The following is a 461,373-nucleotide window of genomic DNA, read 5'->3' as shown; positions in this document are numbered from 1 at the left end:
CGATGCTTCATAGGCTTGCGGTGCCACGCCGCGGCTCTCGTGATGGAACGATAGCTCACCCTCGAATCGGAGTTCGTCGCGCACCTCGCGCATCAATTGCTCGACATACTCGCGTTTCTGGTAGACGTCGCAGAGAATCAACCGGCGTGGATGCGGAAGCACGGATAGCAGTAGCCGCAGCGTGGAGGAACCGATCGACCCAAGGCCAATGAATGAGAGCGTTTCATTCTCAAGACGCCGGCCCGCGGTGGCCAGCAAGCGTCGCACCGAAAGCACGACGGCCGACGTAGTGGTCGCATGGCCGGTTGTGACGGGAGGCAGCGTGTCGTCTTCGGGAATCGCCAAGCCATAATCGGTTGCCGATGGTATGAGTCCGGTCAAGGACACATACCGTGCGCCCAACACTTTCGCAAGCGACTGACACTGGCGTACGAGCCGGACGATGTCGGACTTGTCCAGGTAAATTTGCGAGTAGAAGCGCGGAAGAATGACCGATGCAATACGTCCGGCCTCAAGCGTGCGCACGTTTGCGAAGATCGGCAGGTCGTGGCATAGCGCATGGGTAAAATGGCTGGTGTCGTATTGCGGATTCTGCCGAAGAAGTCGATCCGACAGACAACCCACTGCGACCGCGTCCACCGGCGGGATGTCGCCCGCCGCGAAAAGCGACAGCAGTGGCCGGCGATCGACAGACAGATGCGGCGTGACCGTCTCGCGAAGGACGATGGCCGGCGCTGGTGCGCCGCGTTTCAACGCGGTCAGTTGCTGCAACAGCAGCGCTTTCTTCTCGGGGGACAAATCGGCTAATCGGTCAGTGTTCATGGCGGTGTATCGGTGAAAACAGGATGAGTGAGGGGTAGTCGTTCAGGCTTGTCCGGATGGTCCGGGGCCATGCCGACCACCGCGTGCGTGTCATGCCGCGGGTGCCGTGAGCGGTGTCTGCGCGGCTTCGGTGGCGTCCGCGAATTCGCGTCGTAGCGTCGCTAGCTTTCGCAGCCCCGACATGACGGTGTCGGCGGGCAGGCCGAAGTCGACAAGGCAGGCGACTTCGTCGACGCCGGCCTCGGTCAACCGGTTCAACATTTCCGTGCATTTGACCCGATCGCCGAGCAACGAACTGAACTGAAAGTAGCGCTCGAATGCAAAATCGAGGATCGAGGCTTTTTCCCCTTCGAGCCGGGCAACTTCCTCGGCAGGCATGAGGGTGCGGAACTGGCGAATATAGTCTTCGAGATATTCGGTAAGCGATGGACGCACCAGTTGCCGCACCGCGGCGAGATCATCGTCGATGAACGTGTGCAGGGTGACGGTGATCTTGCCGGCGGCCGGGTCGAGTCCGGCTGCCTGCCGGGTCTCGCGATACAGCGCGATCTTTTCCCGCAGATCGCCAAGCGAAGGTCCCATCAGGCAAAGGATATTCGCGCCGAGCCGCGCCGCCTTGCGCCACGTATCACGGGATGCGCCGGTCAACCAGAATGAAAAGTGCGGCTGGACCGGTCGGGGAAACGTCCGGATATCCGTCGGCGTGCCGTCCACGCCCGGCATTGTCACGGACTCGCCCGCCCAGAGGCGTTGCACCGTCTGGATCACGGGTTCCAGCGTGTCACGCCTGCCAGCGAACGCCTCCGGCCGGAACGCGAAGTCCTGACGATGCCATCCGCTTGCGAACGACAGTGCGACGCGGCCGCCGGAAAGATTGTCGACGACCGACCATTCCTCGGCGATCCGAACCGGGTCGTGCAACGGCGCGACCACGCTGCCCGCGCGGAGCTGGATGCGGTGTGTCACCATCGCCAGCGCGGCGGCAAGCACGGAGGGATTCGGATACAGGCCGCCGAACGTCTGGAAATGCCGCTCCGGCGTCCAGATGGCGCTGAACCCTTCCTCATCGGCGAGTCGTGCCGCGTTCATCAACAGATCATATTTGCCGCCCGCCTGTCCCGATCCGTCGGACGAGAAGAACAGCAAGCTGAAATCGAGCGGTCGGACGGAGGGACGGACGTCGCGTTTCTGCGCCAGCCGGGCGCGCAAAGCGGCTTTCTGCGCATCGGTCAATTGATTGATGCGCTCATGCAGATTTGTCATCGCAATATTCCTGGCGAGGCGTCAAGGGGGAAAGATCAAGCCTGCTTCAGTAGTTCGCGGACTTCGTCGTCCGACAGATGCGACATGTCGTTGAGCAGCGTGTCGAGGTTGGCGGCGTCCGTCTTGCCGAGCAGCTTGTCGGTGATCGCATCCGCCAGTTCCGCAATGGTGGGCTTGGTCAACATGTCCGCCGGGTTGATCGAGACGCCAAACGTCTGGTTGATCCGTCCGACGACCTGCAGCGCCAGGAGCGAGTTGCCACCCAGGTCGAAGAAGCTGTCGTTGCGCGCGATCGGACGGTCGCCAAGTGCGTCGCGCCAGATGGCGCTGAGTTGGTCTTCGAGCATCGCGGTGCCGGAATCGGAGGGGGAGTGACTCATGGGGAATCCTTCATCGGTCGGTTGAATGGGAGAGGGGACCGGATCTGCCGGCGTCGATACGGAAAGCGGCGCTGCATGGGATGTTGACGCGGCGGGCCGCGCACGGTCGATCCAGGCACGCCGGCGGTCGAACGGCATGGTCGGCAGCCAGGCCATCTTGGCGTCTTGGTCGTCCGACCACGCAGCCCAATCGATATCAATGCCCAAGGTCCATAGACGTCCCGCGGTGTCGAGCAATGCCCGGCCTTCGTCGGCGACGCCGCCGAGGCTCGATAACACGGCATGGTGTGGACCGACGATGCCGAGCGCCGCACTGCTCAGCGTTCGGCCGGGACCCAGCTCCAGCACCACGGCACCGGTTGCCACGTCCGTCGCGAGAGCCGCCTGTAGTGCCCGCGCGTATTGCACCGGGGCACGCAATTGACCAACCCAATAGGCAGGGTCCGTTGCCTGTGCATCGTCGAGCGGCCGGGACGTGACGGTCGAGAAGATCGGTACGTCCGGCAGGCGCAATGTGATGCCCTCGAAAGCCGCGCGATAGGTGTCGAGGACCGGCTCCATCAGTGGCGAATGGAACGCGTGCGAGGTGTTGAGACGCCGGTACGTGAGATGTTCGCGGTCGAGCAGCGATTCCAGCGCCGCAATGCCGGCGAAGCTGCCGGACACCACGCACGCCTTCGGCCCGTTGACCGCGGAGATGACGCAGTTGCCTACCTCTTCGGTGCCGGAGGCGAGCAGCGTGGACAGCGCGGTTTCGTCGAGGACGACGGCGAGCATTGCGCCGGCGGGGGCGCGCTGCATCGCCGCGCCGCGTGCAACGACAAGACGCAAGGCGTCGCGCAGGCTCATGACGTTCGCTAGCGTGGCGGCGACAAGCTCGCCAAGGCTGTGGCCTACGAATGCAACAGGCCGCACGCCGGCGTTCAGCCAAACGCGGCCAAGCGCCCATTCAAGCGCGAACAGCGCGGGTTGCGCGCCCGCTGTGTCGTCCAGCGTGAGGTCAGAGCCCGGATCGCGGCCGTCGGCGATAAGACGTCGCAGGTCGATGCCGTGGTCGGTACGCAGCCACTGCGCGCATTCGTCAAGCGCCGCAGCCAGGCGCGGTTCGGCTGCGGCTGCCGCAAGCCCCATGCCGATACGCTGCGCACCTTGTCCAGTGAACTGAAACAGGACAGGAGGTGACACATCGGGCGCTTCTTGCGGTGGCCGTTCGAATGCGGCGATCTCGCCAAAGGCTTTCGCTGCTTCGTTGGCATCGCCGGCAACGACAAAACCGCGATAACGCCGGTGCATGCGGCGCTGCTGCAGGGTGTACGACGCATCAGCGAGGGGCGGCGCGTCGCCTTCGTGCGACCAGACGCGTCCCAGCCGTCGTGCGAATTCAAAAAGACCGGCCGTCGACGTTGCGCTGAACGGCAGCAGCCAGGCATGCCGGGGCGTGGCCGTCGATTCGTCGGCCGCGATATCGGGTGCCTGCTCCAGTATCAGATGTGCGTTCGTGCCACCGATACCGAAGGAACTGACGCTTGCGCGACGCGGATGATGCTCATCCGGCCAGGGTAGCGGTTCACGAATCACGTAGAAAGGACTTTCATCGAGGTGCAATTCGGGATTGGCCTCGTGGAAGTGGAGGCTTGGAGGCAGAACGCCGTGACGTACTGCCTGCACCGCCTTGATCAGGCCGCCGATACCCGCGGCCGCACCGAGATGGCCGATATTGCTTTTGAGCGATGAGATACCGCAAAAACCGATGCGATCCGTGTCGAGCCGATACGCGCGTGTCAGTGCGGCGATCTCGATCGGATCACCGAGCGGTGTTGCCGTGCCGTGCGTCTCCACGTATCCGATGGTGTCGGCGGACACATCCGCGGTCGCCATGGCTTCCGCGATCACCCGTGCCTGGCCATCGACACTGGGCGCCGTGTAGCCGATCTTGACCCCACCGTCGTTGTTCACCGATGTGCCGCGTATCACGGCCAGCACGGGGACGCGGCGTTCGATGGCATCCTCGATGCGCATCAAGGCGACCATGCCGACGCCTGCGCCATCGATCGTGCCCTGGGCGGCGCGATCAAAGGGGCGGCAGTGTCCATCGGGCGAGAGGATGCCGCCGACCGTATGGAGATAGCCCTCCGGGTCGAATGCAGGGATGGCGGCCGCGCCGGCCAGGACCATGTCGCATTCGTGATTGGCCAAGGCGCTGCATCCGAGATGCACGGCGACCAGTCCCGTGGAACAGGCGGTGTTGAGGCTGATGGCCGGGCCGGTCAGATCGAGACGGTAAGCCAGCAGTGTGGCCGCCGAGTCCTTGCGGTTGATCATCTGTAGCGAATCGATGCCGACGGACCGCACGACATCGGCGTTCGGTATCAGGTGTTCTTCCAGATAACGGCTCAAACGGACACCGGCATACACACCGACGGTCCGGTCGTCGCCAGGGACGTAACCTGCCTGTTCGAGCGCTTCGTGCGCACATTCCATCAGCAGCCGCAGCTGGGGATCGGTGATTTCCGCTTCGCGTGCGGTCATCGAGAAGCATGTCGCATCGAAGTGCTTGACGTCGTCGAGCAGCGGTCGTGCCTTGACGTAATTCGGCGCGTCGAGCAGTTCCCGCGGTATGCCCGCCGCCATCAATGCCGCGTCGGAAAAGCGATGAATGGATTCCTTGCCGGCAACCACATTCCGCCATAACGTGTCCGCATCCGTGGCGTCGGGAAAACGCCCCGACAGGCCCACGACCGCGATACCCTCGAGTGCATCACGCATCTTTATTTCTCCGCTGTCGGCGCGCGTGCGCGCCGGATTGCCGCTGTTTGCGTTGTTCGATTCGCCTGCGAGCCGATGTAGAAAACACCTCTGTCCCTGCGCCATGCGGGGCCGCCTGCGTGCCCGATCGCGCGTCAATCCGGGACGCCAGCAGCTCGACGGTCGGGTAGCGGAACAGTTCTACTACCGGCAGTTCAAGTCCAAAATGCGTGAGAACGCCTGCCTGCACGGCGATCAGTCGCAGTGAATTGCCGCCAAGCTCGAAGAAATTGGTCCGCGTGTCGACCTTGGGCACGACGAGAATCTCCGCCCAGATCGCGGCGACTTTCACCTCGGTCGGCGTGGTGGCGCGGCGGCTCACGGGAACCGCGGCCTGCAATCGAGGGGCGGGCAGGCGCTGACGGTCGATCTTGCCGGTGATGGTGGTGGGCATCGCCGCGATGGCCTGCAGCGATACGGGCACCATATACGCCGGCAGTTCGCGCGCCAGATGTCGTCTGAGCATGTATTCCGGCTCATCCACGGAGGCATTCAGGACGACGTAGGCAGCCAGCTGCGGCTGGCCGTCGGCGTCCTCGAAGACCTTGACCGCCGCATGCTCGACGGCAGGAATGCGGCCCAGCGCGGCCTCGATCTCACCGGGCTCGACACGATTACCACGGATTTTTACCTGGGCATCGATGCGTCCCATCAGATCGATACTGCCGTCGTCGAGTCGCCGTCCCACATCGCCGGTCCGGTATAGCAGGGGACCATAGCCGCGCCCTGTGGCGAACGGATTGGGCACGAAAGCCTCCCGTGTCCGCACGGGATCGTTCGCGTAGCCGCGCGTGATGCCGATGCCGTCGATGTAGACCTCGCCGAAGGTGCCGACCGGGACCTCCCGTTGGTGCGCATCCAGGATCCAGACCAGCGTATTCGGGTTGGGTCGGCCGACCGGAATCCGGGGACGGAGCAGGTCGTCGTGGCCTACCACATGGTTCGCCGATGTCATCGTTGCTTCCGTCGGCCCGTATTGGTTGACGATCGACAGCGTGTCGCCAAAGACCGACCAGGCGCGCAAGCAGTCCTCGGCGGTTAAACGCTCCCCGCAGGGCATCAACGTATCCAGGCGGATGCCGGCCGGTGCGCCACGCGTCTCGGCCACCGTCAGCAGGGATCGCAGCAGCGTCGGGGTGATGCTGAAGAGTTTCGTGATGCCGTCTTGCGCAAGTCGCGTCATCAGCGCGGCGGGGTCGCGGGCCACGTCGTCCGGCAGTAGCACGGCGGTGGCGCCAGCGCTCCAGGTACCGAACAGGTCGCGCACCGACGGATCGAAGTTGAAGTTCGTGACCTGGAGGACACGGTCGTCCGGCACGACATCGCGTGCGCTTACCAGAAACGCCAGATCGTGCGCGACGCCGCGGTGCGGCACGGCCACGCTCTTCGGTATGCCGGTCGAACCGGAGGTCGTGATGACATAGGCGAGATCGTCGGGCGTGGGATCACGGTGGGCCCGTAACACGCCGTCGACGCCCGACGGCACGATCACATGCCCCGTGAAGCCGATTGCCGCCACGCGATCGCCCGAATCGACAATCAGGAAGTTGATGCCGATCGCGCCGATGATCTGCGTGATGCGTTCATCCGGCCATTCAGGGTCGAGCGGTACATAGGCGCAGCCGGCCACCAGCGTGCCAAGCAGCGCAACGGTCCGTTCGATCGAACGATGCATGAGAATGCCAATCGGTGCCTGGCGTGGGGCGTCTGCCTGCAATAGTGCCCCCGCCAGCGTCTCGGCCGCCGCCAGAAGTTCGGCGTAACTGCGCGACACACCGTCCAGTGTCACGGCCGGCCGATCGGGCCAGCGTGCGGCGCTTTCCCTCACGAGTTGTACGACCGTCGCGTCACGCGGCGGAGCGAGCATCTGAGTTTGCGAGGCAGCATGTCCGGGAAGCTCCTCCGCAAGCGCGGGCGACAGCAGGGACAATGCATGCACGGGGCGATCGGGCGCCTCGGTGATCTGTGCCAGCGTGAAACAATACATCTCGATCAGGCGCGCGATCGTCGACGGCGCGAAAAGCGCCGTGTCGTATTCGACGTACCCTGAAAGTCGGCCGTCGCGTTCGAGCAGATGGACATTCAGATCGTATTTCGCCGCGCCTGGCAGTGCGTCGATGCGTTCCACCGTGAGTCCGGACATTTCGACGCTGTCGAGCGCACCGGTGTCCATCACGAACAGTATCTGAAACAGCGGCGCGTAGCCGAGGTGGCGTGGCGGATTCAGTTGCTCCACCAACCGCTCGAACGGCATGTCCTGATGTGTGTAGGCGTCGAGCAGTGTCTGTTTCGCGGCCGCGAGGTGCGTCGTAAATGGCTGGCTGTCGTCTACGGTCTGACGGATGACCAGCGTATTGACGAACAAACCAACGAGGCCTTCGAGTTCAGGGCGAAGCCGATTGGCGACAGGCGTGCCCACCACTACGTCGTCACGTTGCGTCAGTCGCGCCACGAGGGTCTGGAATGCTGCCAGCATCAACATGAAAAGCGACGCGCCTTGTTCGCGTGCGACACCGGCCAGGCGCGCGGCAAGTGCGTCCGGCAGCGCAAATGGCACGGTGCGGCCCGCATGCGCGGCAACGTCGGGCCGACGGTAATCGGTCGGCAACGTCGAGACCTCGGGCAGGTCGGAAAGCTTTGCGAGCCAATACACATCGAGACGTGCGAGGCGGTCCGACGACAGCCATTCCCGATGCCAGTCCGCATAATCGAAATAGCTGACCGGCAACGCCGGCAGGTCGGGTGGCGTGTGTTGGCGTGCCGCGTCATCCAGGCGGCCGAGTTCCGCCTGGATGATTCCGGCGGACCAGCCGTCGCAAACAATGTGATGGAAAGACATCACGAGCACGTGGGCATCGGCGGCCGTTGCCAGCAAACCAATGCGCATCGTCCCATCGCGTGTCAGGTCGAACGGTTGGTTCGCCAGGGCCTGGATCGTCGTCTCGAGCGCGTCGTCCGCTACCGGTTCGGCAACCAGGGCGGGGAACGCAGGCCGTTGCGGTATCTGTCGTACCTGGTCACCTTGCGTGCTGAAGGTTACCGCAAGCACCGGGTGTCGGGCGACCAGCGCGTCGAGCGCTTGTCCCAATGCCGCGATATCCAGCGGCCCCGACATCCTCAGGGCGACCGACATGTTGTAGGTGGCGTTCGCGCCTTCGAGCCGGGCCAGGAACAGCATGCGTTGCTGCGCTGGAGAAAGCGGGTGGGCACCCTGGGCAGCGCGTTTTACGATTGCGGCCCCTTCGGTGGGCGATGTGCCATCGACGACGGCGACCTCCGACCGTGAGGCGATCTGCGCTGCCAATGCGTGGATCGTCGGCGCGGAGAAGACATCGCCGATGTCCACGGCAAGCCGGTGTTGGTTGACGAGCCGGGTGACGACACGGGTGGCAAGCAACGAATGCCCGCCGATCGCGAAGAAGCTGTCATGTCGGCTTATGCGTTCCACGCCGATCAGTTCGCGCCACACCTGCGCGATCAGCGATTCGATGGGCCCCGCTGGTGCTTCGAACGGGGTCGGGTCGCCCTGTTCGGTGGCGCCAGCCTCGAGTCCCGCCAGCGCACGCCGATCAAGCTTGCCGCTGGGCGTATAGGGGAGCGCCGCCACGCAAGCGATCGCTTGCGGCACCGCGAACGCCGGCAGGCGTTGTCGGGCGGCGGTGCGTAGACTCGCGATGTCGATGTTGGCCTGAGGCTCTGCAATGACGAAGGCGACCAGTCGTTCATCCCCAGCCGCCCCGCGCTGCACGGTCGCGGCTGCGCGCGCCACGCCAGGTTGCGATTCCAGGAGCGCCTCGATCTCGCCGAGTTCGATCCGAAACCCGCGCAATTTGGTTTGCAGATCACGCCGGCCGAGAAAAAGGTAATCACCGTCTGTTCGGCGCCGGACGAGATCCCCGGTCCAATAGAAACGCTCGCCGGGTTCGGCGAACGGCGGCGTGAAGAAACGCTCCGCCGTCAGTTCGGGACGGCCCAGGTAGCCGTCGCCCACGCCGATACCCCCGATAAGCAACTCGCCGACGACGCCGTCGGGTACTGGCCAACCCTTGTCGTCCACGGCGACGAGCTGGACGCCGGGTAGTGCCTGACCGATCGGTACAACGGCAGGCCAGTGGTCGAGCGACGTCGGTAGTCGTTTGAATGCGCATACGTCTGCACATTCGGTTGGGCCGTAGGTGTTGACGATCTCGGTACGTTGCGGCGCGGCGAGCAGCCAGTCGCGCAGCGGCCCGACGGCGATCGGCTCGCCACCGAGAAAAGCATGCCGCAGCGTCGCGATCCCATGCCAGCCGTTTGCCGCGTCGGCTTCGACGATCGCATAGAACATGCTGGGGGTGCAGTTGACGACGCTGATGTGATGTCGTGCAATGTCTTGCACGACGGACGACGCATCGAAGTCCGGGCGGCTCTTGATCACCAGCGTGCCACCATGCAGCAACGGCGCGAACAGATTCTTTTGTGTCAGATCAAAGCTCAGCGCGCTCAACAGCAATACCCGGGTGTATGCGTGGAAGTCGAAAGTGTTGGCATACCAATGGAGCAGATTGACGAAATTACGCTGCGTCACGACGGCGCCCTTCGGCCGACCGGTCGAGCCCGAGGTGAAGATCACATAGAAGGGCAGGGACATCGGATCGATGTCGCCCGTGTCCATGACAGGTGCGGTTGACGGATGCGCGGCGGCATCCCGGTGCAGGTGCGCGAGTGCCCGTTGCGATACGCCCCCGAGCGCGGGCATTTCCTCGCCGACGATCACGAGCGGTGGCGTGGCGTCCTCGATCATCGCCTGCAAGCGTTCGGCGGGATAGCCAGGGTCCATCGGCAGATACGCCGCACCGACCTTGCCGGCGGCCAGAACGACGGCAAGAAAACGTGCCGATGGCGCCAGGCAGACGCCGAGGCGGTCTCCGGGCCGCACGCCGGCCGCGATCAGGCAATGTGCATAACGGTTTGCCAGCCCGTCCAGTTCCCGATAGCACAGATCGCCGTCGGGCGACGAGACGGCCAAGGCGTCGGGATGACGCGCGGCGGCCAAGGCGACGAGCGCATGCACGGGCGCCGCCGGACGGTGGTCCGCGAGGGGGGACGCGTCGTCCGTCACGACGTTCGTGAGATTGCCGTGCCACGCACGGCGCAATTGCCGCAGATCGTCCTCATCGGTGAGAGCGAGCTGGCCGAGCGGCAGCGCGAGATCGGCCCCGAGCCTTTCCAGCCTGAACAGATAGCGGCGCGACAGATCGGCTATCCAGGCCGGGTCGTATTTGTCCGCGCGATATTCGAACAGGAGTGCCGCGCCGTCGGCGCTGTCCTCGACGAGCAGCGTGAGGTCGAACTTCGTCTGCGATGCGGGGAGCGGCAATGCGCGAACCGTCAGGCCGTCAAGTGTGAAGGTGGCGACGGACGCGGGTTGCATCGCGAACATCGCTTGGAACAGTGCGCCGCCGCCAGGTCTTTCGGCCGTGCGCAATACGTGCTCGAACGGCAGTTCCGCATGCGCCAGCGCATCGCGTACCGTGGTGGCCGCCTTGTCGAGAAAGGCCTGGAGGGCTTGGTCCGCGGCACAGTCGAAACGCAGCGCGACGGTGTTGGCGACAAAGCCGACGAGGGACAACCAGTCCGGATGCTGGCGGTTGGCGACAGGCGTGCCGATGACGACGTCCTCTTCGCCGGCATAGCGGCCAAGCAGGGCCGCGAAGGTGGCGACGAGCAATGTGAACCGCGTTGTCCGATGTTGCCTTGCCTGCGTGTCGAGTGCCTGCAGCAGCGCGGGCGGCATCGGTACACGGAGCGTGCCGGCCGGCTGGGCTGCCGATGACGCGCCGTCGGCGGGGAGGTTCAGCGGTGGCACGGGCCGCGCGAACTGCCGTTGCCAGTACTCGCGCGCCGGTGCCAGTGCCTTCCCGGCCGCGCGGCGGTTCTGCCACTGCACGAAATCGGCGTAGCGGCGGGTCGGCGCGCCGGCTTCGGCTGCATGCTTACCGCGCGCCACGGCATAACCGTCGGCAATCTCCCGCATGAGGATGCCGATCGAGACGCCGTCGCAGCAGACGTGGTGCAGCACGATCGAGAGGAAGTGCCGCTGTTCGCTGATCCGTAAGAGGCGGACCCGGCAGGGCCATTCTGTTGCCAGATCGAAGCGTCGGTCGGCATCGCCGCGTGCCAGCGTCATCGCGGCGTTTTCGGTCATGGTCGCGATGGGGAGCGTGAAGGCTGACGCATCGATGCGAGCGTCAGGCTCGCCGCCCTGCTCCACGATGCGGGTACGCAAGGTCTCGTGACGGCGGAATACGTCCGCGAATGCACACGTCAATGCGTCGGTGTCGAGCGGCCCATCGATCGCGAACAGGGCCGGCATGTGGTAGCTGGCATGGTGGGGCAGTGCGTTCGCCAGGCACATCTGGCGCTGTCCGTCCGAGAGGCGCGTCACCGCGTGCGCGTCGCTGTCGAAGGCGTTCCCGTCGTTGCGTGCGGTGTCGTGTCTGTCCTCGCACGCTGCTGCGCCGGTGGGATCCGCGTCGTCAAGCGAGGCCGCATGCGCATCGAGCCCATGCAGGAGGTCGAGGATTTCCGTCTTGCGGCTGCGAATCTGGTCGATCAGCGGCGCCGTCAGCACACCGGGCGCGGCATCCGCGGCCAGTTTGCCGGCCTTTGCATAAAGGCGGATACCGCGTTGCTGTAGGTTGGCTACGAAGCTTACCGTGCTCAAAACAAAATCTCCTCCCGGTCCGTGCCGGGCGCGTCAGCGGCGCCGGAACGCGCCGCTAGCAGGGTGAGATAGGCGGCGAGATCCGCGACCGTCGCGCGCTCGAGAACCTCCCGCATCGGAATTTCCACACCGAATGCCTCCTTGCAGCGTGCGAGGATGCGGATGACCTGCAACGAATGGCCACCGATCTCGAAGAGGTTGGCGTGGATACCAAAACCGCTGAAGCCGAGCACCTCTTCCCAGATGGCCAGGATGGCGCGCTGCGTCTCGTTGACCGGCGCCGCTGCCGATTGCGCGAAGTCCGGATCGAAGGGCGGCAGCGCGGCGCGGTCCACCTTGCCGCTCGCGTTGCGTGGCAGCGCGTCGAGGAAGACGTATCCAGAGGGCTGCATGTATGACGGCAGCATCGACGCCGCGAATTCGCGGACCGCATCCACCGTCAGGCCGGCGTCGCCGGAACCGGCAAGGTAGGCAACGAGCCGCGGCTCGGCGCCGTCCTGCCGCGCGAACACGACGACTGTGTCTCGTATCGCGGGATGCCGCAGCAGCGCGGTCTCGATCTCGCCAAGTTCGACACGATGTCCGCGGATCTTTACCTGGTGATCTCGCCTGCCGGACAAGACAATCCGGCCGTCTGGCAGGAAACGCCCGATATCGCCGGTGCGGTAGACGCGCGTCTCGAAGCCGTCGAGCGCGGGCATCGCGACAAAGGCGCGGTCGGTCAGATCGGGGCGGTTACGATAGCCGCGCGCCTGACCGTCGCCCGCCAGGAACAACTCGCCCGCCACGCCAACGGGTGCCGGGTGCCCATTGGCGTCGAGGATGTACACGCGCTTGCCAGGCAGCGGCTTGCCGATGCTGTCGAAGCCGCCGGGTTCACGCAACGTCATGGTCGAATACACGGTGTCTTCGGTTGGTCCGTACAGGTCGTAGACGCGTTCGACCGAACCCGTCGCATAGAGCGCGTCCACCAGCGACTGACGCAGCGGTTCCCCCGCCAGGTTGATCGTTCGCACGCCGGATGGCAGGGCCCCCGTTTCAAGCAACCCGGCTGCCGCCGAGGGCACCGTGTTGATCAGCGTCACCGGTGTGGCAGGCATTGCCATCGGGCTCTCGCCGATGACGACGCAGCCACCATGCGCGAGCGGGCCGAACAACTCGAATGTCGAGATGTCGAAGGCGATCGACGTGCCGGCAAAAACGGCGCGGAGTTCGTCTGACGAATATTGTTCACCGATCCAGGACAGCAGCGAGAGGACGTTGCGATGGCTGATCTCGACCCCTTTAGGACGACCGGTCGACCCAGATGTAAAGAGCACGTATGCAAGACCATCGGCATCGGCAGGCGGGGAAACGGTGCGTGCCGGGGACGCCATATCGTTTGCGGTGAGCGATTCGGGCGCGATACAGGCATAGGGCGCATCGGCGAGTGCATCGCGCAGCGTGGCAGGTGCGACAACCAGGGCCACGCCCGCGTCGTCAAGCATCTGGCTGACGCGCGCGGCCGGTGTGTTCAGATCGATCGGTAGATAGGCGGCGCCCGCTTTCCAGATACCCAGCAAGTGTGCTGGCAGCATCACGTCGCGTGGCACGCCGATGCCGACGACATCGCCGTGGCGTATGCCGAGCGCTTGCAGATTGGCGGCAATCCGATCCGAGGCCGTTTGCAATTGCGCGTAGGTCCATTGCGCGGCGTCGGTCCTTACTGCCGCCCGTTCGGGAAAGCGCCGGGCCGTTGCGTCGATCATGGCGTGTGCCGTGGCGTGAGGCGGTTGTGGAATCGTCCGCCGGTTCCAGTCGATAAGCTGGCGGTCACGCTCCGCCGGAGTAAGCAGCCCGAGGTGTCCGATAGCCTCGTCGGGCCGGGCGATGAGCGCATCGAGCAACGTAGTGAAATGTCCCGCCATTCGCTCGACCGTCGCGTGGTCCAGTTTTGCGATGTCATATTCGAAGCGCAGCACGAGTCGCTCGCCGGTTTGAATCGCGATAAGCGCCAGGTCGGTCTGCGCGGCGGCGGTCGGGACCGGGATGCTCTCCATCGTAAGTCCACCGACCTGCAATGACTTGCCCGCCGCACCCGCGAGGAGATCAGCTGCTTGTGGCAACTGGCTCAGGTTGTGATACGCGAACATCACGCGGGAGAACGGATGCCGGGCGTCCGCGCTGCGTTGCCCGAAGCGTCTGACAAGATCGATGAAGGGCGTTTCACTATGCGCGAGCGCGCCTGTCACGGACTGTTTTGTCGTGGCGAGGACATCCGCGTATGACTGGCCGGCTTCAATGGCGATACGCATGACAAGCAGATTGACCCCATAGCCGACCCATTCGTCGAACGCGCCGTCCGGCCGCACTGCCACGGGCGTCACGATGGCGAGGTCCTGCTGGGCGGAGTATCTATGCAGCAGGGCAAAGAATGCCGCCATCAACGCCATGTTTCGGGTGACGCGCTGGTGGCCGCAGAGCGCATCGAGCGCCGCCACGCGCGCATCGTCTAGTTCCACGTCGAGGCTCATGCCCGAAGCGGGATTCGCATGGACGTTCATCGAAGCGTCGCCGGGCAAGGCGAGCGGCAGTTCGACGGACTCGATCGGCGTGGCGAGGCGTTCCGCCCAATACCGGGTGCCGGCTTCCGCGCGCGGGCTTTTCAGCAGCGTCGCGATGCGGGATCGATAATCTTTCTCGACCGGCGCCATCGACAAGGCCTTGCCTTCTGCAAGCTGCGTATATGCCGCGCCGAGTGTCGCCAGCACCGTTTGCAGCGATCGTAAATCGGCTACGAGATGATGCGCGATGAGCACGATCACGACGTCGTCCGGTGATATGCGCAGCACTTCCGCGCGGAACACGGGGCCGACGGCGAGATCGATCGGCTGGCGCACCAACGCGACGATGCGCGCCGTCAACGCGGTATCCGACACTTCCGTGACGTCATGCACCGATAACAGGCGGTCCGAAGGCGCAATCCAGCACTGTTCGATGTTGCCGTCCGCATCCTGCGTGAAACGGCTCGATAAGCCGCGATGGACACTGACAAGCGTCCGTAGCGCCTCGTCGAGTAGCGGGAGGGAGACGCTGTTCCTCAAGCGGAAAGGAAGCGCGAGGTTGAAGCAGGGAGACGCGTGGTCCCACAGTTGCGCCATCCAGATTGCTTCCTGGTAGGGCGTGAGTTCCGAGCGCTGGGTGCCTGGCGTCGTGCCGGGCCGCGCATGCGGCGCGGCATTGGCGAGTGCCTGTGGCGCGTCCGGCGTTTTTTCATGCAGTGTGCGGCGCGCAATATCAGCGGCCAGGACCGCAACGGGCCGGTCGTCCATCATGTCGGCCAGCTCGACGGCGACGCCTGCATGCTGGGCGAGCCGCACTTGAAGATCGACGAGGGCCAGCGAGTCGAAGCCCAGGCCCAGTAGCGGCGTGGCGCGCGCCTTTGCGTGCCGGGCATCGTCCGCTTGGACTGCGCCAAGGATTGTCGCAAGCAGGCGCTCGGTCAGTGCGTCGACGGTATCCACTGGGCTGAGCGCCACGGGCTGCGGGATGTCAGCATGCGGTGCGGTCCCCGATTCCGGCCTCGCGCGGGCAAGAATCGGCAGGGTGCCGTCCAGATAGGATTGCCTGACGAGCATGCGCTGGTTCTTGCCACTGGACGTTTTTGGCACGACGCCGGCCTGCACCAGTACCAGCTCTGCCAGCGGGATGCCATGCGTTGCGGCAACGGCGCCGGCGGCTTGTCGCGCGGCCGCATCGGCGTCCAGGGCGTGGCGCGCGGTACGTTGTACTTCCTGCACCACCACCAGTTTTTCATGGACGCCGTCGTCGATGCTGAACGCCGCGCCGCAGCCCGCCCGGAACGCGGGATTGCTTTGTTCGACCGTCTGTTCGATATCGGTCGGGTAGTGGTTGCGGCCGCGGATGATGATCAGTTCCTTGAGCCGGCCGGTCACATAGAGTTCCTCGCCATCGAGCAGCCCGACGTCGCCCGTTCGAAGATAGGGCGGCGAGTCCTCGTCGACGATGCGTGCGTCGAACTGCGCGCGCGAGTCGGCCTCTCGATTCCAATAGCCGTCGGCGACACTGCCGCCTCTTACCCAGATCTCGCCAATCCGACCGTCGGCGCAGGCACGCAGCGTGACCGGATCGACAATACGGACATGCTGATCGCCCCCCACCCGACCGGAGCTGACGAGCGTTACTGCTGCCTGGTCCGGTTTGGGCGCGCTGCCGCGTCCTGCCTGCAAATCCTGCGCGTCCAAGCGCCGGGTGACCGCGCCGCCGCCGGGCTTGGCACCCGATACGAACAGCGTCGTCTCGGCCATCCCGTAACAGGGAAACATCGCGTTGCCATTGAATCCATGGTCGGCGAATGCCGATGTGAATTTCTCTAGCGTCGACGCCCGGACCGGTTCCGCGCCGTTGAACGCGACGCGCCAGGATGACAGGTCGAGACCGGCCTTGTCGGCTTCGCTGATCCGCGTCGCGCAAAACTCATACGCGAAATTGGGGCCGCCGCTCGTGGTCGCGCGATAGGTCGAAATCGCGCGTAACCATTTCACGGGCTGCTGCAGAAACTCGAATGGCGACATCAGCGTCGACGGGATGCCGAGGTAGACCGGTTGCAGCACGTTCCCGATCAGTCCCATATCGTGATAAAGGGGACACCAGCCGACGAAGACCGTGTCTGGGCCGTGCTGAAAACCGTCGCGAATCGCTTTCTCGTTTGCCAGCAAGTTACGGTGCGTGACGCGTACGCCCTTGGGCTTGCCTGTCGAGCCCGAGGTGTATTGGAGGAAGGCCAGCGGGCTCGCCGGCAGTGTGGCAATGGCCGATTTACCGTACGTGGTCGTCAATGTGTCGGTGCCGATGACCGTTGGTATGCTCTTCGCGTTTGTTGGCGCGATCTCTTCCCGGATCGCATCGATCAGGTCGTCGCTCGTCAGGATCGCGGCCGCCTGGCAATCGTCGATGATGGCGGCAAGGCGGTTCTGTCGCGCCGCGCGACCCGACGGCGGATAGGCGGGAACGGCCGGGCAGCCGGCGTACAGGCAGCCAAAAAAGGCGGCGATGAAATCGAGCCCGGGGCGATAGAGCAGGAGCACCGGCTCTCCGTTCGGGCATGCGCGTCGGAGCCGCTCGGCGATAGCATCGGCTCGTCGGTCCAATTCCGCAAAGGTAAGCAGGGCTTCGGCGCCGTCGGTCAGGAAACGGAAAGCGATGTCGTCCGGTTTCACGGCGGACCAGTGACGCAGGCACTCGCCGAAGTTGTGCAGCTCGTCGAACCGACGCATCGTGGATTCAAAGACAGTCATTATCATGCTCCGGTACTACGCAAAGGCAGTCGCATGGAAGAAAGGGCAGGGCGCGTTGCACGTGGTTGCCGTATATGAGGACGTCGTACCGTTCATGCCGCACCGTCCGATTGCCTGGCGAATGCCAGCCGCCTGCGCAGGATGGTGCCGGCAAGTACGAGGCATGCCGCGCTGGCGATCATCGAGAAGCCGACCCAGTACGACGATTTGCTGGCGATCTGTGCATACAGTGCGCCGCCCAGTGTGCCGCCCAGCAAGGAACCGACGAGCGCGGTCAGGCCCAACATGCCGAACACGGTACCGGCGTAGGTGGGTGCGATCGAACGGTTAGCGGCCGTGTCGATCGTCGGATCGATGACCATCTCGCCGATCGTGTACACGGCGATCATGAGGCCGAACGACGCAAAGCCGGGCAACGTGGCGAATCCCGCGAAACTCGCCGCCACGAGCGCAAAGCCCATCGCCAGCATCGCGCTGTCGGAGTAGCGCCGACTGAGCCACTGGGTGAGCGGCAATTGCAGGGCGATGATCACCGCCGCGTTAATCGTGAAGATAAGCCCGGACGCGGCGACTCCGAATGTCTGGTTCGCGTGCAGTGGCAGCGTCAATTCGAGCTGAATGTAGATGGCGTAGAAAACGACGTTCACTGCCGACATCGCGAGAAAGGTCTTGCTCGAAAGAATCTCGCGCAGTGCGGTGGAAAACGCATAAGCGGGTGTCTGGCGTGATGGCTGCGGCCGGTCGCCTTTCGACCGATCTACTTTGCGACTCGATATCACGAAGAACAGCAGTACGGCAGCCTGAATCCCGGCGGCGACGAGAAAGATGACTTCGGGAGACATCCGGATCAGTACGCCGCCCAGGACGCCGCCCACTGCGACGCCGAGGTTGTTGAATACATTGCGCGTCGCATAGGCGAAGTGCAACTGGTCGTCGTGGACGACCTTCGCCAGCACCGATTTCGAAGCGGGGATGAATAGTGCCGCGCTGCCTCCAAGCATTGCCGCGCTGACGAGGAGCGCGCTGTCTTGCCGAAACAGCGCGAGTCCGACATAGGAGGCGATACGAAAGAGATTCCCGAACACGATCGCCACGAACTCCCCGTGCCGATCGGCGACATAGCCACCATAGAGAATCAATCCACGTTGACAGGCGGACTTGACGGTGAGCAAGACGCCGGCAAAGGCAACGGACAGTCCGATGTCCTTGACGACATAGACGGCAAGATAGGGAATCACCATGAAGCTGCCGGCATTGATGAGCAGCTGGAAAATCAGAATCAGCCGCGCCACGGGGGGCAGCGCGATGATACGGGACAGCATGGACATGGTGCGCTCCGAAGAGGTCTCGCGGATTCAAGCGGCCGAATCCACGGACCGCAGTGTCAGTTGGTGAACCTGTCCGTACACGTGAAATACTTCTGGCCCACGTTGCAACGACAGATTCCTCGCAGCGCGATCAATCAACGTATCGTCGACGCGAGAGGGCGCGGGCCAATGCAGCGACAAGCGGTTGACGCCGGGCTTCAATGCATGCGCCGGAATCGTGGTGTTCCCGCGTGTCCACGTGCTGGCTACATCGATCGTGGCTGTCTCGCTGCCGTTGACATTCACCGTACAACGCCCCGGACCGGCAAGGCCGCGTGGTGTGCGGACCACGGATCGCAGAACGCCATCGCGGCCTCCATCCGCGACGAAGAAGAACTCGGTTGTTGCTGAAACGGACTGCAAGTAGGCCGGGTTTTCGTGGAATGGGCGGAGCGCTGCGTGATGCCGTGCGGCGTGTTGCGGCTGTAACAGATTCTGCGCGCTGCCTGGTTGCAGGTAGACGTCGAACAACAGTGCATGCCATGTATCGAGTGCGTCCGTGTCCCCATGACGCCGAAGCGCATCGACCATCGCGCGTTTTAATTCGTGGTCCGCCAGATGGGGATTCAGCTTGAATCCCATATATCGCTCGATTTGTGCGATATCCAATTCGTCAAATGCGGAATGCGTCCAGCGCGGTTGCAGGCTCGTTTCGAATTTCAGGAAACTTTGAAACCAGCGACGGGCGTCGTCCGGTGCCGTGTCGATTGCAAGGTCGACCCAATGCCGGACGATGTTGCCGGATTGTCCCCAATTGGCGTTATGAATCGCGGCAAGGAACATCGCACTTGCACGGGCGCGCGCCGATAGCGCATGGACTGGCTTCCAGGTGGCTGTCGGCGTCGAGGTCGATTTCCCATCATGCCAGGCATCTGCCACGGCGCGTGCCGCATGATGCGCCAACGTATCGATGCCCTGTTCGGTCAGGTGGCAGTAGTCGAGAAAGTACTTCCGGTCCGGCAAGGAACTGCCGTCGGCTTCAGCAAAGCACTGTGGCAGATCCACGATGCCGATGCCAACGTCGTAGGCCAGGCGACGCATCGCGGTGATCGCGCGAGAGTGTACGCCGGGTGCTTGAGGCACCGGCAGGATGGCGGCCATGTCCCGCGCTTTCTCAAGCCAGATGCGCGCTTTTTCGGCACCGGAGGCGTGGAGAACCCCTTGTCCTTTGAGCCATAGGCTGTGCGGCGCGAAGCCATTGTCCAAGGCGATCATCTCATCCGCCAGTGCCACGACGCGGTTGTGGTCTTCGGCATCCAAAGCCGCTTCCGCCTGGATCCGGCGCGCTTCCCATGCCGCGAGATTTTCTCCGGAAAGGAATGGGGGCGCATTCTCGAAACCGGGTTTCCAATCGCGTAAATTGAATTCAGGGATGATCAGCACGACCTTCGTCCCGGACGACGTGCGAATCTCCGAGAGCGTGGCGACAAGGCGCGACGCCAGCGTATCGAGTGCACTTTCCAGCTGAGCCACGAACGCCGCGAAACCGTCGATACGCAAGGCCGAGGAAAGCGCAACCAGATCGACGTACTGGAAGATATCGCCGGCCGACAACCAATTGTTTCCGACGAAAAGTACCAGCGCATCTGGCTGGAACAGCGCCGCGGCCTGACGCGACACGGCGACGCTTTCGGTGAAGCTCATGTTCGTCCGCGCAAGATCCACGACCTGCACGGGCGTGTTCGTAGCGGTATCGAAATGCTTCTGTAGCAAGCCCGCCGGTGTCAGATAAGGATCGTACAAGAAACCGCGCCCGGCGGATTCACCAACGAATATGACACGCCGTGCCGATGGGTCGGGTTCGATGCGATCAACATCGGCCCACGTGCGCCAGACGCCGTGCGGGTCCTTGACGCGCTCGAATCGCTGCGGGTTGTTCGGCACGCGTTGCCAGCAGCCAATCGCGTCCGGCGTTGCATCCTCAACGGTTGCAGGGCGCCGCGTTGCGCTTGCCGTCCCGGACAATACAAGCGATTTCACGAGATCGATGATCTCGGTTGCATCGCTGTTATCTTTGATTAGTTTAGCTAATCGAATCAATGTTGCTGAACTCGTCATCACTGTACTCGACTCTTAGATGAAACTGTAGACGTTATGCGCGATTCCCGACGATACGATTGGCGCCGTATTGTCAAATCGTCTCAGCCAGGTTTCCGGCACACCGTCTCGATCAATCAACCTATCCTCGATCACGAGGCAGTCGATGGCGGAGCGCAGGAAGCAAATCAGCGCGTCTTCGATGGTTCGCACAATAGGTTCGTCTTTCAGGTTGAAGGACGTGTTCAACAACAAAGGGCACCCGGTTTTCCGATAAAAGCACTCTATCAACCTGGCGTAGCGTGGACTGATCGATTCATCGACCGTCTGGACACGGGCCGATCCGTCGACGTGCGTGATGGACGGCAAATCAAGCTCGGAACGCGTCTGGCACGTTTCGAGCATGAACGGCGACGGGTAATCGATATCGAAATGGCGTGACGCATGTGCCGCCAGCACAGACGGTGCGAACGGACGAAATCCCTCCCGCTTCTTGACGGCCTTGTTGATCCGTTCGCGCATGTCCGGGACGCGTGGATCGGCGAGAATCGAACGGGCACCCAGTGCACGTGGGCCGAACTCCATGGATCCTTGGACCCAGCCAATGACTTTGCCGTCGGCGAGCCGGGATGCGACTGCTTCGAGAAGGGCATTTTCCTTGCCGGTAAACGATTGCCAGTGGGCCGGCGAATTGTCCAGAAGGCGTGCGACGTCGCTTCCCGAATTGGCACTGCCGAGGTAGACATGGTTGAGCTTTCCCAAGTCCGGTGCTTCGCCTGTCAGCAGGACGTGGCCAAGGGCCGCGGCGCCAAATGCGCAACCTGAGTCGTTTGACGCAGGTTGCACGAAGACGTTCTTGAATGGACCTTCACGATGGATCCGTCCGTTTGCCACGCAATTAAGCGCCACGCCGCCTGCGAGACACAGGTTATCGGAAGGGGTCAGTGCATGCAGGTAGCGGACCTTCTCGAGCAGCAAACTTTCGAGAACATGCTGCAAGCTGCGTGCAACGTCATAATGAAAGGGGTCCAGCGCCGCGCCTCGTTGCCTGGCGGGCCGTCCGAACAGCGACACCAGCGCGCCGCTGAACATCACGTCTTCGCCGACGAAGGAGAAGTACCGGAGATCCAGCTCGAAATGCCCGCCATCGCTGCGCCGAACCAATTGGGACATGGGTTCGACCAGCGTCGGTTTGCCGTAGGGCGCCAGCCCCATGACCTTGTATTCACCCTCGTTGACCTCGAAACCGAGATAAGCGGTGATCGTGCTGTAAAGCAAGCCGATCGAATGCGGAAAATCAACCGTGCCAAGCAAGTTCAGGTCGCTGCCCTGACCTCGGGCGAACGACATCGTGTTCCACTCCCCCACGCCATCCACTGTCAATACCGCGGCATTGTCGAATCCTGAATAATAATAGGCCGACGCGGCATGGGAGCGGTGATGCTCGAAGTATTCGATGCGACCCTCGAAACCCAGAACGTCACGGATATCCCGGGTCACGTTTGCCGGATCTGCCTGCTTGCGGAACGACAGGCCAGGTCGGACGCTCAGATGTGGCAGTGTCATCCAGAGCTGGCGTTCGAGTTTCTTTACTGGATCTTCGTAATACGCGACACAATCGATATCCGTGATATCGAGTCCCGCCGCATCAAGGCAGTAACGAAAAGCATGCTGCGGAATGGACGGATCGTGCTTGAGACGCGTGAACCGTTCTTCTTCCGCTGCCGCAACAAGCTTGCCGTTCACGAGAATGCAGCATGCCGCGTCGTGATAGTGAGCCGATATGCCGACGATGTTCATGCAGGGTTCCTTATTCGGTCTTGCAATGTGTTGTCGCAGTTATTCGCTACGCGGCCTAGCGTCGATTACACCGAGCTTGATGAAGAGTTCACGTACGGTATAGATCGAACTGATCGCGTAAGGAAAGCCCGCGAACAGCGAGTTCTGTTCGAGCGCGGCAAAGATTTCGTCAGGCTGCCACCCGACCTCGAGCGCTGCCTTCGCGTGGAATTCGATCAGTCCGGGATAGGCGTTGATCGCGGCAAGCGTCGTCAGCGTAATCAAGGTACGCGTCTTGATCGATAGTCGATCATCGCCGAAGAAATCACCGTACATCTCTACATTGATATCGTGATAACCCGGTGAGACCTCTCGCAGCTTGTTCAGGACGAGGTCGCCGTTGTCCGGCTCCAGCGCCTTGATCGCGGCCAGTCCTTTTTTGTATCGTTCGCTCCACGTCGATCTATCGATCATGGGACACTCCTTCGGTTGGTCAAGATTCACGATTGCATTCACGAGTATCCGGACTCGAGATGAGGAACGTTCGTTCCATAGGTCGCCATCGTTCGCGCGACCTCCTTGCGTAATACGTTGAGCAGCGTGAGTTTTGATATCTGTATGGCGAGCCAGATAATGATCACCCCCATCAGATAACTGAGCGGTATCGAGAGCAACGGGTTCGGGAAATGCTCGTGCACGACGCCTGATGAGATCGAAATCAGCGGCGTGGAAAGCAGCACGATTAACAGTAATTGATAAAATAGAATCTTGCCATGCATGGCTTTTTTCATCGAATAATGCCAAACGCGATGCTTTTCCTCGGCATTGCATTTGCCGAATTCGGGTATGGATCGATAGTTGAAATAAAGCATTGGGTTGTCCAATAAAAAGCACTTTCAACAATAAAGATGCGCGACATACAATCTCTTTACATCTTTCCTAACAAATACATTCCACTTTTCATTCTTGAACCTCGGGGCGTGAAAATTGCCCTGTCGTTCTACAGACCGGTAACAAGGCGCAGCAACGCAATATGTGACAAACACGATAGTGGACACGATTATCATGTTCGAATTTCGCGGATATCAGGCCGAAACCGCAGCCTAAGCTTTAGATGATGCAATTATCTGCGTAGCCATTGTTGGATCACAAGCGCCGTACATGGATGACGATTTGATTTAAGGCATACGCCATGCAGCTTGACCAAGCATCGTGGCTTTGTATCCCGGGCGCATCTTTGCCCGATAGCACAGAGCTTAATCCACCTCTTCAGAGAAGGGTGGAAAGGTTAGCCAATATTATTTAACGCAATATTACAATTCAAACGAATGATCACTACGCATGAAATGGATCGCTTGATAACTCTAAAGATTGCGAATGTAGATTGATAGGGCCCTTAACTTTCTATCAATTAATTACTGACTCATGCAATTAGTCTAGCACACACGTTTTGCTTAAGTAAATACGTAAATTAATGTCATTGGTCGTGCGTGAATTTGTATGGTTAAATAGGTTTTATGATGAATGTTCATATTCGTTTCATTGATTGATGTTGATCTGGGGTGCGAAGGCAACATTGCACAAAACGATGCCGAGGGAATAATACATGTCAGTCCTTTCGGTTGGCGTAATACGCATGCCCGGATACCAAATGGATGCGGGCTGAATCGTTACGTGCTGAACGAGCATGCGGTCCGGCATCGGGATTGTGAAGTCAATCGGTGACAGGTGGGTGAAGCATCGACACATTGCCGGCCAGCGCGGCAACGTGCATGCGGGCAGCGCGCCGATGGATGCGGGCTTGGGGGGCGTGGACCTAGGTCGTGCCAAGGTCAAGGTGGAAGAATTGGTTGAATCCTGTTTGCGCATAGCTTCCAAAGCGTTCGCCCTTGACGAAACCATGTCGAGAATAGAGCATGATTGCCGGCTCGAACGCGTCGCCCGAACCGGTTTCAAGGCTCACGCGCGTATAGTTGCGTGTCCGTGCGATTGAAAGCAGATGATCCAGCATGTACGATGCGACACCTTTTCGAACATGGGCCGGAAGCGTTCTCATCGATTTGATTTCGCCATGCGACGATGTGAGTTCGCGCAATGCGCCGCAACCGAGTAACGCAGCTTCTTCCCATGCTGTGAAGAAGCTGATGTCAGGTCGTGTCAGGCCCGATAGGTCGAGGGCTGAGACGCTATCGGGAGGAGAGTTTGCATACATGCCTTGCAAGTGTAAGCGAAGTATCCCCAATACTTGGGGGTCGTTGAAATCACCTTGCTTGATGTACATGACGATGTTTTCCTCTGATCGATCACTGAAGCTGCCTGACCCGTACGCTTGATCGGATGATACGGGGGCGTCATTCGGGCAATAAAGAGATGATGTCGAAGACGCTATTTACACGGCCCGATTTTGCCTTGTTCATTCTCGGACATGCAACACGTTTTGATAAAATCGGGAGAAGAGGCTCTGCTCCGATGGCATGCCCGTAATCTTGATGTCTGACACAGAATGTGGGAAACATCGCGTTGATGCTTGAGCCGTACTTCCGTTTGCTGTTTCAGTGGGCCTTGATTGTGCATGCGCGCTGCGCAGACGATGGTGTGTCACGTGTCGACGTTCTTCGATGTGAGTCATTCGAACTTTTTGCCAGTCACCAATATGGATAATAAGTGGATCAAGTATTTTCGCAATAACGGATCAGGGTTGACGTTGTTCTGTTTCCCTTATTCCGGGGCGGGACCATCGGCTTTTCGAGACTGGGAGAAAGCACTCTCACCAAGCGTCGATATCGCGGCCATACAGTTGCCAGGCCGGGAGGGCAGGATAACCGAGCCGCCCTTTACGAGATTCGCGCAATTGATTCCCGCACTTGGCGAAGCGATTCGACCGCAATTGAACGGGTCCTTCATGTTTTTTGGTCATAGCCTGGGAGGCTTGGTGTGCTATGAGTTGTCATGCTGGTTAATCGCCCAGGGTTTGCCGGTACCTCGCCATCTTTTCATCTCCGCAATTCGTGCGCCGCATTGTTCTCGACGGGCGCGTACGTTGCATGATCTCCCTGATGCGGAGTTGGTTGACGAATTGCGGCGGCTTAACGGCACCCCGAAGGCGATCCTGGACAATCCCGCGTTGCTGGGATTCTTCTTGCCGGCGCTCAGAGCCGATCTGGCGCTTTCGGAAACGTACGTTCACCACGCCACAGCGCCGCTCGATATACCGATCACGGTTTTTTCGGGGCAACGCGATCCTTATGTCGATGCCGACGAGATATCCGCTTGGCACGGCCATACGGAACACGCGTTCTCGTGGCACAGAATGGATGGAGACCATTTTTATATCAATACGCCTGCTCGGACGGTCTTGTTCGAAACGTTGCAGCGCACTATTGCTGCCATGCTTTCAATCGAGCGCACCGAAGCGTAGCCGTTGTTGCATTAGAAGGGTGTCTGCCGCGCCGCACTGGTAAAAGATGTGGCTGGCTTGCCCGTTTTCAATGGCAATCGGTTTTTTTACTCATTGCCCTCTTTTGCGCATACGAATATGCGCGGATTTTTAAAAACATAAAATAGGAATAGAAAATATAATATTAGTAAAACGGAATATAAAATTGAAATTTCAGTTAACTATTTTGATTTCTGGGGCCTGCCCGCTCTTTGCTGTTCGGGCGTTCAGTGTGCCGGTCATCGCTTCAGTGCGGTAGCGCATGTCAGCATGAAGGCGCAAATGTGACGGTTCAGTATCGTGTTTTGGTTGTTTGATGTGACTGGACGCTTGATGTGAGGGCGCCGCGATCAGCTTTTGCGAGGGAGGCAATGCATCTGGTCCCCGCGAGCCGTGTCTTTTTCCTGTAGGCGGCCTGGCCGCATATGGATCGATGCGATAAGCCGCGCAGCGACGCCCCTGCCACGGCAGGAATGCATGCAAGTAACCCGCAATGCGCCGTCGGTTCCCCGCGTGTTCCACCGCCCCACAATAAACGCGCCTGCGATCTCCCTTCCTACCGTGACGATAAAGTATCCGATGAGCAGCGTGAGCCTATATTTTTCCCCGCTTATGTCGTAAACCGTCTTATCGGATATCCATGACACTCGGGCATCCCTGTTTCGCGCTACTCCGTAGGGGAATTGGCGGTCTCGCCAGACTGCGGCACGACGATGGTTGGACCGAGTGTATTTAGTGCAAATGCTATCGTGTTTGATTCTTTTACTAATAAGAAACTAGCGGTTCTCGCAGGCCGACATCCGTTTATCGTTGGTGGATTAGGGAGTTTTCTGGCAGTAGTTGGGTTGGCAATTAGCCTGATGACACTGCTTGCCTCTCGCGATACTGTGGTCAAGCATGCTCATGAAACGTCGAAAAACGTTACCGCGGTTCTGGTCAGCAATATTGCCCGGACGATTGAAACGTCGGATAACGCACTTCGTGGTTTGATCGTCGCACTGAACAAGCCGGCTATTCAATCCATGGACCCGGCGTTGCGTCACGAACTGTTGTTCGACCGGACGGCTGCCGAGTACGTCACCGGCATGGGCGTGACGGACGATAAAGGTCGTTTGATCGACGGTTGCTGTTCCAGCACCCACACATGGGATTTCAGTGACCGGGACTATTTCACGGTTCATCGTCAGTCGCCGAATGTTGGGCTCTATGCGTCACCGGTCTATCAGGCGCGGACGCGACAAGGTGCACGATCCATTGCTATCACGAGAAGGGTGAATCACCCCGATGGGTCATTCGGCGGGGTGGCGATCGAGGCTATTGATGTCGACTATTTCAACCAACTGCTTTCAAAACTGGATGTAGGACCTCATGGCATTACAGCGGTCGTACGGACCGATGGGACGCTGGTGGCTAGAAATCCGCCAGTCCCCATGGATCGGATAGCAGAGCCGAGGAAGTCAGCGGTGTTTCCGCGCATGCTGAATCGTGACTCGGGATTCTATGCGTCAAAGTCTGCCATCGACGGCGTGTTTCGCCTCTATACGTTCCAGCGCGTTCCGGGGACGCCACTGATAGCAGTGGTGGCGCCGGCCGAAGACGACGTCTTGGCCGCCTGGAGGCGGTTGTCGTGGGTTGTCGGGATCTCCGCATCGGCCGTCAGCGTGGCGTTTTGTGCCGCGGTCTGGCTACTCGCGTTTGCAATGCGGGACCAGGTAAAGGCGCAATTGCTGCTCACCGAGCTGACCCAGACCGATGCGCTGACCGGACTTAAGAATCGCCGTGCCCTGGATGAGGTGCTCGAAAACGAGTGGAGCCGACTTCAGCGAAGCGATGGATGCTTGTCGCTACTGTTCGTAGATGCCGACAATTTCAAGCAGTACAATGACCGATACGGTCACGGTCAGGGCGATGTCGCTCTGAAGCACCTCTCCGCGTGTATCAATCGACACGTGCGTCGCCGCGGCGATTTCGTGGCCCGTTACGGTGGAGAAGAGTTTGTCGTCGTACTGCCCGACACCGATGAAGCGGGAGCGCTGCAGATTGCCGAGGCAATACGTCACGAAGTCGAGCATGGTGCATCGGCCGGACCCACGGAGGCGATTGCACATTTCACCGTCAGTATCGGCGTTGCAACAGGGCGACGTGTAAGTCCATCATCGCTTGCTGAATTGACTAATGCGGCAGATCTGGCGTTGTACGCGGCCAAACGCAATGGTAGAAATGTCGTGTATTCCGCACGCGATCTGATTGCACCGGTTCAGCTTCAGGCCTGATGGTGACCGTCCTCATGCGGTGACCGCGCGTTTGCCCGGAACCTACGCCGGTAACGCAGCCAATTCTGGCCTATGATCGAAGAACGGACTTCCGTTGTGCCAGCATGACAATACTTGTCCGTGAGTGCACTTACGCCGTTATCGTGGGCAGACAACGAAGTTTTTCATCCTGTTGGAAAAGTCTATGTCTGTTATGCGCAGCCCCCTGATGGCCGGCTTGGCGTCCTTATTTCTATTTTCGGTGCCGTTCGTTCGCTCGCTCCATGCGCAAGACCGCAGGACCGTGCTTGAACCGATGTTTCCCTCACACGTTTGCGCCGCGCTTACCGCGGGCCCCGCTGGTGAACCAAAGGACGATACATCCCGTCTTCAGTCCGCTATCGACAATTGTCCCGACGGTGATGCTGTTCGACTGCTGGCCGATGCCAAAGGTAACCGGTTTTTCAGTCGCCCACTCACCATGAAGTCCGGCGTGACACTCTGGCTTGACCGAGGCGTGGTGCTCACCGCCAGTAGCGATCCGCGTAATTACGATCGGGATGGGCGGTGTGGCACTATTGACGCGCGAGGAGACGGTTGTCGTCCTTTTATCCTGTTCGACCGTACACGAGGGGGCGGTATCGTCGGTGACGGCACGATCGATGGGCAGGGAGGAGTGCCGCTGACCGGTCAAGTCGAAACGTGGTGGCAACTCGCCCGCCGAGCGCAAAGAGAAGGCGGCAAACAAAACGCACCACGCCTTATCCAGGTCGATCACGCCCGCGATATCACTTTCTATCGCGTGACCCTGCGCAACGCGGCAAATTTTCATGTGGCCATGAACGATGTCAAGGGCGCGACGTTTTGGGGCATTCGCATCGACACGCCTGCCAATGCGCGCAACACGGACGGCATCGATCCCGGCGCTTCCGAGGACATCACCATTGCACATGACTTCATTCGCACCGGCGACGACAACGTGGCGATCAAGGCTGGCCGTGGCGGTGCGACGCGCCATGTCTCGCTGCTCGACAATCACTTTTACTGGGGGCATGGGATGTCGATAGGCAGCGAGACGGTCGGCGGCGTCAGTAGCATTCTGATTCGCGATCTGACGCTCGATGGAACCACCTCGGGCCTGCGAATCAAGAGCGACGGCAGTCGCGGGGGGCAGGTGAGTGATGTGCTGTACGAGCACGTGTGCATGCGCGACAACCGCCGTCCGATCGATTTCGACACGCGTTACGATGTCAGGGCGCAGGGTGGGGCCATACCGGTCTATCGCGATATCGTCCTGCATGACGTTATCGGGGACGCGGGCACGTTGGTGATGCGTGGCTACGACGCGGCCCATCCCATGAGCGTCATGCTGGACGGCGTTCACTTTGCGTCGGATGCGCGCTGGGAGATCGCCAATGCACAACTTTCGATAGGCGCGGGTGGTGTATGGCCCCCACCATCAGGGGGCGCATCGATGCTGGATGAAAGAGATCATGCGCGCTGCGATGACCGTTGGGTCGCGTTTCCGTCGTCTCAATAACCCTATCCCGAGATAGGCCGTGACGGATGCAAACGGTTATTGCCGCGCAACATGAAGCGCTACGACGGTGGGGTATCCGTACTCAGCCAGACAGGTTGACCGTGACCGCATCCCGGATCACATGACATCCATGATCCGGGCGCTGCAGTGACCGGCGCCTGCAGGGATGGTTTAAGCCGGTATGGTCACTGTCAGCAATTAAACTGCTTACGCAAGATCGAATCGATCGAGATTCATCACCTTCGTCCATGCCGCAACGAAGTCACGGATGAATTTTTCCTGTGCGTCCGCGCTTGCATAGACTTCCGATATCGCCCGAAGTTGGGCATGTGCTCCAAAGATCAGGTCGACGCGCGTACCGGTCCATTTTCGCTCCCCGGTGTTACGATCACGCCCTTCGAAAACGTCCCGCGCCGATGAGAGTGGCTTCCATTCCGTACCCATGTCGAGCAAGTTACAGAAGAAGTCATTGGTCAGTGTCTCCGGCCGGTCGGTCAGCACGCCATGCGATTCCGGGCCTGCTTTAACGTTCAAGACGCGCAAGCCGCCGATCAACACCGTTAGCTCCGGTGCCGTCAATGTCAGCAACTGCGCCCTGTCGATCAGCAATGCTTCGGCAGAAGCGCGGTATTTGCCCTTTAGGTAATTACGGAAGCCGTCGGCAATCGGTTCCAGCGCCGCGACGGATTGGACATCAGTCTGGTCCTGGGTCGCATCCGTGCGACCTGGCGTGAAAGGTACGCTGACCGGGTGACCGGCGTTCTTTGCGGCCTGCTCGACGGCGGCGCTGCCGCCCAACACGATGAGGTCCGCCAGCGAAATCTTCTTGCCGTCGGCCTGGGCGCTATTGAACGCGCTCTTGACGTCTTCGAGGACCGTCAGCACCTTCGCCAGCTGCTCCGGCTGATTCACCGGCCAATCTTTCTGCGGCGCGAGGCGAATACGTGCGCCATTGGCGCCGCCCCGTTTGTCCGATCCGCGGAAAGTGGATGCAGATGCCCATGCGGCCGATACGAGTTGCGAAACCGACAGTCCCGACGCGAGGACCTTCTGCTTAAGCGCGGCAATGTCCTGCTCGTTCACCAGCGGGTGATCGACCGACGGAATCGGGTCCTGCCAGATCAATTCTTCAGCGGGGATTTCCGGCCCGAGATAGCGGGTCCGTGGTCCCATATCGCGGTGCGTCAGCTTGAACCAGGCACGTGCGAAGGCATCGGCGAGCTGATCCGGGTTGTCGAGAAAACGTCTCGAAATTTTCTCGTAGGCCGGATCGAAGCGCAACGCGAGGTCGGTAGTGAGCATCGTCGGTCGCAGTTTCTTCGACGAATCATGCGCATGCGGGATTATTTCGCCGGCACCCTTGGCAACCCATTGATGCGCCCCGGCGGGACTTTTCGTCAGTTCCCATTCGTACTTGAACAGGTTCTCGAAGAAACCGTTGCTCCACTTCGTCGGCGTGGTGGTCCAGGTGACTTCCAGGCCGCTGGTGATCGTGTCGCCGCCCTTGCCGGTGCCAAAACTGTTCTTCCAGCCCAGCCCCTGGTTCTCCAGATCTGCCGCCTCGGGTTCGGGGCCGACGTTGTCCGCGGGGCCCGCGCCGTGTGTTTTGCCGAACGTATGACCGCCGGCGATCAGCGCGACCGTCTCTTCGTCGTTCATGGCCATACGGGCGAACGTTTCGCGAATGTCATGCGCCGCGGCAAGCGGATCCGGGTTGCCATCGGGCCCTTCCGGGTTGACGTAGATCAGGCCCATCTGCACGGCACCCAACGGATTCTCCAGGATTCGCCCGTTGTTGTCGCGGCTGACCTCTTCGCCATGCTTTTCTTCATCGGCGACAATCACGCCGCCGTCGCCGTACTCGCCGGTCGCTCCTTTACCATAGCGCACATCGCCGCCCAGCCAGGTTTTCTCATTACCCCAGTAGACGTCTTGATCCGGTTCCCACGTGTCCTCGCGCCCGCCCGCGAAGCCAAAGGTCTTGAAACCCATGGTCTCCAGCGCAACGTTGCCAGTGAGGATCAACAGATCCGCCCATGATATCTTCTGGCCGTACTTCTGCTTGATCGGCCAGAGTAGGCGGCGGGCCTTGTCCAGGCTCACGTTGTCAGGCCAGCTGTTGAGGGGCGCGAACCGTTGCTGGCCGCGCCCGGCGCCACCGCGTCCGTCGCCGATGCGATAAGTGCCCGCGCTATGCCATGCCATGCGGATAAATAGCGGACCATAGTGGCCGAAGTCTGCCGGCCACCATTCCTTTGAATCGGTCATAAGGGCCGCGAGGTCCTTCTTCACAGCCGCCAAGTCAAGGCTCTTGAATGCCTCGGCGTAGCGGAAGCTGCTGTCCAACGGGTTGGCCTTGCCTGAGTGCTGGCTGAGCAGGTCTACGCGCAGTTGCTTCGGCCACCAGTCACGGTTGGTGGTGCCGCCGCCAGCGGCATGGTTGAAAGGGCATTTCGCTTCGCTTGACATCTGCCATCTCCTTGCGGGTTAACCATTTATGGGTTCCGATTACCTGCCCTCGAGCGTGAGACTTCGACGCTGGAAGGGCAAGCCGGCAACGCGTTTTACGTTAAATTTCACGCGTCCCCATCGGGCGTGCTTGAGTGCGAGGCTTCCGCCCGAATACCCTGTTTCGTATCAGTGAAATACCATGCGCATCGCTTCTGCTGGACAATATATCGGAGAGTGATGGCAAATTGAATGTGAATCTCGCTATCGATTGATAGTGCCTGACTATCGATTGCAGGGCTGCGTTAAAGTTTTGTTATGCGCATTGCCAGCGTTCGTGCGGCTGAGTCAGTAGCGGCGATTGCCCATAACGGCATCGGGTGCGCTCTGACCCGTGATGGCGATCATTTCACTTCCGCGCATGGAATGGTTCGTGTGTAGCGCGGTAAAGGCGATTGAATGCTTGGTGTGCTTGTACCCGTGCAATCGCCTCTCGCCGGGGCGCTCGCATCGCATAAGCGCTTATGTGGTTGCCAAGTCCCTTTTTGGTAATGGCAGATTAGCGGTGCGATAGTCCTGCAGCGAGCACGCCGTCGATACAAATCTGCTCATCTTCGTCGCCCGTGCCGCCGCTCGCACCCATTGCGCCGAGCACCGTGCCATTCGCTGAGGTGATTACGATCGCGCCGGTCTGCGGCACGAACTTCCCGCCGGACGTTGCCGCGAGTGCGTTGAAAAACGCCGGGTTTTCTTTCGCGCGCTCCAGCAACGTGCGAGAGGCAACGCCCATGCCCCATGCGGCGGCGGCTTTTCCATGAGCGATGTCGATACGTAAGGCGGTCGCGCCGTCCTCGCGATAAGTCAGCTTGACGAGGCCAGCCTCGTCAAGCACGACAACCGCCATCGGCCGAAACTTATTGTTGCGTGCACTGACGAGCGCCTCGGCAGCAATCTTTTGTGCGATATCTAGCGACAGGGTTTCCATTTTTTTACCTTCGGACAGTACTGGTTGCATATTGATGTATGGACAGGCGGTGCGCTACGGGTGCGCGTCGCCTGGCGCAGCCCTCTAGCTTAGATGAAATCGCTTACCAGCACGAAAAGGTACATGAAATATTAGCGTCTGCGTATGACGTTCCAGTGAGGACACGAGAGGCGCGGGCAAATGTACTGTTGTGTTTGTCGGTCGCTCTTGTCGTCGCTGGCCATGGGTTGAGCGGTAAGCGGGTCCAACCCCGCGCGGGTAGCTGATAGCGCGAAAGGGTGTGAACGGGGGGTCATGGGTGCTGTTTCGACATTTGCGACCAGGCCGTCCCATGCGAGCCAATATGCAAGGCCGTGCCGCAAAGAGAGCAGCTAGGCGTGATGCGCGAGCGCGCGTCACGCCATCTCCGTAATCTAAGACCTCAGATCGGTCTGTCGACCGCGACAGCTTGCACTGTGGGTCTTATCGGGCAGCACAGTCCGGAAGCACGCGTTCGAGAATGCGCATCGCTTCGTCAAACACAGCCTTTTCGATGGTCAAGGGAAAAAGGAATCGGATCACGTTCGCGTGTTCGCCGCAGATCAGCAGCAAAAGGCCCTGGGATAAAGCCGCGGCTTGAACGCGTTTTGCAAATGCGGCGTCGGGCGTGTATTCGTCGCCAGGGGTGCAGAACTCGACGGCGATCATTGCGCCCGGGCCGCGAATGTCGGCGATGTGCGGGACGCAGTCCTTCAGCATCGTCAGCTTTTGTTCCAAGAGGTTTCCGAGCTCGGTTGCACGCTCGCATAGATGCTCTTCATCTATGATGTCTAGCACCGCGTGCGCGGCGGCCACCGCGAGCGGATTACCGGCATACGTCCCGCCCAGGCCACCTGGCGCCGCCGCATCCATGATGGCCGCGCTTCCGACCACCCCTGACAGTGGCATGCCACCGGCAAGGCTCTTGGCAATGGTGATCAAATCCGGTACGACCTCATGGTGCTGCATCGCGAACAATTTCCCGGTTCGCGCGAAACCGGTTTGCACCTCATCGGCAATCAGCAAGATGCCGTACGCGTCGCAGATTTCGCGCAAGCCGCGCACGAATTCGGGAGGTGCCGGATTGAAACCGCCTTCGCCTTGCACAGGCTCGAAAATGATGGCCGCTACGCGCTGCGGATCGACATCGGCCTTGAACAGGTAGCGCAATGCCTTAAGTGATGCCTCGGTGTCGATGCCGGCCGTCGCATTCGGAAACGGCACGTGATACACATCGCCTGGGAAGGGGCCGAAACCGATCTTGTACGGGGCCACTTTTCCAGTGAGCGCCATGCCCAACATGGTGCGTCCGTGAAAACCGCCTCCGAATGCGATCACGGCTGTCCGCCCGGTTGCCACGCGGGCGATCTTGACGGCGTTCTCCACCGCTTCGGCGCCTGTTGTGAAGAAGGCGGTTTTCTTCGCAGCCTTGCCTGGCGCGCGCGCGTTGATGCGCTCCGCCAATTCCACGTATGACGCATAGGGCACGATCTGGTAGGCGGTATGCGTAAAACGGTCCAATTGCGCGCGCATGGCTGCGACGATCTTCGGATGGCGATGGCCGGTGTTCAGCACGGCAATGCCCGCCGCAAAATCGATAAAGCGGCGGCCCTCAACGTCCCATAATTCCGCGTTGCACGCCCGATCGGCGTAGAAATCGCACATCACGCCAACGCCACGTGGCGTGGCGGCATCTTTACGGGCGTGCAAGGAGGCATTGCTGATAGTCATGATCTTGTCGAAGCTGAACTGGGCAAAGGGCGGCGCATGACAAAAAAGCATGTCGGCACGGATTGATGGGCAATATAATCAGCAATGGCTCTTTTAAAAAGAGCCATTTTAAAATAAAAATAGGAGCCAATGAATGAAGGCGGCACTGCTGACCGAGTGGCTGGTGCAACGTCTCGACCGTCGTGAAGGATCGCCGCTGTATCGGCAGTTGCACCGCCTGTTGCAGCAGGCCATCCTGACGCAAACCTTGAAAGCGGGGACGCGGTTGCCGTCGTCACGCGTGCTGGCGGCAGAGATCGGTCTTGGACGTAATACGGTCACCCAGGTGTACGAGCAATTGACGCTCGAGGGCTACGTCAGTGCGGCAACTGGGCGAGGCACTTATGTCGCTGATACCTCTCCGGACCAGATCGATGGTGTGACGGCAAATGCCGCGGATGCAGTCGATCATGGCGCGGCGCCTTCGGATCTGTCTTGCCGCGGTAGACGCTTGATCGACGAGGCGGGCGCATCGAATCGTCAATGGGGTGCGTTCATGCCGGGCGTGCCCGACGTGTCGCGGTTTCCGGGGCATGTGTGGACCCGCTTGCAAAACAAGTACTGGCGCAAGATGTCGCCCGATTTGCTGACGTATGCATCGGGCGGCGGCTTGCCCGCGCTACGGCGCGCGTTGGCCGACTATCTGGGGGCTGCGCGTATGGTGCAATGCAGGCCAGAACAGATCATCATCACGACGGGCATCCACCAATCGGTTGATCTGACGGCGCGGCTGCTATCGGATCCCGGCGATGTCGTCTGGACAGAGGAACCGGGATATTGGGGCGTCCGCAGCGTAATGCACGCCTGCGGCCTGGATACGCACGCCATCCCGGTAGATGGCGAGGGCATGGCGCCTTCTCCCACCGATCTGTCCGTGCCGCCGAAATTGATTCTGGTGACGCCGTCGCATCAGTATCCGATGGGCAGCGTCATGAGCCTGGCGCGCCGGCGGATGCTGCTCGAATATGCACGGCAGCATCAATGCTGGGTGATCGAGGACGACTACGATAGCGAATTCCGCTATGGCAGCCGCCCGCTCGCGTCGTTGCAAGGCCTGGACAACGCGGGGCGGGTGATCTACGTAGGAAGCTTTGGCAAGACGCTATTTCCGGGATTGCGGATCGGTTATGTCGTAGTGCCCCAGGCTTATGCGGATGCCTTCGCCGTGGCCAGTTCCGAGCTGTATCGTGAAGGGCAACTGATGCAGCAGGCGGTGCTTGCGGAATTCATCGCGGAAGGACATTTCGCCTCGCATATTCGAAAGATGCGTGCGCTTTACGGTCATCGCCGGCAAATCCTGCTCGACGCGATCACAAACCGCTACGGTCATGACATGACGCTGACAGGCAGCGACGCCGGTCTGCACCTGGTCGCGCAATGGTCAGCCGACATCGACGACACTGCCGTAACGGCCGCGGCTTTGGCGCGTGGCATCCTCGTGCGGCCGCTTTCCCGTTATTTCTCCGAGCCCTCCCGTGCCCAGTCCGGATGGCTGCTCGGCTATGCTTGCGTACCCGACGAGCAGGTTCGCCCTGCATTCGACACGCTGGCATCTGTCCTCGACCAGTATTGCAAGCGTGGAAAGAAAACTGTCCGTTGATATTATTTTTCATCCAGAGCGGCTGTTAAACTATCCACTTTGGATGATGAAAGAGGACGCGCCAGTTGCCGTGCCGTCGACGGCCGCTGCGGAGCAAGAGCATGCCAGGTCAGGTTATCGTAAAGCAGCAAAAGAAGAATGCCAAAAACACGGAAGCGTCCGATCGCATTGCCGCCTTGCCCGATCCGGCGCTTCGCCAATTGGATATTGGTCAGCGGTTGAAGGAACTGCGGCTCCAGATGAAGCTGAGTATCCGCGGCCTTGCCGAGGCGGCGGGATTGACACATAGCACGATTGCGCAAATCGAATCGAACAAGGTCAGTCCGTCGATTGGTTCGATGAAGCGGATATTGGACGTCATGAACATGCCCTTGAGCGCTTTTTTTGCGCAGGCCGAGGGAAAGAGCGAGGAGCAGATCTTTTTCGCGGCGACAGATCTGGTGGAGTTGGCCGACGGCCAGAAGCTTTCCTATCGGCAGGTGGGATATGACCTGAAAGGCAAGGCCATCATGATGCTGCATGAGCGCTATGCGCCGGGTGCCGATACGGGCGAAGCCTATTCGCATGAGGCGGAAGAGTGCGGGATGGTGGTAAAAGGACGACTGATGGTGGTCGTGGGAAGCGAGGAGCAATGCGTGGGAGCAGGCGAAGCGTATTATTTCGACAGCCGCCTTCCTCATCGGATGTACAACCCGTTCGATGAAGTATGCGAGGTCGTCAGTGCCGCCTCGCCGCCGACGTTCTAAAGGGACATGCGCGTGGGACATCTCGTAGGCGACGTATCGAGTTCCGCCCGGGGTTTTCCCTCCGAGGACGGTAAGCCCCTGGACATCGTTCGCAGTCAGGGCGCACATATGTGGGATGGCACCGGACGGCGATTCGTCGATACGGTGCTGGGCTTTGGCGCAACCATGCTCGGGCACGCCCCACAGGCTGTCATGGAACCGGTCCGCGCAGCCTTGACTGTCAATCCGATGCCCTCGGTCAATCACCCCGCCGAGGAGGCGGCCGCCTCTGTGATCGCTCGGCATACGGGGGCGCTGGACAAGATTATCTTCACGAATTCCGGCAGTGAAGCCGTCCATCTTGCGATCCGTATCGCCCGCGCCGCGACAGGCAAAAAACGGATTATCAAGATGGCGGCCGGATTCGATGGTTGGCTGGACGGTGTTGTTCTTGGAAATGTGGGGGCGGCGGAGGCCCTTTTCACCGATAGATCGCGTCCGGCAACCGAGCACGCTATTCTGACACGCTTCAACGATCCCGACGATATCGATACGGTTTTTGCCGAGTACGACGATATTGCCGCTGTGATTGTGGAACCAATGCTGGCGAACGCCGGTTGTATCGTGGCACGTCCCGGCTATCTTGCGCATCTGCAAGACGTCGCTCATCGGCACGGTGCTTTGTTGATTAGCGATGAGGTGTTGATGGGCTTCCGCCTGCATGCGGGATTGGCGTCGCATTGGTATGGCCTTGAGCCGGATCTGGCAAGTCTCGGCAAGGCCATCGGTAGCGGCATCGCGGTGGCTGCCGTCGCAGGCAAGGCAGACGTCATGCGGATGGCGGAGCAGGGCCGGGCGCTGCGCGGTGGCACCTACAGTGGCAATCCGGTAGCGTGTGCTGCCGTTCAGGCAACCTTGCCGTTGCTGGCCCAATGCGACTATGCAGCGCTGCGTGCACGCGGGGACGCATTGCGAGAGAGCATCGTAGGTTGTTTCGCGCATCATGGCATGAAGGCCATCACCAGTGGTTATGGCAATGTTTTCGGGATATGGTTCGGCGACCATGCGCCAATGACTTACGAGGAGGCGCACGTCATGGCCGATCCGGTCGTGTCGCTGGCGTTGCATCACCAGTTACGTCGAGAAGGGCTGTTACTGATGCCTTCACCCTATGGCCGTCTTTATCTGTCTTTTGCCCACGACGAGGATGTTGTCGACCAGATATTGATGGCATTCAAACGCGCCGTACCGCGGTTGCTATCCGCGCGCAGCTAGTTCCTATTGCAGTACCTGGCATGTCAGGGACATCCTAGTGTCCGGTTCGAGCGAGGTGGATTGTTTAACATCCATGTGTGCAAAAAAACTTGACATTGGTGTTTTGGTGACAAATATTCCCCATCCAGCGTAGTGCTGTCAGGTGATCGCATCCTGGTCACACGATCGAATTTCAAGATCGTAAGGACAGGAGTGCGAAATGAAATTGCATAGACAAATCCACATACCCTTGATCGCGGAGTTTAAATTGAAACGTCTCGTAAGTCTTTTGCTTGTCGGTATGGCCATGGGGGGATTCTCGGCAGCGCACGCACGGGATCTCACGGTAGTGTCGTGGGGCGGCAATTTTCAGGATGCGCAGCGCGAGATCGATTTCAAGCCTTTCGAGAAAATACTCGGTAAGCCGGTGCTTGATCAAAGTTGGGACGGCGGCATTGGCGTCATCCAGGCCAAGCTCAAAGCCGGCGTGCCGAATTGGGATGTAGTAGAAGTCGAATCGGAAGATCTCGGACAAGGTTGCGATGACGGCCTGTTCGAAAAACTCGACTGGACGCAATTAGGCGGCAAAGAGAATTTCATCCCGGCGGCAGTCAGTGAATGCGGTGTGGGCACGATGGTGTGGTCGACCGGTTTGTCTTACGATGGCAATGTCCTGAAAAATGGGCCGAAGAGCTGGGCCGATTTTTGGGATACAAAAAAATTCCCTGGCAAACGTGCACTGCGCAAAGGTCCTAAATACACGCTCGAGTTTGCTTTGATGGCGGATGGCGTGGCGCCAAAGGATGTCTACAAGGTGCTTGCAACGCCAGCAGGCGTCGATCGGGCATTCAAGAAGCTCGACCAGTTGAAATCGAACATCATCTGGTGGGATGCGGGCGCGGTGCCGCTGCAACTGCTGGCGTCGGGGCAGGTGGTAATGACCGCGGCCTATAACGGGCGAATCACCGGTATCAACCGTAGCGACAATCGCAACTTCAAATTCGTGTTTCCGGGAAGCATCTCCGCGGTGGATTCTTGGGTGATCCTGAAGGGTTCGCCGAACAAGGCCGATGCAATGAAGTTTATCGCCTATGCGAGTCGTCCCGAAGTGCAGGCGAAATTGCCACAGTACATTGCCTACGGTATGACGAATGTGAAGGCACAGGCACTGGTTCCAGCAAAGTACGCGGCGGAATTGCCAACTGCACCGCAGAACCAGGCTGGATCAATTTCACTTGATGCGGATTTCTGGACCGACAATGTAGGGCCGCTGACGCAGCGCTTCAACGCCTGGCTTGCCCGGTAAGTATCTGGTACGACGACGTCGTCGTCCACGAAAGCTGGTGTATCTAAGGGGCCCGACGTGCTGTACGTGCCGGGCCAACCCAGAACACGGGATGCAGGAGATTTGGCATGAGTGCGTTTATTACCTTCGATTCGGTCTCCAAGCGCTATGGAGACGTCGACGTCATCAACGGCCTGAACCTGGAGATCGAGCGGGGCGAGTTCGTCAGTTTACTCGGCCCCTCAGGCTCGGGGAAAACGACGATGCTGATGATGCTGGCGGGTTTCGAGATGCCCAGCGGAGGTCGAATCCTGGTGGATGGCAAGCGTGTCGATCATTTGCCCGCGCATGCGCGAAACATGGGAGTGGTATTTCAGAATTACGCGTTGTTTCCGCACATGAGCGTGGCCGACAATATCGCGTTTCCGCTGAAGATGCGTGGCTTACCCCGGTCGGAGGTCAAGGTTCGCGTTGCGCGTGCGTTGGATATGGTGAAGTTGTCCACCGCGAGTGCACGCAAGCCGGCGCAGTTGTCAGGCGGTCAGCAGCAACGTATCGCGCTGGCGCGGGCCCTGGTCTTCGAGCCGGAAGTCGTGCTGATGGATGAGCCGCTCGGTGCCTTGGATAAACAGTTACGCGAGCATATGCAGCTCGAACTGCGCGAGTTGCACAGATCGCTTGGATTGACGGCGGTCTTTGTCACCCATGACCAGAATGAAGCCATCACGATGTCGGATCGTATTGCGGTGTTCAACGCCGGGAAGATCGAGCAGATCGACTCCCCGGAGCGCATCTACGCGCGTCCCAAGACGCGTTTTGTCGCGCAGTTTATCGGCGAGACGAATCTGATGCACGGCACCGTCACCGGGAGTGACGACCACTATACGACCATTACACTTGACGACGGGACATCGGTTCAGGGTACCGCCGATCGGACATTCCGTAACGGCGTCGACATTGTGCTGTCGGTGCGCCCGGAATCGATCGTGCTAGGCGGCGGGGCGGGCGGGAACGCGCTGGATGCGATCGTCGAGGACATTGTGTTCCAGGGCGACCACACGCGCGTACATCTACGCCGTGGCGAGAGCCGCCTGGCGGCGCGGTTGGCGAATGATACCGCCGTATTGGAAATTGGACAGTCAACCCAGTTCAGCTTCGCGCCGCATGCTTGCGCATTGGTGCCGCGATGAGGCAGACCCGCAGCTATTCCGGACAGATTGCCGCACCGGAGCCGCGAGACGGTCACGATCGCGTGCGCCAGAAAGGACCGTCCGGTGCGCCCGGAGAGAAAGGCATGCGTCACCGTCTTCGATGGATTAACGGGCCTGCATCCTTGCGTTCGCTTGCCTTGATGCTGCCGCTTGCCATATTTCTGTGCGTTTTCTTTGTCTTGCCGCTGTATCACGTATTGAAGACGGCCGTCTATAACGATGCCGTGAAAGTGGGCATGCCCCGGACCAGCGCGGCGATCGCCGCATGGGACGGAAAGTCCGCGGTGCCGGATGCAGTCCGTCGCGCGTTACTTGCCGATACGGCATGGGGTGAAGACAAACGCGAGCAGTTCGGTGGTGCGGTACGGCAGTTGAATGCCGATCACCCCGGTTTTCGTAGTCTGATGTCGAAGACGCAGCGGATGTCGGGCAGTGGGGCATCGGCGCCCGCCCTGGACGATATAGACGCGCGTTGGGCGGACCTGACCTACTGGCGCACGATCAAGCGGGATGCGCATGTGCTGACGGACGCGAATCTGCTTGCAGCAATCGATATGCATCGGGATGCCGATGGGCATATTGTGTCGTTGCCAGAAGGCATATCGGCGAATCGCGCGATTATCGGGCGGACTTTCCTGGTGTCGTTCGTCGTCACGCTGGTCTGCGTTGTGCTAGGCGTGCCTTACGGCATCATCGCCGCGGCGACGACAGGATGGCGTCGTCGTCTGATGTTGACGATGGTACTGATTCCGTTGTGGACTTCGTTGCTTGTTCGTTCCGCCGCATGGGTCGTGATCCTGCAGCAGCATGGTGTGGTGAATGACTTCCTGATCACGATGGACGCCATCACGAAACCGCTGCAACTCATCTATAACCGGACCGGCGTGCTTTTGGCGATGTCCCAGGTATTACTGCCTTTCATGGTGCTACCGGTATTCAGCGCCGCGCGTGCTGTGCCCCCGAACCTGATGCGTGCGGCGTCCTCGCTTGGCGCGCGCCCGGTGTCGGCGTTCGTGCGGGTTTTGCTGCCGTTGATCCTGTCCGGGATCGTGTCAGGCGCTCTGCTTGTGTTCATGTCCGCGATCGGTTATTACATCACGCCGACCTTGGTAGGGAGCGCGAGCGACCAGATGATCAGTTCGGTAATCGCATTTTATGCGACCGGCACGGCCGATTGGGGGCGGGCAGCCGCGCTCAGCGTGATACTGCTGGCGGTAACGATGGTGTTCTACGCGGGCTACGTAAAGGTCTCGAAGGCGAACGCGTTGATGGGGGAGTGAAACGGATATGAAAAAGGTGCTTGCAACGGCGTTCGCGATGGTGGTCATGGTCTTCCTTATCGGGCCGATGCTGGCGATCTTACCCCTTGCGTTTACGTCGAATACTTTTTTAACCTATCCGATCCATGCGTTTTCGTTCCGTTGGTTCGAGGCTTTGTGGGAAAGCGATGCCTGGGCGCGATCAATCGTCAATAGTCTGACAGTAGGAGCGGGTTCGACCTTGCTTGCAACGGTGCTTGGTACATTGGCTGCGCTGGGTCTGCGTGCGAAGCACTTGCCGTTTGCCGGAACGGCAAAGACACTGTTTCTTCTGCCGATGGTCGTGCCTGCGGTGGTGCTTGGTGTCGGTATGCAGATTGTGTTCGGCAGGCTGGGCATCGCAAGTACTTATGCGGGCGTGGTGGTGGCGCATACCGTGCTCGCACTGCCGTTCGTGCTGGTGAATGTGCTCGGCGCGCTTTCCGCAATCGACCGATCAATGGAGCGTGCTGCGGGCAGTCTCGGCGCGGGGCGATTCAAGACATTTTGGTATGTATTGCTACCATTAGCGATGCCCGGGATCGCTTCCGGTGCCGTATTTGCTTTTGCGACGTCGCTGGATGAAGTTGTGGTCACGTTGTTTGTCGCCGGCCCCAATCAGTGGACACTGGCGCTGCAGATGTTTCAAAGCCTGCGCGAAAACGTTACGCCAATCATCACCGCGGCGGCTTCAGTACTGATCGTGGGCACGCTGCTGTTGATTGCGATGAGCGCGTTGGCGAAGCTGCATCAGCAACGTGCAAATAAGGCAGAGGTGCGCTGAGGTTCGTTGGCAACGATGTTCCGTAGCAGGTGGTCAGGTGACAGTTAGCGCCACGCAGCGCAGAAAGTCTCGATATCCATATGCTGAAAATCGGCAAGCCGCTCCCTTATCATGTCATCTGTCCAGTTCCACCAGGCAAGTGCTTGCAACTGGCGCGCAATATCGGGAGGGAAGCGCTCCCGGATCTTTCGGGCTGGAATACCTCCTACGATCGTATATGGCGCGACGTCACGACTCACAACCGCGCCGGCGGCAAGCACCGCACCGTCACTGACGGTAACGCCGGGTAGCACGATGACACCATGGCCGATCCAGACGTCATTGCCGATCACGACCCGATCGCGATGGCGTGAGCTGAAAAAATCGGCGTCGCGTACTGCGTCATCGAAATAGTATTCGGGACAGTAGGTGAAACGATGCTGCGATACCCGGTCTGTAGGGTGGTTCGGCGCGCCTATACGCACGTTCGCCGCTATCGCACAGAAACGGCCGATTTCGGCATCGGAGACGATGCAACGCTCGCCGATGTAGGAGTAGTCACCGAGCGATGCGTATTCGATAACGCTGTCGGAGAGGATTTCGCAGCGCCGCCCGATGCATGCCTCGCGCAGGCGCGCACTTGCGCTGACGACCGTTTCCGCAATTTTCGGGTGTAGACGTTCCAGATCGTTCATGGTCGAGGCAATGAAAGGCATTAGTAGGGTGGCGGTGGCGCGGAGCAACAGCGCCTGCCGCATTGTTACATTTCTGGGCCAGCGCTCCGCTGCGGCGAGACATGATCGATCGGGACCACACTTCTCCAGGCCTGCCAATATCAAGGCGTGTGCCTTGTCTATCGTCTGCGGAACGTGTAATCAATGTCCCGTACTGTATAAGTCAACGATGACATCCATATGTCTAGATAGCGCGGTCTGGATGCACTATTCAAAGAGAGTGGTCGTACCACGCCTAGGGTGTTCCATGCCTTGCAACCTGTCAGTGGTCACCATTAAGATGTCGTGCACGCCGCATATATCGGAGTCGCCAGAGACCTTCTCTCATAGCGTGTAGTTCTGCATAGTCTGTATTTTCACACACGGGATGGCATGTGAGCCGTCCGGCAATACACCTCGTTTCAAGCACGCCGCGTTGTAGCGCAGCAAACTTCCGCTATTCAATCATTCTCGACTATCGATGTTTCGGTGCAATGACATCTGGATGGTGAAAAAAAGTTAGTCATACGCAGCTTCAGTATGTTCACGATTTTGCGCTTTTGCATTTTTTATCTTTATCGCGTCATTGTGATTCGACGCTGATTGGTAGGCGTATTTTGGCATCCTGTAGATCGACGGTGTGCTTGTTTCAACGAGGTAATGTAATGTCCGGTAGAAACCCGTTCGTCACATTCTTGCAGGCGGCAATGCCATGTTTGTTCGTCTGTTGGTCCGGCACCGTTTTTTCTGCCGATTCCAACGGGGCTGCGATGTCTTTCTGGACATCGCAGCCAGTGCAACCGAACGAAACGGTGGTAGTCAGCGGTGGCAATATCGGTCCTGCTGCTACGGCACGTCTCACTCGGATCAACGATACCGCGGTGGCCGGCCCGTTGGATGGGAGCAGCAACGCCAATAGCGGATGGGTGGATATCACGCCGACCCAGGCCACCGAGAATTCGCTAAAGTTTCAACTTCCGAATGGTGCACGCGGTGTCTATGCGTACCAGATTGTTAACAGCAGTGAGAGCGCTACAACCACGCATTGTGAATGCTCCCGACTCGAGGTAGGGGGAAGGCCGCGCAACCAATGCGACATTGAACCGTAATCTTTCGAGATGTCCCGCCTCATTTTGAAAAGCTAGACTGTTATCTTGCCGGGTACAGAGGATGGTACATATCTCAGAATAGAAGGTCAAAATGGGCTTCCATACGTACTTACTGTTTCTAATCGCTAGCCTGATCTTATGCCTCGTCCCAGGCCCTGACATGCTGCTACTTTTGGGACGTACCATCGCGCAGGGGCGCAAGGCCGGTTTGTACACCGCCGTAGGCATCAACCTTGGCGCATATGTTCACCTTTTCTGCGCTGCCACCGGGCTCTCCGCGATTGTCCTGGCCACGGCCACGGCCTTCACGGTTGTGAAATGGGTTGGTGCGGGATATCTCTTTTACATTGGTTTTGGTGTGTTGCGCGCGAAAGGGCGAATCACACTTTTCGATGTTCAACCGGAAAAGCAAAGTTTACGGCGATCGTTTCTTCAGGGTTTTTTGAGCGATGTGTTGAATCCCAAGGTAGCGCTCTTTTTTCTCGCTTTTCTGCCTCAGTTTATTGAGCCGCATGATCCGAAAGCCGTGCTGCACATTATTGCGCTTGGCATCTCCGGCAATATGGTGGGTATTCTCACGAGCATGACGTACGTATTCTTGGCGGCAAGACTGACGGTAACGTTGCGCAGAAGTCCGACGATTTCAGTATGGCTTACCAAAGCACTGGGCGTTTTGTTTATTGGTTTGGGCGTGAAAGTGGCGGCAGAAAAAATGTAGTGGCAAAGCATGTGCCGTAACGCTGAAACTTGCGATCAAGCGTCGGGCAGGGCCTCTGGGCCTGACGTTTCACGACGAGATATGTATGCGGGACGCGTGCCGATGTTCCGCATGTCGTAATCAAATTTGAAAAGACCTAAACATAAGCACTTATATTGCAACTAACAGACAAACTTAAGCATACATTAAAACATACCTCCACAAATTTCACCACCGCCAGCATCACATTGCTCAAGCCATCCGTGACAAACCAACCATGGATTGCCTCCAACTGGCGCAACGGTGGTGTTCCTGAATGCTTGCGGCTTTCTCACAAGACACCATGTCTGCTGGGAAAACGATCAAGCGAATGGATAGGGTCCTTCGAAACGACCGATGTAGCTCAAATGAGAAATGGCGGGCTTTCCCTTCACCCATCTGTGCAACATGTAGCCTGCTGGCTCCAGATAAGACGCTGGCTCCGCATCCGGTTCGGTACGCAGGGCGATTTGCGTAACGGTACTTGGACAGGTGATGACCGGCACACCGCCGAGTCGCGTTTGCATCAGGCGATGAACGTGACCCGCGATCACGCGGTCCACGTGCGGATGCATGGCGATCACGTGTTCGAATCGCTCGGCGTCATGTAGTCCGTACAGATCAAGATAGGGAATGCCGGTCGCGAATGGCGGATGATGCATCGCGACAAGTGCGGGTCGATCGCTGCAGAGATCAAGTTCACGACCAAGCCAGGCAAGATCGCTGTGATCCAGTTCGCCGTGATGTAACTCCGGCACGGATGTGTCAAGGGCGAGCAAGCGCACGTCACCGATATCGAGCGCAAAATGCAGTGGCCCCTCTACAGGCAGATATGTGTGATCGGCAAAAGCGCGACGTAGATTATCACGATCGTCGTGATTTCCCGGCATTACGGCAAAAGGATGTTTGAGCGGGGCCAGCAATTCCCGCAACATCTCGTATTCTTCGTGGGTGCCTTCATCGGTCAGATCACCGGTGATCAGGACAAAGTCCGGCGCTGGCGTAAGGCGATTAAGTCTATCAATGGCCTCGGCTAACATGGCATTGGAATCGACGACATTTTGGTACAACACTCCTTTGGGGCGAACGTGAACATCGGAAATCTGGGCGATGGTGGTCATTGCAGGATGCTCCTGAAAGGGTGCGACGCCATGTTCGTCAAACGGCGGCCAGACTCGCCAGCCAGCCGGGCAAATCGGCGAAACTGTCGATCACGCTATCTACTTGCGCGCGATGCCGCGCCAATAGCGCCTCCTGGAACTTACCGGTTTTCACCAGCAATGCATGCGCTCCCACAGCCCGCGCGCCCGCCATATCGGTCAGCACGTCATCTCCGACTATCAGCGTACGTTCCGCCCGCGAGTTGAGTTGCCGCAGTGCGTTCTCGAAAAATACCGGTGATGGCTTGCCGGTAACCAGTGCCGTAACGCTGGCCGCGGCTTCGAGTCCAACGATGAATGCGCCACAATCCAGTCGCGCGCCGTCTCGATCAAACCAGAATAGATTTTTCTGTAATGCGACGAGCCGCGCCCCATCGCGCAGCATCCGGAACGCGCGGTTGAGCGTCGCATAGTCGAACGCATCACCGATATCGCCGATCACGACGATATCCGGCCGTTCGTCGTTTATCATTACGCCGTCGAACAAGGGCCGAATGTCGGGCGGTACGATCAAATGGCAACGCTGGCCGGTTTGCTGTTGCAGATAGGTGACGCATGCGGTAGTGGCTGTTTCGATTTCCGCCGCCGCGGCTTCTATGCCCAGGCTGCACAATTCCGCCGCGAGCACTGCGGGTGCCTTGGCTGTGGTGTTGGTGAGGAGGCGAACCTTCATACCCGTATCGCGTATCCGCTTCAATGCTTCGGCGGCGCCAGGCAGCGCCTTGCCTTTGTGTAGAAGGGTGCCGTCGATGTCGGACAGCAAGGTGTCGAAACGCATCATATCTTCTCCTGCCAGCGAACAGGATGGCGCTCGCTCAGATGGTTGATAAACGGCTGCGACACGAGGGCGGCGATGTCGGGCAAGGCCAGCGCTGCCTGATCGGGCAAGCTGACCGAATCGCTGCCCACGTCTACGAGAATACCTTGCAACCACGCATTATTCGACCACACTGCGTGGTCGCCGCCTTTACGGCTTGGCTGAAGCAGGTGCGCCGAGCGCGCGGTTCGCAGGCGTGTGCCAGGCGGGGCTTGCCAGTAGTGCCTAGCGCTCCAGCCATGCGCCGGAGGCGTGGTATCGATACCGTCGAACATGTTCCAGCCATCGCGCAGCCTTGGCGGTAACGCGGCACGCCAGCGTGCGGTAACGATGTCTGGATCAATGCCTTGCTTTGATAAACGTGATTCGTTGAAGAGCACGAGGCCGTTTTCAGCGGGATGGAAGAGCGCTGCCGAGGCCGCAAGATCGGGCCGTCCATTCTCGTCGTAAGTCAGCCAGCCCGACTGTTCGAAGAAGCTATTCGGGAAGAGGTCGTCGTGCACTGGCGTCATGCCGTGATCCGAGTGTGCGATGCAGCGCACCGATTGTGGCGCGGCGGCGACGCAGTGATCGATCAGTTCGTCAACCCAGTCGAGCGCCATGTCGAATAGTACTTCGCAGATACCTGACGCGGGAAGTTCGGCGCGACAGGGATCGAGGTATTTGAGTAGATGATGCGACAATAGATCAATCACCGGGTAATAGCCAATCACGCATTCAGCATCGTCGGCACGTACGGCGGCGATAATGTCGGCCGCAAAGCTGTTGTGGACCTCACGCATCAGTGTGAGCAGCAGACGTTCTGCATTTCCGTCGCCGCCATCATCCAGCCGTCGACCCAACCGGTTGTCTTTATAGAGCTGCGCCGGATCGCCTATGATGTACGCGCGGGGGGCCGTTGCGCTCGTGCCGATTTCGTCCGGCAGGCCTCGTGCGTCGACAGTGCAATACCCGAAACTGATCAGCTTGATCTCGCCTTCGATGCGCACCGCACGCACCGCGACCGCAGGGAAGGCGTTGCCATGTCGCACGTGCGCTGATATCGGCAGGTGCTCGGTGCGATCGAGTGCGATCCACTGCGAGATCGCCCCATCTGGTGAGACGCCCTGTAGCATTACCCCATCTTGTCTTGCCTCGACGAGGAAATCCAGGCCGAGCGGCAGCATGGACAGACGCTCCCCGTTGCTGATAACTTCGGGCGAGACGGTGAGTCCCTCATAAACACGTGTCTGCCCCAACAGTGCCTCTCCGAGTCGGTCTGGTTGGGTGAACGGTATCGCACAAAGGCGGAAGCGGGTTTGCGCCTCGGCCCAGCGGTCCCATATCATGGGGATATCGCGGGGCCAGACAGCAAAAGTATTCACGACCCGCAATGGATCGCCAGGCAAGGGTGCAGGTAACAGATATCCCGTGAGACCGTGCCGTTGGGCATTGACGCCGCTGAATATCGAGAATAGCGAAGGCGGTGTCTGACAGTTTGGTGCCAACGGTGCCAACGGGATCGCACGTCGCGGTGCGTGCGCTCGAAGGCTGCGTGTCAGCGTCGAGTGCGTACGCTTGCCAGCGCGCAGTTCGACCAACCGCCACGATAAGCCATCGACCAAAAGCCAGATGAGTCGCGTGGCGTGGGTCATGCTGCAGCCCGGTTGGTGAGGCCGAGCACCCAGTCTGCGAACGCGTTGACGTGCGCCGTCAGTGCTTCGATTGATCCATTGTTGGGCAAGGCGTAGTCCGCACGAATGCGTTGCATTTGCAAATCGAGTGGACTTTTCTCGACCACGGACAGGTCCGCCCGTCCGGTCAGTCGTGCCGACCGGATAGCGGGATCAGCCACGATCTTGACGACATCGAAACCATGTTGGCGCAAATACGGCCAGTCAGTCGCGTCATCTCGCAGATCGTCATTGATCACCACGTCTGCGTCCGACTGCATGAGACGTCTCGCAAAGTTTTTCACCAGTGACAGTCGATCGAGCGCCCGCAGTTCCGTGGCGATGTGCTCAAGCAGATACTGGTCCTGCGCACCATCGGGCAGGTTCCGGCACGCTTCTTCGTAGAACATGCGCTGTATAGCGTAGAGCGGTGCGGCCAGCTTGAGTATCTCGACGCGTTTGCCCGCACGCTCGAAATGCAGCTTCAACAGCTGGGCCGTGGTGCTTTTTCCGGACCCGCTTGGCGCGACCAGGGCAAGTCGGAGTCGTGACGTGGATGGCATCGATTTCTCCTCGTCAAGCAGTGACGGATTGCCGTGGGATGCCCGTCCGGCTCAGCCACTCGACCTGTTCTAGCGCAGCCACGAGCGCTGGAGGCACGGTATCGGTGAGTGCGCCGTAAGCGGGGTCGAGTAGTCGATGCCAGGTGGAGGTGATGAAGCGATGTGGCCATTCGAACAGGCCCGGCGCCTGCAATGCCTGTTCTATGGTCGTGGCGTCGAGCGACTGCGTACGTAGCGTGCCGGGCGCGGACACATCCGGCAGGATCACCGTCGATAGCAAACCGCTGCCGCTAGGCCAGGCGTCCAGCGCCGCACGCATGGTTTCCGGTACGCATAGCCGCTTCGCCGTGTCGGCGATTGTGTGGTCGGCGGCCACCGCACCGAGACCCAATCGTTCAGCCAAACGCGGATGCGAGCGCAAGGTGCCGATGCCAATATGTGGATAGTCTGGCCATCCACGCGCGCGAATCCGCCCATCGACCATGTCGAGCAGCAGCTTGTCGCCGGAAAAGTAGAGGTAGTCACCGGACTGCACGAGGTCGAGCATCGTCGTGGTCTTGCCTGCGCCTTTGACACCCCCAATCGCGATCACGTTACCGGCATGACGCTCGACGACGGCGGATGCATGCATGATCGCACTGCCTTTGGCCTGCTCCACCAATAGCCCATAATAGCGAACTAGTTCGATCAGGTGAATGAAAGCGTTCTGTTCGCCATAAAAATCAACGCTGCGTCGCGACTTATCGATCCTGTAGCCGACGCGCAGATTGGCATCCCAGGCGTATTGCAGTGGCGCGCCCTGATTGGTCAGCACGCGCAGCGTGAATCCGGGCGCATCGGTTTCGCGGATTGTCACCTGGCTGACGCAGGCATCGATCCAGCGCTGTTCGAACGCGGATGCGTCATGCAGCGACAGCCGTAGGTCGATTTCAGGAATATCGCCACCGACGTCGCTGAAATAAGGTGTAAGGAAGTGACGCAACCGCGTCGCCAACGCGGGGTCGGTGCCGTAAAGGGATAACGCAATGGTGTAACGCCCGTTGGACAACGTGGCAGTCGGCATGGCTGACCTCATGGAGTGGAATGACGTGGGGCGGCTTGCAGGAAAGCAAACGCCGGGCGGGCGGGCAGACAGTCAAGTTGCTGCGCATGGAGGAACGTCCGCACGTGTCGCGCAAGTGTGAGAAGTTCGGCATTGATTGCCGTGTCGCACTTGCCGCGTGTTTTCACAAAGCTGACATGACCCCGTGTCGTGCGAGCGCCGACGCCATCTCGCGGCACGCACGTCTCGAACATGACCGTAAAAATATGACCTGTTTCGACTGATTCACATGCTGTCGAGAACGCAATCCGTCGGTACTCTCCAAGCGTCTGAAGCGGCACGTCCACTGTCGCGGCGATAGCATCGATTACAGGGGGCACGATATGAGCTTCGAACGTCGTTGGCAATGTGGTGCCGGGCACACCGATACAGCGTAGCTGTGCAAGAGGCTCGTTGACGGTGTTTTTGCGCTTGCGGCTCCAGTGCTCGGCGTGGACATAGCCGGTCGGGATTGCGCGGCACACCGTGACGTCATGGTCCCATAGCTGGAATTCGTCTCCGCTTTGCGTGACAAACGAAGCGAATTGGCGACAGTCCACCGCATCGTACCAAGCTTCTCCAACCGTGCGCGCATCGATGGCCGCATCGAGCTCGAAGTGCTCGATGAACGTATCGTTGCTGTATGCATAGCGGCATTCCCAATTGTTTATTTCGAGATAGTTCACCTCGAAGGCAAGCACAAGTGCCTGCGCCAGAGAAGCGGTGGCAGGCAGCAGCGCTATCGGCCGCGTTGGCTGCACGAACACCACGCGATGCAGGTCGATCCGTGTTACGAGATGCGTAATCTGAACGTTGTCCGCGCATAGCATTGCGATGGCGAGCGGAACCTGTTGTGCCGTGAAATTGGCGCATGCCATCGACGCGGCGGCGGTTGACGTTTCCCGAGTGTCACCGTTCCAACTGGCGCGCAGCCGGCGCATGCCGCGCAGATCGGCAGTGACGGTCATGGCGCCGCGGGGCAGGTCACTGGCGTCGACAGCATGCAGGATATGATCCGCAGGTCCAAGCGGTTCCTGATGCCGGATTTTCCAATCGCCGAATAAAACTACGGGTATTGCAACAGAATTGGGTGTCATCGACATTCCTTGGCGTTCACGCCGGTCAAGCGGCGAGCTGACTTGCCTCGCGGGCGAAATCCAGCTTGGAATAGAGATCGTGTTGGAACCGGTGTCCGCGTTCGATAAGGAATTGGTGTACGGCCGTGGCGATACGTTCGAAATCGCTTTCGACATCACGCAACGCCTTCAGCGTGCGGCTACGGCAATATTCCACTTCGATTTGTGCGAATGAGGCGCTTCCATCGACCATGCGACAAATGTCGAGATAGATGCCGAAGCCGTTGCCTGTGTCGAGCGATTCGCAGTTCACGTCGAAACGCGTGCGCCGGAACGGTTTCAGACGTTGCAGACGTGCGGAGGTCAGCGAGCGCGCATGCTGCTCGATCGCATCGAATGCGATTGCGTGATCGGTATTGAAATCCTCGCGACGCAATTCCTCGTTCTTGACAAACCATTTGCGCTTGACGGCCATCAGTCCATTTGCCTGGGGAATGAATGCGATATAGCCGGCTTCGCGTGGGTCGCCAGTGACTTCAAAGATGTGAGATTCGTAGTCGTAGCACTGGAAATCCCGATCTAGCTCGAGGATTACGGCGTCGATGTGACCCGCACCGATGGCTGCATGCAGTTCGGTAGCGAGTTGCCACATGTCGGGAATATGCTGCGACGTGAACTTGCGTTCCAACTCCATATCGGGACGCCAGCGTGAATACCAACAATCGTCGTTAAGCAGGGCACGCGACTTCGCCGCGCAGGCGAGGGCGGATTGGGCAACATCGCACCATGCGGTCCACGCGTCGCGCGCGAAGGGTTCAATATCCAGCAGATGCAGAAACAGCGCACCGGTCTCGCCTTCGTGAGCATAGTGATAAACGCTGACCCGGTCTGCATGATGCACCAGTGCGAGCGTCACCACCAGCGTTGCCGATGCGAGCGTCGGATCCAGCGCGCTTATTCGTGCCCGGGCGGTGCGTGTTTGTTGGCGTTGCACTGCATTGAATATCTGGAAATTGAATGGGGTCGACTCTATGGAAAGCGTGTCTTGCGTGCCGGTGATCAATTCGCGCCAACGCATCGTTTCAGTGTGCAAGAACAGGCCGTTGTCACCACAGCGGCTGCTCGGCGCTTCAATGTTGACTACCGTTGCCAACGGTGACTCTGCGTTGTCATCGGGTATGCGCGAATCAAATAGCAGCAGTGATAGATCAAGGGCCATGGAGATACTCGCTGATGAGGATTAGCGGGACTGCCCCGCACCGGCAGTGCTGGAGAACGTGACACGTTCTCCAGACAGGCCGAGACGATAGAGTTCGGGGGATTCGACTGCCGGAATGCCATGTTCGCGCAGTAGGATCGACAGATGACAGAGCATCGACGCCTGTTCGAATACGAAACCACGTGCATAAGGCAACAAGGCGGCCAGCGCCGCGTACGGTCGCGGCGAGACGACGATCGCCTGGCCGCGATGCTCACGCAGTTGCCGTTCAAGTCGTTCAAGCGCGGGGCCGAGCGATTCCGCACTGGGGATGGCGTTTATGGATACCGTTGCAGAGATGCTCAGTTCTTCCAGGTTACGGTCGCTTCCGACCACGACCGGTAAGCCGTCGGCAAATCCTGGCGATATCGCTCGCAGGTTGTCGTCGTCGCCGACCGTGATCGATGTTGCGAGTGGCGAGAAGTCAATCAGGTGCAAGCGGCCGCCAGCGCGCACCCATTCGAGCTGAATCGGGCCGAATGTGCGCACCGCTTCATGCGTCACGCGATGTAACAGCGCGGCGTCTGGCGGGCCGCCTTCGGCATCATCGGTGAGGCGCGCCCGCTCGGTACGGGCAATGCCGCGATTGATCGCGAGCAGGCCATCTTCCGACCACTCGCAGGTTGTCGAGCCGTCGGTACAGGCTTGCGTGATCAGCCCCGCCTCTCCAGTGACAAACTCACGCACAACGAAGCGGCTTGTCTGGGCGCCGATCAATTCGTTCAGGCGATCGAGCAAGGCGGCTCGTGGCAGAATCTGCTGGCGCACGCGATCCGAGAAGTCGACCACTACATGCGGCGTTTCAAAATGCGCCAGCAGTGCCGCACACGTCGAGGTGTTGGCAAGTCCCTCGCGATTGGCGCGAATCAACAGTGCCGCGCCGGCGGGGACGTTGTGCAGGGTCGCGAAGTTGGCAAGCGGTTTGCGTTTTGAGCGAAAGTATTGGGCAAAGTCCGGCAAGGGGCGATAGGCGAGCAGTGCATCGTCATCCGATGCGTACAGGGCTACCCAGTCGAGCATTGGCCCATGTTCTTCTACCCGGCGCACCGTGGTGATCGGCCGAGCTTGCAGCAGCCAGAGTTGCTGATCGTCCATTGCCCATTCGATATCTGCTGGCGCACCGATCTCGTTGGCTGCGCTACGCGCCAGTGCAGCGACGGCATGCAGCATCGTGCGATGCTTTTCAAGTTCGGGCGCACAGACCAGGGCATTGCCTGTCAGCCGGGCCGACGCCCCTTTTTCCACGCCGGACACCATCGCCTCACCCAACGATTCCACGGTTTCAATCACGATCGTTTCCGCGCCGGTCAGCGGGTCATGGCTGAAGGCTACGCCGGCAAGCCGGGCATCGACCATCCGTTGCACGATGACAGTCATGCCGATGCGCATCCCCGCATTGCCGGCGCGCACGCGTTCCAGCACCGCCGCGCGTGAGACGCCCGAGCGCCACACGTCAAGAATTGCCGCTTTCAGTGCTCCAAGTCCCTTTACGCCGAGCCGGGTGGTGAATATCCCGGCGAAGCTATGCGTTGCGCCGTCTTCGACGCTTGCCGAGGAACGCACCGCTAGCGGCGCATCGTCGGCAAAACCGGACTCGCGCAATCGCATCAACAGATGGGCATCCGCCGCTACGCTCCATTCGAGTTCGGCAAGCGTGCTGATGCGCCCGATGTGATCATCGAGAAAAGCACCGGCCGTCAGTTGCACGGTGTGCAGAATGCCGGCGATGTCGGTGGCGCGGCGCGCGTAGTCCCGCCAGATAATCGCGAAGTCGGCGTCGAACAAAGCGGTCAGGGCAGGCACTGGCAGCCGACTGCTGAGTGCATGCAGAGTGTGATATTTGCTAGTCAAGGCAGTTCCTTGGATCGTTGTCGACGTGGCTGCAAGTTGGCTAAAAGTGCCCAACGCCCATAAATGGAAAATCCATCCGTAACCCTTGTCAGATGAGGCTTTGGGGAGGGCGGGCGAGTCGTTACGCGGGCGAGCGTCGCGTGAAGACATGCTCGATCTGTTGCGTGCGCCGCACCTCGTCGTCGTCGAGATAGACCGAGGTCGTGGAAATCGATGCGTGCCGCAGGTTATCGCGCACGGTCGTGAGCGTTGCCCCACCGGCCAGTGCGTGTGTCGCGTGCGAGTGTCTCATCCAGTGCGGCGTGGCCTGTCGCAGTTTGTCTGCGAGAGGTGGATGGTCGGCTTCGATGGCATCGGCCGCGTCGCTAAAGAACCGGCGCAGCATCTGCCTCAGGCGCGGCGTGGTGATGCCGCACGGCTCGCCGAGGTGACCCAGTATCGGCGTATCAGGTGCCCATCGGGACGGCGTGACGGGCAAACCGCGTTGTGCCAGATACTGGTCCAGCGCGAAGCTTGCGAGTGACGGCAGGACCACCTTGCCGGGTTTCGCTCCCTTACCCGTGAGGTGAAGCCAGCGCTCACCGCGTGCGCCATGCTCGATGCCGCCGAGTGTCACACCAACCAGTTCGGCGGCCCGCAGGCCGGTCGCGTAACCGAAGTCGAGCAGAAATCGCAGGCGCTGTGCAGCCGGCACTGCCCAGCCATACGACCACTCGAGCCCGTCGGCGATCGTGCGTACCAGCTCCCATTCGCCAGTCGTAAAGGCCCGGGATCTGTCCAGTTTGCCCTTGCGGCGCGCACCACGCACCTTGAGACCCGCGAACGGATTGGCCAGCACATAACGTTGCTCGATCAGCCAGCGGAACATGGCGCCGAGCACCGACAGCGCATAGGCGATGGAATCCGACGACAGTGCCCCCGTAAACGGCCGCCATTCGGGCGACGATCGTGGCCGCGCGGGTGCAACCCAGCGAGCGCGGGGCGCGGGGTGGCGCAGGAAGGCACGCCAGGCCGCCGCATCCTCGCTGGTCAGTGACGATAACGCCTTGCCGCGTTCGACAATGCCCCACAACAGCAGCCGTTCTGCCTCGCGGCGGTAGGCGCGCTGCGTGTCACGGGCTTCGTGCCGTTCGAGCCACGCGTTGATGGCCTGCCAGTCGTTATCGGCCTCGAGCGCGCACATGGATTTCGGCGCACGAAAAAGGCCGCGCGAACCATCGACTTCGCGTGGTACGAGGATGTTTTCCCACGGCACCACACCCTCGGGGGATGTAACGGCAACCAGTGCGCGCGCCCGCTCGGTGAGCGCGGGATGAGCCGCAAAGAATGCTTCGATACAGCGTGCGCTGCGCTCGCCGAGTCCGGCCACCGGAAGCCACCAGCGCCGCCGGCGGGGGATGCGTACGGTCAGATCGGCGAGCGTATGGATACCGTGCCGATGCAGGACTGCTACAACCCGTGCCGGTAGCCAGACGTCGACCTGGTCAGAGACCTGAGGTTGTGGGATCTGCAGCGATGGCAGTATATCAAGCGCCCGGCTGGCCGCCTTGCGATAAGACTCACGTTCATCCGCGGGACACTGGAAGAGTCTGGCCACATCCTCGCGATGCCGACTGAGGGCAAATTCGACGATCTGCCGGCGAATGCGGCCGATTACGCCGCGTGCTGACGTACCGTCCCCGAGCGCTTCAGGTTGATAGCGCTCGACAGCCTCACGCGAACCCATGCCAGCGTACCACGCGCGCAGCACGGATAACGACGGGGTATCGGGAAATGTGAAGGATGGGTCTATGTTCGGCATCTTTCGATTATAGATACGACAGCGCGATGGTGTGCCAGCCAGGTGAGACGCGTTTTGCAAAACGGAAGTTTTAGTATAAAACAGAAGTCTATCGCTAATAAGCCTTAGCGATAGACATTCGAGAGCGCTCACCTCCATGTGACCGACGGACCGATTCAGACGCTGTGCCGTCGGGTAAAATGTGCGCAGCGATTGCCTTCCATTGTCTTCAGCGAAAATCTCCTCATGACCAGCACATCGCGGTCCATCAGCATTGCGCACGACCACACTCCGTCAGCACTGTCAAAAGCCCGGAAGACATTCAACTCACTGATCGGGCAGATAGGCAAACGACGCAAGCGCCTGCGCGACTGGGAAACGGTGACGCCAGTCTTCCAGAAGCAATATGTCGATGAAATTCTGCCCCTCGATAAAACGTCGGCACAGTTGCAGGCACCGGATGGCGCGCCGTCTCGACCAGGCCCATGACCAGTTGACCCAGGCTGAACGCCGCAAGGTGGCGCTCGTGATTGTCGATCTGGCGGGCGAGCTGATAGGCGGCGAAGACGACGAAGGGCAGATGAAGATCATCCACGACAGATACAGTCCAGAGAGCTACGACAGTCAGGTGGCCGCTGAGGTCGACGGGATGAAGAGCATGATCGAGACGATGTTCGGCGTTGACCTGGGAGACGATGAAGACCTGAATTCCCCGGAAGATCTGCTGCAGCGTGCGCAGGTCCATCTCCAGCAGGCCCAGGCGCAATGGGAAAGCGAGAATGTGCAACGCGATACCCGGCGTGCGAAACGGAAAAAATCATCCAGACAGCAGGCCGCCGAGGCGCGGGCACAGGAGCAGCAGGCGCAGGTCAACCTGTCCCTGCGCGAGGTTTACCGCAAACTGGCCAGCGCGTTGCATCCTGATCGTGAAACCGACCCTCAGGAGCGGGAGCGCAAGACCTGTCTGATGCAGCGTGTGAACGAGGTCTACCAGAAAAACAATCTGCTGCAGTTACTGGAACTGCAGCTTGAACTCGAGCACATTGACCAGCACGCGCTCAACGGCCTGAGTGAGGAGCGGCTGAAGCACTACAACACGATCCTGCGGGGTCAGGTGCGCGAACTCGATCAGGAAATCCTTCACGTCGAATCGGCCTTCCGGGATGCGTATGGGATGGATCCGTTCGGCCCGATATCACCCGATACGGTCCTGCGTGATCTTGCCAGCGAGATCGGGGAATTCCAGAACAACATCTGGACTCTCGAGCAGGACCTTGCAGCGTTCGAAGATGTCAGGAACCTGAAACGCTGCAAGCTCGTACGCGCCAGGCCAGAGTTCGAATTTGCACCGTTTTGATGTGGAAGGAGACGCCTGTGCTTGACTATCAGTTGCTGAAAAATCATGCCGGCATTTTGCTCGTCGGCGACTACCATTCGCTCATCGAGCTGCACGAGGTCGTCCATGACGTCAATGAACGCTCTCCCTTGATCCCGCAGGAAGAAGGGCCATTTCTAGGCCTCGCGTATGATGTGCGCAAGGTTTATGAGCAGCAGCGGGAAATCCTGCAACCGCCCGAAGGCTACGAGGAAATGGGCGTGCGCTACGGTGTGGAGATTCTCTGGCCCGTTCTCCTCGTGCAGCATCGGATGCTTCGGGTCTCACTCGGATACCTTGACCATTCCAGGCGGCATCAGGCCATCACCTACTCGCTGGAAGCGGTCATCGAGGCGGCATTGCGGGAAGACTTTGGTGCGCAGGGGCAAGCGATGGTCGATCACTGGCTACGAATCGATCCCACTGCGGACATCTTCGAAAAACTCGACAGCCGGGGCGCCATGTTCTGTTCCTGGTCGAAGGCCGAGCGGGCGGGTCGCCTGGCTTCGCTGCTGCTGAGCTTCGACTTTATGTACGACCGTTATTCCACGCCTGCGAACGGACGGCACACCCCGGAATCGATATCACCTCGCGAACTAAAGCGATGGGAAGGCGTTGAATGGCCTGACCCGAACTGGTAACCAGAAACCGCCCATGCATGCACCGGAGCGCTCGCACCGTCTGTCGATCCTCACCCGGCAGGAGATCGACGATCTCTATGGCGTGCCGCGCTTTACCGGCGAGGAGCGTCAGACGTATTTTGAACTCGACGAACCGGAGTCGCGTGCGGTCCACTCCCGCACGACACCTGTTGCCGTTCACCTGACGCTGCAGCTTGGGTACTTCCGGGCGAAGCGGCAGTTCTTCGATTACAGCCTGGAGGCGGTGCGGGAGGATCTGGACTATGTCGTGCGGCGGCACTTTCCCGAGGTAGATCCGGCTACTATCAGTCTGCCGTCCCGTCCCACACGGCGAGCCCTGAGGGACACCATTCTCGATCTGTCCGGATATCGCCTGTGCGACAGCGTAGCGCGCGAGGACCTTGAACGTCGCGCACAGCGTATCGCCATGCGCTCGACGCAACCTGTCTACCTCCTGCGCGAGATGTTGCAGTACCTGAGCCAGCAACACATCGTCGCCCCGGCCTACGCCATCCTGCAGGACATGACCGGTCGGGTCGTGACCAGCGAGCGCCAGCGCATCACTGCACTGCTGGATGAGGCGCTCACGCCAGACATCGCACACCAGATTGACGCGCTGCTGCAGGCCGACGAATCCGCCTACCGGATCACGCTTCTGAAGCGCGAACCGCGGGATTTCAGCTGGCGTGAACTGCGCGAGGAAGTGGCCCGCCGACAGTCCTTCGCCTGCCTGCACGAATTTGCCCGAAGCTTTCTCGAGCTCGCCGGCATCTCAACCGAGAGTGGCCGGTATTACGCGTCGCTCGTCCGGTACTACACCGTCTACAAGCTCGGACGCATGCCGGCGCGGGTCGCGAGACTTTATCTGCTGTGCTTTGCGTTTCACCGGTTCCGGCAGATCAACGACAACCTGATCGATGCATTCATCCATCTTGTTCGCCAGTACGAGAAGTGGGCTCGCGCTGCAGCCCAGGAGGCCATGCTCAAGGCGCAGTCTGATGCGGGTTCGCGCCTTCAGGCCGCGGGCAAGGTGCTGGGCCTGTTCGTCGACGAGACGATTGCGGATAGCACGCCGTTCTCGAAAGTTCGAAAGCAGGCCTTTGCGCTACTCGAGCGCGAGCAGTTCGAGCCGGTGTCGGGCTATCTGCGCAACGTCGCCTTTGATCGCGCCGGCTTCGAGTGGGCGCACTACGCAACGCTGTCAGCGAAAATCAAGCGCAACCTGCGGCACCTGTTCTGTGAACTTGAGTTCTCCGGTCGCATCGAGGATGCGCCGCTCCTAGAGGCCATCGCATTCCTGCATGATCTGCTGCGCAATGGCCGCTCGCTGCGGCAGGTGAAACCGGCCACGTTTCCCGTGGCGCTGATCCCGAAGAACCTGCAGCGTTATCTTTATACATCGGAGCCGGGCCGGAAGAAACAGCTCGATGTCGACCGTTATGAATTCCTCGTCTATCGGCTCCTGCGCAATGCGCTTGAAGCGGGTGACGTGTACGGCGAGGACAGCACGGAGTATCGCCGGTTCGAGGACGATCTGATCAGCGATGTCCGTTGGGAACAGAAGGACGCGCTGCTCAGGGACATCGGCGCGCCGGTTCTGCTCGCGCCCATCGAACAGACCCTGACGATGTTCCACGATGCAATCGACGCCAGCTTCAAACGCGTCAACGAGCGTATCGACAGCGGCGAGAACACGCACATCAACATCGGCCAGCGCAAGGGCGTGCGCCGGTGGACGCTGCTCTACCCTGAAATCGACGAAACGGTCAACGGATCGTTTTACGGCCAGTTGCCAGGCGTGAGCATCGCCAATCTGTTGTGGTTCGTCGCGGGCCGTACGGATTTCCTGAAGGCATTCACTCATGTGCTCGAACGTAACGCACGCCAGGATGCCGATCCACGTGAAATACTCGCCTGCGTGGTCGCCATGGGCACGAACATGGGGCTGCGCCGGATGGCCGAAGTCTCGGGCCTGAGCTACGCGAGCCTGCTCACCGCCGCCAGGAACTACCTGCGCCCGGAAACCCTGCATGGGGCCAACGATGCGATCAGCAACGCCACGGCCAGCCTGCCGGCGTTCCGGCTGTTCGACATCCGCGACGAGATTCATTCGAGCAGCGATGGACAGCGTTTCGAAACGCAGATCGACACGTTCAACGCCCGATACTCGCCAAAGTACTTCGGTCTGGACAAGGGCGTGAGCGCCAGCACGCTGGTCGCCAATCATGTACCGGCCAATGCGACCATCATCGGCACACACGAGCACGAATCCCATTACGTATTCGACCTGCTCTACAACAACACGTCCGACATCCAGCCCGATCGCCACTCGACCGACACGCATGGCACGAATCAGGTCAATTTCTTCACGCTGTTCACGTTCGGCTACCAGTTCGCGCCGCGCTATCGCAATCTGCACAAAAAGATCGATCGCCTGGTCGCCCGTCACCCGCCGGGTCATTACAATGAAGACTGGCTGATCCGGCCGTCGCGCAGGTCCGACGACGAACTGATTATCCGCGAGTGGCCCAACATCCAGCGCATCATGGCCTCGCTCGCGCAGAAGAATGTGACGCAGGCAACCATCGTACGCAAGCTCAGCAATTATGCCCGCCAGAACCAGACAAAGAAGGCGCTGTGGGAACTCGACAATCTGTGCCGCACGCTCTACATTCTGGAATTCATCGATGATGTCGGGTTGCGCCAGAGTGTGCAGAAAGCCCTGAACCGCGGCGAAGCCTATCACCGCCTGCGCCGTGCGATTGCCTTCGTCAACGCTGGCAGGTTTCGCGTGCAGACAGAGGCTGAACAGCAGATCTGGAATGAATGCTCGCGGTTGATTGCCAATGCGATCATTCACTACAACACGGCATTGCTTTCGCGGGTGTACGAGCAGAAGCGCGCCGCGAGCGACGATGCCGCAATGGCGCTGATCGCCAGCATGTCGCCCGTCGCCTGGCAGCACATCAACCTGTTCGGGGCATTCGAGTTCACGCCGGGCGGTGCCAACGTCGACATCGATGCGCTGGCCGCGTTCTATGCCGATCCAGCGTGGTGGAGCAGGATTGCCCGGCCGGGACAGACACGGCCGGACGTATAGCTGCCATGCGCAGCATTCGCCCCACGGGAAGTCCGGCGGACCGATCACGGAGAATCGCATGGGTGAGGCAAAACGCCGGGCAAACGAGGCTGCTGCATCGATTACACCGCAACAGCGGGAGCTCGCTGAGCGCATCGACGCGCAGATGCAACGTTTCCAGGCCGCAGGGCTGGACGAAGCGGAGATCATGGCGGCAATGGTCGACCATATGCCTGACTTCCATCGCCTGATGACGGAGCTGGAAAACGCCGCCATCAATCTTCTGGCGCGTGAGTTTGCCGGCTTCTATCGCTATGCGAAAATCGTTGAAACGGTTGCCTCAGGTATTGCAACGGGGCAGATTCAGGTGCCCGGCAAGGAGCGAAGATTTGCCGACGAGCACCGGATCGCCGCCGCGATCGACCAGCGCGTGCGTCAACTTGAAGCAAACGGCATCCGCGGCGCAGCCCTGCTTGCGCATATGGCTGCCTATACGCCCGAGCTGCAACGGCTCTGGAACACCACCTCCAACGAACTGCTCGTGTCGCTGTGCCAGACGTACCCAGGCCTGTACCGCTATGGCGAGCTCTTCGAGCAGGCATGGCTCAAGGATGCCGGCAGGACAAAGTCCGGACAGGAGCTGCCTGATTCCATCAAGCCCACCGTCCTGCGCCTTCTCTCGGACGGCGCGACGCTCGAGCGCGAGTTCCAGACGATTCTCGATGCCCGTCCGCAGCGCGATCTCTGGGTGAAGGCCGAACTGCTGGAGCACACCTGGCAGCAGTGGACCACCTTGCTTGCGCAATTGCCTGCCCTGTTGCTGCAGGCCGATGTCCCGGAAGTCTCCCGGGAAACGATGCGCGCCATCTTTGAGCCCATGGCGCTGCGGATCGAAAACCTTCGCACCCAGGTTCAGCGCCCGTAAACCCGATACGTCCTCCCGAAAGCCTTGTCTGGCAGGAGGTACAGGGGGATTTTCCATTTATGGGCGTTGGGCACTTTTAGCCAAGATGCACCGCTACGGCACGATCGATTTTGGGTAGCGTCTTGGCCGCCGCACGCAGCGACGCGGGATCGTTCAGATCCGCGATCAGGGTCGTCAGGGCGCTGTGCATCGCGGCCGGCAGCGCATGCAGGCAAGCCTCAGCCGCCTCCCGCGAACGGAACACCGCAACGATGCGCCAATCGGCATGGGTGCGCAACCAGTCGCGGACGAAGCGCATGCCAAGCGCGCCACTGGCGCCCGTCACGATGAGCGTTAACATTTCAGCGCTCCGTGATAGACACTTGCACGTCTCGCCCGGCGAGTATCCGGTCGCGGATACCGTCTAACATCTGGCGGCTGTTCGCGCGTATCGCCCGCTCTCCAATTGGATGCAGTACGTCGGCCAGGGATGGAATGCCGATATCGAAGGTCACGTTAAGATCGACGTACAGGCCGTCTTCCCGTTCCACCAGCACCCATTCACCAAACCAGACTTCCAGGTCACCATCGGTCTGCTCGAACGTGATGCGTTCGTTCGGCACGAGCCGATCAAGTTCGGTCCAGGTCAGTTCGCTGCCGTTTAGCAGAACGCGCCATGTGCTGTGAATAGCTCCGCTGCCGTGCGGTGGTACGCTTACCTCCAGCACGTCGGCCATGAAGTCCGGATAGCGGGCGAAGTCTGACAGGATGGGCCATACGTCGGCGCACTTGACGTTACCGAGAAATACGCTGCTAGACACTTGAGGCATGAGCTGCTCCGTTAATGAGTCAGGCGGGAGGCGGCCAGCACCGCATCGCAGAACCTGTGCAGACCGTCTTCGAGATCCTGACGATCGATGGTGGCGCTTGGATACACGCGGAGCACGTTGGTGGCGCTTAGACAGAACGCGACCAGTACATTGCGGTGCGCAGCTTCGATCAACGCTTGCCCCACATGACGGTTCGACACGAACTCCACGCCGAGCATCAGTCCGCGTCCGCGAATTTCGGCTACCGCGGGACAATCCGACAAACGCTCGCGAAGAATGTGTTGCGCAAATTCGCCGAGCGTTGTGGTACGCGCACAAAATGAGGCCTCGCCGACGACCGATAGCACCGCTTGTGCAACCGCCCCAGCCAAGGCGCTTCCTGCGTATGACGACGCATGAACGACAGGATCCCGCGCGGGTGCGCCGAACTTCGTGGCGTCGTAGAGGGCTGCCGCCACGGGAAACAGTCCGCCGCCAAGGGTCTTGCCGAACACCACGATGTCGGCAGGTGAGCCACATATCAAGGTGCCGGCGCGACCGAGCCCGGACTGGATCTCATCATGGATCATGAACGCGTCGTGCTGGTGGCAGAGCGTTGCCAGTGCTTCGAGAAAATCCGGAGGCACTGGGCGGATGCCACCTTCGCCCTGGATAGGCTCGACGATCGCGGCGGCGATATCACCCTGCGCGAACGCCTCGCGCGCACCATCGAGATCACCTGCATCGATGAAAATCACGTCCTCGCCGTGTTGCAGCGCTTGATGCCCGCGATAGCCGTAGCTGATGGCGAGTGCGCCCGCAGTGCGTCCGTGGAATGCGAACTTCAACGCAAGAATCTTACGTTTCCCGGTCTGCATCCTAACGAGTTTCAATGCAGCCTCGACGACCTCCGAGCCGCTGTTGCCGAACAGCACGCCATTTCCCGCTCGACCGACGCAGCCTACCAGTTCCTCTGCCGCTCGAATGGCCGGTTCGTTCGCGAGAATCCGGCTGGACAGGCCGAGTTGGTCTAGCTGGCCACGCAACGCCGCGACCACCACGGGGTGCCGATGGCCGAGAAGATGCAAGCCGAACGAGCCAAAGTCGAGCCAACGGCGACCGGCGTCGTCGGTGATCCAGGCGCCATCCGCGAGCCGTTCAGCGGCGGTGAGTCCGGCCATTCGCAGCATCAAGCCTTGTTCACGGCCGAAGATTGCACCGTAACGTTCGGTGAACGAGGTCTTGCGGACGTCAGTGTCGGCGAAGCCTTGACGTGTATTCATAAGGACCTCATCAGCGGAGCGAGGAAGGCAGCGTCGCGGCCCGCGAGTCGGCACAATTTGTCCCAATTGCGCAAGGTACGCAGGACTTGGCCTTGGGTGTCAGGCAGCAGCGGGTTGAACAATTCACCAGGAAAAGCGGCAAGCAGCCCATTAAACAGATCGATCAGCGCCGCTGCATCAATGTGTTGTGCCAATTCGCCGGATTGCTGGCCGATGCCTATCCAGCGCGCCGGGTTATCGCACGCTGATGTCGTGACCTCCGCCACACCATATTCGGCGAACAATGGAAACTGATGCAGTTCGTCAGGTGGTGCGGCACCAGCTAAGCGGCAGTCGATATCGACCAGAAGTTCAGCGAGCTTGATGCGAAGCACATTCACCACCTCGAGGGAATTCGCGGCGCCTTCGAGATCCTCAATATACGACTGCAGTTCAGTCATCAGCATCCATGAAACCGACGCAAGGGTTTCGGCATGCATGGCACCATCATGGACGTGTCCGGTGGATAGCCGCGGAAACCAGCGACATGGCGGGGTAGCGTTGGGTGCCGAGATCATCGATGATTGCATTTTTTTCAAGGTGTCGAATCGGTGAGCGAAAAGCCAATTACGCCAACGCGTGCCCCTATAAGCAGGTGCCGCGCGACATCGGGCGTCGTTGCGCGCAGATCACGCGGATGCGTGGTAAGTGCGTCGGAAATATCGGCCGTGGGTAACAATGCGGCCCGACCATCCGATCGGAGTGTGAAAACACTTCCCGGCAAGAAAGGGGCGTTGCTCGTTGCGCGCAAGGCAGGACGTAATCTCGCATAGTCCACCTCATAGCCGAAATGGCTTTCCGCGAGATCGACTAGCTCGACTAATCGCTCTGCCAGTTGCTCGGTCAGGCCGGTCGTGCATGACGGGTAGATGGAGTCCCATAATGAATCGATCACGTCGACCAGGCGTACATTGCTCCAGATGCGCAGCGAATCCGTTGCCTGATGCCAGCGCAGTAATGTCCACTTCTTGTTTGACACTGTCCAGCCCGATTTGGATAACATCGCGTTCATCAGATACAGCAACGCGTTTGTCGCATATCCTGCTGCGGCCCTTGTTTCCTTGCAACGCAGTGCAAGTAACGCAAAGCCGGCACTTTGGCGAAATGCATCAAAACTCGCAATCGACCATGTGGCGCCGAGCGTGCCTTGCCATTCCAGATACGGCACACTGCCGTCTGTCGCAACGCCTGCAATGATTCGTTCGAGGTACTTGCGCGAGATCCGCTGTTTTTTGTCCCATTGGCGATAGACGCGCAGCATGTCGATTGGCAATTTTCCTTGTTGAACGGTGAGTTCATGGCACGCGGCCAGGACCTCGTCGCTCGCGAAGGCAACAACCTCCATATGGTGACCGTTGTGATAGACCTGCGAGGCCATCGCATCACTCGATTGCATCGCATCGGTGATGCAGATCAGATCGATATCGCTCGCGGCGTTGGCCACGCCATGCACGGGTGAGCTGGTGATTAACGTTAATTCGGCATCATCGTACTGACGCCGCACGACCGTGTCTAAATCGTCGAATGACAGATTTCGGGCCGCAAGAAACGCCTTGGCATTGCCCGAGTAAAACGCTGAATAGTTCATCGTGTTATCAATCGAAGAGCCAGATGATCAAAAGCCAGTGCGTTTAAAAACGCGCGTTGTGGACAGGAATGCGATGAAATCAGAGTTTAACGTTAAGGTATTCGTAAGTTATGCTGATATGAATATGTATCGAATAAAGCAGTGATCCAAGGGAAAACATAGACACGACGCATTCAATCTCTCCATTAAATCGGCACCGGTCTCGGCATTGCAATCTGACCCATTGACCACGTTTTGCACATGGCCTGGAATGTTGGCGCATTGGGAAATGCATGTCATGAAGCCGAATTCCTGGTGACGAGCTTTTCTCGCAAACACCATGCCAACCTCAAAGTGATTGGGTAGTGAATACTGTATGAGCGATTTCATTTCTTGAGTATTTCCGCCTAGCCTTCCACTGGAAGGCCATGTTGATAAAGGAAAATGAGGGGATATTAAGGATTGCGGATTCCTTGAAAATTACATCGGGTAACGAAATATATATATTAAGAATGAATAATTATACGTGCTGCATGATTGACTAGTTCGACTTTCAAAGCAGGCATTATCTTTTGCTTCAGTCGCACCGCATGAGTGCTGCCATGCACAATCGGATGACACGCAGATGTCGCTTGCACCAATTTGGGAATCTAATAATGGGTCTTGTATTACCGGATAGACCAGCGTTGCTGGATCGTTTGCGCGGAACGAAAAATGGCATGGAGCTTGCTGATCAGAAGCTTTCGAAAACGACGGGGAAACGGTGATGAGTCTTGACAGACATTTCAGTAGCGAAGCATCTGATACGTTCTATACGCTGGATAGCGCTTGGATCACCAGCAACGCAAGGCGCTTCGCCGAATCTTTTCCAGGCACGGTGCTGTATGCCGTCAAGGCCAATCCAATACCTCAGGTGCTCGCCGCTTTGGCGCGCGGCGGCATTTCTCATTTCGACGTAGCGTCCATGGGGGAGATCGTCGACGTTGCTCATCACGTGCCGGGCGCAACCCAATATCTGATGAATCCCGTCAAGTCACGAGCAGCAATTGATGTTGCCTATCGTACCTATGGACTACGATCGTTTGTGGTCGACAGCGAAGCAGAGTTACGCAAGGTGCGTGATGTTTTGCCTTCATCCGATAGCGATATAACCCTATACGTACGCTACGCTCCGTCTGAATCAGGTGCGGTATTCGACCTGCGGGGAAAGTTCGGCGCTACTACTGACGACGCCTCTGCGTTAGTTGATCTGGTGGAGTCGTCAACGCGCTGGGGGGTGGGGTTGTCGTTCCACGTGGGATCTCAGGCAATCCAGGATGCGCCATATATTACAGCACTCGAGGACGCCGAGCGTATTATTGCTCGGGGCCGGTCGCGCATTCGAAGTCTGGATATCGGCGGCGGCTTTCCTGGTGTGTATTTGAATAGCCGAAGTGACACCACAGACATACTCGCGAGCATTAGCCAGAGAATCGAAGCATCGTCCGCACTACGTTCACTTGATCTCCTATGTGAAGTGGGGCGAGGACTGGTTTACGGTGGCATGTCTTTGTTCGCACGGATACTGCTTAGGCGCGGGCAGGATATTTTTTGTGGCGCAGGTATTTTTGGTGGATTGTTATCTGCGCAGCAGTGGCTGCAGTTTCCAGTGCGTACCTGGCGTCACGGTGATATCTATGACACTGGCGGCAAGGCACAATTTCAAGTGTTTGGCCCCACATGCGACAGCATGGATCGCCTTGCGTTTCCTTATGGATTGCCGGACGATATCGAGGAGGGCGATTGGCTTGAGTTTCAGTCCGCTGGCGCTTATTCCGTATCCTTGCGAGCGCCATTCAACGGGTTTTATACCAACGATATCGTTCACGTCGGCCAATAGTTCGCCTGGCTTTACACCGGTCAGGAGATCAAGATCCATGTTTGCATATATCGCGTTATTGTTGGGCATTATTGCTGAGTCGACGGCTACCCTCGCGCTAAAAGAAAGTCAGGGATTTACGCGCTTGGGACCACTTCTCGTAGTGGTATGCGGGTACGGTTTTGCGATCGCGTGCTTAGGTAGCGCGCAGAAGGGATTGCCGATGTCATTGATTTCATCGGTGTGGTCCGGACTTGGGATTACCGTTGTGACTGCCGTAGCCGCGTTCCGATATCAGCAGTTGCCGAGCTTGGCGGCGTTGGGTGGAATCGCGCTGATCATCGTCGGAATTGTTATCGTCAATGTGTTCCCAGCATCTCACGGAACCTGAATGGCCCCAATATGATTGGAATGACCTTGATCCGTCCCAGTTCACGCATGCTGATTGTGATCCTCGCGGAACTGTCCATCATCGGCTCCCGACGCACATTTGCAGAAAAACATGATGCGCCGCGGAGCAGGACCAGACATCTCTAATCGGCTCAAACCAGATATTACTTATATGGTCGCCTCCCATTTGCAAAGCGATTTCGTTCTAGGCGAGGAGGGTAGTTGCGGACTTATATCCGGACTCTAACAAGCATTTTGCTTGTGGCCCCGATGGCATGCGCCGCAAAGGTCCTAATCTAAATAACGAGCTCGAAGCTCATGTAATGTCCCAGGTTTGCCTTTGCGCGGTCCAACCTATCTTGCCATCGATCGATAACGCCTCTGCAACTATGTAGAAGGTACGAAGAAAAGAATTGTGCGATGCGGTCAAGCTGCGATTGGCTCGTAACGTCGGTCATGGGCCAATAGGGCCCAGATAATCCGAGCCGCTTTATTAGCAAGTGCGACAGCCACGACATTCGTAGGGCGTCGCGCCAGAAGCTTTTGGGTCTGATCTGGCAGACGCTTCGCACAGGCAATCACGGATCGAGCGCCGTGAATCAACAGCGTGCGGAGATAGACGTCCCCACGTTTGCTAATGCCCCCAAGCCGGACTTTACCTCCCGTTCCGGTTTGTCGCGGGACGAGTCCCAAATAGGCCGCGAACTCCCTACCGGAGCGGAAGGTTTTTGCATCGCCAATCACCGCCACGGCTGCCGTCGCTGTCAATAGCCCGACCCCAGGGATTTCGGAAATGCGGCGACACGCTTCGTCGTTGCGTCGCCATTCGGTGATTCGCATTTCGATGCGGGCAACCTGTTCGTCAAGTAATGCTAATCGCCCAAGTTGTTCCTCGACGCTATCGAGCAACATTCTGGGGACATCAGCTTCCATTTCCGGAAGTTGATCTCTGATTGCCTTGATCGATGCACTGCGACCTGCCGGAAATATAAATCCAAACTCGTAGAGCAATCCACGAAGCTGATTTATCTGCATGACACGAATTCGCACCATCTGCTGGCGAATCCGGTGCAGCGCCAGAATAGATTGCTGATCGGCAGATTTCACGGCTACAAAGCGCATTCCGGGTCGTTGTGCGGCCTCCCAGATCGCCTCTGCATCGGCGGCATCATTTTTATTCGATTTGACATATGGCCGGACGAATTGTGCGGCGATCAATCGGACGTCGTGTCCGAACGCTCGTAATTTGCGTGCCCAATAGTGACTGCTACCACACGCCTCCATGACGACGCGGCAAGGTGTGCGATTCGAGAAGAAAGTCAATATCTGCTGCCGCTTCAAGACCTTGCGCTGGATGACGCTCGGTGAGCCTTCCACGAAATGCAACTGGAACACCGGCTTCGCCAAATCGATTGCGATAATCTCGTTCATTTTGCATCTCCTAGTGAAAGGCTTCTTATGCGGGTCAGGTCATGCTAGCACTGTGGCGCTGTCGATTCGTTAGGTTGGCACCTGGGATTGGCGGGAGGCGGCCATTCCATCTAAAAAGTTTCTACACCAGTGTCTAGGCTGAATTCAAATGTCGTACCTAGAAATTAATAGAAATGTCGGGCCTTAGTGCGGTTTTACCTTTCTATAGACTGCTTTTTTTCTGGGTTTTGCTGTCTGCTTTATCACAATCTGTTCAGGGCTTTGCCAGACTTTGGCAGTCTTCTCAATGGCTTCGTTGAGGTCCTCTTGCGTGATCGCACGCTGCTTTTTCAGGCCCGGTAGTGTACGTTTTGGATTGACCGCTTCGCCTCGATGCGTTCGCGACGGGGCGGTGCCGATGCGACGATTGTCGCGCTGTGCCTGCATCACTTGCGCAATGCGTAACGCGTGCCCCAGCCGCTTGTTGTCGATGATCGCCCCCTGATCGACGTTCGCGAGCCGATCGTAGCGTGTATAGGGCAGGGAGCATCCGGCCGCGCGGATCTCCACCTCGCCATCGGGAAACTCGAGCACATCGACGTAAGTGTGAATCAGCGAACGATTCAACGACGTATCATTCAACAGATACATCACGCGGTCGTACTGCACTGTGAGCGTATTGGTGACTTTACGCAGCACGCGCACTGTCAAGATTGAACGCAAGACCTCGTCATCGCGCATGGGACGATGAGCGTCATGCGGGCTTCTGGCCGGTTTGGCGAAACGCCGGTTGTAATCGGCAATGAAGGAGGGCGCATAAGCGTTGGCCGCTTCCTTCGTGCTGAGGCCCCGCAGGCGTAACTCCTTGACTAGCCGGTCCTGCAAGGTCAGATTGGCGCGCTCAACCCGGCCCTTGGCTTGGCTCGAATTGGCACACCAAGTGTCGATGTTGAGCTCGTAGCAGGCCCGACTGAACTGCGTAATGCCTTTGCCAAAGGTCTTTTCTGCATAGTTATTGGCGTTGACGCGAAACACTGAGTACTTGTCGCTATACAGGGCTTGAGGCTTACCGTGGGCCGTCAGATATTTCTGCAACGCCTCAAAATAGCTGAACGTCGATTCGGTCTCGGTAAAATGCAGCGTCATCAGCTTGCTCGTCGCGTCGTCGATAAACACCAGCAATGTGCAAGATGGCGCGCGATCCTCGAACCACAGATGGTCGCAGCCGTCGATCTGGATCAGCTCGCCCAAACACGCTCGGCGATTGCGCGGCTGATACACTTTCGGTGGGCGCTGTTTGCGCGGTATCCACAAGCCCGCCGCAGTCATTATCCGACGAACGGTCGCCACCGACAGGCCAAAGCCGTGCGCCTCGCGCAGCTTCTCGCAGGCAAAGGTTGGACCGAAGTCAGGATAGCGTTTGGCGATCAACGCAAGAGCGCGCTGCGCCACGCCAGGAGCCAATTGATGGTTGCTCGGACGAGCACGTTTGCGCGAGACTAAACCCGCCGGACCTTCGAGGCGATATCGCACGCACAAACGCTCGACCTGGCGCACGCTGAGTTCCAATTGCTCAGCAGCTCGCCATGGCATCAGCACGCCATCGATAACTGCCTGAATGACCTTGATCCGTCCCAGTTCACGCATGCTCATGGTGATCGATCCAGAATGGCTCATGGCGCGCTCCCAATGCAGATTGGCGGGAGCTTAGTTTGCGCCGAAGATCAACGTGGAGCGACGTTTCTAATGATCGCAAGTACGACACTACTACTAAACGCTAGCAACCAGTTTGGTTGATAATTAACGTTATGTTAAATTAAGTTCGGTATTTCCATGGTGCGCCTGGCCGAAGCGCACGCCCTCAGCGGCGGTGAAAGCTATATGTATCGTTACGAACAGGCATCGGCTGAGGCTCCATTTGAAGGGTTCGCGGTTCACGCCTCTGAGCTACCGATGGTGTGGATGAATTTCCGGGAGCCCTTCCTCTCAATGCTCTATCGTGAGACGCCCGCACTGGACGCCTTCGCCCGCATGATTCACGAGACCTGGGTGACCTTTATGCGAGATGGTAAGCCCTCCATAAGGCTCTGCCCTCCTGGCCCCGCTTCCAGCTGAGTCAGCTCTCCACTATGATGCTGGCGATGGATGGGGGCCGCGTTGCCGAAGATCCTGCGCACGATCAACGACGCCTGTGGGAAAGCATGCTTTAGGCTCTCTTCGGCATGCCGCTGAGACCGCTCTTGAGGGCCAGCAGTTGCTCCAGGGTCTGGTTTTCATGCTGCATGGTGTTTGACAGTTCGACGGCCAGAAATTCTATGAAAGCGCGTACTGCCGGCACCAGTCCGCGCCGCGAAGGAAACACAGCATGCAGCTGGTGCGCCGGGGCTCGGTACTCCGGCAAAACCACCGCCAGCGCCCCCTGTTCGATGGCAGAGCGGCAGACGTTGAAGGGCAACAGCGCCAAGCCCGCTCCGCCAATGGCAGCAGCCATCATCAGGTGCACGTCGTCGGTGACCAGTGCGGACACGTAATCGATTTCAGCCAGCGCATTCTCCTGCCCCATCAGACGCCAGCGCATTGGTTCGCCGGGCATACCTCCAGGCCCCAGTCCGCGCCGCCCCTGCAAGGATTCAGGTGTGTGGAAAGGCCCTCGCGCTGCAATGAAAGCAGGACTTGCGACGAGAAGCTGCTGGCTAGTGCCGAAGGTCCGTACTACCAAGTTGGAATCCTCAAGCGTGCTCCTGACTCGCATGGCCACATCGAAGCCTTCGCCGATCACATCCACGCGCCGGTTGCTCAGTTCCATTTCCAGCCGGACATCCGGATGAGTCGTGAGAAAGCGCGCCAGCAACGGTGCCAAAAAGATATGCGATACGCCCATCGGCGAACTTACGCGCAGCCGTCCGGCTGGCCGGGCACCCGCATGTTCGGTGACTTCGACGGCAGCGCGTGCGGCTTGGGTCATAGCCTCACAGTGGGTGAAGAAGGCAGAGCCGACATCCGTGACACGCACCACACGGGTGGAACGCTGCAGCAAGCGCACGCCCAGGCGCTGCTCCAACTCCGCCACGCGGCGGCTAATACGCGATTTAGGCAAATTCAACGCACGTGCCGCGGCAGAGAAGCTGCCGTGTACTACCACAGCAGCAAACAGGCCCAGATCGTTAAGGTCTTCCATCACTGTGTCCGCGAATTGAAAACCTGATTATAGGAGCGGTCACAGTTTGGGTCGCGACCGCACTGTCTCATCCGTAGAACAATGTGATGCAGTTTCGCTTACTAGTGCGCAGGTAGCCAGTCCGATATCGTAGGACCTGTCAGCTTAGTTACCGATTATATAAAAGACCCCGCTATGAAGATTCTCCATCTCGATTCCAGCATTCTCGGTGAAGCCTCGGCCTCGCGCGTGCTCAGCGCCGCGCTGGTCGAACAGTTGCACAGCCGCTTCCCGGACGCACAAATAACCCATCGCGATCTCGCTGCGGCACCGATCGCCCACCTCGACGGTGCAATCGCAGCCGGCTTCCGCCAGCCTGGAACGGTCGCCGCCGACGCCGCCGTACGCGCCGAACACGCCCTGTCCGAGACTCTGGTCAGCGAACTGCTGGACAGCGAAGTGATCGTGCTGGGCGTGCCGATGTACAACTTCTCCGTGCCTAGTCAGCTCAAGGCTTGGTTAGACCGTATCGCCCAGCCGGGGCGCACATTCCGTTACACCGAGAATGGACCGGTGGGTCTCTCCGGCGACAAGACCGTACTGGTCGCCTCTACCCGCGGCGGCATGTATTCCAGCGGGCCAGCCGGGGTAATGGATCACCAGGAATCGTATCTGAGAGCCTTCTTCGGCTTCATCGGCATCCAGCGCGTACACTTCGCGCGGGCCGAGTTGCTCACCAAAGGCGCCGAGCTGCGCAGCACCTCCATGCGCAATGCGCTCGATGGCGTGCCTGCGCTGGTGGCTGACTTGTTCCCGGCAGGAGGGAACTGATCGTGATCTTTTCCGTCATTCTCACATACCTGCGTCCCATCGATGAGGTCAACCAGCACCTCGGCACCCACAAGGCCTGGTTGGCCGAGAACCTCAAGGCAGGCCGCGTGATCCTAGCCGGGCCGCAGGACAATGCCGGTGGTGGCGTGGTTCTGGCTGCCTGCGCCGACCGGACCGAACTCGATGCCATGATGGCGCAGGATTCCTTTATCCGTCATGGGGTGGCCGCTTATGCCGCATACTCCTGTAAACCTGCGCTGGCATCGCTGAATTTTGCGTATCAGTGGGCACCCGAAGCCAAGTTCATCTGATCAACAAGGAGAGGATGATGCCTACAGGCAAGCGTTGGAAAACGGCGGGCCGGCTGCTCCGGGCGCTGGCGATGGGGATTGCCACTTTGAGCGTGGCGCACGCCCAAGCCCAGACCTCACCGCAGGAGGCAGCACATGGGGTCGATATCGTGCTGGTGCATGGTGCTTTCGTCGATGGCTCAAGCTGGTCGCGGGTAATCGCCCTCCTGCAACAGAGAGGCTATCGAGTAACGGCCGTGCAGAACCCGCTGAGTTCGCTGGCAGCAGACGTCAGCGCTACTCGCAAGGTGATTGAGCGTCAGCCGCATAAGGTTTTGCTGGTCGGCCATTCCTGGGGAGGTGCGGTGATATCCGAAGCAGGCAATGATCCACACGTAAAGGGACTGGTCTATCTCTCGGCACTCGCACCCGACTCGGGTGAAAGCGTGGCACAGCTCCTAAAGCGGCTTCAAGCTCCAATGGAGGGGCTCGCACCAGACTCCCATGGCCTTATCTGGCTGGATGATTCCCGAAGCTTCGGTCAAGTGATGGCCAATGATCTCACTACTGAGGAAGTGGCTCATCTCACTGCGGTGCAACAACCGATAGCTGCTGCCGCTTTTGGTGAACGCATCGGCCACGCCGCCTGGCACGACAAACCAGCTTGGTATTTGGTCACGGAAGACGATCACGCATTACCCACTGCTGTACAGCGCGCATTGGCCTCCGCGATGGGCGCTCAAGTGCGTTCTATCCGATCTAGCCACCTATCATTGCTGTCGCATCCAGAATTTGTCGCAGATCTGATAGAAACGGCGGCTCGGAACGTCGAATTGACCCCGTAAAGTCGGACTGACCTGCCTCCGTCATTAGTCTCCAACGGCTGTAGAGTCCGTCGTTAAAAAACCTTTCTGACAGTGCGCGGTGGCGAACTGTTCAGGCGTTAGATAACAAAGCGAACTATGTGGCCGCTCGGTGTTGTACTCGATGCGCCAGGCTTCGATGATTTGCCTGGCATGACGCATCGACGTGAACCAATGCTCATTCAGACATTCGTCTCGAAACTTGCCGTTGAAGCTCTCGATATACGCGTTCTCGACAGGCTTTCTTCGTCGAATGAACGACAGCGTGACACCTGCATCATAAGCCCAGGCATCAAGCACTTTCCCTGCAAATTCGGGCCCGTAGTAAATGCAGAATGGTGGTCAGCCAATCCCAGTGACTGGCATCCTTAGGTTTCTCGAGGACCACAGGAGGACACCGTGATGGCTGACACTTCCAATACTACGACTGACGTGCATTTCCTTGCAATCGATGTTGCAAAGCAATGGAACGCTGTGTTGATCGAAACCGCGACCGGTATGAAGCATCGCTTCAAGATGGCAAACTCCGCTCAGGATTTTGACCGGCTTATCCAATTCATTCAAAGCCTTGGAGGTCGGTGTAAAGGTGCACTGGAGCCGACCGGCGATTACCACCGCCCAATAGCTCATCGACTTTTGATGGCCGGTGTCGATCTTGTCAGTGTGTCTTCGGTCGCACAGGCTCGCTACCGCGAGGCCAAATTCAACTCATGGGATAAAAATGATCCCAAAGACGCCTCAGTGATTCTGGATATGCTGAAACACGGCATCGTGCAGCAATACGTTGACCCGATGATCGCTGGCAACCATGATCTGCAAGAGCTGTCCAAGACTTACTTCCAGATATCGAGGTTGCGAACACGCGTTCAGCATTCAATCATCAATCACCACGTCCCTCTGTACTTTCCGGAGATGTACAAGTACTGGAGCAGCAGCCGCAGTGAGTGGTGGATACGATTCATGCTGGAATTTCCGACGCCGGCTCATGTGCAACGGCTGACGCGAGAAGAGTTTGTAAAAGCGGCGTGGGACCTTGTCGGTCGCAAGGTCGAGAAGACCCAAAAACTAGGTGAAATCTGGGACATGTCACAACAGTCAGCTGCGCTGCCGCATCACCCAGACAGCCTAGCCGTAGAAACATTTCGACTGTCACTTCGGCAACTTCAGCACTTCAGCGAAGCGCGTACGAGTTTGGAGGAGCGTGCCGAAGCGGCATTATTGAACAATGCCGACTACGAACGTTTGCGAACGTTGCCAGGTATTGGTCCGATCATCGCACTTACCATTCTCGCGGAAGCGGGTGATTTGCGCCGATTCCGCCATTATCGGCAATTCCTGAAATATTGTGGCCTTGATCTGGCCAAGCATCAGTCTGGAACGGCACGAGGTCGTGAGCAGTTGTCCAAACGTGGAAACGCGAGACTGCGCTTGGCATTTTGGATGGCAGGCACTGTCGCAGTTCGCCTACGTGAGAATTCATTTAAAGATAAATACGATCGATATATCAAGTCCGATCCTGGCAACGCCGACTTAAAGCGCAAAGCCCTCACTGCTGTTTGCGCGAAGATGGCGCGAGTCGCACACGGAATGATTAAAACGAACCGTCCGTATCAGCGGTTCTTTGAACAAAGCTTACCCAGCGGATCGATCCCTCTCTGCAGGGCCGTTGAGGCACAGCAGCAAGTGACCTCGTAGATAATGATTGGACCTTCCGCTGGGCCCTTATGCTGTTTTAAGTAACGTGAAGATCGAGGTGCGGGCATCTCGAATCTTGTTTCTACTATGGTGAGCTGGGCGAGCCCGTTACAGAGCGGAAGACCGCTAGGAATGTTGCAGGACGCGCTCTTTTAAATGTGCGACGAGCGAAATCTCGCCGCCAGGGGATGCTGTAACTTTTTTGTCTGAGCCTATTGCATTTAGTACGTTGTCCACAGTGATAGATAACGGCAAGCCACGCATCTCGCAAAGCCTCTCCATTACCTGCCGTACCCGCAAGCCCGGCAACGACGTATCAACTTCGATCGCCAAACATTCTCGCGTGTAATCGTCGACCACGTTCAAGCTTCGCAAGCGCCGTCCATACGCTAGGCCATCCGATACAAAATCCATCGACCAGCTCTGGTTAGGGCCGCTGGGCACGGGCTTTTTGCACCCGCTCGACAGCCGCAATTCGTTTGCGCTTGCGTCGGTGAACGCTCAGGCCAGCGAGGCTGTACAGCCGCCATACTTTCTTATGGTTCGCAACCCAGCCTTCGCGTCGCAGAAGCGCGTGAATACGGCCATAGCCGTAGCGGCGCTTCACGGCAGCGATAGCGGTCATGCGTTCGTTCAAAGCCATATCGCTCTCGCGAGTCGACTTATAAAGAAACAAGGACCGGGAGATGCCAACCAGTGACCCTACCCCAGAAAATAGTCTCGTTGAAAACTAGAGAATCCGGCATTATTTGACTGGTCCGAACCGGGAAGAGATGCCATGAAGACGAGCAAGTTTACGGAGGCGCAAATTGCGTTTGCGCTGAAGCAGGCAGAGTTGGGCACGAAGGTGGATGAGGTGTGCCGCAAGCTGGGCATCAGCGAAGCGACGTTCTATAACTGGAAGAAGAAGTACGGCGGTCTCGGGCCATCCGAGTTGCGCCGGCTGCGCCAGTTAGAAGAAGAGAATACCAAGCTCAAACGCTTGGTGGCCGACCTGAGTTTGGACAAGACGATGTTGCAGGACGTTTTAGCAAAAAAGCTTTAAAGCCTTCGCGCAAGCGACTGCTCATCGACGAGTTGCGAGACCGGTATGGCGCGAGTTTGACGAAGGCCTGCGCACTGTTTCGGATGTCAGGCTCGCTGTACCGTTACAAGTCTGTGGCGCGCGACTCGTCGGCACTGTTGCTGCGAATAAAGGACATTGCAAAGACCCGAGTGCATTACGGATATCGACGGGTGCATGTTCTTTTACGGCGCGAAGGCTGGCCGGACAATCACAAACGGGTGTATCGACTGTATCAGGAAGAAGGCTTGTCGCTCAGGCTCAAACGGCCAAAGCGGAACAAGTCGGCACAGTTACGCCAACCCAAGCATCTGGTCACGGCGATGAATCAGATTTGGAGCATGGACTTCGTCGCCGACGCACTGTTCGATGGGCGCAAGCTTCGTGCATTGAGCGTTGTCGATAACTTCACGCGTGAAAGTTTGGCTATCGATGTCGCTCAGAGCTTGAAAGGGGAAGACGTCGTTCGCGTACTTAACCACATCGTTGCGTGGCGTGGATTGCCGGGGACTATCAAAATGGACAACGTACTAAATGCAATAGGCTCAGACAAAAAAGTTACAGCATCCCCTGGCGGCGAGATTTCGCTCGTCGCACATTTAAAAGAGCGCGTCCTGCAACATTCCTAGCGGTCTTCCGCTCTGTAACGGGCTCGCCCAGCTCACCATAGTAGAAACAAGATTCGAGATGCCCGCACCTCGATCTTCACGTTACTTAAAACAGCATAAGGGCCCAGCGGAAGGTCCAATCATTATCTACGAGGTCACTTGCTGCTGTGCCTCAACGGCCCTGCAGAGAGGGATCGATCCGCTGGGTAAGCTTTGTTCAAAGAACCGCTGATACGGACGGTTCGTTTTAATCATTCCGTGTGCGACTCGCGCCATCTTCGCGCAAACAGCAGTGAGGGCTTTGCGCTTTAAGTCGGCGTTGCCAGGATCGGACTTGATATATCGATCGTATTTATCTTTAAATGAATTCTCACGTAGGCGAACTGCGACAGTGCCTGCCATCCAAAATGCCAAGCGCAGTCTCGCGTTTCCACGTTTGGACAACTGCTCACGACCTCGTGCCGTTCCAGACTGATGCTTGGCCAGATCAAGGCCACAATATTTCAGGAATTGCCGATAATGGCGGAATCGGCGCAAATCACCCGCTTCCGCGAGAATGGTAAGTGCGATGATCGGACCAATACCTGGCAACGTTCGCAAACGTTCGTAGTCGGCATTGTTCAATAATGCCGCTTCGGCACGCTCCTCCAAACTCGTACGCGCTTCGTTGAAGTGCTGAAGTTGCCGAAGTGACAGTCGAAATGTTTCTACGGCTAGGCTGTCTGGGTGATGCGGCAGCGCAGCTGACTGTTGTGACATGTCCCAGATTTCACCTAGTTTTTGGGTCTTCTCGACCTTGCGACCGACAAGGTCCCACGCCGCTTTTACAAACTCTTCTCGCGTCAGCCGTTGCACATGAGCCGGCGTCGGAAATTCCAGCATGAATCGTATCCACCACTCACTGCGGCTGCTGCTCCAGTACTTGTACATCTCCGGAAAGTACAGAGGGACGTGGTGATTGATGATTGAATGCTGAACGCGTGTTCGCAACCTCGATATCTGGAAGTAAGTCTTGGACAGCTCTTGCAGATCATGGTTGCCAGCGATCATCGGGTCAACGTATTGCTGCACGATGCCGTGTTTCAGCATATCCAGAATCACTGAGGCGTCTTTGGGATCATTTTTATCCCATGAGTTGAATTTGGCCTCGCGGTAGCGAGCCTGTGCGACCGAAGACACACTGACAAGATCGACACCGGCCATCAAAAGTCGATGAGCTATTGGGCGGTGGTAATCGCCGGTCGGCTCCAGTGCACCTTTACACCGACCTCCAAGGCTTTGAATGAATTGGATAAGCCGGTCAAAATCCTGAGCGGAGTTTGCCATCTTGAAGCGATGCTTCATACCGGTCGCGGTTTCGATCAACACAGCGTTCCATTGCTTTGCAACATCGATTGCAAGGAAATGCACGTCAGTCGTAGTATTGGAAGTGTCAGCCATCACGGTGTCCTCCTGTGGTCCTCGAGAAACCTAAGGATGCCAGTCACTGGGATTGGCTGACCACCATTCTGCATTTACTACGGCAGCGAGTTCATTTCGAAGGTGATGGACAAATGGGCATACGAGAATAATGTTGAACTCGACTTCAGCCGACCTGGCAAGCCGACCGATAACGCCAAGTGTGAAAGCTTCAATGGCCGTCTTCGGCAGGAGTGTCTAAATGCCCATTGGTTCTTGTCGCTGGACGACGCCAAGAGCAAAATCGAAGCGTGGCGAAGGGATTATAATGAGTGTCGTCCCCACTCTGCATTGCAGTGGGCGACACCTGCCGAATTCGCCCGCCAGGCGCGGGAAACGGCGTTGTCAGAGGTAACCGCAAAGCCGGATTTCTCTACTTCTGAGCGGGGCGGATTCAACCGGTCACTGCAACACCCCGATATTGATTGTTATAAAATCTGAGGTGTTGTTATGGCGGGCATATTTGGCCCGATGACGGATGCACGTAAGACCCGTATCTGGACTTTATGGCGAGGCGGCATTCCGATGAGCGAGATTGCGCGGGACATCGCAAAACCACCGGCGACGGTGTATTCGTACTTGCTTTACCACGGCGGGATTGAGCCTCGACAGCATATTCGCAGGCAGGGCAGTTTATCGCTGGAAGAGCGAGAGACTATTTCTCGGGAACTAGCGAGCGGTGCGAGCATGCGATCAATCGCTAAGAGCTTGAATCGGTCCGCCTCGACGATATCGCGCGAGATATCGCGTAACGGCGGCATTACTCGGTATCGCGCCTGCCATGCAGAGGCTGCTTTCTTCAAGCGATGTAAGCGGCCTAAATCGTTGTTGTTACGCCGGTATCCGAAGCTGTGTCGACAGGTTATCGCGTTGCTGAAGCAGGATTGGTCGCCTGAGCAGATTTCGGGCTGGCTGAGACAGGAAAATGGGACCGGTGTTGGCATGAGTATTTCGCACGAGACGATCTACAAGTCCCTTTTTATTCAAACGCGTGGCGTATTGCGTGAAGAATTAAAAAAGCATCTTCGTATGAAGCGTATGTTCCGGCGTGCCAGAAACCACCAGACGCCGAGTCGCGGGAACATTCAAGGAGCGGTTTCAATTCGGGAGCGTCCAGCTGAAATTGAAGATCGCGCGATACCCGGTCACTGGGAAGGTGATTTGATCGTCGGTTCGCTGAACAGCGCGATCGCAACAATTGTTGAGCGACATTCTCGATTTACGCTGTTATGCAAGGTAAAGAACAAAGGCGCACTCACCGTGATAGAGGCTCTTGCCGGACAGATGCACAAACTACCCCGAGAGTTATCGAAGAGTCTTACCTGGGACAGAGGTCAGGAACTGTCTGCGCATAAGGCGTTCTCACTTGCCACTGATATGGCGGTCTACTTCTGTGACCCCAGCAGCCCCTGGCAGCGCGGCACGAACGAGAATACTAACGGACTGCTGCGTCAGTATTTCCCGAAAGGCACTTGTCTTTCGGGCTTCTCGCAGAAGGAGTTAGACAAGATTGCGGAAAAGCTGAACACGAGACCCAGAAAAACCTTGAAGTTCAAAACCCCGGCACAGGTTCTTCAAGCCGCGTTGCAGTGACCGGTTGAATCCGCCGGGACTAATTCCGGGGTAGGGTCACATTTGGAACGGACTCTACATCATTCGCGTACTAATCGCGGGGAGCAGGTCAAACAGGTTTTTCGCACGTCAAGGAAGATGTATTGACGAGAATTACGTGCAATCATTTTTTATGAATCTTTTGCGTTTCACCCTAGATGTTCAGGTCGGATCTTCCAGAAAATTCGCATAAGATTCACATTGGTTTTGAAAATTTTACGTCTCTTCCCAGTAGTTCAATAAGGTCAAAGATGTGCCACCGCTCTGCACAGTGGTCTACCTTGCCTTCACCGAGATGATTGCTTTTGCCGAGACACGCCCGCAGCACGGATCATTATGCGCAGGATACTAATCTACCCCTGGCCAATGACCGGCAGTGCGAGCGCAAATTCGATTATGCGTTTTCTGAGCCATGCATGAGCGGGGTCGTGGTCGAGATGGCGTGGCCATACGAGCGTCTCGACAATTCTTGGCATACCGAGCGGCACGTCTCGCACGACAACCGGCAAGTATCGAGCGAAATGTGCTGCCAGCCGGCCGTACATGGTGGCTGTGCGTTGCGTTCCAACAATGAGATGCCCAAGTGTACTGAAGTTATCGACAGTTGCTTCAATACGCCGTTCCTGCCCGTAATGCTGTTTGAACCAATCCTCAAAAGCCACGGCCCGGGAATCCCCAAACCGGACGGCGACATGTCCGAGGCCAAGATAGTCGTTTATATCCATTTGACTTTCGGCCATTGCGTGCCCCGACCATAGCAGGCACACATGCTCATCATCGAACACCACTTGTTGGGGATGGGAGAGCATAGTGGCGTATTGCTGAGGCACGAACAGCAAATCAATCATTGCCCTATCTAGTGACTCCTCCAACCCGGGTGGCGGATTTCGAATGTCCAGTGTCACGCCGGGCGCTTCTTTTGCGAGTTCCTGCATCAGTGCAGCCAACAACACGATGGTGACGTAATCTGACGCGCCAATACGGAAACTGCACCGTGCACGGGCTGGGTCAAAACTTGAGCGATAGGAAAGGGTCACCCTCGCCTCGTTCAACGTGTCTCGAACTGGCTGAAGAAGGGTTTTTCCTAATGGACTTAGCACCAGTCCGCGACCAACGGGAACAAGCAATTCATCGTCGAAATAATCACGGAGCCTTGCTAATGCAGCACTGGCTGCCGATTGTCCCACATGCATGCGGGCGGCGGCATGCGTGACGTTGCACTCTTCGAGTAAGGCTTCGAGCGCAATAAGAAGATTAAGGTCGAAGCGATCCAAGCGCATTGAGGACAAGAAAGCTAAAAAGAAAAACGTTAGAACCTAGCGGCAGCACCTCAAACGGAGGTATCGATGCTGTCGATGCCAGTGACCAATACGATTGGTTTCCCATTATAGACCGCCATCCCTAATATGACTCTTATAAAGCGTCCGGGGTCCCGTCGTAGCGGACATCGAACTAAAAACAAGCGTTGTACGTGATTGGAGACAAGCATGACTACCCCGGACACCCTCGGCGGGCGATTCACCTTAACCATAGCGCATGTCGTAGGCATGATCGATATGGTTGCGCTGCCTATCTGGGTTGGCACACTGATGCAGTACAACCATTTCAGGCCGGCTCAAGCGGGTTTTGTCGTTACGCTATTTCTTCTCGGCGCATTAACCACGAGTATTTTATGTGCGCCACTGTTCAACCGACTGCCCCGCCGCTGGGCAGCGGCCGGCGGGTTTGGCATATCAGCCGCAAGTTTTGCCCTCGCCGCCCACTACTCCATCGCGTCGAACAGTTTCGCAATGATTGCCGCCTTCCATATTTTCGCTGGATTTGGGGTAGGCACGGCCCTTTCCCTCACGGATGGGAGCATCGGACGAAGTGCGAATCCTCATCGACTTTTTGGCATCGTCAATGTGATGCTTGGTTTGTCCGCATTGCTGTTCTTGGGTATTGTTTCAAAGTGGGTTGCAAGCGGTGGTTCCCCTGTCCTTTTCACGGTCTTCGCAATAATGATGGCCTGCGCGGCAACCGCAGTTCTTTTGGCATTCCCAACGGTACTCCCTAGGGACGACGATGCGAAGCAATTGCGGTTAGAGCGTATACCACCAGCAGTCTGGTTGCTAGTCGGGGTAGTGATATGCATCACGTTGACGCAGGCCATGGTGTTTAGCTTCATGGAGAGGGTCGGCATCTCTAAAGGCTTCACCGCGCAACAAGTGCACCTTGTACTGGTTTCACTAGGATTCGCCAACTTGCTACCGGGATTCCTGGCGGCCGCTTTGCAGCGGCGCATCAACCCGCTAGCAGTCGGCATGATCGGACCGCTAGCGCAAGCCACGCTCGCTGTCATCTTGTCGCAGAGTACCAGCTTCTGGCCCTACGCGGTTGCGTCCGTGATCTTCGTGCCGGTGCTGATTTTCACCCACACGTTTCTCTTCGGCCTCATCACCCGTCTCGATACAACTGGACGAACCGCGGCAGCGACGCCAGCAATGACAATGGCAGGAGCTTGTATCGGACCAGCATTCGGCGGAGTTATCGTTCAAGCGATCGGATATACCGGCCTTGGGATGGCAGCTTGTCTACTTTCGTTCGTGGCGATCGTGCTGATGGTTCTCGTCCGCCATAACATTCGCAACAAAACTGCGCAGCTGGTACGCGTGCAAGTTTGAATACCTGCTGGCAAACACCAACCAGCGACGTGCTTTTGTATTAGCGCGGAATCTTCTTATCACACGACTATTACCTGATACGACTAAGGAAAGTGCATCATGGATTCGCAGAAAACAAACCCCATCCGTTTCCCCGACGACGTCGTGTTTCAGGGCTACGCGGCGCCTGTTCGCATAGAAGCCGATGTCTATGATTTAGAAGTAATTGGGCAGATCCCAACAGCGCTAAACGGCGCCTTTTTCCGCAACAGTGCGGACCATTGTTATCCACCTCTTCTAGGCAAGGATATTTTTCTGAACGGAGACGGCATGGTGCATTGCGTCCGATTTGAAAATGGACATGCGGATCTGAAAACCCGTTTTGTTCGAACTGAAAAATTTCGGCTTGAAAGACTGGCAAGGCGCGCCCTTTTCGGCGCTTATCGCAATCCTTACACCGATGATCCGAAAGTTTTCGGCCGTGATAACAATACGGCGAACACCTCTATCTTGTGGCATCACGGTAAGCTGTATGCGCTCAAAGAGTCCGGGCGGCCATATGAGCTTGATCCGAACACCCTGGATACATTGGGCGAGCGGGACTTTAACGGTGCGTTAAAGAGTCGAACCTTTACGGCACATCCTAAGGTCGATCCGCAAACAGGCGAATGCATTGCTTTTGGATACAACACCGAAGGCGTTCCGGATAACTGGATCGAAGTCTATACAATCGATCCCGACGGGATACTCGCACGCACCGAGCGGTTTCAAGCGCCATATTGTTCTATGGTTCACGATGTACTCGTATCGCGTAATTACATCGCGTTTGTGATCTGCCCGATGACCAGTGAACTCGAGAGAATCAAGCGTGGAGAACCTTACTGGCATTGGGACAATACAAAAAGCACGTTCGTAGCGGTGATCCCACGTAAAGAAGGGGTCAGCGCTATCCGATGGTTCAAAAGTTCAAGACGGGTTTTCCAGACGCATACTTTTAATGCGTGGGAAGAAGATGGCCCGCATGGTGTTCGCCTGCATCTTGAACACTTCATCACGGAGTCGGGCTGGCTTAGTCAGTTCCCTGACCTGTACGATCCCGCCGCTGAAGAGAAGCCACCGTTCGGCGAGCGCTGGACGCTGGAACTTGGACTTCCGGGAGATCACTTCGAGACAACACGTTTTATCCAGCACATTGGTGAAATGCCGGTGGTTGATCCGCGTTACGCTATGCGAAAAACACGCCACTATTGGTTTGGAACAAGCAACCCGGCTCTGGGCCCCATGCTGCCGTGGGGGCCCAAAGGGCCGCCATTCACCTGTCTAGGGTACTTGGATAACGAGGTTGGAAAACTTGATTTTTGGTATGCCGGCCCGGACGCATCACCTGAAGAACCGCATTTCGTACCTCGTAGCCCGGACGCCGTGGAGGGAGACGGCTGGCTGCTCAGCATGGTGGGCCGGCGTGCCGAGAATCGCACTGATTTGGTAATCCTGGATGCGTTGCGACTCGGTGCCGGCCCGGTTGCAACCATAAGGTTCCCCTGTCGGGTGCATGAAGGATTTCACGGACTTTGGGTTAGCGCTTCGGCGCTTGGCTGGTAAAACGCAACCCTACGCATTTCTCACTCCATGAAGCGCTGGGTGCTTCTTAGGCGCAGCATCACGCTTGAGCCTTGAGAAAACTCCGAAAACGGCAGATATGGATTGCTTTCCGTCAATGAACTTGGAAAAGCATTTACTTCATAGATGTATAACACAGACAGAATATGAGATCGATTGTTCAGATGTTCGTTAGTGGCCAAAATAGAGGGGCAAGCAACGGTGCTACTTTCGAGCGTCGCAACCCGTTAGATGGTGAGCTAGCCTCGTTGGCCCCGGCAGCCACGCTGGAGGATGCGACAGCCGCGGTACAGGCCGCCTCCTCGGCATTTCCCGCATGGGCAGCACTAGGCGTACGTGAGAGGCGTATGTTGCTGCTCACCGCTGCGGATGTGTTGAAATCATATACATCAGATTTTACGGCGGCAATGGCCGCCGAGACAGGGGCCTCGAATCAGTGGGCTTCGTTCAACGTGGAACTCGCTGCTGAAATAATGCGTGAGGCGGCGGCACTCGTTACCCGAATTGATGGACAAGTTATCCCGTCTGATACGCATGGTTGCCTCTCCATGGCAATACGCCAGCCAGCAGGTGTCGTTCTGGGCATCGCGCCGTGGAATGCTCCCGTGATACTTGGCGTACGAGCGCTAGCCACACCGCTTGCATGCGGCAATACGGTAGTCCTAAAAGGAAGCGAACTGTGCCCAGCAACGCATAGCCTAATCGTTCAGGCATTACATCAGGCCGGGTTTCCTGCCGGTGTCGTGAACTTTCTAACGAATGCACCATCGGATGCTGGTGCGATCGTGGAAAAGATGGTGGCGGATCCGGCGGTTCGCCGGGTGAATTTCACGGGGTCGACCCACGTGGGCCGTCTTGTAGCGCAAATCTGTGCGCGATATCTCAAGCCAAGCGTTCTCGAACTGGGTGGAAAAGCGCCTGCGTTAATACTGGACGATGCCGACTTGGACAACGCCGTGGAAGCAATCGCCTTCGGTGCTTTTGCAAATTCAGGCCAAGTATGCATGTCCACCGAGCGCATTATCGTGGATGAGTCGATCGCGGAATCGTTCATAGCAAAACTTCGCGATCGCGTTTCCACGTTACCGATAGGTGATCCACGTCACGAGACCGTCGTACTTGGTTCAGTCGTGGACAATGCTACCGTGTACCGATGCAACGAACTTATTAGTGATGCACTTGATAACGGCGCGAAGTTGGTATGCGGCGGCATGTCTGAGACGACCCTCATGCAAGCCACGTTACTCGACCGCGTCACGCCAGCTATGAGAATCTTTCATGAGGAAACGTTTGGACCCGTCAAGGCCATCGTACGTGTTAACAGTGAGAAAGCGGCGATCGCATGCGCGAACGATACTAAGATGGGATTGTCTTCGGCCGTCTTCAGCCGTGACGTTGCCCGCGCCTTGCGGGTCGCTCGCCGGCTTCGAACTGGCATTTGCCACATTAACGGCCCAACCGTTCAAGACGAGGCGCAAGTACCGTTTGGCGGTATAAACGACTCTGGTTGGGGTCACTTCGGAGGGCAGGCAGGCATCGACGCCTTCACGGATCTACGTTGGATGACGGTAAAAAACACGACGGGAGACAACGTTTTCTGACCTATCGAACACCGTTCATGCATATCGATTCAAGAATATAAAAAGTAAAAATATTATTGGAGACAAGAATGAACATCGTGAAGAAAGTGGCGATCACAGTCTGTTCGGTGACCACGGCCATATTTTCACCTTTGACTTTAGCACTAGAGGGAGGCGTTTCATCTTATCCCGCCGGCGCGGCCGGCAATAACATTGCATCAATGCCTCCTGTATCAGGTCTTTTCGCGTTACAACAATTCAATTACGCATTCTCCAACGGACTTTATGGAAACGACGGCAAGAAGTTGCCGATCAGATTCCATTCTTCCAGTTTTTCGGCAACGACTCGCCTGCTGTTTGCCTATCCGGTGACGTTTCTAGGAGCAAATGTCTACTCCCAGTTGGTCTTGCCGGTCGTGTCACTTCACACAAACGTCGCTGGGAATAGGATGACACAGAACGGCTTATCTAACATTACCCTTTCGCCAGTAATCTTGAAATGGAACTGGTCATATCTTGCGATTTCTCCGGGGTTTGATTTCGTATTCGCAACGGGCTCCTACAGTGCTTCGAAACCAAGTGTCTCGGTAGGATACAGCTCAATCCAGCCAGTATTATCAATACGATACGACGTTCCCAACGGCTTTGATGTTGGTGTCTCGAATCATCTGATGTTCAACCAGAAAAACGGGGACACCGGCTACCGATCGGGAACCGCATATATCGGCGAGTTCCAAGCGGGTTGGCATTTCAATAAATGGGAGGTTGGGGTCGTTGGCGCATATCTAAACCAGTTTACCGATGATCGGATAAACGGTGTCATCGTTGCTGCCAACGGATATCGAACGCGTACCCTTGCCTTGGGCCCGTCGATTGTCTACGACGCGGGGGCCTTTAAAATCAATTTCAATTACCAGCAAGGTATTTATGCAGCCAATGCATCGAAAGGTAACAGCGCCTGGGTAAATCTGACAGTACCGTTACGGGTACTGACCGGGCGATGACCCTGTAGTATGCCCCAACCGTGACCCGATCGACCTCGTGCTAGGGACAGTTGGGCAGGCTGCGGTCCGATCCAAGAGGATGACTGGATTTGCTGCGGTTGGACTTTGCCGTTGCTGATAGCATGACGCGTCTCACCCGTCAGTTCGATGCAAAGCGGCGCTTGATCCGGATATGTTTATTCAACAATCCGAAAAACCTGCACAAGATTAGCCATTGAAGCAGACTGCGTGGCCATCGATTGCGCGGCAGCGGCAGCCTCCTCGACCAACGCAGCGTTTTGCTGCGTTGCGCCATCCATCTGCGCTATGGCCTCGTTGATTTGCTCGATGCCGTGAAGCTGTTTCTGAGACGCTGTCGTAATCTCGCCCATGATGTCGGCGACTTGTTGCACTGATCGGACGACAAGACTGATCGATGCGCCAGCGTGCGAGACCAACGTGGAACCGGCATCCACACGCCTCATGGACTCAATAATCAGTGATTTGATTTCCTTGGCGGCGTCCGCACTACGCGTGGCCAAGGTTCGTACTTCGCCGGCAACCACGGCGAATCCGCGTCCTTGTTCTCCTGCTCTTGCCGCTTCCACCGCCGCGTTTAGCGCGAGAATGTTCGTCTGGAAAGCGATACTCTCGATTACCGTGATGATTTCCGAGATCTTTTTTGAACTCTCCGCAATGCCCTCCATCGTGATGACCACCTCTTCCACAACCTGTCCTCCCTGCTTCGCCTGTTCCGATGCCGTATGCGCCAGCTTGTTTCCTTGTTCCGCGCCTTCCGTATTGTGCTTTACCGTTGCGGTGAGTTGATCCATGTTGGACGCAGTTTTCCCCAACGATGCTGCTTGTTGTTCGGTCCTTTGACTAAGGTCGGTGTTGCCTGAAGAAATCTCCGATGCGCCAGTTGCAATGCTTTCACTGGTATCACGCACTTTGTGTACGATATCGCGTAATGCACTATTCATTCTATTAAGGGACCGCATGAGCGTTGCCGTTTCATCGTGCCCAGTCACCGGAATCGCCGTAGTCAAATCACCTTGTGCAACGCGTTCAGCAACGGAACATGCGTCAGCAATCGGCCGGGTGATGGCACGAATGAGATACCACGCCATGATAAATGTCGCAGGGACACCAAACGCTAAAGCAATAAAAGTGTAGATGATCGTAGTCCGGTAAGCGTCATGCGCTTGGCGTGCGGATTCCGTTCCTCCCATGCGCTTGATGGCAATATCACGTTCAATTGCCTTGGACACTTGGGCGAAGACGTCCACTGACATTTGCCCAGCAATTTTCCTTGCTTCGCCAAATCGGGCTTCTCCTGCTTCCGCAGCAGCGATCATCGCCTTATTGACCTCCAGATATTTCACCCATTCGCGCTCTATATTATCCGCGACGGCCTTCTCTTCCCGTGAAGCGATCAGGGCAAGGTAACGTTGCCAGACAACGGCGTATTGCTCGACTTTTGCGGAAACCTTTTTTATCGCATCACGCTTACGCGCCGGGTCCTCCTCGAGAACCGAACGCAAACCAGCGCGTCGAACGTCATTTGCCGAGGCTGCCAGTTCACCCAGTATCTGAATACTCGGCAGCCATTTCTCGCTCATCGCCAACGCTGTGACATTCATAGTTTGCGTTTGTCGAAGCGATAACGCTGCCAAGGCACAAAGAATCAGGCAAGAAAACACATATCCGAGCAGCAATTTCGACGCCAGGGTACGAGTATTTAATAGGTGCATGTTTATCTCCAAACGACTTCTTTGGAAACTTAACGGACGAAAAGGAACTTGCTGAAGTGTTGTTGGCAAATTTTTTAAGAAATGGCTAGCGCGTTTTTCGCTTGCGTACGCCATTAATCAGCCAACTCACGCAAAGCAACGTGCCTTCGCCGAATGCCGTCGGTGCCCATTACGAGATGCGCATCCTCGATCGGAAGATTTATTATTTCTTGTAAACCCTTGGGCTTCTTAACCGCGTGACATTGCTTTTACAGATAACATCGTTGCGCCTTAGGGAACGAGGCACCGCGCCGATCGTTTCTTCGGTTGCTAGAGATCCAATACGAGCACTGGCGAACGAGCGCGCGAGCAGCATGGCAGGAAGTAGTCCCCAGCCGCTTTTTCTTCGTCGGTCAGGTAGCTGTCCCGGTGATCGGGCTGACCTTCCAAGACACGTGTCATGCACGTGCCACACACGCCCTGCTCACACGATGTCACCACGTCCACGCCTTGTCTCGCGAGTGACTCGACGACCGAGCATCCAGGAGGCACCTCTACCAACATGCCATTGCTCGCAATGCGCACGTGAAACGTGGTCTCTTCATGCGAATGCGCTTTGGCATCCGCCCCCGAGAAAAATTCTCGATGCAACCGATGATCAGCCCAGCCTTGTGATTGTGCTTCGGCCAGCACAGCCTCCATGAAGCCGCGCGGGCCGCAGACATAGAGATGCGTGTCTGGGGGGGCCGCCGCGATTACGGCGCCGACATCGAGAGCTTGTGGCGCGCCTGCATCGTCGAAATGATACTGTACTCGCTCGCGAAACGCGGCGGCTGTCAGCCGCTCTTTGAACGCCGTTAGCTCACGCGAACGCGTGCAGTAGTGCATGTCAAACGATGCGCCCTGGCTTGCAAGATATTCGGCCATGGCTAGGATCGGCGTCACGCCGATTCCCCCGGCGATCAACAGATGATGCCGGGCTGCCCCTGCCTCGACAGGAAAATGATTACGCGGCGCGCTAATCCGGATCAGATGGCCCTGTTGCACCTGATCATGCATCGTTACTGATCCGCCTCGACCGTTTGCATCGCGCAATACCGCGATTTCGTAGCGGTCGTTACATGCCGGATTACTACAAAGGGAGTACTGGCGAATAAGCCCATCCGGTAGGTGCACGTCGATGTGCGCGCCTGCGTCGAAGTTCGGCAGAGTCGTGCGATCCGGGCGTCGCAGCTCGAAACAGCAGATTCCGTGAGCCTCGTCCCATTTACGCACCACTTCGACCGTCAGCATAGTGTCATTCACGAAGCCTCCTTTGACGATACGATTGGCACCGGGGCGTGTCCGAATTGTTGAGACCTCTCCTCCGCCAGCAAACGGTCGATCACCTTGCGAGACAGTACGCCGCCGGCATCGATGTTGAGCTTCAGTAGCGCACGCTCTGGCCAGGCCAGAAGGTTCTGCTGCTGTCGCTCAAGTATTTCCAAATCTTCGGCAAAGATTTTTGCTTGTCCTTCGCGAATCTGCGCCGTCAGATCGACGTCGTCTGGCCGGAAGCTACGCGCCATGCCCCAAAAATACCAGATCGACGTTTCCGTTTCGGGTGTGATGAAATCGACAACGATGGACGACGCCTTGCGCTCCGTGGGCGCTTCGTAGCCGCCATGTCCCGCATGCGCAACACCCACCTCGATCATGACGTGACTCGGTGGCGTGAAGCGGCAGATCTGCCAGCGATCGACCGGCACGTCGTCGGCGAGGCCGTTGCCGCGTAGCGCCATTTGCCAGAAAGGCGGTGCCGCGATGTTACGCATGAAGCGGCTCGTCACCACTTCATCGCCGTGACTGGTGGTCTTCGGCGGTGCCTCGTCGATTTCCTTCTGGCCTATGCTGCCGGCATGCACATAGGTTTCGTGCGTCAAGTCCATCAGGTTGTCGATCATCAGCCGGTAGTCGCAGCCGATATGATATAGCCCACCGCCATATGCCCAGCCCGGGTCTGCCGCCCAGGGCAGTGAACACCGCTTCGTAGGATCTGCCCGCGAGGCCTCGCCTGGCCACACCCAGACAAAACCGTCTCGTTCGAGCGCCGCATAGCGCTTTACTGCCGGAAAGCCCGCGACCCGTTGCCCCGGCATTGACGCCACCTTGCCATCGCAGCCCATCTCCAGGCCATGATAGCCGCAGACTAGCTTGCCATCGCGGACGAATCCAAGCGACAGCGGCGCGCCGCGATGCGGACAGAAATCCTCAAGGACAACTACCTCGCCAGCCGCGTCACGGTAAAACACCATCTGCTCGCCGCAGATCCGCCGTCCCAGAGGCTTGCCATCGAGCTCGTCTGGTGTGCATGCGACGTACCACGCATTTTTAAGAAACATGGCTCTGCTCTCCTCCTGATATAGATGCGGTTCGATTCGAGCAATACGAACCGTACACAGCAATCGTCACATTCGGTACACTGAATGTGAATCAGTGTACTGAGTGCGGAGGTACTCGGCAACGCGAGTGGCATGCGGGTTTTCCCTAAAAACAATCGCGTTGCCGTACAAGCGGCTCAGCGAATAATTATCTGCTTACCTTGCCATGAATGAACGAAATGTTCGCAATGCGCCGCGTTCGCCGATGCAACTGTATGAAGAACCCGGTCATTTGATCCGGCGCGCAAATCAGATCGCCGTCGCGATGTTTTATGAAAAGCTCGGGCGCGACATCACGCCAGTACAGTACGCGGTACTGCGCATGCTGGCAGAGCATCCGGGACTTGATCAGGTGACGCTGGCACAGAAGACCGCCCTTGACACATCGACGACGGCTGATATAGCGGCGCGCCTTGAAAGCAAGGGGTGGATCGTCCGGCAAATATTGCCACGCCGTCAGCGCAGCCTTGCGCTGACGGCGAAAGGTGAGGCCTTGCTCGAACGCTTGACGCCGTTGCTGCACGATCTGCGCGACAACCTGTTTCAAGGCTTGCGCGAAGAAGAGGCCTTTGATCTGATGCGCTTGCTGACCAAGTTTGTTCATCTTAATAACGAGCAAAGCCGGGCGCCACTCAAGGCATAGTCTGGACGAAGCGCGGCTTTCTTTCGTCGACGTGGAGCGCAATGTTGCCGCCTAGGCGAGTTGAATCCGGCCAACGCTATCACTACTCCCCAAGCTGGTAAAACATCACATTGAAAAGCAGTGGATTCTATTTTTTTCGAAATAGCGTGAAATCGAAGAGCGCTTATGCCGAGCGGTCTAAATAGTGCCAAAATTACACGTTTCCCCTTACTGAAAATTCCATACTTTCGTTTAATCGTTTTAAGTAGGATGCGGGCGTGGCTTAATGACTGGCATGTGAAACGACCACTGTGGCAATTACGCAGATGTATAAAAAACGACATCCACCCAACGTATATCGAGAATTCTTGACAGTTACATTTAGGTCGTTGAAAGTTACATTAAGGCGTCCTCTTGCCATTCGACTACAGCAATCCCTTTACATCCTCTTTTTCTAACGTTCTGTTTTCACGAAGCATCCCACTTGTTTTCGCGGGTGGATTCGCTTAGTCGGCCGTTTTGGGAAGGCGAAAGCACATCGCCGTCCTTTTTCATGTTGCTTAGCGCCGTATTTACGGCTGCAATTCTTGTTCGAAGGAATAAATAATGAATAAGCGCTGCATTAATACGATGTTCGTGCTTCTTGGAGGCATTGCGTCCGTGGCTTACGCCGATGGGCCAGTCGAGGATTACGATCAGAGCAGTCCTGCCGTAGCACGCACGCTGTCACCTGGTGAATATCTGGTCAATGCAGACGGTGCTCAGGAAGATCCCGAACACCGGATGAGCGATGTGGCAAGAGCTTACCGGAATGGATTGATCGCGGGGCGGAAGGAAGCGGCGGCGAAACAACAGGCTGGTAGCGTACCGCCGCTTCCTCCTGATATGCAAAGCGTCGCCGTCAAGCCGCCGCTTGTCAGTCATCGCTATGTCTATGCTGAACGCCCAACGGCACCAACGGTGCCGGCTGAACAGGAGGTCGTACAGTACCAACAGCCGCAACAACGGTTGGCGCCAGCGCCAATGCAATATATCGCGCAACAGAACGTTTATACGCAGCAGCCGTCTTACGCGGAGCCGCAGGAGTATGCCGTCGAAAGCTACGCCCCTCCTCCGCCAGTATACGTTCAGCCTGAACCGCGCTACGTCGTAGTCCAACGTCCACCGCGACGTATGTGGGCGCCGCCGATGGGCTACTGGCAAGGCGGCGGGTATTATCCACCTGAGCCGATGGGGCGCCCATATGCCTACCAGCCTTACTGATTTGGCCTGGTGACCTTCGTATCATGGCGGTATTCGACGCCGCCGGGCAACGGCTGAGCGATCGGCGACATATCGACACCTAAAGTCCCGATCGGCTTTAAGTGGATAATGACGTGACTAGCGATGCCTTGCCTGCATTGAAACACGGATCGCCTTGTTCATGAAATGTCGGTATGCCGCGTACCAAACGGCACAGGCGGAACATCCCGGCGAAGCATGCGGGTGACAATTGCTTTCGGAAGCGCGAGCGATAGTCGAACAAGAAGTCCCATTTGCCATGGAAACATCGTGTCTGCACGTTGCCGGCGCATTGCCGCCAAGATATGATCGACCGCTTTGTCTTCGGACATCTCCAGCGGGGCCGGCATGCCATCCCCTATTGTTGCCTCTGTCGCGATAAACCCGGGATAGACGGAAACGAATTTGATTCCCAGATGTCCAAACTCGACGCGACAAGCATCGATCAATAAGCGAAGTGCGCCTTTTGCCGCGGAGTAAGGCCCTTGCAAGGGAACGCCAAGAAAACCGGCGAGCGAATTGGTTTGCACCACCATGCCCTTGGTTTGGTGGCGCATCTGCTGAAGCACGGGAAAAAGGTAGTTGACTGCAACGTCGTAATTTGAGCGCATGTAAGCATTGACTTGGTGCGCACGCATTGCGCGCATATCGATGGCTGGTGCGCCCCCCGCATTGAGTATCAATATATCGATCCTCCCATGTAACTGGAGGCAAGTATTCACAACGTGCTCTGCTGCGTGGGGACTTTCCGCATCGGCCGCATATGCTACGCAATGTCCTCCGATTCGCACAATGTCATCGGCGACTTTGTCCAGTCGGTCTTTGCGTCGCGCCGTAATAACCACACGCGCGCCTTCTGAGGCAAGCCTCAAAGCCAATATTCTTCCTATCCCCGACGACGCGCCTACAATCAGCACGACCTTTTCATCGAAATGCATTGCCCCTTCTCCAAGCCTCGAAAATACCTGCAACCAGACGACGCCGATAAGCGCATCTGAAATTGTTTGTCCGGCGGTTAGAAAAACGCGTTGTGTGGAACGCGATCTTCCGTGGTTGGCCCACCTACGAAATTACCCCTCTTTGAACTCGATATTCTCTGGAAGAAAAGTGCGGCAGTAGGACACCGCGATCAAAACACTTTCTTCCGCATATTCGTCAGTGATCGTGCGATGCTTTGTGTACGACAAGCTCCAGACTGCATCGACCAGGGTCAGCATCAGATGCCACTTCCGTTGCGCATTACGGATGACGGGCATGTGGAAGTATCGGTCATAGGCGGCTTCCATTTCCTCTGCTATCTGCTCATTGAACCCGGCTTCGGCGAGCACTAATTCCCGGGTCGCGTGCGTACCAAAAAATAGCTTTTGCATTGGAGGATTTGCGTTATATACCGCGGCCGCTCCGAGGAGGCGCTGACGCAGCAACGTCTGCCACCGACGATCCTCGGGTATTTCTAGATCGAGCGTTATTTCCCTGAAAGACTGATGATAACGCTCGGCCAGCGCAAGAAATACCGCCACGGGCGTAGGAAAAAAATGATACGCCGATGCTGGTGGCACGCCTGCTTTTTCAGCGATGTCATAGAGCCCGATGGCGTTGAGATCTTGCTCAAAGAGCAAGACATGCGCCGCATCAAGCAATGCGTTATAACGCGCAACGCTTCGCCCTTGTTGCGGTCGCTTTGGGGCATTCGCGTCTTTTTTTGTGCTGGTCGAAGTAGAACGCATTTGGTTGCGATGAATTGGTGGATGCCACGGCTTGAAAATCGCGCGAGATGGCGACGCGCAAAGTATGGCATAAGTTCCCGTAGAAACAAAATTACTCGATAAATATCATGTTTAAAAAAGACTAGGTTCCGCCCTGGCAGCGTAGGTTGTCTCTTTGGGTTCAGGGATGGTGTGCACGTTTGTTGCCCGGTGATTGCGCAGACGGTGTTTACTTATCCCATCGACCAGCATCGTATGTAATAGCGCGGCTGAATCCGATGCCCCTGAAAGGCGAGTCAGGCGTCGGCCATTCGGCAAAGGTGTTGTCCGACTCCGCACGGAACGTTCTCAAGTGGGGCGCCATCGCACCAAAGACGTCATCGCGGGATTCAAGATGGTGCAAGTGCGCGCGAAAGTGTCGCTTGGAAAGCCTGCCACACAAGCATCTCATATGGCACAGCATTTGCTTTTGTGTCAATAAACGATATTTATCGACTTTAAATTTTCAACACGCTACGCTACACGTGCTTGGATCGAATGGGAGTGGCGCTCATGAAGCACACCTGTAGTCGGAGGGAGAAGTGAGGTAGGTTTTCTGATTCGATAAGCACGCTCGTCAAATCAGTGCGTCACCGATCGTGCATGTGCTGTTTCTAGCGATCCACATAACGACACGGCTATTTATGTCTGAATAGAGGCGCAGCGGAAGAAAAGTTGTTTACGAGTCGTGCATAAACATGAAATTCTATTCTATGAGTAGCATTACTAATTTAATTTCGCTATTTAGAAGTACTTACCAATCGGCGCCCTACCGATTATTTCGCCGGTCACCTGCAGCATGTAGTCAACGAAAAAAATGGGTTCATACCTTGAAAAAATGAGCCGATCTACGTCTTTTTCTTTTGGGGATTTGATGGCACACATTGCCCATACGAAGCAATAAGGTTAAGAAAAGCGTCCTATATCTTCTGACTGGATCTTTACTTACGCTTAGCAAGTAATAAAAAATGCATATGTCATCTTTGGAATGACATGTGGAAAGTCTAGGAATGAAGGCGTCCCGGATCTTCATGTCCAGGCGTTTATCGTGTGCAAATGTCTCGTGGTGCAACAAGATCGATTGCAAAGATATTACTTTTAACCCTTTCATGGCCTAGTTCTTAATAGAACGAAAATACAGGTAAACTTCATGGACACACAATATATACGATTCGTACTACTTATTGTAATAATCCTGATCACAGGTACGAGTGCTTATGCGGATGATAACGTCGAGATAGCATCCTACTCAATTGATCGGAAAATCAGCCTTCTATCAGATATTCGCACACGAGGCACATCCGACTCCTTGAGTGGGCCGGGTGCACGGCTTGAAATTGACGTAGCTCACCAAAGCGGGTTGATCGCGCTTGCAGAGATCAATAATGTCAGCAAAAAAGTCATGACAGGGGGCGACGGGGTAGGCATGCTTTTCGCAATGGGGTGGCGTACTGGCAACCCGGAAAAATGGCACTTCGGGATTGGGCTTGCCGCAGAGGTATTTCCCGGCGCCCAATTTTCCGCGCCGCACTCAATTGATTTGGACACCGGGACGCCTGGCGACCAACGCACCACCAACTATAACACCGACTACGCGGTACTTGAGATTGGGTATGGCAACCTCCAAGGCCGAATCATCAACGTGATTTCGCGGACATACCGCGGAGCCGATACCGGTGGCGTGTGTGGTGCAATGCTCCAGTACTCGTTGGATCCGACAAAGGCGCTGGAATGCTATGCACGAGGCGATCACGGGTCACGCGGCACCTGGTTATTCGATCTCGACTACAAATATCCGATACGCAGCGATACCACGATCACCGTGCACGGTGGCTACCAGAAGGTTGCCAACTTTCCAGAGGCGGACAGCTTTGACTACAGCATCGGGGTTTCACATGTTCGTTGGGGAATTGAGTGGCAGGCAGCCTGGACCGGTGCGATCGTAAGAACGCGAGAGCTATATCTCGTGCAGGACGGCGATTCGACCAAACGCACTTATAGGCCAACACTTGTTGTTTCGGCAACGTATCGATTCTGAAATCGGGTTACGTGGCCTGCCGCCTTCCATCATCGCGTGGCAACTTGCCCACTAACCCGTTAAATATCGATTTGTTTTTTTGAATCGGCCACAATTCAGCACGACAGCACCAAAAAGGATGCTCGCATGTCAAACCAACGTCGCATTGCGCCAACTCCCGGGCAACTGATCTGCTCGTTACTCTTGGGGAGTATCGCTGTTCTTATCGTGGGGGTGCAGCCCATTCTTCTCGGTGCGCTCGTGGACGCCCACCGTCTCATGCTCGATGACGTCGGCGTAATGGCCATGGGAGAGATAATTACCTTGGGGATTGGCGCTACGATAGGAGGTGTTCTGCCTCTACGACATTTTCGCTTTATCGCTATTCTCTCCGCGATGCTTTGCGCGGTTGCCGATGTCGCGACGCCATTGGCCACAAGCGCGATGGGATTAATTGGGGCCCGCGCGCTTGCGGGGTTGGCCGAAGGAATCCTTCTCTGGACGAGCACTTGCATCATTGTTCGTACTACCGCACCGTCTCGCATTGCCGGCGTTTTCATGGTTGTCCAGACACTTGCCCAAGCTGGCGTCGCCATGCTGCTGGCAAATTTTGCCCTCCCACGGGCAGGCTGGGCCGGTGGCTTTTATTCATTGGCCATTTTGTCAACATTTGCTGCCTTTCTGGCGCTGTCCCAGCCTGCCGGCCTCGAACCGCTGCGGCGAACTGGCAACGATGCCGCACGTCGAAGCTGGACGCTCGGTAATGCATTCCCGCTGGCGGTGGTTTTCCTCGAACAGGCGACCATAGGCGCACTGTGGGCCTACTTCGATCCTTTGGGCCAAGCCATTGGACTCAATGCCCAGGCTAGCCAGACGATGGTCTCACTGGTACTGGTCGCGCAGCTATTTGGTGGCGGACTAGGAGCGCTTGCGGTCAACCGCATAAGCCCATTACCTGGTTTGACGTTGAGTTGCATGCTGCTTACGGGCGTTGCACTCGGGATACAGGCACTCGGCTATGGCGAGTCGACGCGATTCATGCTTCTAGCGATGCTTTTAGGTTTTGTCTGGGTATTTTCATTTCCTTTCCAGATTGAGCTTTGCTTTAAAGCGGATCCTACGGGAAATGTTGCCACCATGGTTCCGGCCGCGCAATTGTTAGGCAGTGCGTTTGGGCCGTTGATAGCGTCCTTCGTAATCGTCGGCGACGACGCACGGCCTGCCACGCAAATCAGCCTGATTTTTGGCGTACTTGCAATCACCTTGCTTTTGACCGGCTGGCGCCTCACTACCCGAGCCTGGCGGCGAAGCGCTTAGACGCAGACCTTCCCTTTAGACAAGACCGGGGAACATCATCGGCCCCAAAACAGGGCAAATCGCACCGATCAAGTGCGGCCGCACCAAAAAATCTTTTTTAAACATACAAATGCCTCGATCTGGGCGTCTCTTTAGCCCTATTTGACGAAGGTCGCGCCGCTTTTGTTCCAAAAATGCCAGGCACAGATAATGCTAAGCAATCTAAAACCGATAAATATCGGTTTTAGATTGCTCGCTACGTAGCGAAACTTTATTACGAACATATCAGGTGAAGCTTATGAATTGGTCCCAAAAGCAAGATCTCGATCTACGCGAGCGTGCACAAGCAGTGATTCCCGGGGGCATGTATGGCCACATGCATACGGCGCTGCTGCCCAAAGAATATCCGCAGTACATCCGCCAGGGCAAAGGGTGTCATATCTGGGATTATGACGGGCATGAGTATATCGATTACATGTGCGGTTACGGTCCGAACCTGCTCGGCTACGGTCATGCAACAGTAGAGTCGGCCGTCCAGGCACAACTTGTGGAGGGAGATGTGCTCACCGGACCAAGCGCCGTGATGATCGAGGCGGCGGAGACGTTTGTTTCAATGATCTCTCATGCTGCATGGGCGATGTTCTGTAAGAATGGCACCGATGCCACCACCATGGCGATGGTCATGGCGCGTGCACATACAGGACGAGAGATTATTCTCGCCGCCCGCGACGCTTATCACGGCGCTGCGCCGTGGTGTGTGCCGCCATTGTTCAGTACTGGCACCCTCCCACAGGATCGCGCCAGTATCGTGTACTACGATTATAACGATCCGGAAAGCCTGACTGACGCCTTCAAAGCGCACGACGGCAAGATTGCCGCGGTTTTCGCCGCGCCATTCCGTCATGACACGTTTCGTGATCAGGAAGAGCCGGACGCCGAATATGCGAAAGCCGCCCGCCGTCTGTGTGATGAAAACGGCGCGCTACTTGTCATCGACGATGTACGGGCTGGATTCCGGCTGGCCCGCGACTGCAGCTGGTCAACTGTGGGCGTAGAGCCGGACCTGAGCTGTTGGGGAAAATGCATCGCCAATGGTCACCCCATTTCCGCTGTTCTAGGGCGGGAGCATGTACGCGCTGCCGCGTCACGAATATTCGTGACGGGCTCTTTCTGGTTCGCCGCTGCACCGATGGCCGCGGCGGTGGCCACGCTCAAAATCATTCGCGACACCGATTACTTGGAACGGATCATCGCGGCCGGACAAGCGTTGCGAACCGGCCTCCATGAACAAGCTCTGTCACATGGATTTATTCTCAAGCAGACAGGCCCCGTGCAAATGCCTCAGATCCTATTCGAGGACGATGCCGATTTTAGCAAAGGGTATGCGTGGGTAACGGAATGCATCAAACGTGGCGTCTATTTGCATCCTTATCACAACATGTTTTTATCAACTGCCCATACGCCACAGGACATCACCAAGACGCTCGCGTCGACCGACGAGGCATTTGAAGTGTTGGCGAAGATGCAGCATCTCGACGCAATTCCTCCAGCCTATCCGCTAGCGCCCCTATTCGAGAAATACATGGCAAGCCTTACCGCCGAGTAACAGTCCATGAGACATGGTCGGCCACGTTAGTTGGCGGTCGACTGCAGCCGACGAGTATTGCGTCTGTACGTGTGTGACTCGTCGGTCTCTCGACCACGTTTGGTCGCGAATACCGTAGATGCGCTTGTCGATAAGAAAATCACGAGAATAAAACGGAACTAAAATATGTCTGACTATCCTCAGCGCGTTGCCGTCACCGGTGGTAGTGGATTTATTGCTTGTCACCTTATCCAGCAACTTTTATCGCGCGGATTTCACGTCAATACCACTGTTCGAAATCTATTTAGTACTGGAAAAGTCAAACCACTTCAGATCCTGCAACAACGCTATCCAGGAATGCTTAAGTTGTTCGAATCGGACCTGCTGAAACATGGATCGTTCGATGCTGCATTAAAAGATTGTGCCGTGCTACACCATGTCGCGTCACCGTTTCTATTACCAGAAAAAATCACCGATGGCCAAAGGCAGTTGATTGACCCGGCTTTGCTCGGTACCCGCAACGTTCTTCAAACCGTCAACCGCACTACCAGCATCCGTCGCGTCGTTCTCACGTCCACTATTGGTGCAATTTTTGGTGATTACATCGACGTGATGAAAATGACGAACCAAACTTTATCGGAGAAATACTTCAACACGTCCAGCTCCGTAGAAAATAATCCGTACCACTACTCGAAAGTGCTTGCCGAACAAGAGGCGTGGAAAATTCATGGCGCGCAAAGCCATTGGTCCATGGTTGTCATCAATCCAGGCATGGTCCTTGGCCCCTCGCTTACACCAAACTCGGAGTCCGGCAGCCTTTTCCTTCTTGACGAAATGCTAAGGGGATATTTCTTTTATGGCGTTCCAGATCTCAGTCTTGGTAGCGTGGACGTCCGAGAAGTTGCGGCGGCCCACATCAATGCGGCGACCAATGAAAATGCCAGTGGTCGATATATATTGGCTGAGAAAAAAATGATTTCACTTCTCGAGATTGCACACATCCTCCGGGAGACCCACCACCGTCCCATCGTCCTGCCACGCAACCAGATTCCTCATGTATTGGTCAAGCTTATAGGCCCTTTCTTTGGCTTGAGCCAGCAGTACATTCGCAATCATGTCGGCATTCGATTCGCCATCGACAACACGCGTAGCATCCGCGACTTGGGTATTGTCTATCGTCCCATCGAGGAAACGTTGACCGACCATTACTACAGTTGGCGAACGCAGCGTATGTCTTCGAGTAACTAAGCGACGTCAACGTCGTCCTATTTTAACGAGCCTTGAGGTCTTGCAAATGATGCGATCAATGGTCTTTTTGATGTGTTCCCTGGCAGCGCTCCAATCGGCGGTTGCAGCCACGGCTTCCGACGTCACGGGTCTTTGGCGTTCCGCCGATGGACAAGCAATCATCGAGTTCAAAGCATGCCCTGATGCACCGTCCGCAATATGTGGAACCCTTGTATGGGAGACCACTGCGGATAAAGCCGATACGTCGTGCGGCGTGCATATCGCCAAACTCAAGTCATTTGACGGCGAGGCATGGCGTGATGGTTGGGTATACGATCCACGCAACAATAAGTACTACAAGGGCGTTGTTCGAACGAATGAAAAAGGCTTACTTATACGGGCCTATATTGGTACGGAAATGCTTGGCGAGACTGAACAGTTGACGCGAGAGGCATCCCTTCCAACAGCACCGGTCTGCAAAAAATAGATCTTCAAAAAAAGTGCTTTCGCCATCCCGGTGATCGCCCAGGAATATCTTTATTAACACGGAATAGACATGACGACCAATACCATCATCACCGAGACCATTGCGAAAGTGAAAGCGGCACTCACAGTGAAAACCGCACCATCGAAGAGTATCAGAATCGATATCAAGGAAATTGGAACGATCTTTGCAAGTGCCGAAAAGGTAGTCGAACAAGATCTGAGTGCAGACACGACACTTACCATTTCAGCTCAGCACTTGCGTGAACTGGCATCGAAACAACTCAATCCGCACATGGCTTTCCTGCAAGGCAAAATCAAGATTAAAGGCGACCCTGCCTACGCCCTGCAATGGCTCCCTATTCTTCAATGGAACGGCGATTGAACATATCGATCTATAAGTACGATAAAGACAATGTTGGTACCTGCTGCCCAGGAAATTGGGGTAGGAGGCCAGCAATATGGCGTCGCACTTTCTGCGAGCCTGACGATAGGCCGAAATCGATGAACGGGGAGCCTTCCGATAACAGTCGCCTGGAAAATCATGTAGTTCACGTTATTGACGAATTTCACTTGCGACGCCTTGCAAGCGTGTGAACGCGTCGAACCGCCGCAGGTGTTGTTCGGCAATATCCCCAGTGGACGGTTCATAATGCCTTTTAACTTTCGCCATCTGACGCATTGCCGAACGTAGATCGCCAAATTGTCCCGCCGCGACCGCCCCCAACATGGCTGCTCCTAGCAGCACCGGCTCATCGGCTTGCGTGGCCAATACCGGCTTTCCCGTGGCATCCGCCAGTAACTGGCGAACCAAATCAAGCCGGCCAGCACCACCACTGATGATGATTCGGTCCACCGGTGCACCGGCCGAAGCTTGTACGTCCATGATTTGGCGCAAGCCGTATCCAATGCTGCAAATTCCAGCAATGTAAAGTGCAATCAGGCTATCCAGATCCCGGTCCATACCTAGGCCGGCAATCACCGCTCTTGCGTGAGGCTCCGCCATTGGTGCCCGATTTCCCAAAAACTCCGGAACGATATGCAAATCCTTCGCCAACGATACCGTTTCAGATAATCCGCCCGCTGACTCGACCGCAAGCCGCGCCAGCATGCTCATCACGGTGACACCGTCCTTTTCCGCCTGATGCCGTGCCTCAATGTTCGCAGGATGCATCAATAGAAGTTGTTCGATCGCGGCGCCGGCAACGGATTGCCCGCCCTCATTCAGCCAGGTATCTGGCACCATCGCTGAAAAATACGGTCCCCACACACCTGGCACGAAAACCGGCTGCACAGTGGTGGTCATCGTGCAGGATGATGTGCCAAAGACGTAGGCGAGACAAGACTCCGGATCGCCGTCGGCTCCCACCGTACCAATTCCCCCTGCATGCGCGTCTATCGCGCCCGCAGCCACGAATGTGCCGACAGGCAGGCCGAGTGCCTCAGCGGCGTTTTCGGTAAGGCCGTTGCCAAGCGCGGTACCCGGCGCAACCACCTGCTGACCGATGCGCATGAAATCTTCGTCGGCCAAAATGCCAAGTCCGATTGAGCGAAAATAACTTTCATCCCACTTTTTTTCATGCGCTAGATACGTCCATTTGCATGTGACGGTGCAGGTAGAACGAGCGAGACTTCCGCTGGCACGCCAGGTCAGATAATCCGTGAGATCAAAGAACTGCCACGCCGCCGCGAATACGCTTGGCTTATTCTCAAGCAGCCAAAGCAGCTTGGGGGTTTCCATTTCCGGAGAGATCTTGCCGCCGACAAATTTCAATACGTCGTGACCGGTCGCGTTGATCCGTTCCGCTTGATCCACGGCGCGATGGTCCATCCAGACAATAATATCCCGGTTGATATCACCGGATGTGCCCACCGGCATCGACTGTCCTTCGGGCCCTATCACAACAAGAGAACACGTGGCGTCGAAGCTGATTCCCACGATCGCTTCGGGAGCCACCCGAGCACTGGACAATGCGTCTTTCACAGTCCAGCAGACCGCATTCCAAATTTCCGAACTGGATTGTTCTACAACCGATCCACTTGCCTGGTGCAGGGTAATGTCGTGTTTTGAAAGGGCGATCATTCGCCCCTCAAGATCGAATATCGCGGCGCGGGCACTCCCCGTACCGACATCGACCCCTATGACGTATCGTGTACTCTCGGTCACGGCGGTTGTTGGATGTGTTGGCACCATGATTTCAGAGATCGACGTTATTGGGCAGGATGACGAGATCGCGGATAGTAACGTTGCGAGGTCGGGTCAGCATGAAAAGCACCGCGTCAGCCACTTCCCTGGCCTGCATCAAGCTACCCGAGGCCAATGCCTCGTCCATTTTTTCTTTTGGCCAATCGTCGAGTAATGCGGTGACCACCGGTCCAGGAGCGACGGCCCCAACCCGCACGCCATGCTTCGACAACTGTCGCCGAAGCGTATGAACGAACGCCTGCACGGCGAATTTGGAAGCGGTGTAGACAGGCTCCCACACGACAGGTACGATTCCGGCGATTGAACTGGTAAAGATAATATCGCCCGATTTCTGCGCAACCATATGTGGCAAAACCGCGTGTACAGACCGAAACGCGGCGTTGACATTCAGGTTCAAAACGAGATCCCACTGGTCCGGATTGCCTGTCATCACGTCACCGCCGACATACGCGCCGGCGTTCGCGTGGAAAATATCCAGGCCACCCGCAAGCGCAAGAATGTTCGGCAACAAATTAGATACGGCCTTCGGATTTAACAGGTCAACGACCAACGGTACAGCGCCTGATCCAAGGTCGGCGCAAAGCTGTTTCAGCTTATCCTCTGCCCGATCAATCATCACCACGGTAGCCCCGGCAACCAGAAACGTGCGCGCACATTCCAGACCGATTCCCGATGCCGCACCGGTAATGGCAACGACCTTTCCCTTTAGCGATTCACTCATCTTTAGATTCCGTCGAGCAATGGATTAGGACCGACCGTGAGAAACACGGGATCGCCTGGCAAGCGAATCGACGATCACGGCGATGGCGAGCACGGCACCCGTAATCATGAAGCGTAGAGAAGAAGAGAGATTCAATAAGGTTAGGCCACTAGCGATAGATTGAATGACGATGATCCCGAGAACCGCCGAGTATGCGCTACCTCGTCCGCCGAAAAGACTGGTTCCGCCAATGACTGCCGCCGCGATGGCGTTCAGGTTGACATCCCCGCTTCCTGCCTGCTGACTCGCGGATGCGAGGCGCGCGGCCGTCAGTACCCCGCCAAGCGCAGCTAAACTGGCGCATAGCACAAAAGCACTCGTATAGATCGCACGGACATTGATGCCGGCACGTCGTGCTGCTTCATGGTTACCCCCTACCGCGTTTATCGATCGTCCCCAGCGCGTTCTGGTCAATGCGTATTGCATGATGACGGACAAACCGAGAAACAGACCAAACATCAACGGTATGCCACGACCTCTGTTCAAATAAAGTACGAATACTTCGAGCAATACCGTTATTGCCAGGCTGCGCACGATCAGCGCGTTCACCGAAGGCGCTGAAAGATGCATCGTGCGTCGGCGTCTTCCGTTCTGGATGCCTATCGTCAATATCACGGCGCCGGGTACTAACGCCAGTAAATGCGATATGGGCGCCGGGATGACAATCAACTGTCCCAGACTCACGAGGGCCGAGTCATAGGGCAGATTGATGGATCCGCTGGTCCCCAGTACGTAGAGTTGTAGTCCCAAGAGCGCCAGCAAGCCCGATAGCGTCGCGACGAAACTCGGCATGCCCAGCCGATTGAACAGCACCGCGTAAAGTGCACCTACAATGGCGCCAACGGCCACAGCGGTGGCGATTGCGAGCAAGACGGGCCAACCTTGGTTGACCCAGAGTACGCCGACCAATGCCGATGCAAAGCCGCTGATGGAACCTACTGAAAGATCGATCTGCCCGACCATCAGTACGCAGACAATCCCCAGGGAGATGACCCCTACGGTAGAACAGTCAAACAACAGATTGACCAGATTGTCTGCCGATAAGAAGACTGGATTGAGAGCAGTGAATACAGACCAGATAATGATCAGTCCCACCACTACCGGCAACGAACCCAGGTCCCCAGATCTCACACGACCAAGGAAAGCGAGCACGGTGCTCTTGATACCACTGGCGTGCTTTACGCGGACATCACTACGATCGAGGAGTGGTGGGGGTGTAATGTGATTTTCATTGCTCATGGTCATCCCTTTGCCGTAGCGCTCTGTTCGGCTTGTTCCGGCGCGGCTTGACGTCGACCCGCACGACGCGACACGGCATTTTCGGTGGCGCCTGTAATAGCCGCCACCAACTCTTGATTTGATGAGTCTGGATAAAAGACGCCGTTGTTGCGCCCAAGCCGCAGCACCACGATACGGTCCGCCACCGCGCGGACGTCTTCCATGTTATGGCTGATCATAATCACGGCATGTCCACGATCACGCACCCGTTCGATCAGATTCAGCACTTCAGCAGTCTGAGCCACCCCCAAGGCAGCGGTCGGCTCGTCAAGCATGATCAGCTTCGGGTCCAGCAGTAGTGAACGAGCGATGGCAACGGTTTGCCGCTGGCCGCCCGATAGTGATGCAACAACATCTCGTACGCTAGGGATACGCGCAGATAACTCATTGAGCAGGGTCCAGGCGCGTACTTCCATCGCGACTTCGTCAAGCCGAAGCGCATTCAGCTCTCGCCCTAAATAGATATTCGCAACCACATCAAGGTTTTCACATAATGCCAAATCTTGAAACACCGTTGCGATTCCCAAATCAAGCGCAGCTCCTGGCGTGGATAACGTTATCTCTTTTCCCCCGAAACGAATCGTACCGGAGGTTGGCTGATGAACACCCGCGAGAATTTTGACCAACGTGGATTTACCCGCGCCATTGTCGCCGACCAATGCCACTACTTCACCAGCGTGGACGTCCAGGTCGATATCGGTAAGTGCGGATACTGCTCCAAAATTTTTTGAAACGCCACGCAAGCTCAGTACAGGCTGCGTGGTGCCTAATGGATTTAACGTATCAGTCATAGGACGGAATCTCATTGTGCGGAAGGTGCAGCCGAATATAGGCGGCTGTCTTCCGCGTTCCTGTAGGCGATGCGCCTAAAATCAGTGAGTGATTCCCAGGCTTGCGCATCCGGCCGCATAGCGCCCCGTGCACAGCTCTTTCGCCGTTGCAAAACCCTTATCCACCACTTCGGCTTTCAGATTCTTTGCCGTGATGACACTTGGCGTAAAGAGCTGCGAAGGCGTCTTAAAAAGCGTCGTCTCCGCTTTTGGCGTTTCTCCGGAAAGATACGCTACGGCGACTTTCGCAGCGGCAGCTGCCACAATCTCACTCGGCTTTAGAATGGTATTGTATTGATCGCCGGAGATAATCAATTGCAAACCAGCTAGTGTCGCGTCGTTGCCTGTCACAGGAGGTACCGGGCTTACGCCCGCGGCCTTGAATGCTGCAACCGCCCCACCCGCCGTGCCGTCATTTGCCGCAACGACCCCTACAATCTGCGATCCAAATCGTGTGATTTGTCCGCTAACCCACTGCTGGGCTTTTGGCGGAGCCCATTCGGGGGTATCGTACTCCGCCAGGGTTTTATAGCCACTCGCTTCCAAGCCGGCGTGCATGCCCTTTTTTATCAGTCCAGCGGCAGCATCCGTCGGAGATCCATTTACCGCAAGGATTCCTCCTTTGCTCGTAGCCACTCCTGTATCTTTCAAATGTTGCACGAGCGACTGAGAAATCAGCTTGCCAATGCCTTCGTTGTCGAAAGAAATATAGTAATTCGCTGGCGTAGTTGGCACTGGCCGATCATAGGCGATGACCTTGATGCCTTGTGCTTGAGCCATACGTACCAACGATGCCGCCGCTGTAGAGTCCACGGGATCGAGGACAATCACTTTAGCGCCTTGCGAAATCACTGAATTGAACTGTTGTTGCTGTTGTGCCACGTCCGCGTTGGCATTCTGATATAGCACCTTGCACGCGGGACAAAGTTTTGACATCTCTGCTTTGAAACCCGGGAAATCGTGTTGCTCGTAACGCGTGGAGGCTTGATCTGGCATCAGAAATGCCACCGTTCCGCTTGGCGCCGCCTGCGCCACCGTACCGCCGACAAGACTTAACGTCAGGCTCAGGGTCCGGACCGCATTCAAGCGATTGAACAATCTTTTCATTTTTGTGTCTCCTTTCTTCTTGGAAATCCCAGCGTTTACCGCCGTGGTTCATTAGATGGTGCCAACAGCGATGCCTCTCCGTCTTTACGCGCTACTCAAATCAGTTCTGCGTTTTCATGCGTGGCGTGTGTAGATGCCTCCTGATCAAGTTTGTTTAACAAGCACTGCGCACGCCACCGGGACGGAGACATGCCCTGCAACAGGAGAAATTGCCGGTTAAAGTTCGATAGATTATTAAAACCGACCTTGAAGCAGATATCGGTAATGGAAAGCTCGCCCGCCATGACTAATTGACACGCGAGATTGATACGTAAGCGATTGATATATTGGACGAACGAGACGCCGGTATGTCGCCGGAAGTATCGAGAGAATGCGCTGGGGCTTTGTCCCGTGAGTTCGGCGAACTCCGTTTCGCGCATCTCTTGCGAGATATTCCTTGCAATATAAGACAGCACATTATTGATACGCGCTCGCGCTTGCTGCGAAGCGTCGGCGCGGTAAACGGTGCTTGCCAACTGAATGCGCTCCGCGCTTCGGGCGAGCAGGTCAAGTAATGTCACAAACAAGCTGATCCGCAAAGGTCCTTTTGCTTGCAACAGCTTACGGAAGATGGGCTCGGCCAACGCGCCGGTCCGAGCCGAAAATAGCACTCCACGCCGTGACGCATCCAATAAAGGCTCGACACTCGCTAACTCCGGGAATACGCCAATAGCTTCTGAAATAAATTGTGCATCGAATTGCAATACGAGAGATCGTTCGTCAACGTCACAGCCTCCAGGCACACTGCTTACCCAATTGTGCGGGAGATGCATTCCAGTCATCACGAGGTTACCTGGCACGAAGTCCCCAATATAATCGCCGACAAAATATTTTCCCGATGTCTCAGTGATCAAATGAATTTCGTATTCCGGGTGGCAATGCCAGCGCACTGTACGATATGGATAACCATGTGACCAAACCTTGAAAGACTCGTTGCGTGGCACCTCGACCAATTCGATGTCCGGCTGAACGCCATGGCTGTCCTGGCCATCCGAAATGGCATGATGTCCGCTGGTATCGATAGTGCCTGAACGCGTCATTTTTCCTCCTGCCGACCTACCCCTCTGTCTTTTTGCACTCTAATAGACCACATTACATGCAACGATACAGCAAAATTACCTCTTTTATCGGTTATCAACTACTTAAAAATGAAGCGTCGACCGATACTTTTTTGCATCAGGGTTAATACTTATCTAACCGGACTGCGGGCAGTCCGTACTGATCGCATGCTGTTGAAGCGTGGTCGGTGCGTCCACGTTTGAAAAAGACACGTGATAAGTATAGGTAGCGTTATCTTTTCGCCATCCATCCACGCATTGCCTGCCCGTGCCATTGCGACCATCGGCCGATAAAGCGACAAGCCGCGGCAAGTAGCATCTCGACGGTTGTTGCATCAACCTTGTCCGCCGGCGATGTGAGAGGTCCATCTGACACGGTTGCTTCTCTGCTTCTGAAGAAGCAACCGGTCAGTAACGATGCTTCCTTTATTTCATACTTAAAAGACCTAAGTATCTTCGAAAAGATACGAATGTAAGCGGTTTTAAGGAAACCCTTTTAGAACAGCACAGGCGTTTCGATTGCTTTCTCTGCCCGAAGGTAACTATCGCTTATCGCTTACGCGCATCGGTGCTTGGCATGCAATTCGCCTTAACGAGACCGAGAGCACCGGATTTCCTTGCACCGACACGGCCATATATACAGGCGTCACACGGTGTTTTTATTCCGTCAACGATACACTCCTGATCTATTCACAATAACCATTGGTTACTTGCTGAAACGTTTCCAACCCTTGTTCTGCCATATTGGCGCCGAAGCGTCACAGCGCGATCGCAATGAGAATGCTATTTGAGCGCGGAAATTTCTCTTGCGCGTATCAGTCGTGCGCGAAGTACGTTTCTGCTGATGCCAAGTAACTTTGCCGTCTGGATTTGGTTTCGGTGACAGAAGTCAAAAGCTACACGAAATACCGTGCCTTCGATGTTCTCCAACACGTGCTCACCGCCAGCGCTATAAATAGCGCGCAGCACGTCCTCCAGGCGTGTCGTATCCGACACGATGGAAACATGCGACGTAGTGATCGGCGCTGGCCGCATATCGATCGTGGACAGCGGAAGGTCACCCTCACGCAAAAGATCTCCTCGGCTGACCAGCAACCCATGATGGATCGCATTTTCCAGCTCACGAATGTTCCCTGGCCAGCCGTATTCGCAGAGCTTGCGCTGCGCTTCGGCGTGTATGGTCACCGGCCCATAGCCCAGGCGGGCGCGATATTCTTCAACGAAATGGCGTGCCAGCGGCAGGATATCGCCCGGTCGTTCCTTCAGAGTGGGCACCGCGAGCGGCACGACATTCAGTCGATAGAAAAGGTCTTCCCGGAAATTGCCTGCAGCTACCGCCGCTTGCAAGCGAACGTTGGTGGCTGCCAGCACACGCACATTGATCGGTATGCTTTGACGTGAGCCGAGGCGGACAATCTCACGCTCTTGCAAGACCCGTAGCAATTTCACCTGGATCGGCATCGGCAGATCCCCCACCTCGTCCAGGAACAATGTGCCGCCATTCGCCGCTTCGAACCACCCCGGCTTCGCGGAAAATGCTCCTGTAAACGAACCCTTCTCATGCCCGAAGAGTTCGCTTTCGACCAGTGTTTCGGAAAAGGCGCCACAGTTCACGGCCAAAAAAGGGCCACCGCGGCGGTGACTCAGATCATGGACATGCCGCGCGACCAGTTCCTTGCCCGTGCCCGTTTCCCCGGTAATGAGCACATTGGCGTCACTTGGTGCGATCAGTTCGATACGTTCAAGCAAGGCGCGCGACCGTGGATCGACGAATACCTGGGCCGAGGCCCTCACCGACTTCGTCAATGCCCTTGGATTTGGTAATTGATAAAGCGGAGGCATATCCCCCTGTCCAGAATGCTCGGCGGCCGGTCCTCTCTCCGCGCCGCGACGTCTGCTGTTTTCCGAAAGAATGGTCATGAGTAGAAGCTCGGCGTCGGATATTGGCTTTTGAGCGCCCACTCGCCCAGTTCCTTGATTTTGTAGGCGAGTGGATCGTGTAAGGTGTGAGTACGGATATTGCGCCAATGACGGTCAAGGCGAAGACCACCATGCGTCGCGCGTGCTCCGGTGACGTCGAACATCCGGCTGCAGATGTTCAGTCCGGTTTCGCTGGCGGCAACCTTGGCACAGGCAGCAGCAAGTGCAACCTCGCCACGCTGTGCCTTCGTCAGCCCGGCGCCAATCAACCAGGCCTCGTCAAGTTTGTCTGCTGCGCGGTCGCTCAGCGCGCGCGCACTTTCTAGTGCGACCCAGAATTCGCCGTATTGCGACAGTATTAGTGGATCGTCCGAAGTCGTGTCGACACCGGCGGTATGCCACGGACGCGACTCTTTCAAGGTGTAATGTTTTGCATCATCGAAAGCGCCCTCCGCGATGCCGAGAAACACGTTGGTCAATACCAACTGCGCAATGATAGGCCGCAAACAGGCAAACGGCGTTGACAGCGGGCCGGGGTCGCGCAATAACTCATGCCCCTCGACGCGGACTTTATGGAAAGCAACGGTGCCGGAGTCCGTCTGCCGCTGACCCATGTTGTTCCAATCCGACGATATTTCGATACCCGTTCGCGCGCTCGGCAATGTCCCAATCAGAAGCTCGGTACCTTTCACGTCATAGGCCGAAGCAATCATCATTTCGGAATCCAAGGCTCCCGAACAGAAGCTTTTCGGACCGGAAAACTCGTACCAGTTGCCACACCGTGTCGCTATGGTTCGACGGTCCAGAGGATTCAGCGCGTTGCCCCAGAACCAGCGACGTTGCGCCGTTTGCTCATACCACGACCCCCATTGCGCTTCATTGCCGAACAGCCGGACCGTGGCAAGCATCAGATGATGAAAGCCGAAAACATGCGCCACGGAGCTGTCCACGCTGGCCAGTATCCTCACCGCATTCAGCGTTTGGCGCCAGCCCAGGCCGTCCCCACCGAATGAGCGGGGAATGCTCATGGCCAGTAACCCACTTTCACGCAAGGCGTCGCGTTGGGCTTTCGGCGTGCCGCCACATTCATCACGCTCTACCGCGCTGGCCGCAAACAGCGCCGCCATGTCGGCAACGCGCGCTTCAATCGGCTTTTCCAACAACGTCTGGTTCGACATCAGGCTTTTTAATAGGATGGGGTTGCGCTGTGGCCATGGGGAATCCGGCAAAGCAGCAAGGTCGCACACGACGATGCTGCCATGGCAGCAACATCACCTCGTGCTTCTTCAGCAGCATGCTGCTTGAATTCACGTCATATGCCAAACAACCTTTTTCGCTAAGGAAAGATGCGTTGCTGATGTAACAGCACGCTGCACAGCACCACTGCTGCTCATGACGCATCTGGGATGCGACTACTGCTGATAACGCAGCAGAACGTTTTGCAAAGACCTCGTATCTGCCTGTTTTTATCGGCGCATAGGATTGTTGGCACATTCCATGCGTTGTCGGCACCGCGATTCCTAACGAGAGCATGCAATGAATCTTTTCTGGTTTCTTCCGACGCATGGCGACAGCCGTTACCTCGGCACATCGCATGGCGCGCGTGCGGTCAGTCTTCCCTACCTGAAGCAGGTGGCCGAGGCTGCCGACGAACTGGGCTATGAAGGTGTGTTGATTCCCACCGGACGATCTTGCGAGGATTCCTGGGTAACGGCGGCGTCATTAATCGCGAGTACGCAACACCTCAAATTTCTTGTCGCGATACGCCCTGGCGTCGTCTCGCCGACCGTCGCGGCCAGACAGGCGGCCACACTGGATCGCTATTCCAATGGGCGGTTGTTGATCAATGTCGTCACCGGTGGCGACCCCGACGAACAGCACGGTGACGGCAATTTCCTTGACCATGCACAACGGTACGAGCTCACCGACGAATTTCTGCGCATTTGGCGTGGTGTGGCAGCAGGCGAGGTCGTCAACTACGCAGGCAAGCATTTACGAGTTGAGAATGCCAAAGCGCTATATCCGCCCGTACAGCGGCCTTACCCGCCTTTATGGTTTGGAGGGTCATCCGAACCTGCCATCGAACTGGCCGGAGAACAAGTGGATGTCTATCTAACATGGGGTGAACCACCCGCCGCGGTTGCGGACAAGATCGCGCTCGCCCGTGCCTCCGCGGCGCGTCATGGCCGCACCTTGCGTTTTGGCATTCGTCTGCATGTGATTGTGCGTGAAACCAGCGACGCCGCGTGGCAGGCAGCCAAGGAATTGATCAGCCATGCCAGCGAGGAAACGATCAACGCGGCGCAGACCGCCTTTGCACGCTTTGACTCGGTGGGCCAACGTCGGATGTCTGCGCTTCACAATGGCAAGACCGACAAGCTTGAGATCTCGCCGAACCTCTGGGCGGGTGTTGGATTGGTGCGCGGGGGCGCGGGCACGGCACTAGTCGGTGACCCGCACGAAGTGGCCGCACGGATCAAGGAATATGCGGCGCTAGGCGTCGAAACGTTCATCTTTTCCGGTTACCCCCATCTGGAGGAAGCATACCGGGTCGCCGAACTGCTGTTTCCGCTACTGCCGCTGAATCACAAGCGACGAGATCAGCACTTCAACCTCACCGGTCCTTTTGGCGAGATGATCGGCAATGATATCGTCCCACCACCGAAATCACCGCGCCACGCATCCATCGCGGAGATACGCTCATGACACAGACCACCGTATCGGCATGGCAAGGACGGGTCGATGAGATTGCCCGCGCCCTGGCTGCTACCGCGAGGGAGCGCGATATTGCAGGCGGGACGGCGAAATACGAGCGTGATCTTTTACGGCAAAGCGATCTCTTGACCCTCAGTATTCCAACCTCCCTGGGTGGGATCGGTGCTGACTGGACAAGCGTCTTGTCTGTGGTGCGGTGCCTTGCCCGCGTCGATAGCGCACTTGCGCATTTGTTCGGCTTCCACCATCTACAACTGGCCACCACGCAGCTATTTGGAACCCCGACGCAATGGGCGTCATGGTTCGAGCAAACCGTCGAGCACCGGTGGTTTTGGGGAAATGCGCTTAATCCCCTCGACAAGGGTACGGCGGCAACCTTTGTCGAGGGGAATGCCGCCACGCGGGACGCGCCGCATTATTTTTTTTCCGGCATCAAGCGTTTTTGCTCTGGCGCGACCGATTCCGACCGGCTGCTGGCTTCCGCCTTCGACGACGATGGTCGCTTGCTGATTGCCGTTCTCCCCACCATGCGCAAAGGGATTACCGTGCAAGGCGACTGGGATAACATCGGCCAACGGCAAACCGATAGCGGTAGCGTTGTATTCGACAAGGTCGAGGTGCTTTCGCACGAATTGTTGCTCGAACCAGGCCCGCTTTCCACACCTTTCGCGACGTTGCGCCCCATTCTGGCGCAGCTCATTTTGGCTAATATATACCTGGGTATCGGTGAAGGCGCTTTAGAAGAGGCGCGCGATTTCACCCGAAGCAGGCAGCGGCCTTGGGTCACGTCGAATGTCACGCGTTGGACACAAGATCCCTATGTGCTAACGCACTTTGGCGATTTCCACGTCGGACTACTCGGTACCCGTGCATTGGCGGACCAAGCTGCAAATGCATTTGATCTCGCCTGGACAAAAGGCGCGTCGCTGAACGAGACGGAGCGCGGCGCAACGGCGATTGCCGTCGCCGCGGCAAAAGTCAGTGCAACGCGCGCCGGATTGGATGTGGCAAGCAGGATCTTCGAAGTAACCGGCCCGAGCGCCACGACCAACGCATTACGCATGGACCGGTTCTGGCGCAATATTCGCGTTCACTCACTACATGATCCGCTCGACTACAAAGTCCGAGAGCTTGGTGAATGGACGTTGAACGGCACGTATCCGACGCCAGGATTCTATTCGTAATCCCTTATATAAATTAAAAATAATAAGAAAGGCAGAACTGCTGTTTTTCCAACAGTACATCAGCAGTACTGCTTTAAAAAAGCATCTATGAAAAATATAAGCTTTCCCGTTATTCGCAGTCTTTTCGGTCCAAGTCCGTTATACCTGATGGGCGGACCATTCTGGTAACGAAAAGGCACACTTGGCACGGTATTCGCAAAGGTTTCGCAGCACGCGTATTCCGGGCATCCTCCTCTTCTCTGAGTGATCATTGCAATGACCGAACAAACTACCTCATACCACAACGTCAAAACGTCGAAACAAGCTGATCCGCTAAAATTTGCCTATTGGGTGCCGAACGTCAGCGGTGGCCTGGTTGTCAGCAAAATCCCGCAACGTACCGAGTGGACGCTCGACTACAACCAGAGGCTGGCCCAAACAGCTGAAAAAGCCGGCTTCGAATATGGACTTACACAAATCCGATTCACTGCCGGTTACGGTGCAGAGTATCAGCATGAGTCGGTATCGTTCAGTCAGGCCTTGTTGCACGCGACGACCAAGCTCAAGGTACTTGCAGCAATCTTGCCGGGGCCTTGGCATCCCGTCGTGGTGGCAAAGCAATTAGCCACGATCGATCATCTAACGAATGGCCGCATTGGCATCAATGTCGTCAGCGGGTGGTTCAAAGGCGAATTTACCGCCATAGGCGAGCCTTGGCTGGAACACGACGAACGCTACCGCCGATCGCATGAATTCATTCAATGTTTAAAAGGCATCTGGACACAAGACAACTTTACGTTCAGAGGGGATTTCTATCGTTTCAATAGCTATACCTTGAGTCCAAAGCCGCTGCAGAAGCCTCATCCCGAGATATTCCAAGGTGGAAGTTCGCGCGCTGCGCGCGATAACGCGGCCAGCGTTTCGGACTGGTACTTTACGAACGGCAACACACCAGAGGCACTCAAAAAACAGATCGACGACATCCGAACAAAAGCGGCAAGGAATGGCCACACCGTGCGCATCGGTGTAAATGCCTTCATCATTGCCCGTGACACGGAAGAAGAAGCCAAGGCCGTTCTGCAGGACATTATCAACCATGCACACGTCGAAGCAGTTCATGCTTTTGGCGATGCGGCGAAACAAGCTGGACGCGCTTCGCCCGAGGGTGAAGGCAATTGGGCAGCGTCAACGTTTGAAGACCTGGTGCAGTACAACGATGGCTTCCGGACCAACCTCATCGGGACACCGCAACAGATCGCTGAGCGCATCGTTGCATTGAAAGCAATCGGCGTCGACTTGGTCTTGTCCGCGTTCCTGCATTTCATCGAGGAAGTGGAATACTTTGGTGAAAAAGTGCTACCGCTGGTGCGCGCATTGGAACAAGAACGAACGCAAGTGCGCGATGCAATCGACCAGGTTGCGTGAGCCATTCATGTCCGCCGCCCTCGCTATCCCCGACGCGCTACTGAAGCTGGACCATATCTCATTGGTTTTTGGTGGCGTCCAGGCGATCAACGATATTAGTTTCGCCGTCGCCAGCAATGAGATATGTGCGTTGATCGGTCCAAACGGTGCAGGAAAAAGCTCCCTGCTGAATGTGATAAATGGTGTCTATCGTCCTCAAACAGGTGAGATCCACTTTGATCGCGCGCCGTATCATCGAATCACCCCGTATCGTGCGGCCTCGTTGGGAATATCACGGACCTTTCAAAACATCGCGCTATTCAAGAAATTGAGTGTGCTGGATAACGTGCTGACCGGACGGACACGCCATCGATCCAGTACGTGGCTCGAACAGGCACTGCATGTGGGGCGCGCTGCAGAAGACGATCGCAGACAGCGAGAGCACGCGGAAGTCGTGATCTCCGCGCTTGAACTGCAAGCTTATCGACATCGCATCGTCTCTACGCTGTCATATGGCCTTCAAAAACGCGTCGAACTGGCACGCGCCTTGGCATCGGAACCGCGTTTGTTGCTGTTAGACGAACCTATGGCGGGCATGAATGCCGATGAAAAGCAGGATATGACTCGTTATATCGTTGATGCGAAACGTCAATTTGGCCTGTCCGTTGTGTTGATCGAGCATGATATCGGCGTTGTGATGTCACTCGCCGATCATGTGGTCGTTCTTGACTACGGCAAGAAAATTGCGGATGGCCTACCGGCCGACGTTCGCATTCATCCAGACGTCATCGCCGCTTATCTGGGGGTACGCCATGCCGCGTGATAAGCACTTGTACATCGGCATGATCACAGAGACGACGCGTGGATTTCTTTTTTGAAGTACTGATAGGCGGGTTATTGTCCGGCGTCATGTATTCGCTTGTCGCTATTGGCTTTGTTCTTGTCTACAAGGCATCTGGGGTCTTCAACTTCTCCCAGGGTGCGTTCGTTCTTTTTGGCGCGCTTACGTTCGTCAGTCTGGTCGAGCGGAATGTGGCACCTTGGCTAGCCTTCCTGCTGACCCTCATCGTGCTGGCAGCAATATCCATTGCCGTCGAACGGATCGTGCTGCGGCCTTTGATAAATCGATCGCCCATGGTCATCTTCATGGCAACGCTTGGATTGAGCTTCATCCTCGAGGGTGGTGCGCAATGGTTGTGGGGCGCGCAAGTGCATGCCCTCGACTTAGGGATTACCGATGTGCCATTGACCATTGGCGGCATCATGGTAAGCCGTTTCGATATCTTTGCGGCGACGGTGGCGATTGCCCTTGTCGTCCTGCTGTCACTGGTCGCGAAGCGGACACGACTCGGGTTGGCGTTGCGCGCCGTTGCTGACGATCCGTTGGCCTCTCTGGCTATTGGCATTCATCTTCCGCGCGTACTCGCCTGCGTGTGGACCATCGCCGGCTTTACCAGTCTCGTTGCCGGTTTATTATGGGGTGCCAGGCTTGGCGTGCAATTCTCCCTGTCACTGGTGGTACTCAAAGCGCTGCCGGTACTGATCATCGGCGGCTTTTCGTCTGTCGGGGGCGCGATTGTTGGCGGGCTGATCGTCGGCGCGCTCGAAAAACTCGCCGAAATTTATCTCGGCCCCCTCATCGGCGGTGGTATTGAAAATTGGTTTCCGTACTTCCTCGCGACGCTCTTCCTACTGGCACGCCCTGACGGCCTGTTCGGTCAACCGCCCGTCCAACGAGTCTGAGTCCGATTATGCCATCCAGGAATTTCATCATTTCAAATGATACGTCATCCTTATCGAAATCTAGAAGAAAGCGATCGCTGTTACTACAACATACGCCGCGCCTAGTACTACTTCTGCTCTTCTTTTTCCTGGTACCGCGTTTTTTCAACGAGTATTGGTTGTCGGCGATACTTACACCGTTTCTCATCCTATCTCTCGCCGGGATGGGTCTGAATCTGCTCACTGGCTATGCCGGGCAATTGTCATTAGGGTCCGCGGCATTCATGGCAATAGGTGCCTATGCTAGCTATAACCTGATTACCCGGCTACCCGGACTTTCGCCGCTGGTCGCGATTGTGCTTGGTGGCGGAATCACTGCGCTTGTGGGGGTCGTTTTCGGTTTGCCAAGCATTCGAATCAAAGGCTTTTATTTGATCGCATCGACGCTCACCGCACAGTTCTTCGTAGAATGGCTGTTGACCAGCATTCCATGGTTTTCACATGACGACAGCTCGGGTGTACTCAGCGCGCCAAATCTTTTGCTGTTCGGCTGGCCGGTTGCTTCGCCTGTTACCCGCTACTTGTTTGCGCTTGGCGTGACCGTCGTCCTGTTCTCGTTTTGCTCGGGGGTCGTCCGGAGTGAGCTCGGACGCCGCTGGATGGCCGTACGCGACATGGATACAGCCGCTGCCATTATTGGTATCCCCATAATACGAAGCAAACTACTGGCTTTTGGCATCAGTTCCTTTGTTCTCGGCATCGCCGGTTCTTTGTGGGCTTTCACCTACCTTGGTACGGTCGAACCACACGGCTTCAGCCTCAACCTGTCATTTCAGATCCTGTTCATCATCATCATCGGTGGCATGGGAAGTATCGCCGGCAGCGTATGGGGTGCCGCTTTTATCGTATTACTACCAATCCTGCTGTCGAACGCCGCCAGCACATTGGCCGGCATCGGCATTGCCGTTGGCGACTTACAAAACATACAACACCTGCTATTCGGCGCTTTAATCATTTTCTTTCTGGTCAAGGAACCTGATGGTCTCGCCTGCATGATGCAGCGTGCACGGCATCGCTTGGCAAGTCTGATCAGACGAACCTGAGAGTCCGGCTCATTTCTCTGACCTTCTTCTTTTTACTTCTTGCTCTATTCCAACTCGCACTACCAAAGGAATTCTGTATGACGACGTCCTCATCCCGGGTACGCATCCGCACGCCGTTCCATCATGCAGCACACAGTGCTGCCGCATGCGCGCGCGCATTACAACGTACACATCGACTGATCCGCGGATTGGCAATGCCCCTTGCACTCGCCGCAGTGCTGACGGTATCCACGACATTGGCGAACGCGAAAGCGGAAGAATACTTCCCGTTGCAGAGTTACCGTGTCGGTCCCTATGCGGCGGGCGGATCGGGTTTCTTCGGGGGATTTATCGACTACATGCAGTTGATCAACAAACGCGACGGCGGCGTTAATGGCGTCAAACTGGTCTGGACTGAATGCGAAACGGAGTACATAGTCGAGAAAGGCGTTGAATGCTATGAGCGCATGAAGCACGGATATCATGGTGCACCCACGGCGGCGACAAACCCGCTATCAGTCGGCATCGCCTATGCAACCATCGATCGCTCTACTGCGGACAAGATCCCGCTGATCACGATCAATCATGGCCGTACCGACTCGACCGATGGCGCAGTGTTTCCTTACGTGTTCCCGCTTCAGTTGAATCCGTATAGCGAAGTCTCTGCGATCATCAATTACATTGGCGAGCGTGCCGGCGGCGACAATCGTTTACAAGGAAAGAAGATCGTCGTGCTATACCACGGCTCGCCCTATGGCCGCGAAACCATTCCAGTGCTGAATCTGCTGGCGAAGAAATACGGCTTTGCGTTGACGCAGATAGAAGTCCCCGATCCGGGCAATGAGCAAGGTTCGCAATGGCTGAACATTCATCGTATCCAGCCCGACTGGGTGATACTGCGGGGCTGGGGCGTCATGAATCCGGTCGCATTGAAGTCCGCGCAGAAGGTAGGCTTCCCGGCAGATCACATCATCGGGAACATCTGGTCGAATTCAGAAGAAGATGTTCGGCCGGCCGGGGATGCCGCCAAAGGCTATATTTCGATCACGACGCATCCGTCCGGAACCGATTTTCCAGTCTTGCAAGCCATAAACCAATACGTGGTCAAACCTGGTGACGGCAATCTTAAAGATTCCAACCGTTTCGGTACGGTGTATTACAACCTGGGTGTCGTGAACGGTATTCTCAATGTCGAAGCGTTGCGTATAGCGCAAGCAAAATATGGCGACAAGCCGCTGACTGGCGAACAAGTTCGCTGGGGGTTCGAACATCTCAACCTCGATAACGCCAGGCTGAAGGCGCTCGGTGCGCTCGGCCTAGTGCAACCTTTGAAGCTGTCATGCTCGGATCACGAAGGTGGCGGCGCCGTCCGATTTCAACAGTGGGACGGTACACATTGGCAAGTCATTAGCGACTGGGTTCAGGCCGACCGCGCTTTGCTCCGGCCTATCATTGAGAAATCCGCAAACGCGTATGCCAAGGAAAAGAGCATCACGCCCCGCGACTGCGATAAGGAGCTTTGACGATGAACACGTCGTCACAGTCCGCCTTACTGGCAGTTGATGATCTTCATGTAACGTACGACGGTATCATTTCCGCCTTGCGAGGCGTGTCGCTTTCTGTCGCCGAGGGTGACATCGCGGCACTTTTGGGGAGTAACGGCGCAGGTAAGTCGACGACGCTAAAAGCCATTTCCCGATTGATCGGGGCGGAACGCGGGGAGATTACCCGCGGCAGCATATGCTATCGCGGCTGCGATCTCGCCCAGACGCCGCCCTGGCGACTTGCTTCGCAGGGTCTCGTGCAGGTACTCGAAGGGCGCCGTTGCTTTACCCATCTGAGCGTCGAGGAAAACTTGCGGCTGGCCGCTTTCGTGCGACGCCCGTCCAACGCCGCGCTGAAACAGGATCTGGAGCGCGTCTACACACTGTTCCCGCGGCTGAAAACCCGTCGTACGGCATTGACTGGACTGACCTCAGGCGGCGAACAGCAGATGGTTGCGATAGGCCGGGCATTGATGGCTCGCCCTACCCTTATCTTGCTGGACGAACCATCCATGGGCCTGGCTCCTCAACTGGTCGAGGAAATTTTCGATGCCATCGCCGCATTGAATCGCGACTCAGGCGTCAGTTTCCTGCTGGCCGAACAGAATTCGGCGTTGGCCTTGCGGTTCGCGCGATATGCCTACGTACTCGAGAACGGACGCGTTGTCGCAAGTGGAAATGCTGATGTGCTGGGTACCCTAGACCAACTGCATGCAGCCTATCTTGGCACCGAGACCGGATAAATTTCGAAACCTGTTCCTCACGTTGTCTGGGCGTACATGATCCGATGGGAGCATTACTCCGGACGATTAGATATTAATGAGATAAGAGTTATGACACACCACATCGACAAGCAGCACACCATTCCAGCGAGCCTATCCCGGGGTACAGACTACGAAGCACTCGCGGCCCACTTTCGACCGATCTTCGCGCGTATTGCCGAAGGCGCGCTAGATCGGGAACGTCGCCGCGCCTTGCCTCATGAGCCGATCGAATGGTTGAAAGCGGCGGGCTTCGGTGCGGTGCGCGTGCCGGTAGAAGCGGGCGGGCGCGGTGCATCGTTGCCGCAGCTCGTGCAACTGTTGATTGAATTGGCCGAAGCCGACGCTAGCCTGCCACAAGCACTGCGCGGACATTTCGCTTTTGTAGAAGATTGCTTGAATGCCGCGCCTAGCCCCAATCGTAGTACGTGGTTCGATCGCTTCGTTTCCGGTGACCTCGTTGGCAACGCCTGGACAGAAGTTGGTGACGTCAAAATCGGTGATGTGATCACACGCGTCAAGCGGCAAGGCGATCGCTGGGTCGTGAATGGGAAAAAGTACTACAGTACCGGCAGTATCTTTGCGGACTGGATAGATGTGTACGCACAGCGCGATATCGACGGCGTCGACGTCATCGCGGTGGTCAATACCCATCAACCAGGGGTCAAGCAAACGGATGACTGGAATGGTTTCGGGCAGCGTACCACCGGTAGCGGCACGTCGGAATTTGTCGATGCGGTCGTCGAGACGGAAAACGTGATCGATTTCTCCACGCGTTTCCAGTACCAGACGGCATTGTATCAATTGGTTCTGCTGGCAGTCCTCGCCGGTACCGGACGCGCAGCGCTGCGGGACATTGCCGCCGAGGTTGCGAAACGTGACCGAGTGTACAGCCATGGCAATGCCGCGACTGTGAAGCAAGACGCACAGGTGCTTCAAGTGGTCGGGCAGGTGGCAGCTCAGGTGTATGCTGCCGAGGCCGCAACGATCCGCGCGGCGGAACCAGCGCAACGCGCATATGAGGCCCGCTTTGGCCACGATGCGGCAAAGGAAGAAACGGCCAATATTGCCGCGGAAATCGAGTCGGCGAAAGCACAAGTGATCGTGACCGAACTGATCCTTCAAGCCAGTACCGCGCTATTTGACGCATTGGGCGCCTCGGGGGTAAGCGAACAGAAGCTACTCGACCGACACTGGCGCAATGCGAGAACGGTGTCATCCCATAATCCACGTATCTACAAGCAACGCATCGTTGGTGACTGGGAGGTTAACCGTACGCCGCCGCCATATATCTGGCAGATCGGTGGCGTGCGCTGAAAAGGGCCGAGACGCGCTGCGCCAACGCACCGCAGGCGTTAAACCGTGACACCGGCGTCGCGCCGCTCGTCACGGCAGTGCATGGTCGATCTTATTCCATTGATGTCATGGAAAACGCCGCGGACGTACCTTCGCCAGCTTCGCCCAAAAAATGCGTGATGGTTTGTTCAATCAACAACCGCGTAAGGCCTTGTACGATAAATACGACTCGGGTTGTGTGATCATCGTCAGGCCACGTGGCCAGCCGCAACGGCTCATGCAACAACTGCTGCACCCCGTGAAAGACAACAGGCCGCGATTCGCCGATGAAGTTGCCGATCCCCTTCACCCGCAAGATATGTTCGCCGTGGTAAGCGAGCAGTACCGTTAGTGCGGTTTCGAATGCATGCATCGGAAGGGGGCGAGAGTATCTCAGGCAGAAACTGTCAATATCTGGATGACGCAAACGCGGCGTCATCGCACCACGTGCCATAAACTTGCTCGAGGCAGGTTCGCTGCGCAACCAGCGCCGTAACGTCTGCGGCGTCATGATGTCGAGTACCTGTTGTGCGTCGATATCACCGTTATGCACCACGATACGCGGTGCACCGGGATTCAGCGCTTCAAGTGCTGTTTCCAGATCCGCGAGCGCGGTTACGTCAATCATCTCAGCCTTTGTAAGCAATAGCCGATCTGCGAACGCCACCTGCTGGCGTGATTCCTCGTGACGGGCAAGCTGCTCTATTCCATGTTTTGCATCCACGGTTGTCACGACGCCGTCGAGTTGCAATCGCCCTTCCAGCGCCACATCACCGAGCAGCAATGAAACCACCGGGCCTGGCCGCGCAAGACCTGTGGTTTCGATCAAGATACGCTCGAAAGCGGGAATCTCGCCGCGCGCCCGGCGCTCCAGCAGATCCGTCACGGTCGCGGCCAGTTCGTCCCGCACGCCGCAACACAGGCAGCCATTTTGCAGCAACGCGACCGTTTCGTCGCGTGAGGTGCTGATGAAGAGATGATCAAGACCAATCTCCCCCAGTTCATTGATCACCACCGCACATCGGCCCAGCGCCGGTTGCGGCAGCAGCCGATTAAGCAGTGTGGTCTTGCCGGAACCGAGAAACCCGGTCAGCAACGTCAAGGGAAGCGCAACGGATGACATGTCGACGTTTCCTGAGGCTCATATCACTTGCAAGTCATGGCCGACGATGATCTGCCCGTCGAAATGCTTTCGAACGTCGACTGCCCACATGTCGTCGGTAATCGCCGGATCGCCTCCCGGCACGAAATGGCTCAGCACCAGTGTCTTCACGCCTGCCGCCGCGGCGATTTTGCCGACTTGCTCTGTTGAGGTGTGGCTCTTCAGCAGGTGATCGAGCAGCGTTGGCGCATTGTCGACATTTGCCATGAGCTTTCTGAGTGCAGGCAGGTACATGACTTCGTGCACCAGTACATCCGCGCCTTTCGCGAACTCGGCAAGCGCGGGGTAGTAAGCCGTATCACCGGAGAATACAACGGTACGATCTCGCGTTTCGAAGCGGTAAGCGAATGCCGGTTTGATCGTGTAATGATCGACCAGCATCGACGTGACACGCACACGCTCATCTTCCATCACGAGACACGGGTCATCGAATTCATGAACGTTGATCAATGGCCGGAACGGCGGACGGCCTTCTTCGCGCATCCGCACATCGATGTCAATGGCATTCATGTCTACGAAGTCATCAATCATTTTTTTCATGCGGGGCGGGCCGTACAAATTGATCGACGTACGAAGGCCGCTGGCCCACGCCAGGAACACGAGGTTGCCAAGGTCCGCGTTGTGGTCCGAATGATGATGCGTCAGGAAGACATCACGAATGCCCGACAGCTTGATGCCCGCTTTGGTCAATTGCAGCGCGACCCCGTTACCGCAGTCGACCACGTATGGCTGGCCGTCGACAATAAGTACATTCGCCGGGGCCGCACGGAGGTCCGACGGGGTTGGGCCGCCCTTGGTGCCGAGCAAGATCAGTTGCGTGCCTTTTACCGGATGTCCTGGAACGGCGGTAACGTCTGTAGCACCGGGGGATGTGGCCGCCTGGGCATCCGGAATCCACGGCATTGCCGTGGCGGTTCCTGCTGTCACGGCAATTCGCATAAAATCACGACGCGAGCGTCCAAACGGCTGATCACTCATGGGCCTGGTATTTCCTGATAATGTGGGTAGTGTCCATGCACGGCTCGGAATGAACCGGGCGGTTCCGCACGCCGCGTGGCCAACGGAAGATACGGTTAACTCAGACGTATCTTGGGCTGTACCAGACCATTGATTCGCTCCGCGGTCCAGAGCAAGCTGGCTTTCCTGAAACCATGCAATCCTTGCTGATGCTGGCGGTATAACATGGCATGGCTAAGCTGCGCAAACCGCCCCTTGATAAAACCACCTTTGAACAGTCCAAATTGCCCAAGTGTTCCAAAAGCATTGTATTCGCTCAACGACACAAGCGATCCGAGATCACGAAACACAAAGTTGGGTAACGGGCGTCCGTCGAGCCAGTCCGGCAGGTGCTGGGCCAGGAATTTTGCCTGTTGCGTAGCAACCTGGGCGGTAGGAGCCAGAGGACGTTCGCTGCCCGGAAGCGACAACGTGGAACAATCACCGAGCACGAAGATTTTTTCGTCGCTGATTGACTGCAACGTTGGCAGGATGGCTATTTGATTCGACTTGTTTGCGGTGATGCCATCAAGCGCACCTAAAAAATCAGGGCCTTTCACGCCCGCCGCCCATACCATCAACTGCGCAGGCACCTTGCTACCGTCGCCTAGTTGGAGACCATCGGCATCGACGGCGCTCACCCGCGTATGCGTTTTGACATTGAAACCGATTTTGCGGAGCTGCTCCTCCGCCAATGCCGATACGGTCGATGGAAAGGCGGCCAGTACACGAGGGGCACTCTCTATGAGCGTCACTTCGAGGCGGGCGCGAATGTCAGGGTCGCCATAACCGGCGGCCAACTCCATTAATCTGCTCAACTCGGCAGACAGTTCCACGCCGGTCGCGCCGGCACCCACGATGGATACTCGCAACTTGCTGCCCGAAACCACGCTTTGGAATATCTTTATGCGTAATGCTTCATTGAACCATTCGGCCTGCGCCTGACTGTCAATGGAAAAACAATGTTCGCGTACCCCAGGAATCCCAAAATCGTTTGCCTGGCTTCCGACAGCGATGACCAGCACATCATATGGGATCGTACGTTCATCGATGACAAGCTCACCCGAAGCGGATGTGAGTTTCCCCAGTCTTACCTCCCGCTGATGACGATTCAGTCCTACCATTTCGCCAGGTTGATAGTCGAAATGGTGCTCGCGTGCGTGCGCGAGGTAAGTGACCTGCTGCTGCTTTATGTCACGCGTGCCAGCCGCAATTGTATGCAGCATCGGTTTCCAGACGTAAGTCGGGCTTTTGTCAACCAACGTGATATGCGCCTTTCCCAGACGGCCAATCGAATCGCCAAGTTTCGTGGCAAGCAGGAGTCCGGCAATACCGCCACCGACGATCACGATTCGACTGGAATTAGGCATTTTCAATTCAACGAGTGATGAATAAAATATAGGATACGGCTTCGATGGACTTCGTGCAAGCGACGCGTCGGAGGACGGCGGCCGCGCTTCGAACGTTTCCGCACCGAAATGGCTATCTATTTTATGAAATGCACGGATATTCCGGCATCACCCAACGCGACCGAGGTAGCACCGCGACGTACGCGAGGGCGACCGGTGTTCGGTGGCTCCGACGCACCCGACATACTTCTGCGTGCTGCGCGTGACGCATTCGCACGACGCGGCTATGACGCAACAAGCATGCGTGGCATTGCGAGAGCGTCGGGCGTCGACCCAGCCCTCGTCGCGCATCACTTCGGGTCCAAGGAAGCGCTATGGTCGGCTGTTGTCAAGCAGATTGGTGATGAGTCGGCACCGCTTCTCGCAAACATCAATGCCCTGCGCAGCGATTCAAAACTCACGTGTAAAGCGAGAATGGAGGCCGCTGTATTGATGCTGGTAGAACAAGTGTTCCGAAGTCGCGATGTCGGAATGTTTTTTTCAACAGCTGCGACGGAAAATGGAGAACGCCTAGCCTTGTTGATCGATCTTCTGGTCAGGCCGATGTATGAAGCATTCTTGCCTTTATTTGTCGCCGCGATCACATCAAAAGACATGCCGGAACAAGATCCGACAATCTTGTTTACGTTACTGATCAATGGCATCAGCAAAACCGTGGCGTATCGCCATTTACTCTCGCCATTCTCACCACTGCCAAGCAACGAAGAAGATTTCAAACACGCTGTCACGCAGTCCGTTTTAGCCATGCTGCGCTAACCTGTCGCTATATGGGGGCATGACAGGAAAGCGCCGCACGAAGTTGAGTAATGCGCAATCCATTTCAACATCATGACAATTGCAAAATCTCCACGCCCATTGGTTCCAGCGTTAGCGATCCTGCAACCGTTCGTTCGGTCAGCGCGCTGATCGCTCCCGTTACGTTCAGGTCAACGCTATTTTTTTCCTTCGTGAGGTTGAGAACAAACATCAACCGCCTTCCGTTACCGGAGCGCACCGACAGCTCCACGCCTGTTGGCAAATTATCGACGGGATCTAGGCCGAGCATTTTGGCTATCTCGAATATCAACGCCTTATAACCGGCGTCGTCCAGAATCGTTCCAATATAATACGCACAGCCTTGTCCATATGCGTTGCGGGTAATCGCGGTGCGCCCCGCAAAAAAGTCCGTGGCATAGACGGCAATCGATTCTGCTGTTGTCGGAGTGAGAATGTCGCACCACTGAGAACAGGCCAGCTCCACCGTGCCATGCAATCTGATCGCCTGAACGTCACGACCGACAGGATCATATTCTTCGACGACAACACCCGCCACGTTGCCTAGCCCGCTTGGCAAGGCGGACGCCAGGCAGACGTTCCGCATGTTCTTTACCCCCGAGCGCGTCGTCAAGATCACTGCCCCGCCCTTCGCGACATAATCCGTCAACTTCTCCACGACTTCGGGGTTTTCAAGGAACAGGAATGGTGCAACCACGAGACGATATTTGGCAAAGTCGGAAGTCCAGTTAACGACATCCGTGCCGATGCCCAAGCGAAGAAATGTGCGGTGGATCTGTTTGAAGTTCGCAAGGTACTCGAAACCATCCGACTGCGGCTGGATCTTGAGTGCATTTAGCTGTTCATGCGAAAATAGCATGGCGACATCATTCACCACCGTCGTGCCTTCCAGCAACGGCGACAGGCGCCTTGCTTCTTCGCTGAATCGCTCAAATTCCGCAAAACGACGTCCCGGCTTGCCATGATGATCATGAAGGCCGTGCCAGAACTGCTCCGCGCCGATCCTCGCGGTACGCCAGCGGAATTGCACAACCGCATCTGCCCCGCGCGAGACGCTTTGCCACGCATACGCCCGAATCATCCCCGGAGACGGCATTCGCGACATGGGATGCCAGCAACCAGGCGTCCCGCTTAGCTGTTCCATTACCCAGAAGTTTTTCTGTTTGACACCGCGGGTCAGGTCGTGGGTCAACGCACCGTGGTAGATCTGGGATTTGCTGTCGTTCGCAAGGTCTGTGCTCGGATAGTAATCCACCGACGCAAAATCCATGCTGTCGAACAGATCGTAATAGTCGTTGATGACTGGATAGCCCCACAGGTTATGTGTTACAAACTGCCCCGGACAATGCTTGCGAATGATGCTCGCTTGGAAACGATTAAAATCCGCAACTGAATCCGAACAGAAACGATGGTAATCCAGCAGGAAAGAGGGATTCAGATAGGGGGAGCCACCGAGAGGCGTCGTGACTTGGGTCCAGTCCGTATATTCGCCGCTCCAGACGACCGTGCCCCATTCGCGGTTGAGCGTTTGAAGATCGCCATATTTATTTTTCAGCCAATGTCTGAAGTCATGGGCGGCACCATCGCTGTGACTCTCATTGCCAATCATTTCGTTATCAGTTTGCCAGCCGATCACGTTCCGATTCCCGCCGTAATGCGCAGCCAGTTTCTCGACGATGATTTCCGTGTAACGACGCAACGACGGACTGTTATAACATCGATGCAAACGCACGCCGGGATAAATCGGCTGGCGCTTGTTATCAAGTGGAAGCACATCGGGACATTTAGACACCAGCCAGTTCGGTGGGGTGGCGGTCGGGGTACCAATCACGATCTTGATACCGTGCCTGCCAAGCGTATCGATCGCCTCGTCGAGCCAGACAAAATCGAATTGGCCCTCTGAAGGCTCGAGGCGCGACCAGGCAAATTCCGCAAGCCGCACGATCGTGATCCCAACGCGCTGCATACGGGCAGCATCGTCTTCCCAGATCTCGCGTTCCCAATGCTCGGGATAATAATCAACGCCAACGTTCATAAAAAGGTTCCTGAATGTAAAGATGGCGGGTCAATTGCAACCCGGCTCGACAGACATGCACTGGCCTGCTAACCCTTGGTCGCACCAAACGTCAAGCCTGCGACGAAATGCCGTTGCATGCTGAAAAACAGCAATACGGAAGGCAACGCTGCCAGCAGCGACCCCGCGGAAACTAAGTTCCACGACGTGGTCCACTGACCCTTCAACGCCGCGACGCCAACGGTAAGAGGCGCTGCGTCATCACCCTGTGTCAGACATAGCGCCCAGAAGTAGTCGTTCCAGACGAAAGTAAAAACCAGTACCGCAAGCGCAGCGAGTGCGGGACGGATCAGCGGCAACACAATCCGGTAAAAGAGTTGCCATTCGCTCGCACCTTCCACCCTGCCGGCCTCTATAAGTTCATACGGCAATTCCTTGATGAAATTTCGCAGAAACAGGGTGCAAAAACCTGTCTGAAACGAAAGGTGAAAGAGGATAAGTCCGCCAACGGTGTTAAACAATCCCAGTTGCAACGTAAGATCGCGAACAGGAATCATCAAGATCTGAATAGGCACGAAATTGCCGGCGACAAATATGGCAAGCAAGGCGGCGTTGCCCTTGAACTCGTACGTCGAAAGCGCAAATCCGGCCATGGCGGAAAGCGCAATCGCGCCAAGAACCGATGGAAACGTAATGAGGCAACTGTTCCACGCGTAGTGCAACATGGGCGTGTCGGTGAGTACGGTCCGGTAGTTCTGCCACGCAGCGAAATCGTGCGGCCAGCCCCAGTAGTTGCCTTGCATGAGCTCATCGGACGACCGCACGGATGTCACGAGAACGGCAAGCAATGGTAGCAGCCAGATGATCAGCGAGATAGGCAGTGAAATCTTGTAAAGCACGCGATTCGCAGGCTTCCAGCGCGCAACGGGTAGTGGATACATGGTAGCTCCGTGAATCAGCGGTCAGCGCGCAGCAAACGGCGCAATTGATAGGTTATGAACACGAGCATGATCAGAAACAGTACAACTGCAATCGCGGCCGAGTAGCCAAAGCGGAAATACTTGATTGCCTGGTCATACATGAAGTACGCGAGTACCGTGGAACTGTCGAACGGGCCACCCGCCGTCATTACGGAGATCAGATCGAAGCTACGCAATGCGCCGATGACCGTCAGCGTGATCGCCATGAACGTCGCGGGGCGCATTTGTGGCAGAACGACGTGCCAAAGTAGCGACCATCCGCGTGCGCCTTCAAGGCGCCCCGCTTCGATCACCTCGGGATTGATGCTGGTGAGACTGGTCAGGAACAAAATCATGCATAACGGCACTTGTACCCAGAGGGCCGCCACGATGATGCCGAATGTTGCCTCATGCTCATCCCCTAGGACAGGGACGCCGTGACCTACGATGAGCTTCAGCAAACCGAAAGACGGATCATAGAACCAACTGAAGACGAGACCGATCACCACGCCCGATACGACGAACGGGGCGAAGAATAGCGACTTGACGATCCGCATTCCGCGAACGGTTTGGTTCAGATAAAGCGCGAGAACGAGCCCGATCGGCGGCGCGAGCAAGAGCAAGACAAGCCATATCACGTTATTTTTTAACGCGGTATAGAAAGTATCAGAATGCAATAGCTCGCGGTAATTACCGAGTCCGATAAAAGTGCTCGGCCCGACGCCATCCCAATCGTAAAAGCTCAGGACAATACTGCGAATGATGGGATAGATCACGTAAAGAAGAAACATGAGACACGCAGGCGCCAGAAAGAGCGCAGCTGCACGGCGACGACGACGTGCCAGCGGAGACGCAACGACAGATGCGGACATGATTCGGCTCGATAGGCGCGGATAGCGCTCGTGGATTCTGGACGTTCGGCCCGACCGAAAACCGTCAGGCCAGCATTGCTGAACGCTTGTCTTATTTCTTGTATATACGCTCGCGTGTTTCTTCGAGATGCGCCAGCACGGCATCAAGTGTGGAGGGATCGCTCACGAAGCGCTGCATCCCCTTCATCCCCTCATCCGCCATTTCCTTTGTCATGTCGCGGTCGTAGAACTGCGCGATGCCACCCTTGGTGTTCGAAAGAATCTGGAAACCTTTCTTTGCAAACGGGTCATCAGGGACCGCAGCCTGATTATTTGCAGGAAGTGATCCAAAGGCCTTGGCGAGTGCGCCGTTCATCTCGGGTCTCGACATAAACGCGAGGAAACGTCTTGCATCGGCTTTATTCTTCGCGCGAGCGGGAATGTTCAGGCAATCCGCGGACCCATCTTCAGCAATGGGCTGCTTCGGGTCCATGACAGGAAACTGAAAGTAGCCTATCTTCGATTTGACCCCATCGGCAAAGCCGCCGGAGATAAATGTACCCATCAGCATCATCGCGGCCTGCCCTTGTATCAGCAGCGGCTGAGCGGAATCGAGCGTATAAGACAGGGAATTATCGACGAAGTACTTATTGTCGATCAGGACTTTCCACGCTTCGTAGACTTTCTTGACACGCGGGTCCGTGTAGGGAATCTTGCCATCCATCAGTTGCATGTGGAAAGCATAGCCATTCAGACGCAGATCGATATAGTCGAACCACGCGGCGAGCGTCCAGGAATCACGGCCACCCACGGCAATAGGCGTGATGCCAGCGGCCTTGAGCTTCTTGCAGTCGTCGAGAAATTCCTGCCAGGTTTTTGGTTCACCCTTGATGCCGGCTTTTTCAAAAAGGTCTTTTCGATAAAACAGTCCCCAAGAGAAATAGTCGGTGGGTACCGCGTACTGTTTTCCCGCGTAAGACGACGGTTCCTTCAGCGACGCAAAGCTGGTATTCCATCCGTTCTTTTGCCAGTCGGACGAGATATCTTCAAGCAGACCACGCTGCGCGTAATAACGCATCCGCTCACCTTCGTGCCACTTGATGATATCGGGTGCCTGCGAGATCAGCCAGCCAGGAAGCTGGACTTTGTAGGCCTCTTCCTCCACAAACGATGCCTTCACCTTGATATCCGGATTTGCCTTCTCGAACTGGGCGAGCGCAGTGTCCCAAAAATCACGCTGATTAGCACCTTTGAATGCGAGATTGATTGTCAGTTCGCCCGCGTGGACCTGCGCGGCGAACGCCAGCATCGCGCAAAGCGCAGTCAATCGGTATCTTTTTTTCATTGTCGTCTCCAAAAGGTTATGCGTCCGTTCAAATCGCGAGCCCTTCTTCAGTAAATAAGTGGCTGCATTTCGGATCGATTGCAAGGTGAACCGTATCGCCCGGCCGAACGGACGGATCGCCCGGCACCTTGACCAGAATCGTCGTCCCATCCGCGGCACTGCAATGTAGATAGCTTTGCTCGCCCAGACGTTCGACAAGCGTTACAGCACGTCTCAAGGTGGATTGCGGTTGCAGGGCTTCGGATTGTTGATGTGTCTTGGCGATCGAAATATGTTCAGGTCGCGCGCCGAGCGTCACCGACTGACCGGGTGTCAAACGTCGCCGCTTCCCCGCCACAAGGATCTGTTCGCCTGAACGCGTCAGGGTAATGGTGACATCGGCGCTCGTCGCATGACTTACAATGGCCGGCATGAAATTCATCTGCGGCGACCCGATAAAACCCGCCACGAAACGGCTATTTGGACGTAGATACAGATCCATGGGCGTACCCACTTGTGCAATGCTGCCGGCCGCCGCGGCGTCGCGACCCACGTTGAGCAGTACGATCTTGTCCGCCAGCGTCATTGCTTCGACCTGATCGTGGGTGACATAGACCGTACTCGCTTCAGTGAAGCGTCGGTGAATGCGTGCAATTTCCACGCGTGTCTGGCCGCGCAGCGTCGCATCCAGATTGGAAAGCGGCTCGTCGAAGAGGAACACGCCTGGCTCGCGAACAATGGCCCGGCCGATTGCCACCCGCTGCCGTTGGCCTCCGGATAGCGCCGCCGGTTTTCGATCCAGCAATGGCTCGAGCTGGAGAATTCGCGCTGCTTCCGCGACTTTGCGATTGATTTCCTTGGCCGGCACTTTGCCAAGTTTCAGTCCGAGGCACATGTTCTCCGCGACAGTCATGTGCGGGAACAGTGCGTAGCTCTGAAATACCATGGCGACGCCACGCTTGGCGGGGGGTACGGTGTTAACCACTTGTCCGTCAATGGCAATGTCGCCGCCGCTCGGATCCTCCAAGCCTGCAATGATCCTGAGCAAGGTGGATTTGCCGCAGCCCGAAGGTCCGAGAAACACACAGAATTCGTCGTGCTCGATCTCAAGATTGACGTCGCGCAGCACCGGCGCATTACCGTCGAATTGCTTCGAGATGCCCCGCAGGGATATGGCGGCCACGACCTGTCTCCAACTTGGTTTAACGTTAAATCAATTCACTTGAAAAAAGCGGTCTAAAGCCGTTCAGTGAATTCGACAACGCACATATGTGTGGGAAATTAGCAGTGCGGCGGAGTGTAGGCAAGTGTTTTTGATCAAGGGTCTACCCGCAATTCCCATCGTTATGTTGGTACCATGGGCGTTCGGATAGTAATGACTAACACAATGTAAGCGGTACCACAGAGGCAGGTTGGGATACAAAATGGGTAAGCGGGAAAGCCTGATGGCTACAATCAAGGAAGTCGCTGAGCTTGCCGGCGTCACGCCAACGACCGTGTCCAACGTGTTGCGCGACCGGGGGCGTGTTGGTATCGCTACTCGAGAACGAGTCTTGGAAGCCGTCTCCGCCAAGGGATATCGGCCGAACCTGAATGCGCGTGCCCTCGTTGAACGCCGTGCGCCGACGCTTGCACTGATGCTTGGCTGCATCACCAATCCGTTCTATCCTGAATTTACCTTACAAGCGAATAACGCCGCGCGTCGTCACGGGCGTTTTTTGCTGGTCTGCAATACCGATTATGAGCCCGACGGCGGCACAGGATTTCTAGCAGACGTCGCGGGCTCGCTATCGGACGGTATTCTTGTTGCAAATAACGGTGACATCCGGATTGACGAATTGAAGGCCATTCAGGCAACGGGCACGCCGGTAGTGATATCCGTATGGGAATTCCCGGAGGTGCTTCCGGGTATTCCCTGTGTTGCTTTCGATTCTCGCAAGGCGGGCTTCATTGCGGCGGAACATCTGCTCGATCTCGGGCATAGGCGGATCGGCGCACTCATCGGGAGCAAGAAGACGGGCATACATGGTGGTCGATACCAAGGGTTTCGCGATGCGCTTCGCGCGCGCAATGTCAGGCATGCCATCGCTGACGCCCGCTTCGGCACCGATTCGTATCAAGGTGGCTACGACGCCGCTATTGCATTACTGACTGCCCGTCCGGATCTCACCGCGCTGTTTGTCTCGAATGATCTTCCCGCGCTAGGCGCACTGAATGCCGCGGCATCGCTCGGTTTAAACGTACCGTCGGATGTCTCGATTGTCGGCGTCACGAATATCGAGCTAGCCAGTCAATCACGGCCAGCGCTCACGACTGTGGCGATACCCACTGCAGAGATGGCCGAACAGAGCATCGAGCTGCTTATCAAGCTTGCTTCGAACGCGCACGATACACCGGCCATGATTCAAACAGCAGAACCTGTACTGATCAAACGCGCCTCGACTGCTTTAGTAAAGCTACGCGCTACTAAGTAGGGTGCCAGAAGCACGCACTACCGCTGCTTTAGCGCATGATTCAGGCGTCCGTGGGTGCGGCCCGTTAGAAAAACAATACGCTCTCGGGCAACCTTATCGGGCGAGGTTCGGTTTTGCGAGTATTTTCGAGTCAGTTCGCTAACAAACCGATGCTTTCGCTAACGCTCGTGAATGTGTTTGATAAATCAAATAGACTTCCTGCCGCAGGTATTGTGTTTATCATGCGGCTTCACCGTTCATGTCATGTAATTGTACTCCCACTATTGTTCATCATTTGCTTCTCTTGAAGGTTCAGACGTACGGGAAATCAACCTGGTTCATACATAAATAAGAAAGATTATGAGCGGATATTCCATTGATAAACTATTCTGGCAACAGCACCTGTCCAAACCAGGATGGGAGAATGTGCCTGTCGAAGAGAAGCATCGGACGCGTGAAGAGAAGAAAAAATTGCGGCGAGATCAACGTCTTCGCATACATGCAAGAAAGACCAACAATCTTCTGATCTTAGACAACGATGAACGTAATGCAATCGTCGATGCGAAATTGAAGAAATTGCTCAGCAAGCGGCAAGGACAAAATTGAAGTCGAAATAGTACACGTCGGACAGGCCAATCGCGCCATGCCGTTCGACATCCTGCTCAGGCTAAAGATCCGCTTGCTGTCGATAGTAGGAGCGACCGTGCGACGATAGATGAGGCCGGCATAACGGTCGTTGGCAACGATTAAGCGTCTACCAAAACGTGATACGTCGGAAAACGGGCTTGCGATACTGGTGCGCTGCCCTTTCAGTGTATTGAATATCCTGGCTATCCGCCTAAACTCGACTATCCCGCGAGTCGGATCACGCGATGAACGTTGCCTAACCTAACCAGCGGACAAATTGCGTCACACCGTCGCGAGGAAACCTGGCGTCATCATAATACGCATCATCCTCGGTCGTCTGCGCGTCCGAAAACATGGCGCACCATATCTGGCGAATACCGGTAGTTCCATCTCAGTTCCGTGCCTGATGCAATCGCCTGGCTGGCGAAAAATGCACGAATGGAAAACTGTCGACCGCAATAAGACGACGCGTGAAACGTACGCGCTTCCATGTTGTATCCGCGATCATCCGCTTGGCACACTGCCTTACCATCAGCATTGTACGCAAGCGAGGTATTCGCCATTGCAAGAATATTCTCGCCGTCAACAAACGTGACCGAAGCACCCGCTGCCGCATCCAGTACGAACGTGTCATCCACACAGCAGAAAAACATTGCCGCACTCATCAATCGACCGCCGTAAACACCAAGGCATTCACCGGCTTGTATGCGTCGCGCAGCAAAAACGCCGCGTTGTCCGATGAGGTCGTATTCGCGTTCATCACGCAGGTCGGCGGCAACGATCTTTCGAGAATACAACATGTTTTCGTAAGCCTGCCCGCGCGTGTGGTTATCGATGCGCGGATCGACATAGGGATAAAGATCCTCGATTCGCAGCGTGTTGGACGCATGGGAAGATATTGGCTCCATCACTTTAGAGGTTGCATCCCACAGTACCGCAATGTGAACCGGTTGTCCCAAAGCATCGCGATAGGGGTAGCGTGCATCCACGTCAGAAGAGTACGGCAGACGCGGAATTGCGTTAGCATGCTTGAATCTGTCGAAAGCATCCCGTAGGGCATCCATCGCCTCTTTCAACGCATCCGGGTCGTCTGCCAATGCCTGTTCCGCTTCGGCTTTCAATGTGGGTACGACGTCGAAAATGGCATTATGTCGCGCATCCAGGTCAGTAATGCGTTCCACACCGGCAATACGTTCTTGGATGGTGTCAATCAGCGCTTGCACACGCGACTGTGTCATCGTACTCATGGAATCTTCCCCTTCTCCGTTCGCGAGCTGAATCTTGTATTTCGAGATAAATGCAACGTTAGCCCGCATGCGCGATACACCTGTGCCACGACCGCGAAACAAGCGCGCTATCACCGAAAACATCATGATGTTTCGTTTTGAGCGCTGCTGTGTCGCCGTATCGCGTGACCCTTCAGCTTCCAAAGCATTACGCTCTCTGGCGTGGACGATCATCCGGAACGTGTGCATCGTTCGTACCAGGAGCACCAGATGAAAGGAAGAATCACTTCGTTGCACGGTTCCCCGACAGAAGCGGGGACGGATACCAACGCGGCGCCGAAGGATGCTGCTACATCGAACGCCCGGCTGACACGGCCCATAGGAGCCGGCTTGATGGGTGGGCCAGGCAACGCGTCGCCGCGGCAAAGACCGGCAGTGTCTACGCTGCTACGACGCACGGTGTCGCACAGCCACGCCATGGAACGCATGGCTGCACTCTCACGTAACTTTCAGCGTGAGCAGGAAACAACCGGGGCGGCGCGCCCCAAACCGGCTGCAGAAACACCAGTGCGACCAGCGGCGCCGGCGCCGGTGAAAGCGGCGCAAATCGAATCATCGCAAGCGCGGCCGCAGTTGACACCGCTGTCACAACCCACGGCGGCGAGTACGACTTCCTCTGCGTCCGCCGTTGCAACCCGGCCTTCGGAAACAGGTTCCGAGCCTTACGGTCAAACGCAGCATGCCCCCACGCCGCATCCACAATTCGCGACCCCTTACCCTGCTCCCTACGGGCAAGCAATGCACTGGCCTGCCTGGCACCCACAATTCGCCACGCCCTACCAAGCGCCCTCTCATTGGCAATGGACAGCGTCACACGGAAACGATGTGATGTCCCCGTCGTACTTTCACCATGCATATCAGGGATATGCGCCTGCGGTACAACCGAGCTGGGCGGTGCCGACTTATCACAATTGGGTGGTCGGAGCGAAGCGCCGATTTGGCCTTGCATTCGGCGGTGGCGACGGACCAAACGGCGCGCAGATGCATGCCGGTTTTCACTTCAATGGGCGGTTCCATTTGTTTACATTCGGCTTATATCCGAGTGCGACAAAGCCCTTTTTTCTCTCGACGCAGAGCGGGCGGATGGATCCACCTCATACGCCCGCGCTCGCGCAACACCCCTATCCGCCACCACAATCTTATCAGGCCAATCCGCTCCACATTACGCGTGGCGGGACGGATCCGGTTCACGACCCTGCCGCATACGCCCGCGCGTCACGCCCCTGGACCACGGTTTTAGGTATCACCGAGGAGCACGCCACTTCCCAACTTATTACCCAGCGCTATCGGGAAAAGCGACGCCGGCTATTGAATACGGACGGCCCAACCAACTGGGTGGGGTTTCTCGAATTGGCCGTGGCGCGCGAGAACGCATTGAAAGCGCTCGCGGCACGAATCGCTGGTACATCAAAGATGGAAACATCAACCCATTCGAATTGATGCCCTTCCGCGCCGGTTACGGACCGGCGTGGAGATCATCCACGAAACGCTAATTGACTGTTTCGGGTGTCCTGACAACAGGATCGATAATCAAGCACCGACCTCGACACCGGCCTTTGCATAAGCCTCGTCGCGTGCCGCGCGCAGTGCGTCTGGATTGATGTGTGGACCGGCATTGATCCGACCGTCGCCGGAAGCACGCAAGCGTTTTTGCACAAACTCGGGTGTCAGCACATGCTGCTCGAAGGCGCGTACCTTGGGACGCGCCGCGGTAATGAGGCGGTCATAGTTTCCGGTCTTCACTGCAACACGCGCTTCATGCGTCAAGGTATCGAGCAACGGCTTATACAAATTGCCCGTTTCGGCCCATGTGTCCTTGACCTGCGGATTGAGGGCATCCGATCCGAACAAAAAGCGATTCGGAAATTCGTTGATCAATGATGCCCAGGCGTGAATCGACTCGTGATTGGGCACTTCGGTGCCATCGGGCTGTGTTTTCAACACGATTTGACGCGCTACCCGCGACCAGGAAATATCGATGTGAACATGCTGCATCTTCGGGTCCGACAGAATCGTTGGCAGATTGTTCGCATGGTCTTCCGGTTTTTGCACGAAGCGCCCGATGCCGCCGCAATGCGCCCAAATCACCGTCGTTCGACTCGTCTCGGGTGACGCGAACAGCGATTTAAGGTCATTCAAATAAAGCGGCTTTCCAATTCCATTGGCTCGCTGATTATCCGTCGAGTCTACATCGCAATGCAATACCACCGGCATCCCGATGACGCCGGCGGTCGCTACCAGATTCTTGAAAGATTGAACGTTGGTGGTCAGGTTCGCTTGTCTTGCACCCTCATATTGCTTCTCAACAAGTTCTTTGTGGATGGTCACTTCACCCACTCCGGTAAACATCCCAGGATGCGTAGCAAGCTTCAGCAGCAGTGCTTGAGGACTTAAGGGCGAGCCCAAATGCAGTCCGGTTACCATAGGGTCCAGCCGGTCGCGTTCCGCTTCCGAAAGGTGCGAGAGCTGCATGAATAACGCTGTGTCCGCATCCACCTGCTGGTTCAGCATCAGGTGTGCGCTTTGTGCGATTTCATTCTCGACCGCGGACGTGAGTTCCTCCGGCTTTATGTTGGCGTACTGCTGCTTTACATAATAAGACTCAGGAGGAATGTTGTTATGGTGTGCCGTCTCGGAATGCTCGTCGTGACTGCCGCATGGCATCACATCCGTAGGGATGGGCGACAGTACAGTACGGTGAATACCCACCTCGTCCATCATCGCCAACGCTTCTCGTGGCACCATGCCTTGCTGAACGTAGTTCGTGGGGTGAAAATGGGAATCGTGCATCCAGTGGCCGGTAGCGTTACGACTCGCATGCGCGTCTGCCAGCGGCTTTTGCGCCATTGTGTCCACGGTCGCGGTCAAAGCCGCAGTCAATTCCGGCGTCTCGCGCAAACGCTGCGACACCGCACGACTTTCGTTGGCTGTACCGCGCCGCACTGGGGTCACATCGAACCCTTGGATCGACACGCTGTTGTCGTCAAAAAACCGTGTGTGAGAACGCAGCAGTTTCTGTGCACCAGTGCCTAACGGTGGGTTGCCGCTCACATTTTTTTCGGTCCCGGGACGCTTGGGTGCGGACCCTGAAGGCGCTCCGGCACCACCTAACGACGTGGCATTTCGTTTTCGTGTGCGGCTTGTGTTCGAGCCGCTATTACCGGGGGCGCTCGCTTGCGATGCATGTTCGCTGGCGGAAGCGTGGGACGAATTGATGCGAGGCATATACTTCTCCGTGAAGGTACTTGGTTGCGAAAACTCCTGAGGATGCTAAGCGCCGTAAAGCCAAGAACTCCAATGTCATGGCGAATATATGTTATCGGAAACGAAACAGCGCATATGCACGGAAAAACCGTGTATTTGCCTATGCGCGCTTATCCTGTCTAGGACTTTGAACGCATTAGCTCACGCTGTGCCAACACGCTTTCTGACGCGATACCGAAGATTGGCAAGCCCAACCCAGGAGTGCTCTTCTCGCGACCAACCAATTCGTTGGCGGCGATACGCTCCGGTAGCCAAGAGGCGCGCTCGTGCAACATCGCGTTGAGCGGCTTCGACCAGTCGGTACTGGCACCAGGAGCGGTCTCCCCTGTTGCCGCGTGCATGACCTCCAGTGCACGATACACATCAGCACGCATGGCTTTCGCTGGCTTGAGGCGACGGCGCATCAAAAATGTTTGATTCTTGCGCTGATGCGTTTTCATCAGGTCAAGATCGTGGTCGAGCTTGGCGGATGCCTCTGGATAGTCGCAATGGTAGTTCTTCGAGTACATCTCGATCCATTCCTCGCGAGACTGCCTGACAGCCGCGGCAAATGCATCGAACGAAACGAACTGCTGATCCGCATAGCAACCTCGATTGAGTAGTCGCCCATCACGCGCCACCAGCATCACACGCCCGGCAGAGAGACGACTGAGGTGCGCGCCACCCATGCCGAACGGTACGGCACCAGGCAAACCACCGTTAAGATCGCCGTCACGCCAACTCGGATTCACGCTTGTATTACCCTGGGCACTTAATCGCGTCGTGTTGACAAGGGTCTGCCGATCGTATCGGCTCGACCCTTTTTCCTCACGCATTGACGTATCGTTGACGCTGTTCAGGTCCAGTATCACGGTCCCGGTCAATCCATACGATCCTCGAACCGACGCCTGCCCGGGCGTCACCGATGCGCCAAGCGTCCCTCGGATATTCTGGCGTCGTGTCTTCGAGTGTGTATCCTGCCAGCCAATCGAAATGTCGGAGCGATCCCCGATTTTCGCTGCAAGACGCTCGAACATCGACGTTTCGGCACCGCTTTCGCGCACCGGCTCTTTGGCTTCGTCGAACAGGAAGTCAACCAGTTCGAGCGCGGTATTGGTTGTCCGTGCATCCTCGTAGGCCATGACGCCCCAAATCCCGGCTTTCGTCTGTAAGCCGTTCGCGTGCTACGCGAATCAATACCCCTCGCGGGTTACGATGTTCGCGATCCAACGGCATAATACCGAATGACCCTCCGACCCGTAGTCCGCCAAGCCAGCGCAATTTTTCACTGTAGCCCAGCCGCGCTCCGACGCCTGCCTGGGTGCGACTTCCTTGTTCGGTACCGGTAAATATGTCGAAGCCGGCATTGTTGCGTTGAAGTGTCACCATCGCGCGACGGCTGCGATAATGGCCTAGCGTCAATTCGCCTCCCACGGGCAAATGCCGCAATACGCCTCGATTGGTACTTGTTGATAACCCACCTGTTCTAACACCATATCGTCCGCCGTCTGCAAAGGACACCTGCGTCGACTGCTGAATATCGGTGATCAACTGCCGCAGTACCCGCTTGACCTCGTCCCGGCTCAAACGCTCGGGCTGCAGGAGCTTGGCTTTGCCCACATCGTCGACATGGTCGAGCGCGGTCTTCACCGTCTCCCATCTATGCACGAGAAATTGCTTGGCAACCGCCCGCAACGCACCGGCATCGAGAAGCATTGGTGCCTCGTCCCGTTCCATGGCATCCGCTACCGGCGCACGGCATTCGAGAACTGCACGCGTGGATTCGTCGACTTCCAAGTCGCCTATGTGGCTTGCAGGCCGAGTCGAAAGGGCCGCAAGCGCCGCAGCCGCGGCCTCACGTTCACGTGCTCGCGGGCTGTCGGGCGGCAAGACAGGCCCCCGCGGGCTGCGCAAGGCTTCGGCCAGTGCGCCACAAGCCGCCTTCAATGCATTGGCATAGCGGGCAGCCTCTTTTTCATACGACGCCCGGCTGGCGCTGGGCGTCCCAAGCATCATGCTGCGTAACGCCGATTTCTTCTGGCCAAACATGCGTTGAAAGAACCAGTTCTGCTTGTCCAGGCGCATCATGCCCCGCGAAATGAAACGATGCAGACGCGTTTGCACTTGTTTGAGGTTGCTTCCCGGCGCGTCACTTCGAAAGCCCTGGCGCCACGCATAAAGTGCGGCCACGTCTTTTGGCGCCACGGAGCCGGATAGCGCACGCAACACGCGTGGTGCCAGGTTGCCATCGTCGGTCCGGGCGGCGTGCGCGGCGGTGAGCGCGGCCTCAAGATCGGGATGCTGTTCGGGCAAGGCGTTCCACGCCTGCAACAATGTCGCCGCGGCGTCGCTTTCAGCACGGCCGGCATTACTCCAGGTTATGCCCTTCAAGACGTCGATACCGATGGGCGTGGCAGCCAAGAATTGCGCGATCCGCCACGCATCTGCCTGAGCATCATGCTGTGGCGGCGCATGAGTCACCTGATCAGTATTGGGTAGGTCACTGACAGAAGTCCTGGGTGTATGCCACGCTTCCTCCGTATCGTCCTGCAATCCGTGCGCTTCCGCATCGACTGCGTGGTCAATCTCCGGCCTTACGCTTGGACCACTCGGCTGGCGCGAAACGTGTACGTTTTCATCGGCAAGCGTGTCGGGCGCCACGAACGCGACCGAACGCCGAGTCAACTCTTCGAGGTCGACGACGTCCGGCAGAACCTGCAGCGCCGCAAGTAAACGCGAGGGATTGTCTGAACCAAGCGCAGACAATGTAGCGTAGCCGAGCATTAACGAGCCTGCGTACGGCGGTGTATTCTCTGCGATGGTGTTTTCCGCCTGGTCTGTGACACCGGTGGCCGCGTCACTGGCATCGGTGCGTGCAAGCGGCTCGGGAGCGCGCGCTTGTCGGGGCATGTTGGCCAGGACATCCGCAAGCGCGTCGACGGTCGCGTCGTGCGTGTCCGCACCATCCTGCGTGCGGAAAGTCTTACGCACCCAGTTGTTCAGGCCATCACGATGTTCCAGCCAATGGTTGAGTTGGGTCGCATCGGGCGGAGGCTCCGCGGATACGCTCGGCTTCGCCATCGGTCCGTGATTGACCCGCGCCGTGAATTTATGCACTGTCTTTGCCAGAATATTATTGGCTTTCAGCGCGCGCCGCTCGGCAGGTAGGCCCACACCAGGCGCGGACGGTTGCCTTGCCGCGCTACGCCAATCCCCCGCGGGCTCGAGCGGCACGACTGGCTTTTGCTCGGGCCTCCTGATATCCCGGGCTTGAAAGGACGTTCCAAGCGTCCTGACCGCCGTGAATGGCGTGTGCCATTCCGTCTGGAGAAGCGACTTTCGCTCTCGCGGTACGCTTGGCTTGGCGTAATTGGGACGCCCAAGTCCCAAAAATGATTTGAAACGTGCACGCGCCGCAGTAAAGCCGGTTTTATTATTCTTGCGTGTAGCAGCTTCGCTATCTGCGTCTATTGTATCTCGTGCGTTCAAGGTTTCCCGCATTGCAGACGACTTACCGAAAAAAAGGCTCGATAACTTCATGGACTTTCCTTGGAAGATCGCGCCGATTATTAATGACTAATATGACATTTCGGACTCCATGACGAAAAACTAACGACCTCAACGAAAGAAACGCGCGTTGTTTCCTTACCGCAGAAATCTGCATTTTTTCGTCGGCGTACCTGGAACTTCGCAGTGTCACGCATGACGTGGCGGCATAGTACCCCTACTCTGTGGACTGTAACCTTTCCCGCGCGCTGTCTATCGGCATGCGCGTCATTTCCTTACCTATTGGCGATCCCCATGATACCCAGCGATCTGGCGAGTACAAGCCGCGCGCACGAGTCTATCTCTGCCGAGGAATCCGATAAAGAAACGACACCGCATCCTGCCAGGAATAATCATGTTGAACCGACGCGTCCTGAAATAAGCCGCCGAAACGACGGCTTCTGGTCGAACATGAAACGCGCACTCGCGCCGCGGCCCGTGACCACCACGAGCACGATATTTGGCAGTTACACACAAGCACGCCCCACAACGGCGCGGGCGAAAGTCGGCGTGCCGCAGGACAAGCGGCATCGACCCAACCTTGATGCGACAGCGCCCGCCGCGGTCGAGAAACATACGAAAAAAGTGGCGCAGACCTTAGCCGGCACCCGTAAAACCGCGCCGGTGCCACAGACAATCGCCGCCCATGGCGGTGTTGACGCTTTCCCGATGGAACGATTGAATCTCCAAGGGTTAGAGGGCCTGGATCACCAGGCGCCGGACATCGTCCAAGCCTTGCGCGAGCGCCTGGAACCGCCAGGAAACGCGGACGAAACAGCTCGGATGGTGTCCGCTGCCAAGCAAGAACTAGTGTTGCATCGACTGCATCAGGCTTTTGGGACAAATACGGAGGCGGCGCGCGCGGCAATCACGCAACTCGACGCCGCCGGCGCACTGCTGGACATACGCGGCGAAGGATTCGAACTCGCGCGCCGCCTCACTTCATCGTCATTAGGCCATGAAACATTGCGGACGCTGTGCGGCGAGGCGGCAACGGATTCCGACCCCGTTTCACACGCCGTGCGTAATGACGCGACCAAATTGGCACTGCGCGCGAGTAACGCCCTGATCGACGCATTGCCCGCAGGTCATCCCGTGCCCGACAATATGGCGGCCATGGTGCAACTCGCGTTGTCCGCGCTACCTGAACACGAACGCCCTGCGGGCACAACCGGCACACCCGAACCCCTAACGATGCAAAGCGATGTAAGCGTGCCAGCAAAGGCGTTACTTGCGGCGGTGCAGCTTGCCGCCGATCCCTCGGCGAACCCCGAGGCGCACTTGAAGAGCGCTTATCTCGCGTGGCGCTGCGGATTCAAGCACGAGGGCCCGGGAACGCCGCTCGCGCAGACCCAGCATCGACTGTTCAAGCTTTCACGCTATGCAAAACGCGCAAGTCAACCCGGGACATTGGCAACGCTCAGGCGAATGTTCGGTTTCAACAAATCGCCGATGTCTGCGCTTGCGTTCGGGGTAGCTGGCGCGAGTCTACGGCAACCGGAAGACGATTTGCAAAAGGCGGACGTGATATGGCAACTGGGCGCGGCGCTTGAACGGAGCGCGGCGACACCGCGTACGGGCCCCCTCGCACCACAAATTACCAGCGCCGTGCGTGCCGCAACGCTACAAGTCTGGTACGAGCGCGTAGCGAAAAAGGGGTGGCGGGACACGACTGCGGTGCCAAAGCGCATGCGGCAGACCATCGCTTCACGTGCCGCGGCCATGCTGAATATCTCTGAAACAGAGATCAAGCTCAGTCAGGCCTATGCCATGCTGAAGACGTCTAATGGTGCCAGGCTTACGACCGCGACGCTAGAAAACTGGATAGAACAGTTGGAAGCCACTCAGCCCGAGGAAGCTGAATTGGCGACGCGGTTAAAAGGCGCGTTGCAACAACTCGTCACGCTCGAAAAAAACGGCGAGATGCCTTTGGACACAGCCACGCCACAAACGGTGCTCGATAACTTCAAGCGCGTCATTACCGAGCCTCGCATGACATACGACGTACGGCTCTCAGATGGTGGGCAGTTCGGGGTCAATACGAGCATCGTCGAAGCGCTCAAACTGCCCGTCGTCAGCAAGGTACCGCTCGCACTCGTCGGGCCTGACGCCAAGCTTATTCATGGCCGCCATGCCATGATCAATGCGGGCTCTTCCGCCAACCACGGGCAGCTGTTTGTGGGCAGTGATCGCCGGTGGGCCGCGCATCTCGGCGTCAGTGGCGCGGCCGGCGCCAATCTGCTGCACAGTAATTTGCAGATGACGGGCACTGTTCAACTACTGCCAGGCGTGTTGGATATATCTCAACCGAAAGGCGTGATGGTGCGCGCACGACTTCAGCCGACAGGGACACCACCCGCCGGCCAGCAACCGGCGGGCGAACCAGATCCGTGGCGAAAGAAGCTCGTCGATGTCATCGACGCAGCCACCGCAAGTGGACCGAACAAGCAGTTACCTCGCGATGCCGGTGCGATGTGGGACGCTGTCGCCCATGCTTTCTACAAAGACCCTGACGTCTCTTTCAACTGGATGGACTCAAAGGCACAATCTGTTTCCAGCAGCGTTAACCTGACCACTGCCGCACGCTATGAACATCATAATTACAAGATCGGTCCTTACGCGCAAATCGGCGCGTCAAAAACGTGGGCGACCCGCGTACGTCGCCGCGAAGAAGGTCCACTGAAGGCGGATTTCGCGACTCGTAGCAGCGCGTTGCAAGTGCCTGTCTCGGCAGGGCTCATAGCAGCGGCGCCCCCGCAAGGAAATTTTTCGGATGAAAATGGTCACGTCAAATCGGTCGTGTTGCCAAGCGTGGGGATTGTAGGAGTAGGCACCACGGTATTTCAATCGGAAACAGGTTCGACATGGCGCATCGCGGAAGAAGACGGACATATCGATGCGTCGCTCAGCTATCGGGACACCACCTTTACCAATGTCGGACAATTCAAGCGCTATGTCGATAGCCAGCGTACCGCGTTGGATCGCGCCTATCGCGAGCAGCCGACGGGGGCGGCACAGCCCGAACCGATCGATGAATACCTGGCACGTGTCGACCACGATGCTACACGCGGTAACCAGTTGTATGCCGAGCGCGTGTGGCTCAGACCTGACGCCGCTGCCAAAATCAACGCCCTGCGCGAACTTCGCGACGCGATCGTGCCGCCTGGTCATGCACCAGATGCAACGCAACGCGCCGGCATAGACGCGCGCAATGCACAAATTGCAACGCTCCTGTCGGCGGAGGAAAGTTGGGACAAACGCTTTCTTTACTCGCTCGAAACGAACGGAACCTCGCGCGCGCTCGGCCCCGGCTTCATGGCGACAGTCCAGCGTATCACCGAGGTATCCCATCCGAGACAGTTGACCGTCTTGCGCGTCGAACGCCCCGTTTCGCCGCCCACGGACGACGCTTGAAGCAACGGCGCGGCCCCCTATCGCGCTCATTCGCCCTCAAACATGGTGCTTCGTTTTTGGAAACAGACAAAAACACCAAGTCTCTTACGCTTTCACATGGGACGGGTGGCATGCTGCCGCCGTCGCGCGGCCAGTAGGATTTCCATGCGTAAAGCGCTTATCGGCGCTGCGATCCGATCATCGTTCAATGTAAGAGGCTACGAATGAGCAACGTCAACAACAATGCTATCAGCAACGACAGCATCCAAACCGATCTCCAAAATCTAGAGTCCGACCTTCAAAACAACGGCAAGCTTAGCAACAACGATCTCGAGAAACTTCTCCAACTGATCCTCGAGATTATCGAGCAGAAGCTCGGGGGCGACCAGCAAAGCGGAAGCGGGTCCGCCGGCGGTGGCGGTGGCGGTGGCGGTGGCGGCACAGGTAGCGCAGGCAGCGCTGCTGGTTCGGGTGGTGCTGACGGTTCGGGCGGTGCCGATGGTTCGGGCGGTGCTGATGGTTCGGGTGGTGCCGATGGTTCGGGTGGTGCCGATGGTTCGGGTGGTGCTGATGGTTCGGGTGGTGCCGATGGTTCGGGTGGTGCCGATGGTTCGGGTGGTGCTGACGATTCGGCGCAGAACCCGGATTCGACGCAAGGCGCGTCATCCGGCAATAACGTCGATCAAAGCGGCAATTCGAACAGCCTGCAGAGTCAAATCGCGTCGCTGCTGGAGCAAATCCTGAAGGTTTTGCAGCAATCGTCGCAAGGCAGTAATGGGGCTGACCAGCAGTCGGGGCAAACAAATCAGATCATCGATGATTTACTCAAGCTGCTGCAACAGATGCAAGGCACGCAAGGCGGTGGCCAGGCTGGCGGCGGCGACCCGGCAGGTGGTGGTGCCCCGGCAGGAGGTGGGTCCCAAGCAGGCGGACAGGATCAAACCTTGCAATCCTTGATCAGCGACGTGATCAAATTGTTACAACAGTTGCAAGGGTCCCAGTCCGGCAGCGCAGATAACAACGGCGGCGACGCAGGCGGCGGGGATTCAGGCGATACCTCCGGTGCCACTGGTGCATCCGATCCAAGCAGCGGCTCCGCAAACGGGACGAACGGCACGGACGGCACGGATAGCTCGAGCGACGCTAACTCGCAAACCAACGAGATGCTGAAACTGCTGTCCCAACTCTTGGCGCTGATCACCCAGAACCAGCAGCAAGGGGCAGCGAACAGCTGATTCTTCGGCACGTAACTCTTCATGCGGATAGTCACAAGGCCATCCGTTCAGCGTCGGCTCTCACGAGCCGAACGCATCAAGGAGAAGAAAATGAGTATATTTTCGAAGATCAAGCACGCGTTCCAACACCTAGGTCACGATATCGAAAATGCCGCGAAAGCGGTCGTGCACGGGGTCGAGCATGTAGTACATGCGCTTGAAAACGATATAAAGAAAGTGCTGCAGGATGCGCTTGCGATGACGGAGGCGCTGATGCAAGGTAACCTCAAGGAGGCCATGCAGGATTTGCTGAAGACAGCCGAGGACGTTGAAAAAACGGCCAGCGATGCATACACTGCCGGCGCGGAGGCAACACTCGAGGGATTAAAGGGGCTTCATCTCGGAAAAGGCTTCGACAAAGTGTTGAACACTGCCGAGAAGGGTGTCGAGACGGTCAAGAAAGACATCAATCAGGGAATAGATTCGGTTGCATCCGATCTCGTTTCGTCTGCCGAGGGAATTGTTTCGGGCTCGGTCAATGCGGTAAAGGACCTTGCACACGGCAATTTTAAGGGCATGATGAACGATATGGAAAATGTCGCCAGCGATGCGCTTGACGTTGCGGCCGATCTTACACCGGAGGGGCTGGGTGCAAATGTCGTTGCCTCCACGCTCGCCGCGGCGCATGTGGGTAGCGCGCAGCTTGATGACGCGATTGCCGGCGCCATGCATGGTGGCGTGGGCAAGGTCGTCAAGGCGGTCGCCAAGACGGAAGCCAGCGAGGGTGCGCAAAAACTAAGCGAAACCGTGCTTGGCGATAACGGCACGCAAACAGCAGAGGCTGGCGCAACGGCCGGAGCAGCATTGTTCGCTGGAGGCGCCGGTCGGGGAGGCCGCCGCGGCACCCAAGGAACGCGGGAACCGAGTGAGCGTTTTGCCAAGACATCGAGCAACGGCACGAAAAACAGCAACAAGGCCGATGGTACATCCGAAAAAGAAGCGGATGCCAAGCAAACGCAGGATAAATCCAAGGAGCCTGACGACAAGACGAAACAAGCCGCCGGGACGCCTCCGAGCACGCTCAACACGTTGCTCCTCAGCTATCTTGAAGGTAACCAGCGCAAGCTCGCGTGAGCCGACCAATCATGATCACACACCCTGATCGACAACTGCTGACGTAGTGTACGTAGCAGTGGCGATCAGGCCATATTTTAGCAATATTATCGTGCGCTTATCGCTCGGGCATCCATGCGCGGGCGGTTCTTCTTTTTCGCGCTTGGCACGTATTACGTACGGGGACCGCCTGTAGGGTTGCAAGGCTTCTCCCTCCAGCGCAGGATGCCGCTCCATCGCTGAAGGCGGTTTTAGGACAGTCACCCCTATTGGTCATGTCCCGCGTCATTGTACATCCCAATAGTCGTCGGACCTGTCCGAAGGCCGGTTATTGAATGCATGTCAGAAAGACCGCTATCGCCCTGTTGCCGGGGATAGAGATTCATCGGAACGGGCGGCGGCGGCATCCTTTCCATTTGATTGTCCGGCGGCACTACTACACCTAAACCCGTATCATCGCTGCGTACTGCGCCACTGTCGCCACCACCCGCCGCCGCTGACAGCACTCGCGGCGTAAGAAGAAAGAGACGCTGAAAGCGCTGTCCCTGATGATGCCGAAAGCGAAAGAGACCACCAATTACCGGGATTTTCGAGAGTAGCGGTATCCCGGTTTGCGTGCGATCGTCTTGATCCACCGAATAGCCTGCAATCAGCAAACTGTCGCCCTCTTTGATCAACGCCTGGGTATCGATCGTGCTGTTGCTGACAACTGGCAATTTTCCCACCTCCTGATCGCTCAGCTTGCCATCCTCGATGTGCACGTCCATGCGTATATTCTCGCCATCAGGTGTGCTTACAATAGATGGAAGAACACGTAGGGAGACGCCTGCCGAGACGCTGTACAAGTCGGCCGACTGATAGCCAGATACTTGCACATAGAAGGTCTGCTTGTTGTCCATCAGCGCCTCGACGTTGTCGAGTGTTTCTACTTTCGGACTTGCCGTGACCCGGGCTTGCTCCGTCTGCTCCATTGCACTGATACGCGTCAACAAATAGCGCCCTGCGCCACCGATCACTGCGGTCAAGACACCGCCAGCCGGGGTTGTCAACACGCCAGCCGTCGTGGAGTCCAAAGGGTTGCCGAATCCCTGCGGATTCAATGAACTCGTACTGCTATTTTGCGATGTCTGGCCATTGCCGGTCTCGATATCGAAGTGGCCGGAATGCAGGCGCCAGTCGACGCCCAACTCTTTCAGAGCATTGTCCGTGATCTCGATGATGCTTGCGTCGATTTCCAGCACGCCCGGTCGCATGTCAAGTGATTGAATCAGCGAACCGAAGGCAGCCATATTATCTGCTCTGTCGCGTACGAGAATCGAATTACTACGCGAATCGGCCTCGATCGTCGGGCCGCCTTGCGCCCCTCCACTCCCGCCAGCGCGACCGCGTGCTCCGCCCGCGCCCCCTCCGGCCGACGCGCTCGCCATTTCCGTATCGCCAGCCGGTAGCGCCGCACCATCCCCCTTGGACGCGGCGGACTGCTGGTCAGCGCCCAGACCAGGCATGGAGGGTAGCGGCGGCGGTCGTCCGCTCGAAGCACGCGTGGCGCCTGCTGTCATGCCGTCGTCCTGCATTTCACGGACGCTGGGCATTCGGTATGCATCGCGCCGCGCCGGCGGCACATCGGTGGCGGCGTCGCCATTACGGGGCACGCCTTGCCCGTACAGCGAGCGCAGCAACGAGGCCACGCCACGCACCGTCACATTGCGGCCATTGATCGTGATGGTACGGTCGGTGGCCCATGCATAGCGCAGCGGAAACCGCTGCACCACCACCTTGTCGGCAGCGTCGGATTTATGGTCGATCAAATGCGCGACATCGGTCACCAATTCGACGAAGCGCGGAGGGCCGGACACCACCGCGGTACCGGACACGCTATCGTAGCGTACCGGAAACCGAGGATCGTCGATCTGCAGCCTCGAGAGAGCGCGCCGCAGTTCATCGGTGCTCACATTAGAAAGACCCAACGTAGCGCTGCGTGCTTCATTGGCGCCATAGATCCGTAGCACGCTACCGTCGTAATACCACAATACCCCGAATGACTCAGCCATTTGATCGAGAAAGCGTTGCGGCGTCGCATTGAACCGTCCCGCCACCGTGCCTTCGACATGCGGAGAAATCCACGTGGCCACATGCTGGCTTGCGCCAAAATCCCGTAATACATCCTTGAGATCCTTGTGATCCGCCACGTACTCGAACCGGTTGCTCTGCCACGGAATATGCTCGGCATGCACCGGTAACGACAGCACGCCCGCGGCGAGAAGCCCCGCGCACAGCGTCCTTACCCGTAGAACCTTCTTGCGGTCGCGAAAAAGAGGTTTCATGACTGGCCCACCTCGCGATGCATCGTCTCTGACGGAGACTCATTGAATTCACGCCGGTAACCCTTGGCCAACGCGGAACGACTCTTCAGGCCCCAACGGCTGGCTGTACCAAAAATAGAACCGGCCGCGCGTTCGTCGCTTAGCAAGTCGCTCCGAATGCTTTCCAAACGAAGCTTGCGTATCAACGCGCTGGGTGACATACCGATCGATCGCCTGAAGGCAAGTTGAATGGCGCGCTCGGTAACATTGATTTGCGCGGCAATTTCCCGGGTATTCAAATCGGCCCGCTCCAGATTCTCGATAATGTAGCGATATGCCCGGCGATACTTCGCTGGCAAACGCGCAAAAACGTCATCCGTCGGCAGCGCACGACTCACCGAAGATTGCGTAATGCCGATATCCGTCGTTTCACTGCGCAAACAGCGCAACGCTTCCGATGCGTAGCTTGCGTAAAGCTTCAGCGCCTCCGCGGGATTGCCACGGCACACCGCCATTTTGGACACGCAATAGAGATAATCGAAGTTGCTGCGACGGGTTCCCGTCTCGGCTTCGGTACGGCTGATCTTCGCGAGCACCAGGTCGGCGATGTCGTCGAGGCCGCCCGCCAGTGCAGCAAGTACGATATCCAGTTTCGCGAGGAACGCTTGATCCGCACCCCTAAATACCTGAGGTCGACTGATCGCATCCAGTAGTGGTCCGACCGCGGCGCGCTCGCCTCGTGCCAACGACGCGAGCCATGCAAGATATTCATGGCGCTGTACCAACAACGCAGGCATCGGCGACACAAGGACCGTGCAATCCGTCAGCTTGTTCGTCACGTCGATCCGATCAGCCGCGCCCTGCGCGTGCGACAGATAGGCTGAACTCCAAAATGCGTGATCCTTGAGTGTCGTGGCCGTACGAATGCGCAACTGTACGTCGAATTCGAGTGCAAGTAGCGAAATTACCAAGCGCCATGTGGGATCGGTATGGCAATCAGCAAGGTCGGCGGCCTGTAATAGCGCTTCGTCGGCGTCGCGCTGCCTACCCACCTGATGTTGCACCAATGCTGAGGCGATTAACGCTTCAAGTCGATCAGTAGTACTTGACGCTTCGTCGTTAATAATACGCACAAAGCATTTTGCGGTGGCTGCGTAGCGATCTCGCGCCATGAGTTGCCAACCCGTATTGCGGCACGACATGATGCGCAACCGGTTATCATCACCCACGATCATGCTCTGTGCACGACGATACGTTTCCTCCGCATCTTGCGCGTAACCTAAAACGAGTGATGCATCCGCCGCAGCGACCAGACGCTGGATATCGGTGTCGACTCGCTTATGAGACGGGCGCTCCAAGGCGTCGTCGACCAGACAATAGGCCCTCTCCGTAGCACCGTCGAGCATGGCGGCACTATATGCAGGCAAACCGTTCTTCTGTGTCAGCCCGGACAACAGGGCAAAGTAGATTGATGAAAACATGATGATCCCATCCCAGAATGTTGCCGATGCGGATCGGACAATCCGCGCAGGTAGCACAGCGTGACCTATGTTTTTCCCGGCCACGGGTTAATGGTAATGACATCACGTTCGCACAATCTCAATAATCGGCAGTGCTCTCCACAACAATGCTCATCAAAATGATGTGTAACAAGCAGACATAGCATCATGCACAGGTAACTGAAACGTCACAATACGCTTCCTGCCACGGGTCATGGCAGCATGCCTTTGATCAATTCGGTAGATAGACCCTGTATCTGCACGTCCCCAACCACCTGAGAGGCAAAAACTGCCACCAGAGCAATCAGCATCAGCACGCCAATGACGCCTCGCAGCGGTTGGCTGAGCGAACTGGGCTCAAGCTTGTCAGCGGCGCGAGCGACGATACCCAGACCCACGTCGACCAACACCAGCACAAGCATTACTGGGGTGCCAAGCTTCGCCAAGGCTGTCCAGATCGAATCCGTGCGCTGGATGAGAAACGTTTCGGTCGTGGCGGCAAGCGATGGGTAGAGGACGGATGGCGGCCACCATTTGAAAGAGCGAAACAACGCACCCAAGACAAACAGCATGCCGCCGCCGGCGTAAAAGAGCGTCACCACGAGTTGTAGTAGCAACGTGGAAACGGGCGTACTTTGATCACCTCGCAAAGGATTAGTCATCTGGACATTATTGAAGCCGGCCAAGTCATCAATCATCGTCCCAAGGGATTGCGCAATCCAGAAAACCGGTGCCGCGCAATAACCAAACGCCAGACCGAGGAAAGCTTCCTTGCAAGCCAGCACTAGGAACCCACCGCCACCAAGTCCTTCGAAGGCTTGTGGTGATTGCGCGGCGGCAGCAAATATCGACAAGACGTACACCACGCCATTGCGTGCCGTGCCGGGCAACACGGTATCACTGGTGGCGGGCAGTAGGATGAATGCCACCATGATGCGAATGCCAGTGAGCATCAGCATGACGATGAAGTTGTGATACGCCTCGAACCATCCTAGGAGTGCCTCGGACCATGCATGAAAATCGTGTGCCATCGATTACCTCGCGTGGCGGCGAGCCAACAGGTTTTCCGCCGCTTCTTCGTCAGTCGCAAGCTCTACCGCGACCGCAGCACGCTTCAGCAACTTGTCAAGCTTGCGACGACATTGATCAAGTGCCGATTGTGCCCGTGCAAGCGCCGCCTGCGCATCGGCGAGCCGCTGCTGCTGGTGTGTCACCGCCGCGCGGCATTTTTTCTCCGCGTTGCGCTCGGCCATAAGGACATCCTTCAGCGGCGCGCGCCAGGCGTCATGCGCAAGATAGTCGGATGTGACGACGTGGGTCGCACCATCGATCAACGCCACAATGCGTGCTTCGTGTTCAACGCATTTCTTTTCCGCCACGGTCACCGCGTGCATGGCCTCGGCGAGTCGGGACTGACGCTCGACGAGTGCCTTGCGCTCCCTTGTCACATCCGCTTCGCATCGTTCGCAGTGGCGCGTCTTTACGGATACGATGATGCGCCATTGACGGATCGCAAGCGCGGTCATGTCGGTATGAATTCGGAGATAAACGAGAGTGTGCGTGCCTCATCCGTCACTTCATCGGTGGGCTGTCCCAGAAATGATTCAATTGCCTCATGCTGGGCTATAGCCTCGTCGGCTAGCGGGTCGGACCCCTGTTGATACTCTCCCATCTGCATGAGCAACTCGACCTCCGCATACCTTGCAATAAGCTTACGTATATGGGCGGCGCCGCTGCAATGTTCTGGCGTTGCCACCAGGGTCATCACACGGCTCAGGCTGTGCAAGACGTCAATGGCAGGATAGCGATTGCGGGCCGCTATTTCACGAGAAAGCACGATATGCCCATCGAGAATGCCGCGGACTTCCTCGCTGATTGGATCATTGCCTTCGTCATCCTCCGCGAGCACTGTATAAAAAGCCGTGATCGACCCCTTCTCTCCCATTCCCGCCCGTTCCAACAACCGCGGCAACTCGGCGAAAATAGACGGCGGGAAACCCCGTCTTGTCGGAGGCTCGCCCGCCGACAGCCCGATTTCTCGCTGGGCGCGAGCGAAGCGTGTGAGCGAATCCATCATCAGCAGCACGCGCAAGCCACAATCGCGGAAATACTCGGCGACTGCCGTGCCAACGTAGGCGGCTTTCGTACGCTCGATGGACGAGCGATCCGACGTTGCGCAAATGACGACGCTACGAGCCATGCCCTCCTCTCCCAAAATCAGCTCGATGAACTCGCGAACCTCGCGCCCCCGCTCGCCGATCAGGACGATCACGTTGACATCGCATGCCGCCCCGCGCGCCAGCATGCCCAGCAACGTGCTTTTACCAACGCCGGCAGGCGCAAATATGCCTACGCGCTGCCCCTCTCCTACCGTCATCAGTCCATCAATGACTCGTACGCCGGTAGGCATCGGGGTGTCGACCATTCGTCGCTTCAGCGGATCAGGCGCAGCGGCCATCACCGGGCGTAGCGACTGCCATTCCAGCGGGCCTTTACCGTCGATCGGGTCGCCAAGGGCATCCACGACTCGCCCCAGTAACGTGTCTCCCACCGGCACCGAAAGCGGGCGACCAAGACCCGTTACCCGCGTTGCACGGGATAGCCCGGTGATACTGCCGAACGGCGCGAGTAATGCAAACTGCCGCGTGAAGCCCACGACCTCCGCGCGTTGCAACACCGCGCCGCGCGCATCACGCAATTCGCATAGCTCACCGAACGTGGCATCCAGTCCACCAACCTTCAACAGCGTGCCAACCGCCTCGACCACCTTACCATGACGCGCGCTTCCGTCTAGGACCGCAAGTTTCTCGCTCAAAGCATCTATATAGGCGGTAACGTCATTCATGGGTTCACCCTGGTGACGTCTACAGCATTGTCAGGCAGCGTATCATCGATGTCGCCTTCCGGTACAAGGCCCTCCTGATACGTGTCCGCGCTTTCGCTACTTGCGGGTTCGGCGGACGTCACGCGTCGAATCGCCGCCGCGATCGCGCGCAATTGCATGGGCAACCCGCCTTCAATGACGCCGTGATCCCATTCGCAAACGCAACTGCCGGGCTCCGCCTCAGGATCAACCAGGATTTCGGGATTCACCGGCCATCCGTTCGCCTCGCACACGTTCCTGAACGCGTGCGTTGCCTCGCGAATATCGCACTCGGCAACGCGTACAGTAAGAAAAGATGTATCTTCCAAGCTGCGCGATAGCGACACGGCGACTTGTGTGAACAACGCGTCGCGTTCTGTCTCGCCAACTACCTTCGTGACCGTGCGCATGATAAGCCCGGCAATACGCTGCCGGGACGCCACCAGGACATCGCGCTCGGCCTTGGCGCGGCGAAGCATGGTGGCGTGTGCCTCCTGCATCGCGCGTCGGCGGCCGGCCTCATAGCCGAGACGCGCGGCATTCTCATATTTCGTTTGCGCGGCCCGCAGCGTGCGCTGCGACTCTTCTTCGGCGGCGCTGTGTATTGCCTGGGCATCCCGCCGCGCCGCTGAGAGCAGTTCCTCGGTGCACCTTTCAAAATGGACCGAAGCGCGGTCCAGTTCAACCAGTTGCGCCAATTCGCTCGCGCGCAGGACATCCTGTCCGACACCGATGCCCCCGCTTGGTTTTCTCAGCCAAATAACCATGTCAACTCCGGAAACAACTTACCTGCATCCGAAAGAAACGCTTCCGAATCATCCGTCGGGCCACGTTCCAAACGGTTTGACGCCGCTTCTAGCACCGGTCCTTGTGCAGGCGTATCGCTTTCACCGGGATTATCGTCCAAGGCCAAGCCGATCAATCTGCGCGCAGGTGCGAGCGGCCATGCCTCGTCGCGCTCGAACAATAAGCGTCCCGCGGCAACAAGTGTGTCAGCCGTCGCGTCCTCTGGAACCGGCACGTTTGCGGAAAGCGCATTCAGCCCCATTTCCGTGAGCGCAACGAATGTAGGTTCGCCCAATGCATTGGCGAGAACGTGGCGTTGTTTGCCGGAGACGATACGGCGCAGTGCGCCGCGCGATGGATAAATGGCGCGTGCAGCCAGCACCGGTCGCAGTGATGCCGCATCCAGCAACGCGAGACGACTTGCCCGGTGCACGTAAGCGCTGACTGGTGCCGACGCACCTAGCCAGACATCTCTTGCCGCGTACCACATGCGGTTTGCGCGTGGGTTGAACGGCACGCCAAGCCGACGGCATTGCCCCGCCGCCAATCGCGCGGCACCGCTCGTTATGCGCGACTCATATGCGCGAAGCCATTGAAGCGTACGTTGCGGGTCAGGCGGCCTGTCATCCCAGCGCCGGTCGTGTCCCGCTCCATGCGTTAACGCAACTGACGCATGACCGTTGTGCGGTTCGCCGCCCATGATAGTCTCGATATGACCGCTCATGTAGCAGCTCCGCTGGCACGTGCGCGCAATCGCAAGGCTGCCGCCTTCAACGTTGAGCCAAAACGAATTACCAGATAGCAAAGTGCAACACCCAGCAAAGCAGCCGCGGTGATACTGATGGCCCAAAGCCACTGCGACGGAATCGAGGGCGCGGGAAGTTGCGGCGGTTCGGGCGATGCCGTGCCAGGCACCATCGTCACACTGACGTTATCATAGGTCAACCCCTCGACCGCGTGCATGACGAGGTTCTTCAGATTCGGAGTCAACGTCGAGACATCAGTACCGGGCAGGTACTTGATGAACACGGAGGCCGAAGAAGGTTTAACGGTTGTGGCGAGTGGGTCATTATTCGGCAGCACGATCTGCACGTTGGCATAGACGACACCATCGATGCGCGACAGTACTTCCGAGAGTTGTTGTGACACGCCGTAAATAAAACGCACGCGCTCCTCCGTCGGCGTGGAAATCAACCCCTCCTTCTTGAACATATCTCCTAGGTTCTGGAAGCGCTGGTGGGGCAAACCTCGCGCGCGCAGAACATCGATCGCCCGGGCAAATTGGCTTCCTTCAACGGACACGCTCCACGTCTTGCCGCCATCGTCGCTTTCCTTCGATGCGTCTACCCGGGCGTCCAGCAGCACGGCCAACATGTCATTTGCGTCGTTCTCCGATAACTGCGCAAATAGTTGCTTGCTGCAACCGGTCATCGCGATTACGACGCAGCACATAAGCAATACTGTACGGAACCACTTTAAATAGTAGGCCATTTGCATCCGTCCTGTACAAGGCAGTCGAACTACTGGTTCTTCATCAGTGTTTGCACCGAACTCTTACCACCCTGCGCGACCGCCTCGCCAACATACAATTTTCCCACCATTTCGGACACCATAAGTTGTACCTTGATCGACTGAGCCGCCGCCTCCTGCATCGACATCGTGGATGCGTCCCCGGCAAACTTGTCAACCTCACCACGCAAGTTCGCTACGGCCTGGTCTTGCTGGGTAACGACATCGGACAAGGCAGATGGACCCTGTGTGTGAGACATGCTGGGCGGAGCAAGACGCGCCGAATCCAGCTTGCTGCGAAACAGATCCACGAGTTGTGCGCTCGGCTCCTGGGCGGTCCCCGAACCCACCGCCGCGCCAGGAACGCTCGAGGAGATCGGTTCCTGGCGCGACACCGTGGATGTTGCGTCTAGCGGGGGAACGGGCGGAATCGTCAGACTCATCGTCATGCTCCTTTTGTTAGGCCCGCAAGTGGCGATGCTGCATCAGTTTCTGAAGATCGTCTCGATTGAGCTGCGACGCGTCCGCGGGCGTTTCGGGGGTGCGTTTCTTCCCGAGTAATGTCATCACCAGATCCACCGAGTCCTTGTCCTCATTGCGGCTTGCCACGTCGTTGGCATAGACGCGCCACGCCGGGTCGTCCAGACCGCACAGCGACACGGCAAGCAGCGCGGCCACGTAAGGACCGAAAGAACCTCGCAACGTGCGTTGTTCGAGTACACGCAGTTCGCGCACGGCTTGGGCAAAATCGCGCCGCCGGATCATCAACCACGCGTCATACGCATACAACTCCATGAAATCGGGACGTAACACATGCAAAGCAGCGAGCAGTCGCTCCGATTGCTCAATATAGCCATGCTTGGCACCAAACATCAGCGCCTCAATCAAGGCCGACACGAGTCGGTTACTACATTTTGTCAGCGACATGGAATGCTCCCGTTTTTGGTCGAAACACCAGATATCCGAACGACTTTCCTATTTTGGAATGGAAAGTCTGCGCCTCGGCGATGTGCAACGGTACTGCGGTGCGCACGTGCGATGAATCGTGGCGACGAACCACATGCGCTGTTAACGAAAGGGGGGCTTCGTCGAAAAGCGGCGCACGGCGGCGTTCGTCGTTAGACCCATCGTTTCGCCGCGGCCACCGGCAATCGTGATGAACGGCCACGAAAATCGCGCCGATATACAAGACAAAGGCTTCGCGATGGCCGACGAAAAGACAGAACAGCCCACTGACAAAAAGCTGCGAGACGCACGCCGCGACGGCGAGACCGTGAAGAGCACGGATCTTCCCTTCGCGGCGATGTTGATCGTCGCAGCCATCGCGTTTTCAGTTGGCGGCCCTCATATGGCGGAGCAACTGCGCATCGTCATGCGTGGCGGACTAGACGTGGTCAACTCGCAAAACGGCAGCGCTTCACTGCATGAGCTGCTTGTCTCGGCAGGCATTCACGCACTGCTATTGCTGCTCCCCATTGTCATGGGTGCCGCCTTTATCGGCGTTGCAACGATCGCTGCGCAAGTCGGACTGGAAATATCGCTCAAACCACTCGAGCCGAAATTCGACGCGATCAACCCGGCTTCCGGCCTCAAGCGTATTTTTTCGGTACGTTCGCTTATCGATCTCGTCAAGACCATCGTAAAAGCCGTCCTGATCACGGCGGTGCTTTGGAAAACGATGATGATTCTGATGCCGTTGATGCTCGGCGTGGTGTACGAGCCGGTCGACAGCATCGTCAAGATCGCGTGGAGCGTGGTTTGCCGGGTGCTCGGCATAGCGGGTGTCCTTTATCTTATTATCGGCATCGCGGACTATGGTATCCAGCACTGGCTTTTCATCCGCGATCACCGCATGAGCAAGGACGAAGTCAAGCGCGAACACAAGAATTCAGAAGGTGATCCGCTCATCAAAAATCAGCGCCGTAAAATCGCGCGGGAATCAGCATCGTCCGGTCAGCAGCAACCTGTCAAAAACGCAAATGTGGTTGTTGTGAATCCGACGCACTACGCTGTGGCGCTCCGTTACGACCCGTCCGAATTTGGATTACCGCGTGTTATTGCGAAGGGTGTTGATGCGGAAGCCCGCGTTATCCGTGAAGAGGCGGCGCGCCACGGTATACCGATCGTCGGCAATCCACCGCTCGCACGCGCGCTTTATACCGTGACGATCGAAGACCCGATACCCGAACAGCTCTTCGATGCTGTGGCGAGCGTGCTTGCCTGGGTCGAGAGCATCGGTGGCAAGCGTGAAGGCGCGGCTACCCCACACTGATTCCCCACGGAGGGACCCATGCTGAAGACATTACGCCTTGACGAGTTTGGCGGCGAGGTTGCGATCGCATCCTTGGTCGTTGCTGTTATCTCGCTGATGATCCTGCCATTACCGCCCTTTCTGATCGACACCTTGCTAGGGCTCAACATCACCATCAGCGTGGTGCTGCTGATGGTGACAATGTACATCCCGAACGCCACATCGCTCTCATCGTTCCCCGCGCTGCTCTTGTTTACAACGCTCTTTCGCTTGTCGTTGAACATCGCGTCGACCAAGTCTATCTTGTTGCATGCCGAAGCCGGGCACATCATCGAGAGTTTCGGCGAGTTGGTTGTCGGCGGTAATCTCGTTGTCGGCCTGGTGGTCTTCCTCATCATCGCGACCGTGCAATTTATCGTGATCGCGAAAGGTTCGGAGCGTGTTGCCGAAGTGGGCGCCCGCTTTACACTTGATGCGATGCCCGGCAAACAGATGAGCATCGACGCCGACGTGCGCGCGGGCAATATCAGTGCGGAGGATGCGCAGCGCCGCCGCGGCATGCTCGCCATTGAAAGCCAATTGCACGGCGGGATGGACGGTGCTATGAAATTCGTGAAGGGCGATGCGATTGCGGGCCTGGTGATCACGTTGGTCAATATCGTTGCCGGCATCGTCATCGGCGTGAGCTATCACGGCATGACGGCCGGCGAGGCCGCGAATCGCTTCTCCGTGCTTTCCATCGGTGACGCGATGGTTTCGCAGATTCCGTCCCTCCTCATTTCCGTTGCTGCAGGTATATTGATCACCCGCGTTGCAGACGAACACAGCAAGCCGAGCTCGCTCGGCACTGAAATCGCGAAACAATTGTCCACGAGCTCGCGTGCTCTTTACAGCGCCGCGGCATTGCTGGGCGGCTTTGCGCTGGTACCTGGTTTTCCTTCTACGCTGTTCGCGATACTGGCTGTGACCCTGTTCGCATCGGGGCATGTGCTGCGTAAGCAGTTGAATGATAAACAGCCGAAACGCGGGCCGGAACTGGCTTCGCTGCGTACCGATGGCTACAAAGGCCATACGCCCACGATCGGTGAGCATCCGCCGGCGTTTTCCTCGCCACTCTCGGTACGCCTGGCCCCGCGACTGGCGGCACAACTCGATACCACCGCGCTCGACCGAGCCTTTGATACAGCGCGCAGGAATCTCGTCAACGAGCTCGGACTGCCCTTCCCGCGCACCGCCGTATGGAAAGACAATGCGGTGCCAGACGGGTGTTACCAGGTGTTGTTGCACGACGTGCCGCAATCCCCGGTCAAATTAGACGCAGCCCGAAACATCCGTGAAAAAGTCCTCGTCGAAGCCATTACAGAGGCAGTGCACGAGAACGCACACTTGTTCCTGGGTTTGCAGGAAACGCAATGGATTCTCGAACGCGTCGGCACGGAATACCCTGGGCTTATAGCGGAGGTGCAGAAAGTCGTGCCGGTGCTGCGCATCGCAGAAGTGTTAAAGCGACTGCTGGAAGAACACGTGCCGATCCGCAATCTGCGCGCCATCCTCGAAAGCCTGACCAACTGGGGTTCGAAGGAAAAAGATCTCCTGCTGCTCACCGAATACGTTCGTGGCGACCTCGGCCGGTTCATTGCCCACCGAGCGACGGGCGGCAAGGGGGCATTGCCCGCGATTCTGCTCGACATCGAGGCCGAGCAAACCATTCGTCAATCGATCAAGCAGACGCCTGCTGGCAACTTCCTGACGCTCGAACCGCAGCAAGTCAATCAACTGCTCAACGCAATCGAGGAGATCGTCGGTACGCAGCCTCCGGAATATCTTGCCATCGTCACATCAATGGACATTCGTCGATATTTCCGCCGCATGGTCGAACAACGGCTCAAGTGGCTTCAGGTCTACTCCTTCCAGGAACTGGGAGATGACATAAATCTGCAACCTGTCGGCCGCATCGCCATTTAAAGCGAGATGATGCGATGACACGTATTCACCCGTCACGAGCAATTCGCGTCATGGCACCCGCAAAACCGGTCGGGCCATCGGTAGCGAACACCGCGCGTACGCTCGACGCAAAGGCACGACAGTTCGGCGCGTTATATGAGGATGCCTGCCTGCGCGCTACCCAGAGCAAATCACCAGATGATGACCCGAATGGCAACCCGCAGGGGTATCCGGACAACCCGGACCCTGGCGAAACCAAATCGGAGACGTCGCACGGCGTTGCTACGGTAACAGAATCCCTTTCATCGACACTTGAAGCCACGCAGCCGTTCATACCACCGGCGACGCTGTCTCCGCTGCCGATGCTGTCCTCGGAGACGCGCGCGTTGCTCGCAAATAAGGCAAAACCGCGCATTGTCACTGTGCGTCACGCCATCGGATCGGGAGTGCAAAGGAAAGGCCGGGACTATGACCGGACGCGAGCGTTCCATCAGCATGAGGAAAATGACGCGCAAAATGCCGTTGCAACACCATCTGTCTATTTGCAGTCCGGTCCGAGTGGTACGCATGTTTCCGAACACGTGTTACTCACTTCGCATATCGCGGAGCGCGTTGCGTCATTGTGCGTCAATTCCGTCATCCGAAAAACAAATCCTTTGGAAGTTCGGCTCACACTGGACCCCGCTATTTTGCCCGGCGCGGAACTTCATCTACATCTTTCGGGCTCGGCCTTATCCCTTCGCTTCAGTAGCACGGACCCGCACGCCAGAACGCTAATGTATGACAATCTCGGTGCGTTAGACACACGTCTCAGGAAGCTGCTTGACAGCGATATGAGCGTAATCATCACGGTTACTTGAAGGATTCCATATCTATGTCCATGCCACGCGACTTTACTCGACTTGGCGACCGACTGCGTCGTTATACGCCGGCGCTCGCCAGCATTTCGCGGACGATGTTCGACGCGCGTAACGGGTTTGCATCGAAGTATCAAATTGCATCAGCGTCAAGCGTGAAAGATCCACCGTTGCATCGGACCGCATGCGTGCGAATCGGGAGCGGACACGGTCAACTATCGGTGCGCGTGCGCGTAAGCGACTATGCTGCATTGGAATTGATTGCCTTGGAACCAGACCATGCACAGCGTGTGGCGCTGGCAAATCTTTGGCTCGCTTCGTCGACGGAAATGCTATCAAGGCATGGCATCATCGATGCCGAAGTGCTGGACGTTTCCCTCGATACGGAAATAATAGACACCAGCATGAGGCAACAGAGCAAGGACAGTGACCAGGCACTACACCTTGCTTATCATGACGCCAACGCTATACATACGGCATCGTTGCTTGATGCGTCGACCGACATCGCCGCAGCGCTTGCACGGCACGCCGCCGCCACTCGGGACGCGTCGTCGATGCTCGCCGATTCGATCACCACTATCTCGGTGCCAACACGGATACGCCTGCGTAGCCGCCGATGTACATCAAGCGTGCTGGCGTCGTTACGTCGGGGCGATGTCCTTCTTGGATGGCCGCACGCGCGCGGCTATGCGTCGGGCAATGCGCTTGGACACGTGACAGCATACTGGGGTGCAGCGAGCGGTCTTGCTGCCTGCGCCCAAGGCAGCATCGACGGTTGCAACATCATCCTTGAAACGCCTCCAAAAATGATGAGCTACGACACAGACCTTTCCCTCAAAAGCGCCTCCAATGCATCCGACGAAAATACGGCTCCCGACAATCCGATCGACATGAACCAGGTTGAATTACCTGTTCACATTGAAGTGGCGACCGTCAACCTGACCATCGGCCTGATCGCGGCGCTGCAACCGGGTTACATCCTGAACTTGCCGCTCACACTGAACGATTCCGAGATCCGTTTGATCGCACATGGGCAGACGCTCGCGACAGGCGAACTCGTCGTGGTCGGGGACAACCTCGGTCTCTTCATCCAGCATATTGCGAATCCCGATGAACGGAACGCCTGAAATCGCCTCGCTGCTGATAGCCGCTGTTGCAATAGCGGTTTTGCCATTCGCGGCAATGGTGGTCACCTCCTATACAAAAATCGTGGTTGTGCTCGGATTGCTGCGAAATGCGCTGGGCCTGCAGCAGGTGCCCCCTACGTCCGTTCTCAATGGCGTGGCCATCATGGTGTCGTGCTTCATCATGGCCCCCGTGGGCATGGACGCAATGCACCGCGCACAACTTTCCAGTGACGGCACTTCAAGCGTACAGGTTATGCCGCTTCTGGACGCGGCGCGCGATCCTTTTCGCGTTTTCCTGAAACGCCATGCCTCCGAGCGCGAAAAAGCGTTCTTTTTGCGCTCGGCGCGTGAAATCTGGCCTCCGGAACGTGCCGCCGAACTGAAGCCGGACGATCTTATCATCCTCGCCCCGGCTTTCACGCTAAGCGAGCTGACGAGTGCGTTCAAGATAGGCTTCCTGCTGTACCTCTCGTTTATCGTGATTGATCTCGTCATCGCGAATGTCCTGATGGCGCTCGGGTTGTCCCAAGTCAATCCGACCAATGTCGCCATTCCCTTCAAGCTTCTGCTGTTTGTCTCCCTGGACGGCTGGTCGACGCTCGTGCATGGACTTATCTCCACATACAGGTGACGCCTTGGAATATGACGCCATCACACATCTCACCACGCAGGCCTTGACGCTGTGCCTGCTAGTGTCATTGCCGCCAGTGGCCATCGCGGCCGTGACGGGCCTTTTCATCGCGTTCTTGCAGGCCATTACGTCACTGCAAGACTCCAGTATTTCGCAAAGCGTGAAATTGATCATCGTCACGGTCGTCATTGTCATTGCCGCGCCGTGGGGGGCGGCGGCCATCCAGAACTTCGCACGTACGCTTTTACAGGTGATGTTCCCATGAGCATTCAACGCCTTGGTGGCGGGTTCACACCGTCAGATACGCCTTCGGATACTGATATAGCAGATCAGCAAACCATGGCGGCTCAGACGCATCATCGTCGCAACCACAGGGGCATGAGCTCCCGGCGCCCATCGCTGCGCAAGCGACGTAGCGCAGAGACGCCCGACGCGAACGATCCCGGTGCCGAAAGCGAGGAACTACTGCAGATGCTGGATCAGCATCTCAAGAAGGACCGCGATGCAACAAAAAAGATCGACGCACGTGAGAGAGGGGGCAACCAGCAAGCCTTTGATCAAGACGAACACTTCACCAATGCAGGCAAGGAGACGCATCGTGACGTCCCCACGGGTGATGACAATGCGCAAAGACACGCCAGAAAACTGCGTTTGGTCGATCGCGATACCCGCGACGAATCCGTGCTATTGAAACACTGGCAGGCGCATCTTCGTGGATCAGGCCCCTTGCCGGGAGAGCAGGCCGAAGCGGCGCTTATCGGCATGCATAAGAGCGTGCGCACCAAGTCGTCACTCCCCTATGTCGACGAGTCCCAACCCGCGAGCACGACCTATGAAATCATCGCCATCGCGCGCGAATTTCTCCAGCAGCTCGCGGAAGGCGAATCCGCCTCGCCCATGCGATTGACGGAAATACGTCAGCGACTGGTGTCCCTTTCGGAACGTAAAGGGCGGACCGTAGCATCTGCTTCAGGCGCGGCGGGCATGCGCCCACTCGCCGCTGCCGAGGAGTCCGTGAATCTGCTCTTACCGATCGCGCTGCTGAACATCAGTCGGCGCCGGACGCGCAAAGGACGCGCGATGGCAATCTCCGCACTTGCTGCACTGATTCGCCGTGGACGCAGCTGGTGAAATTTTCCGATTGATTAGCGGTACTATTCAGGAGTTTCGCTCATGTCTAAAGAAATTCGCATACTTACCGGCTTTCACGCTGGCGCTCGGATAAAGTTGATTACACCAACGATGTCGATCGGTGCCCATCCCGGCGCTGACATCCTGATCACTGACTGGAGCGAAGTCGGCATGCAAGTAACAATAGATGCGCAGGAAAACGTGTTCATCGGCACGCCTGAGGGCGGTGGGGACTCGCCAATGGTCGACTTCGCACCGGAACGCTTTGGTCAAATCGCATTATGCGCGGGGCCCACGGACGGGCACTGGCCATCCGATCTCGAATTGATGGATGTCATGCTGGGACGGCGACGGGAAGGCCGAAAGTATGAAGGTGAATCGAGTGATGGCGTCTACCCTGCCGGGCCGACGGTTCCACAGATCACCGTACGTCGACGCGTGCCGTGGTTGCACACCGGCGTGGCGGCGCTCCTGGTCGGATCGATCGGTGCAGCTGCCGTACTGCTGCCTGGGGGGAAAGCGCCAATGGCGGCTGACAATGCACCTTCACGCGTTTCATTGACCGACGTGAAGCGGGTGTTGGCGCAATCCAATCTGTCCGGGCTTACCGTTATCCCTCAGGCAGACGGCTTCTCGGTCATGGGAATCACGTCAAATTCCGCTGAAACAGGAAAAGCGCATGCCGCATTGCTCGCGTTGATTGGTAACCGGCTGGACTGGCGCGTCAGATCGGGGGACGTCATCGCCAGTGCGCTCGAAGAATCCCTGCATCAGGCTAACGTCCATGTTCAGTACGTCGGCGACAATCGCTTCGAGGTGACCGGCACGGCGCGTGACCCTTCATACACGCGGAACGTGGCCGCGCGATTTCGCGGTGATATGGCGCCGCTTACCGCCCATATCGATGTCAATGTGGTACGCGCCGATGAGCTAGCCGATGCAGGCGGCGTCGATTCAGCGCTGTCCGCGGACAATGTGCAATACGTTGAGGCAAGCGACGGCACGAAGATTTTCGAGGCCAAAGCGGCCGGCAATGTGACCCTTCATTGAGGAACGAAAAAATGTATGCAGCAATGACCGACAAACTGATAGACGTACTGAGCGAGCTGCCGGAGGCTGTGACGCAGGCGCATCGCCAACAGGATGTCCGCGATCTGGCCAATGCGCTTGACACAGTCGCCAACACCATTGCGGCACATTCGAGCGGCACCGGCAGTACTGAAGCACAGTCTGGCCGTGTCGTCGTCGACGGATTTCGCGCAGCGGCGCAGTTGTGCCGCATCGCAACGTAGCAGTATCGCGTGTGGCGCAAGGCATCTGACCAGGTCGATGCGCGACACGCGTGCAATTGTGCACGGCCAAGTGGCGGTGTACTTTTCCCGGCGTTCCGTCCCATGCGGAATGCTTCAATGTTGTAAAGGCAGTTTCTTTTAAAGGAGAATCAACATGTCAGGAAGCAGCGCAGTTTCGGGTGCAGCATCGACCAGCAGTTCCATCTCGGACATCTACCAAGCAATGGCAGAGGAAAACGAGATCAATAAGGCCAACACGATCGCGAAGCTGGCGACGATGGGGCCGAAAGCCGCGAAGGATATCGTAGGCTAAGCGATCCGGCGCGCCATCCGGCCGCGCGTGGTGCGCCGGTTGGGAGCCATGGCGTTCCCAACCGGTTTTTTTATGCGTGGTGCATTCATATCCAGATACACGCTAGTGAATCGTATCCGCCATAGCCATGAGTATCGAACGACGAGACGATTTGATCCGCGAAATTTGCGGGATTCGTGAGATTCCCGCTCCGGAAGCCGTATTGAAGCGCGGCGTACTCGAGATCGACGGATTCGACACGGCAATCGATCATTTCGAGGAAGATCAGGAAGCGCTATACGTCACTTTCCAGTTCGGAATCGTCACCGCCGGTCGTACTTTGCGGGTGTTTCGCCTGTTGCTTGAGGCAAATCTGGCTGTGTATGCGCAAGACCAGGCGCAACTCGGTCTGGAAGCGGATACCGGTGCAATTGTCTTGATCGCGCGGGTTGCATTGAGCGACGAAATCACCGCTCAGTGGCTACTGGAACTGATCGAACACTATGTCGAGCACGGTCGTTACTGGCGGGACAATATCTTCATTGCCCGCGACGACATGTTCGAAAATCTGGCACGCGGCGACTACGTCTGGATACGCGCATAACGTCATCTTCCTTGGGAAAATATCATGACTCATGTTAGCAGCAGCAATAGCAGCCACGGAACGGCGGAATCGTCTTCCACGAATAAACCCGACGATAAAAAAAACAAGGATACCCAGAGCAATCAGGGTGGTAGCTCAAGCGATCTGGAAGCCGCGATCCAGGCGGCAGGAGCCCAGATCATGACCCAAATATTCCAGGATCAACAGGAGCGGACGGCCGAAGACCGGGAAGACGACGCTGACGCGGCTTAAGCCGACATCGATGACCTCCGCGCGTCGGCGGACCCTTGCAACCACCTGATAGCACTCCGTTCCGCCGGCGGAAAACAGTCCAGCGGAACGGCCGGCCATTAGAACGTCATGGGCAATTGCCGCGCAAGCGCCATCGCGCCGGAGCCGCTTTGGACATACTCCTCTGTGGGAACGTCTTCTCCGTCGTCAAGGTCCTCTCGTGCAACGCCGTTTCCCAGCATGTCGGGCAAGGAGGAAGGCGCATGCCGCAGTGACGCACCGCTGTCGGACCCGGTCTTCGCCACCTGAGCGACGTCTAGCTTGTACCCCAGCGCATACACAGTCTTGAGATTCAGCGCGGAATTTTCCGACAGGCGCAACTTTTTGCGCAGCTTGTAGATGTGCTGCTCGAGCGTACGCGCGGCAATCTGCTCCGTCGCACCCCAAACGCTGGCAGCAATCTGCGCCCGGCTGAGAAATGCGCCAGGATTAGAGAAAAACAACCATGCAATCGCAAATTCACGCGAGGTTAACGGGATCTCGACGCCATCGATGGTTGCAACGCCGATATCCCGACGAAGCAAATAACCGCCTATCCGAATCTGATGCGTGACAGTCTCCGGGCAACGTCGCTGCAACGCCAGATGAACGCGGAAATAGATCTGTTCCATGTCGAATCGATTGACGACATCGGTCGCGCCCGCATCAATCCAGCGCAACAGCCCCATCCAACTTGCCTGATTTGTTAGGACAATTACCGGAGATGCTGTATCGGCGTTGCAATCACGCCAGGATAGTAACGCACTGTTTGGTGACGGCACAGTTTTCGCATCAATCAATACAAGATTGTAACGACTCGTGCGCATGGCACGCAGCAGTTCGAGTTCACAGGAAAAAGCTTCCACGACGATCCCATCCTGCCTAAACCCTTCTTGGATGTTTCGTTGAAGCACCTGGTCTGCTGTTACGAATGCAAAAAGCAAGTTCAGATTCACGGCGGTCCGCATCCCTAAAAAGCAATACTTCGCTATTCCGACCATCGTCTTACTGCAATGACGACGACATTTTCATAAAGCCAGCTTTTTACCGATGTGTTCTCGTTATTTAATCGCCACGCGGATCGATTTCGATGAAGGACGTTCGCGACCGATGCGTTGGGCTGTGACGATTAACTGTATCCGGCATGGTCTCTCTGTCCGTTAGTGCCTGCTGGAGGCACTTTGGATGCGCGCACCTGGAAATTTTCCACGAAACACCGAAATCGCTTCACCATGGTGCGGCAATACCGAGACGCCCCTGGCGCATGCACTCGGCTCTCCTCAGCATTGTGGTTGCCGAGAGGGCGTACCAATGTAGCTCCATTGGCGTGGTTCCGCAAACCACATGGTTGAAGCCTGCACCGATCACCGTGTACCGGTCCGTGCTGGAACGACGAGAACAGGCACGCACACGTATGAAAACGTTTCATCATGCGCGCTGAAAGCATATTGGACGACGGCCAAGATACGTCTCAGGACACAACGACCGAAAAGGTGAAAGCTCCAACGAAGGGGGCCGCAGACGTGTCTACGGCCCGTCCTCGGGGGTACTACGTGACGCATCAGGCATCCGCCGATAGCGTCAGGAGCGACTATTTCGTGACATGACCCGAATTTTCGCGTTATCGATAACGTAAAGAAAGGAGAGATCTCCACAATCCGGCTTTTCACAAGGTAATGGAGGAAACCCCGTGCGTCGCGACAGTCATCGTCCCAGGCTTGCACGCCGCAAACACATCGGTATCATGGTCGCCATAGGTCTTATGACATGGGTGCAGTCCGCCAGAGCCGACTGCTTCGACGACGCTGCTGTATATCAGCACGTCAATCCGATGGTGTTGCGCGCCATCGCCTGGCAAGAGTCACGCGGTCGGCCGAACGCGATGCATCTCAACGCGAACGGTTCGTTGGACTACGGGGTAATGCAAATCAATTCCATTCACTTGCGGGAATTGGCCCGTTACCATATTGATCGCGCCACCCTGATGCAGCCCTGTAAAAACGTTTACATCGCGGCATGGCATTTACGCGGCAAGATGGAAAAGTACGGCAATAACTGGACCGCGATTGGCGCCTACCATTCAGAAACACCGGCCGAACGCGATCTTTATGCACATCATATCGCTGCTATCCTCATGGCATGGCATCAGCTCGGCAAGCAAGCGGAAACTTATAAAAGAAAATAATTCAAGACGCAAGCCGTACCGTCACCGACTTAACGTCCCCACCTCGGTGACGCGGACAAGTTCAACAGCATCTCGAACCGCCCAACGCCCCTTCCTACGCGACAAACCAGCGAACGCAAGTGCACGTATCGCGTAGCGCATGTTTGCGCCCTGTCGCGCCGGATCAGTATCGTTTGCCTGATACGCGCCCAAAAGATATTTTAATTATATGATGAATATTTCACGCTTTGTCTGCTTTTAACCATAAACACGTCGTCATTTTGCATGTATGCTCATGCTTCGTGCAAAGTAATAATTTGCAATAATGGAGGTGCTGAACCGTAGCATGCTAGGTGCAAAGGACTGCAAGGAGCAAGCAACCTTTCGATATCAGCGACGTACACACTTGTATTGTGTGCCAATCCCTTGCTGGGTAGGTGCGTCGCGGTGTAGAGCAATAATGAGAGAAGCCAATGGTGCCAAACCTGATCATGGACATGGGCGTTTTCTGGTCGAGTTCCACTGGTCGCAATATTACGGATGCCTTACATAATCAGGGCGTTCAAATCTTGCATCAAGACCATTTGATTGCGGAAGCGCGTCCGGCAATTGTCTTCGTCGATTGCTTCAACGTTGACGCGACCACCGAGATAGAAAAACTGCGAAATCGCACGACAGATCAGCACTACTTGATAGCGGCTCAGCGCGCACCCTCCGCAGAGGGAGTTGTATCGCTCATCGCAAGCGGCGCCAACGATGTCGCCACCGAAAATGATCTGATGAATCCCAAAGCCATCATCACTCGGGCACGGGATCATACGCAACTGCTTCGCTTCGCGCGCAATGGTGTTGCCGATTTCTCCGCGTTGCAACGTCATGCGGACGGCATGCGTTCGGCGGTGTACTTCAAAGACAAAAATGGTGTCTACACCGGGTGCAACGAGGTATGCGAAAAGTTTCTTGCGATCGCCCGCAACGACATCCGTGGTAAAACCGTACATGACATCTGGCCGGCGCACCTCGCCACCACCTACTACAAAGCGGATCGCCAGTTGCTGGCGCGAGGCGGCACCCAGGTTTATATCGCCGCCGTGCGGGATGGGGCGGGCGTTGCTCGCATCTTGCGGTTCTATAAGGGCGTGGTGTACGACGAAAGCGGACGTATAAGCGGCATCGTTGGGACCATACATGAAATAGGCGATAAACAGGCGTATGAAGTAGCGCGGGACGAGGTCGAGGACATCATGCAGCATGTGTCTACAACCGTGTATGCGCCGCATTGCTCGCCTCCGGCCGTGGATAACGAAAGTTCCTTGCTCGACCAGGTTGGGCGAGGCGATGCCTCGGCGCTGGCTCGACTGTACAGGCTTTACGTTCGCCGCATCACGCGTTTTCTGAACCGACTTACGTGGAAGACCGAGGTGATTAATGAAATCATCAACGATACATTCATGGTCGTATGGAATAAAGCCAAAAGCTTTCGCGGTGATTCCAGCGTAGCAACATGGATCACCGGTATTGCCTATCGCTGCGCGCTCAGGTCGCTACGTTATCAAAGCCGTTCGGAATTCGAACTGCTGGACACGGATACGATGATGTCCTATGAACCCGATTACGAACTATCTGATCTGCTGAAAAAGGCGCTCGATCTATTACCAGAAGACCAACGCCTTGCAATGACATTGGCCTATATTCTTGGCCACACCGTCGAAGAAATATCCCAAATTCTGGGCTGCCCTGCAACCACGGTTAAGGCGCGCATGCATCGGGCGAGAAATAAACTTCGCGAGACGCTTGAAACCATTGGGAACACGCAATGCCAGCCCGCGCAGTGAGATAAGAAAAAGGCAAATTCGATGCTGGGCGGGTACCGCCATCTCGCCAACCGGCGGGCGGCACGTACCGTCTTTTACCACTTTGCCCTATAACTGGCATCGGGAATGACGGTTTTCGGCGGTTGTCGTATTTCCGATCGGAATATCGACACGTTTTCATCAAGCGCATCATTCGGCGTGCTTGTCATGGCGGCGCGTTAGCGTCTCCCCCAACGATGATCGCTATAGGCGACGCGCATCGCCATCATGTGGTCGTCACGCTACGATCCAATTACGGTTTCGTTGCCATATCTTTAAGGCTTCGTTGCTATCTCGATCTTGTCTTGCTATCGCATCGTCGCCATTTTATTGCCAAGTCATTATGATGTCTACGCAACGACACGATTGACCTTGCCTCGAAACGACCTACAGCAGAGATATGTTAAAGAATCTTTTGAATAAAGGTGGAGATGGCTAAAAGAAAATACCGAACCGTCGCTACCCGAAGGAATTCCGAGGGGAAGCGGCAAGACTAGCAAATTTTGTAGCGCACAATGAGGGTGCACGCCGTCTAGGGGTTGCCGGTGGATCGGCAACCGGGCGCAGCGGCGCAAAGGCGCGTCTGCGTGCGGCGCTTATCCGCGGATCGTCTCGCTATATCCAACGCGCTCCATCGTTCCGATATGCCTGCTAAGCAATTGCAAGGCACGATCGGCATTCTTGTCTTTCAACGCCGTAATGATCAAGCAGTGATCCTGGTCAGAACGCGGTTGCCATCCGCGCTGCAGCCCTGCTGCAAAGAGATAACGAGAATTCGTCTGCTGCAACTGCTTCAGCATCGCCAGCAGTCGCGGCATGCGGCACTCCTTTACCAGAATGTCGTGAAATGCGCAGTTCGCCTCATCCCATTCGACAAGTGACTGTGCTGTGAAACAGCGTTCCTGCGCTGCCTCCAGTTGCGCGATCTGCACCGGGCCCAGCCTTGGAACACTGTGTTTTAAAGCGAGTAACTCCAGAGCGCCTCGCATCTCCACAGCCTCCTTGATCGCATCCTGGCTCAACGTCGTTACGCGGACCCCACGGCGCGGCAGGGCCACGACCAATCCCATGGCCTCCAAGCGCTGGAAGGCTTCGCGAACCGGAACGTGACTGGTATTGAACTCCCTCGCGACATGGTCCTGGCGTAGCGGACTCCCCCCTTCGATCTCGCCTCGGATGATGCGCGCACGCAATGCCTCGGCGACGTATTCCGCGGTTGTCGGGCGAACCGGCATCTCTTCTATTTGCGCATCCATTTGTAGATTATCTATAAAAATAGACATTGTTTTTTGAGTCGAGAGGTTTTTAAAATAAAAAAAGCCAATAAATGCTCAATACCAGGTCGAAATTCATATTTTATAGATAGTTTTATCTCACCGCATCTTTTTTCGAACGCAACGAGAACCCGGTCCCAACGCATGCCCCATACCGCCCACCCAAAGCCCATCCGCGTTTCAGGTCGCCTTCCGGATACCACCAGACCTGACTCATGGGTGTTAAGCGATGTCGAAGCTTTGTTCGCACGCCCTTTCCTGGATCTGTTGTTCCTCGCACAAAGCACCCATCGAGCAACGTTCAAGGCCAACGAAGTACAACTGTCTACCTTGCTTTCAGTCAAGACCGGCGGGTGCCCCGAGGATTGCGGTTATTGCTCTCAGTCCTCAAAGCACGAGGTGGCGGGCATGAAAGCGACGCGTCTGATGTCACCGTCCGCGGTCGTCAGTGCTGCAAAGCAGGCGAAAGAACAAGGTGCTTCGCGCTTTTGCATGGGCGCGGCATGGCGTAGTCCGAAGGCACGGGATATGCCCGACATCGTGGAAATGGTGAAGCAGGTGCGCGCCTTGGGCCTTGAGACCTGCATGACGCTCGGCATGCTCGACGGCGATCAGGCGAGGACATTGAAGGACGCTGGACTGGATTACTACAATCACAATCTGGATACGTCGCCTGATTTCTACGGCAGCGTTATTTCTACTCGATCTTATCAGGACCGTCTGGATACGCTGCAGCAAGTCCGCCAAGCCGGCTTGCACGTGTGTTGCGGCGGTATCATCGGCATGGGTGAAACGCGTCGTCAACGCGCGGCATTGATTACGCAGCTATCGAATTTGTCTCCCTATCCCGAATCCGTTCCCATCAATCATCTCGTACCCATAAAAGGCACCCCGCTAGCGGATGCCGAGCCGCTTGATCCGCTCGAATTCGTGCGCACCATTGCGGTCGCGCGCATCACGATGCCGAAAGCCTTCGTACGGCTGTCTGCCGGCCGCGAACAAATGGACGACGCTTTGCAGACCTTGTGTTTCGCGGCCGGCGCAAATTCGATCTTCCTAGGCGCGACGTTGCTGACCACGCCTAATGCCTCGATGGATCATGACCGCCAGTTGCTCGACCGCCTGGGAATGCGCGCCATGACAATGCCCACCGACGACACCGCTCAAACGCAAGGATAAGCCTTGGCCGACATTCAAAACATGCGACGGGTCGAAGTCAGGCACGGGCGGAAAGTTTCCGATACCGGTGATTATGGCGTCGCGCCGATATGGGATAAAGAACACGGTCCCGGCGCATGGATAGTACAGCGATACGCCGATGTCGCTGCGGCGCTCCGTGACCCACGATTCTCTGCCGCGCGTGCCGCTCGATGGGTCAACAGCAGCGTCTCGGCACCGATGCGGGACGAATTGCGCGAATTCAAGCGCATTTTGTCCCGCGCGCTTTTGTTTATCGAGGGCAATTCCCATGGTCGTGTACGCCGCGCGCTCGCAGCCGGTTTCCATGGTGTCTCCCTTCAGCAGCACGCACCGACCATCACCGGAATCGCCGATGAATTGCTGGACGCCGTTATCGCGAAGGCCACACTCGATCAAAATGGCAACGCAAGCGTCACATTCGACTTTGTGGAAGATGTCGCCCGCGCGCTTCCAGCACGCGTCATTGCCAACCTGATGGGAATCGCTCCCGAAATACAACCGAGATTCATCGCGGCCGCCGGCGAGATAGCCGCGTTCATCGGTAGTCCTCTTCCGGATGCCCGACGCGTTTTCGCCGCGCAGGACGGCCTGCTCGCCATCCGCGACCATTTTGCATCGATGCTGCGTTACCCGGCCGAGGTCCCACCGCATAGCTTGACGGCGCGTATACTACGACAACGCGATGGAGGTACGTTGAGCACGGCTGAAATGCTGGCGCAATGCTGCACACTGCTCTTTGCGGGCTACGAAACGACCCGGCATTTGCTTGGAAATGGCATGCTGGCGCTGTTGAACCATCCCACCCAATGGCTGGCGTTGCAACGCGCGCCGCAGCGCCTGCCGATTGCTCTACGTGAGTTGCTTCGTTATGACAGTCCCGTGCAATATACCGGCCGGCGCCTGCGCGAAGACGTTGTCGTCGGAGGGCAGACGATGCGCAAAGGCCAGTTGGTCATTCTGGACCTCGCAGCGGCCAACCGCGATCCAAGCCGATTCAGTATGCCGGAACGGCTCTATCTGAAGCGTGACGAAGGCAACCATCTTGCTTTCGGGCATGGTCCACATGTCTGTCTTGGCGCCGGGCTGACCTATCTGGAAGCAGAAATTGCTTTTCGCGCCGTCATGCAACGTCTACCGAATTTGCAACTTGCGCCGCACACTCCGGAATGGCAAGACAACGCCGCATACCGAGGGGTGGCATCGTTGCCAGTGTACTGCTCGCTACCGAGCCCCGGCAAACAGCCAATTCCTGTGAACCTGACGGCCCAGGACAATACGTAATGCACGATTTCAAAGTGGCATTGGCCGAACTGGAGGCACAGCATTTACTGCGAAAGCGGCGTGTCGTAAGCAGCCCCTCCAGCCCCCGCATGCAAGTGGCGGACCGTTCGGTGCTCTCCTTCTGCAACAATGACTATCTTGGCTTGGCCAATGACCTGCGGATCGCGGCTGCCGCGCGCGATGCGATGGACAGCTTTGGCATTGGTGCCTCCGCGTCGGCGCTCATCAGCGGTCACAGCGCGGCGCATGCGTCATTGGAATACGCGCTGGCGCGCTTCGTCGGCATGCCTGGCGCGCTGACGTTCACAAACGGCTATATGGCCAACATCGGCGTTATCACGGCGTTGATAGGCCCAGGCGACACGGTGTTCTGCGATCGCCTCAATCATGCATCGCTGATCGATGGTATCCGGCTGTCACGTGCCGAGCTTAAGGTCTATCCCCACGTCGATACCGATCGATTGGCGCATCTGCTGGCAAAATGCACGAGCAAGCGCAAGTTGATCGTCACCGATGCGGTATTCAGCATGGACGGCGACATTGCCCCCCTACCCACGTTGCTGGCGTTGTGCGAGCGTTACGATGCATGGCTGATGGTCGACGATGCGCATGGCTTCGGCGTGCTGGGCCCCCAGGGCCGCGGTAGCCTCGCGCATTTCAAAACGGATTCCACGACACACTCGGAACGTGTGATCTACATGGCCACGCTGGGCAAAGCGGTGGGAGTCGCTGGCGCATTCGTTGCGGCAAACGAGGACATCATCGCCTGGTTGATTCAGCGAGCACGAACCTATATGTTTACCACCGCCAACCCAGCATTGCTTGCCCATGCCGCGTCAGCAGCGCTGACACTCATCGAAGAGGAGGAATGGCGGCGCGATCACCTCAAGATGCTTGGGGAAGCGCTGCGGCATGCGTTGAAGGGTCTGCCTTGGACGTTGGCGCCATCGCAGACAGCAATCCACCCGCTGATTATCGGGGATAACCAGACAACGCACATGCTCGCACGACTGCTTTGGAACCAATCAATCTGGGTTCCCGCAATCTGCCCGCCCACCGTTCCAAAGGGCACTGCCCGCCTGCGCATATCCCTTGGCGCCCTGCATACCATGGCAGACATTGCACACATTGCAGAATCATTGCACGCGGCCGCCGCGACACTCACAAAGGAACCCGGATGAAGGTCAACTACTCGGAAGATCTGGTCCAGCGCACGCTGCGTAGCGTCTGGCATCCGTGTACGCAGATGCAACACCATGAAAGGACACCGCCCATTCCAATCGTGCGCGGCCAAGGCGCCTGGCTGTACGACGCGGATGGCAACCGCTATCTAGACGCGATCAGCTCGTGGTGGGTCAATCTTTTCGGTCATGCGAATCCACGCATCAATGCGGCCCTGAAAGATCAGTTGGACCGTCTTGAACATGCAATGCTCGCCGGGTTCACCCATGAACCCGTGGTGGCGCTGTCGGAAAAGCTTGCAGCATTAACCCACCACACGCTCGGACATTGCTTCTATGCGTCGGATGGAGCATCAGCCGTCGAAATCGCACTGAAAATGAGCGTGCATGCGTGGCGTAACCTTGGGCAACCAAACAAACGGGAATTCATCTGCCTCCAAGGCAGCTATCATGGCGAGACACTTGGCGCGCTGGGTGTGACGGATACCCCATTATTCCGCGAGGCATATGGCGGCCTGATTCGAGCAGCCCACGTGATGCCCTCGCCCGATCCGCGCCAGGCGCGCGACGGACAGACTGCCGGTGACCTGCTGGCCCATGCTCTGAAAACACTGGAATCTCACTTAGAGCGCCTTGCCGGAAGTATCGCCGCCATCATCGTGGAGCCCATGGTGATGTGCGCGAACGCGATGGCGATGTACGACGCGGATTACCTTTACGGCCTGCGCGGACTATGTGATCGGTACGGCGTCCATCTGATCGCCGACGAGATCGCCGTGGGATGCGGCCGCACAGGCCACTTCTTCGCATTTGAGCATGCCGGGACATGGCCTGATTTTCTTTGCCTGTCGAAAGGCATCAGCGGCGGGTATCTGCCGTTGTCACTGGTCATGACACGCGATGCGATCTACGAAGCGTTTTACGATACCGACATTGCACGTGGATTCCTGCACTCCCACTCCTACACCGGTAATCCGCTTGCCTGCCGCGCGGCGTTGGCAACGCTGAACCTATTCGAAGAGGACGATGTTCTCGCACACAACCGCATCCTCGCGGCCCGACTGAATGCCGCGTTGCAGCCGTTCGCGCACGATCCGCGTTTTCATCATTTCCGTCAGCAAGGGATGATATGGGCGTGCGATGCGATCATAGCGGACCCCAGCGAGGCAGCAGCGTTCTCTCGTCGATTCTTTGCCGAAGCGGCAAAGACCGAACTACTGATTCGTCCCATACGCCAAACAATCTATGTCATGCCGCCCTACATTTTGAACAATGAAGACATCGACGATTTGGGCAGCCGCTTGTATCGACTCGCTGACCGTATAATCGGGAGCACGCGCGATGCGCATGGATAAGGTAGCTAAAGAGAGGCACTATTTCATCGCCGGGACGGATACCGGTGTAGGCAAGACCTTGGTCAGCAGCGCGTTGCTGCACCAATTTGCAGCAACCGGTTTGCGCGCCGTGGGAATGAAGCCCGTGGCGTCCGGTGCGGTGTTACACGCAGGACGGTGGTGCAACGACGACGTGTCCGCCCTCCGTGCGGCATCGAACGTGCCGGTACCTTATGCGTTGGATAACCCCTATCTTTTCAGGGAAGCCACGGCACCTCATCTCGCCGCTGAAGATGAACGCGTCCACATCGACCTCCTTCACATCAAATGTTGCTATGAGGCCCTGCTCGATCATGCCGACACGGTGATTGTCGAAGGCGTAGGCGGACTGCTTGTCCCACTAAACGACTACGCATGCACGGATGACCTCGCCGTACTGCTTGGACTGCCTGTGATTCTCGTGGTCGGCATTCGCTTGGGCTGCATCAATCACGCCTTGCTGACCGTACGCGCCCTATCCGCCAAGGGTCTAATACTGGCAGGATGGGTTGCGTCCACGCTGGATCCCGACATGTTGCAACTTCCAGCGACGCTGGATTGCCTGCGCAATCGGATACCGGCACCGTTGCTTGGCTGCGTACCATATTTGCGCAACCCCGACGCGTCCTCGGCTGCGCAATTTCTGGATTTGGCCCCCCTAGACTAGGCCGTGAACTTATTTTGAGGCGGGTGCGGCGCTCAAGCATACGTGCGCGACGGCACGATCCAACGCAATCCGATGCAGGACATCGAGCGACCTTGCCTGTGCAACGTCTCCCACTGCAACGGCAAGCTGCCTGTGACAATCCACATCGTTACGCGCCGTTGACGCCGCTTGCAGATCTTGCAGGATGGCAGTCTGTAGATTGTCCAGAATAGGACGTATGACGCCGGTCAGGCTCTTGCGTGCCGTCGCTGGTGCATTGCCCTGCCTTCGCCAGTCGTTCAACAGCGCATACTGAATTTCCTTGTTCGCTTCGATTTGGTCTTCAAAGATGCGCGTGGCGTCCTCGGCGCCGACGCCCAGCGCCGGTGCCATTGCCGCGACGCTGGTAAGAACCTGTGCCTCGCGCTTCGGATCGTGTACCGCTTTTCCGGAATCCCATTTGCTAAGCGCGACCTGCTCCGCGGTATCGAGGCGCTCCGATATGCTTCGCACCAGCGGGACAAGTGCTGGCACGGGCGCGGCAATACTTTCGGCGCAGCCCAGCATGACTGAAAGGATCAGCACTGTGGCAGGGATGCGCATGTGACGCCGCTGACAATTGGCCCGGATATGCCTGATCAATTCGTTTCGCACCATATCTTTATAAACGCTCCGCAAGGAAAGTAATGCTGTGATTGACATCGCTTGGATAAGCGACTTCTTACGTGAGCGGTATGGTACACGCTTCCTCGCTATTGGCGAGCATAACGTAAAGAAACTTTATATTCAGGTCAACGCATTGTGTCCACCCTCGGGCGCGAACACGCCTACCGCTCCCGGGTTTCACGGCGTACAACGTTACAAATCTAAACGAGGTCGATGCTCCGGATAGCGGAATGGCAACGGATCGTTTTGCATTTCGATTGTTCTTTCGCTTTTGGACAAACTATTTCGCTACCCCTCGCAGGCCCTGTACGCGACTCCGACCTGACTCAACCTGCACGTAACAAAGGAGAGACCATGGCCCTTCCGCTGCAACACGTAATACTGCTTTTCTTCATGCCTCGTATCGCCTAACACCTTGCGTATAAAACCGTACTGCCCCGACGGATCTTCTCGAACCAGCAATGATACGCGTCGCTAGCTGGATGTCTGAACCTCCTGCTTTCCGACGTAGCGATGCTGCGTGACTAACGTCTAGATCGAAACCAGCTCGCGCGCAGACATCCGCTACGCACGCTAATTGACGGGGAAGAACGTCATGAAATGGTTTCACAACCGAAACTTTCTGAAATTGGGAGAGTCCGTCATTGTCGAGCCATTACATCTCAGCCATTTGATGTTTCTCACCGATGAAAGCGAACTAACCACGCCACATCCCTCGTAACAACGCCTCTTTCGCCATGCGCCACACGGAAAGCGTACATGCCGTACGAACTGAATATACTTCATCGACGAAGTATGAAATTCAGAAAAATTATAACGTTGTGCAAATTGGTTGTTGGATTATGGATATTGAACGCAGCTAAACTGACTTTTCCTAAAAACGCATTGATAGACGCGTTTATGCACGTCCCTCATTGGAAATTTCATGACTATCCGTTCACAATCCGCCTTTATGGCCGCGCCCGCACCAGCACCCGATGAAGCGGGTGATTTCAGCACAACGCGCTCAGCACAGCCAGCCGCCACATCACCGCGCGAACTGACGCGTTCCGATGCTTTGAAGCAGTTACGTCCACGGCCAGAAAGGAACGTTGAGGACAATGCCTCAACCTCATCGGCGGCGGATACACGCGCACCCCTCCCACTTGGTCAGCGGATCAAGGCCTTGATCTCGCGCAGGCAGGTTTCGGTAACCGCGGTCATACCGGGCACTGGTCGAACCTTGAATCGTCCGCTGCGCGCCACCGTTCCCTCGACATCAGTCAATCCTGTGATGCAAGGTCCGGAAGCGGCAATCCTGGAAGAAGCAAAGCTACTCTCAAGCGTAGCGGAGTCACTTACGATGAGTATCGGTCGCCCCGAGGCCGCGCTATGGAAGCGCCCCGCGCCTTCAAAAGCTTATCGACTGATGACGACCCTAATCCCGTGGGCGAAGCCGGCCCCACTCGCGAAAATCGCCGCGTCCAGTATTGGCGGTAACGGCCGGCATACCGCACCGACACATCAGACATCGCCGAACCACTTTGCGGGAAAAGCGGCAATTGCCGAAAGCGTGGCAACACTCAGGGAGCTGGTCGCGCAGCGCCGAGCAGCACTCGACGAGGCGGTCGCGCATTTCGAGCGTGCGCAATCAGCGCATGATGCTGCTCGTGGCGTATCAATGATTTCGGATCAGACGCAGAACACGGCTACACGCCGCTTGCACGCCGCTGCCGCGGTGCGCGACGCAAGCAGCGCGCTGCATGCGGTCATCTCCGGCCCGGATCTGGCCGGACTTGAGGGGCTGCGCTATCTCGCGGAACAACGCGATAAAGCCGATGCATTCACGCATAGGCGGATCAATGAGTTGCAAGCCAAGGCGCATGCATTGCGTTCACATGCGTACGATCGCCGTGATGCAATCGATGTCGAATTGCAAGTACGAAAAGAAGAGGCGCATGCGCTGACGCTCGTTAATCACGATCTTGATGCAGCGGAGAAAATTGTCCTTGACGCGCGAGGTCGTTTGCATAACCTGGAAAAGCGCTTCGGCAAGTTGCCTTCGGGGTTTGTTGAGATGGGCAGCACATCACCAAAGGCCTCCGCCTTACACGCGGATCTGCTTAACCAGATCGCGCAGGCCCGCACAGTGCTTCAAGGCGCGGAACGCGCGCGAGCGCGCGCGAGCGCGCGCCTTGCAAGGTCTGGATTCCGTCAATACAGGAATCGAACGGGTCAGCCAGCAGCTTTCAGAACTGATGCAGCTGCGCGCAACAGCGGAAGCGCAGCGTGAGCAAGCCGAGCGTTCACTGGCGTGGCTCACGGAAGCATCGTCGCTGCTCGCACGACAAGCGGATACGACGGCAGCGCCAGAAGCCGGTGGTCAGGAACAATCGGTGAACGCGTTGCACGACCTCTTCGTCGCACGGCAATCCGATCTGCCGCCTGCCTTCGGCCAACGCCCCGACGCACGTTTGCAATCCGCGCTCGCAGCGCTTCCCGCTCGCCTGAAGGCATCCAGCTCGCCCAGTCTATTACCGACCATGATGGCCATGGAGACAGTGATCCATGCGCTGGCGGACGTCACCCAAAGCGACGCGGGAAGGGCAACACGATTGCTCGATGCATTGCACCAACATCCAACCACGCACTGGTCCGCACTGGCGCAGACCGAGGCAGAAACGCGGCGCCTGCATAGCGCCTCGACTGCCTTTCCCAACCCTACCGCGGCCGACGTCCTTGCGTTCAGTCGGGCGATCGCCGCGTTGCCTCGTGGTAGTGACCTGCTGCATGCACTATCGCGCGACAGCCATCAAACCGCGACGAAAGAACAAATCCAGGCACTGCATGTCTTCTGGACGGCCGAAGCCGCTGGTCGCACCGAACCGGACACGGCGGTTTCGGCGTGGCTCAGTCAGGCGAGGCAGGTTGCATTGGCCCGATGCAAGGGAGACGAAAACCTCGAATTCGACGACGTCGCATATGCCGCGTATAACGCTGTTCGTAGTGGTTACGTCAGCAATGCACCCGGCTCGCTTTATGCACGACACGATGCGCGTATGAGGAAAGCACTGACCGAGTGGGTGATCCGCGCCACTTCGGCAGACAACAGGCCAAACGACGCGCCGCGGCCTGCCGTATGGCGCCGATTTGTCCCTACCCTGAACAAAACCCCGTTCAGCAAGCGCTTGTTGAATCGCGGTTATGAGGTCTCGGAAAGCATGGGCCTTGATTCAGCGCGGATGCAAGTAGACCGTGCAATACGACGGCGCATGACGCGCCTCACCCCATTGATTGAGGCCAGTCGCCAGCACCGAGGTGGGGAAGGCACGCTTGACGCCCTATTTTCTCAGACGTTGCTCGATTACCTGAAGCGGCTTGACAATCGCGGGCGACATCTGTCAAAAGTCACGCTATCCGGCCGTGACGCCAAGAAGATCATCGAACGTCTACCCAGCGTGGTACGGACGATGCACGCGGCGCGCTTTCAATCGTTCATCAAACAAGTGGCGCCGCACGGCGCCACGGCCTATGAGACGGTCTCGCGTCTTGAGGAGCGCCTCCGTGCGCACATTCCCTCCGCGCGACAACCCCCGGCACTAGAAGCCGTCGATGCGGATTTGGTCACCGCGATCGGTCTACTGAAACATCAGCATCTGCGCAACAAGGAAGACATTGTTACCTTCTTCAAGCCTTTCATCCTAGACATGGCATTGCGGGACAAGGTACGGCTGGGTGGCGGTGGCACACTGGGGGTCGGCCTGCCTACATTGCCTTATGGCCCGCAAACCCCGATCGTATCGCCTCTTCTTTCGGTAGAGACATCCCGGTCCGATGAGGCGTTTACGCAGTTGTTCATGCCGGTGCTTGGCATTGAGATGATGTTCGGCAAGACTCGCACCAACGCGCATGAGGCGACCATCGGAATGGTGGCAGGTGCGGCGCTTGGCACCTACACATCGTTGCAGGGCACGGCGAGCTTGCATGGGTTAAAACAGCATGCAAAAACCGATGCCACGCTGTTGCGCTTTTTCAGAAAGCGTCATCAAGACGAGACGATGCGGGCCAACATGCTTAACGCACTCGACAGCATGGTGCGATGGGATGTGATCGCACCTGAGCGTGGCCGGGCGTACCATGGTCCGTTGGAAGCGGTGTTCGCCCGGAATCCGGATGTCTCCGTCTCTCAGATGGAGAGCGTCGCGGATACCACGGCAATCAGTGCGGCTGTGACGGCGCGGCTTCCTTATGTGCGATTCAATGATCCGGACGCGCAAGGCCTCGCGCAAACGTTTCGTGTCGAGCCATCGCTCACCGGCGAAGGACAGCGCGTCCGGGAGCGGCGAGACGAGCGTGGCGGTCATGTGAGCGTCTATGCGGCCGTCGGTGATACCGCGCAACAGCGCGCGAATATCGGTTTGACACTGACGGGCGCACCTGTCTCGTATTTACCGCCAAGTGGGCGGCGCCATGCGCACAACACCGGCACGCAGCGCCAGGCCCTTGGATTGCAACTCGGCGTCACACGCGACATCGCCTTGGCCATCGAGAAGCACGAGATTTCCCCTTTCTTGATAGATGGCAAACAGGACGGCGACCTCGATCGCCATTATGCGACGCCAGCCGATATGCTGCGAGAAATCTCGGCCAACCGCACGCAATGGTTGATGCGGTGCGTGGAGACGCTTGAACCTGATGAAAACGGCAACACCGACACGCCGGACAACCGCATGCGAGCAGGGATCTTGCTGGACGAGTTCGAACATGAGATCAAGCGTCTTGGCAAGGACAATCAATACTGCCTCTACAACGTCAATTATTCGATGCGCGGCGCAGCAAGCGGATGGATCGACGGTTATCGAGGGCTTGCGCAACTCGCACGCAAACGCGGCGATACCCAAGGTGAACGTCGCGCATTGGAAGCCATCGACGATATTCTGCTCAATAGCGGTACCTGGCGACCACTTATGCTGATCGTGCGGGAGCGTGCAAAGGATTCGACCACGTTAGGTTGGCGTAACCTCCTTCGCTGGCAACGCTTGGCGAACGTTGACGGGCAGCGCACGGCCGCACAATTTCCGCCACCCTGACCTGTTTGTGCGAATGCGTATCCCGACCACTGACTAGGCGTATCACATCGTTTAACGATGTCAAAGCCCGACGGTTGTCTTACTAAAACGCGAATACACAATCCGGGCACACCAATCAAGGGAAAAGCCGAGCGCGCCGATGATCAGAACCACCGCCATCAGCTCCGAATACGCCAGCCGGTCTCGGGTATCCAGGATCAAATAACCAAGTCCGGAACTTACGCCAAGCATTTCGGCAGGGACCAGCACAATCCACAATATGCCAATGGACAGACGCACACCGGTCAACACATGCACGGCAATGGCAGGCACGAAGATGTGCCACATCATTTCGAAACGCGTGGCGGCAAGGCTCTCCCCCAATTGCAGCCAACGCTGATCGATTTGATGTACGCCCGCCGCGGTGCTCATGACAATGGGCCATACGGCCGCGAAGCTCAACAGAAAATATACAGCACGATCCCCCACGCCCAAGGTCATTACCGCAATCGGCATCCACGCAAGCGGGGAAATCATCCGCAAGAACTGCAATGCCGGTGAAAGCAGCGCGTCCAGTGCCTTCACTCGACCGATCAGAAAGCCCAATGGCACGCCAACCAGCAAGGCACAAGTTAAGCCGACGGCGATACGCCGCAGGCTTGCGGCAACGTGTACGAACAATCGATCCTCACCGATCAACGCAGGCATTATCTTGAAGGCCTCCACCGGCGAGAATTGTGCGACGAGAAGATTCCGACCGGCACATGCAGTGACTGCCGCCCACCACAGACCGATGACAATGATGATGCCGGCAGTCCCCAACAGGAGTCGGCGCAGACGTTGGCTGCCGCGCGTCAATGCGGACAATGTCTGGCGTTGTGGCTCGAAAGCGTCCGAGGGGTGGGGCCGAGAAGGATGGATAGCCATCTCAGATTGCAATGGTCTCTTTTCGGGACCATGCCTCCGGTAGTCCGAATGCTTTCATGCCACCTTGCGCGGCAATGCTTTTCTTGACGAATCGATCATCGACGAGGTCGCTGGCGACCCATGCCGGGTCGAGTTTCGCGAGAAATGGTGCCTCCCCTTCCACCTGAGTTGCCTTCAGGCGACGAACCAATTCTTCCGTATAGCTTGGATAGGGATACGGCTGGAAATCGATTCTTTTTTCATGCCAATCGCCATGCAGTACGGCGCGGTCCGCAAGGTAACGCGGCTCCTCCGAAGGCTGCTGCCGCAACACGGTGGAAAGCAAGCTGGCAGCATGTGGCGTGTAATGATTCGTCCCGCTCTTCGACAAAAGTTCCGCGGCTTCTTGCGGATGGGCGCGTGACCAGACCTGGGCCTTGACGATCGCATCCACCACCTTCTGTGACCACGCTGGGCGCGCATTTAAATCCTGCTCGTGCATGAATACGACACAGCAAGCGTGGTCACGCCAGACGTCGCCCGTAAAGCGCAGCACTTTGCCAACCTTCAACGCTTCCGCGGCGGCATTGAAAGGCTCAGCAACGATAAAACCGGCAATCTGTCTTGATGCCAGCGCAGGCGGCATATCCGCAGGTGCCATCACGACCAAGCGCACTTCCGTGGCTTTCAACGCACCCTCCTTGCTGAGGACCGGCGTGAGGCCTTGCGCACGCAACAAGTCCTGCACGACGACGTTGTGAATCGAATACCAAAATGGCACCGCAACAGTCTTGCCGCCGAGATCCCGTAATGACTGGACGTCTGGCGCCACCGTCAGCGCGGAACCGTTGATGTGATTCCACGCGACAACCTTCGCGGGGGCACGACTGCCATATCGCGCCCAGATCGTCATGGGCGAAAGAATATGCACGACATTCACTTGGCCCGATAAAAACGCTTCCACCAACTGCGCCCAACTGCGTAACAAAGTGGGTTTCTCCGCGCCGAGACCCGCGTCAGCAAAATAGCCGTTGTTATGTGCAACCAGAAGGGGTGTCGCATCCGTAATCGGTAGATAGCCGATTCGCACGGGGGCGTCCGGCTCCGTTGCAGCGCGGGCCGTCAGGCTGCTCAGTAATGGCGTGGCGCCGCCGACAGTGAAAAGCGAGGCAAGCTTGAGCCACTCGCGGCGAGACATCGGCAACTGACACATGCTACGGTCCTTATTGGAGAGAATGCGGGATGAGTGGTATATCCGATGCGGGGCGAGAGGCCATCGAAGCGCGCAAAGCGGCAACGACGCGTACCCGTAACGAGCCCAACGCCTGAACATGATCATCCCTGGGATGCGGCAACGTTAAGTCGATTGAGGCCGCGAGCGCCCCATCGCGCCCCAGCACGACAACCCGGTCCGACACACACAACGCTTCATCGATGTCGTGCGTGACGAGCAAGGTCGCCGCCTGGGTGTCGCGGACAACCGAAACAAGCAGACGTTGCATATCCGCGCGGGTTACCTCGTCGAGCGCGCCGAAAGGCTCGTCCAGCAACAACGTGCGGGGTTCGCGGGCCAGGCATCGCGCCAGTGCAACCCGTTGCGCCATGCCCCCTGAAAGCTGTCGTGGCGCGAGATGCGCCGCATGCGTCAAATCAACCTCTTTGAGTGCCGCGGCGATACGCGACTGCATCTCATGGCGGCTAAGCTTGCGCTGGCGCGAAAAGCCCAGACCAAACCCGACGTTCCGATGCACCGTTAGCCAGGGCAGAAGACAGGGATCTTGAAAAGCCAAGGCGACATCAGGCCTTGGCGAGACGACTTCTTGACCGTCCACCAGAACATGGCCGCCATTAGGCGAAAGCAAACCAGCGGCAACCCGTAGCAAGGTCGACTTCCCGGCCCCGCTTGCACCCAGGATCGTTATAAGCTGGCCAGCATGGACATCCAGCGAGATACCGTCCAATATGGCGCGCGTGCCGCGACGCAGGGACACTTCCCGTAATGCCAACCGGGGTGAGATACCCGTGTTTTCGTCAGGGATTGGCAACGCCCCCTCTTGATGGATCGGTTTGTCGAGGATGTTGTCGCTGGAATCGCTCATGCGGCGCCCTGTTGACGATGATGGGCAAGCTGATTCTTTAGTTGCACGACACTAGGCGTGATGATCGGCACGAAAGCGGCTTCTCGCGCGCGGCGCGCGGGCCCGGTATCGGAGGCATTGCGCAAATAGCCGCGACCGCCGGCCGCCTGTAGCTCCAACTGGCTCGCCGCAACCGCTATCTGCGCCAATGCAATGCGGATCTCAAATTGGCGGGCGGGCGCCGCGACGAAGACGCCGGAGTCGACACCGTGATAGAGCGGTTCGCATAGCGCGTCGAGCCTACTGCGCAATTCCGCCAATTCATCGGCGAGTGCCGCCTGCGCGGCGTCCCCACAGGCGTCGACGGCATCAAGGGAGCGACGCGCCAACCCAATGGACATGCCGCATTGCAATCCCAGAAATGCGGGGCGCGCATGCATCAGAAAAGCCCTTGCATCGCTGGCAATGATCCAGCGCGCATCCAATTCGACGTTTTTGAACGTCAGCGCCGCCGTGTTGCTCGCTCTTAGCGCAATCAGGTCCAGATCGTCACTGCGGCAGACGCCCGCGATATCGTGTGGCACCGCGAAAATCGCCGGGGGCGCACCCGCGTCGCGATCAAATGCGACTGCCGCCAAAAACCCTTCCTGGCGCAAGTTTGTGATCCATGGCAAGGCCCCATTCAACGAGAAACGAGACGCTCCCGCATCCAAGGCATGGGCGCGGGCTTTCAAGGGCTCGATGGCAGACAGATATTTCATCGCATTGGACAGGCCAGTGGCGCCAGCGTGCTCGCCATGCAGCAACGACGGCAACCATTTGTCCCGTAACGTCGCGTTATCACTTTGCAACAGGTATTCGATGAATGTGCGCTGCCCCCAGAATACGAATGCGGCGGAAAGCGAATGCCGGGCCACCGAAGCGATGGCCTTGATCGCATCGCATGTGGTGCCACCCACGCCCCCCAGCGCGACGTCGACGCCGATACGAAACAAGCCTGCATGGCCCAGACGGGGAACGATCTCGCTGGCGCTGCCGGCATCGCTGTCGAGGTACAATGCATGGTCATCGAGCCACGCAGCCAACCCGGCATCAATCGCGGGCTCTTTCACGCGAATTGCGGAGGGTTGTATGGCGTCGATGACCGATGGGATCATGCGATGCTCTCTGATGGTACCCATCGATAAACGTCGAGTTGTGGATTGAGAGGATTTTGCGCGAGGTTATTGGCAAAATTGCACAGCGTCGCGAGGCTCACCCCCAAAACGACCTCCAGGGCGTTCGCGTCGCTATACCCTTGCGCTTGAAATGCGGCGAGCGCGGATTCCGAAACGGCACCACGCGTCCAGATCACTTCTCCGGTGAAGCTTGCCACCGCGTCGAGCCGCGAATCACCGGTCGGCATCCCGGTGCGCAGCGCATCCACGATCCCGGCCGATAACTTCGCTTTTTTTAGCGCGACAGCGGTATGTCCGGCTACGCAAAAACCGCAACCATGAATAGTAGCCGCCGTAATTTGCACCACCTCACGCTCGGCGAGCGTCAGACCGCTTCGGCTGTTGATATCGCCGACTGTCATATAAGTTTCGAGTGCCGTGGGCGCATTCGCAAGCGATGCCACCAAGTTAGGCAGGAAACCGTTGGCCGCTTGCGAACGCTCAAGAAATGGGCGACTCGCTTCGGGTGCGTTTTCAATGGTCAGTAATGGCAAACGACTCATGGCCCATCCCCGCGAAAAGTAAACCGATAACGCATAGTGTGAGCCTGCCCCCGAACGGGATCAATGCGCGGTTTTCTGCGTTTTCTGCGGATTTGTCTAACAGACGTACGTGCATCGCGTTTTAAAGAGACGGAACAAGGCGGCGGCTATCGTGCTCGACGCCGTTGCTACCGGCCGGCAGAGGGAATCCACGCCGCCATACGCCGGGCTGAATGCCGGTGACGCGTTTGAAAGCCTGGGCGAATGCCGACTCGGAACGATAACCCACCTCCTCCGCCGCATCGGGGGTGCTGGTGCCATTGCGCAGCATCTTGGCGGCCGCCTTCATTCGGACCAACGTCACGAATTGGCCGGGGGACTGTCCGGAAAGCGCCACGAATCGCTTGCAGAATGTAGCCCGCGACATATGCAGGTAATCAGCCATTCTGGCCGTGCTCCAATCATCGCCCGGCGCGGACACAATCGCCGCGACAAGCGGGGCGAATGCATGATGCCGCAGCAGCGTCCAACAGCATGGTGCCAGGGCATCGTCCTCATCCAGCGCTCGCAACGCATACACGAATAAAATACTTGTCAGCCGTGCGATCAGGGGCGACGGTGTGTTGGGGCTGCGTTGCGCCTCCACGCGGATCAATTCGAATATCTGTCGCACCCCCTGCTGCGATGGTGCGTCTTGCCTCGCAACGAGATAATCGGGCAAGAACTCCAGTAGAAAATGATCGGACTCCGACTGGAATTCGAAAAAACCGCATGCGAGACCAAGACTTTCAGGCACCGACTCGCCTGAATTCGAAAGCGAGGTCATCGTCCCGCGTTTGTAGCAGTTGTCCGTGGGGGCCTGCGGGTCGGAAGACAAACAGTGGGCGATATCGGATAAAAGAAAAACAGCATCCCCTTGCCTGAGCACGAGACTACGAGCCGGAATCGCACCTTGCGCACGAAGGTGCAGCCAACATTGGCCATGCAAAATAATATGAAAGCTGGCTTTCCCGCGCCCTTGCGTCGAAGCGCGCCACGCGCCGCAATATTGGCCCATGTGGAAAAGCGTACTTTTGACGTCCAGGCCCGTAAGCAGCCAGTCCGCAAAGACGTCTGCGTTAGACGACATAACTCGGTCCCTAAAGTGTCAGCACTAGGCAACAGCTACACCATACCGGGTCGCAATAACGCGTCAACGAAGATTTTTTTAGATGCTTATAACGATCGAGAATACGCCATGCACGATGTCGCCTCTTCTCGAGGATGGCGGGCCATTCGGATGAATGCGACGTTGACGCTGGGGGTATCCCAGTTCGATCATTGCAGCGCACCGCCGTATCGGCTCATCAGGCGGTGGCAAATAATGCCATGCATTGTTAATTTGCCATGGCAGTAGCTGCGTTGACGGTATCAGTGCATTTCAGCACATCGATAAAGAAATCGTTCGCCGCTGGCGACCTCACGACACCGCCAGCTTCGGTCCCGTTGTATCGCGCGGCATCAACACGGGCGGCGGGGCGATACGCATTTTGTTTGGTGTTGCATCACCGAACAAAACCAACTCACTCAGCAGCTCCACGGCTAGATCGGCCGCCGCGATTGTTGGAATTGCCGCGCTGGTGAGTGCCGGACGGGATTCCCTGGCAAGTTGAATGTCGGTAATGCCGATGACCGACATATCTCGTGGAACTGACAGGCCCATGTCTGTCGCGGCGGCAATGGCACCCAACGCTGGCAAATCATTAGTCGCGAAAATTGCCGTTGGACGCGGATTCCCACGGAGTAATGCCTGTGCCGCGAGATAACCGCCTTGTATTGAATCGACCGTGAACCGGATATCATTCTCCGACAACGGCACGCCCGCACGATGCATTGCCGCCCGGAACCCATCGAACCGCGTTGCGTGAATGCCTGTCGCCTCACTACCCACGATCGCGCTGATGCGCCGATGCCCCAATGCGAGCAGATGGTTTGTCGCCAGCACGGCGGCGGCAAAAAAATCCACCGCGACACAAGGCAGTGCCGGCGGCTGATCAGGACGCTCCCACATGCAAAGAACGACCGGCGCCGGATGCGCCTCCCCACGTAAGGATGCAACGTCCAGACCGCTATTCATGACAAGCATGCCTTGTGCGAGCGTTCCGGCGATCTGGTTGAAATACGCCCGCCCGATCTCCGGATCTTCGTCCGTATTACAGATAATGAGAAACTGTCCCTGCCGGCGGGCGGCTCGCTCCGCAGCCAATGCAAATTCGGGATAGAACGGGTTTGCAATACTGGTGACCATCAGTGCGATCGTCGGCGGCCGGCCTTCCGCCAGGGCACGAGCCATCAAGTGCGGGCGATAGCCGGATTGCTTGATCGCGTCCAGCACACGATCGCGAGTCTCCTGACCGACTTTGCCACGTCCACGAAGGACGTTGGATACCGTTGCGGCCGTCACGCCAGCGAGCCGGGCCACTTCTGCAAGCGTTGCCATAATCATCTCAATAGTCAGCGCCGATCAACAAATTCCTGTTTGCTAATTCGCAGGGAACGAGCTACATTCATCAAAAAGCAGCGCATAAAAAGTATTTGGAGACGTGTTTCGAATGCATGGCGGATTACCCTTAAGGGTAAAACCTATCGCTCTCGAATTACAAGGTTAAGCGCTTAACCTTACCGCGTCTCCGAATTTAAACATGGAGACGGCAGCATGGCGAGCATCTCGTTGCGATCGGTTCAAAAATCCTACGGCGGAGACACGCCAGTTATTTGCGATGTAGATCTCGATATTGCCGAGCACGAGTTCTGTGTATTTCTGGGGCCATCCGGATGCGGCAAGTCAACGCTGTTACGGATGATTGCCGGCCTGGAAGATGTGACGGACGGTACCGTTCTGATCGATAACAAGGTCGTCAACGATGTGCCCGCGGCACAACGCGGCGTGGCGATGGTTTTCCAGAGCTACGCGCTGTTCCCCCACATGACCGTGTATCAGAACATGGCGTTCGGGCTGACGTTGGCAAAGACACCGAAGTCCGTGATCCATGACAAGGTGACCGAGGCGGCGCGTATCTTGCAGCTCGAACCCTTGTTGGAACGCTTGCCCAAGGCCTTATCTGGCGGACAACGGCAACGAGTCGCGATCGGCCGGGCAATCGTGCGCAATCCGGGCGTATTTCTATTCGATGAACCCCTGTCGAACCTCGATGCCACGTTACGCGGTCAGACGCGCATTGAAATTGCGCGCCTTCACAAGCAATTTTCCAAGGCCAGTGTCGTGTATGTAACGCACGATCAAGTGGAAGCCATGACGCTTGCCGACAAGATCGTACTACTCCATGCCGGAGCCGACACAGCGACATTCGGCAGCATCGCGCAGGTCGGCACGCCTCTCGACCTTTATCACAGGCCCCGCAGTCGCTTCGTTGCCGGATTTATCGGCTCACCGCGGATGAACTTCCTGTCCGCTCACGTCAGCGAGACAGGAGCAGATCATGCCATCGTGACACTCGATGGTGCGAATGAGCGGTTACGAGTCGACATTCGACCGGAAACACCCCGGCAAAACGATGCGGCTCCCAAGCTTTGTTCCACAGCGAACACGCTCGCCAGTTTGCAGATCGGACAGCACGTGACGATAGGTATTCGCCCGGAGCACCTGCATCCGGTGCCGAAAGACGCGCCGAGCGTGGCCGATGGCATGCATGGATCCAACCAGATAAACCGTGCAATCACATTGGTGGAACAACTGGGTGAACACTGTTATCTCCATTTGGAAACCACGGACAGTACGCTGCTGATTGCCAAAGCCCCCGGTGACTGGTCGATTGTCCAAGGCGGACGCTGCACATTTATGGCGCCGCCCGACGCGTGCCATTTATTTACGGACGACGGTCTTGCCGTGGTCTACACCCCCGCTCATCAATTTGCGTAGGAGCACACATGCATATTGGCGTTTGTTATTACCCCGAGCATTGGCCAGAATCAATCTGGCGCGAAGATGCGGCACGCATGAAAACGTTGGGCGTGGAACGAGTACGTATTGCGGAATTCGCGTGGAGCCGGATCGAACCTGTGCCAGGTGAATACGATTGGGGATGGCTCGATCGGGCGGTGGACGTACTGGGCGAGGCAGGACTGCAGGTGGTGATGTGTACACCCACGGCGACGCCGCCAAAATGGCTGGTGGATCAACATCCCGACATCCTCGCGATAGGTGCCGATGGCAGGACACGCGCCTTCGGATCACGACGCCATTACGATTTTTCATCGCCTTCTTACCACAAGGCCGCTGCGAAAATCTGCCTGGCCATCGCAAAACGCTATGGCAATCACCCGGCAGTGGCCTTCTGGCAGACCGATAACGAATATGGCTGCCACCACACGGTGGTGAATTATTCGCCTGCTGCAATTGAAGGTTTTCGTCGTTGGCTGAAGTTGCGGTACGGCGATATCCAAACGTTGAACCGTGCCTGGGGCACCGTCTTCTGGAGTATGGAGTATCGGAACTTCGACGAAATCGATCCCCCCATAGGGACCGTTACCGAAGCCCACCCGTCGCATCGACTCGACTACCGTAGATTTGCGTCCGATGAAGTCGCGCGTTTCAATCGCATGCAAGTTGACATCATTCGGCAAGTCTCGCCGGGCCGTCCGATAGCGCACAATTTCATGCAACTCTTCACGGAGTTCGATCATTATCGTGTTGCCGATGACCTTGATATCGCGGCTTGGGACAGCTATCCACTCGGCGCTTTGGAGGAGCAGTGGTTTGATCCCGAAGTAAAAGCGAAATGGTTGAGGACCGGCCATCCGGACTTGGCGGCGTTCAATCACGATGTCTATCGAGGCATGAGCAAACTGCCGTTCTGGGTCATGGAGCAGCAACCCGGTCCCGTCAATTGGGCAAACTGGAATCCCGCGCCATTACCAGGCATGGTACGTCTCTGGAGTTGGGAAGCGTTTGCGCACGGCGCCGGATGTGTTTCCTATTTCAGGTGGCGACAAGCGCCATTTGCGCAGGAGCAGATGCATGCTGGTTTGAACACGCCGGACAACCTTCTGGATGTCGGCGGCAATGAGGCGCGGCAGGTAGCAGAAGAAATTCGTCTCCTCAAGCAGCATGTCGGCACAGCCGTCGTTACGCCCATGTCGCAACAGTCGCGCGCCCATCGCGTGGCGCTGATTTGGGACTATGAATCGAAATGGCTTTTCGAAATTCATCCGCAGGGTCAAGATTTCCATTACCCCCGATTCGCGTTTGAGTACTACAGCGCATTGCGTAGTCTTGGATTGGATGTCGATATCGTCCCGGCGAATGCAAAGCTCGATGGCTACCGGATGATTGTCGTACCGCCGTTGCCGATCGTGCCAGATGATCTTGCCGTACAACTGACGCGTCTGGCCGCAACCCAGGTGGAAGTCGTCATCGGTCCGCGCACCGGGTCCAAGACAGTCAATCTGACCATCCCGGCAGCGTTACCACCCGGAAATTTGACATCGATACTGCCGATTCGCGTGTGGCGTGTCGAGTCGCTTCGCCCTAACGTAACCGAACCCGTAGACGGCGGTAGCGCGCGACACTGGCGAGATTTTGTCGAAGCGGGTGCCGATGTGGATGTTGATGCGCGATTTTCCGACGGTCTTCCCGCGGTGTTGCGATACGGCCACGTCCGTTATTTCGCAAGCCTCTTTGATCCCTCGTTGACGCAGTCACTGTTCCAACAAGCCGCTACCACGGCAGGCCTCACGACAATGCATTTGCCGGAAGGCGTGCGTGTCAGCGAATTAGCCGGCCTTACCTACATCGTCAACTACGGACACGTTCCATACGACATCGTGCCGGCGGCAGGGGAAATCCATGATTTCGTCATCGGGGAGCGTCACGTGGCGCCGCAACAAGTCGCTGTTTTCCGTCGAACACCGGCGTAGGCCCACGCGGATGCGCCATGCCGTGGTAATGCATGCTAGTTGCTGGCATGGCGTAGTAAAGGCAAGATGTAACCAGTCGGAACGATAGATAAAAAATACGATATCCGGAGACAAGCAAGATGAAAATACCCGTCATGTATCCCCAGGACGCAGTGCGCAGCCTCTATAGCACATTCGAACGCGCGCGGCGCGTGACTTCCCGTGTCATCGCGCTGCACGCCACCCATGTCGTGAGCAACGCCGCCTCTCACATCGCTGGTCGTCTTACTGCAAAGGTCGCGGTAAGCGCTGCAGCTATCGCGATAAGCGCTACCGCATTGAATCTTGGCATGGTCAACGCCGTCCAGGCATCGACGCTCGAGATCAATGTGGCATTCAAAGGAGCCAGTCAGCGCGCGGTCTGGCAGCGCATTTTCGATCAGTTCAAGACCGCTCATCCCGGCATTGACCTGAAGGTCTCGTTTGTTGACGAGGAAGCGTACAAGGTACAGCTTCCCGGGTGGCTATCGACCTCTCCTCCTGATGTGGTCACATGGCACAACGGCGAGAGAATGGCCTATTACGCGCAACGTAATCTTTTCGAGGATCTGAGCGCGGACTGGAGCAAAAACAATTGGAACGCGATGTATGCGTCCACCAAGGAAGCATCATCGTACAAAGGAAAGCAATACGCAGCCCCCACTGTTTACTACTCCTGGGGCATGTTCTACCGTAAAGATTTGTTCACAAAAGCCGGTATCGCACGCGAGCCCAAGACCTGGGCCGAATTCTTGGATGCTTGCAAAAAGCTGCAGGCAGCAGGTATCACGCCGATAGCGGTCGCGGGACGGGACGCCTGGACCCTCGCGGGCTGGTTCGACTACCTCGATTTGCGTATCAACGGCAACGCATTCCATCAGCAATTGATGTCGGGAGAGATACCCTACACGGACGCGCGCGTCAAAAAGGTCTATGCAGCATGGAAGCAATTGATCGATGCGAAGGTCTTTATCGACAACTCGCTGTCATACGACCTGGATTCCGTTCAGCCTTTCCTCTATCAGGGCAAGGCGGCGATGATGCTGATGGGCACCTTTGTGGCGGCGGGCTTTCCAGCCAGCGTGAAATCCGAAATGGGCTACTTTCAGTTTCCCATCATCGATCCAAAGGTGCCAACTGCCGAGGATGGACCAGTCGAATCCCTGCACATCCCGGCAAAGGCCAAGAACAAGGCAGATGCGCATACGTTCCTTGCTTTCGTAGAAACACCAAAGATCGGTGCCGAGCTTGCGCAGGGCCTGGGATCGCTTTCCGCAAACAATCAATCGCCTCCGCCTGACGATCCCATTTCCAAGATCGGCTTCCAGATTCTGTCGAACACGAAAGGCGGTATTGCGCAATTCTACGATCGGGACATGACCAAGGAGATGGCGGATATCGGCATGGAAGGCATGCAGCAATTCATGTCGAACCCTTCGCAGATCGATGCCATTCTCGCGCGCCTTGAAGCGGCTCGTAAGCGTATTTATCATAAATAGCGCCTAAGGAGTGTCCGAATGAAATTGGAGGCCATGAAGGTGTCCGATGCCGCGCCGACCCGACGCGCGAAGCGGGTTAGCCGCACAAGTGCGGTGTCGCGGCAACAGCGGCGTGCGGCGTTTTTGTTCCTGGCGCCGGCATGCATCATGATCGCGGTCTACGTCGTGTGGCCGATCCTGTCTTCAATCGCATTGAGTTTCTATAACTGGGACGGGATGTCACCCAAAGAGTTTGTCGGGTTGGCGAACTATACGGAACTCATTCATTCGGATACGTTCTATACGGCCCTCAAAAATAATCTGATCTGGCTGATTCTGTTTTTACTGGCACCGCCCATGGGGCTCGCCGTCGCCCTTTATCTCAATCAAGTGGTGCCCGGCATCCGTCTGGTCAAATCCTTGTTTTTTGCGCCATTCGTCCTCTCTGGCGTCGTGGTCGGATTGATGTTTTCCTGGTTTTACGACCCGACTTTCGGCTTGCTAAAACTTTTTCTCGGACATGGTATTCCGATATTGGGGGATGCCCGCTACGTCACGTTCGGCATTATCTTTGCGGCACTATGGCCGCAAACGGCATACTGCATGATTTTGTATTTGACGGGTCTGACGTCCCTGAATGCCGAACAAATCGAAGCAGCTCGCATGGAAGGGGCGCGAGGATGGGCGATGTTGTGGTATGTCGTGTTACCGCAATTGCGTCCTACTACCTTCATGGCGGTGGTCGTCACGATTATCGGTGCGTTGCGCAGCTTCGATCTGATCGCGGTAATGAGCGGTGGCGGCCCATACCAAAGTTCGACGGTACTGGCTTATTACATGTACGACCAGGCAATCAAATACTACCGGTTAGGCTATTCGGCGGCTATTGCCGTAACCCTATTTGCGATCATGATGATTTATATCGTGTATCACCTGCGCCGCCTGCTGCGTCAGGAAACTTGAAAACCGATCTCTTCAAGAACGGAGAACACTATGTTTCCCATGCCGATTGCGAAATGGCGGCCGCTGAATCGCACTTTCTATAAATTATCGTTACCACTGGCCCTGGTCATCTGGTTACTACCGCTCATTGCGGTATTGGTCACCTCCGTGCGTTCATCCGACGAACTGGCGGAAGGGAACTACTGGGGCTGGCCACGACATTTCGCAATGGTTGCAAATTATAGCGATGCATTGACGACATCACCCATGCTGCATTATTTCTGGAATAGCGTGCTGATCACCGTGCCGTCCGTCGTGGGCTCGATCAGTTTGGCCGCCATGGCGGGATTCGCCTTAGCCACCTATAAATTCCGCGGTAACACGACCTTGTTCGCGGTGTTTGTCGCCGGCAATTTCGTGCCGATCCAGATTCTGATGATCCCCGTTCGCGATTTATCGCTGAAGCTCGGCTTATTTAATACTGTCGGTGCGCTCATTCTATTTCACATTTCGTTTCAGACCGGATTTTGCGCGCTGTTTTTAAGGAATTTCATCAAGCAGCTGCCGTTTGAATTGATCGAAGCGGCTCGCATCGAAGGCGCGAATGAGTGGACCGTATTTTATAAGATTATCTTGCCATTGATCCGACCGGCACTGGCCGCCCTGTTCATCCTTGTTTTTACCTTTGTGTGGAACGACTATTTCTGGGCGCTCTGCCTAACCCAAGGTGATGACGCCGCGCCGTTGACTGTGGGAGTCGCGGCACTGAAGGGACAATGGGTAACTGCCTGGAATCTCGTCTCCGCCGGCTCCGTTCTTGCGGCCCTGCCCTCGATTTTCATGTTTTTCGCGATGCAACGGCATTTTGTCGCTGGTCTGACATTTGGTGCGACGAAAGGATAAGGAAGGGAAGGCGACGGAAACCGTGCCTTTCCGCCCTTTACCCGAAATCCTTTGGCGCGAACGCGGGTGCGTGCACTTCGGGCCACAAACCGGCTTTTCCTTGTGGCGTACCTCGTTCATACGCGACGCGACATACTTACCACACCGGCGTTGTTATCTCTTTTTCACTTGCGCCCCCACAACTATTGGGAATACAATCCGCCGCAAGTAAACCCTGGAGTCCCGCCGTGGACATATGCCCTAGTTGCCCCTCGATGCCGGTCCAAGCCGGCCAAGCCACCGCGAGATAGCAGCCGCCCAGGGTGTACCCCTTTGCCGCTAGCTCGCATTTGTCGAGTTAGCGCGCGTCATTCCGGATCAGCATCAGTCGGTCCTTTCGTTGCACGCTTCGTTACGTTTCAACTGCAGGTCGCGCCGCATGCGCTAGGGGTAAGCACGTCCCCAGCGCTGCCGCCCGGCTGCCGTGAGCAACCGTATCGCCCTATCTCGGCAAGCTTGGTTTCCTTGGATATGCATTCGTTACGTATAACTAAGCAATATAAAAAGGAAGTCACGTGAAGAATCATATCGATCTCGTCTCGCGCAGGTTCCGTCTGAACGCACTCACCGCACTGACGCTGTCACTTGCCTGCGCACCTGTTTTCGCGCAAGGCGCGGCATCCACTGCCGAGCCATCGTCCGGTGCAAGTGATGCGAGCACGACGTCAACACAGACCCCCGATGCGGATGCGCCCGCCCCCACCAGTTTTTGGGAGCGCTCGAACCTTCTCGGCAACATAGGCGGCTTGCGCGACGTTCTCGGCGATCACGGCATTACCTTGACCCTTCAGGAAACCAGCGAGTACCTTTACAACACGTCCGGCGGCACGCATCGCGGCGGCGCCTACGACGGGCTCACGCAATTCGGCTTCACCGTTGATACCGGCAAGTTGGTCGGCCTGCCGGGTGGCACATTCAACGTATCTGGATTGCAGATCCATGGCACCAACCTCACGCAGCGCTACCTGCAATCGCTGCAGGCTGCTAGCGGCATCGAAGCAGATGCGACAACCCGTCTCTGGGAACTCTGGTATCAGCAAACGCTTTTTGATGGTAAAGCCGATGTGAAAGTGGGTCAGCAGAGTCTCGACCAGGAATTCATGGTGAGCCAATATGCGACCCCGTTCATGAACGGCACATTCGGCTGGCCCGTGCTGGTATCTTCAGACCTTCCTGGCGGTGGCCCCGCGTATCCGCTGTCGTCGCTCGGCGTGCGGCTTCGGGTAAAGCCATCCGCTTCGTGGACCGTATTGACCGGGGTGTTCGACGGCAACCCGGCGGGTCGCGCAAGCGGCGATGCACAGCAATTCAATGCACACGGCACGAACTTCAACCTGGGCAGCGGGGCGCTCGTCATTGGTGAAGTCCAGTACGCGTTGAACGCGCCGCCGGCTGACCCGAAAGCAGCACCGCCAGCAGGTTTGCCAGGCACTTACAAGCTCGGTTTCTGGTATCAGTCGCAGCATTTCGACGACCTCAGCAATGGTACCGACGGCTTGTCATTGGCAAATCCGGCAAGCAACGGCGTGCCGGTCAGCCATCACGGCGACTATGGATTCTACGGTGTAGCGGACCAGATGGTATGGCGGCCCAGCGCCGATAGCCCGCGCGCGGTCGGGGTATTCGCACGCGTAATGGGTGCGCCCGGTGATCGTAACGTCGTCGATTTTGCGCTCAACGCGGGTGTCACACTGAAAGCCCCCTTCGCAGGACGTGACAACGACACCGCGGGTATCGCGGTCGGCTATGCGAAGATCGGTTCGCATGCGCGCGCGCTCGACAGCGCCGTCGGCACCTACACGACACCCGGCTACCCAGTGCGCAGTGCGGAGACTGTGGTAGAGGCGACATATCAATACCAGGTCACGCCTTGGTGGCAGTTGCAAGCCGACTTGCAACATATCTTCAGACCGGGCGGCGGCATTCCGAATCCGAATAAAGCCGGGTCGCGCATCGGAGACGAAACCGTGGTTGGTTTGCGGACGGTCATTACATTCTGAAGCGTGATCATCTCACGACTCGACGCGTCGCGCCTGCCGTGATACAGGAACGCAAATCTCGTGGCTAGGCGTGCCGGATAAAGTCCGGCATCGATCGAAATGCCACGATAAAATCGGTTATCGCGTCACCACGCCTCAAGCAAATCCATACAACGCCGCGGGATTCGTTTTAAAAATGCGTTCCTGCCAATCGGAACGACCTATCCATGCTGCAATCGTGTCCAGTAAGGCAGCATCGTCCGGCTTATGTGTCTTCTCCGTTGGATGCGGCCAATCGCTACCCCAGAGCATTCGTTCAGGCGCCATTCTGATAAACGCCTTTGCAACCAGCGCGACGTCTTCATACGCCGGTGCGCCCGTCTTCGTATCGATGTATGGACCCGACAATGTCACCCATACATTGCCTTTTTCCACCAGCCGCGCGGCGGTACGAAAGGCATCCGAATTCAACCCGTCAGGTTGCGGCAAGTGTGCGATGTGGTCGAGTACCAATGGGCACGGCAAGGCCACAAGATGCGATTCGAGCGCCGGCAGTCTGGTACCCTGCACGACTAACTCGATATGCCAACCGAGTACGGCAATACGCTTGGCCAACGGCGCGAGCATGTCGAGCGTGGTGGCGCCAGGGTAGCTCAAGTTGAAACGGATGGCGCGTACGCCATCACGATCCATCTGCTGAAGCGTGGCATCGGTAACCGTATCATCGACGACGGCAACACCGCGCGCGGCATCGCCACATTGCCGTAGCGCGTCCAGCATGCATCGATTGTCGGTACCATAGGTGGAAGGCGTCACCACGACATTGCGCTTCACGCCTAGCCGGGCTTGCACGCTACGATACTGCGCGAGGACGGCGTTCGGTGGCCGTAATGTCGTCCCCGGCGCGACCGGAAAACGGTCGTCGTAGATATGCATGTGGCAATCAATCGCACCTTCCGGCATGTGAAAAATGGCCCGTTCGCTACCGCTCGACCAGGTCTCACCCTGCTGCGCGCGGATCGGCATGGCCGGTAGCGTCAATGCCGCAACCGCCAGGCCGGCATCGCGCATGAAACCTCGTCTCGTGATGGGCAACATCATTCAGACCGGTTCTGTTTGTTGAACGACTTTTGCTTGCGGACCGTTGCGCGTCAGAACCAGTAAGGTAAAGACGCTGATCAGTGTGAGGATTGCGAGAGGCAGCAACGCCAACGCGTAGCTGCCGGTCGCATCCTTCACCCAACCGTAGACGTTGACCATTAATCCCCCGCCAAGCAGATTAGCCAGCGCGTTGATCGCCGCCAGACCAGCGGCGGCAGTTGCGCTTGACAAGATGCTCCCTGTCAATGCCCAGAACGGCCCTTTGAAAGCGTAGGCGCCCACGAGCACCGCCGAAAGCATGCACACGGTAGGGAGCAAGGCGGCGCTGAGCGAGGTCGCAAATAGCCCGACGCCGATCAGCAGCATGGGCACCACGGTATGCCATCGGCGTTCGCCCAGCCGGTCGGAACGTCTTCCCCAATACACCATCAGCACCGATGAAAGCAAATAGGGAACCGAATTCAGCAACCCGGTCTGCATTACCGTCAAACCATACGATTTCAACAATTGCGGTTGCCACACGGACAACGTGCTGCCTGCGGCCGAAGCGCATGTATCGACAAGTGCAAGACAGAGGACGTAACGGTTGAGGAAAAGCTTTCCCAAAGGCATCGACGCTACTTTCTTTGGTGCTTTTTTTTCATGCGCCAGCGCGTTGAGCAACCATGTACGCTCTTCATCATCAAGCCAGCTTGCCTCTGTCGGTTTGTTCGTCAGATAGAACAGGCATGCCACACCAAGCAATACAGTGGGGATCCCTTCCAACAAAAAAAGCCAATGCCATCCACGCAAGCCACCGACCCCATTCATTTGCAATAGTGCTGCGGAAATGGGCGATCCAATAAAACTTGCCGCGGGAATGGCCACCATGAAAACAGCGATGATGCGTGCACGATACGTCGCCGGTATCCAATACGACAGATAAAGCAATACACCTGGGAAGAAACCGGCCTCGGCGGCGCCCAGCAGAAAGCGAAGAATATAGAATGACGCCGCATTCTGCACCAACGCCGTCGCGGCGGAGACAAGCCCCCAGGTAATCATGATCCGGGCGATCCAGGCCCGCGCACCGTATTTCTGCAATCCCAGATTGCTGGGAACTTCGAATAGAAAATACGAGATAAAGAAGAGGCTGCTGCCAAAGCCGAATACGGTTGCCGACATGCCCAGGTCATGGTTCATCTGGAGCGACGCCATGCCAACGTTACCACGATCGATGAAAGCCAGCAGATAGCATGCCATCAAGAACGGCACGAGGCGCCAGACGACCTTGCGAATGGTTCTGCGTTCGACGTCGGAGACGGGGGAACGGTCGTTATCTTGCATGATCGAATCTCTCACTTTCTATTGATGTTCCAATGCCACGCCCTTGCTTATCGCAGGCGTTTCCCACGTGTCTCCGGTGCCATCAGGACCACGACCGCCGCCGCCGCGAAGGCAACAATCGTCGTGGCCAATCCAAGGGTGAAACCACCGGAAGTCGAGGCCAATGCGCCGATGACGAGCGGCGCCAGGAAGCCGCCCAGGCGCCCCCCGTTATAGGCAAGTCCCATCAGAAAGCCACGGGACTTGGTATCACCGATGATCTCTGCAAGAAAAGGTCCCGATCCGGCAAAGATGCCATTGACGCCGAAGCCTGTCAGGAAGATGGCGATCATTAACGGCAACGATGCGTTGGACGTGATGTAGACCGCTACCGCCCCGGCACCAACAAGTAGATAGGCAAGAAACATGGGCCGACGACCAAGTCGGTCGACAAGCGCTGAAAAGAGCAGGAAACCAGCGATGGCCCCACATTGCAATGCCAAAACAAACTTCAAACTATGGACAAAATCGAGGTGCTTGACGACTTGCAGGAAGGTCGGCGTCCAGGTAAAGACACCCCAGTACAAATACTGCAAAAAGAATATGAAACCAAACGCCAATACGAGCCCTCGCACGTCCGCCTTGGCCTCGGGCCCGATCACGATGGCCTCGGTTTTTTCCGCGTTCTTACGCTGCCGCCAGATCGCTGGTTCCGGCGTGTTGCGCGCAACCAGGAAGAGGATGAAAAACGGTAGCGCGCCGATCAGGAACAGTAGGCGCCAACCATTACCGGCAAGGCTGCCGTAGACATGGCCCACCAACCCTGAGATAAAGATCGCCAGGATAGCGCCCACCGGCAACCCCATCTGCATCAGCGCTCCCCCTTTGCCCCGACGGCTCGCATGCCACGTCTCCGCAACCAGTGCAGCACCTGCAGTCCACATGCCTCCCATGCCGAGCGCGCCGCAGAAGCGCAAGATTGCAAAACAGGTTCCGTTGGGCGCCAGGGACAACAAGCCGGAGAACAGCGAATACACGGCGATACATAACATGGCCGTGCGCACGCGGCCGATACGATCCGACACATATCCGAAAACGATGCCGCCAAATATCTGACCCGCGGCGGTCACACTGGTGAATAGTCCTGCTTCCGCCTTCGACAACCCAAACTGCGTGGCCAGTACCGGCAACAGCAGTGATAGCAGAAACGAATCGTAACTCTCGAATGTCCAGCCGAGGCCCGCCAGCGACAGGGAGCGCCACTCGGTACGCGTGATGCTGCTGTAGCGCCGTGCCGCGACGTCTTCTGCCGCCGACGCGTCATCTGTATCGCCTGCACCAATACCCGTTGATGATTTCATGGAAATTTCCGATTGATCACGTCATGACAGGCGCTACGGTAGGCATCGCTCGCAAAGGCCGTGCGACAACGGTATGCTGCGTGTGGTCCGCGCGGGCACGTGGTGGCAGTCCGATCCGCATGCCTGGCAACGCGCAATGGTGAAAGCGTCGCATCGTCAAAATGCATCACGCGCTCCGCTTTCCGGGATCGCCCAGCAACGCCATCGTGAACGCTCCGATGAGCATGACGGCGGATACCGCCATCAGCGGCACGGTGTAACCGTTGGAGATCTGCTTCAGGGTTCCGATCATCGAGGGTCCGACAAAGCCACCCAGATTGCCGATAGACACGATCAACGCCAGACCACCGGCGGCCGCGCGCCCGGTCAGGAACGCCGACGGAATGGCCCAGTACGTGGCCTGGAATGCGAGAATGCCACTGACGGTGACACACAACGCGGCCAGTTTGAGCGCCGGTACATTCGTGAATACACTCGCCGTCAACGCGCATGCGGCAATGATGAGCGCACCGGAAATATAGAGGACGCGATTCCGTGCCCGTCGTGCCAACCGGGCCCACAACAGCATGACGAACGCACCAATCAGATAAGGCAGCGCGGTCAACCATCCGACGGTCGCGTGATCGACCCCAAGCTGCTTGATGATCTGCGGCATCCACAAACCAACCCCGAGCGAGCCGACAATGCCACAGAAGTTGATAAAGGCGAGCACAAACACACGCCAATTCGTCAATGCCCCTCGCAGGGTCGCACCATGTCTTGCCGCAATGGATAGTTGTTCAGTGGCGAGGCGTTGTGCCACGCTCGCCTTTTCAGCGTCGGTCAACCATGTCGCTTTTTCCGGGCGGTCCGTCAACACGAACAGACAGGCGATGCCGAGCAGCACCGCGGGCAGGCCCTCGACAAGCAATAGCCATTGCCAACTGCGCAGTCCGTACATGCCGCCCAACTGCAATAAAGCACCCGAAATCGGCGAGCCAATCATGTTCGCCACCGGAATCCCTACCAGGAATGCCGCGGTGATCTTGGCGCGCCACTCGCCAGGAAACCAGAGCGTGAAGTAGAAATAGATTCCAGGCGTGAAACCCGCTTCCGCGATGCCAAGGAGAAACCGTGCCGCCGCAAAACTTTTCGCGCCAACGACAAACGCCGTCAGCATGGAAAACACACCCCACGTAATCATGATGCGCGAGATCCAGAGACGCGCTCCAAATTTCTGCAAGGCCAGGTTGCTCGGTATCTCGAAAATAAAGTAACCGATGAAGAACAACCCTGCCCCAAAACCGAATTGTTCGGCCGTCAGACCGAGATCACGATTCATCGTCAACGCGGCAAACCCAACGTTGGTGCGATCCAGATAACTGACGACATAACACAGGAAAATAAAAGGCAAGATGCGCCGATAGGCCTTCTTCAGCGCTCGTTCACTCAGATCATGCGCATCATGTTGCGCCGCCGACAGCATCGCGCCTTGTGCGCTTTCATTCGCCGCATTAGCGACAACGATTTGCGAAACGCTCATGATTGTCTCCTGCATCGCGCTTCATTGAGCACGACTTATTTGGGATGGCTGCCGCGATCGCCCCAATGATCGTGGTGTCGACCGCGGATCTGCCGCGGTCAGCGCAGGTATGACGCGCAGAAATCAGGTCTGCGGTGGGCCACGCTTCGGCAATACGCCCGGCATGCTCATCCGTGCCGTCAAAACGGTGCCGCTGGTCGACTCCGTCATGAATAGTGTCTTCATATCCGTGCCGCCGAAGCAGTGATTCGTCAACGATGCACCTTCGGGGCTGTTGAGGACGACCACCGGCTCGGCGCGATCATTCAGCACCCAGACACGGCCAAGGCCTGGGTTTGCGACAAACAGACGGCCGGCGCTATCGATCGTCAAGCCATCCGGGCCGCTCGGACCATGGGATGTAAAGAACTGGCCCACCTTGCTGACCGACCCGTCGTCCTGTAACGGCACGCGCCAGACACTGTTACCGCGCGTCATGGCGACAAACAACACTTTTTCATCGGGAGACAACACCAGACCGTTCGGGCTCGGGCAGTTGCCAAGCAGCATATCGAGCTTGCCCGCAGGGCTCAGTCGGTACACACGACCGGTCGGATCGTGCAGGCCTGTCTGTCCTTGGTCAGTGAAATAGAGATTGCCGACGCTATCGAATGTAAGGTCATTGACGCCTTTGAATCCTTCACTGTTGCGACGCGACAGATAGGAGCGTATCTCTCCGCGAACGATATCAAGCAACATCAGGCCATTGCGATAGTCGGTGATCAGTAAATGACGATCATCCAGCAATTTCATACCATTCGGTTCGCCCGCATACTCGGCGATACATTCCCATTCACCCGACAGGCCGATATGGAAAATCCGGCCGTGAGGGATGTCGGTTACATAGAGCGTGCCGTCCGGCGCCCACACCGGGCCTTCGAGGAAGGAATCGACCGGCCGGCCACCGCGATTCGCGCGAGCCCAGTCGGTAAGCACATCGCCGCGTCGAAAACGATCGGGCATGCGGGAAAACACGTCGGCGGTGCGCACTTCCGGGGCGTTAAGCAAAAACATGTAAGCTCTCGTTCACTGTCAGCATCGTTGATGTTGCAGGTCAGTTCGCCGTCTGCGCGCGTTCGTCCAATACGGCGAGAATGTTCATCGCTGCACCTTTCCCCATGTTCACGTAAGCCGCATCGCTGACCCCACCGATATGTGGTGACAGAATGACGTTACCGATATCACGAAGTGGGTGCGGCGTGACCATTGGCTCGATATCGAAGCTGTCAAGCGCGGCGCACTGGAGCGTGCCATCCGCCAGCGCATCGATCAACGCCGCCTCATCGACCAAACCGCCACGCGCGGTGTTGACCAGGATCGCGCCGCGCTTGAAGCGCGCGAAGGTGTCCTTGTTCAGCATGCGGCGATTTTCATCCGTCAGCGGGCAGTGCAGCGATACCACGTCCGCGCACTGGTACACGGTGTCGAGTTCGACCAGCGAGACATTATCCGGCGCGGCCTTGGCGTAGGGATCGTAGGCGATGACCTTCATCCCGAATGCCAGACCGATCGCGGCAACGCGTCGTCCAATCGCACCTAACCCAATGAGCCCGAGGATGCGGCCTTCGAGTTCGATCGATTTGTGCGTCGACTTGTCCCAATGACCAGCACGCATCCGCTGATCGAGATACGGTACCGCCTTCGCGCATGCCAGAATTTGCGCCCAGGCATGCTCGGCCACCGCGGCTGCGTTCGCGCCTGCTGCCGCACGTACGGCAATCCCCCGTTGCGCGGCGGCAAGCTGATCAATGACATCGATGCCGCTCCCATGCTTCGAGATGACTTGCAACGCCGGCGCGGCGTCCATGATCCGTGCATTCACCTTTCCGTAACGGACGATGATGGCAACGGGATTGTGTTTCTCGCACAGGCGGACGATATCGTCCTCATTCGGCTGCTTGCCGGCAAATACGACATCGAACGACTGCAGCAAATCAAGCGCCTGCGACGCGAGATCCGCCGCGGTCACCAGCACGACTGGCTTGTATTGTCCGTTCGGCATCACAGTGTCTCGCCTTCGCCCAGCATGTCCACGCTGCGCAATGCCTTCTCGAGCCAGCTCGCACGAGTGTCTCCCGCCTTGATCGACGCGATCCGCTTGGTCTCGGCATCCACTTTCTTACGAGCCGCAAGCAAGATCGGCGCAACATCGTGACGCGGTATCACCACCACGCCATCGGCATCGCCGACCACGAGATCGCCGGGATAAATGGTCGTCCCACCCGCCGAGATCGGTGCGTTGACACGACCGGCAACGCTTTTCGTGGGGCCCGCCGGGTTCAGACCCGCCGCGAAGACAGGGAAAGTGCCTTGCGCCAGTTCATGTGAATCACGCACGGCGCCATCGATCACAAATCCCGCAATGCCCGTGGCCTGGGCTTGCGTTGCCATGATTTCACCGATCAACGCCGCCGATAAATCTCCCTTGCCATCTACGACGATGACGTCGCCGGGTCTGGCAATCGCCAATGCTGCGTGAATGGCCAGATTGTCTCCCGGCCTTACCTCGACGGTCAGTGCCGGGCCTGCAACTTTCATCGTGGACGACAGAGGTTGCACACGACCGTGCAAAGTGCCGCGACGACCTGCGACATCAGCCAGAATCGCCGCCTGAAATTGAGAGGCGTCCGCAACCTGTTCGGCAGAAACGCGTTCAAAGTCACGCGTGATGGGTGCCGAAGCGTTCGATGATCGCTGCATAATTCACACTCCAGAAATCGTTTGTTTTACCTAGTACACTTATAATGTACCTGTCGAAACAACTATATCGTTTAGCACCACGCACTTTCCATTAGCGTTTACCCCTTTACCAGGCGCACACGTGTTTTACCCTGTACAATGGTCTGCGTATTTTTTGGGAGGAACGACAATGGGAAACGATGGGGTGGCAGCGGTGGAGAAGGCGCTTGCCTTGCTGGATTGTTTCAAACCGGGCACCGAGTCACTGTCATTGAGCGCGCTGGCTCAGGCCTCCGGCATTCACAAGACCACGGTTTACCGGTTGATGAATTCGCTGGAGCGCATGAATTACGCCGTCCGCGCCGATAACGGAAGTTACTCCCTCGGCTCGCGACTACTGTTTCTCGGCAAGCTGTACGAGCAGTCGTTCCACTTGTCGTCGGTGATCCAGCCCGTGCTGCATGCACTGGCGGCGGCGACAAAGGAAAGTGCGTCCTGGTACGTCATCTCGAAGAAGCAACGGCTTTGCTTGTTCAGGGCAGAACCGTCGGAGGGCCTTCGGGAAACACGCCTGCCCGGCACCGCGTTACCACTCGATGGCACCGCGATCAGTCAGGTGCTGACCTACTGGGGCTTGCAGTCTCGTGCCGACACGCCACAACCTGCGCTGCCGCTTTTCACGTCAGGCGCGCGCGACCGCCATACGGCCGCGTTTGCCTCGCCGGTGTTTGGCGAGGGCAATGCGTTCATGGGTGCGCTCACGCTCTCGGGCCCGGCGTCTCGTCTCGAAGCGGCGCATGCATCGGGCGATCTAGATGGCGTGCAGTTGAAGGCTGCTTCGGACCTATCGCGTAAACTTGGCGCAAGTACGGGATTTTGCGAGCAGATGTATGGGCAGAAAACAGCGCTCCCATGAGACGCATGACGACGCCTGATGGGCGTGTTGCTCGCGCACGATATCTTGAGGAAACACGCTGTTTCGCACTGCTCGGGAGCAGTCACATCGGCGCACGGCGTTGGATGGTCGGCGGCAACGCCGCCGCCGGATCAAGCAGCTCAAAAACGCATGACCAGTGACACGCCCGCCACCATCAATACCGTGCCAAGCAGACGCAGCCAGGTAATGGGATGGTCCGCCACGCCGATAAGGCCAAAATGGTCGATCACGACCGAGGCAACAAGGTTCGCGCAGATGGTCAGCCCATTCAGCGTTCCTACTCCCACCTTCTGCACCAACGTCAAACCGGCCACCACCGCAACAGCACCCACGATGCCACCCAGTGGCGCCCACCACTTCATGCCTCGCAAATCGTCAAGTGTCGGGACCGGTGTCGGCCGCACGCACAATACGGCGATCGCCACGAAAGTGACAAGCAGGAACGACACGCTGGTAGCAAGCCAGGGGTTGATGAGCGCGCCCTTGAGCTGCCCGTTGATCGGCGCGCCGGCCGCCTGGAGAACACCGCCGATGATAATGAACAGATAAATCCAAGCCTGGCTCATTTTTCTTCCCTGTAAGCGTTCTTTCGATGTCTGCAATCTAGAAAGCGAGAAATCACGAGATCAGAAGTCTTGCACCCAGCGCCAGCACGAGTGCGGGCACCATCACAAGCACGCCGACCTTCAGGAATTGCATAAAGCCAACGTCCATTCCTTCCCGGCGGATGGACGAAAGCCAGAGGATCGTGGCAAGCGAACCCGTAATCGACAGGTTTGGTCCGAGATCCACGCCTATCAGCAAGGCGTCGACGACCCGTTCGGGACTATGCGCGGACAGCGCCGTCGCGCTGGCGATCAATCCGGCAGGCAGGTTATTGATCGCATTGCTGCCGAACGCGACGGCGACGCCGGACACCACCGCCGCGCCAGAAGGATTGTGCTGCACGGCCATCGTAAGCAACGCTGACAGTCTTGCGATGACACCGGTATGCACGAGCATTTCCACGAGCACGAACAATCCCGCGACAAGTGGGAGGACGCTCCACGAGATATCGCGGACGAGCGCGAACGGAGACTGCCGTTCCTTTACCATCACGACGACAGCCGTGAGGATGCCGAGTATGGCGGTAGGCAGACCCAGTTGCATGTCGAAAGCGGAGACGATGAGCAGCGCGATGGCGGTGAGGCAGATACCGGCGAGCGTCACCTTTCCGGCTGCGCTAAGCTTCTCGACTGGTAGATCGCGCGCGCATGTACCCACCAAGTCGCCGCGTTGTGTCCAGCGCAACATCGCGAATGTCGCGACGATCGACAGAATTGAAGGTACGGCGAACCGCGCCACCCACAGGCCCAGCGCGGGAGGATGGTTTGCGTAGAGTACGAGATTAGCCGGGTTCGATATCGGTAATACGAAGCTCGCCGCATTGGCGATGAACGCGCATACATACAAAAGCGGCATCGGATTCGTATCCGCTTTTTTGGCCGCGGCGAAAACCGCGGGTGTCAGCACGACCGCCGCCGCATCGTTCGAGAGAAACGTCGTCACCACCACACCGACGAGATACACCAGCAGAAAGAGTCGACGCGGCGAACCTTTTGCATGGTTCACCGCAATCGCCGCGATCCACTCGAACAACCCTTCACGACGACCCAGCTCCGAGAGCAGCATCATGCCTATGAGAAAGAGATAGACATCGGTGCCCTTTCCAACTGCGTCCCAGGCGATAGACACAGGGAGCAATCCAAGCACGACAAGCAGCAAGGCACCGGCCACGGCCCAGATTGCCTCAGGCCATTTGAAAGGACGCAAAATCACACCGGCTGTCGCCGCCAGGGCAATACCCCAAGATAAAAAAATTGAATTCATGTAGGAAGAGACTGATCAGTGGTACCGCTGCCCTGGGGCACGATAGCGCGTTCGTGATTATTGCCGCAGGCTTTCTTGAGGGTTGCCCCAAAGCACAGCCACAGCGCGATCGATCCGGTAGATATCCCACCGAGCACGAGAAATGCGGTTGCAAAACCGAAGTGTTGGGCGAGCATCCCACCCAATGCGGGACTCAGCGCCGCGCCAACGCCCTGCACGGTCATGACCACGCCCTGGCCGACGTTCACACGCCCCGTTCCCTTCAACAGACGAACGACGAGCGCTGGCACGACCACGCTTTGCAGACCCGCACCGATACCGTCAAGCGCCTGCACCGGCCACACCCCCCACGTGCTCATGAACATCGCCACCACGCCGCGCAGCGGCAACGCAAGGAATGCGATTAAAATCACCCCCCAATAACCGATACGACTAACCAGGCGGTTGGCGAAACAGGCAGCGATAACCATCACCAACTGCGCGATGACAATGGTCTGGGCGGTAAAGGCGCTCGGATCGGTCTTGTGTGCGGCCACGATTGCCAAGCCATAAAGCGGAAGCATGGCCGCATTACCGAGATGAAATATCGCGAGCGCGGCGGCGAGCAGCAACAAGGGTCTGGACGACAGTAACACGTAGAAACCCTTTACTTGCTCCGGCCCAGATGCGTCGGGTTCGGACAAAAGACCACGTGCACGGCGGTGATCGATGGCATCGTGTGGAATGAGCAGCGTCGAAATAATGGCCAGCACGGTAAATACCCCTACCAGCGCGAATACCGCGCCAAACCCATAACGCCAGCCAAGCCAGCCAGATAACGCCGCGCCCGCAACATTGCCAGCATGATTGGCGACCTGGTTGTGCCCGAATTGCCGGTCGAAACCACCATCGCGCACCATGCCAAGGGTTATGCCGGCAATTGCGGGACCGAGTACCGCGCCCGTTATCGCCGTTAGTATTTGCGATCCCGCGACCATCCAGTAACGCGGAAACGTCCACAGCGCAAGTGCCGCAAGCGCGATGATTATGCCAGCAACCACGATCAGGCCGCGCTTGTGACGGGTCGCATCAACGAGTGCACCGGCAGGTGACGTGGCCAACATGCCGGCAATGCCACCGAGGGTCATGACCGTGCCGATCGCGCCGGGCAGCCAGCCGTGCGCTTGCAGGAAAACGCTTAGAAACGGGCCAAGGCCGTTCTGCACATCGGCCATGAAGAAGTTCAACGCTACAAGCGCAAATAGAGGACTCATCGATCATTACCAACCATGTCCGTTCTTATTGGGGCCGAGCTGCGAACCGATAATCCCATGCTCGGGCCAGGCATCAACCGCGTGAACGTCGGTACCGAGCGAATCCGGCGGACTGGGGTTGCGATCTGCCTCATCCGCGCCAGGCAGCTCGATCGCGTCCTGGCCGATTCGTCCATCGGCGGTGCGCGCCGTTACGCTCAGGGCGCGACGGTGCATCGACGTCACCGCAGGAAGGGGTGCCTGCCATACACCTGGTTCGTCCGCGACTCGCGCAAGCGCGAAATGCACGCCGTCCAGGTCAGCGGAGACCGATACCACGTCGTCGTTGGAAACCAGCACTCGTACCTGCGCTTTTGCCTCCGTGGCGTACAAACCGAAGTGCTTGCGATACATTCGTCGATCTGATGGCTGCGTGATCATGACGAACGGGAACCCGGCGTCGAGCCGGTGAAACTTCCAGCTCACGGCGGGTCCGTCCACGGCCACGACGGCGAAGCCCGGATACCCATCGTCCTCTTCGATCTGTCCCGTCGAACGGGTGGCAGCATAAATGACATACCCATCGTTGAGGAGTTCGTTGTAGTGCGTATGTCCGGTATCGACGATGGCAACGTTCGCGTAAGCGAACGCGCAAGCCAGCGACCCACCATCGACAAGATCGCCAGGGTAGGCATGCATGAACACCACCGGTGAACCGCGATCGTGCGTCGCGCGTTCGAGCTCTTCGTTGAGCCATTGGCGATCCGGCGCGGAAAGCCTGAAATCGGGTCCACCGCCTCCCGCCGATACGACATCCAGGAACAGACACCGATGGCCCTTCACGATGCGTGACGTGGGCAACGGTGCATTTGCAAATGCCTGAAATGCACCCAGGTGCCCCGGCTCAAAATCGTGATCGCCGGGAATCACATGGAGCGGTACGTTCAGTTCGCGCAGCGCGTCGCGGATGCGTTCGAACTGTTCAGGCGTACCATTATTCGCGTTATCACCCGGTAAATAGGCGAAATCGATGCGCTCACTGAAATGGCGATTCACCAACCCAACCATCTCCTGCAGTACGCTCAGGCTTTTGAACCCGTCATCGGAAGACGCGTGAAGGTCGCCGAAATGCACCCAGCTCAACATGTCAAAGCTCCTGTGTATCGAGGCTGTCATCAGACCCCGCCTCGACCAGCTCGGCGATCTCCTCTACCTCCATCGTGCGACCGTGCCGATTTGCCACACCGTGCCCCCACGCCTGGACATGCGTGCCCGGTGTAAGGTACGACACCAGCTCGGTAGCAGCATGCGGCGGCATGCGCAGTGACGTGCCGTCGTCCAGCAACGCGCCGCGCAACTCCCCCTTCGGGCCGTGCAACGACAACAGCACCTCGCCGCTGACCTGCATCGGCTTGTGTTCGACGTGCGGCTTCTGATGCTTCTGACCATGGTGATCGGGACCTTCGTCAAGAATGACATTGCCGCCCGCCGTGACAAGAGATACCGCCGCGATCATGTCCACGCCACGCGGCTTGACGCCACGCACGCGGATCGTATCGCCCAACTTCACGTTTCGGGCAATCTGCGATGACAGGTGCGGTGGACAGTGGACTTGAGACGATCGTCTTGTGCCAAGTACCAGGCCGTCGATTTCGCCGTGTGAGTTCAGCAGAAAGCGTGTCACCACGCCGCGTGTCTCTGGAAGACTCTGTGGATCAATCCAATGCATATTGCTTGTCCTCGTTGGAAATGGTTAAAAGCGACTTTCTCGTCGCACCGATCACGGGCTGGGTGGCATGCGATCGTAGAGCTGGGTCAGGTTGCCGGGCGCACCGAATGCCGTGGCCTGTAGCGCGGTGCCATACTGATTACGCGAGCCGTAGCCCTCAGCGGCGACCAACGCACCAGAGCGCAGGATGCCCGCGAACTGCTGCGCGACGGGCGGCGTGAGTTTGATGACGGTGCCATCCACAAGGATCACACCATCAGGCTCACCGCGCGGCGCAGTCGTGATACGTGCCACTCGGCCCTGCACACTCAGACGGGACAACCTATCGCCACGCAACGGACCCGGAAGCGGTAAGGCACCAGGTTGCGGCGGCTGGTCGACCAATTGCTGATTGCTTCTCATGTTGATGATCCGCTGCGCCGTGATCTCGCCGCCGCCATTACGCCATCCGCTGATCTGCACGCTGTCTCCCGGTCGTAAGGCCGAGGTGAGTTGGGTACTCAGGTGCGGGGGGAAATGCACCAGTCCGCCATCGCTTGTCAGGAAACCATCTACATCGCCATCCGGGTTGATGAGAAAGCGGGAGACGGTTCCTTGGATATTGACCGCCGTGCCGTCGGCAGCCGGTGGCGGTGGCGCGATGCCCGGACCGGGTGGTGGCAAGCCAGCAGCCGCTGCCGGAGGGGGCAGCGCTGTGCCATCGGGGGTGGTTTGTGCTACACCGCTGGTGCTCGCGGCGAGCAGTGCGGAGAAAAGGACCGCGCCGACAAAGCGCTGGCTTGAATACATCGATATGGATTGCATGATTCACTCCTCCAGTTGGCAAGGAGTGTCATGCAAGAGCTGTGCCTTCGCTAGCGCCCCGGCTGGCGGGGGTTTCGTCGGTGAAATAAAGCGTCATGTGTCAACGAATCAGACACCAGCCGTCCGATTTCCCGACACACCCGCAGCATGCCGTCAGTTTTCGGGATCGGAGACGCCAAGGCTCGCCAGACGGGTATAAAGCGATTGACGGCTGATGCCCAGCCGCCGTGCGGCTTCCGTGCGATTGCCGTTCGTAAGCGCCAGAGCGCGCTCGATCAACGTACGTTCGAGCAGCGCAATGGCATCATTCAGCGACAGATCAGTGAACGCGGCAGGAAGGGCAAGAGAGGCGGCGGAATGCGAGTTGGAGAGGAATGCAAAGTCTTCGCGCGTGAGCATGGTACCCGGCGCAAGCGCACTTGCACGCTCCATCGCATTGGCAAGTTCGCGTACATTGCCTTGCCACGCGTTGGTAACGAGCAGATGCTGCGCATCTGCCGACAGCGGCTTGACTGGCCTTCCGTGCGTTGCCGCAATGCGTGACAGGAAATGCTCCGCGAGTGGGAGGATATCCGCTATTCTTTCTCGCAGCGGCGGCAGATGCATCGGGATCACATTCAGCCGGTACAGGAGATCGTTTCTGAACGTACCGGCGGCGACCATCTCGGTCAGGTCACGATGCGTCGCTGCGACGACGCGGACATCGACGGTCACCGGACGATTCGCACCGAGCGGCGTGACCTGCCGCTCCTGGAGCACGCGCAGTAACTTGGCTTGCATTGCAAGCGGCATATCGCCGATTTCATCGAGAAACAGCGTGCCGCCGTGCGCTTCCTCGAAGTGGCCGCGCCTGTCCGCATGCGCGCCAGTAAAAGCGCCCTTGTTGTGCCCGAACAGCTCGCTTTCAAGCAAGTCCCCCGGAATCGCAGCGCAATTCACCGCCACGAACGGACCCGCCGCGCGCGCCGATGCCCGATGCAGCACCTGCGCTGCCACCTCTTTCCCAGTGCCGGTTTCGCCAGTGATGAGAACAGGCACATCCGTGCCCGCCGCACGGCCCAAACGCTTCTGCACGTCACGCATCGCCTCGCTGATGCCAAGCAACTGTGGCTTTTTGCTCGAGCCCGTTTCATCGACGAACGCCTGTGTCGATTCGTTGCCGGTCATATCGGCGTGCGTGGCGAGAATACGCGTCAGCAGCGCCGCAATCTCGTTACGGCCGACGGGCTTCGTCAAATGCTCGAAAGCACCAAGCCGCATTGCGCCGATGGTGTTGTCACTGGTCGCATAAGCCGTAAGCATCACAACCGGCACGCTTTGCAAGGAGGCTATGTCGCGGAGCGATTCGAGCACGGCCAGGCCATCCGCACCCGGCAGCCGAAAGTCGAGAAAGATGCAGGCCGGTGCCGCACGCGCGCGCAACTGTTCCAAGGCCTCCTCACCCGATCGCGCTTCCACTGGCGTGTGACCAAGATCGCAAATCGTTTCGACGAGGCCTTCACGGAACGCGTCGTCGTCGTCGATGATCAGTATGGTCGCCATGGCAACTCAATCACAAATCGCGTCACACTATCCTCCGCAAGCCAGACACGACCACGATGCGCCAAGGCAATTTCGCGCACCACCGCAAGACCAAGGCCGGAACCTTGCGGCCTGCCCGTTACGAACGGCTCGAAAATACGCTCGCGCTCGATCTTGCCAACGCCAGGACCATCGTCGATCACTTCGAACCGAAGCCGTTTGCCTTCCTCTGATTCCAACACAGACGCACGCACCGTCACCTGGCCGCCCTGCCGTGCATGTTGCAACGCGTTCACGATCAGATTGTCAAGCGCGCGCGCTAGTTGTGCCGGATCGAAGGCAGGCATCGTCGTGACGGGCTCAGACTCCACTGTCAATGTAACATGACGGCTTTGTGCGGATGCGTCATGCACCTGACCGATATCGTGCAACCATCCGCCTAGATCGACATCGCGCGCGTGAATCGTCACAGGCTGCGTGAGCGCGAGCAGACTGCTCATCTGCGCTTCGATCCGACCAATCTGTCCGACGATCGTCTGCAATGCCGCTTCGCGCCGGGCGTCGTCGCCCGCAAGTGCATTCTCTGCCTTAAGGCGCATTGCACCCACCGGATTGCGTATTTCATGTGCGATTTGCGCGGCCATCTTCCCCAGTAGACTGAAACGCTCGGCCTGCGTGAGTTGCGCGCTCAACGTCTCTTTTTCACGCTGAAGTCGCTCGGCACGTTCCACATACCGATTGAACGCATGGACGATGTGATCCAGATCGGGCTCGCCGAGTGGCTCAAGACGCCCGCCTTGCCCCAGCCCGCCGGCGGGCTCAAGTGCGCCTTCGAGCCGCACGAGATTACGCCGCCAACGCCGCAGTGCCATTGCCAGCAACAACGCGAGTACCGCGATGATTGCCAGCACGCTTGCCAGAACGGTAACGGCACGCTCCCCATACGGTCCCAACGGTGGTCGTGCACGGACAAGCGTCCATGCGAACAGTCCGGGGTGATGCGGCACCGGACACGCCACGGCGATCACGGCATCCGCGCCGCTTGCGACCGAATCGGTCTGCGTTTTCCCCGTGCGCGCGACGTTCTTCAGCGTTCGCACAATAAGTGGCGTCTCCGCTTCTGGAATATCGCGCTTCACACCACTGCCTTCGTAAGTGGGAAAGGCATAGGCGAGGAAACCTTCCGGCACGCCCGCGACCGACGCGTCAGCCCAGAAACCGCCTTCAATACCATCCATCCGGATCAGCACCAGATCGAGCACCGCATGCATGAGATCAACGTCGACTGCGCCTGGGCGCTGCGCCGACACGTCATAGCGCGCGGCAACCGTCGTGCACGCCTCGCCCGCCTGCAGCTTCACAGTCGCGATCCGTTCCCCGAGCGCGGAAAAAAGCATCAGCCACACCGCCGCGGTGAGAAGGGCGCACAGAAAAGCGACAAGAATCCATAACGCCGTGAGCTGTGTCGAAAACGGAATGCGCAGCAAGCGCTCCGCACGTTCCAGCAAGACGCGCCTCCCGAGGTCTAATTTCATCTGCCCTTACGCTTGTTCATGACGCGCGACATTCACGTCTATCACCGGTCTATTTAGTGCATGCCACGGAACATCATAACAAATGTGATCGCACCGTGATCCGCGGGATGCTTTGCGATGCTATCGAAAGACAGGGTGCCTGCCATGCGGGACGCGCATCGACGGGAATGGCTCAAGTCCCGCGATCTATCGCCGTTAACCGAGGCGAATAGAGATCTTTCATTATCGCGACCGTTGCATGGCATGCCGCCACCGGCAAGTGGCAACGATCCATTCCGGTCGCAATATTCTTTACAAAACGCTTTCGCGCTGTGTGAACCGCAGTGCGTCCACGAGTAAAAAATGAAGAATATCCGTATCGGTGCACGGTTGGGGCTGGGGTTCAGCGTGGTGATGGTACTGCTTGCGTTGACGACATGGCTCAGCCTGATTTGTTTATCTAGCCAGAACGCCACAACGCACTCCATCACCAAGGTTGCCTATCGGAAATCGGAAGCGGCCGCGAAAATCACGCTTCTGGTTACCGACATCGGCCGCGTATCGCGCAACTTAATTTTGCAGTCCACACCCGCATCGCTGAAGAAGAACAAAGCTACCTTCGACGCCAACAAGCAGGCGATCGAAGCGCAAATGTCGGTGATCGAAAGCCGTATCAATAACGATGACGAGCGGACGATGTTCAATACACTCCGATCACATCAAGGCGAATACTTTACTTTCGTCGACCGCATCGCGTCCCTGGCGCTCAGTGGTGACAAACAAGGTGCGACGGACTATCTTTTCGCCGCATCCAACGCGCAGATGCAAGGGCAATACGTTACCGCGCTGAGTGCGGTAACCAAATTCGAAGATGCACAGATAGAAACCCTGGCGAACGATTCGAATAGCGCCTATCAGATGGCTCGCCTTTACGTCGCCAGCGCGGCGTTGCTTGCGTTGATCCTGGCGACGATTTCCGGATGGTACATCGCGCGATCCGTCACGGCGCCGCTGCGCGATGCAGTGGGTGTGGCCGCCCGCATCTCCGAGGGCAGGCTGGACGCAGCCATAAGGCCGGGCCATCGTGACGAGACGGGACAATTGCTCAATGCGCTCTCGCAAATGCAAGGCAATCTGGTAAAGACCGTTCGACTGGTACGCGACAATAGCGAGAACGTGGCCACCGCCAGTTCGGAAATCGCGCAAGGCAACCTCGACCTCAGCCAGCGAACCGAGGAGCAGGCGGCGTCGGTTGCTCAAACGGCGAGCAGCATGGCGGAACTGACCGACAGCGTGAAACGTAATACCGAAAATGCCGTACGCGCAAGTGCATTGAGCAGCAAGGCATCGGAAATGGCGGCGCGAGGGAATGACGCTGTCGGCCAGGTCGCCGCAACGATGGGCGACATCACGCGCGAATCCAGACAGGTTGGCAATATCGTGGGCGTGATCGAAAGCATTGCGTTCCAGACCAATATCCTGGCCCTTAATGCGGCGGTGGAAGCCGCGCGTGCGGGAGCCGAAGGACGCGGCTTCGCCGTTGTCGCCAACGAAGTTCGCACGCTCGCGCAACGCAGCGCCGCAGCAGCCAAGGAGATCAAGTCGTTGATCGACGCCTCGGGAGCCCGCATCGCCGAAGGTGAGGCACTGGTCGGAAACGCAAGCGGGACCATGGCCCAGGTCGTAGACACGGTGCAGCAGGTCACCGGCCTGGTCGGCGAAATTACGTCGGCATCGGAGGAACAACAGCGCGGTATCGAGCAAGTGAATCTGGCGGTAATGCAGATGGATGCGGTGACGCAACAGAACGCCGCCTTGGTCGAGCAAGCCTCCGCCGCCACGCAGTCGTTATCAGGACAAGCCGACACGCTTCGCGCATCGGTCTCCGTATTTAGATTGGCGCATGGATAATGGCATGTCGCAATGGCAACGCGTCATCAGCGAGCCACATGGCGACGACGCTTCATCGCGATAAATACCAGCAAGAGCACGATTAGCAAGACCGCAACCAAACCGACGCGCGCCATCAACAGCAGCGGCGACCGTGGTCCACCTGCCCGCAACTGCGTAACATGTGCAGCATTCGTCTGGATTTCCGCCACACCGAACTGTCGGAACAGGTAGTTCGTTAGGTCGGCGATATCGCCGTCCGAAAGCTTTTCGGCAAAGCCCGGCATATCCTGCCCTGATGCCGGCGTCATGCCATCCAGAATCGCCATGATGACATTGTCCGCCACCGGTCGCGAGAACGCGGCATTGCCAACGAGCGCGGGCAAACCGCGCGCACCCTGCCCGCTGGCCTGATGACATGAGGCACAATTATCGGCGTACAGCACCGCGCCCTTCTCCGCGCTCCCGCTCATCAACGTGAGATCATTCGGAATGGGATGCTGCGCGATGTTTCCTTTGTCGACCTTTCCTGAACGTATCGCAGGGACCGACTTCACCCACGTCGCAAGTGCACGAAGATCACCATCATCGAGTTTCGAGAAGCTTTTATCAATCGCTTCGCGCATTGGACCGCCCGCCTGCGAACCAACAGCGGCATGCCCCGTCTTCAGATAAGAGAAAATATCGTCATCCGACCACATCCCGATCCCCGTCGCCTTGTCCGACGTGATGTTCGGGGCATACCACGTCCCCAGCGATGCACCCGATAACCCGCTGCCCGTTTTCTCCGCCATCAGAAAATTACGCGGCGTATGACATGTCTGGCAATGGCCCAGCGCTTCAGCAAGATAAGCGCCTCGGTTCCATTCCGCGCTTTTGCCAGCGACCATTTCGAATGGCGTGTCGTCAAGGAACAAGCGATTCCAAATCGCCATTGATATGCGAATATTGAACGGAAATGGCAAATCAGTTGAATGCGCCGGTGCGCGGTCGACCGCCGCAACGTCTTTCATGAAATAGGCATACAACGCTTTAACATCATCGTCCGTTAATTTCGCATACGCCGTATAGGGCATCGCCGGGTACAGATTCATGCCATCGGCACGAACGCCACGACGAATCGCGCGATTGAACTGCTCAAGCGTATACCCGCCAATCCCTGCTGTCCGGGACGGCGTAATGTTCGTCGAGACGATACGACCGATGGGTGTTTCGATATCAAGCCCACCTGCAAACGGCTGCCCGTTGGCCACGGTATGGCATGCCGCACAGTCCGCCGCCACCGCGAGATACTTGCCACGGATGACCAGCGGGTCGCTGTTGTCCGTGGCGGACGGCGAGACATTCGCCACGCCGCCTGTTGCCGGGATCAACCCGTCAGGCACGGAATGCGCGCTGGCGGGTTCAACCGCATGGACTACCAACGGCGCGACATAGAGCATGACAGATAGCACGCTGCCCGCAATGGGCCACAGGACGTTCTGAAATCGCATCCGGTTCTCCTTAGGCCGCGTGCTTGATGGCGTTTGCCGTTCGCAATGACAGCGCGATGGCGGTCAGCGTGGCATTGCAGGTGGCAACCGTGGGCATGACCCCGGTGGAAACCATATAGAGATTCTCGTGATCGTGTGCACGTCCGAATGCGTCGGTGACACTGGTCGCCGGGTCTGATCCCATCGCGAGCGTACCCGTTATATGTTGCCGATTCGAAAACGCACCCTCCTTCGAGTGGACAATATTCGTCCCTCCCATCTTTGCGGCAATCCGATCGTACATTTCGCGGGTCTTCTGCGTACCTCGTATCACATAGTCATCGATGTGCCACGACAGCCTCGGTGTCGGAAGGCCCAACGCATCCTTACGATCGCTCAACGTGACGCGGTTGTTCGGATCGGGAAGCTGTTCGAGGCAATTTTTCAACGATACCTGACGCGCGGCATGCTTACGTATGGCCTGGTCCAACGCCACACCGTAAACCCCCTTTTTGATAAGCGCGGCCGTGACACCGGCAACCGCCGAAGCATTCGATAAATCGAGACGGAAACCACCGTGTTCGCTGCGAAAGCTTCCGTCCCGGAAATCACCAATGGAGCAGGGACTGACAGGACCGCGCCCCGGCCAGACATCCTCATCCACTTCGAACGTCACGCCAACCGCGGGGTGATCCATGAGGTTACGGCCCATGGTCCCCGAGCTGTTGGCCAAGCCATTCGGAAATTTACCCGATGCGGACATCAACAGCAGTTTCGGAATTTCAATGGCATTGGCTGCAAGAATGAACGTATCGGCCACCACGCGATGGGAGCCTTTGTCCCAGTCGTAGAAATGGGCCGCTACGATCCGTCCTTTTTCATCATGTTCGAGACGATAGACGACCGCCTTGGTTTGAAGCTTGACGCCGGCCTTGACCGCCGCATCAACCGACAGACCGCCATGATATTGCGCATCGATCGGACAAAGCGGCATGCAGTTGTTATTGCCGCAGCACGCGGGACGCCCATCAAAAGGACGGCTGTTACGCGCGGTGGAATCGCTGACCAGCGTAAAGTCCGGCGCAAGCCGATCCCGAAAGCGCTGCTGCAGCCATGGCTCGGCGACACGTTGCATTGGCCAGGGCTGCTTGCGCGGAGACAGCGTTTCCTCGCCCCCCACCCCCATGATGACTTCGGCTGCGTAATACCAGGGCTCCAGATCATCGTACGAAATCGGCCAATCCCGGCCGACGCCATACAGACTCTGGATGCGAAAATCATTCGGCAAGAACCGCCATGTTTGCGCCGCCCAGTGCCAGCTCGTGCCACCGACGAGCTTCAAATACTGCGCATCGAAGTGGTGCGGCCCGACTTGCTCCAAATAGCCGTTGTTGCTCGGCGCGTAGATCGGTTGCGGAGCCTGCGGCCAGAACGGATAAGGCGCGACGAAGTCGGCTTTATTCGTGGATGTCCGGTAATTGTGAACCAGCTGCGCGGTGGAAAGTTGGGGGCCCGCCTCCAGCATCAGCACTGACGCGCCGGCTTCGGCAATTCTGCGAGCCGCCATGGCGCCACAAATTCCGGCACCGATCACCACCACATCGGCGGAGAGCGTGTTATTCATTTCGTCAAGGATATCGAATGATTCAAGATCAACACATCGTGCGTGTCATATCGGTTTTTGTGCCCAGCTGTTACACGGGCCATAGGCATAGCTTGGCGGCGATAGAACGTCCGATACCGCCGCATTGGCCAGATCATTCACATACGTTACGCATATCGCATGTTTTCCTGATCCCGCCACACCGAGATACCACCCGGCGAGAATCACTTGTGGCAAGCTTGCAAGATCAGGATCGTTCGCGCTCAGCGTCTCGTGAAGATTTTCAGCCGTCACGTTATCCCTGGCGATAACGGTGCGCAAAGCGGCGAGCTTCGCGCCAAACCCCGTATCCAGCGCGGCGAACGCTTTCAAAAGCGCCGCCTGGATGTCAGGATCAAGAGAGGCTTTCCCGGTCAAGAACGTGGAGACGAACGAAAAGTCGTCTGCCACGGTAGACGTGGAAGCCGTAGCCGACGCCGCCGCGGCAGCCCCAAATGGCACGCTCGTCACGGCCACTGCTACCGTTGCCAATTTCAAGACACCGCGACGAGACCGGGACTTGGCCATGCTGGTCGAATCCTGTTCGGCCGTTTTTTTTCCTGACACATGCATTGCGCGTTCCTTTCTTCGATCGCAACCTCCGCCGCACCGCTGGATGGCGGCGGCCCTTCCCTGGCCGGCGAGATTCTACGTGACTTTGCGGTCCATTGTCACAGGGACAGCTAGCGCTGGAAATGAACAGATGCGTTAGCGCGGTGTTGTCGGAAGAAAGCCACACACGGTACTCACCGTTGCGAGCAATGGGGTTGCGCTCCTAAGCGGCTCATGTCGTTACGCAAGCGACGCAGACGTGCTGCCCAGTAGTTCCGATGGCGGGATGAGAGTGTGCGCAATTTCCTTAGTCAGCCGCATGACGGTCCGGCAGGCCAGCGTGAGTTCGCCGTGGGGCGACATGGCGAGCGCGATGAATCGTGGTACCGGAGGATCAATCACCATTGCGGATTGGAGCTTGCATTCCTTTGCGGCATTGGCAATTGCATAGGGGCCCAGTAAAGCGTACATGCCCCCTTCCGCGACAATATGTGACTGAAGGATCAGGGAGTCCGCCTCGACAGCGACATTCAGTGAAACGCCGTGAATGACGCTGAGTTGATCGAGCCTGTCGCGCCAACTGTTTGGCCTACAAAATGACACCAGCGGCACACCGTCCAGATCGCGAAATGAAATCGTAGGCCGCTTCGTCAGTGGATCACCAGCCGCGCCGACCAGATATGTCGCTGTCTCGACAAGATATTCATCGCCGTTCTTCGGCGTTGAACTATGCCTGAAAAGGATCGCAAGATAGACGTTGCCGTTCTCCAACCACGTTTCCAGAAGGGCACCTTGCCCTTCCCGTACCCGCAGTTGCACTGACGGATAGTGCGCCTTCAGGCGCTGGTACAGTGTGCTGACAAGGGGGTATGCGGTGGACGGCAAGATTCCGATCCGGACGATGCCGATAGGTTCTCCTGCCGTGGTCCGAATGTCATTTGACAATTGCTCCGTACTGGCGACCCAGGCGCGTACTCTTGGCGCGATACGTTCGCCCAGCTCCGTCAAAACCACCCCTCTTCCGGTGCGATGAAAAAGGCGGCCTCCGCAATAATGCTCCAGCTCGACGATCTGCCGGCTGATATGCGGCTGGCTTGTCTCATAAAACACGGCGGTTTTACTCAAACTGCCGAGTTCCGCCGCATCGATGAATAGCTTCCATGCTGCATAGTCCACGCCAACCTCACGATCCGGATATGTGCAAGCAGTATAGCTGAAATGCCCATTTACGCAGTTCCCGCATACGTCGTCGATCCATACACTGAAATTCACGCGACGATGCACTCCCCTGAATGCCTCGAACGCGTCGGACACTTTCCGGCACATCCCCGCTGAGAAGCGGATCAATTCCAATCTGGAAGGAGACAACATGAAAGCACTCGATTTGCGCGGCCTCGTCCCGGCACCCGTCACCCCCTTCACACGCGATGGCGCCGTCGATCACGCGGCAATCAAGCGTCTGGGTTCCTGGCTCGGCAGTATTGAAGGCATCAAGGGGTTAACCGTTCTCGGTCATGCGGGCGAAGGTACATTCCTGACACAGAAAGAACAGGCTGCCGTCATCGAAAGTTTCGTAAGGTCCGTGGACAACAAGATTCCGGTAATTGCCGGCATCACGCTGGAAGGTACGCAGGTTGCCGCGGAAGAAGCAAAACGCGCCGTCGAAGCCGGCGCGGCGGCGGGGTTGGTTTATCCGTCGCATGGCTGGCTGCGTTTCGGTTACCAGAAAGGCGCGCCCCAGGACCGATACCGCGCGATCCATGAAGGAAGCGGCCTGCCCCTCATCTTATTTCAATATCCAGACGCGACCAAGGCGACTTATAACCTTGAGACGCAATTGGAGATCGCCGCGCAGCCTGGCGTCTTCGCGATGAAGAACGGCGTGCGCAACATGCGCCGCTGGGATACCGAGATTCCCATCATCCGTCGCGAGCGCCCCGAACTTCAAATCCTGACTTGCCACGATGAATATCTGTTGCACACGATGTTCGATGTCGATGGTGCCCTCGTCGGCTACGGCGGCTTGGCACCGGAACCACTGCTGGAGTTGATTGCCGCGGGCAAAGCGAAGGACTACAAAGCCGCTCGCGCGATCCACGATCGCCTCCTTCCCGTCACCCGCAACGTCTATCACCGCGGATCTCACATGGAAGGAACGGTGGCCCTCAAACACGGCCTCGTTGCGCGCGGCATCCTCGAGCACGCCACGGTGCGCTCGCCGCTGCTGCCGCTTGCCGACGGCGCGGACGTCGATATCGCACAGGCGCTCCGTTCCGCTGGCTTGATCGACTAAGCAACCCGGCCGGGACAGTGTCCTGGACCCAGCAAGCCGCACCGCGATCGCGATCCACGCGCCGCCAATGGCGGTGCGAACGACACGAACGCGATGCCTCTCAAAATAAAAAGACACAAAAAAATGCAGCAATTCAGGAGACGGCATGAGTACCCCGAAGACTGCGTACGACATAAGCGTTGTAGACAGTAACAACGCCGCGCAAGATACAAGCGCGCGGTGGCGCGCCGCACGATTACTATTTCGCTTGGAGAACGTGCCGCATACCCGATGGCACATGAAGGCGCGCATCATCATGGGTAGCGCAACGCTATTCGACGCATTCGATGCACTGTCGCTCGCATTCGTTCTACCAGTGCTACTAGGACTATGGCATCTCTCGCCCGCGCAGATCGGATCGCTCATCGCGGCGGGCTATCTCGGACAAGTCGTGGGGGCGCTGCTGTTCGGGTGGCTGGCGGAGCGCATTGGTCGAGTATCCAGTGCAACGCTCACGGTTGGCATCATGTCCGTCATGAGTGTGGCGTGCGCATTTGCCGGCAATTTCCAGATGTTGTTTGCCCTGCGGTTCGTACAGGGTATTGGTGTTGGCGGAGAAGTGCCGATTGCAGCAACGTACATCAATGAGCTGTCGCAGGCGCATGGCCGAGGGCGATTCTTCATTCTCTACGAACTCATCTTTCCCTTGGGTTTACTGGCCGCGGCGCAATTGGGGGCATTTCTGGTTCCGCGCTTCGGTTGGGAATACATGTTTCTCGTCGGCGGCATCCCTGGACTACTCGTGGCATTCTGTATTGCCCGACTCCCGGAGTCACCGCGATGGTTGATCGCTACACGCCGCTATGACAAGGCCGAACGGGTAATCGAACGCCTTGAGGCAAGTACAACGAAGCGCGCGCTCGATTGCCACGCAAAAAAAACCGACGTGGAGCAACGCGTGGCAAGGCTTGCCATTGATCAGAAAGTGTCGCGAAAAGCGTCTTGGAGGGAACTTTTTTCATCGTTCTACCGAACGCGCACGATCGTGGTCTGGTTGCTCTGGGCGACATCCTACTTCGTGGCAAATGGCATCAATAATTGGCTGCCCAGTCTGTACAAGACCGTCTATCATCTCCCCTTGGAAACGTCGCTCCGAATGGCGTCCATCTCCAACGTGTTGAGTGTGTTCGGCGTCGTGGCGTGTGCATTACTCATCGATCGGGTGGGACGGCGGCGTTGGGCAATGGGGTGCTTCGCCGTCAGCGGAATATTGCTCGCGGCGCTAGGCATCCTTGGCGCAGGTACCGCTTGGTCGGTCATGTTGCTCGCGTCTTCCGCTTACGCGGTGATGGCGACGACGACCGTACTCCTCTATCTTTACACGCCTGAAATCTATCCGACACGGATGCGGGCGATCGGAACCGGATTTGCAACCTCCTGGTTACGTGCTGCCTCCGCCGCGGCGCCGGCGATTGTAGGGGTTGTATTGATCGATAGAGGCATCGCGACCGTTTTTATCCTTTTCGCCCTGGTCTGCGGTGCGGGTCTCCTGGTTTCCATGCGAATGGTGGAGACAACCAATCGCACCCTGGAAGAAATATCACCTTAATGCGATATGACCGCCACGCGCGGAACGGTGGAACGCCTTCTCCACGTTCATGAACGGGCCTGCCCTTGTAAAGCAGGCCAGCACGCGATTGATCCAAAGGCGCGATTCAGGTAGTCGTCACCTTGAACTTCGCTACGGATTTTCGCAATTCCGAGGCTTGCCCTTCCAGCGAACTCGCAGCCGCTGCGCTCTCTTCAACCAGCGCCGCGTTTTGCTGCGTTACATCATCCATCTGGTTTACCGCCTGATTGACCTGCTCGATTCCCTGACTTTGCTCCCTCGATGCGGCGGCGATTTCGCCAATGATGTCTGACACTTGCTTTATCGCCACTCTCACGTTGGCGACTGTATCGCCGACATTCGTCGCCTGTTGGACACCTTCCTGAATAACCATCACTGAACCGCTGATCAACTCCTTGATCTCTTTGGCCGCCGCCGCCGAACGTTGCGCGAGCGTACGCACTTCGCCGGCCACCACCGCAAACCCCCGGCCTTGCTCTCCTGCTCGCGCCGCTTCTACTGCCGCATTCAAAGCCAGGATGTTTGTCTGAAATGCGATGCCTTCAATCACACTTGTGATCTCTGAAATTTTCCCCGAGCTACTATTGATATGTCCGATCGTCTCCACGAGATTTTGCACCGCATCATGCCCCGCATCGGCCACACCCGTGGCGTTTACGGCAAGCGTGTTCGCTTGCGACGCATTCTCGGCATTTTGCCTCACCGTTTGGGTAAGCTGAGCCATGCTCGACGCGGTCTCCTCGAGCGAGGCTGCCTGTTGTTCAGTACGCGTCGAAAGATCAGCGTTACCACTGGCTATCTGCTGAGAAGCGGTCGCGATATGGTCGCTCGATACCTGGATGCTTCCGACAGTCGCCACGAGCTTCTGCCGCATCATAGACATGGAATACAGAAGACTAGTACGATCATTCCGCGCAATCGATACCTCTTGCGTAAGATCCCCATCTGCAATACGCTCGACAATCGAAGCGGCATAGGCAGGTTCGCCACCAAGCTGGCGCTGGATGCTCTTCGCGATTGCGAACGCGATCCAGACCGCGACGATCAAACTCACCGCACTGAATGCGAGTACCACGTTGCGCCCGGTTGCGTATGCATTGTGCGCAACCTCCCCCTCTTGCGCGCCCCGCTCAACTTTGTAGGCCACAAACGTTTTTATCGCATCGGTCCATTTATCGATAGCCGGACCCGCCTCTTTCATCAAAAAATCCGGGCCAGCCGGATCATTCGTAAAACCAAGCGCGGCAGCGCGCTCCACGAGAGGCATTGCCGCTTGCCTAGTCTCGGCCGTCAGCGCGAGAAGCTCTTTCTCCCTGGGCGTGACGCTGGGGTCAGCATCGAACAAATCATGGGCCTGCTTTGCAGTAACAAGATATGCCGCAATCTTCTGGTCATAGATCGTTTTTTGAAGCTTCATACTCGCTTCGTCTTGTAAGATGATCAGATTACGCATGGCGGCCGATGCATCCTGCGCGTCGCTCAAACATTGCGAAAGGAGGTCCGTTTCCGCTCCTCCGTAATCAACCACTTTCGTTATGGACGTGTTAACGGCGTATAGCTTCAGAACGCTGATGCTCGAAATAGCAAGCAATAGGGCAACCATCACACCAAAGCCAATATTCAAGCGAGCGGCGACAGTTAATTTTGAAATTTGCATTTATCATTCCTTGTTTTATTGCAATCGTTGACAACAGCAGACCGTCACATCACCATTCGGCAAAATACATTACCTTCCAGCACGAATTTATTTAATAAGATAAATCAAATTCTTTCTCCTTTCCTAGATGAATCGAAAAATAAATCCATCACGCTTACGCCATGTTGACGAACTATATTTCGCAGAAAATGAATTATCAGATCACGAGTTACGTAAAACGCTCGTACAAGCAAATCATTCAACAAACTCACTATGTATTCATCTTGCGCCGTCTTTTCAAATAGGAATTGCATGCATTGCCTCGTACTCATCGTCTTACCCAGGCATCTGTATGAGACATGGATAACGTGATTCCGTACAATAGCGAATTTCCGAGTGCACGAAGGCTACCGCGCATCCGAAAATTTCTGTGACAAAAGAATGGTGTGCGGGCTTAAGTACAAACCCCCGCTAATAAAACGATGGCGTTCAGCTATTTCTGTGATTACGATGACTGACTCAACATGCACGTTCAGAAAAGCCTTCATCGGACGCGTGTGAACGGAAAGAAAAGGAAATTTCATAAAAGCCTTTTTTGAGACGATACCCATAGCATCAGCCCGCACGGTAACCTTGCAGGTAGTGTGCCGTGCGAATAACAATTCACTGTCTTCTTGCAGTTATATGGATTTTTGCCGTCACGATAAAACATGCCGACCGTCTCAAGCAAAGGAGGCTGCACGAGAAGAACCGCACCCACTATCCATTATTGGCAATCACTGAGAAGATGAGGAAATCGCGACAAAAAAACGACGTCTGACGCCATTAGATTGATTGCATGTGCGGGACGACTTTATGAACGTGGTGTAAGTTTGCACTAGTGCGAAACAAAGAGCGCTTGAGGTGTAAGAGTCGTTGCATTTCGAATATCGCCGCCTGGTCGATGACTGACAAGACGGTTAATGACGACTGAGCCTAACCGACCACGCTAAGCTGATCGACCACTAGCTATGCAACCGCGATGTATCGAATACCTTGCCCAATTTCTCTCGCCTGACAAAGCCAGCGACAAGGCATGGCTTGCCCAGACGGGCTGTTAATGAAAACGTGTCTTGGCACACTCTCGAATTCCCATTGCAGGCTAGGCATCACATCGATACCTGGCGATTCAACGACTTCACAAGCAACAAACCAATGCATGAACATTATGCTGAAATTCCGTCGGTCCGATGTCACGATTTCCAAGACGTTGCACAGTTAGCGAAAGGTCTAAGTCACTGGGAGCAATCATTCGATCAAATTAGCGCGGGGCCATTTCTGGGTCGCTTGCAGGAAATTCAATTCGATGGATTGCAGTTGATACGAGAGCAGATTAACTGCGCAATCCTTAAGCGCAGAGTCACCTTACATGACGTAATGACTTTCTGTATTCCGCTGTCTGTTATCGGCGAAGGAAGGTGCGGCCGCGTCACACTGGATGGAAACGGCATCTTCATCTCGCATGGCAAAAAGATACCTGAGTTTCGGACCTCACCCGTGCAAGATATCGTCATTGCCGCGATTGATACCAACCTGATCGCTCACATTTGTGACGCGACCAACATCGATTTTTCAGTGACAGCCCCACAAGTCGCCATACTAGGCGCACAGCGCAAAGCAGAAACCGTTAAATGGCTCACTAATGTATTTTCTCAGGCAATAGCGACAGGCGAACTCCAACAGCACCCAGGCTTATTGAAAACCCTTCGGGACTCAATTGTTTTGGAAGTTCTTGGATTGTTTAAATCAGCAAGTCGAGCCCTCTACATTGATCCGTCGAAACGTTACAAAATCATTGAGCAAGTGCGTGAACTAGCGATGTCCGAACGCCAAAGCCCGCTGACTGTTCTTGACGCGTGCCTTGCGGTAGGAACGAGTCGTCGCACGCTGCAATCGTGTTTTGACGAGATGTTGGGAATCCCGCCTGCCGTCTACGTCCGGATGGCTCGTCTTAACGCGGCACGTCGCGAATTACGACGTTCCGACCCCGCAACCACATCGGTAACGGACATCGCCACCAAATGGGGATTCTGGCATTTGGGACGTTTTTCCGCGAACTATCGCGATCTTTTTGGCGAGCTTCCCTCTCATACCCTTTCCACCTTCTGCTGACGCCAGACTCATTGAAATCTTCACTACTTTTACCATGGAAGCATTGCTGTCAAGATACTTCTCATACTCTGACAGAAAAATTAACGAAATTCCGATGAATTATTTTGCGCAAGAAAACTACAAACGTAAATTTCCAGTAACTGCAATATTGCGTAGCAATTTTTTCTACGCACGCTCAAACAACCGTCACACCTGATAATGAATTCCATCCAATAATAACTTATTATTTCTATTGAGTGAATATACATTATTTATTTCACATCGAAATATTTGCAAGGTTTCTTTCGTTACCATCGAAATGGTGTTGCATAAAATATTAATATATAAATAACATAATTTATAACCTTCTGAAATTAAAATGCAAAATACTCAAGAATCTCGAATTTGACGATGCATCCTTTCCGGCGACTGCACCATGATTCGATTGTCTGGATCTCGATTCATAAGCGATTGCGCTCATCTCGTCATTCGACTGAATACGTCATTTCAATTGCTTTGGCATGCATTTTCTTGTTTATTTGTGCCCGTGCTCCCTATCGAGGGTAAACATTACAAAATATTCCTAAAGTTTTTTCTGTGATGATCGTTATACAGCCAAATTGAATAGTCATTTACTATCACCCCGTGGAGAATCGTGATGCAATGGTTTCAAAAGATGACCGTATTTGCACGACTGCTTACCGGATTTTCGGCGATTCTTTTGTTGCTCTCGCTGCTCGGTGGATTTTCGCTTTATCAGATTTATCAACAAAACAACCACGTTGCCCAGCTACGTGATAACTGGTTGCCATCGGTGCGAACCAGCCTGCAAATGGCCGTCCAACTCGCAGACTTGCGCCTCACTGAAGTGCGACTGGTCAATGCGCAAAACGATGGGGAGTTAAAGCAGGCACGTGAGTCGATTGACTCGAGCATGAGTGAATATCTTTCCGCCGCGAAAGAGTATGAAGCACTCATTTCCGAACCTGGGGAAAAAATCGCCTTTGCCGATATTCAAAGACTTACCCCCCAGTACACGGATATGCAGAAACAGTTGATTGCTCTGATGACAGCGGGGCGGCGCGACGACGCCTTGAAGCTGCTCGACGGTCCTTCCCGTACGACGCGCAACGCGATAAAAAAGGATATTCAAGATATCGTTGCCATTAACGAGGACGGGGCAACACGAGAAGGAGCTTCGGCGGCACAAGGCTATTCGCGTACAGTCTATTTTGTCATCATCGCTATTGCAGTAGCGTTGGCATTTGGCCTGGGTATTGCGTTAACTATCGCCAGAAGTTTCGCGAAACAATTGGGCGGCGAGCCAGCGGATGTTGCCGATTTGGCAAGCAACATTGCCGGTGGCAACCTTGCCGTGCCGGTCAACCTGAAGCAAGGGGATGCAACGAGCCTGCTATATTCACTAGGAACGATGAAGGATCGCTTGACCACGATTGTCAGTGGAATACAGCGCTCAAGTGAGTCTATTTCGGTTGCCTCCGGACAAATCGCGCAAGGCAATACCGATTTATCGCAGCGCACGGAGGAGCAAGCCGCTTCATTGGAAGAGACTGCGGCAAGCATGGAAGAGCTGACCGCGACGGTTCGCCAAAACACAGAGAATGCAAAACAAGCCAATTCGCTTGCTGAAAAAGCATCGCACGTTGCAGTACGGGGTGGCACGGCGGTGGCCAACGTTGTCGAAACAATGGAGGGCATCTCGCATAGCTCGAACCAAGTGGCGAACATCATCAGCGTAATCGAGGGGATATCTTTTCAGACCAATATTCTGGCGTTGAATGCTGCCGTTGAAGCGGCACGAGCCGGTGATCAGGGTCGGGGCTTCGCGGTGGTTGCCGGAGAGGTGCGAACACTGGCGCAACGTAGCGCCACCGCCGCGAAGGAAATCAAAGGTTTGATTAGCGATTCCGTCGCGCGTATCGGTGGGGACGCAGCAGGTTGCGGATGCCGGCGCCACGATGGCCGAAGTCGTCAATGCGGTAAAGCAAGTGACCGATATCATGGCCGAAATTGCTGCCGCCTCATCTGAGCAAAGTAACGGAATCGAACAGGTCAATATCGCCGTCAGCCAGATGGACGAAGTCACGCAACAAAATGCGGCACTCGTCGAGGAGGCCTCGGCAGCAACGCAAGCCATGGCTGCCCAAGCGGTCAGTCTGCGAGAAGCCGTCAGCTTTTTTAAGGTCGATGCGGTGTCCGAGTCAACGTTGTTCAGGCCATCTCACAGCATGGTTAATACGTTACGAACGCCAGCCCGGTCGTATTAATTACTTTCCGCCACCTGATTTGGAGACGTCGACCGGTAACGCTGATTGGCATTGGCCGGTTATCTTTCTTCGCGAGAGGCCGGAGGCGATCCCACATTTTTATGTCTCATCCGATATCCGAGTAGGAAATGACGGCCATCCACCAATGAAACCATCGCCCTTTTCATCTCAGATGCGGCCGTTATCGTTGATCGCACCAGCGTAAGGTCAAGCAACGGCTTGAGGCTGCTCCGGGCGTGCGCCCACATAAATCGCTTTTGGACGGATAAGCCGATTGTTGACGGCCTGCTCAAGCACATGCGCGCTCCATCCGACAATGCGTGAACAACAAAACGTGGGCGTGTATAACGCTTGGGGCATTCGCACGGCACGCAGTACTGCCGCTGCCCAGAATTCTACATTTGGATAGAGATTGCGCCCCGGCTTCACTTCTTCCAGCACGCGCACGGCGATACGTTCGACATCAAGACTCAAATCGAGCATGTGATCCTTCCCCTCCAACGCGCTGGCAACTTTCTTCAGCGCGGCGGCACGTGGGTCCCATGTCTTGTAAACCCGATGGCCGAAACCCATCAACCGCGCCCCGGAAGCCAGTTTATCCCGCAATACCTTCTCCGCTTGATCTGCAGACCCTACGTCATCAAGTAGTTCATCGACCTTGGATGGCGCGCCGCCATGGAGTGGACCGATCAGCGCACCAATCGCGCCACAAATCGATGACACAAGATCAGCTTGCGTGGAAGAAATCACGCGTGCGGTGAACGTCGATGCATTGGTATCGTGGTCGATGCACAGGATCAGGTAGGCTGACAGCGCCTTCGCAAGTTCCGGATCGGGCACCTCTCCGGTCAGCATGTACATATAGTTTTCGATATGGGACAGATCGCAGCGAGGTTGCACCGGCTCCAGGCCCTGAAGCAAGCGGTACCGGGCGGCAAGAATGGTCGGTGCTTTCGCAAAGACGGTCAATGCCTGTTCCAGTGTGGGAGGCCAGTCCGCGCCGGGTGTGTCAAGGCACGAGATCGCGGCACGCAAGGCGGCCATATACGATACATGCCGCGGCATGGAACGGAGCAGACCTAGCAGCGCGTCATCCAGCTCACGCAGAGATGCGAGTTGCGTCTTAAAGCGGCTTAATTCCAGCATTCCAGGAGCGTTTCCGATCAGGATCAGATGAACTACTTCTTCGAAGGAGTGGCTTAGCGCGAGATCGCCCGCCCAGAACCCGCGATAAATCAATTCCCCCTTCTCACCGTTCGCGTGGCTAATCGCACTTTCCGCTACCGCAATATCCTCAAGACCAATGTGCAGTTCCATTTCGTTCCCCCTGATTGAATGAATCGCTTTTTAGAGCGTCCAGCCCTTATGGACATCCAATAAGTCAGAGCTTATGATATTTACATGTATACATATATGCAACATTGATTCATGTAATCAATGTATATTGTTCCCTTGAAATACGCTCGGCAAAGGCTTTGGCGTCGGTTGAACGGAGGACGGAAATGGGCAAACAGGATGTCCCGATTCATCGCAATACGGCGGAATATCGCGCCAGGTAATGCGACCGATGAATCCACGTCAGCGGGATCCGGCGCAACGCACGCCAGGCTCGCTGGCGACCCTGGCGCTGTACACCCGGGCATTCCGCGCCGCATGTCGACAAAAGCAGGTCGGAGATAATCTGGCTGCCTGAAATGACAACGGCGGCAGGGCAATTAACGCATCCAAGACAGGTAACTCGAATAACGCAGACCAGGTGTTTGCAAACACAATTTCCGTATGCAGCCACGCAAAAATTGGGAAGCATTAGGTACAATTGAACCCCTTTCCGATCACGCTCGGTCGTATTACTCAGCACGTAAACTACGTGATAGACGCTATTTTTACCGGGCAATATGAAAGAATTCTTGAGTTCTGACGAGGCTTCGGCATTGCTGCAGATATCGCTGCCGACGCTGTACGCATACGTTAGTCGCGGATTGATCCGCTCGATCCAAGGCGAAGAGCGCCGAGCGCGATCCTATTTTGCGGAGGATGTTTATCGCCTTATTTCGACACGAACCGCCCGGCAGACGTCCAACAAGTCTCGGGGTAGCAGCGACGTCTTCGGGGTACCGATCGAGTCACGCATTGCGCTGATCGACAAGGGAATGTTGTGGTATCGCGGCCGTAGCGCAATCACATTAGCCCAGACTTCCACGATTGAAGAGGTCGCGTCCATGCTCTGGGAAGTCTCCAAATTCGATCAAGGATCGGCTAGCGACAATGATATCTTCCGCTTGGCATTGGAGCGTATCCGTCACGCTGGCGATGATGCATCGCCTCTGCATCGCGCGTTGATAGGCCTCGGGTTCGCAGCCTCGACGCATGGTCATTTTTGGCTGCGCGATGACCGCGCCACCGCCGCTGCGGGCGCTTTCGTACTGAAGATGATGCTTGCCTGCGTGACCGGTGTCGCGCCAACGTCCGAGCCGATTCACCAGCAGCTTGCCCGCGCGTGGAAGATCGACGACCCGAACGCGGTGAACGTGCTCAGGGCCGCTTTGATCCTTTGCGTGGATCACGAACTTAATCCGTCTACCTACACGGTGCGCTGTATTGCCTCGACAGGCTCGAATGTCCTGCTCGCCGTCATGGGCGGATTAGGCGCGTTGTTCGGCCCCCGCCACGGCGGCGCAACCGGCAACGCCCGAACCTTGATTCGTGAAGCATTGCGCGAGTCAGATATTCCGACCTATCTCGTCGGACGCCTGAACGGTGGTGAGCAATTCGCCTCTTTCGGCCATAAGCTATATCCAGATGGCGATCCTCGCGCCACATGCCTACTGGCGCTACTGCGTTCCTGCCGGGACGAAAGCGCCCGGTTGAGCGGCATCCAGGAAATTGCCAATACCATCCATCGCGCGATCAACCTGCGTCCCAATCTCGACTTCGCTCTTGCGGCAATCGAGGAAACCCTGGCGTTACCGGTGACGTCGGCACTCACGCTGTTTGGTATCGGTCGCGCTGTCGGATGGATAGCACATGCGAAGGAACAAGCCATGATCAAGGAGCCAATCAGACCGCGGGCAATCTATATTGGCCCACGGCCGGTTGATTGACTCGGGCGGCAGGATGCTTTCAAGCGACAGCAAGCCATGACCAGACACCATGCGCCGCGACGTTTCACCACGCGCCAAGCATCTCCTTACTGATCTCCAGCCATGCGATTGCCGCGCGTGAGAGGTAATCTCCCGACCAGACGTGGGCGACTTCCCAAAAAACGGCTGGCTCGGTGAGCAGCACCGACTGGCTCGGCAAATCTGACAGGCGATTCAAAAAAGGCTCCGGCAATAACGCCACGCCAATCCCCGCGGAAGCCATCGCGGCGACCCAATCCCATTGCTTGCTTCGTGCCACGATCGTCGGCGAAACAGGCATTTTTCGTACAGTTGGCGTCTTATCATCCCGTACCATTACCTCGGAGAATGCCTGTCGAATCCGCCGGGTCAGTGCGAATTCGTCACTGAGCGATACCATTGGCATGCGATGTAATACTTTCACCGGGAGCGTCGTGTGATGCTTCGGGAACGTGCCTTCGGCAGCCACGACCCACACGGGATAGCGCGCCACGCCCTGGCTGCGAAGATCAAGCATTGGATCAGTAGGCAAAACCGATAAACCAATATCCAGATGCCCCGCGGCCACTTCGCGCTCGATTTCCTGCCCGGTGCCCTCGGACAAGACCAGCTCTATGTCCTTGTGACGTTCCCGAAAACGTTTCAGCACCCCGGTGAAAAGCACATTCACCATCGGGGGGATGCCAATCCGAAGCGTGCCCCTTCGCAATAATTTCGTATCTTCGACGTCCCTTTTCAACAGGTCCAGCGTGGCAAGCATCTGCTCACCACGCGCAAAGACAACGACGCCCGTATCGGTTAGCGCCAGATTCCGGCCCTCGCGAATCAACAGTGGTTCGCCAACCTCCTGCTCGAGCAAGCGAACCATCTTGCTCACCGTCGATTGCGTGACGTTGAGGCGCTCGGCAGCCTGCGTAAAGCTCTTGAGCCTGACTGTCTCGATGAAGTAGCGGACCGAGCGTATATCCACCGCCTGACTCCAGGGAAGAAGTATGAATTTTACGACTGGTTCTAGCGATTTTAAATCATACGACGCACTTTTAAGTGGTTTTATATTGGGTATCAAAAGCAACGGTCCACGAAAGCCCCTGATACCGATGGAGACAAACCATGCAGATGACCTCCCCCTTATGTTCGACCGTACAACCTAGCGACGCCGACGCACATGACGGACTCGATCGCATTCATCACGTTGATCTGTTAAACCGCGTCTGTAGCGCCGAACAGGCCGCACGGCTGGTATCGCATGGCATGACCGTTGGCATGAGCGGCTTCACGAAAGCCGGCGACGTAAAGGCCCTGCCCCAAGCGCTTTCAGATAGGGCGCGTAACGCATCTCATGACAAGCCGTTTTCCATCACGGTTTTAAGTGGCGCTTCGCTGGGCCATGACAGCGACGGCATCATGGCCGAGTCCGGCCTCTTGGCGCGACGGTTGCCGTTCCAGGTCGACACCGTCTTGCGAAGAAAGATCAATGCCGGTGAGATCATGTATCTCGACCAGCATTTATCGGAAACGGCGGAACAACTACGCTCAGGACATCTTCCACCCGTAGATGTCGCGATCATCGAAGCAGCGGCGATTCTCGAAGATGGCAACATCGTGCCAACGATGTCCGTTGGTAATTCGGCAAGCTTTGTTGCGCAAGCCACGAAGGTGATCGTCGAGCTGAACAAAAGCGTCCCGCTGGCATTGGCCGGCATGCACGATATTTATATGCCTGAACCGGTAAGCCAACGTGAACCCATTCCGTTGACTCGCCCAGCGCAACGCATCGGGCATGCAAGCATCAAGGTCGATCCAGCGAAGATCGCCGCGATCGTTATCACCGATCAGCCCGATAGCCCATCGTCGGTGCAACCAGCGGATCATGAAACGTCCGCTATTGCGCGACACATCGTGGATTTTCTCATCGGTGAAGTCGAACGTGGTCGAATGGGCTCGTCGCTTCTGCCGCTCCAGGTTGGCATCGGCTCCATCGCCAATGCCGTGATGCACGGCTTGATCGATTCGCCGTTCCGGGATCTGACGATGTACTCGGAAGTGTTGCAAGACAGCGCGATCGCATTGATCGATTCGGGCACGGTTTCATTCGCATCGACCTCTTCGATTACCCTTTCATCGGGCATATACGATCGATTCGTGTCCCGTATCGACGCGTACCGCGATAAGATCGTATTGCGGCCCCAGGAGATCAGCAATCATCCCGAAATTATCCGAAGACTCGGCGTGATCTGTCTCAACACCGCGCTGGAATGCGATATTTACGGGAACGTGAATTCCACGCATGTGTGCGGCACGCACATGATGAATGGCATTGGTGGCTCCGGTGATTTCGCGAGAAACGGTCAGCTCTCCATCTTCGTCACCAAATCCATTGCAAAAGCGGGCCAGCTATCCAGCATCGTGCCGATGGTCTCGCACGTGGACCACACCGAACATGATGTAGATGTAGTCGTCACGGAATGCGGACTAGCCGACCTTCGCGGGTTGGCGCCACGAGAGCGCGCGGAAATCATCATCGAGCAGTGTGTTCACCCGACATACCAGCCCGCGTTGCGTGATTATGCATCCCGGGCCCGAATGCAGCGTGGCGGCCAAACCCCGCATCTCCTCGAAGAGGCACTTTCCTGGCATACGCGATACCAGAAGACAGGGTCGATGTTGTAATGTAAATAGCAGCGATATCCAGGGACACACGCGTTCCGGCACCTACTTCACAACCATAAAGAACGCTGACGAGTGCGTCGGGAGCACCGCCCTGGCGTCCCTCGATGCGTGTGCCACCTTTCTTCTCTTCAGACCACCTTCCCCCTGTCTCTTTCGTTTTCCCCTCGCGACATCCATTGATTTAGCAACCGACAACCCATCACCGCTATTTTCCGGTCGACATGAAAAGTAGGTGACGACTCGATACCTGAAAAGATAGTATTACGGCAAGTTACGACAACGAACAGTCTCACAGTCGTTCGAACCGATCACTTATTTGCGTTACCAAGCGAGCGAGCTGTCCCGCCACGTCACGTCCAATGGGGCGTGACCATCAATGTGAAGCGATCGTGCAATGACATCAGGCAACAACCGGCAGTTCGACGATGCAAAGACTTGGCGTCTCGAGAGCGCTGGCCTTTTCGTGTTGCAGCGCGCTGTCAAGGAAGAGCTCGCCGCTCCTTTTTGCCGACGCCGCACGATCATCCCGCGACGTACTGCCGTCGCCTTGCGAACGATCTTGGGAGTGACCCTTGCCGCCGCGATGTCGATGCCCGGCGCATACGCCGCGCGCATTGTCTCGTTGTCGCCGCAAGGGACGGCAAGCGAAGCAAGACAGGTCGTCGCTACCTTTGACGAAGCGATGGTGCGCTTCGGCGACGCAGCGGCGCCCGCGCCCGCCACGGTCGAATGTGATGCAACGCAAGGCAGTATTCGCGGTCAGGGACATTGGCGCGATGCAAGGACCTGGCTCTACGATTTCGAACAAGACTTGCCTGCCGGCAGTCGTTGCCGCATTGGTCTGAACCAAGGCATCCGCGCGATATCGGGCACGGCCTTCAGTGGTCCACCGCTGTATCGCTTCAACACCGGAGGGCCCTATCCGCTGTCCGTACAGCCTTCGCAATATACCGAAATCGAGGAACATCAGGTCTTCGTGCTGCGTCTGACAAGCCCCGTCGAGACCCGCTCGGCACTTGAGAATATCTGGTGCGAAGTCAGTGGCATCGGCAACCGTATTCCCGTCCAGTCCGCGGATGACGCAACACGCAAGGCAGTGCTTGCGCACTTCAAGCTCGGTAAAGACGCCGCGCGCGTGCTGACATTGTCCTGCGCACAGGCGCTGCCCGCCGCGGCAAAAATGCAGCTCGTATTTGGTGCCGGCGTCGCCGCGCCGAACGGCGTGCGCAACGAATCGGAAAAGCGTTTCGACTTTACCGTACACGATCCCTTCACAGCCACGTTCTCGTGCGAGCGCGAAAACGCGAGCGCGCCATGCACGCCGTTGAGCCCGTTGCGAATCGCGTTCAACGCACCGATCCCGCGCGCCCAGGCAGAGGCGATACGCGTGCAAACGCCCAAGGGCACCTTATCGCCCGTGTTCAAGGCGGACGATCACGCCACCGAGGTCGTATCGGTGGAATTTGCCGCGCCGCTGCCCATCGATGCAGCATTGACGGTAACGCTTCCCCCGAACCTGCGGGACGTGGCAGGACGGTCGCTATCAAACGCCGACGGCTTCCCGCTCTCGATGCGCACTGCAGCATTGCCGCCATTGGCGAAGTTCGCGTCCGGCACCTTCGGCATCATCGAACGGTTTGCCGAACCGAACATGCCGGCCATTGTTCCCGTAACCTTGCGCCGCATCGAACCATCGATCTCGGTCACCGGCAATGGTCATGCCGGCGCGCAAACCATGTCGCCCCTTGCTCAGGGCGCACGCTTGAACACGTTGCGTATCGACGACGATTACGCTATCCGCAAATGGATGCGCCTGGTGGAGCGCTTCGACAACGGCGCCATGACCGTCAAGTCCATAGAGGATGCGCGTCCGGGTCTTCTTGCAAAAGGGCAAGACCCGGTATATCCACCGCCAGCGCCGGACCAGCCCGCACCGAAACCGCAAGACCGGGAAATCGACATACGGTCGCTGTCGTTGCTCGCCGGACAGTCCGGGGTGCAGGCAATGACGATACCGGGCACCGGAGAGGATCAGGCCAACAGCCCCCGTCCCTTCGAGGTCATCGGCATTCCTCTGCAAAAGCCGGGTTTCTATGTACTGGAATTGGCATCGGGAGCCTTGGGCCGCTCCTTGCTCGCGGCACCGAAGGACATGTATGTGCGCACGGCCGTATTGGTCACCAATCTCAGCGTGCATTTCAAGCGAGGGCGCGACAATAGCCTGGTTTGGGTGACCTCGCTCGACAAAGGTCTGCCTGTACCGAATGCCACCGTGCGGGTCTCCGATTGCAATGGCGACGAACTCGCGCTCGGCGTGACCGATGCCCAGGGCTTGTATCGCATCGACGCGTCGCTGGCGAACAAACGGACCTGCGCCTACAGGAATGGCGTGGATGGCCTGTTCGTGTCTGCCCGCATCGACGATCCGAAGACCGGGCCGGACATGGCTTTCGTGCGCGCGGACTGGAACCGTGGCATCGAATCCTGGCGCTTCGACGTGCCGACCGACACCGACAGCACGCCGACGGTGCGCGCCCATGCGGTCTTCGATCGCACATTGCTGCGCCTGGGCGAGACGGTGTCGATGAAGTTCTTCCTCCGCACTGAAACCCTTACCGGTCTCGCATTCCCCGCGGACTATCCCTCCCGCGCGATCATCACGCACCTCGGCAGCGGGGACACATATCGTGTGCCGCTGACCTGGAATGACGACCACGCCTCGGATATCCATTTCGAGATCCCCCACGCCGCCAAGCTCGGTGCGTATTCGGTGTCGCTTGAATCGGGCGACGAGAACGCGCCGACGCAGCATTACGACGCCGGTTCGTTCCGTGTGGAGGCATTCCGCCTTCCCATTCTCAAAGGCGCCATTGCCGTGCGCGATGACAAGGCGGATGCGCTCATCGGCGTGAAGGAGGTGCCGCTCGCGTTGCAAATAGCGTACACGTCGGGCGGCGGTGCGGCAAAGCTGCCGGTGCAGGTCTCGGCAATGACGCGATCGGCCAGTGTGCCCTTCTCCGACCGTTATCCCGGCTTCTCCTTCACGCCCTACCGTGTCGGTCGCGATAACGGCGCCATGGACAACGGCAGCGATGACGGCGACGGCAATGACAGCAGCGCTACGCCCACCATTGCTGATCCCGATGCACCGCGCCTGGTGGCCGATAAACTGCCGATCACGCTTGATCGCAACGGCGAGGGCACGATCACCGTCAAGAACGTGCCGGTTGCCGACGCGCCACGCGAACTGTCGCTGGAAGCGCGCTTCGCGGATCCCAACGGGGAATTGCAAACGCTGCGCGGCGGTACCATGATATGGCCGGCCGCGGTGGCCGTGGGTATCCGCACGACGGCATGGATCGCCGTGGGGCAGAAGGTGGCGGTGGACGTGGTGGCCGTGGACCTGCAGGGCAAGCCGAGCGCGTCGGTGCCCATCGAGGTAAAAGGCATATCGCGCACCACGACCTCCAATCGCAAGCGAATGGTCGGTGGGTTCTATGCCTACGATAATCACGATGAAACCCACGATCTGGGCGTGCTTTGCAAAGGTACGAGTGATGCCCAGGGACGCCTGCATTGCGACGCCGCACTGAGCCGCGCCGGCAATATACAGATCGTGGCCGTTGCCAAGGATGGCGACGGAAAGGCGGCGAATGCCTCATCCTCGGTGTGGGTGGCGCATGAGGAAGATCTCTGGTTCGGCGGGGACAACACGGACCGCATTGACATCATTCCGGAACAACGCGACTACGAGCCTGGTGACACCGCACGCTTCCAGGTTCGCATGCCCTTCCGGGAGGCACGGGCACTGGTCGCGGTGGAACGGGCAGGCGTGATGGAGACACATGTCGTCACGTTGAATGGCAAGCAGCCAAATATCGCGCTCAAGGTCGGCGAGGATTGGGGGCCGAATGTCTACGTATCCGTCCTTGCCATCCGGGGTCGACTGCACGTCGTACCGTGGTACTCCTTTTTTACGTGGGGCTGGAAGTCACCCATGCGGTGGACCAAGGCATTTCTCGGTGAGGGGCGCGAATATCGGCCGCCATCGATGCTCGTCGATTTGTCCAAGCCCACGTTCCGCTACGGTCTCGCGGAAATTCGCGTCGGTACCCGTGCGCATCGCCTCGACGTTGCCGTCTCCAGCGATGCCTCGCGCTATCCGGTGCGCGGCAAGGCGCAGGTGACCGTGCGCGTCACGCAGCTGGATGGCAAGCCCGCCCCTGCCGGAACGCGCATCGCACTGGCGGCCGTGGACGAAGCGCTCCTCGAACTGATGCCGAACCGGAGTTGGAATCTGCTCGATGCCATGCTGCAGCGGCGCGGGTACGGCGTGGAAACCGCGACGGCGCAGATGGAGGTCGTGGGCCGCCGACACTTCGGACGCAAGGCGGTGCCGGCCGGCGGCGGCGGCGGCGGCACTGCTCCCACGCGCGAACTATTCGATACCTTGTTGCTGTGGTCGCCAAACGTGGTACTCGACGCCAATGGCAGCGCCAAAGTGACCGTCCCGCTCAATGACTCGTTGACCCGCTTCCGGGTTGTCGCGATTGCATCCGTGGGTGCCGAACGCTTCGGCAACGGCAGCACCTCCTTTGTCGCGACGCAAGATCTGCAATTGATTTCCGGGTTACCGCCCGTGGTGCGCGTTGGGGACACATTCCGTGCGCAATTCACGGTACGCAACACCACGGAACGCCCGATGTCGGTCCTGGTAACGCCACGAATAGAAGGCGCATCCGGTGCAATGCCCAAGGCCGCAGACGTGGCACCTTCCTCTGACGCATCGGGCATGGCGGCAACAGGCATGCCACCACGAACGGTCAAGCTCGCACCCGGCACGGCGCAAGAGGTGGCCTGGATGATCACGGTCCCCCCACCCGCTGAGACACTACCCGACGCCGCGTCAGCGGTCGCCGACCCGGCCAGCGGTGCCGCGGGTAGCGCAATGGCCGCGAAGGCCAACGGCGGCAGTGTGCTGCGCTGGCGCGTGGAGGCGAGTGAACAACGTAAAGACACGCGACCGGGCCCGGCTGCGGAACCAGCAGCAATAATCCTCGCCACTGATGCGCTTTCCATCAGCGAAACCGTCATGCCGGCGGTGCCCGTCACTGTCCAACAGGCAACGCTCGAACAGATCGACGGCCTCATGACAATGCCGGTTAGTGCCCCAGCGGCGGCCATCACCGACGGGGCGCCGTCCGGCATGCCGGTTGTGCGCGGCGGCATCGCCGTGTCACTGGCGGCGACCCTGGCCGATGGTCTGCCCGGCGTCACGCGCTGGCTGCACCACTATCCATATGACTGCCTAGAACAACAAGCGTCGCGCGCAATCGGCCTGCGGGATCTGGCGCAATGGCAAGCCGTGCAAGCAAGGATGCCCGCCTATCTCGATGCCGATGGTCTCCCCACTTATTTCCCGCCGTCCGATGACACGGCGGCACACGGCAGTCCCACGCTGGCCGCGTACTTATTGGTATTGGCCGATGAGGTGCAACATCTCGACCCCCGTTTTGCCTTACCGAACACGCTGCGGGACAGCATGGTGGGCGGTCTTGTCGGTTATGTCGCGGGACGCGTCACACGCGAGGGTTGGGCGCCACAAGAAGACCGGGACCTGCGCAAGCTTGCCGCCATCGAGGCGCTGTCCCGATACGGTGCCGCGCGCGCATCGATGCTCGATAGCGTGGCGCTGAAGCCGGATCGGTGGCCGACATCGGCAGTGCTCGATTACGCGGCCATTCTGTCGCGGCTGCAAGATATCCCGCAACGTGACAAAAAGCGCGCGGCACTGGACCAGATCCTCCGCGCGCGGCTGACCTGGCAAGGCACGCAGTTGGTGTTTTCCACGGCCGCCAGCGATGACCTCTGGTGGCTGATGACAGGCAGCCAGACCAATGCCGCACGGATGTTGCTCGACTTCCTGAACGACCCGGGATGGCAGGACGCGTTGCCGCGCATGGCGACCGGCCTGCTGGCGATGCAGCGTAACGGCGCCTGGTCGACCACTACGGCCAACGCGTTGGGTACGCTTGCCATCACCCGCTTTTCGCGGAAGTTCGAGCGTGCGCCTGTCAATGGCACGACGCGCATCTCCGTGGGAAGCGACGACCGGGCCTTGCGCTGGCCGTCGGGTAATGACAAGGCCTCCCTGGCGACCTTGCTGCCCTGGGCATCGGCCCCGAGCGCGCCGCGCGCAGTCGCTACGGGTTCCGACAAAACGCGCACGACGGACGTGGGTGTCAGTAGCCTGCGGATCGTTCATCAAGGCAGCGGGAAGCCCTGGGCGACCATCGAGAGTCTGGCGGCAGTGCCCGTGAGCGCGCCATTTGCGGCGGGCTATCGGATCAAGAAGACGATCACCCCGCTCTCTCCGGCGGAGAAGGGGCGCTATACCCGCGGTGATGTCTTGCGCGTACGGATTGAAGTCGATGCGCAAAGTCCCATGACCTGGGTGGTCGTCAATGACCCGGTGCCGTCGGGCGCGACGATCCTGGGTTCGGGCCTCGGCCGCGACGCCGATATGACCGCGCAAGTCGACGGGCAGCGTCCAGGCGCTGACGACAATGCCTGGCCCGAGTTCATCGAGCGCAGCTTTGATGGTTACCGTGCCTATTTCAGCTACCTGCCCAAAGGACACTTTTCGATCGAATATACGGTGCGGCTGAATAACGTCGGCACCTTTGGCATGCCGCCCACGCGCGTGGAGGCGTTGTATGCGCCGTCGGTGTACGGCGTGGCACCAAACGCGCCGGTTACCGTCGCGCCACAGTCGGAGGCGACATCGTCATGACGCGTGGCGGCCTCGCGTCCGCGCTGATATTGGCATGCACGATCGGACTCGAATCCAGCGCCGCGCTGGCGCTGCCGTCGTTCGATACCGTGCGTCAGGATTGGCACAGCGCGGATTGGACACTGCTTGCGCGTGACGGCACGCCACTACAACGCACGCGCGTTGACTTTACGGCACGGCGTGGCGATTGGGTAGCCTTGTCCGATGTGTCGCCGGCATTGTTGCAGGCTATCGTCGTCTCCGAGGATCGACGCTTCTATGCGCACGGCGGCGTGGACTGGCGCGGCGCGGTCGGCGCGGCCTGGGCCAATCTGTGGAACACGCGAACACGGGGCGCATCCACCGTCACCATGCAACTGGCCGGCCTTCTTGATGATGACCGACGGCATGCCGGGCGACGTACCTGGACCGACAAGGCGGATCAGGCGTGGGAAGCGCTGCAACTCGAAAGACACTGGCGTAAAGACCAGATCCTGGAAGCCTATCTGAACCTCGTGCCTTTTCGCGGTGAGACGATCGGCCTGGATGCATTGTCACGTACCCTGTTCGGCAAAGCGCCGGCCGGACTGGATGCGCGAGAAGCAGCGATTGCGGCGGCATTGGTCCGGGCACCGAATGCGGCCCCCAGCAAGATGTACGCACGCGCTTGCGTCATTTTGAAAGATATGGATGCCACCGCCAATTGCACGGTGCTCGACGGCGATCCCGCGCTCTACCGCAACGGTGTCACACAGACATCCTGGCAGACCACGCGCATCGGCATGGCCGGCAATGATAATGTGAGCGGACGAAATGCCGCCAGCGATCTGGCCCTTCATTTCGCGCGGCGTATCGCCGTAGAGGTACATCCGGCCGCCGGCGCCCGGGTGCGCTCCACGCTTGATGCAGGCCTGCAACGCTTCGCGCGTGATGCATTACAACGCGTATTGATCGAATTGAACACGCCCGGGCAAGCGCGGCACGTACAGGACGGCGCCGTCGTCGTTATCGATAACGCAAGTGGGGAGATCCGTGCCTGGGTAGGCTCGTCGGGCGCGCTATCGGCCGCGGGTGAAGTCGACACCGTGATGGCTTTGCGTCAGGCGGGGTCGACGCTGAAACCGTTCCTCTTCGCACAGGCCATCGATGAAAATCGCTTGAACGCGGCATCATTGCTAGACGATTCGCCGCTTGACATTGCCGCTGGCGGCGGCCTTTATATCCCGCAGAACTACGACAAGCATTTCAAGGGATGGGTCAGCGTGCGCAGTGCGCTTGGGGGCTCGCTGAATGTGCCTGCCGTGCGCACGCTGATGCTGGTGACACCGCATCGCTTTGCAAAAACACTGAGGGGGCTGGGGCTACCGCTGACCGAGGAAGGCGACTACTACGGCTATAGTCTGGCCCTGGGTAGCGCCGACGTCACGTTGCTAACGCTGGCGAATGCCTATCGCGCGCTGGCGAATGGCGGTCAATTCACCCCAACGCGAGATCTACCGGCCGTAATGCACGAGACGGCAAATGCCACCGCTGCCAGCGCCCCGCGCCGCGTGTCCGATATCGCGAGAAACGGGGGAACGATACGAACAGGCACGCGAAGCCTGCCCGAAAGCAAGCGGATCTTCAGTCCGGCGGCTTCCTATATCATCACGGATATCCTGGCGGACAACAATGCCCGGGTGCGCACCTTTGGCCTGGATAGCGTTCTGAACACGCGCGGCTTCTCCGCGGTGAAAACGGGAACCAGCAAAGACATGCGCGACAACTGGGCGGTCGGATTCACCTCGCGATACACGATAGGCGTGTGGGTAGGCAACGCGGACGGTTCACCAATGTGGGACGTCTCGGGCGTGACAGGGGCTGCACCGGTGTGGGCCGCGATTGCCGCGTATCTCGGGCACCGTGCACCAAGCATGGCCCCACCACCGCCTGCAGACACAGAGCGGCGCCGTATTACGTATGTGCCCGGCATCGAGCCAACGCGAAGCGAATGGTTTTTACGTGGCACCGGCGTTGACACGATCCGCCTCTCGACACTGGCGCAAAGCAATGCGAAAACCCACGCCGCCAGCAACGCGGCGAATGCTCGCTCGCAAATCATGGGGGGGGCGGCAAACGGTGGCGCACTGCCGCCACGCCGCGACGTCAATGGCCCACTGGCCATTTCCGCCCCGGCGGACGGAACGATTTTCGCGCTCGATCCCGATATTCCGCCTCCCAATCAACGCATCTGGTTCGAGCAGGGTGATGCCCCTGATACGCGTGCCAGCTGGCGACTCGACGGGCGCATCGTCGGCACGGGAACACGCGTCGCCTGGTCACCATGGCCCGGACGACACAAGGTCCAACTCATCGACGCGCGGGGACGCGTGGCCGATACGATCGCCTTTGAAGTACGCGGTGCGTTTGCCTCAGTTCCGGAGCCACACGACACAAGGAATCGCAGATAGGGAATGCGCCGGGCAAACGTAAAAGCACCGCGCGTCCTGAACGGCCAGCCAGGACACGCGGTGCTTTATACGTGGAGCGGGCGACGCTGCGCTGGTGTCCATACAGCCGTCGCGCCAATCAACGCGACGGCATGATGCCGCTTAGAAGCGATGGATGATGCCTGCACCCACGGCAAATTGATTGCTACTCGAGGATGGCGTCGAATTCATGCCATCGCCGAGGGTTGCCGTGGCAGAAATGATATTACCGGCACCGCTCGTCCCCAACGTATTGCCCTTGGCACGCTGATAAGCCTCCAGCAGATAGAAGCCAGTGCGTTTTGACAGGGCGTAATACTGGGACAGATTGAATTGATGGTAGCGCGCGCTATCCGTGATCCCGTTTGCTTTCGTTGCCTGCGTATAGGAATAACCTGCGCCAAAATCCCAGGCTGGCAATGGGTGCCAATGGAGCACCGCGCCCGCGATATTGAAAATCGCCGTATCGCGGTAGCTGGAAGCGGCCCCCGGGATGTACTGGGTGTTCGTGTACGTCGCCGTCACATCCCAGGCCGGAGAGAATTGATAGCTCAGTCCCACCGCGAAGCGCTGCTGCGCACGTGCGGTCTGGTACCCATTCGTCAGCGCGGAGACACCTGCTTGCGCGCCATTGCTCGATGTCGTCGAATTGGCGCCCCAGGCGCCGCCGGCCGTATTGGAATTTTCAATCCGTTCGAATGCAACCCCTACGCCCACCGGTCCATTCAAATACTGCAAGCCCGTTGCCCAGGTGGCGCCGGCATTGGTGCTACCCGCCACGCCGCCGAACGAGTACGATCCGCTGGCCTGCAGCCCGTACCAACGAGGACTGGTGTACTCCAGCGTGTTGTTTGCACGGTAGATCGTATCCAGTCCATCCACGTCACCAGGGTGCGCGCCGTAGTACCCGGTGATCCATGTCGTCGGACTAAACTTCGACATCGTCTGATAGTAAGACGCGTACTGACGCCCCGCCGTCAACGTACCGTAATCGCTGTGTGTCAGCCCGACCCAGGCCTGTCTGCCAAACATGGCATTGGTATATTGCGTGGCACCCGTCGCGGAATTGAACCCGGACTCGAGGGTGAAGATTGCCTTCGCCCCACCGCCCAGATCCTCGGTGCCCTTCAAACCAAAGCGGCTTCCCGCCCAGATGCCCTGATTCATTTTCGTCAGCGAAGCACCCCCGGACGTGCTGCCCAGTGAGGAAGCGTTATTTTGATATCCGATACCGGAATCAACAACGCCGTACAAAGTCACACTGCTCTGTGCGAAGGCGATTGACGAACTGGTCGCCCCTGCCAGCGCGATCGCCAAGATAACCGCCGAACGCATCGCCGTCGGACGAATAGACGTATGTTGCAGGCTAGCCACGCCCGTTTCATACCCCTGCGCGTCTCCCCCGCGTGCAGCCATGCTCTGTTTTTTCATGAAACCCCTCCAGAAAATCTATTTTTTTTTAGGATTTATATCAAAATCATCCCGATCTGCCTTAAGGCTCGGTAAGAATGTCACAACATCTTTCTTAGCGCTCTACCAAACAACCCGTAATCGGGCGATGCGTGATCTATTAGCAACAATCGCACACGGCGCGGTGCGTTTTGAGGGACCGGTGACGTCCCGCACAGATGCCAAAGCAGCGCCTCAGCCTGAAGTCACCAGACGTGCCTTTTATCGCAAAAGACGGTAGCCGAGCCGAACGAAAGGTGGTGCGTCCGGCGCGGACGGCGCCGTGTCACGGATTGGCAAGCGTTGCTGCCGCATCAAAAATGGGCAATGTCGGCGCGGATGCAAGCAAGGTCCGCGTGTAAGGGTGCGTGGGCGCGCGATAAACCGTGGGCGTCGGACCTTGTTCGACTACCCTGCCATTGTGCAGAACCAGTACTCGGTCGCTGATGTGCGCGATGACATCGAGATCATGCGAGATGAACAGCACAGCGGTATGGTTACGCCGTTGCAACTTGGCCAGTACATCCAGCACCTGCGCCTGGACATGCACATCGAGCGCCGATACGGGTTCGTCACAAACAATCAGGTCCGGCTCCGAGGCTACGGCACGCGCGATGGCGATACGTTGACGCTGTCCACCGGACAACGTGATCGGATAGCGTGACAATACCCCGGCATCCAGGCTGACCTGCTCTAGCAGCATCACGCTCCGTGCCAACACCTCATCCGGCGTCAGTGCCTGCGCATGCCGTATGTCATGCAACGCTTCCCGTAAAAGATCACGTACCGTATAGCGCGGGTCGAACGAACCCAGTGGATCCTGGGGGATATACCGTAACCTTGAACGTCGTGCCGTCCTCTCGCGTTCCAACGCGTGTGCGTGATTCCAGGATGATCCGGCAAACGTTACGGCACCGCCATCAAGTGATAACAGCCCGAGGACAATTTTCGCAATCGTGCTTTTGCCAGAGCCGGACTCGCCGACGATACCCACTACTTCGCCCGGATTCACCGAAAATGAGACATCGTCCAGTGCGATGAAGTGACCGCTTGACGCATGCCAATCCCCTTTGAGCGTGTAGCGTTTATTGATGCCCTGTACCGACAAGATAGGCGTGGTCGAGGCAGCGGGCAACGTCCCGGGCGCATCGCCCTGCCGCGGCGGTAAAGGCTGGCGCACGACGGCATGCGTCATGGCGGCGGACCCAGGCATGGGCACTGCCACGATATCGGCGGAGCGTAAGGCAAAGCCACGAGAGTGCAGCGACGGCCGCGCGGCTAGCAAGCGCCGGGTATAGGCATGGGAGGAGGCACTCAACACCTTTGCAGTGGGTCCGCTATCCACCACTTCGCCGTGGTGCAATACGATAACGCGATCGGCTATGCCACTTACCAGTGCAAGGTCGTGGCTGATCAAGAGCAAACCGACCCCGGCACGTAAGCGCTGCCGCAGCACGTCCAGGACCTGCGCCTGGACCGTCACATCCAGGGCCGTCGTCGGCTCGTCGGCGATCAGCAGCGCAGGCTGCGCGGCCATGGCGGCGGCAATCAACGCCCGTTGCCGCAAGCCACCTGAAAGTGCACCGGCACGTTGCCGGACCCGCCGTTCCGGTTCGACCATCCCCACCTTGCGTAGCAGCGCCAACACGCCGGCATCGCGTGCCCGGCGCGATTCGCGCGGATGATGCAATGCGCGCGCTTCACCAATCTCCGCGCCAATCGTCCGCAACGGGTCAAGGGAAACCAATGCGTCCTGCATCACCAGTCCCGCAAAGCCACCTCGCACCTCGCGCCAGTGCCGCGCCGTGAAGGTTCGTGCGTCACGTCCATCGATGTCGAAGCGGCTTGCGTCGATGCGCGCGCCACTGCCAGCCAGGCCGAGCAGACTACGCGCCGTGACACTCTTGCCTGAGCCCGATTCGCCCACCAACGCCACGCATTCACCAGCATGAACCGTAATATCAATCCCGCGTACGACGGATGCAGCGTCAGGATCCCTGGCCCGCGTCGGAAAACAGATGTGCAGATTCTTTACATCCACCAGTACGCGGCCCGCATTCTTTTCCGCGCCGGGTGATGCGGTAAGCGGGAAGGCATCGATCACGGCATCGGAGCGAGATTCCGGGGTCGCGTTTTCCAGCCGGGTGTTCGCAAGCATCGTCATCGTCCATCGCCTCCATAGCGCCGTGAGGTATATTTACCGATAACGGTGAACGCAATGACTGTCAGTGTGATGGCCGCGCCGGGAAAGACACTGGGCCACCAGGCCACGCGCAGTGCGGCGCGCCCTTCCGCCAGCATCACACCCCATTCCGGCGTGGGTGGTTGTGGCCCTAATCCCAAAAAGCTCAATGCCGAGACAGCGATGATGACCGCGCCGATATCCAGCGTCGCGATCACCGGCACGGCAGACAACACGTTCGGCAAGACGTGTGTGAAAAACGTCCGTCGGCGCGACGCACCGAATGTCACCGCGTGTGTAACGTAGTCGGCACGGCGCACCACCTGCGCCTGCGCGCGAAGCACACGTCCGAATTTCGGAATACCCGCGATGCCGACGGCGATCGCGATATTGACGATGCCTTGCCCAAGAAAAGATACGACGAACAGCGACAGCAGGATGGGGGGAAACGCAGACAGTACATCCAGCAGACGCGATGCACTTTCATCGATGAGGCGATTGCTCAACCCCGCGGTCAATCCGATCACCAGACCAATCAGCAACGCAACCACCATTGCCGCCAGGCCGATCAGCAACGAGTAGCGGGCGCCATATACGACACGCGCGAAAACGTCGCGACCGATGCGGTCTGTGCCGAACCAATACTGTGCATCCGGGCGATGCAGCGCATTTCCCACCTCGCTGACCAGCGGATCATGATGGGTGAAAAGCGTCGGCATGGCCAGCATGCAGGCCAGTACGAACAAGTAAAATCCGGCAATCAGTACCGGTATCGGCAATTGCAGGACACCGTGCAATGCATTCCCAAAGCGCGCGGTGTGACCACGGCGTGGCGTGCCATGGCGCGCGGACGGGTTAAATGTAGCGCCACCAGACGGTGGCGTGATTAAACTTTTCGACATGCCACACCTCAATCGTTGCGCAAACGGGGATCCACAAACAGATAGGCGATATCGAGCAGTGTCGAGATCACGACGTGGACAAACGCCGCCAACAGGACGACCGCCAGAACCACCGGTACATCCTGCGAGGTCACCGCATCCAATGTCACGGTCCCGAGCCCCGGGCGACCAAAAAGCTTTTCCGTAATAACGGCACCACCGAGCAAGCCCCCGATCATCCAACCGCCGAGCGTCAGTACCGGCAGCAATGCATGCCGCAGGGCATGCCGGACTCGCAGACACCATTCGGAGGCACCACGTGCACGAACCGTCGTTGCAAATGGTTGCGACAAGGCCCGCTCCAATGATTCACGCATGACCTGGGACAATACGCCGGCGGTCGGCAATGCCAGCGTCACCGCCGGCAGCACCAAGGCGGAGAAATTCGCTGCACCGGAAACCGGGAACCAATGCCATTGAAAAGAGAACGCGATCAATAGCAACAAACCCAACCAGAAGACCGGCATGGACGTCATCACCTGCTCGACCGCGGATGCACCGGCGCTCAACCAGATGCCAACCCGTGGCGTATGGCGGCGCCCTCCGAACTGAAACGCGTTCGCGCCAATCCCTGCCGTGGCGCTCGCCATACAGAACGACAACACAATGGCCAATACCGCCGCGCCAGCCGCCAGTTGCAGTGTTGGCCATAATTGCGAAGCCAGAATGGCCGCCACCGGTTGCTGCATCACATAAGAGGTACCCAGGTCCCCGTGGAGCAAGCGCCATAGAAAATGCCAGTACTGCCAGGGCAAACTGTGGTCGAGACCCCACTGCGCTGCAATGGCTTCGCGCAAACCGGGGTAAGACAGATCGCCCGCCAAGACGTCTTCGATACGACCCGGCAATGCATGCAACGCCAAAAACGTGGCCGTGGCCGCACCCCAGAGCACGACCACCCCGGTGAGCATCCTGGTAACGATCGATCGAATCATTGATGCCCTCATAAAAAGAAACCTATCGTGCATTGGCCAATGCATCCATCACAGCCTCGACCCGCACCGGCGCATCAAGGCAACCTACTTGAGAGGGTCGTTGCCTATTTTCCATGTGCAAGCCAGAGGTCGTATGCACCAGATGGACCGTCCAACTGCGGCTCGAAGCTGATGCCGTTCACGGTCGACTTCGCGGCGAGGTGATACGCCGGTGCGAAGAGCGGCACGATATAGGCTTGGTCGACCGCACGCTGTTGTATCTGACGCAGCAGCGCCGTGCGTTCCGCCCCCACCGGCAACAGGCGGGCGCGGTTGATGTCCCCTACCAACGTCGCGTCCCTGTTCTGGATCGCGTTGTACAGAAAACCTTGATCGCCCAGCATGTCCCACAATTCCATCGCCACGTCGGAAGGATTATCGGTATTCGGATAGATGGTCCAGTTACCGGTGGCTTTCTGGTTCGCGAAATCGGCGGCGGTGTTGATATGCAACCCCAGGTCGAAGCCCAGGTTCTGGCGCAATGCGGACTGAATCGCACGAATCAACGTGTCCCGATCATCGCGTACGTATGGCTGTGGATAGCCCACCTCGATCGACAGTCGCTTGCCATCCTTCGTTCGAAATCCGTCCTTGTCACGTTGTGTCCATCCTGCCTCATCGAGCAGTGCATTTGCTTCCTTCACCCGATTGCCCCAACTCCCCTTGAGCGCGGCGTTGTATTCGGGATTGTCTGGACCGATATTCGACCAGGCGCGGCGGACAGTGCCCAGATACACGCTATTGACAATACCATCGAGGTCGAACCCGTCGCGTAACGCACGACACACTCGCACATCGTTGGCGGGTGGCACGGTGTAGTTGACATTCAGCGTGAAGGACGTTGTTGCGGACGGTCCCGAAATGTACCTGAAACCCTCGACGCGGTCGAACACGGACACATCGGTGGGTTGTACCCCTTCGATCAAATCCACCTGCCCCGAACTGAGCGCACCCGTGCGCACCGACGCCTCGGGAAGGAATCGATAGGTAATCTGATCCAGATAAGCCGGCCCCTGATGCTTCGATGTTGCCGGTGCCCATTGGTAATCGGTATTGCGGACAAAGCGCGCGAACTGCCCACGCTGATATGCAGCGAAGGTGAAGGGCCCCGTACCCACCAAGCCCGGACCACCAGCACATAGATCGATGCCACTGGACAGCGACTTCGGCGACAGGAACCCCAGCTTGACGCTCGATAGCGATTCAAGCGTCGTGGAATCCGGCTGTTTCATGGCCAGCCGGACCACGAACGGCGAGACGACATCAACATGATCCAGATGTACAAGCAACGACGCCGATGCGGAGGTCGTGCTGACGTTGGCCAGAATGTAGTCATAGTTGGCCTTCACCGCGGCGGCATCGAAACGTGTGCCATCAGTGAAATGCACGTCATCCCGTAAGTCGATGATGTATGCCTTCCCGTCGCTGGACGTCTGCCATGACTTTGCGAGCCAGGGCGAGTAGGTGCCATCGGCGTTCTTGAAGACCAGCGAGTCAACGAAGTTGCGAATGATCCAGAATGCGTTCTGTTGTGACGCTCTATGCGGGTCGAAGCAAACCGGTTCCGTTGTCACGCCCCACGTCAGCGCGCCCCCTTTCTCAGGCGCTGATTGTCCCGCGCCTGAGGCCGCCGCCAGTGCATTTGTCTCCGGCGAACCGCCGCTGGCCGCTGCTACCGCGCTTGCCGGTCGCGATTCCGTGGTCGCTGCGTCAGTGCGCGATTTACCACACGCACAAAGCATCGCACTCATCAAGACAACCAATACGGGTCTGATCCATCCGATCGGCTTTGCCACCCGCCTTGGATACGGGTTGCGTAATGTCGTGGCAGGAAGCCTAGCATGCACTTCCTCGCCCGCTGTTGCTTTTATGTCCCGCCGTTTAATGGTTCCGCGTGCAGCCAGCATGCTCATCTTGCAGTCTCGTATTTCGAATGACCAGACAGCATAGGGAATGCCGTTCCTCGTGCACAACGAAGGAATTCAACTAACCTTATCGCGTAATGACATGTATTCGACTGACCTTTACTGAAGATATCGTTATCGCAAATGGTCAGTTCGATTGACCGTCTATCGGTGTTAGCGTGTCGATCACACCCTGAACTCGTCACTCTCGATACCGTATGAGCGCACTTCCCTCACTTTCGAAACACGTCAAAAAGAATATCCGATCCGCGATTGGACAACGCTTGCAGAGTGATATAAGGCATGCGCCAGTTCGTCGATTCTGGTTCGACGATGCACAATCGTCGCGCTCCATCGCAGATGAGCGGCTGCACCGGCGGCAGCGTCTGGCGGTGGCATTTCGCCTGTTCGCGCAAAACGGTTTCGCGCATGGCCTCGCCGGCCATATCACGGCGCGTGACCCGGAATGGGAAGATCATTTCTGGGTCAACCCGCTGGGGAAGCACTTCAGCCGGATCCGGGTGTCGGATCTCTTGCTGGTAAATCGCGATGGTGAGATTGTCGTGGGCGAAGGACCCGTGAACCAGGCGGCGTTTGCCATCCATGCCGCCATCCATGAGGCGCGCCCGGAAATCGTGGCAGCTGCCCATACCCACTCTCTATACGGCAAGGCATGGTCGACACTCGGCCGGGAACTGCTGCCATTGACACAAGACGCCTGTGCGTTCTATCAGGATCACGCGTTGTTCGACGATTTCCAGGGCGTCGTGCTTGATACCAGCGAGGGGGCTCGCATCGCCGAGGCATTAGGACCACGCAAGGCCGTTATCTTGAAAAACCATGGCATCCTCACCGCCGGCCCGTCGGTCGAAGCTGCCGCCTGGTGGTATCTGTCTTTGGAGAACGCGTGCCGCACGCAATTGCTTGCGGAAGCGGCCGGTACGCCGTCCCCCATTCCCCATAATATCGCCACGCTGACCCATCAGCAGGTTGGCCGTCCTGGCGGTGCGCTGCATGCATTCCAGAATCTGTATGAAGGCATCGTTGCCACCGAGCCTGATGTCCTGGACTAATGCCGTCGGCGCGGACCAGGTGTAGTCCGCTCTTTAAAAATCGGCCACCTTGCCCCACGACGACGCCGCGAATCGTGCCGGGTCATACGGCTTTTCATCGATTTCGGGATGCTTGCCGGTGATCAGGTCAGCCACCAGATAGCCGGCGCCCGGCCCAATTCCGAAACCATGCCCGGAAAAGCCTGCGGCCAATATCAGGCCACGTACTTGTGCCGTTTCCCCGATGGCGGGAACGCCATCGGGTGTACTGTCGATATAGCCGGCCCAACTGTGCGTAATCGATGTCCTGCCCAGAGCCGGTAGCAAGGCGACAGCCCGCCGATACGTGAGCGCAATGGCGTATTTATCCGGCACCGGATCCAAAACACGTATGCGCTCCATCGGCGTTGGTGCATCCAGCCGCCATCGTGCAAGCGTTTCATGCCCTCCGCGCACCCCTTCCAAATTGCCTGGCTTCAGGCTTCGCCAGCGCTTGGCAAACATCGGCACGAACTGCGGGGCGAAACGCAGCATCTGTGCGGTGGGATCGACCCGCCCACGGCCACTGATCGCTAAGGTATAGCCGCCATTACTGCGCTGCGTCAACGACACCTCGGATGTATGCAACGCCGCCGGCAGCGTTTCGGCGGGAGCCGATACGGCCAGAATCGACGAACGAATCGATGCCTGCGGAAAACGGATGTCCAATTGGCGACAAAACGACGACGCCCACGCACCTCCTGCGAGCACGACCGACTTGGTACGGATCGTCCCGTGCTCCGTGATGACGCCTGCCACCTCACCCGCGGCCAGCTCCAGGCCCCGCGCGGCGCATTCCTGGTGTACGGTGCCACCGAGTTTCATCAGCGCACGGGCCACCGCCGGCGCCGCTTTTGCCGGGTCCGCCGTCCCATCGGACGGCGAAAGCACGCCGCCTTTCCAGACCTTGCCGGTTGCCTGCCCGTAAGTCGCCGCCGACGTGGCGTCGAGCATATGCGTTGTCACGCCGACGGTCCTGGCAAAGTCACGCCACCGCGCCCAGCGCGCTATTTCCGCTTCATCGTTACTCAAATACAAAAGCCCGCAACGTCGAAAGCCGGTGTCCTCGCCACTCTCCTGCGAAAAACGTTCCCACAGGTCGAGGCTCTGGGTCGAGATGGGCAACTCCCGGGCATCACGATTTTGCTGACGGCACCACCCCCAATTTCGAGATGACTGCTCCGCGCCGATACGGCCTTTCTCCAGCAATGCGACGCGCAATCCCCGCTGCGCCAGATAATAAGCGGAGAAAACACCGACGATACCGCCGCCAATGACAACAACATCCGCCGTCACCGGCAAGGCACTGCTGCCATCAACGCTTTCCAATAAAACAGCCATCGCCTCTACCTTTACGTTGCTTCTCGACTTGCGATACAGATGTCGCCGCCGCATATGCGCAATGCCAGCTTTTATCCAAAGACCTTACGCATTCCACCAGACGTATTCGGCAAAGTTGAATCCCATCATCGGACCGGTCGGGATCGATTTCAAACCCTGTATCCGCTTGTCATAGCCATCGAGAAAGCTGACAAAGGCGGGAATGCCGATGCTGCCCTCCGTGCTGATAATCTGCTGCATATCGCCGTACATCTGCTTGCGCTTGGCTTCATCGGTTTCAGCGCGAGCGGCCAACAGCAATTGATCGAATTTCGGATTATTCCAGCCGGATTCGTTCCATGGCGCCTTGCTCGCGAAAAACTGCGAGAACAGCACGTCGGCGCTGGGACGGGGATTGATATTGCCAAAACTCAATGGACGTCGCATCCAGTAATTCGACCAATAGCCGTCCGCTGGAACACGATTGATTGGTATCTGGACGCCAACCCGCGCCGCGGCCTGCTGCAAGAAGACCGCCATTTCCTGCGACCCATTCGCAGCAGTAGTCGCAAAAACCGGTGGTGTGCTTTTTCCTAAAACGCCCGCGTTCTTGAAATGGAATTTCGCCTTGTCCAGATCGAACGGCAAAGGCTTCACTTCCGCGTTGTAATAACGATGCATTGGCGGCAATGGTTGGTCATTGCCGACTACTGCATAGCCTCCGAATACCGCATCACGAATCTGTGTCCGGTCGAAGAGATATTTCATACCTTGCACAAAATCACGATTGCCGGTCAGCGGGTCGTCCACCCTCATGATCAAATCGCTGTACAGCCCGGACTTGGTTTCCATGATGGCAAACCCGGACGCCGAACTGACTTGCTTCGTCGAGCGCGGATTAACCGCGTTGACAAGTTGCACATCTCCTGCGAGCAATGCATTGACCCGGGCAGCACCATCCGCGATGCCAACAAGCTCCACTTGATCAAGGTGCGGCAACCCCGGCTTGAAGTATTGCTCGTTCCGAATCCCGGCTGTCAATACGCCCGGTTGAAATGTCTTAAGCTTATATGGACCGGTCCCGATGGCCGTCGAGAAGTCAGTTGTCTGATCCTTCACGATCACCAGATGCGAGTCGGCTAGCAACACCGGTAAATCGGCGTTGGCGTTCGCCAGCGTCAATTCGATCTGGTTTGGGCCAATGGCTTTCGCGTCGGTGAACTGTTCCGCAAGCGTCATGATCTTCGACGCGACTTTCGGATCTTTATGTCGGAGAAGTGAATAGATGACATCGGCTGTCGTAAGCGATTTGCCGTCATGAAACGTCACACCCTTTCGCAAGGTGATAGTCCACACCTTTGCATCGCTGCTGACAATAGATTCCGCCAAGTTCATCGTCGGCGCAAGCGCGCTGTCGAGTTGGGTGAGGCCGCTGTAGAACATGTAAGCACGGATATAGTCACCGCCGGCTGAGCCCTTCGCCGGATCCAGCGTATCGGCGGTCGAACTGCTATCGTACGCTGCGCGAATCGAACCACCGCGACGCGCTGTCGGGGTCGTCGCCGCTTGCACCAGGTAACTCGTGCCTCCCCCGCCCACCAAGACCGCGGCACCCAAAAGATGGCGCATCATATCGCGGCGACCGCTATCTACACGCTTGACATCATCATTGTTCATGCGAAGACTCCGAAGGGGGTGGCTAACATTATGCACAATAGAATTACTGAGTTCCTGAACGCAAGACCGTGCCTGGTTTCAAAAAAACCAAAGAGCGGCATGGGAGCCATTCATCAATGCTTTTTTTAACTAGGATTCCTACACCATTAATTTTTCCATTTTTCAAAAAAAATAAAAATCAATGTGCATGCGATCCTGCTGTGATCTACCTCGATGCACATATCGACCACAGTCATTGCTTCAATGCCGCGGACTATCGTCTGTCTCTGGCAAGGCGTACGGCTTACAAGTGCACCACAGGCGGGCGGACGTTCATGATCCACAGTATCCTTGCCGTACGACGCGCGATATTTTCGACACTATGCGCCAATTCACTGTTGAACTGAAAACTATCGCCGGGCCCAATCTCTTCCGACCGACCGCCGACCGTCAAAACGATGGTACCCTCCAACACCATGCCGGCTTTTTCGCCACTACCCAGCAATATCTCCTTGGATCGCGCACCACTGGGAATGGTAATGATCATGAACTGCAAGTCATGTTGACCATGCGGCGACAACAGCTCCTTTGACAATCCACCTGCCGTCACGGTGAAATGCGGCCGCTGATCCGCTCTTCGTACGAAGTCCGGCACTGACTGAACGCCTACCGGCACGTCATCACCTTCCAGCAGTGTCGTCAACGGCACGTCCAGCGCAACGCGCAACTGTTCGAGAATGCGCACGGACGGATTGGCCAGGCCCCGCTCGATCTGACTGATCATGCCAACGGACACGTCGCTACGCTGCGCAAGCACTTTTAGCGACAGACCACGTTTCTGACGCATGTCGCGCAGACGCACACCCAACTGATTTGCCTCTGTACGATCCAACAGCGGTGTCGCACCGTCCGACACGGTTACGTCGACTTGCGGAGACGATGGGCTGTCTTTGAAATGTCGATCGTCTTCGTGCGAAATCTTTTTCATCGTATTGCGATTCAATGCCTTGAGGAACTGCCAGGAACGAAAAGATCGCGAGGCGTGTCGCGCATCGGCCCGCCCCGCGATTTATAGGCCAAGCAAGGTAGCGAGTGCAGGAAGATCCTTGACCTCGTTTACTTCATAGGCCGGGTTCAAGGCTTCGTGCTGGCGATTAACGAAAGCCTTGTTTTTGATGCCCATATCGTATGCGGTCATCAGGTCATATCGGAAGCTGGACGACACATGCAGCACGTCTTGCGGATTGCAATCGAGTTCCGAGAACAAATATTCGAAAGCTTGTTGCCGCGGTTTATACGCTTGCGCTTGCTCCGCTGTGAACACCTTGTAAAACGGCGCGCCCAGCTTGTCCACATTGCTCTGAATCTGCTCGTTCGCGGCGTTCGACAGAATCACGAGCTTGTACTTGGACGCCAACCGCGCCAATCCGGCAGCCGCATCCGGATGGGGTCCCCACGACGGCACTGCATTGTAAATACCCTCGGCGCCGGCGGCGTCGAAGGGAACCCCGGTGCGTTCGCACGTACGACGTACCGCATTGACCACGACATCGCGAAACGGCTTCCAGTCGCCCAGTACTTCGTCGAGTCGATAGCCGCGGAAAAATTCAACGAATTCAGCCATCTTCGCCGGCGTGAGCTTGTCTGCATACAGGGCACGTGCCGCCTCCGCCATCTGGAAGTTGGTCAACGTACCATAACAATCGAATGTAATGTATTTTGGCTCGAAATCAATCATCATAAGGTCCTGTCGATAGGCAAAGTGATGCAATTCATCTGGGAAGGATCCGCCTGAGAGCGTGGATCTCCTTTGCTAAAAAAACCGGCTGCAACGCCTGCATTACCGCAAATCGTATTAAAAATCGATCAATACACTTTTATAGCGTTGGCACGATTCGAAGGCCTGACGCCCCAGATCCTTGCCGATTCCCGACTGCTTGAATCCGCCGGTCGGGATGATCATGTCGCCGCTGCGGCCATACCGATTAATCCAAATGGTTCCAGCGGCAATGCCGCGCATCGCACGCATCGCCTGGCCGATATCACTGGTATGAATGCCGGCAGCCAATCCATATGTCGGATGCCCCGCCAATGCGATGCCCTCGTCTTCATCCTCAAACGTCTGGACCGTCAGGACAGGGCCGAACAATTCTTCGCGAACGGCCGTGGTTGCCGACGTCACGTTGCCAAGCAACATCGGTCGATAAAAATATCCGTCGGCGGTATCCTCGAAAAAGCCCCCGCCATGCAACACTTCAGCGCCCTCCTCCAGACTCCGCGCAACCATGTCGCGAATACGATGTGCCTGAGTCCGGCTGATGATGGGCGAGTAACTTGTACTTGATAACCAGGTAGGTCCCGGTACGACGTTGTCCAACTGACGCCGTATCCCTTCCACGAGCGGCTCGGCCAGCGCCTTGTGCACGATCAATCGCGTACCCGCGACACACGCCTGTCCGCCGTTGGCGATAAATCCTCGTGCGACGCAGCGCGCTGTCTGCTCAAGATCGTGGACCTGGGAAAATACCAACTGCGGACTTTTCCCTCCCAGCTCCAGTGTCACTGGCTTGGTACCGTGCAAGGCCGCATCGCTCATGATCGACGCCCCGGTTTTCGTCGATCCGGTGAAACTCACCTTTGCAATATCGGGATGACGCGTCAACGCAACGCCCGCACCAGCACCCCGACCATTCACGACATTGAAAATACCCGCGGGTATTCCTGCCTCGATCGCCAGTTCAGCGAGTCGCATTGTCGAAAAAGGTGTCAACTCGGATGGCTTCAATACCACGGCATTTCCCGCGGCCAGCGCTGGCCCACACTTCCAGGAGCACATGGAAAGCGGAAAATTCCACGGGGTGATCGCGCCGATGACGCCATACGGTTCAGCCGCGATAAAACCCAGACTGCTTTGACGAGTTGCTGCAACGTCACCGCCCGCCTTGTCAGAGAGTTCCGCAAAAAAACGAATGACTTCCGCCGTAAGTGGCACATCGGACGTATAAGCCTCCGCCACAGGACGCGTAGAGTTCAGGGCTTCCAATCGCGCGAGCTCGACCGTATGCATATCAATCAGTTGCGCCCATCGCAATAGCACGCGAGCCCGCTCGCGCGGCGCACGTGACGCCCAGCCACTTGCCCGGAGAGCGTCGCGCGCAGTGCGGACTGCAAGATCGACCGTCTCATCGGACGCATCGGGTATGCACCCGACGACTTGACCGTCACAAGCGCGCTGCACATCGATCAGCGGCTCACGCGGATCCAGGTAGCTAGCGCCGATGAAATGGCCTGCGGGTAAAACGATGCCGGCGGGATCAAAGTCCAGAAAGGAGAGCGTCATGCGGCGAATGTCAATCCAGAGAGAAAACCGTAATGGAAGTAAACACAACCTCATCAATCGCCGTCACGCGCATCGTCAAGAAAGCCTTTGGCAGGTCGGTAGCGTAGCAATCGATATGGTTCATTATAGTGAATGTCAAAATAAACGCTATCTGTAAAAACCATGACGAGAAGGCCGACGCTGTGATGGTTTTTCGACGAATTTCACTGTCTAGGCAGTAAGCGCATGAGAACCAAGGTATTCACCGGACTGGAAATACGTTCAATAAAATGAGATATTGTGATGCTCTTCCTTCAGGAGCTTCCCGTGTCTGACCAAGCGTCCCGTTCCAGCATGAATCTGCCCACAACCTATCGCCACCTGGTGACCGCCGACTTTCCGGCGGCGCATCGCCTATCGCAAGCTGTCCGCTGGCCTCATCGACTCGAGGATTGGCAATTTGCCGCGAATCTTGGAACCGGGTTTATCGCGGAGATGAATGGCGAAGTGGTCGGAACGGCGCTATGTTGGACATTTGACGATCACAATGGCGCCTTAGGCCTTGTCATTGTCTCGCCCGACGCCCAAGGCAGGGGAATTGGGCGGGATTTGATGACGCGCGTCCTGAATGCGGTCGGCGAACGAACATGCTATCTACACGCAACACCGGCGGGACAACCTCTTTATGAGAAACTGGGCTTTCAAGCTTGCGGCAGCGTCACCCAACATCAAAATATTGTCGGACGCATCACTGCGGTAGCACCGGCTCAAGGCGAAACCTTGCGCGAAGGGACAGTGGACGATCTATCTCGCATCATCGAGATCGCGCGCATCAGCACCGGAATCGATCACAGTGCGACGTTTGCCGCGCTGTATCGCTTGGCTAAGACCGTGGTATTGGAACGCAATGGGAACATCATTGGCTCCGCTTTCTTCAGACGCTTCGGACGTGGTTACGTGATCGGTCCGGTGTTCGCCGAACAAGACACCGACGATAGACGCGCCAAGGTATTGATTTCGTATTGGCTTGCACGGCACGAAGGTGACTTCATCCGTGTTGACGTTCCGGGCAATCCCACGCTCAGCGCTTGGCTTATCGAGTGCGGCCTTGCCAATGTGGATACGGGCGTGAAAATGGTGCGCCATGCCGGGAAAAGTCACGCGGCATCCCGCCCGGCAGAAACGGTCTACGCGCACTATGCCATCTTGAACCAGGCGATGGGCTGACCCGGCCAGCACGATATTCGATGCGCGTTCGGCACGGTGGAGATATGGATGGCGGACGCGACAGGCCCAAGCCGGCGCGGCCAATTCAAACGGCTAGGCTGGTGCCATGCCGAATGCACGCTTCACTGCAATAGCCGGCTCCGACACGAGGAAAGACAAAAAATGCCTTCCAACGTCCGCATGCTTGGCCGCGCGGCATATCGCGCCCGACAACACGGTATGCAATTGAACATCATCCGGTAACGGGTCCAAGACGGCAATGCCAGAGACGTTCGTAGAATCGGCAAGCTGCTGAAAACCGAGTGTCACCGCCCCTTCCGCAATCAGCTTACCAACCAGCACACCAGCAGGCGCCCGAACGAGTCGCATGGACATTCGCCTGAGGAGACGATTTTGCATGCTCTGTGGCGCAACGCATCCAGACACCAGATCAACAAAAACGGCCCTACGCCAATGCGCGATTACCGCTTCTTTCAGTGGCGACGCTTGGCCAGATTTTTCGCCTCCGCGGTCACTTCGGCAAGTACTTGACGCAAGACGCTGACAAAAGCCAGTGTGAGCCGATCCGTTGGCTGTTTCGACGGATAGAGCAAATAGATTGGAAAAAACACCTCCGGCTTGAACGGCCGGATGACAATATTGCTGCCCGCGAAGTCCCGCGCGACAATCGGATGCGCGAGCGTCACGCCCATGCCCAGTCGCACCATCTCACAACAGATGGCCGTATATTGCGCCTCAGCGGCTAACACCCGGGTCACCCCGGCACGCTCGAAGACATCGTCCATCAGGGTACGCGTGCCATCCCCGTTACATAAGGAAACGAACGCCTCGCCCTCGAAGTCGTGAGCGGTAATCGCCGCCTTGCTGGCAAGACGATGACCAGCGGGCAGTACCGCACAGGCCGCGTGACTGGCCAGGAATACCGTCTCGCAAGTCGACGCCTCACTCGAGAACACCGCGATGCCAATATCGCAAAACTGCGAACTGGCCCAGTGGTTGACCGTTCCCGAGGTGTTCACATGCAAGCTAACGGTAACGCCTGGATGGGCTTCCTGAAAACGCTGTATGGCGCGCGGCACCAAGGTCATGCCGACCGAGGGGACGCAAGCAATACGCAATCTGCCACTGCCGAGCGTCCTGATCTGCGCGGCGGCGAGCGAAAGACCTTGCAGCCCGACATAGGCGCGCTCCACCTCCCGGTAGAACGCGTTGCCTTCGGTGGTGGGAATGAGCCGGACGCCCGAGCGTTCAAACAAGGTCAATCCGACCGCTCCTTCCAGTTGCGAAATCAGCCGGCTGATATTCGGCTGCGAGGTGTGAAGATCTTTCGCGGCCGCTGTCATCGATCCCGCCACCATCACCGCTCGGAACGCCTCGATTTGTTTCAGATTCATCGTCGCCAACCCATATCAATTCGGTATAGATTGGCATTTTATTCTTATTGGACGCTATGTATTGACTATTTGAAACTGAGAGTCGATCCCGCAGTTCCGGCCTCATCCCGCCATTCAGGAGTTTGTCCATGCAGCATACGCAGCACATCCATCGCCGCGCATCGTTGAAGCCGGGCCTCACCTCCTTGATCACCGCCCTCGCCTGCCTCGGTGCGCTGCATGGCGCCACCGCCCACGCCGAGACCACGTTGTATCTGGCCAATGTGGGCGGCTCAAGCCAGGACCTGTATCAGAAAAAAATCATCCCGCCCTTTGAAAAAGCGCATGACGTCAAGATTGTCTACGTTGCCGGCAACAGCAGCGACACGCTGGCAAAGCTGCAAGCGCAAAAAGGTCACGAACAGATCAACGTTGCCATCATGGACGATGGTCCGATGTATCAAGCGATGCAGATGGGTTTATGCGCGAAGTTGCAGGATGCGCCAGTCATGAAGGAACTGTATCCAATTGCCAAGCTGGGTCCGGAATCAGTGGGGATCGGAATGGTCGCCACCGGAATCGGTTACAACGCCGATGCCTTCAAGAAAGCAGGCCTGCCGCCGCCGGACTCGTGGGCAGCGCTGACGGATGCGCATTACAAAGGTAAGCTGGGCGTCCCGCCTATCACCAACACTTATGGCCTCCATGCCTTGGTCATGCTGGCCCGTATGAATGGCGGCGGTGAAAAGGATATCGACCCCGGATTCAAGGTGATGTCGACACAAGTAGCCCCGAATGTGCTGTCGTGGCCCACCACGCCGGGCGAGATGGACGGCCTCATGCAAAGTGGCGACGTCATTATCGCGCCTTATGGCAGCGGTCGTGCGGTCGCCCTGCAGAACACCGGTTTCCCATTGAAATTCTTCTATCCCAAGGAAGGCGGCGTCGCGTTGCAAGTGGGGGCGTGCTCCGTGGCGGGTAGCGGCCAGGACGCTCTCGCGCAACAATTCATCCAGTATCTGTTGAGCACCGATGTGCAGGCGCTGCAGGCGCAGGCGGTAGGCTTTGGCCCAACCAATCGGAACGTCAAGTTGACCCCGGAAGTGGCCGCGAAAGTACCCTATGGCCCGGAGCAAGTATCAAGACTGGTGGCGATGGACTGGGCGACGATCAATCAGCACCGGAACGAATGGACGCAACGCTGGAATCGTAACGTCGAACGCTGAGTACACCAGACCGGCCATACGTGGCATACGTCCGGTCATCGAACATTACAGAACCCATGACTTTCCTGACTCTCAAGGGCATCTCGAAACGCTACGGCGACTACACGGCGATCGAGCAGATCGATCTTGGCGTCGAACGCGGAGAGTTTGTATCACTGCTGGGCCCGTCAGGGTGCGGAAAAACGACGACACTGCAAATGATTGCCGGCTTCGTCACGCCGACCACCGGCAGCATTCACCTCGACGGACGCGACATTACGCATTTGCCCGCGGAAAAACGCGGCATGGGAATCGTGTTCCAGAGTTATGCGCTCTTTCCGCATATGAGTGTGGCCGGTAATGTTGGTTTCGGCCTCGAGATGCAACGTGTGCCGAAGGCCGAGCGACGCAAGCGAATCGAAGAAGCGCTTGAACTAGTCCGGTTGACGGGACTGAATAGCCGCTACCCAAAGGAGCTTTCGGGCGGTCAACGGCAACGTGTTGCCATTGCCCGGGCCCTCGCGATGCGACCGGCGCTATTGTTACTCGACGAGCCGATGTCGAACCTCGATGCCAAGCTTCGCGACGAGATGCACATCGAGTTACGCGGCATCCAACGCCAGCTCGGGATTACGACCCTCCTGGTAACGCACGACCAGGTGGAAGCCATGACGATGAGCGACCGGATTGCCGTGATGCATCGCGGCGGCATTGCCCAGATCAGCACGCCATTCGAAGCGTACGAGCGCCCCAAAACCCCCTTTGCCTCGTCGTTCCTGGGAAAAATCAATACGTTCTCAGGCAAGGTCACGGGACGCAATCTACGCTGCGCGGAGGTGGATGTGACAGGAACGATGATGACCGTTCCCCATGAAGGACGTCTGGTCCAGGGCGACGTCCATGTGTACCTGCGTCCTGAAAAAGTCCATCTGCATGGCGATACCTCTTCAGAAAACGGCACGCCCCGTCCGGCAAGGACACAGGGCGTGATTGTTACACGCGTATTTGTCGGCAACCAATGGCTTTTGCAAGTCGACACGCCACTAGGCCAGATCAACATCTCCCGTCCAAATGACGGCGTCTTGCCGCCGGACGAAGGCGCTCACGTCGGCCTGCACTGGACCGACGACGATTTACGCGTCCTCGATCAGGATCCTCTCCATGGCTAATGTCGAGCAAACACGCGCCGGCGCGACGCCATGGTTACTGTCCTTTCCGGCATTACTGCTATTTTGCGGCCTGCTACTGGTGCCATTGCTACTCATATTTATCCTCTCATTCCACGCCTTCAGCAACACGCACGGCACCCTGCCCGACTACACGATCGCAAACTATATCGAGGTCGTCACCGACCCCTATTACGGAGAGATCTTTTTGCGTACCGCAGGCCTGGCGATATCGGTAACCTTCCTTGCAATCGTCCTGGGCGTGCCAGAAACAATCGTCCTCGCACGGATGAGAAAACCGTGGCAATCACTTTGCCTTCTCGTGGTGCTCGGGCCACTGCTCATCTCGGTCGTGGTTCGGACATTGGGATGGCAAATCCTGCTTGGAAATAACGGCATCGTCAACGACGTGCTGCAGGCGCTCCATATCACGTCCGCTCCCGTCCGAATGGTTTTTACGATGATCGGTGTCACGATTGCGCTTACCCACGTACTTGTGCCGTTCATGGTGATGTCTGTCTGGGCGAACCTGCAAAAGCTGGACTTGCAAGTCGAGTGGGCCGGATTGTCAATGGGCGCAAAGCCCCTCACCGTTTTGAGACGCGTGGTCCTTCCCCAACTGATGCCAGGGATTCTCTCAGGATCGATCATCGTGTTTGCTCTGTCTGCTTCAGCATTTGCAACACCTGCACTGATCGGGGGGCGCCGCCTGAAAGTGGTGGCAACCGCGGCCTATGATGAATTCCTTGGAACGTTGAATTGGCCATTGGGGGCGACCATCGCCGTATTGTTGCTGATCGCGAACGTCGCCATTGTCATGGGATGCAGCCGCCTGGCGGAACGCCGTTACAAGCATATCTTCGAGTAAGTGAGCGATGAAACGTAACGGCCCTGTTGGACTCGCATTCAATGCGCTATTTCTGGTATTTATCGCGGCGCCGTTGATTGCGGTAATCGCCGTGTCCTTCACGGCGAAAGGCTATATTTCCATGCCCTTCGATGGTGCGTCACTGAGATGGTTCAGATCCATCGCGCAGAATCAGGACATCATCGACGCGTTCTGGCTTTCGATCAAGCTCGCATTTGCCTCGGCCACCATCGGCGTCGTGCTGGCCACACCAGCCGCGCTAGGCATCGCGCGCTACCGCTTTCCCGGACGCGGCGCGCTCAGCGGCTTCCTGCTGTCGCCGATGATGATCCCGGCAGTCGTGCTGGGCATTGCTTTCCTACGTTTCCTGTCATTGCTAGGGTTGAACGGCTCGATTGCATCGCTCACCGCCGCGCATGTAATCATTGTGTTTCCCTATGCGCTGCGTCTGATCCTGTCATCGGCCATCGGCCTCGACCGGGATGCACAAAATGCAGCGCTTTCATGTGGCGCCAGCCGCTTTACCGTGTTTCGCCGTATCGTACTCCCGATGATCCGTACCGGTATTGCCGGTGGCTGGCTGCTCGCATTCATTCAGAGTTTCGACGAATTGACGATGACGATTTTCGTGGCCACGCCCGGCACCACTACGCTTCCGGTCGCGATGTACAACCAGATTGCCCAGACCATCGATCCGCTAGTCGCCGCCGTATCCACCGTCATCATCTTTGGTACCGTCGTCCTCATGATACTGATGGACCGTCTGGTCGGCCTGGATCGCATTCTGATCGGTGAGGCACGATGACGCTCCGCCGACCCGCCTAGCGCGATGCTTGTATTTCCACCGGAAACGCCGTGAAATCTACCCTGCCATGACTACCAAACCGCTATTCATCACGCTACCGTCGCTGGCGCCTGTGTCAACTGAGTCGATCACCATCTGGTTTAACGACCAGCCGTTTTCCGTTCCATCCGGACGGTCGATTGCGGCGGCCTTGCTTGCCGTCGGCATACAACGCTTTCGATCGAGCTCCGTGTCCGGGGTGGCGCGCGCACCCTATTGCATGATGGGTGCATGCTTTGAATGCCTCGTCGAGGTCGATGGCGTCCCAAGCCGGCAAAGCTGTTTGATTGAGGCGCGGGATGGCATGCGTATCCGATCACAAGAAGGCGCACACGAGCTGAATCCGATCGCCTCCAAGGGGGAGGTAGCGCGATGAGCCATGAAGCGCGTGATGTCGTCGTCATCGGAGCGGGACCTGCCGGACTGGCCGCGGCGACGCGGGCTGCCATCCAAGGGCTGTCCGTGGTATTGCTCGACGAACAAGCGGCCGTCGGTGGACAAATCTATCGTGCTATTGAACGCAGCGACGCGAATCGGCGGGCCATGCTCGGCGAAGACTATGCGGCGGGTGCGGTATTGGCGAGAGCATTCGCCGCATCCGGCGCAGGCTACGAACCGCATGCTTCGGTATGGCAGGTCACCCGCGAGAAAAACGTTCATTACCTTAAAAATGGCAAGGTCGCCAGTTTCGCGGCCAAACGCATCGTGCTGGCCACCGGTGCCGTGGAAAGGCCCTTCCCGATTCCGGGATGGACCCTGCCAGGGGTCTTGACCGCCGGTGCGGCGCAAATTCTATTGAAAAGTGCCGGTCAGGTGCCTGGCGATCCGCCCGTGCTCGTTGGGTGCGGTCCGCTGCTTTATCTTTTGGGATGGCAATATCTGCAAGCCGGCATCCCGATCCGCGCCTTGGTCGACACCACGCGCCACAAAGACCGTTGGCGCGCGAAACGCCATATTCTTGCCGCGTTGCGTTCCTGGCCCGCACTTGGCAAAGGATTGCGGATGCTGCGTGAACTACGGAATAGCGGCGTTCCCATCTTCGAAGCAGCGGACACGCTTGGCATCGAAGGCCGCATAGACCCTTCAGGATACGAGCATGCCGCGGCGCTGCACTTTTCCGTCAATGGCAAAGCCCACAGAATCGACGCCAATGTGATCCTGCTACATCAGGGCGTGGTGCCCGATACGCAATTCACGCATGCGCTACGCGTGCGCCATCGGTGGGACGATGCGCAGCTCTGTTTTACGCCTGTGACCAACGCCTGGGGAGAAACGGACGCAAGCGGCATCTTCGTTGCAGGAGACGGTGCCGGCATTGGCGGCGCGCAGGCAGCCATACTCGGCGGTGAAAAGGTGGCGTGGGAAATTGCCACTCAACTCGGCGCCGCCGAATCAACGTCGCGCGATAGTCGACTCGACGAACTCCAGCGGGCGCTTACCCGCACCCTCCGCATCCGGCCATTCCTGGACAGCCTTTACCGCCCGAGAAAGGCGAATCGCATTCCCGAGGACAGCGTGATAGTTTGTCGCTGCGAGGAAGTGACGGCAGGTCAGATTCGGGATTTCGTCGGTCTTGGATGTACCGGGCCCAATCAAGTCAAGTCCTTTGGACGATGCGGCATGGGGCCATGTCAGGGCCGCATGTGCGGCCTTACGGTCACGGAACTCATCGCCGATGCGCGCAATGTCTCACCAGAAACAGTCGGCTATTTTCGTCTGCGGCCACCTATCAAGCCACTGACATTGGGGGAGCTTGCTGGTGAGTAAGCCATACCTTGCGCCCACCTTGCCCGGCACCACGCATAGCGTCGCAGCCGATGCCGGGGCGACCATGCATACCGACGTCCTGGTGGTGGGGGGAGGTATACACGGCGCCAGCAGTGCCTTCCATCTGACGCAACGTGACGTACGGGTGACCGTCTTGGAAGCTGATTATGTAGGACGGCATTCCTCTGGCGTGAACGCGGGTGGCGTCCGCTCTTTGGGACGCCACCTTGCCGAAATTCCGCTCTCGTTGATGTCGCGTGAAATATGGCATCGGATGCCGGAACTGGTCGGCGACGATGCGGGATTCGTCGCTTCGGGCCAGATGAAAATTGCCGAAAACGAAGCCGAACTGAAAACGTGCCAGGACCGCGTGGATCTGTTGCGGGCACACGGTTTCACGCACGAAAAGATCATCGCGCGTGACGCAGTCCTGGCCTTGGAGCCTCACCTCGCACCCCATGTCACCGGTGCAATCTGGGTTGAAGCGGATGGCTATGCGCTGCCGTACAGAGCCACCACGGCATTCCGGCGCGCCGCCCAACGGAACGGTGCGATCTTCCATGAAGGCACACCCGTCACGCAGATCACGCAACAGGGTGAGCGGTGGCACGCACGGACAGCGGCCGGGACTTTCTCTGCGGATCATCTGGTCGTGACAGCCGGCGCATGGGCCGGTGTGCTTGCGGAACAGGTTGGGGAACCTGTCCCGGTTCATCCTGAGGGATTGATGCTGATGGTCACGCATCGTACGGCGCCGTTTTGCCGAGCAACGTTGGGTGCAACCGGGCGTCCGCTGTCGTTTAAGCAATTCGACAACGGGACGGTCGTTATCGGCGGCAAGCTGATCGGCATCGCGGATCTGCCGGGGCGGCATGGCGAAGTCGACTTTGCGCGCTTGGTGAAGAGCGCACAGACGGTCACCGATCTGTTCCCGCATCTTCGCAATCTCGGCATCAATCGGGCGTGGGCTGGCGTGGAGGCGTTCACCGAGGATTCTCTTCCGATCATCTCGCGAAGCAAGCAGGCCTCCAACCTTACCTACTCATTTGGCTATTGCGGCAGCGGGTTTCAGATGGGCCCAGGCTGTGGCAAGCTGGTATCGGAACTGGTTCTCGACGGCAACGCGTCATTGAACCTGGATGCCTTCGCCATCGACCGCTTTCGTTTTCCTACGCTGAACGCATAACGCTTCATCGATTATTCATCACTTGCAGGTAACGACATGACACAGGATGCCAAAATGAGGCTCGGCCTCTCGATGCGCTATTTGGGATATCACATTGCCGCGTGGCGACATCCGGATGTCCCCGCGGGTGGCGCGATCGATTTCAACTATTTTCTGAATAGCGCAAGAAAAGCGGAAGCCGCCAAGCTGGATATGGTCTTCTTCGCGGATGGCATTGGTATTCGTGCCGACGACAATCCGAAAGGGTCGCTGGCACGCGACATGAAGAATGCGGAACTCGAGCCGCTCACGCTGTTGGCCGCGCTCGGCGCATGTACATCCCATATAGGGCTAGTTGCAACCGCTTCGACCACCTACAACGAACCGTTTCACATTGCCAGAAAATATGCATCGATCGACCACATCAGTGGCGGGCGCGCGGGGTGGAACGTCGTCACATCGTGGTCTCAGCAGGAAGCGTGGAATTTCTCCCGTGACGAACACCTCGGATACGATGAACGCTACGAGCGTGCAGACGAGTTCGTTGATGTCGTCAAGGCATTATGGGACAGTTGGGAAGATGATGCATTCATTCGCGACAAGGAAAGTGGCATCTTCTACGATGAGTCGAAACTGCATACGCCCCATCACAAGGGAAAGCATTTTCGCGTTCGTGGTCCATTGAATTCCGCGCGGACGCCGCAAGGGCGCCCCGTGATCGTACAAGCTGGTGCATCGGAACCAGGACGAGAGATCGCGGCAAAGAGCGCGGACGTGGTCTATAGCAGCACGCTGGATCTTCAATCCGCTAGAAAGTACTACGACGACGTCAAATCCCGTTTATCAAAATACGGCCGTCAGCGACACGAGCTGCTGATCATGCCTGGCCTGACTCCCTATATCGGCAAAACACGCCAGGAAGCACAGGACAAATTCGACCAGTTGCAGGAACTGATCCATCCGATAACAGGCTTGTCCATTTTGTATAATCAATTCGGGGATCTGTCGGGCTATGACTTGGACGGTCCGGTACCGGACATCACGAGCAAGGAGGTACATAGCATCGGCCGAAACTTACTGGACCTGGCGGCACGGGAGCATTTTACGCTGCGTCAGCTTTACAAGCATGTTGCGGCGGCAAATTCAGGGCGGGCCATTATAGGAACAGCCGAAGACGTTGCGGACGACATGGAAGAGTGGTTCAAGCATGGCGCCGCCGATGGGTTTAACATCTGCCCGGCAACCTTGCCACAGGGGATCGATGACATGACTGAACTGTTGCTGCCGGAGCTTCGGCGGCGTGGACTCTTTCGGACCGAATATGAAGGTACAACGCTGCGGTCGAATTTAGGATTGGCGCCACTATCATTTGGGGAATAAGGGCAACCGAGAAACAAACGCGCGGGCGACGAAATGATCGCGGAACGTTCCTTTCGCATGAATAATATGCAGGACTTACGTTCAAGGAGGAACACCATGCAGTCCTTGGCGAATGACCGCGAGAACCTGTTCCACGTCCTGCAGGGATCGGATGGCCGCCAACAACACCGTTGCCTGCGGCCAGGTACGCTGAAGGTAGCCGAGCCACTTTTTGACGCGTCCGTGCGCGTGATGGATCGTGCCACGTGTACGCAACGCTTCCACGTAGTGTAATAGCGCGCGTAATACGATCGGCCATTCATCGGCATGGGGTGAACATGCCATTTCTCTTCGTATGCGCATTGCGAGAAACGGATCGGACACGGCACCGCGTCCGATCATGACATCAAGGCATCCGCTGACGTCCCTGCACCGCTCCCAGTCCGTTACCGTCCATACTTCCCCATTCGCAATAACCGGCACCTTCACCGCTGCGGCGATACGCGCAATCCAGTCCCAGTGCGCAGGTGGCTTGTAGCCGTCATCGCGGGTGCGTGCATGTACCACGAGGGACTGCGCGCCCCCGTCCACCAAAGCCATTGCACAATCAATCGCCTGGGACGTGTCGGCGATACCAAGCCGCATTTTTGCCGTTACCGGTACGGAAGCTGGCACCGCGGCACGCACCGCCGATACAATATCGTATAGTTTTTGCGGATCAGCCAGCAGCATGGCTCCGCCGCCATGCTGATTCACCACTTTCGCTGGACAACCGAAGTTCAGATCGATCCCCCATGGTGAAAGCCTGGCTGCTTGCGCTGCGTTACGCGCCATCCATATCGGATCACTGCCAAGCAGTTGAATGACCATAGGCGTGCCGCCAGGCGTACGCGCGCCGTTCAATACTTCAGATGCCTCCCGCGCATAGACACGCGGCGGCAGCACCGAACTGGTGACGCGAATGAATTCTGACACGCAACCATCGAAGCCGCGGGAGCGAGTCAGCACATCACGTAGTACGTCGTCTGCCAGTCCTTCCATCGGGGCAAGAAACAGCCGACTCATGCGATTGACTCTCAACGATATAGACGCGGCATTATAGCCGAGTCGGGTCAATGCACCGTGGATCGCCAATTGGTCCGGTTACTTTTGCGACGCGCCATCCCATGCAGGCAGCGTGGCGCCGTGGTACACCTTCAAGATCGCCGCGGCGACGTTCGGCTGCTGGTAGCTTTGCACCAAGGCGCTGACCCACGGCGCATGCGCATCTTCCTGGCGCACGGCAATGAAATTACGGTAAGGATTTGCCGACACCTGCTCTTGCGCAATCCGCTCTTGCGGGATCTTGATGCCCGCCTTGATCGCCCAATCGGTGTTGACCACCGCGGCGTCGACATCGTCGATCGAACGTCCAACAATGCCTGAATCCAATTCCTTCACGCGAATGTGCTTCGGATTCTTATCGATGTCCGATGCCGTAGGGAGTAAACCCACGTTCGACCGCAACGTAATGACCCCTTGTGCTTGTAGCAGAAGCAAGGCACGCCCTTCGTTGCTTGGATCATTGGGTACCGAAATGACCGCATTGTCCGGCAATTTCGAGACAGACGTCCATTTCCGGGAGTACAGGCCGATTGGTTGGACATAAGTATAGCCAACAGGAACAATGTGATAGCCCTGTGCTTTCACTTGCGCATCCAGGTAAGGCTTGTGCTGAAATGCGTTTGCGTTCAGATCCTTCCTTTCGAGTGCTTCGTTCGGTTGCGTATAGTCGTTGAACGTCGTGATCTTGATCTTCAGATCATGTTTCGCCGCGTTCTCGCTCACCACACGCCAGACATCTTCATCCTCGCCTGACATGATACCAACGCGGAGCGTCTGCTCCGCCGCCATGGCAATACCACCAGACATGACACTGCCAAGCAGCGCCGAAACACCAAGAAGTTTAAAAATTTTTCTTCTGCTATTCATTGCGCGACATCCCCGAAACCGATAAGAACGCGCTATCGTAACGGTCACCGATTCCAAGAACAAACATTAAAAGCGGCAATGCAAAGCTGCTACCTGCATAAGAGAATCATTCGCAAGCCGGTCCACGCGATTTACCGAATGACTTCGGCGCTCTCGAAATGGCTGTCCAGAATGACCGCCGCAGTAATATTGCACGACTGCTTTCGATAGATCGCCCCCGATGGCGCAGATCTTCCTCCGTGCACCTTGCTTTATATTTAAGAGATGTCGCGTATCGCTTGCAATGTTCGAAGTTGCTGCCCGGCCGTGTCGAAATTGTCAGGCGTCAACCACGCCTCGAACGCGGCGCGGCGCGCGGGCCATTCGTCATCGAGCATGGAGAACCAGGCGGTATCGCGTGTACGATTTCTATACACCACAGCTTGCCGGAAAACGCCTTCAAACCGAAACCCAAGGCGCTCGGCTGCGTTTTTAGACGGTGCGTTGAAGTTGTCGCATTTCCATTCATAACGCCGATAGCCAAGATCCTCGAACACATAACACATCAGCAGGTAATGCGCCTCAGTCGACAGCGCCGTCCGTCTCATGCGCGGCGAGAACGCAACGCTCCCCACTTCGATAACGCCGTTCGCCGGATCGATTCGCATCAGCGCGAACGTACCAACCGGCTTTCCCGTGGATAAGTCGATTACAGCGAACTGCAGTGGATCGTCCATCCTCGCGATGCGTTCGCAATACACTTGATACGATTCAAGCGTATCGAACGGTCCCGCCATCATATAAGTCCAATCACGTCCATCAGGCGCTTGTTGATACGCGTCGAAGAGCGCGGGGCCATGCCGCGCCGCATCCAACGGCGTGACCTCGCACAAACGCCCTGTCAGGGTCACCCGCGACGGCGTCGCACGGCGTGTCCAATAGGGCATTGGTGCACCCACAGGCTGGTGAAATTCGTTCAGCAACGGCATCGTGAAACACTCCAAGTCATCAATCGATCGGTATTACATAGCGGTCGTTATGCTGTGCAGCTTTTGCTCCCCGGCAGCCGAGAGGGGCGTCATCGTCCCGAGGATCGACGGAAAATTCGCGCACGCTCCACGACCGCTGTATGGTGGCGCCGGCACGTGGCAAAGGCCATACGTCACATGTTTGAGGGTCAGCCGTGATACATCGGCGGGCAAACGCTTTTCTACGCGCGAACATGCCGTACCCGAATATTGGGACCGCGCAGCAAGCCAGTGACGCCGCCACTTCACCACACCCAGCCGAGTGACGCTATCTGGCGGGCAAATCGGCATCCGGGACGGATTTTGATATCGTAGATCGTTACAAAAAAAATCAAACAGTCGTATTAAAGTTTACGCCGCGCTTGCCGTTATGTGAAGCGATACCCCAGAAATGCGCGTTGCTCCGCGATACGCATTTTCGCGCGGCCGCGTACTTCCAAGGCAATCACGTCGCTACGGCGCACGTTGCCTTCCAGTCGCCAGGGTCGTTTGATAGTGCGATAACCGGCAAGTGCTTGCCTTGAAATTATGAAAAGCGATCGGGTCAGCTTCATTACGGTCGTCCGTGGGCTGCGATCCGCCTTTCTGGCGGGTGCGGCCACAGTGTATGCCATCGCTTGGCCTGCCTATGCCGCTTCGACGGCGGGCACGGATAGCGAGGACCACGCGTCATTGGCCGCTGTCCAGACTCAGAGCAGCTCAGAAGCAGGGACAGAAACCCAGTCCGCGTCAATTGCCCCCCAATCGGATGCCGGAATGGCCAATCCGGCCGCGGCACAATCCGCCAGCGCAACCACCACGAAGTGGCCGACGAACCCTGGCCTCGCGGATATTTTCACGCTGAGTGGTTTCGGCACGCTGGGCGTATCGCATTCCACGCTGAAATCCGCCGATGTCGTCAATAGTGCCTTCCAGCCGACCGGAACCGGCCGTTCGCGCCGATACGATATCGCAAACACCAGTATATTCGGTGTACAACTCGCCGCACGATTTACGGACCGACTGAGCGCGGTGGTGCAGGTGCTGGCACAGCAAGGCTATGACAACCGCTTCGTACCGCATCTCGAATGGGCGAATGTCAAATACGCGGTGACGCCCAATTTCAGCGTTCGTGTTGGCCGAATCGAGATCCCGACGTTCGCGAACTCTGATTTCCGTAACGTCGGATACGCCAATCCGTGGCTGCACGCACCAAACGAAGTCTATAATAGTGAGCCGATCACCAATAGCGACGGTGCCGATGTATCGTACGCATTTGGTATCGGGCAAGCCGTTAATACCGTGCGTCTCATGATAGGGACCTCGGCTTTCCATGCCATACCTGGCAATTATCGCGTCCAGACGAAACGCGTATATGGCGCCTTCGATACATTCGAGTATGGCGCCTTTACTGGACGTGTTGCCTATATCAAAGGCACTATCGCGATAAGCGCATTCCCACCGCCGTACGACTCGCTACCCGGTTCGTCTACCAGTATCTCGGTCAGCTACGATCCGGGGAAATGGTTTGTCCAATCTGAAATCGCACGCGTCACCAGCGACAATATTACCCCTGGCTACCTGGCGGCCTATATCACCGGTGGCTATCGTATTGGAAAGTTCACGCCCTTCCTCACGTATTCACGCTCCTACTCGATGCAGCGCTCTACGCTGACACCGAACGCCAACCAAGGACAGCACACCTTTTCAGCCGGCGTACGCTGGGACGTTGCCCACAACATTGATTTGAAGGTGCAATACGATCACATAGGTTTGCCAGCTAATTCCAGTGGCAACCTGATGAACCTGCAACCCACATATCAGCTCGGAACCGGGACGAATGTCCTCGGTATCGCGCTCGATTTTGTGTTTTGACGAGGGGGCGCCATGATCTTCTCGTTCAAATCGCTTAACGGAACGCTACGCAGCGCATTGATTGGCATTGGAATCTGGATGGCGATGCAAGCAGGTCATGCCGATACCGATCTTGTCGTTGTGGTCGCGGCAAATAGCACCGTCACGCAGTTGGATCAGGATCAGGTTGCCAACATTTTCCTCGATCGAAGCGCCAGTCTTCCGAACGGGACAACCGCGCCGCCGACAGACGCGCCAGAGCGCAGCGAAGTGCGGGATCGCTTTTACATCGTACTCTGCGGCCGATCGCCGGCGCAGATGAAAGCCTATTGGTCGCGCCTGATATTTACGGGGCGTGGCAAGCCGCCTCGCGAAGCAGGCAGCACTGATGCCGTGAAAAACTTCGTGCGAACCACCCCTGGCGGCATTGGTTACCTCGAAGCGAGTAACGTAGACAGTACAGTCAAAGTCGTGCTGCATCTGCGATGAAGTACACACGTGCATTGCGTCCGGATCATTTTCGCGAACGCGTGGAAACACGCGGCGCACGCTCGCGACTCACCGATACGCATATTCTGTTGCCGATCTTTTGTCTGATCCTGCTCGCCGTCGGCTGGCTCTCCGTCTATCGATTGCTACGCGTCGAGGAAGTGGCGGCATCCCGGGCCGCGATGCAAAACGTCCGGGAATTATCCGATACGTATGAAGCGCAGTTGCAACGCAACCTCGTGTATATCGATCAGACGCTCCGCATGCTGGAGTTCAATGTGAAGCAGTCTCCTCATACGCGACTGCGCGATTACGAAAAACGTGGCCTGTTGCCGCCCTCGGTGGTCTTCGCGCTCGCGATCTCCGACGCCCACGGGATCGTACGAGATAGCAATGGCGAATTTCTTCATGACGGCAACAGTATCGCAGACCGGTTTTTTTTCACCTCGGTGCGCGCACGGTCAGGCAATCCATTGCCCCCCGTCAAACCGACGCTGGCCACCAAGACGACACTGGGCAATTGGCGAGATGCCGTACGCCACTCCCCGCACAATGTCAGGCGTCACCATGCTGACACGGAAACACACAAGGCCGCGCGTGATCATCAAAGCAAGCTGGGCGGGCGGAAAGACCCGCGCGCGCACGCGTCTACTGGCGAGCATGCCACCATACGCCATCACGGCACGGGCGCCCCGCTGCTCCGACGTACCGGATTGAATGATGGCAAGCTGCCGGAAGCGCGGGCGCGCGACGTGACCCGCGAACTATCCGTCGACGCGTCAGCCGACGAGAACCCAACGGCAGTGACGGACAGCACGCAAGACCCCAGTATGAGAAAAGGGCAAGTGACGTTCACCCGGGCGTTGCACAATGCAGCTGGCGGATTTGTCGGTGTCGTGGTGTTGTGCGTGGACAAGGACTACTTCACCAGCGGCTATGACGATACCCGCATGGGAGAGGCGGGTATGCTCCTGCTCGCCGACAACGATGCAAGAGTCCGGGCGGCACGAATCGGCAGTCGCACCGATTGGAACACAATACATTGATCGATAACGCTGCGGCCAATGCCATTGCCCATTTATCGGATGAGGTCACGCTGACACGCTGGGGGGACGGCATCCTGCGATTTACCAGTGTGCGGGCGCTGCACGACTTCCCCCTGACAGCCGTGGTTGGCTTGTCCGCGGACGAGCAGATGGCCGGGTATCGGGCCAGCCGACAAACGTATTTGTTATCGGCATGCATTGCCAGCATTGCCTTGGCGTTGCTCACGGCGACGCTGACCGGAATGAGCTGGCAGCTCGCGCGTAGTCGCCGGAACACGCGACGCATCCAGCGGACCTACTTCGCCGCGTCAGAGGCAAGCCTCGATGGCTTCGTGGTACTACGCACGCTGTGGCGCTCACAAAAAGGCATCACCGCCTTCATCATTACCGCCGCCAGCGGGCGTGCAACCCAATTGCTCGGTGAGTCGCAAATGTCGCTGATTGGGCGGCGTATCGATCCGGTATCGTCCAATCTCTGCGGCCCCGACGGTTATGCCGCATTGACCACGGTCGCCATCACTGGTCAGACCGACGCCACGGAATGGCTCCATCACCGTGCGGATGGAACGCAAATCTGGCTACATCGTCAGGTTGTGCGGTTGGAGGATGGCCTAGTGTCGATCATACGCGATATCAGCGCGCAAAAACTCACCGACGTGCGGCGCGTACAGCAAAATCGACTGCTGGAGATGATTGCAACCAGCACACCGCTGGACCGCATACTTGCGCACCTCATCGAACAGCTCGATGGGCAGCTTGAGAATGCACGATGCGCGATTCTGCTATGTTCTGAGGATGGTTCCACGATGCGAGTCGGCGCGATCGGCGAACTGCCGGTTGCATACTATGAGGTAGCGAATGGCGCCCCAGTCGGCCCGCGTGCGGGTCCGGGAGGACGAGCCATTCACTTTCGCAAGTCCATTCATGTGTCGCGGGCCACCGATGCGGCTTTCGATCGCGGCATGACGCAGTGTGGCCTGGACGATTTCACCGATAGTTGGGCGTTCCCGGTGCTCGCGCATAGCAATGCATCGCAGCAGAACGGGGGGACGTCGAGTGCGCGCGGCGACAACCAGGCCGCGCACCCCCTCGGTCCACGTCCGCTTGCCGCATTAGTGGTCTTCTCGCGTGAATCCCGGCACGCAACGGAAGCCGAACTGGACGCCATCGGGGCAGCAAGGCGCTTGATCGGCATTGCCGTCGAACGCTCCGAAGTGGAGCGCACGATTCGCCATATGGCAAAACATGATGCGCTCACCGGGCTGCCAAACCGCTTGATGTTGTCCGAGCGGCTGGTGGAAGTCCTCGCGCAGGCCCGGCAGGATCGCAGCAGCGTCACCATCGTCTTTATCGATCTCGATAATTTCAAGCTGATCAACGACAGCCTGGGTCACCACGCCGGCGACACACTATTAAAGACCATCGCGAAACGGATGACGGCGGCACTCGATCCGGCAGACATGGTCGCGCGGCTCGGCGGCGATGAGTTCGTGCTGGTACTATGCGCGGCCGCCCATGATGGCGACGGTCTTGCCAGCACGATCGCCTATGTCCGGACGATCATCGCCGAACCCGTCCAGCTGTTGAACGAAGAATATCGTGTCAGCGCCAGTATCGGATCCGCGCGTTTCCCTGAAGACGGTGACGACACGCAAGCACTGCTGATGAACGCCGATTCGGCGATGTATCGCGCCAAGGAAAACGGTCGCAATACCTGGTGCGCCTACACCGCTGAAATGAATTCGCAAGCCCATGAGAAGTTGCGCCTCAAGGAAGCGCTGGGACATGCGTTGGATGGTGGTGAACTGCGATTGGTCTATCAACCGCAAGTTGATCTTGCCGCCTCGCGTGTGGTGGGGATGGAGGCATTACTCCGCTGGCATCATCCCCGCCACGGGGTAATAATGCCGGCGGCCTTTATCCCGTTTGCCGAGGAAAACGGCTTGATCGTACCAATCGGCGCCTGGGTATTGGAAACAGCGTGTCGGCAAAACAAGGCATGGCAGGATGCTGGATATCCCGCGGTCATTGTCTCGGTCAATGTTTCGGCGCGCCAATTCGCCGACGATGGACTTGTCAAGTCCGTCGCCGAGGCGTTGCGGCGCAGCGGCCTAGATCCTGGATATCTCGAATTGGAGATTACCGAGAGCGTCATCATGTTGGACGTGCCACGCGCCGTATCCCGCATGCGCGTGCTGCAACAGATGGGCGTGCGGCTGTCGATCGACGATTTCGGTACCGGCTATTCAAGTTTGAGCGCCTTGAAATCGTTCCCTATCGCGCGACTGAAGCTGGATCAGTCTTTCGTTCGCGGCGTAACGGATAACAAGAACGATCAGACAATCGCGCGTGCCGTAGTCGCGCTCTGTCGGCAGTTGAATTTGGAAGTCATCGCAGAAGGCGTTGAAACGCCAGAACAATTGGCATTCTTGATGGAGAACGGCTGCTCGGCGATTCAAGGCTTCTGGTTCAGCAAGCCTCTCGACGTCGCGGAGGCGGGAGTGTTTCTGTCCCAGCCGTTTCGAACACCTATCCCGGCAATGCGCTTTCACAAGGAAGCAGTCAACGCCATGCGCTGACGCGTGGGCTCAGTGACCGGCGGGTGCGTTGCCGGCAGCGGCCGCTTGATTTGCCGCCTTCTGTTTCTTGGACGCTTCGTGGTGCCCGATAGCGCAACCCGCCGCGGCGCCAAGCACCGCGTGCTTGCCCGCAACGTGGCCCGCAACCCCGCCGACTGCCGCACCTTTCAAACAGCCTGCCGCCGAAGCGGTACCCGATACGGCAACCGCCAACACGGCACAGATGAGAACGATGGATGATTTCATGGGCAACTCCTAAAATAAAATCATCATGCCGCGCCTGCTTTCAACGCGCAGCCGCCCCACTTGGCCTGCAATGCCGTAGACCCGCATCGCCCGCAAATCCATGTAAAGAATCGAAAGATTCGCGCTGACACAGCGGCTCGTTGTACCAACAACCCCGACATTTTCCACCGTGGTCATTTGTGCGAATCGCCATCGCGACAGGCGGTGACGCTAACCGATGACCAGGGCTCTGTCGCCACCTTGGACGGACAGCTTGCGCATGGCCATGCCCTATTCATTCCGTACCAATGCCAGTACCGCGGCAGCCGCTTCGTCCAATGCACCATCGTTCCGGACCTCATGCATCAGACAATGCCGCGGCACGTTGAATGACTGAATACCTCGCACCAGGCGCGCTGCAACCTCGCTACCGGTTTCACGACCGCGTTTCCGCAAACGGGTTGCCAGAATTTCTGGATCAACGCGCAATGCAATAGCGTGAAGATCCGGATAACGCGCGAACGCATCACCCAGATGTCCACGCGAACCATTGACCAGCACGTTCAACCCCTTTTCACGCCATGCATCGATCTCGATGCCCACACCATAGTGCACGCCATGGGTACACCAATGAAGTGCGTAACACCCCAGATGAACGCGACGCTTGAACTCCGATTCGCTTAATGTAAGCCCCGCTTCGTTCGCATCACTCGCACGCGTCAAATAACGATGTGCCACCATCACGCGGTCATTGTCATCGAGACGCGATCCGATCCAGCGCAATATACTGTCCTTGCCACTGCCAGATGCACCCATCAAATAAAAGAGCCTGCCGCGTTCCGACGCTCTCGATGTCGCCAATGACGCGACATCTGAATGACGACGTCCAGACGCATCGCCATCAGCGGTTGCACTTTTCACGGAACGCGAATGCGCCACGGATGAAATGTCGTTCATTGCGCCCTCTGCCGCCCTGCTTCTGTTTCAATGCTTTCTGTCGTATCAGACAACGCCCATGCACCAACGCCGTCCTGCACGCCGCCATCAAAATCATAATGCCGTGCGACAACGAATGGTGCATCCGTCTCAGGCTGCACGAAAATCGAGATTGTGCGTACCGGCATCACCGCCCCGGTAAGCGCGGTAACCATCCCTGATCGCCCCCCCGCCTCTTCCCGCACAGCTAACGCCATCAGAGCACGGCGCGCCCGCGCTTCCGCCTCCGGTGTCAGCCGTCTCGTCAACGTGACATGAAAATGAAATGTGTCGAAAACGTAAGGGTAACCCCATCGATCGAGATTGGCTTGCTGACGGACGTCAAAACATGCGTCCTTGCCTTCTCCCCTGGCCATTCGCCTTGCACGTTCGGCATCGGTCGGCGCGGCCCGGAAGGCGTCGAGCCGCGCCACGCACTGATCCGCGAGTCGCTGCAATGGCCCTTGCGCGACGACGGTATCGGCAGGTTGCCATGCCAAAAATCCACGCAAGGAACCAAGGCGCAATGGCAGATCAAATGGCGTTGTCGACGTAGCGATGACCCGCACCGCCTGATCCAGCGCGAAAGCGGATCGGCCATGCGCGAGCCGAAAGGGCGGTTTCATCGTCGCGTGTAATCCATAACGCCGCGGATCGTCTGTCCAGGCGTCCACGGTCGCCGCCGTGATCACGTCCTGACCCGCATCGCCCCCGGCGCCGAACAACATATCGTCGGACGCCAATCCAGCAACCCAGTCACGTGCCAAGGCTTGGCCCGTTTGCGCGTCTCTTCCCAGCCATTGCCGTCCTAGCGCATCAAAAGGCCCAGAGGGCGCAAGATAAACGGCAAACCGTGCAGTGGACGACAGCCGTTGCGGGCCCGCACCATCGGCAGCGGCACGCAACATATCGTCGTCACATCGCTTGATAGTCGCCATATCCGAACGCCTCATCGATTTATTCCTCTTCACGCGCGTTGGTCCGCGCGCCATCGGAGAACACTGCCGAGGCGGAACCGGACCGCAATGCCCAGTGACGGTCGGCAAAGACGATGCGCCCGTTGACCACCGTTGCCACGACACGCGGCAAGCCCGGCAAGCTATCGTCGACGACGACCACATCAGCGCGCTGTCCTGTTGCCAGCATCCCGCGGTCCGTCAAGTTTGCCGCCAGCGCCGGATTCGCCGACACCAAGGGCCAGGCCTCCGCAAGGGTCCGTACACCCTGCGCAACCAGCATGAACACCGCGTGCAGGGGCGCTGGATAGTAGTAATCAGACGCCAACACGTTACAGTAGCCCGCACGCACCATTTCCAATGCATTCGGCGCATTGACATGGCTGCCCCCACGCACGACGTTTGGCGCACCGAAGATCACGGCATTTCCAAGCGAGTGCGCAAGCGCGGCGGTGGGAACATTCAAGGGAAACTCGGCGACATCGCATCCCAATGCGTGATAGTCGCGGCGAACCGTTTCGTCGGGGTCGTCATGCGACGCCACCCGCAAGCCAGCTGACAACGCTGTTTTCACCAGTCGGGCCATTGCCGCGGGAACGTCGTCGGCACGTGCATGCGCATGGATGATCCGCTGTGAAAACGCGTCGAGATCGCATTGCGCCCGGTCGGCGTATTGCAGCAGTTTCCGGTCATTTCCCAAGCGCTTGTACATCGAAGGCAGATGGTCGTTCAATGCAACGAAGCCGATGCGGCCTTCGTCGATCCATGCGCACGCACGATCGACGTCATCGAGGTTATGTGTCTCGAAACGCAGGTGAACCTGATGCCGCGCCCCTAACACATTGGCGTGCCGATGAAGCGCATCAAACATGCGCTCGGCGTATGATGCTCCGCGCAATCCGCCTTCCCATGACACAGTCACGCCGTGAAATGCGGTAGTGATACCGTTGACCAGCAACTGCCGATCGACATCCCATAAAGCGTGTCCATAGTCGAAATGCACACCGGGACGAGGCATGACCGCACGTTCGAAGGCGTCTCCGTGGATGTCGACGATGCCCGGCAGCACCAATAAGTCACCGGCATCGAGGAAATCGATATTGTCATACCGCGACATGACGGTGGCCGCGCCGGCTCCCGCGTCCGAAACGACATCGGCTATTGTCTCGCCGTCGAAACACATGCGCGCCGCGCCAACGCCGTCCCGCGTCAGCACACGACGGCCAACGATCCCTCCCAACGCGGCGGGCCGCAGTGTGGTAACCCCGTGCGTGGTGTGCGGCTGTGTCATCCCGCGCGCACCAGAAGCCACTCCTGGCGGCGATAACAATGCGTGGGCGTCCGTCATGTGGTACTCCGATAGGTCAGTGTCGTCCAGGATCGCGACCATGCCGATCGCGCCAGAGGACAGTCTGACGTCCCACTATGACATTCGGATGTCTAGACGTCTTCGTTACTCACCATCAATTCAACGCCGTCACCGGCGAGACGGGCAATCGTGTATTGCAGCGGCGCGCCTTGCAAGTCTGCGTTCAAGGCCTCGACTTGAAGGATGGGCCGCATTTTCGGTTGGTCAAGGAGACGGGCGATATCGGCTTCCGGCAGGCGCGCGGTAATTCGCGACCAGAGCCGGATGTAATCGTCGACACCGTGTCGTTCGAATGCTACGGAAACGGAAGCCGTTTCCCGTAGGGCATCGACAAAACCAGGAAAGCGGCGCGCATCGAAATAGTTGTCGGAAACACTGACCGGGTTTTTTTCCGCGTGGCGACATATACGCACATAGAGCAGTTTTGCCTGGCGGGTCAAACCAAGATGACGCGCGATCGTTGCATCGGTCAACATGGCGCTATCGATCACCGTGGTCTGTCCGTGCATGCCGTGTTGCCGCAATGTTTCGGTAAAACGCGTGCGCTTTCCAATCGCATAGCGCAATGCGCTCGATTCGACGAATGTGCCGCGCCCCCGCTCGATACGCACCAGTCCATGCTGCGCCAGTTCGCCAATCGCGCGACGAACCGTATGACGATTCACCGCATAGTGCGTTGCAAGCGCGTTTTCCGTAGGTAACTGCGCGCCTGGCGGATATCGCCGCGCCCGGATGTCCTCGGCCAGCGATTCGCCAATTTGCCGCCATACTGCAACGCCTGTGTCACGTTCGACCATATTGCCTTTCCAGCCATGCCGCCATGAGCGGGCCTGTTGAGTTCGATTGCATCCGACGCATTACGCCGCGCCTGTGCCGTGTCATGCGATGGCTTCAGAACCGTACCGCCTTAAAGGGCCTGACTTCCCACCGATCGATGACGAATTTTACGCGAAACAGGCGGAAGAAATCGCGCTAGAAAGCATCGCGCTGTCACGATAACTTCATATCGATCCGTTTGAATGAGCCCATTCGAAACCGATCACGACACCGTCCCTCCGATCTAGTTGTATAGACATCTACCTATGCAAACCCTATCCTCCGCCGCGAACGACGGCGCCAGACCCTCGGCCGATCATGACAACATCGCCACGGCCCGTACCGCCTGGATGCGCGAGTTGGCCCTCGCTGACGGTGCCGCGCTCGCCGCCGCGTTCGATGTACTGTCTCGGACGCACGACCTGCCACGCTTCCGTGTCATCCGCGCGCCGGAAACCGGAATGGCCATGGTGCGCGGCCGCGCCGGGGGAAATGGCGCGCCGTTCAATCTAGGTGAAATGACGGTCACCCGGTGCGCGCTGGCATTGCCGAACGGAGAATTGGGATTGGCCTACGTGCAAGGCCGCAACCGCCAGCACGCGGAGCATGCGGCGTTTGCCGACGCATTGCTGCAGACCAGTGACTGGCATGCGATCACCCAGGCCGCGGTGCTGGCGCCGCTCCAGACGGCGCGCGCGACCCGTGCCGCACGACGCGCAGCGGAAAACGCGGCATCGCGCGTTGATTTCTTTACGCTCGCGCGAGGTGATGCCGAGGACGATGTCGGCGACGCAGGCGAAAACAACGGCGTGCCTGGGTCCAGCCAACCCAAAGCGCCCAAAGGATGATACCCATGCCGAATGAAACGCGCACGCATGCAGCGGCATGCACGCAAACCGATGCGACGTCGTTGATCGATACCGGCGCGGATCGCCATCGCGCCGAAGCGTCCCGCCCCAGCGACGCCACAAGCGCCTGGATGCTGTCCGGATTTGCTGATCCGGTACAAGGGTCGCAAGCAGCGTTCCGAACGGCATTGCACGCGCTCGCCCATCCGGGACGTTTGCATGCCATGCCGGATGCCGCCCGCTGCGAGGCGCCCGCGCCATTATCGATGGCGATGGCCGCGTTGTTGTTGACACTGGCGGACGGCGATACGCCAATCTGGCTTGCATCCGAATTCGACGAATCGATACGCCGGTTTCTCCGTTTCCACAACGGTTGCACGTTGACGGATCGCCCCGAAAAAGCGGCGTTCGCCGTCCTCTCGGCACGCTCCGGAGACCCGTGGCCGGCGTTGCGTACGTTTGCCCAGGGAGACGCGGCAAACCCTCATACCTCCACCACGCTGTTGATCGAGCTGCCGATGCTCGACGACACCGCGTCGTCGCCGTCCACGAACACATCTTATGATGCCCGCTCGGCCGAACGCGTGATCCTGCACGGCCCGGGCATCGCCACGACGCAAACGCTGCATGCCATCGGATTACCGGCCGATTTCTGGACGCAATGGCGCGCAAACCAAACGCATTTTCCGCTAGGCGTGGATGTATTCCTGGTATGCGGCGCGACGTTCTGCGGTTTGCCGCGCACCACACAAAGGGAGGCCTGATATGTACGTTGCCGTAAAAGGGGGCGAGAAGGCCATTCTCGCGTCCTATCGACTATTGGACGCCTATCGGCGCGGCGATACCACCCTGCCTGCTCTGTCGGTGGCGCAAATCGTCGAGCAAATGCCATTTGCCGTCTCGCGCGTGATGACCGAAGGGGCGTTGTACGACCGGCACCTTGCGGGATTGGCGATCAAGCAATCAGCTGGCGATCTCGTTGAAGCGGCCTTTCTGCTCCGCGCGTATCGAACAACGCTGCCGCGCTTCGGTTACGCAACGCCGTTGGAAACGGACCGCATGCAGGTGCGTCGCCGTATTTCCGCCACGTATAAGGACGTGCCCGGCGGTCAATTGCTTGGCCCCACTTTCGACTATACGCAGCGTTTGCTGGATTTCTCATTGGAAGCCGAAGACCAGACCTCATCGCCGGACCCTGCATATGCTACGGAACCGGCGCCAACCACCACGCCCACGGTACCGGACGGCGATAGCGTCTCGCCGGACAATCGCGTTGGTGTCGCGCCACCCGGGGTGACGGCCATTCTGGAACGGGAAGGATTGGTGGAGCGTGAGGAAGTATCGGCTGCGCATGCGGAGCCGACCGACTTGACACGCAGCGCGCTGTCGATACCGGCCGACCGCTCCGCGCGATTACAAAACCTGACGCGGGCGGATGAAGGCTTCCTGCTGGCAATGGGCTATTCGACACAGCGCGGTTATGGCAATACCCATCCCTTTGCCGCTGAAATTCGATTTGGCAATGTCGAAGTCGAACTGCATCTGCCAGAACTGGATTTGCCGGTCGTCATCGGCGAAATCGAGATGACCGAATGCCAGATGATCAATACGTTCGCCGGCGACGCCACGCATGCACCGCAATTCACGCGCGGCTATGGCGTCAGCTTTGGTTATGGCGAGCGAAAGGCGATGTCGATGGCACTGGTGGACCGTTCGATGCGTGCCACGGAATTCGGGGAGACCGATACATCACCCGCGAATGACCAGGAGTTCGTCTTGTATCACAGCGATAACGTCGAGGCCTCGGGTTTCGTGCAGCATTTGAAGCTCCCCCACCACGTCGACTTCCAGGCCGATCTCAGCGTGTTGCGTCAGCTGCGAGCCATTTATGAGAAAGAAAAAGCGCGGGCGGCCGAGACCGAGTCGCCGCCGCTTCCGACAGAGACACCTGCATGAGTACCAAGACCGATATGACGTTCGATGCCCCGGTTGATGCCCTGCGGTTGGATGATGCCGCGGCGTCGCGCGATACGCATTACAACTTCGCCTACCTGGATGAGTCGACAAAACGCATGCTGCGTCGCGCCTTGCTGAAGGCCGTGGCGATTCCCGGTTATCAAGTACCGTTCGCGAGCCGGGAAATGCCGTTGCCATACGGCTGGGGAACCGGCGGCATTCAGGTGACGGCGGCGATTATCGGCACCGAGGATGTCTTGAAAGTAATCGACCAAGGCTCCGACGACACGACGAATGCCGTCAACATCCGCCGTTTTTTCAGCCGGGTGGCCGGCATTGCCACCACCGACCGCACCGCCGCGGCAACCATTATCCAGACACGCCATCGCATTCCCGAGGCGCCGCTACGGGAAGGTCAGATCATGGTGTTCCAGGTACCCAAGCCCGAACCCCTGCGCTGGCTCGAACCGAGCGAACGCGAAACGCGCACAATGCACGCGCTGGGCGAATACGGTCCGATGTACACGAAGCTGTACGAAGATATTGCGCGATATGGGCACATCGCAACGTCCTACGACTATCCGGTCATCGTCAACGACCGCTATATGATGAGCCCGTCGCCCATCCCGAAATTCGACAACCCGAAACTGAACGCCTGCCCGGCATTGATGCTATTCGGCGCGGGTCGAGAGAAGCGTGTCTATGCGGTCCCGCCATACACGAGCGTGCGAAGCCTGGATTTCGACGATCACCCATTCACGGTTGAACAGTGGCCGCACCACTGCGCCATCTGCGGCGCGGCGGACAGCTACCTCGATGAAATCGTTGTCGATGACAAGGGCGGGCGCCAATTTGTCTGTTCCGATAGCGAATATTGTGCGGAACGGGTCGCGGCGCTCGGCATTCATGATGCGCGGCTCGAGGGGCGTCACCCGTGAACAACCATCCTCTCCTTTGCGTTCGTGCATTGCGTAAAACCTGGGACGGCATCCGGGGCTGCCGCGACGTTCACTTCGATTTATATCCCGGCGAAGTGCTGTGCATCGTCGGTGAGTCCGGTTCCGGGAAATCGACGCTACTGCAAGCTATTTCCGCGCAGACCGCGCTTGACGCCGGTTCGGTCCATTACGCGATGCACGGTAACGGCATGATCGATCTTGCCACATTGAGCGCGGCGCGGTTGCGCTTGCTGTCACGCACGGACTGGGGCTTTGTTCGACAACATGCCCGCGATGGACTGCGGATGCAGATCAGCGCCGGCGGCAATATCGCTGAACGGCTGATGGGTGTTGGCGAACGTCATTACGACACGTTGCGCGGCGAAGCATCGCTCTGGCTCGAAAAATTGGAAATCGATGCGGAGCGGCTCGACGACAAACCGGACACTTTCTCGGGCGGCATGCAGCAGCGCCTTCAGATCGCACGTAACCTCGTCACCCATCCGCGTCTGCTGTTCATGGACGAACCCACAGCCTCGCTTGATGTCTCGGTGCAAGCCCGCCTGCTCGACCTGATTCGGCAACTGGTCAATGATCTGCGACTGGCCGTGATTTTCGTGACGCATGACCTGGCCGTCGCGCGATTGCTTGCCCATCGGACATTGGTGATGCAAGGCGGTCTCGTCGTGGAAAGCGGGCTGACGGATCAGGTATTGGATGACCCGCAACATCCCTATACGCAATTGTTGGTTTCGTCGATGCTGCAAGGATGATCATGAACCATTTCGAACCGATGATCCGTGTGCGCGGGCTAAGCAAGACCTTCACCTTACACAACCAGGGTGGTGCGCAACTTCCCGTACTGGAAGATGTCGAATTCGACGCAGGGGCTGGGGATTGCCTTATTCTGGCAGGCGCATCCGGTGCAGGTAAAAGCACACTGCTCCGGTGTCTTTATGGCAATTATCTCGCAAGCGGCGGCAGCATTCGTGTTCGCAAGGGACAACATGGGACGGTGCAACAATACGCGACATCCAACAATTCCCCGGAACGCCTGCCTTCCGCGTCGCCCTCGACACACACGAAAGACGACTGGCTAGAACTGGTTGGCGCGCCCGAACAAGACGTCCTCTGGGCGCGGCGACATGCAATTGGATACGTCAGTCAGTTCTTGCGGGTCATCCCGCGTGTCGGTGCGCTCGATGTCGTTGCCGAGCCGTTGCGGCAAGCGGGCATAGACCGAGACACTGCGCGCGGACGTGCCGCGGCACTACTACAGAAACTGAGGCTACCGGAACGACTGTGGTCCGTGCCACCGGCTACGTTCTCAGGGGGCGAGCAACAGCGCGTGAATATCGCGCGCGGGTTTATTGCCGATCACCCGATTCTGCTTCTTGATGAACCCACGGCATCGTTGGACGGCGACAATCGCGCCGTCGTGGTCGAGTTGCTCCTGGAAGCCCGTGCATCCGGCCGTTGCTTGATCGGGATTTTTCACGATGCATCGGTCGGCGAGGCGGTGGGCACCCGGACATTGCCCATGCGCGCGTTGGGCGAAACGCCGGACGCCGCGACGGCGGAGCACGTCGTCCCTTCCCGCACGATCGCGTTTCGCGGCTAACCGCGCGGGCGGCATGTTCCTCTTCCGCGGCGGACGGGCGGCGCGTCATGCCGAGACCCTTCAATGTTTTTTTCACCACGCATTCCTGGAGTTCACGATGCCACGGTATTACCTGCACAGTGCGCGTATCGTTCTGCCCGACACCGTCCTGGAAGATAGCGCCTTGCTGATCGAAGCGGGACGTATCATTGCGATCGAACCAGGCGGCGGCGGCGACGCCACGCAGATCGATCTGCATGGCCAAATGCTGCTGCCCGGTCTTGTCGACTTGCATTGCGATGCCATTGAAAAGGAAGTGGCCCCCCGTGCGGGTGTGATGTTCCCATTGGACTTCGCAGTCCAACAGATCGATCGGCGCAACGCGGCGGCCGGCATTACAACACCGTTCCACGCCATATCCTTTGCCAATACCGATGGTGGCGTCCGGGATCTCGGCACTGCGACGGCGCTGGTTCGCGCCTTGTCGGCTTATGGCCACAGAGGTCTTGTCGACAACAGGATCCACTGTCGCTATGAAGTCACTGATGCCGGCGCAGCCGATATCCTGCATATGCTGCTTGATGAACGTATCATCGGCCTGCTCTCGGTGATGGACCACTCTCCGGGCCAAGGGCAGTTTCGTACCGTCGATGCCTATGTCGACTATATGTGCGGCAACCACGCGCTCGACCGGCAGACCGCCACCGCCATCGCTGAAACAAAAGTGGCTGGCCGCGAGGGCGCGCTGGAACGCATGACCGCCCTGCTCGAACACGCCACGAAGACCGGCATCGACGTCGCCAGTCATGACGATGACAGTGTCGCACGCGTGGCGGCCATGCAAAAGCTCGGAGTGCGTCTGACCGAGTTCCCAATCGATGCGGTGACCGCTCGTGCGGCCGTCGATGCCGGAATGGCGACGATACTTGGCGCCCCGAATGTGATGCGCGGGAAAAGCCAAAGCGGCGCTATGCGTGCAATCGACGCCATCACTGCGGGTACGGCGACCTGCCTGTGTTCCGATTATCAGCCATCGGCACTGCTACCGGCAGCTTTCATTGCAGCGCAACAAGCAGGGCTTGCGCTGCACGAGGCCGTCGCATTGGTCACGCGCAACCCGGCGACCGCCTGCGGACTGCACGACCGCGGGCGCATTGCCGTTGGTTTGCGTGCCGATCTCGTCGCGTTACGCCTGGGCAACGCCTGGCCGACGATCACGCAAACGTGGTGCGAGGGACGTCCGGTGTTTTCAACGCAATACCCACCTTCGTCCGCGTACGTACCCGTGCCGTCGGCGGACGATACCGATGCACAGGGGGCATCCCGCTTCCAATCGGTCGTTTCAACCGCTGAAGCCAACTTAGGGAGCCTGACCGTTTAACAAAAAAGGCTGTCACATCCGCAACATATTGACACCCTACGATGGTATCGCGCGTCGGACGCTATTTCGTCGTACGTACTACCTTTCCTGCTTCGAACATGTACCTGGGGAACTGGCGTTTCCCTGCTTATGCAACCTTCGACCCGGTCCGATTCCGCGTCTGGCACTTCACCTGCGGCTCTTTTTAAAAAATAGGAAAAGACGTGAATTTCAAGACTTTCGGCACCTCACTGGTTCTCTCGGTCGGCATGCTGCTGACCGCGGGCGTTGCACAGGCGACCACATCCTGTCCGGGCGAAGGCACCGTCCGTTTCGGCGTGGAACCGTACGAATCATCCGCGCGGATGATCCCGGTTTACAAGTCGATTGGCGATTTGATCTCGAAGCAACTGGGCTGCCCGGTGGAAGTATTCGTCGCCACCAGCTACAACGCCGAAATCGAAGCCATGCGCAGCAACAAGCTCGACATCGGACAATTCGGCCCACTTGGTTATGTACTGGCGCACAAGGTCGCGCACGCCGAGGCCGTTGCGACGTTTGCAGACACCGATGGCAAGCCGTCCAGCTATACCGCATCAATCGTCACCTGGAAGGGATCCGGCGTGACGAAGCTCGCCGATGTCGCCGGCCAGTCATTTGCCTACTCCGATCCGAGTTCCACCTCCGGCCACTTGTTCCCAGCCTACGCGCTCAAGAAAGCAGGCATCGATCCGGAGTCGGGCGTGCGCGCGTTGTATGCCGGTAGCCATACCGCGTCCTTCGAGGCTATCCGCAATCACAAGGTCAAGGCGGGTGAACTGAACAGCGAAGAAATCGAAAGCGCCAAGTTACACAATGCTTACGACGCCGATGCTTACGTCACGCTGTGGCTCTCGGACCCGATCCCCATCGATCCGATCGCCATACGCGCCTCGCTGCCCGCCGACTTCAAAGCACGCCTGACCACGATTCTACAGAACCTGGATCTGCATCAACTGCCGGAGGATGCGCAGAAATTCATGGTGGCGAATGCCGCACCGGCGTTAAGGACGGTGCCACAAGTGGATGCAGCCTACGATCCAATCCGCGCTCTCGTCAGCACGCTGCACATCGATCTCAATAAATTATGAATGGATTCCTGAAAACAGTTGCGGATCGTCAATCGGCAGCGGTGAGCGCTGCCAATTCGACGCTTCCCTTTCCGCACGGCGTTGGCGCGTTGGCTGGTCTCCAAAAACAGCGGCAATGCGGATTGGACGTGCAGGGACTGTTGATGCGCTATCCAAATGGTCATACCGCATTGCAGCGCATTGATCTCCAGGTCGCGCCCGGCGAGCTGATCGCCGTACTTGGCGCGAACGGTTGCGGCAAATCGACATTGATGAAATGCATTGTTGGCCTGTTGCAGCCGACGGCTGGCAAGATCAACGTCGAGGGGCGGGATCTTGCCGTACTCTCCGGCGAAGCACTGCGTGTCGCACGTCTGCCGGTCGCGTTGATCTCACAGCACGCAAATCTGGTCAAACGCCGCAGCGTGTTGGCGAATGTCTGTACCGGCAGCCTTGGTCGCCATCGTACATGGAGAACCGCGCTCGGCCGCCTGCCACGCGAAGAAATCACGCCTGGATTGAACTATCTCAATGAAGTAGGCCTGTTGCATCTCGCCTCCCAGCGTGCCGGCACACTGTCCGGCGGCCAGGCGCAGCGCGTGGCGGTGGCGCGGGCGCTGACGCAGCGACCCCAGGTCCTGCTCGCGGATGAGCCATTGGCCAGTCTCGATCCGGAAGCCGCGGACGAAGTCATGCGTCTGCTGCAGCGATTGGCGCGAGAAGAAGGCCTGGCAGTGATTTGCGTGTTGCACCAGCCGGAATTGGCAAAGCGTTACGCGGATCGCTTGATCGGTCTGTACCAGGGCAAGGTCGCGTTCGATGCGCCATCGGCGCGGGTGAGCGTCGAACAGATCGCCAATCTGTATCGATCGGAGGCGCGATGAGCCGTACGCTTCGCCCTTATGCGCCGACCGTGTCGCGCTCCTCCGATGAACCTGTCGCCGCATCGAAGGAAGTCGAAGCCGTTGCGCACGCGTGGCGTCGCCGCAACCGCATGTCGCCATTGACATTCGTGGCGTTGCTTCTCGGCGCGGCGCTGCTCGCGCAGTCGTTCTACATCGTCCAGGCAAGACCGCAAGACCTGCTCACGGGTGTGCATGGCATGATCGATATTCTGTCACGCTCCTGGCCACCCAATGTGCACAAGTTGCAGTCAAGCGCACGCGCCGTGCTGGAAACCATCGATCTGGCTATTTTTGGAACAGTCGGTGCGGTCATTTTTGCTTTTCCACTTGCGATCTTGTCCGCGAGCAATGTCAGCCCGGCAAGGCCGCTTTACTATGCATCGCGCTTTTTTATCGGAATCACGCGCGTGGTGCCGGACCTCGTCTGGGCGTTGCTGTTTGTGACAGCGGTTGGCCTGGGTCCTTTCCCCGGCGCATTGGCACTTGCGGTACATTCGATCGGCATGCTGGGGCGCTTGTTTTCCGAAGTAATCGAAGACATGGACATGGGTCCGGTCGACGCACTATCCCTGACCGGCGCCAGCAAGCTGCAGATATTCACGCATGCGGTTGTGCCAGGCGTATTGCCATCATTACTGGGTATCGCCTTGTATCGCTTTGACGAAAACCTTCGTTCGTCACTGGTTCTGGGCTTTGTCGGTGCGGGCGGAATCGGATTCGAATTGTTGACGGCAATGAATCTGTTCGATTACCAGACCGTATCACTATTATTGATCGTCACCTTCGTGCTGGTTACCGGTGCAGAGCGATTGTCCGCATACCTGCGCTCGAAAGTAATGTAATCCCACTCGCGGCGAGCGAATTCGTCCGCCAGTGCGCTCCGGCGGCAATCGTCGTCGGACGTGACGTCCGCATGTTGCGCGTGACACCCGCGTCCCTCTCGCCACCGCCGTGACCGGCAAGCCCGGGCGCCGCGCGTGGCAGCATCCCGCGCACCTTGGCGTTGATGACCGTGCGTGCCATCCGGATAAAAGACAAGTTCAAACAAATCCATCGATAATGCGTTGATGCATCCGCACGGGCTGCCTGGCAGAACGCCGGTCTTATCGACATCGGCGGCAGGGAGGCCGCGCGCGATAACGCAATACGAGGAAAACGTGAAAAAAATCGGATTTTTATCATTTGGGCACTGGAATCCATCCACCCAGTCGCAAACGCGCTCTGGCAAGGATGCGCTTCTGCAGTCTATCGACCTGACCATCGCAGCCGAGGAGCTCGGACTGGATGGCGCGTATTTCCGCGTGCACCACTTCGCGCGCCAGTTGAGTTCCCCCTTCCCGCTGCTGGCAGCGGCCGGCGCGAAGACGCGTCACATCGAGATTGGCACCGGCGTCATCGACATGCGCTACGAGAATCCGCTGTACATGGCGGAAAGCGCGGCAGGGGCCGATCTGATTGCGGGCGGCCGGCTACAACTGGGGATCAGCCGCGGCTCCGGCGAACAGGTGAACGAAGGCTGGCGTTACTTTGGATATGAGCCCGCGGACGGCGAAACCGATGCCGACATGGCACGGCATCACACCACCGTATTGCTGAATGTACTGGGTGGGGCAGGCTTTGCCGAACCGAATCCCCGGCCAATGTTTCCGAATCCGCCCGGCTTGTTGCGCGTCGAACCTTACTCCGAAGGATTGCGAGAACGCATCTGGTGGGGCGCCAGCTCCAACGCAACCGCCGTGTGGGCCGCGAAATCAGGGATGCATTTGCAAAGTTCGACGTTGAAAGACGACGAAACCGGCGAACCTTTCCACATTCAACAGGCAAAGCAAATACGGGCGTATCGGCAGGCGTGGCAGGAGGCGGGTCATACGCGACCGTCGCGGGTCTCCGTCAGCCGGAGCATCTTCGCCATCGTGAATGCGCGCGATCACGCCTATTTCAGCGGCAGTGGTGATGCGCAAGACCACTTCGGCTTTCTCGACGAACACAAGCGCTCTATTTTCGGCCGCGGTTACGCCGCCGAACCGGATACGCTGATCTCACAACTGGCGGCGGATGAGGCCATTGCCGAGGCTGATACCATCCTGCTCACGGTACCCAATCAGTTGGGCGTGGACTATAACGTGCATGTCCTGGAATCGATCCTGCAACACGTGGCGCCGGCGCTTGGCTGGCGCTAGCGCTTCGTTCTTGCAGGCAACGCATACGGCGCAGGCGCGTTGCAGCCCCGTGTACCGGGACCTTTCGACGACCCATCGGATCACAGAATAACGTGACGCGGCACCGGATGGCTGCCGCTGTCCAGCAGCCAGAACCGGAAAATAGTATGGCGACCGCCCTCACGACCCTGCTCGACACCATCTGGAAACGCCTGATCGGCGAAAACAGCCCGGCGCGATCCCGGTTTGGATTACTGCAAGCCGCCAGCATCGATGAGGACGGTGCCCCCTCCCTCAGGACCGTCGTGCTTCGCGAAGTCGATCCCGCAAGCGGCCAGGTACGCTTCTATACAGATGCCCGGTCACCGAAAATCGCGCAATGGCGGCGCGACCCGCGTATCGCCCTGGTGGGTTATGACGCAGAACGACGGACACAGCTCCGAATGACAGGACAGGTAACGTTCGCGGATAACGATGCTCGGCGTGCTGCCTGGAACGCTTTGTCGCAGCACAATCTGATCGACTATCGCGGTACGGTAGCGCCGGGGACGCCATTGGCATCGGTCGACGGTCCGGAGGTAATGGCACGCTCCAATAAACCAACCCAGCGCGATCTCGGCTACGACAACTTTTGCATTGTCAACGTACGCCTTTCGTCCTTGGATTGGCTCGATCTATCAGACAAGCAAAGGCATGTCCGCGCTCGCTTCATGCATCAAGAGGGACACTGGCAAGGTGAATGGATCGCACCGTGAAGACACCTCTGCCGGTCACTTTCGATCGATCATTCCACGGGGCGGTAACCGCTAGCCGTCAGGATGGACGATCCGCGTTACAATCTGCTGCGCGATTTTGCCCATTCTCAGATTTGCCATGTACCACCCTACTCGGGAATTCCTGCTCGGTCCCTTGCTGAAAGGGGTTTCCCGCTCGTTCTATCTGACGCTGAATATCTTGCCGGCCAGCATGCGGGACCCGATCGGCCTGGCCTACCTTCTTGCCCGCGCTGCCGACACGATCGCGGACACGTCGCTGATCGCACCGCAACAGCGGCTCGGGTTCCTTCTCTCACTGCGAGACTGGGTTGCCGGCGCACCCGTCGATACCGATACGCTGCTGCAATTGAAAACGGAAGTGGCCTCGCAACAGACCCAATCCGATGAGAAAGCGCTGTTGGAGTCGCTGGAACCCGCGCTCGCGATCCTGGCGCAACTGAGTGAAACAGACCGTCAAGCCGTACGCGGCATCGTGGCCACGCTCACCGACGGAATGGAATTCGATTTGCGCACCTTCCCGGATGAGCGCTCTGGTGATGTCGTCGCATTACCGGATTGGCAGGCCTTGGATCGTTACACTTACTTGGTCGCGGGATGCGTAGGGGAATTCTGGACGAAGATGACCTACGTGCATCTGCCCGCGACCCTCAAGCTGCCTGAACCAACGATGATGGCGCGTGGCGTGGCGTTTGGAAAAGCGTTGCAGATGACGAACGTGCTGAGGGATTGCGGTAAGGACTTGCGTATCGGTCGATGCTACTTTCCTGCCGACTTGACCGCCGAACACGGCTTGACGGTGCAAGATCTTCTCGCACCAACCAATAGTCTCCGCGTCCGCCCACTGCTGTTCGCACTGGTTGAACGATCGTTACCGCTGTTTCGCGAAGGCCTCGCCTATCTATGCGCCATTCCACCCCTGTCGATCCGGCTGCGACTAGCCTGCGTATGGCCGATCGTGATCGGCCTAGAAACGCTCCGCTTGCTGATCGCCAATGACGCCTGGCTCGACCCCGCCCACGTATCGAAAATAACGCGCCGGCAAGTATATCGGATCATCGCACGATCCATCATCCAGGTGCCGTCCGATAAAGCACTGCATCGCTGGATCGAGGGTTTGATCAGCGACATCGAGAAACGCATGGCGATGCGGCCGCCTGCCTGAACCTGGAACAGGGACCGCGGGTTCCTCACGGCGTCGTGAACCGACACAGCGACCCCGTGCCACGCCGTTTTATCGTATTTGAGAAATTTATTTTTTCTCATATAAGATAACGATCATGTTCTAGCGTTCCCCGGGAGCCGATCGTGCCGTCCATCACTGCTGCAAAACCGCCCGTATCCAAGACCTATGTGATCGCGGCGGCGACGATTGGCACGGCGCTGGAATTCTACGACTTCGCGATCTACAGTTTTTTTTCAATCCAGATCGGCAAACTCTTTTTCCCGCAGTTCTCATCCATCAGCCAGTTCCTGCTATCGATTGCAGTGTTCGGTGTCGGATTCGTCATTCGACCGATAGGAGGCGTCGTCATTGGCGCCTATGCGGACCGGGTGGGGCGCAAAAAGGCCATGGTCCTGACGATCATGTTGATGGCCATCAGTTGCGCGCTGATCGCTTGCGCGCCACCCTATTCGGTCGCGGGCGTGGCCGCGCCGATCATTGTTCTGATTGCCCGCCTGGTACAAGGTTTCGCGGCGGGAGGCGAATTCGGTCCAGGCACGACATTGCTGATGGAATACGCCACGGACAAAAAGCGGGCCTTCTTTGCCAGTTGGAACTTCGCCGCCACCGCATTGGGGCTGGTCTTCGGATCGATTGTCGCCACGCTGATCAACACGTTGCTGGACAAGGACCTGGTCGCTTCCTGGGGCTGGCGCCTTCCCTTCCTGCTCGGCATTGTCGCAGCGCCATTGGGGTCGCTGATTCGCACGCGCCTCGAAGAAACGCTCATCGTGGATGCTGCCGGCACAACGGCAAGGCAACCTGCCTTTGGTGCACTGAAAGCGGTGTTGACAAAACATCTCGATTTGACGATGGTTGGTACGCTAGCGGAGTTGGGGGGCTCGGTCTCGGTTTATATCACCGCTTTCTTCCTGCCTGCGCACGCGATACGAACGCTGCATATGTCGTCGACGCACGCGGCAATTTCCGGGGTGGTCAGCTCCCTTGTGTTGTTCCTGTCCGCACCGATCATGGGATATCTCGCGGATCGGTTCAGCCGGAAACGGGTATTGCTGATCTCGCGCTGCGCGATGATCATTGTCGTCTACCCTGCTTTCCTGCTACTGAGCATGCATCCGACGCTGATCATGCTATGTGGCGTGTCGGCTGTCCTGGCGGTATTGGTAACGGGGCAAATCATTCCGGTGCTGGTAATGATTCCAGAAATGTTTCCAACGAATGTCCGCGCCACCGGCATTGCGATGACCTATGTCGTCAGCGCATCGATATTCGGTGGCTTCTCACCCTTGATCGCCGCAGTGCTGACGGCACGCTCAGGCAATCCATTGGCGCCCGCATGGTATGTGGCAGCGGCTTGCCTGATGTCATTGTTCGCGCTAATCTGGCTGCGCGACCGTACCGGTGAAAAACTTACGTGACCAAGAGACATGCATCGATGACACATTCCAACGCGCTTGTCCAACTACCGGCGCCTACGCTACGCGCGATGATAGCGCGCAAGGACATCTCCCCGGTTGAACTGCTGGATGCTTGCATTGATCGTATCGAGGCGATCAATCCCGCCGTCAACGCCGTAACCGCCACTTGCTATCCTGAAGCACGCGAAGCAGCCAAACGGGCGGAAAGCATGGTCCTGCGCGGCGAACCGCTCGGCTTGCTGCATGGTCTGCCACTCGGCGTCAAGGATCTCGAAGACACGGCCGGCCTATTGACAACGTATGGCTCACCACCCAAACGGGGGCATGTACCAACAGCCGACGTCGTGTTGGTCGAGCGCTTGCGCGCAGCAGGTGCCATACTCGTCTGCAAGACGAATGTCCCGGAATTAGGGGCAGGCGCGAATACGCGCAATCCGGTATGGGGCGCCACCGGCAATCCGTTCGATCCCGAGCGTAACGCGGGTGGCTCATCCGGAGGCGCCGCCGCCGCGTTGGCCTGCGACATGTTGCCCGTCTGTACCGGATCGGATACAGGCGGTTCCCTCCGCATTCCCGCATCGATCTGCGGCGTCGTTGGCTTACGACCCACGCCGGGCCTTGTACCGAATTCTCGTCGCTTGTTAGGTTGGACACCTATATCGGTCGTCGGCCCGATGGGGCGTACCGTCAAGGAGGCATGCTTGCAGTTGGCCGCCACCGCAGGACTCTCGGCAGGCGACCCTCTGAGCTTTCCGACGAATCCGTTACGCTTCCTGGATCTGGCGGATATCGACCTTGGCGAACTGCGCATAGGCTGGACGGAAGATTTCGACGCGTGTGACGTCGACGACAATATCCGCGACACGTTCCGCGAGCGGATTGCCGCGATCGCACCAATGGTCAAACGCTGTGAGCGCGTGCAATTCGACCTTGGCGACGTACACCGCTGCTTCGATGTAATCCGAGCCGAAAGCTTTGTCGCCGGATTAAGGGATACCTATGAAAAAGATCCCATGCTGCTTGGCGAAAACACGCGGGCAAATTATGAGATGGGAGCAAGCATGTCGCTTGCCGACAGTGCGTGGGCGCAAGCAGAGCAAACACGGGTATTCAGGAAGTTCCAAGGCGCATTCGCGCAATACGATGTAATCCTGTCACCAACGACGCCCATCTCGCCCATGCCATGGCGTACGCTTTATGCGGATACGATTGCCGGCCGCAAACAGGAAAACTACTATCGCTGGCTGGCGTTGACGTATGTGGTGACGCTGGCGACGCACCCTGCCCTTTCCTTGCCTTGTGGCGTTGACGACAAGGGCATGCCATTCGGACTGCAACTGGTAGGCCCTTTCCACGGCGACGAAAAGACCCTGGCAATCGCCCATGCATTCGAGCAGGCTTTCGCGCAGTCCCCTGTGTTACAGCGCCCGCGACCGAACCTCGACAATCTTTTGACGGCACGCCCCGAACTGAAGTCCATCGTGACCTCGCCGCCCCTTTTTCATCCCGCCGGCATCGCGGATGTCGGCCCCTCCATCGTATAAACCATGCACACTGAAATCAAGCGCTTCAATAGTAATCAACGAATGAGCCAGATCGTCATTGCAAACGGCTTTGTCCATCTTTCTGGTCAAGTACCGGATTCGAGCAATGCATCGATCACCGATCAAGCCACTGAAATTCTGACGCGCATTGAATCCCTGCTAGCGCAGGCCGGTGTGGACAAAACGCGTCTGGTGTCCGCCAACGTCTGGCTGACCGATCCAAAGCACTTCGCCGAGTTCAACGCCGTGTGGGATGCATGGCTTGTCGAGGGTCACGCACCCACGCGCGCCTGTGTGCAAGCGCTATTGATGCGGCCAGGCATCGATGTCGAGGTTGCCGTGGTAGCCGCACTCTGACGCCCCTGATGCACCCTGACTGAAAGTGGACACAACAACCGCTTTCATGCCGCATCACGCGGCATCGGCATCGGCATCGGCATCGGCAAGTCCGAAGCCGATGCCGAAACCGGGCTGGACCTGGCTTTCTTTACGTATCGAAGCGTCGAACATGGAATGGCGCTGGATCGACAAACGGTGTCTTCCCAGTCATCATTTCTGCAATCAACCGCCCCGTCACCGGTCCAAGGGTCAATCCATGATGCGCATGCCCGAATGCAAACCACAGGCCATCGTGACGGGTCGGGCCAATGATCGGCAGCATGTCCGGCGTGCAAGGGCGCCGACCCATCCAGGGCTCCGGGTCCAGGCGCTGCGCAAGCGGAAACATCTGCCGTGCCATCGGCTCCACTATTTCCAGTTGTAGCGGTGTACGCAGCGCATCATCACGCGCCAGCTCCACACCTGTAGTCAAGCGTATGCCGCGGCGCATCGGTGCCAGCAGATAACCGTTCTCCGCGTCCAATACCGGATGCTGCAAAGAGGCATTTGCCTCCGCCGCGTAATGCATGTGGTAACCACGCTTGAGCCCAAATGGAATGCGATAGCCAAAGCGCGCCGCCAGCGTGTTGGACCAGGGGCCAAGGGCAACGACAATCGACGCGGCGTTGACCGGACCTACTTCCGTGGCTACGTGCCAACCGGTGGCCAACGTCGACGCGTCTCCCACAATGACTTCTCCGCCGAGCGAACGAAAATAGTCGAGATAGGCATCAAGCAACCCTTTTGGATCGCTAACGGTTTCCGACCCTGTATAAAGAACGCCGCCCAGCAATGCGTGCGAGAGGCAAGGTTCGAGCGAGCGCAACGCGACGTGATCCAGCGCTTCGTAGGAAACACCATATTCGCGCTGCCATCGCGCGACCGCTTGCAATTCATGATCCTGCACTGCGGCGCTTCGAAACACCTTGATCCATCCGCCCGCGCGAATGAATTGATCCGCGTTCGCCGCTTGCGACAGGGCGCGATGTTCGGTGACGCAATGCGCAATCAATGTCTCGTACGAGCGAGCGATTGCAGCGTGGCGTGCGGCTTCCGAATGGTACCAATAACGGGCAAGAAACGGCGCCAACCGCCCGATGGCGTTACGGTGGTAGCGAACGTCCGGGGACCCGTTCCGGGCATATCTGAATAACGTGGCCGCATCACGTGGGAACGCATACGGGTAAACACCTTCCCTTTGTATCAAACCAGCGTTGCCAAACGACGTCTCGTTTCCGGGGGATTGTCGATCGACAATCGCAACCGATCGGCCCTGCTTCAACAAATGAATGCCCGTGGCAACACCCACCATGCCGCCCCCTAGCACCACCGTATCAAATTTCATGGGTTCAATCACTCCGGCATAGCGCGTTTTGACATGCGTTATCATATCAGAGAAAAAACGTTTTTCTCATATACGATAATTCAACGACCCCCTGGCGCATGCCCTCATCGCAATCCACATCTCGTAATACCGCATCCGATCCATCACCGCTGGTGCTGGATCTGCAGACGGTCGGCGGGCTCCTGCGGAAACAACGCAAGGCGCACAGGTTGACGCTGGCGGAACTTTCCACTCGCTCCGGCATTGCCGTATCGACGATATCGAAAGCCGAACGCGGTGACATCGCACTGACCTATGATAAGTTCGCGGCGTTGGCGCAAGCGCTGCGCATTGATTTTGACGAAATCTTTGGTCGCCCATCGAAAGCCACACCAGACCGAATCATCACGCCTACGGTAACACGATCGGGCGAACAAGCGATCTATGACACGCCGAATTACGAATATGGCATGTTGGCGAATGCACTGTCTGGCAAACGCATGGTCCCCTTGCGCGGTCGCATCCATGCGCGGAAAGCGGAAGATTTCGCGGACTATGTCCGGCATGCCGGCGAGGAATTCGTCTTCGTACTATCGGGAAAGCTGCGCCTTCAGTTCGAGGACGGCAAGATATTCACACTGGCTCGTGGCGATAGCCTCTATTTCAACAGCGCCATCGGGCACGTCTACTTGAGCGCCGGCAAGGAAGACGCGGAAGTACTCGTTTGCTGTGTCGACGCGGATCCACATCGACCTGATGGGGTAATCTAACGCTTCTACCAAGGCAAGAATCCACGTGTTACGCGCATGATCGCATGGACAGCTCGACGACATCGATGCCGCACAGGTTGCCGGGACGCCCGCCATGCCAGAGGCCGTACCTCGAACAAACGCTTTAAGCGTAGATCGCTTCGATCAACCGCTTCAAGATTTCCAACTCTTCGGACTCGTCAGCGAGACGGGTACTCATGATAATCGGTGAGACGACCGAGGCATCGGCGAGCGACCGATAGACGACGTCATCACGGCGCAGTCGCTCCACGCTCATGGGAACCAGCGCAACGCCCATTCCGGCGGCGACGAACCCCAGCGCTGTCTGCAGCTCTTGCACCTCATGAATTTCTTCCGGCTCCAGCCCTTGATCCTTGAACGCGGACAGTACCTGATCGGCGTAGCTCGGTCGAGGACGACGCGGATACACGACCAACGTCTCGCGTGCGAGCTGTGCAAGGGTTAGCGGCCCAACGCCACAAAGCGGATGATCATCAGGAAGCGCCGCCAACAAGCGCTCATCGCGCAATACGACCCGCTTGACCGATACGTCATCGAGTCGGATACGGCCAAAGCCGACATCGATTGCCCCTGAGTGCAAGGCCTTCAATTGATCGACCGTCGACATCTCGACCAACGACACCTCGGTATGCGGGCACGCCACGCGAAAGCGGCGCACCACGGTTGGTACGGCGCCATAGAGTGTCGACCCGACAAAACCAATCACCAGCCGACTTTCTACATGGGCGGCACGACGCGTCAGCTTCGGCAGATCATCGGCCTGCTCCAATAATCGCCTGGCCTGTCCCAAAAAGAAACGGCCGGCTTCGGTCAGCTTCACGGGCCGGCTGCCGCGCTCGAACAGTCGCGCTCCAATCTCTTCTTCGATCTGCTGGATCTGTCGGGACAACGGCGGCTGAGAGATGTTCAGCATCTCCGCGGCACGCGTGAAGTTTTGCGTGGTTGCCACAGCCACGAAATACCGCAGATGACGCAACTCCATTCTTCATACCTTCAAAGTATCAAAATATGCTTAGCCGGTGTTGGACAACGTGCTCTCGGCGTTTTTATCATGGTGAAACAGCCAAGGCAATCACGATGATACCTTCGACAGCAACAATCGACTCAGTGGAAACCCTGCTTCTGGACGTCCCCACGATCCGGCCGCACCGCCTTTCCGTCGCGGTAATGCGCGGCCAGACGCTGGTGATCGTCCGCATCCGGCTTTCCGACGGCACTATTGGCCTGGGCGAAGCAACAACTATCGGAGGCTTGAGTTATGGCGAAGAGAGCCCGGAAAGCATCAAGGTCAATATCGATACCTATCTCGCACCGCTGCTCGTGGGAAAGGAAATGGGCAGCGTCCTGAAATTAATGGCGCCCGTGCGGAAAAGCGCGCAAGGCAATCGCTTTGCCAAGTGCGCATTGGAAACAGCGCTGTTCGATGCAACCGCAAAACGGCTGAACGTCCCATTATCGATGCTATTCGGAGGAGCGCAACACGACGCGCTGGCGGTGGCGTGGACACTCGCAAGCGGCGACACGTCGCGTGATATCGCCGAGGCCGAGCAAATGCTGGAAGCGCGTCGGCATTGCGTGTTCAAGCTCAAGATTGGCGCGCGATCGGTGGTGGATGACGTACGGCATTGTGCTGAAATCCAGCGGGCACTGGGCGGCGGCGCGCGCATTCGTGTCGATTTGAATCAAGCATGGACCGAAACGCAGGCCGTCAGCGGCATTGCCATGCTCGCCGATGCCGGCGTCGAGCTTGTCGAGCAGCCAATCTCCGCCTCCAACAGGCGAGGCCTGAAGCGACTGACTGACCTGGCGCGGGTGCCCATCATGGCGGACGAAGCGCTGCACGGCACTGCCGACGCCTTTGCGCTGGCCGTCGACCATGCCGCCGACGTCTTTGCACTCAAAATTGCCCAATCAGGTGGTCTGCTGGAAGCCGCGCATGTCGCTGCCATTGCCCGCGCCGGCAATATTGATCTGTATGGCGGCACCATGCTGGAAGGCCCGATCGGTACGATCGCCACCGCGCATCTTTGCGCCACCTTCGACTCCCTGGCATGGGGCAGCGAACTATTTGGTCCGCTGCTCCTGACTGAAGAGATCCTGACGGAGCCGCTGGTCTACAAGGATTTCGCGTTACACCTGCCGCAAGGCCCCGGTCTCGGCATCGTCCTCGACGACGAAAAAGTTGCGCGTTTCCGCCGCGACGGCAGCAGGTCTTCGACGTAATCGCCCCACATCAAGGAGACACCGCTGATGCTGTTCATCGTCAATATGGAAGTATGTCTGCCACATGATATGCCGGAGGCCGATGCCAATGCCCTGAAGGCGCGCGAACGCGATATTGCGCAGGGATTGCAGCGTCGCGGTGTGTGGCGTCACCTGTGGCGCGTAACAGGAAAATACGCGAACGTCAGCATATTCGATGTCGCCGACAACACCCAGCTTCACGACACGCTGATGTCCCTGCCCCTTTTTCCCTATATGAAGATAGACGTGCGGCCGCTATGCCGCCATCCCTCATCGATCCACGATGACGATCGGTAACCCCTCATAACTAGAAAAGCCCTCTCTCATAGGAGACATCATATGAATCGCCAAGCCATCGATGCCATTCTCTCTTCCATTACCGGTGTTGAAAAAGGCCCGGGTAACGAACGTGTCAAAACCATCGTGAATCGGGTCGTGCGCGATCTCTTCTATACGATCGAAGACTTGGATGTCCAGCCTGCAGAGTTTTGGCATGCACTCGACTATCTTGCCCAAGCAGGTAGAAACAACGAATTCGGCCTGATCGCCGCAGGCCTTGGATTCGAGCATTTCCTCGATCTGCGTATGGACGAAGCCGAAGCCAAGGCGGGCATTGCAGGCGGCACGCCGCGCACGATCGAAGGACCGTTATACGTCGCCGGCGCGCCCGAGACAATCGGTGAAGCGCGCCTCGACGACGGCCAGGAAGAAGGCGAAATTCTCTTCATGCAAGGCACCGTGTCCGATATCAACGGCAAGCCACTGGCAAACGCATTGGTCGAGGTCTGGCATGCCAACCGACTTGGAAACTACTCTTTCTTCGATTCCACGCAGAGTCCCTTCAACCTGCGGCGCAGTATCCGCACGGATGCAGCAGGGCGATACCGCTTTCGCACGATCATGCCGGTAGGTTATAGCGTGCCACCCGGTGGTTCAACCGATACCTTGCTTCGACAACTCGGGCGGCATGGTACCCGTCCCGCGCACATCCACTTCTTCGTCTCCGCACACGGCCATCGCAAGCTGACGACGCAGATCAACATCGATGGCGATCCTTATTTGTGGGATGACTTCGCGTTTGCCACACGGGATGGTCTGGTTCCAAAGATCACACGTGTCGGCGATGCAAAATCAATGGACGAGCACGGCGTGGAAACCGCCTTTGCATCGATCGATTTCGACTTCACGTTGCATCCGCATAGCGAGAACGTTCCTACATCGGAAGTGGTCCGATCGCATGCCAGTGACTGACCGTGGCGGCGCAACCGTACATTGATCGCTTTGCCGTGAAAGGAAACGGGGCCGTAGACGAGAAACAACCTGCCTCGCGGCACCAAAAAAAAACGCGCCGAAGGCGCGTTTGAACGTCATTACACGGTTATTCCACTGTGATCGTCAGGGATCGATCAGTGCGTCTTCTTCGACTGTTCCACCGCATCACCCGCAGCCTTCTCGGTCTTGCCGGCTGCCTGTTGCAGATTGCCCTTGGCCTGCTGCGCCTTGTCACCAGTGACCTTACCAACGACTTCGTTGACCTTGCCCTTGACTTGGTCCTTGATGCCTTCCGTTTGTGCCTTGTTCATGAAAGTCTCCTGTCTATCGTTGCGAGAGGCCCTGCTGGCCTTTCTGAGAATAGATTAACAGGCACACCAAAAAAAAATGTCCTACACGCTCTGATACGCACGTAGGACACCACCGACGCCCTTTTGGCGGCGCAGCATTACAACTGTATTACGAGGCAACACCACCAACCCCTGTTTATTTCCGATTCTTACAAATCGCCTGATCCAGATTCATTTACGCAACAACGGGTCTGCATTCGTCAGTTATCCTTGAACGCCTGTGACAAACGCGCCCAGGCAGGCCTGGGTATGAACCGATGCTCGATATCCCGTGTAGTGTCCTGTTGATTGACGACGATGCCGCATTGCGTGCCTTGATGGAGACCTTCTTCACGTCGGGCCAGATCCGCGTTGCGACGCAGCCGGATGCCACCGACCTGTCGGGACACGTTGCGCGACTGCGTCCGTCAATCGTCGTACTCGACCTCATGATGCCGGGCGTGGACGGCCTGCAGGCATTGCGCGCGCTACGCGCATCCGGCGACGCCACCCCGGTAATCATGCTGACCGCCCGTGATGAAGGTGTAGACCGTATCGTCGGGCTCGAATCCGGTGCCGATGACTACGTCGGCAAGCCCTTCATGCCACAGGAACTGCTGGCGCGGATACAGGCGGTTTTACGTCGCCATCGTCATATCCCGGAACTCGCTGCACGTCACTCCCAAACAGATGGCACTGTGCCGTGGCCAGCGCACGAAACGGTGCGCGCACCACTCGCCACGACGGCGCATTCTTATCCAGTGATGGCGCAAAGCGCCGCGCAATTCTGCTTTGGTCGGTTCACCCTCGATTTCGTGATGCGAAGACTGCAACGCGACGGCGAAACGATTCGACTGACCAATAGTGAATTCACATTATTAAGCGTATTAGCACGTCATCCGCACGAGGCATTGTCCCGACCAAGGCTATTGTCGCTATGGCATGGCGGCCATGCAGCGGCAAGCGAACGCGGCATCGACGTTCCAATATTCAGGCTACGCCGAATCTTGGAACGTGATCCCGCGCGTCCGGAAATTATTCAGACGATTCGTAATGCGGGCTACATGTTCGTACCGCCTCCGATGGAACAAGATACATCGCACGCAGACCGCGCGACCTTACATGCGCCGGGAGCCCTGCAATGAGCAGTCGGCCCGCGTTGCCACGCATCAACAGCCGCCTGCGACGAGGCATCAAACGCCTGAACACCGTTTTTGTTCGTTACGCGCTACTGGCGATCGTTCTACTGATGCTGACCCAGTGGATCTGGATTTTCGTGGTCGGCCGACAACACGCCCGAATCGAGGCTACGCACATTGCCCGCGTGTCGGCGGTCGTCTATGGCGCCGCAACCAGCAACAGCGGGCCGAAGTTGTCCGAGGCACAACAAGACGCGATGGCCGCAACATTGCGCTTCAACTTTGTCGACGCCGGACCGAATGGCTATCCGCCGGGCTGCCCAGACGGGTGCGCCGATACAACCGATGACGTGTTCGGTCAGTTGCGCGGCCAACTCCCCCCGGACAGCCGCGTCGTGCTTGACAAGCATACATCGCAAATCTGGCTACGCTACGGCGACGCGAAACGATGGCTGCGCGTGCCGGTTGATTCGCCGGCGGTTGAACGTCTGATTGGCGCGTCGGCGATGATGCTCGCACTGGCCGTCGCGTTCGCGTTGCTGGGCGCGTGGCAAATTCAACGGCCGTTGCGTCGCTTGGCCCGTGCGGCGCGGGATCTGCGCATCGGCATCCGCCCCGCACCGGTCGTCGCCGCCGGACCCAGCGAAGTCAAAAGCTTGATCACCGACTTCAACCAGATGACACGCGACATCTGTGATGCGGACCAGGAACGGGCCATCATGCTGGCTGGCGTGGCGCACGACCTGCGCGCGCCACTGGCGCGAATGCAAGTGCGTGCAGCACTGATTGGCGACGACCGCATGCAACACGGCTTTCTCAATGACACCGCCGCGATGTCACGCATCGTCTCGCAATTCCTGGCATTTGCCGGCAGCGAGTCCAATCGTGCGCAGGGTGATGGCACGCTCACGACGACGATGGGCGGCCCCGGCATCGAATTAACCTCGGTCGATGTCTTATGCGAGCAACGATATGGTCGGGAAGACGCATCCGGAGTCGTCGTGGCGGAATCCCATGCGCCCGCCGCTGACGACGCGCGTGATGCGAGCGACCCAGCGCACGAACCGCCCCTGATTCTCGTCGATCTCCAGGCGGGGGCCTCGTTCAAATTACCGACCGTTGATATCGACCGCATTTTGTCGAATTTGATCGAGAACGGCTTTGCCTACGGCGCCCCTCCCTTGGTTATCGAGACACGCCGTGCCGCTGGATGCTTCACGCTTGCGGTTCGCGATCACGGCCCCGGCATTCCGCAAACCGATATCGAACGGGTGCAACGCCCCTTTGTTCGGCTCGACGCGGCCCGTGGCGACAGCGCCCACTCCGGCCTGGGCCTGGCCATCGTTCGACGCTTGGCACGTTCCTACGACGCCGACATGACGCTTACGAATGTGCGTAAAAACCAAGGTGGCGGACTGCGCGTCTCGCTGTCTTTCCCTATGCGTTGATCAGAGGCGTGGCCATCGGCGGCATCGCTGCTTCTTCTTTCTATTTCCTTTTATTACACCTGGTAACGGCCGACTAAGCTTCTGTAAGGCTCTATCCTGTAATCTTCGCTGTTTAGCTGGTCAGGGTCTGCCTGGCCAGCCGGGAGGCCCCTGACGCGCGGCAGCCCGGAAAGCTGCACTCATGCCGAGAGGGGGCGTTAGCCGTATGCAATTCGAATCAAAAAAGACCACGCAGCGTCGTAACCACTATGCGACGCTACTTGCCAGTTGTGTCGCCGTGGCGGCCACACTGTCCGGCTGCGGCAAATCCACGTCGCAATCCATGCCCGGTGGCCCACCACGCCAGGCACCCACTGTCACTGTTCAAACGCTTCAGCCGCGCAGCATCACGATTGTCGACACGTTATCGGGACGCTTGTCAGCCTTCGAAGATGCCGATGTGCGTCCCCAGGTAGACGGGATCGTGCAAAAACGCCTTTTTACGGAAGGGGCAACCGTCAAAGCCGGGCAACCGCTTTACCAGCTCGACCCGGCAAGTTACCAGGCCAGCTATGACACCGCTCGCGGCACCCTGCTGAAAGCAGAAGCAACCGCACGCGCGGCGGAAATCACTGCCCAGCGTTATCAAGCGTTGATAAAAATCAACGGCGTCAGCCAACAGGACCTCGAGAACTACGTCGCCTCGGCGCGCGAGGCAGAGGCCGACGTCATCTCCGACCGCGGCTCGTTGGAAACGGCACGCGTCAATCTGGCGCGCACCCGGATCGTCGCGCCGATCAGCGGACGCATCGGCAAGTCGTCGGTGACGGCGGGCGCCTTGGTCACTGCGGACCAGACCACGGCACTCGCGACGATCCAGTCGATCGACACCATGTACCTCGATGTGACGCGCTCCAGTGCCGATGGTCTGCGCCTGCGCAAGGCGATTGCGGCGGGACGCATCACACCGGCATCGGCCGCCGTGACATTGACCACCGAAGACGGGGCGGAATATCCGATAAAGGGCACGTTGCAGTTCTCCGATATTTCGGTGGACACCACCACTGGCTCGGTGACACTGCGCTCGGTCTTCCCGAATCCGCAACATGAACTGCTGCCAGGCATGTTCGTCAGCGCCTCTTTCAGCGAAGGCGTTCAAGACAATGCCCTTCTCGTGCCCCAATCCGTGGTGACGCGTGGCCCTGGTGGCCAGTCAACGGTATTGATCGTGGACGGCAATAACAAGGTTGTCAGCCGGAACGTCAGCGCGGATACCGCTTATGGCAACCAGTGGATCGTCACAAAGGGATTGCAGGCAGGGGACCGTGTGATCCTCGACGGATTGCAGTCTCTCGGCGCCGGCATGACGGTGAAGCCGGTCGAGCAACAGGCCGTTCCAGCCACGTCGGCGTCCGGCCCAGAGGCTGCTTCGGCAGCAACCGCTCCGCTTCCTACCAGTAGTGCCAGTGCCGTCAGCGGTACCGGCACGACGTCGCACTAAGGAGGCGAGATGTCCCGATTCTTTATTCACCGGCCTATTCTCGCCTGCGTTTTTGCGATCGTCATCATGATGCTGGGGGGGGCGGCCGTGATGACGCTCCCCGTGGAGCAATATCCCACCATCGCGCCACCCACGATCAAGATCACGGCCACGTATCCGGGCGCATCAGCCGATACGGTCGCCACCACGGTTACACAGGTGATTGAACAGGACTTGAGCGGCCTGGATAATCTGCTGTACATGTCATCGACGAGCAGCTCGGCCGGAACCTCGCAGATCACGCTCAGCTTCAAGGCCGGGACAAATGCCGACGTTGCGGCAATGCAGGTTCAGAACAAGGTTCAGGAGGCAAACGCATCGCTACCTACCGCCGTGCAGAACCAGGGCGTTCAGGTCTCGAAAGCCAGCAGTAGTTTCTTGATGATGGTGTCGCTATCGTCCACCGATGGCAGCATGAACGATGTGGATCTCGGCAATCTGATTGCTACCCGCATCGAGGACCCGCTGACGCAGATCAGCGGCGTGGGCGACGTCAAGCTGTTCGGTGCGCAACACTCAATGCGTATTTGGCTTGATCCGCGCAAGCTCCGCAGCTACGGGCTGATGACAAGCGATGTGACTACTGCAATCACAAATCAGAACACGCAGTTGTCTCTCGGCCAGATCGGTGGCACGCCTGCAACCAGTCAGCAAGTCATCAACGCCACGATCACCTCCAAAGGCATCCTGAAAAGTACCGGTGACTTTGGCAATATCCTGCTTCGCGTCAATACCGACGGTTCGCGCGTCTATCTCAAGGATGTGGCGCGCATCGAGGTCGGCGGCGATTCGTACGATACGACATCACGCGTGAACGGCAAGCCTGCGGCAACGCTGGCCGTGGAAATGTCGACCGGCGCCAACGCGTTGAACGTAGCGAAGGCCGTGAAGGCGAAGATGGCGTCCTTGCAGAAGCAACTGCCGTCAAGCGTGGCCATCGACTACCCTTACGACACGACGCCATTTATCTCGATATCGGTCAGCGAAGTGGTCAAGACGCTGGTTGAAGCCGTGGTATTGGTGTTCTTCGTCATGTACCTGTTCTTGGGAAGCCTCCGGGCCACCATCATCCCGACCGTCGTAGTGCCCGTCGCGCTGCTCGGCACGTTCGGGTTGATGTCCGTGTTTGGCTTTACGATCAACGTCCTGTCGCTGTTCGCGATGGTGCTGGCGATCGGTCTTCTAGTCGATGACGCGATCGTCGTCGTGGAAAACGTCGAGCGGATATTACGCGAAGAGCGGCTTAGCCCGGCGAAAGCCACGGCAAAGGCAATGGGGCAGATCGGGGGCGCGTTGGTCGGCGTCACGGCCGTCCTGGTCGCGGTATTCATACCGATGGCTTTCATGTCCGGGTCGACTGGTGCGGTATATCGGCAATTCTCGATCACCATCACCGCGGCAATGGTCCTGTCCGTGGTGCTCGCGCTGACGTTGACACCCGCGCTCTGCGCGGCGCTGTTGAAACCGGCAAAGGACGAACATCATCGGAAAGGCTTCTTCGCATGGTTCGATCGCAAGTTTGAAAATGGCAGTCGACGCTATAGCGGTTGGGTTAGCGGACTGATCGCCCGCCCGCTCCGGTCATTCCTTGCGTATGGGGTGATCTGCGTCATTGCCGGTCTTATGTACTGGAAATTGCCGAGTTCATTCTTTCCGACGGAAGATCAAGGCTTTTTCATTACTGCCATTGCCCTGCCACCCGGCAGCTCCGCAAACCAGACCGACGTCGTAACCCGTCAAGTCGAGGATTACTACCTGAAGACCCCGGGCGTGGATAAGATCATCATGCTGGGTGGATTCAGCTTTAACGGCTCCGGTCAGAACAACGCAATGGCTTTCGTTCGGCTGAAGGACTGGAGCGAGCGTAGCGGAAAAGAGTCGGCGCAAGCTCTCATCAACGCCGCGAACCGCCATTTCTTCGGCCAGAAAGCCGCCCAGATTTTTGTCATGAATCCGCCCGCCATCCAGTCGCTCGGGAATTACAGCGGACTCGACTTCGAGCTGGAAGACCAAGCCGGCGCGGGCGCCACGGCGTTGGCGAAGGCCCGTGAGGAGTTGGTCGCCGCCGCGGCGAAAAATCCCTTGCTCGGTACGGTCCGATCACAAGGCATGGCCGATCAACCGCAATATGAAGTCGATATCGATTATCTCAAAGCGGCGGCGATGGGCGTCACTGCGGCGAACATCAACGACACATTGCAGACTGCATTTGGATCTTCGTATGTCAACAACTATGTCGATACGGGCCGCATTCAGAAGGTGTACGTTCAGGGCGACGCGCAATATCGCATGATGCCGTTCGACATCGGAACCTGGTATGTGATGTCTACGGCATCCACGAATAGTTCGAACGCAACGTCCAGCACCACGTCGTCGTCCTCGTCGACCTCCTCCAGCTCATCGAGTACGTCGACCAGCAGCACGACGAACTACGATTCCGTAATGGTGCCCTTCTCCGCTTTCGCAACCGGGCACTGGACCTATGGCTCGCCGCAAATAGAGCGATACAACCGTGTGCTGGCGTCGGAAATGTCCGCGCAAGTACCTGATGGGGTCAGCTCGGGTCAGGCAATGGACGAGATCGAAAAACTGGTGGCGAAGCTGCCCCAGGGCATCGGCATGGAATGGACCGGCGAGTCATATCAGGAAAGCCTTGCGGGTTCACAGGCGATGTATCTGTACGCGTTGTCGCTTGTCGTGGTTTTCCTATGCCTTGCCGGCTTGTACGAAAGCTGGTCGGTTCCCATCTCGGTCATCCTCGTGGTGCCGTTAGGCATTGTCGGTGCGTTGGCGGCAGCCCATTTACGAGGGCTCGATGACGATATCTATTTCAAGGTCGGGTTATTGACGACGGTCGGCCTGGCCACCAAAAATGCGATTCTGATTGTCGAATATGCAAAGACCCTGCAAGAGCAAGGGCGTGGCTTGATCGAATCGGCGATCGAGGCCGCGCATCTCAGATTGCGTCCCATTCTGATGACATCACTGGCATTCGGCTTTGGTGTGCTGCCGATGGTACTTGCCTCCGGTGCCGGCGCTGCAAGCCGCCAGGCTCTTGGGACTGGCGTACTCGGTGGCATGATCGCTGCCACGGTGCTGGCGGTGCTGCTTGTCCCGGTGTTTTTCGTCGTGGTAAGACGCTTCTCCGGCAAAACGGTTGCTACCTCGCATGCGGAACAGGATGACGAAGATGATAGCGACGGCACGCACCACGACGGCCCGGAGAACGCGCTCGGCGAAAACGGCCGACGGGAGCAAACATGATGCGTATGAAAAATAGCTTGAAAATGGCTCAACCTAACGCACTCGGCGCCAAGGGCAGCGGCGCGACGTACGTGTGGCGCAAAAGCGCACGATGCGCAGCGCTCACCCTCGCCGGAATCACCACAGCGATGATCATGGCGGGCTGCAGCATGGATCCGACTTATCATCGGCCTGCTGCTCCCATGTCGACACAATATGATCCGTCCGGCGGTGTGGCCACCGTTCGTGGCACGGCGGGGCAGCCCGCACCTACCGCGCGTCTCGCGGCCGACGAGGCGAGTACGAACAACGACCAGACCACTGCCCCCGTTCTCGCTGACTGGCAAGCGTTCATGCTCGATCCGTACTTGCGCCAGTTGATCACGTTGACACTGCAGAACAACCGCGATCTGCGGGTGGCCGCCTTGCAAGTCGCCGAATACGAAGCGCAGTACCGCATTGCGCGTGCGGACCTGGGGCCGTCCATCAGCGTCACGGGGACGAACACCCGATCACACTCGTCAGGCGTGACAAGTGGCTCGAGTGACGTCAGCTTGGGGATGTCTTCGTGGGAGATCGACTTCTTCGGACGGTTGCGTAGTTTGAAGCGCCAGGCGTTGGAAAATTACCTGTCGACAGATGCAGCGCGCCGCAGCACACAGCTCAGTCTGGTCTCGACTACCGCCACGGACTATCTGACCTGGCTGTCGGACCGCGCGTTGTTGAACGTCGCACGCAAGACGATGATCTCCAACCAGGAGACGTATGAAACAACGCTAAAGGCGGCGCAGCTCGGCAACGAAGCCATGGAAGACGTGCAAGAAGCGCGCACGTCATTGAGCAGCGCTAAATCGAGCGTGGCCTCGTATGAGCGCGCGGTGGCGCAGGATCGTAATAACTTGATCGCCGCGATCGGCGCACCGCTCCCGGAGGGGTTTCCCGACGACCGGGCATTGGACGATGGTTTGCTGTTCGCCAACATACCGGCCGGACTCCCCTCCGAGTTGCTGATAAGACGGCCGGATATCATGGAAGCCGAGCATGCGCTGAAGGCTGCGAATGCCTACGTCGGTTCCGCACGCGCCGCATTTTTCCCAAAGATTTCGCTGACCGCCAATGCTGGCACGAGCAGTTCGCAGTTGTCGCAGCTATTCAAGGCCGGTACGGGAGCGTGGACTTTCGAACCATCGATCTCCGTCCCCATATTCAGTTTCGGTGAATTAAAGGCGTCGCTCGATGTGGCCAAGGTCGAAAAGGAGATCGAGGTCGCGGATTATGAGAAAGCGATTCAGACAGCATTCAAGGAAGTGTCGAATGCGCTGGCCGGGCGTGCGACATACGACGAGCAACTCGCGGCGGATGAGGAGTATGTCGATGCGGCGCAAAAGTATTACGACACGGCACTTGGCCGCTATAAAGCCGGACTGGATAGTTTCCTCACCCTGCTGACGGCGCAAAGAACGCTCTATACCGCGCAAACGCAGTTGATCTCCGACAGGCTTAGTCAGCAATCGAATCTGATAACGCTTTATACCGCGTTGGGTGGCGGGTGGAGTGCTGATGCTCACGCCGAATCATCGCCGGTGCAGATGACTGTTGATGAAAAAAAAGCACCGTGAGTATGATGGTGGATCGCAAAGCGGCCATCACAACAGCGTATTGACCCCGTCCGCAGGTTGAAGCGGCGGATGCGGCACCGGCTGTCTGCCGTACCCTTGATTATTACATTTCACTTAAATTATATTTCATAAAACTAACATAACAGTTCTGTCTAGCCTTGAAATGATGCTGCTACAGGAATAAGTTGTTCCATACGGTATGATGGCGGTCGATCGATGATCTCCGCCTGCGTTGGCACGCCCGCAACACGCCGGCCCTCGTGGAGAGATGCGTTATTTATTCCTACACAGGGTCGGCTTGCTGCCACATAAGGGCATGTCGATGCCTCTATTTCGTACGGCAAATCATGCTGAGAGCTTTTTCGAGCAGCGTCGTTCGTCCTGATATCAGGCAGCGTTTTCACGTTGACTCCCTGTCGCAGCAACGCCAGTTCTGTACAACAATGATGTCATACGCGGTGCTGGCCTTTGTCTTCGCCACCCTCGTTAGACAGATGACGCAAGACACGGCAGGCTACGTTGCCTATCGCCTGCTCTGCGCCATCGTCATGGGAGCGCTCGTTTTTCTGCTTTCACGCGCGCACAGACCCGCTCAGTTCGGCGTTATTGGAACCGCCTTCATGCTGGTGCTCGAATGCGGCATGTGGCTGAATGCCATCAACGCACATGATCCGCTATGCTGGATACTGCCGAGCGCGGTGATGATTCCAGTCGTTGCGGCGCCGCTCTGGCTCACCCCCTTGCATTTCATCGTCGGCACAGCAAGTTTCTACGGCATCGGTTTCGCCCTGGTCAACACGCTGGATCTCCGTCACGATGCTGCAATATTTTGCTTTTTCTGGGGCATAGTCGGTGTCTCGGCCTGCGTACTTTTTGAGGCTGGCTTTTATCGCTTCCGTTTGCATCATTTCCAACTGAAGCGACGTCTCGATGATCTGGTAAAAGCGCAGCAAGCGGCGTCGGTTGACGCTATGCCGTCATCCACGCCTTGCTCTTGGGCAGGCATCGAACTCAAATCACATTTTCAACCCTTATTCAGTTTATCGCATCAGAAGGCCGTTGGTTTCGAAGTGCTGCTGCGTGGGTACGGTGCCGATGGCACGCCGATATCGCCGCCTCATATTTTCGGCGCTGATCCGAAAGCCGATCTTACCGCCCTTGATCGCCTGACGCAGCGGCTGCATCTGAGTAACGCACACGATGCGCTGCCCGATGGCGCGTGGCTCTTTTTAAATGTTCTGCCTCAGACTTTCATCTTGCCCGGTCATCCGGAATTCCTGGAAAACCTTGTCATCCATGCCGGACTGGCGACGGCGAACATCGTGATTGAAGTCCTCGAATCGCAGGATGGCGACATCATCGCGCTTTCGGAAGCGGCAGCGCGCTATCGCGAGAGAGGTTTCCAGATCGCGATCGACGATTTTGGCGCCGGTCATTCCAACCTCGACCGCCTGCTTCGTATTCAGCCGGACATCGTCAAGCTGGATGGTGGGTTGATTCGTGCACGGTGTCGCTCCACAAAACAGCCGCTGCTGCCATACCTCGTGTCCTTGCTACATAACGTCGGCATGTTGGTCGTGGTGGAGGGCGTCGAGACAACGGCGGATCTGATCCTCGCGGTAGAATCAAACGTCGATCTCGTCCAAGGCTACCTGCTCGGGCAGCCTGACACGGCCGCGAACATCACCGTATCGGATAGTGCCGAGCGCGTCGAGCAAGCATTCCAGCAGGTCGGGGATATGCATGGCGCGCAACGCAGGACGTATGAAACGCAGCTGCAACCCTATTTGTCGGCCATGCGTCGCTCCGTAGAGCAATTGCGGGCAGATGGACATCCCTTTCCGGGGTTCCACGCGCTGCCAATGCTCGAACTGCCATTATGCTATGGCTGCTACCTGCTGGACGCTTCGGGGCGGCCGGTGTTGGACCCGGCCTTCCCTGGCAATCGTCCACCACCGGCCCCGCGGTTTCCACCGATGGCAAGTAATTGGGATGCCCGCTGGGATAACAAGCCGTTTTTCGTCGCGGCGCTTGCCACGATCGGACACCCAGTTTTCAGTCAACCGTATCATTCCTTGACCAGTGGTCGCGCATGCGTGGCGCTGGCGTGCGCTATCCCGCATCAAGACCAATTGCTGGTCCTCGTGACCAAGCTCGACTGGACATCCCCATCACTCGCCTGGCCGGTCGCCACGCCGCTGTAAGCACGGCCTGGCGACCGGCGTGTGTGTATATGGAACTCGCCTCTTTTTAGCGTTACACAACCGCCATCACAGTGCATCGAGCAGGGTGGTCATGTTGATGAACGCAGACGCCACTGGCGATTTACGACGCTGGTCCTTGAATATTGAGACAGCACTCGGAATTACGCTAAGCGCTACCGAGAACGGTGCATTTGCCCTGCGGACCAAAGGGCACGCCATGCTAAGCGTGGAAGTCGCGCCGCATCATCACGCCCTGATCCTGACCGGGCAGATCGGTACGGCGGATGACAGCATAAGTCACCGCAGCCTGAAGGCGTTGCTGGCGCTGAATATGTCACCGGGCCTATCCGGCACGAGCTGCATAGGAATGGCGCCCGAGAACAACGCCTTGCTGATGCGTTTGATATGGATACCTCCGGAAACCGCTTGGAACGAAGTCGCCTTTACCGCTGTGCTTACCGCCTTCGCGGAGCATGTGGACGCCTTGTCGATGTCGCTGATCAACGGAGAAATAAATAGCATTCTAGACGTTTCGCGAAATTTGCCACCTGAGGCCCACTCGCCTCAGTTCGCTTGACACGAGACACCCATGCCAATCAACGGAACGTCGTCTGTCCAGTGGACTGTCGATACGACCGCAGCACTCACGCCATCGACAAGCGCGGCGGTCATGACAGGCTTGTCGAGCACCATCGAGGCAGTTGGTATCGACAGTACCACCCTTCGCAGCTTCATCGATACCGCGGGCATGCTGAAAAACGGCGGTCTCGCCCTGACGAATGCTTACGGTTCCGTGTCCTCTTTCAAGCAATGGATGCAAGGGGGACCGCCCCTGTCAGGCAACGCGCTTGCCACAATGGCGCATGGACTGAATGCCATGGCGGTGCTCGACCAGGTGGCTGGCAACACCGCCGGACTCGCGAACTATACCGATATGGCAGGCGGATTGGTCAATGCGTCGAAGATGATCGCGGGCCTGCAAAAAGGCGATATGGCGCAAGTGCTTTTCTCCGGCGCAAAGCTGTGCGCGACGCTCGCACAAACCGGCAGTCCAATCGCGGCGGTCACCATTTCGATAGCTGAACAAGCCTATAATCTTTATGGTAGATAAAAAGTAGACATCCCGTGATGAGAGGCACGATGCGAATATATCACTCGCGATGGATTATCCTACCTTGACAGCTAATGGATGCGCAAAATACTGAATATGCGCAGGCCAAGCCCCGTGATGCGCCGAGAACGCGAGCCGGGCACTGATACGCTCCGCATTCGTATCACCGGCTTGCGCCATCAACACGCCATCTGCGTCGATCTGCCCCACTGTGCGTGCGGCATCGGCGCGCACGACACCGATATGTCCAGGACGATGCGGATCAGGGGAAGGGTAAGACGCCACAACCAGATATCCCGCATTCGCCAGCGCTTGGGCATTCACAGCCGAGGCCACCGGCAGCCAACCCGCTTGCCGCCCCTGGCCGCTCCCAAACCAAGCCGTTTGCGCGGAAGCCAGTAGAACCTGGGAGTGCGCAGGTGGCCGCAGCATGTAGATGCCTAGCCGTTGGCCGATGGCGGCGACGTACGCGCTGCAATGTGTGCCTTTCGGATAACGCTGCGCGTAGCGCGCTTCGCTTTCCTCCGAACGGTCTGGCAACCCGGTATCCCACGCAATATGTTCGCCTTTGCGCCAGCGATGCGTGACATCGGAGGTGTCGATGACCGATAGAACATCCGCCGCACGCGCACTGACCGGACCGCAACACGGCCCTGTTCGCGAAATGGGCGACACCGGGACGGTGGGACCCATGGAGGCGTCGTTCATGCCGTCCGGCGTGAGCGTCGGCGCGGTGGCCGATGCCATCCGCGTCATATCCTGATCAAGGGGCGTTGCACCGCATGCGCAAACGAACAAGCCCGGGATCGCACATGACAGGCATTTCTTGAAAAAAGATGAGACGCGACGTATTGAGTACGAGGTCATGGTCCGAATAACGATGATGACGCTACGACGTTGATTGCCCTGTTTTGCCCGGACGCTGCGCTTTTGACTTAAGATCCCGACGACGAATCATCATCCAAGGACAGAGGAATTTCAATATGACAGGTGATGCCGTCTTGGCCGAATGTCAGTTGTGTATTCGCGCGAAGCGTGTATTTCAATGCTTTTTCGATCAACTCGCGACCAAATCCAACCTTCTTGTCATCAGGCACTTTTTGCAATCCGGTCTCGACCCAGTCAATCACCAGTAGCGGTTGAACCGCATCCTGGGATACGATATGCCACGAAAGCGCAAGACGCGCATTTTCATCGCCAAGTGCGCCATACTTCACGGCATTGGTCGCCAGTTCGTGCAACACCAGTGCGATCGTCTGAATATTTCTGAATCCAAGCGGTACCATCGGGCCGCTCAACGTAATCCGACCGCTATCCCCCACCCCGAGTGCATCGAATTCAAGACGGATGATCTCGCTGATATCCACCAGGTTGCCCTCGACCTTGCCGATCATTCCCTGAAGCCGGCCGAGCGCCGCCAGGCGGCTGGTGAAGGTCTCCAGCGTTCGGTCAGAGGCTAACGTCTGTTGCGCGATGGACTGAATCACCGCAAGCAAGTTGCGCGTGCGATTTTGCAGTTCCGCGATCAGCACATCTTGCCGTTGTTCTGCATGAACCATCCCGGTGATGTCGACGAACGAGATGACCACGCCGTCGGACTTTCGCTCACCATCTCGATAAGGTGCAAGTCGCACCAGAAAATGCCCTGCGCCATCGTGACTGCTTGCCTGACGTTCCAATGGCTCATCACTGGTGAAAACAGTGTCGATATCCGACTGCAGATCCGGCAAGTTCAGACGACTTACCAATTCAGTAATGGGACGGCCTCGATCCACGGCACGGATATGGAATATCCCCGCCATCGCTGGCGTAAATGAGCGAATGACGAGATGCCGGTCCAGGAATACGGTGGCAACGGACGTGCTTTCGAAGAGATTCTGCAAATCGCTGTTCGACCGGTCCAAGGCGTCGATCTTGCCATTTAATTCGAGATTAACCGTGTGCAATTCTTCATTTAGGGAAACGAGCTCCTCTTTCGAGGCCTCGAGTTCTTCGTTCGACGACTGCAACTCTTCATTGACGGAGACCAATTCCTCATTGGAAGACTTCAACTCTTCCAATGCCGTCTCATACTCCTCCATCATCGATTGCAGGCGTTCGCGCGTATCACGTAATTCCTTCTCGTACTGCACCGCGGTTCCGTCGTGCATGGCTTGCGCACGCATGACGGCCTCTTCGCGCGTCAGTACTGGGCCCTGGTCCTCGAACACGACCAGATACAAGCGATCTTCCTGGAAGGGTTCGTCGAATGGTTGAACACTCAGGTTCGTGACTTGAACCAGACCGTCCTCGCCCTCGACCACCACGCCCTCCCGCGTCACTGCTTGCCCCGACTCCACCGCTTCTCGAAAAACCGCTCGTAATTCGATACCCAGTCCTCTTCGCGCCATTGCGAACAACTGCCGGGTAGGTACGCCAGGTGCCGCTTCGAGGTACTTTCCAGTGCGGCTCGAATAATAAACCACGTCAGCATCACGGGTAACAAGCACGTGAGGCGGCGTGAAGCGATCCAGCATATGGCTGTCGACAGCCAGACGAAGAGACGCACCACCCAGCGGTGGTCGACTGGGCGTAAGTGATGCCAATTGCCCAACCTTCAATGTTGTAACCGCCGACGGCAAACGAACGTGCGGCGAAACAGTAGCACGTCGCTTGAAAATCCGATGCTTCTTTTCCACCGCCACAAACAAATCGTCGAACTGACTGACGTTTTCGGATGTCCCCAAAAACAAATAACCGTCGGGGCGTAGTGCGTAATGAAACGTTGGGATGACCTGGTTCTGGACCTCTGTCCCGAAATAAATCAACAAATTACGGCACGACACGAGGTCGATCCGGGAAAACGGTGGGTCGCGCAGAACACTATGCGGAGAAAAAACGCAGAGGTCACGTACCTCCTTTGCCACCACCAATGTACTGCCGTCCTGAACGAAGAAGCGGCGACGGCGTTGTTCGGAAACACCCTCCAACAACGGGAGTGGATAGCGCGCGGACCGCGCGATAGCTAGCGCCTGATCATCAATGTCGGTTGCAAAAATTTGTACCCGGGGAGCGTGGTCGAGATTTTCCATCTTCTCCCGAAGCAGCATGGCGATCGAATACACCTCCTCACCGGTCGCACAACCGGGCACCCAGACCCGCACCGTATCCTGTGAGCCACGCCCCTCGAGCAATTTCGGAATGACCGAGTCGGCCAAGGCGGCGAATGCCGTGTCATCCCGGAAAAACGCTGTTACGTTGATCAGGAGATCGCGGAACAGTGATGCCACCTCTTTTGCATCATCGTTCAGTCTCGCGACGTACGCTTCAGTCGTCTGGATTTCAAGTACTTGCATGCGACGCTGTACGCGTCGTAGAAAGGTCTTCACCTTGTAGCCGCTGAAATCATGCCCGACCTGATTGCGCAAAACCGCATAAATTGCGAATCGCGCGTCGTTGTATGCGGTGGCCTCGGTATCGGCACTCAGCTTCTCGCCAAGTTCGATCGTACCTGCGGCCAGTCGCGCAAGTTTTCCGCCGATTTCATCGGCAGGCAATGCGAAATCGACTACACCACTTGACAGCACGCTGGATGACCTCGCTGCAGGCTGCGGTCCGTTCCCGTCGATGATCGCCGCGAACGTCAGCCCACCGCTCTCCTTGATCGCACGGCATCCGAGCGTGCCGTCTGATCCTTCTCCTGAAAGCAGCACGCCAGCCGAACGTTCCCCCACATCGGCGGCCAGGGAGGCGAAAAACACATCGATGGGATGACGCTCGCGCGGCCCCTCGATCTGCTGCACAGTTTGCAAGGTTCTGCCGGACAGACTCACTACCGCGGCATGCCCCGTCACATAGACGTTGTTTATTTCTACCGGCATACCATCGGTGATCGGATGGACCGCCATGTTTGTAAAGCGCGCCATGGTTTCGGCAAGTGAGCCGTGGTGAGCAAACGCCTCGGACATAACAATTATTACCGCGAGGCTCGGCTCCGGCGGCATGTCGCCGAAAAATGCCTCTAGCGCCTCAACCGCCCCAGTCGAAGCGCCCACGCCAACAATCAGAAAATCCTCGCGGGTCGTCATCGTTGTGCTCTCATCCTTGACATAACCTGGTTGCCGCGCCGACGGAACAGGTCTGTCCGGTCAGATAATGGCCGACGGTGCGATTGAAGTTGCAACTGATTCTCTCACATGTTGTGGTGACACAACGTAATTCAAACCAGAATGTCGTTCGATTTTTCCGAAGGTCACACGCCACGGGGTAATAGGCGCGATGCAGTTGTCCGATTGCCATTTGGCGGCCACCACGTATCAAATACGCACATGGCCGCAATAACAAGCGGGCGACAGGGCAATGCATCAAGCCTAGACAAGCACACGGTCGCAGGCGTCGAAAGCCCCTCGTAGAAATCATCCAATGCTTCGCTAAATACCGCGCTGCATGTATCTCCGTATGGCGCGCTTTCCTGTGCCTAATAAAGAGCGCGTCATTGTGAAGCAAAATTGCGTGCCATTTTGCGCTCCAAACGCCGGCCACGCGGTGCGACCGCACTATCCCGCTTCACGTAGTCACGTAGTCACGCGTTCGATCTCGCGTTCGACGGCAGCACCGGTCTTTCTCGACGAAACCTCGATGGCACCTGATCGGGCAGAACAGAAATGCCCGGTTTCGCGGCAATGCGGTATATCGAAATTCATATAAGACCAATAACAAGACCTATTTTTTTTCTTAAAAATGGTCCGCAAAGATAGTGGCGCCCGACCCGATTCACACAACACCAAAAGCTATTGGTCGCCAAGACATCGTCTGGCCTCTTTTTAGCCCATCCAGGAGAACTCATGAATATTGCCGCCTGCGCGCGTCATCTTGCAGAGAAAGCACGTTACGCCAATGTCGCGCTTGCTGCATTGGCTATTGTTGCGGTCGGGGTCGCCGCGCCGGCGTCGGCGCAATCGAATGTCACGCTCTATGGACAAGTCGACGAATGGGTCGGCGCGACGAAGTTCCCGTCGAACCAAACGTCGTGGAACGTCGGGGGCGGCGGCATGTCCACGTCGTTCTGGGGCATGCAGGGCGCCGAAGATCTCGGCGGTGGGTATAAAGCCGTGTTCACGTTGGAAAGTTTTTTCCGTGCACAGAACGGCCAATACGGTCGATTTTCCGGCGATACGTTTTTCGCGCGTAATGCCTATGTCGGTATCGACTCGCCCTACGGCAAAGTCACAGCCGGCCGCCTGACCACGCAACTGTTCGTATCGACCATTCTTTTTAATCCTTTCGCGGATTCCTATACGTTCTCCCCGATGGTGGCCCATGTGTATCTCGGCCTGTCGACATTCCCGACCTACACGACAGACCAGGGCGCCGTAGGGGATTCTGGCTGGAATAACGCGGTACAGTATCAATCCCCCAATTACAACGGTCTGACCGGCGCCGCAATGTACGCATTCGGCAACACCGCGGGGGAAAGCGGTAAAAAGAAATGGAGCGCGCAATTGCTCTATTTCCATGGTCCTTTCGCCGCCACGGCCGTCTATCAATATGTGAATTTCAACACCACCCCAGGCGACATCGGCAGCATCGTGAGCGGCAACGTAACCGTGCTAGGGCTGCGAAGCCAGGGAATCGCGCAGGTGGGCATGACCTATGACCTCAAGTACGTGAAGTTTTATGGCCAGTACATGTACACGGCGAACGCGCAAGATAGTGGCAGTTGGCACGTCAACACCTTGCAAGGCGGTATAACGGCTCCTATCGGGCTAGGCAGCGCGATGGCTTCCTATGCCTATTCTCGAGATACCGGCGGATTGAACCAGACACATTCGACCTGGTCTGTTGGATACGACTACCGCCTGTCGAAATCGACTGACGTCTATGTGGCGTATATGTATGACCACTACGACAATATGTCGACCGGAATGACGTATGGCGCAGGTATCAAAACCAAATTCTGACGTCCCGCAGCATAGGCTGGCATCGCCTCCGGCGCCCGTCACCGCTTCCCCGGCAGACCACTGCACGGCCAGGTCCGGCACGGGGGTTGCCGGCAGCGGATACCAAACAACGTCACTGCTGCTGCCCGCATTGCTTTTTACAACACGTCATCGTTCATTTTGAGATTTATTTAAACGCACCAAGTACGTATAGTCAGGGTAGATCCCACGTGACCGGAAACAGATCCCCTTCAGTACGAATGTCCAGGACAAACATGAACGTCGATCTCGCGCACCTCACTCCGCCAATTCGTAGCACCTTCGTTCCAGACGACTGGTCCATCCTGGCGCAGCACTGGTATCCCGTTGCAATTGCCAGCGATATCGGCGACGCGCCGGTGTCCGCGATGTTGTTGGATGAACCACTGGTGCTCTACCGCACGAATGGCAGCATCATCGTCGCACGCGATGTGTGCCCGCATCGCGGCGTTCCACTCAGCATGGGCAAGCGTGATGGCGAGACAATCACCTGCGCGTACCATGGCTTAAAGTTTGGCGCGAAAGGCCGTTGCGTACATATCCCGGCCAATCCTTCCGCGGTGATCGCGGCGAAGCTGCAATTGATCACCTACCCTGCCGTAGAGCGCTACGGTCTGATCTGGACTTGTCTGGCAAAACGCGGCAGCACCGAAGTTGCCGAAAACGATACGGCCGGCGCACCTGACATTCCCGTTATGCCACATTGGGACGAGGCGGGCTTTCAGCAAATCAATTGCCCTGTGTTTGACATCGCCGGCTTTGCCGGACGTCAAATGGAAGGCTTCTTGGATGTTGCGCATTTCGGCTGGATTCACACCGGCACCTTCGGCGATCCAGAAAACACCGAAGTACCGGCCTACTCACCTGTAGTCACCGATAAGGGCTTTATCGTGGACTATCGCAGCAATGTCGGCAACTATCCGGTGGGCGCGGACAAGCCCATTCCAGAGGGCTATGAATGGCTGCGTCATTTCGAAGTTCATCTCCCTTTCACCGCGACCTTGACGGTGCATTTTCCCTGTGAAGGCCGACTGGTCATCATGAACGCGGCGTCTCCGGTATCGGCGCGCAAAACCCGTCTCTTCGCGCCGATCGCTCGCAACTTCGATCTGGATCTTCCAGTGTCGGCGGTACATGAATTCAACCGACGTGTCTTCGAAGAGGACCGTTGGATCGTAGAGGCGCAACGTCCCGAGTGGTTGCCGCTCGATCCGTCATTTGAAGCGCATATCCCAGCGGACCGTAGCTCCATCGCTTATCGCAAGGGCCTGCGAGGCATGGGCCTGAGTACGTTCTTCACCGCCTGATAGAGAGGGCGCGCCCTTCAAACGACGCCGGCTAACATTTTTCGCGATGTCGGCGTTAGCGATTCGCCCATGAATATAAGATGAAGCGCGACCCGCACCTCGCGACTCATCTTATCGGGCCGCCATCGATCGTCTTGTGTAGACCGGCAATGACATCAGCGCCCGTTTCCGCGCGTAACGCGTCATACCACGCCTGCGTCTGCACAGGATCGTCCCCATGGATCACGGCGGCCCGCTTGCGCGCGCGCTCCACGATGTCGTGCACGCGCGGCAAGCGCTGTTGTTCGTAGTGCCGTAACGCAGCGACAATGTCACCGACATGTTCGCCGTCCAAGGCCCGCGCAAGCACCCAGGCGTCCTCCAGCGCCTGACAGCCGCCTTGCCCCAGGTCGGGCGCCATTGCGTGCGCCGCATCCCCGATCATGACGACGCGACGATCGGCCAACCGAGGCACCGGGTCCGTATCGTGTATGGCAACGTTCGCGATTACCGCCGGGTCCATGCGCTCGATCAGATACCGTACCGGTGGCGCCCAGCCGTCGAAATGGTCACATAACACGCGGCGATGGCGCTCCGGGTCAACTTGCTTTGGAAACGCGGCCTCGCCCGCCAACGACGCGGTGCCGTCTGGCGCGATCTGCCGACGTTCCATCTCGATACCCAGGACGGACGGGTCAGAAAGCGGAACATCGAAGAAAAAATAAAACGCATCGCCGCCCATCGGCATCAGAGAGACGCGTCGATGATCGCCGACGAACTGCGTCCATTCATCGGCAACCCCGAGTTCCGGCGCGATGCGGATGCGGCCATTCCAATTGACATAGCCGCGATACCGTCTCGAAATCACTTGCCCGGCTACCTGATCGCGTAATCGCGAGCGACTGCCATCGGAGACAACGAAGAGATCCGCACGATGTGTCGACCCGTTCGTCAAATGAACGGTAACGCCCGCTCCGTCCTGCTCATATCGCTCGCACGTAGCGCCCAATTGCACGTGATGCGCACCCACGGCATCGAGCAACAACTGTTGCAACGCCATCCGCGCGATGGGCTTGGCACGCTCTTGCACTTTATCGTAAAGCGGCTGCAACGAGAATCGCGCCATCAGGCCGCCATCGCGATCATGATAGGACATCCGGTCCATCTTTCCCGCCGCGGCATCGAGAGGCGCCCCCACGCCCAAGGCGCGAAGCACCTTGACACCGTTTGGCCAAACCGAGATGGCGGCGCCTACGGGCCGCAATGCGCGCGTGCGCTCGAAAAGCCGCACACGGTGGCCCGCCTGCTGCAAGGCCAATGCAACACCAAGGCCGCCGATTCCAGCGCCCGCAACAATGATGTCCAGCGTGTTCTTCGCCATCCGCTCTCTTCGTTCATTGGTCTTTCAAATACCGTGTTGAAAAGCACGGGCCAGGTATGCGGTTCAGCTACCGCGATACGTGCTGTAGCTCCAGGGCGAAACAAGCAGCGGCACATGATAGTGCGCGGTCGGATCGGCAATCCCGAAGCGCAGGATGACAATATCGACGAAGCGAGGTTCGGACAGGTCACGCGTGGCTTCCACCGTCCGGAAATAATCACCGGCGGCAAAACGCAATTCATACGTGGCGGCGGTCAGCGCCGCGCCTTCCAGCAAGGGCGCGGCACAGCGGCCATCCGCATTGGTCAGAAAGGTGCCAATCATTTCATCTCCGCCTTGGGCGGTAATACGCGTGAGGCGGATTACCATGCCGGCTGCGGGACGCCCCGCGGCCGTATCAAGGACATGCGTTGTAAGCCTGCCGTTCACATCTTGCTCCTTTCGTGATGCCACGCATGATGGGCAATGTCCCATTGCATGACAACGCATGCCCTGCCCTATCGTACGATTTGCGGGGATCATACGACGGTTTCCGCCGACAACTATATCGTAGCGCTGAAGGAGGTTATTACGCGCGCGCGGGTTGCCATCGTATTTTTGAGACCTCAATGTTGCGCGGTGCCTGGCGTGATTGTCGGGCCACTTCCCTCTGCGACGCCGTAAGCCTTGCGCAAGGCTTGCACGACGTCACCGATCAACCCGCGCAACCACCGCACCTCATTGGAATGATGCACGCGTTCATGCCACAACTGATAGTAATGCATTGGCGGGAACGCGAGCGGTGCCGGCATCACGACCAGCGGCAACTGCTTGGCGTAGTAATCGGCGAACAAGCGGGTGGTGGTGAAGATCAGATCCGATTGAACCAAGGCGTAGGGGACGAGATTGAAATATGGGAGCGTGACCACGACATTTCGCTTCAGTCGTTCCTGGCCAAGAAACGTATCGATCGCGCCGCGCTTGCCTACCGTGTACGGGGTGGGTACGACATGCGGGGCCTTCAGATATTGCTCCATCGTCATCACGCCGCCGCGTGCGTACGGGTGAGAGGCACTCAACAGACAGACGATTTCATCGGTCAAGAGATTAGACAAATGCATCTGCTCGGGCGGTTCGGTCCAGTTGCCGATAATCACGTCCAGTTGCCCTGTCTCCAATGCTTGTTGATGATCATAGGCAGGCCCGAGCGAGTGCATTTCAAGGATGGCATGCGGAGCCGCTCGACGAAACTGCTCGACAATCATCGGCATGAACAGCGTATTCAAGTAATCAGGACACGCCACACGGAAACAGCGCGTCGATGTTGCGGGATCAAACACCGGCTGGTGATGGCAGATGCGGTCGATTTCCGCAAGCGCATTGCGCACCGGCTCGACCAACCACAGGCCGTGATCGGTGGGCACCATGCCCGCTTTGCCGCGCACCAGCAACGGATCACCGGTGATATCGCGCAATCGACGCAATGCGGCGCTGACCGCGGGTTGCGATTGGTTCAACTTGATGGCGGTACGGGTCACGCTGCGTTCGTTCAGCAGCGTGTGAAGGACCCGCAACAAATACGTATCGATTGCCTCTCGTTGCTGGCTCATGGTGTGTCTCGCTACAGGGCGGGCCGCGTACGGCGTGTCTTTTGGCGGTATGGTGAGCGCACGACCCGCGCATCCACCATATCGACATTGAAATGATAGTCCGGAGACATATACGGTATTGAGTATGAACAAAATTAGCGCGTCAAATGTCCATCCCGTTGGTACCGTACATGCGGCAAAGGATGGCAAGCCGTCGACGGCAGGGGCCGGGGCCGATCCCGGCGGCACATCGCCGCGCCTCGCATTGCGCGGCATCTCGAAACGTTATCCACTGGTGCGCGCCAACGATGGCGTCGACCTGACGGTCCAGCCAGGCGAGATTCATGCGGTAGTCGGGGAGAACGGCGCCGGTAAAAGTACGTTGATGAAAATTGTGTATGGTGCCGTTCAGCCGGATAGCGGCGGCTTATTCTGGGACGGCGAACCGGTAACGATCGGCTCACCCGCCGCGGCACGGCGTCTCGGCATCGGCATGGTGTTTCAGCACTTCGCACTGTTCGAGACACTGACCGTCGCCCAAAACATCGCCCTTGCGCTGGAAGCGCCATTTGACCTGCCCTCGCTGTCCAGACGCATTGCCAGGGTCTCGCAGGATTACGGTCTCGATATCGCTCCCCAGCGCCATATTCATGCACTTACCGTGGGTGAGCGACAGCGCGTGGAGATCGTCCGCTGCCTGCTGCAGTCGCCGCGCCTGTTGATCATGGACGAACCCACATCCGTGCTCGCGCCACAGGCGGTGGAAAAGCTGTTTTCAGTATTGCGCCGGCTCGCCGCCGAAGGCTGCAGCATCCTCTATATCAGCCATAAGCTCGACGAAGTCCGCACACTCTGCCACCGTGCGACAGTCATGCGCGGCGGGAAGGTGACCGGTGTCGTGTATCCCGCCGAGCACGGCGTTGAAAGCCTTGCATCACTGATGGTGGGCCGCGATATCCCTGCCTATCGCCGCGCGGGCGCACACGAACGCCTACTTGATAAAACGGACAATACCGTCACACGGCCGGTCGCCCTGCGGGTTCGTCATCTCAATGTGACCAATCCAGACCCATTCGGCGCACATCTGCAAGATGTCACATTATCCTTGCACGCAGGCGAGATTCTCGGTATTGCGGGCATTTCGGGAAATGGTCAGGCGGAACTGCTCGCCGCATTGTCCGGTGAAAAGGCCCTTGATCGCAATGCCGCGATCGATACGATTCAACTATGCGGCAAGCCGATAAGCCGGGCAGGCGTGAAGACGCGGCGAGCGCAAGGTCTGGCATATGTTCCAGAAGAACGACTGGGCCGTGGCGCCGTGCCCGCGATGTCGTTGACCGAAAACGCGGCACTTACCGACTCAGCCGACCGCAGCCCGCGCATGCTCGGAGCACGGTGGTTCGGCCGTTTTCGCCGCAGCGTTGCACGCGCTTGCGCCGCGCGCTGGATCGATGAATTCGATGTGCGATGCGGTGGCCCCAATGCACTGGCACAGAGTCTGTCCGGCGGTAACTTGCAGAAATTCATCGTCGGACGTGAGCTGACCCGAACGCCGCGGGTATTATTGGTCGCCCAGCCCACGTGGGGCGTGGATATCGGCGCGGCAACGCTGATACGCCAACGTCTGCTGGACATGGCCGCCCAGGGTACCGCGATATTGCTTGTATCTGAAGAGCTTTCCGAACTGTTCGCACTGTCGGATCGCATCGCCGTCATCGCGGCCGGCCGCCTGACCGAATCGTACGAGACGGCAGCGACCAGCCCCGAGGAAATTGGACAGTGGATGACCGCAGGAGGTTCGCGTTGAAGAATTGGCTCCCACGTCTGGAACCTCGCCCCATCCCGGCACGAACCATGCGATACGGGGCACCCTTGGTCGCGGCGGCCCTGACCCTGCTGGCGGGCTATCTTCTTTTCCGCACCGCAGGCGCCGACGCCGGCGCGGCAATGCATGCGTTTTTTATAGAGCCCTTATCGAATCGCAATGGCTGGTCCGAGTTGTTGTTGAAAGCCTCTCCGCTATGCCTGATCGGTCTCGGACTTGCTTTCTGCTATCGCGCGAATGTCTGGAACATTGGCGCCGAAGGGCAGTTGCTGATGGGGGGCATCGCGGCCAGCGGTGTTGCCATCTACGGTGGCGATACACCACGCATGATGCTACTGCCCGCGATGATGACTGCGGGCGTGCTCGCTGGTATGTTCTGGGCCGCCATTCCCGCATGGTTGCGTACGCGCTTCAATACCAGCGAGATACTGGTCAGCTTGATGTTGACGTACGTGGCACCGCAATTGATGGTGTATCTGGTCAGTGGGCCATGGCGAGACCCGCAAGGCATGAATTTCCCGCTATCCGAGATGTTCGACGTCAACGCGCTCTACCCGACATTTTCCGGTGATTGGCACCTCGTCTTCTGGCAAGGCACGCGACTGAATGCATCAGTGCTGGTTACCTTGATTGCAATCCCCGTGGCATGGGCAACCCTGAAATTCTCCGCCGTCGGTTACCGGCTCCGTGTCGGCGGCATGGCGCCAGCCGCCGCTCGCTACGCCGGATTCTCGGCAACGCGAGCGACCTGGACCGCCTTGCTTGTCAGTGGCGGCTTGGCGGGGCTTGCGGGGATGGGCGAGATAGCCGGTCCCATCGGACAACTGCAGGCAACGTGGTCGCCAGGCTATGGATTTACGGCAATTATCGTCGTCTTTCTAGGACGTCTTCATCCATTCGGTATTGTCCTCGGCAGCATGTTGATGGCGCTGCTCTACCTCGGCGGCGAGTCCATCCAGTTATCGATGCAGCTACCACAAGCATTGAGTGGCGTTTTCCAGGGGCTATTGCTGTTCTGCCTGCTTGCTTGCGACGTCCTGGTTCATTACCGGGTACGGTGGCGGCATGCACAGGCCATCCGGCAAGCCATGCCAGGCACACCTACGTCTCCCGCCATCGGAAAGGAACTATCATGAACGGCCACGAAACGTCCGCCTTGCTGTCGAGCACGGTTGTCGCCGCGGTCCCGTTGATGCTCGCCGGACTGGGGGAACTGGTCGTCGAGAAGTCAGGCGTGATCAATCCCGGCGTCGAAGGCATGATGCTTGTGGGCGCGGTTACGGGATATGCCGTGGCCGCCACCAGCGGCAATCCCTGGTTGGGAATGGGTTGCGCCGTGCTGGCAGGCATGGTCATGGCGCTCTTGTTCGCCATCGTCGCGATTGGACTGCGCGCCAATCAGATTGCGACCGGCCTGGCGCTGACGATTTTCGGGACGGGTCTTTCCGCCTATATCGGCAAGCCCTATACCTCGGCGACCCTGCCACATACGATCGAGGGACTGCCCATACCCGGCCTTTCGCATATTCCGGTGGTCGGCCCCGCCTTTTTCTCGTTGTCGCCGGTGGGGTATCTGGCGTTCCTGGCGTTCCCGTGCGTTGGATGGTTTCTCTATCGCACGAAGGCCGGACTGACCTTGCGTGCCGTTGGCGAAGCGCCCGACGTGGCACATGCAATGGGATTTCCGGTTCAGGGCATTCGCTATGCCAGCGCGCTCTTCGGAGGGGTCATGGCGGGCCTCGCCGGGGGCTACTACGCGGTGGTCTATCTTCATGTCTGGCAGGAACAACTGACTGCCGGTCGCGGCTGGATTGCCCTTGCACTGGTGGTATTTGCAACATGGCGTCCCGGCCGACTCCTGATAGGCGCACTGATCTTCGGTGCCGTTACCGCCGGCCAGTTTTTCGCGCAAGGCAGCGGGCTAGCCATCCCGACGCAATTCCTGGCAATGCTGCCCTACGTCGTGACCATCGTCGTCCTCGTATTGATGTCGCGCAATGAAACAATGATTCGCCTCAACGCACCGGCATCACTCGGCAAGTCTTCACCCACCAACTGAACCGCAAATATTTCGAGATTTCGCGTCGCGCTCGTTTTCAATGCGGCGACCACTCATTCCACGCAAAACCAGGAGTTTACAATGCATCGCACCCGCGCTTACCGCGACATCACTTCCATCGAGGCAACCGATGCGGCCGACGTCGCTGGCGTGTCATCGGCATCGTCGTCCCGGCGACGCGCCGCATTGCACGCCATTGCGGTCACCTGTACCGGCGCATTACTCGGCGGCGCGAGTACCGTATGGGGCTCTGTCGCCAGCGCCGCGGAGAACAAACCGCTGGAAGTCGCGTTTGTGTACCTGGGTAATCCGGGCGACGCGGGCTGGACCTTTGCACACGATGCCGGCTCAAAGGCCGCACAAGCCGCCTTCGGCGATAAGGTAAAGATCACGCGTGTCGAGAATATTCCAGAATCGGCGGATGCCGAGCGCGTGTTCCGAGACCTCGCGGCCCGCGGCAACAAGCTGGTCATCGCCAGCAGCTTTGGATACCAGGACTTCGCGCTGAAAGTGGCCCGCTCGTTCCCAGACACGATATTCGTCAATGCCACTGGCTACAAACGTGCTAAGAATTTCGGCACCTATGATGTCCGCATGTATCAGGGCGCCTATCTCGCCGGTGTCATTGCCGGCGAGACAACCAAGTCAAATACCCTTGGATTCGTCGCCTCGATACCCGTTCCTGAAGTCGTTCGCAATATCAATGCTTACACGCTGGGCGCACGCTCGGTAAATCCGAAGGTCCATACGAAAGTCATCTGGATCAATAGCTGGTTCGACCCAGGCAAGGAAAAACAAGCCGCCGAGACGTTGATCGCACAAGGCGCGGATGTCCTGATACAGAACACGGATTCATCCGCCACGCTGCAAACAGCGGCAGAGAAACACGTGCATGCATTCGGCTGGGATTCGAATATGGAAAAGTACGGACCTTCCGCGCATCTCGGATCGGTCGTAGGAAATTGGGGCGTCTATTACACCGCGCTGATTCAGCAAGTGCTGGATGGTAAATGGCAATCGGATCCGGTCTGGTGGGGCATGGCGCAACATGCCGTCTCGCTTGAGGATGTCAACACGAAAGCCCTCTCATCCACGGTACTGAGTGCAGTGAACAGCAAGCGGCAAGCCATGGAATCCAGCAGTTGGGACGTGTTCACCGGACCAATCAAGGATCAGCAGGGTAATGTCAAGATTGCAGCGGGACAGAAACTCGACGATCCCGCGCTACAGAGAATGAACTGGTATGTCGAAGGCGTGGACGGCAGTCTGCCGAAGTAACATATCGGTCGCGGTCAGTTGCGACAACATCGCGTGCCGCGACCGGATTTTTGCAACAGGCATGCAAAGGTAGGCGTCATACCCCGCTTGGAACAACGTGATGCGAATCAAGCGCGGCGATGCACGCAGCGGCCATAAGAAAACGTGGCTGCAATCGCGCGATCGTCCCCCAGCATCGCGATAGCGAAAAGTACCTCGTCAGTGGAGGTGCAGCGATCGGTGCGACGAGACAGCAAAGGCGTCGCGTGACGATCGACGACGATGAAGTCCGCGTCGTTTCCAACACCGAGGCTACCCACGGTGCCCTCCAGTCGCAAGGCGCGCGCGGCACCCAATGTCACCATATAGAACATTGTCGTGGCGTCGAGGTAATAGCCACCCATTCGCGCGACTTTGTACGCTTCGTTCATCGTTGCCAGCATCGAGAAACTGGTGCCACCGCCAACGTCTGTCGCCAGCGTGGTCACCATCTTCGATGCCCGTGCTTTCTCGAAATCGAACAGACCACTTCCCAGGAACAGATTCGATGTAGGGCAGACAGCCGCCGCTGCGCCTGTGCTGGCCATCCGCCTGCGATCCTCATCGTCGAGGTAGATGCAGTGACCGTACATCGCACGTTCCCGCAACAGACCAGCGTGGTCGTAGACATCCAGATAACTGCGTGATGCGGGGAATAACGCGCGCACCCACGCTACCTCGTCCTGGTTCTCCGCCACGTGCGATTGGACGTAGGTATCGCTATATTGCTGGGCAAGCGCACCAGCCAACCCCAGTTGCTCAGGCGTTGACGTCGGGGCGAAACGCGGCGTGATGGCATACGCCAGCCGTTGTTTGCCATGCCACCGCTGGATCAATGCCTCCGTTTCCCGCGCCCCACGCTCCGCAGTATCGGCAATCCAGGGGGGGCAATGTCGGTCCATCATGACCTTTCCAGCAATCATTCGCAGGTCGCGCTTGGCACAGGTTTGAAACAAAGCGTCGACCGACGTGGGGTGAACACTGCAATAGACCATCGCCGTCGTCGTCCCGTTACGCAACAGTTCGTCGACGAAAACATCAGCGATGGCCTTGGCATGGCTCTGGTCCTCAAAAGCCCTCTCGGTTGGAAACGTATAGTGTTCGAGCCAGGGCAACAGGCCGGGAGCAGGCGAGCCTATCATCTCGATTTGTGGGAAATGGAGATGCGTGTCGATGAAGCCCGGCATGATGATTCGGCCACGCCAGTCATGCATGACGGGCTTGTCGGCCCGTCCTTCCACTGGTATCGCCGCGCGCGCAAGCACGTCGGCGGTGTCGCCGACATCCACGATACGACCGCCGCAAACATGCAACGCGCCATCCTCATGCCACTGTAAAGCGCCGGCATCGATGGCAGGATCATTCGTGAAATACAACAACGACGCACGGTAGATCGCGGCCAGCGGTGCGCCGTCGTGCGGTGCGGAAAGGGTTTCGTTCTCTGTCATCTTTATCCATGGCGCATCGTCGCGCGGCTTTCGGGTGACGGCACCTTGTTCAAAGACTCCCGCCCTCGGCGACGTCCGCGCGCCGACACGCCGCTTGCACGAGATCCAATGTTGCCCATTCGTCCTTGGCAAGGTCATGCACAACCCATTCGAAGGCCTGCCCTGCCCGTTCCAAATCGTCGGCTGTCACCGTCTCCAGCGGATTATGGCTGATCCCGCCATTGCCACAACGGATGAACAACATGCCGACATCGGTGATTCGACTCATTTCCACCGCGTCGTGGCCGGCGCCGGATGGTAAGCGTCGTGAAGGAAGACCCAACTCGCGGAGCGCCGATGCGAAGCGTTGCTGCAATGCCGGCGCGCAGGGGACCGTATCGGATGCAAGCACGAGGTCGATCCCGACTTCCACACCGCGGCGCGCGCAAATGGCGGCGATGTGCGCCATCACATCATCAACCGCCGCGTCACGCGTCGCATCGTCGCCAGCGCGGATATCGATCGACATCAGACAACGGCCCGGTACGACATTCACCGAGCCGTTTGGCACTTCCAGTCGACCGACCGTACCAACCAATGTAGCGATGCCGCTGCAACGCGACTCGACGTACAACGTGATTTCAGCCGCGGCCGCGGCCGCATCGCGCCGCATCGTCATCGGCATGGCACCGGCATGTCCAGCGATACCATCCAAGCGTACGATATACCGCTTGCTGCCGGAGATAGCGGTTACCACGCCTAATGGCACCTCTTCGGTAAACAGCACAGGACCTTGCTCGATATGCATTTCAAGATATGCCAGCAAAGACTCCGGTGCCAATGCCTTACGGCGCACTGCAGCCAGCCATGCCGCATCGATCGTCGGTGTGGCGGCGGGGGTCTCGACGTCCTGCCCCTCGCGGTGGATGCCATCACCCCATCCTGCTTCCGCAAGCAAGCGATCAAGACGTACGCCCGACTCATCAGCGCGCGCCAGAAGCGCATCGGGAAGATTACCGGTCAACACACTGCTACCAAGAAACGACGTTCGAAATCTGACACCTTCTTCCTCGGCAAATGCGACCACATCCAGATGAAACGGCAGGCGCACTTTCCTGCCCTGAAATCCGGCGATCATCGCGATGGGTAGCAGGATGCCTACCCGCCCATCGTATTTTCCGCCGTTGCGTACCGTATCGTAATGCGATCCGGTCAACAGCGTACGGGCGTTGGGTAGATCTGATACATAGCGTCCGATGACATTCCCGAACGCATCGATATGGGTGCGCAAACCGGCTTCACGCATCCATCGCGCGATATCCCGTGCACTTGCCCGATGGGCGGGCGTCAAATAGGTACAGGTCAACGCGTCCGCATCTTCGCTATGCATCGCCAACTGGTCGCACCAACGCAATACCGCCAGGCCCCGCATGGGTAAAATACCAAGGCGTTTATGCAACCTCAGCTCGGCGATCCGGTTGATTTGCCGCAGTGCCTCCGCCTGCTCGTCATGGGCGTTATGTCGCAGACGGCGCCGCAGCGCCGCGAGAATGTTTTCTGGAGTCATACCGGCCCCATCGGAACCGCGAACCGCCAAAACGAAGGGAAACCCGAAACGCGCGCGATATGCACGGTTGTCGTGTTGCAATGCCTCACGCAGTGCATCCGGCAGCGCGTTGCGCAACCCAGCAACTTGCTGTTCATAGGCAGATGCAGCCGTGAGGGTCGGATTGCCACGCACAGGCAACCCGTCTCCGTTCCGTGGACGGTCAACCACCTCTGATGGGCGGACCGCATCATCGCTGACGGAGCCGGCCAACACACCTAATTCGGGATGTGCGCAAATCAGCGCGCGCTGTTCGTCGTCATTGGCCTCTGCCACACAGCGCCAGAGAGCATGCAGCAACGCGTTCGCACTGACGAAGGGGCGCTGCGCGGCAATCCGAGACGTGACCCACTCGGTGTGCTCGTAGAGTCCGTCGAGCAATGCCACGAAGGTAGACGGGTCGGCGGTGTTCAATGCCGCAAGGCTGAGGTCGTTGTCCATCTGCATTGTCTCCGTCTGCCCTGTAGAGAAGGGATCGCGCCGTTCCATGCCTTGGCCTAAGCAGCGCTTGCAAGCGAAACTCGGAAAAAGCGCCACGCGAGCGCGCCGATATTCTTGGATCATAGCTTGTCGGAACAAAGGGAATATAACGCAGCGACAATGAAGGGCTTATGCAGCAACACATGAACGCTTTGCGTTACAACCGTGGTTGGCGATTTCATGCTCCTTGCCCGGCAACGGATCGACGGCTGTATTCCAGCCGTTTATGATGACGTCAATGACACGTATCGGAATATAAAGATGTCTTATACCCTATATTATTCCCCGGGCGCCGCCAGCTTCTCCGTTCATTGGATGCTCCTGGAATTGGGTCTGCCCTTTAAAGCCGTTCGCATCGATATCAATAACGGTGCACAGCATGACCCGAAATATCGACTCCTGAACCCGGAGGGGAGAGTGCCGACGCTGATCGTCGATGACGCTCCCCGTGGTGAGTCAGCCGCACTCCTCATGCTGCTGGCCGAGCGACATCCGGAAGCGGCACTGGCTCCGGCGCCAGGCGCCACTGATCGCGCCGCGTGGTTCGAGATGATGATTTATCTCGCAAATACGCTATTGCCAGCCATGCGTGACTGGTTTTACGCCGCCACTGATGGCGATCCGGCTGGCGCGGAGGCGGTCAAAGCGCTCGCACGGCGCCGCATTGAAGCGGCATGGGAAAAATTGAATCAACATTTATCGGACGACCGTGCATTCCTGCTCGGGGAAGCGCTGACCACGGTCGATTTTCTGGCAACGATGCTGATGCGATGGTCACGGCACATGCCGCGGCCGGCGACGGAATGGCCTTGCCTGATGCGCTATATCACTGCGATGCGCGCCCGTCCGTCGTTCCTCGAACTCAACACGCGCGAAGGGCTGTCGGAGTGGCAAAACGCCGCCCAATGAGCCATGCTGGCGCTACGGCGGCAATCGATCAGTGGTCGTCGGCGAAAGGCTGCTGACCCGCGGCAACGCGATTGATGCAATCGCCAAGATGATCGAAAAACCGCAATGCGTCTTCCGTCAGCATGACACGCTTCCGCCGATTGTCATCGGCGTCCACCATCGCGAGCCACCCGCTCAAGCGCATGGCGCGGAGTCGGTCGAAAATGCGGCTTGGCGACCCTAGATGTGGATTATGTAACAGTTCCTTGACGCACAAAGGCTGCCCGGCCGCTTGGAATCGACCGATGGTATTCAGAATTTCCTCTTCCACGGCGTCGAGCTTCGGCAACCCGAAATCAGCGGTAGACAGGTTCGACGCTTGCAGAAACTGGACATAAAGCGGCGCGGCGTGATTCATTATCAGACACTCGAAGAACGAAATATCATTCCCGAACGACGGATCAGATGCTGCTACCCGTCAACCGGTGTGTCGCCGGCAGGCCCGCTCGCCTACTTCGGCGTCCCCCTTCCTCTCTCGGCAGAATGGCGATGAACGCGGACTGCCAGCACGGGTCGATCCTAGCAGTACGGATTTCAGCAGCTTGACAATGCGTCTCATTTTTTTGAGAAAAACATCGGTTTAGCATCTGTCCGTGGCGTTTTTAACGTGCAATTGTCTCGCTTTCGACTGATTTCAGATCAACTCGCCGCGCAGTTCCTGGGGAGTCGTGTCAAAGGCACGGCGAAAAGCACGCGAGAAGTCCGAAGCGCTTTTGAAACCCACCGAGTACGCAATATCCTTGATCGGCAGGTCCGGCAAGCGGACCAGGTCGGTCGCGGCCGCTCTCAGGCGCAAATCCCGAATATAGGCGGCGAGTCCGCCCTGGTGTTCGAACAACCGGTACAAAGAGGCTCGCGACAGTCCCGATACTCGCAGGACGCGCTCCGGCGTAAGATCACTTTCAAACAAATGCTCATGGATGTACCGGCGGGCCCGATTCATGGCGCGCTCCCGCGCAACGGCTTGTGCGCTCGGACCCAACCCAAGGTCCTTGCCATACGCGTTGCCGATCAAGTCGATGATGCGCTCCAGCCGGAAGTGGGCTTCTTGCACGGTCATCTGACGGACATCGCGAGCGTACGCCCGAGTCATCTCCGTGATCAGCAACACATCCGGCGAGCCGACAACCAGACAACGACCATGCAAAATACCCGGATCGATGAATTGCGCCTGCAGGCGACGCGCTGGCACAAAAATATTGGCATGCCAGCTTAACTGACGTGCCCACCGCAGTGGCTGCTCCAGATCCGCGGCAAGCACTCCGACGTCGGCGGGAGCGTCGTGTCGATTCCCCCGATGGCGCAAGATCGTGGCGGGATCGCCCCGAAAGAATACGTGGAACGTGATGCTACGGGCATTATCACGCGAGATGCGCCCAATCGATCGTTCGAGCGCCACATGATCCGAATAGCAATTCACGAAGACGTAGTCACCCACTGCATAACGATCGAACCACGCATTGAATGGTATTTGCGTCCTGGCACGCGATACTTCCACGTCAACGAACTGGCCGACCCGTTCACGCCACGCCAATAACTGTGCCGAAGCGGATAGCGTTGTGACATCGAAGCGAACCGGCACGATGACCTCACGGACGGGCGTCACGAGGCCAGATGAGGCGGAAAAAGGTAACAGCATCGGCAAACAAATACGAAATGGACCGCAGCCGACGACCGATTCGGTCGCACAGCCGGCTTTACGACCACATCCGGATTGGCAACGCCTTACCGGACACGCCGGGGTCACTGATCCCGCACCGCCGACGTGTCGTCTATGTGCCGATTTTTACGCGGTTTATTCAAGCGGCGCAAGTCATCGTTGTTTCCTGCGCCACCCTGTATGCCGCGACCTCTGCCCAGGTGCTTGAATCGAAGGCTCGAAACATACCGCGCAGAGCACCCTGAGCAGTTCACGCGCCGTCTCCCGCGTGATAAGTACCGGCGCAATGCATGTGCTATAGTCGCTTGCTATTTTTAATGCCATATCAAAAACATCAGGGCAGACAATGGTGAAGTTGCGCGGTAATGACGATGAAAGCGTGCCGCGACGCAAGCGCGGCGCACCCAGCGAAGCGAGCCAACTCCGGCGTCAGCGGCAGATCGACACCAAGCGTCGAACGATTCTTGCCGCAGCACTGGATCTGTTTTCAACATACGGTTTTCATGGAACCAGTGTCGACCAGATCGCCGAGCGCGCGGATGTGTCGAAGGGGAATCTGCTCTACTACTTCAACAACAAGGAAGAGCTGTATGCAGCCCTGCTGCGTGACCTGCTCCAAATCTGGCTGCTGCCTTTACGAGCGTTCGATCCGGCCCAGAATCCCGCCGTCGCGTTGCGCGAATATATCCATCAAAAACTGCTTGCCTCTCGCGACAATCCTGCGGCGTCCCGCCTCTTCTGTATTGAAATAATGCAAGGCGCACCGGTGTTTGGCGAGGAACTACTCTCCAACCTGAAGCTGATCGTGGAGGAAAAGCGCACGGTCATCGAGCAATGGATTGCACAAGGCAAGTTGGCCCCGGTCACGCCGCATCATCTCATTTTCTTTCTGTGGGCCACGACGCAGCACTATGCGGACTTTTCGTTTCAGGTAGAAGCGCTGACCGGCAGCACGCTAAGAGATGCGACGTTCTTTGCAGAGACCGAACGTACGCTTTGTGAAATCGTATTGAACGGCGTCCTGCCAGGCAGTCGCACGTCTTAACACCTCAGACCAGCGAGAAAATCCAGCAGCGTGCAATTGAACGCGTCAGGACAAGTAATATTACAGGCATGACCGCCATGCGCCATCATATGCAGCGTGGCGGCGGGCAAACCCGCGCATAGGGCATGCGACGCGCTGCTGGGAACCAACACATCATCCTGCGCGGCAACTACCAGTGTCGGCACCGTTATCGACGACAATTGCTCCGTCGCATCGAACGCCTTCAACGCCGCAATGCGCCGCCGCATATTGGAAATCGGCGGGAAGCCATGAATAGCGTGTTCGACCTCCGTCTCAACCTGTGCAGGGTGCGCCTCTATCCAAGTAGCGGGATACAAAAAAATCGGTTGCGCTTCGACGTACGGTCGGACGCCGGCGTGATCGAGTAATTGCAGCCGTGCATCAAAGCACCGTCGCGTGGCAGACCGCATCGCGGGCCATGCATTGATCAGCGTGAGGCTGTTCAGCCGCTCGGGTGCATCTAGCGCCAGTTGCATACCAACCAGTCCCCCCAGCGCGTGCCCGACAAAATGACAACTGGCGACGCCGGTTGCCTCCATGACATCGATAACGTCGGAGGCCATTGCGCCTATCGTATGATTGTCAGGCAGCGTCGCGGGACTCCGGCCCGTTCCCCGTTGATCGTAGACGATGACCTGGAAACCCTGCTCGCGCAAAGCCCCCATCTGCGGCCGCCAATAGTTCGCCGAGCCGCCAAGACCGGACGACAACAACACGACAGGCGTTGTTTCATCGCGCGGCCCGTGTACCTCGAAATGGAGTGAGTGGGTCATGGCGCGCGTTCAGACCGGGCGGTCGATATGCGCAATCGAGGCAATCTCGACAAGCGCGTCCGGCTTGACCAGACCGCACTGAATGCAATATCGAGCCGGTTTTTCGCCGGGAAAGAATTCCGCATAGACCGTGTTGATGGCGGCATAGTCCGACCAATCACGCAACATGATCATGTTGAACGTCACATCGGCCATTGTTCCGCCCGCTTCCGCCACGACGCGCGAAATCGTCTCAAGCACATGCCGAGTCTGTCCCGCGGCGTCACCCACATGAACCACATTGTTCTTCTCATCGAATGGCAGCGTACCGGATACGTACAGCGTGTTCTGTGCAAGCACGCCAGGCACGAATGGAGCGATTGGCGTACCCGAACCCGCGGGAATGATCGATTTCTTCATGGGACATATCCTTGCATTTACTTTGGCTGGGGTTATTCAACGTTTGATGGCTTCGATGAAGGTATTCGTGTCCGATGTCCAACCGAAGAACGTTTCGATGTTGTACTCGCTCGCATGTTGCATCGCCTTGCCGCCGAGGTCGTGTGTGGCGTCGCGCAACATCACCGAAAAGTATTCGAGATGAAAGGCATCCCGCACCGTGGATTCCACGCACACGTTCGTCGCGATGCCCGTGAAGACAAGACTGCGAATACCGCGCGCTCGCAATGTACTGTCCAGTGTGCTATTGAAAAAGCCGCTATAGCGTGTCTTGGGCACGACAAGATCGCCCGGCCGTGGCTGCAATGCATCCACGAGCGCGTAGTCCCACCCCCCTTTTGCAAGAAATTGGCCATGCAGTTCCGGGCGCCGACGCATCGTCTTCAATGCATTGGACTTGTGCCAATTCGGCGACCCTTCCCCACCCGCTTCCTGGTACGCCGCATCCCAGCCATTTTGGAGATAAACCACGAGGATGCCAGCCACACGCGCGGCCTCGGCAATAGCGGCAATATTGGCAATCGTACCTTGCGCGCCGGAGATATCGAAGCCGGCTGTATCGACATAGCCTCCAAGCGATGCGTACGCATTCTGCATGTCAACGATGATCAGCGCCGTAGCTGCTGGATCGAGCGACAGCGGCTCCGGTTTGCAGGGCAGAACCACGACGGTTTCGGGCGCACGCGTGCCGTACGTGGCGATGGGGGATGGTGCTGCATCATGCATGATGCTCTCCGGACAAGAAAGGAAAGTCAGGCAGCCAGTGAGGTGACTGGCGAGGCCACGCCGACACGGCTTTGCATCAACGGCTGAATACGCTCGCCGAAATGCGAGATCCCCTGGACAAAATCGTCGAACGTCAACAACACGCCCTCCGTGCCTTCCACGGTCGCGATCTCGTCGAGCATCCGCGCGACGTTGGCATACGAGCCCACCAGCGTCCCCATATTGATGTTCACCGCCGAAGTCGGGTCGGCCATCTGCCGGACATTGGTATCGGCCCCGGACTGCTTGTCAGCGGCAGCCTGCTCGCCCAGCCAGGACACGGCGTCGAGATCGACACCTGCCTTGTAATGCTCCCACTTGGCGCGGGCCAATTCGTCGGTTTCATCGGCGATCACCATCATCAGCACATAGGTTGAGACCTTGCGACCCGTAGTACGCGTTGCCTCGATCAATCTCCGCGCGGATGGCGCAAATGCAGTCGGCGTGTTGATCCCTTTGCCGAAACAAAAGTTGTGATCGGCGTACTGCGCGGAAAACGCCATGCCGGCGTCGCTCGCACCGGCGCAAATAACCTCGACCGGCTTTTTGGGGCGCGGACTAAGTCGACAATCATCCATCTTGAAATAGTTGCCCTTCAGGTCCGATTTACCGGTCGTCCACAAATCCCGCATGACTTGAATGTATTCGGATAGGTATGCGTACCGCGAGCCAAAAAAAGCATCTCCCGGCCAAAGGCCCATCTGTGAATACTCCGGCTTCTGCCAGCCAGTCACCAGGTTGACGCCGAACCGCCCTTCGGCAATGGAATCGATGGTCGACGCCATGCGCGCCACGATCGCGGGCGGCATTACCAGCGACGCAGCAGTGGCATAAAGCTTGATTCGCGACGTCACCGCGGCGAGACCCGCCATCAGCGTGAAGGACTCGAGGTTGTGATCCCAGAACTCCGTCTTCCCACCAAAGCCGCGCAGCTTGATCATCGACAACACAAAGTCCATGCCATAGTGCTCGGCACGTTGCGTGATGTCGCGATTCAACGCAAAACTTGGCATGTACTGCGGTGAATTACTGGAAATCAGCCATCCATTGTTACCGATAGGAAGAAACACCCCAACTTTCATGTCGCGGCTCCTCAGTAGTATGGGAATACCCATCCACGTTCCGTGCCAGAAAGAAGAAATTCCAATGATTCAATAACTTGACAAAAATCACTCTGATTTTCATGGACTATATGGTCCATGTTGGATCACATGGTTGGTGCGTGATCGCCCCATGCATGGGCATGACGCACTAAAAGGAGGACGCCGTGACGTCAACCCGTTTCCGGACCGATGGAAACCTGCGGAGCGTCGGCACCATGCTCGATATAACTTTTCAAGCCTTCCGCCAATGCATTAAATACCACCATGCAACGTGGACTGCCTCGCAGGTTTTCATGCATGGCAATCCAGGTATCCATTTTCAGGACGAACGCATCGGCAAGTACGCGGACCACCTGCGGCGTTCGCGCCGCGAGATGACATTGACAGAAACCGACACCAAAACCCGCGCGTATTGCGGCCAAGTGAGCGAGATCGCTATCGGTGCGCAACGAAAAGGTATCGCGCCGCAGGCTCTCGCCATGGCGCTGCTGAAGCGCACGAATAAAGGCGGTTTCCTGATCGAAGCCAATAGTGGCATGTCGTCCGAGCGCTTCGAGCGACTCAGGCATCCCTTCCCGCGCTAGATAGTCGGCCCGAGCATATAGCCCGACCTCGATGGCGCCTACCCGCCTCACCAGTAATGCCGCCTGCTCCGGGCGAAACATCCGTACGGCGATATCGGCCTCACGCCTGAGCAGGTCGTCCGGCGCATTCGACAACACCAGTTCGATTCGCAATTCACGATGGCGGGCGCGCAGCGCGGCAAGAATTGGCGGCAGCACCTCGACGCCAATTACCTCACTGGCGCTCAGACGTACGCTGCCGCGTATTGCCGTACCGTACCCGCTGGCGGTTCGCCGCAACGCCGCGGCATTCGATGCGAGATTGACGGCATAGGGTTCAAGTTCGCGTGCCACGTCCGTCGGCGCAAATCCGTCGTGGGTACGGGTGAACAAGGTGACACCGAGCGACGCTTCCAATGCATCGATATGGCGACCGGCCGTTGGCTGCGTCATGCCCATGGCCCGTGCGGCGCCTGAAAGCGATCCCGTCGCCAGCACCTGCAGAAAAGTACGGTACCACTCCCAACTGGGTTCGCTATTGGACATGATATGCATTTTTGTATAGCTGCAACGCTAATTTAGCTGATTTCATTTACCTCCGCATTACCGCACACTGCCTGGGCTGATCGCACGAGAACGCCGTCGCGCCGCGTGTCGCAAAAATCCATCGGTGCGGCTAGATAATCCACCCCAACATATAGCGTGTCATATGAATCCGAAGATCGCCCTGTTCGGCGCCACGGGTGCCGTCGGCCAAAGCATTGCATCGGCACTTGGCAGGCGTGGTCAATCCTATTGCGTGGTGGGCCGTGACGCCGAGCCGCTACGCGGCCTGTTTGGCAAGGACCCACTTGCCGACATTCGCACCTGGCATCCCGATACACCCGCATCGATCATCGCGGCGGCCAAGGACGTCGAGACGATCATCTACCTGGTCGGGATACCTTATTGGAAATTCGAGCTGCATCCGGCATTGATGCGCAAGACGCTGGAGGGCGCCATCGCTGCCGGCGTCCGCAATGTGATCCTGATCGGCACCGTCTATCCATACGGCATGCCGCGCACGCTCCCCCTCCGCGAGGACCATCCACGGACACCGCATACGTTCAAAGGACGAATGCGAAAAGCGCAGGAAGATCTCGTCTTGCAAGCACATGCCGATGGCCGCATCAATGCCGCTGTGCTAAGACTGCCGGATTTTTACGGACCATCGATATCGGCCAGCTTGTTACACGGGGCAGCGGTGGCAGCGGTGCGCGGCGGCAAGGCCGACATGGTCGGACCGATCGACCGCCCCCATGAATTCGTCTATGTACCCGATGTGGGTCCGGTAGTAGCGAAACTAGCGGAAACGCCACAGGCGTATGGCCGCGTCTGGCATCTCGGCGGTGCCGGCGTGACCACCCAGCAAGCGCTGGTCGAAGAAATGGCGCGGCAGACCGGTCGAAACATCAAGACGCGCGTTGCTGGGAAAACGATGCTGCGGCTCGTCGGACTGTTCAATCCCTTCATGCGTGAATTTGTCGAAATGCACTACCTGCTGACGCATCCGGTCATCCTGGATGACACGGCACTACAGGCGCTCATTGGCCCCATCCCGAAAACACCGTATCCCGAAGGTATCGCGCGCACGCTCGCCGCGCTACGGGACGCCTGAAGATCGCACGCCCCGGAGCGCTCCGGCGCAAACAGAGTGTAACGCCGCCGGGATCAGCTTTTCGAGCGCGGCCCCGCGACGCCGAAATGCCGCGCCAATGCATCTACGACATTCTCGGCCATCGCCCGACGGGTTTCCTCGGTTCCCGAGCCGATATGCGGCGCCAGAACGAGACGGCGATCCTGGATGAACGCCTCCGGCACCGACGGTTCGTACTCGAACACGTCAAGCGCGGCACCGGCAAGCGCGTTGTTCGCGAAGGCAGCGACCAGCGCCTTTTCATCAATCACGGGGCCACGCGCGACGTTGACGATATAGCCGCGAGGACCCAGGGCGGTGATGACGCGCGCGTTCACGAGATGATGCGTCGCCTCGGACAATGGGCAAGTCAAGATCAACATATCCGAATCCGCGGCCAGGCGTGCGATGTCATCGTAATACGGGAGATCGACCGGCTTACGGTTCGGCCCGAAGTAAGCCACTTCGGCACCCAGCGCCTGAAGGCGCTTCGCCACCGCGGAACCAATTGCGCCTAACCCCACGACACCTACTTTCATCCGCGATATCGACCTGCCCAGCGGAAATGCCACATGCTCAGACCATGACCCGGCGCGCACGAAAGCGTCGGCATCGACGAGGCGCCGTGTGACTGCCAGGGCCAATGCCACGGCGGTGTTCGCAACGTCTTCGGCAAGAATATGCGAGGTATTCTCGATCTTGATGCCACGAGCCTGTGCCGCCGCCACGTCGACATTATCAAGTCCGGCGCTATAGCTGGAAATGACTTCCAACTCCGGCATCGCATCCAGAAACGCGGCATCGATTTTCGTCTTTCGCAGTGCGATGCCACGAATCGACCGACCATGCTCGCGTAGAAAAGCGGCCACCTGATCCGCGTGCCTGGGCAAGTCGCGGACGGAAAAATATGCATTTAACTCGTCATGCGTCCATTCCGGCAAGTCCGCGGCATTAAGAATAATGGGCTTTGTCATATCGATAGAATGAATGGAGGAATAAGGCGATGTGCATTCAGCGCATCTTGACTCTCTCGATTTTACCCATGAAGCACAGATACACAATGGCCGCGAGCAAGCAGTGCGCGCCAACGAAGTACAGGCCGACCGTATAGCCACCGGTCAGTTGCACGATGTAGCCAAACACGATCGGAGTCACGATGCCCCCGATGTTCCCCACGCAATTGAACACCGCGCCCGCCAGCCCCACGGCTTCGCGGGGCGCCGTGTCGCTGACGACGGCCCAGGTGCCGGCACCCGCGGCCGCCCCTTTACCAAAATACGCCAACGCCATCAGGGCGACGATCAGTACGTTGCTGTCAACATAGGCGGACAGCACCAGCGAGCACCCGACCATCATGCCGACAATGTACGGTGTCTTGCGTGCCCATGAAATGCTCCACCCCATTCGGATCAGCATATCCGAGATGACACCGCCCGCGATGCCGCCGAGAAAACCAAAAACGGCCGGGACCATCGTCGCGAAGCCCGCGTTGACGATATTCATGCCTCGTGCCTGGACCAGGTAGATTGGGAACCAGGTGATGAAAAAATAGCTCAATGCAATCGTGCAATATTGCCCGATATAGGCACACCACAGCATGCGATTGCCCAGTAACATCGGCACGAGGCCCCACGACATCGCCGGGCGTGCACGTCGTTCGTGTGACGCGTCGATATCGATCATCGCGCCACCGGCAACCATCAGGTCCAGCTCGCTGGCCGAGACACGCGGATGCTTGCGCGGCTCATGCATGACCGCATACCACAACACCGCCGCGGCGAGGCCAATCACGCCCAACGTAAAGAATGGCGCCGCCCAGCCATAGTGCTGTACCAACCACCCCGCCAGTGGCGAGAAAATCGCCACGGCGAAATACGATGCCGAGGCGAACAACGACGTGGCAAAACCCCGTTCGGACTTCGGAAACCACATCACCGTGACGCGGCCGTTCGCTGGAAAGCTGGGGGCTTCGATCAAACCAAGCGCGAAACGTAATGCAAACAGGAGGCTGAGCGCCGCGGACAGGTCCGTCGTGATCTTCCCGACCACGCCGACTAGAATCGTCGCGATGGACCACAGAATCAACGTCACGCCGTACACTGTCTTGGTGCCCAGGCGGTCGAGCAGCAGGCCACCCGGAATCTGGCCGATCACGTAGGCCCAGCTGAATGCGGACAATATATAGCCCAACTGGATGTGGTTGAGCCCAAACTCCTTGGCAATGCCTGGTCCGGAGATCGATAGGATGGCGCGATCGGCGTAGGCGATCGTGGCCAATAGCAGAATGGCGGCAAGGATCCCGTATCGCGTGTGCGTGGCACGCACCGCCGCGGACGACGACACGGCATGGGTCGTATTGTTGGAAAACATGCTGCTCCTCCTTGGAAATTTCCAGGCCGGCGGGACCGACCGGTATCGCATCCCATGCTGGTCACGAAAGCGAATGGCATGCCGTACGTGGCAAGCTCGCGTGCGGTGAGCTCGCATCGAATAAATGGTTCGGACGAGCGGCGTTCAGGGGTCCAGCGGTGGACAGGCAAGGTTTGGCAGGAATGGGCCGCTCGCGAGGAAACGGCGCACGGAAGCCGAAGGCTGGCGCTTTCTCATCATGTTGATGTCTCCGTCTTGGCGACGCGTGCCGACACGCTCCGCCATTTTTCTTATATTGTGTAGTTGCCCACTCTCGTCGTAGCGGGTCGTCTTTTTTTAGACCATCGCAAGACAGTCCGTTAGTGCATTAAACTGGTCTGCCCAATGAGCGTCAATCTTGATTGATTCAATCAACGTCAAGGACTGGATGACGCAGGAGGAGGCGTGCGCTGCGTTGGACGTCCGCCAGCAGACCCTCTACGCCTACGTTAGCCGAGGCCAGATCGAAGTCCGCCGCGACCCGTCGCGCGTGGGGCGCAACCGCTATTCCGCCTCCGACGTGCGGGCTTTACTCCACAAACGCAATCGCGGACGCGCCCGCACGACAATCGCCGCAAGTACGATGGCGTGGGGCGAACCCATCGTCAGTACACGTATCTCCACCGTTGTCCGTGGGCGGCTCTATTACCGGGGTCTTGATGCCATCCAGCTTTCCGAGACAGACACGCTAGAGGAAACCGCGCAACGGCTGTGGTGGGGCGAGGCGGACGGACAAGCTGGAAGGCCAGCTTTGTCGCTTCGATCCAATCGCAACGATATCATCGGTGATCGCGACACGTGCTCGCGCACGCCGCCATATTTTTCAAGCGACTGGCCGCAGGGCGGCATGCCCCCGTCCTGCGCACGCGCCTATGCGATGCTGGGACGCGCCGCAGCCGAAGGCGTACCCTCGGATACCCAGGGTTTTCCCGATATGCTTGGCGAAGCCGCACGCCTTGTCGGTCGACTGGCGAGCGGATTTGTCCCATTCGATGTCACCGCGACGGCAAACGCGCCGGAGAAGAAAGGCAGGCCGCGGCAGGTGCTCGACATGCGCGCATTACACCTGCGTATCGCCGCGGCATGGCGAGCCGATCGGCATGCCGATCTCTTGCGTCGTGCCCTGGTATTGCTCGCAGACCAGGAACTCACCACATCGGCCTTTGCCGCGCGCGTCACCGCGTCCACGGGTGCCTCGTTGGGTGCGTGTGCGTTGGCAGGTCTGGCTGCATTGTCCGGCCCCCGGCATGGCGGCGCCCCGGAAAGGGTCCGCCGCTTTCTCGATGAGGCCGCGCGGGACGGTGTGGAAAACCGCATTGGGGCGGCGCTGACCGCCAGCGATCCCGCCACGGCGCCGCTGAGCGGCTTCGGGCATCCACTCTATCCACAAGGGGATCCGCGGGCGGCCTCTCTGCTGGCCGCGTTTCCGGTGCCCGATGTGATTCGCGCAACCATCGAATACGTGGATCGGCGTACTAGCCGAAAACCGACCATTGACGTCGCGCTGGTGGCGCTGGCCGAGTATTGCGCCTTGCCCGATGACGCCGCGTTTGCCCTGTTTGCCATCGGACGCAGCGTCGGCTGGATGGCGCATGCGATGGAACAAGTCAACAGTGGCACGCTGCTGCGTCCGCGTGCGCATTACCTGGGACCTCCAATAGCCGAGGAACCGTCCTCCTGACGAGGTTTATTACGCCATCACCATCCAGGCACCGTCGACCGCCGCCAGCAGGTCGAACATCTCGACCATTTTGCGACGCGAAAACAGCGAATCTTTTTGACACCCTGGATTTTTGGGATTTGTCCGGCAACGATGCCTCGCTGATCCCTCACCTTATCCGTACTTCCACAAGGATGGCCATGTCGCGCTGCTCGCTATTGCGGTTTACTCCCCCTTTGCTGCCCACTATCGTGCTTGCCTTTGCTCTGCTGTCCCCGAACGCGCATGCGGTGGACGCGGACGGGCCGACGCTCGACGGTATCCGGCAATCCGGCGTCATCACCATGGGGGTGCGCGACAACTCGTTTCCGTTCTCGTATCTTGGCGAGGACGGTCACTATATGGGATTCTCGATGGACCTCAGCATGGCCATCGTCGATGCGATCAAGCAGAGGTTGCATATGCCCAATCTGGCCGTAAAAGAATTGCCTATCACCTCGCAGAATCGGATCTCGTTGGTGCAGAACAACCAGATCCAGTTCGAATGCAGTTCGACCACACATAATGTCGAACGAGAAAATCAGGTCAATTTCAGCAATACGTTCTTCGTCATCGGCACCCGCCTGCTGGTGCCAACGTCGTCATCGATCAACGATTTCCCCGATTTAAAGGGTAAGAGCGTGGTGACGGTCGCGGGCAGTACATCGGAGCGTTTGCTGCGAGGGCTCAACGAAACCAAGAGCCTGCATATGAATGTGGTCAGTTCAGTCGATGCTGCCTCGGCATTCCTGATCCTGGAGACCGGGCGGGTGGCGGCATATATGATGGACGATCCCGTCTTGGCAGGCTATCGCGCCACGGCGCACAAGCCCGCGAACTGGAAAATAGTGGGTACGCCGATGTCGCGCGAAGCGTATGGCTGCATGATGCCGAAGGGGGACACGGCCTTCAAGAAATTAGTGGATAGCGTTATCGCGGAACGGCAGCACTCCGGAGTACAGACGGCGAGCTACACGAAATGGTTCATGTCACCCACGCCGCCAAAGAACGTTAATCTCGATTTTCCGATGAGCGACGACGTAAGAGCGCTCAATACCCAACCGAACGACAAGCCGCTGCAATAACAGTCGTCTCCCCTCGCCTGCGCGGCGTGCAGTACGTCGCGTGCGTCGGCGCCCTCGGGCGTGCCAGGCAGCGGGCGCAGCACGGCACGGCGGAATCATGCGGTGCGCCTACCCCATGAAGACCTTCGCGACCGCCGCGAATCGCGCGGCGTCCGGCGCGTCCCGGAACGATACCAGCAATGACAGACTGACGCTGGCATTCCCCATGCTCACGATCGACACCCGTGTCGGATCGTCGATGTCTATGTGGCATGCGGTCTCGATGGCCTGAGCGAGCTCGCGCCGGCCGCGTTCGGCCGCGTTGCGCCGTTCCCTGGCGTGCCAGTGGTCCGGCATCGTCAACATGATACAGAATGCCAGCCAGCCATCATGGTGGTCGTCAGTGACCTTCAGCACCGGGAAATCCGACAATTGGAGTGGCGTCTGACGCCACACGTCTTCCCAAAAATTCATAAAACGACAGTCATCACGGAGGGGGTAAATTCGGTGCGCACGCGCAAAACGCGGACACGAACACCGTGCTATGGGCAAATTATAATGCTTCGCCGCTCGGTCCCGCGGCAGATGCGCGATATTCAGCCCGATGCACGTCCGCGCACCGTTGGCGAAATGGAACTTTTTCACGGCACGCCGCACAGACAGGCTACCTGTGTAGGGGAAGCGTTTCATTAGACCCGCGTGATTCGATGCCCAAAAATTCCTTTGCTGCCAGCCTGCCGCTTTTCGATCGCCTCGCCCTGCCAGCACACGCGGCAACACGTCCGCACGTGGCAGACACCTTTCTGAAGCAATCCATCCTTCACGAATTACAGCGCCTGCTTTCCAGTCGCTCGCGCTTGCCGTTTGACGTCTTCGTGTCGGAAGCCGCGGATCTCCTCGACTACGGGATCCCAGACAGTTCCGCCATGACAATGGCGTCGATCCATGATCGCGCCATGCTGGCAAAAGCGATCCGGCATGCGATCTCCGTCTTTGAGCCACGCCTGCATGACGTGACCGTGGAGATCACCCCTACTCCCGAGCGCGGCGCTGATGCGCGAGTCCGCATAGAAGGCATGCTGTGGGGGCAACGGGCGCAACAGCGCACGACATTTGCGATGAGTACGAGCGGGCACATCGCACCAGAAGCCGGAACCGGACCGGATAACGCGGCTTCCAGGGCGAACGCCAACTCCCCTCCTCGACCCGACGCGGCCATGCAGCCCGACACCCAAGCGTTGCCAACGGACTCACGCGATGCATGACACGCCATCCGACGATCTGCTGCATTATTACAAACGCGAACTCGGCTATCTTCGCGAACAAGGCAGCGCCTTCGCGCAGCGCTATCCGAAGGTCGCCAACAGCCTCGCGCTACACGGCGACGATGTGCGCGACCCGCACGTCGAGCGGCTGATCGAGGCCAGCGCCTTTCTCGCGGCACGCGTGCATCGCGATCTCGATCAATCTTTTCCGCAAGTACCTGCCGCACTGCTTGCCAACGCCTGTCCCTCGCTCGGTCAACCGGTGCCTTCGATGACGATTGCACGGATGGCGCTTGATCCGGCGCAAGGCAAGGTCACCGCGGGTTACCGCGTGCCGCGCCATACCGAAATGCAAGTGCGCACCACGCATGACGCGTCATGTCGCTTCCGTACTGCATGGGACTGCATATTATGGCCTGTAACAGTCGTAGACGCTTATTTCGAAGGTACCGATGCGTTGCGGCTGACGTTGGCGACCAGTGACGACACCGATTTTTCAGAACTGGATATCCACTCGCTGAGATTCCATCTGAATGGCGATTGGACTGAAACAATGCCACTGTACGACCTGCTGATTGCAAATATCCGGGGGGTGGAGATCCATGCCGCGCCAACCTCGATGCGCGATGACCCTCTATCGACAGTCGAGCCGCAGAACACGATGCTGCCCGCATCGGCATGGCGCGAAGTCGGCTTCGCACCCGATGAAACGGTACTGGCACCACCGGACCATGCTTACTTGCCTTATACGTTATTGCAAGAATACTTCGCGTTTCCGCGCAAGTTTCTTTTTTTCGATCTGACCGTGCCAGATGGTGCGCTGGGCAGAGGGCGCCATGTCGATATCGTATTACGCCTGACGACCACGCTGTCGCGCACCGGTGACGCAACGTTGACATCGAACGCGGGTGCGGCGCTTGCCGTGCATGCCGCGAATTTCGTGCTCGGCTGCGTGCCGGCCATCAATCTTTTCTCGCGTACCAGCGAGCCGATCGTCGTCGACCAGCGGCAGTACGAATATCACCTTGTCGCGGATCAGCGCAACCATGCGCAAACCGAGATCTATTCCGTCGAATCCGTTATCGGCATCGACCCGCTGTCGGACAGCACGATGACGATCCCGCCGCTGACGGGCAATGGCGCAAAAGCGGTGACGCCCGATGCCGGGGTACGATGGAGCGCGCGCCGCGAACGCGCGTTACGCGTGGACCTGTCCGGCACGGAAATCTATCTTGCATTTTCCGATCACGACAATACGCCAGCCGCCCCTGCGGAACAGACCGTCTATGCAACCGTGATCTGTACCAACCGTCGCCTGCCGGAACAAGTGACCCGCGGCGCGACACTGTTGCTCGAAGCCGTCTCCCAGCATGTTCGCGCACATTGCCTTTACGCCCCGACATCCCAATTCGATCCGCCGCTTGGAAGTGCCACGCTCTGGCATCTTGTATCGCTGCTGACACTGAACTACCAATCCCTGCTACAAGGAAACAGGTCAGCATCACATACGCACCCAGCCGACGGGCAGCATACCTCGCCTGCGCACGGCAAGGCCGCGACAGACGACCAGCACGCCGCCTGGCTGCACGATTTGCTGATGCTGTTCGCCACTCAGAGCGAGCGCAACCAGAAACAAATACACGGCATCCGCCGCGTCGGCACACGTCCGACCACCGCGCATATCGGACATGACGGCTGGCGTGGCTTTTGTCGCGGCACCGAGATCGTCCTGCAATTCGATGCCGACGCTTTCGTAGGCAGTTCGCCACTTCTGCTCAGCGCCGTGCTCAGTCGTTTTTTTGCAATGTACACATCGATCAACGCCTTCGTGCAATTGGTGTCGCGCGGCAGGGATGAAACGTGGAAGAAATGGCCACCGATGAGTGGCTTGCAGCAACTGCTATGAACACGCTCATTGCTCTCGACGCGGTTGCACCGCATGAAACCGGCGAGGATGCAACAAGCGACGATGACGGCGCGCTGTTGACGCGATCACCCGCAACGCCGCTTGCGGCCCGCGTTTCGCATTTGCTGGCCGCGCCGTACCGCTACAACCTGTTCCAGGCGATCAGCCTTCTCGAACGCGCGGCAACCCGGGAAGACGATCGCAGGGTCGCGCTGGGAACGGGCGATGGCCGCAACGAAGGCGTGCGTTTCAGCGCGTATATCGCGCTGCGGTTCCCATGCGCCGATATTCACACGGTGCGAGCGGGGACGGCGCGATACGCAACGCGCCCGACCTCGACGCCGGATCCCGCCTACCTGCTGTCCACCCCGGTGATGTCTCTGGCTGGCGTTCAGGGGCCGTTGCCGGTGGCGTTCACGGAGCTGATCCTCCAGCGTAACGCTGCCCGCGATCATGCCACCGGGGCATTTCTCGATATCTTCCACCATCGCTTCTTGTCATTTCTTTATCGGAGCCGAAAGAAACATACGGCATCGTTGCACACGGCGCCTTTACGGGACGCACCGTTGGTTCGTAGCGCCGCCGCGCTGGCCAATCTTGGGGACCCCGCCGCGCCGGGGGACGCCGGACCGCGGCCGTGGCTGCAACATGCGGGACTGCTAGGCGCGGCGCCACGGTCGATTATCGGCTTGCTCACGCTGCTGCATGACCGGCTGGGCACGGCATTCACCGCCAGGCAGTTCGTTGGCGCATGGGTACCGCTGGATCGCGCTTCCCCGTTGACACTGGGTGATCGCACGCCATCGCACGACGCCGGCAACGCCGCGACATCCGGCAGCGAATATGGCACGACCATCCGTCTCGACGGTCAATGCGGGCTCGGTCAGCGATTCTGGGATCAATCAGCGGGTATCGAATTAGCCTGCGTGCTGCACGACCGCGCACGCTACGATGCGTTCCTGCCCGGCGGCGAGACGCATGCGCTGATGGTCTGGCTGGTACGCCGATATCTGCAATCGCCGATGGACGTACATCTGGTATTGCGCCTGATGCTGAAAGCCGCGCAGCCGGTTCGGTTGACGGCGACGGAACCAATGCGGCTCGGATGGTCCTCATGGTTGGCACACCGCACGGAATTGACGGGTGCGTTGCCCGCTGCGCGCCTGACCTTGAGCGACCGGTCTATCGCCTAGCCCATCGGACAAAACATGCAAGTCGACATTCGCGAACTGCTAGCAAGGCTCGACCCCGAATGCAAACACGGGATGGAGAAAGCCGCCGAACTTTGCGTCCAACAGACCCATTTCAATGTTGAAGTGGAGCATCTGCTGCTACATCTGTTGCGCGCCGATGTTCCGGATTTTCTGGAAATCCTGCGCGTCTTCGATGTCAGACGCGAGTTGGTCGAAAAACAATTGCAGGACGCGGTCGATCTTTTCAAGCGAGGGAATGGCCGTACGCCGGCACTCTCGCCACATTTCGCGCCATTATTTCAGGAGGCGTGGCTACTGTCGTCGCTACTGCTGGGGCAGCAACAGGTGCGCGCCGGTACGTTGATGCTCGCGGCACTCGAAGTAGACATCCTTCGCGGCACTTTGCTCGAATCCTGTCCTAGCCTGCTGAAGATACCGCGAAATCGTTTGCGGGAAGGCTTGCCGTCGATCCTTGGCGGCATGCCGGGGCCCGCCGGTTCACCACGCGCCGGCGCACTGTCCGGACCGGTCGCCAGCGCGGCCGGTGGGCTGCCGTCGCGGGATATCGGCAGAGTTGGCGTCACGCCATCCCTCGATCAGTTCACGATCGACCTGACCCGGCTCGCCGCCGACGGCGGCATCGACCCGGTAACCGGACGCGACGCGGAAATACGACAGCTTGTCGACGTGTTGTTGCGGCGCAGGCAAAACAATCCGATCCTCACCGGAGACGCCGGCGTGGGCAAGACCGCGGTGGTGGAAGGCTTCGCACAGCGTGTCGCGGACGGCGACGTGCCATCGGCGTTGCAACAGGTCCGCGTGCGCTCGCTGGACCTCGCCCTGCTGCAAGCAGGCGCCGGCATCAAAGGCGAATTCGAAAATCGGTTGAAATCCGTCATCGCCGAAGTCAAGGCATCCCCGGTTCCGATCATTCTCTTTATCGACGAAGCGCATCAGTTGATTGGCGCAGGCGGCGCTGAAGGCCAGGGAGACGCGGCAAACCTGTTGAAGCCGGCGCTGGCGCGCGGTGAGTTGCGGACGATCGCCGCCACCACCTGGGCCGAATACAAGAAGTACGTCGAACGCGATCCCGCCCTCGCCCGCCGGTTCCAAGTCGTCAAGGTCGACGCGCCGGACGAAACCGCCGCGATAGACATGCTGCGTGCAGTGGTCGCCAAACTGGAGGCGCACCACAACGTCGAGATCCTCGACGAAGCCGTATGTGAAGCGGTCCGCTTATCGCAACGTTATATCTCCGGGCGGCAACTGCCGGACAAGGCCGTGAGCGTACTTGATACCGCCTGCGCGCGCGTGGCAATCGGGCAGGCCGGCACCCCGGCGAAAGTCGAGGTATTGCAACGAACTGTCGCAAGCCTGGAGAACCAGATCCGTATTGCGCGACACGAGGCAGCCACGGGCATGGATCGCGAGCACCAGCTTGTCGACTTGGCGAGCGAACGCGACGAGGCGCGGCTGCGGCATCGGAAACTATCCGAAAAACTCCTTGCGGAAAAAGCCGTGGTACATGAAATCCTTGCCATGCGCCGCCGCATCGCGGCACATTTTCGAGATAGCGTCGAAAAGCAGAATAGCGAACCAGTCGATGCGCCGATAGACGCGACCGGTCAACCTGAGATCGACGCGCACGACACGACTTTCCAAAAGGACAAAGGCCGCAAAGAAAACAGCGAACCGCTCGGTGACAACGATAGCGACGCCGATCTCGCCGTCCATTTGCATCGTCTGGAAAAAGGCCTCGAATCAATCCAGAATGACGAGCCGCTGGTACCGGTCTGTGTCGATGCCTCGATTGTCGCCGACGTTATTTCAGGATGGACGGGCATACCGGTCGGCCGAATGCTGGCCGATGAAATGCACACGGTCTTGCATCTCAAATCGAAACTGTCCGAGCGCGTGATCGGGCAGCCCCAGGCGCTTGATGCGATTGCACGTCGCATCCACACCTCGCGGGCGAACCTGGACGACCCTGGGAAGCCGGTAGGCGTGTTCATGCTGGTCGGGCCGAGCGGTGTGGGCAAGACGGAAACCGCGACGGCGCTGGCTGACATTCTCTACGGGGGCGAGCGCAATCTGATTACCGTCAACATGTCCGAGTTCCAGGAAGCGCATAGCGTCAGCGGCCTGAAGGGCGCGCCGCCAGGCTACGTCGGCTATGGTCGCGGCGGCGTGCTGACGGAGGCCGTACGGCGTCGCCCTTATAGCGTCGTACTGCTGGACGAAATGGAAAAAGCACACCCGGATGTGCTGGAATTGTTCTTCCAGGTGTTTGACAAAGGCATCATGGAAGATGGTGAAGGGGTTGCCATTAACTTCCGCAACACCGTCATCCTGCTCACGTCCAACGCGGCGCAGGACGTCATCACCGATGCCTGCCGCAACACGCAGCGCCCGGACCCGACTACCCTGAATGCACTGCTGCGCCCGGCGTTGCAGCAACGTTTCAGTCCGGCGTTTGTCGGCCGACTGGTCCTGGTGCCTTACTACCCCCTAGGTGACGAACAGATCCGCGCGATCGTCACGCTGAAGCTGTCGACGCTGATCGATCGTTTCGCACGCCACCATCGCGCGGATTTTGGTTGGAGCGCGGAGGTGGCCGATGCCATTGCCCGCCGCTGCACCGAAGTGGACAGCGGCGCGCGCAATATCGATTTCATTCTGACGCAAATGGTCCTGCCGGAATTATCACGCATGGTGCTCGAACGCATATCGGTGGATGAGCCGTTCGACACGGTGCGCATGACGATGAACGCAACCGGTGGCTATGCCTTTGCGTTCTCGATGCGGCATCCGCAGAGGTCGTTGCGATGAGCGACTTGTTTACCCAGGCTGGCCAGTATCTGTCCGTCAGTACGCCGTTCGGGGAGGATGTGCTGCGGCTTGCGCAATTCAGTGGACGCGAAGCCATGTCGGAGCTGTTTCAGTTTCAACTGACGATGCAGGCGAACGATGCCAATCTGGACCCGGCTCGCATTATCGGCGTACCGGTCACCGTCACGTTGTCCCAGGGCACCGCGCCCATCCGCTATTTCAACGGCGTGGTCACGCGTTTCCTGCACGCCGGCTGCAACCGCAATGGTGAAAATCGCGATGCCACCTACCTGGCTGACATGGCGCCGCGCGCATACCTGCTGACCTTGGGCACGGACCGCCTGATTTATCAAGACCAGTCTGTGGTCGACATCGTCAAACAGGTGTTGCGCGCGGGCGGTATCACATTCGAAGACAAGTTGACCGGCACCTATCCCGTCCGGGACTACTGCGTCTGCTATGACGAAGCGCCGTTTGCATTCATCTCGCGGCTCATGGAAGAAGAAGGCATCTTTTACTTCTTCACCTACACGCAAAATGCACACACGATGGTGCTTGCCGATAGTCCGTCGGCACACCAGCCGTTGGCACAAACAGACGCGCTGACGTTTGCGCCGGAAGACGTGCCCGTGCCGCCCATCAACGCGCTCACCCAATTCGACCTCGTCAACACACTTGTCATACAGCGCGTCATGCTCAATGACTACGACTACCAGGCGTCGGCAACGGCACTGGGCGCCGAGACGTCGCATAGTGGTGGCCGTGGTTCCCGGTACGTCTATCCAGGCCGCCATCGCAGCGTCACCGACGGTACCCGGCTGGCACGGATCCACCTTGATGCGCAGCAGGCCGGCAGCCTCACCGCGCAGGGCGCGAGCCGATATCACGCCATGCGCGCCGGCGGCCGCTTCACCGTGGCCGGGCATCCGCGGGACGCATTGAACACTGCCCATGTGCTACGCGCCGTCACGCACCACGCAACCGATCGCGCGTATTCGAATGCATTCGAGTCCTTCGACGCCATTACGATCTTTCGCGCGCCATTGCGGACGCCTCGGCCCCGCGTCTTTGGCGTGCATACCGCGATTGTGGTCGGGCCACACGGCGAGGAAATCTGGTCGGACACGTTGGGCCGGGTCAAGGTGCAGTTCCACTGGGACCAGCACGGCAAGCATGACGAAACGTCCTCTTGCTGGATACGCGTGGCGCAAACAGTGGCCGGCCAGGGCTGGGGACATCTGTTCCTGCCTCGTATCGGGCAGGAAGTACTGGTCAGTTATATCGATGGTGATCCGGACCGTCCGTTGATCACCGGTAGCGTCTACAACGATACACAGTCCCCGCCGGTTACGTTGCCCGGCGCGCAGACGCAAAGCGTCATCCGGACGCGCTCGTCGAAAAACGGCAACGCCGGAAACGAGATACGACTGGAAGACAAGCACGAATCCGAACAGTTTTTCATGCACGCACAGAAGGACATGCAGGTGGATATCGAAAATGATCTCGCCACCCTCCTCGTTGCGGGCAACGAAACCCGCATCTTGAAAAAAGGCAATCGCACGACCACGCTCGAAACCGGCAACGATACGCTGCGCGTCAAGGGCACCCGGGAGGTGGCGGTGACCGGCGCCGAGATCCGCACAAACCACGCGAATCTGGATCATGCGGTCGAAGGCAATATGACGCTGACGATATCGGGCAATCTAACGATCGATGTCAAGGGCGCCGTCGCATTGCGCTCGGGCACCACATTCTCGACGATCGCCGGCACTGCGTTGACCGCCACGGCAGGGACCTCGGCGCCGCACAAAGCCGGCACGACCATGACAAATGAAGCACCGACGATCGAGAGCAAGGCCGGTGCCGCCCAAACGGTGGACGGCGGCGGATTGCTGACATTGCGAGGCGGCCTCGTGTCGATCAACTAATGCACGCCATGCCCCTCTCGTTTCCAACGTATCCCGCCACCCATGTAGTGGAACAGAACGACGACGCGGAGCGTGTAGTGCATCGCGCGCCGTCATACGACAGGCCTCTCGAAGGCGAGGTGCAACACTTCAGCCAGGATGGACAGCTGGTTGCGCGGACCTGTTACCGAAACGGGCAGCGGCATGGCGAGATGCAACATTTCGATGCCGACGGCTAATGCCTGCGACGCGCGGACTATCGGGGTGACCAGCAGCATGGCGTGACGATGCTGTATCAGGCTGGGCAGCCGGTCGCGCGTCAGGTCTTCGTGCAGGGTGTCCAGCATGGCGAGACCCGCTGCTTCGGACCGGGGGGCGTCGTTACCGCGATCTTGCCGTACTGGCAAGGCAAGCTCGACGGTGAAGCACGGTTCTTCAACGAAGGTCGCCCCGCACGCATTGCCGTCTATCGCGACGGCATGCTCGATGGTCCCTGCCGGGACTTCGATGCCGATGGCAACGTCACGCAAGACACGGTCTATCGCGCCGGAATGCTGCACGGAACCGTAAGGCGTTATTGGCCCGATGGCGGCCTTCGAGAACGCACCGTCTACCGCGATGGCCAACGGGTAGAGGACTGGCAACGATTCGACCAGGCGGGCAAGGCGTTGCCGGCGGCACAAGCGCCTGCCTCGCCGGCCGTCCCTGCATCCGCATCGTCACAGCCCGCCGCCACACGCGACACCAAAAAATGGATGAGCCGCTCATGACGCATTTGGTTACCGCCGGTGCCCAGTTGCGATGTGCATTTGGTCAGGTGCAAAGCACCCTGGGCGTGCCGTTGTTCAAACGCGTGGTAAGCGGCACACCGGCGGCGACGATCGCCGATCATCTGCCCCTTGTCAACATACCGTCCTTCGGCATGTGCAACTGCCCGTCCAACCCCATGGTCGCGATCGCGACGGCAAGCGCACTCGGCGTCCCGACTCCCGCGCCCTGCCTGCCCAATACCCTGACGCCCTGGGTGCCGGGCTCGCCCGCCGTATCGATCGGCAATGTTCCGGCGTTGCAGGATGCGTCGATAGCGATGTGTTCCTGGGGTGGACTGATCCGCGTCGTGACACCGGCGCAATTTACAACCACGCTGCCATAACGCAACGTTACGCTACAGGAGCATCGTCATGCCGCTCGTTTTCACGATGACGTCTCGAATGGCTGGTATCGCCGGCGCATGCGCGCTGCTGTTCTCCATCGTCGTGTTCCTGCTCGGCATGCAGATCGGTACGCGATTCGGCCTGCCCGGCAACGGGATAATAGGTGCCGCCACGGCTGCAGCCGCCGATACGTTGCCCACACCACCCGCTGCCACCTTGTCACCTGAAGGGTGCAATGACGCCACAGGTGTCGTCACCCACGATGACGCAGCAACGCCGTCCACAGTGTCCGACAGTGTCGCCACGGATACGGAGCGGCCATGATGCCTCTTTCCGTTACTAGCCGGTGTCGTGCGTCGTCGTGCAGGGCGCTACTTTGCGCGGCGCTACTGTGCATGGCATTCAGTGGCTGCGCGATGTTCGGCATGAAGGGCCATCGCGTGGACTGGCGCGAGGTGACGTTGATCGCGGCACAAGACGCCAACAACGACAGCCCGGTGGCCATCGACATCGTGATGGTCAGTGACCCTGCGATTCTGGACAAGTTGCTGTCGCTGCGGGCGACACAATGGTTTCAGGATCGCGAAGACCTGATCACGACCTATCCCAAGGCACTTCGCTACCGCAGTTGGGAGGTGGTGCCAAACGAAACGCTCCATGTGGACCGTCGCACTTTTTCCGGCCCGCGCGTGGCCGGCGTGCTCGTCTTCGCCCGCTATGCCTCGCCGGGTGCGCACCGCCAGCGCATCGACATATATAAAGGCCGTCTCGTCCTGACGATGAAAACAACCACTTACACGCTGGAGAGCCTGCCATGACGGAGCTGCGCCTGCCGCTCGTCGAACGCGTCGAGTGGCACGAGGGAATGATCCTTTCGCCGCAACATTTTCAGCAACTGTCCGCTCGGCTCGACACGCTGGTCGGCTGGCAGACCCTGGCGGCCTCGCCATTCAGTTGGGGCGTTCGCCGCATCGTCATCGATCCGGGCATGCTGCCAGGCGGCGCGCTACGCATTGTTGCACTCGACGCCGTCCTGCCCGACGGCACCGCCATTGATTACGACAGTGCCAACCCGCTGCACGCACCACTCGAGATCGCGTTGCAATCGCACGCGGAGCAGCTCGATAAGCAGGCGCTCGATATCTACCTCACCTTGCCCGTTGCGCAAACCATGCGCCATAAAGGTGCGATACGACGCTTTCGTTCGGTGCCTGGGCCATTGATCGAAGACCAGGTGTCCGAGGCGCCACCTGTCGATCTGTCGCTGCAGCTACCCAACCTTGCGCTTCATGCCGGGTCCGTGCCCTCGGTGCATTACACGCGTCTTCGACTCGGCGCGGCGGTACGCGAGAACGACATCTTTCTACTCGACCATACATTACCACCACTGCTCGAAATCAGCGCGGAGCACACGCCGGGAAACCGGCTCTGGCAGCGGGTGGCGGCGCTGGTGGCACAACTGCGTGCGAAAGCGGCTTTCATCGCAAAACAGACGGCCAACACGTCATCACGCATCGATGAACGCCTGACGCAACTGGAGTGGAAAGATCGATTGCGCAGCCTTCTGACGGAGTTGCCACAACTCGAAGCGGTGCTGCGCACTCCCCATCTTCATCCGCTGGCGTTGTATTACGCGCTATCGCGAATGCTGGGTTCGTTGAGCTTGTTGAAACCAGGCGCCGTTCCCCCGGCCCCCCCTCCATACGACCATGCGGACCCCTTGAAGGTATTCGCGCCGTTGCTCGACTGGTTGGATGCGACGATTGAAGAAGTCAGCCAACAATATCGCGAACAGAAATTCGAATTGCAGGCCGGTGCGTTCTCGTTGGGTTTAACCACCGCGGCACTCCCCGCACGTTTGTACATCGGGCTGCGTGGGCAGTCCGACAAGGATCTTGACACGTGGATTGGTGGCGCCGTGATTGGTGCGGCAGGGCTGTATCCGTCACTGCGCGCGCGCCGCGTACTGGGCGCGGCGCGCCATCGCGTCGATGAGGTCGTTGATTTCGGCGTGCGGGCGGGTTCGGGATACCTGCTGTATGCGCTGGACACCGCCCGTGGAGACATTCTTCCTGGTGAAGCACTGGTGATCAGTCATCCAAATGAAGGGGCGACTGCGCAAAGACCACATGAAATCGTGCTGTTCTCACGAGACTAGATCATGATTTCGCACCTGTTCCTCAGGCAGATCCCGCCGCTCAATAGCATCACCGAGACTTCACCGGCCCGCGCCCGCATGAAAAACGATGACGACCTGATGAGCGAACAGTTCCGCGCCTTCATGGACGAGGTCTTGCGCACGCCACAACGCACGTCCGAGTCGCGCGAGACCGACCCCGTGCTGGCGGCCCAGACGGTAAACCGCCACTTGCTGCGCTTCATCGAACTACAGACCGCGCAGATCGAACATGACGTCAGCCGACTCGAACTCGACAATGTCGCCGACGCTCAATATCTAAAGGTGGCACTGGCCGATGAACTCTTGCTGACCATTCCATGGATCGGTCGGGACGAATGGACCGGCTTTCTGCTGGAGTCGTCACTGTATCGGTCGAACATCGCGGGAGATCTTATCTTCCAACGCATTGACGCCTTACTTGCGGATCGCGAGCCGTCGCGTCGCAAAATGGCGCGGCTGTATCTGCTAGCGCTTGCCATGGGCTTCGAAGGGCGGCATCGGCTCGGCGCCACCAAACCCGGCACCGATGTCGGCAACGTGGTGCATGGCGATAGCAGCACGCCACGCCCCCCGCAGCAGGACGCACAGGAGGGCATCGACACCCGCCTGCCCGCTTACCGCCAAGCATTGTTCCAGTTTATTTTTCAACGGCGTCCCGATCTCGGCGGCCGCGACCGTGTGCTCGACGACGCCACTTACGCGTATACGCTCTCGCATCATGCGCCGCGGAAACTGCCACCAATGAGCCGTTGGCTGCTGTGCGTCCTGATCGCCGCCGCGGTGCTGCTCGCGCTCTCGGAAATGGTCTGGCTGACCACCACCTGGCCGGTGCGCGATGCGTTGCGCGGCCACTTCAGCCAGACCTCCGGCAATGTTGCCATCGACGCCGGCGCCCCTTCCCCATCTGGTTGGACGTCCCATGCTGAGTAACGGCCTTTTCCTTATTGTGCTGTCGCTTCTGGCGCTTGCCATGCTCGCCGGGCTCGGTGGCATCTTGTATTTCGCCATGAAGGGAAACGCCGGCAAGACCGGGCAAAAACCGCCACGTACCGTGACGTTGCGCCAGGAATCGTTGCGGGCGTCGTTCCGTGAAGCAGTCGCCCTGATCGAAGCGAATATCGCGGCGCGCAACGAACGTTACACCATTCCCTGGGTCCTGGTGCTGAACGAAGGCGAAGATGCCACGCGCCTGCCGGTCGCGCAATCAGGGGTCTCCAGCATGCTTGGCACGGAGGCGGCGTCGGCAGCATCGACGCAGGGCATTACCTGGGCGTTCTTCGATCGCGGCATCGTCATCGACATCCAAGGTGCCTATCTCGGTTCGCCCGACGACGATCGCACCGAAAAACCATGGGATGCGTTCCTGGGAATGTGCCGGACCTACCGCCCGCAGCGTCCATTCGACTCACTGGTGCTCACGCTTCCCGCCGCACTGCTGCTCGACGACTCCGTCGATGCCCGTCTTGAAGTGACACGCCGTGCGAAGCTTGCTCACCGTCGCCTGTGGCTCGCGCAGAATCGTTTTGCCATGCGCTTCGCGGTCTATCTGGTGATCTGCGAATGCGAGCACGTGCCCGGCCTCGCCACTTTCGCGCGCGCACTACCGGATGGCATGCGCGCGAGCATGCTGGGATGGTCCTCCCCGTATGATCTTGACAGCCAATACCAGACAGATCGCATCGATACCGCTTTCGATGGCATCCTGCATACCGTCTCGGATATCAGCGCCGAGGCGCTGGCACTGGACGTCTCCCCGGAACAGGCGAATGCGATCTGCATGCTGCCTGCCCGCATCGACGCCATGCGCGGGCAGGTTCGGCTTTACACCGACGAACTGATGCGGCCCAGCGCCTATCATGAACCTTTTCTGCTACGTGGTCTGTATCTGACCGGCGACTGCAGCGAATCCTTGGCGCGGGCGGCGGCGCTTGATGACGACGCTCGCCGACAGGCAAGCACCGCCCCGCAGGTCGAGGCAGACTGGCGGGAACCGACATTCACGGTACCACTTGGCAACACCGATGCCGCGAAAACCGACGAGGCGCCTGCCGCGCCCAGCGCAACGGTCGATGACGCGGTCGCGCGCGCCGCAACACGTCAGGACCTGCTAGGGCAGTTGTCACTGCAGCCGGCCTTCCTGCGCGATTTATTCGAGCGCAAGATTTTCGAGGAGCGCGGGCTGACACGGCCGTCGCGGACGCAGCAGTTGCGCCACCCGGCGCTACGGCGCGGCCTGCGCTGGGGTACATTGGCGTTGCTGGTGACCTGGGGCGCAGGCATTGTTTTCGCCGGCGCTCAGTTGCACGGGCGAGGCGCGCAATGGGTCGAGGCGCTGAGGCAGCTGCACCGAAACGGCATGATGCCCGCCGCAATGCCGCAGGATGGCACGCCGCTGTCAACGGACGGCGAGCGCCACGGCGCATTGACGCTGCTGCGCCTGAATGAACGTTTCACGCCGGTGACAGCGGCGTACATTTTCATGCCCGGCGCCTGGCCGCTCTTCGATGATCTACAGCATCGGGTAGGGGACGCGTTCGAGCGGACGTTCGGAGAAGCCGCCGTGACGCTGGTGCGGCGCGAATTCATGGCGCGGGTCGCCGCGCTGACCGGCACCGACCGTGATCCGAGTACGGGACAGTTGGTGATTGGCGCCGATTGCCGTCCGCCGGTCATCCCGAACAATGCTCTGGGCAGACACATCGGCCTCAACGTCGACAATCAGCCGGAAATGACGGCATTGCAAAGCTATGTCGCATCGGTCGATCAACTGAAGGCGGCATTGGACGCGTTGCAGCGGCTGCGGCGCGCAAGTACCTCGCGTCCCGAGGATCTGCGCATCGTCATCGGCTACACACTGGGCGTGCAGCCGCAGGGGGAAATCACGCGGAGTCTGCCATATTTTTATCAACACGCCACGGAAATCGATACGCTGCTCGGCACTGACGTACCAGTGATGCGCGCCGCCGTGCGGTGCACGCTGGACAAAGGCAATGCGCGCCTGGACAAGCGTCTATTCGACGACAATCCACTGCTGCAAGCGGATCGCGTGGTGAGCGATGGTCTGAATGGCATCATGCTCCGCGGTGCCGGTACGTCGTCAACGGCATTGCTGCAACGTTACGCGCAGATCGTCGTGGGCATTCAGGAAGAGAGCGATCTGGTCGCCAGCGGCGGCGGCGCGTGGATACGGCCTGATGGTCCATCGCTTGGCAGCGGCTACGATCGATTGGTGGCCCATGTCGCCCACAACGCATTGCTTGGGCAAGAGGCCTCGGAGCGGATGCGCGCCGATACGCAGACGGCATTATCGGCATTCCGCGCAATCACGGCGCAGCACTTTGACGCGCCCGACAGCGGTGTACGCTGGCAGGCCAAGGAGAATCGATTTGCCCTGTCGCCCGAGCGTGCCGCATTGCGTGAGGCGTTGACGAATTTGATCAACCAACCGTTCATGCAGCCATCGCAAGGCCGAACCCTGCCGACTGAAGCACCCGGCACCGTACTGACATGGGACGAAACGCAACTCGACCAGATCATCGCATTGGCCGATCTCCGCAAACGCTATCTCACAGAGGGGCTGGCGCATATCGCCCCGAACATCCTCCCCGCGTTGCAAACGGCGATAGACGCGCAGTTTGCAGCCAGCGCGATGGACCAACTGGCGGGTGCCGCCAGCGCTACCCCGATCGCACCGGGGAACGACGCCGACGCAACGGCATTCCAGGCCGCCTTGCCACGCCTGCTGCATATTGCCGGTTTCCTCGATGCACTCAGCGCGCGACCGCAAGCCGATGCGGTTCGCGCCATGGTGTCCAGCGACGCGCTACAACATCTGCGGACCGTGGACACGGCCCTCACCGCCTCCGAACTGTACGCGGCATCGCGGATCGCCCCCCCGCAAGAGGGCGTTTCGGCACAGACCATTCTGATGTATACGTTTGGCGTACGCGATGCCGCGGGTCTTGCCGCCTATCTCGGACAGCAATCGGCTCGCGCACAAGCCTTGGGGCAGCAGGCGGAAATTTATCTGGCGGCATTGACGCCGGCGGATGCCGTATCGCCGACCGCCGTTCGCTGGCAAGCCATCACGCGGGATATCGGACGCTATAAGTTGAAAAATCCAAACAGCTCGCTATTGGGCATCGAGCAGTTTTTGATGCGCTTCGCCGGTGCCCCAGGCGGGGGTGCCGCGGTCGCCGCCCCCGCCGGTCCGCCCTCTGCTCGCGGCAGTAACTGCATGGATCGCCTGGAAGGCAGCGTACCCACGCTAGACGGCGACTACTTTTCCGAGATCTATCAGCGCCTGTGGCTGCAATTGTCAAACCGATGCACGCAACAGCAGGCGCAATCGAACCGCAAGCAATGGGAGGCATTCGCGACAACGTTCAACCAGCAAGTGGCAGGCATGGCACCGTTTGGCGCGCTGGGGACGAAGCCTGCCGACCTGGGACAAGTAGCAGAAGTGATGGCGCGGTGGCGAGACGCCGCCTCCGCCCTGCTGGCACGGCAAACCGCAGGAGCCGTGGATACCGACAACGGCGGCCCGGCAGTCAGGCGTTTCACATTGCAGATGGAAGCCGTGAGGCGATTCCTGTCGCCGCTGCTGCCGCATACGGCGGAGGCCAATCCCACCGACGGGGTCGACGGCACGGCGCCGGGCGATATCCCTGGCTACGATCTGCACCTGTCGTTCCGCACGAATCGCGATGAAGAAAGCGAAGGCAATCAGATCATCGATTGGTCTTTGCAGTCGGGCACACAGATAGTACACGCAAGCGAAACGCCGCATCCCGTGCGCTGGACGCCGGGAATGCCACTGACGCTGGCGCTGCGGATCGCGAAAAACGCCCTCTTCATCGCCCAGCCCGATGACGCGCAAATGGCGATGGACACGGACGGTCGCACGATTCGCTATCGATTTTCCGATCCGTGGGCACTGATGACGATGATCCAGACGCTACGCGTGGCCGAGCCGGGCCTGGGCGACACGCCGCGCGCCGTCACGCTGCAGCTATCGTTCCCGATGGGCGCGGCGCCACAACCGGTCGCCCCCAATACGCGCAAGACGCCCGCGCCGTCGGATGCCATTGCTCGTAACGCGGCACGGCGTCAGGCCACGGTGTTCGTGCAAATACAGATCACCCCGGCCGCGAAGCAGAATACGTTGCCCTGGCCCGGTGTCTTTCCCCGCCAGGCACCGAGCTGGCATGGCGCGCGCGTCGATTGATAATCAACGAAAACATCATGAGCGATCACGCCACCGCGTTGCCGTCGACACCCGATTACACGCTTCCCGCGCCGCTGGCGGCCACTCTTGCCGGCGTGTGTCAGCCATTGCCTGAAGCACAACAGGCAGCACAGGGATCCGGTGGTGCGTCGCTTCGCTACTCACAGACATACCAGACCATCCGCGTGGCGCGCGAGGAGGACGATCCGACATTGCCACGCCGGGAATGGACCCGACCGTTGAAACGCGCCGACTGGCCACGGGTGATCGCATTGTGCGAAGCTGCGCTGCGGACCGAATCAAGGGATTTTCAATTGGCCGGCTGGCTTAGCGAAGCCTGGTCCCGCTATCATGGCATCGATGGCGTCTGCGCGGGACTGATGCTTTTCGAGGCCATGATCGAGCAGGATTGGGCTCATGGTCATCCGTCGATCAGAGAGGGAGAACTGGACGCGCGCCTCGGCGTGTTCACGTGGTTACGCGACACCTTGGCCGCTTCCGTGACGCGCTATCTTCCGTTGCTGGAAATGGAGGAGCGCGTGATAACGCTGGACGATTGGCAACGTCTGCTGATGACCCCGCCGAACCGACCACGCCAACCCGTACGTGACATCGACTTCGACGACGACGGCCACATCGAGCATGATGACGGCAGTGACCCCGATGACGGACCACCGCCGCTTCGCCGTGAAGCCTTGATCGATTTCGCGCGAGGCGAGGTGCTGCTTCGGCTGGAACGACTGCGCGCGTCCTGCGGTGTGGCGCTGGCGTTGTTGCCGAGCATGATCGGCAAGCTTGACCTGGCCGCGGGGCAGGATACGCCAAGTTTCGAGCGGGTCGCGGTGGCGTTGTCGGGGCTGCAACGCGCGGCCATCAGCCTGATTGCAGGTCGCATACCGGAAGGTGCCCCACACGTCGTTGCCCCGGTAAGTCAGCGCGTTGGGACCGGCAAAGACGGCGACGCGGACACATTTACAGATGCCGAGGGTCATCCACTGGCGACGGCCATGTCAACACACTTGGCGCCGATTGATGCGGAGCGGTTCCATGCCATCCCCGACCCCACGGGGTACGCCGACACGGGCACAGCGCCACCCGAGCAAAGCTCGGAGGCGATGGCACCGACGTCGGTCATGTTGCATACGCCCTCCGGGCCGGTCATCGTTCACGACCGGCGACACGCCTACCAATTGATCGAAGCGCTTGCCAACTATCTCATCGAACGGGAGCCGCACAGTCCCACACCCTATCTGCTGATGCGCGGCGCCTCATGGGGCAATATGTCGCTACTGGAACTGATGCAGGATATCTCGCAGGAAGACGGCGACATGCAGCGCTATTTCGCCGCGGTTGGGGTGAAACTATAGCGACGTCTCGGCTACCCACCATACCTATACCGCAAACGCACGCATCGCCTCGGCCGCGGAACAGCAACATCGGTGACGGGTCAGACGAGACCCGATACCCTACGGTCAATGCCGCTCGTAAAGCGAGGGCGTTGGCAGTACATGCTGTAACACGTCCGCAACGCGTGTCAGACGGGGGTCATTGTCCGGTGCATTGTCGCAAGTGTCATTGATGCAGAAGAATGGCAAGTCGCCAAAGCGGGCGCATAATATTTGCCAAGACCGCTCCGCATCAATATCGCCGGAACTGATGTAGAGCGTGTCTCGTTCAATGCGATGACCAAGGCCAATGTGGCACATCCAACGCGGCAACAACTCAGTGATTACGGGCGGCACGCGCCAGTCCCTGAATGTGGTGGCGCGCACTGCATCAAATACATCTCGCGCGATGACTTCGAAGTCATAGAGAATTGATCGGCACAAGGCGCGCGGCGCATGCGCGAATAAACGCGCGTCCTGAACATAGTCACTATAGCGAGATTTCAGCCATTGCCCGGCCATGATCGCGCCATTTACAGGTGCGAGGTGCTCGGGCTGCAACGTCATGCCATCATTGATCCGGGCCAGGTCGCACGGAAGCGCCGGGAAAGGATCGAACCAGTCCCGAGGCATGACGGGCGCCCCGAAGAAAACATCGTCGTTCAAGTAGATAAACTGCTCCGACAGGCCCGGTATTCGATGAACATACGATTCAATATTGCCGGAATCGAAGACCGGCAACCGACCCGCAGGTATTAACGTCGCGTGATCGACCACGAAGATATCTCGGGCAGGCAATAACCAATGCGGTACCTGACAATCCGTGACGATAAAAATGTTTCCATGATCAGGGAAGAAACGTGACAGCGCTCGCAAATTGTACCGAAGCTCGCCGTTGTCGCGATATCGGCCAGCGACGTTTCCATAAGGCGCATGATGCGTCGTATCGGATGGCATCGCCGTTTGCTGCGCAAGAAACGCATCATGTCGTTTATGCTGCCAGGCAGCGTCGCGTCCATCTACCCACAAATAGACAATATCTATTTTCGGCATAATTGGTTGAAATCCATATGGGCGCAAAAACCAAGGCGCCGCGTTCCCTGAAAGCAAGCGATCACTGCGAAATATAAGATAGCCCGGGTAACGGCCGTGCGAACGCACGAAGCAATGTCCAATGGAACGCACGCCGTTGCAGTCGGGTCGTCGAGACATTGATTCATCGTGTCGACATGACAGCACGGCGCGTTATCCGGGCCGAATGCGACAGGGTGTCCTGGCTACGAGTCATTCAAGAATTTACGCCGGACGATCGCGCGGATGATCGCGGCTCGACTGGCATCACGCAGATACTGGCGGTGAATGAAGTGGAGAGATAAGGACGTATCTTCATAACGTCACAACATTTTCTTTACTCAAGCGCAATTTAATGTCGTTTGCCATTCCTTTGCGAAGAGGCGATATTTTGTCTCGTTCGCATCGGAGCTTATGTATCTCTCTTCAGGCTTCAATTGCATAAAGTGATGAAAAATCCAAGCTCGACACCGCGCAACATCAAATCCAACAGATCGTTCGGCTTCACCGAAATACGTTATTGAAGAGGAATGTATATGCTGCAGAAATGGCGTTTCATGAAACAAGTGAGCATCGCCTTGGGACTGCTGGTGATAGGAGAAAGCGTGCAAGCCAAGCCGATGATATGGCAGGCAGCTAAGGGGATTGCGGAAATTGCAGTATGGCCTGGAGCCGTGCCCGGTGCACAGCCCACACCGGGTCCTGAAGACGTTTCAATCAGTGCACGAGACATAGGGCGCAAGCCCTATACCGAGGTTACCAACGTGACGAACCCAACGATCTCTGTTTATCCGCCGAAAGGAAACGCAACGGGAGCAGCGGTCGTCGTGATTCCTGGAGGAGGATTCCAAGCCCTTGCCATTGATCTGGAGGGCACCGAGGTCTGTGATTGGCTCACAGTAAAAGGTATTACATGTGTGCTACTGAAGTATCGCGTTCCCAGCGCGCCTTATGTTTGGCAATGTGATTGTCGCCTGCAAAATCGATCGATATCGGCACCATCGTTGCAGGACCTGCAGCGGACGATGAGGATGGTGCGCTATCATGCAGAGCAGTGGCATATCGATCCGCACAAGATCGGCGTCCTGGGGTTCTCGGCGGGCGGCTATCTCGTGGCGGAAATCAGCACACTATTCGACCGCCAGTTATATCCAAAGGTGGATGACGCCGACGATGAAAGTGCACGGCCGGATTTCGCCATGCCAATCTATCCTGGACACCTGGCAAATGCCGATGGCACGCTCAACGCGAATATCCCCGTGTCCAGTCAGACGCCTCCAACGTTTTTGGCGCAAGCAGAAGACGACTATGTGGATGGCGTGCAGCAGTCGCTGACTTATTATATTGCGCTGTCGAAGGTACACGTGCCGGCCGAAATGCATTTATACGCGCAAGGTGGCCATGCGTTCGGGCTGCGACGAACAGCACTGCCAATCACGGGATGGCCTGCACAGGCTGACGTGTGGTTGCATACGATTGGCATCCTTGCGAACTAAGCGGCGCGACGCAAACCGCTAGTTTGCAGAGATCTGGTGCATCCCCCGATTCAGACGAGACATACTCGCCATGAAACCGCGCCTGACAACCAGGCACGTCATACATGCTCGCCCGAATTTATCAGTTCAATGACTGATGCTGTGATGATGCGGCTCCATCGCGAGCCGTATGGGCAACACAAATCACCCATCAACAGAATGTGGCCTTTGCTCGATCACCCCGAACCACCCCATTCCCCGATAGCTTTCATAACCAGGCGTCAGTGCATATCCCACGAACGCCCCTTCGGCTGTGCGATAGCCACCCGTATTCGTACTCCGAACTTGTAATGCATATCGCTTCGCATCCTGAACCGTCTGTATCGAGTCGGCAATGATACGGCCGGTGGCATCGACAATCATGCACCTTGTGCGGGCGCGTTCCTCGTTATTCAACCGCACGTTATCAAGCACCGCCGATGCCTGCTTCGTCCAATCGAAAAAAACCGCAAGGACACCAGTGATCTTACCGTTGCTTGCCCCCCCTTCCCTAATCGAGGTCGCGTATGTCGCCGCTTGTGCTCCGTCCAGGCCTGCGACCACGTCCACGTTGGCGGTGGCATATTCTTCGCCCGAGCGAGTACGCAGCGCGGCTTCGAACCACTCCAGGCCCTTGGCATTGACCACTCCCGCGACCGGAAACTTTGCTGGACGCCCATTCGCGAGAACTCGGCCTTCAAGGTCTAGCATCCAGATGTCGAGATACACTGTATAGCTATCGAGTATCACCGACATCCGCTTGGACGCATAAGCAGCAGCATCAGCGCCCTTCACCACTCCATCAACGATCGCCGCATCGGTCGCCCACCAACGGACGTCGCATGAGCGCTCGTAAAGATTACGATCAATCACGTCGATCATGTTCAGTGCAAGATCGGTGAGGCGCTGAACCTGCTGTCGCTCCAGTTCCGCGACCATCGCTTCACTGATTGTCGAGAGTTCAGCGCCCAACTCGCCGGTGAGCTGCCCGATCCGGCGGGAAACGTCTTTCACCTGGTTCGCCACGACTGCAAAGCCGCGGCCAGCTTCCCCTGCGCGTGCCGCCTCGATCAGGGCATTGATCGCAAGATAGGTCGCCTCGCGATTGATCAGATCGATTTCGTCGATCTTGTTCCTCGATATCCTGCGAACTGCCGTCGTCAACTCCGCGATAACAGTACCTTTCGGTGATTGAGCGTCATTTCTTGATATTGTGGCCATGGTCTATTTTTAGAATTTTCTCGTTCCACCAGCTGCGATGTGCTACTTGTCCTGCAGTACTACTCAAATTAACGGACTGTCTGTTGAACATTTGAGTACAGCGCGAAAGTGCTTTCGGGAAAAGGGGCGTATGGCGTGGCCTGACGGCAACTGCGTCGGGCATCCAACCGCGCCTGAGTTGAGTGCATTGCGCTGTTACGAAAACCGCGTTTGCGAAACGGCAACCCGCTACTGCCGTTTCGTGACTGACCCAAACCGAAAAAGATTCGCCTTGCTTAGAATTATCGGAAAGAATTACCCGGTCAAGTGAAATGATGCAAAAGGTCGTTTTTTGGCAGATGTACTTCTAATTTTGCGTTTTACATGCACTAATCTGTTGGAAATTGTCACATCTGGCGCATCCGTCGATTGAGAATTATCGGAAAGAATTACAGATTGGGAAACCCAGACAGCAACGCACAAAGCAACCATGGCACTAGCACAAGAATCAATGAGCTAAGCTAGTCAGCCATCTTCCCTAAAACACGTTCGGGTTATGATCACCCAATCCGGCGTTTGGACTTTAACAGTTCCTACCCATTTGGCATAAGAACGGAGTCTTCATGGTTATTCAACGAAAGGGCCACCGCTATAAAGATGCGAAAACCAGCAGAACCATCGACGTCTGGTTTCCACCCTTTGGGATCGAACAGCGTCGAGGTTGTCTTGCCGAGAAGGTCGGGTTGATCTCAAGCGATATAGCCACCGTCGTGATTGAATCCCTTGACGCGCCGCCAGTTTCTACGGAAGACGCCTACTTACGCTTGCACCTGCTCTCCGAAAGATCTGTCAAACCTAACGAAGTCAACCTCGATGGAATCTTTGCGTTGTTGCCAAACGTCGCATGGACATCGGCTGGGCCCGTACTTCCAAGCGCTGTAGGCGAATTACGCACGCGGGTCGCCGCAGAATACCACCACCTCACTGTCACATCCGTCGATAAATTCCCTCGGATGACAGATTATGTCGTACCTGATGGCGTGCGGATTGCCGACGCAGACCGCGTGAGGCTCGGAGCACACTTGGCGATCGGTACGACTGTCATGCATGAAGGCTTCGTCAATTTCAACGCGGGTACGCTTGGAGAATCCATGGTTGAAGGTCGTGTAACGCCAGGCGTAGTCATCGGAAAAAACGCGGATATCGGCGCTGGCGCCTCCATCATGGGGACCTTGTCAGGAGGCGGAAAAACTAAAAATGCAGTTGGCGAGCGAAGCCTGCTTGGAGCGAATGCCGGTATCGGTATTTCACTCGGTGACGAATGTATCGTCGAAGCGGGTCTATACGTCACCGCCGGTACAAAGGTCAAGATGCCAGATGGTAGCGTAGTCGCGGCAAAACAGTTGTCTGGCCGACCAGGGCTCTTGTTCCGTCGAAATAGCCAAACGGGGACAGTCGAGGCATTTCCAACGAATGCCGCGCAATGGGGAGGGCTGAACGTGAACCTGCACAGCAACGACTGAATGTCAGGTGCGCCGTTCTTTTTGATGGTTTGATGTCAGACACCCACGACAAAGCCTGGAAGTACATCACATCAAATCTAATAGCCCGGGGCTGAGAAGCTTGCAACGGGCACAGTGCCAAGAAGATGCATCCGATGGCCTTCTGCATTTACAGATTGCACGAGACTGCAATGCCAGCTTCGAACCGATTCTAATACCCAAGCACAAGCGCCGTTTTATGGGTATCGAGCGGCGCCACACGGAGTTCCGCTAATCGCGGATCATCCGCTATTCACCGTTCGTTCCTTAAAAGGCTGCTAGGTGGAAGGAGAGGCGTTGGCAAAGATACTCTACGCAACCACCGCAGCCGTTGACAATGCTACTGCGAGCAGCTGAATTTGGTCGGACAACGGTCGTCGGGTCACAAACTTCAGGAAAACAAGCTGAAGGTTACTCGACGGCCCTGAACCGTGTCGAAATCATTCAACTGAGATGCTATTTTCGGCAATATCGTAGGTTACAAGGTCACGTCGATGTAACGCGGCGAGCGCCCTGATTCGTTGGGCAACTCCATTGTCGAGCGGCGTATAGACAATCAAGCCCAGGTCCGGTCTACCGTCAACGGAAAATGCCGAGTACTCCAATTCGACCTGCCCCAGCGTGGGATGCTGAAGTCGCTTGATGCTGTCTCCTTCGCTCTGGTTAAGTATCTCGTTGCCCTGCCATAGTGCGTCAAACTCCGCGCTCAGGCCGCGCAATTCCGCAACCAGCTTGCCGACCTCGGACGCGAGACCGGCGCGAGCCACATCTGCTCTGAAGGCACCGACCACGACACGGGCAACGCTCTCCCAGTCGTGCTGCTTCGCGCGAACGGCGGGATTGCGGAACAAGAATTGAAGAATATTGCGCTGACCGGGCGGCAAGGTCCCGTAATCCGTCAGCACCACCGCAGCAGCACGGTTCCAGGCTACGACATCCCAGGTAGCAGTCTTGATGATCGCCGGGCTGGCGTCAAACGAATCGAGCAGCCGCTGCAACCTGGGATTGACAGTACTAACAGGGTTGTACCGCACCTCGGGTGGTCGCCCAAGCCCTAGCATGAAAAGATGCTCGCGCTCGGCAAGCGTCAGCATAAGGGCACCGGAGATCCGATCCAGCACTTCCCCCGAAGGTGCGCCGCCCCGCCCCTGCTCAAGCCATGTGTACCACGTCGGGCTGATATTCGCGCGCTGAGCAACTTCTTCACGGCGAAGCCCGGGCGTTCGCCTGCGCCCAGTCAATCCAAGGCTCTTAGGATCAAGGCGCGTACGGCGGTTTCTCAGAAAAGCGCCAAGCGAGTCGGGGGTGTTGATTGGCATAGTGAACCTGTTAGTCACTTTACTATGATGAAATCACTACTTTAACGGGATAGCAAACAATCGGATAGTAGACGCCTGACGACCAAGGAGGCTTCACCATGCGGATTTTCCTCACAGGGGCAACTGGTTTCATCGGTTCGGCACTCGTCCCCGAACTCATTCAGGCCGGTCATCAGGTGATTGGTTTGACGCGCTCGGACGCGGGCGCGCGAGCGCTCATCGACGCGGGAGCCGAGCCGCATCGCGGCACGCTCGAGGAGCCGGAAAGCTTGCGCAGCGGGGCCGCAAAGGCAGACGGCATTATTCACGTGGCGTTCGACCACGATTTCAGCCGGTTCGCCGAGAATTGCGAAAAGGACAGGCGTGCGATCACCGCCCTCGGCGCCGCACTCGCGGGTTCCGATAGACCGCTGATCATCACGTCAGGGACCGGCATGGGCAGCGGCCAGCACGGCGAACCCGCGACCGAAGACGTCTTCAATCCCGGTCACCCCAATCCACGTATTGTCTCCGAGCTGACGGGACAGGCACTGCTGCAAGAGGGTATCAACGTATCAGTGGTACGGCTACCGCAAGTTCACAATCCTTTCAAGCAAGGCCTTATTTCCCCGCTTATCGACGTGGCGCGTGAAAAAGGCGTTGTCGCCTATGTGGGTGCCGGAAGCAACCGCTGGCCAGCTGGCCACCTATCCGACGTCGCGCGTCTTTACCGACTGGCCGTGGAGGCAGCTGAACCGGGCGCACGTTATCACGCGGTCGGCGAAGAAGGCATCACCAGTCGCGAAATCGCCGAAGCGCTGGGTAGAGGCCTCGAATTACCGACCGCGTCGATTGCCCCGGAGGAAGCCTCATCGCATTTCGGATGGATGGGAATGTTTGTCGGGATGGATATGCCCGCTTCGAGCGCATGGACACAAGCGCGGTTGAATTGGCACCCGACAGGACCAACACTGATTGCAGATCTCGAAGAAGCGCGGTACAGCATATAAACGTCGCTACTTTCAGTTAGCGTCGCATGACGTCTTCCCTGTCAATCGCGCTCCAGAAACCGGGTTGGTAAGCAAGCACGATTCACAATCTTGTACCGCCGTCCCTGCTGCTTTGCCAATTACACGGTCACGCTCGGCCATCTAAGCCTCGTCGGAGAAAAACATTATAAAAGCCGTCGTCGCTATTCCAGATGCGCGAGCATATCGGGCACTTTCCAGCCCAGCCCGCTGAAATGGTCGTGGAGCATGCAGCACTGCTGCGCGCAATTGCGGTAGTCATACATTATCTCTTCGCCGCTGCAGAAGGCAAGTGCAATGTCGGCTTGATCATCATAGCCATTCATTAGCAGCGCTTTGTACGCTTTCGCGTTTCCCCGTCATCGCCTCGCCTGCTATTCGTTGCCAATTCGTCCAGAGGCTAACTTCATTTCTGTGACACGAACGTGACAACGCTAAACAAACACCAGGAAGGATATCGGCATGGCAATGGCGGCGTGTTGTCTTGCATGAGCGAAACCAACTTAATTTGGTACGACGTTTTCTAGTCCTATAAAAATCCCCTATAGATAAGTTGTCGTACCAGTTGAAAATAAGGTCATTCGTGAAAAGGAACAACATACTTTTTGCAAAATAAATTCATAATACAAGCCATTATTTAGGGTTAGCCTTAATACGACAACCACAGCCTATAGTAAAACTAAGTGATACCATGACTGACGTCACGGCTCAACAAGGTGATGCTCGTTTCTCCAGCTTCCCAACGTACAGCCTCCCGAGTCGAACCGCGTTTCTTGGCTCGTAGAAAAACATGCACGGAGACAGAAGCAGTGAAAGTCAAAGGCCTCAGGTGGTGGATGATCTCCCTCGTCATGCTTGGCACGATAGCCAATTACCTGTCGAGATTTTCGTTTAGCGTCGCCGCCCCTTCGTTTATGAAGGATCTGCATGTGACAACCGAGCAGTACGGATATGCAGTCAGCGCATTTCAATTCGCTTACGCCGGCACTCAGATGTTCACGGGTTACTTGCTAGACGTGATCGGGCTAAAAGTGGGTCTCGCGATTTTTGCCATTGCCTGGTCGCTTGTGAATATGAGCCACGGGCTCGCGGGTTCATGGAACGCGCTGCTTGCGGGACGGGCGGGCATGGGAGTTACCGAATCGTGCATGATTTCCGCAGGCATGAAGACAGTCAGTAACTGGTTCCCCGCGCGAGAAAGAGGAATCGCCGCTGGCATATTCAATATCGGTACATCTCTTGGCGCGATGATCGCCCCGCCTCTTATCGTGTGGGCAATCCTCCGCTATGACTGGCGATATGCGTTCTACCTGTCGGGCGCTGTGGGCCTGGCATGGGCGTTAATTTGGTGTTTCTTTTATAACGATCCGCAGCACAATCGTTTTGTGACACCCGATGAACTGGCGTTGCTGCGCGAAGACGCTGCTCGCGAGGCCCCTGCCGAGCGCAAGGCCAGCTTCCGGATAATCCTGAACAGCCGAAACTTCTGGGCGATGGCACTCGCGCGGTTTCTTGCAGACCCGGCATGGGCGACCATGACTTTTTTCCTGCCACTTTTCATGGTCAAGGTTCATCACTTGGACATGAAACAGATGGCGATGCTCGCGTGGCTACCGTTTCTCGCCGCTGACTTCGGTGCCATTGCCGGCGGTGTGATTGGCAGACTGGCCATGCGTTGGTTCAAGGTGGACGTCATTGATTCCAAGCGCATCGCGGTTACCGTCGGCGCATTAATCATGCCCTGCATGAGCACGATTGGCTTCCTGGCCAGCCCTTATCTCGTCGCGGCTGCGTTCTGCGTAGGTGGTTTCTGTCATCAACTTATTTCAACCACGGTCATCTCTCTGTCGACCGATTTGTTCTCGCGCAATGAAGTGGGTACGGCAACGGGTATGGCGGGTACCGTCGGTGGCGTTGGCTCGACTGCATTCCTCTTGTTGATGGGAGGACTCGTCACATCAGTCGGCTATACCCCATTCTTTTTTGTACTCGGACTTTTCGACTTGGGCGGCATGCTGATCCTGTGGCTGCTGTTAAAAAAAACTGACCGATCCGGTCGCTACTAAGCACACTCATCCGGAGATCAATGATGTTGCAAATCGCATCCATCAAAGTTACGCCAATCGCTTTTAAGGACCCCCCGCTGCTTAACGCCGCCGGGATTCACGAGCCGTTCGCCCTTCGCTCGATTATCGAAATCGAAACCCGCGGCGGTGCGATCGGCTTGGGTGAAACCTACGGCGATCTGCCGTTCGTACAAATGCTGGAACAGATGGCCGCGCGTTTGCACGGCCACGCCGTTACGGATCTGAACGGACTGCGAGCGCTCGCTCAAAAGGTTGCCGATGCGGCGCTGCAGGGCTATCCCGATCCTAAGCGCCCACCTCCCGGCAGCGATCCGGCCCGCGCGGTAGCAAAGCTCTATGGGGCATTCGAAGTGGCTTTTCTCGACGCCCATGCCCGGCATCTTGGCATTCCACTATGTGAACTGCTAGGTGGCGCGGTCCGTCGTGAAGTACCGTACTCCGCTTATCTTTTCTTCAAATATGCGCAGCATGCGGATTGCCCTTACGAGCCGGACTCGTGGGGCGCCGCGCTCGAACCCGCACAAGTGGTGGCACAGGCTCGCCGGATGATCGATCAATACGGTTTCCGCAGCATCAAACTGAAGGCGGGGGCGCTTCCAGTTGAACGTGAAGCTGAAACGCTACGTGCCCTGCACGCCGCATTTCCCGGCTACCCTTTACGCATCGATCCGAACGGGAACTGGTCACTCGCAACCGCGCATCGACTTGGCGCCGAACTGGGAAATATTCTCGAGTATTTCGAGGACCCCGCGCCAACACTTGAAGACATGTCAACGCTGCACCGCGATACCGGTCTGCTTCTCGCGACAAACATGGTCGTATGTGACTTCAATGCATTCCGGCGCAACCTCACGCTCAACGGCGTTCAGGTGATCCTCTCCGATCATCACTATTGGGGCGGATTGCGTGACACACAGCTTCTTGCACGCATGTGTGAGCTACACGGCATTGGCCTCTCAATGCATTCAAATTCGCACCTGGGCATCAGCTTGATGGCAATGACCCATCTCGGCGCGGCCATCCCGCAAATCAACTACGACTGCGACACGCATTATCCGTGGCAGGAAGAGGAGATCATCGCCGGTGGAAAAATTCCGATCGTGGACGGCAAGGTATCCGTCACAAATTCTCCCGGCCTCGGCGTCACTATCGATCAGGATGCGCTAGCCCAGTTGCACGCGCAATACATGAGGTGCGGTATCACTCATCGCGACGATGGAGCAGAAATGACAAAGTATCAGCCCGATTACCTACAACGTTCTCGTCCGCATTTTTAATAAATTTTTCCACCATGTTGACAAGTAGCGATTTCTCCGATGGTCCAATTTATCTCAAAAATAGATCAAATAAAGCGAAATCATGAAACTAACCCAACATCTCTTTTCAAACGGACTTGTTGTCGTTTCAGCTTTGAGCTTCGTGAGCGCCACGCATGCACAGTCGAATATCACCCTCTATGGCGTCGTTGACGACGGCCTTGCTTACGTCAGCAATCAGAACGGTTCGAAAAACATCTATCTCAATGCCGGGGTGTATGCGGGCAACCGTTGGGGACTGATGGGGACCGAAAATCTAGGCGGTGGCTACTCTGCGATCTTCCGCCTTGAACAGGGTTTTAACCTTAATACAGGCGTTGCCAATGGTTCGAACATGGCATTCCAGCGCCAGGCGTACATGGGATTGGCAAATACCGCTTCCGGCACGGTCACCGTTGGCAGGCAGTATCCGGTCTACTGGGATGTGATCGGGCCTTATACGCCGCTCAATGGCCTTACAGGCGCTACAGGAGCCCACCCTGGGGATATCGATGGTTTCGACACGGGGATCCGATACAACAACTCTGTCAAGTACATGTCTCCTAAATGGTCGGAACTCCAAGGCGGACTAATGTACGCGCTGGGCGGACAACCAGGATCTCTTACGAACGGTAGCGCATTCAGTGCAGGTTTGCATTACGACCACGGCCCGGCCGGCTTTGCCGTCGCCTACCAGCAATTAAGAAACGTTGCCGGCTCGCCGAGCTGGAATGCCGCTTCTGCATCGAGCTTTGGCATATCGTCATTGAACACTGGCTACACATCGGCCGCATCGGTCCAGTATGCGGCAATGCTGGCTCGTTACACGGCTGAGAACTGGATGGTGGGGTTGAATTACAGCAATGTGCGTTTCAAGCCTGGCAGCGCATCGCTGTTCCGCGATACGGCCGTTTTCAACACGTATGGCGCGATCGCGAGCTACACACTCTCTCCCGAGACGCTCCTCATGGTGGGTTACAGCTACACCCGCGCCAGCAGCGCGAACGGGATCACGGATGCGGCACGTTATCACCAGATTGCGCTCTCCCAGAACTACAACTTGTCCAAACGTACAACGCTTTATCTGCTCGAGACCTACCAGTTCGGTGGCGGCCAGACCCTCAACGCCGCAGGAGCAATCGTTGCGGCCACGGCGAGCGTGGGAGATTCACAAAACGCGACGCCTTCGTCGAACGGACGTCAGTTTGTGACAATGTTTGGCATCAAGAGCGCTTTCTGAGTGGATGATGGCAACGCGCACCGCACCACCACGCAGATATGAGCGGGGCGTTTTGACGCATTTGCTGTCTTCTTAAATTTGTTCCGTAAGCGAGGACAAAATTGACAAAACACTGGCAACTAAAATGGTCTCATGGCGAGTTGCTCGTGCATTCCCGCGGTGCAATGCTGGGCAGCGTTGCGCTAAGGCACGGCCATGGGTGGGTTCGTCCATTCTATGAGGCACCGTGGCTTGACGAAATCGCACCCGATGCTGGCGGGTTACTCGCTCACCTGCGCGGTGAATTTCCATGCGTGCCATTTGGCATGTCAGCCGCACCTGAAATCCTTGAGACGAGCTGGCAGGCATCGCTCACAGATTCGCCAGATAGCCTGGATGGGCTCGATTACAACGATCCGTTCTCACACGGGTACGGCTGCGTCGCCGATTGGCACCCCGTACTTATTAACGACACGACGGTTTCACTTGAAACCCGCTACCCCCAAGACTCGCCCATAATCCGTCTTATCCGCACGGTACGTGTTCTGCCTGGCGCCCCGTCGATCCACTTCACCGTTGTAATCGAAGCAAGGCGCGAGGCCAGGCTGCCAATCGGGCTGCATCCCATTCTGGCGCTGCCGGCTGCGCCTGGAGCGTTCCGAGTCGAACCTGGCGCGTTTCGCTTTGGCATGACGCACCCGGGAGGGCCAGAGCCCGGCATATCGCGCGCCATGCCTGGCCGCTTATTCAACACGCTGGAACAGGTACCACTGCGCGACGGAAGCACGGAAGCGTTCAACCGCTACCCTTTTGCGCACGATACCGAGGAGATCGTTCAACTATGTGGGGTAGATGGCCGGATAAAACTAGTTGACGAGCAGACATGCGCGACTTATTTGCTTACATGGGATGCTGCGTTACTCCCTTCGGTCCTTTTATGGATAAGCAACCGGGGAAGGAAATATGGCCCGTGGAATGGGCGTAATGTATGCCTTGGCGTGGAGCCCGTGGCCAGCGCATTCGACCTGGGTAGCCGCGCAGCGTGCGTATCCAATCCGATCAATGCTCGTGGCGTCGCTACCGCTGTTGCCTTCTCACCTAGTCGACCCTTGCGTCTCGATTATTATTTTTCCCTCGAACATTCAGCGTAAACTGTCGTGGTCAACTAATTTAGGACACTACGATAGGTTCTTTTACAGCTGCAATGCGTTCGTACAGAACCGGCGATCGATTTCCGAAGGCCGAGCGTAAGCGCCTAGTGTTGTAAAAACCGACGATGTACGACGCAATGTCATTCCTGGCCTCAGCATGATTCGTGTAGTCGCGCTGCCATACGCGCTCCATTTTCAGATTTAAGAAGAAGCGTTCGGCAACCGCATTATCCCAACAATTTCCCTTGCGGCTCATGCTGCAGATAAATTTGTGACGTCGCAAAAGTGCTTGGTACAGGCCGCTTGCATATTGAGTAGATTCAACCGGTCGCCGCAACACTCGATTATTGAGCGGACTTTAGGTATTCGTCCAGCGCTTCCGCAGGTGTTTTCCAGCCTAGTGTTTTGCGCGGCCGAGTATTCAGTGCGTTAACCACGGTTTGAATTTCGTTCGCGCTCCATCGGGATAGGTTGGCGCCTTTTGGGAAGTATTGCCGTAGAAGGCCGTTCTTATTCTCATCATGCAGCGGCCACGCCGAGCGCCGGTGTGAGTTGCGCCACGGCCGCCATTACGATTTCTCGGTGTATTCGATCGGAGTCACCAGCAAGGCAGCCAGTTTTTTTTGGACATCGATCACCAGCAAGGCTTTGTTCAAGCGTGCTTGTAAACGGTCACGTTCACGGGTTACTTGAGCGAGCTGACGCGCTTCAATACGCGCCTCATAGGGCTTAGGGCCATTTTTTTTGGGAGCCAAAGCCTCAAGTCCGGGGCTCTCCCGTTGGCGACGCCATGTCCTCAAGGACAATGAATAGACGCCCTCGCGACGCATCAATGCGCCGATTTCACCAGGCATCGAGCACCGATCCGCCGCTTCCAGGATGCGCTACTTATCGGCTGGCGAGAAGCGGCGGCGCTGCGCTCGCGGGACGACCTCCGAATGGACGCTGCTTGTGTCATCACTGGACAACGTCGGTCCTTTGGAATCAGGCGACTTGGGGGCTTCGGCCATGACGCGCTCGTGGGTATGATTGACAGGCATAAGATACCCCTCGTCGCTCACTAATTTAACAGCAAGAGGTGACGCAGGTCATATTGGCACGTAGGGATACGGCACGACCATGTTCGGCATCGTCGCGTGGGCGAAGCGGCCGGGTAAGCTTGACACGTGAAACCGTCATCTATTTACTGCGGCCATCGCTTCCCACCTTGGCATTGTCACGTTAATAAGCATAGTCTGAAAAACCGGTTGTTAGTGATGCTGCTCAGAACGAGCACGGATTTTGACCGTCGCACGTAAACTGCCGCCACGATTCGAAGCGAATGGTAAGCAAACTGCTGTTCGGCCGTGCCCAGCAGGTGTCGGTTCGGAGCAAAATGCTGTCGAATCGAACCGAAGCTCGATAGGAAACGCTGGGCTCGTCGCCGATCCCTGAAGCCGCCCATGCGGCGCTCCCACTCTCGGCTCGGAGTGACCTCCCCCCGGTTAACCGAGCACATTGGCCTGGAGGTTTCCGGCTTCTAGGTGTGCAAGTGGGAACTCGCACGGCGTCAGGTTGTCCAGTGAACTATGTGGCCTGAATTCGTTGTAATACTGTCGCCACTGCTCGATCTTGTCCCGCACATCGTCCAACGACATGAACCAATGCACGTTCAGGCATTCATCCCGGAAGCTTCCATCGAACGACTCGATAAACGGATAATCCGTCGGTTTGCCCGGGCGTGAGAAGTCCAACATTACGCCGTTTTTATATGCCCAGTGATACAAGGCATGCGAGATAAATTCACTTCCGATATCTACCTGTATTGGCATTTCCCGCTTGGCGTTGATCGCTTTCAAAGCGGTGAGGTTCGATCCGCTCTTATCGATCGTCACTGTCTCGGGGTCGCCGTTTAGCGCGATTGCCCTATCGAAATATGCCTGCGCGGCAGCTTTGCCCCAGCGTGCTCGTAGCAGAAAATCAACCGTGTTGCCGGCTTTGTCGGCAGCACGGTAGAGATATTGCCACGCATCGAGCGCACGTCTCGCCCATCCTCCAACTTCTGCCGACCGTGCGTTTACACAGCCGGAACGGTTTTTCCAGTAGCGGCAACAGTCTGTGCGCCCAGCGATGAACGGTCGGATGGGGTTGACCGCAATACCAGGCTCTACCATCCTCTCTTCGAGGTGGCGCAAACTCAACGGATACGCAACCTACCAATGCACGCATAACAACATCACGTCCAGCGGATAGTGGAGCCGTTTAAACACTTTCGACATCGCCGGCGTCAGGTTTTGCTTTATCGATCGGATTGTTCGCTCGCATGCGTCAGAATACCAAACCGCCTTATCGCGCCAGAACCTTCGCATCTTGCTACATCTTTTCGCTGCTTTGAATATTATTCAATTTGCTCTGACTTATCGTGGTGCACCGCAACTGATTGTACTGCAGCCGTATGATGCTTTGGTACTGTAAAACGCTAGCTCAAGTAGCTTGTACGGAAGCTTAAATAGGGGAAAAACGATGAAAAAGAACGTTTTCTGCTGCTTGCTGATCGCGTTGACTAGCGCGATCTTTACTCAATCTTCATATGCTGGTGCCAGTGCCAATATTGGCGACTCCTCTTCAGGTGGCGACGCAGGCTACGCTGGATCAGCTTCGCGTGGTGACGGAGGGGGCGCAGCAGCGTGTATCGACTGCAACTGAGGGAGTCAAGGGGTTCTGTTGCCTCGGCGAAGGTGCTTTGGCAATAGGGTAAGCGCTACTTTCTCCCCGACTGAACGGGCATCGGAACACGCCCATTCGGGAAAGCGGGTATTAGACAGTTGAGGTGAATTACGGCGCTACGGCGCGGTGCTGTTTAGCGTAATTGAACGGCAACACGGTTGATCTTCTGCTACGAGCCCGCTGGAACAAGGCTGCCGCGCAGGTTTATTTCGAGAGAGCAATCGCGCTAAACGGCGACCCCGAGACCGTGACGATCGATAAGAGCGGATCGAACCTCACCGCTTTGAAAGCGATCAACGCCAAGCGGGAAATGCCAATACAGGTAGATATCGGAAGTGAATTTATCTCGCATGCCTTGTATCACTGGGCATATAAAAACGGCGTAATGTTGGACTTCTCACGCCCGGGCAAACCGACGGATTATCCGTTTATCGAGTCGTTCGATGGAAGCTTCCGGGATGAATGCCTGAACGTGCATTGGTTCATGTCGTTGGACGATGTGCGGGACAAGATCGAGCAGTGGCGACAGTATTACAACGAATTCAGGCCACATAGTTCACTGGACAACCTGACGCCGTGCGAGTTCCCACTTGCACACCTAGAAGCCGGAAACCTCCAGGCCAATGTGCTCGGTTAACCGGGGGGAGGTCACTCCGAGCCGAGAGTGGGAGCGCCGCATGGGCGGCTTCAGGGATCGGCGACGAGCCCAGCGTTTCCTATCGAGCTTCGGTTCGATTCGACAGCATTTTGCTCCGAACCGACACCTGCTGGGCACGGCCGAACAGCAGTTTGCTTACCATTCGCTTCGAATCGTGGCGGCAGTTTACGTGCGACGGTCAAAATCCGTGCTCGTTCTGAGCAGCATCACTAACAACCGGTTTTTCAGACTATGCTTATTAACGTGACAATGCCAAGGTGGGAAGCGATGGCCGCAGTAAATAGATGACGGTTTCACGTGTCAAGCTTACCCGGCCGCTTCGCCCACGCGACGATGCCGAACATGGTCGTGCCGTATCCCTACGTGCCAATATGACCTGCGTCACCTCTTGCTATTAGATTAGTGAGCAACGAGGTACCCTACGCCTGTCAATCCTACCCACGAGCGCGTCATGGCCGACGCCCTCAAGTCGTCTGGTTCCAAAGGACCGACGTTTTCCAGTGATGACCCGAACAGCCTCCATTCGGAGGTCGTCCCGCGAGCGCAGCGCCGCCGCTTCTCGCCAGCCGATAAGTAGCGCATCCTGGAAGCGGCGGATCGTTGCTCGATGCCCGTTGAAATCGGCGCGTTGCTGCGTAGCGAGGGCGTCTATTCATCGTCCCTGAGGACATGGCGTCGCCAACGGGAGAGCGCCGGACTCGAGGATTCGGCTCCCAAAAAGCGTGGCCCGAAACTTATACGGCGACAACTGGGGGCGCGCAGAGACATCCGAAAGCATCGTTCGAGTGGTTGGCACACGAAAAAATCCCTTCCTTGATGGCACCGCTATAACAAGGTACTTACGTTAGTCACAATACGGGACTGCACTTTGGCAATGAGAGTCATTGCGAGGAAAAGCCTGTTGGCGTTCTGTGACAAGCACCCGGCCACGCCGCAGTCTGTGCTTGCATTGTATGAAGAAGCCGTTAAAGCGGTATGGATAACCCCTCAGTACATCAAGGCCAGATACGCGAGCGCAATTTTTGTCGGTCGAAATCGTGTTGTATTCAACATCAAGGGAAACGACTACCAGCTGATCGTCGCGATCGCTTACCGCATCGGCGTCGTATACATAACATTTATTGGTACGCACGGCGAGTACGACAAGATCAATGCTGAAACCGTTTAAGTGGCGTAACGATAATGGAAATCCGCCCAATCCATAACACTCACGACTACCATGAGGCATTGCAGATTGTTTCAAGCTTGGTCGATGCCGACCCAGCACTAGGTACACCGGCCGGAGATCAACTTGAAATTCTCGCTACGCTGCTTGAAAAATACGAAGCGGAGCATTTCCCGCTCGACCTGCCCGATCCTATCGAGGCGATCAAGTTTCGTATGGAGCAGGCTGGCCTCACGGCCCGCGACATGCAACCGTATGTCGGTAACTTGAATCGCGTCTACGAGGTTCTGAATCGGAAGCGTAACCTGAGCTTAGCCATGATTCGCCGTTTGCGCCACGAATTGAAGATCCCCGCCGAGGTACTCATCGCCTAGGAAACGATTGTGAGTGACCCGAAAGTTGAATTAACGACCGGCCTGGTGTAGTCGGCTCATGTGCAAGTTGTTTGCGTTTGGCGCGGTAATTTTGGGCTTATGCGGCTTTACAATAATCGCCTTCCGACTCGGCCTTCCATTGACAGAGAAAACGCGAACTACGGGTCGGCAGCGACGTCTCCGCTTTTTTGTGCACGATTTGTTGACGGATAGTACGCACTTTACTCGTTTCTTAGGCGTCAATGCTAAGGTACAAAAACCTGAACACGCACATCTGATAACTTGAGTTGCCACCAATTATGATTTTTTGAATTCCCACAACCGAAAGAATAAGCAAGAATGCAAAACCCGCTATGAAACAAGGCGAAAGCAGAATTTATGCTGAGGCTTGCACCTACGCATAGCCACTATAAACAAAGGCGCCATCGCTGGCGTCAGATTTTGCTTCATGGATTGTATCGTTCGTTCGCGACCCTCAAGACTCCGAAGTGCTTTATTACGGCAAAACACCATAACATTAATGGCTGAAATTAAAAGACTATTCATTTATGCATTTAAATAAAGATGGATAAATGAATTTTGCATAGTATTATGCCGATTGGAATTCAGACGCGTTCGGAATACGATGTTACCGATTGGCAGGCTGCTACGACTTTTCAGGGTAAAACCAATCTATGCGGAGCTTATTTATGTCGGAGCACGTTAACAACTTTGGCTGTGCCTGTTGCAGTCCCAATCTAATACCTACATTCACTGATGACGCGCGTGAATGGCCTGAACTGATCAAAATATTGGCATTGCCGAAACCTGCCGAAACGGTCGAATCCGTAATATTTCACGGAGGAAACATCTATCCCGACCCCACGCAGACGGACTTTCAAGTAGAAGCGATCGGCATAGCTGACCACCAAGTGGTGGCAACCGGTACCCTCGAACATGTACGCGAGGAAATGCTTAAGCGAAACGGCGACTTTCGCTTGCAGATGCTCACCGACAATCAGACCTTGCTTCCTGGATTAATCGAGCCACACGCTCATTTACTGACAAGCGCAATCGTTGGCTCATGGACGAACCTTAGTCCGTTCGGCGACGATCAGAAACTGCGCAGCTCGTACGGAATGAATTTCATCTACGAACAGCTCGCCAGCGCGGTGGATTCAATAACGAAAGACGCTGGCGCGAACGACGTACCAAAATGGGTCTGCGGTTTTGGAGTCGACCCGTCGCTCATGGATGTATGGGGAGAGATCAATGCTGAATGGCTAAATAAGATAAGCCCAGATGTATGTATTTTTCTGCTTAATGCTTCCGGTCATATCAGCTATGTCAATGGGGCGGCTTTATCCGAGGCCGGCTTAGACAAAAATTATAACAATGGTGTTTTGACCGAAAGCGAGTCTACCAAGGTGACCTCAAAAATACCGCCGCCGACCAAAGAGGAAACGGTTCTGGGTCTGCTGCGCGTATTCGCCGATGCAAATCGGCGCGGTATTACGACAATATTTGACGCAGGCCTTGGCATGCTGAATAAGGAAGCTGAGGTTGATTTGATGCGGTTCTTAGCGACGACGGCCGGTATGACCGTCCGCGTAGGCGCTGCGTTATACGTTGGCAGCGATTCATCTTTGCCCGACTGGGTCAAGCAATTCCACCCCGAACAGAACGACGATGCCAATGCTTTGTTTGGTTTGCGTGCTGTCAAATTGATGGCGGACGGTTCGAATCAGGGATTGACTGGGTTCCAGAGTCAGAATTATCTTTGCTGCCTCGATCACACGGTGCCGGGTGTTGGTCCGCGGGGGCTATTCAATTTCAGCCCGCCTTGGGGATTGGCGCAAATCATGCGAACAGTGGCCGATGCAGGATGGCCGATCCTTGTTCATGCAAACGGGGACGAAGGAATCGCCAATGTGCTGGCCGCCTTCCAGTTGGCACTGGATAAGGCGGGGCCATTGCTGCCCAATCCTGTAGATTCTGAATTACATTCTGGGACGCTCGACTTGCGTCATCGGATAGAGCATGCATCACTGCTCCATGATGATGCGATTGTTACAATGAAACGGCTCGGTGTATCGCCGAGCTTCCTTATCGGTCATGTGGGCTATTGGGGTAGGACGCTTCAGAGAACCATTCTCGGTCCGGAGCGGGCCCAGTTGCTTGATCGGTGTGCATCGGCATTGGCGGCGGGCCTGAAAATTAGCTTGCATAGCGATCACTTTGTCTCACCGCTTGGTCCATTACGCTGTATGGAGCAAGCGATTGGACGCGTAATGGAGGGGCCAAGAAGCATACTCGGCGCATCTGAGAAAGCTGGTCGAACCTCTGCGATAGTGATGCCAGAAGACAGCGCCGAGATAGCCGGAACGGAAGATGTGTTAAACCCGGCAGAACGTTTAACTGCTTCGCAAGCGCTACGAGCCGTTACGATTGACGCGGCTTGGCAATGTCATCTCGATGAACACATCGGGTCGCTGCGACCGGGGAAGCAGGCCGACCTCGTTATTCTTGAGGATGATCCGTTGCAGTGGACGGCAGAGAATGCCGAAGGTATGCGAGATATCACCGTGAGTGAGACCTGGGTTAGCGTAAGCGTCCACCCAAGGCATCTTTCGTCGCGACATGAACGTGCTCATGCTGTCGGATTTTTCGACGGATGCAGACGATGGAAGGTAAGCAAGTGGTACCCGTGACGCCGCGCACTGCGCGACGCAGTTTCACCAAGGAATTCAAGCGAGAGCTTGTGCGCCAGTCCATGCTGCCGGAGGTTTCTCGTGCAGCTCTGGCCTTGGCCAACGGCGTCAACGCCAATCAACTGGCACGCTGGTGTCGCGAGCATCAGCGTGCCGATCACGTCACCTTCGTGCCCGTCGTCAGCGCCGCATCCACTGCTTCAGAATACGCTCGTGCTCCGCTAGCCACAGTTCCCCCGACTGAGCTCGAGTGGCTGCATGGCCAGACCAGGATCGTCATTCGGGGGAACGTCGAGGTCGAGATTCTGCGCACCTTCATCTCGCAAACCTTGGCATCAACCCGCACAGTATGATCGGCCTACCTCCCGGCACGCAAGTGTGGCTGGTTGCCGGCGTGACCGATATGCGGCGTGGCTTCGACGGTTTGGCCGCTGTCGTGCAAACCAAACTTGCCAACAACCCGTACGGCGGCCAGGTGTTCGTCTTCCGAGGTCGGCGCGGCGACCGAATCAAGGTACTCTGGTGGGATGGACAGGGTCTGTGTTTGCTCTGCAAGCGCCTCGAACACGGTTACTTCGTCTGGCCGCAGGCCGATTCCGGTAGCGTGCATTTGAGCGCTGCGCAGTTGTCCATGTTGCTTGAAGGCATCGACTGGCGCCGACCACAGCGCACCGCCACACCCCGTGCGGCGTAGTCGTAGCAGTTGTATACGGGGCCTGAAATGCGTAAACTGTCGCCATGGCCGAATCCCCTAACAGTGCGCTCCCCACCGAGGTCGTTGCGCTTCAGCGCATGGTCGCGGATCTGGCCGGCCAGGTGCGCAAACTCCAATCGAATCTGAGCGCACGCGAACTGCTCATCGAGCATTTACAGATTCAGATCGCGGCGCTTCGCCGCCAGATGTACGGCCGCAAGTCCGAGAAGCTGGAGACCGAGATCGGTCAGCTCGAGCTCAAGCTCGAGGAATTGCTGCTCGACAACGGGGAAGATCCGCCGCCCGCCACACCTGTCGAACAAGAACGTAAAAACCGCTCTCGCAAGCCGCTGCCGGAGGACCTGCCACGCGACACGCTCGAGCATCTGCCCTCAGGCGATGACTGCCCGGACTGTGGCGGTGCGCTCAAGCCAATCGGTGAGGATGTCGCCGAGCAGCTCGAGTACTTGCCCGGGAGCTGGCGTGTCATTCGACACGTGCGCCCCAAATTCAGTTGCGCATGCTGTCAGACACTCGTTCAAGCGAGCGCGCCGTCACGACCCATTGCCCGAGGGTTAGCCGGTCCCGGTTTGCTCGCACACGTCATGATCGGCAAATATGCCGATCACCTGCCGCTGTACCGACAGTCGCACATCTATGCACGTGACGGACTGGACTTAGATCGCTCGACGCTGAGTGAATGGGTCGGCGGTGTCACACGACTGCTGCGCCCATTGGTAGAGGCGCTGCGCCGATATGTAATGGCGGGGCCGAGCGTGCACGCTGATGACACGCCCGTGCCGATGCTGGCACCGGGCAAAGGCAAGACTGTCACGGGTCGGCTGTGGGCGTATGTGCGTGACGAACGCCCAGCGGGCTCGGCAAATGCCGCCGCATTATGGATGGCGTTCACGCCCGATCGTCGCGGCGAACATCCGCAACGACATCTCGGCGAGTTCAACGGCATCATCCACGCCGACGGATTTGTGGGATATGACGCGCTGTACGGCGACGCGCGAACGCAGGCGGCCTGCTGGGCGCATGCCAGACGCAAATTCTACGAACTCACGAAGTCGCATCCGTCACCGGCGGCAGGCGAAGCGGTGCGCCGCATCGCGGCACTGTATGCAATTGAAGAGCAGATCAGGGGGGAGCCGCCGGACAAGCGTTTGCAAGTGCGAACCGAACACAGCAAGCCGCTGCTCGATAGTATGCGAGCGTGGTTGGACTCGCTGATCCCAACGCTATCGACCAAATCGGCGCTCGCCGGTGCGATCCAGTACGCGCTCAATCGATGGGAGGCGTTGAACACGTTCGTGCAGGATGGCCGGGGCGAGATCGACAATAACGCCGTCGAACGCGCGTTGCGCGCCGTGGCAACGGGGCGTTCATTGTGCACCTCCTTCTGAAACCTGGATAAACATTGGGATCTGGCCTTCGACATCGTTGCGACACGGGCGATACTTGCGCGCCAGTGCTGCGGTAACCGCTTCGCTGTGCAGATCGATCGTCCGAATCTGCCATGGGGCATCAGGCACGACCTGCTCGGCAGGCAGAATCCGATCGTTGATCAAACGCCGGATCATGTAGTGAGTGACACCAAGCTCCTTCGCTGCCTCAGACATCGTCAGCCAGTCGCCATCCTTATCTGCCGACTTGTAGGCGTGGATATCGCGGACATGCCGTACAGAGCTGACACGATGTGCGGTCCAGGTCTTGCCCTGTCCTGTGCGTATTCCCATGCGGTTCAGTGATGCAGCAATGTCCTCGTCGGACCATCGGGTTACCATGCTGCGAATAACCGCGAGCGCTTCGTCTGACGTACTGCAGCCATGCTCGCCAGTTCGCGGCCTGCGAATCCGTAGCCGGGAATGTTGACCGCCTTGCCAGTGGATCGTCAGAATGATTTCGCGTGTAGCCTCGTCGACGTCGGCAACGATATCGACGATGAGCGCGCGAACAAGCTGTTGACGTGTGCGCATGGCGACGCTCGGTGCATTCCACGCAGCATGAAGATCTTCGGCGAGCTTCGTAAAGTCAGGCAGGGGAGCCTGCGCCTTTGGTGCAGTCACCGTCTCCACGCGCGTCTGGCAGGCCTGTACACGACGTAATGCCGCTTCCCAGTTCTTCTCCAGCTGCGCGGCAATCAGGCGGTTCTCGGGATCACAGGCGGCGTAGCGCCGCTCAGCCAGCGTGGCCTCGTACTGGGCCTGCTGCAGTTCGAGTTCCACGATCTGTTGCTGCTCGTTCAGGGTATCCATGTGCATTTGCTCAGCCTGTTGTGCCGCTTCGATCGCCAATGGCTCCACGACGCGCAGAAGCTCCTTGCTGACAGTCGCATCGATACGGGAACCACCGAACCTCATACATCGCGCTGACGTGTCGAAGCGGTCACACCGGTACACGGCCTGCGGGATACGTCCAGCGTAGGCCACCGACAGGCGACGTCCACAGCGTGCGCAGGCAAGCAGGCCAGCGAGCAGCGCGCGGCCACCACGACCGGATTTTACGTCGCCCGCCTTGCCGTAAGCATTTGTCGCGAGCTTCTTCTGGTTGCGTTCAAACTCCGCCCAGTCGATGTAGCCTTCGTGGTGTTCCCGGAGCATGACGTCCCAGTTCTCAAACGGCTTGCGGTGCTTGTAGCTCTTGCGTGCCCGGCCTTCGACGATCGTCATCTGCTTGCCGCTCTTGCCATACGCGTAGACACCAGCATAGAACGGATTCTTGAGCACCGAAATCACGTTACGGTAGCGTATTGGAGTCCAGTCGACCCGCGTCAGCGTCCGGCCGTCAGAGGGGCGCGGGAAGTGGACCTGTTCAGCGTTCATCGACAGCAGAACCTGCCGCGCGCTGCCCAGTTGCCGGAAACGAGTAAAAATCAGGCGTATGACTTCCTGCAACCGTGCGTCTGGATCGAAACCCAGACCAACATCACGATGCCAGATATAGCCGACCGGCACGCTGATACGTAATTCACCACGGTGTGCCTTCTCTCGTTTGGCGTCGTGCATGCGCGTTCGAAGCACGTTGAGTTCGAATTCGCTGATGCTGCCCTTCATGCCAAGTAATAGCCGGTCATTTGCCCGGCAAGGATCGTACACACCGTCAAGGTCGATTACCCGCGCTTGAACGAGACCACAGAGCTCGAGCAGATGATGCCAGTCGCGTCCATTGCGGGCAAGGCGTGAGGCGTCCAGGCAAAGCACTGCGCCGACATCGCCTGCACACAATAACGCGACCAGACGATCAAAGCCCGGTCTCGCAACTGTGCCGCTCGCCGAGCGTCCCTGGTCGTCGTCGATGACTTCGACGTCGCGAAATCCATGTCGCTTTGCTTCCTGCACGAGGTCATACTGCCGGCGCCGGCTCTCGAGGTTCAGTTGGACCTGCGTTCGGCTGGACTGTCGGACATAAACTACCGCCTTGCGTTTAAGAAGATCTGCGGGCAAACGATCATCATTCGTCATCGTTACGCCCCTTCGCAGTCGGGATGCCCGCCGCCTGCATCAACAGGCATGCGAGATGCCTGAGCGTGTTTGCCCGTTGCACCGCGTTCATCCCCTGAAGCTCGACCGCGTCGAACATCAGGTTCATCTGGGGCGGCATCGACCGCGATAACTGTTGACCTGCTGGAACGACGTTTGGCAGATTGCCCATTGCGTTTCTCCCGGACGTTGGTGGAACCGTCCGGAGAGTTTCCCCGCAAATGCAGATCGACCAGCAATTGATGCAGATTATGCAGTGTCGCTACGGTAACTCTCGGTTCGCCGAGAACCATCGCTGAACAAATCGCGGCATCGAGCATCCATCCCGCGATCATCCTGATTACACCGGGGTCCGCCTCCACATGGACGACCTGACCTCCGCCGCGACGCTCGATGTCTTTAACCTTGACGCGACGCCCATACAGCGGATGCCAACGATAATGAATCTCGACTTCCTGCCCGATATGGGCAGAATGAACGGGAAATTGCGCTGGGCCGCAAGAATTATCTATTTGCTGGCTCGGAGTCAGGGGGCGAACGTGCGGCCGCCATGTACAGCCTAATCGGTACGGCCAAACTCAACGGGATCGAGCCAGAGACGTATCTGCGCGAAGTGCTAACGCGTATCGCTGATCACCCGGTGAATCAGATCGACGATCTGCTGCCGTGGAACATCGCTTCCAGCAAACTCCACGAGGCTTAAAAAGCTTATTGAAGTGCCCATTTATTTTTTAAATGGGCACTACCGGCATGCCGCCAATCGATACCCGGCCACATGAAATACGCGGCTGACAAGATGCCTTCGGTCGACGCTTACGGGTTAGCGGCCGTTGTGTTTATTCACCCGGTTCATGAATTCCCTGAGCATGACGCACGGACCATCCACTCATCGTTCAATATGGGGTCCAAAGAGCAACGGAACAGCCAACTCACACATGACCGCATTAGTGCGTTGGCTGTTCCGTTGCTACCCTGACCCCAACATCAATCGTGCAGTCGTCGGCTGCGCCCCGATGCAAATACGGGCAGGCCCTGTCTCAGACCGATCTCTGACCACGCGCGCCGCTTCCTCGAGACTTTGCGCCATCGCCACGGCATAGCCCAGCACCAGCTCGTCGCGTTTCGTCAGGGCCACGCCACGACCGCTACGGCGAAACAAGCGCCCGCCTAAAGACGCTTCCAAGGTCGCGATGCGACGGCTAACCGTCGATTGGCTGGTCTCCGTTTCCAGGGCTGCACATGAAATACCGTTCAGACAGGCCACACGGGCAAATAAATTGAGATCGTCAGAGTTCATTCACAGGTCGGCGTGATGCGTCTCGCGCATGCACAGCACTGCCAGCAGACTGACCACCGCCGCGGCGCTCAAATACCCGCCGACCCAGTGCAAGCCACCACGCGCTGCCAATACCTGCGCGATATACGGTGCGAGTGACCCACCTAAAATGCCGCCCAGATTATAGGCGACACCCGCACCAGTGTAACGGACATGCGTAGGAAACAACTCCGGCAGCAATGCGCCCATCGGGGCAAAGGTCGCACCCATGATGAAAAGTGCCATCACCAGGAACAACTGGATCGAAAGCAACTGCCCGCTGCCCAGCATGGGTGCCATCGCGAAACCTGCCAGGAACGCTACGAGAGTACACACCACCAGCACCGGCTTGCGCCCATATTTATCGCTTGCCCAACCCGAGATTGGCGTGGCGATGGCCATGAAGACCACAGCGATACACAACATCCCTAAAAAGGTCTGCCGCGACAAGTGCAAGGTGCCCACGCCATACGACAAGGCGAACACGGTCGACAGATAAAACAGCGTATAGCACACCACCATTGTCAGGGAGCCAAGCACCACCGGACCAAGGTGACGCCCAAGCAGCGTGAACAACGGCAGACGCACGCGCTCCTGACGTTCGAGGGCTGCCGCAAATGCTGGCGTTTCAGCAATTTTAAGACGTACATACAGCCCGAGCCCTACCAATGCCGCACTGACGATAAACGGGATACGCCAACCCCAACTCTTGAATTGCGCATCCGAGAGCAATAGCGCGAGTATGAAAAACAGTCCATTGGAAGCGAGAAAGCCAATCGACGGCCCCAGTTGCGGGAACATGCCGAACCACCCGCGTTTGCCCGCAGGGGCGTTTTCCGTGGCAAGCAATGCTGCGCCGCCCCATTCGCCGCCCAAACCCAGGCCCTGCCCGAAGCGCAGCAGACATAAGAGAATGGGTGCCAAAGTGCCCAATGCGTCGTATCCGGGTAAGAAGCCGATCAAGGTCGTGGACAGCCCCATGAGCAGCAGCGATGCCACCAGCGTCGATTTCCGCCTGATCCGGTCACCGAAGTGACCGAAGAAAAAAGCGCCGATGGGGCGTGCGATGAACGCGATGCCGAACGTCACGAACGACGACAAGGCCTGCGCCGTAGTGGATCCATGCGGGAAAAAGACCGGCCCGATGACGAGCGCGGCCGCTGTTGCATAGACGTAGAAGTCGTAAAATTCGATGGCCGTGCCGATAAAACTCGCGAAAATAACCCGCGCGGCGCTGTTTTTCTTGGTAGCGGCGTGCGTGACGCCGGCCGATAGAATCGGCTGTTGCATAAATGTCTCCAATAGGTTCTGGTGTAAATAGGTAAGAGTGTTGAGAATGTTCTTACCTATTTACACCAGAACTCCGCTATTCACGTGCTATCGTCCATTGCCCTGTCCTCGTCGGCCGGGGGGGTGGCCAATTCGCGCAGCTTGTCGCGCACGTCGGGACTCATCTCGTCGCCACGGTATGCGGCGCGGCGTGTGTTCTTCAGCGAAATCTGCGCCATGCCTTGCAGTACCGGCGAGAACACCGATACGCCGATGCCTTTGGCAAGTACGTTCGCCTGCGTACGATGAAAATCAAGCTTCTTGCGGAGAGTGGCATGGTCGTAACGCCATTTGTGATAATCAGTCGTGCCGTTCAGCTTGCCGGTAAAGGCCTTGGCGCCGTCAATCGACACATCGATTTCATCGGGCATATCCCTCTGCGTTTCCATCTGCTGGATCAACTTGTCCAGTGCGCTGTCAAACTGTGGGTCGTCGAGCGCAAACTTTCCTTCCTGTGCGGGCCCGAGTTCGAGCTTCAGTTTGACGGGGTCGCCGCTACGCTTGAGCGTGGCTAGCAGTCGGGCCATGTCGTTCTTCTGGAACCGCGCGCGTTCGCCCGACGAATAGTGCGCCGTAAAGGGCGCACTACCTTGCGTGAGCAACTGCCCATCCCGCTGATCGCCATAGTGGGTGGTAAGGTGCGCGCCGTGGCTAGTGGCTGCGGTCTTCGCGATGTTCACGCTGAGGCCGTAGGCACCCCCAGCCGTATTGGCGACGGTGCTCAAAATAGCCGAGCCGCCCCCCGTCACCGTATATCGCTCCTCTTCGCCGGCGGTCAGTTTCTTCGCCAGCCGGGTCGCCTCGACCTGCGCGCGTCCGTCGCCGACAAAGAGCGCCTGCGCGTCAGGATCGTTCACGGCGGCGAGCGCTTGCGTGGCCTCGCGAAGCGTAGTCGGCAGGCGTACCGCGTCGTCGGCCGACAAAGCGGCAAACGCATGCAGCCGCGACTGCGCGAATTCGAAGTTGATCCAGTTCGTCAGGGTCGCCTTCAGATCCTGGCGTTGACCTTTAAGTCGAGCGTCTTGCGCCAACGTTCCGGGGTGCGACCGCACGGATGATCCTGCCTGCCGCTCGCGGCTCGCCTGGACCTTCACGCGCTTCGCGTCTAGATCCAGCACCGTACGGCTCGATTGGGATACCTTGCCGAGCAGCAAGCGGCCCATGCTGTCGAAACGTATCCGATATGGGGTCTTCCATGCATCGACGATGGTGGATGTCTTGAACTTGTGCTGATGCGTAGCCGTGAAAGCGAGTTCGAGTTCGCTCACGGCTTCCGCCACCGCCGCCTTGACGGCATGCTCGTTCCCTTCGGCAACCTGTAGTGCTTCCGGGCTCGCTACTACAGCCTTAATCAAGGCCACGCGTTGCTGGAAGTGTGTGTAATCGGTCCAGTTCTGCAGCGGATTCAAGTCGTCCTGAGTGCTGTCTTCGCGTGCAATCTGACGCAATTCGTCGAGCAGCTTAGTCTTGGCCTCGGCGCGCGCACCGGGCTCCTTCGTCTTTGCTCTTTCGTCAACGTAGCCACGATAGGCTTGTGCGCGACGCATCTGCTGCTTGCGAGCGTTGCCTCCCAGCAGGTCGAGGGACTTGCTGAGCGCGACGATAGCCCGCTTCGCTTTCGCTTCGCCGTCCCTGCTCGGTCCAGAGCTTAGCTGGTAGCCCACGTACAGCAGGGCCGTGAGACCCAGCGTGGCAGCGCTGGCGCCGAGCGTCGCGTGGGCCGATATGAGGGCCGGCGTGACAATGCTCATGATCGTCGTTACCAGGCCGGCCGTGCCGCTGACGTAGTTCGCGTAAAGATTCAGCTCATTGCCGAAGAATTCGATCTTGGCGCTCTCCGAGGCCGTCTTGTAGTCGAGCTTCATTTCGCTTCGCACGCAGAATCGGGCGAACGCAATCGACAGCGCGTCTGCAGCGACACGCTTTTCGTCGGGAGTTCCGGCCCGTTCGAGCGCCGCCAGCGCAATGTTCATCCGCTTAACGTCTTTCTCGATTTTGCCGAGGTGCCGCATGACGGCGAGCGACGCGCCCGCGACGCTCGCTCCGCTTTTCGCGCTGGGCGTGGCGTCCGCCTTGCCGAGCGGCATGATCTCCTCGGTGCCGGCATTGCGAAAGCGCAGCTTGGCCGATGTGAAAGCGAGCCGGGACGAAGCAACCGTGAGCAGCATCTGCGCGGTCGACATCGCTGTCTTCGCTGCCACATGCGAGGAGGCAGCGAGTTGCGCTATGCTTATGCCGCTGTTGAGGAGCGACGCAGTCATCACACGCTGACGGTGCAGCCCCCCCGTCCCCGTCTGCTTAAAGCTGTCAAGCACCTTGTCGATATCGTCAGGATCCTTACATCCCACCGCGTTTAGGAAAGTCCTCACCATCTCGTCGTAATAGGCCTGTCCGCCCGCTCCTTCCGGCAACAGACACTGATCTCTCAAATCCGCAGGGATCGCTGCGGCATGAACACGTTCGAAGTTCAGAGCCACAAGGCGCGACATTGACGGAATCGATACTGTCTCTACCAAGCTTTCGCGCCATCCTTCGCAGATTTCCAGGGCCGAGCGGTCGGACCAGTCATCGACCCGCACAGCCGGGGCCTGTGGCACGCGCCGGATGTCGATCAGTTGCGCAAGACGGCTCTTCACCGTGCCGCGTCTGGCGGACGCGGCATCCGCTGTCGCCGGCGGCAGCATGCCTCCCGACCTATGCGCCGACGTACTCCGCCGACCCGACTCTTGTGAGGCAGACCAGCTCCGGATCGGGCCGCCGGTATCATCCGGAAGGATTTCGGAGGTTGCGCCGCCGTTATCAGGCATGACGGCCGGTTCATCTTCGTGGACCTCCGCTGCCGACTGAGTGACCCCTTCCCTGAGATGACCCTTATTTTTGAGGAACGTGACGCCCCACCCGCCGCTTTGTTCCGGAGTCAGCTCGAAAAGCGATGTTTCGTGCACGGGCGCTTCCTGCTTCGCCTGCGCAGAGGACGGCATCGCAGCGCCGGACGATGCGGACAGCGGCACCGAGTCCGTGCCGTATTGGCTTTGCAGAGAGTCGATCGTATCGCCGTGATACTCAGGCGGAAAAGTTTGACGTTGAGCAGGCAATAGTGGTGCCGCTTGCCGCGGCGCAACTGATACGGGCGAAGCGCGTCCCACGCCGGCTTCCGATCGCTGCGGCAGCTGGGAACGAATTTCCCCCGGCAAGCGGCGGCTATGAGTGGAGGGTGTCTTGCCGGTCGTACGGTCGGGCTCGCCAGCGGTTTCGATGCCCCCGGTCGCCGACTTGCTGGACCCGGGCGATCCCAACCGGAATCGATTGAACATGATCGATATATCGGTGATTAAGTGCAATGCAACGCATATCCCGTCTGCCTCGCCCTACATGACCGGCGACCTGACGGCGCTTTGTGATCCGGCCGCGCTGCTGACGATGATTGTTCAAGACCGCTGCAACTTGCCAAGAGATTCCATAGTATGTTCAATGCATTGACAATACCGGCGAGGTTGCGTAACGATAGGTCGTAAAACGAAACAAACCCCGAAAAAAAGGAACTAAGAGGTAAGGAAATCCACCCGTCGCGTGAAGCGATGGGCACGCGCCGCCTGTTCAGGTGAGCGCAAATTCGATACGCGCGTGCGGGGTTACGGACGGTGGCGTCTGCGTGCTACCGTGGTGCCTGAAATCGACCTCGAACACGCCCACGGTAGACGTGGTAGCGGAGTAGCCAGAAAACACGGGCAGCAATGGATCGTTTTCCGCCAGGGCAGCGAGCGCATAGAGCCATCGCCCGCCGCAGAGCGCGTTGTAGACGTGGCGCAGCAGCGCAGCGCACAGCGTCAGATCGTCGTTCTCGATCGCGATGAATGAGAGGTAGAGATAAGACAGCTCATTCCCGCACGCGGGCAACATCGGCAATCCGCGAAACGCCGCGAAAGCATTATACGCGGGCCGCATCCATGCGATTTGACGCGCATAGCGCTCGACATGGACCTGCCGCAGTGTCGATTGATCCCACGCAGCCATGACCGCACACAACTGCCCTGCCCTCGCGGCCACAAAGAAATCTTCCGCGCGAAGCGTGTCGCAACGGCCGCCCGGCAGAAAATCATCGACGGCGAGTACCGGTGCCCATCGATAGCCGACGCGATGGCGATTCAAAAACTGAACCAGTGCCGGCAGTTCGGCGGCGCGAGCACGCCGTAGTTCTGCGGTAGACGGAAGCGCAGGTCGCCGCCGGCGCACATGTATTGCCGACGCGATCTGGCGACCGCACGGGCGAAACAGCGGTAGTCCAGCACGTGCGCCGGTAAGGCTCGCGAGCGCTCTTTCGTTGTCGTCGTATATCAGCGCGAAGCTAGGCAGCGGCTCATTTTGATCGAGCACACGCAGCAAATGGAATATGCGTGCTAGTAGCAGCCCATTGCGATGTTCGCGGTGAATCCGCAGATCCGAGAGAAACCCGACGCGGCGCGGTTGCCCATCGAGAAAGACGGTCGTGATGCTACGGCTTATCGCCGCAACGATCCGGCCGGTCGCCGTGTCCCGGCCGACCACGACCTGGGCCTCGCTGCCTTGCAGGCGGCTTGCCGCGAAGTACGACGGTTCGCGGCGCAGGCTGATCGCGATGTCTCCCTCGATCCAGTCGGCGGCCATGCGCTCACGCAACTGGGCATCGTCCTCGGTACATGCGAGCGAGAATGTGTAGCGGCTCATCGGCTATCGGGCAACTTCCTGCATTTCACCCATTCCAGAAATTGTTCCAGTGCCGCCCGACCATTGCCTGGGACGATCACCGGCTCGGCCTGCAGGTACTCGTCGTGCTGCCATAGCCGCGGTCCGGCAATTAGCCAGCGGCGCGCAAAGGCCCAATAGGTGGTCGGGGCCGCTGTCGGATCAGCGCGCAGGATGCGGGGCGCGTCGTACCAGCGAAGTGCCGGATAACGATGGTGAACGCTGTGAAGCGAGCGGTTCAGCATCAGCCAGCCGAGCCCAAACGGCAGCACGATATCCATCGTGATCGACTGTGGGTCGCGACGCACCTTTCCGGGCGATGCAGGAACAATCGCCACGCCGTAATGCTCAGCCTGGGTCAACAGGAAGTCAAACCAAGCGAGCAGTGCAAGCGGAATGGCATAAGCCCAGATGATGACGTGCCTGGCGGTGCCGCCGTGCCATACACCCGCTCCGATCAGTGCACCGCATACGACCATCCAAAAAAGCGCGGCGTTGCGCCCGTTCCGTCGATCTTCCGGCACCATTGGCCATCCAACCCGGTTCTGATGCCACGCGACCCATGGCAGCTCGAGGGGTGCCAAAGCCCAGATCCAGCGTGTCCGCCAGCTCAGTGAGTAAAGGCGTCCCTCGGGATCTATGTCGGTGCAGGTGGCGCGGTGATGTTGCAGATGAAAATAGCGGTAGGCGACGAAGTTCACGCCGAACAACGCTGCGCATATTACACCAACGATGTCGTTCGCACGACGAAGCGACAGGAAAGTGCCGTGAACCGCCATGTGCTTGGCCTCCTGGCAGCCGGCCAGAAGCAGCGCCTGCGGTAGCGCCAACAGCATATACAGCCGCCACGCATGCGGCGTCAAAGCAATCAGGAAGGTGTTAGCTGCGATGACGAAGAGGAACAGCACGCTTGGCAAATCGCCACACCGCGCCGCATATCGGTTATCTTTCTGCGCGCTTTTCGAAGGCATGAGCACATTCACAGCAAGGCGGCGAGCGGCCGCGTGACGCGCTTGACTCCTGGAAGCGGCAACGCTGTCCAGAGCGGCGCTAAATGCGAAAGAAGGATCGTGCTGCGCAATAGCACACCATAGTCGAGCGAGCGTTCGTGCGGGAAATAGCCCGGCTTTACAGCAATGATCCGCGTGAAGCCCCGCTTGCTGTAATAGCGCAGCTGTGGGTCGAGCGGCATCCCGGAACGGCGTGCGAGCACGTAATCCTCGACACGGCCTTCAGGATGGTGTCTGCGCCAGTCGCGCAACCCGGGTACCGGCGAGCCCAGATAGACGTGGCGCCAGCCGCTCTTAAGTGCATGCGGCAAGAAAAATCGGATAAGCGCATCGACGCCTTTCTGATGACGGCTGCTGAGGCTGATGCCGAACAGGGAGCGGCTTTGCTGCGCCGCACTCAGGCGCGTGCAATCTTCCCAGGTGTGCACGTGCCGATGGAAATCGTCGGCCACCGGTTTTAAAAAGAGCGACGAGAGAAGATACCCAGTACGCGAGCAAAATGCGCCCATCGCCAGTTTAGGATGCGCCTCGATACGCTCGATTAGCGCCGACTGCGACGCAGCCTGCGTAGCGTCCCACTTCTCGTGTTCCAATTCGCGCAGCGACGACAGATCGCGCAGTGTGAGAAACCGAACAACGACGCTTTCATCGTTGGGGCGGGATAACGTGGGAAAGTGCGAATGAAGGCGCATGGAAATAGCAGCGGGAAGTAGCAAAATCTGTGATTCGCTTGAGAATCGATGCACAGATTCCATCAGGACTTCATGTCATGCGCATGACAAAGTGCTCGGCGGGGCTCTGGCGCAAATAGGCGTAGCGAATCTGTTACATTATTCGTCTCAAAAATGAAGTGATCAGGGACGAGCAAGCAAAAAGTCCGGAATGGGCTTTTTGATGGTGGACATTTTGATCAAGAAATCATCGTTCTGTGCGTGCGCTGCTACCTTCGCTACAAGCTCAGCCTGCGCGATCTGGTGGAAATGATGGCTGAGCGCGGTTTATCGCTGGCTCACACCACCATCATGCGCTGGGTAAAACGCTTTGCCCCTAAGTTCGTTAAACGCTGGAACCGCACCGCGATCCATGCGAGCGGCTCATGGCGGGTCGATGAGACCTATAAGGATTCGTGGCAGATGGGTCTACCTGTACCGGGCGGTCGATCGAGACGACCAGGCAGTGGACTTCTTACTCAGGGCCAAACGCAATGTAGCAGCAGCCAAAGCCTTTTTTCCCAAGGCGATCATGCACCAGGGCCAGCCACCAGAGACTATCACGTTCGATGGTTACGCCGCATCGCACCGTGCGGTGCGGGAGATGAAGGCCGATGGCCTGCTGCTTGAAGTCCAGAAATGCCGCGGTAATGATCTTGGGCCTCGAATTGATGCATCGCATTCGCAAGGGCCAGTTCGATCTGACTAAACTTGGTCTCGAGGATGCCGCTCTGCCTGCCGTATGGAATGCTGGTCTGGACTACCCTCTGTCTGCTTGATAAGATATCCTGCATATTAAAACATTCACAACAATCTTACCTATTTTCACCAGAACCCTTTCCGAAAAGGAGAGTATTGGTCACGGGTGAACGCCGCCATTTGGACCGAAGAAAATCACCCACGTCCTAAAATCGTTGCTGAAACGTTCAAAACGATGTTCCATATGCGCAGGAACGAATAATAAATCACCCACATGAAATTCACATACTTCGTCGGCTCGCCGGAAAGTTCCGGTTCCCGACGCGATGATGTAAAGCTCGTCCCTGTCATGGGGTGATTGTGCATCTAGACCTCGCGGCGCATAAAGCTCAATCGAAATATCCCCGCGTTCGAACATAACGTTGAAAGGTAACGGGAGTTTAGACAGCGAGGCTGCCGCCCCTTTTTCTGAAATGTGAAAAACGTCGTTCGGAACGGGTTTCATGATCGTGTTTTCTTGCATGGCAAATGCGCCTTGAGCTGATTGTCTTGTCGGCCGCGATCTGCCCTGTCTTGGCATGCATACGACTGCAATGGTCAATCTTTTTTCTTAGAAACAGCCTATGCTGGATAGTGATAACAGGTAGCGCAACAGCGGCCGCTCGGCGACATCATTCTACTGAGTGTAACCAAGCGAGCCTCATGGTCAGCACTAGAAGCCGGTGTCGTCCTGATTACAACAAGCACCAGCAAATTCTGCTTTCAAGCCAACCTATGTTGCCAGTCAAACTTGGTCACGCACCGGCCGCGTATGACCAGCAACACCATCATAGACCCAGGCCAACGCCCAGACCGTAAGTCCCGGCAGCAACCAACCGAGTCCCGCTTGTGCAAAAGGCAAGGACCGCGCCCAGTGGCTCAATACGGGCATCGTCAGGTTGGCGCTGTGTAAGCCATCCAGACACCCCATCACGGTGGTGACAAACATCACGGGCCATAGCACGCGACTGGGCGTACGGGTGCGATGTAGCGTAAAACTCATCACCACCAGAATGATGCACGGTGGATAGATTGCCGTCAGGGCAGGAATGGAAAACGCAATCAGATGATCCAGGCCGAGGTTCGATACCAATAGCGCGAAGAGCGACAAGCCAATGGCCATCGTTCGATATCCAATCTGCAACCACTCACTGAAATAAGCTGCGCAGGCGCAGGTCAAACCGACGGCGGTCACCAGGCAAGCAACGGTGATCAGGACAGTCAGCAACACCACCCCGCCGTTTCCAAACGCATGCGCAACGTATGCGTCCAGAATCTGTGCCCCATTCGTGGCGCTCGGCGCCAACGTGCGGCTCTCCGCACCAAGCTTGAACAAGCCCAGATACAGCAACGCCAGCCCCACGCCCGCGATGATGCCCGCGATCATCGCATAGCGCGTCTGAGCGTAGGCCGAGGTAACACCGCGTGAACGCATTGCGTTGACCACGACAATGCCAAAGACCATGGCACCCAGCGTATCCATTGTCAGATAGCCATTGGTGAAGCCGGACGACAGCGCATGGGTGGCGTACTCGGGTGTAGGCACGCCTGGGTAGCCTGCGGCGATAAACATGGCCGAGGCGGCGAGAATGGTCAGCATCCCGATCTTCACCGGCGCCAATATCCTACCGACAATGTCGAGTAACTTTCCGGGGTACAGTGACAACAACAAAACCGCGACAAAATAAAGCACGCTATAAATAAACAGAGCGGATGCGCTGTTTCCGGTCCAGGGCACAATACCCAGAGCAAACGAAACGGTTGCCGTGCGTGGTGTGGCAAACAACGGACCCACCGCCAGATAGCACACCACGGCCAGCGCACGCGCCGCGACAGTGCCGAGCGGGCCGCTCAATTTGTCCAGTGTTCCTCCAACGCGCGCCATCGCGACGATTGTCAGAATCGGCAATCCGACCCCGGTCAAGAGGAAACCGATCGCAGCGGTGCCATACCGCGTACCCGCTTGGAGCCCGATGAGGGGCGGAAAAATGATATTGCCTGCCCCAACAAACAGTGCAAATGTCATAAAACCCAGCGCAATAATATCGCGCCGACGTAAAACTTGATTTGAAATCAACATAACCCGCTATCACCATACCTGACTTACCACGCATGCGGCCACTGCCTCCCTCGTTCCCCCAACTGCTTGGCGAAGAGTGAAACCATGCAAAACGCAAAGGAAAAGCTGCATATTCTAGCGCCAGTGCGTTTTCAAGACTTTCAAATAAAAGGATGGCCCTATCGAAAACACTGTTTCATCAACATCACTTCGCTCCATACCGTCCCAATGTCATGCTGCAACGCGTCAAGCGGCGCAACGCGGGGACGCGCATCCAGCCCCGCCTGATCGACCCCATCGCATGTCGAAATACGTCGTTTTCGCCCGACACCTCCAGTCAAGGCTCGAATTAAAACAAACGATCGAAATACTTTCAGGGTATCTTTATTATCCCGGTCCATTGCAAACTGCGATTAAAGGATAAGTACGGTGATAGAAATCGAAAATAAAGCCGACCTTCTGACCCGATTATTCACAGCAATGGCGGAACGTGGTGAATTACCATCACTACAAAGCTCATCGGACCGCATTATCGCCTCATTAAAAGACGAGGAAGCCTATCTTGCGGATTTAACGAATCTGGTACTGTCCGATATCTCGCTTTCCCAAAAGGTTATCCGGCAGGCAAATTCCGCAATGCGGCATTCATTTGGCGACGAGATTATCTCTATTTCTCGTGCCATCCGGGTTCTTGGCGTCAATACCGTAGAGCAATTTAGCGCGGAATTGCCCGATATCGCAGATTTTCAGGCCAACTCGCCGCACCTCGATACCGGTCGCGACGCGCTGAAACGCGCGATGGTCGCATCGGAGTTTGCGCGCAATATGACCCACCGTCATGCCAGCCAAGCCAGCGAAGAGGCGGTCCTGTCCACGCTGATGTACTTGCTGGCTCCCACAGTGCTTGCGTTGTACCTGGAAAAAGACTGGCAGCAGGTTCTGGACTACACGCGCTTGTATCCGGACGTGACGATCCGGGACGCATGCCGGGAGGTACTCGGGGTAAGCCTGACAGATATCGCGGCAGCCCTGGCGCGGCATTTCAACGTCCCGGAGACATTGGCGGACTGCATGGCGGGCGCCCTGCCAGACGCAGGCGTGCGAAACGATTCGCACACGCAGTGGCTGATAATGATCTCGACCGTCGCTGCGGAAGTGGCGACGATGATCGAGAAAAAAACAGCGCCCCGCGATATCGAACAATTCGTCAAACCTTACCTCAATGCCTTGGGCATGGATGCGCCCACATTGAATAACGCGTTGGAGCACGCACAGAGCGCCGCTGTTCGCGTGGATCGGGGGGGACGGGGGAGATCGGATGACGCAGAGGCTTTCGAGATGCCAGCCAATCCGATGGAACGATTTGGCGAAGCGCTGACACATGTGCGGTCGCTCGCACCGACATTGAACACCGCCGGCGTCATTCCGCTGGTGGTCGAGAATATCGGCCAGTGCCTGAACTTAAGAAATGGCTTTCTGCTCCTGCTGAATACGAAGGAAAATGTTTATGCGGCCAAGGTGACGTACGGCGAAGGGGTACGCGATCATCTTGTCGATCTGCGCTTTAACGCTGGCTTCGAAGACAACATCTTTCACCAAGCACTAGGTAGTCGCAACCCCACGTTTTTCCAGGACATACGCGCTGACAGCTTCGTCCATCGCGTGCCGGAATGGTACAAGACCGCTTTCCCGACCGCACGATCGATCGTATTCGTGCCGGTGCATCTCAATGATCGGTGCATCGCTTTATTTTGTGGCACATGGGGCGCAATAGCGGCATCGCGCCCCCTGCTCCACGGCGAATCACAAAGTGTCAAAGCCCTTGCAGACGAAATCTCGCGCAGTCTGGAGCGGTCGATTCGTCGGTAGGCATTTAACCGATCGTACGCCTGTAGAACGCGAACAAGGCCTTCCAGCCGCGTTCGGCGGCTGGCGCATCAAACACCGGCATGTCCGGCTTCATCCAGCCGTGCAGCTTGCCTTCGTAGGTTTCACTCTCGTGCTTGATGCCCGCTTCAGTCAAGGCAGCGTTAAAACGCTGGGCCATTTCGGGCGGATAGCTATTGTCCTTATCCGCGGCAGCCACCAGCAGTTCAGCCTTGATCTTTGACACCAGCAAGTGCGGGCTGGTCGGGAGATCCGTTGCCAGATTGCCGCCGTGGAAGCTGGCGGCGGCCGCGATACGATCCGGGTAGTAAGCAGCCGCACTGATTGCCATTCCGCCCCCCATGCAGAACCCGACGGTACCAACCTTGCCCTTCTTCACGTCGCCGCGCGTATCCAGATATGCGAGCAGTGCAGCGGTGTCTTCCGCAGCCTTGTGATTATCGGTACTGGCCATCCGCGGGCCGACGATCGCCCGGAAATCGCCCTTGAAGACCTCTTTTGGGTCAAGAGTTTCGTACTCGCCGAAGCGGTAGAACAGATCGGCTAGCAGTACAACGTAGCCCTGCTTGGCTACATGGCTCGCCATTTCGATCATTGCGGGGCGGATGCCGAATGCGTCCATGTAAAAGATGACGCCCGGCCAATTGCCCTCCCCCGCAGGCGTCAACACCCAGACCCTGCATGGGCCGTCTTTGGCTTGGACGGTAATCTGCGTCTGGCTGGCACCATACGCGTTCACGGCGGCGGCTTGATTCGTGTTTGACATCGAAAGGATCCTCGTCATGAAAATGAAAGAAAAGATCCACTATGCAGCGGCTTTTCCTGCTTGGCGACAAGTGTAAAGCAGAGTGCGAATCAGTGCTTCGCGCGCCATAAGATGCGGGAGTGCCTGACTGGATCGGCGGACGTTTTCGACATCCCGTCGATCTCGCAGTCGCAGGCAACACCAAGCAGGAACCGCAACCGTCCCAGCGCCGCGGCATGCATTCACATTACGTTACCGATGCATCAGCGAGGGCATGGCCGCACGTAACAGCGATGCCGCCGTCGACTGCTTGCGCTCCGATTCGCCGCTAGGAAGCCCGTTTCCGTCCCCATCGATTCCGGCGCCCGGACATTGCGATGCGATATTTGGTCCGCCGATCATGCCCGGCAGCCACTTGCCCGCCTCGGCCGCCACCGCGCGTTGCAGGGCGACACAGACCGCCTCCACGCAACGCGAATCGGTCAGGCACTCCGCGGGAATGAGATTCCCTGCGATATCGATGGATACATGGCTCTGGTGCGGCACGCGTTCCACCGGAATCCGCGGATCGGCAAGCAATTCGAGATCGTGCTCGATCGGCATGGACAATGTGAACTGGATCCGGCCCGGAGCGTCTTCGCAGACAATCACCGCATCGTCACCTCCCACACCATTTCGGTCGAGGACCCGTACAGATCCTACTGGGGCGCCTAGCCGACGCTCTACCGCATACGCAAGCGCGTTCACCTCTTGGCGGCAACGCCGTTTAAAGACGCGCTGAGCCTCCCGGCCTTCATGCAGCGCGGCGATCATTTGATCATACGGTGTAGTGGGAATATTATCGGCAGGCATGGCGTTTCTCGGTATTCAGGGTTTGCTCGCCGCCCGTCAGCAGCTGAATACGCAGGCAGCAAATACGTCGCCTCATCGGCGACGATGCATTGCACAGTACGATCATGCACGGCAACGGGCAACATTGACTGCCGGAGGAAGACGCAAATGCCATGCCCGTCCTTACCCGCGTCTACAACCAACCCGCCCGCCGAAATCGCCAGTACATGACGGCACAGCCAATTACCGTCCCGCATAGCGTGACGGGATAGCCCATAGACCAATCCAATTCGGGCATGGATTTGAAATTCATACCATAGAGACTGAATACGATTGTCGGCACGGCCAGCACGGCGCCCCACCCCGCGAGTCGTTTGACAATCTCGTTTTGCGATACCTGTACCAGTGCCAGATTCACCTGGATGGCCGTGGTCAGCATTTCCCTCACGACATCGACCGTATCCACTACACGGGCAATATGATCCTGAACGTCTCGAAAATATGCACGCAATTCTTTCGAGACAAGATCCTCATGCAGCCGGATCAGCTCGCTGCAGATGCCCTCCACCGGCATGGCAGCGCCCCGAAGATCCACCATCCGTGCCTTAATTTCATACAGTTTTTGAATGGCGCGATTATCGAATTGGTCAGTGAAAATTTCCCGTTCCAGCGCATCGAATCGCAATTCCAGTTCCGTTGCTACTTCACTGTACTGATCGACAACAAAATCGAGAATGGCGTATAAAACATACGCGGCGCCTTTATCAAGCAAATGCTTTGCCGACTCCGCACGCTCCCGCACCGGCGCGAACGATCGTACCTTTCCATGGCGGATCGTGATCACGCATTGCGGACTGGCGAAAATATGCACCTCGCCTTCCTCGATATCGCCATTTACCATTTGCATCGTGCGCAGTGCGATAAAGAGCGAATTGCCATACGTTTCGATCTTCGGCCTTTGCTCGGCCGTCAACGCATCCTCGATCGCTAGGTCGTGCAGGCCAAACTCCTCCTGGACCTTGCGTAGCTCATCGATTGTCGGATCGGCGATACCGAGCCATACAAACGTTTCCTTGTCGCATAAAGCGTCGCTGATACCGTCCATCGTCACCGGGCGTGGTGGACGATGCGGCGCATAAGCCAGACAATTGACAATCATGAGTTGCACACCGCGAAATCACGTAAACGAATGTTTTACGGGAAATTTCTAATCAATGCAATCACGGTGTAAGTCATTATAGAGAATGGCGCGAAAGGTTCGCATTTTTCCGCCTTTCAGCGCCTCCCAATTTTGCTCGGTCACCGGAAATGCATGCATCATGGTAGGAACATTCAATCCGACGCTCGTTGTATTGTCTCTGATCATCGCAACGCTGGCGTCCTATACGGTTCTCGACCTGACGGCGTTCATCTCGTTTCTCGAGCGTCCTCGTGTCAAGCATGCATGGCTCGCCGCTGGTGCCACCGCGATGGGTATCGGCATCTGGTCGATGCACTTCGTGGGCATGTTGGCATTCTCCCTCCCTATTCCGCTAGGTTATGACCTGAAAATCACGGTGGCGTCACTGGCACTCGCCATCGTGGTCTCGTATTTCGCACTGAACGTCGTCATTCGTCCCGTGTTGTCGTTGCCACATATCGCCGTCGGCGGCGTCCTCATGGGTTGCGGCATCGCCGGCATGCACTATGCCGGGATGGCCGCCATGCGCATGCAGCCTGGCATCGACTACGATCCAGTGCGGGTCGCACAATCGGTGGCCATTGCCATCGTGGCCTCGGCTGCCGCACTCTGGCTGGCCAACACGCTCAGCGGTACGACGCGCCGCCATCTTCTCGCGAAGCGAGTCGGTGCGGCGTTGATCATGGGCTTGGCTATCACCGGTATGCACTACGTGGGCATGAGTGCCGCGCATTTCCTGCCGGGCTCGGTCTGCGGGGCCGCGCGTGGCATGAATATGCCGTGGCTGGCCACCACCATCGTCGTGCTGACGCTGATGATCCTGATGGTGACACTCGTCGTGTCGCGTTTTGACGCCCGAGCGGCGTTCCTGCGGCGAATGACCAGCACCCTCGAAGGCCAGTTGCAAAGTCGAACCGGAGAATTAGAGCGGGCGGTTCACCAGCATGCCCTGGCGACCCAGGCCTTGGATAATGCCCGCTTGAAAATTGAACAGGAGCTGATCGTGCAGCGCGAGACAACCGCTGCGTTGACCGAGCAAAACGAGCGGCAGTTGCAGGAAATCGACGCGTTGAAGCGGACCGTGGAAAGCCTCCTGCAATCGATGGAAGCCTCGGTGCATGGCGCACCGATCTGCGCGCTGCCCGACGTGTCGAGCCTTCCGGCGACACTGGCATACCGCGCGACCGAAGGATCATCCACTCATGGTGCTGCCGTCGCACGAAAGGTCGGAGTGTCCGACAACGACGTCTCTTCCGTTGATCCGGATGCCTCCGCGGATGCGTCGATGCAGCGACTCGGCGCAAATCTGATCGCATTGAAAGCCCGACTCCACCGCATGTTCCGCCTGCCGGCGATCGACGCCGGAGAAGGAGAATTGTGGGAGGCGCCGACACCGGCACCGAATCACCCGTTACGGCGCGCCAGCGACAGACCTGCCACGCAGCCTGATCCGGCGCAACAACAAGTATTGACGCTGGTCGACGAAACGATCGACCTGGCGTTGCAGCGTTGACGCGCCGCCGCTGCGCATGGCTCACCGAATCGGCAACGCCGCCGACGTCTGCCGTATGAACGCCACCACATCGCGCCGCACGGGCGCGATGAAGCGCAATGGGGCACCCACGACCCCCACCGTGAGGGCATGGTTGACTCGCGGATAATATCGGACGGTCACCCGGTCGCCCGCTTCCGTCAAACGCGCCGCAAATCGAGTCGTATTGCCGGGATCGACAGTCTTGTCGGCGTTACCGACACCCAGGAACATCGGCGGCTCGGTGCCATCGATGTAATGGATCGGCTGGCTTTCATCGCGGCGAGCCAGCGGAAAGATGCGCTTCAACGTGTCATCCCGCAAAGGCAGGAAATCGTACGGACCGGCCAACCCGACTACGCCCGCGAGCATCGATTTGTCCAATCCCTGCGCCCGCAGGTAACGATCATCGGTTGCCAGCAGGCCGATGATCTGCGCCCCTGCCGAATGCCCCATCAGGAACAAGCGGCGCGGATCGGCACCATAGGCGCCGGCGTGATCACGCGCCCATGCGACTGCCGCGGCCGCATCGTCGACAAAGCCCGGAAAGATCGTTTCAGGATAGACGCGATAGTCCGGAATAACCACGACGAAGCCGGCCGACGCCAGGGCCTCTCCCACAAATCGATAATCGGTCCGCGACCCGCTTTGCCAACTGCCGCCATAGACAAACACGATGATCGGCACGGGCCCCGCGTCGGCCGCTAAAGCGCCCTGCGCCGGCGCGCCGTTACCCGATGTCTTCGTGCCCGTGAACGTCGGCAATGCCGTCGCCATGCCCTTTGGCACATAGACGTCAAGTTGCTCTCGATCCGACGTGCCATAGCGAATGCCGCGCTGTGCCACGTAAGTATCGCCGGGTGTCAGCGCATTGAGCGTCCCAACCGGGGAACATGCGGCCAATCCTGCCATCCACAGCGCCATCATGACGCTTGCCATCTGCCTCATCGTGCAAACCTGTTCGTCGTATCCACCTCTTTATCGTGCCATGGATCAACCGGGGAAGCAGATGCGCGTCCAGGAACGACGTCACCGCGCAACAGACACGTCCACAGTGACGCTCCCATATCACCCGCATCCGTTTGAGCCGCTCACATTGGCGTTTGGCAGATGCCAGCCTTGCGATGTCTCGGTTCGCGATTCGTCGCGATGACAATGCGCCAGCCGTCGCACCACTGGCCTCGAAAATGCCCCGTTTTTGCGCTTGCCTTACGCGGAAGAGCAAAAGATCAAGTTTGCGCGCGTGCGCGGACAACTTCGCCCGAATATGGTCGGGTACGTTTTGTACTGCGCCGCGCACGTCACCACAAGCGTGTTTCAGCGCAATGTCCAAGGTTGATGCAATCCCCATTCCGCCACACACGGCCCAGCGACAGGAAACACCATGAACCAGGCACACCCGGCCCGCAACCCGCAAGAAGCACCGCACCCCATCGCGGTTGCTTGCGCGCGGGTCCAAGACGTTCACACAACGCCCCGCCGCCTTGCCACCCGCCTCTTGCCATTATCCAGTTTCGCCCGAGGCGCTTGCGCGGCGCTGTTCGCCATGGGTGCGACAAGCAATGTCCATGCACAAAGTAGCGTCACGCTATACGGCATCATCGACGCTGGTATCACCTATGTCAGCAATCAGGCAGGCAAGCACCAGTTCAAGTTTGAAGATGGTGCCAACTTCGGCAATCGGTGGGGCTTGAAAGGGAGTGAAGACTTAGGCGACGGCATGAAGGCCATCTTCGATCTGGAGAATGGTTTCTCGCTCGGCACGGGCGCATTCCGCCAGAACGGCGCGGAATTTGGGCGCCAGGCCTATGTCGGCCTCGCCACACCGTATGGCACGGTGACGTTCGGCAATCAATACGATTTCATCTTCGATACGATCACACCGTTCAACGTCAACGGCTATGCCAGCGTGTACTCGGGCCATATGGGCAATTTTGATCGGATATCCGGCGTCCAGGTAGCGAATTCGGTCAAATACATGAGCAATGCCTATAACGGCCTCTCCTTCGGCTTGATGTATGGCTTCGGCAACGTAGCCGGAAACTTTCATCAGAACAGCTCATACAGCGGCACCGTGGCGTACACACATGGCGGATTCAGCACCGCAGCCGCCTATACACGGCTCTATAACGTCGCCATCTATCCTTACGCTCAGATTGGTGTCACCCAGTTCCTGGGACAGACCGTTGCCACCCGTAATGCAGACGGCAGCGTGACGGACCTGTATTACACCTCACCGTTCACGGTCGATCGCGATGCCACTGCCGCTGTCGGCGCGAGCTACCAGTTGGGAAAAGTCACGCTGGTAGGCAACTTCACATCGACGAACTTGCGCTATGGCAGCAACAGCGCCACGATGAACGTCTACGAGGCTGGCGCCATGTACGCGCCGCGACCTGATGTTCTGCTCATCGGCGGTTGGGAATACACCACGTTCGAAGGTGCACACTGGCATCAACCAACGCTCGGCGCACAGTATTACCTGTCCAAGCGTACGTCGTTCTACGCGAACGTCTCTTATCTACGCGCATCATCAGGTGTCGATGCCAACCAGGGCGCCGGTTTCTATTCCCTGCCGTCCAATACACAAACCCAGGTCGTCTCACGGATCGCCATGATTCATCGTTTCTGAGATGGTCACGCCGCACCGGATGCAACGGCGGTACGCCGTGCGCATGACGACAAGACGGCGGAAATTTAGCTGCTTATGCTTGGTTCAATCACGTTGTCGACGTCGTCCATGCCTATAGCGGCGCGGCGACGGTTCATCGATAGACAAAGCCTCGGAAAAGGGCCCCAATGATAAGCCGTAGACATTTTCTTCAAGCGCTGAGCGGCGGCATTGCCTCCGGCATGCCGCTCGCCGAGACCCTCATCGCAGGTCAGCGCCTCCTCGGCGGCGCCGCTGCCGGCACGCTCGCCACGGGACTCGGCATCAGTACGACAGCGCATGCCGCCGCACCCCTTGCAATCGCGTTCCCGGTTGATGTGCCATCGTGGGACCCCTTGGTCCGCGTTGCACCAAATCCGATTTCGATCTATCGCTGCGTATTCGACACCGCACTGGATATCGACGCGAAAGGCGCACTGTCGCCCGCCATCGTGACGGCGTGGCGATGGAAGGACACCGCAGGGACGGTCCTGGAACTGGATCTGCGCGACGACGTCTATTTTCATAACGGCGACAAAGCCAGCAGCGACGACTTCAAATTCACCTACTTCGACCGCCTGCATGCCGACAAAACGTTGCAAGTGGGCGGCATCTGGTGGGCACTCGATCGAATCGAGACCCCTACGCCGACCCGGGCAGTGATGCATTTCAAGGCCCCAATGGTGTCGGCACCGGCCTACCTTGCCTATCTCGGCGGCTATCTGTTGCCGCGCAAGTATTTCGAGAAAGTAGGCAAGGAAGGCTTCATCGCCAAGCCGGTAGGATCAGGACCCTATCGCCTGACGGACTACCAAGCGGACTCACGCGTGACGCTCACCGCATTCGACAAGCATTGGCGCGGAACGGCAAAGGTTCGCGATGTGGTGTTTCAAGTGGTCAAGGACGCTACCGCGCGCATCGCGGCGGTGCAAGCAGGGCAAAGCAGCTTTGCTTCAGGACTGCCGGTGAAACAAACAGCCCGTCTGGGCGGCACGCAGGGACTAGCCGGCACGATCACCGCGACCAGCGACACCTATCTGATTCACATGATCAATGCGGGCCCGACCGCCGACAAGAACGTCCGGCTGGCTATGCATCACGCCATCGACAAGCAGGCATTGGCACGCGCGTTCTTCAATAACGTACCGAAACCCCAGTCCACGCCGGCCGCTCCTGGAACTCCGGCCTACGATCCGGATTACACGTTCGCCTATGACCCTGCGCTATCGACGAAACTGCTCGCCGCCTCCGATTTCAGCCCGGCCAAACCCGTCAAGCTACCATTCCTCGCCACCAATGGCGTGTATCCGGGCGACCTCGACATGGCCCGTGCCATTGTCCAGATGTGGAAGCAAGTGGGAATCGATGCCCAACTGACCATCATCGAGCCGGCGCAGTTCTTCACCCAGGCGGCAAATGGCACGCTGGCTGGACCGGTGCTATGGATGTGGCAGAACGGCAGCGGCGACCCGGAATTGTCGGCAGGCAGCTACCTGAATCCGAAAGGCTCGTTCGCGGTCTGGCGCAGCCCGGACATCTCCGCCTATCTCGATCCATTGACGGCGCAGACCGATGAAGCCAAACGTATTGCCGGCTACAAGGCGTTCCATCGATGGGCGATCGAGCACGGATATGCATTGCCCTTGCTGCAAGGGATCGCCACCGCGGCCTACAAGCACGACCTTGCTTATACGCCGTTCCTGAGCGGTTGGATGCTGCCAAGCTACTGGTCCGCTTGAGCGTGATGCGCGCCAACGCGCCATACGTGAATCGACATACCGATTTTCACGCCTTGCCCGATGCGCTCGCATATGCAACGCGATTACGTTACGTATTAAGAGATATTGTCATGAAGCCGAATATCGCCCTCCCACGGATGCCGCAAGCATTCGACGACGCATTCTTCGCAGGACTGGAAACGAGCACGCTACCAGTGGGCCAGGCCGAGACCCTGCCGCCCCAGTGCTACACGGATCCAGCCTTCTATGAATTCGAGAAGGAAGCGGTCTTCAATCACGAATGGCTCTGCGTCGGACGTACCGACTGGATTGCCAAACCAGGCGATTTCTTCACCACGTCGATCGTCAACGAACCGCTGCTGATCGCGCGCAATGCGCGTAATGAAATCAAGGCGATGTCCGCCGTGTGTCAACATCGCGCGATGCTGGTCGCGGAAGGCAACGGCAATACCCGCGCATTCCTCTGCCCCTATCACCATTGGGCCTACTCGCTCGACGGCGAATTGATTGCCGCTCCGGCAATGGACGCCACGGAAGGTTTCGACAAAAAAGCATTTTGCTTGCCGACGTTGCTCGTGGAAACGTGGCAAGGCTTTATCTTTGTCAACTTCGACAAGGAAGCCGCGCCGCTTGCGCCGCGACTCACGGCGCTCGATCCGGTACTGGCGAATTTCGAACTCGATCGCGCGGAAGGACCACGGCCGAGTGACGCTGCACACTTTCCGTGGAACTGGAAAGTCATGTTCGAAAACAACAACGACGGGTATCACGCAAACCGGCTGCATCACGGTCCGCTGCACGATTTCGTGCCAAGCGCGTTGGCGTCCTTCCCGGACAGTCTTCCCGAAGACACGGCCGGCTATTACCGTTTCAACGGCACGATTCACGCGGACGCCGCCTTCAACCCGACGCAAAAAGCGCTTTTTCCGATCTTCCCCAAACTGACGGACGAAGAGCGCAACCGGATGCTGTTCGCCAATGTCCCGCCCACGCTGTCCTTGGTGGTTACGGTCGACAGCGTGATCTACATGATCCTGCGCGCCGACGCGGCCGGTACGCATCATATGGATCAGGGCGTGCTCTATGCACCCGGCGCGATGCAGGACCCGCTGTTTCAAAAACGGGTCGAGCTGTCGTTCAGCGCCGTGTCCGATATCGTCGCGCAGGACCTGCACGTGGACGAGCTCGTGCAAAAAGGCCTGCAATCACGGTTCGCCATTCGCGGCCGGTATTCCTGGCAAGAACGCGCACAGCAAGAGCTGAACGCCTGGCTCGTCCCACGCTACCAGGCCGCACGTCAACGTATCGGCAAGGCGGCCGCTGCCCGCACGACGCTAGAGGGCGCGCACGCCCGGCTCGCCGCCATTGACGTGGTCACGGCAAGCTGAACGCAGTACATGGTCCGCACAGTGGTTTGCAAGTCCCTTATGCAGGTCTACGTCGACGAGGCGCCGTATGTTGACGCATCCCAATAAAACGCACGGCAGACGAGTTCGTGCTGCCGACGCCACGCTGCCGGCATCTCCCTCCCCCACCGCCGATGCGACAGTGCGGGCTGCCGTACGGCGCCATAACGCGCGGCGCTTCGGCCTGCGGCTGCTAAGGCGCGTGGCGACGATGCTCACGGTTTCGGTGGTTGTCTTCGTCGTGCTACGGATGCTCCCGGCAGATCCGGTCGCCATGCTGCTGCCGCCCAACGCAAGCCAAGCCGATGTACTGGCGATGCGTCATCAGCTTGGTCTCGATCGCCCCCTCCCGGTACAGTACCTGCAATGGCTTGCGGATATCGTGCGCGGCCAGTTTGGCTATTCGCTGCAAACCGGTCAACCGGTAGGCGCGTTGATTTTGAATGCGCTGCCAACCACACTGCAATTGCTGGCAGGCGGCCTGTTGCTTGGCGTCGTGGTCGGCGTGGGCACAGGCATCATCGCGTTTCTTCAACGTGACACCCGGGCCGAGAAGATCGCGGAAGTCGCCAATGGTCTGGCGATGTCGATTCCCGATTTCCTCTGGGGCATTCTGCTGATGCTGGCGTTCGGTATCGGCCTCCGGTGGCTGCCTTTCGTCGGACCGCTTGACGGCCGCTATACCATCGTACGTCATACCGGCTTTTTATTACTGGACGCATTGCTGGATGGTCAGTTCGCAGCCTTCGGCAACGCGTTATGGCACCTGGTGCTGCCTTGCGTCGCATTGGCGATGGGTATCGCACCGCCGCTGATGCGGCTATTGCGCTCGTCGTTGCTGGAAGTCTATGCGGACGACTACGTGACGGCCGCGCGCCTGCGCGGCCTCTCCGACCGCGAGATTTTATGGCGACATGCGTTGCGCAATGCCGCCTTGCCGACGATCAACGTGCTAGGCATCCAGGTCAGCCTGATGATCGGCGGCACGCTGTTGGTCGAGAAGGTTTTTGGCATGCCGGGCATCGGCAACGTGATGATTTCAGCCATCGGCGCGCATGATCTTCCCACTATTCAGGCGCTGGCCTTGCTGTACGCGCTGGTCGTGCAAATGGTCAATGCGATTGTCGACGCGTTGGAGTTGATGTGGAATCCCCGTCTGCGGAGTGCATCATGATCGCTACCCTGTTGCACGTCCTGCGCGAACCCCGGGTTGTCCTGGGCGGCCTGATATTGCTCGCCGTCGCCGCGATGGCCCTGTTCGCACCCTGGCTTGCGCCTGTCGCACCGGACCAGCAGGACCTCATCAACACGCTGTTGCCGCCCGCATGGGCAGCCGGCGGCATGGCGAGCCATTTTCTCGGCACGGACTCGCTTGGCCGCGACATCCTTAGCCTGACGATTTACGGTGCCCGCGTCGCCATGTTCGTCGGTTGCGTCGCCCCGATCGGCGCGGCGCTGGTCGGCGGCACGCTCGCATTGCTGGCCGGTTGGCGCGGTGGGCGAACGGATTGGGTAGTGATGCGAATCGTCGAGACCTGGATGTCGTTTCCGGCCGTGGTCCTTGCCTTGATCCTGATGGTCGCGCTGTCGCCCAGCATCATCAATGTCGTGATCGCACTCGTGTTCGTCGATTGGACGCGCTTCTGCCGCGTACTGCGCGCGGAAGTCGCCGTGATCCGTCGTCGCGAGTATGTTGCCGCCGCGCGCATCGCGGGTGCGGGAACGTTCCGCACGATCGCGCACGACGTCCTGCCCAACATGATGCCGACGTTGATCACGTTGATGAGCCTGGAAATTGGGATAGCCGTCGTGGCCGAATGCAGCCTGTCTTTCGTCGGGCTCTCGGCGCAGCCCGGCACACCAACCTGGGGCAGCATGATCGCCGATGGACTGGCCAATGTTTTTACCACCCCTTGGGGCTTAATTGCCCCCATCACCTGCATTGTCGTCACGGTGCTGGCTACCACGTTGCTCGGCGAAGGACTGCGGCGTGCAACGGATGCCCGCTTGTTGGTGCGCGGGACGAATCGCGGAAACGGGCGCGGCGGCAAGACCGATGGCACGCGTCCGGTATACGCAGTCGCGGAATCGACATCGCATGAGGCCCGCCCGTCGAGGAAAGCGCGTGCGCCTACACCGGCGCGCGAGGAGGCGGCACGATGACCGCATTACTACACATCTCGCGCTTGAACCTCCGCCGCGACGGCGTCGCGTTATTGCGAGACATTTCGCTGACCCTGGAAAAAGGCAGTACGCTCGGCCTCGTAGGAGAATCCGGCGCGGGAAAGAGCATGCTGGGCCGCGTGCTGGGTCGGTTGATTCCCGCGCATTTTGCCACCGATGCCGCGTTCCTGTCTTTCTCCGGCGAAAACCTGCTGTCGATGTCACCTTCGGCGCATCGTGCCTTGCTCGGCCGTCGGATTGCGTATATTCCACAGGAGCCGACCACGGCACTCGATCCGACGTTGTCGATCGGCAAGCAATTCGCATTACATCTCGCGCGGCTCGGCATCCCGTCGGGCGCACGGCGGCAACGCACGCTGGATGCCCTGACGGAAGTGCTGTTGCCAGACCCTGTTGCCTTGTTGACGCGCTATCCGTTCGAATTATCTGGCGGCATGTGCCAACGGGTGGCCATCGCGATGGCATTTGCAAGCAATCCCGAACTCGTCATCTCAGACGAAGCCACCACCGCGCTGGATGTCAGCACGCAACGCCATGTCGTCGATCTGATGCGCACAATGCAGGCAAAACGCGGCACGGGGATTTTGTTCGTCACGCACGATCTAGGCCTCGCGCGATTTGCCTGCGACGACATTGCCGTTCTGTATGCGGGAGATATCGTCGAGCACGGTACCGCGCAGCAGGTGGTGACCCGTCCAGCGCATCCCTACACACAGGCGCTGCTACGCGCGAATCCGCCTCTGAAGGGGCCTTTGGTCCGCGTGGTGCCGTTGGCCGGCCACATGCCCGGCTTCGAATCGTTCGGCGACATCGGCGGCTGCCGTTTCGCATCGCGCTGCATGCTGGCCGTCGAGGCTTGCAACAAAGCCCCCGTGCCGATGATCGATACAGGTGGCACGCTATCGCGCTGCCTGCTGCCGATGGGCAGCCCTGATCATGCTCGCGGCACGTTGTCGGACGCACGCCCTTCGAAGACGCTGACGCCGCCATCATCCGCCGCTGAGACCGTGGTTGATGCATTCGCGGTTGCCGCATCTTCAATGGCAGCCCAAAGCGCACGCGCTCCACGCCGCGAACCTGGCCCCTTCCTTCGTTTGCAAGGTGTGTCGAAACGCTATACGGCGGTGGGTGACACCGCCGGCGGTGGTGCGAACAATATTGCGCCCTCGGCGCTCGCGCCCCTGGATCTCGATATCGCGCCCGGTGAATTCGTCGGTATTGTCGGCGAAAGTGGCAGCGGTAAAAGCACGCTTGGCCGACTCGTCATGGGCCTAGACACCCCCACAAGCGGCACGATCACGCTCGACGAGCGTGCGTTGGGAGCAAGCCGTGCTGAATGGCAACGCCGCATTGGCGCGATCCAGATGATCTTTCAAGATGCGCGCGCCGCGCTGAACCCGCGCCGACGCCTCGGCGACATCGTCACGCAAGCTTTGTCACAGCGCGCGCATTTGCACGTCGATCGCGAACGCCGCGCGCTGTCTCTGCTCGAAGAAGTAGGTCTTGCGCCGGAACTGGTCGGACGGTACCCCGCACAACTGTCCGGCGGTCAACGGCAACGCGTCAATATCGCCCGCGCCTTATGCGACGTACCACGCCTGATCGTCGCCGATGAAATCGTCTCCGGCCTGGATGTCTCTGTGCAAGCCCAGATCATGGCACTGCTGCTGTCGCTGCGCGACTCGCACAATGTTGCGCTGCTATTGATCTCTCACGACCTTGCCGTCGTGCGCTATCTCTGCTCGCGTGTCCTGGTATTGCAACGCGGCGTTGTTGTCGAACAGGGTCCGACCGAAACGGTCCTCCACAATCCAAGGCACCCCTATACCCGCAGCCTGCTGGCCGCCGCACCGCATGTCGAGCGCCATGACGATCCGGCGGCGGTTCCCGTATCCTCTTTTGCCTGACTGACCACCGTACCATGCCCGACATTCCATACCGCCAGCCGGTTCTCTTTTTTGGACATGGCAGTCCGATGAACGCATTGGAAGACAATGCCAACACCCGCGCCTGGGCCGAGATGGGTCGGCACGTGCTCTCACGTCGGCGGCCGCGCGCGATCGTCATGGTATCGGCACACTGGATGACCCGTGAAACGGCGGTCACCGCGATGGCACAACCACAGACTATTCATGATTTCGGCGCCTTCCCACAAGCGCTATTCGACGTACAGTACCCGGCACCAGGCGCACCGGACGTCGCACGGGAACTGATCGAATGCGCTGCGGCCGCGGGCATCGCGGTCACGCCGGACGAGCGCTGGGGTTTCGATCACGGCACATGGTCGGTACTCGTCAAGGCAATGCCCGAAGCCGATATCCCGGTCTTGCAACTCAGCCTGAACCGGGCGTTCTCGCCACGCGATCACTTCGCGCTGGGCCGTGCATTACGTCCGTTACGAGATGCGAACGTCCTGCTGGCCGGCAGCGGTAACATCGTGCATAACCTGCCCGCCATGAACTGGTCGCGGCCAGACTCGGGGTATGACTGGGCGCAACGTTTTCATACCGTCATTCGCAATGCCATTGCCGCGAACCAATCGGATGACGTCATCGATTTCGCCAGGCACGGCCGCGACGCCGCCATGTCGATCCCCACAGCCGAGCATTATCTGCCGGTCCTCTACGCGCTGGGCGCCCGACACGATGACGATATGCTGCGCTTCGAATCCGAGCGCGTCGAATACGGCTCGCTGAGCATGCTGAGCTTCTCCTTGCAAAGCATATCGCCCTTGACACAAGCCACGAATGGTGCGTTTGCGTCTACCGGGGCAATGCAATGAATGCGCACCTTCTGCTCCCTGGTAATCCGGACACACACATGGAATCGATGCGCACGCCGGTTGCCACGACGTCCTCCCGTCCGCCAGTACTGCGCTTGCGCGTCATCGCGCGGTACGCGCTCAGCGAGCGCATTATCGCGCTCGAACTCGAAGCGGCCGACGGTATGCCCTTGCCGGCCTACGAGGCCGGCGCGCATCTGGCAATCGACTGTCGCCCCGCATCGGATTACGCGAACGATCCGGCGCAAGATGAGCCGCGTTTGCGGCACTATTCGTTGTGCGGTGATCCGTCGAACCCCATGGTCTACCTGATCGCAATACAACGGGAATCCGATGGTCGTGGCGGCTCGCGCTTTCTTTGCGATGACGTACGGCCCGGTGACCTGCTGCACGCATCGACGCCCTCGAATCTCTTTCCCGTGCGGTGGCCCGCCGTTGGGCCGAATAGCACGCCGCCCCAGTTGCTGATCGCCGGCGGCGTGGGGATCACACCACTGATCGCCATGGCCTGGGCCCTGGACAATGCAGGGATCGCCTTCACGCTACATGATTTTGGGCGAAGTGCCGATGCACATGTTTCCGCCCAACTGTCGACCGGCACGCGCTGGCGGCATGCGGTGCGGCGTCACGTCGGACGCGGTCAGGATCTGGTCGCCTTGATCGGCCCGCCCGAACCGCATCGCCATTTATACGTATGTGGACCGGCCTCGATGATCGATGCCGTTTTCGAGACAGCCGCGACGCTAGGCTGGCCGCACGATCATATTCATACCGAACGCCTCACCGCGCCGACAACTGGCGCGGAACGACCAGGCGGCGAAGCGAACGCGGAAGGCGGGCATCATGCCGATGGTCCCTTTGTCGTAGAAATCGCCAGTACCGGCCAGCGTATTCCGGTAACGGCCGGTGAAAGCGTCTGCACCGCACTGTCGCGCGCTGGTGTGCGCATCACGGTGTCGTGTGAACAAGGCGTCTGCGGTGCCTGCACGACGCGCGTGCTGTCCGGTACGCCCGACCATCGCGACTGGGTCCTGAGTGCCGACGAACAGGAAACAGGCACGGTCTTCACGCCTTGCTGTTCGCGATCCCGGTCACCGCTACTCGTACTCGATCTGTAATGCCGTGTCGCGTGATGCAGCGTGCCGCGGCTCGTCACCGCCTAGGCCCATGAAGTTTGCGGGTGTTGCCCTATTTTTTCTACCGATCCCGTTACCTGTCAGGAAATTGCAATGGCTCTGATTCCCTCCCCTGCGCACGTCCGCGCGGACACGCCTCCCAAGCAACTACACACGCTGCGCGCCACTCCGGAGAATGTGCACTGGGGTTACTTTGATGCATCGTTGCGTCCATCCCTGACAGTCGCGAGCGGTGACATCGTCCATGCGGAAACGGTCACGCATCATGCCGGCGACGCGCCGGACTTGATGATGGATGAGGCGCTGCATACGCTCTGGCGCGCTATCCCGGAAAAAGATCGCAATCCCGGCGTGCACATCATGACTGGCCCGATCCATGTCACGGGTGCGCAACCAGGCGACATGCTCGAAGTCCGCTACCTGTCGATGACGCCGCGCTGCCGCTACGGCTCGAACCTGGCGGCAAACTGGGGCTATCTATACAAGGAAATGGGCGAAAGGGAACGCGTGACAATCTATGAACTGGATGCCGCCGCGCAGTACGCTAGCGCACGCTACGCCTACGATTTCAAGGGAAAGTACCTAACGCCCGGCACGATCACCGATTGCCCGGTCTGTGACCGACAGACCGCATTATCCGGCGTGCGCATTCCCGCCCGCCCACACCTCGGCACCGCGGGCGTCGCGCCAGCGCTGAATGGCCGTGTCAGCACGATCCCCCCGGGCCGGCACGGCGGTAACATCGATAACTGGCGGATTGGCGCGGGCGCGACGATGTACTACCCGGTGCAGGTAGAAGGCGGTCTATTCTCGGTTGGGGATCCGCACGTCTCGCAGGGCGATGGCGAAGTCAGCGGTACGGCTATTGAATCATCGCTGAATGTGACGATGCAGATCATCTTGCGCAAGGACTTTCACTTTCCCGCGCCGTTGCTGGAAACGCCCGACTGCTGGATCGTTCACGGGTTTGGTGATCAACTGGACGACGCCTTGCGCGGCGCCACGCTGGACACCATGACCTTGCTGGAGGAGCACCTTGGACTCAGTCGCAACGATGCCTACTCGCTGATTAGCGTGGCGGGTGACGTTGGCATCACGCAGGTGGTGGATACCACGCTGGGCGCACACGTACGCATCCCACGCGGCATCTTTCCGCCGCGCCACGACTGACCGCCCCTCTCAACACGCACTTTTTTGAATTGTTTGACTTGCATCACATTGGCGCGACAATAGGGCTAGACAAAAGCATCAATATCCCCTGTCTTGATTTATTCCGCGATATCGCCACGATCGAGACGAACCGTGCCGAGAGGACCGATGCGATGATGACCGTCAAAAACTGGCATTATTCGACCCAGGGCAGTGCCGAAACGGCGCGTCCGTATGTGTGGCGCGAGGCCATGGATACGATGTGCCTGCCCATGCCGGAAATAGCGTTAGGCGACGATTTCCACGCCGAAGTCGTTGGCATGGTGTCGCCGACAGGCATTGAATTTTCCCGCCTCAGCGCCTCGCCGCTCACCATCTCAGGTAGCTATCAGAACCAACAGGCCGGCCTCTGGCTTGCGGTATTGCTCGACGGGAGGTCGGTGTTTTCCGAAGCAGGCGATCGCATCGCATTGTCTCGCGGCGACATTCTCTATGGACCGAGCCGACGCGATTCGACGCTCGAATTGCATGCCGATTTCCGGATGCTGTATGTGCGGATGCCGATCAACGCGTTGCACCCCGGTCTTGTCGATCCGGGGACATTGCGCAGCGGCATCCTGCCGGGAGATAGCCGGCTGACACGGATGCTGACCGGCATGTTGCTGTCCGTCGGTGATGAGCTGGAAGCGTTTGCTTCGCACGAGATCCACCCGGTGGAAGTCGCGCTGTCGGAATTCCTGGTTGCCAGCCTCGCCGATGCGCAGCCAGGAAAGCGTTTCGGCGATCGTATCCGGGCGGCGCATTTCCATCGAATCTGCCAATCCATCGATCAGCAATTAGGTGATGCCGAGTTGTCGTTGTCAAAACTGACCGAACAGCAAGGCGTCTCACCGCGCTATCTGCAAAAATTATTCGAAGAAGCCGGTCTGACGTTCAGTATTTATCTTCGCGATCGTCGACTGGCACGTTGCCACGCAGACCTGTGCAGCAGCGCGCATGGCGCATTGTCTGTGTCTGAAATCTGCTTCCGATGGGGTTTTAACGACGCCGCGCATTTCAGCCGTAGCTTCCGCGCGAAATATGGCATCACGCCCCGTGAATGCCGAACCAGGCAAATGCGCGTCACCATAGCCAGCACGCGCGCGGTCGTTTAAAGGAAAAGACCCGGCAAGGACGGGGTCCAGACCCGTTGCTGTTGCCACCGCGATGCGGCAGCGGCATTACCCGCCCATGCGGGGGACGGCAGCAATCGCAATCTTGAAATTACCGGCGACATCGGCCATTGCATCGGGCAGATCTTGCTGCCGCCGACCTTCGTGTCGATCCTGCACGACCGCGTTCTTCCCGAACCCGGGGACAATCGGCCGCCCGCCCGCGCGCCGCAACCACAAACGCAACAGGTGGCGTCGTCTCTGCGGCTCCGGGAAGTCGACAAATCGCGTGCGCGAATGCAGCGCCGCGTAGTTCGAAAGCCACTGGATGTCGCCCGGACGGAAATCCATTTCGAGCGACATGCCCGGTTCATAAGCAATGTCGTCGAATAGCTTGAGCACTTCCGTCTGCGCCGACGTCAAGCGCGGCACTTCCGGGTAGTCTTGCGCGGTGAACACGTAGAGCGAGCCCGCATACATGCTGAAGACTCCCTCGGCCAAGCTGACGATCGGCGAGGTATAAGTATTCGCCGGAGCGCGTGGGTCCTGTCGACGCCAATCCCAATGGAATGGCTCGAGCAACAACGGCGCCAGGTCCGGACGCCGCCGCAAAATCTCGTTATAGATTTCCGCGCCCGAAACGAGGCACGATGCGCCACCTTCTTTCGCGGGCCGCAGACACATCAGCGCGACGATATCGGAGCTATCGGAATGAAATGGCAGCAGATCGCGGATCTTCGAGGACAAGGCGCTCGGATCGTCAAGCAGCTTGTCCGACGTGGCGTAGACGTGATCGAGCAGATCACCCAACTCGTTCTGTCGCATCGGATCGCCCATATGCAAGCCAAGAATGTAGTAGATGGCCGCCGACAACGCATCCGAATAGAGATGCGTGCGCAAACCACGCGCGAGCACGAAACCGCGGCCCGTGTCGACATCCTTTCCCCACGCCGCAATCGCCGATGCGCAGTGGTCCAGCGGATAATCGGCTGCGGTAACACAACGCAAGTCCGGATCCGCCTCGACAAAGCGGCGCCCGAGTCGCTCCAGTTCCGCGACCTGTTCTTCGCTGAGTTGATAGATCCAGCTGTCCTTGCCACTGAGCGCGTCGCCGCGCCAGGCCGGCGCGCCGCTGACCGGCGTCAATGCCACTGAAGAAGTCATGATGTCGTGATCCGCGAATGAAGGAAACGTGCCGCCGAAGGATTGCGCGCCAACCGGTATGCACCTTTTCGGGCCCCCGTTGCACCCGCGCTCCGTCGCACGACACGATCCGTCATCTTCGCCGCCTCGGGCGGGACTGTCTTGTCTGCATGCGCATCACGACCGGCCCTTGGCGCGCAAGGCGTCACGCCCGTCCCCACCGGGCATGTGCGGTGAGGTGTCGGGCGACGCCAACGCCGCTTCCGCGACATCGACCAGGCGTTTGTTCTGATCCATCGCCCCTTTTTGCAGCATCCTGAACGCCGCTTCCTCACGCAAGCCATGCCGCGCCATCAATGCCGCCTTCGCACGCTCGATCAGCTTGCGATCATGCAGCGCGCGCCGTGCCGCGTCGAGCTCGACCTCCACCCGCGCCAAGCGCGCCGCCTGCGCTTGCAATACCGATTGCAGGCTCGCCACGGTCGAGCGGTCCGCGGAGGAAAAGCGGTCGGGCAATGCATACGCGGCAAACTCGTCGCCGGACGCTCCGGCAAAAAAATGTTCGAGCGCATGGGTGTGAGGAGGCGGATTCTCGCGCCACTGCCGGAACAAATGTTCCGAATCCCGCAAGGCCTGCCGTGCCACACCAATCTGCGTGTCGCACGCCTGCCGTACATGCATCGTCAACGCGATTTGCAAATGCCAAAGGTCGGTAATCCGCGCGCTGGTGGCATCAAACCAGGACTCGGTCAACGCCGCGTCCAAGGTGTCGCCGGCCTTGGCGGCAGTGATGATCTGGCGCAACGTTTCAACACGGCTCACATGCGGCGTCGCCGTGCGCGTTTGCCACCATTCGCAATGTGTTGCACCCGCGAACTGCAGGAACACGTCCAGGCTGCGCTGCTGCGCACCGATCAGATGCGCGAAGCGCTGCTGCTGGTCCGCGGAAAACGTCCCCGCGGCAAACATATGCCCGCCCACGGCCCGTTCCTGCCCAGCCGCCTCCTTGCCTTGCACCACGTGAACCAGCGCGACCAGCGTACGCGAAATGCCGGGGTCCGGCGATACATCCGCCAGTTGGAAGATCAACTCCATCAGACCACCGATGACCTTGCTGAAGGCCATTACAGAGTCAGGCGCGGACACCGTACGCCGATCGATTCGCGCACGCAGCGCGTCAAGGGAGTCCAGATCGAGCAGCACCCAGGCGATCATCGACAACATGCGCGCCGTGGCGTGCTGGGTCGGCCCCAGCTCCAGATCGAGCCGGTCACGCAGCGCCAGCAGGATCGGCGAGGACGCGTCACGCACGGCACCGCGCTCGGTCACGAAACGTTTGCCATCGGATGCAAGGTAGATGCTCGAAATGCCCCGCTCACGCTGCAATGCGTGAATCAGCCGGCCGAGCAGATCAGTGAGTTCGATCCGGTCGGCCAGCAAACGCAACGCGTCGATTTCCCGTTGCTTCGCGTGCAACGTGAACTGCATGGCTGGGGAGGACATCGTCGAGAAAGAGGCGTGTATCGTGAAGGAGGATTTTTTCCATTGCTATTGTAAGCGTGACAATATCAGCGCGACCGTGCTCGTGCGCGGCGTCGCACAAGATACGACACATCCGCCGCCTTTCTCTATCGCGCGCAATGGAATAATCGCCTGTCCCGTCAACAATGCGCGTAGGCGATCCGCATTTCGACACACAGTCGCTGTCCCGGGGGTAGTGCTTGCATGCTGGCCTGCCCCGGCAACGCGCGATTGATCACGTCCACGCCATGGGTGACCGGCTCGATGCAGAAGAACGATTGTCCAGCCGGACGATACAGAATCAGCGAGCGCAAGGGTTCGGATGCGATCAGTTGCAAGACCTCATGCCCATCGATATTCCCGGCATCGGGTTCGGAAACTTGCCGTGACAGCGTGACCGTGCCGGCCCAACCATGAAAACAGTGGTCGATCTCGATATCCGCCATTTGGACGCCGGTGTGAAAGGACCAGGCTTTCGGCGGGGGTACGACGGCCGTCGGCAGGCCATCGTCTCCCTTTATCTCGATGGTGCCTACCGATGTGACCAGCCGCGTCCCGGCTTCCAATGGAAAATAAGGGTGCCATTCCAAACCGGCGGGCGCCGGCACGCCGGAATCATTGACCAATTCGAGCCGGCATGTCATGCCCGAGTCGTCGAGCCGGATTGTCTGCAGTGCAGCGAAGTCGAATGGCCAATACGCGTCGGCGCGATGCCGCAGCACCATCGTCACGGCCTGTATATCGCGCGACGTCACCTGCCAGGCGCGACGCAAGCCAATGCCATGCAATGCATGCGGGGCGGCGCGATCGTCTGGTGGCAATCGATAGCGAGCGCCTTGCCAATAAAAGCTACCGTGATCGATGCGATTGGAAAAAGGCACCAACGGAAAACACGCCAGTGCCCGAATATTGCCGGTCATTACATCCGTCTCGCCGCCCCCACGCAAGACCTCGCGACCGCTACGCCATAGTCCGACAATCGCGCCACCGAGTGACGGACAAACCGACGCGGTCCATGTGCCAGCCGAAAGCGTCAGGATTGCCGCGGACGAAGGAACCGATAAAACGTTTTGCATATGCACGCTCCATGGCGCATGCTGACAGCAGCGCGATGTGGACATTACACATCATTATTGAAAGCATCGTCAGATTCGAATTGTCCGTCGAAATGCTCTGAGCGACAATCAGCGCCAATAGGCAGGCACATCTCCTGGTCATTTGCCCAGTTTGCCGTTAAACCGGAAAGCCGTCCCGAACCACGCTGATTCATGTCCCCTTTCCGCGTTCACCTCGCCTCGATACTGGGCACGATCCTCATGTTCATCGCGGCGCTATGGCTCAATGAGATGCTATTTGCGCGCACGGAGTTCGTTCAAGGCATCAACTGGATCTACCTGCCCGCTGGCGTTCGGCTGCTGAGCACATTACTGTTGGCGGAAGGAGGGGCCATCGGCTTGCTGCTGGCCGGCTGGATCGTCAAATTCACTTATGTCTTTCCCCACGATCCGCAGCGCGCCTTCATCGGGGGCATCATCTCGTCCCTGGTTCCCTACCTGATCTATAAGGCCGCGCAGCACAGATATGGACTGGAAGCGTCGCTGTCCAATCTGACAAGCTCCCGGTTGTTCGTGCTGATTCTTGCGTTCTCCTTTCTGGACCCACTGGCGCAGCATGTCTGGTTACTGCTGCAAGGACGCACGCATCTGCTTTTCGAAGGCCTTACCGTAATGGTCATTGGTAATCTGGTCGGCACAATGCTGGTAATCTACACGCTGAAAGCCGGGCTCGCCTTGTCGGCCCGACTGTTGCCGCACCCGCCGGCCCGCGCAAAGGCGCATCAACGTATTCCTCCATGACAATCTCATCCGCACAAGGCACCCGACCTGACGTCTCCGGCGACGTCGATACGATCACCATCCGTGCGGCAACGCCGGCGGATATGACCGACGTAGCACGGATCTACGCGCCGTATGTGTTGTCTACAACGATCTCGTTCGAAACAGAGCCGCCTAGCGTCGACGCGATGCGCCAGCGCTACCACGATATCGTCGCTGCAAATGCACCCTACCTGGTCGCCGTGCAGGATGATCGCGTTGTTGGTTACGCCTACGCCGGCACCTACAAAGCGCGCGCGGCGTATCGCTTTACCGTCGAACACTCGGTCTACCTCGATGCATCCGTCACCGGGCGCGGGCTCGGTCGCCGGCTACTCGAAAACCTGATCACGGCATGCCGCAGGGCCGGCTTCAAGGAAATGATCGCGACGGTTGCTGGCGACGACAACGCCGCATCGCTGGGCTTGCATGCACGCTGCGGGTTCGTGCCGATCGGGCGCTTGAAGAACGTCGGATTCAAGTACGATCGGTGGATAGACGTCACGCTGATGCAGTTGTCATTGCGTGACGCCAATGCTTGATCAACCAGCCAGCGGCGCGGCGACCGTAATCCAATTCGCGCCTTTACCCGATGCACATCGGTCAGATAGCGTCAACGCACCGGTTGCCGAATCGATGCGGTAAGCCGACAGGAAATCGGAGCGCTCGCCGCTGGCAAACAAGTATTGTCCATTGGCATCGATTGCGATGCCTCGCGGCTGCGCTTCCGTGTCGATCCATGACACAGGTTGCCAGCCGTGCGTTTCATCCGCAGCATGCACGATGATGCGGCTCGATGCCCGCTCGCTGATATAGAGGAAACGATTGTCGGGGGTCAGTTGCAGATCCGCGGCCCAGATCCAACGGGCCATCTCGGTGGGATCGGGCTGATCCGGATCGGAGAAGTTCGGTCGCGCTCGCCCTTGTATCAACGCTGACAAACCGTCGCTGCGGGGTGATATCGAGATAAGCGTCAAATGCCCGGTCTCCGGCGCACGCGCATAGGTCGCCACCACGCCCTGGAACTCGCTAAGGACATGCAGATAGTCTTCGGCGAGGCTCAGGCGCATGTGACGGGGGCCGAAGCCAGCACCCACGTCCACCACGTCGTTGACCGTGAGTTGGCCATCCTGCAGAGTAAAACACCACACGGCGTTGCCGCCCAAGGCAGACACATACACGTGGCGTCCATCACGGCTTACGACAACGGCATGCGCATGCGCGACGCCATCGATCACCTGCCGTGGCGGTACTTCCCGCGACATGTCGATGTCGGTATCGCGCTTCTTCCCGTCGCCTTCCTGCGCGGAATGCCCACCGGCAGCGGAAAGGAGCGTGTCGACGTCATACACGCTCACGCGGTTCTCACCATACGACGCACCAATCGCCGTGCGGCCTGATGGATCGATTTCAACATACGCCAGACTGGACGCGATGGAAGCCCGGCCCAACCGTTGCAGTCTCGGCCACGTCTTCTCGAAAACGGCTGGCGAAATCGAGGCGTTCCCACTGATCGACGAGGAGGCCGTATCGACCACGCGGTAGATGACGATATGACGATTTTCCGCACGTGTCGCCGCCAGCAGCAATGCCCCGTCCGGACGTGCGGATACCCTCGCGGCGTGAGGCGACGCGAGGGTTACGCGCCGCGCCCACGACAGCGCCATCGGCATGACGACCGGCTCAGCCGGATGGCGCGCCGATCCTACAAAACGGCCGATATCGCAATCAAAATCATAGCCGCCGATATCGCCGTCCTGCGCATGCGAGACCCATACCGCCAGGCGGGTCATAGCACACCGTCCCACAAGGCCAACTCGTCACCCGATGGATTCGATGCCAGCGCGGGCTTGTCACGCAGCAACATCGTTTCACGCGGGGCCGGGCCGCTGTCGTCCTGATCTTTCTGGCGCGTGCGCGCATGTGCGGTTGGATCGTCATCGACCAGCAAGGCCGGGCGCAGCTTCTGCGGATCGGGCGAATAGGGCAACCAGCGCGGCAGCATCCGCGATGCGGGCGCATCACCCTTGATGAAAGCAACCCATGCCTCCTGCATGGCCTTGCCAATGGGCGGCATCGGCGCACTGCCCTTGTAGTACATCTGTGTGAATGGATCGTCCAGATTGCCCCAGACAAACGGCAATTCCGAGCCGTGCACGGTATATCCCTCGAAGGCGCCAAAAGCCAGTGGCCGTTCGAAGCGATAGGACCACGTATCGCCCCCCGCTAGCGCATGCGCATCCGCCAGTCGAACCGTAGGCACCCAATATTCCTCGGCGGTCAGCAAGCGGATGCGCCGGTCGAATGCGGACAGCGATGAAAACGTCTGCTGGTACCGCGCCGATGCCTTTTCCATGTCCGCTACACGCAACTGCGCCAGTTCGCGCGGCAAGAACGGGGCCGCGACGCTCGGGTCCTTGCGCCCCGCCGCAACCGACTCCGGTGAGAAAAAGACCAGACTTTCATCCCGGTTGGAACCGATCAGCAAACGCACTTGATTCGACGCGCCTTTTGCAATGGCATCCTGCGGCCTGGCCATCAACATCGCGCCATCGACGACCGATCGGAATGCGAAGGCGCGTTGGTAGTTGGCGATGGTCGCGGCTTGCGCCTGAAGGATCTGAGCCGTCGAAGCACTCAGCAGGTCTTCCTTCTTCAATCCTTGCTTGTCGAGCGCCTGTAGAAAAATGCCCGTAACGCGGTCCGCCTCCGGGAGATCGTGGACGGTCTGCCCCCCACCACTTTCGATGATCGCCGACTGGAACAGTCCCGCGGAGGCCGGCATCGCCATCAATGCCGCAACCGCCTTGCCGCCAGCGGATTCACCAGCCAGCGTAACACGCGCCGGATCACCGCCGAAGGCCGCAATATTCTGGCGTACCCACTGCAATGCCATCAACTGATCGCGGTTTGCGTTGTTGCCGCTACCCCGATACGCATCGCCGAGAACACTGCCCAGTTCCAGGAAACCCAATGCGCCGACGCGATAGTTCAGTGTCACGCAGACGATGCCCTGCTCGGCGAAGTGCGTGCCGTCATACAGCGGTTGGCTGGCTGCTCCAGCGATATTGCTGCCACCGTAGATCCAGACGAATACCGGGTGAGGCCCGGGGTCGACAGGTGCCCAGACATTCAGGCGCAAACAATCCTCATCGAGCGGCACGTCGCCGAGCAGCGATTGATCCGATCCCGGTAGCTTGCGAACCGCCTGAATCGGGGCAGGCCCGAATGCAAACGCGTTCCACGTATCGTCCCATCCCGGAGAGGGCAGTGGCAGCGGCGGCTTGAAGCGCAGTTCGCCCACGGGCGGCTGCGCATAAGGAATGCCCTTGTACACGTCGACGCCATCCTGACGCATACCGCGCAACGGTCCCGCCGGTGTCTTCAACGACACCGCCTCACGTGGCGACGGTGCGCGGCGTGGCGCGGCATGCGCCAGGAACGGCCACGAAGCCACGGCGGTCAGCGCGGCGGAATGCTGCAGGAAGGCACGGCGTCCTTTCACGGGTTCCCCTTTGGATGTGAATGTCACTATGGTAATAGGTCCAGATGCGCCCGGCTCCACGAACGCGTCTTTCTCGTACATATTGCCTAATTGCGCACGATTATGCAGACAGCGAGGGGCAGCCGTCCAGTTACCCCATGCGATAATCGACGATGTAGATCATAGGCATCGACGATTTAATAATCATTCAACGGAGCGTGAAGCGATGAAAGCTGCCGTCCTGACTGCCTTTGGCGCACCGCTATCCATCCAGACGTTGCCTGCGCCCGTCGCCGGTCCCGGCGAAATCGTCGTCGATGTCAAGGCGGCGCCGATCCTGCCCTACACGAAGGAAATCCTGGCAGGCGCCCGCGTCTATTCGTTGACACCCCCCATGGTGCCCGGATGCGGTGCAGTCGCGTGCGTGTCCGCGGTCGGACCCGACGCGACCACGCTACGCCCAGGCGATTGGGTTTTCTGCGATCCGACATTGCGTTCGCGGGACGATCCGCATACCCGTGACGCCGCGCTGCAAGGCTGGGACGCACGCGGCGAAACAGGCGCCATCCTGCAACAGCGCTATCGAGACGGTCCGTTCGCGCAGCAAATGCGACTACCCCTCGAAAACGCCTTGCCAATCCCGATTGATCGTTCACCCGCTGCCCAGGACGACGACACCCTCCTCCAATGGAGTGCGCTGAACACGTTGCTCGTCCCCTACGGAGGATTGGCATCCATTGGCTTCTCCCCCGGCGAGACACTGCTCGTCAGCGGCGCCACCGGGCATTTCGGCAGTGCCACCGTGGCGGTGGCATTGGCCATGGGTGCCGCACGCGTCGTGGTGGCAGGTCGCAATACCAAGCGTCTTGCGGCGCTGGTAGACCGCTTCGGTTCGCGAGTGGTACCTGTCGCGTTAAGCGGGATCGAGCCGGACGATAAAAGGCGCATGCGCGCCGCCGGTCGCGACATCATCGATTGCGTACTTGACTTCCTTCCCCCCACCGCCACCTCTCGCACCGCGCGGGCGGCAATGATGAGCGTAAGACAGGGTGGTCGCGTGGTATTGATGGGGGGCATCGGGCTACAGGGCGAAGAAGATCTGGTGCTGCCCTACCCTTGGTTCATGCTGAACAACATCACCGTGCGTGGGCAGTGGATGTATTCGCGTGCCAGCGCCCCGCGCCTGGTCGCGCTCGTGGAAGCCGGGCTGCTGCGACTGGACGACTTCGCGATCATGCGGTTCGCACTCGACGACGTGAATGCCGCGATCGAAGACGCGGCCGCGCATCCGGTGCCATTTCGACTCACGGTCGTCTGCCCCTGACAATGGGAGAACGCGGGCGGGCACGCAGTTTGGCATAATAGGTCAGCTTGCCGACTCCACCGCGCGGCGCCGCATCGGCCCCGCAACCACGCCCAGCGCCCGCCATGACCCTCCCCCGCACCGCTGCTCCGTCAAACGCTTCCGACCTCGCTTCCGTGTTGCCCTCCGGCCATGGTGCCATCCCGGTCCCTGCCGCCGAAGTGCCGGACAAGGATCGCCCGTTGTTCGAGGACATTCGTTTTCTAGGTCGATTGCTGGGCGAAGTGGTCCGTGATCAGGAAGGCGAGACGATATATGCATTGGTCGAGTCGATCAGGCAGACCGCCGTGCGCTTTCGACGGGATGGCGACATTGCGGCAGGCCAGGCGCTCGACAAGGTGTTGAACGGTCTCAGCGACCCGGAAATGGTCTGCGTCGTCCGCGCCTTCAGCTATTTCTCACACTTGGCGAATATCGCGGAAGATCGGCATCACAACCGGCGGCATCGGCACCATGAACTCGCGGGCACGGCACCGAGAGCGGGCTCGTTGCCGTATGCCTTATCCCGCCTGCGCGAAGCGGGCATTGACGATGAGGCAACGCGCAATGCGCTGCGGCACATGCTGATCGTCCCGGTACTGACGGCGCATCCGACGGAAGTACAACGCAAGAGCATCCTCGATGCGCAAAAGGCCATTGCGGACCTGCTGGCCCAGCGCGACGCACCACTGAGCGCGCGAGAACGGGCACGTATCGATGCGCTGATTCAAGCCCATATCACCACCCTCTGGCAGACGCGCATGCTGCGGCCGGCGCAACTCAGCGTCGAAGACGAAATTGTCAACGCGCTGTCGTATTACGGCACGACGTTCCTTGACCAGTTGCCGGCGTTGTATGGCGATCTGGCGGAAGCGATCAAGGCGCCAGGGCCGCTACCCGCTTTCTTGCGGATGGGGAGCTGGATTGGTGGTGATCGTGACGGTAATCCAAACGTCGATGCCGGCACGTTGGCCCTTGCCGCGCGGCGACAAGCACGAATCGCATTGACTTACTACCTCGATCAAATCGCCGCGCTGCGCACCGAGCTTTCCATGTCGTCGACGCTCGTCTCGGTCAGTCCGGCGCTGGATGACCTAGCAACACGCGCAGATGCCTGGCTGCCACCGTCGACACACCGCGAAGACGAGCCCTATCGGCGCGCCTTGGGAGGGATGGCACTCCGGTTACGCGCAACGGCATTGCAGCGCGACGTCGACCTTCCAGGCCGCCCCGCGCTACCGCACGATGCGTTGGCCAGCGCGACGCCTTACGCGAACGCCGCGGCATTCGCCGACGACTTGAAAATCGTCTATGACTCACTGCATGCACACCACGGCAGCGCTCTGACGGCCGCACGATTGACACCGCTACGACAGGCACTCGCCATTTTCGGTTTCCATTTGGCCAGCGTGGATCTACGGCAAAGTTCCGATATCCACGAACAGGTGATCACCGAGCTGTGCGCCGTTGCAGGCGATGCCGATTATCAACGGATGGACGAAGCAAGCCGGGTGGCCTGGTTGCAGCAGGAACTCGCGCATGTGCGGCCTTTACGCAGCCGCTACGCACGATACAGTGCACTGGTGCAAGGCGAACTTGCCATCTTCGAACAAGCTGCCACGCTGCGCGCGCAATTCGGCGTCGAAGCCGTGCCGCATTATATCGTCTCGCATACGGAGACCGTCAGCGACCTGCTAGAAGTTCTGCTGCTGCAGAAGGAAACGGGGTTGCTTGCCGACGCGGACAACCCAGGCATCATGGTCATCCCGTTGTTCGAGACAATCGAGGATTTGCAAAACGCACCGGCGATCATGGCAGCCTGGCTCGCCCTGCCGCACACACAAGCCCGGATGCGCGCGCTGGGACGAGAACAAGAAGTGATGCTGGGATATTCGGACAGCAATAAGGATGGAGGCTTCCTGACATCGAACTGGGCGCTGTATCGGGCGGAAGAAGCATTGGTCGCGGTGTTTGCCGAACATAACGTGCAATTGCGGCTGTTTCATGGTCGCGGCGGCACCGTGGGCCGTGGCGGCGGCCCAACCTATCAGGCCATCCTGTCGCAACCGACCGGCACTGTGCAAGGACAGATTCGGCTGACCGAACAAGGCGAACAGATCGCGGCAAAGTTCGGTAATCCATCGATCGGTCGGCGCAATCTCGAGTCCTTGGTGGCGGCAACGCTGGAAGCCACGCTGCTCGACGACATCAAGGCGGGTGCGGGTGCGGGTGCGCAGGATGCCCGTTTCGCGCGATATGGGCAGATCATGGATCGGTTGTCGACGTTGGCGCAGCAAGCGTATCGCGCCTTGGTGCACGAAACGCCAGGTTTCGTCGATTATTTCTTCGCGGCAACCCCGATAGCCGAAATCGCTGATCTGAATTTGGGCAGCCGTCCCGCGTCGCGAAAACTGCAGGACCCCGCATCGCGCTCCCTCTCTCATCTTCGCGCGATTCCGTGGGGATTCTCCTGGGGACAATGCCGTCTATTGCTGCCGGGATGGTATGGCTTCGGCAGCGCCGTCAAGGAATGGCTTGCACAAGGGGAGGATACCGAAGCAGCGCGGCTCGCGGAATTGCAGCAGATGGTACGGCAGTGGCCATTTTTTACAACATTGCTGTCGAACATGGACATGGTATTGGCGAAAGCCGATTTGCCAATGGCGTCACGCTACGCGAGCCTGGTTGACAATGCCGCACTGCGGCAGGCGATCTTCGGCGCAATTCAACGTGAATGGCAAGCCACCGTGGAGGTTCTCGAAGCCATCACGGGTCAATCGGTGCGACTTGCCGACAATCCCCTGCTCGCGCGGTCGATTCGCAATCGCTTCCCGTATCTCGACCCGTTGAATCATCTTCAAGTCGAATTGCTACATCGCTATCGCAGTGGTGAATCGAGTGACAAACTTCGTCGCGGCATCAAGTTATGCATCAACGGTGTCGCGTCCGGCCTGCGCAATACAGGGTGATCCACTAACCTCTCAAGCATATGGGGCGTCATCGTAAAATCAGCGCACGCCCGCTATTACAGAACTCAGAAAAATCGCAAAAGTACTTGCCTATACTGGTTTGTAAACGTTTCCAATCTATTTATTTAGCCCAAGTATCATTCTAGCGTGGTAACGTCAAGCCGTTGACACGGCGGGTCGAGGTCAGATATGTCTAATTTACATGGATAATTATTGATTATTGAACAGTAAAATAAGAGAGAATTCGCACGGCGGCAACGCCATTGCATTCGCGATGTCTCAGGAGAAACAAAATGTCCCATCGTGTCAACAGTGCGACAGTGATTCCGTCAGAAACCCTGCCGGGTACGACGACGTTGATCGACACTGTCACGCAATTGCTGAACAGCCAACAGATTCACTACCGTTTGGCTGATCGCATTTCCAAGTCCATTGTCGTCGCTTTACCGACGGACGCGTCCACCGATACACACGTCGCTCTGGCCGCATATCAAGAGGCACTGGAAAAACTCAGGTACTCGGTCAAAGCGGCAAAAGCGGGCAATATGATGGACGCCCTCATCCGTCTGCGCGAAGCCGACCAGCCGTCGGCCTGATCTCGGCTGCGCTACAGCGCGGGGTTATCGAGGACGTAGAATAGAACGCCCGCGATCAGCATCGTGACCGGCAGGGTCACGATCCAAGTCAGTACGATGCGGATCAACATGCCAGGCTGGAGGCCTTGCCCTCCAGCCGCCATCGTTCCGGCGATACCCGATGTCACGATATGGGTCGTGCTGACGGGAAGGCCCGTAAAACCAGCGGTTCCGATCAGAACCGAACCGACCAGTTCGGCGCTGGCACCCTGCCCTGGCGTCATATGCTGCTTGCCCAGGCGCTCACCTAACGTGCGGACCACGCGCTGATAGCCGAACATCGTGCCCACGCCGAGGCAAAGCGCACTCAGCAGCCGGACCCAGAGCGGCGCATATTCCACGGAGTCACGCATTGCTTTGCGGATTTCGGTCGCTTCATGGCGTTCCTCCGCCGACGCATCGACCGATCCGGCAACGTGCTTCATCTGCGAGACAATCTGATAAACATCGCCGCGCAGTTGTGCGCGTGTGGCGGCGAATTGCCCGCCATTGGCATCTAGCGGACTACTTTGTCCCTGCTGCTGCGCCTCGATGGCCTGTGCCTGTTGCGCAAGTACGTGGCTTGACCCGTGCAAGCGACTCGCCGATGTCAAAGCCTGGGCCTTCATATCGTCGCCGTAAAGCGCGATCAATGGAATGGCTCGACCCGCATAGTCGCTGAGTGTGCGGATCTGGTTATCCGCCGACGGATTCAAGGCGTAGGTTGCCGGCAGCATCCCGATAATCGTCAACATGATCAAACCAATGCTCTTTTGCCCGTCGTTGGTTCCGTGAGAAAAACTTACCGACGTACACGTCAGAATCAGCAAGACGCGCATCCACCAGACCGGCGGCTGATGCGGTGCCGGCGGCACGAACAAATGGCCGCGGCTCTTCAGAAAAATACGTAGCAGGCCATACAATGCGCCCGCCAGGACAAACCCTAACACGGGAGAAATCGCGAGCCCTTTTAGAACGACCAGAATCTGCTTCCAATCCACTCCTTGCGCCACACTGCGGGATTGCAGTAACGCATCAGCCGCTGCGACACCGATCAGCGAGCCGATAATGCAGTGCGAACTGCTGTTCGGCACGCCAAACGCCCAGGTCAGGACGTTCCAGAATAGTGCCGACGCAAAGATGGCAACCAACATCGGTACCGCAGGGGCGCCGTTTGGCGGCGTCAACACGTCAGGAGGCAGAATTTCGACGAGGGCATACGCCACCGTAATGCCTCCTACCAGTACGCCAACGAAATTGCAAATGCCGGACCAAACCACCGCTGGCGTGGCCTTCAGGGAGTTCGTGTAAATCACGGTGGCAACGGCGTTCGACGCATCATGGAAGCCATTGGTTGCTTCGAAAGCCAATACCATCAAGAAACACACAGCGAGCATCGCAATCACGATCCCCGACGACGGTACAAAATGTGACAGCATCAGCGTTTTCCCGAAAAGACGCGTTGGCAGAATGCCAAGCGATGGCTGGAAATGAAATCAACGGACGCATGGAGCACGTAGGTGGACTTTCGCAGAGTGGGCTTAGGTTCGACGACAATCCGTTGAGCGCAGCCCCCTGTGTATCGTAGGCGATTAGCATGACAGGCATGAGGCAGAAAATTTCGATTGACTAACAGGCATGTTTTTTTATTTTATGTTGTACTGCTTATTAGTTTTTTAGTGCGGCATGATTTTATGACGACATCGCCAACAGCATATTTTGTATTCTAGATGCCGCACCGACGGCCGGGAATCACATGCGCTGGCGCGCAAGCATGATGCGCGTGGCCGCTGATGGTGCCGATCCTCAGTGGTAACGACTCCCCCCCCAATCCGACGACACAAACATAACAACAAAGGAAAGGACGTTATTGCCTGTTAGTTGCATTATAGGAAGTTGACGACCAAGTTGGTATTTTTACTATTCCCCTGTAGGAATGGCAAAACATGCCGTTTACCAATTGGAAGCCCGATTGGCGATACGCCTCTTGGCAACTCTTCTTAAAGCGAAGTACTGGAGCACCATGGGCAACATGTCTATTCGATGGCGCTTACGCGTCTCAGTGTTTTTCCTGGCGATTTTGGTTGTGATCGTCGGGGTGTTAGGTCTCGTCGGCATGAACAAAGCCGTCAGCGGCTTGCGCGAGATCTACAGCAACGACCTGAACGCCACGCGCTTTCTCGGCGATATGGAAATTCAGATCGGCCGTGCACGCGCGGTCGTCCTGCGAGCACCTTTGGCCACGACACCTGAACTCGGCAAAGAGGATTTGGACAAGGGACTGGTATATTGGACTGAATCAGACAAAGCGTGGTCGCAGTTCACCGCACTGCCGATGGACGACACCGAAAAGGAATTGTCGCGGGTGGTCTCCGACAAGCGTGAAGCGCTACGCAGCATCTTCATGAACTTTTCCAATGCAGTGCGCGGCGGCAATAGCGCGCAGTACTACAGCACGGCCAATGCCGTTGGCAAGGCGTACACAGCGCTTGTCGTTGCGAATGATGCACTGAAAGCGCAACAATCCACTGCCGGGAAAATATCGTATGAAGATGCGGAATCGACGTACTCGCGGTTGACGTTCCTGGTATTGCTGCTCATCGTCTTTGCGCTCGCGGCGGCTATTGCCACCGCATGGTCGTTGGCGAAAGCGATCAACGCGCCACTGGATTCGGCCCTGGCACACTTTGCCGCCATGGCGAACGGCGACCTGACGCGCCCGGTGCATATCGGTAGTAAAAATGAGATGGGCCGCCTGATGGAGGCGTTGATGAGCATGCGCGACAGCTTGTCCGCCACGGTTGGACGCGTGCGCCGCAGTGGCGAATCGATCGCCAGCGCAAGCAAGGAAATTGCCGCCGGTAACAACGACCTCTCATCGCGCACGGAAGAGCAAGCGGCATCGCTGGGCGAGACGGCCGCCAGCATGGAAGAGTTGACCGCCACCGTCAAGCAAAACGCGGACAATGCACGCGTTGCCAGCGCGCTTGCTGGCGAGGCGCAATCCGTCGCCACGGAAGGCGGTGCGATCGTCGGACAGGTCGTGCAAACAATGGCTGATATTCAAGATAGTTCCGGCAAGATCGCGGACATCATCGGGATCATCGAGGCCATCGCCTTCCAGACCAATATTCTGGCGCTGAATGCCGCCGTGGAAGCGGCGCGCGCCGGCGAACAAGGGCGCGGCTTCGCCGTGGTTGCCACCGAGGTGAGATCGTTGGCGCAACGCTCGGCCAGCGCCGCCAAGGAAATCAAGACATTGATCGATACGTCGGGAAACCGCGTGGACGCAGGCTCGAATCTCGTCTCGCAGGCCGGCGAGACCATGGAAAAAATGGGCAAGGCCATCCAGCGCGTCAACGACGTCATGGCGGAAATTGCCGCGGCATCCGAGGAACAAACCCGGGGGATCGAGCAGGTCAATCAAGCCATTTCGCAGATGGACGAAGTGACGCAGCAAAATGCCGCGTTGGTCGAGCAGGCCGCGGCGGCGGCCAGTTCGCTCGAAGATCAGGCCGAGCACTTACGCGTCGCGGTGGAGGTATTCAAGATACGGGATGCGGTGGAGTCTGGTGATCAGTCGATGATGACCGCGCACCGTTCCCGTTCAGGCGCGCATTTTTCTACAGCGCCTGCCGTTGCGCATTGAGTGATCGCGGCAGAACGACATGGACGGCGTTCTCGCCGGTTCTATCGCGTTGATGGTTGGAAAGCGAATTTTTCGCGACATGGCGCTACGTCCCGCAAACTGAACGGACCATTCGTGCCGGTGCAAAAACTTGTTCGGCGAACGATATTGCATTCGCTCCGATTGCGAATTGCCCCTTGCTGATCATGTGCATGCGTTCCACGCCAGCAAGCACCACGCTAGCGGCCCGGAACGATTTGAAGTTGCGCATCGGCCTAGTCACCCGCTTGATGGCGCGATGGTCCTGTTCGACGATGTTGTTGAGGTACTTGACTTTGCGCACCACGACGGATACGTCGCGGTCGGCGTTGATCTCATCACCAGCAGCCCTGTTAGCGCCGCTATTGTCCATCGCGATCTTCAGGGATTGCCGTTTGGCCTTATAGCTTTGTAAGAGAAGCGCATCGCCGAAGATATGTCGCACTTCGCAGTGAGCAGGAAGTCGAAGGTCTTGCCACGTTTGTCAACCGCGCGGTAGACATATTTCCAGACGCCCTTGACCTTGACGTACGTCTCGTTGATGCGCCAACTGACACCGACCAGCCACGCCGGAGTACGTAGCCAGCCGTATTAGTAAGACCGGCCGCCAATCTATCATTCAGCCGTCGACATCCGTATGAGCAGTGCATTTGTAGTGCTCATGATGTGAGCCTCCATAGATGCTACCGCTGCATCCGCGTCTCGCTTTAGGGCGGCATCCATTAACGCGCGATGTTCGCTTTCGAGGTCCCGCTTATCCCCAGTTATCGAAACCGAAAGCGCACGGTATCGTGCGTTTTGCTCGAAAAGCATGATGCGGAAACGCCTTAGCCATGTGTTCTCACAAGCACTGACAAGGGCTTCATGAAATGCGGTATGCGCATAGCTCCAATCGACCGGAACATGGCCGCCCCGAAGCGGGGACTCAGTTTTCGACAGTCGATGGAATGCAGCAACCACGGCAACCTCCCACGCGACATCACCATTTGCAATCGATCGTCGCAGACAAGTCCCCTCTATCTCGATACGGGCTGCCGTCAAATCCTGTAGGTCCTGGACGGATATTGCCGCGACCCGAAAACCTTTCTGCGGCTCTGCCACGATCAACTCTTCGGCCGTAAGCCGTGAGAGCGCCTCACGTAGTGCACCGACATTGGTATCAAGCGATTCGGCAAGCTCCTTCACATTGATACGCGCTCCAGGACGAAGCTCACATGTCAAAACAAGCTTTCTGACCGTTTCGTATGTCGATAGGGTCAAGCTTCGAGCAACGGCTGTAGCGGACATAGCATTCCTCTATTGATAAACTGATTTTATCCTATAAAATAGTTTTTGCTTAGATAAAATGTTTTTGCATTGATCATCGACTCAACACCATGCCTTCGCTTCGGAATGCTCCGTCGTGATGTCAGTCGCATATAAAGTCCGCCAATTGAAAGGAATATGAAATGAAACTGTGCCGCTTTGGCGCACCGGGCGAAGAGCGCCCCGGCCTCGTCGATCCCCAAGGACGAATTCGCGATCTTTCCGCCCACGTGGCCGACATCGATGGGAGCCAACTGTCACCGAAACGTCTCGCTGCGATTGCCGCGCTGTCGCTCGACATGCTGCCGATCGTCGAAGGGGCTGTGCGCTATGGGCCTCCTGTGAAGAGCGCTTCAAAATTTATCGCCATCGGCACTAACTACCGCGATCACGCAGAGGAAGCAAACCTGCCGATACCCGATGAACCATTGGTATTTTTCAAAGCGATCAGTTGCTTATCCGGACCGAACGACGACATCGTGCAACCTCCGCACTCCACCAAACTTGATTGGGAGCTGGAGCTGGGCGTCGTCATCGGCACACGCGCTCGCTATGTCAGTGAGGCGGACGCGCTGGATCACGTCGCTGGCTACACGATTGTGAATGACGTGACAGATCGCGGCTTTCAGTTTCAGAGCTCGCAATGGGACAAAGGCAAGGGCTGCGACACTTTTGGCCCGGTCGGCCCCTGGTTGGTCACGCGGGACGACATCCCCGATCCGCACAATCTCGATATGTGGCTGGAAGTCGATGGCGTGCGCAGACAGGCAGGCAACAGCAAAACGATGATTTTTAGCGTACCCCAGATCGTCTCGTATCTTAGCCACTACATGACCCTGGAACCAGGCGACATCATTTGCACCGGAACGCCACCGGGCGTTGGTCTAGGCATCAAGCCCACACCGATTTTCTTGAACCAGGGTGAAACGGTCCATCTTTGGATTGATGGCCTCGGCGAACAACGCCAGAAGGTGATCGCCGCGCGATAGCTGTCGCGGAGCCGGTGGTAACGAGAGGGGAGAAGGTATGTGATCCTCTCGTCGCCAGCAATGCATCTCTTATCCCAACCAGGGACATCACAAATGACCTGCAAACGCGATGGCGTCTGCTTCGCGATCGTGGGCACGTATGCTCTTATCCGTTCGAACCCGGCACCGCATTGGATCGCCGGGCGCTTACTCAAATTCGGCCTGAGCGGTCGCTCTGCACGAGGTCTATCGATGCCCGTTGTCGGCAAGAAAACGGTCGTTAACCATCCGGTCGGAAAATTTGTGGCGCGGGGTCCGATACCGACCCGTTTGAGTCACTCAGCTAGCATGGGCGCCGGTCCACTACCGCACCGATATAAGACATTCGCATGCAGCGCTGCAGTCACTAGCATCAGTAGCTGCCGAGACGACATCCATCCGTTCAGCCGCGCCACTGCACCGCAGTCTGACAATGGACCTTCGTGCCGACGACCTTGCTGATAAGTTCGTTTGCAGTGTTGATCGCGCGAGCCGCGTCGTCCCACATTACGGGACGGAGGCTATGTGCAAAATTGTTACGCGTCCGTCTTGCATCATCCAAACGCGCGAGCATGTCGTCTTCAATTTTTTTATGAAAAGAGAGCATCTGCGTCACGATCGAAGCAGTGTAGTCGTGCCCTTCAAGCAGCATCCTGCGGCGATCGCGGTTCATCTCGGTGTGCCCGCCATTCCTTGCGTCTAGTTCATGTACAAGGCTCGCCCACACTTTATTGAGTGATTTTTCGATAACCGACCAGGCAATAAGGTGGGCGGATTCGTATTGATGAAGTGTCAACTGATTGCCCGCAGTCAGGCAGAGTGCCAAGATTTTTAGGCCGTCGTCCTCAAACACTTCGCCACAGCGTGCCATCACATGCAATGCATGATCTAGGGCGGCTAGCTTTATATCCTGCGCCAAGAAGTTTGATCCCTTCACTTGGCTGATTGAAATGTCTGTGATAAGCCAGAGACCTTGCTGCTCAAAAGCCTTGCAGTAGCTAGTTGGATTCAGCGGCGATTGTACGGGTGTTCCGGTTTGCATCGTCTCAGCGATACCCGAATGCAGCGCCATCAAGAATGCGTTCATGTATTGAAAGCGCTGATGGGCTAGTTCCTGGCGCTCTCGCATAATCTTCTCGTCAAACGTCGTACTTGGTACTTGCCGGAAGTTTGGAGACTTGTCAAAGTCAAAGATCAGAAAACCATCGCGGCGAGCTGATATGGGCACATTTGAGGGGCCCGTTTCTTGCCATACGATTTCCGCCAGCTTACGGTTGACCTCATCCATAGACGTCATATCCCTAGGCGCGCTTTCGAAGCAATACTGGATTCCTCCGTAGAAGTAGACCGCCAGAGCATAGGGTGAGATTGCGAGCGAGTTTTCCATGCGCTTGAGGGGGCGTTTTTTGTCGAAAGTGTTCGAGATAATCTCATAGGCGACATCAAATGGGGCGCATGACCGAAACGGAGCTCCGTTGAGCCATAAGTCAGCGCCACGCGAGCGTCGCTTAATGGCCGATTACCGCCTCACAATGCTAGCGCGGAAATAATCAGGAAGATTGTCCCCGATAGACTAGTTTGAGACTTTCGACTGAAAGGTCAAGATCGGCGACAATCGACACCGGTGTGTGTGGCGATTCTCGAGAAATAGATGAAACTAAATGAAGGGCATCGACACGTCCAACAAAGGAAACTCGTGCCAGGGTCTCGACTGCATCGGAGTGCGCACCAGGCCCGACTCGAACGGCAGGATATTTTTCAAGGCGCTCCGGTTGGCGTTCCCGCCCGGGCCGCTTGATTGACGATCTCACTGAGCGCGTTTGCCTGTCGCGCATTGTCGGTAAGTCCGGTGAATGTTTTCGTGATGAACGCGCTAGGCAAGCCGTCCATGCAAGCCTGGACTACGCGCATACCTGTCATCATCGTTTGGTGATGTTCGGCCCCGGTGCCGTTTATCGCAATCTGATATGCCTCGATCCCTTTGTCCTTTACCGCCTCGACAAAAGCAGTCTGCGTGCTGAAAGGGACATTGCTGTCGGAAATCGAACTTACGGCAAACAAGCGAAAACCGGGCATCGGATGAATGGCATTCACGTGATCAATCGGATCCCAGACATTGCCGAATGACGTCCCGGTGGCATCGACACTTTGCCCTTTCAATTCGGCGCGGGCTTTTACGCTCAACACGCCCGAAGTGGGTACCGCGCACAACACGTCGTTTCTTTCCGCGATCAGCGCACCCACTAGCCCGCCACCCCCACTTTGGCCGATCAGGCCGAATTCTCGAATCTCGTACCGTTGTTTCAGTTTGTCGATTGCCGCATTGATGACCGCGGTTTCATATCGCTGGCGACGTCTTTTCTGATCGCCGCTGGAACCGTCGGTTCCCGGTCGCCCCAGTAAAACCCATGCCATGTGGTCATGCGCCTGTTCTCTCTCGGCTTCATCGTAGAGATCCCGAGGCGTGCGCTTCGCGTATCGCGGCCCTACCGCTCGCCCCGAAATCCAGTCGCCCTCCATCGCGACAATGGCGCGATGCGTCTTTCCCGCGACAAAGTCACTCGACGGATAGTATTTGATACATTCCGCAAAATCGGCGCCGTCTACCCATACGGTATCTGGCTTTAGCGAACAGGCTTCCCGAGTAGTGGTTGCACCGGACAGCACTTCAGACGCGCTGAAATGATCATTCAAGCCATAGTGCGTCACTTGTGAAGCGCATCCTCCCAGCAGTACAACTGCCAACGCACCGCCATGGACAATCCACCTCGATAAAACATCCCGTTTATTTTTCCTATGCGCTCGCATCGTGGCGTTCTTATAAAAATAAAATGGCAGACAAATTAACCCTATGTCGAGGCGGGTGCACATGCCTCGTGCTGGCATTGCCACGTTACTGAGGCTGGGGCGAGAAAACGGTATGTTGCCGACCCAGTTCAAAACAAGAATGGATTTTAGCCGACAAGCGTAAACTGTCACCACGTGTCAAGGCGGGCAACGCATGGATGCCAATGCGTCATCTCGCCAAGCCTGCCACTGGAGCGTGAAATGCCGTCGAATCACTCGAAAACATGACAGAAAGTCCCGGGCACGCAGCTGCGCTGAAAACTTCACATGCGCGATGCACGTTCTCGCGTTAAACCATCTCATGGCGCTTACCGCGACCATCACTAATACACCAGATCCGTCCGGGCGCCGGATATCGACGCCGCATAACAACCTCGCTTACGTGAAGATGCCGGGATGACCTGCCGCACAGTCAGGCGACATGAAAAGCGCCGATGGCGGACCGCAGTTCGTCGGTCTGGTCTTCCAGCGCACCAGCCGAAGCGGCGGCCTCTTCGACAAGCGCCGCGTTCTGCTGCGTGACCCCATCCATTTGCGCAACCGCGAGGCCGACCTGCTCGATGCCGCGGCTCTGTTCGTTCGACGCGGACGCGATCTCGGTCATGATCGCTGAAACCTGCTTGATCGCGGCCTCGATCCGCTCCATCGTCGCACCAGCCCGCATGACGAGTTCGGAGCCGGTCTGGACACGCGCGCCGGAGGTGTCGATCAATGCCTTGATCTCCTTCGCGGCAGAGGCGGAGCGCTGCGCAAGTGATCGCACCTCGCTCGCCACCACTGCAAAGCCGCGCCCGTGCTCGCCTGCACGCGCGGCTTCCACTGCGGCGTTGAGCGCGAGAATATTGGTCTGGAATGCAATACCTTCGATTATCGAGATGATCTCGGCCATGCGAGCAGCACTTTCGTTGATAGCCGCCATCGTTTTCACGACATCACCAACAATCGCATTGCCCTCGTTCGCCACCGAACGTGCCTCGGAGGCAACGCCGCTCGCGTGCTGCGCGCTCTCCGAATTCTGCCGTACCGCCGCGGTCAGTTGCTCCATGCTCGCGGCGGTTTCCTGCAGTGACGCCGCCTGCTGCTCGGTCCGCGACGACAGGTCCATGTTGCCCGCCGCGATCTGCCGGGTCGCGTCGGCGATAGCCGACACCGAGCCCTTGATCGTGCCGATCGTCTGTGACAGTTGCGCTTGCATCTGCCCGATCGAGAACATCAGACTGGTCTCGTCGGCATGGCCGACGTCGAACCGCATGTTGAGATTGCCCCGCGCGATCTCGAACGCGGCATCGCGCGCACGTGCCGGGTCACCACCGATCTCGCGCGACAGGCTGCGAATGATCCAAGCCGCCAGTAGCGATGCAAGACCGCCAGCGAGCAATACCTCGACAGTCTGCACAAACAGCGCGCGGTAAAACACGGCGTCAATGTCGTCGATATATGCGCCGGTGCCGACTACCCAGTTCCACCCACTGACCGCGCGCACCGCCGACAGTTTCACTGAGTCTGTCTTCTCGCCCGGCTTCGGCGTGTTGGTATGCAGGTAGCCGTGGCCCAGGCGCGCCGCGGCCAAAATATTGGCGTAGATTCGATTACCCTTTGCATCCTTCAGATCGCCCACATACTTGCCAACCATCTGCGGCCGGGCGGGGTTGAGCAGAATAACCGGCTCGGTGGTCGCGACGAAGAGGTATCCATCACTGCCATAGCGCATCAAGTCCAATTGCGCGAGTACGGACCTCTGCGCGTCCGCGAGTGACATCTGATTTGCATCGACCCTTTTCTTGTAGCTATCGATCACATGGCTTGCGGCATCGAGCAAGGTATCCAACATGGCCTTGCGATCATCGAGCATGGTCTGGCGGTGTTGCCATACGCTTAATGTGCCAATGATCGCAAGCGCAAGCCAGACCACGGCTACGAGGGACCACAACTTCCGATGGAATGAGAGGCGATTCATTAATAGTGCTCGCAACAGGAATAACCAACGCGATTTAACGGCAATTTCTCAAAATTATTTATCGTTCCGAGGGAAAACCCTATAAATCAGCGCATCCCCCTAATCGGATTTAGCCGCCTAGGCGTTTTAATAATAAGGTCACGGGACAGCAAGCAGTGAATGAAGGCTACAGTAATAACGTGACGGTGAACTGTAAAAAATAGAATCGTGTTTGTGCACCATCTTATTATTACGTGTCGAGATAACGACGCGGTATTGTCATTTCAGCAAGAGAGACGAAAAAATCTTATCGCCGTTAATATTAAAAACAAGAGGATTTTGACAGGCTAGCGTGGCCTGACGCAGTGATGCGAAGCGCTCAGTACATTGATGTCAATGCTCGGTAGCAAGCGCCTGAGCACCCATACTGTAAAGGTATTGAAATGTTAGCGGGGATGTGCGAGGCCGTCGCTCAACCAGTAAGGCTCGCCGAGCGAACGCATAGACATCTTATGCAGATGCCGCGTTGTAGTCATGCGCGGTGCGACCTATGCATGGCGTGAAAATATGCGCCAAATGCATTCCGCCGATGCTGGTCGATTCGTACCTGAGGATAACACCCTGCTCGGGCCGCTGCACTTGGATATTGCGAAAGCGCAGCGGCAAGCGACATTGCACAGCGCGGTTGATAATGGCATGCAAGAGCCGAACATTACGGTAGACAGGCATGTTCATTCGCCCGGCTTCCCATCACCCGGCGAACGTCGCCATGCCGCATTGCGGTTTAAAACCTATGACGCACGCCAACGGTCAACAATGCCTGAGAGCTGCGCCCTGAGTCCGTATCCGTCGAGCCCACCACCGCGTCCGCTGCGCCAATGCCGTTCGAACCGCTGGCGTGCGTATAACCGGCAAAAGTGTACACATCCGTCCGCTTGCTCAACGCGTAATCCGCTGCCACGCCGAACTGATTGTAGGTCGCGGAAGAATCGCCGCTGGACTTCATATACACGTAACCCAATTCCGCGCTCAACGGCGTACTGATCTGCCACACGGCGTAGGCCGAACCGACCTTGTACTTTTCGCTGGTCTGGAAAATCGAGCTGCCATCGGCCTTGTATTCTGAGTAACTGCCGTAGGCGCCGACCGTCACCGCACCAATCTGATAGCTTGCGCCGATACGCGCAATATCGATTGCCTTTGCCGTGCTGTAATGCGAATTGATATTCGTATTGAACAGGGAGTCCGACGTGGACGTAGACGTGCTGGTGCCGCGCCTTGCGGCGGTCCCGTTGTCGATGTGCATATAGCCGCCGGCCATCGCCAAGGGGCCATTGTTATACGCCAACGAGGCGGCATAAGTCTGGCCGTTCGACACCGAGCCCGCTACCCCACCCACCGCGTACATGGCTGACGCCTTCAAACCACCCCAGTTCGGGCTGGCCCACTTGATCGCGTTGTTGAAACGCGCGCTATTATCGGCGTTGTCGACATCGCCTGGTGAAGTGAAAATGCCGCCCAGGTAATTATCACCCTGCACCGGCTGTACCAAATCTATCAACGGATCGTATTGGCGACCCAGGGTGAACGTGCCAGCACCGGATGTCACCAAACCGACGAAAGCCTGACGACCGAATTCACGACTACCCTGCCCCAAGGTGCCGGTGGTGGAATTAAAACCGTTCTCCAACGTAAAGATGGCCTTCATGCCATCACCCAAATCTTCCGAACCCTTCAACCCCCAGCGCGAACCGGACTCGTTACCGGAAGTCATCGCAATTTGCGTCGAATGGCCGCCGCTATTGTGCGTGTAGGTAATGCCGGTATCGATCAGGCCGTACAACGTCACTGAACTTTGCGCATGAGCGGCGCCAGTCACAGATATCACCGTCAAGGCAGCCGCGACATTTGCTAACTTTTTCATTCGTTATCCTTATCTAGTTTTGTGGAAACGCAGGAAGGTGAAACAACTTATGCACGAGGTAATATCTCAAAACAAACAGAAAGCATTGGTAATATTCATGCAACGCTTTTATTTTCCATACCTTAATACATCACTTAACGGGATGAAATGAAATCCGCATCACGCTAGCCTCCTACAGTACCGTCTCTTAATAAAAGCAGGTAGTGAAAATAATCAAGGGAACAGCTCGATGATGGGCCACTGCCGCTGCAACGCAACCTCGCGCAACCTCGCGTCGGGATTGCTCGCGATCGGATCCGTCACACGCTCGAGCAATGGCAAATCGTTAATCGAATCACTATAAAAATAGCTTCTGGAGAAATCACTTAAGCGATGCCCCAGGCTTGCCAACCATGCTTCCGTACGAATCACTTTACCTTCGCGAAACGTCGGTACGCCATGAATCTCACCTGTATAGGGGCCGTCAGGATCGTCGTTTTCGGTGCGCAAATCAATCGCCAGTAAATGCGCGACGCCCAAGGCGGCCGCAATCGGTTCAGTCACAAAGCGATTGGTCGCCGTGACGATGCAACATAGGTCGCCAGCCTGCTGATGCTCAGCCAGCAAGGCCCGCGCGGCAGGCAAAATGGCGGGAGATATCACCGCCTCCATAAATTGCCGATGCCAATCTCGCAGTTGCGCACGGGAGAATCGCGCCAAGGGCGCCAAGGACAATTCAAGATAGCCGTCCATATCGCGTTCGCCAGCAACATAGCGCAGGTAATACTCATCGATGGCCGCCGCATGCGCAACACTGCCGTCCACACCCAAGCGGATCATGAATTGCGCCCACGCTTGATCGCTGTCCAATGGGATAAGCGTGTGATCAAGGTCGAACAAAGCCAAACGTCGATCCATACAGAACTCCTCTGCGTTTGCTAGTGCGGCAAGGCCATTCGCGCTGCATGCTGCCCGAAGCAAATCCGTGTCGTCGGCAGCATCATGCACGCTATCACCGAATACACACAAGTACAATATGCCTAAAATGTGCAAGCGATAAAACAGGTGTTGGCGAAGGCACTGCAAGTCCGTTTTTGCCGGACATGATGAAGCAGTGTCACCGAACCGACTTTTGATTGTGTTATCTCGTGCGGGCGAAGAGAAGATCAGCAGCGCGGAGAAAAACGAATAGCTGCGATGGAACGCTACTTTCAAGCGATCTGGCGGCACGACCAATCGACGCGAGGATGATGCCAAGGCAATATGGCAAGGTGCCTGAAGCGGCTTTGCGGACCCTGCCAACAGGCAGCTCAAGCGAGAACGACGTCACCCACTTTACGCTTGAGCGCGGCGAACGATGCGGCTTCGCGCGCTTTTTCATTCGTAATCAGCACATCGATATGCTTAGGCAAGCAATAACTGATGCGGCTGCGCTGACCGATCTTGCTGTAGTCCGCCAGAATCACCACGCGCGCGGCATGGGCCACCATGGCACGTGCGACATCCGCTTCTTCCTGATCGAAATTACTCGCACCCTGGTGTTCATCGACGGATACCGGTGACAATAGGGCGAGGTCGGCGCGATAACGCTGGATGTCGAGGATGGTCGCCGCGCCGACTGTGGCCAAAGCACGGTGACTCAAGCCCCCGCCTAGCAGCAGCACTTCATTGGCACTGCGACTCTGCTGTCCATCACCGCGAAAACGACTGGCCACGTCGACCGAATTCGTCACGATGAATAAATTGGCCAGCTTCGCCAATTCATCTGCCAGCAACGCCGTCGTGGTACCGGCATCGACAAAGATTGTCTGGCCGCTTTTGATGATCCCGGTGGCCGCACGCGCCAGAGCGACCTTGGCCTTCACCCGCATGCGCGCGCGCTCGGCGATAGGCGCCTCGCTATCGCCGGCCACTTGCGCCGCCACGGCGCCACCGTGCACGCGGCGCAAGGCACCAAGCGCCTCCAGATCGAGTAAATCGCGCCGCACGGTTTCGCGCGACACCTCCAAATCCGCCATGATGCGTTCGGTCGACACTCGCTCCAGCGTCGACAGCAATGCACGAATACGTTGATGCCGCTCTTCCTGCCACATTTACTCGATCCTTATTGAGATAAGACAGACGCAAAGGCGTCGGCCCACATTGCAACAAGGCAGCGTGGTGGCGTCCGCACCCGATGGACGCGCACCGATACTATCATTACAAACGGATAACATCACCTGAACATGCATTGCATATTTTTGCGTACTTGCAAATATAGGTATTTAATATTAGCCTAGCGCTAAGTGCAGTGGTGCA

The 461,373-nt window shown here is 57.9% G+C and carries 368 protein-coding genes and 15 pseudogenes (1 of these 383 running past the window's edge); 198 read left to right on the top strand and 185 right to left on the bottom strand.

Annotated features, from left to right (window positions below; all coding sequences use genetic code 11):
• The 11 genes from SJQ66_RS08570 to SJQ66_RS08520 all read right to left on the bottom strand — a co-directional run.
• Positions 1-822 carry the 5' portion of a hypothetical protein gene (locus SJQ66_RS08570; RefSeq protein WP_024905427.1) on the bottom strand. It extends 477 nt beyond the left edge of the window, so 822 of the gene's 1,299 nt are visible here — the first part of the coding sequence; its start codon is at positions 820-822; the stop codon falls past the left edge of the window.
• Positions 823-912: 90 nt separating this feature from the next.
• A complete protein-coding gene (locus tag SJQ66_RS08565; RefSeq protein WP_052738297.1) occupies positions 913-2,085 on the bottom strand; it encodes a MupA/Atu3671 family FMN-dependent luciferase-like monooxygenase in 1,173 nt (390 codons plus the stop codon).
• Between the two features lie 35 nt (positions 2,086-2,120).
• Positions 2,121-5,231, bottom strand: coding sequence for a type I polyketide synthase (locus SJQ66_RS08560; protein ID WP_046152956.1), 3,111 nt, complete (start codon positions 5,229-5,231; stop codon positions 2,121-2,123).
• Positions 5,224-11,976, bottom strand: coding sequence for a non-ribosomal peptide synthetase (locus tag SJQ66_RS08555; RefSeq protein ID WP_320533946.1), 6,753 nt, complete (start codon positions 11,974-11,976; stop codon positions 5,224-5,226). Before SJQ66_RS08555 ends, SJQ66_RS08560 begins: the two co-directional genes overlap by 8 nt.
• Positions 11,973-17,273 (bottom strand): non-ribosomal peptide synthetase, encoded by a 5,301-nt coding sequence (locus SJQ66_RS08550; RefSeq protein ID WP_024905422.1) that lies wholly within the window; start codon positions 17,271-17,273, stop codon positions 11,973-11,975. Before SJQ66_RS08550 ends, SJQ66_RS08555 begins: the two co-directional genes overlap by 4 nt.
• A gap of 92 nt (positions 17,274-17,365) precedes the next feature.
• Complete coding sequence (locus SJQ66_RS08545) at positions 17,366-18,601, bottom strand: MFS transporter (protein WP_320533945.1); 1,236 nt, start codon at positions 18,599-18,601, stop codon at positions 17,366-17,368.
• Between the two features lie 27 nt (positions 18,602-18,628).
• A complete protein-coding gene (locus tag SJQ66_RS08540; protein ID WP_024905420.1) occupies positions 18,629-20,698 on the bottom strand; it encodes a hypothetical protein in 2,070 nt (689 codons plus the stop codon).
• Positions 20,699-20,713: 15 nt separating this feature from the next.
• On the bottom strand, positions 20,714-22,477 hold the full coding sequence (locus tag SJQ66_RS08535) for a carbamoyltransferase family protein (protein ID WP_024905419.1): 1,764 nt from the start codon (positions 22,475-22,477) through the stop codon (positions 20,714-20,716).
• A 39-nt stretch (positions 22,478-22,516) separates the two neighbouring features.
• Complete coding sequence (locus SJQ66_RS08530) at positions 22,517-22,930, bottom strand: carboxymuconolactone decarboxylase family protein (RefSeq protein ID WP_236693678.1); 414 nt, start codon at positions 22,928-22,930, stop codon at positions 22,517-22,519.
• A gap of 38 nt (positions 22,931-22,968) precedes the next feature.
• On the bottom strand, positions 22,969-23,328 hold the full coding sequence (locus tag SJQ66_RS08525) for a hypothetical protein (protein ID WP_024905417.1): 360 nt from the start codon (positions 23,326-23,328) through the stop codon (positions 22,969-22,971).
• 944 nt (positions 23,329-24,272) lie between these two features.
• Positions 24,273-24,737, bottom strand: a complete 465-nt coding sequence (locus SJQ66_RS08520) for a GNAT family N-acetyltransferase (RefSeq protein WP_024905415.1) — start codon at positions 24,735-24,737, stop codon at positions 24,273-24,275.
• 291 nt (positions 24,738-25,028) lie between these two features.
• Here SJQ66_RS08520 and SJQ66_RS08515 point away from each other — a divergent pair, with 291 nt between their 5' ends.
• From SJQ66_RS08515 to SJQ66_RS08505, 3 genes are all read left to right on the top strand, one after another.
• Positions 25,029-25,874, top strand: coding sequence for a thioesterase II family protein (locus SJQ66_RS08515; protein WP_024905414.1), 846 nt, complete (start codon positions 25,029-25,031; stop codon positions 25,872-25,874).
• Between the two features lie 731 nt (positions 25,875-26,605).
• The gene (locus SJQ66_RS08510; protein WP_051504675.1) at positions 26,606-28,165 is read left to right on the top strand and encodes a sensor domain-containing diguanylate cyclase; all 1,560 of its coding nucleotides are present in this window, start codon (positions 26,606-26,608) and stop codon (positions 28,163-28,165) included.
• A gap of 184 nt (positions 28,166-28,349) precedes the next feature.
• A complete protein-coding gene (locus tag SJQ66_RS08505) occupies positions 28,350-29,684 on the top strand; it encodes a glycoside hydrolase family 28 protein (RefSeq protein ID WP_024905412.1) in 1,335 nt (444 codons plus the stop codon).
• 207 nt (positions 29,685-29,891) lie between these two features.
• On the opposite strand, the gene katG is transcribed toward SJQ66_RS08505, so the two are convergent.
• From katG to gabT, 3 genes are all read right to left on the bottom strand, one after another.
• A complete protein-coding gene (katG, locus tag SJQ66_RS08500; RefSeq protein WP_320533944.1) occupies positions 29,892-32,153 on the bottom strand; it encodes a catalase/peroxidase HPI in 2,262 nt (753 codons plus the stop codon).
• Between the two features lie 538 nt (positions 32,154-32,691).
• Positions 32,692-33,117: a GlcG/HbpS family heme-binding protein gene (locus tag SJQ66_RS08495; RefSeq protein WP_024905410.1), complete on the bottom strand. Its 426-nt coding sequence runs from the start codon at positions 33,115-33,117 to the stop codon at positions 32,692-32,694.
• Between the two features lie 462 nt (positions 33,118-33,579).
• A complete protein-coding gene (gabT, locus tag SJQ66_RS08490; protein WP_320533943.1) occupies positions 33,580-34,866 on the bottom strand; it encodes a 4-aminobutyrate--2-oxoglutarate transaminase in 1,287 nt (428 codons plus the stop codon).
• Positions 34,867-34,999: 133 nt separating this feature from the next.
• Between gabT and pdxR the strand changes: the two genes are divergently transcribed.
• The 7 genes from pdxR to SJQ66_RS08455 all read left to right on the top strand — a co-directional run bounded on the left by pdxR (position 35,000) and on the right by SJQ66_RS08455 (position 43,062).
• Entirely contained in the window at positions 35,000-36,505 is a 1,506-nt protein-coding gene (gene pdxR, locus SJQ66_RS08485; protein WP_046154244.1) for a MocR-like pyridoxine biosynthesis transcription factor PdxR, read from the top strand.
• Positions 36,506-36,606: 101 nt separating this feature from the next.
• Positions 36,607-37,251, top strand: coding sequence for a cupin domain-containing protein (locus SJQ66_RS08480; RefSeq protein ID WP_024905407.1), 645 nt, complete (start codon positions 36,607-36,609; stop codon positions 37,249-37,251).
• A 12-nt stretch (positions 37,252-37,263) separates the two neighbouring features.
• Positions 37,264-38,505: an aspartate aminotransferase family protein gene (locus tag SJQ66_RS08475; protein ID WP_024905406.1), complete on the top strand. Its 1,242-nt coding sequence runs from the start codon at positions 37,264-37,266 to the stop codon at positions 38,503-38,505.
• A gap of 280 nt (positions 38,506-38,785) precedes the next feature.
• Complete coding sequence (locus tag SJQ66_RS08470; RefSeq protein WP_320534181.1) at positions 38,786-39,790, top strand: ABC transporter substrate-binding protein; 1,005 nt, start codon at positions 38,786-38,788, stop codon at positions 39,788-39,790.
• Positions 39,791-39,897: 107 nt separating this feature from the next.
• Positions 39,898-40,959 carry an ABC transporter ATP-binding protein gene (locus tag SJQ66_RS08465; RefSeq protein ID WP_046154245.1) on the top strand — a complete coding sequence of 354 codons (1,062 nt, stop codon included), beginning with the start codon at positions 39,898-39,900 and terminating at the stop codon, positions 40,957-40,959.
• On the top strand, positions 40,956-42,260 hold the full coding sequence (locus tag SJQ66_RS08460) for an ABC transporter permease (protein WP_320533942.1): 1,305 nt from the start codon (positions 40,956-40,958) through the stop codon (positions 42,258-42,260). The genes SJQ66_RS08465 and SJQ66_RS08460 overlap by 4 nt, the downstream gene beginning before the upstream one ends.
• Before the next feature lie 7 nt (positions 42,261-42,267).
• Entirely contained in the window at positions 42,268-43,062 is a 795-nt protein-coding gene (locus SJQ66_RS08455) for an ABC transporter permease (RefSeq protein ID WP_024905402.1), read from the top strand.
• A 44-nt stretch (positions 43,063-43,106) separates the two neighbouring features.
• Here SJQ66_RS08455 and SJQ66_RS08450 read toward each other — a convergent pair whose 3' ends face one another.
• Complete coding sequence (locus SJQ66_RS08450; RefSeq protein WP_024905401.1) at positions 43,107-43,736, bottom strand: LbetaH domain-containing protein; 630 nt, start codon at positions 43,734-43,736, stop codon at positions 43,107-43,109.
• A 683-nt stretch (positions 43,737-44,419) separates the two neighbouring features.
• Here SJQ66_RS08450 and SJQ66_RS08445 point away from each other — a divergent pair.
• Positions 44,420-44,863, top strand: a complete 444-nt coding sequence (locus tag SJQ66_RS08445) for a hypothetical protein (protein WP_024905400.1) — start codon at positions 44,420-44,422, stop codon at positions 44,861-44,863.
• Between the two features lie 91 nt (positions 44,864-44,954).
• On the top strand, positions 44,955-45,581 hold the full coding sequence (locus SJQ66_RS08440; protein ID WP_320533941.1) for a LysE family translocator: 627 nt from the start codon (positions 44,955-44,957) through the stop codon (positions 45,579-45,581).
• Between the two features lie 341 nt (positions 45,582-45,922).
• Here SJQ66_RS08440 and SJQ66_RS08435 read toward each other — a convergent pair whose 3' ends face one another.
• From SJQ66_RS08435 to SJQ66_RS08395, 9 genes are all read right to left on the bottom strand, one after another.
• Positions 45,923-46,720, bottom strand: coding sequence for a phosphodiesterase (locus SJQ66_RS08435; protein WP_046154169.1), 798 nt, complete (start codon positions 46,718-46,720; stop codon positions 45,923-45,925).
• Between the two features lie 37 nt (positions 46,721-46,757).
• Positions 46,758-47,540, bottom strand: coding sequence for a TIGR01458 family HAD-type hydrolase (locus tag SJQ66_RS08430; RefSeq protein WP_036012739.1), 783 nt, complete (start codon positions 47,538-47,540; stop codon positions 46,758-46,760).
• Complete coding sequence (locus SJQ66_RS08425) at positions 47,537-49,210, bottom strand: alkaline phosphatase family protein (RefSeq protein WP_253466061.1); 1,674 nt, start codon at positions 49,208-49,210, stop codon at positions 47,537-47,539. The genes SJQ66_RS08430 and SJQ66_RS08425 overlap by 4 nt, the downstream gene beginning before the upstream one ends.
• Complete coding sequence (locus SJQ66_RS08420; RefSeq protein WP_046154166.1) at positions 49,207-49,791, bottom strand: dephospho-CoA kinase; 585 nt, start codon at positions 49,789-49,791, stop codon at positions 49,207-49,209. Before SJQ66_RS08420 ends, SJQ66_RS08425 begins: the two co-directional genes overlap by 4 nt.
• Before the next feature lie 13 nt (positions 49,792-49,804).
• Complete coding sequence (locus SJQ66_RS08415) at positions 49,805-50,854, bottom strand: hypothetical protein (protein ID WP_253466059.1); 1,050 nt, start codon at positions 50,852-50,854, stop codon at positions 49,805-49,807.
• Between the two features lie 8 nt (positions 50,855-50,862).
• Positions 50,863-51,969 (bottom strand): hypothetical protein, encoded by a 1,107-nt coding sequence (locus tag SJQ66_RS08410; RefSeq protein ID WP_046154172.1) that lies wholly within the window; start codon positions 51,967-51,969, stop codon positions 50,863-50,865.
• Between the two features lie 25 nt (positions 51,970-51,994).
• Positions 51,995-53,167, bottom strand: coding sequence for a hypothetical protein (locus SJQ66_RS08405; RefSeq protein WP_253466055.1), 1,173 nt, complete (start codon positions 53,165-53,167; stop codon positions 51,995-51,997).
• Between the two features lie 21 nt (positions 53,168-53,188).
• Positions 53,189-55,057 (bottom strand): PEP/pyruvate-binding domain-containing protein, encoded by a 1,869-nt coding sequence (locus tag SJQ66_RS08400; protein ID WP_024905391.1) that lies wholly within the window; start codon positions 55,055-55,057, stop codon positions 53,189-53,191.
• Positions 55,058-55,178: 121 nt separating this feature from the next.
• Positions 55,179-56,858, bottom strand: a complete 1,680-nt coding sequence (locus SJQ66_RS08395; protein WP_320533703.1) for a site-specific integrase — start codon at positions 56,856-56,858, stop codon at positions 55,179-55,181.
• A gap of 225 nt (positions 56,859-57,083) precedes the next feature.
• Between SJQ66_RS08395 and SJQ66_RS08390 the strand changes: the two genes are divergently transcribed.
• The 5 genes from SJQ66_RS08390 to SJQ66_RS08370 are packed head-to-tail and all read left to right on the top strand — an operon-like array spanning position 57,084 to position 62,857.
• Entirely contained in the window at positions 57,084-57,326 is a 243-nt protein-coding gene (locus SJQ66_RS08390; RefSeq protein ID WP_320533704.1) for a hypothetical protein, read from the top strand.
• Entirely contained in the window at positions 57,298-58,194 is an 897-nt protein-coding gene (locus SJQ66_RS08385; RefSeq protein ID WP_320533705.1) for a J domain-containing protein, read from the top strand. Before SJQ66_RS08390 ends, SJQ66_RS08385 begins: the two co-directional genes overlap by 29 nt.
• A 17-nt stretch (positions 58,195-58,211) precedes the next feature.
• On the top strand, positions 58,212-58,853 hold the full coding sequence (locus SJQ66_RS08380) for a DUF6904 family protein (protein WP_320533706.1): 642 nt from the start codon (positions 58,212-58,214) through the stop codon (positions 58,851-58,853).
• 13 nt (positions 58,854-58,866) lie between these two features.
• Positions 58,867-61,953 carry a Tn3 family transposase gene (locus SJQ66_RS08375; RefSeq protein ID WP_320533707.1) on the top strand — a complete coding sequence of 1,029 codons (3,087 nt, stop codon included), beginning with the start codon at positions 58,867-58,869 and terminating at the stop codon, positions 61,951-61,953.
• Between the two features lie 58 nt (positions 61,954-62,011).
• The gene (locus tag SJQ66_RS08370; RefSeq protein WP_320533719.1) at positions 62,012-62,857 is read left to right on the top strand and encodes a hypothetical protein; all 846 of its coding nucleotides are present in this window, start codon (positions 62,012-62,014) and stop codon (positions 62,855-62,857) included.
• Between the two features lie 76 nt (positions 62,858-62,933).
• Here SJQ66_RS08370 and SJQ66_RS08365 read toward each other — a convergent pair whose 3' ends face one another.
• The 5 genes from SJQ66_RS08365 to SJQ66_RS08345 form a co-directional block, all read right to left on the bottom strand.
• Positions 62,934-63,197, bottom strand: a complete 264-nt coding sequence (locus tag SJQ66_RS08365) for a KR domain-containing protein (RefSeq protein WP_320533940.1) — start codon at positions 63,195-63,197, stop codon at positions 62,934-62,936.
• A gap of 1 nt (position 63,198) precedes the next feature.
• The gene (locus tag SJQ66_RS08360) at positions 63,199-63,666 is read right to left on the bottom strand and encodes a type II toxin-antitoxin system RatA family toxin (RefSeq protein WP_024905386.1); all 468 of its coding nucleotides are present in this window, start codon (positions 63,664-63,666) and stop codon (positions 63,199-63,201) included.
• A gap of 11 nt (positions 63,667-63,677) precedes the next feature.
• Positions 63,678-64,928: an aspartate aminotransferase family protein gene (locus SJQ66_RS08355; RefSeq protein ID WP_253466053.1), complete on the bottom strand. Its 1,251-nt coding sequence runs from the start codon at positions 64,926-64,928 to the stop codon at positions 63,678-63,680.
• Positions 64,925-65,407, bottom strand: a complete 483-nt coding sequence (locus tag SJQ66_RS08350; protein WP_244141684.1) for a DUF6031 family protein — start codon at positions 65,405-65,407, stop codon at positions 64,925-64,927. Before SJQ66_RS08350 ends, SJQ66_RS08355 begins: the two co-directional genes overlap by 4 nt.
• A 95-nt stretch (positions 65,408-65,502) precedes the next feature.
• Positions 65,503-66,555, bottom strand: coding sequence for a DUF6001 family protein (locus tag SJQ66_RS08345; protein WP_253466050.1), 1,053 nt, complete (start codon positions 66,553-66,555; stop codon positions 65,503-65,505).
• A 745-nt stretch (positions 66,556-67,300) separates the two neighbouring features.
• Between SJQ66_RS08345 and SJQ66_RS08340 the strand changes: the two genes are divergently transcribed.
• Positions 67,301-68,413 carry a type III PLP-dependent enzyme domain-containing protein gene (locus SJQ66_RS08340; RefSeq protein WP_024905382.1) on the top strand — a complete coding sequence of 371 codons (1,113 nt, stop codon included), beginning with the start codon at positions 67,301-67,303 and terminating at the stop codon, positions 68,411-68,413.
• 37 nt (positions 68,414-68,450) lie between these two features.
• On the top strand, positions 68,451-68,783 hold the full coding sequence (locus tag SJQ66_RS08335; RefSeq protein WP_024905381.1) for a DMT family transporter: 333 nt from the start codon (positions 68,451-68,453) through the stop codon (positions 68,781-68,783).
• Between the two features lie 425 nt (positions 68,784-69,208).
• On the opposite strand, the gene SJQ66_RS08330 is transcribed toward SJQ66_RS08335, so the two are convergent.
• Positions 69,209-70,213, bottom strand: a complete 1,005-nt coding sequence (locus tag SJQ66_RS08330) for an IS110 family RNA-guided transposase (RefSeq protein WP_320533939.1) — start codon at positions 70,211-70,213, stop codon at positions 69,209-69,211.
• A 183-nt stretch (positions 70,214-70,396) separates the two neighbouring features.
• Positions 70,397-71,869: an ISNCY family transposase gene (locus SJQ66_RS08325; protein WP_320533938.1), complete on the bottom strand. Its 1,473-nt coding sequence runs from the start codon at positions 71,867-71,869 to the stop codon at positions 70,397-70,399.
• A 156-nt stretch (positions 71,870-72,025) separates the two neighbouring features.
• Here SJQ66_RS08325 and SJQ66_RS08320 point away from each other — a divergent pair, with 156 nt between their 5' ends.
• Entirely contained in the window at positions 72,026-72,307 is a 282-nt protein-coding gene (locus SJQ66_RS08320) for a carboxylesterase family protein (RefSeq protein WP_024906162.1), read from the top strand.
• Positions 72,308-72,398: 91 nt separating this feature from the next.
• Here SJQ66_RS08320 and SJQ66_RS08315 read toward each other — a convergent pair whose 3' ends face one another.
• Positions 72,399-73,370, bottom strand: coding sequence for a LysR substrate-binding domain-containing protein (locus SJQ66_RS08315; protein ID WP_046154445.1), 972 nt, complete (start codon positions 73,368-73,370; stop codon positions 72,399-72,401).
• Between the two features lie 174 nt (positions 73,371-73,544).
• Here SJQ66_RS08315 and SJQ66_RS08310 point away from each other — a divergent pair, with 174 nt between their 5' ends.
• Genes SJQ66_RS08310 through SJQ66_RS08300 form a run of 3 tightly spaced genes read left to right on the top strand, consistent with a single transcriptional unit; the run spans position 73,545 to position 75,315 of the window.
• Positions 73,545-74,180, top strand: coding sequence for an FMN-dependent NADH-azoreductase (locus SJQ66_RS08310; protein WP_320533937.1), 636 nt, complete (start codon positions 73,545-73,547; stop codon positions 74,178-74,180).
• 2 nt (positions 74,181-74,182) lie between these two features.
• The gene (locus SJQ66_RS08305) at positions 74,183-74,491 is read left to right on the top strand and encodes a YciI family protein (protein WP_320533936.1); all 309 of its coding nucleotides are present in this window, start codon (positions 74,183-74,185) and stop codon (positions 74,489-74,491) included.
• Between the two features lie 14 nt (positions 74,492-74,505).
• Positions 74,506-75,315, top strand: a complete 810-nt coding sequence (locus SJQ66_RS08300; RefSeq protein ID WP_024906261.1) for an alpha/beta hydrolase — start codon at positions 74,506-74,508, stop codon at positions 75,313-75,315.
• Positions 75,316-75,339: 24 nt separating this feature from the next.
• Here the strand turns inward: SJQ66_RS08300 and SJQ66_RS08295 are convergent.
• Positions 75,340-75,654, bottom strand: a pseudogene (locus SJQ66_RS08295) (integrase core domain-containing protein); the annotation flags it as partial.
• A gap of 81 nt (positions 75,655-75,735) precedes the next feature.
• Between SJQ66_RS08295 and SJQ66_RS08290 the strand changes: the two are divergent.
• On the top strand, positions 75,736-77,028 hold the full coding sequence (locus tag SJQ66_RS08290) for an IS110 family RNA-guided transposase (protein ID WP_320533935.1): 1,293 nt from the start codon (positions 75,736-75,738) through the stop codon (positions 77,026-77,028).
• A 126-nt stretch (positions 77,029-77,154) separates the two neighbouring features.
• Here SJQ66_RS08290 and SJQ66_RS29630 read toward each other — a convergent pair whose 3' ends face one another.
• Together SJQ66_RS29630 and SJQ66_RS08285 are read right to left on the bottom strand one after the other, a co-directional pair.
• Positions 77,155-77,442, bottom strand: coding sequence for a DDE-type integrase/transposase/recombinase (locus SJQ66_RS29630; RefSeq protein ID WP_407691469.1), 288 nt, complete (start codon positions 77,440-77,442; stop codon positions 77,155-77,157).
• Positions 77,443-77,455: 13 nt separating this feature from the next.
• Complete coding sequence (locus tag SJQ66_RS08285) at positions 77,456-77,671, bottom strand: IS3 family transposase (protein ID WP_082103266.1); 216 nt, start codon at positions 77,669-77,671, stop codon at positions 77,456-77,458.
• A gap of 135 nt (positions 77,672-77,806) precedes the next feature.
• On the opposite strand from SJQ66_RS08285, the pseudogene SJQ66_RS08280 reads away from it, so the two are divergent.
• A pseudogene (locus SJQ66_RS08280) lies at positions 77,807-78,618 on the top strand (IS3 family transposase); the annotation flags it as partial.
• A gap of 228 nt (positions 78,619-78,846) precedes the next feature.
• On the opposite strand, the gene SJQ66_RS08275 reads toward SJQ66_RS08280, so the two are convergent.
• Positions 78,847-80,139 carry an IS110 family RNA-guided transposase gene (locus tag SJQ66_RS08275; protein ID WP_046154612.1) on the bottom strand — a complete coding sequence of 431 codons (1,293 nt, stop codon included), beginning with the start codon at positions 80,137-80,139 and terminating at the stop codon, positions 78,847-78,849.
• 81 nt (positions 80,140-80,220) lie between these two features.
• Here SJQ66_RS08275 and SJQ66_RS08270 point away from each other — a divergent pair.
• Positions 80,221-80,484: pseudogene (locus SJQ66_RS08270) on the top strand (integrase core domain-containing protein); the annotation flags it as partial.
• 123 nt (positions 80,485-80,607) lie between these two features.
• Positions 80,608-81,750, top strand: coding sequence for an IS30 family transposase (locus SJQ66_RS08265; RefSeq protein WP_320533934.1), 1,143 nt, complete (start codon positions 80,608-80,610; stop codon positions 81,748-81,750).
• A gap of 371 nt (positions 81,751-82,121) precedes the next feature.
• Here SJQ66_RS08265 and SJQ66_RS08260 read toward each other — a convergent pair whose 3' ends face one another.
• Complete coding sequence (locus SJQ66_RS08260; RefSeq protein WP_186303521.1) at positions 82,122-83,042, bottom strand: LysR substrate-binding domain-containing protein; 921 nt, start codon at positions 83,040-83,042, stop codon at positions 82,122-82,124.
• Positions 83,043-83,255: 213 nt separating this feature from the next.
• On the opposite strand from SJQ66_RS08260, the gene SJQ66_RS08255 reads away from it, so the two are divergent.
• The 4 genes from SJQ66_RS08255 (at position 83,256) to SJQ66_RS08240 (ending at position 88,614) form a co-directional block, all read left to right on the top strand.
• A complete protein-coding gene (locus tag SJQ66_RS08255; protein ID WP_024903122.1) occupies positions 83,256-84,431 on the top strand; it encodes an MFS transporter in 1,176 nt (391 codons plus the stop codon).
• Between the two features lie 99 nt (positions 84,432-84,530).
• Positions 84,531-86,012, top strand: coding sequence for a carotenoid oxygenase family protein (locus tag SJQ66_RS08250; protein WP_253463804.1), 1,482 nt, complete (start codon positions 84,531-84,533; stop codon positions 86,010-86,012).
• Between the two features lie 182 nt (positions 86,013-86,194).
• Complete coding sequence (locus SJQ66_RS08245) at positions 86,195-87,631, top strand: aldehyde dehydrogenase (RefSeq protein WP_082102638.1); 1,437 nt, start codon at positions 86,195-86,197, stop codon at positions 87,629-87,631.
• Between the two features lie 68 nt (positions 87,632-87,699).
• Positions 87,700-88,614 carry a SphA family protein gene (locus SJQ66_RS08240; RefSeq protein WP_024903125.1) on the top strand — a complete coding sequence of 305 codons (915 nt, stop codon included), beginning with the start codon at positions 87,700-87,702 and terminating at the stop codon, positions 88,612-88,614.
• A gap of 176 nt (positions 88,615-88,790) precedes the next feature.
• On the opposite strand, the gene SJQ66_RS08235 is transcribed toward SJQ66_RS08240, so the two are convergent.
• The 3 genes from SJQ66_RS08235 to SJQ66_RS08225 all read right to left on the bottom strand — a co-directional run bounded on the left by SJQ66_RS08235 (position 88,791) and on the right by SJQ66_RS08225 (position 92,707).
• A complete protein-coding gene (locus SJQ66_RS08235; protein ID WP_081764888.1) occupies positions 88,791-90,461 on the bottom strand; it encodes a methyl-accepting chemotaxis protein in 1,671 nt (556 codons plus the stop codon).
• 195 nt (positions 90,462-90,656) lie between these two features.
• The gene (locus tag SJQ66_RS08230) at positions 90,657-91,631 is read right to left on the bottom strand and encodes a PDR/VanB family oxidoreductase (RefSeq protein WP_253463802.1); all 975 of its coding nucleotides are present in this window, start codon (positions 91,629-91,631) and stop codon (positions 90,657-90,659) included.
• Entirely contained in the window at positions 91,628-92,707 is a 1,080-nt protein-coding gene (locus SJQ66_RS08225) for a Rieske 2Fe-2S domain-containing protein (RefSeq protein WP_320533933.1), read from the bottom strand. Before SJQ66_RS08225 ends, SJQ66_RS08230 begins: the two co-directional genes overlap by 4 nt.
• 205 nt (positions 92,708-92,912) lie before the next feature.
• Here SJQ66_RS08225 and SJQ66_RS08220 point away from each other — a divergent pair, with 205 nt between their 5' ends.
• Both SJQ66_RS08220 and SJQ66_RS08215 read left to right on the top strand, forming a co-directional pair.
• Positions 92,913-93,389: a MarR family winged helix-turn-helix transcriptional regulator gene (locus SJQ66_RS08220; RefSeq protein WP_024903128.1), complete on the top strand. Its 477-nt coding sequence runs from the start codon at positions 92,913-92,915 to the stop codon at positions 93,387-93,389.
• Positions 93,390-93,974: 585 nt separating this feature from the next.
• On the top strand, positions 93,975-94,631 hold the full coding sequence (locus tag SJQ66_RS08215) for a hypothetical protein (RefSeq protein ID WP_320533932.1): 657 nt from the start codon (positions 93,975-93,977) through the stop codon (positions 94,629-94,631).
• 158 nt (positions 94,632-94,789) lie between these two features.
• Here the strand turns inward: SJQ66_RS08215 and SJQ66_RS08210 are convergent, their stop codons facing one another.
• Together SJQ66_RS08210 and SJQ66_RS08205 are read right to left on the bottom strand one after the other, a co-directional pair.
• Positions 94,790-95,587, bottom strand: coding sequence for an SDR family NAD(P)-dependent oxidoreductase (locus SJQ66_RS08210; RefSeq protein ID WP_320533931.1), 798 nt, complete (start codon positions 95,585-95,587; stop codon positions 94,790-94,792).
• 132 nt (positions 95,588-95,719) lie between these two features.
• Positions 95,720-96,289 (bottom strand): TetR/AcrR family transcriptional regulator, encoded by a 570-nt coding sequence (locus SJQ66_RS08205; protein ID WP_320533930.1) that lies wholly within the window; start codon positions 96,287-96,289, stop codon positions 95,720-95,722.
• Between the two features lie 1,255 nt (positions 96,290-97,544).
• On the opposite strand from SJQ66_RS08205, the gene SJQ66_RS08200 reads away from it, so the two are divergent.
• From SJQ66_RS08200 to SJQ66_RS08175, 6 genes are all read left to right on the top strand, one after another.
• Positions 97,545-98,432 carry a TorF family putative porin gene (locus SJQ66_RS08200; RefSeq protein WP_253463798.1) on the top strand — a complete coding sequence of 296 codons (888 nt, stop codon included), beginning with the start codon at positions 97,545-97,547 and terminating at the stop codon, positions 98,430-98,432.
• Between the two features lie 126 nt (positions 98,433-98,558).
• Positions 98,559-99,728, top strand: a complete 1,170-nt coding sequence (locus SJQ66_RS08195) for an MFS transporter (protein ID WP_320533929.1) — start codon at positions 98,559-98,561, stop codon at positions 99,726-99,728.
• 277 nt (positions 99,729-100,005) lie between these two features.
• Positions 100,006-101,313, top strand: coding sequence for an aminotransferase class III-fold pyridoxal phosphate-dependent enzyme (locus SJQ66_RS08190; protein WP_320533928.1), 1,308 nt, complete (start codon positions 100,006-100,008; stop codon positions 101,311-101,313).
• 165 nt (positions 101,314-101,478) lie between these two features.
• Positions 101,479-102,540 carry an NAD-dependent epimerase/dehydratase family protein gene (locus tag SJQ66_RS08185; protein WP_320533927.1) on the top strand — a complete coding sequence of 354 codons (1,062 nt, stop codon included), beginning with the start codon at positions 101,479-101,481 and terminating at the stop codon, positions 102,538-102,540.
• 70 nt (positions 102,541-102,610) lie between these two features.
• Positions 102,611-103,006 (top strand): DUF2147 domain-containing protein, encoded by a 396-nt coding sequence (locus tag SJQ66_RS08180; protein ID WP_253463794.1) that lies wholly within the window; start codon positions 102,611-102,613, stop codon positions 103,004-103,006.
• A 69-nt stretch (positions 103,007-103,075) separates the two neighbouring features.
• Positions 103,076-103,387, top strand: coding sequence for an SCP2 sterol-binding domain-containing protein (locus tag SJQ66_RS08175; RefSeq protein WP_024903137.1), 312 nt, complete (start codon positions 103,076-103,078; stop codon positions 103,385-103,387).
• Positions 103,388-103,558: 171 nt separating this feature from the next.
• Here SJQ66_RS08175 and SJQ66_RS08170 read toward each other — a convergent pair whose 3' ends face one another.
• The 9 genes from SJQ66_RS08170 to SJQ66_RS08130 form a co-directional block, all read right to left on the bottom strand.
• Positions 103,559-105,196: an FGGY-family carbohydrate kinase gene (locus tag SJQ66_RS08170; protein WP_320533926.1), complete on the bottom strand. Its 1,638-nt coding sequence runs from the start codon at positions 105,194-105,196 to the stop codon at positions 103,559-103,561.
• A gap of 4 nt (positions 105,197-105,200) precedes the next feature.
• Positions 105,201-105,929 (bottom strand): SDR family oxidoreductase, encoded by a 729-nt coding sequence (locus tag SJQ66_RS08165; RefSeq protein WP_024903139.1) that lies wholly within the window; start codon positions 105,927-105,929, stop codon positions 105,201-105,203.
• 24 nt (positions 105,930-105,953) lie between these two features.
• Positions 105,954-107,207 (bottom strand): sugar ABC transporter permease, encoded by a 1,254-nt coding sequence (locus SJQ66_RS08160; RefSeq protein ID WP_096335555.1) that lies wholly within the window; start codon positions 107,205-107,207, stop codon positions 105,954-105,956.
• A 2-nt stretch (positions 107,208-107,209) separates the two neighbouring features.
• Complete coding sequence (locus SJQ66_RS08155) at positions 107,210-108,037, bottom strand: ATP-binding cassette domain-containing protein (protein ID WP_024903141.1); 828 nt, start codon at positions 108,035-108,037, stop codon at positions 107,210-107,212.
• Positions 108,038-108,118: 81 nt separating this feature from the next.
• Complete coding sequence (locus tag SJQ66_RS08150; RefSeq protein WP_024903142.1) at positions 108,119-109,183, bottom strand: ABC transporter substrate-binding protein; 1,065 nt, start codon at positions 109,181-109,183, stop codon at positions 108,119-108,121.
• Between the two features lie 95 nt (positions 109,184-109,278).
• A complete protein-coding gene (locus SJQ66_RS08145; protein WP_024903143.1) occupies positions 109,279-110,262 on the bottom strand; it encodes an AraC family transcriptional regulator in 984 nt (327 codons plus the stop codon).
• 801 nt (positions 110,263-111,063) lie between these two features.
• Positions 111,064-112,122 (bottom strand): sigma-54 interaction domain-containing protein, encoded by a 1,059-nt coding sequence (locus SJQ66_RS08140; RefSeq protein WP_024903144.1) that lies wholly within the window; start codon positions 112,120-112,122, stop codon positions 111,064-111,066.
• A gap of 74 nt (positions 112,123-112,196) precedes the next feature.
• On the bottom strand, positions 112,197-113,378 hold the full coding sequence (locus tag SJQ66_RS08135; RefSeq protein WP_046152989.1) for an acyl-CoA dehydrogenase family protein: 1,182 nt from the start codon (positions 113,376-113,378) through the stop codon (positions 112,197-112,199).
• The gene (locus SJQ66_RS08130; RefSeq protein WP_157685780.1) at positions 113,344-113,733 is read right to left on the bottom strand and encodes a hypothetical protein; all 390 of its coding nucleotides are present in this window, start codon (positions 113,731-113,733) and stop codon (positions 113,344-113,346) included. The genes SJQ66_RS08135 and SJQ66_RS08130 overlap by 35 nt, the downstream gene beginning before the upstream one ends.
• Positions 113,734-113,736: 3 nt before the next feature.
• Between SJQ66_RS08130 and ssuD the strand changes: the two genes are divergently transcribed.
• The 9 genes from ssuD (at position 113,737) to SJQ66_RS08085 (ending at position 123,908) form a co-directional block, all read left to right on the top strand.
• Positions 113,737-114,906, top strand: a complete 1,170-nt coding sequence (ssuD, locus tag SJQ66_RS08125; protein ID WP_024903146.1) for an FMNH2-dependent alkanesulfonate monooxygenase — start codon at positions 113,737-113,739, stop codon at positions 114,904-114,906.
• Complete coding sequence (locus SJQ66_RS08120; RefSeq protein WP_024903147.1) at positions 114,903-116,099, top strand: acyl-CoA dehydrogenase family protein; 1,197 nt, start codon at positions 114,903-114,905, stop codon at positions 116,097-116,099. Before ssuD ends, SJQ66_RS08120 begins: the two co-directional genes overlap by 4 nt.
• A 255-nt stretch (positions 116,100-116,354) precedes the next feature.
• Positions 116,355-117,503, top strand: coding sequence for a dimethylsulfone monooxygenase SfnG (sfnG, locus tag SJQ66_RS08115; RefSeq protein ID WP_046153015.1), 1,149 nt, complete (start codon positions 116,355-116,357; stop codon positions 117,501-117,503).
• A 7-nt stretch (positions 117,504-117,510) separates the two neighbouring features.
• On the top strand, positions 117,511-118,305 hold the full coding sequence (locus SJQ66_RS08110) for an ABC transporter ATP-binding protein (protein ID WP_024903149.1): 795 nt from the start codon (positions 117,511-117,513) through the stop codon (positions 118,303-118,305).
• 38 nt (positions 118,306-118,343) lie between these two features.
• Entirely contained in the window at positions 118,344-119,225 is an 882-nt protein-coding gene (locus SJQ66_RS08105; RefSeq protein ID WP_024903150.1) for a branched-chain amino acid ABC transporter permease, read from the top strand.
• Positions 119,226-119,233: 8 nt separating this feature from the next.
• Positions 119,234-120,307, top strand: coding sequence for a branched-chain amino acid ABC transporter permease (locus SJQ66_RS08100; RefSeq protein ID WP_081764890.1), 1,074 nt, complete (start codon positions 119,234-119,236; stop codon positions 120,305-120,307).
• A gap of 194 nt (positions 120,308-120,501) precedes the next feature.
• Complete coding sequence (locus SJQ66_RS08095; protein WP_046153017.1) at positions 120,502-121,809, top strand: ABC transporter substrate-binding protein; 1,308 nt, start codon at positions 120,502-120,504, stop codon at positions 121,807-121,809.
• A 2-nt stretch (positions 121,810-121,811) separates the two neighbouring features.
• The gene (locus SJQ66_RS08090) at positions 121,812-122,573 is read left to right on the top strand and encodes an ABC transporter ATP-binding protein (RefSeq protein ID WP_024903153.1); all 762 of its coding nucleotides are present in this window, start codon (positions 121,812-121,814) and stop codon (positions 122,571-122,573) included.
• A gap of 90 nt (positions 122,574-122,663) precedes the next feature.
• Positions 122,664-123,908, top strand: coding sequence for an acyl-CoA dehydrogenase family protein (locus tag SJQ66_RS08085; RefSeq protein WP_046152990.1), 1,245 nt, complete (start codon positions 122,664-122,666; stop codon positions 123,906-123,908).
• Between the two features lie 91 nt (positions 123,909-123,999).
• Here the strand turns inward: SJQ66_RS08085 and SJQ66_RS08080 are convergent, their stop codons facing one another.
• The 3 genes from SJQ66_RS08080 to SJQ66_RS08070 form a co-directional block, all read right to left on the bottom strand.
• Positions 124,000-125,049, bottom strand: coding sequence for a CobW family GTP-binding protein (locus SJQ66_RS08080; protein ID WP_024903154.1), 1,050 nt, complete (start codon positions 125,047-125,049; stop codon positions 124,000-124,002).
• 18 nt (positions 125,050-125,067) lie between these two features.
• Positions 125,068-126,066, bottom strand: coding sequence for an MBL fold metallo-hydrolase (locus SJQ66_RS08075; protein ID WP_320534169.1), 999 nt, complete (start codon positions 126,064-126,066; stop codon positions 125,068-125,070).
• A 95-nt stretch (positions 126,067-126,161) separates the two neighbouring features.
• Positions 126,162-127,454, bottom strand: coding sequence for an NAD(P)/FAD-dependent oxidoreductase (locus SJQ66_RS08070; RefSeq protein WP_024903156.1), 1,293 nt, complete (start codon positions 127,452-127,454; stop codon positions 126,162-126,164).
• Between the two features lie 195 nt (positions 127,455-127,649).
• Here SJQ66_RS08070 and SJQ66_RS08065 point away from each other — a divergent pair, with 195 nt between their 5' ends.
• Positions 127,650-128,249, top strand: coding sequence for a TetR/AcrR family transcriptional regulator (locus SJQ66_RS08065; RefSeq protein WP_260843826.1), 600 nt, complete (start codon positions 127,650-127,652; stop codon positions 128,247-128,249).
• Positions 128,250-128,319: 70 nt separating this feature from the next.
• Here the strand turns inward: SJQ66_RS08065 and SJQ66_RS08060 are convergent, their stop codons facing one another.
• The 5 genes from SJQ66_RS08060 to SJQ66_RS08040 all read right to left on the bottom strand — a co-directional run bounded on the left by SJQ66_RS08060 (position 128,320) and on the right by SJQ66_RS08040 (position 134,598).
• Complete coding sequence (locus SJQ66_RS08060) at positions 128,320-130,302, bottom strand: beta-galactosidase (RefSeq protein ID WP_320534168.1); 1,983 nt, start codon at positions 130,300-130,302, stop codon at positions 128,320-128,322.
• A gap of 68 nt (positions 130,303-130,370) precedes the next feature.
• Positions 130,371-131,222 (bottom strand): carbohydrate ABC transporter permease, encoded by an 852-nt coding sequence (locus tag SJQ66_RS08055; RefSeq protein ID WP_024903159.1) that lies wholly within the window; start codon positions 131,220-131,222, stop codon positions 130,371-130,373.
• A gap of 14 nt (positions 131,223-131,236) precedes the next feature.
• Positions 131,237-132,112, bottom strand: coding sequence for a carbohydrate ABC transporter permease (locus SJQ66_RS08050; protein WP_024903160.1), 876 nt, complete (start codon positions 132,110-132,112; stop codon positions 131,237-131,239).
• 91 nt (positions 132,113-132,203) lie between these two features.
• Positions 132,204-133,436, bottom strand: a complete 1,233-nt coding sequence (locus SJQ66_RS08045; protein WP_024903161.1) for an ABC transporter substrate-binding protein — start codon at positions 133,434-133,436, stop codon at positions 132,204-132,206.
• A gap of 28 nt (positions 133,437-133,464) precedes the next feature.
• Positions 133,465-134,598 (bottom strand): ABC transporter ATP-binding protein, encoded by a 1,134-nt coding sequence (locus SJQ66_RS08040; RefSeq protein ID WP_024903162.1) that lies wholly within the window; start codon positions 134,596-134,598, stop codon positions 133,465-133,467.
• A gap of 262 nt (positions 134,599-134,860) precedes the next feature.
• On the opposite strand from SJQ66_RS08040, the gene SJQ66_RS08035 reads away from it, so the two are divergent.
• Positions 134,861-135,889 (top strand): LacI family DNA-binding transcriptional regulator, encoded by a 1,029-nt coding sequence (locus SJQ66_RS08035; RefSeq protein WP_024903163.1) that lies wholly within the window; start codon positions 134,861-134,863, stop codon positions 135,887-135,889.
• A 339-nt stretch (positions 135,890-136,228) separates the two neighbouring features.
• Positions 136,229-136,474, top strand: a complete 246-nt coding sequence (locus tag SJQ66_RS08030) for a hypothetical protein (protein WP_320534167.1) — start codon at positions 136,229-136,231, stop codon at positions 136,472-136,474.
• Positions 136,475-136,818: 344 nt separating this feature from the next.
• On the opposite strand, the gene SJQ66_RS08025 is transcribed toward SJQ66_RS08030, so the two are convergent.
• Complete coding sequence (locus SJQ66_RS08025; protein ID WP_024903165.1) at positions 136,819-137,742, bottom strand: SET domain-containing protein; 924 nt, start codon at positions 137,740-137,742, stop codon at positions 136,819-136,821.
• A 249-nt stretch (positions 137,743-137,991) separates the two neighbouring features.
• Here SJQ66_RS08025 and SJQ66_RS08020 point away from each other — a divergent pair, with 249 nt between their 5' ends.
• Positions 137,992-139,221, top strand: coding sequence for a hypothetical protein (locus SJQ66_RS08020; protein WP_320534166.1), 1,230 nt, complete (start codon positions 137,992-137,994; stop codon positions 139,219-139,221).
• Between the two features lie 90 nt (positions 139,222-139,311).
• On the opposite strand, the gene SJQ66_RS08015 is transcribed toward SJQ66_RS08020, so the two are convergent.
• From SJQ66_RS08015 to SJQ66_RS08005, 3 genes are all read right to left on the bottom strand, one after another.
• Positions 139,312-140,832 carry an amidohydrolase family protein gene (locus SJQ66_RS08015; RefSeq protein WP_320534165.1) on the bottom strand — a complete coding sequence of 507 codons (1,521 nt, stop codon included), beginning with the start codon at positions 140,830-140,832 and terminating at the stop codon, positions 139,312-139,314.
• 332 nt (positions 140,833-141,164) lie between these two features.
• Positions 141,165-142,166 carry a hypothetical protein gene (locus SJQ66_RS08010; RefSeq protein ID WP_320534164.1) on the bottom strand — a complete coding sequence of 334 codons (1,002 nt, stop codon included), beginning with the start codon at positions 142,164-142,166 and terminating at the stop codon, positions 141,165-141,167.
• Positions 142,117-144,258, bottom strand: coding sequence for a hypothetical protein (locus SJQ66_RS08005; protein WP_320534163.1), 2,142 nt, complete (start codon positions 144,256-144,258; stop codon positions 142,117-142,119). The genes SJQ66_RS08010 and SJQ66_RS08005 overlap by 50 nt, the downstream gene beginning before the upstream one ends.
• Positions 144,259-144,981: 723 nt before the next feature.
• Here SJQ66_RS08005 and SJQ66_RS08000 point away from each other — a divergent pair.
• From SJQ66_RS08000 to SJQ66_RS07990, 3 genes are all read left to right on the top strand, one after another.
• Positions 144,982-147,984, top strand: a complete 3,003-nt coding sequence (locus SJQ66_RS08000; RefSeq protein ID WP_320534162.1) for a hypothetical protein — start codon at positions 144,982-144,984, stop codon at positions 147,982-147,984.
• A gap of 203 nt (positions 147,985-148,187) precedes the next feature.
• Entirely contained in the window at positions 148,188-149,198 is a 1,011-nt protein-coding gene (locus tag SJQ66_RS07995; RefSeq protein ID WP_320534161.1) for a hypothetical protein, read from the top strand.
• A gap of 90 nt (positions 149,199-149,288) precedes the next feature.
• Positions 149,289-150,311: a hypothetical protein gene (locus tag SJQ66_RS07990; protein ID WP_024903171.1), complete on the top strand. Its 1,023-nt coding sequence runs from the start codon at positions 149,289-149,291 to the stop codon at positions 150,309-150,311.
• A 245-nt stretch (positions 150,312-150,556) separates the two neighbouring features.
• Here the strand turns inward: SJQ66_RS07990 and sctC are convergent, their stop codons facing one another.
• The 10 genes from sctC to SJQ66_RS07940 form a co-directional block, all read right to left on the bottom strand.
• Positions 150,557-152,614 carry a type III secretion system outer membrane ring subunit SctC gene (sctC, locus tag SJQ66_RS07985; RefSeq protein ID WP_096335556.1) on the bottom strand — a complete coding sequence of 686 codons (2,058 nt, stop codon included), beginning with the start codon at positions 152,612-152,614 and terminating at the stop codon, positions 150,557-150,559.
• Entirely contained in the window at positions 152,611-154,074 is a 1,464-nt protein-coding gene (locus SJQ66_RS07980) for a helix-turn-helix transcriptional regulator (RefSeq protein WP_046152998.1), read from the bottom strand. The genes sctC and SJQ66_RS07980 overlap by 4 nt, the downstream gene beginning before the upstream one ends.
• Before the next feature lie 230 nt (positions 154,075-154,304).
• Positions 154,305-155,123, bottom strand: a complete 819-nt coding sequence (sctT, locus tag SJQ66_RS07975) for a type III secretion system export apparatus subunit SctT (RefSeq protein ID WP_024903174.1) — start codon at positions 155,121-155,123, stop codon at positions 154,305-154,307.
• A gap of 3 nt (positions 155,124-155,126) precedes the next feature.
• Positions 155,127-155,618, bottom strand: a complete 492-nt coding sequence (locus tag SJQ66_RS07970; protein WP_024903175.1) for a hypothetical protein — start codon at positions 155,616-155,618, stop codon at positions 155,127-155,129.
• Entirely contained in the window at positions 155,615-156,937 is a 1,323-nt protein-coding gene (gene sctN / locus SJQ66_RS07965; protein WP_024903176.1) for a type III secretion system ATPase SctN, read from the bottom strand. Before sctN ends, SJQ66_RS07970 begins: the two co-directional genes overlap by 4 nt.
• Positions 156,934-157,722 (bottom strand): type III secretion system stator protein SctL, encoded by a 789-nt coding sequence (sctL, locus tag SJQ66_RS07960; RefSeq protein ID WP_024903177.1) that lies wholly within the window; start codon positions 157,720-157,722, stop codon positions 156,934-156,936. The genes sctN and sctL overlap by 4 nt, the downstream gene beginning before the upstream one ends.
• Positions 157,707-158,465: a type III secretion protein HrpB4 gene (locus SJQ66_RS07955; protein ID WP_024903178.1), complete on the bottom strand. Its 759-nt coding sequence runs from the start codon at positions 158,463-158,465 to the stop codon at positions 157,707-157,709. The genes sctL and SJQ66_RS07955 overlap by 16 nt, the downstream gene beginning before the upstream one ends.
• Positions 158,462-159,232: a type III secretion system inner membrane ring lipoprotein SctJ gene (gene sctJ / locus SJQ66_RS07950; protein WP_164468524.1), complete on the bottom strand. Its 771-nt coding sequence runs from the start codon at positions 159,230-159,232 to the stop codon at positions 158,462-158,464. Before sctJ ends, SJQ66_RS07955 begins: the two co-directional genes overlap by 4 nt.
• Before the next feature lie 29 nt (positions 159,233-159,261).
• On the bottom strand, positions 159,262-159,693 hold the full coding sequence (locus SJQ66_RS07945; RefSeq protein ID WP_157684996.1) for a hypothetical protein: 432 nt from the start codon (positions 159,691-159,693) through the stop codon (positions 159,262-159,264).
• Positions 159,694-159,709: 16 nt separating this feature from the next.
• A complete protein-coding gene (locus SJQ66_RS07940; RefSeq protein WP_024903181.1) occupies positions 159,710-160,177 on the bottom strand; it encodes an HrpB1 family type III secretion system apparatus protein in 468 nt (155 codons plus the stop codon).
• 229 nt (positions 160,178-160,406) lie between these two features.
• Between SJQ66_RS07940 and sctU the strand changes: the two genes are divergently transcribed.
• The 12 genes from sctU to SJQ66_RS07880 all read left to right on the top strand — a co-directional run bounded on the left by sctU (position 160,407) and on the right by SJQ66_RS07880 (position 169,631).
• Positions 160,407-161,522: a type III secretion system export apparatus subunit SctU gene (gene sctU, locus SJQ66_RS07935; protein ID WP_236693489.1), complete on the top strand. Its 1,116-nt coding sequence runs from the start codon at positions 160,407-160,409 to the stop codon at positions 161,520-161,522.
• Positions 161,523-161,540: 18 nt separating this feature from the next.
• A complete protein-coding gene (locus SJQ66_RS07930; RefSeq protein WP_320534160.1) occupies positions 161,541-163,466 on the top strand; it encodes an FHIPEP family type III secretion protein in 1,926 nt (641 codons plus the stop codon).
• A gap of 50 nt (positions 163,467-163,516) precedes the next feature.
• Entirely contained in the window at positions 163,517-164,305 is a 789-nt protein-coding gene (locus tag SJQ66_RS07925) for a type III secretion HpaP family protein (RefSeq protein ID WP_024903184.1), read from the top strand.
• Between the two features lie 14 nt (positions 164,306-164,319).
• Positions 164,320-165,429 (top strand): type III secretion system cytoplasmic ring protein SctQ, encoded by a 1,110-nt coding sequence (sctQ, locus tag SJQ66_RS07920; RefSeq protein ID WP_320534159.1) that lies wholly within the window; start codon positions 164,320-164,322, stop codon positions 165,427-165,429.
• Complete coding sequence (gene sctR, locus SJQ66_RS07915) at positions 165,413-166,060, top strand: type III secretion system export apparatus subunit SctR (RefSeq protein WP_024903186.1); 648 nt, start codon at positions 165,413-165,415, stop codon at positions 166,058-166,060. Before sctQ ends, sctR begins: the two co-directional genes overlap by 17 nt.
• A 4-nt stretch (positions 166,061-166,064) precedes the next feature.
• Positions 166,065-166,325, top strand: coding sequence for a type III secretion system export apparatus subunit SctS (sctS, locus tag SJQ66_RS07910; protein WP_024903187.1), 261 nt, complete (start codon positions 166,065-166,067; stop codon positions 166,323-166,325).
• Positions 166,322-167,191: a hypothetical protein gene (locus tag SJQ66_RS07905; RefSeq protein WP_024903188.1), complete on the top strand. Its 870-nt coding sequence runs from the start codon at positions 166,322-166,324 to the stop codon at positions 167,189-167,191. Before sctS ends, SJQ66_RS07905 begins: the two co-directional genes overlap by 4 nt.
• Positions 167,192-167,233: 42 nt before the next feature.
• Entirely contained in the window at positions 167,234-168,241 is a 1,008-nt protein-coding gene (locus SJQ66_RS07900) for a hypothetical protein (RefSeq protein ID WP_157684998.1), read from the top strand.
• Positions 168,242-168,252: 11 nt separating this feature from the next.
• The gene (locus tag SJQ66_RS07895; protein ID WP_024903190.1) at positions 168,253-168,483 is read left to right on the top strand and encodes a hypothetical protein; all 231 of its coding nucleotides are present in this window, start codon (positions 168,253-168,255) and stop codon (positions 168,481-168,483) included.
• Positions 168,484-168,637: 154 nt separating this feature from the next.
• The gene (locus SJQ66_RS07890) at positions 168,638-168,796 is read left to right on the top strand and encodes a hypothetical protein (RefSeq protein WP_164468525.1); all 159 of its coding nucleotides are present in this window, start codon (positions 168,638-168,640) and stop codon (positions 168,794-168,796) included.
• A gap of 127 nt (positions 168,797-168,923) precedes the next feature.
• Positions 168,924-169,379: a CesT family type III secretion system chaperone gene (locus SJQ66_RS07885; protein ID WP_024903191.1), complete on the top strand. Its 456-nt coding sequence runs from the start codon at positions 168,924-168,926 to the stop codon at positions 169,377-169,379.
• Positions 169,380-169,403: 24 nt separating this feature from the next.
• Positions 169,404-169,631, top strand: a complete 228-nt coding sequence (locus SJQ66_RS07880; RefSeq protein WP_157685000.1) for a hypothetical protein — start codon at positions 169,404-169,406, stop codon at positions 169,629-169,631.
• Positions 169,632-169,729: 98 nt separating this feature from the next.
• Here the strand turns inward: SJQ66_RS07880 and SJQ66_RS07875 are convergent, their stop codons facing one another.
• The gene (locus SJQ66_RS07875) at positions 169,730-170,515 is read right to left on the bottom strand and encodes a response regulator transcription factor (protein ID WP_157685001.1); all 786 of its coding nucleotides are present in this window, start codon (positions 170,513-170,515) and stop codon (positions 169,730-169,732) included.
• An 878-nt stretch (positions 170,516-171,393) separates the two neighbouring features.
• Here SJQ66_RS07875 and SJQ66_RS07870 point away from each other — a divergent pair.
• On the top strand, positions 171,394-171,834 hold the full coding sequence (locus tag SJQ66_RS07870; RefSeq protein WP_036009442.1) for a lytic transglycosylase domain-containing protein: 441 nt from the start codon (positions 171,394-171,396) through the stop codon (positions 171,832-171,834).
• 524 nt (positions 171,835-172,358) lie between these two features.
• Here the strand turns inward: SJQ66_RS07870 and SJQ66_RS07865 are convergent.
• The gene (locus SJQ66_RS07865) at positions 172,359-172,691 is read right to left on the bottom strand and encodes a hypothetical protein (protein WP_162199066.1); all 333 of its coding nucleotides are present in this window, start codon (positions 172,689-172,691) and stop codon (positions 172,359-172,361) included.
• 9 nt (positions 172,692-172,700) lie between these two features.
• On the opposite strand from SJQ66_RS07865, the gene SJQ66_RS07860 reads away from it, so the two are divergent.
• Positions 172,701-173,648 carry an RNA polymerase sigma factor gene (locus SJQ66_RS07860; RefSeq protein WP_176026058.1) on the top strand — a complete coding sequence of 316 codons (948 nt, stop codon included), beginning with the start codon at positions 172,701-172,703 and terminating at the stop codon, positions 173,646-173,648.
• Between the two features lie 614 nt (positions 173,649-174,262).
• Here SJQ66_RS07860 and SJQ66_RS07855 read toward each other — a convergent pair.
• Positions 174,263-174,922: a GntR family transcriptional regulator gene (locus SJQ66_RS07855; protein ID WP_244141698.1), complete on the bottom strand. Its 660-nt coding sequence runs from the start codon at positions 174,920-174,922 to the stop codon at positions 174,263-174,265.
• 162 nt (positions 174,923-175,084) lie between these two features.
• Here SJQ66_RS07855 and bioB point away from each other — a divergent pair, with 162 nt between their 5' ends.
• The 5 genes from bioB to bioD are packed head-to-tail and all read left to right on the top strand — an operon-like array spanning position 175,085 to position 180,642.
• Positions 175,085-176,119 carry a biotin synthase BioB gene (gene bioB / locus SJQ66_RS07850; protein ID WP_024903197.1) on the top strand — a complete coding sequence of 345 codons (1,035 nt, stop codon included), beginning with the start codon at positions 175,085-175,087 and terminating at the stop codon, positions 176,117-176,119.
• Between the two features lie 3 nt (positions 176,120-176,122).
• A complete protein-coding gene (locus tag SJQ66_RS07845; RefSeq protein WP_253463777.1) occupies positions 176,123-177,421 on the top strand; it encodes a cytochrome P450 in 1,299 nt (432 codons plus the stop codon).
• A complete protein-coding gene (bioF, locus tag SJQ66_RS07840; protein WP_253463775.1) occupies positions 177,421-178,602 on the top strand; it encodes an 8-amino-7-oxononanoate synthase in 1,182 nt (393 codons plus the stop codon). Before SJQ66_RS07845 ends, bioF begins: the two co-directional genes overlap by 1 nt.
• The gene (locus tag SJQ66_RS07835) at positions 178,599-179,957 is read left to right on the top strand and encodes an adenosylmethionine--8-amino-7-oxononanoate transaminase (protein ID WP_253463773.1); all 1,359 of its coding nucleotides are present in this window, start codon (positions 178,599-178,601) and stop codon (positions 179,955-179,957) included. The genes bioF and SJQ66_RS07835 overlap by 4 nt, the downstream gene beginning before the upstream one ends.
• On the top strand, positions 179,950-180,642 hold the full coding sequence (bioD, locus tag SJQ66_RS07830; protein ID WP_253463771.1) for a dethiobiotin synthase: 693 nt from the start codon (positions 179,950-179,952) through the stop codon (positions 180,640-180,642). The genes SJQ66_RS07835 and bioD overlap by 8 nt, the downstream gene beginning before the upstream one ends.
• Positions 180,643-180,651: 9 nt before the next feature.
• Here bioD and SJQ66_RS07825 read toward each other — a convergent pair whose 3' ends face one another.
• A complete protein-coding gene (locus SJQ66_RS07825; protein ID WP_051504356.1) occupies positions 180,652-181,224 on the bottom strand; it encodes a chorismate mutase in 573 nt (190 codons plus the stop codon).
• A 988-nt stretch (positions 181,225-182,212) separates the two neighbouring features.
• Between SJQ66_RS07825 and SJQ66_RS07820 the strand changes: the two genes are divergently transcribed.
• A complete protein-coding gene (locus SJQ66_RS07820; RefSeq protein ID WP_320534158.1) occupies positions 182,213-183,559 on the top strand; it encodes a hypothetical protein in 1,347 nt (448 codons plus the stop codon).
• A complete protein-coding gene (locus tag SJQ66_RS07815) occupies positions 183,462-186,356 on the top strand; it encodes an FUSC family protein (protein WP_320534157.1) in 2,895 nt (964 codons plus the stop codon). The genes SJQ66_RS07820 and SJQ66_RS07815 overlap by 98 nt, the downstream gene beginning before the upstream one ends.
• A 60-nt stretch (positions 186,357-186,416) precedes the next feature.
• On the opposite strand, the gene SJQ66_RS07810 is transcribed toward SJQ66_RS07815, so the two are convergent.
• The 7 genes from SJQ66_RS07810 to SJQ66_RS07780 form a co-directional block, all read right to left on the bottom strand.
• Positions 186,417-187,262 (bottom strand): ABC transporter permease, encoded by an 846-nt coding sequence (locus SJQ66_RS07810; RefSeq protein ID WP_253463770.1) that lies wholly within the window; start codon positions 187,260-187,262, stop codon positions 186,417-186,419.
• Between the two features lies 1 nt (position 187,263).
• Positions 187,264-188,454: an ABC transporter substrate-binding protein gene (locus tag SJQ66_RS07805; protein WP_024903206.1), complete on the bottom strand. Its 1,191-nt coding sequence runs from the start codon at positions 188,452-188,454 to the stop codon at positions 187,264-187,266.
• A gap of 10 nt (positions 188,455-188,464) precedes the next feature.
• Complete coding sequence (locus SJQ66_RS07800; protein ID WP_081764894.1) at positions 188,465-189,340, bottom strand: ABC transporter ATP-binding protein; 876 nt, start codon at positions 189,338-189,340, stop codon at positions 188,465-188,467.
• Positions 189,337-190,500, bottom strand: coding sequence for an acyl-CoA dehydrogenase family protein (locus tag SJQ66_RS07795; protein WP_407691480.1), 1,164 nt, complete (start codon positions 190,498-190,500; stop codon positions 189,337-189,339). Before SJQ66_RS07795 ends, SJQ66_RS07800 begins: the two co-directional genes overlap by 4 nt.
• Positions 190,473-191,039 carry a carboxymuconolactone decarboxylase family protein gene (locus SJQ66_RS07790; RefSeq protein WP_024903209.1) on the bottom strand — a complete coding sequence of 189 codons (567 nt, stop codon included), beginning with the start codon at positions 191,037-191,039 and terminating at the stop codon, positions 190,473-190,475. The genes SJQ66_RS07795 and SJQ66_RS07790 overlap by 28 nt, the downstream gene beginning before the upstream one ends.
• Before the next feature lie 121 nt (positions 191,040-191,160).
• Positions 191,161-192,147, bottom strand: a complete 987-nt coding sequence (locus SJQ66_RS07785) for an AraC family transcriptional regulator (protein ID WP_024903210.1) — start codon at positions 192,145-192,147, stop codon at positions 191,161-191,163.
• Between the two features lie 330 nt (positions 192,148-192,477).
• Positions 192,478-193,497: a LacI family DNA-binding transcriptional regulator gene (locus SJQ66_RS07780; RefSeq protein WP_024903211.1), complete on the bottom strand. Its 1,020-nt coding sequence runs from the start codon at positions 193,495-193,497 to the stop codon at positions 192,478-192,480.
• A gap of 216 nt (positions 193,498-193,713) precedes the next feature.
• On the opposite strand from SJQ66_RS07780, the gene SJQ66_RS07775 reads away from it, so the two are divergent.
• The 6 genes from SJQ66_RS07775 to SJQ66_RS07750 all read left to right on the top strand — a co-directional run bounded on the left by SJQ66_RS07775 (position 193,714) and on the right by SJQ66_RS07750 (position 202,314).
• A complete protein-coding gene (locus tag SJQ66_RS07775) occupies positions 193,714-194,937 on the top strand; it encodes an ABC transporter ATP-binding protein (protein WP_024903212.1) in 1,224 nt (407 codons plus the stop codon).
• Between the two features lie 8 nt (positions 194,938-194,945).
• Positions 194,946-196,934 carry a beta-galactosidase gene (locus SJQ66_RS07770; protein ID WP_024903213.1) on the top strand — a complete coding sequence of 663 codons (1,989 nt, stop codon included), beginning with the start codon at positions 194,946-194,948 and terminating at the stop codon, positions 196,932-196,934.
• A 119-nt stretch (positions 196,935-197,053) separates the two neighbouring features.
• Complete coding sequence (locus SJQ66_RS07765) at positions 197,054-198,451, top strand: ABC transporter substrate-binding protein (protein ID WP_236693492.1); 1,398 nt, start codon at positions 197,054-197,056, stop codon at positions 198,449-198,451.
• 18 nt (positions 198,452-198,469) lie between these two features.
• Positions 198,470-199,393 carry a carbohydrate ABC transporter permease gene (locus SJQ66_RS07760; protein ID WP_024903215.1) on the top strand — a complete coding sequence of 308 codons (924 nt, stop codon included), beginning with the start codon at positions 198,470-198,472 and terminating at the stop codon, positions 199,391-199,393.
• A 30-nt stretch (positions 199,394-199,423) separates the two neighbouring features.
• Positions 199,424-200,275, top strand: a complete 852-nt coding sequence (locus SJQ66_RS07755; RefSeq protein ID WP_024903216.1) for a carbohydrate ABC transporter permease — start codon at positions 199,424-199,426, stop codon at positions 200,273-200,275.
• Positions 200,276-200,829: 554 nt separating this feature from the next.
• Entirely contained in the window at positions 200,830-202,314 is a 1,485-nt protein-coding gene (locus SJQ66_RS07750; protein ID WP_024903217.1) for a carbohydrate porin, read from the top strand.
• A gap of 135 nt (positions 202,315-202,449) precedes the next feature.
• Here the strand turns inward: SJQ66_RS07750 and SJQ66_RS07745 are convergent, their stop codons facing one another.
• The 7 genes from SJQ66_RS07745 to SJQ66_RS07715 all read right to left on the bottom strand — a co-directional run bounded on the left by SJQ66_RS07745 (position 202,450) and on the right by SJQ66_RS07715 (position 210,321).
• Entirely contained in the window at positions 202,450-203,391 is a 942-nt protein-coding gene (locus tag SJQ66_RS07745; protein ID WP_024903218.1) for an amidohydrolase family protein, read from the bottom strand.
• 3 nt (positions 203,392-203,394) lie between these two features.
• Positions 203,395-204,720, bottom strand: a complete 1,326-nt coding sequence (locus SJQ66_RS07740) for an MFS transporter (RefSeq protein ID WP_046153006.1) — start codon at positions 204,718-204,720, stop codon at positions 203,395-203,397.
• Positions 204,721-204,767: 47 nt separating this feature from the next.
• Entirely contained in the window at positions 204,768-206,060 is a 1,293-nt protein-coding gene (locus tag SJQ66_RS07735) for an MFS transporter (RefSeq protein ID WP_024903220.1), read from the bottom strand.
• Between the two features lie 166 nt (positions 206,061-206,226).
• A complete protein-coding gene (locus tag SJQ66_RS07730) occupies positions 206,227-207,525 on the bottom strand; it encodes an MFS transporter (RefSeq protein ID WP_051504358.1) in 1,299 nt (432 codons plus the stop codon).
• Between the two features lie 180 nt (positions 207,526-207,705).
• Positions 207,706-208,635: an SMP-30/gluconolactonase/LRE family protein gene (locus SJQ66_RS07725; protein WP_253463768.1), complete on the bottom strand. Its 930-nt coding sequence runs from the start codon at positions 208,633-208,635 to the stop codon at positions 207,706-207,708.
• A 40-nt stretch (positions 208,636-208,675) separates the two neighbouring features.
• Positions 208,676-209,623: an NAD(P)-dependent oxidoreductase gene (locus SJQ66_RS07720; RefSeq protein ID WP_024903223.1), complete on the bottom strand. Its 948-nt coding sequence runs from the start codon at positions 209,621-209,623 to the stop codon at positions 208,676-208,678.
• Positions 209,623-210,321 carry an RraA family protein gene (locus SJQ66_RS07715; RefSeq protein WP_024903224.1) on the bottom strand — a complete coding sequence of 233 codons (699 nt, stop codon included), beginning with the start codon at positions 210,319-210,321 and terminating at the stop codon, positions 209,623-209,625. Before SJQ66_RS07715 ends, SJQ66_RS07720 begins: the two co-directional genes overlap by 1 nt.
• 169 nt (positions 210,322-210,490) lie before the next feature.
• On the opposite strand from SJQ66_RS07715, the gene SJQ66_RS07710 reads away from it, so the two are divergent.
• Positions 210,491-211,216: an IclR family transcriptional regulator gene (locus tag SJQ66_RS07710; protein ID WP_024903225.1), complete on the top strand. Its 726-nt coding sequence runs from the start codon at positions 210,491-210,493 to the stop codon at positions 211,214-211,216.
• Positions 211,217-211,356: 140 nt separating this feature from the next.
• Here the strand turns inward: SJQ66_RS07710 and SJQ66_RS07705 are convergent, their stop codons facing one another.
• The 8 genes from SJQ66_RS07705 to SJQ66_RS07670 all read right to left on the bottom strand — a co-directional run bounded on the left by SJQ66_RS07705 (position 211,357) and on the right by SJQ66_RS07670 (position 219,927).
• The gene (locus tag SJQ66_RS07705) at positions 211,357-211,803 is read right to left on the bottom strand and encodes a DMT family transporter (RefSeq protein ID WP_024903226.1); all 447 of its coding nucleotides are present in this window, start codon (positions 211,801-211,803) and stop codon (positions 211,357-211,359) included.
• Between the two features lie 52 nt (positions 211,804-211,855).
• Complete coding sequence (locus SJQ66_RS07700; RefSeq protein ID WP_046153007.1) at positions 211,856-213,106, bottom strand: arsenic transporter; 1,251 nt, start codon at positions 213,104-213,106, stop codon at positions 211,856-211,858.
• Positions 213,103-214,359, bottom strand: a complete 1,257-nt coding sequence (locus SJQ66_RS07695; RefSeq protein WP_320534156.1) for an MFS transporter — start codon at positions 214,357-214,359, stop codon at positions 213,103-213,105. Before SJQ66_RS07695 ends, SJQ66_RS07700 begins: the two co-directional genes overlap by 4 nt.
• A gap of 6 nt (positions 214,360-214,365) precedes the next feature.
• Positions 214,366-215,484, bottom strand: coding sequence for a metallophosphoesterase family protein (locus SJQ66_RS07690; RefSeq protein ID WP_024903230.1), 1,119 nt, complete (start codon positions 215,482-215,484; stop codon positions 214,366-214,368).
• Between the two features lies 1 nt (position 215,485).
• Positions 215,486-216,067: a hypothetical protein gene (locus SJQ66_RS07685; protein WP_024903231.1), complete on the bottom strand. Its 582-nt coding sequence runs from the start codon at positions 216,065-216,067 to the stop codon at positions 215,486-215,488.
• Positions 216,068-216,118: 51 nt separating this feature from the next.
• Entirely contained in the window at positions 216,119-216,871 is a 753-nt protein-coding gene (locus SJQ66_RS07680) for a hypothetical protein (RefSeq protein WP_024903232.1), read from the bottom strand.
• A 153-nt stretch (positions 216,872-217,024) separates the two neighbouring features.
• Complete coding sequence (locus SJQ66_RS07675) at positions 217,025-218,413, bottom strand: sigma-54-dependent transcriptional regulator (protein WP_024903233.1); 1,389 nt, start codon at positions 218,411-218,413, stop codon at positions 217,025-217,027.
• The gene (locus SJQ66_RS07670) at positions 218,398-219,927 is read right to left on the bottom strand and encodes a sensor histidine kinase (RefSeq protein ID WP_407691478.1); all 1,530 of its coding nucleotides are present in this window, start codon (positions 219,925-219,927) and stop codon (positions 218,398-218,400) included. Before SJQ66_RS07670 ends, SJQ66_RS07675 begins: the two co-directional genes overlap by 16 nt.
• Positions 219,928-220,269: 342 nt before the next feature.
• Here SJQ66_RS07670 and SJQ66_RS07665 point away from each other — a divergent pair, with 342 nt between their 5' ends.
• Positions 220,270-221,817 carry a methyl-accepting chemotaxis protein gene (locus tag SJQ66_RS07665; RefSeq protein WP_253463766.1) on the top strand — a complete coding sequence of 516 codons (1,548 nt, stop codon included), beginning with the start codon at positions 220,270-220,272 and terminating at the stop codon, positions 221,815-221,817.
• Between the two features lie 26 nt (positions 221,818-221,843).
• On the opposite strand, the gene SJQ66_RS07660 is transcribed toward SJQ66_RS07665, so the two are convergent.
• From SJQ66_RS07660 to SJQ66_RS07645, 4 genes are all read right to left on the bottom strand, one after another.
• Positions 221,844-223,289, bottom strand: coding sequence for a cytochrome c (locus SJQ66_RS07660; protein WP_024903237.1), 1,446 nt, complete (start codon positions 223,287-223,289; stop codon positions 221,844-221,846).
• 10 nt (positions 223,290-223,299) lie between these two features.
• Positions 223,300-224,892 (bottom strand): GMC family oxidoreductase, encoded by a 1,593-nt coding sequence (locus tag SJQ66_RS07655; protein WP_024903238.1) that lies wholly within the window; start codon positions 224,890-224,892, stop codon positions 223,300-223,302.
• A 45-nt stretch (positions 224,893-224,937) separates the two neighbouring features.
• Positions 224,938-225,438 carry a sugar dehydrogenase complex small subunit gene (locus tag SJQ66_RS07650; protein WP_157685787.1) on the bottom strand — a complete coding sequence of 167 codons (501 nt, stop codon included), beginning with the start codon at positions 225,436-225,438 and terminating at the stop codon, positions 224,938-224,940.
• Positions 225,439-225,702: 264 nt separating this feature from the next.
• On the bottom strand, positions 225,703-226,833 hold the full coding sequence (locus SJQ66_RS07645; RefSeq protein ID WP_320534155.1) for a LysR family transcriptional regulator: 1,131 nt from the start codon (positions 226,831-226,833) through the stop codon (positions 225,703-225,705).
• Here SJQ66_RS07645 and SJQ66_RS07640 point away from each other — a divergent pair.
• Together SJQ66_RS07640 and SJQ66_RS07635 are read left to right on the top strand one after the other, a co-directional pair.
• Positions 226,832-227,755, top strand: coding sequence for a dihydrodipicolinate synthase family protein (locus tag SJQ66_RS07640; RefSeq protein WP_024903241.1), 924 nt, complete (start codon positions 226,832-226,834; stop codon positions 227,753-227,755). The two genes, SJQ66_RS07645 and SJQ66_RS07640, sit on opposite strands and share 2 nt — an antisense overlap.
• Before the next feature lie 145 nt (positions 227,756-227,900).
• Positions 227,901-229,343 (top strand): MFS transporter, encoded by a 1,443-nt coding sequence (locus SJQ66_RS07635; protein ID WP_024903242.1) that lies wholly within the window; start codon positions 227,901-227,903, stop codon positions 229,341-229,343.
• Positions 229,344-229,449: 106 nt separating this feature from the next.
• Here SJQ66_RS07635 and SJQ66_RS07630 read toward each other — a convergent pair whose 3' ends face one another.
• On the bottom strand, positions 229,450-231,021 hold the full coding sequence (locus SJQ66_RS07630) for a methyl-accepting chemotaxis protein (protein ID WP_036009536.1): 1,572 nt from the start codon (positions 231,019-231,021) through the stop codon (positions 229,450-229,452).
• Between the two features lie 1,173 nt (positions 231,022-232,194).
• On the opposite strand from SJQ66_RS07630, the gene SJQ66_RS07625 reads away from it, so the two are divergent.
• The 3 genes and pseudogenes from SJQ66_RS07625 to SJQ66_RS29620 all read left to right on the top strand — a co-directional run.
• On the top strand, positions 232,195-233,151 hold the full coding sequence (locus SJQ66_RS07625) for a helix-turn-helix domain-containing protein (protein WP_024903243.1): 957 nt from the start codon (positions 232,195-232,197) through the stop codon (positions 233,149-233,151).
• 637 nt (positions 233,152-233,788) lie between these two features.
• A pseudogene (locus tag SJQ66_RS29625) lies at positions 233,789-234,280 on the top strand (MCP four helix bundle domain-containing protein); the annotation flags it as partial.
• A gap of 288 nt (positions 234,281-234,568) precedes the next feature.
• Positions 234,569-235,418 (top strand): annotated as a pseudogene (locus tag SJQ66_RS29620) (methyl-accepting chemotaxis protein); the annotation flags it as partial.
• Between the two features lie 207 nt (positions 235,419-235,625).
• On the opposite strand, the gene SJQ66_RS07610 reads toward SJQ66_RS29620, so the two are convergent.
• A complete protein-coding gene (locus SJQ66_RS07610) occupies positions 235,626-236,735 on the bottom strand; it encodes a citrate/2-methylcitrate synthase (protein ID WP_046153011.1) in 1,110 nt (369 codons plus the stop codon).
• A gap of 250 nt (positions 236,736-236,985) precedes the next feature.
• On the opposite strand from SJQ66_RS07610, the gene SJQ66_RS07605 reads away from it, so the two are divergent.
• Both SJQ66_RS07605 and SJQ66_RS07600 read left to right on the top strand, forming a co-directional pair.
• Positions 236,986-237,111, top strand: a complete 126-nt coding sequence (locus tag SJQ66_RS07605) for a hypothetical protein (protein ID WP_269083091.1) — start codon at positions 236,986-236,988, stop codon at positions 237,109-237,111.
• Between the two features lie 214 nt (positions 237,112-237,325).
• Positions 237,326-238,519 carry a citrate synthase gene (locus SJQ66_RS07600; RefSeq protein WP_157685788.1) on the top strand — a complete coding sequence of 398 codons (1,194 nt, stop codon included), beginning with the start codon at positions 237,326-237,328 and terminating at the stop codon, positions 238,517-238,519.
• Positions 238,520-238,583: 64 nt separating this feature from the next.
• Here SJQ66_RS07600 and SJQ66_RS07595 read toward each other — a convergent pair whose 3' ends face one another.
• On the bottom strand, positions 238,584-239,507 hold the full coding sequence (locus SJQ66_RS07595) for a LysR family transcriptional regulator (RefSeq protein ID WP_024903247.1): 924 nt from the start codon (positions 239,505-239,507) through the stop codon (positions 238,584-238,586).
• A 146-nt stretch (positions 239,508-239,653) separates the two neighbouring features.
• Between SJQ66_RS07595 and SJQ66_RS07590 the strand changes: the two genes are divergently transcribed.
• From SJQ66_RS07590 to pbpC, 3 genes are all read left to right on the top strand, one after another.
• Positions 239,654-241,207, top strand: a complete 1,554-nt coding sequence (locus SJQ66_RS07590; protein ID WP_046153033.1) for a succinyl-CoA:acetate CoA-transferase ScpC — start codon at positions 239,654-239,656, stop codon at positions 241,205-241,207.
• A 394-nt stretch (positions 241,208-241,601) separates the two neighbouring features.
• Entirely contained in the window at positions 241,602-248,000 is a 6,399-nt protein-coding gene (locus SJQ66_RS07585) for an alpha-2-macroglobulin family protein (RefSeq protein WP_320534153.1), read from the top strand.
• On the top strand, positions 247,997-250,429 hold the full coding sequence (gene pbpC, locus SJQ66_RS07580; RefSeq protein ID WP_082102802.1) for a penicillin-binding protein 1C: 2,433 nt from the start codon (positions 247,997-247,999) through the stop codon (positions 250,427-250,429). The genes SJQ66_RS07585 and pbpC overlap by 4 nt, the downstream gene beginning before the upstream one ends.
• A gap of 141 nt (positions 250,430-250,570) precedes the next feature.
• Here the strand turns inward: pbpC and SJQ66_RS07575 are convergent, their stop codons facing one another.
• The 5 genes from SJQ66_RS07575 to SJQ66_RS07555 all read right to left on the bottom strand — a co-directional run bounded on the left by SJQ66_RS07575 (position 250,571) and on the right by SJQ66_RS07555 (position 257,906).
• Positions 250,571-251,782 (bottom strand): porin, encoded by a 1,212-nt coding sequence (locus SJQ66_RS07575; RefSeq protein WP_036009557.1) that lies wholly within the window; start codon positions 251,780-251,782, stop codon positions 250,571-250,573.
• A gap of 400 nt (positions 251,783-252,182) precedes the next feature.
• Positions 252,183-254,060, bottom strand: coding sequence for an ATP-binding cassette domain-containing protein (locus SJQ66_RS07570; RefSeq protein WP_320534152.1), 1,878 nt, complete (start codon positions 254,058-254,060; stop codon positions 252,183-252,185).
• On the bottom strand, positions 254,057-254,980 hold the full coding sequence (locus SJQ66_RS07565) for an ABC transporter permease (protein WP_082102798.1): 924 nt from the start codon (positions 254,978-254,980) through the stop codon (positions 254,057-254,059). Before SJQ66_RS07565 ends, SJQ66_RS07570 begins: the two co-directional genes overlap by 4 nt.
• A gap of 8 nt (positions 254,981-254,988) precedes the next feature.
• Complete coding sequence (locus SJQ66_RS07560) at positions 254,989-255,954, bottom strand: ABC transporter permease (RefSeq protein ID WP_046153259.1); 966 nt, start codon at positions 255,952-255,954, stop codon at positions 254,989-254,991.
• Positions 255,955-256,058: 104 nt separating this feature from the next.
• Entirely contained in the window at positions 256,059-257,906 is a 1,848-nt protein-coding gene (locus tag SJQ66_RS07555) for an ABC transporter substrate-binding protein (RefSeq protein ID WP_320534151.1), read from the bottom strand.
• 209 nt (positions 257,907-258,115) lie between these two features.
• Here SJQ66_RS07555 and SJQ66_RS07550 point away from each other — a divergent pair, with 209 nt between their 5' ends.
• A complete protein-coding gene (locus SJQ66_RS07550) occupies positions 258,116-258,970 on the top strand; it encodes a class II aldolase/adducin family protein (protein WP_253463764.1) in 855 nt (284 codons plus the stop codon).
• Positions 258,971-259,003: 33 nt separating this feature from the next.
• On the opposite strand, the gene SJQ66_RS07545 is transcribed toward SJQ66_RS07550, so the two are convergent.
• From SJQ66_RS07545 to SJQ66_RS07525, 5 genes are all read right to left on the bottom strand, one after another.
• A complete protein-coding gene (locus tag SJQ66_RS07545; protein WP_320534150.1) occupies positions 259,004-260,329 on the bottom strand; it encodes an NAD(P)/FAD-dependent oxidoreductase in 1,326 nt (441 codons plus the stop codon).
• A gap of 84 nt (positions 260,330-260,413) precedes the next feature.
• The gene (locus SJQ66_RS07540) at positions 260,414-261,985 is read right to left on the bottom strand and encodes an ABC transporter substrate-binding protein (protein ID WP_024903258.1); all 1,572 of its coding nucleotides are present in this window, start codon (positions 261,983-261,985) and stop codon (positions 260,414-260,416) included.
• Between the two features lie 283 nt (positions 261,986-262,268).
• Positions 262,269-262,952 (bottom strand): helix-turn-helix domain-containing protein, encoded by a 684-nt coding sequence (locus tag SJQ66_RS07535; protein WP_320534149.1) that lies wholly within the window; start codon positions 262,950-262,952, stop codon positions 262,269-262,271.
• 81 nt (positions 262,953-263,033) lie between these two features.
• On the bottom strand, positions 263,034-263,702 hold the full coding sequence (locus SJQ66_RS07530) for a haloacid dehalogenase type II (protein ID WP_024903260.1): 669 nt from the start codon (positions 263,700-263,702) through the stop codon (positions 263,034-263,036).
• A gap of 117 nt (positions 263,703-263,819) precedes the next feature.
• Positions 263,820-265,304, bottom strand: coding sequence for an aldehyde dehydrogenase family protein (locus SJQ66_RS07525; protein WP_024903261.1), 1,485 nt, complete (start codon positions 265,302-265,304; stop codon positions 263,820-263,822).
• 333 nt (positions 265,305-265,637) lie between these two features.
• Here SJQ66_RS07525 and SJQ66_RS07520 point away from each other — a divergent pair, with 333 nt between their 5' ends.
• Entirely contained in the window at positions 265,638-266,510 is an 873-nt protein-coding gene (locus SJQ66_RS07520) for a GNAT family N-acetyltransferase (RefSeq protein ID WP_036009570.1), read from the top strand.
• A gap of 93 nt (positions 266,511-266,603) precedes the next feature.
• Here the strand turns inward: SJQ66_RS07520 and SJQ66_RS07515 are convergent, their stop codons facing one another.
• Both SJQ66_RS07515 and SJQ66_RS07510 read right to left on the bottom strand, forming a co-directional pair.
• Positions 266,604-266,909 (bottom strand): substrate-binding domain-containing protein, encoded by a 306-nt coding sequence (locus tag SJQ66_RS07515; RefSeq protein ID WP_024903263.1) that lies wholly within the window; start codon positions 266,907-266,909, stop codon positions 266,604-266,606.
• Between the two features lie 74 nt (positions 266,910-266,983).
• Positions 266,984-267,904 carry a LysR substrate-binding domain-containing protein gene (locus SJQ66_RS07510; RefSeq protein ID WP_024903264.1) on the bottom strand — a complete coding sequence of 307 codons (921 nt, stop codon included), beginning with the start codon at positions 267,902-267,904 and terminating at the stop codon, positions 266,984-266,986.
• Positions 267,905-268,032: 128 nt separating this feature from the next.
• Between SJQ66_RS07510 and SJQ66_RS07505 the strand changes: the two genes are divergently transcribed.
• The 8 genes from SJQ66_RS07505 (at position 268,033) to SJQ66_RS07470 (ending at position 276,278) form a co-directional block, all read left to right on the top strand.
• A complete protein-coding gene (locus SJQ66_RS07505) occupies positions 268,033-269,109 on the top strand; it encodes an ABC transporter substrate-binding protein (protein ID WP_024903265.1) in 1,077 nt (358 codons plus the stop codon).
• Positions 269,110-269,165: 56 nt separating this feature from the next.
• The gene (locus tag SJQ66_RS07500; protein ID WP_024903266.1) at positions 269,166-270,257 is read left to right on the top strand and encodes an ABC transporter ATP-binding protein; all 1,092 of its coding nucleotides are present in this window, start codon (positions 269,166-269,168) and stop codon (positions 270,255-270,257) included.
• On the top strand, positions 270,250-271,122 hold the full coding sequence (locus tag SJQ66_RS07495) for an ABC transporter permease (RefSeq protein ID WP_024903267.1): 873 nt from the start codon (positions 270,250-270,252) through the stop codon (positions 271,120-271,122). Before SJQ66_RS07500 ends, SJQ66_RS07495 begins: the two co-directional genes overlap by 8 nt.
• 7 nt (positions 271,123-271,129) lie before the next feature.
• Positions 271,130-271,927 (top strand): ABC transporter permease, encoded by a 798-nt coding sequence (locus tag SJQ66_RS07490; protein WP_024903268.1) that lies wholly within the window; start codon positions 271,130-271,132, stop codon positions 271,925-271,927.
• Positions 271,928-271,994: 67 nt separating this feature from the next.
• Complete coding sequence (locus tag SJQ66_RS07485) at positions 271,995-272,342, top strand: (2Fe-2S)-binding protein (RefSeq protein ID WP_320534148.1); 348 nt, start codon at positions 271,995-271,997, stop codon at positions 272,340-272,342.
• Positions 272,339-273,733: an FAD/NAD(P)-dependent oxidoreductase gene (locus SJQ66_RS07480; protein WP_320534147.1), complete on the top strand. Its 1,395-nt coding sequence runs from the start codon at positions 272,339-272,341 to the stop codon at positions 273,731-273,733. The genes SJQ66_RS07485 and SJQ66_RS07480 overlap by 4 nt, the downstream gene beginning before the upstream one ends.
• Before the next feature lie 64 nt (positions 273,734-273,797).
• Complete coding sequence (locus SJQ66_RS07475) at positions 273,798-274,919, top strand: NAD(P)/FAD-dependent oxidoreductase (protein WP_320534179.1); 1,122 nt, start codon at positions 273,798-273,800, stop codon at positions 274,917-274,919.
• Between the two features lie 36 nt (positions 274,920-274,955).
• Positions 274,956-276,278 (top strand): LLM class flavin-dependent oxidoreductase, encoded by a 1,323-nt coding sequence (locus SJQ66_RS07470; protein ID WP_024903272.1) that lies wholly within the window; start codon positions 274,956-274,958, stop codon positions 276,276-276,278.
• Between the two features lie 81 nt (positions 276,279-276,359).
• Here the strand turns inward: SJQ66_RS07470 and SJQ66_RS07465 are convergent, their stop codons facing one another.
• The 3 genes from SJQ66_RS07465 to SJQ66_RS07455 form a co-directional block, all read right to left on the bottom strand.
• On the bottom strand, positions 276,360-277,322 hold the full coding sequence (locus tag SJQ66_RS07465) for a tRNA dihydrouridine synthase (protein WP_320534146.1): 963 nt from the start codon (positions 277,320-277,322) through the stop codon (positions 276,360-276,362).
• Between the two features lie 78 nt (positions 277,323-277,400).
• On the bottom strand, positions 277,401-278,168 hold the full coding sequence (locus tag SJQ66_RS07460; protein ID WP_236693541.1) for a MetQ/NlpA family ABC transporter substrate-binding protein: 768 nt from the start codon (positions 278,166-278,168) through the stop codon (positions 277,401-277,403).
• 317 nt (positions 278,169-278,485) lie between these two features.
• Positions 278,486-279,196, bottom strand: a complete 711-nt coding sequence (locus tag SJQ66_RS07455) for a GNAT family N-acetyltransferase (RefSeq protein ID WP_046153254.1) — start codon at positions 279,194-279,196, stop codon at positions 278,486-278,488.
• A 567-nt stretch (positions 279,197-279,763) separates the two neighbouring features.
• Here SJQ66_RS07455 and SJQ66_RS07450 point away from each other — a divergent pair.
• From SJQ66_RS07450 to SJQ66_RS07435, 4 genes are read left to right on the top strand one after another with little or no spacing between them, the layout of a single operon-like run.
• Positions 279,764-281,089 carry a hypothetical protein gene (locus SJQ66_RS07450; RefSeq protein WP_052738346.1) on the top strand — a complete coding sequence of 442 codons (1,326 nt, stop codon included), beginning with the start codon at positions 279,764-279,766 and terminating at the stop codon, positions 281,087-281,089.
• Positions 281,090-281,101: 12 nt separating this feature from the next.
• Entirely contained in the window at positions 281,102-281,557 is a 456-nt protein-coding gene (locus SJQ66_RS07445) for a phosphate ABC transporter substrate-binding protein (RefSeq protein ID WP_320534145.1), read from the top strand.
• Positions 281,554-282,603: a cache domain-containing protein gene (locus SJQ66_RS07440; RefSeq protein ID WP_320534144.1), complete on the top strand. Its 1,050-nt coding sequence runs from the start codon at positions 281,554-281,556 to the stop codon at positions 282,601-282,603. The genes SJQ66_RS07445 and SJQ66_RS07440 overlap by 4 nt, the downstream gene beginning before the upstream one ends.
• Positions 282,585-285,182, top strand: a complete 2,598-nt coding sequence (locus SJQ66_RS07435) for an EAL domain-containing protein (protein WP_320534143.1) — start codon at positions 282,585-282,587, stop codon at positions 285,180-285,182. The genes SJQ66_RS07440 and SJQ66_RS07435 overlap by 19 nt, the downstream gene beginning before the upstream one ends.
• A gap of 9 nt (positions 285,183-285,191) precedes the next feature.
• Here SJQ66_RS07435 and SJQ66_RS07430 read toward each other — a convergent pair whose 3' ends face one another.
• From SJQ66_RS07430 to phnF, 6 genes are all read right to left on the bottom strand, one after another.
• Positions 285,192-285,428 carry a hypothetical protein gene (locus SJQ66_RS07430; protein WP_253463752.1) on the bottom strand — a complete coding sequence of 79 codons (237 nt, stop codon included), beginning with the start codon at positions 285,426-285,428 and terminating at the stop codon, positions 285,192-285,194.
• A gap of 9 nt (positions 285,429-285,437) precedes the next feature.
• Positions 285,438-285,605, bottom strand: a complete 168-nt coding sequence (locus tag SJQ66_RS07425) for a hypothetical protein (protein WP_157685003.1) — start codon at positions 285,603-285,605, stop codon at positions 285,438-285,440.
• A gap of 93 nt (positions 285,606-285,698) precedes the next feature.
• A complete protein-coding gene (phnN, locus tag SJQ66_RS07420) occupies positions 285,699-286,364 on the bottom strand; it encodes a phosphonate metabolism protein/1,5-bisphosphokinase (PRPP-forming) PhnN (RefSeq protein ID WP_081764896.1) in 666 nt (221 codons plus the stop codon).
• Positions 286,361-287,320, bottom strand: coding sequence for a DUF1045 domain-containing protein (locus SJQ66_RS07415; protein ID WP_236693535.1), 960 nt, complete (start codon positions 287,318-287,320; stop codon positions 286,361-286,363). The genes phnN and SJQ66_RS07415 overlap by 4 nt, the downstream gene beginning before the upstream one ends.
• Positions 287,321-287,339: 19 nt before the next feature.
• Complete coding sequence (locus tag SJQ66_RS07410; protein ID WP_253463813.1) at positions 287,340-288,629, bottom strand: alpha-D-ribose 1-methylphosphonate 5-triphosphate diphosphatase; 1,290 nt, start codon at positions 288,627-288,629, stop codon at positions 287,340-287,342.
• 149 nt (positions 288,630-288,778) lie between these two features.
• Entirely contained in the window at positions 288,779-289,504 is a 726-nt protein-coding gene (gene phnF, locus SJQ66_RS07405; RefSeq protein WP_024903283.1) for a phosphonate metabolism transcriptional regulator PhnF, read from the bottom strand.
• Positions 289,505-289,789: 285 nt separating this feature from the next.
• Between phnF and phnG the strand changes: the two genes are divergently transcribed.
• From phnG to SJQ66_RS07325, 16 genes are all read left to right on the top strand, one after another.
• On the top strand, positions 289,790-290,371 hold the full coding sequence (gene phnG / locus SJQ66_RS07400) for a phosphonate C-P lyase system protein PhnG (RefSeq protein WP_082102789.1): 582 nt from the start codon (positions 289,790-289,792) through the stop codon (positions 290,369-290,371).
• A 5-nt stretch (positions 290,372-290,376) separates the two neighbouring features.
• Positions 290,377-291,135, top strand: coding sequence for a phosphonate C-P lyase system protein PhnH (gene phnH / locus SJQ66_RS07395; protein WP_052738344.1), 759 nt, complete (start codon positions 290,377-290,379; stop codon positions 291,133-291,135).
• A 1-nt stretch (position 291,136) separates the two neighbouring features.
• On the top strand, positions 291,137-292,327 hold the full coding sequence (locus SJQ66_RS07390) for a carbon-phosphorus lyase complex subunit (RefSeq protein ID WP_320534142.1): 1,191 nt from the start codon (positions 291,137-291,139) through the stop codon (positions 292,325-292,327).
• Between the two features lie 14 nt (positions 292,328-292,341).
• Positions 292,342-293,265, top strand: coding sequence for an alpha-D-ribose 1-methylphosphonate 5-phosphate C-P-lyase PhnJ (locus SJQ66_RS07385; RefSeq protein ID WP_320534178.1), 924 nt, complete (start codon positions 292,342-292,344; stop codon positions 293,263-293,265).
• Complete coding sequence (gene phnK, locus SJQ66_RS07380) at positions 293,262-294,038, top strand: phosphonate C-P lyase system protein PhnK (RefSeq protein WP_024903288.1); 777 nt, start codon at positions 293,262-293,264, stop codon at positions 294,036-294,038. Before SJQ66_RS07385 ends, phnK begins: the two co-directional genes overlap by 4 nt.
• Positions 294,039-294,040: 2 nt before the next feature.
• Positions 294,041-294,886, top strand: coding sequence for a phosphonate C-P lyase system protein PhnL (locus tag SJQ66_RS07375; RefSeq protein ID WP_046153279.1), 846 nt, complete (start codon positions 294,041-294,043; stop codon positions 294,884-294,886).
• Between the two features lie 97 nt (positions 294,887-294,983).
• Positions 294,984-296,246 carry an alpha-D-ribose 1-methylphosphonate 5-triphosphate diphosphatase gene (locus tag SJQ66_RS07370; protein ID WP_024903290.1) on the top strand — a complete coding sequence of 421 codons (1,263 nt, stop codon included), beginning with the start codon at positions 294,984-294,986 and terminating at the stop codon, positions 296,244-296,246.
• A gap of 203 nt (positions 296,247-296,449) precedes the next feature.
• Positions 296,450-297,355, top strand: coding sequence for a phosphate/phosphite/phosphonate ABC transporter substrate-binding protein (locus SJQ66_RS07365; protein ID WP_024903291.1), 906 nt, complete (start codon positions 296,450-296,452; stop codon positions 297,353-297,355).
• The gene (gene phnC, locus SJQ66_RS07360; protein WP_024903292.1) at positions 297,352-298,218 is read left to right on the top strand and encodes a phosphonate ABC transporter ATP-binding protein; all 867 of its coding nucleotides are present in this window, start codon (positions 297,352-297,354) and stop codon (positions 298,216-298,218) included. The genes SJQ66_RS07365 and phnC overlap by 4 nt, the downstream gene beginning before the upstream one ends.
• Entirely contained in the window at positions 298,215-299,081 is an 867-nt protein-coding gene (gene phnE, locus SJQ66_RS07355) for a phosphonate ABC transporter, permease protein PhnE (protein WP_024903293.1), read from the top strand. The genes phnC and phnE overlap by 4 nt, the downstream gene beginning before the upstream one ends.
• Positions 299,082-299,396: 315 nt before the next feature.
• Positions 299,397-300,419: an LLM class flavin-dependent oxidoreductase gene (locus SJQ66_RS07350; RefSeq protein ID WP_046153275.1), complete on the top strand. Its 1,023-nt coding sequence runs from the start codon at positions 299,397-299,399 to the stop codon at positions 300,417-300,419.
• Positions 300,420-300,565: 146 nt separating this feature from the next.
• Entirely contained in the window at positions 300,566-301,153 is a 588-nt protein-coding gene (locus SJQ66_RS07345) for a pyridoxamine 5'-phosphate oxidase family protein (RefSeq protein ID WP_052738343.1), read from the top strand.
• Between the two features lie 118 nt (positions 301,154-301,271).
• Positions 301,272-302,336, top strand: coding sequence for a phytoene/squalene synthase family protein (locus SJQ66_RS07340; protein WP_024903296.1), 1,065 nt, complete (start codon positions 301,272-301,274; stop codon positions 302,334-302,336).
• Between the two features lie 143 nt (positions 302,337-302,479).
• A complete protein-coding gene (locus SJQ66_RS07335; RefSeq protein WP_024903297.1) occupies positions 302,480-303,775 on the top strand; it encodes an MFS transporter in 1,296 nt (431 codons plus the stop codon).
• Positions 303,776-303,792: 17 nt separating this feature from the next.
• The gene (locus SJQ66_RS07330) at positions 303,793-305,319 is read left to right on the top strand and encodes an amidase (protein WP_024903298.1); all 1,527 of its coding nucleotides are present in this window, start codon (positions 303,793-303,795) and stop codon (positions 305,317-305,319) included.
• 3 nt (positions 305,320-305,322) lie between these two features.
• Positions 305,323-305,676: a RidA family protein gene (locus SJQ66_RS07325; RefSeq protein WP_024903299.1), complete on the top strand. Its 354-nt coding sequence runs from the start codon at positions 305,323-305,325 to the stop codon at positions 305,674-305,676.
• 130 nt (positions 305,677-305,806) lie between these two features.
• Here the strand turns inward: SJQ66_RS07325 and SJQ66_RS07320 are convergent, their stop codons facing one another.
• Positions 305,807-307,042: an NAD(P)/FAD-dependent oxidoreductase gene (locus SJQ66_RS07320; RefSeq protein ID WP_320534141.1), complete on the bottom strand. Its 1,236-nt coding sequence runs from the start codon at positions 307,040-307,042 to the stop codon at positions 305,807-305,809.
• A 98-nt stretch (positions 307,043-307,140) separates the two neighbouring features.
• Here SJQ66_RS07320 and SJQ66_RS07315 point away from each other — a divergent pair, with 98 nt between their 5' ends.
• Complete coding sequence (locus SJQ66_RS07315) at positions 307,141-307,791, top strand: helix-turn-helix domain-containing protein (RefSeq protein WP_024903301.1); 651 nt, start codon at positions 307,141-307,143, stop codon at positions 307,789-307,791.
• Between the two features lie 124 nt (positions 307,792-307,915).
• On the opposite strand, the gene SJQ66_RS07310 is transcribed toward SJQ66_RS07315, so the two are convergent.
• Positions 307,916-308,794, bottom strand: a complete 879-nt coding sequence (locus SJQ66_RS07310) for a LysR family transcriptional regulator (protein WP_024903302.1) — start codon at positions 308,792-308,794, stop codon at positions 307,916-307,918.
• 95 nt (positions 308,795-308,889) lie between these two features.
• Between SJQ66_RS07310 and SJQ66_RS07305 the strand changes: the two genes are divergently transcribed.
• The 3 genes from SJQ66_RS07305 to catA are packed head-to-tail and all read left to right on the top strand — an operon-like array spanning position 308,890 to position 311,307.
• Entirely contained in the window at positions 308,890-310,035 is a 1,146-nt protein-coding gene (locus tag SJQ66_RS07305) for a muconate/chloromuconate family cycloisomerase (protein ID WP_024903303.1), read from the top strand.
• Positions 310,036-310,062: 27 nt separating this feature from the next.
• On the top strand, positions 310,063-310,353 hold the full coding sequence (gene catC / locus SJQ66_RS07300; RefSeq protein ID WP_024903304.1) for a muconolactone Delta-isomerase: 291 nt from the start codon (positions 310,063-310,065) through the stop codon (positions 310,351-310,353).
• Between the two features lie 42 nt (positions 310,354-310,395).
• Positions 310,396-311,307, top strand: coding sequence for a catechol 1,2-dioxygenase (catA, locus tag SJQ66_RS07295; RefSeq protein WP_024903305.1), 912 nt, complete (start codon positions 310,396-310,398; stop codon positions 311,305-311,307).
• A gap of 155 nt (positions 311,308-311,462) precedes the next feature.
• Here the strand turns inward: catA and SJQ66_RS07290 are convergent, their stop codons facing one another.
• Positions 311,463-311,639, bottom strand: a complete 177-nt coding sequence (locus SJQ66_RS07290) for a CsbD family protein (protein WP_024903306.1) — start codon at positions 311,637-311,639, stop codon at positions 311,463-311,465.
• Positions 311,640-311,935: 296 nt separating this feature from the next.
• On the opposite strand from SJQ66_RS07290, the gene SJQ66_RS07285 reads away from it, so the two are divergent.
• The 8 genes from SJQ66_RS07285 (at position 311,936) to SJQ66_RS07250 (ending at position 323,940) form a co-directional block, all read left to right on the top strand.
• Positions 311,936-312,802, top strand: coding sequence for a response regulator (locus tag SJQ66_RS07285; protein WP_320534140.1), 867 nt, complete (start codon positions 311,936-311,938; stop codon positions 312,800-312,802).
• On the top strand, positions 312,799-314,244 hold the full coding sequence (locus SJQ66_RS07280; protein WP_081764898.1) for an ATP-binding protein: 1,446 nt from the start codon (positions 312,799-312,801) through the stop codon (positions 314,242-314,244). Before SJQ66_RS07285 ends, SJQ66_RS07280 begins: the two co-directional genes overlap by 4 nt.
• A gap of 205 nt (positions 314,245-314,449) precedes the next feature.
• Positions 314,450-315,724: an efflux RND transporter periplasmic adaptor subunit gene (locus tag SJQ66_RS07275; protein WP_320534139.1), complete on the top strand. Its 1,275-nt coding sequence runs from the start codon at positions 314,450-314,452 to the stop codon at positions 315,722-315,724.
• Positions 315,725-315,733: 9 nt separating this feature from the next.
• Positions 315,734-319,027 (top strand): efflux RND transporter permease subunit, encoded by a 3,294-nt coding sequence (locus SJQ66_RS07270; RefSeq protein ID WP_024903310.1) that lies wholly within the window; start codon positions 315,734-315,736, stop codon positions 319,025-319,027.
• A 128-nt stretch (positions 319,028-319,155) separates the two neighbouring features.
• Complete coding sequence (locus SJQ66_RS07265) at positions 319,156-320,625, top strand: efflux transporter outer membrane subunit (protein WP_036009619.1); 1,470 nt, start codon at positions 319,156-319,158, stop codon at positions 320,623-320,625.
• 347 nt (positions 320,626-320,972) lie between these two features.
• Positions 320,973-322,829 carry an EAL domain-containing protein gene (locus SJQ66_RS07260; RefSeq protein ID WP_081764899.1) on the top strand — a complete coding sequence of 619 codons (1,857 nt, stop codon included), beginning with the start codon at positions 320,973-320,975 and terminating at the stop codon, positions 322,827-322,829.
• A gap of 91 nt (positions 322,830-322,920) precedes the next feature.
• A complete protein-coding gene (locus tag SJQ66_RS07255; RefSeq protein ID WP_024903313.1) occupies positions 322,921-323,406 on the top strand; it encodes a type III secretion system chaperone in 486 nt (161 codons plus the stop codon).
• Positions 323,407-323,418: 12 nt separating this feature from the next.
• Complete coding sequence (locus tag SJQ66_RS07250; RefSeq protein ID WP_024903314.1) at positions 323,419-323,940, top strand: hypothetical protein; 522 nt, start codon at positions 323,419-323,421, stop codon at positions 323,938-323,940.
• 54 nt (positions 323,941-323,994) lie between these two features.
• Here SJQ66_RS07250 and SJQ66_RS07245 read toward each other — a convergent pair whose 3' ends face one another.
• Positions 323,995-324,687, bottom strand: a complete 693-nt coding sequence (locus tag SJQ66_RS07245) for a hypothetical protein (RefSeq protein ID WP_157685004.1) — start codon at positions 324,685-324,687, stop codon at positions 323,995-323,997.
• Positions 324,688-324,875: 188 nt separating this feature from the next.
• On the bottom strand, positions 324,876-328,007 hold the full coding sequence (locus tag SJQ66_RS07240) for a CheR family methyltransferase (protein WP_320534138.1): 3,132 nt from the start codon (positions 328,005-328,007) through the stop codon (positions 324,876-324,878).
• A gap of 756 nt (positions 328,008-328,763) precedes the next feature.
• Here SJQ66_RS07240 and SJQ66_RS07235 point away from each other — a divergent pair.
• Positions 328,764-329,879, top strand: a complete 1,116-nt coding sequence (locus SJQ66_RS07235; RefSeq protein WP_024903317.1) for a porin — start codon at positions 328,764-328,766, stop codon at positions 329,877-329,879.
• Between the two features lie 254 nt (positions 329,880-330,133).
• Entirely contained in the window at positions 330,134-331,204 is a 1,071-nt protein-coding gene (locus SJQ66_RS07230) for an aromatic ring-hydroxylating dioxygenase subunit alpha (protein ID WP_320534137.1), read from the top strand.
• Positions 331,205-331,310: 106 nt separating this feature from the next.
• On the opposite strand, the gene SJQ66_RS07225 is transcribed toward SJQ66_RS07230, so the two are convergent.
• From SJQ66_RS07225 to SJQ66_RS07215, 3 genes are all read right to left on the bottom strand, one after another.
• Entirely contained in the window at positions 331,311-332,564 is a 1,254-nt protein-coding gene (locus SJQ66_RS07225; RefSeq protein WP_036009579.1) for an FAD-dependent monooxygenase, read from the bottom strand.
• Positions 332,565-332,627: 63 nt separating this feature from the next.
• Positions 332,628-333,038, bottom strand: coding sequence for a hydroxyisourate hydrolase (gene uraH / locus SJQ66_RS07220; protein ID WP_046153270.1), 411 nt, complete (start codon positions 333,036-333,038; stop codon positions 332,628-332,630).
• 131 nt (positions 333,039-333,169) lie between these two features.
• A complete protein-coding gene (locus tag SJQ66_RS07215; protein ID WP_024903321.1) occupies positions 333,170-334,153 on the bottom strand; it encodes a LysR substrate-binding domain-containing protein in 984 nt (327 codons plus the stop codon).
• Positions 334,154-334,277: 124 nt separating this feature from the next.
• Here SJQ66_RS07215 and SJQ66_RS07210 point away from each other — a divergent pair, with 124 nt between their 5' ends.
• The 4 genes from SJQ66_RS07210 (at position 334,278) to SJQ66_RS07195 (ending at position 339,294) form a co-directional block, all read left to right on the top strand.
• Positions 334,278-335,939 (top strand): ABC transporter ATP-binding protein, encoded by a 1,662-nt coding sequence (locus SJQ66_RS07210; protein ID WP_082102780.1) that lies wholly within the window; start codon positions 334,278-334,280, stop codon positions 335,937-335,939.
• A 47-nt stretch (positions 335,940-335,986) separates the two neighbouring features.
• Positions 335,987-337,093 carry an ABC transporter permease gene (locus SJQ66_RS07205; RefSeq protein WP_024903322.1) on the top strand — a complete coding sequence of 369 codons (1,107 nt, stop codon included), beginning with the start codon at positions 335,987-335,989 and terminating at the stop codon, positions 337,091-337,093.
• Positions 337,090-338,016, top strand: a complete 927-nt coding sequence (locus SJQ66_RS07200; RefSeq protein ID WP_320534136.1) for an ABC transporter permease — start codon at positions 337,090-337,092, stop codon at positions 338,014-338,016. Before SJQ66_RS07205 ends, SJQ66_RS07200 begins: the two co-directional genes overlap by 4 nt.
• Before the next feature lie 81 nt (positions 338,017-338,097).
• On the top strand, positions 338,098-339,294 hold the full coding sequence (locus SJQ66_RS07195; RefSeq protein ID WP_081764901.1) for a BMP family ABC transporter substrate-binding protein: 1,197 nt from the start codon (positions 338,098-338,100) through the stop codon (positions 339,292-339,294).
• Positions 339,295-339,401: 107 nt separating this feature from the next.
• Here the strand turns inward: SJQ66_RS07195 and guaD are convergent, their stop codons facing one another.
• Positions 339,402-340,760, bottom strand: a complete 1,359-nt coding sequence (gene guaD / locus SJQ66_RS07190; protein ID WP_024903325.1) for a guanine deaminase — start codon at positions 340,758-340,760, stop codon at positions 339,402-339,404.
• Between the two features lie 49 nt (positions 340,761-340,809).
• Positions 340,810-342,786: a hydantoinase/carbamoylase family amidase gene (locus SJQ66_RS07185; RefSeq protein WP_186303522.1), complete on the bottom strand. Its 1,977-nt coding sequence runs from the start codon at positions 342,784-342,786 to the stop codon at positions 340,810-340,812.
• A 300-nt stretch (positions 342,787-343,086) separates the two neighbouring features.
• Here SJQ66_RS07185 and SJQ66_RS07180 point away from each other — a divergent pair, with 300 nt between their 5' ends.
• The gene (locus SJQ66_RS07180) at positions 343,087-343,734 is read left to right on the top strand and encodes a glutathione S-transferase family protein (protein ID WP_024903327.1); all 648 of its coding nucleotides are present in this window, start codon (positions 343,087-343,089) and stop codon (positions 343,732-343,734) included.
• Between the two features lie 28 nt (positions 343,735-343,762).
• On the opposite strand, the gene SJQ66_RS07175 is transcribed toward SJQ66_RS07180, so the two are convergent.
• Complete coding sequence (locus SJQ66_RS07175) at positions 343,763-344,131, bottom strand: hypothetical protein (protein ID WP_024903328.1); 369 nt, start codon at positions 344,129-344,131, stop codon at positions 343,763-343,765.
• Between the two features lie 276 nt (positions 344,132-344,407).
• Positions 344,408-345,412, bottom strand: coding sequence for an AraC family transcriptional regulator (locus SJQ66_RS07170; RefSeq protein WP_024903329.1), 1,005 nt, complete (start codon positions 345,410-345,412; stop codon positions 344,408-344,410).
• 367 nt (positions 345,413-345,779) lie between these two features.
• Between SJQ66_RS07170 and rutR the strand changes: the two genes are divergently transcribed.
• A complete protein-coding gene (rutR, locus tag SJQ66_RS07165) occupies positions 345,780-346,478 on the top strand; it encodes an HTH-type transcriptional regulator RutR (protein WP_024903330.1) in 699 nt (232 codons plus the stop codon).
• Here rutR and rutD read toward each other — a convergent pair.
• The 5 genes from rutD to SJQ66_RS07140 all read right to left on the bottom strand — a co-directional run bounded on the left by rutD (position 346,475) and on the right by SJQ66_RS07140 (position 350,687).
• Positions 346,475-347,272, bottom strand: a complete 798-nt coding sequence (rutD, locus tag SJQ66_RS07160; protein ID WP_024903331.1) for a pyrimidine utilization protein D — start codon at positions 347,270-347,272, stop codon at positions 346,475-346,477. The genes rutR and rutD overlap by 4 nt on opposite strands.
• Positions 347,273-347,281: 9 nt before the next feature.
• The gene (gene rutC / locus SJQ66_RS07155; RefSeq protein WP_024903332.1) at positions 347,282-347,671 is read right to left on the bottom strand and encodes a pyrimidine utilization protein C; all 390 of its coding nucleotides are present in this window, start codon (positions 347,669-347,671) and stop codon (positions 347,282-347,284) included.
• Positions 347,672-347,707: 36 nt separating this feature from the next.
• Positions 347,708-348,436, bottom strand: coding sequence for a pyrimidine utilization protein B (gene rutB, locus SJQ66_RS07150; protein WP_024903333.1), 729 nt, complete (start codon positions 348,434-348,436; stop codon positions 347,708-347,710).
• 26 nt (positions 348,437-348,462) lie between these two features.
• Entirely contained in the window at positions 348,463-349,557 is a 1,095-nt protein-coding gene (rutA, locus tag SJQ66_RS07145; protein ID WP_024903334.1) for a pyrimidine utilization protein A, read from the bottom strand.
• Positions 349,558-349,748: 191 nt separating this feature from the next.
• A complete protein-coding gene (locus tag SJQ66_RS07140; RefSeq protein ID WP_024903335.1) occupies positions 349,749-350,687 on the bottom strand; it encodes a LysR family transcriptional regulator in 939 nt (312 codons plus the stop codon).
• Positions 350,688-350,850: 163 nt separating this feature from the next.
• Between SJQ66_RS07140 and SJQ66_RS07135 the strand changes: the two genes are divergently transcribed.
• Positions 350,851-351,798, top strand: a complete 948-nt coding sequence (locus tag SJQ66_RS07135) for an NAD-dependent epimerase/dehydratase family protein (RefSeq protein WP_024903336.1) — start codon at positions 350,851-350,853, stop codon at positions 351,796-351,798.
• Between the two features lie 53 nt (positions 351,799-351,851).
• Here SJQ66_RS07135 and SJQ66_RS07130 read toward each other — a convergent pair whose 3' ends face one another.
• Entirely contained in the window at positions 351,852-352,790 is a 939-nt protein-coding gene (locus tag SJQ66_RS07130; protein ID WP_036009582.1) for a 2-hydroxyacid dehydrogenase, read from the bottom strand.
• Positions 352,791-352,827: 37 nt separating this feature from the next.
• Positions 352,828-354,186 (bottom strand): MFS transporter, encoded by a 1,359-nt coding sequence (locus tag SJQ66_RS07125; RefSeq protein WP_036009583.1) that lies wholly within the window; start codon positions 354,184-354,186, stop codon positions 352,828-352,830.
• A gap of 397 nt (positions 354,187-354,583) precedes the next feature.
• Between SJQ66_RS07125 and SJQ66_RS07120 the strand changes: the two genes are divergently transcribed.
• A complete protein-coding gene (locus SJQ66_RS07120) occupies positions 354,584-355,906 on the top strand; it encodes a citrate synthase family protein (protein ID WP_236693531.1) in 1,323 nt (440 codons plus the stop codon).
• 179 nt (positions 355,907-356,085) lie between these two features.
• A complete protein-coding gene (locus SJQ66_RS07115) occupies positions 356,086-357,009 on the top strand; it encodes a transporter substrate-binding domain-containing protein (protein WP_081764905.1) in 924 nt (307 codons plus the stop codon).
• Between the two features lie 108 nt (positions 357,010-357,117).
• Here SJQ66_RS07115 and SJQ66_RS07110 read toward each other — a convergent pair whose 3' ends face one another.
• Positions 357,118-357,462, bottom strand: coding sequence for a hypothetical protein (locus SJQ66_RS07110; RefSeq protein ID WP_157685005.1), 345 nt, complete (start codon positions 357,460-357,462; stop codon positions 357,118-357,120).
• Between the two features lie 233 nt (positions 357,463-357,695).
• Here SJQ66_RS07110 and tssE point away from each other — a divergent pair, with 233 nt between their 5' ends.
• From tssE to SJQ66_RS07085, 5 genes are read left to right on the top strand one after another with little or no spacing between them, the layout of a single operon-like run.
• On the top strand, positions 357,696-358,253 hold the full coding sequence (tssE, locus tag SJQ66_RS07105) for a type VI secretion system baseplate subunit TssE (protein WP_024903342.1): 558 nt from the start codon (positions 357,696-357,698) through the stop codon (positions 358,251-358,253).
• The gene (gene tssF, locus SJQ66_RS07100) at positions 358,246-360,159 is read left to right on the top strand and encodes a type VI secretion system baseplate subunit TssF (protein ID WP_024903343.1); all 1,914 of its coding nucleotides are present in this window, start codon (positions 358,246-358,248) and stop codon (positions 360,157-360,159) included. Before tssE ends, tssF begins: the two co-directional genes overlap by 8 nt.
• Positions 360,156-361,352 carry a type VI secretion system baseplate subunit TssG gene (tssG, locus tag SJQ66_RS07095; RefSeq protein ID WP_320534135.1) on the top strand — a complete coding sequence of 399 codons (1,197 nt, stop codon included), beginning with the start codon at positions 360,156-360,158 and terminating at the stop codon, positions 361,350-361,352. The genes tssF and tssG overlap by 4 nt, the downstream gene beginning before the upstream one ends.
• A gap of 15 nt (positions 361,353-361,367) precedes the next feature.
• A complete protein-coding gene (gene tssH, locus SJQ66_RS07090) occupies positions 361,368-364,181 on the top strand; it encodes a type VI secretion system ATPase TssH (protein ID WP_320534134.1) in 2,814 nt (937 codons plus the stop codon).
• The gene (locus tag SJQ66_RS07085) at positions 364,178-366,109 is read left to right on the top strand and encodes a type VI secretion system Vgr family protein (RefSeq protein WP_320534133.1); all 1,932 of its coding nucleotides are present in this window, start codon (positions 364,178-364,180) and stop codon (positions 366,107-366,109) included. The genes tssH and SJQ66_RS07085 overlap by 4 nt, the downstream gene beginning before the upstream one ends.
• A gap of 92 nt (positions 366,110-366,201) precedes the next feature.
• On the opposite strand, the gene SJQ66_RS07080 is transcribed toward SJQ66_RS07085, so the two are convergent.
• Positions 366,202-366,366 carry a hypothetical protein gene (locus SJQ66_RS07080; RefSeq protein WP_320534132.1) on the bottom strand — a complete coding sequence of 55 codons (165 nt, stop codon included), beginning with the start codon at positions 366,364-366,366 and terminating at the stop codon, positions 366,202-366,204.
• Positions 366,367-366,369: 3 nt separating this feature from the next.
• On the opposite strand from SJQ66_RS07080, the gene SJQ66_RS07075 reads away from it, so the two are divergent.
• From SJQ66_RS07075 to tssA, 8 genes are read left to right on the top strand one after another with little or no spacing between them, the layout of a single operon-like run.
• Positions 366,370-366,858, top strand: a complete 489-nt coding sequence (locus SJQ66_RS07075; protein ID WP_320534131.1) for a toxin-antitoxin system YwqK family antitoxin — start codon at positions 366,370-366,372, stop codon at positions 366,856-366,858.
• Positions 366,855-367,241, top strand: a complete 387-nt coding sequence (locus SJQ66_RS07070) for a DUF4280 domain-containing protein (protein ID WP_024903348.1) — start codon at positions 366,855-366,857, stop codon at positions 367,239-367,241. Before SJQ66_RS07075 ends, SJQ66_RS07070 begins: the two co-directional genes overlap by 4 nt.
• A 28-nt stretch (positions 367,242-367,269) precedes the next feature.
• Positions 367,270-367,566: a hypothetical protein gene (locus tag SJQ66_RS07065; protein ID WP_157685810.1), complete on the top strand. Its 297-nt coding sequence runs from the start codon at positions 367,270-367,272 to the stop codon at positions 367,564-367,566.
• The gene (locus SJQ66_RS07060) at positions 367,563-368,060 is read left to right on the top strand and encodes a hypothetical protein (RefSeq protein ID WP_046153237.1); all 498 of its coding nucleotides are present in this window, start codon (positions 367,563-367,565) and stop codon (positions 368,058-368,060) included. The genes SJQ66_RS07065 and SJQ66_RS07060 overlap by 4 nt, the downstream gene beginning before the upstream one ends.
• On the top strand, positions 368,057-369,400 hold the full coding sequence (tssK, locus tag SJQ66_RS07055) for a type VI secretion system baseplate subunit TssK (protein ID WP_320534130.1): 1,344 nt from the start codon (positions 368,057-368,059) through the stop codon (positions 369,398-369,400). Before SJQ66_RS07060 ends, tssK begins: the two co-directional genes overlap by 4 nt.
• A 3-nt stretch (positions 369,401-369,403) precedes the next feature.
• A complete protein-coding gene (locus SJQ66_RS07050) occupies positions 369,404-370,351 on the top strand; it encodes a DotU family type IV/VI secretion system protein (RefSeq protein ID WP_081764907.1) in 948 nt (315 codons plus the stop codon).
• Positions 370,341-374,648 carry a type VI secretion protein IcmF/TssM N-terminal domain-containing protein gene (locus SJQ66_RS07045; protein WP_320534129.1) on the top strand — a complete coding sequence of 1,436 codons (4,308 nt, stop codon included), beginning with the start codon at positions 370,341-370,343 and terminating at the stop codon, positions 374,646-374,648. Before SJQ66_RS07050 ends, SJQ66_RS07045 begins: the two co-directional genes overlap by 11 nt.
• 17 nt (positions 374,649-374,665) lie before the next feature.
• Entirely contained in the window at positions 374,666-376,015 is a 1,350-nt protein-coding gene (gene tssA, locus SJQ66_RS07040; RefSeq protein WP_320534128.1) for a type VI secretion system protein TssA, read from the top strand.
• A gap of 105 nt (positions 376,016-376,120) precedes the next feature.
• On the opposite strand, the gene SJQ66_RS07035 is transcribed toward tssA, so the two are convergent.
• Positions 376,121-377,086 carry a stealth family protein gene (locus tag SJQ66_RS07035; protein WP_320534127.1) on the bottom strand — a complete coding sequence of 322 codons (966 nt, stop codon included), beginning with the start codon at positions 377,084-377,086 and terminating at the stop codon, positions 376,121-376,123.
• Between the two features lie 554 nt (positions 377,087-377,640).
• On the opposite strand from SJQ66_RS07035, the gene SJQ66_RS07030 reads away from it, so the two are divergent.
• Positions 377,641-378,600: an alpha/beta hydrolase gene (locus SJQ66_RS07030; RefSeq protein ID WP_236693526.1), complete on the top strand. Its 960-nt coding sequence runs from the start codon at positions 377,641-377,643 to the stop codon at positions 378,598-378,600.
• Between the two features lie 183 nt (positions 378,601-378,783).
• On the opposite strand, the gene SJQ66_RS07025 is transcribed toward SJQ66_RS07030, so the two are convergent.
• Positions 378,784-379,839, bottom strand: a complete 1,056-nt coding sequence (locus SJQ66_RS07025; protein WP_024903356.1) for a methyl-accepting chemotaxis protein — start codon at positions 379,837-379,839, stop codon at positions 378,784-378,786.
• A gap of 602 nt (positions 379,840-380,441) precedes the next feature.
• Between SJQ66_RS07025 and SJQ66_RS29615 the strand changes: the two are divergent.
• Positions 380,442-380,819 (top strand): annotated as a pseudogene (locus SJQ66_RS29615) (tetrahydrodipicolinate N-succinyltransferase N-terminal domain-containing protein); the annotation flags it as partial.
• A 12-nt stretch (positions 380,820-380,831) separates the two neighbouring features.
• Positions 380,832-381,341, top strand: coding sequence for a DapH/DapD/GlmU-related protein (locus tag SJQ66_RS29610; RefSeq protein WP_366520204.1), 510 nt, complete (start codon positions 380,832-380,834; stop codon positions 381,339-381,341).
• 458 nt (positions 381,342-381,799) lie between these two features.
• Here SJQ66_RS29610 and SJQ66_RS07015 read toward each other — a convergent pair whose 3' ends face one another.
• Positions 381,800-382,678, bottom strand: a complete 879-nt coding sequence (locus SJQ66_RS07015) for a helix-turn-helix transcriptional regulator (protein WP_320534125.1) — start codon at positions 382,676-382,678, stop codon at positions 381,800-381,802.
• Between the two features lie 98 nt (positions 382,679-382,776).
• On the opposite strand from SJQ66_RS07015, the gene SJQ66_RS07010 reads away from it, so the two are divergent.
• Positions 382,777-383,667 carry an SDR family oxidoreductase gene (locus SJQ66_RS07010; protein WP_024903359.1) on the top strand — a complete coding sequence of 297 codons (891 nt, stop codon included), beginning with the start codon at positions 382,777-382,779 and terminating at the stop codon, positions 383,665-383,667.
• A gap of 182 nt (positions 383,668-383,849) precedes the next feature.
• Here the strand turns inward: SJQ66_RS07010 and SJQ66_RS07005 are convergent, their stop codons facing one another.
• Positions 383,850-384,011, bottom strand: coding sequence for a hypothetical protein (locus tag SJQ66_RS07005; RefSeq protein ID WP_157685007.1), 162 nt, complete (start codon positions 384,009-384,011; stop codon positions 383,850-383,852).
• A 483-nt stretch (positions 384,012-384,494) separates the two neighbouring features.
• On the opposite strand from SJQ66_RS07005, the gene SJQ66_RS07000 reads away from it, so the two are divergent.
• The 4 genes from SJQ66_RS07000 to SJQ66_RS06985 all read left to right on the top strand — a co-directional run bounded on the left by SJQ66_RS07000 (position 384,495) and on the right by SJQ66_RS06985 (position 389,437).
• Positions 384,495-385,751 (top strand): MFS transporter, encoded by a 1,257-nt coding sequence (locus SJQ66_RS07000; protein ID WP_024903360.1) that lies wholly within the window; start codon positions 384,495-384,497, stop codon positions 385,749-385,751.
• A gap of 20 nt (positions 385,752-385,771) precedes the next feature.
• Positions 385,772-387,049, top strand: a complete 1,278-nt coding sequence (locus tag SJQ66_RS06995; protein WP_201779140.1) for an enolase C-terminal domain-like protein — start codon at positions 385,772-385,774, stop codon at positions 387,047-387,049.
• Positions 387,050-387,131: 82 nt separating this feature from the next.
• Positions 387,132-388,307: a porin gene (locus SJQ66_RS06990; protein ID WP_024903362.1), complete on the top strand. Its 1,176-nt coding sequence runs from the start codon at positions 387,132-387,134 to the stop codon at positions 388,305-388,307.
• Between the two features lie 101 nt (positions 388,308-388,408).
• Positions 388,409-389,437 (top strand): hypothetical protein, encoded by a 1,029-nt coding sequence (locus SJQ66_RS06985; protein WP_320534124.1) that lies wholly within the window; start codon positions 388,409-388,411, stop codon positions 389,435-389,437.
• A gap of 19 nt (positions 389,438-389,456) precedes the next feature.
• Here the strand turns inward: SJQ66_RS06985 and SJQ66_RS06980 are convergent.
• The 5 genes and pseudogenes from SJQ66_RS06980 to SJQ66_RS06965 form a co-directional block, all read right to left on the bottom strand.
• Positions 389,457-389,753: pseudogene (locus SJQ66_RS06980) on the bottom strand (integrase core domain-containing protein); the annotation flags it as partial.
• 28 nt (positions 389,754-389,781) lie between these two features.
• Positions 389,782-389,958 (bottom strand): annotated as a pseudogene (locus tag SJQ66_RS06975) (transposase); the annotation flags it as partial.
• Positions 389,959-390,006: 48 nt separating this feature from the next.
• The gene (locus SJQ66_RS06970; RefSeq protein WP_320534123.1) at positions 390,007-390,291 is read right to left on the bottom strand and encodes a transposase; all 285 of its coding nucleotides are present in this window, start codon (positions 390,289-390,291) and stop codon (positions 390,007-390,009) included.
• Positions 390,292-390,700: 409 nt separating this feature from the next.
• Positions 390,701-390,923: pseudogene (locus tag SJQ66_RS29870) on the bottom strand (IS6 family transposase); the annotation flags it as partial.
• Positions 390,922-391,590, bottom strand: a complete 669-nt coding sequence (locus SJQ66_RS06965) for an integrase core domain-containing protein (RefSeq protein WP_320534177.1) — start codon at positions 391,588-391,590, stop codon at positions 390,922-390,924. The pseudogene SJQ66_RS29870 and the gene SJQ66_RS06965, both read right to left, overlap by 2 nt.
• Before the next feature lie 701 nt (positions 391,591-392,291).
• Between SJQ66_RS06965 and SJQ66_RS29605 the strand changes: the two are divergent.
• From SJQ66_RS29605 to tnpC, 9 genes and pseudogenes are all read left to right on the top strand, one after another.
• A pseudogene (locus tag SJQ66_RS29605) lies at positions 392,292-392,468 on the top strand (DDE-type integrase/transposase/recombinase); the annotation flags it as partial.
• Positions 392,460-392,780, top strand: a pseudogene (locus tag SJQ66_RS29600) (integrase core domain-containing protein); the annotation flags it as partial. The pseudogenes SJQ66_RS29605 and SJQ66_RS29600, both read left to right, overlap by 9 nt.
• A pseudogene (locus SJQ66_RS29865) lies at positions 392,779-393,001 on the top strand (IS6 family transposase); the annotation flags it as partial. The pseudogenes SJQ66_RS29600 and SJQ66_RS29865, both read left to right, overlap by 2 nt.
• 674 nt (positions 393,002-393,675) lie before the next feature.
• Positions 393,676-393,969: a type II toxin-antitoxin system HigB family toxin gene (locus SJQ66_RS06955; protein ID WP_046154197.1), complete on the top strand. Its 294-nt coding sequence runs from the start codon at positions 393,676-393,678 to the stop codon at positions 393,967-393,969.
• A gap of 14 nt (positions 393,970-393,983) precedes the next feature.
• Positions 393,984-394,340 (top strand): helix-turn-helix domain-containing protein, encoded by a 357-nt coding sequence (locus tag SJQ66_RS06950; protein ID WP_320534121.1) that lies wholly within the window; start codon positions 393,984-393,986, stop codon positions 394,338-394,340.
• Between the two features lie 689 nt (positions 394,341-395,029).
• Positions 395,030-397,030, top strand: a complete 2,001-nt coding sequence (locus SJQ66_RS06945) for an amidohydrolase (protein ID WP_320534120.1) — start codon at positions 395,030-395,032, stop codon at positions 397,028-397,030.
• Positions 397,003-397,383 (top strand): transposase, encoded by a 381-nt coding sequence (locus tag SJQ66_RS06940; protein WP_320534119.1) that lies wholly within the window; start codon positions 397,003-397,005, stop codon positions 397,381-397,383. Before SJQ66_RS06945 ends, SJQ66_RS06940 begins: the two co-directional genes overlap by 28 nt.
• Complete coding sequence (tnpB, locus tag SJQ66_RS06935; RefSeq protein ID WP_046154715.1) at positions 397,380-397,724, top strand: IS66 family insertion sequence element accessory protein TnpB; 345 nt, start codon at positions 397,380-397,382, stop codon at positions 397,722-397,724. Before SJQ66_RS06940 ends, tnpB begins: the two co-directional genes overlap by 4 nt.
• A gap of 44 nt (positions 397,725-397,768) precedes the next feature.
• A complete protein-coding gene (gene tnpC / locus SJQ66_RS06930; protein ID WP_320534118.1) occupies positions 397,769-399,133 on the top strand; it encodes an IS66 family transposase in 1,365 nt (454 codons plus the stop codon).
• Here tnpC and SJQ66_RS06925 read toward each other — a convergent pair.
• Together SJQ66_RS06925 and SJQ66_RS06920 are read right to left on the bottom strand one after the other, a co-directional pair.
• Positions 399,113-401,191: a recombinase family protein gene (locus SJQ66_RS06925; protein WP_320533729.1), complete on the bottom strand. Its 2,079-nt coding sequence runs from the start codon at positions 401,189-401,191 to the stop codon at positions 399,113-399,115. The two genes, tnpC and SJQ66_RS06925, sit on opposite strands and share 21 nt — an antisense overlap.
• Entirely contained in the window at positions 401,181-401,381 is a 201-nt protein-coding gene (locus tag SJQ66_RS06920) for a hypothetical protein (protein WP_320533730.1), read from the bottom strand. The genes SJQ66_RS06925 and SJQ66_RS06920 overlap by 11 nt, the downstream gene beginning before the upstream one ends.
• 306 nt (positions 401,382-401,687) lie before the next feature.
• Here SJQ66_RS06920 and SJQ66_RS06915 point away from each other — a divergent pair.
• Positions 401,688-401,912: pseudogene (locus tag SJQ66_RS06915) on the top strand (transposase domain-containing protein); the annotation flags it as partial.
• Between the two features lie 264 nt (positions 401,913-402,176).
• Here the strand turns inward: SJQ66_RS06915 and SJQ66_RS06910 are convergent.
• The 6 genes from SJQ66_RS06910 to SJQ66_RS06885 all read right to left on the bottom strand — a co-directional run bounded on the left by SJQ66_RS06910 (position 402,177) and on the right by SJQ66_RS06885 (position 410,340).
• Positions 402,177-402,506: a LysR family transcriptional regulator gene (locus SJQ66_RS06910; protein ID WP_024905878.1), complete on the bottom strand. Its 330-nt coding sequence runs from the start codon at positions 402,504-402,506 to the stop codon at positions 402,177-402,179.
• A complete protein-coding gene (locus SJQ66_RS06905; RefSeq protein ID WP_320534117.1) occupies positions 402,507-403,814 on the bottom strand; it encodes an MFS transporter in 1,308 nt (435 codons plus the stop codon).
• 80 nt (positions 403,815-403,894) lie between these two features.
• Complete coding sequence (locus SJQ66_RS06900) at positions 403,895-407,167, bottom strand: hypothetical protein (RefSeq protein ID WP_320534116.1); 3,273 nt, start codon at positions 407,165-407,167, stop codon at positions 403,895-403,897.
• A 283-nt stretch (positions 407,168-407,450) separates the two neighbouring features.
• Positions 407,451-408,557: a hypothetical protein gene (locus tag SJQ66_RS06895; protein WP_320534115.1), complete on the bottom strand. Its 1,107-nt coding sequence runs from the start codon at positions 408,555-408,557 to the stop codon at positions 407,451-407,453.
• Positions 408,554-409,546 carry a fatty acid desaturase family protein gene (locus SJQ66_RS06890; RefSeq protein WP_024905882.1) on the bottom strand — a complete coding sequence of 331 codons (993 nt, stop codon included), beginning with the start codon at positions 409,544-409,546 and terminating at the stop codon, positions 408,554-408,556. The genes SJQ66_RS06895 and SJQ66_RS06890 overlap by 4 nt, the downstream gene beginning before the upstream one ends.
• Before the next feature lie 8 nt (positions 409,547-409,554).
• Positions 409,555-410,340, bottom strand: coding sequence for a hypothetical protein (locus SJQ66_RS06885; RefSeq protein ID WP_244141739.1), 786 nt, complete (start codon positions 410,338-410,340; stop codon positions 409,555-409,557).
• Between the two features lie 162 nt (positions 410,341-410,502).
• Here SJQ66_RS06885 and SJQ66_RS06880 point away from each other — a divergent pair.
• Positions 410,503-411,074 (top strand): annotated as a pseudogene (locus SJQ66_RS06880) (IS6 family transposase).
• 80 nt (positions 411,075-411,154) lie between these two features.
• Here the strand turns inward: SJQ66_RS06880 and SJQ66_RS06875 are convergent.
• Both SJQ66_RS06875 and brnQ read right to left on the bottom strand, forming a co-directional pair.
• Positions 411,155-411,517 carry a cupin domain-containing protein gene (locus SJQ66_RS06875; protein WP_024905885.1) on the bottom strand — a complete coding sequence of 121 codons (363 nt, stop codon included), beginning with the start codon at positions 411,515-411,517 and terminating at the stop codon, positions 411,155-411,157.
• Positions 411,518-411,778: 261 nt separating this feature from the next.
• Positions 411,779-413,113, bottom strand: coding sequence for a branched-chain amino acid transport system II carrier protein (gene brnQ, locus SJQ66_RS06870; protein ID WP_320534114.1), 1,335 nt, complete (start codon positions 413,111-413,113; stop codon positions 411,779-411,781).
• A gap of 408 nt (positions 413,114-413,521) precedes the next feature.
• Here brnQ and SJQ66_RS06865 point away from each other — a divergent pair, with 408 nt between their 5' ends.
• The gene (locus tag SJQ66_RS06865) at positions 413,522-414,961 is read left to right on the top strand and encodes an HDOD domain-containing protein (protein WP_176026020.1); all 1,440 of its coding nucleotides are present in this window, start codon (positions 413,522-413,524) and stop codon (positions 414,959-414,961) included.
• A gap of 4 nt (positions 414,962-414,965) precedes the next feature.
• On the opposite strand, the gene SJQ66_RS06860 is transcribed toward SJQ66_RS06865, so the two are convergent.
• From SJQ66_RS06860 to corA, 3 genes are all read right to left on the bottom strand, one after another.
• Complete coding sequence (locus SJQ66_RS06860; protein WP_024905889.1) at positions 414,966-415,745, bottom strand: dienelactone hydrolase family protein; 780 nt, start codon at positions 415,743-415,745, stop codon at positions 414,966-414,968.
• Positions 415,746-415,976: 231 nt separating this feature from the next.
• Positions 415,977-416,576, bottom strand: a complete 600-nt coding sequence (locus tag SJQ66_RS06855; protein ID WP_157685238.1) for a hypothetical protein — start codon at positions 416,574-416,576, stop codon at positions 415,977-415,979.
• Between the two features lie 172 nt (positions 416,577-416,748).
• Positions 416,749-417,714 (bottom strand): magnesium/cobalt transporter CorA, encoded by a 966-nt coding sequence (gene corA / locus SJQ66_RS06850; RefSeq protein ID WP_024905891.1) that lies wholly within the window; start codon positions 417,712-417,714, stop codon positions 416,749-416,751.
• Between the two features lie 160 nt (positions 417,715-417,874).
• On the opposite strand from corA, the gene SJQ66_RS06845 reads away from it, so the two are divergent.
• Positions 417,875-419,248, top strand: a complete 1,374-nt coding sequence (locus SJQ66_RS06845; RefSeq protein WP_024905892.1) for an MHYT domain-containing protein — start codon at positions 417,875-417,877, stop codon at positions 419,246-419,248.
• A 21-nt stretch (positions 419,249-419,269) separates the two neighbouring features.
• On the opposite strand, the gene SJQ66_RS06840 is transcribed toward SJQ66_RS06845, so the two are convergent.
• A complete protein-coding gene (locus SJQ66_RS06840) occupies positions 419,270-420,205 on the bottom strand; it encodes an alpha/beta hydrolase (RefSeq protein WP_024905893.1) in 936 nt (311 codons plus the stop codon).
• Positions 420,206-420,812: 607 nt separating this feature from the next.
• On the opposite strand from SJQ66_RS06840, the gene SJQ66_RS06835 reads away from it, so the two are divergent.
• From SJQ66_RS06835 to SJQ66_RS06790, 10 genes are all read left to right on the top strand, one after another.
• Positions 420,813-421,898: a porin gene (locus SJQ66_RS06835; RefSeq protein ID WP_046152048.1), complete on the top strand. Its 1,086-nt coding sequence runs from the start codon at positions 420,813-420,815 to the stop codon at positions 421,896-421,898.
• 167 nt (positions 421,899-422,065) lie between these two features.
• The gene (locus tag SJQ66_RS06830) at positions 422,066-423,655 is read left to right on the top strand and encodes an ABC transporter substrate-binding protein (protein WP_253463710.1); all 1,590 of its coding nucleotides are present in this window, start codon (positions 422,066-422,068) and stop codon (positions 423,653-423,655) included.
• A gap of 110 nt (positions 423,656-423,765) precedes the next feature.
• Positions 423,766-425,043, top strand: a complete 1,278-nt coding sequence (locus SJQ66_RS06825; RefSeq protein WP_236693348.1) for an aromatic ring-hydroxylating oxygenase subunit alpha — start codon at positions 423,766-423,768, stop codon at positions 425,041-425,043.
• A 67-nt stretch (positions 425,044-425,110) separates the two neighbouring features.
• Positions 425,111-426,235, top strand: coding sequence for an ABC transporter permease (locus tag SJQ66_RS06820; RefSeq protein WP_052738127.1), 1,125 nt, complete (start codon positions 425,111-425,113; stop codon positions 426,233-426,235).
• Positions 426,232-427,224, top strand: a complete 993-nt coding sequence (locus tag SJQ66_RS06815) for an ABC transporter permease (RefSeq protein ID WP_024905899.1) — start codon at positions 426,232-426,234, stop codon at positions 427,222-427,224. The genes SJQ66_RS06820 and SJQ66_RS06815 overlap by 4 nt, the downstream gene beginning before the upstream one ends.
• Positions 427,221-429,152 carry a dipeptide ABC transporter ATP-binding protein gene (locus SJQ66_RS06810; protein ID WP_253463709.1) on the top strand — a complete coding sequence of 644 codons (1,932 nt, stop codon included), beginning with the start codon at positions 427,221-427,223 and terminating at the stop codon, positions 429,150-429,152. Before SJQ66_RS06815 ends, SJQ66_RS06810 begins: the two co-directional genes overlap by 4 nt.
• 14 nt (positions 429,153-429,166) lie before the next feature.
• Complete coding sequence (ygiD, locus tag SJQ66_RS06805) at positions 429,167-430,027, top strand: 4,5-DOPA-extradiol-dioxygenase (RefSeq protein WP_024905901.1); 861 nt, start codon at positions 429,167-429,169, stop codon at positions 430,025-430,027.
• Positions 430,028-430,065: 38 nt separating this feature from the next.
• Positions 430,066-431,145, top strand: coding sequence for a PDR/VanB family oxidoreductase (locus tag SJQ66_RS06800; protein WP_320534113.1), 1,080 nt, complete (start codon positions 430,066-430,068; stop codon positions 431,143-431,145).
• A gap of 111 nt (positions 431,146-431,256) precedes the next feature.
• On the top strand, positions 431,257-432,333 hold the full coding sequence (locus SJQ66_RS06795) for an acetamidase/formamidase family protein (RefSeq protein ID WP_024905903.1): 1,077 nt from the start codon (positions 431,257-431,259) through the stop codon (positions 432,331-432,333).
• A gap of 152 nt (positions 432,334-432,485) precedes the next feature.
• Positions 432,486-433,466: a helix-turn-helix domain-containing protein gene (locus SJQ66_RS06790; RefSeq protein WP_253464288.1), complete on the top strand. Its 981-nt coding sequence runs from the start codon at positions 432,486-432,488 to the stop codon at positions 433,464-433,466.
• 66 nt (positions 433,467-433,532) lie between these two features.
• Here the strand turns inward: SJQ66_RS06790 and SJQ66_RS06785 are convergent, their stop codons facing one another.
• From SJQ66_RS06785 to SJQ66_RS06775, 3 genes are all read right to left on the bottom strand, one after another.
• Positions 433,533-434,627 carry a TauD/TfdA family dioxygenase gene (locus SJQ66_RS06785; RefSeq protein ID WP_253464290.1) on the bottom strand — a complete coding sequence of 365 codons (1,095 nt, stop codon included), beginning with the start codon at positions 434,625-434,627 and terminating at the stop codon, positions 433,533-433,535.
• A gap of 156 nt (positions 434,628-434,783) precedes the next feature.
• Complete coding sequence (locus tag SJQ66_RS06780) at positions 434,784-436,109, bottom strand: nitrate regulatory protein (RefSeq protein ID WP_024905906.1); 1,326 nt, start codon at positions 436,107-436,109, stop codon at positions 434,784-434,786.
• A gap of 158 nt (positions 436,110-436,267) precedes the next feature.
• On the bottom strand, positions 436,268-437,203 hold the full coding sequence (locus tag SJQ66_RS06775) for an aldose 1-epimerase (protein WP_320534112.1): 936 nt from the start codon (positions 437,201-437,203) through the stop codon (positions 436,268-436,270).
• A gap of 192 nt (positions 437,204-437,395) precedes the next feature.
• Between SJQ66_RS06775 and SJQ66_RS06770 the strand changes: the two genes are divergently transcribed.
• Together SJQ66_RS06770 and SJQ66_RS06765 are read left to right on the top strand one after the other, a co-directional pair.
• Positions 437,396-437,983, top strand: a complete 588-nt coding sequence (locus SJQ66_RS06770) for a hypothetical protein (RefSeq protein WP_024905908.1) — start codon at positions 437,396-437,398, stop codon at positions 437,981-437,983.
• A complete protein-coding gene (locus tag SJQ66_RS06765) occupies positions 437,980-438,543 on the top strand; it encodes a GNAT family N-acetyltransferase (RefSeq protein ID WP_024905909.1) in 564 nt (187 codons plus the stop codon). Before SJQ66_RS06770 ends, SJQ66_RS06765 begins: the two co-directional genes overlap by 4 nt.
• Here the strand turns inward: SJQ66_RS06765 and SJQ66_RS06760 are convergent, their stop codons facing one another.
• The gene (locus SJQ66_RS06760; RefSeq protein WP_024905910.1) at positions 438,544-439,794 is read right to left on the bottom strand and encodes a lactonase family protein; all 1,251 of its coding nucleotides are present in this window, start codon (positions 439,792-439,794) and stop codon (positions 438,544-438,546) included.
• The gene (locus tag SJQ66_RS06755; RefSeq protein WP_157685242.1) at positions 439,791-441,506 is read right to left on the bottom strand and encodes a carboxylesterase/lipase family protein; all 1,716 of its coding nucleotides are present in this window, start codon (positions 441,504-441,506) and stop codon (positions 439,791-439,793) included. The genes SJQ66_RS06760 and SJQ66_RS06755 overlap by 4 nt, the downstream gene beginning before the upstream one ends.
• Before the next feature lie 205 nt (positions 441,507-441,711).
• Between SJQ66_RS06755 and SJQ66_RS06750 the strand changes: the two genes are divergently transcribed.
• The 3 genes from SJQ66_RS06750 (at position 441,712) to SJQ66_RS06740 (ending at position 446,392) form a co-directional block, all read left to right on the top strand.
• Positions 441,712-442,809 (top strand): zinc-binding dehydrogenase, encoded by a 1,098-nt coding sequence (locus tag SJQ66_RS06750; protein ID WP_024905912.1) that lies wholly within the window; start codon positions 441,712-441,714, stop codon positions 442,807-442,809.
• Positions 442,810-442,913: 104 nt separating this feature from the next.
• Entirely contained in the window at positions 442,914-445,796 is a 2,883-nt protein-coding gene (gene ppc / locus SJQ66_RS06745) for a phosphoenolpyruvate carboxylase (protein ID WP_253464292.1), read from the top strand.
• A gap of 293 nt (positions 445,797-446,089) precedes the next feature.
• Positions 446,090-446,392, top strand: a complete 303-nt coding sequence (locus SJQ66_RS06740; protein WP_024904785.1) for a hypothetical protein — start codon at positions 446,090-446,092, stop codon at positions 446,390-446,392.
• A gap of 11 nt (positions 446,393-446,403) precedes the next feature.
• On the opposite strand, the gene SJQ66_RS06735 is transcribed toward SJQ66_RS06740, so the two are convergent.
• Entirely contained in the window at positions 446,404-447,849 is a 1,446-nt protein-coding gene (locus tag SJQ66_RS06735; protein WP_096335607.1) for an inorganic phosphate transporter, read from the bottom strand.
• A gap of 584 nt (positions 447,850-448,433) precedes the next feature.
• Here SJQ66_RS06735 and SJQ66_RS06730 point away from each other — a divergent pair.
• Positions 448,434-450,059: a methyl-accepting chemotaxis protein gene (locus tag SJQ66_RS06730; protein ID WP_024904787.1), complete on the top strand. Its 1,626-nt coding sequence runs from the start codon at positions 448,434-448,436 to the stop codon at positions 450,057-450,059.
• Positions 450,060-450,144: 85 nt separating this feature from the next.
• On the opposite strand, the pseudogene SJQ66_RS06725 reads toward SJQ66_RS06730, so the two are convergent.
• Positions 450,145-450,620: pseudogene (locus SJQ66_RS06725) on the bottom strand (IS6 family transposase).
• 72 nt (positions 450,621-450,692) lie between these two features.
• Positions 450,693-451,364, bottom strand: coding sequence for a GntR family transcriptional regulator (locus tag SJQ66_RS06720; protein WP_024904788.1), 672 nt, complete (start codon positions 451,362-451,364; stop codon positions 450,693-450,695).
• 161 nt (positions 451,365-451,525) lie between these two features.
• On the opposite strand from SJQ66_RS06720, the gene SJQ66_RS06715 reads away from it, so the two are divergent.
• Positions 451,526-452,371, top strand: coding sequence for a fumarylacetoacetate hydrolase family protein (locus SJQ66_RS06715; protein WP_024904789.1), 846 nt, complete (start codon positions 451,526-451,528; stop codon positions 452,369-452,371).
• Positions 452,372-452,792: 421 nt separating this feature from the next.
• Here SJQ66_RS06715 and SJQ66_RS06710 read toward each other — a convergent pair whose 3' ends face one another.
• From SJQ66_RS06710 to SJQ66_RS06685, 6 genes are all read right to left on the bottom strand, one after another.
• A complete protein-coding gene (locus SJQ66_RS06710) occupies positions 452,793-453,677 on the bottom strand; it encodes a hypothetical protein (RefSeq protein ID WP_157685137.1) in 885 nt (294 codons plus the stop codon).
• A gap of 470 nt (positions 453,678-454,147) precedes the next feature.
• Complete coding sequence (locus SJQ66_RS06705) at positions 454,148-455,134, bottom strand: prolyl oligopeptidase family serine peptidase (RefSeq protein ID WP_157685138.1); 987 nt, start codon at positions 455,132-455,134, stop codon at positions 454,148-454,150.
• A gap of 514 nt (positions 455,135-455,648) precedes the next feature.
• Positions 455,649-457,193 (bottom strand): methyl-accepting chemotaxis protein, encoded by a 1,545-nt coding sequence (locus tag SJQ66_RS06700; protein ID WP_320534111.1) that lies wholly within the window; start codon positions 457,191-457,193, stop codon positions 455,649-455,651.
• 763 nt (positions 457,194-457,956) lie between these two features.
• Positions 457,957-459,096, bottom strand: coding sequence for a porin (locus SJQ66_RS06695; RefSeq protein WP_024904794.1), 1,140 nt, complete (start codon positions 459,094-459,096; stop codon positions 457,957-457,959).
• A 213-nt stretch (positions 459,097-459,309) separates the two neighbouring features.
• Entirely contained in the window at positions 459,310-459,993 is a 684-nt protein-coding gene (locus tag SJQ66_RS06690; RefSeq protein WP_024904795.1) for a histidinol-phosphatase, read from the bottom strand.
• A 392-nt stretch (positions 459,994-460,385) separates the two neighbouring features.
• Positions 460,386-461,168, bottom strand: a complete 783-nt coding sequence (locus SJQ66_RS06685) for a DeoR/GlpR family DNA-binding transcription regulator (protein WP_024904796.1) — start codon at positions 461,166-461,168, stop codon at positions 460,386-460,388.
• Positions 461,169-461,373: the final 205 nt, after the last annotated feature.

This window comes from Robbsia andropogonis, assembly GCF_034047095.1.
GTDB lineage: Bacteria > Pseudomonadota > Gammaproteobacteria > Burkholderiales > Burkholderiaceae > Robbsia > Robbsia andropogonis.
The sequence above is the reverse complement of the archived record's forward strand: the minus strand, read 5'-3'. Positions and strand labels throughout refer to the sequence as shown.

Bases quoted from the DNA above. Each gene is read 5' to 3' on its own strand.
- SJQ66_RS08565 (WP_052738297.1), bottom strand. From the start codon at position 2,085: ATGACAAATCTGCATGAGCGCATCAATCAATTGACCGATGCGCAGAAA.
- SJQ66_RS08560 (WP_046152956.1), bottom strand. From the start codon at position 5,231: ATGCGTGATGCACTCGAGGGTATCGCGGTCGTGGGCCTGTCGGGGCGT.
- SJQ66_RS08550 (WP_024905422.1), bottom strand. From the start codon at position 17,273: ATGACTGTCTTTGAATCCACGATGCGTCGGTTCGACGAGCTGCACAAC.
- SJQ66_RS08545 (WP_320533945.1), bottom strand. From the start codon at position 18,601: ATGTCCATGCTGTCCCGTATCATCGCGCTGCCCCCCGTGGCGCGGCTG.
- SJQ66_RS08540 (WP_024905420.1), bottom strand. From the start codon at position 20,698: ATGACGAGTTCAGCAACATTGATTCGATTAGCTAAACTAATCAAAGAT.
- SJQ66_RS08535 (WP_024905419.1), bottom strand. From the start codon at position 22,477: ATGAACATCGTCGGCATATCGGCTCACTATCACGACGCGGCATGCTGC.
- SJQ66_RS08530 (WP_236693678.1), bottom strand. From the start codon at position 22,930: ATGATCGATAGATCGACGTGGAGCGAACGATACAAAAAAGGACTGGCC.
- SJQ66_RS08525 (WP_024905417.1), bottom strand. From the start codon at position 23,328: ATGCTTTATTTCAACTATCGATCCATACCCGAATTCGGCAAATGCAAT.
- SJQ66_RS08520 (WP_024905415.1), bottom strand. From the start codon at position 24,737: ATGTACATCAAGCAAGGTGATTTCAACGACCCCCAAGTATTGGGGATA.
- SJQ66_RS08515 (WP_024905414.1), top strand. From the start codon at position 25,029: ATGCGCGCTGCGCAGACGATGGTGTGTCACGTGTCGACGTTCTTCGAT.
- SJQ66_RS08510 (WP_051504675.1), top strand. From the start codon at position 26,606: ATGGTTGGACCGAGTGTATTTAGTGCAAATGCTATCGTGTTTGATTCT.
- SJQ66_RS08505 (WP_024905412.1), top strand. From the start codon at position 28,350: ATGTCTGTTATGCGCAGCCCCCTGATGGCCGGCTTGGCGTCCTTATTT.
- katG (WP_320533944.1), bottom strand. From the start codon at position 32,153: ATGTCAAGCGAAGCGAAATGCCCTTTCAACCATGCCGCTGGCGGCGGC.
- SJQ66_RS08495 (WP_024905410.1), bottom strand. From the start codon at position 33,117: ATGGAAACCCTGTCGCTAGATATCGCACAAAAGATTGCTGCCGAGGCG.
- gabT (WP_320533943.1), bottom strand. From the start codon at position 34,866: ATGACTATCAGCAATGCCTCCTTGCACGCCCGTAAAGATGCCGCCACG.
- pdxR (WP_046154244.1), top strand. From the start codon at position 35,000: ATGAAGGCGGCACTGCTGACCGAGTGGCTGGTGCAACGTCTCGACCGT.
- SJQ66_RS08480 (WP_024905407.1), top strand. From the start codon at position 36,607: ATGCCAGGTCAGGTTATCGTAAAGCAGCAAAAGAAGAATGCCAAAAAC.
- SJQ66_RS08470 (WP_320534181.1), top strand. From the start codon at position 38,786: ATGGCCATGGGGGGATTCTCGGCAGCGCACGCACGGGATCTCACGGTA.
- SJQ66_RS08465 (WP_046154245.1), top strand. From the start codon at position 39,898: ATGAGTGCGTTTATTACCTTCGATTCGGTCTCCAAGCGCTATGGAGAC.
- SJQ66_RS08460 (WP_320533942.1), top strand. From the start codon at position 40,956: ATGAGGCAGACCCGCAGCTATTCCGGACAGATTGCCGCACCGGAGCCG.
- SJQ66_RS08455 (WP_024905402.1), top strand. From the start codon at position 42,268: ATGAAAAAGGTGCTTGCAACGGCGTTCGCGATGGTGGTCATGGTCTTC.
- SJQ66_RS08450 (WP_024905401.1), bottom strand. From the start codon at position 43,736: ATGAACGATCTGGAACGTCTACACCCGAAAATTGCGGAAACGGTCGTC.
- SJQ66_RS08445 (WP_024905400.1), top strand. From the start codon at position 44,420: ATGTCCGGTAGAAACCCGTTCGTCACATTCTTGCAGGCGGCAATGCCA.
- SJQ66_RS08440 (WP_320533941.1), top strand. From the start codon at position 44,955: ATGGGCTTCCATACGTACTTACTGTTTCTAATCGCTAGCCTGATCTTA.
- SJQ66_RS08435 (WP_046154169.1), bottom strand. From the start codon at position 46,720: ATGACCACCATCGCCCAGATTTCCGATGTTCACGTTCGCCCCAAAGGA.
- SJQ66_RS08430 (WP_036012739.1), bottom strand. From the start codon at position 47,540: ATGATGCGTTTCGACACCTTGCTGTCCGACATCGACGGCACCCTTCTA.
- SJQ66_RS08425 (WP_253466061.1), bottom strand. From the start codon at position 49,210: ATGACCCACGCCACGCGACTCATCTGGCTTTTGGTCGATGGCTTATCG.
- SJQ66_RS08420 (WP_046154166.1), bottom strand. From the start codon at position 49,791: ATGCCATCCACGTCACGACTCCGACTTGCCCTGGTCGCGCCAAGCGGG.
- SJQ66_RS08415 (WP_253466059.1), bottom strand. From the start codon at position 50,854: ATGCCGACTGCCACGTTGTCCAACGGGCGTTACACCATTGCGTTATCC.
- SJQ66_RS08410 (WP_046154172.1), bottom strand. From the start codon at position 51,969: ATGACACCCAATTCTGTTGCAATACCCGTAGTTTTATTCGGCGATTGG.
- SJQ66_RS08405 (WP_253466055.1), bottom strand. From the start codon at position 53,167: ATGGCCCTTGATCTATCACTGCTGCTATTTGATTCGCGCATACCCGAT.
- SJQ66_RS08395 (WP_320533703.1), bottom strand. From the start codon at position 56,858: ATGCCGAACATAGACCCATCCTTCACATTTCCCGATACCCCGTCGTTA.
- SJQ66_RS08390 (WP_320533704.1), top strand. From the start codon at position 57,084: ATGACCAGCACATCGCGGTCCATCAGCATTGCGCACGACCACACTCCG.
- SJQ66_RS08385 (WP_320533705.1), top strand. From the start codon at position 57,298: ATGGCGCGCCGTCTCGACCAGGCCCATGACCAGTTGACCCAGGCTGAA.
- SJQ66_RS08375 (WP_320533707.1), top strand. From the start codon at position 58,867: ATGCATGCACCGGAGCGCTCGCACCGTCTGTCGATCCTCACCCGGCAG.
- SJQ66_RS08370 (WP_320533719.1), top strand. From the start codon at position 62,012: ATGGGTGAGGCAAAACGCCGGGCAAACGAGGCTGCTGCATCGATTACA.
- SJQ66_RS08365 (WP_320533940.1), bottom strand. From the start codon at position 63,197: ATGTTAACGCTCATCGTGACGGGCGCCAGTGGCGCGCTTGGCATGCGC.
- SJQ66_RS08360 (WP_024905386.1), bottom strand. From the start codon at position 63,666: ATGCCTCAAGTGTCTAGCAGCGTATTTCTCGGTAACGTCAAGTGCGCC.
- SJQ66_RS08355 (WP_253466053.1), bottom strand. From the start codon at position 64,928: ATGAATACACGTCAAGGCTTCGCCGACACTGACGTCCGCAAGACCTCG.
- SJQ66_RS08350 (WP_244141684.1), bottom strand. From the start codon at position 65,407: ATGCATGCCGAAACCCTTGCGTCGGTTTCATGGATGCTGATGACTGAA.
- SJQ66_RS08345 (WP_253466050.1), bottom strand. From the start codon at position 66,555: ATGAACTATTCAGCGTTTTACTCGGGCAATGCCAAGGCGTTTCTTGCG.
- SJQ66_RS08340 (WP_024905382.1), top strand. From the start codon at position 67,301: ATGAGTCTTGACAGACATTTCAGTAGCGAAGCATCTGATACGTTCTAT.
- SJQ66_RS08335 (WP_024905381.1), top strand. From the start codon at position 68,451: ATGTTTGCATATATCGCGTTATTGTTGGGCATTATTGCTGAGTCGACG.
- SJQ66_RS08330 (WP_320533939.1), bottom strand. From the start codon at position 70,213: ATGAACGAGATTATCGCAATCGATTTGGCGAAGCCGGTGTTCCAGTTG.
- SJQ66_RS08325 (WP_320533938.1), bottom strand. From the start codon at position 71,869: ATGAGCCATTCTGGATCGATCACCATGAGCATGCGTGAACTGGGACGG.
- SJQ66_RS08320 (WP_024906162.1), top strand. From the start codon at position 72,026: ATGGTGCGCCTGGCCGAAGCGCACGCCCTCAGCGGCGGTGAAAGCTAT.
- SJQ66_RS08315 (WP_046154445.1), bottom strand. From the start codon at position 73,370: ATGGAAGACCTTAACGATCTGGGCCTGTTTGCTGCTGTGGTAGTACAC.
- SJQ66_RS08310 (WP_320533937.1), top strand. From the start codon at position 73,545: ATGAAGATTCTCCATCTCGATTCCAGCATTCTCGGTGAAGCCTCGGCC.
- SJQ66_RS08300 (WP_024906261.1), top strand. From the start codon at position 74,506: ATGATGCCTACAGGCAAGCGTTGGAAAACGGCGGGCCGGCTGCTCCGG.
- SJQ66_RS08290 (WP_320533935.1), top strand. From the start codon at position 75,736: ATGGCTGACACTTCCAATACTACGACTGACGTGCATTTCCTTGCAATC.
- SJQ66_RS29630 (WP_407691469.1), bottom strand. From the start codon at position 77,442: ATGGATTTTGTATCGGATGGCCTAGCGTATGGACGGCGCTTGCGAAGC.
- SJQ66_RS08285 (WP_082103266.1), bottom strand. From the start codon at position 77,671: ATGGCTTTGAACGAACGCATGACCGCTATCGCTGCCGTGAAGCGCCGC.
- SJQ66_RS08275 (WP_046154612.1), bottom strand. From the start codon at position 80,139: ATGGCTGACACTTCCAATACTACGACTGACGTGCATTTCCTTGCAATC.
- SJQ66_RS08265 (WP_320533934.1), top strand. From the start codon at position 80,608: ATGGCGGGCATATTTGGCCCGATGACGGATGCACGTAAGACCCGTATC.
- SJQ66_RS08255 (WP_024903122.1), top strand. From the start codon at position 83,256: ATGACTACCCCGGACACCCTCGGCGGGCGATTCACCTTAACCATAGCG.
- SJQ66_RS08250 (WP_253463804.1), top strand. From the start codon at position 84,531: ATGGATTCGCAGAAAACAAACCCCATCCGTTTCCCCGACGACGTCGTG.
- SJQ66_RS08245 (WP_082102638.1), top strand. From the start codon at position 86,195: ATGTTCGTTAGTGGCCAAAATAGAGGGGCAAGCAACGGTGCTACTTTC.
- SJQ66_RS08240 (WP_024903125.1), top strand. From the start codon at position 87,700: ATGAACATCGTGAAGAAAGTGGCGATCACAGTCTGTTCGGTGACCACG.
- SJQ66_RS08235 (WP_081764888.1), bottom strand. From the start codon at position 90,461: ATGGCGTACGCAAGCGAAAAACGCGCTAGCCATTTCTTAAAAAATTTG.
- SJQ66_RS08225 (WP_320533933.1), bottom strand. From the start codon at position 92,707: ATGTTTCTTAAAAATGCGTGGTACGTCGCATGCACACCAGACGAGCTC.
- SJQ66_RS08220 (WP_024903128.1), top strand. From the start codon at position 92,913: ATGAATGAACGAAATGTTCGCAATGCGCCGCGTTCGCCGATGCAACTG.
- SJQ66_RS08215 (WP_320533932.1), top strand. From the start codon at position 93,975: ATGAATAAGCGCTGCATTAATACGATGTTCGTGCTTCTTGGAGGCATT.
- SJQ66_RS08210 (WP_320533931.1), bottom strand. From the start codon at position 95,587: ATGCATTTCGATGAAAAGGTCGTGCTGATTGTAGGCGCGTCGTCGGGG.
- SJQ66_RS08200 (WP_253463798.1), top strand. From the start codon at position 97,545: ATGGACACACAATATATACGATTCGTACTACTTATTGTAATAATCCTG.
- SJQ66_RS08195 (WP_320533929.1), top strand. From the start codon at position 98,559: ATGTCAAACCAACGTCGCATTGCGCCAACTCCCGGGCAACTGATCTGC.
- SJQ66_RS08190 (WP_320533928.1), top strand. From the start codon at position 100,006: ATGAATTGGTCCCAAAAGCAAGATCTCGATCTACGCGAGCGTGCACAA.
- SJQ66_RS08185 (WP_320533927.1), top strand. From the start codon at position 101,479: ATGTCTGACTATCCTCAGCGCGTTGCCGTCACCGGTGGTAGTGGATTT.
- SJQ66_RS08180 (WP_253463794.1), top strand. From the start codon at position 102,611: ATGTGTTCCCTGGCAGCGCTCCAATCGGCGGTTGCAGCCACGGCTTCC.
- SJQ66_RS08175 (WP_024903137.1), top strand. From the start codon at position 103,076: ATGACGACCAATACCATCATCACCGAGACCATTGCGAAAGTGAAAGCG.
- SJQ66_RS08170 (WP_320533926.1), bottom strand. From the start codon at position 105,196: ATGGTGCCAACACATCCAACAACCGCCGTGACCGAGAGTACACGATAC.
- SJQ66_RS08165 (WP_024903139.1), bottom strand. From the start codon at position 105,929: ATGAGTGAATCGCTAAAGGGAAAGGTCGTTGCCATTACCGGTGCGGCA.
- SJQ66_RS08160 (WP_096335555.1), bottom strand. From the start codon at position 107,207: ATGAGCAATGAAAATCACATTACACCCCCACCACTCCTCGATCGTAGT.
- SJQ66_RS08155 (WP_024903141.1), bottom strand. From the start codon at position 108,037: ATGACTGATACGTTAAATCCATTAGGCACCACGCAGCCTGTACTGAGC.
- SJQ66_RS08150 (WP_024903142.1), bottom strand. From the start codon at position 109,183: ATGAAAAGATTGTTCAATCGCTTGAATGCGGTCCGGACCCTGAGCCTG.
- SJQ66_RS08145 (WP_024903143.1), bottom strand. From the start codon at position 110,262: ATGACGCGTTCAGGCACTATCGATACCAGCGGACATCATGCCATTTCG.
- SJQ66_RS08140 (WP_024903144.1), bottom strand. From the start codon at position 112,122: ATGCCTCCGCTTTATCAATTACCAAATCCAAGGGCATTGACGAAGTCG.
- SJQ66_RS08135 (WP_046152989.1), bottom strand. From the start codon at position 113,378: ATGTCGAACCAGACGTTGTTGGAAAAGCCGATTGAAGCGCGCGTTGCC.
- SJQ66_RS08130 (WP_157685780.1), bottom strand. From the start codon at position 113,733: ATGCTCTCGTTAGGAATCGCGGTGCCGACAACGCATGGAATGTGCCAA.
- ssuD (WP_024903146.1), top strand. From the start codon at position 113,737: ATGAATCTTTTCTGGTTTCTTCCGACGCATGGCGACAGCCGTTACCTC.
- SJQ66_RS08120 (WP_024903147.1), top strand. From the start codon at position 114,903: ATGACACAGACCACCGTATCGGCATGGCAAGGACGGGTCGATGAGATT.
- sfnG (WP_046153015.1), top strand. From the start codon at position 116,355: ATGACCGAACAAACTACCTCATACCACAACGTCAAAACGTCGAAACAA.
- SJQ66_RS08110 (WP_024903149.1), top strand. From the start codon at position 117,511: ATGTCCGCCGCCCTCGCTATCCCCGACGCGCTACTGAAGCTGGACCAT.
- SJQ66_RS08100 (WP_081764890.1), top strand. From the start codon at position 119,234: ATGCCATCCAGGAATTTCATCATTTCAAATGATACGTCATCCTTATCG.
- SJQ66_RS08095 (WP_046153017.1), top strand. From the start codon at position 120,502: ATGCCCCTTGCACTCGCCGCAGTGCTGACGGTATCCACGACATTGGCG.
- SJQ66_RS08090 (WP_024903153.1), top strand. From the start codon at position 121,812: ATGAACACGTCGTCACAGTCCGCCTTACTGGCAGTTGATGATCTTCAT.
- SJQ66_RS08085 (WP_046152990.1), top strand. From the start codon at position 122,664: ATGACACACCACATCGACAAGCAGCACACCATTCCAGCGAGCCTATCC.
- SJQ66_RS08080 (WP_024903154.1), bottom strand. From the start codon at position 125,049: ATGTCATCCGTTGCGCTTCCCTTGACGTTGCTGACCGGGTTTCTCGGT.
- SJQ66_RS08075 (WP_320534169.1), bottom strand. From the start codon at position 126,066: ATGAGTGATCAGCCGTTTGGACGCTCGCGTCGTGATTTTATGCGAATT.
- SJQ66_RS08070 (WP_024903156.1), bottom strand. From the start codon at position 127,454: ATGCCTAATTCCAGTCGAATCGTGATCGTCGGTGGCGGTATTGCCGGA.
- SJQ66_RS08060 (WP_320534168.1), bottom strand. From the start codon at position 130,302: ATGAACGTTGGCGTTGATTATTATCCCGAGCATTGGGAACGCGAGATC.
- SJQ66_RS08055 (WP_024903159.1), bottom strand. From the start codon at position 131,222: ATGTATCCACTACCCGTTGCGCGCTGGAAGCCTGCGAATCGCGTGCTT.
- SJQ66_RS08050 (WP_024903160.1), bottom strand. From the start codon at position 132,112: ATGTCCGCATCTGTCGTTGCGTCTCCGCTGGCACGTCGTCGTCGCCGT.
- SJQ66_RS08045 (WP_024903161.1), bottom strand. From the start codon at position 133,436: ATGAAAAAAAGATACCGATTGACTGCGCTTTGCGCGATGCTGGCGTTC.
- SJQ66_RS08035 (WP_024903163.1), top strand. From the start codon at position 134,861: ATGGCTACAATCAAGGAAGTCGCTGAGCTTGCCGGCGTCACGCCAACG.
- SJQ66_RS08030 (WP_320534167.1), top strand. From the start codon at position 136,229: ATGAGCGGATATTCCATTGATAAACTATTCTGGCAACAGCACCTGTCC.
- SJQ66_RS08025 (WP_024903165.1), bottom strand. From the start codon at position 137,742: ATGAGTACGATGACACAGTCGCGTGTGCAAGCGCTGATTGACACCATC.
- SJQ66_RS08020 (WP_320534166.1), top strand. From the start codon at position 137,992: ATGAAAGGAAGAATCACTTCGTTGCACGGTTCCCCGACAGAAGCGGGG.
- SJQ66_RS08010 (WP_320534164.1), bottom strand. From the start codon at position 142,166: ATGGCCTACGAGGATGCACGGACAACCAATACCGCGCTCGAACTGGTT.
- SJQ66_RS08000 (WP_320534162.1), top strand. From the start codon at position 144,982: ATGAAACGCGCACTCGCGCCGCGGCCCGTGACCACCACGAGCACGATA.
- SJQ66_RS07995 (WP_320534161.1), top strand. From the start codon at position 148,188: ATGAGCAACGTCAACAACAATGCTATCAGCAACGACAGCATCCAAACC.
- SJQ66_RS07990 (WP_024903171.1), top strand. From the start codon at position 149,289: ATGAGTATATTTTCGAAGATCAAGCACGCGTTCCAACACCTAGGTCAC.
- sctC (WP_096335556.1), bottom strand. From the start codon at position 152,614: ATGAAACCTCTTTTTCGCGACCGCAAGAAGGTTCTACGGGTAAGGACG.
- SJQ66_RS07980 (WP_046152998.1), bottom strand. From the start codon at position 154,074: ATGTTTTCATCAATCTACTTTGCCCTGTTGTCCGGGCTGACACAGAAG.
- sctT (WP_024903174.1), bottom strand. From the start codon at position 155,123: ATGGCACACGATTTTCATGCATGGTCCGAGGCACTCCTAGGATGGTTC.
- SJQ66_RS07970 (WP_024903175.1), bottom strand. From the start codon at position 155,618: ATGACCGCGCTTGCGATCCGTCAATGGCGCATCATCGTATCCGTAAAG.
- sctN (WP_024903176.1), bottom strand. From the start codon at position 156,937: ATGAATGACGTTACCGCCTATATAGATGCTTTGAGCGAGAAACTTGCG.
- sctL (WP_024903177.1), bottom strand. From the start codon at position 157,722: ATGGTTATTTGGCTGAGAAAACCAAGCGGGGGCATCGGTGTCGGACAG.
- SJQ66_RS07955 (WP_024903178.1), bottom strand. From the start codon at position 158,465: ATGAGCGGTCATATCGAGACTATCATGGGCGGCGAACCGCACAACGGT.
- sctJ (WP_164468524.1), bottom strand. From the start codon at position 159,232: ATGGCCTACTATTTAAAGTGGTTCCGTACAGTATTGCTTATGTGCTGC.
- SJQ66_RS07945 (WP_157684996.1), bottom strand. From the start codon at position 159,693: ATGAGTCTGACGATTCCGCCCGTTCCCCCGCTAGACGCAACATCCACG.
- SJQ66_RS07940 (WP_024903181.1), bottom strand. From the start codon at position 160,177: ATGTCGCTGACAAAATGTAGTAACCGACTCGTGTCGGCCTTGATTGAG.
- sctU (WP_236693489.1), top strand. From the start codon at position 160,407: ATGAACGGCCACGAAAATCGCGCCGATATACAAGACAAAGGCTTCGCG.
- SJQ66_RS07930 (WP_320534160.1), top strand. From the start codon at position 161,541: ATGCTGAAGACATTACGCCTTGACGAGTTTGGCGGCGAGGTTGCGATC.
- SJQ66_RS07925 (WP_024903184.1), top strand. From the start codon at position 163,517: ATGGCACCCGCAAAACCGGTCGGGCCATCGGTAGCGAACACCGCGCGT.
- sctQ (WP_320534159.1), top strand. From the start codon at position 164,320: ATGTCCATGCCACGCGACTTTACTCGACTTGGCGACCGACTGCGTCGT.
- sctR (WP_024903186.1), top strand. From the start codon at position 165,413: ATGAACGGAACGCCTGAAATCGCCTCGCTGCTGATAGCCGCTGTTGCA.
- SJQ66_RS07905 (WP_024903188.1), top strand. From the start codon at position 166,322: ATGAGCATTCAACGCCTTGGTGGCGGGTTCACACCGTCAGATACGCCT.
- SJQ66_RS07900 (WP_157684998.1), top strand. From the start codon at position 167,234: ATGTCTAAAGAAATTCGCATACTTACCGGCTTTCACGCTGGCGCTCGG.
- SJQ66_RS07895 (WP_024903190.1), top strand. From the start codon at position 168,253: ATGTATGCAGCAATGACCGACAAACTGATAGACGTACTGAGCGAGCTG.
- SJQ66_RS07890 (WP_164468525.1), top strand. From the start codon at position 168,638: ATGTCAGGAAGCAGCGCAGTTTCGGGTGCAGCATCGACCAGCAGTTCC.
- SJQ66_RS07885 (WP_024903191.1), top strand. From the start codon at position 168,924: ATGAGTATCGAACGACGAGACGATTTGATCCGCGAAATTTGCGGGATT.
- SJQ66_RS07880 (WP_157685000.1), top strand. From the start codon at position 169,404: ATGACTCATGTTAGCAGCAGCAATAGCAGCCACGGAACGGCGGAATCG.
- SJQ66_RS07870 (WP_036009442.1), top strand. From the start codon at position 171,394: ATGGTCGCCATAGGTCTTATGACATGGGTGCAGTCCGCCAGAGCCGAC.
- SJQ66_RS07865 (WP_162199066.1), bottom strand. From the start codon at position 172,691: ATGACGTTGCAACGCGGAGAAATCGGCAACACCATTGCGCGCGAAGCG.
- SJQ66_RS07860 (WP_176026058.1), top strand. From the start codon at position 172,701: ATGCGTTCGGCGGTGTACTTCAAAGACAAAAATGGTGTCTACACCGGG.
- SJQ66_RS07855 (WP_244141698.1), bottom strand. From the start codon at position 174,922: ATGGATGCGCAAATAGAAGAGATGCCGGTTCGCCCGACAACCGCGGAA.
- bioB (WP_024903197.1), top strand. From the start codon at position 175,085: ATGCCCCATACCGCCCACCCAAAGCCCATCCGCGTTTCAGGTCGCCTT.
- bioF (WP_253463775.1), top strand. From the start codon at position 177,421: ATGCACGATTTCAAAGTGGCATTGGCCGAACTGGAGGCACAGCATTTA.
- SJQ66_RS07835 (WP_253463773.1), top strand. From the start codon at position 178,599: ATGAAGGTCAACTACTCGGAAGATCTGGTCCAGCGCACGCTGCGTAGC.
- bioD (WP_253463771.1), top strand. From the start codon at position 179,950: ATGGATAAGGTAGCTAAAGAGAGGCACTATTTCATCGCCGGGACGGAT.
- SJQ66_RS07825 (WP_051504356.1), bottom strand. From the start codon at position 181,224: ATGCGCATCCCTGCCACAGTGCTGATCCTTTCAGTCATGCTGGGCTGC.
- SJQ66_RS07820 (WP_320534158.1), top strand. From the start codon at position 182,213: ATGACTATCCGTTCACAATCCGCCTTTATGGCCGCGCCCGCACCAGCA.
- SJQ66_RS07810 (WP_253463770.1), bottom strand. From the start codon at position 187,262: ATGGCTATCCATCCTTCTCGGCCCCACCCCTCGGACGCTTTCGAGCCA.
- SJQ66_RS07805 (WP_024903206.1), bottom strand. From the start codon at position 188,454: ATGTGTCAGTTGCCGATGTCTCGCCGCGAGTGGCTCAAGCTTGCCTCG.
- SJQ66_RS07800 (WP_081764894.1), bottom strand. From the start codon at position 189,340: ATGAGCGATTCCAGCGACAACATCCTCGACAAACCGATCCATCAAGAG.
- SJQ66_RS07795 (WP_407691480.1), bottom strand. From the start codon at position 190,500: ATGGGTACCATCAGAGAGCATCGCATGATCCCATCGGTCATCGACGCC.
- SJQ66_RS07790 (WP_024903209.1), bottom strand. From the start codon at position 191,039: ATGAGTCGTTTGCCATTACTGACCATTGAAAACGCACCCGAAGCGAGT.
- SJQ66_RS07785 (WP_024903210.1), bottom strand. From the start codon at position 192,147: ATGTCGTCTAACGCAGACGTCTTTGCGGACTGGCTGCTTACGGGCCTG.
- SJQ66_RS07780 (WP_024903211.1), bottom strand. From the start codon at position 193,497: ATGGCAACGCTTGCAGAAGTGGCCCGGCTCGCTGGCGTGACGGCCGCA.
- SJQ66_RS07775 (WP_024903212.1), top strand. From the start codon at position 193,714: ATGGCGAGCATCTCGTTGCGATCGGTTCAAAAATCCTACGGCGGAGAC.
- SJQ66_RS07770 (WP_024903213.1), top strand. From the start codon at position 194,946: ATGCATATTGGCGTTTGTTATTACCCCGAGCATTGGCCAGAATCAATC.
- SJQ66_RS07765 (WP_236693492.1), top strand. From the start codon at position 197,054: ATGAAAATACCCGTCATGTATCCCCAGGACGCAGTGCGCAGCCTCTAT.
- SJQ66_RS07760 (WP_024903215.1), top strand. From the start codon at position 198,470: ATGAAATTGGAGGCCATGAAGGTGTCCGATGCCGCGCCGACCCGACGC.
- SJQ66_RS07755 (WP_024903216.1), top strand. From the start codon at position 199,424: ATGTTTCCCATGCCGATTGCGAAATGGCGGCCGCTGAATCGCACTTTC.
- SJQ66_RS07745 (WP_024903218.1), bottom strand. From the start codon at position 203,391: ATGTTGCCCATCACGAGACGAGGTTTCATGCGCGATGCCGGCCTGGCG.
- SJQ66_RS07740 (WP_046153006.1), bottom strand. From the start codon at position 204,720: ATGCAAGATAACGACCGTTCCCCCGTCTCCGACGTCGAACGCAGAACC.
- SJQ66_RS07735 (WP_024903220.1), bottom strand. From the start codon at position 206,060: ATGAAATCATCAACGGGTATTGGTGCAGGCGATACAGATGACGCGTCG.
- SJQ66_RS07730 (WP_051504358.1), bottom strand. From the start codon at position 207,525: ATGCTGTCGGCGGCGCAACATGATGCGCATGATCTGAGTGAACGAGCG.
- SJQ66_RS07725 (WP_253463768.1), bottom strand. From the start codon at position 208,635: ATGTTTTTGCTTAACGCCCCGGAAGTGCGCACCGCCGACGTGTTTTCC.
- SJQ66_RS07720 (WP_024903223.1), bottom strand. From the start codon at position 209,623: ATGCCGAACGGACAATACAAGCCAGTCGTGCTGGTGACCGCGGCGGAT.
- SJQ66_RS07715 (WP_024903224.1), bottom strand. From the start codon at position 210,321: ATGCAGCGATCATCGAACGCTTCGGCACCCATCACGCGTGACTTTGAA.
- SJQ66_RS07710 (WP_024903225.1), top strand. From the start codon at position 210,491: ATGGGAAACGATGGGGTGGCAGCGGTGGAGAAGGCGCTTGCCTTGCTG.
- SJQ66_RS07705 (WP_024903226.1), bottom strand. From the start codon at position 211,803: ATGAGCCAGGCTTGGATTTATCTGTTCATTATCATCGGCGGTGTTCTC.
- SJQ66_RS07700 (WP_046153007.1), bottom strand. From the start codon at position 213,106: ATGAATTCAATTTTTTTATCTTGGGGTATTGCCCTGGCGGCGACAGCC.
- SJQ66_RS07695 (WP_320534156.1), bottom strand. From the start codon at position 214,359: ATGAGTCCTCTATTTGCGCTTGTAGCGTTGAACTTCTTCATGGCCGAT.
- SJQ66_RS07690 (WP_024903230.1), bottom strand. From the start codon at position 215,484: ATGTTGAGCTGGGTGCATTTCGGCGACCTTCACGCGTCTTCCGATGAC.
- SJQ66_RS07685 (WP_024903231.1), bottom strand. From the start codon at position 216,067: ATGCATTGGATTGATCCACAGAGTCTTCCAGAGACACGCGGCGTGGTG.
- SJQ66_RS07680 (WP_024903232.1), bottom strand. From the start codon at position 216,871: ATGCAATCCATATCGATGTATTCAAGCCAGCGCTTTGTCGGCGCGGTC.
- SJQ66_RS07675 (WP_024903233.1), bottom strand. From the start codon at position 218,413: ATGGCGACCATACTGATCATCGACGACGACGACGCGTTCCGTGAAGGC.
- SJQ66_RS07670 (WP_407691478.1), bottom strand. From the start codon at position 219,927: ATGAAATTAGACCTCGGGAGGCGCGTCTTGCTGGAACGTGCGGAGCGC.
- SJQ66_RS07665 (WP_253463766.1), top strand. From the start codon at position 220,270: ATGAAGAATATCCGTATCGGTGCACGGTTGGGGCTGGGGTTCAGCGTG.
- SJQ66_RS07660 (WP_024903237.1), bottom strand. From the start codon at position 223,289: ATGCGATTTCAGAACGTCCTGTGGCCCATTGCGGGCAGCGTGCTATCT.
- SJQ66_RS07655 (WP_024903238.1), bottom strand. From the start codon at position 224,892: ATGAATAACACGCTCTCCGCCGATGTGGTGGTGATCGGTGCCGGAATT.
- SJQ66_RS07650 (WP_157685787.1), bottom strand. From the start codon at position 225,438: ATGGCCAAGTCCCGGTCTCGTCGCGGTGTCTTGAAATTGGCAACGGTA.
- SJQ66_RS07640 (WP_024903241.1), top strand. From the start codon at position 226,832: ATGAAAGCACTCGATTTGCGCGGCCTCGTCCCGGCACCCGTCACCCCC.
- SJQ66_RS07645 (WP_320534155.1), bottom strand. From the start codon at position 226,833: ATGTTGTCTCCTTCCAGATTGGAATTGATCCGCTTCTCAGCGGGGATG.
- SJQ66_RS07635 (WP_024903242.1), top strand. From the start codon at position 227,901: ATGAGTACCCCGAAGACTGCGTACGACATAAGCGTTGTAGACAGTAAC.
- SJQ66_RS07630 (WP_036009536.1), bottom strand. From the start codon at position 231,021: ATGCAAATTTCAAAATTAACTGTCGCCGCTCGCTTGAATATTGGCTTT.
- SJQ66_RS07625 (WP_024903243.1), top strand. From the start codon at position 232,195: ATGCATGAACATTATGCTGAAATTCCGTCGGTCCGATGTCACGATTTC.
- SJQ66_RS07610 (WP_046153011.1), bottom strand. From the start codon at position 236,735: ATGGAACTGCACATTGGTCTTGAGGATATTGCGGTAGCGGAAAGTGCG.
- SJQ66_RS07605 (WP_269083091.1), top strand. From the start codon at position 236,986: ATGAATCCACGTCAGCGGGATCCGGCGCAACGCACGCCAGGCTCGCTG.
- SJQ66_RS07590 (WP_046153033.1), top strand. From the start codon at position 239,654: ATGACCTCCCCCTTATGTTCGACCGTACAACCTAGCGACGCCGACGCA.
- SJQ66_RS07585 (WP_320534153.1), top strand. From the start codon at position 241,602: ATGACATCAGGCAACAACCGGCAGTTCGACGATGCAAAGACTTGGCGT.
- pbpC (WP_082102802.1), top strand. From the start codon at position 247,997: ATGACGCGTGGCGGCCTCGCGTCCGCGCTGATATTGGCATGCACGATC.
- SJQ66_RS07575 (WP_036009557.1), bottom strand. From the start codon at position 251,782: ATGCGTTCGGCGGTTATCTTGGCGATCGCGCTGGCAGGGGCGACCAGT.
- SJQ66_RS07570 (WP_320534152.1), bottom strand. From the start codon at position 254,060: ATGACGATGCTTGCGAACACCCGGCTGGAAAACGCGACCCCGGAATCT.
- SJQ66_RS07565 (WP_082102798.1), bottom strand. From the start codon at position 254,980: ATGTCGAAAAGTTTAATCACGCCACCGTCTGGTGGCGCTACATTTAAC.
- SJQ66_RS07560 (WP_046153259.1), bottom strand. From the start codon at position 255,954: ATGATTCGATCGATCGTTACCAGGATGCTCACCGGGGTGGTCGTGCTC.
- SJQ66_RS07555 (WP_320534151.1), bottom strand. From the start codon at position 257,906: ATGAGCATGCTGGCTGCACGCGGAACCATTAAACGGCGGGACATAAAA.
- SJQ66_RS07550 (WP_253463764.1), top strand. From the start codon at position 258,116: ATGAGCGCACTTCCCTCACTTTCGAAACACGTCAAAAAGAATATCCGA.
- SJQ66_RS07545 (WP_320534150.1), bottom strand. From the start codon at position 260,329: ATGGCTGTTTTATTGGAAAGCGTTGATGGCAGCAGTGCCTTGCCGGTG.
- SJQ66_RS07540 (WP_024903258.1), bottom strand. From the start codon at position 261,985: ATGAACAATGATGATGTCAAGCGTGTAGATAGCGGTCGCCGCGATATG.
- SJQ66_RS07535 (WP_320534149.1), bottom strand. From the start codon at position 262,952: ATGAAAAAGATTTCGCACGAAGACGATCGACATTTCAAAGACAGCCCA.
- SJQ66_RS07530 (WP_024903260.1), bottom strand. From the start codon at position 263,702: ATGATTGATTTCGAGCCAAAATACATTACATTCGATTGTTATGGTACG.
- SJQ66_RS07525 (WP_024903261.1), bottom strand. From the start codon at position 265,304: ATGACGCTCTCCTTTCTGGACTTTGATCCCGCCGGCATCGTTTTACCC.
- SJQ66_RS07520 (WP_036009570.1), top strand. From the start codon at position 265,638: ATGAATCTGCCCACAACCTATCGCCACCTGGTGACCGCCGACTTTCCG.
- SJQ66_RS07515 (WP_024903263.1), bottom strand. From the start codon at position 266,909: ATGCAAAATCGTCTCCTCAGGCGAATGTCCATGCGACTCGTTCGGGCG.
- SJQ66_RS07510 (WP_024903264.1), bottom strand. From the start codon at position 267,904: ATGAATCTGAAACAAATCGAGGCGTTCCGAGCGGTGATGGTGGCGGGA.
- SJQ66_RS07505 (WP_024903265.1), top strand. From the start codon at position 268,033: ATGCAGCATACGCAGCACATCCATCGCCGCGCATCGTTGAAGCCGGGC.
- SJQ66_RS07500 (WP_024903266.1), top strand. From the start codon at position 269,166: ATGACTTTCCTGACTCTCAAGGGCATCTCGAAACGCTACGGCGACTAC.
- SJQ66_RS07495 (WP_024903267.1), top strand. From the start codon at position 270,250: ATGGCTAATGTCGAGCAAACACGCGCCGGCGCGACGCCATGGTTACTG.
- SJQ66_RS07490 (WP_024903268.1), top strand. From the start codon at position 271,130: ATGAAACGTAACGGCCCTGTTGGACTCGCATTCAATGCGCTATTTCTG.
- SJQ66_RS07485 (WP_320534148.1), top strand. From the start codon at position 271,995: ATGACTACCAAACCGCTATTCATCACGCTACCGTCGCTGGCGCCTGTG.
- SJQ66_RS07480 (WP_320534147.1), top strand. From the start codon at position 272,339: ATGAGCCATGAAGCGCGTGATGTCGTCGTCATCGGAGCGGGACCTGCC.
- SJQ66_RS07475 (WP_320534179.1), top strand. From the start codon at position 273,798: ATGCATACCGACGTCCTGGTGGTGGGGGGAGGTATACACGGCGCCAGC.
- SJQ66_RS07470 (WP_024903272.1), top strand. From the start codon at position 274,956: ATGACACAGGATGCCAAAATGAGGCTCGGCCTCTCGATGCGCTATTTG.
- SJQ66_RS07465 (WP_320534146.1), bottom strand. From the start codon at position 277,322: ATGAGTCGGCTGTTTCTTGCCCCGATGGAAGGACTGGCAGACGACGTA.
- SJQ66_RS07460 (WP_236693541.1), bottom strand. From the start codon at position 278,168: ATGTCTGGTGGTATTGCCATGGCGGCGGAGCAGACGCTCCGCGTTGGT.
- SJQ66_RS07455 (WP_046153254.1), bottom strand. From the start codon at position 279,196: ATGCCGTTGCTGAACGAATTTCACCAGCCTGTGGGTGCACCAATGCCC.
- SJQ66_RS07450 (WP_052738346.1), top strand. From the start codon at position 279,764: ATGAAAAGCGATCGGGTCAGCTTCATTACGGTCGTCCGTGGGCTGCGA.
- SJQ66_RS07445 (WP_320534145.1), top strand. From the start codon at position 281,102: ATGATCTTCTCGTTCAAATCGCTTAACGGAACGCTACGCAGCGCATTG.
- SJQ66_RS07440 (WP_320534144.1), top strand. From the start codon at position 281,554: ATGAAGTACACACGTGCATTGCGTCCGGATCATTTTCGCGAACGCGTG.
- SJQ66_RS07430 (WP_253463752.1), bottom strand. From the start codon at position 285,428: ATGAAATCATCCATCGTTCTCATCTGTGCCGTGTTGGCGGTTGCCGTA.
- SJQ66_RS07425 (WP_157685003.1), bottom strand. From the start codon at position 285,605: ATGACCACGGTGGAAAATGTCGGGGTTGTTGGTACAACGAGCCGCTGT.
- phnN (WP_081764896.1), bottom strand. From the start codon at position 286,364: ATGAACGACATTTCATCCGTGGCGCATTCGCGTTCCGTGAAAAGTGCA.
- SJQ66_RS07415 (WP_236693535.1), bottom strand. From the start codon at position 287,320: ATGGCGACTATCAAGCGATGTGACGACGATATGTTGCGTGCCGCTGCC.
- SJQ66_RS07410 (WP_253463813.1), bottom strand. From the start codon at position 288,629: ATGACACAGCCGCACACCACGCACGGGGTTACCACACTGCGGCCCGCC.
- phnF (WP_024903283.1), bottom strand. From the start codon at position 289,504: ATGGTCGAACGTGACACAGGCGTTGCAGTATGGCGGCAAATTGGCGAA.
- phnG (WP_082102789.1), top strand. From the start codon at position 289,790: ATGCAAACCCTATCCTCCGCCGCGAACGACGGCGCCAGACCCTCGGCC.
- phnH (WP_052738344.1), top strand. From the start codon at position 290,377: ATGCCGAATGAAACGCGCACGCATGCAGCGGCATGCACGCAAACCGAT.
- SJQ66_RS07390 (WP_320534142.1), top strand. From the start codon at position 291,137: ATGTACGTTGCCGTAAAAGGGGGCGAGAAGGCCATTCTCGCGTCCTAT.
- SJQ66_RS07385 (WP_320534178.1), top strand. From the start codon at position 292,342: ATGACGTTCGATGCCCCGGTTGATGCCCTGCGGTTGGATGATGCCGCG.
- SJQ66_RS07375 (WP_046153279.1), top strand. From the start codon at position 294,041: ATGAACCATTTCGAACCGATGATCCGTGTGCGCGGGCTAAGCAAGACC.
- SJQ66_RS07370 (WP_024903290.1), top strand. From the start codon at position 294,984: ATGCCACGGTATTACCTGCACAGTGCGCGTATCGTTCTGCCCGACACC.
- phnC (WP_024903292.1), top strand. From the start codon at position 297,352: ATGAATGGATTCCTGAAAACAGTTGCGGATCGTCAATCGGCAGCGGTG.
- phnE (WP_024903293.1), top strand. From the start codon at position 298,215: ATGAGCCGTACGCTTCGCCCTTATGCGCCGACCGTGTCGCGCTCCTCC.
- SJQ66_RS07345 (WP_052738343.1), top strand. From the start codon at position 300,566: ATGGCGACCGCCCTCACGACCCTGCTCGACACCATCTGGAAACGCCTG.
- SJQ66_RS07340 (WP_024903296.1), top strand. From the start codon at position 301,272: ATGTACCACCCTACTCGGGAATTCCTGCTCGGTCCCTTGCTGAAAGGG.
- SJQ66_RS07330 (WP_024903298.1), top strand. From the start codon at position 303,793: ATGACACATTCCAACGCGCTTGTCCAACTACCGGCGCCTACGCTACGC.
- SJQ66_RS07325 (WP_024903299.1), top strand. From the start codon at position 305,323: ATGCACACTGAAATCAAGCGCTTCAATAGTAATCAACGAATGAGCCAG.
- SJQ66_RS07320 (WP_320534141.1), bottom strand. From the start codon at position 307,042: ATGAAATTTGATACGGTGGTGCTAGGGGGCGGCATGGTGGGTGTTGCC.
- SJQ66_RS07315 (WP_024903301.1), top strand. From the start codon at position 307,141: ATGCCCTCATCGCAATCCACATCTCGTAATACCGCATCCGATCCATCA.
- SJQ66_RS07310 (WP_024903302.1), bottom strand. From the start codon at position 308,794: ATGGAGTTGCGTCATCTGCGGTATTTCGTGGCTGTGGCAACCACGCAA.
- SJQ66_RS07305 (WP_024903303.1), top strand. From the start codon at position 308,890: ATGATACCTTCGACAGCAACAATCGACTCAGTGGAAACCCTGCTTCTG.
- catC (WP_024903304.1), top strand. From the start codon at position 310,063: ATGCTGTTCATCGTCAATATGGAAGTATGTCTGCCACATGATATGCCG.
- catA (WP_024903305.1), top strand. From the start codon at position 310,396: ATGAATCGCCAAGCCATCGATGCCATTCTCTCTTCCATTACCGGTGTT.
- SJQ66_RS07290 (WP_024903306.1), bottom strand. From the start codon at position 311,639: ATGAACAAGGCACAAACGGAAGGCATCAAGGACCAAGTCAAGGGCAAG.
- SJQ66_RS07285 (WP_320534140.1), top strand. From the start codon at position 311,936: ATGCTCGATATCCCGTGTAGTGTCCTGTTGATTGACGACGATGCCGCA.
- SJQ66_RS07280 (WP_081764898.1), top strand. From the start codon at position 312,799: ATGAGCAGTCGGCCCGCGTTGCCACGCATCAACAGCCGCCTGCGACGA.
- SJQ66_RS07275 (WP_320534139.1), top strand. From the start codon at position 314,450: ATGCAATTCGAATCAAAAAAGACCACGCAGCGTCGTAACCACTATGCG.
- SJQ66_RS07270 (WP_024903310.1), top strand. From the start codon at position 315,734: ATGTCCCGATTCTTTATTCACCGGCCTATTCTCGCCTGCGTTTTTGCG.
- SJQ66_RS07265 (WP_036009619.1), top strand. From the start codon at position 319,156: ATGATCATGGCGGGCTGCAGCATGGATCCGACTTATCATCGGCCTGCT.
- SJQ66_RS07260 (WP_081764899.1), top strand. From the start codon at position 320,973: ATGCTGAGAGCTTTTTCGAGCAGCGTCGTTCGTCCTGATATCAGGCAG.
- SJQ66_RS07255 (WP_024903313.1), top strand. From the start codon at position 322,921: ATGTTGATGAACGCAGACGCCACTGGCGATTTACGACGCTGGTCCTTG.
- SJQ66_RS07250 (WP_024903314.1), top strand. From the start codon at position 323,419: ATGCCAATCAACGGAACGTCGTCTGTCCAGTGGACTGTCGATACGACC.
- SJQ66_RS07245 (WP_157685004.1), bottom strand. From the start codon at position 324,687: ATGGCATCGGCCACCGCGCCGACGCTCACGCCGGACGGCATGAACGAC.
- SJQ66_RS07240 (WP_320534138.1), bottom strand. From the start codon at position 328,007: ATGACGACCCGCGAGGATTTTCTGATTGTTGGCGTGGGCGCTTCGACT.
- SJQ66_RS07235 (WP_024903317.1), top strand. From the start codon at position 328,764: ATGAATATTGCCGCCTGCGCGCGTCATCTTGCAGAGAAAGCACGTTAC.
- SJQ66_RS07230 (WP_320534137.1), top strand. From the start codon at position 330,134: ATGAACGTCGATCTCGCGCACCTCACTCCGCCAATTCGTAGCACCTTC.
- SJQ66_RS07225 (WP_036009579.1), bottom strand. From the start codon at position 332,564: ATGGCGAAGAACACGCTGGACATCATTGTTGCGGGCGCTGGAATCGGC.
- uraH (WP_046153270.1), bottom strand. From the start codon at position 333,038: ATGGGACATTGCCCATCATGCGTGGCATCACGAAAGGAGCAAGATGTG.
- SJQ66_RS07215 (WP_024903321.1), bottom strand. From the start codon at position 334,153: ATGAGCCAGCAACGAGAGGCAATCGATACGTATTTGTTGCGGGTCCTT.
- SJQ66_RS07210 (WP_082102780.1), top strand. From the start codon at position 334,278: ATGAACAAAATTAGCGCGTCAAATGTCCATCCCGTTGGTACCGTACAT.
- SJQ66_RS07205 (WP_024903322.1), top strand. From the start codon at position 335,987: ATGCGATACGGGGCACCCTTGGTCGCGGCGGCCCTGACCCTGCTGGCG.
- SJQ66_RS07200 (WP_320534136.1), top strand. From the start codon at position 337,090: ATGAACGGCCACGAAACGTCCGCCTTGCTGTCGAGCACGGTTGTCGCC.
- SJQ66_RS07195 (WP_081764901.1), top strand. From the start codon at position 338,098: ATGCATCGCACCCGCGCTTACCGCGACATCACTTCCATCGAGGCAACC.
- guaD (WP_024903325.1), bottom strand. From the start codon at position 340,760: ATGACAGAGAACGAAACCCTTTCCGCACCGCACGACGGCGCACCGCTG.
- SJQ66_RS07185 (WP_186303522.1), bottom strand. From the start codon at position 342,786: ATGGACAACGACCTCAGCCTTGCGGCATTGAACACCGCCGACCCGTCT.
- SJQ66_RS07180 (WP_024903327.1), top strand. From the start codon at position 343,087: ATGTCTTATACCCTATATTATTCCCCGGGCGCCGCCAGCTTCTCCGTT.
- SJQ66_RS07175 (WP_024903328.1), bottom strand. From the start codon at position 344,131: ATGAATCACGCCGCGCCGCTTTATGTCCAGTTTCTGCAAGCGTCGAAC.
- SJQ66_RS07170 (WP_024903329.1), bottom strand. From the start codon at position 345,412: ATGCTGTTACCTTTTTCCGCCTCATCTGGCCTCGTGACGCCCGTCCGT.
- rutR (WP_024903330.1), top strand. From the start codon at position 345,780: ATGGTGAAGTTGCGCGGTAATGACGATGAAAGCGTGCCGCGACGCAAG.
- rutD (WP_024903331.1), bottom strand. From the start codon at position 347,272: ATGACCCACTCACTCCATTTCGAGGTACACGGGCCGCGCGATGAAACA.
- rutC (WP_024903332.1), bottom strand. From the start codon at position 347,671: ATGAAGAAATCGATCATTCCCGCGGGTTCGGGTACGCCAATCGCTCCA.
- rutB (WP_024903333.1), bottom strand. From the start codon at position 348,436: ATGCATGATGCAGCACCATCCCCCATCGCCACGTACGGCACGCGTGCG.
- rutA (WP_024903334.1), bottom strand. From the start codon at position 349,557: ATGAAAGTTGGGGTGTTTCTTCCTATCGGTAACAATGGATGGCTGATT.
- SJQ66_RS07140 (WP_024903335.1), bottom strand. From the start codon at position 350,687: ATGTCCAATAGCGAACCCAGTTGGGAGTGGTACCGTACTTTTCTGCAG.
- SJQ66_RS07135 (WP_024903336.1), top strand. From the start codon at position 350,851: ATGAATCCGAAGATCGCCCTGTTCGGCGCCACGGGTGCCGTCGGCCAA.
- SJQ66_RS07130 (WP_036009582.1), bottom strand. From the start codon at position 352,790: ATGACAAAGCCCATTATTCTTAATGCCGCGGACTTGCCGGAATGGACG.
- SJQ66_RS07125 (WP_036009583.1), bottom strand. From the start codon at position 354,186: ATGTTTTCCAACAATACGACCCATGCCGTGTCGTCGTCCGCGGCGGTG.
- SJQ66_RS07115 (WP_081764905.1), top strand. From the start codon at position 356,086: ATGTCGCGCTGCTCGCTATTGCGGTTTACTCCCCCTTTGCTGCCCACT.
- SJQ66_RS07110 (WP_157685005.1), bottom strand. From the start codon at position 357,462: ATGAATTTTTGGGAAGACGTGTGGCGTCAGACGCCACTCCAATTGTCG.
- tssE (WP_024903342.1), top strand. From the start codon at position 357,696: ATGCCCAAAAATTCCTTTGCTGCCAGCCTGCCGCTTTTCGATCGCCTC.
- tssF (WP_024903343.1), top strand. From the start codon at position 358,246: ATGCATGACACGCCATCCGACGATCTGCTGCATTATTACAAACGCGAA.
- tssG (WP_320534135.1), top strand. From the start codon at position 360,156: ATGAACACGCTCATTGCTCTCGACGCGGTTGCACCGCATGAAACCGGC.
- tssH (WP_320534134.1), top strand. From the start codon at position 361,368: ATGCAAGTCGACATTCGCGAACTGCTAGCAAGGCTCGACCCCGAATGC.
- SJQ66_RS07085 (WP_320534133.1), top strand. From the start codon at position 364,178: ATGAGCGACTTGTTTACCCAGGCTGGCCAGTATCTGTCCGTCAGTACG.
- SJQ66_RS07080 (WP_320534132.1), bottom strand. From the start codon at position 366,366: ATGCTGCTGGTCACCCCGATAGTCCGCGCGTCGCAGGCATTAGCCGTC.
- SJQ66_RS07070 (WP_024903348.1), top strand. From the start codon at position 366,855: ATGACGCATTTGGTTACCGCCGGTGCCCAGTTGCGATGTGCATTTGGT.
- SJQ66_RS07065 (WP_157685810.1), top strand. From the start codon at position 367,270: ATGCCGCTCGTTTTCACGATGACGTCTCGAATGGCTGGTATCGCCGGC.
- SJQ66_RS07060 (WP_046153237.1), top strand. From the start codon at position 367,563: ATGATGCCTCTTTCCGTTACTAGCCGGTGTCGTGCGTCGTCGTGCAGG.
- tssK (WP_320534130.1), top strand. From the start codon at position 368,057: ATGACGGAGCTGCGCCTGCCGCTCGTCGAACGCGTCGAGTGGCACGAG.
- SJQ66_RS07050 (WP_081764907.1), top strand. From the start codon at position 369,404: ATGATTTCGCACCTGTTCCTCAGGCAGATCCCGCCGCTCAATAGCATC.
- SJQ66_RS07045 (WP_320534129.1), top strand. From the start codon at position 370,341: ATGCTGAGTAACGGCCTTTTCCTTATTGTGCTGTCGCTTCTGGCGCTT.
- tssA (WP_320534128.1), top strand. From the start codon at position 374,666: ATGAGCGATCACGCCACCGCGTTGCCGTCGACACCCGATTACACGCTT.
- SJQ66_RS07035 (WP_320534127.1), bottom strand. From the start codon at position 377,086: ATGCCGAAAATAGATATTGTCTATTTGTGGGTAGATGGACGCGACGCT.
- SJQ66_RS07030 (WP_236693526.1), top strand. From the start codon at position 377,641: ATGCTGCAGAAATGGCGTTTCATGAAACAAGTGAGCATCGCCTTGGGA.
- SJQ66_RS07025 (WP_024903356.1), bottom strand. From the start codon at position 379,839: ATGGCCACAATATCAAGAAATGACGCTCAATCACCGAAAGGTACTGTT.
- SJQ66_RS29610 (WP_366520204.1), top strand. From the start codon at position 380,832: ATGACAGATTATGTCGTACCTGATGGCGTGCGGATTGCCGACGCAGAC.
- SJQ66_RS07015 (WP_320534125.1), bottom strand. From the start codon at position 382,678: ATGCCAATCAACACCCCCGACTCGCTTGGCGCTTTTCTGAGAAACCGC.
- SJQ66_RS07010 (WP_024903359.1), top strand. From the start codon at position 382,777: ATGCGGATTTTCCTCACAGGGGCAACTGGTTTCATCGGTTCGGCACTC.
- SJQ66_RS07005 (WP_157685007.1), bottom strand. From the start codon at position 384,011: ATGAATGGCTATGATGATCAAGCCGACATTGCACTTGCCTTCTGCAGC.
- SJQ66_RS06995 (WP_201779140.1), top strand. From the start codon at position 385,772: ATGATGTTGCAAATCGCATCCATCAAAGTTACGCCAATCGCTTTTAAG.
- SJQ66_RS06990 (WP_024903362.1), top strand. From the start codon at position 387,132: ATGAAACTAACCCAACATCTCTTTTCAAACGGACTTGTTGTCGTTTCA.
- SJQ66_RS06970 (WP_320534123.1), bottom strand. From the start codon at position 390,291: ATGCCTGGTGAAATCGGCGCATTGATGCGTCGCGAGGGCGTCTATTCA.
- SJQ66_RS06965 (WP_320534177.1), bottom strand. From the start codon at position 391,590: ATGGTAGAGCCTGGTATTGCGGTCAACCCCATCCGACCGTTCATCGCT.
- SJQ66_RS06955 (WP_046154197.1), top strand. From the start codon at position 393,676: ATGAGAGTCATTGCGAGGAAAAGCCTGTTGGCGTTCTGTGACAAGCAC.
- SJQ66_RS06950 (WP_320534121.1), top strand. From the start codon at position 393,984: ATGGAAATCCGCCCAATCCATAACACTCACGACTACCATGAGGCATTG.
- SJQ66_RS06945 (WP_320534120.1), top strand. From the start codon at position 395,030: ATGTCGGAGCACGTTAACAACTTTGGCTGTGCCTGTTGCAGTCCCAAT.
- SJQ66_RS06940 (WP_320534119.1), top strand. From the start codon at position 397,003: ATGGAAGGTAAGCAAGTGGTACCCGTGACGCCGCGCACTGCGCGACGC.
- tnpB (WP_046154715.1), top strand. From the start codon at position 397,380: ATGATCGGCCTACCTCCCGGCACGCAAGTGTGGCTGGTTGCCGGCGTG.
- tnpC (WP_320534118.1), top strand. From the start codon at position 397,769: ATGGCCGAATCCCCTAACAGTGCGCTCCCCACCGAGGTCGTTGCGCTT.
- SJQ66_RS06925 (WP_320533729.1), bottom strand. From the start codon at position 401,191: ATGACGAATGATGATCGTTTGCCCGCAGATCTTCTTAAACGCAAGGCG.
- SJQ66_RS06920 (WP_320533730.1), bottom strand. From the start codon at position 401,381: ATGGGCAATCTGCCAAACGTCGTTCCAGCAGGTCAACAGTTATCGCGG.
- SJQ66_RS06910 (WP_024905878.1), bottom strand. From the start codon at position 402,506: ATGAACTCTGACGATCTCAATTTATTTGCCCGTGTGGCCTGTCTGAAC.
- SJQ66_RS06905 (WP_320534117.1), bottom strand. From the start codon at position 403,814: ATGCAACAGCCGATTCTATCGGCCGGCGTCACGCACGCCGCTACCAAG.
- SJQ66_RS06900 (WP_320534116.1), bottom strand. From the start codon at position 407,167: ATGTTCAATCGATTCCGGTTGGGATCGCCCGGGTCCAGCAAGTCGGCG.
- SJQ66_RS06895 (WP_320534115.1), bottom strand. From the start codon at position 408,557: ATGAGCCGCTACACATTCTCGCTCGCATGTACCGAGGACGATGCCCAG.
- SJQ66_RS06890 (WP_024905882.1), bottom strand. From the start codon at position 409,546: ATGCCTTCGAAAAGCGCGCAGAAAGATAACCGATATGCGGCGCGGTGT.
- SJQ66_RS06885 (WP_244141739.1), bottom strand. From the start codon at position 410,340: ATGGAATCTGTGCATCGATTCTCAAGCGAATCACAGATTTTGCTACTT.
- SJQ66_RS06875 (WP_024905885.1), bottom strand. From the start codon at position 411,517: ATGCAAGAAAACACGATCATGAAACCCGTTCCGAACGACGTTTTTCAC.
- brnQ (WP_320534114.1), bottom strand. From the start codon at position 413,113: ATGTTGATTTCAAATCAAGTTTTACGTCGGCGCGATATTATTGCGCTG.
- SJQ66_RS06860 (WP_024905889.1), bottom strand. From the start codon at position 415,745: ATGTCAAACACGAATCAAGCCGCCGCCGTGAACGCGTATGGTGCCAGC.
- SJQ66_RS06855 (WP_157685238.1), bottom strand. From the start codon at position 416,576: ATGCCTGCCGATAATATTCCCACTACACCGTATGATCAAATGATCGCC.
- corA (WP_024905891.1), bottom strand. From the start codon at position 417,714: ATGATTGTCAATTGTCTGGCTTATGCGCCGCATCGTCCACCACGCCCG.
- SJQ66_RS06845 (WP_024905892.1), top strand. From the start codon at position 417,875: ATGGTAGGAACATTCAATCCGACGCTCGTTGTATTGTCTCTGATCATC.
- SJQ66_RS06840 (WP_024905893.1), bottom strand. From the start codon at position 420,205: ATGGCAAGCGTCATGATGGCGCTGTGGATGGCAGGATTGGCCGCATGT.
- SJQ66_RS06835 (WP_046152048.1), top strand. From the start codon at position 420,813: ATGGGTGCGACAAGCAATGTCCATGCACAAAGTAGCGTCACGCTATAC.
- SJQ66_RS06830 (WP_253463710.1), top strand. From the start codon at position 422,066: ATGATAAGCCGTAGACATTTTCTTCAAGCGCTGAGCGGCGGCATTGCC.
- SJQ66_RS06825 (WP_236693348.1), top strand. From the start codon at position 423,766: ATGAAGCCGAATATCGCCCTCCCACGGATGCCGCAAGCATTCGACGAC.
- SJQ66_RS06820 (WP_052738127.1), top strand. From the start codon at position 425,111: ATGTTGACGCATCCCAATAAAACGCACGGCAGACGAGTTCGTGCTGCC.
- SJQ66_RS06815 (WP_024905899.1), top strand. From the start codon at position 426,232: ATGATCGCTACCCTGTTGCACGTCCTGCGCGAACCCCGGGTTGTCCTG.
- SJQ66_RS06810 (WP_253463709.1), top strand. From the start codon at position 427,221: ATGACCGCATTACTACACATCTCGCGCTTGAACCTCCGCCGCGACGGC.
- ygiD (WP_024905901.1), top strand. From the start codon at position 429,167: ATGCCCGACATTCCATACCGCCAGCCGGTTCTCTTTTTTGGACATGGC.
- SJQ66_RS06800 (WP_320534113.1), top strand. From the start codon at position 430,066: ATGGAATCGATGCGCACGCCGGTTGCCACGACGTCCTCCCGTCCGCCA.
- SJQ66_RS06795 (WP_024905903.1), top strand. From the start codon at position 431,257: ATGGCTCTGATTCCCTCCCCTGCGCACGTCCGCGCGGACACGCCTCCC.
- SJQ66_RS06790 (WP_253464288.1), top strand. From the start codon at position 432,486: ATGATGACCGTCAAAAACTGGCATTATTCGACCCAGGGCAGTGCCGAA.
- SJQ66_RS06785 (WP_253464290.1), bottom strand. From the start codon at position 434,627: ATGACTTCTTCAGTGGCATTGACGCCGGTCAGCGGCGCGCCGGCCTGG.
- SJQ66_RS06780 (WP_024905906.1), bottom strand. From the start codon at position 436,109: ATGTCCTCCCCAGCCATGCAGTTCACGTTGCACGCGAAGCAACGGGAA.
- SJQ66_RS06775 (WP_320534112.1), bottom strand. From the start codon at position 437,203: ATGCAAAACGTTTTATCGGTTCCTTCGTCCGCGGCAATCCTGACGCTT.
- SJQ66_RS06770 (WP_024905908.1), top strand. From the start codon at position 437,396: ATGTCCCCTTTCCGCGTTCACCTCGCCTCGATACTGGGCACGATCCTC.
- SJQ66_RS06765 (WP_024905909.1), top strand. From the start codon at position 437,980: ATGACAATCTCATCCGCACAAGGCACCCGACCTGACGTCTCCGGCGAC.
- SJQ66_RS06760 (WP_024905910.1), bottom strand. From the start codon at position 439,794: ATGACCCGCCTGGCGGTATGGGTCTCGCATGCGCAGGACGGCGATATC.
- SJQ66_RS06750 (WP_024905912.1), top strand. From the start codon at position 441,712: ATGAAAGCTGCCGTCCTGACTGCCTTTGGCGCACCGCTATCCATCCAG.
- ppc (WP_253464292.1), top strand. From the start codon at position 442,914: ATGACCCTCCCCCGCACCGCTGCTCCGTCAAACGCTTCCGACCTCGCT.
- SJQ66_RS06740 (WP_024904785.1), top strand. From the start codon at position 446,090: ATGTCCCATCGTGTCAACAGTGCGACAGTGATTCCGTCAGAAACCCTG.
- SJQ66_RS06735 (WP_096335607.1), bottom strand. From the start codon at position 447,849: ATGCTGTCACATTTTGTACCGTCGTCGGGGATCGTGATTGCGATGCTC.
- SJQ66_RS06730 (WP_024904787.1), top strand. From the start codon at position 448,434: ATGGGCAACATGTCTATTCGATGGCGCTTACGCGTCTCAGTGTTTTTC.
- SJQ66_RS06720 (WP_024904788.1), bottom strand. From the start codon at position 451,364: ATGTCCGCTACAGCCGTTGCTCGAAGCTTGACCCTATCGACATACGAA.
- SJQ66_RS06715 (WP_024904789.1), top strand. From the start codon at position 451,526: ATGAAACTGTGCCGCTTTGGCGCACCGGGCGAAGAGCGCCCCGGCCTC.
- SJQ66_RS06710 (WP_157685137.1), bottom strand. From the start codon at position 453,677: ATGGATGAGGTCAACCGTAAGCTGGCGGAAATCGTATGGCAAGAAACG.
- SJQ66_RS06700 (WP_320534111.1), bottom strand. From the start codon at position 457,193: ATGAATCGCCTCTCATTCCATCGGAAGTTGTGGTCCCTCGTAGCCGTG.
- SJQ66_RS06695 (WP_024904794.1), bottom strand. From the start codon at position 459,096: ATGAAAAAGTTAGCAAATGTCGCGGCTGCCTTGACGGTGATATCTGTG.
- SJQ66_RS06690 (WP_024904795.1), bottom strand. From the start codon at position 459,993: ATGGATCGACGTTTGGCTTTGTTCGACCTTGATCACACGCTTATCCCA.
- SJQ66_RS06685 (WP_024904796.1), bottom strand. From the start codon at position 461,168: ATGTGGCAGGAAGAGCGGCATCAACGTATTCGTGCATTGCTGTCGACG.